The 461,373-nt window shown below is 45.3% G+C and carries 412 protein-coding genes, 4 tRNA genes, 2 other RNA genes, 7 pseudogenes and 1 riboswitch (2 of these 426 only partly in view); of the genes and pseudogenes, 217 read left to right on the plus strand and 208 right to left on the minus strand.

The features are described from left to right. Positions 1–366, minus strand: the 5' end (the start) of a protein-coding gene (locus MKS89_RS03730; protein ID WP_072962127.1) for a PTS ascorbate-specific subunit IIBC. 1,392 nt of this gene lie to the left of the window's left edge; the window shows 366 of its 1,758 coding nt (coding positions 1–366); its start codon is at positions 364–366; its stop codon lies beyond the left edge, outside the window. Positions 367–733: 367 nt separating this feature from the next. On the opposite strand from MKS89_RS03730, the gene ulaR reads away from it, so the two are divergent. From ulaR to MKS89_RS03755, 5 genes are all read left to right on the plus strand, one after another. Next, the gene (gene ulaR, locus MKS89_RS03735) at positions 734–1,489 is read left to right on the plus strand and encodes an HTH-type transcriptional regulator UlaR (RefSeq protein WP_072962130.1); all 756 of its coding nucleotides are present in this window, start codon (positions 734–736) and stop codon (positions 1,487–1,489) included. Between the two features lie 125 nt (positions 1,490–1,614). Beyond that, positions 1,615–2,682, plus strand: coding sequence for an L-ascorbate 6-phosphate lactonase (gene ulaG, locus MKS89_RS03740; RefSeq protein ID WP_072962133.1), 1,068 nt, complete (start codon positions 1,615–1,617; stop codon positions 2,680–2,682). 574 nt (positions 2,683–3,256) lie between these two features. Beyond that, positions 3,257–3,730 carry a 2TM domain-containing protein gene (locus MKS89_RS03745; protein ID WP_072962139.1) on the plus strand — a complete coding sequence of 158 codons (474 nt, stop codon included), beginning with the start codon at positions 3,257–3,259 and terminating at the stop codon, positions 3,728–3,730. Positions 3,731–3,756: 26 nt separating this feature from the next. Then, positions 3,757–4,062, plus strand: a complete 306-nt coding sequence (locus tag MKS89_RS03750) for a PTS fructose transporter subunit IIB (RefSeq protein WP_072962142.1) — start codon at positions 3,757–3,759, stop codon at positions 4,060–4,062. Further along, entirely contained in the window at positions 4,059–4,844 is a 786-nt protein-coding gene (locus MKS89_RS03755; protein ID WP_072962145.1) for a PTS sugar transporter subunit IIA, read from the plus strand. The genes MKS89_RS03750 and MKS89_RS03755 overlap by 4 nt, the downstream gene beginning before the upstream one ends. Positions 4,845–4,850: 6 nt before the next feature. Here MKS89_RS03755 and MKS89_RS03760 read toward each other — a convergent pair whose 3' ends face one another. Continuing rightward, entirely contained in the window at positions 4,851–5,699 is an 849-nt protein-coding gene (locus MKS89_RS03760) for an AraC family transcriptional regulator (RefSeq protein WP_072962148.1), read from the minus strand. Between the two features lie 423 nt (positions 5,700–6,122). Between MKS89_RS03760 and MKS89_RS03765 the strand changes: the two genes are divergently transcribed. After that, complete coding sequence (locus MKS89_RS03765; protein ID WP_072962151.1) at positions 6,123–7,463, plus strand: DUF4398 domain-containing protein; 1,341 nt, start codon at positions 6,123–6,125, stop codon at positions 7,461–7,463. A 513-nt stretch (positions 7,464–7,976) separates the two neighbouring features. Continuing rightward, positions 7,977–9,869, plus strand: coding sequence for a PTS fructose transporter subunit IIABC (locus MKS89_RS03770; protein ID WP_072962153.1), 1,893 nt, complete (start codon positions 7,977–7,979; stop codon positions 9,867–9,869). 56 nt (positions 9,870–9,925) lie between these two features. Here MKS89_RS03770 and MKS89_RS03775 read toward each other — a convergent pair whose 3' ends face one another. The 4 genes from MKS89_RS03775 to MKS89_RS03790 form a co-directional block, all read right to left on the minus strand. Further along, on the minus strand, positions 9,926–10,213 hold the full coding sequence (locus MKS89_RS03775) for a putative quinol monooxygenase (protein WP_072962156.1): 288 nt from the start codon (positions 10,211–10,213) through the stop codon (positions 9,926–9,928). 325 nt (positions 10,214–10,538) lie between these two features. Beyond that, positions 10,539–10,814: a helix-turn-helix domain-containing protein gene (locus MKS89_RS03780; RefSeq protein WP_072962159.1), complete on the minus strand. Its 276-nt coding sequence runs from the start codon at positions 10,812–10,814 to the stop codon at positions 10,539–10,541. Positions 10,815–10,933: 119 nt separating this feature from the next. Then, positions 10,934–11,173, minus strand: a complete 240-nt coding sequence (locus MKS89_RS03785; protein WP_072962162.1) for a type II toxin-antitoxin system ParD family antitoxin — start codon at positions 11,171–11,173, stop codon at positions 10,934–10,936. Between the two features lie 100 nt (positions 11,174–11,273). Then, complete coding sequence (locus MKS89_RS03790; RefSeq protein ID WP_072962165.1) at positions 11,274–11,474, minus strand: hypothetical protein; 201 nt, start codon at positions 11,472–11,474, stop codon at positions 11,274–11,276. A gap of 235 nt (positions 11,475–11,709) precedes the next feature. Between MKS89_RS03790 and MKS89_RS03795 the strand changes: the two genes are divergently transcribed. Both MKS89_RS03795 and MKS89_RS03800 read left to right on the plus strand, forming a co-directional pair. Then, positions 11,710–12,096, plus strand: a complete 387-nt coding sequence (locus tag MKS89_RS03795; RefSeq protein ID WP_072962169.1) for a toxin-antitoxin system TumE family protein — start codon at positions 11,710–11,712, stop codon at positions 12,094–12,096. Continuing rightward, the gene (locus MKS89_RS03800) at positions 12,068–12,469 is read left to right on the plus strand and encodes an HVO_A0114 family putative DNA-binding protein (RefSeq protein ID WP_072962172.1); all 402 of its coding nucleotides are present in this window, start codon (positions 12,068–12,070) and stop codon (positions 12,467–12,469) included. The genes MKS89_RS03795 and MKS89_RS03800 overlap by 29 nt, the downstream gene beginning before the upstream one ends. A gap of 93 nt (positions 12,470–12,562) precedes the next feature. Here the strand turns inward: MKS89_RS03800 and MKS89_RS03805 are convergent, their stop codons facing one another. After that, the gene (locus tag MKS89_RS03805; protein WP_159439552.1) at positions 12,563–13,585 is read right to left on the minus strand and encodes a HEPN domain-containing protein; all 1,023 of its coding nucleotides are present in this window, start codon (positions 13,583–13,585) and stop codon (positions 12,563–12,565) included. A 186-nt stretch (positions 13,586–13,771) separates the two neighbouring features. On the opposite strand from MKS89_RS03805, the gene MKS89_RS03810 reads away from it, so the two are divergent. From MKS89_RS03810 to MKS89_RS03820, 3 genes are read left to right on the plus strand one after another with little or no spacing between them, the layout of a single operon-like run. After that, positions 13,772–14,284, plus strand: a complete 513-nt coding sequence (locus MKS89_RS03810) for a hypothetical protein (RefSeq protein WP_072962175.1) — start codon at positions 13,772–13,774, stop codon at positions 14,282–14,284. Between the two features lies 1 nt (position 14,285). Further along, positions 14,286–14,873, plus strand: a complete 588-nt coding sequence (locus MKS89_RS03815) for a hypothetical protein (protein WP_072962177.1) — start codon at positions 14,286–14,288, stop codon at positions 14,871–14,873. 14 nt (positions 14,874–14,887) lie between these two features. Then, a complete protein-coding gene (locus MKS89_RS03820) occupies positions 14,888–16,165 on the plus strand; it encodes a DNA sulfur modification protein DndB (protein ID WP_072962179.1) in 1,278 nt (425 codons plus the stop codon). Positions 16,166–16,175: 10 nt separating this feature from the next. Here MKS89_RS03820 and dndE read toward each other — a convergent pair whose 3' ends face one another. The 4 genes from dndE to dndB are packed head-to-tail and all read right to left on the minus strand — an operon-like array spanning position 16,176 to position 21,589. Continuing rightward, on the minus strand, positions 16,176–16,547 hold the full coding sequence (dndE, locus tag MKS89_RS03825) for a DNA sulfur modification protein DndE (RefSeq protein ID WP_072962181.1): 372 nt from the start codon (positions 16,545–16,547) through the stop codon (positions 16,176–16,178). Further along, positions 16,544–18,517, minus strand: coding sequence for a DNA sulfur modification protein DndD (gene dndD, locus MKS89_RS03830; RefSeq protein WP_072962184.1), 1,974 nt, complete (start codon positions 18,515–18,517; stop codon positions 16,544–16,546). The genes dndE and dndD overlap by 4 nt, the downstream gene beginning before the upstream one ends. Next, on the minus strand, positions 18,514–20,472 hold the full coding sequence (gene dndC, locus MKS89_RS03835) for a DNA phosphorothioation system sulfurtransferase DndC (protein WP_072962186.1): 1,959 nt from the start codon (positions 20,470–20,472) through the stop codon (positions 18,514–18,516). Before dndC ends, dndD begins: the two co-directional genes overlap by 4 nt. 37 nt (positions 20,473–20,509) lie before the next feature. Next, positions 20,510–21,589: a DNA sulfur modification protein DndB gene (dndB, locus tag MKS89_RS03840; RefSeq protein ID WP_072962189.1), complete on the minus strand. Its 1,080-nt coding sequence runs from the start codon at positions 21,587–21,589 to the stop codon at positions 20,510–20,512. 124 nt (positions 21,590–21,713) lie between these two features. Between dndB and dndA the strand changes: the two genes are divergently transcribed. Together dndA and MKS89_RS03850 are read left to right on the plus strand one after the other, a co-directional pair. Next, positions 21,714–22,838: a cysteine desulfurase DndA gene (gene dndA, locus MKS89_RS03845; protein WP_072962192.1), complete on the plus strand. Its 1,125-nt coding sequence runs from the start codon at positions 21,714–21,716 to the stop codon at positions 22,836–22,838. A gap of 5 nt (positions 22,839–22,843) precedes the next feature. Beyond that, positions 22,844–23,650: a restriction endonuclease gene (locus MKS89_RS03850; RefSeq protein ID WP_072962195.1), complete on the plus strand. Its 807-nt coding sequence runs from the start codon at positions 22,844–22,846 to the stop codon at positions 23,648–23,650. Between the two features lie 33 nt (positions 23,651–23,683). Here the strand turns inward: MKS89_RS03850 and MKS89_RS03855 are convergent, their stop codons facing one another. From MKS89_RS03855 to MKS89_RS03870, 4 genes are all read right to left on the minus strand, one after another. After that, positions 23,684–25,666: a DNA phosphorothioation-associated putative methyltransferase gene (locus MKS89_RS03855; protein WP_072962199.1), complete on the minus strand. Its 1,983-nt coding sequence runs from the start codon at positions 25,664–25,666 to the stop codon at positions 23,684–23,686. Positions 25,667–25,932: 266 nt separating this feature from the next. Beyond that, positions 25,933–27,366: a cell envelope integrity TolA family protein gene (locus MKS89_RS03860; protein ID WP_252518338.1), complete on the minus strand. Its 1,434-nt coding sequence runs from the start codon at positions 27,364–27,366 to the stop codon at positions 25,933–25,935. A 447-nt stretch (positions 27,367–27,813) separates the two neighbouring features. Beyond that, a complete protein-coding gene (locus MKS89_RS03865; RefSeq protein WP_072962204.1) occupies positions 27,814–28,491 on the minus strand; it encodes a type 1 glutamine amidotransferase domain-containing protein in 678 nt (225 codons plus the stop codon). A 159-nt stretch (positions 28,492–28,650) separates the two neighbouring features. Next, positions 28,651–30,117 carry a coniferyl aldehyde dehydrogenase gene (locus tag MKS89_RS03870; protein ID WP_077316416.1) on the minus strand — a complete coding sequence of 489 codons (1,467 nt, stop codon included), beginning with the start codon at positions 30,115–30,117 and terminating at the stop codon, positions 28,651–28,653. A 232-nt stretch (positions 30,118–30,349) separates the two neighbouring features. Here MKS89_RS03870 and MKS89_RS03875 point away from each other — a divergent pair, with 232 nt between their 5' ends. The 7 genes from MKS89_RS03875 to MKS89_RS03900 all read left to right on the plus strand — a co-directional run bounded on the left by MKS89_RS03875 (position 30,350) and on the right by MKS89_RS03900 (position 37,341). After that, entirely contained in the window at positions 30,350–31,243 is an 894-nt protein-coding gene (locus MKS89_RS03875) for a LysR family transcriptional regulator (protein ID WP_021020848.1), read from the plus strand. A 256-nt stretch (positions 31,244–31,499) separates the two neighbouring features. Continuing rightward, entirely contained in the window at positions 31,500–31,655 is a 156-nt protein-coding gene (locus MKS89_RS20925) for a DUF5989 family protein (RefSeq protein WP_353844451.1), read from the plus strand. A 152-nt stretch (positions 31,656–31,807) separates the two neighbouring features. Next, positions 31,808–32,755 (plus strand): SGNH/GDSL hydrolase family protein, encoded by a 948-nt coding sequence (locus MKS89_RS03880; RefSeq protein WP_072962207.1) that lies wholly within the window; start codon positions 31,808–31,810, stop codon positions 32,753–32,755. A gap of 1 nt (position 32,756) precedes the next feature. Then, a complete protein-coding gene (locus tag MKS89_RS03885; protein ID WP_072962209.1) occupies positions 32,757–33,149 on the plus strand; it encodes a hypothetical protein in 393 nt (130 codons plus the stop codon). A 12-nt stretch (positions 33,150–33,161) separates the two neighbouring features. Then, positions 33,162–34,922, plus strand: coding sequence for a carbamoyltransferase family protein (locus tag MKS89_RS03890; protein WP_072962212.1), 1,761 nt, complete (start codon positions 33,162–33,164; stop codon positions 34,920–34,922). Between the two features lie 33 nt (positions 34,923–34,955). Then, entirely contained in the window at positions 34,956–36,299 is a 1,344-nt protein-coding gene (locus MKS89_RS03895) for an MBOAT family O-acyltransferase (RefSeq protein ID WP_072962214.1), read from the plus strand. A 1-nt stretch (position 36,300) separates the two neighbouring features. After that, positions 36,301–37,341 (plus strand): SGNH/GDSL hydrolase family protein, encoded by a 1,041-nt coding sequence (locus tag MKS89_RS03900; RefSeq protein WP_072962217.1) that lies wholly within the window; start codon positions 36,301–36,303, stop codon positions 37,339–37,341. Between the two features lie 35 nt (positions 37,342–37,376). Here MKS89_RS03900 and MKS89_RS03905 read toward each other — a convergent pair whose 3' ends face one another. Then, entirely contained in the window at positions 37,377–37,631 is a 255-nt protein-coding gene (locus MKS89_RS03905) for an acyl carrier protein (RefSeq protein WP_072962219.1), read from the minus strand. A gap of 597 nt (positions 37,632–38,228) precedes the next feature. Here MKS89_RS03905 and MKS89_RS03910 point away from each other — a divergent pair. Further along, positions 38,229–38,657: a YbaN family protein gene (locus MKS89_RS03910; protein ID WP_165614829.1), complete on the plus strand. Its 429-nt coding sequence runs from the start codon at positions 38,229–38,231 to the stop codon at positions 38,655–38,657. A gap of 88 nt (positions 38,658–38,745) precedes the next feature. Here the strand turns inward: MKS89_RS03910 and MKS89_RS03915 are convergent, their stop codons facing one another. Both MKS89_RS03915 and MKS89_RS03920 read right to left on the minus strand, forming a co-directional pair. Next, positions 38,746–39,360 carry an RNA-binding S4 domain-containing protein gene (locus MKS89_RS03915; RefSeq protein WP_072962221.1) on the minus strand — a complete coding sequence of 205 codons (615 nt, stop codon included), beginning with the start codon at positions 39,358–39,360 and terminating at the stop codon, positions 38,746–38,748. A 316-nt stretch (positions 39,361–39,676) separates the two neighbouring features. After that, positions 39,677–41,218: a methyl-accepting chemotaxis protein gene (locus tag MKS89_RS03920; protein WP_072962224.1), complete on the minus strand. Its 1,542-nt coding sequence runs from the start codon at positions 41,216–41,218 to the stop codon at positions 39,677–39,679. A 347-nt stretch (positions 41,219–41,565) separates the two neighbouring features. Here MKS89_RS03920 and licT point away from each other — a divergent pair, with 347 nt between their 5' ends. Together licT and MKS89_RS03930 are read left to right on the plus strand one after the other, a co-directional pair. After that, positions 41,566–42,417, plus strand: coding sequence for a BglG family transcription antiterminator LicT (gene licT, locus MKS89_RS03925; protein ID WP_077316422.1), 852 nt, complete (start codon positions 41,566–41,568; stop codon positions 42,415–42,417). Positions 42,418–42,480: 63 nt separating this feature from the next. After that, positions 42,481–44,532, plus strand: a complete 2,052-nt coding sequence (locus MKS89_RS03930; RefSeq protein WP_072962227.1) for a glucose PTS transporter subunit IIA — start codon at positions 42,481–42,483, stop codon at positions 44,530–44,532. A gap of 3 nt (positions 44,533–44,535) precedes the next feature. Here the strand turns inward: MKS89_RS03930 and MKS89_RS03935 are convergent, their stop codons facing one another. Beyond that, positions 44,536–45,825, minus strand: coding sequence for an anaerobic sulfatase maturase (locus MKS89_RS03935; RefSeq protein WP_072962230.1), 1,290 nt, complete (start codon positions 45,823–45,825; stop codon positions 44,536–44,538). A 959-nt stretch (positions 45,826–46,784) separates the two neighbouring features. Here MKS89_RS03935 and MKS89_RS03940 point away from each other — a divergent pair. Then, positions 46,785–47,939, plus strand: coding sequence for a hypothetical protein (locus tag MKS89_RS03940; protein ID WP_131814935.1), 1,155 nt, complete (start codon positions 46,785–46,787; stop codon positions 47,937–47,939). Between the two features lie 30 nt (positions 47,940–47,969). Beyond that, complete coding sequence (locus tag MKS89_RS03945; protein WP_072962236.1) at positions 47,970–49,826, plus strand: arylsulfatase; 1,857 nt, start codon at positions 47,970–47,972, stop codon at positions 49,824–49,826. 136 nt (positions 49,827–49,962) lie between these two features. On the opposite strand, the gene MKS89_RS03950 is transcribed toward MKS89_RS03945, so the two are convergent. Continuing rightward, positions 49,963–50,865 (minus strand): DMT family transporter, encoded by a 903-nt coding sequence (locus MKS89_RS03950; protein ID WP_205409160.1) that lies wholly within the window; start codon positions 50,863–50,865, stop codon positions 49,963–49,965. Between the two features lie 218 nt (positions 50,866–51,083). On the opposite strand from MKS89_RS03950, the gene MKS89_RS03955 reads away from it, so the two are divergent. Then, a complete protein-coding gene (locus MKS89_RS03955; protein ID WP_072962237.1) occupies positions 51,084–51,965 on the plus strand; it encodes an AraC family transcriptional regulator in 882 nt (293 codons plus the stop codon). 80 nt (positions 51,966–52,045) lie between these two features. Here MKS89_RS03955 and MKS89_RS03960 read toward each other — a convergent pair whose 3' ends face one another. From MKS89_RS03960 to MKS89_RS04020, 13 genes are all read right to left on the minus strand, one after another. After that, positions 52,046–52,624, minus strand: a complete 579-nt coding sequence (locus MKS89_RS03960) for a P-loop nucleotide/nucleoside kinase family protein (protein ID WP_072962240.1) — start codon at positions 52,622–52,624, stop codon at positions 52,046–52,048. Beyond that, complete coding sequence (locus tag MKS89_RS03965) at positions 52,621–53,058, minus strand: PTS sugar transporter subunit IIA (protein WP_077316439.1); 438 nt, start codon at positions 53,056–53,058, stop codon at positions 52,621–52,623. Before MKS89_RS03965 ends, MKS89_RS03960 begins: the two co-directional genes overlap by 4 nt. A 12-nt stretch (positions 53,059–53,070) precedes the next feature. Next, a complete protein-coding gene (locus MKS89_RS03970) occupies positions 53,071–53,334 on the minus strand; it encodes a hypothetical protein (protein WP_072962244.1) in 264 nt (87 codons plus the stop codon). A gap of 74 nt (positions 53,335–53,408) precedes the next feature. Further along, positions 53,409–54,251, minus strand: coding sequence for a class II fructose-bisphosphate aldolase (locus MKS89_RS03975; protein ID WP_072962246.1), 843 nt, complete (start codon positions 54,249–54,251; stop codon positions 53,409–53,411). Then, the gene (locus tag MKS89_RS03980; protein WP_072962248.1) at positions 54,238–55,611 is read right to left on the minus strand and encodes a PTS sugar transporter subunit IIC; all 1,374 of its coding nucleotides are present in this window, start codon (positions 55,609–55,611) and stop codon (positions 54,238–54,240) included. The genes MKS89_RS03975 and MKS89_RS03980 overlap by 14 nt, the downstream gene beginning before the upstream one ends. 98 nt (positions 55,612–55,709) lie before the next feature. Continuing rightward, positions 55,710–56,000: a PTS sugar transporter subunit IIB gene (locus MKS89_RS03985; protein WP_072962251.1), complete on the minus strand. Its 291-nt coding sequence runs from the start codon at positions 55,998–56,000 to the stop codon at positions 55,710–55,712. A 49-nt stretch (positions 56,001–56,049) separates the two neighbouring features. After that, on the minus strand, positions 56,050–57,030 hold the full coding sequence (locus MKS89_RS03990) for a 6-phosphofructokinase (RefSeq protein ID WP_072962253.1): 981 nt from the start codon (positions 57,028–57,030) through the stop codon (positions 56,050–56,052). A gap of 429 nt (positions 57,031–57,459) precedes the next feature. Then, positions 57,460–58,338 (minus strand): HEPN domain-containing protein, encoded by an 879-nt coding sequence (locus MKS89_RS03995; protein ID WP_072962256.1) that lies wholly within the window; start codon positions 58,336–58,338, stop codon positions 57,460–57,462. Between the two features lie 362 nt (positions 58,339–58,700). Continuing rightward, positions 58,701–59,024 (minus strand): hypothetical protein, encoded by a 324-nt coding sequence (locus tag MKS89_RS04000; RefSeq protein ID WP_072963796.1) that lies wholly within the window; start codon positions 59,022–59,024, stop codon positions 58,701–58,703. After that, positions 59,024–59,428 carry a hypothetical protein gene (locus MKS89_RS04005; protein WP_131814980.1) on the minus strand — a complete coding sequence of 135 codons (405 nt, stop codon included), beginning with the start codon at positions 59,426–59,428 and terminating at the stop codon, positions 59,024–59,026. Before MKS89_RS04005 ends, MKS89_RS04000 begins: the two co-directional genes overlap by 1 nt. Positions 59,429–59,534: 106 nt before the next feature. Beyond that, on the minus strand, positions 59,535–60,419 hold the full coding sequence (locus tag MKS89_RS04010; RefSeq protein WP_077316441.1) for a HEPN domain-containing protein: 885 nt from the start codon (positions 60,417–60,419) through the stop codon (positions 59,535–59,537). Positions 60,420–60,679: 260 nt separating this feature from the next. Next, positions 60,680–63,100, minus strand: a complete 2,421-nt coding sequence (locus MKS89_RS04015) for a flavocytochrome c (protein ID WP_072963625.1) — start codon at positions 63,098–63,100, stop codon at positions 60,680–60,682. 5 nt (positions 63,101–63,105) lie between these two features. Then, the gene (locus MKS89_RS04020) at positions 63,106–63,714 is read right to left on the minus strand and encodes an NADPH-dependent FMN reductase (protein WP_021020879.1); all 609 of its coding nucleotides are present in this window, start codon (positions 63,712–63,714) and stop codon (positions 63,106–63,108) included. Positions 63,715–63,864: 150 nt separating this feature from the next. Between MKS89_RS04020 and MKS89_RS04025 the strand changes: the two genes are divergently transcribed. From MKS89_RS04025 to MKS89_RS04040, 4 genes are all read left to right on the plus strand, one after another. After that, a complete protein-coding gene (locus MKS89_RS04025) occupies positions 63,865–64,797 on the plus strand; it encodes a LysR family transcriptional regulator (RefSeq protein ID WP_072963628.1) in 933 nt (310 codons plus the stop codon). Positions 64,798–64,830: 33 nt separating this feature from the next. Continuing rightward, a complete protein-coding gene (locus tag MKS89_RS04030; protein ID WP_072963630.1) occupies positions 64,831–65,763 on the plus strand; it encodes an FAD:protein FMN transferase in 933 nt (310 codons plus the stop codon). A 136-nt stretch (positions 65,764–65,899) separates the two neighbouring features. Next, a complete protein-coding gene (locus MKS89_RS04035) occupies positions 65,900–66,643 on the plus strand; it encodes a metallophosphoesterase (RefSeq protein ID WP_072963632.1) in 744 nt (247 codons plus the stop codon). Positions 66,644–66,850: 207 nt separating this feature from the next. Next, the gene (locus tag MKS89_RS04040; RefSeq protein ID WP_072963635.1) at positions 66,851–68,221 is read left to right on the plus strand and encodes a Fic family protein; all 1,371 of its coding nucleotides are present in this window, start codon (positions 66,851–66,853) and stop codon (positions 68,219–68,221) included. A 249-nt stretch (positions 68,222–68,470) separates the two neighbouring features. Here MKS89_RS04040 and MKS89_RS04045 read toward each other — a convergent pair whose 3' ends face one another. Genes MKS89_RS04045 through MKS89_RS04055 form a run of 3 tightly spaced genes read right to left on the minus strand, consistent with a single transcriptional unit; the run spans position 68,471 to position 70,795 of the window. After that, a complete protein-coding gene (locus MKS89_RS04045; RefSeq protein ID WP_072963638.1) occupies positions 68,471–69,679 on the minus strand; it encodes an MFS transporter in 1,209 nt (402 codons plus the stop codon). 1 nt (position 69,680) lies between these two features. Further along, the gene (locus tag MKS89_RS04050) at positions 69,681–70,082 is read right to left on the minus strand and encodes a VOC family protein (RefSeq protein ID WP_072963640.1); all 402 of its coding nucleotides are present in this window, start codon (positions 70,080–70,082) and stop codon (positions 69,681–69,683) included. Continuing rightward, the gene (locus MKS89_RS04055) at positions 70,052–70,795 is read right to left on the minus strand and encodes a helix-turn-helix domain-containing protein (RefSeq protein ID WP_131814967.1); all 744 of its coding nucleotides are present in this window, start codon (positions 70,793–70,795) and stop codon (positions 70,052–70,054) included. Before MKS89_RS04055 ends, MKS89_RS04050 begins: the two co-directional genes overlap by 31 nt. Positions 70,796–70,962: 167 nt before the next feature. Between MKS89_RS04055 and MKS89_RS04060 the strand changes: the two genes are divergently transcribed. The 4 genes from MKS89_RS04060 to MKS89_RS04080 all read left to right on the plus strand — a co-directional run bounded on the left by MKS89_RS04060 (position 70,963) and on the right by MKS89_RS04080 (position 73,764). Further along, complete coding sequence (locus MKS89_RS04060; protein WP_131814969.1) at positions 70,963–71,184, plus strand: hypothetical protein; 222 nt, start codon at positions 70,963–70,965, stop codon at positions 71,182–71,184. A 540-nt stretch (positions 71,185–71,724) separates the two neighbouring features. Next, on the plus strand, positions 71,725–72,663 hold the full coding sequence (locus tag MKS89_RS04070) for a lipase family protein (protein ID WP_235862507.1): 939 nt from the start codon (positions 71,725–71,727) through the stop codon (positions 72,661–72,663). A 170-nt stretch (positions 72,664–72,833) separates the two neighbouring features. Next, a complete protein-coding gene (locus MKS89_RS04075; protein ID WP_072963649.1) occupies positions 72,834–73,487 on the plus strand; it encodes a hypothetical protein in 654 nt (217 codons plus the stop codon). A 1-nt stretch (position 73,488) separates the two neighbouring features. Further along, positions 73,489–73,764, plus strand: coding sequence for a hypothetical protein (locus tag MKS89_RS04080; protein WP_072963652.1), 276 nt, complete (start codon positions 73,489–73,491; stop codon positions 73,762–73,764). Between the two features lie 621 nt (positions 73,765–74,385). Here the strand turns inward: MKS89_RS04080 and MKS89_RS04085 are convergent. From MKS89_RS04085 to smpB, 10 genes and pseudogenes are all read right to left on the minus strand, one after another. Beyond that, positions 74,386–74,895 carry an AbiH family protein gene (locus MKS89_RS04085; RefSeq protein WP_077316442.1) on the minus strand — a complete coding sequence of 170 codons (510 nt, stop codon included), beginning with the start codon at positions 74,893–74,895 and terminating at the stop codon, positions 74,386–74,388. Positions 74,896–74,912: 17 nt separating this feature from the next. Further along, a complete protein-coding gene (locus tag MKS89_RS04090; protein ID WP_235862508.1) occupies positions 74,913–75,092 on the minus strand; it encodes a hypothetical protein in 180 nt (59 codons plus the stop codon). 49 nt (positions 75,093–75,141) lie between these two features. Then, a pseudogene (locus MKS89_RS20930) lies at positions 75,142–75,315 on the minus strand (AbiH family protein); the annotation flags it as partial. Positions 75,316–75,444: 129 nt separating this feature from the next. After that, on the minus strand, positions 75,445–75,996 hold the full coding sequence (locus MKS89_RS04095; protein ID WP_072963654.1) for a histidine phosphatase family protein: 552 nt from the start codon (positions 75,994–75,996) through the stop codon (positions 75,445–75,447). Between the two features lie 3 nt (positions 75,997–75,999). Then, positions 76,000–78,849, minus strand: coding sequence for a phosphoribosyltransferase-like protein (locus tag MKS89_RS04100; protein WP_072963657.1), 2,850 nt, complete (start codon positions 78,847–78,849; stop codon positions 76,000–76,002). A gap of 6 nt (positions 78,850–78,855) precedes the next feature. After that, a complete protein-coding gene (locus MKS89_RS04105) occupies positions 78,856–79,641 on the minus strand; it encodes an endonuclease/exonuclease/phosphatase family protein (protein WP_072963659.1) in 786 nt (261 codons plus the stop codon). A 921-nt stretch (positions 79,642–80,562) separates the two neighbouring features. Continuing rightward, positions 80,563–81,722: pseudogene (locus MKS89_RS04110) on the minus strand (IS3 family transposase). Beyond that, positions 81,610–82,161 carry a DUF6538 domain-containing protein gene (locus MKS89_RS20935; RefSeq protein ID WP_083734885.1) on the minus strand — a complete coding sequence of 184 codons (552 nt, stop codon included), beginning with the start codon at positions 82,159–82,161 and terminating at the stop codon, positions 81,610–81,612. The pseudogene MKS89_RS04110 and the gene MKS89_RS20935 overlap by 113 nt, the downstream one beginning before the upstream one ends. Positions 82,162–82,281: 120 nt before the next feature. Beyond that, positions 82,282–82,647: a transfer-messenger RNA gene (ssrA, locus tag MKS89_RS04115) on the minus strand. Between the two features lie 68 nt (positions 82,648–82,715). Then, positions 82,716–83,195 (minus strand): SsrA-binding protein SmpB, encoded by a 480-nt coding sequence (gene smpB, locus MKS89_RS04120; RefSeq protein WP_072960608.1) that lies wholly within the window; start codon positions 83,193–83,195, stop codon positions 82,716–82,718. A gap of 220 nt (positions 83,196–83,415) precedes the next feature. Here smpB and MKS89_RS04125 point away from each other — a divergent pair, with 220 nt between their 5' ends. Next, on the plus strand, positions 83,416–83,847 hold the full coding sequence (locus MKS89_RS04125; protein ID WP_021020893.1) for an SRPBCC family protein: 432 nt from the start codon (positions 83,416–83,418) through the stop codon (positions 83,845–83,847). Further along, positions 83,844–84,197 (plus strand): RnfH family protein, encoded by a 354-nt coding sequence (locus tag MKS89_RS04130; RefSeq protein ID WP_072960610.1) that lies wholly within the window; start codon positions 83,844–83,846, stop codon positions 84,195–84,197. Before MKS89_RS04125 ends, MKS89_RS04130 begins: the two co-directional genes overlap by 4 nt. 59 nt (positions 84,198–84,256) lie before the next feature. Here MKS89_RS04130 and bamE read toward each other — a convergent pair whose 3' ends face one another. From bamE to nadK, 4 genes are all read right to left on the minus strand, one after another. Then, complete coding sequence (gene bamE, locus MKS89_RS04135) at positions 84,257–84,619, minus strand: outer membrane protein assembly factor BamE (RefSeq protein ID WP_021020895.1); 363 nt, start codon at positions 84,617–84,619, stop codon at positions 84,257–84,259. 523 nt (positions 84,620–85,142) lie between these two features. After that, complete coding sequence (locus MKS89_RS04140) at positions 85,143–85,928, minus strand: BUD32 family EKC/KEOPS complex subunit (RefSeq protein ID WP_072960613.1); 786 nt, start codon at positions 85,926–85,928, stop codon at positions 85,143–85,145. A gap of 205 nt (positions 85,929–86,133) precedes the next feature. Beyond that, positions 86,134–87,801, minus strand: coding sequence for a DNA repair protein RecN (gene recN, locus MKS89_RS04145; RefSeq protein WP_072960616.1), 1,668 nt, complete (start codon positions 87,799–87,801; stop codon positions 86,134–86,136). A gap of 173 nt (positions 87,802–87,974) precedes the next feature. Further along, positions 87,975–88,859, minus strand: coding sequence for an NAD(+) kinase (nadK, locus tag MKS89_RS04150; RefSeq protein ID WP_072960619.1), 885 nt, complete (start codon positions 88,857–88,859; stop codon positions 87,975–87,977). Between the two features lie 135 nt (positions 88,860–88,994). Here nadK and grpE point away from each other — a divergent pair, with 135 nt between their 5' ends. Beyond that, positions 88,995–89,606, plus strand: coding sequence for a nucleotide exchange factor GrpE (gene grpE, locus MKS89_RS04155; RefSeq protein ID WP_072960621.1), 612 nt, complete (start codon positions 88,995–88,997; stop codon positions 89,604–89,606). Positions 89,607–89,716: 110 nt separating this feature from the next. On the opposite strand, the gene MKS89_RS04160 is transcribed toward grpE, so the two are convergent. Next, the gene (locus tag MKS89_RS04160; RefSeq protein WP_072960624.1) at positions 89,717–91,621 is read right to left on the minus strand and encodes a TRAP transporter permease; all 1,905 of its coding nucleotides are present in this window, start codon (positions 91,619–91,621) and stop codon (positions 89,717–89,719) included. 98 nt (positions 91,622–91,719) lie between these two features. Beyond that, on the minus strand, positions 91,720–92,649 hold the full coding sequence (locus MKS89_RS04165; protein ID WP_072960626.1) for a TAXI family TRAP transporter solute-binding subunit: 930 nt from the start codon (positions 92,647–92,649) through the stop codon (positions 91,720–91,722). A 473-nt stretch (positions 92,650–93,122) separates the two neighbouring features. On the opposite strand from MKS89_RS04165, the gene dnaK reads away from it, so the two are divergent. From dnaK to MKS89_RS04195, 6 genes are all read left to right on the plus strand, one after another. Beyond that, positions 93,123–95,036, plus strand: coding sequence for a molecular chaperone DnaK (gene dnaK, locus MKS89_RS04170; RefSeq protein WP_072960628.1), 1,914 nt, complete (start codon positions 93,123–93,125; stop codon positions 95,034–95,036). Positions 95,037–95,235: 199 nt separating this feature from the next. Beyond that, on the plus strand, positions 95,236–96,381 hold the full coding sequence (gene dnaJ / locus MKS89_RS04175; RefSeq protein ID WP_072960631.1) for a molecular chaperone DnaJ: 1,146 nt from the start codon (positions 95,236–95,238) through the stop codon (positions 96,379–96,381). 227 nt (positions 96,382–96,608) lie between these two features. Next, the gene (locus tag MKS89_RS04180; protein ID WP_072960634.1) at positions 96,609–97,127 is read left to right on the plus strand and encodes a pilus assembly FimT family protein; all 519 of its coding nucleotides are present in this window, start codon (positions 96,609–96,611) and stop codon (positions 97,125–97,127) included. Next, the gene (locus tag MKS89_RS04185; RefSeq protein ID WP_072960637.1) at positions 97,121–97,777 is read left to right on the plus strand and encodes a PulJ/GspJ family protein; all 657 of its coding nucleotides are present in this window, start codon (positions 97,121–97,123) and stop codon (positions 97,775–97,777) included. The genes MKS89_RS04180 and MKS89_RS04185 overlap by 7 nt, the downstream gene beginning before the upstream one ends. Next, on the plus strand, positions 97,774–99,081 hold the full coding sequence (locus tag MKS89_RS04190; RefSeq protein ID WP_072960640.1) for a hypothetical protein: 1,308 nt from the start codon (positions 97,774–97,776) through the stop codon (positions 99,079–99,081). The genes MKS89_RS04185 and MKS89_RS04190 overlap by 4 nt, the downstream gene beginning before the upstream one ends. Beyond that, positions 99,071–99,652, plus strand: coding sequence for a type IV pilus modification PilV family protein (locus MKS89_RS04195; protein ID WP_072960643.1), 582 nt, complete (start codon positions 99,071–99,073; stop codon positions 99,650–99,652). Before MKS89_RS04190 ends, MKS89_RS04195 begins: the two co-directional genes overlap by 11 nt. Here the strand turns inward: MKS89_RS04195 and fghA are convergent. Both fghA and MKS89_RS04205 read right to left on the minus strand, forming a co-directional pair. Next, positions 99,597–100,448, minus strand: coding sequence for an S-formylglutathione hydrolase (gene fghA / locus MKS89_RS04200; RefSeq protein WP_072960646.1), 852 nt, complete (start codon positions 100,446–100,448; stop codon positions 99,597–99,599). The two genes, MKS89_RS04195 and fghA, sit on opposite strands and share 56 nt — an antisense overlap. A gap of 58 nt (positions 100,449–100,506) precedes the next feature. After that, positions 100,507–101,640 (minus strand): S-(hydroxymethyl)glutathione dehydrogenase/class III alcohol dehydrogenase, encoded by a 1,134-nt coding sequence (locus MKS89_RS04205; RefSeq protein WP_072960648.1) that lies wholly within the window; start codon positions 101,638–101,640, stop codon positions 100,507–100,509. Positions 101,641–101,773: 133 nt separating this feature from the next. On the opposite strand from MKS89_RS04205, the gene MKS89_RS04210 reads away from it, so the two are divergent. After that, the gene (locus MKS89_RS04210; RefSeq protein ID WP_072960651.1) at positions 101,774–102,661 is read left to right on the plus strand and encodes a LysR family transcriptional regulator; all 888 of its coding nucleotides are present in this window, start codon (positions 101,774–101,776) and stop codon (positions 102,659–102,661) included. Between the two features lie 75 nt (positions 102,662–102,736). Then, on the plus strand, positions 102,737–103,264 hold the full coding sequence (gene tadA, locus MKS89_RS04215; RefSeq protein WP_072960653.1) for a tRNA adenosine(34) deaminase TadA: 528 nt from the start codon (positions 102,737–102,739) through the stop codon (positions 103,262–103,264). Positions 103,265–103,489: 225 nt separating this feature from the next. Here the strand turns inward: tadA and MKS89_RS20890 are convergent, their stop codons facing one another. Beyond that, on the minus strand, positions 103,490–103,624 hold the full coding sequence (locus MKS89_RS20890) for a hypothetical protein (protein ID WP_261859396.1): 135 nt from the start codon (positions 103,622–103,624) through the stop codon (positions 103,490–103,492). Between the two features lie 189 nt (positions 103,625–103,813). After that, positions 103,814–105,382, minus strand: a complete 1,569-nt coding sequence (gene mltF, locus MKS89_RS04220) for a membrane-bound lytic murein transglycosylase MltF (RefSeq protein WP_072960655.1) — start codon at positions 105,380–105,382, stop codon at positions 103,814–103,816. 296 nt (positions 105,383–105,678) lie between these two features. Between mltF and purL the strand changes: the two genes are divergently transcribed. From purL to MKS89_RS04250, 6 genes are all read left to right on the plus strand, one after another. After that, positions 105,679–109,575: a phosphoribosylformylglycinamidine synthase gene (gene purL, locus MKS89_RS04225; RefSeq protein WP_072960658.1), complete on the plus strand. Its 3,897-nt coding sequence runs from the start codon at positions 105,679–105,681 to the stop codon at positions 109,573–109,575. A 313-nt stretch (positions 109,576–109,888) separates the two neighbouring features. Then, positions 109,889–111,007: an alanine dehydrogenase gene (gene ald / locus MKS89_RS04230; protein ID WP_072960661.1), complete on the plus strand. Its 1,119-nt coding sequence runs from the start codon at positions 109,889–109,891 to the stop codon at positions 111,005–111,007. Between the two features lie 310 nt (positions 111,008–111,317). Then, a complete protein-coding gene (locus tag MKS89_RS04235) occupies positions 111,318–111,497 on the plus strand; it encodes a hypothetical protein (protein WP_072960664.1) in 180 nt (59 codons plus the stop codon). Between the two features lie 165 nt (positions 111,498–111,662). Continuing rightward, entirely contained in the window at positions 111,663–113,870 is a 2,208-nt protein-coding gene (gene katG / locus MKS89_RS04240) for a catalase/peroxidase HPI (protein WP_072960667.1), read from the plus strand. Positions 113,871–114,386: 516 nt separating this feature from the next. Continuing rightward, the gene (locus MKS89_RS04245; protein ID WP_072960669.1) at positions 114,387–116,294 is read left to right on the plus strand and encodes a methyl-accepting chemotaxis protein; all 1,908 of its coding nucleotides are present in this window, start codon (positions 114,387–114,389) and stop codon (positions 116,292–116,294) included. Between the two features lie 152 nt (positions 116,295–116,446). After that, the gene (locus MKS89_RS04250) at positions 116,447–116,800 is read left to right on the plus strand and encodes a hypothetical protein (RefSeq protein WP_072960672.1); all 354 of its coding nucleotides are present in this window, start codon (positions 116,447–116,449) and stop codon (positions 116,798–116,800) included. An 84-nt stretch (positions 116,801–116,884) separates the two neighbouring features. Here MKS89_RS04250 and MKS89_RS04255 read toward each other — a convergent pair whose 3' ends face one another. The 6 genes from MKS89_RS04255 to MKS89_RS04280 form a co-directional block, all read right to left on the minus strand. Next, positions 116,885–117,076: a DUF4250 domain-containing protein gene (locus MKS89_RS04255; RefSeq protein WP_027694276.1), complete on the minus strand. Its 192-nt coding sequence runs from the start codon at positions 117,074–117,076 to the stop codon at positions 116,885–116,887. Continuing rightward, positions 117,076–117,282, minus strand: a complete 207-nt coding sequence (locus tag MKS89_RS04260) for a YaeP family protein (RefSeq protein ID WP_072960675.1) — start codon at positions 117,280–117,282, stop codon at positions 117,076–117,078. The genes MKS89_RS04255 and MKS89_RS04260 overlap by 1 nt, the downstream gene beginning before the upstream one ends. A gap of 80 nt (positions 117,283–117,362) precedes the next feature. Then, positions 117,363–119,081: a proline--tRNA ligase gene (locus MKS89_RS04265; protein WP_072960678.1), complete on the minus strand. Its 1,719-nt coding sequence runs from the start codon at positions 119,079–119,081 to the stop codon at positions 117,363–117,365. Positions 119,082–119,173: 92 nt separating this feature from the next. Next, positions 119,174–119,881, minus strand: a complete 708-nt coding sequence (gene tsaA / locus MKS89_RS04270) for a tRNA (N6-threonylcarbamoyladenosine(37)-N6)-methyltransferase TrmO (RefSeq protein WP_072960680.1) — start codon at positions 119,879–119,881, stop codon at positions 119,174–119,176. Then, positions 119,878–120,348 (minus strand): YaiI/YqxD family protein, encoded by a 471-nt coding sequence (locus MKS89_RS04275; RefSeq protein WP_072960683.1) that lies wholly within the window; start codon positions 120,346–120,348, stop codon positions 119,878–119,880. Before MKS89_RS04275 ends, tsaA begins: the two co-directional genes overlap by 4 nt. Further along, entirely contained in the window at positions 120,345–120,644 is a 300-nt protein-coding gene (locus tag MKS89_RS04280) for a hypothetical protein (protein ID WP_072960686.1), read from the minus strand. The genes MKS89_RS04275 and MKS89_RS04280 overlap by 4 nt, the downstream gene beginning before the upstream one ends. A gap of 816 nt (positions 120,645–121,460) precedes the next feature. Between MKS89_RS04280 and MKS89_RS04285 the strand changes: the two genes are divergently transcribed. Beyond that, positions 121,461–121,970 (plus strand): GNAT family N-acetyltransferase, encoded by a 510-nt coding sequence (locus tag MKS89_RS04285; RefSeq protein WP_072960688.1) that lies wholly within the window; start codon positions 121,461–121,463, stop codon positions 121,968–121,970. On the opposite strand, the gene MKS89_RS04290 is transcribed toward MKS89_RS04285, so the two are convergent. Further along, positions 121,930–122,211 carry a DUF3301 domain-containing protein gene (locus tag MKS89_RS04290; RefSeq protein WP_235862484.1) on the minus strand — a complete coding sequence of 94 codons (282 nt, stop codon included), beginning with the start codon at positions 122,209–122,211 and terminating at the stop codon, positions 121,930–121,932. The genes MKS89_RS04285 and MKS89_RS04290 overlap by 41 nt on opposite strands. Positions 122,212–122,227: 16 nt before the next feature. Continuing rightward, on the minus strand, positions 122,228–123,268 hold the full coding sequence (locus tag MKS89_RS04295; RefSeq protein ID WP_072960873.1) for a DUF3549 family protein: 1,041 nt from the start codon (positions 123,266–123,268) through the stop codon (positions 122,228–122,230). Positions 123,269–123,405: 137 nt separating this feature from the next. Between MKS89_RS04295 and MKS89_RS04300 the strand changes: the two genes are divergently transcribed. Then, on the plus strand, positions 123,406–123,726 hold the full coding sequence (locus MKS89_RS04300) for a YqcC family protein (RefSeq protein WP_072960694.1): 321 nt from the start codon (positions 123,406–123,408) through the stop codon (positions 123,724–123,726). Then, positions 123,719–124,447 (plus strand): tRNA pseudouridine(65) synthase TruC, encoded by a 729-nt coding sequence (truC, locus tag MKS89_RS04305; RefSeq protein WP_072960876.1) that lies wholly within the window; start codon positions 123,719–123,721, stop codon positions 124,445–124,447. Before MKS89_RS04300 ends, truC begins: the two co-directional genes overlap by 8 nt. 88 nt (positions 124,448–124,535) lie before the next feature. Here truC and dxs read toward each other — a convergent pair whose 3' ends face one another. The 3 genes from dxs to xseB are packed head-to-tail and all read right to left on the minus strand — an operon-like array spanning position 124,536 to position 127,565. Further along, on the minus strand, positions 124,536–126,398 hold the full coding sequence (dxs, locus tag MKS89_RS04310) for a 1-deoxy-D-xylulose-5-phosphate synthase (protein ID WP_072960697.1): 1,863 nt from the start codon (positions 126,396–126,398) through the stop codon (positions 124,536–124,538). Between the two features lie 21 nt (positions 126,399–126,419). Continuing rightward, entirely contained in the window at positions 126,420–127,304 is an 885-nt protein-coding gene (gene ispA / locus MKS89_RS04315) for a (2E,6E)-farnesyl diphosphate synthase (protein WP_072960700.1), read from the minus strand. A gap of 6 nt (positions 127,305–127,310) precedes the next feature. Continuing rightward, on the minus strand, positions 127,311–127,565 hold the full coding sequence (gene xseB / locus MKS89_RS04320; RefSeq protein WP_072960703.1) for an exodeoxyribonuclease VII small subunit: 255 nt from the start codon (positions 127,563–127,565) through the stop codon (positions 127,311–127,313). A gap of 599 nt (positions 127,566–128,164) precedes the next feature. Between xseB and pomA the strand changes: the two genes are divergently transcribed. The 8 genes from pomA (at position 128,165) to rlmM (ending at position 136,248) form a co-directional block, all read left to right on the plus strand. Further along, positions 128,165–128,929, plus strand: coding sequence for a flagellar motor protein PomA (pomA, locus tag MKS89_RS04325; RefSeq protein WP_072960706.1), 765 nt, complete (start codon positions 128,165–128,167; stop codon positions 128,927–128,929). Between the two features lie 17 nt (positions 128,930–128,946). After that, positions 128,947–129,924, plus strand: a complete 978-nt coding sequence (locus MKS89_RS04330; RefSeq protein WP_072960708.1) for a flagellar motor protein MotB — start codon at positions 128,947–128,949, stop codon at positions 129,922–129,924. Positions 129,925–130,077: 153 nt separating this feature from the next. Then, positions 130,078–130,986, plus strand: a complete 909-nt coding sequence (locus MKS89_RS04335) for an aldo/keto reductase (protein ID WP_072960710.1) — start codon at positions 130,078–130,080, stop codon at positions 130,984–130,986. Between the two features lie 227 nt (positions 130,987–131,213). Further along, positions 131,214–132,662 carry a tRNA uracil 4-sulfurtransferase ThiI gene (gene thiI / locus MKS89_RS04340; RefSeq protein ID WP_072960713.1) on the plus strand — a complete coding sequence of 483 codons (1,449 nt, stop codon included), beginning with the start codon at positions 131,214–131,216 and terminating at the stop codon, positions 132,660–132,662. 513 nt (positions 132,663–133,175) lie between these two features. Further along, positions 133,176–134,105, plus strand: a complete 930-nt coding sequence (locus tag MKS89_RS04345; protein WP_072960715.1) for a transcriptional regulator GcvA — start codon at positions 133,176–133,178, stop codon at positions 134,103–134,105. A gap of 16 nt (positions 134,106–134,121) precedes the next feature. After that, a complete protein-coding gene (locus tag MKS89_RS04350; RefSeq protein ID WP_072960878.1) occupies positions 134,122–134,772 on the plus strand; it encodes an alpha/beta family hydrolase in 651 nt (216 codons plus the stop codon). Beyond that, positions 134,762–135,160: a DUF423 domain-containing protein gene (locus MKS89_RS04355; RefSeq protein WP_072960717.1), complete on the plus strand. Its 399-nt coding sequence runs from the start codon at positions 134,762–134,764 to the stop codon at positions 135,158–135,160. The genes MKS89_RS04350 and MKS89_RS04355 overlap by 11 nt, the downstream gene beginning before the upstream one ends. Then, positions 135,157–136,248 carry a 23S rRNA (cytidine(2498)-2'-O)-methyltransferase RlmM gene (rlmM, locus tag MKS89_RS04360; protein WP_072960720.1) on the plus strand — a complete coding sequence of 364 codons (1,092 nt, stop codon included), beginning with the start codon at positions 135,157–135,159 and terminating at the stop codon, positions 136,246–136,248. Before MKS89_RS04355 ends, rlmM begins: the two co-directional genes overlap by 4 nt. A gap of 42 nt (positions 136,249–136,290) precedes the next feature. Here the strand turns inward: rlmM and xni are convergent, their stop codons facing one another. The 5 genes and pseudogenes from xni to queF form a co-directional block, all read right to left on the minus strand. Next, positions 136,291–137,073, minus strand: a complete 783-nt coding sequence (gene xni / locus MKS89_RS04365) for a flap endonuclease Xni (protein ID WP_072960722.1) — start codon at positions 137,071–137,073, stop codon at positions 136,291–136,293. 83 nt (positions 137,074–137,156) lie between these two features. Then, positions 137,157–138,521, minus strand: coding sequence for a nucleotide 5'-monophosphate nucleosidase PpnN (ppnN, locus tag MKS89_RS04370; protein ID WP_072960724.1), 1,365 nt, complete (start codon positions 138,519–138,521; stop codon positions 137,157–137,159). A 217-nt stretch (positions 138,522–138,738) separates the two neighbouring features. Then, positions 138,739–140,290: pseudogene (locus MKS89_RS04375) on the minus strand (GGDEF domain-containing protein). A 71-nt stretch (positions 140,291–140,361) separates the two neighbouring features. Next, positions 140,362–142,644, minus strand: coding sequence for a tetratricopeptide repeat protein (locus tag MKS89_RS04380; RefSeq protein ID WP_072960727.1), 2,283 nt, complete (start codon positions 142,642–142,644; stop codon positions 140,362–140,364). 23 nt (positions 142,645–142,667) lie between these two features. After that, the gene (gene queF / locus MKS89_RS04385) at positions 142,668–143,513 is read right to left on the minus strand and encodes an NADPH-dependent 7-cyano-7-deazaguanine reductase QueF (RefSeq protein WP_072960730.1); all 846 of its coding nucleotides are present in this window, start codon (positions 143,511–143,513) and stop codon (positions 142,668–142,670) included. 193 nt (positions 143,514–143,706) lie between these two features. Between queF and syd the strand changes: the two genes are divergently transcribed. Together syd and MKS89_RS04395 are read left to right on the plus strand one after the other, a co-directional pair. Further along, positions 143,707–144,255 carry a SecY-interacting protein gene (gene syd / locus MKS89_RS04390; protein ID WP_072960733.1) on the plus strand — a complete coding sequence of 183 codons (549 nt, stop codon included), beginning with the start codon at positions 143,707–143,709 and terminating at the stop codon, positions 144,253–144,255. 3 nt (positions 144,256–144,258) lie between these two features. After that, positions 144,259–145,035 (plus strand): Zn-ribbon-containing protein, encoded by a 777-nt coding sequence (locus tag MKS89_RS04395; RefSeq protein WP_072960735.1) that lies wholly within the window; start codon positions 144,259–144,261, stop codon positions 145,033–145,035. Between the two features lie 91 nt (positions 145,036–145,126). Here MKS89_RS04395 and MKS89_RS04400 read toward each other — a convergent pair whose 3' ends face one another. The 3 genes from MKS89_RS04400 to metN all read right to left on the minus strand — a co-directional run bounded on the left by MKS89_RS04400 (position 145,127) and on the right by metN (position 147,710). Continuing rightward, positions 145,127–145,936: a MetQ/NlpA family lipoprotein gene (locus MKS89_RS04400; protein WP_072960738.1), complete on the minus strand. Its 810-nt coding sequence runs from the start codon at positions 145,934–145,936 to the stop codon at positions 145,127–145,129. Between the two features lie 72 nt (positions 145,937–146,008). Then, on the minus strand, positions 146,009–146,686 hold the full coding sequence (locus MKS89_RS04405; protein WP_021020951.1) for a methionine ABC transporter permease: 678 nt from the start codon (positions 146,684–146,686) through the stop codon (positions 146,009–146,011). Next, positions 146,676–147,710 (minus strand): methionine ABC transporter ATP-binding protein MetN, encoded by a 1,035-nt coding sequence (gene metN / locus MKS89_RS04410; RefSeq protein ID WP_072960741.1) that lies wholly within the window; start codon positions 147,708–147,710, stop codon positions 146,676–146,678. The genes MKS89_RS04405 and metN overlap by 11 nt, the downstream gene beginning before the upstream one ends. Before the next feature lie 322 nt (positions 147,711–148,032). Here metN and gmhB point away from each other — a divergent pair, with 322 nt between their 5' ends. The 4 genes from gmhB (at position 148,033) to treC (ending at position 152,953) form a co-directional block, all read left to right on the plus strand. Then, a complete protein-coding gene (gene gmhB / locus MKS89_RS04415) occupies positions 148,033–148,587 on the plus strand; it encodes a D-glycero-beta-D-manno-heptose 1,7-bisphosphate 7-phosphatase (protein ID WP_072960742.1) in 555 nt (184 codons plus the stop codon). 47 nt (positions 148,588–148,634) lie between these two features. Continuing rightward, positions 148,635–149,588 (plus strand): trehalose operon repressor TreR, encoded by a 954-nt coding sequence (gene treR, locus MKS89_RS04420; protein ID WP_072960745.1) that lies wholly within the window; start codon positions 148,635–148,637, stop codon positions 149,586–149,588. Between the two features lie 188 nt (positions 149,589–149,776). Continuing rightward, entirely contained in the window at positions 149,777–151,204 is a 1,428-nt protein-coding gene (treB, locus tag MKS89_RS04425) for a PTS trehalose transporter subunit IIBC (protein WP_072960748.1), read from the plus strand. 66 nt (positions 151,205–151,270) lie between these two features. Beyond that, on the plus strand, positions 151,271–152,953 hold the full coding sequence (treC, locus tag MKS89_RS04430) for an alpha,alpha-phosphotrehalase (RefSeq protein ID WP_072960881.1): 1,683 nt from the start codon (positions 151,271–151,273) through the stop codon (positions 152,951–152,953). An 87-nt stretch (positions 152,954–153,040) separates the two neighbouring features. Here treC and MKS89_RS04435 read toward each other — a convergent pair. The 3 genes from MKS89_RS04435 to MKS89_RS04445 form a co-directional block, all read right to left on the minus strand. Beyond that, a tRNA-Tyr gene (locus MKS89_RS04435) sits at positions 153,041–153,125 on the minus strand. Between the two features lie 53 nt (positions 153,126–153,178). After that, positions 153,179–153,263: transfer RNA gene (locus tag MKS89_RS04440), tRNA-Tyr, on the minus strand. A gap of 210 nt (positions 153,264–153,473) precedes the next feature. Next, positions 153,474–154,079: a YitT family protein gene (locus MKS89_RS04445; RefSeq protein WP_072960749.1), complete on the minus strand. Its 606-nt coding sequence runs from the start codon at positions 154,077–154,079 to the stop codon at positions 153,474–153,476. Between the two features lie 321 nt (positions 154,080–154,400). On the opposite strand from MKS89_RS04445, the gene glyA reads away from it, so the two are divergent. Next, complete coding sequence (gene glyA, locus MKS89_RS04450) at positions 154,401–155,651, plus strand: serine hydroxymethyltransferase (RefSeq protein ID WP_072960752.1); 1,251 nt, start codon at positions 154,401–154,403, stop codon at positions 155,649–155,651. Between the two features lie 145 nt (positions 155,652–155,796). On the opposite strand, the gene MKS89_RS04455 is transcribed toward glyA, so the two are convergent. The 4 genes from MKS89_RS04455 to ybeD all read right to left on the minus strand — a co-directional run bounded on the left by MKS89_RS04455 (position 155,797) and on the right by ybeD (position 158,454). Further along, positions 155,797–156,129: a hypothetical protein gene (locus MKS89_RS04455; RefSeq protein ID WP_072960754.1), complete on the minus strand. Its 333-nt coding sequence runs from the start codon at positions 156,127–156,129 to the stop codon at positions 155,797–155,799. A gap of 221 nt (positions 156,130–156,350) precedes the next feature. Beyond that, a complete protein-coding gene (lipA, locus tag MKS89_RS04460; protein ID WP_341350716.1) occupies positions 156,351–157,316 on the minus strand; it encodes a lipoyl synthase in 966 nt (321 codons plus the stop codon). After that, the gene (lipB, locus tag MKS89_RS04465) at positions 157,313–157,960 is read right to left on the minus strand and encodes a lipoyl(octanoyl) transferase LipB (RefSeq protein ID WP_072960759.1); all 648 of its coding nucleotides are present in this window, start codon (positions 157,958–157,960) and stop codon (positions 157,313–157,315) included. The genes lipA and lipB overlap by 4 nt, the downstream gene beginning before the upstream one ends. 215 nt (positions 157,961–158,175) lie before the next feature. Continuing rightward, positions 158,176–158,454: a DUF493 family protein YbeD gene (gene ybeD / locus MKS89_RS04470; RefSeq protein WP_072960762.1), complete on the minus strand. Its 279-nt coding sequence runs from the start codon at positions 158,452–158,454 to the stop codon at positions 158,176–158,178. A 405-nt stretch (positions 158,455–158,859) separates the two neighbouring features. On the opposite strand from ybeD, the gene MKS89_RS04475 reads away from it, so the two are divergent. Continuing rightward, positions 158,860–160,749, plus strand: a complete 1,890-nt coding sequence (locus tag MKS89_RS04475) for an ATP-binding protein (protein ID WP_072960765.1) — start codon at positions 158,860–158,862, stop codon at positions 160,747–160,749. 125 nt (positions 160,750–160,874) lie between these two features. Here the strand turns inward: MKS89_RS04475 and MKS89_RS04480 are convergent, their stop codons facing one another. From MKS89_RS04480 to leuS, 9 genes are all read right to left on the minus strand, one after another. Beyond that, positions 160,875–162,053, minus strand: a complete 1,179-nt coding sequence (locus MKS89_RS04480; RefSeq protein ID WP_072960768.1) for a serine hydrolase — start codon at positions 162,051–162,053, stop codon at positions 160,875–160,877. Positions 162,054–162,151: 98 nt separating this feature from the next. Then, the gene (locus MKS89_RS04485; protein WP_072960771.1) at positions 162,152–162,946 is read right to left on the minus strand and encodes a septal ring lytic transglycosylase RlpA family protein; all 795 of its coding nucleotides are present in this window, start codon (positions 162,944–162,946) and stop codon (positions 162,152–162,154) included. Continuing rightward, on the minus strand, positions 162,946–164,067 hold the full coding sequence (rodA, locus tag MKS89_RS04490; protein ID WP_072960773.1) for a rod shape-determining protein RodA: 1,122 nt from the start codon (positions 164,065–164,067) through the stop codon (positions 162,946–162,948). Before rodA ends, MKS89_RS04485 begins: the two co-directional genes overlap by 1 nt. Next, positions 164,067–165,956 carry a penicillin-binding protein 2 gene (mrdA, locus tag MKS89_RS04495; RefSeq protein ID WP_072960776.1) on the minus strand — a complete coding sequence of 630 codons (1,890 nt, stop codon included), beginning with the start codon at positions 165,954–165,956 and terminating at the stop codon, positions 164,067–164,069. Before mrdA ends, rodA begins: the two co-directional genes overlap by 1 nt. A 6-nt stretch (positions 165,957–165,962) precedes the next feature. Beyond that, positions 165,963–166,433, minus strand: coding sequence for a 23S rRNA (pseudouridine(1915)-N(3))-methyltransferase RlmH (rlmH, locus tag MKS89_RS04500; RefSeq protein ID WP_072960779.1), 471 nt, complete (start codon positions 166,431–166,433; stop codon positions 165,963–165,965). Positions 166,434–166,436: 3 nt separating this feature from the next. Then, a complete protein-coding gene (rsfS, locus tag MKS89_RS04505; protein WP_072960782.1) occupies positions 166,437–166,754 on the minus strand; it encodes a ribosome silencing factor in 318 nt (105 codons plus the stop codon). A gap of 102 nt (positions 166,755–166,856) precedes the next feature. Then, complete coding sequence (holA, locus tag MKS89_RS04510; protein ID WP_072960785.1) at positions 166,857–167,882, minus strand: DNA polymerase III subunit delta; 1,026 nt, start codon at positions 167,880–167,882, stop codon at positions 166,857–166,859. A gap of 18 nt (positions 167,883–167,900) precedes the next feature. After that, a complete protein-coding gene (locus MKS89_RS04515) occupies positions 167,901–168,521 on the minus strand; it encodes an LPS-assembly lipoprotein LptE (protein ID WP_072960787.1) in 621 nt (206 codons plus the stop codon). Positions 168,522–169,116: 595 nt separating this feature from the next. Beyond that, positions 169,117–171,690 carry a leucine--tRNA ligase gene (leuS, locus tag MKS89_RS04520; protein ID WP_072960790.1) on the minus strand — a complete coding sequence of 858 codons (2,574 nt, stop codon included), beginning with the start codon at positions 171,688–171,690 and terminating at the stop codon, positions 169,117–169,119. A 122-nt stretch (positions 171,691–171,812) separates the two neighbouring features. Between leuS and MKS89_RS04525 the strand changes: the two genes are divergently transcribed. After that, entirely contained in the window at positions 171,813–172,289 is a 477-nt protein-coding gene (locus MKS89_RS04525; RefSeq protein WP_072960792.1) for a zinc ribbon-containing protein, read from the plus strand. 39 nt (positions 172,290–172,328) lie between these two features. Here MKS89_RS04525 and lnt read toward each other — a convergent pair whose 3' ends face one another. The 5 genes from lnt to miaB form a co-directional block, all read right to left on the minus strand. Next, positions 172,329–173,846 (minus strand): apolipoprotein N-acyltransferase, encoded by a 1,518-nt coding sequence (gene lnt, locus MKS89_RS04530; RefSeq protein WP_072960795.1) that lies wholly within the window; start codon positions 173,844–173,846, stop codon positions 172,329–172,331. 47 nt (positions 173,847–173,893) lie between these two features. Continuing rightward, the gene (gene corC / locus MKS89_RS04535) at positions 173,894–174,769 is read right to left on the minus strand and encodes a CNNM family magnesium/cobalt transport protein CorC (RefSeq protein ID WP_072960799.1); all 876 of its coding nucleotides are present in this window, start codon (positions 174,767–174,769) and stop codon (positions 173,894–173,896) included. Positions 174,770–174,847: 78 nt separating this feature from the next. Then, the gene (gene ybeY, locus MKS89_RS04540) at positions 174,848–175,309 is read right to left on the minus strand and encodes an rRNA maturation RNase YbeY (protein WP_072960802.1); all 462 of its coding nucleotides are present in this window, start codon (positions 175,307–175,309) and stop codon (positions 174,848–174,850) included. Further along, positions 175,306–176,403 carry a PhoH family protein gene (locus MKS89_RS04545; protein ID WP_072960805.1) on the minus strand — a complete coding sequence of 366 codons (1,098 nt, stop codon included), beginning with the start codon at positions 176,401–176,403 and terminating at the stop codon, positions 175,306–175,308. Before MKS89_RS04545 ends, ybeY begins: the two co-directional genes overlap by 4 nt. A gap of 70 nt (positions 176,404–176,473) precedes the next feature. Continuing rightward, complete coding sequence (miaB, locus tag MKS89_RS04550; protein WP_072960808.1) at positions 176,474–177,898, minus strand: tRNA (N6-isopentenyl adenosine(37)-C2)-methylthiotransferase MiaB; 1,425 nt, start codon at positions 177,896–177,898, stop codon at positions 176,474–176,476. Between the two features lie 296 nt (positions 177,899–178,194). Here miaB and MKS89_RS04555 point away from each other — a divergent pair, with 296 nt between their 5' ends. Continuing rightward, entirely contained in the window at positions 178,195–179,352 is a 1,158-nt protein-coding gene (locus MKS89_RS04555) for a 2-octaprenyl-3-methyl-6-methoxy-1,4-benzoquinol hydroxylase (protein WP_072960811.1), read from the plus strand. Between the two features lie 72 nt (positions 179,353–179,424). On the opposite strand, the gene crr is transcribed toward MKS89_RS04555, so the two are convergent. From crr to cysZ, 5 genes are all read right to left on the minus strand, one after another. Then, positions 179,425–179,934: a PTS glucose transporter subunit IIA gene (crr, locus tag MKS89_RS04560; protein WP_021019441.1), complete on the minus strand. Its 510-nt coding sequence runs from the start codon at positions 179,932–179,934 to the stop codon at positions 179,425–179,427. A gap of 103 nt (positions 179,935–180,037) precedes the next feature. Then, positions 180,038–181,762, minus strand: a complete 1,725-nt coding sequence (gene ptsI / locus MKS89_RS04565) for a phosphoenolpyruvate-protein phosphotransferase PtsI (protein WP_072960814.1) — start codon at positions 181,760–181,762, stop codon at positions 180,038–180,040. 139 nt (positions 181,763–181,901) lie between these two features. Then, entirely contained in the window at positions 181,902–182,159 is a 258-nt protein-coding gene (locus MKS89_RS04570; RefSeq protein ID WP_021019443.1) for an HPr family phosphocarrier protein, read from the minus strand. A gap of 232 nt (positions 182,160–182,391) precedes the next feature. Then, complete coding sequence (cysK, locus tag MKS89_RS04575) at positions 182,392–183,360, minus strand: cysteine synthase A (protein WP_072960816.1); 969 nt, start codon at positions 183,358–183,360, stop codon at positions 182,392–182,394. A 243-nt stretch (positions 183,361–183,603) separates the two neighbouring features. Beyond that, positions 183,604–184,356 carry a sulfate transporter CysZ gene (gene cysZ, locus MKS89_RS04580; protein ID WP_072960819.1) on the minus strand — a complete coding sequence of 251 codons (753 nt, stop codon included), beginning with the start codon at positions 184,354–184,356 and terminating at the stop codon, positions 183,604–183,606. Positions 184,357–184,588: 232 nt separating this feature from the next. Here cysZ and zipA point away from each other — a divergent pair, with 232 nt between their 5' ends. The 3 genes from zipA to cueR all read left to right on the plus strand — a co-directional run bounded on the left by zipA (position 184,589) and on the right by cueR (position 188,061). Next, complete coding sequence (gene zipA / locus MKS89_RS04585; RefSeq protein WP_072960822.1) at positions 184,589–185,482, plus strand: cell division protein ZipA; 894 nt, start codon at positions 184,589–184,591, stop codon at positions 185,480–185,482. Between the two features lie 101 nt (positions 185,483–185,583). Further along, entirely contained in the window at positions 185,584–187,602 is a 2,019-nt protein-coding gene (gene ligA / locus MKS89_RS04590; RefSeq protein ID WP_072960825.1) for an NAD-dependent DNA ligase LigA, read from the plus strand. 51 nt (positions 187,603–187,653) lie between these two features. Next, entirely contained in the window at positions 187,654–188,061 is a 408-nt protein-coding gene (gene cueR, locus MKS89_RS04595) for a Cu(I)-responsive transcriptional regulator (protein WP_072960827.1), read from the plus strand. Positions 188,062–188,105: 44 nt separating this feature from the next. On the opposite strand, the gene MKS89_RS04600 is transcribed toward cueR, so the two are convergent. The 3 genes from MKS89_RS04600 to MKS89_RS04610 all read right to left on the minus strand — a co-directional run bounded on the left by MKS89_RS04600 (position 188,106) and on the right by MKS89_RS04610 (position 191,082). Further along, complete coding sequence (locus MKS89_RS04600) at positions 188,106–188,960, minus strand: co-chaperone YbbN (protein WP_072960830.1); 855 nt, start codon at positions 188,958–188,960, stop codon at positions 188,106–188,108. Between the two features lie 328 nt (positions 188,961–189,288). Continuing rightward, positions 189,289–190,116: an SDR family oxidoreductase gene (locus tag MKS89_RS04605; RefSeq protein WP_072960832.1), complete on the minus strand. Its 828-nt coding sequence runs from the start codon at positions 190,114–190,116 to the stop codon at positions 189,289–189,291. Positions 190,117–190,161: 45 nt separating this feature from the next. Continuing rightward, positions 190,162–191,082, minus strand: coding sequence for a TIGR01777 family oxidoreductase (locus MKS89_RS04610; RefSeq protein WP_072960835.1), 921 nt, complete (start codon positions 191,080–191,082; stop codon positions 190,162–190,164). 321 nt (positions 191,083–191,403) lie between these two features. On the opposite strand from MKS89_RS04610, the gene MKS89_RS04615 reads away from it, so the two are divergent. The 4 genes from MKS89_RS04615 to MKS89_RS04630 are packed head-to-tail and all read left to right on the plus strand — an operon-like array spanning position 191,404 to position 193,682. Further along, positions 191,404–192,138 carry a DUF1538 domain-containing protein gene (locus tag MKS89_RS04615; RefSeq protein ID WP_072960838.1) on the plus strand — a complete coding sequence of 245 codons (735 nt, stop codon included), beginning with the start codon at positions 191,404–191,406 and terminating at the stop codon, positions 192,136–192,138. Further along, positions 192,135–192,932 carry a DUF1538 domain-containing protein gene (locus MKS89_RS04620; protein ID WP_072960840.1) on the plus strand — a complete coding sequence of 266 codons (798 nt, stop codon included), beginning with the start codon at positions 192,135–192,137 and terminating at the stop codon, positions 192,930–192,932. The genes MKS89_RS04615 and MKS89_RS04620 overlap by 4 nt, the downstream gene beginning before the upstream one ends. Then, the gene (locus tag MKS89_RS04625) at positions 192,922–193,272 is read left to right on the plus strand and encodes a P-II family nitrogen regulator (protein ID WP_072960843.1); all 351 of its coding nucleotides are present in this window, start codon (positions 192,922–192,924) and stop codon (positions 193,270–193,272) included. The genes MKS89_RS04620 and MKS89_RS04625 overlap by 11 nt, the downstream gene beginning before the upstream one ends. Next, positions 193,269–193,682 carry a CBS domain-containing protein gene (locus tag MKS89_RS04630; protein WP_072960845.1) on the plus strand — a complete coding sequence of 138 codons (414 nt, stop codon included), beginning with the start codon at positions 193,269–193,271 and terminating at the stop codon, positions 193,680–193,682. The genes MKS89_RS04625 and MKS89_RS04630 overlap by 4 nt, the downstream gene beginning before the upstream one ends. Before the next feature lie 305 nt (positions 193,683–193,987). Here MKS89_RS04630 and MKS89_RS04635 read toward each other — a convergent pair whose 3' ends face one another. The 3 genes from MKS89_RS04635 to MKS89_RS04645 all read right to left on the minus strand — a co-directional run bounded on the left by MKS89_RS04635 (position 193,988) and on the right by MKS89_RS04645 (position 195,889). Next, entirely contained in the window at positions 193,988–194,263 is a 276-nt protein-coding gene (locus MKS89_RS04635; RefSeq protein ID WP_072960848.1) for an Rdx family protein, read from the minus strand. A 220-nt stretch (positions 194,264–194,483) separates the two neighbouring features. Then, on the minus strand, positions 194,484–194,999 hold the full coding sequence (locus tag MKS89_RS04640) for a regulatory protein ToxS (RefSeq protein ID WP_072960884.1): 516 nt from the start codon (positions 194,997–194,999) through the stop codon (positions 194,484–194,486). A gap of 5 nt (positions 195,000–195,004) precedes the next feature. After that, positions 195,005–195,889 carry a transcriptional regulator gene (locus MKS89_RS04645; protein ID WP_072960849.1) on the minus strand — a complete coding sequence of 295 codons (885 nt, stop codon included), beginning with the start codon at positions 195,887–195,889 and terminating at the stop codon, positions 195,005–195,007. Between the two features lie 264 nt (positions 195,890–196,153). Between MKS89_RS04645 and htpG the strand changes: the two genes are divergently transcribed. The 4 genes from htpG to rfaH all read left to right on the plus strand — a co-directional run bounded on the left by htpG (position 196,154) and on the right by rfaH (position 200,738). Continuing rightward, the gene (gene htpG / locus MKS89_RS04650; RefSeq protein ID WP_072960852.1) at positions 196,154–198,058 is read left to right on the plus strand and encodes a molecular chaperone HtpG; all 1,905 of its coding nucleotides are present in this window, start codon (positions 196,154–196,156) and stop codon (positions 198,056–198,058) included. Between the two features lie 315 nt (positions 198,059–198,373). After that, positions 198,374–199,018, plus strand: a complete 645-nt coding sequence (gene adk, locus MKS89_RS04655; RefSeq protein WP_072960854.1) for an adenylate kinase — start codon at positions 198,374–198,376, stop codon at positions 199,016–199,018. 174 nt (positions 199,019–199,192) lie between these two features. Then, positions 199,193–200,170 (plus strand): ferrochelatase, encoded by a 978-nt coding sequence (gene hemH / locus MKS89_RS04660; RefSeq protein WP_072960857.1) that lies wholly within the window; start codon positions 199,193–199,195, stop codon positions 200,168–200,170. Between the two features lie 73 nt (positions 200,171–200,243). Then, positions 200,244–200,738, plus strand: coding sequence for a transcription/translation regulatory transformer protein RfaH (rfaH, locus tag MKS89_RS04665; RefSeq protein WP_072960859.1), 495 nt, complete (start codon positions 200,244–200,246; stop codon positions 200,736–200,738). Positions 200,739–200,843: 105 nt separating this feature from the next. Here rfaH and asnB read toward each other — a convergent pair whose 3' ends face one another. Further along, the gene (gene asnB / locus MKS89_RS04670) at positions 200,844–202,508 is read right to left on the minus strand and encodes an asparagine synthase B (RefSeq protein ID WP_072960861.1); all 1,665 of its coding nucleotides are present in this window, start codon (positions 202,506–202,508) and stop codon (positions 200,844–200,846) included. Positions 202,509–202,782: 274 nt separating this feature from the next. Next, positions 202,783–203,997: a DNA-binding transcriptional regulator NagC gene (gene nagC / locus MKS89_RS04675; RefSeq protein ID WP_072960887.1), complete on the minus strand. Its 1,215-nt coding sequence runs from the start codon at positions 203,995–203,997 to the stop codon at positions 202,783–202,785. Between the two features lie 610 nt (positions 203,998–204,607). On the opposite strand from nagC, the gene glnS reads away from it, so the two are divergent. The 8 genes from glnS to purF all read left to right on the plus strand — a co-directional run bounded on the left by glnS (position 204,608) and on the right by purF (position 218,447). Beyond that, positions 204,608–206,278, plus strand: a complete 1,671-nt coding sequence (gene glnS, locus MKS89_RS04680) for a glutamine--tRNA ligase (protein ID WP_072960864.1) — start codon at positions 204,608–204,610, stop codon at positions 206,276–206,278. A gap of 276 nt (positions 206,279–206,554) precedes the next feature. Beyond that, positions 206,555–212,485, plus strand: coding sequence for a FimV/HubP family polar landmark protein (locus tag MKS89_RS04685; protein ID WP_252518339.1), 5,931 nt, complete (start codon positions 206,555–206,557; stop codon positions 212,483–212,485). A 133-nt stretch (positions 212,486–212,618) separates the two neighbouring features. After that, positions 212,619–213,422 (plus strand): tRNA pseudouridine(38-40) synthase TruA, encoded by an 804-nt coding sequence (gene truA, locus MKS89_RS04690; protein WP_072962893.1) that lies wholly within the window; start codon positions 212,619–212,621, stop codon positions 213,420–213,422. 162 nt (positions 213,423–213,584) lie between these two features. Next, positions 213,585–214,499, plus strand: a complete 915-nt coding sequence (gene accD / locus MKS89_RS04695) for an acetyl-CoA carboxylase, carboxyltransferase subunit beta (protein ID WP_072962883.1) — start codon at positions 213,585–213,587, stop codon at positions 214,497–214,499. 36 nt (positions 214,500–214,535) lie between these two features. Continuing rightward, entirely contained in the window at positions 214,536–215,798 is a 1,263-nt protein-coding gene (gene folC / locus MKS89_RS04700; RefSeq protein ID WP_072962880.1) for a bifunctional tetrahydrofolate synthase/dihydrofolate synthase, read from the plus strand. A 6-nt stretch (positions 215,799–215,804) separates the two neighbouring features. Next, positions 215,805–216,341, plus strand: a complete 537-nt coding sequence (locus tag MKS89_RS04705; protein ID WP_072962879.1) for an SPOR domain-containing protein — start codon at positions 215,805–215,807, stop codon at positions 216,339–216,341. A gap of 62 nt (positions 216,342–216,403) precedes the next feature. Then, complete coding sequence (locus tag MKS89_RS04710) at positions 216,404–216,895, plus strand: CvpA family protein (protein WP_072962876.1); 492 nt, start codon at positions 216,404–216,406, stop codon at positions 216,893–216,895. Positions 216,896–216,932: 37 nt separating this feature from the next. Continuing rightward, on the plus strand, positions 216,933–218,447 hold the full coding sequence (purF, locus tag MKS89_RS04715) for an amidophosphoribosyltransferase (RefSeq protein ID WP_072962873.1): 1,515 nt from the start codon (positions 216,933–216,935) through the stop codon (positions 218,445–218,447). Positions 218,448–218,623: 176 nt separating this feature from the next. Here purF and MKS89_RS04720 read toward each other — a convergent pair whose 3' ends face one another. Then, on the minus strand, positions 218,624–219,952 hold the full coding sequence (locus tag MKS89_RS04720) for a Na+/H+ antiporter family protein (protein WP_072962870.1): 1,329 nt from the start codon (positions 219,950–219,952) through the stop codon (positions 218,624–218,626). Between the two features lie 33 nt (positions 219,953–219,985). Next, on the minus strand, positions 219,986–220,642 hold the full coding sequence (gene rnt / locus MKS89_RS04725) for a ribonuclease T (protein WP_072962890.1): 657 nt from the start codon (positions 220,640–220,642) through the stop codon (positions 219,986–219,988). A gap of 206 nt (positions 220,643–220,848) precedes the next feature. Between rnt and motY the strand changes: the two genes are divergently transcribed. Next, positions 220,849–221,736, plus strand: a complete 888-nt coding sequence (gene motY, locus MKS89_RS04730; RefSeq protein WP_072962868.1) for a flagellar protein MotY — start codon at positions 220,849–220,851, stop codon at positions 221,734–221,736. Between the two features lie 102 nt (positions 221,737–221,838). On the opposite strand, the gene gloA is transcribed toward motY, so the two are convergent. The 12 genes from gloA to budA all read right to left on the minus strand — a co-directional run bounded on the left by gloA (position 221,839) and on the right by budA (position 233,508). Beyond that, the gene (gene gloA, locus MKS89_RS04735; RefSeq protein WP_072962865.1) at positions 221,839–222,255 is read right to left on the minus strand and encodes a lactoylglutathione lyase; all 417 of its coding nucleotides are present in this window, start codon (positions 222,253–222,255) and stop codon (positions 221,839–221,841) included. A gap of 160 nt (positions 222,256–222,415) precedes the next feature. Continuing rightward, positions 222,416–223,165 (minus strand): FCD domain-containing protein, encoded by a 750-nt coding sequence (locus MKS89_RS04740; RefSeq protein ID WP_072962862.1) that lies wholly within the window; start codon positions 223,163–223,165, stop codon positions 222,416–222,418. Positions 223,166–223,181: 16 nt separating this feature from the next. Beyond that, the gene (gene nth, locus MKS89_RS04745; protein ID WP_072962888.1) at positions 223,182–223,814 is read right to left on the minus strand and encodes an endonuclease III; all 633 of its coding nucleotides are present in this window, start codon (positions 223,812–223,814) and stop codon (positions 223,182–223,184) included. A 66-nt stretch (positions 223,815–223,880) separates the two neighbouring features. Beyond that, entirely contained in the window at positions 223,881–224,579 is a 699-nt protein-coding gene (locus tag MKS89_RS04750) for an electron transport complex subunit E (protein WP_072962859.1), read from the minus strand. After that, the gene (rsxG, locus tag MKS89_RS04755; protein ID WP_072962856.1) at positions 224,576–225,211 is read right to left on the minus strand and encodes an electron transport complex subunit RsxG; all 636 of its coding nucleotides are present in this window, start codon (positions 225,209–225,211) and stop codon (positions 224,576–224,578) included. Before rsxG ends, MKS89_RS04750 begins: the two co-directional genes overlap by 4 nt. An 8-nt stretch (positions 225,212–225,219) precedes the next feature. Next, positions 225,220–226,266: an electron transport complex subunit RsxD gene (rsxD, locus tag MKS89_RS04760; protein ID WP_072962854.1), complete on the minus strand. Its 1,047-nt coding sequence runs from the start codon at positions 226,264–226,266 to the stop codon at positions 225,220–225,222. After that, complete coding sequence (gene rsxC, locus MKS89_RS04765) at positions 226,266–228,683, minus strand: electron transport complex subunit RsxC (RefSeq protein ID WP_072962851.1); 2,418 nt, start codon at positions 228,681–228,683, stop codon at positions 226,266–226,268. Before rsxC ends, rsxD begins: the two co-directional genes overlap by 1 nt. 8 nt (positions 228,684–228,691) lie before the next feature. Beyond that, positions 228,692–229,294 carry an electron transport complex subunit RsxB gene (rsxB, locus tag MKS89_RS04770; RefSeq protein WP_072962848.1) on the minus strand — a complete coding sequence of 201 codons (603 nt, stop codon included), beginning with the start codon at positions 229,292–229,294 and terminating at the stop codon, positions 228,692–228,694. Next, entirely contained in the window at positions 229,294–229,875 is a 582-nt protein-coding gene (gene rsxA, locus MKS89_RS04775; RefSeq protein WP_038181867.1) for an electron transport complex subunit RsxA, read from the minus strand. Before rsxA ends, rsxB begins: the two co-directional genes overlap by 1 nt. Before the next feature lie 350 nt (positions 229,876–230,225). Next, on the minus strand, positions 230,226–230,984 hold the full coding sequence (budC, locus tag MKS89_RS04780; protein ID WP_072962846.1) for a meso-2,3-butanediol dehydrogenase: 759 nt from the start codon (positions 230,982–230,984) through the stop codon (positions 230,226–230,228). Beyond that, entirely contained in the window at positions 230,981–232,690 is a 1,710-nt protein-coding gene (gene alsS, locus MKS89_RS04785) for an acetolactate synthase AlsS (RefSeq protein WP_072962844.1), read from the minus strand. The genes budC and alsS overlap by 4 nt, the downstream gene beginning before the upstream one ends. 32 nt (positions 232,691–232,722) lie before the next feature. Continuing rightward, complete coding sequence (budA, locus tag MKS89_RS04790; protein WP_072962842.1) at positions 232,723–233,508, minus strand: acetolactate decarboxylase; 786 nt, start codon at positions 233,506–233,508, stop codon at positions 232,723–232,725. Between the two features lie 97 nt (positions 233,509–233,605). Here budA and MKS89_RS04795 point away from each other — a divergent pair, with 97 nt between their 5' ends. Further along, entirely contained in the window at positions 233,606–234,487 is an 882-nt protein-coding gene (locus MKS89_RS04795) for a LysR family transcriptional regulator (RefSeq protein WP_072962840.1), read from the plus strand. A gap of 301 nt (positions 234,488–234,788) precedes the next feature. Here MKS89_RS04795 and MKS89_RS04800 read toward each other — a convergent pair whose 3' ends face one another. Continuing rightward, positions 234,789–235,388, minus strand: coding sequence for an isochorismatase family protein (locus MKS89_RS04800; RefSeq protein ID WP_072962837.1), 600 nt, complete (start codon positions 235,386–235,388; stop codon positions 234,789–234,791). A 209-nt stretch (positions 235,389–235,597) separates the two neighbouring features. Between MKS89_RS04800 and MKS89_RS04805 the strand changes: the two genes are divergently transcribed. Beyond that, positions 235,598–236,995, plus strand: a complete 1,398-nt coding sequence (locus MKS89_RS04805) for an aminotransferase class I/II-fold pyridoxal phosphate-dependent enzyme (RefSeq protein ID WP_072962835.1) — start codon at positions 235,598–235,600, stop codon at positions 236,993–236,995. Positions 236,996–236,998: 3 nt separating this feature from the next. Continuing rightward, positions 236,999–239,506, plus strand: coding sequence for an AMP-binding protein (locus tag MKS89_RS04810; RefSeq protein WP_072962833.1), 2,508 nt, complete (start codon positions 236,999–237,001; stop codon positions 239,504–239,506). A gap of 52 nt (positions 239,507–239,558) precedes the next feature. Here the strand turns inward: MKS89_RS04810 and MKS89_RS04815 are convergent, their stop codons facing one another. The 3 genes and pseudogenes from MKS89_RS04815 to MKS89_RS04825 form a co-directional block, all read right to left on the minus strand. Continuing rightward, complete coding sequence (locus MKS89_RS04815) at positions 239,559–240,413, minus strand: LysR family transcriptional regulator (protein ID WP_072962831.1); 855 nt, start codon at positions 240,411–240,413, stop codon at positions 239,559–239,561. A gap of 389 nt (positions 240,414–240,802) precedes the next feature. Further along, a pseudogene (locus MKS89_RS04820) lies at positions 240,803–240,979 on the minus strand (integrase arm-type DNA-binding domain-containing protein); the annotation flags it as partial. 165 nt (positions 240,980–241,144) lie between these two features. Next, positions 241,145–241,220: transfer RNA gene (locus MKS89_RS04825), tRNA-Asn, on the minus strand. A gap of 576 nt (positions 241,221–241,796) precedes the next feature. On the opposite strand from MKS89_RS04825, the gene uvrB reads away from it, so the two are divergent. The 3 genes from uvrB (at position 241,797) to luxU (ending at position 245,854) form a co-directional block, all read left to right on the plus strand. Then, positions 241,797–243,827, plus strand: coding sequence for an excinuclease ABC subunit UvrB (gene uvrB, locus MKS89_RS04830; RefSeq protein WP_072962827.1), 2,031 nt, complete (start codon positions 241,797–241,799; stop codon positions 243,825–243,827). Between the two features lie 273 nt (positions 243,828–244,100). Continuing rightward, on the plus strand, positions 244,101–245,501 hold the full coding sequence (gene luxO, locus MKS89_RS04835) for a quorum-sensing sigma-54 dependent transcriptional regulator LuxO (RefSeq protein WP_072962825.1): 1,401 nt from the start codon (positions 244,101–244,103) through the stop codon (positions 245,499–245,501). A gap of 2 nt (positions 245,502–245,503) precedes the next feature. Further along, positions 245,504–245,854 carry a quorum-sensing phosphorelay protein LuxU gene (luxU, locus tag MKS89_RS04840; RefSeq protein WP_072962822.1) on the plus strand — a complete coding sequence of 117 codons (351 nt, stop codon included), beginning with the start codon at positions 245,504–245,506 and terminating at the stop codon, positions 245,852–245,854. A gap of 54 nt (positions 245,855–245,908) precedes the next feature. Here luxU and yvcK read toward each other — a convergent pair whose 3' ends face one another. Then, a complete protein-coding gene (gene yvcK, locus MKS89_RS04845; protein ID WP_072962820.1) occupies positions 245,909–246,829 on the minus strand; it encodes a uridine diphosphate-N-acetylglucosamine-binding protein YvcK in 921 nt (306 codons plus the stop codon). 174 nt (positions 246,830–247,003) lie between these two features. Continuing rightward, positions 247,004–247,146: riboswitch (molybdenum cofactor riboswitch) on the plus strand. Between yvcK and moaA the strand changes: the two genes are divergently transcribed. The 7 genes from moaA to udp all read left to right on the plus strand — a co-directional run bounded on the left by moaA (position 247,135) and on the right by udp (position 251,586). Next, complete coding sequence (gene moaA / locus MKS89_RS04850; RefSeq protein ID WP_072962817.1) at positions 247,135–248,118, plus strand: GTP 3',8-cyclase MoaA; 984 nt, start codon at positions 247,135–247,137, stop codon at positions 248,116–248,118. It overlaps the preceding riboswitch by 12 nt. A 171-nt stretch (positions 248,119–248,289) precedes the next feature. Next, the gene (gene moaB / locus MKS89_RS04855; RefSeq protein ID WP_072962812.1) at positions 248,290–248,796 is read left to right on the plus strand and encodes a molybdenum cofactor biosynthesis protein B; all 507 of its coding nucleotides are present in this window, start codon (positions 248,290–248,292) and stop codon (positions 248,794–248,796) included. An 18-nt stretch (positions 248,797–248,814) separates the two neighbouring features. Continuing rightward, the gene (gene moaC / locus MKS89_RS04860) at positions 248,815–249,294 is read left to right on the plus strand and encodes a cyclic pyranopterin monophosphate synthase MoaC (protein ID WP_072962811.1); all 480 of its coding nucleotides are present in this window, start codon (positions 248,815–248,817) and stop codon (positions 249,292–249,294) included. Beyond that, positions 249,291–249,536 (plus strand): molybdopterin synthase sulfur carrier subunit, encoded by a 246-nt coding sequence (moaD, locus tag MKS89_RS04865; RefSeq protein ID WP_072962808.1) that lies wholly within the window; start codon positions 249,291–249,293, stop codon positions 249,534–249,536. The genes moaC and moaD overlap by 4 nt, the downstream gene beginning before the upstream one ends. A 1-nt stretch (position 249,537) precedes the next feature. Continuing rightward, complete coding sequence (gene moaE, locus MKS89_RS04870; protein ID WP_072962805.1) at positions 249,538–249,990, plus strand: molybdopterin synthase catalytic subunit MoaE; 453 nt, start codon at positions 249,538–249,540, stop codon at positions 249,988–249,990. Positions 249,991–250,167: 177 nt separating this feature from the next. Next, entirely contained in the window at positions 250,168–250,584 is a 417-nt protein-coding gene (locus MKS89_RS04875; RefSeq protein ID WP_072962802.1) for a CBS domain-containing protein, read from the plus strand. 240 nt (positions 250,585–250,824) lie between these two features. After that, a complete protein-coding gene (gene udp / locus MKS89_RS04880) occupies positions 250,825–251,586 on the plus strand; it encodes a uridine phosphorylase (protein ID WP_072962800.1) in 762 nt (253 codons plus the stop codon). Between the two features lie 58 nt (positions 251,587–251,644). Here the strand turns inward: udp and MKS89_RS04885 are convergent, their stop codons facing one another. Then, positions 251,645–252,451: a hypothetical protein gene (locus MKS89_RS04885; RefSeq protein ID WP_072962797.1), complete on the minus strand. Its 807-nt coding sequence runs from the start codon at positions 252,449–252,451 to the stop codon at positions 251,645–251,647. Between the two features lie 356 nt (positions 252,452–252,807). Continuing rightward, entirely contained in the window at positions 252,808–254,853 is a 2,046-nt protein-coding gene (gene metG / locus MKS89_RS04890) for a methionine--tRNA ligase (protein ID WP_072962795.1), read from the minus strand. A 281-nt stretch (positions 254,854–255,134) separates the two neighbouring features. Here metG and apbC point away from each other — a divergent pair, with 281 nt between their 5' ends. The 3 genes from apbC to MKS89_RS04905 all read left to right on the plus strand — a co-directional run bounded on the left by apbC (position 255,135) and on the right by MKS89_RS04905 (position 259,475). Next, positions 255,135–256,205 carry an iron-sulfur cluster carrier protein ApbC gene (gene apbC / locus MKS89_RS04895; RefSeq protein WP_072962793.1) on the plus strand — a complete coding sequence of 357 codons (1,071 nt, stop codon included), beginning with the start codon at positions 255,135–255,137 and terminating at the stop codon, positions 256,203–256,205. A 166-nt stretch (positions 256,206–256,371) separates the two neighbouring features. After that, positions 256,372–257,013 carry a uridine kinase gene (gene udk / locus MKS89_RS04900; RefSeq protein WP_072962791.1) on the plus strand — a complete coding sequence of 214 codons (642 nt, stop codon included), beginning with the start codon at positions 256,372–256,374 and terminating at the stop codon, positions 257,011–257,013. Positions 257,014–257,336: 323 nt separating this feature from the next. Continuing rightward, on the plus strand, positions 257,337–259,475 hold the full coding sequence (locus MKS89_RS04905; protein WP_072962788.1) for an AsmA family protein: 2,139 nt from the start codon (positions 257,337–257,339) through the stop codon (positions 259,473–259,475). A 123-nt stretch (positions 259,476–259,598) separates the two neighbouring features. Here MKS89_RS04905 and cobO read toward each other — a convergent pair whose 3' ends face one another. Beyond that, positions 259,599–260,204: a cob(I)yrinic acid a,c-diamide adenosyltransferase gene (gene cobO, locus MKS89_RS04910; protein ID WP_021019507.1), complete on the minus strand. Its 606-nt coding sequence runs from the start codon at positions 260,202–260,204 to the stop codon at positions 259,599–259,601. 220 nt (positions 260,205–260,424) lie between these two features. Between cobO and MKS89_RS04915 the strand changes: the two genes are divergently transcribed. Further along, on the plus strand, positions 260,425–260,886 hold the full coding sequence (locus MKS89_RS04915) for a low molecular weight protein-tyrosine-phosphatase (protein ID WP_072962786.1): 462 nt from the start codon (positions 260,425–260,427) through the stop codon (positions 260,884–260,886). Between the two features lie 69 nt (positions 260,887–260,955). Here the strand turns inward: MKS89_RS04915 and MKS89_RS04920 are convergent, their stop codons facing one another. Next, entirely contained in the window at positions 260,956–262,215 is a 1,260-nt protein-coding gene (locus MKS89_RS04920; RefSeq protein ID WP_072962784.1) for an outer membrane protein transport protein, read from the minus strand. 838 nt (positions 262,216–263,053) lie between these two features. Between MKS89_RS04920 and fadI the strand changes: the two genes are divergently transcribed. The 3 genes from fadI to MKS89_RS04935 all read left to right on the plus strand — a co-directional run bounded on the left by fadI (position 263,054) and on the right by MKS89_RS04935 (position 267,191). Continuing rightward, complete coding sequence (fadI, locus tag MKS89_RS04925) at positions 263,054–264,364, plus strand: acetyl-CoA C-acyltransferase FadI (protein ID WP_072962780.1); 1,311 nt, start codon at positions 263,054–263,056, stop codon at positions 264,362–264,364. Then, positions 264,357–266,504, plus strand: coding sequence for a fatty acid oxidation complex subunit alpha FadJ (gene fadJ, locus MKS89_RS04930; RefSeq protein WP_072962777.1), 2,148 nt, complete (start codon positions 264,357–264,359; stop codon positions 266,502–266,504). The genes fadI and fadJ overlap by 8 nt, the downstream gene beginning before the upstream one ends. A gap of 138 nt (positions 266,505–266,642) precedes the next feature. Further along, entirely contained in the window at positions 266,643–267,191 is a 549-nt protein-coding gene (locus tag MKS89_RS04935; protein ID WP_072962774.1) for an NAD(P)H nitroreductase, read from the plus strand. Between the two features lie 127 nt (positions 267,192–267,318). Here the strand turns inward: MKS89_RS04935 and MKS89_RS04940 are convergent, their stop codons facing one another. After that, positions 267,319–268,197 carry a LysR family transcriptional regulator gene (locus MKS89_RS04940; RefSeq protein ID WP_072962772.1) on the minus strand — a complete coding sequence of 293 codons (879 nt, stop codon included), beginning with the start codon at positions 268,195–268,197 and terminating at the stop codon, positions 267,319–267,321. A 387-nt stretch (positions 268,198–268,584) separates the two neighbouring features. Here MKS89_RS04940 and MKS89_RS04945 point away from each other — a divergent pair, with 387 nt between their 5' ends. The 5 genes from MKS89_RS04945 to recR all read left to right on the plus strand — a co-directional run bounded on the left by MKS89_RS04945 (position 268,585) and on the right by recR (position 273,782). After that, positions 268,585–269,691: a response regulator gene (locus MKS89_RS04945; RefSeq protein ID WP_072962769.1), complete on the plus strand. Its 1,107-nt coding sequence runs from the start codon at positions 268,585–268,587 to the stop codon at positions 269,689–269,691. Between the two features lie 245 nt (positions 269,692–269,936). Next, positions 269,937–270,482, plus strand: coding sequence for an adenine phosphoribosyltransferase (gene apt, locus MKS89_RS04950; RefSeq protein WP_072962885.1), 546 nt, complete (start codon positions 269,937–269,939; stop codon positions 270,480–270,482). 65 nt (positions 270,483–270,547) lie between these two features. Continuing rightward, positions 270,548–272,695, plus strand: a complete 2,148-nt coding sequence (gene dnaX, locus MKS89_RS04955; RefSeq protein WP_072962766.1) for a DNA polymerase III subunit gamma/tau — start codon at positions 270,548–270,550, stop codon at positions 272,693–272,695. A 139-nt stretch (positions 272,696–272,834) separates the two neighbouring features. Then, positions 272,835–273,164, plus strand: a complete 330-nt coding sequence (locus MKS89_RS04960) for a YbaB/EbfC family nucleoid-associated protein (protein WP_021019517.1) — start codon at positions 272,835–272,837, stop codon at positions 273,162–273,164. A 15-nt stretch (positions 273,165–273,179) separates the two neighbouring features. Continuing rightward, positions 273,180–273,782 carry a recombination mediator RecR gene (recR, locus tag MKS89_RS04965; RefSeq protein WP_072962763.1) on the plus strand — a complete coding sequence of 201 codons (603 nt, stop codon included), beginning with the start codon at positions 273,180–273,182 and terminating at the stop codon, positions 273,780–273,782. 129 nt (positions 273,783–273,911) lie between these two features. On the opposite strand, the gene MKS89_RS04970 is transcribed toward recR, so the two are convergent. Beyond that, positions 273,912–274,184 carry a YkgJ family cysteine cluster protein gene (locus MKS89_RS04970; protein WP_072962760.1) on the minus strand — a complete coding sequence of 91 codons (273 nt, stop codon included), beginning with the start codon at positions 274,182–274,184 and terminating at the stop codon, positions 273,912–273,914. Between the two features lie 138 nt (positions 274,185–274,322). On the opposite strand from MKS89_RS04970, the gene MKS89_RS04975 reads away from it, so the two are divergent. Then, entirely contained in the window at positions 274,323–274,772 is a 450-nt protein-coding gene (locus MKS89_RS04975) for a YcgN family cysteine cluster protein (protein ID WP_072962759.1), read from the plus strand. Here MKS89_RS04975 and rrtA read toward each other — a convergent pair. Next, positions 274,745–275,338, minus strand: a complete 594-nt coding sequence (gene rrtA, locus MKS89_RS04980; RefSeq protein WP_072962756.1) for a rhombosortase — start codon at positions 275,336–275,338, stop codon at positions 274,745–274,747. The genes MKS89_RS04975 and rrtA overlap by 28 nt on opposite strands. Between rrtA and MKS89_RS04985 the strand changes: the two genes are divergently transcribed. Beyond that, the gene (locus MKS89_RS04985; RefSeq protein WP_072962754.1) at positions 275,300–275,914 is read left to right on the plus strand and encodes a tRNA-uridine aminocarboxypropyltransferase; all 615 of its coding nucleotides are present in this window, start codon (positions 275,300–275,302) and stop codon (positions 275,912–275,914) included. The genes rrtA and MKS89_RS04985 overlap by 39 nt on opposite strands. Positions 275,915–276,134: 220 nt before the next feature. Here MKS89_RS04985 and MKS89_RS04990 read toward each other — a convergent pair whose 3' ends face one another. Continuing rightward, a complete protein-coding gene (locus MKS89_RS04990) occupies positions 276,135–277,097 on the minus strand; it encodes a transposase (RefSeq protein WP_077316260.1) in 963 nt (320 codons plus the stop codon). Positions 277,098–277,503: 406 nt separating this feature from the next. On the opposite strand from MKS89_RS04990, the gene MKS89_RS04995 reads away from it, so the two are divergent. Genes MKS89_RS04995 through MKS89_RS05030 form a run of 8 tightly spaced genes read left to right on the plus strand, consistent with a single transcriptional unit; the run spans position 277,504 to position 283,556 of the window. After that, complete coding sequence (locus tag MKS89_RS04995; RefSeq protein WP_072963739.1) at positions 277,504–277,923, plus strand: nuclear transport factor 2 family protein; 420 nt, start codon at positions 277,504–277,506, stop codon at positions 277,921–277,923. Further along, entirely contained in the window at positions 277,920–278,660 is a 741-nt protein-coding gene (locus tag MKS89_RS05000) for an SDR family oxidoreductase (protein ID WP_072963742.1), read from the plus strand. The genes MKS89_RS04995 and MKS89_RS05000 overlap by 4 nt, the downstream gene beginning before the upstream one ends. Next, positions 278,657–279,934, plus strand: a complete 1,278-nt coding sequence (locus tag MKS89_RS05005) for an NAD(P)/FAD-dependent oxidoreductase (protein WP_072963744.1) — start codon at positions 278,657–278,659, stop codon at positions 279,932–279,934. The genes MKS89_RS05000 and MKS89_RS05005 overlap by 4 nt, the downstream gene beginning before the upstream one ends. After that, complete coding sequence (locus tag MKS89_RS05010; protein WP_072963747.1) at positions 279,934–280,707, plus strand: DUF1365 domain-containing protein; 774 nt, start codon at positions 279,934–279,936, stop codon at positions 280,705–280,707. The genes MKS89_RS05005 and MKS89_RS05010 overlap by 1 nt, the downstream gene beginning before the upstream one ends. A 15-nt stretch (positions 280,708–280,722) precedes the next feature. Further along, positions 280,723–281,997 carry an SAM-dependent methyltransferase gene (locus MKS89_RS05015; protein WP_072963749.1) on the plus strand — a complete coding sequence of 425 codons (1,275 nt, stop codon included), beginning with the start codon at positions 280,723–280,725 and terminating at the stop codon, positions 281,995–281,997. Further along, complete coding sequence (locus tag MKS89_RS05020; RefSeq protein WP_072963751.1) at positions 281,997–282,536, plus strand: DUF2878 domain-containing protein; 540 nt, start codon at positions 281,997–281,999, stop codon at positions 282,534–282,536. The genes MKS89_RS05015 and MKS89_RS05020 overlap by 1 nt, the downstream gene beginning before the upstream one ends. Then, positions 282,472–283,035, plus strand: coding sequence for a chalcone isomerase family protein (locus MKS89_RS05025; RefSeq protein WP_072963754.1), 564 nt, complete (start codon positions 282,472–282,474; stop codon positions 283,033–283,035). Before MKS89_RS05020 ends, MKS89_RS05025 begins: the two co-directional genes overlap by 65 nt. Continuing rightward, positions 283,032–283,556: a DUF3833 domain-containing protein gene (locus MKS89_RS05030; protein WP_072963757.1), complete on the plus strand. Its 525-nt coding sequence runs from the start codon at positions 283,032–283,034 to the stop codon at positions 283,554–283,556. Before MKS89_RS05025 ends, MKS89_RS05030 begins: the two co-directional genes overlap by 4 nt. Positions 283,557–283,762: 206 nt before the next feature. Here MKS89_RS05030 and MKS89_RS05035 read toward each other — a convergent pair whose 3' ends face one another. Further along, positions 283,763–285,220 carry a formimidoylglutamate deiminase gene (locus tag MKS89_RS05035; RefSeq protein WP_072963760.1) on the minus strand — a complete coding sequence of 486 codons (1,458 nt, stop codon included), beginning with the start codon at positions 285,218–285,220 and terminating at the stop codon, positions 283,763–283,765. Between the two features lie 150 nt (positions 285,221–285,370). Here MKS89_RS05035 and hutC point away from each other — a divergent pair, with 150 nt between their 5' ends. The 6 genes from hutC to hutU all read left to right on the plus strand — a co-directional run bounded on the left by hutC (position 285,371) and on the right by hutU (position 292,785). Beyond that, positions 285,371–286,132, plus strand: coding sequence for a histidine utilization transcriptional repressor HutC (gene hutC, locus MKS89_RS05040; protein WP_072963763.1), 762 nt, complete (start codon positions 285,371–285,373; stop codon positions 286,130–286,132). Between the two features lie 258 nt (positions 286,133–286,390). Next, positions 286,391–286,852: an IS200/IS605 family transposase gene (gene tnpA, locus MKS89_RS05045; RefSeq protein WP_252518336.1), complete on the plus strand. Its 462-nt coding sequence runs from the start codon at positions 286,391–286,393 to the stop codon at positions 286,850–286,852. Between the two features lie 259 nt (positions 286,853–287,111). Next, positions 287,112–288,662, plus strand: coding sequence for a histidine ammonia-lyase (hutH, locus tag MKS89_RS05050; RefSeq protein WP_072962448.1), 1,551 nt, complete (start codon positions 287,112–287,114; stop codon positions 288,660–288,662). After that, positions 288,655–289,887: an imidazolonepropionase gene (hutI, locus tag MKS89_RS05055; RefSeq protein WP_072962450.1), complete on the plus strand. Its 1,233-nt coding sequence runs from the start codon at positions 288,655–288,657 to the stop codon at positions 289,885–289,887. The genes hutH and hutI overlap by 8 nt, the downstream gene beginning before the upstream one ends. After that, positions 289,871–290,734 (plus strand): N-formylglutamate deformylase, encoded by an 864-nt coding sequence (gene hutG / locus MKS89_RS05060; protein WP_205409074.1) that lies wholly within the window; start codon positions 289,871–289,873, stop codon positions 290,732–290,734. Before hutI ends, hutG begins: the two co-directional genes overlap by 17 nt. A 53-nt stretch (positions 290,735–290,787) precedes the next feature. Further along, positions 290,788–292,785, plus strand: a complete 1,998-nt coding sequence (hutU, locus tag MKS89_RS05065) for a urocanate hydratase (protein WP_072962593.1) — start codon at positions 290,788–290,790, stop codon at positions 292,783–292,785. A gap of 90 nt (positions 292,786–292,875) precedes the next feature. Here the strand turns inward: hutU and yfbR are convergent, their stop codons facing one another. Continuing rightward, the gene (gene yfbR, locus MKS89_RS05070; RefSeq protein WP_072962451.1) at positions 292,876–293,475 is read right to left on the minus strand and encodes a 5'-deoxynucleotidase; all 600 of its coding nucleotides are present in this window, start codon (positions 293,473–293,475) and stop codon (positions 292,876–292,878) included. 35 nt (positions 293,476–293,510) lie between these two features. On the opposite strand from yfbR, the gene MKS89_RS05075 reads away from it, so the two are divergent. Next, positions 293,511–293,702, plus strand: coding sequence for a hypothetical protein (locus MKS89_RS05075; protein WP_072962454.1), 192 nt, complete (start codon positions 293,511–293,513; stop codon positions 293,700–293,702). On the opposite strand, the gene MKS89_RS05080 is transcribed toward MKS89_RS05075, so the two are convergent. Both MKS89_RS05080 and MKS89_RS05085 read right to left on the minus strand, forming a co-directional pair. Further along, positions 293,699–295,330, minus strand: a complete 1,632-nt coding sequence (locus MKS89_RS05080; protein WP_072962457.1) for a methyl-accepting chemotaxis protein — start codon at positions 295,328–295,330, stop codon at positions 293,699–293,701. The two genes, MKS89_RS05075 and MKS89_RS05080, sit on opposite strands and share 4 nt — an antisense overlap. 160 nt (positions 295,331–295,490) lie before the next feature. Further along, positions 295,491–295,748 (minus strand): hypothetical protein, encoded by a 258-nt coding sequence (locus MKS89_RS05085; RefSeq protein ID WP_072962459.1) that lies wholly within the window; start codon positions 295,746–295,748, stop codon positions 295,491–295,493. Positions 295,749–296,276: 528 nt separating this feature from the next. Between MKS89_RS05085 and MKS89_RS05090 the strand changes: the two genes are divergently transcribed. Further along, entirely contained in the window at positions 296,277–296,513 is a 237-nt protein-coding gene (locus MKS89_RS05090) for a hypothetical protein (RefSeq protein WP_131814945.1), read from the plus strand. A gap of 108 nt (positions 296,514–296,621) precedes the next feature. Here the strand turns inward: MKS89_RS05090 and MKS89_RS05095 are convergent, their stop codons facing one another. Continuing rightward, positions 296,622–297,935 (minus strand): right-handed parallel beta-helix repeat-containing protein, encoded by a 1,314-nt coding sequence (locus tag MKS89_RS05095; RefSeq protein ID WP_072962464.1) that lies wholly within the window; start codon positions 297,933–297,935, stop codon positions 296,622–296,624. 436 nt (positions 297,936–298,371) lie between these two features. Between MKS89_RS05095 and MKS89_RS05100 the strand changes: the two genes are divergently transcribed. The 4 genes from MKS89_RS05100 to MKS89_RS05115 are packed head-to-tail and all read left to right on the plus strand — an operon-like array spanning position 298,372 to position 303,089. Continuing rightward, positions 298,372–299,910 (plus strand): ABC transporter substrate-binding protein, encoded by a 1,539-nt coding sequence (locus tag MKS89_RS05100; protein ID WP_072962467.1) that lies wholly within the window; start codon positions 298,372–298,374, stop codon positions 299,908–299,910. After that, entirely contained in the window at positions 299,903–300,856 is a 954-nt protein-coding gene (locus tag MKS89_RS05105) for an ABC transporter permease (RefSeq protein WP_072962469.1), read from the plus strand. Before MKS89_RS05100 ends, MKS89_RS05105 begins: the two co-directional genes overlap by 8 nt. After that, on the plus strand, positions 300,853–301,641 hold the full coding sequence (locus tag MKS89_RS05110) for an ABC transporter permease (RefSeq protein ID WP_072962471.1): 789 nt from the start codon (positions 300,853–300,855) through the stop codon (positions 301,639–301,641). The genes MKS89_RS05105 and MKS89_RS05110 overlap by 4 nt, the downstream gene beginning before the upstream one ends. Continuing rightward, complete coding sequence (locus MKS89_RS05115; RefSeq protein ID WP_072962473.1) at positions 301,638–303,089, plus strand: ABC transporter ATP-binding protein; 1,452 nt, start codon at positions 301,638–301,640, stop codon at positions 303,087–303,089. Before MKS89_RS05110 ends, MKS89_RS05115 begins: the two co-directional genes overlap by 4 nt. Positions 303,090–303,282: 193 nt before the next feature. Here MKS89_RS05115 and MKS89_RS05120 read toward each other — a convergent pair whose 3' ends face one another. After that, the gene (locus MKS89_RS05120) at positions 303,283–304,497 is read right to left on the minus strand and encodes a pyridoxal phosphate-dependent aminotransferase (RefSeq protein WP_072962476.1); all 1,215 of its coding nucleotides are present in this window, start codon (positions 304,495–304,497) and stop codon (positions 303,283–303,285) included. 195 nt (positions 304,498–304,692) lie between these two features. On the opposite strand from MKS89_RS05120, the gene MKS89_RS05125 reads away from it, so the two are divergent. The 7 genes from MKS89_RS05125 to MKS89_RS05155 all read left to right on the plus strand — a co-directional run bounded on the left by MKS89_RS05125 (position 304,693) and on the right by MKS89_RS05155 (position 312,177). Further along, the gene (locus MKS89_RS05125; protein ID WP_072962598.1) at positions 304,693–306,000 is read left to right on the plus strand and encodes an isochorismate synthase; all 1,308 of its coding nucleotides are present in this window, start codon (positions 304,693–304,695) and stop codon (positions 305,998–306,000) included. Next, positions 305,997–307,721, plus strand: a complete 1,725-nt coding sequence (gene menD, locus MKS89_RS05130; protein WP_106406993.1) for a 2-succinyl-5-enolpyruvyl-6-hydroxy-3-cyclohexene-1-carboxylic-acid synthase — start codon at positions 305,997–305,999, stop codon at positions 307,719–307,721. Before MKS89_RS05125 ends, menD begins: the two co-directional genes overlap by 4 nt. Then, a complete protein-coding gene (menH, locus tag MKS89_RS05135) occupies positions 307,705–308,499 on the plus strand; it encodes a 2-succinyl-6-hydroxy-2,4-cyclohexadiene-1-carboxylate synthase (protein WP_072962478.1) in 795 nt (264 codons plus the stop codon). Before menD ends, menH begins: the two co-directional genes overlap by 17 nt. A 24-nt stretch (positions 308,500–308,523) precedes the next feature. Next, a complete protein-coding gene (gene menB / locus MKS89_RS05140; RefSeq protein WP_021018876.1) occupies positions 308,524–309,390 on the plus strand; it encodes a 1,4-dihydroxy-2-naphthoyl-CoA synthase in 867 nt (288 codons plus the stop codon). Between the two features lie 110 nt (positions 309,391–309,500). Further along, positions 309,501–310,484 carry an o-succinylbenzoate synthase gene (gene menC / locus MKS89_RS05145; protein ID WP_072962494.1) on the plus strand — a complete coding sequence of 328 codons (984 nt, stop codon included), beginning with the start codon at positions 309,501–309,503 and terminating at the stop codon, positions 310,482–310,484. Then, positions 310,484–311,929 carry an o-succinylbenzoate--CoA ligase gene (menE, locus tag MKS89_RS05150; RefSeq protein ID WP_077316164.1) on the plus strand — a complete coding sequence of 482 codons (1,446 nt, stop codon included), beginning with the start codon at positions 310,484–310,486 and terminating at the stop codon, positions 311,927–311,929. Before menC ends, menE begins: the two co-directional genes overlap by 1 nt. An 80-nt stretch (positions 311,930–312,009) precedes the next feature. Beyond that, positions 312,010–312,177, plus strand: coding sequence for a hypothetical protein (locus tag MKS89_RS05155; protein WP_162841349.1), 168 nt, complete (start codon positions 312,010–312,012; stop codon positions 312,175–312,177). A 42-nt stretch (positions 312,178–312,219) separates the two neighbouring features. Here the strand turns inward: MKS89_RS05155 and MKS89_RS05160 are convergent, their stop codons facing one another. The 3 genes from MKS89_RS05160 to MKS89_RS05170 form a co-directional block, all read right to left on the minus strand. Further along, positions 312,220–313,155, minus strand: a complete 936-nt coding sequence (locus MKS89_RS05160; protein ID WP_072962603.1) for a YeiH family protein — start codon at positions 313,153–313,155, stop codon at positions 312,220–312,222. Between the two features lie 154 nt (positions 313,156–313,309). Continuing rightward, on the minus strand, positions 313,310–315,181 hold the full coding sequence (locus MKS89_RS05165; protein ID WP_072962497.1) for an MFS transporter: 1,872 nt from the start codon (positions 315,179–315,181) through the stop codon (positions 313,310–313,312). Between the two features lie 55 nt (positions 315,182–315,236). Further along, entirely contained in the window at positions 315,237–315,827 is a 591-nt protein-coding gene (locus tag MKS89_RS05170) for a TetR/AcrR family transcriptional regulator (protein WP_072962499.1), read from the minus strand. A 158-nt stretch (positions 315,828–315,985) separates the two neighbouring features. On the opposite strand from MKS89_RS05170, the gene MKS89_RS05175 reads away from it, so the two are divergent. Then, complete coding sequence (locus tag MKS89_RS05175) at positions 315,986–316,849, plus strand: Tim44 domain-containing protein (protein WP_072962502.1); 864 nt, start codon at positions 315,986–315,988, stop codon at positions 316,847–316,849. A gap of 131 nt (positions 316,850–316,980) precedes the next feature. Here MKS89_RS05175 and MKS89_RS05180 read toward each other — a convergent pair whose 3' ends face one another. Continuing rightward, positions 316,981–317,547 carry a hydrolase gene (locus MKS89_RS05180; RefSeq protein ID WP_205409072.1) on the minus strand — a complete coding sequence of 189 codons (567 nt, stop codon included), beginning with the start codon at positions 317,545–317,547 and terminating at the stop codon, positions 316,981–316,983. A gap of 29 nt (positions 317,548–317,576) precedes the next feature. Then, complete coding sequence (locus MKS89_RS05185; protein WP_072962507.1) at positions 317,577–318,695, minus strand: PLP-dependent cysteine synthase family protein; 1,119 nt, start codon at positions 318,693–318,695, stop codon at positions 317,577–317,579. A 140-nt stretch (positions 318,696–318,835) separates the two neighbouring features. Between MKS89_RS05185 and MKS89_RS05190 the strand changes: the two genes are divergently transcribed. Beyond that, the gene (locus MKS89_RS05190) at positions 318,836–319,297 is read left to right on the plus strand and encodes an Lrp/AsnC family transcriptional regulator (RefSeq protein WP_072962510.1); all 462 of its coding nucleotides are present in this window, start codon (positions 318,836–318,838) and stop codon (positions 319,295–319,297) included. A gap of 348 nt (positions 319,298–319,645) precedes the next feature. Here the strand turns inward: MKS89_RS05190 and tesB are convergent, their stop codons facing one another. Continuing rightward, positions 319,646–320,554: an acyl-CoA thioesterase II gene (gene tesB, locus MKS89_RS05195; protein WP_072962513.1), complete on the minus strand. Its 909-nt coding sequence runs from the start codon at positions 320,552–320,554 to the stop codon at positions 319,646–319,648. A 238-nt stretch (positions 320,555–320,792) separates the two neighbouring features. Here tesB and MKS89_RS05200 point away from each other — a divergent pair, with 238 nt between their 5' ends. Further along, positions 320,793–321,116, plus strand: a complete 324-nt coding sequence (locus tag MKS89_RS05200; RefSeq protein ID WP_072962522.1) for a YbaY family lipoprotein — start codon at positions 320,793–320,795, stop codon at positions 321,114–321,116. On the opposite strand, the gene MKS89_RS05205 is transcribed toward MKS89_RS05200, so the two are convergent. Next, positions 321,108–321,437: an MGMT family protein gene (locus MKS89_RS05205; protein WP_106406994.1), complete on the minus strand. Its 330-nt coding sequence runs from the start codon at positions 321,435–321,437 to the stop codon at positions 321,108–321,110. The genes MKS89_RS05200 and MKS89_RS05205 overlap by 9 nt on opposite strands. Positions 321,438–321,712: 275 nt before the next feature. On the opposite strand from MKS89_RS05205, the gene ffs reads away from it, so the two are divergent. Further along, positions 321,713–321,809, plus strand: an RNA gene (gene ffs / locus MKS89_RS05210) — signal recognition particle sRNA small type. Between the two features lie 277 nt (positions 321,810–322,086). On the opposite strand, the gene MKS89_RS20940 is transcribed toward ffs, so the two are convergent. Both MKS89_RS20940 and MKS89_RS05215 read right to left on the minus strand, forming a co-directional pair. Then, positions 322,087–322,620, minus strand: coding sequence for an RNA 2'-phosphotransferase (locus tag MKS89_RS20940; RefSeq protein ID WP_205409075.1), 534 nt, complete (start codon positions 322,618–322,620; stop codon positions 322,087–322,089). A 65-nt stretch (positions 322,621–322,685) separates the two neighbouring features. Continuing rightward, positions 322,686–323,564 carry a HEPN domain-containing protein gene (locus MKS89_RS05215; protein ID WP_072962526.1) on the minus strand — a complete coding sequence of 293 codons (879 nt, stop codon included), beginning with the start codon at positions 323,562–323,564 and terminating at the stop codon, positions 322,686–322,688. A 194-nt stretch (positions 323,565–323,758) separates the two neighbouring features. Between MKS89_RS05215 and MKS89_RS05220 the strand changes: the two are divergent. Together MKS89_RS05220 and MKS89_RS05225 are read left to right on the plus strand one after the other, a co-directional pair. Further along, a pseudogene (locus MKS89_RS05220) lies at positions 323,759–324,063 on the plus strand (IS3 family transposase); the annotation flags it as partial. Between the two features lie 56 nt (positions 324,064–324,119). Beyond that, positions 324,120–326,438 (plus strand): YecA family protein, encoded by a 2,319-nt coding sequence (locus MKS89_RS05225; protein WP_072962529.1) that lies wholly within the window; start codon positions 324,120–324,122, stop codon positions 326,436–326,438. Positions 326,439–326,781: 343 nt separating this feature from the next. Here the strand turns inward: MKS89_RS05225 and MKS89_RS05230 are convergent, their stop codons facing one another. Next, entirely contained in the window at positions 326,782–327,936 is a 1,155-nt protein-coding gene (locus MKS89_RS05230) for a hypothetical protein (protein ID WP_072962530.1), read from the minus strand. 74 nt (positions 327,937–328,010) lie between these two features. On the opposite strand from MKS89_RS05230, the gene MKS89_RS05235 reads away from it, so the two are divergent. The 3 genes from MKS89_RS05235 (at position 328,011) to MKS89_RS20945 (ending at position 330,540) form a co-directional block, all read left to right on the plus strand. After that, positions 328,011–328,397: an FRG domain-containing protein gene (locus tag MKS89_RS05235; protein WP_072962532.1), complete on the plus strand. Its 387-nt coding sequence runs from the start codon at positions 328,011–328,013 to the stop codon at positions 328,395–328,397. Positions 328,398–328,655: 258 nt separating this feature from the next. Further along, positions 328,656–329,858: a hypothetical protein gene (locus MKS89_RS05240; RefSeq protein WP_072962534.1), complete on the plus strand. Its 1,203-nt coding sequence runs from the start codon at positions 328,656–328,658 to the stop codon at positions 329,856–329,858. 601 nt (positions 329,859–330,459) lie between these two features. Then, positions 330,460–330,540: a hypothetical protein gene (locus MKS89_RS20945; protein ID WP_072962606.1), complete on the plus strand. Its 81-nt coding sequence runs from the start codon at positions 330,460–330,462 to the stop codon at positions 330,538–330,540. A gap of 417 nt (positions 330,541–330,957) precedes the next feature. Here MKS89_RS20945 and MKS89_RS05245 read toward each other — a convergent pair whose 3' ends face one another. From MKS89_RS05245 to MKS89_RS05255, 3 genes are read right to left on the minus strand one after another with little or no spacing between them, the layout of a single operon-like run. After that, positions 330,958–331,719 carry an inositol monophosphatase family protein gene (locus tag MKS89_RS05245; protein ID WP_072962537.1) on the minus strand — a complete coding sequence of 254 codons (762 nt, stop codon included), beginning with the start codon at positions 331,717–331,719 and terminating at the stop codon, positions 330,958–330,960. 11 nt (positions 331,720–331,730) lie between these two features. Then, the gene (locus MKS89_RS05250; protein ID WP_072962540.1) at positions 331,731–332,747 is read right to left on the minus strand and encodes a LacI family DNA-binding transcriptional regulator; all 1,017 of its coding nucleotides are present in this window, start codon (positions 332,745–332,747) and stop codon (positions 331,731–331,733) included. A gap of 43 nt (positions 332,748–332,790) precedes the next feature. Next, positions 332,791–333,522: an MBL fold metallo-hydrolase gene (locus MKS89_RS05255; protein WP_072962542.1), complete on the minus strand. Its 732-nt coding sequence runs from the start codon at positions 333,520–333,522 to the stop codon at positions 332,791–332,793. Between the two features lie 173 nt (positions 333,523–333,695). On the opposite strand from MKS89_RS05255, the gene MKS89_RS05260 reads away from it, so the two are divergent. From MKS89_RS05260 to MKS89_RS05295, 8 genes are all read left to right on the plus strand, one after another. Further along, positions 333,696–334,700 carry an ABC transporter ATP-binding protein gene (locus MKS89_RS05260; RefSeq protein WP_072962545.1) on the plus strand — a complete coding sequence of 335 codons (1,005 nt, stop codon included), beginning with the start codon at positions 333,696–333,698 and terminating at the stop codon, positions 334,698–334,700. Positions 334,701–334,746: 46 nt separating this feature from the next. Then, positions 334,747–335,895: an ABC transporter substrate-binding protein gene (locus tag MKS89_RS05265; RefSeq protein WP_207522021.1), complete on the plus strand. Its 1,149-nt coding sequence runs from the start codon at positions 334,747–334,749 to the stop codon at positions 335,893–335,895. 67 nt (positions 335,896–335,962) lie between these two features. Further along, positions 335,963–336,796, plus strand: a complete 834-nt coding sequence (locus MKS89_RS05270) for an ABC transporter permease (protein ID WP_072962547.1) — start codon at positions 335,963–335,965, stop codon at positions 336,794–336,796. Then, complete coding sequence (locus tag MKS89_RS05275) at positions 336,796–337,659, plus strand: ABC transporter permease (protein WP_072962550.1); 864 nt, start codon at positions 336,796–336,798, stop codon at positions 337,657–337,659. The genes MKS89_RS05270 and MKS89_RS05275 overlap by 1 nt, the downstream gene beginning before the upstream one ends. 588 nt (positions 337,660–338,247) lie before the next feature. Further along, positions 338,248–338,445, plus strand: a complete 198-nt coding sequence (locus MKS89_RS05280) for a hypothetical protein (RefSeq protein WP_072962552.1) — start codon at positions 338,248–338,250, stop codon at positions 338,443–338,445. A gap of 500 nt (positions 338,446–338,945) precedes the next feature. Further along, positions 338,946–339,989, plus strand: a complete 1,044-nt coding sequence (locus MKS89_RS05285; RefSeq protein WP_072962554.1) for a hypothetical protein — start codon at positions 338,946–338,948, stop codon at positions 339,987–339,989. Positions 339,990–340,476: 487 nt separating this feature from the next. Next, on the plus strand, positions 340,477–342,366 hold the full coding sequence (locus MKS89_RS05290; protein ID WP_072962558.1) for an ATP-dependent nuclease: 1,890 nt from the start codon (positions 340,477–340,479) through the stop codon (positions 342,364–342,366). Next, positions 342,363–344,207: a UvrD-helicase domain-containing protein gene (locus MKS89_RS05295; protein ID WP_072962561.1), complete on the plus strand. Its 1,845-nt coding sequence runs from the start codon at positions 342,363–342,365 to the stop codon at positions 344,205–344,207. The genes MKS89_RS05290 and MKS89_RS05295 overlap by 4 nt, the downstream gene beginning before the upstream one ends. A 511-nt stretch (positions 344,208–344,718) precedes the next feature. Here MKS89_RS05295 and MKS89_RS05300 read toward each other — a convergent pair. The 8 genes from MKS89_RS05300 to MKS89_RS05335 form a co-directional block, all read right to left on the minus strand. Then, on the minus strand, positions 344,719–345,846 hold the full coding sequence (locus MKS89_RS05300) for an ABC transporter ATP-binding protein (protein WP_072962563.1): 1,128 nt from the start codon (positions 345,844–345,846) through the stop codon (positions 344,719–344,721). Between the two features lie 9 nt (positions 345,847–345,855). Continuing rightward, a complete protein-coding gene (locus tag MKS89_RS05305) occupies positions 345,856–346,593 on the minus strand; it encodes an HAD family hydrolase (protein WP_072962565.1) in 738 nt (245 codons plus the stop codon). Continuing rightward, the gene (locus MKS89_RS05310) at positions 346,580–348,001 is read right to left on the minus strand and encodes a CehA/McbA family metallohydrolase (protein WP_072962567.1); all 1,422 of its coding nucleotides are present in this window, start codon (positions 347,999–348,001) and stop codon (positions 346,580–346,582) included. Before MKS89_RS05310 ends, MKS89_RS05305 begins: the two co-directional genes overlap by 14 nt. A 63-nt stretch (positions 348,002–348,064) precedes the next feature. Further along, on the minus strand, positions 348,065–349,345 hold the full coding sequence (locus MKS89_RS05315) for an extracellular solute-binding protein (RefSeq protein ID WP_072962570.1): 1,281 nt from the start codon (positions 349,343–349,345) through the stop codon (positions 348,065–348,067). Between the two features lie 7 nt (positions 349,346–349,352). Next, a complete protein-coding gene (locus MKS89_RS05320; RefSeq protein WP_072962573.1) occupies positions 349,353–350,261 on the minus strand; it encodes a carbohydrate ABC transporter permease in 909 nt (302 codons plus the stop codon). A 10-nt stretch (positions 350,262–350,271) separates the two neighbouring features. After that, a complete protein-coding gene (locus MKS89_RS05325; protein ID WP_072962576.1) occupies positions 350,272–351,156 on the minus strand; it encodes a carbohydrate ABC transporter permease in 885 nt (294 codons plus the stop codon). Positions 351,157–351,258: 102 nt separating this feature from the next. Then, complete coding sequence (locus MKS89_RS05330) at positions 351,259–352,143, minus strand: LysR substrate-binding domain-containing protein (RefSeq protein WP_072962579.1); 885 nt, start codon at positions 352,141–352,143, stop codon at positions 351,259–351,261. A gap of 74 nt (positions 352,144–352,217) precedes the next feature. Continuing rightward, positions 352,218–352,553, minus strand: coding sequence for a DMT family transporter (locus tag MKS89_RS05335; protein WP_072962582.1), 336 nt, complete (start codon positions 352,551–352,553; stop codon positions 352,218–352,220). 573 nt (positions 352,554–353,126) lie between these two features. Between MKS89_RS05335 and MKS89_RS05340 the strand changes: the two genes are divergently transcribed. Continuing rightward, complete coding sequence (locus MKS89_RS05340; protein WP_072962584.1) at positions 353,127–354,386, plus strand: DEAD/DEAH box helicase; 1,260 nt, start codon at positions 353,127–353,129, stop codon at positions 354,384–354,386. A 110-nt stretch (positions 354,387–354,496) separates the two neighbouring features. Here MKS89_RS05340 and MKS89_RS05345 read toward each other — a convergent pair whose 3' ends face one another. The 13 genes from MKS89_RS05345 to MKS89_RS05405 all read right to left on the minus strand — a co-directional run bounded on the left by MKS89_RS05345 (position 354,497) and on the right by MKS89_RS05405 (position 369,785). Further along, positions 354,497–354,910, minus strand: coding sequence for a VF530 family protein (locus MKS89_RS05345; RefSeq protein WP_072962586.1), 414 nt, complete (start codon positions 354,908–354,910; stop codon positions 354,497–354,499). Positions 354,911–355,164: 254 nt separating this feature from the next. Then, entirely contained in the window at positions 355,165–356,127 is a 963-nt protein-coding gene (locus MKS89_RS05350) for a transposase (RefSeq protein ID WP_072962589.1), read from the minus strand. A 314-nt stretch (positions 356,128–356,441) separates the two neighbouring features. After that, entirely contained in the window at positions 356,442–357,335 is an 894-nt protein-coding gene (locus tag MKS89_RS05355) for an alpha/beta hydrolase family protein (RefSeq protein ID WP_077316261.1), read from the minus strand. A gap of 483 nt (positions 357,336–357,818) precedes the next feature. Continuing rightward, positions 357,819–358,775: a LysR substrate-binding domain-containing protein gene (locus MKS89_RS05360; RefSeq protein WP_072961807.1), complete on the minus strand. Its 957-nt coding sequence runs from the start codon at positions 358,773–358,775 to the stop codon at positions 357,819–357,821. A gap of 27 nt (positions 358,776–358,802) precedes the next feature. Continuing rightward, positions 358,803–359,726, minus strand: a complete 924-nt coding sequence (locus MKS89_RS05365; protein WP_072961805.1) for an ACP S-malonyltransferase — start codon at positions 359,724–359,726, stop codon at positions 358,803–358,805. An 11-nt stretch (positions 359,727–359,737) separates the two neighbouring features. Then, positions 359,738–360,370, minus strand: coding sequence for a malonate decarboxylase holo-ACP synthase (locus tag MKS89_RS05370; protein ID WP_077316263.1), 633 nt, complete (start codon positions 360,368–360,370; stop codon positions 359,738–359,740). Positions 360,371–360,376: 6 nt separating this feature from the next. Further along, positions 360,377–361,330 (minus strand): AEC family transporter, encoded by a 954-nt coding sequence (locus tag MKS89_RS05375; protein WP_072961827.1) that lies wholly within the window; start codon positions 361,328–361,330, stop codon positions 360,377–360,379. Between the two features lie 76 nt (positions 361,331–361,406). Continuing rightward, entirely contained in the window at positions 361,407–362,204 is a 798-nt protein-coding gene (gene mdcE, locus MKS89_RS05380; protein WP_072961799.1) for a biotin-independent malonate decarboxylase subunit gamma, read from the minus strand. Continuing rightward, on the minus strand, positions 362,197–363,351 hold the full coding sequence (locus tag MKS89_RS05385) for a biotin-independent malonate decarboxylase subunit beta (RefSeq protein WP_072961796.1): 1,155 nt from the start codon (positions 363,349–363,351) through the stop codon (positions 362,197–362,199). Before MKS89_RS05385 ends, mdcE begins: the two co-directional genes overlap by 8 nt. Before the next feature lie 16 nt (positions 363,352–363,367). Then, positions 363,368–364,237 (minus strand): triphosphoribosyl-dephospho-CoA synthase, encoded by an 870-nt coding sequence (locus tag MKS89_RS05390; RefSeq protein WP_205409120.1) that lies wholly within the window; start codon positions 364,235–364,237, stop codon positions 363,368–363,370. After that, positions 364,237–365,892 (minus strand): malonate decarboxylase subunit alpha, encoded by a 1,656-nt coding sequence (gene mdcA / locus MKS89_RS05395; protein WP_021018904.1) that lies wholly within the window; start codon positions 365,890–365,892, stop codon positions 364,237–364,239. The genes MKS89_RS05390 and mdcA overlap by 1 nt, the downstream gene beginning before the upstream one ends. Positions 365,893–366,240: 348 nt before the next feature. Beyond that, positions 366,241–368,202 (minus strand): glycoside hydrolase family 3 protein, encoded by a 1,962-nt coding sequence (locus tag MKS89_RS05400; RefSeq protein ID WP_235862475.1) that lies wholly within the window; start codon positions 368,200–368,202, stop codon positions 366,241–366,243. A 695-nt stretch (positions 368,203–368,897) separates the two neighbouring features. Next, entirely contained in the window at positions 368,898–369,785 is an 888-nt protein-coding gene (locus tag MKS89_RS05405) for an AEC family transporter (protein ID WP_072961789.1), read from the minus strand. Positions 369,786–369,949: 164 nt separating this feature from the next. Between MKS89_RS05405 and MKS89_RS05410 the strand changes: the two genes are divergently transcribed. The 3 genes from MKS89_RS05410 (at position 369,950) to MKS89_RS05420 (ending at position 372,128) form a co-directional block, all read left to right on the plus strand. Then, positions 369,950–370,306 carry an AraC-like ligand-binding domain-containing protein gene (locus tag MKS89_RS05410; RefSeq protein ID WP_072961786.1) on the plus strand — a complete coding sequence of 119 codons (357 nt, stop codon included), beginning with the start codon at positions 369,950–369,952 and terminating at the stop codon, positions 370,304–370,306. A 14-nt stretch (positions 370,307–370,320) separates the two neighbouring features. Further along, entirely contained in the window at positions 370,321–370,908 is a 588-nt protein-coding gene (locus tag MKS89_RS05415; RefSeq protein ID WP_072961783.1) for a helix-turn-helix transcriptional regulator, read from the plus strand. Positions 370,909–371,114: 206 nt separating this feature from the next. Then, complete coding sequence (locus tag MKS89_RS05420; RefSeq protein ID WP_072961781.1) at positions 371,115–372,128, plus strand: carbon-nitrogen hydrolase family protein; 1,014 nt, start codon at positions 371,115–371,117, stop codon at positions 372,126–372,128. Positions 372,129–372,238: 110 nt separating this feature from the next. Here the strand turns inward: MKS89_RS05420 and MKS89_RS05425 are convergent, their stop codons facing one another. Genes MKS89_RS05425 through MKS89_RS05435 form a run of 3 tightly spaced genes read right to left on the minus strand, consistent with a single transcriptional unit; the run spans position 372,239 to position 374,803 of the window. Then, the gene (locus MKS89_RS05425; RefSeq protein WP_072961778.1) at positions 372,239–372,367 is read right to left on the minus strand and encodes a DUF2474 domain-containing protein; all 129 of its coding nucleotides are present in this window, start codon (positions 372,365–372,367) and stop codon (positions 372,239–372,241) included. A gap of 33 nt (positions 372,368–372,400) precedes the next feature. Further along, positions 372,401–373,408 carry a cytochrome d ubiquinol oxidase subunit II gene (gene cydB / locus MKS89_RS05430; RefSeq protein ID WP_072961777.1) on the minus strand — a complete coding sequence of 336 codons (1,008 nt, stop codon included), beginning with the start codon at positions 373,406–373,408 and terminating at the stop codon, positions 372,401–372,403. A 30-nt stretch (positions 373,409–373,438) separates the two neighbouring features. Beyond that, entirely contained in the window at positions 373,439–374,803 is a 1,365-nt protein-coding gene (locus tag MKS89_RS05435) for a cytochrome ubiquinol oxidase subunit I (protein ID WP_072961774.1), read from the minus strand. Between the two features lie 166 nt (positions 374,804–374,969). On the opposite strand from MKS89_RS05435, the gene MKS89_RS05440 reads away from it, so the two are divergent. Both MKS89_RS05440 and cysI read left to right on the plus strand, forming a co-directional pair. Beyond that, positions 374,970–376,397 carry an aminotransferase-like domain-containing protein gene (locus MKS89_RS05440; protein ID WP_072961822.1) on the plus strand — a complete coding sequence of 476 codons (1,428 nt, stop codon included), beginning with the start codon at positions 374,970–374,972 and terminating at the stop codon, positions 376,395–376,397. Between the two features lie 209 nt (positions 376,398–376,606). Then, positions 376,607–378,304 carry an assimilatory sulfite reductase (NADPH) hemoprotein subunit gene (cysI, locus tag MKS89_RS05445; RefSeq protein ID WP_072961772.1) on the plus strand — a complete coding sequence of 566 codons (1,698 nt, stop codon included), beginning with the start codon at positions 376,607–376,609 and terminating at the stop codon, positions 378,302–378,304. A 144-nt stretch (positions 378,305–378,448) separates the two neighbouring features. Here the strand turns inward: cysI and MKS89_RS05450 are convergent, their stop codons facing one another. Then, complete coding sequence (locus MKS89_RS05450; protein WP_072961769.1) at positions 378,449–380,662, minus strand: glycoside hydrolase family 6 protein; 2,214 nt, start codon at positions 380,660–380,662, stop codon at positions 378,449–378,451. A gap of 874 nt (positions 380,663–381,536) precedes the next feature. Between MKS89_RS05450 and MKS89_RS05455 the strand changes: the two genes are divergently transcribed. Further along, complete coding sequence (locus MKS89_RS05455) at positions 381,537–382,013, plus strand: LabA-like NYN domain-containing protein (RefSeq protein WP_072961820.1); 477 nt, start codon at positions 381,537–381,539, stop codon at positions 382,011–382,013. A 239-nt stretch (positions 382,014–382,252) separates the two neighbouring features. Here MKS89_RS05455 and MKS89_RS05460 read toward each other — a convergent pair whose 3' ends face one another. Next, positions 382,253–383,407: an aminotransferase-like domain-containing protein gene (locus MKS89_RS05460; RefSeq protein WP_072961768.1), complete on the minus strand. Its 1,155-nt coding sequence runs from the start codon at positions 383,405–383,407 to the stop codon at positions 382,253–382,255. Between the two features lie 141 nt (positions 383,408–383,548). Here MKS89_RS05460 and MKS89_RS05465 point away from each other — a divergent pair, with 141 nt between their 5' ends. Further along, positions 383,549–384,418, plus strand: coding sequence for an AraC family transcriptional regulator (locus MKS89_RS05465; protein WP_072961817.1), 870 nt, complete (start codon positions 383,549–383,551; stop codon positions 384,416–384,418). An 18-nt stretch (positions 384,419–384,436) separates the two neighbouring features. On the opposite strand, the gene MKS89_RS05470 is transcribed toward MKS89_RS05465, so the two are convergent. Continuing rightward, the gene (locus tag MKS89_RS05470) at positions 384,437–384,658 is read right to left on the minus strand and encodes a hypothetical protein (protein WP_072961765.1); all 222 of its coding nucleotides are present in this window, start codon (positions 384,656–384,658) and stop codon (positions 384,437–384,439) included. On the opposite strand from MKS89_RS05470, the gene MKS89_RS05475 reads away from it, so the two are divergent. The 7 genes from MKS89_RS05475 (at position 384,658) to MKS89_RS05505 (ending at position 392,470) form a co-directional block, all read left to right on the plus strand. Next, positions 384,658–385,410, plus strand: coding sequence for an SAM-dependent methyltransferase (locus MKS89_RS05475; protein ID WP_072961762.1), 753 nt, complete (start codon positions 384,658–384,660; stop codon positions 385,408–385,410). The genes MKS89_RS05470 and MKS89_RS05475 overlap by 1 nt on opposite strands. 72 nt (positions 385,411–385,482) lie before the next feature. Continuing rightward, on the plus strand, positions 385,483–386,244 hold the full coding sequence (locus MKS89_RS05480) for an alpha/beta fold hydrolase (RefSeq protein WP_072961759.1): 762 nt from the start codon (positions 385,483–385,485) through the stop codon (positions 386,242–386,244). 70 nt (positions 386,245–386,314) lie between these two features. Beyond that, positions 386,315–386,854, plus strand: a complete 540-nt coding sequence (locus MKS89_RS05485; protein WP_205409121.1) for an MOSC domain-containing protein — start codon at positions 386,315–386,317, stop codon at positions 386,852–386,854. 195 nt (positions 386,855–387,049) lie between these two features. Further along, positions 387,050–387,778 carry an SDR family oxidoreductase gene (locus tag MKS89_RS05490; protein ID WP_072961753.1) on the plus strand — a complete coding sequence of 243 codons (729 nt, stop codon included), beginning with the start codon at positions 387,050–387,052 and terminating at the stop codon, positions 387,776–387,778. A gap of 202 nt (positions 387,779–387,980) precedes the next feature. Continuing rightward, entirely contained in the window at positions 387,981–388,781 is an 801-nt protein-coding gene (locus tag MKS89_RS05495; RefSeq protein WP_072961751.1) for a helix-turn-helix domain-containing protein, read from the plus strand. A gap of 90 nt (positions 388,782–388,871) precedes the next feature. Next, the gene (gene tyrS / locus MKS89_RS05500) at positions 388,872–390,122 is read left to right on the plus strand and encodes a tyrosine--tRNA ligase (protein WP_072961748.1); all 1,251 of its coding nucleotides are present in this window, start codon (positions 388,872–388,874) and stop codon (positions 390,120–390,122) included. Between the two features lie 656 nt (positions 390,123–390,778). After that, positions 390,779–392,470, plus strand: a complete 1,692-nt coding sequence (locus tag MKS89_RS05505) for a PAS domain-containing sensor histidine kinase (protein WP_072961745.1) — start codon at positions 390,779–390,781, stop codon at positions 392,468–392,470. Between the two features lie 753 nt (positions 392,471–393,223). On the opposite strand, the gene MKS89_RS05510 is transcribed toward MKS89_RS05505, so the two are convergent. Together MKS89_RS05510 and MKS89_RS05515 are read right to left on the minus strand one after the other, a co-directional pair. Next, positions 393,224–393,496, minus strand: a complete 273-nt coding sequence (locus MKS89_RS05510) for a hypothetical protein (protein ID WP_072961742.1) — start codon at positions 393,494–393,496, stop codon at positions 393,224–393,226. A gap of 26 nt (positions 393,497–393,522) precedes the next feature. Continuing rightward, a complete protein-coding gene (locus MKS89_RS05515) occupies positions 393,523–393,798 on the minus strand; it encodes a hypothetical protein (RefSeq protein WP_072961739.1) in 276 nt (91 codons plus the stop codon). Between the two features lie 245 nt (positions 393,799–394,043). Here MKS89_RS05515 and MKS89_RS05520 point away from each other — a divergent pair, with 245 nt between their 5' ends. Both MKS89_RS05520 and MKS89_RS05525 read left to right on the plus strand, forming a co-directional pair. Next, positions 394,044–394,202, plus strand: a complete 159-nt coding sequence (locus MKS89_RS05520; RefSeq protein ID WP_205409123.1) for a hypothetical protein — start codon at positions 394,044–394,046, stop codon at positions 394,200–394,202. 399 nt (positions 394,203–394,601) lie between these two features. Further along, positions 394,602–395,477, plus strand: coding sequence for a HEPN domain-containing protein (locus MKS89_RS05525; RefSeq protein WP_159439573.1), 876 nt, complete (start codon positions 394,602–394,604; stop codon positions 395,475–395,477). Positions 395,478–396,591: 1,114 nt separating this feature from the next. Here MKS89_RS05525 and MKS89_RS05530 read toward each other — a convergent pair. The 5 genes and pseudogenes from MKS89_RS05530 to fsa all read right to left on the minus strand — a co-directional run bounded on the left by MKS89_RS05530 (position 396,592) and on the right by fsa (position 401,053). Beyond that, complete coding sequence (locus tag MKS89_RS05530) at positions 396,592–397,083, minus strand: hypothetical protein (RefSeq protein ID WP_072961736.1); 492 nt, start codon at positions 397,081–397,083, stop codon at positions 396,592–396,594. A 100-nt stretch (positions 397,084–397,183) separates the two neighbouring features. Then, on the minus strand, positions 397,184–398,641 hold the full coding sequence (gene panF, locus MKS89_RS05535; protein ID WP_072961728.1) for a sodium/pantothenate symporter: 1,458 nt from the start codon (positions 398,639–398,641) through the stop codon (positions 397,184–397,186). A gap of 67 nt (positions 398,642–398,708) precedes the next feature. Continuing rightward, positions 398,709–398,975 (minus strand): annotated as a pseudogene (locus MKS89_RS05540) (YhdT family protein); the annotation flags it as partial. Positions 398,976–399,239: 264 nt separating this feature from the next. Beyond that, positions 399,240–399,980, minus strand: a complete 741-nt coding sequence (locus MKS89_RS05545; protein WP_072961724.1) for a DeoR/GlpR family DNA-binding transcription regulator — start codon at positions 399,978–399,980, stop codon at positions 399,240–399,242. A 410-nt stretch (positions 399,981–400,390) separates the two neighbouring features. Further along, complete coding sequence (gene fsa, locus MKS89_RS05550) at positions 400,391–401,053, minus strand: fructose-6-phosphate aldolase (protein ID WP_072961721.1); 663 nt, start codon at positions 401,051–401,053, stop codon at positions 400,391–400,393. 133 nt (positions 401,054–401,186) lie between these two features. On the opposite strand from fsa, the gene MKS89_RS05555 reads away from it, so the two are divergent. The 6 genes from MKS89_RS05555 (at position 401,187) to MKS89_RS05580 (ending at position 413,711) form a co-directional block, all read left to right on the plus strand. Continuing rightward, the gene (locus MKS89_RS05555) at positions 401,187–402,086 is read left to right on the plus strand and encodes a glycyl-radical enzyme activating protein (protein ID WP_072961718.1); all 900 of its coding nucleotides are present in this window, start codon (positions 401,187–401,189) and stop codon (positions 402,084–402,086) included. A 13-nt stretch (positions 402,087–402,099) separates the two neighbouring features. Continuing rightward, entirely contained in the window at positions 402,100–404,523 is a 2,424-nt protein-coding gene (locus MKS89_RS05560) for a formate C-acetyltransferase/glycerol dehydratase family glycyl radical enzyme (RefSeq protein ID WP_205409125.1), read from the plus strand. A 373-nt stretch (positions 404,524–404,896) separates the two neighbouring features. Beyond that, positions 404,897–405,973, plus strand: coding sequence for an ABC transporter substrate-binding protein (locus MKS89_RS05565; protein ID WP_072961713.1), 1,077 nt, complete (start codon positions 404,897–404,899; stop codon positions 405,971–405,973). Positions 405,974–405,991: 18 nt separating this feature from the next. Continuing rightward, entirely contained in the window at positions 405,992–409,081 is a 3,090-nt protein-coding gene (locus MKS89_RS05570) for an ATP-binding protein (RefSeq protein ID WP_072961710.1), read from the plus strand. Next, a complete protein-coding gene (locus MKS89_RS05575; RefSeq protein WP_072961708.1) occupies positions 409,078–411,750 on the plus strand; it encodes an EAL domain-containing protein in 2,673 nt (890 codons plus the stop codon). Before MKS89_RS05570 ends, MKS89_RS05575 begins: the two co-directional genes overlap by 4 nt. Before the next feature lie 368 nt (positions 411,751–412,118). Continuing rightward, on the plus strand, positions 412,119–413,711 hold the full coding sequence (locus tag MKS89_RS05580; protein ID WP_072961706.1) for a bacteriohemerythrin: 1,593 nt from the start codon (positions 412,119–412,121) through the stop codon (positions 413,709–413,711). 132 nt (positions 413,712–413,843) lie between these two features. On the opposite strand, the gene MKS89_RS05585 is transcribed toward MKS89_RS05580, so the two are convergent. The 4 genes from MKS89_RS05585 to gap form a co-directional block, all read right to left on the minus strand. Further along, a complete protein-coding gene (locus MKS89_RS05585) occupies positions 413,844–414,209 on the minus strand; it encodes a hypothetical protein (RefSeq protein WP_072961704.1) in 366 nt (121 codons plus the stop codon). A 122-nt stretch (positions 414,210–414,331) separates the two neighbouring features. Next, entirely contained in the window at positions 414,332–415,150 is an 819-nt protein-coding gene (gene rlmA, locus MKS89_RS05590; RefSeq protein WP_072961702.1) for a 23S rRNA (guanine(745)-N(1))-methyltransferase, read from the minus strand. Positions 415,151–415,268: 118 nt separating this feature from the next. After that, positions 415,269–416,156 carry a D-hexose-6-phosphate mutarotase gene (locus MKS89_RS05595; RefSeq protein WP_072961699.1) on the minus strand — a complete coding sequence of 296 codons (888 nt, stop codon included), beginning with the start codon at positions 416,154–416,156 and terminating at the stop codon, positions 415,269–415,271. Between the two features lie 91 nt (positions 416,157–416,247). Then, entirely contained in the window at positions 416,248–417,243 is a 996-nt protein-coding gene (gap, locus tag MKS89_RS05600; protein ID WP_038178468.1) for a type I glyceraldehyde-3-phosphate dehydrogenase, read from the minus strand. Between the two features lie 339 nt (positions 417,244–417,582). Between gap and msrB the strand changes: the two genes are divergently transcribed. Continuing rightward, positions 417,583–417,984 (plus strand): peptide-methionine (R)-S-oxide reductase MsrB, encoded by a 402-nt coding sequence (gene msrB, locus MKS89_RS05605; protein ID WP_235862476.1) that lies wholly within the window; start codon positions 417,583–417,585, stop codon positions 417,982–417,984. A 38-nt stretch (positions 417,985–418,022) separates the two neighbouring features. Here the strand turns inward: msrB and MKS89_RS05610 are convergent, their stop codons facing one another. After that, the gene (locus tag MKS89_RS05610; protein WP_106406982.1) at positions 418,023–418,835 is read right to left on the minus strand and encodes a DUF2989 domain-containing protein; all 813 of its coding nucleotides are present in this window, start codon (positions 418,833–418,835) and stop codon (positions 418,023–418,025) included. A 123-nt stretch (positions 418,836–418,958) separates the two neighbouring features. On the opposite strand from MKS89_RS05610, the gene MKS89_RS05615 reads away from it, so the two are divergent. Continuing rightward, on the plus strand, positions 418,959–419,252 hold the full coding sequence (locus MKS89_RS05615) for a YeaC family protein (RefSeq protein ID WP_072961694.1): 294 nt from the start codon (positions 418,959–418,961) through the stop codon (positions 419,250–419,252). 138 nt (positions 419,253–419,390) lie between these two features. Here MKS89_RS05615 and ansA read toward each other — a convergent pair whose 3' ends face one another. From ansA to purU, 3 genes are all read right to left on the minus strand, one after another. Continuing rightward, positions 419,391–420,404 carry an asparaginase gene (gene ansA, locus MKS89_RS05620; RefSeq protein WP_072961692.1) on the minus strand — a complete coding sequence of 338 codons (1,014 nt, stop codon included), beginning with the start codon at positions 420,402–420,404 and terminating at the stop codon, positions 419,391–419,393. A 101-nt stretch (positions 420,405–420,505) separates the two neighbouring features. Continuing rightward, positions 420,506–422,374: a signal peptide peptidase SppA gene (gene sppA / locus MKS89_RS05625; protein ID WP_072961689.1), complete on the minus strand. Its 1,869-nt coding sequence runs from the start codon at positions 422,372–422,374 to the stop codon at positions 420,506–420,508. Between the two features lie 255 nt (positions 422,375–422,629). Then, on the minus strand, positions 422,630–423,463 hold the full coding sequence (gene purU / locus MKS89_RS05630) for a formyltetrahydrofolate deformylase (protein WP_072961687.1): 834 nt from the start codon (positions 423,461–423,463) through the stop codon (positions 422,630–422,632). Between the two features lie 207 nt (positions 423,464–423,670). On the opposite strand from purU, the gene MKS89_RS05635 reads away from it, so the two are divergent. From MKS89_RS05635 to rnd, 8 genes are all read left to right on the plus strand, one after another. Then, positions 423,671–423,874, plus strand: coding sequence for a hypothetical protein (locus tag MKS89_RS05635; protein WP_021020027.1), 204 nt, complete (start codon positions 423,671–423,673; stop codon positions 423,872–423,874). Positions 423,875–423,977: 103 nt separating this feature from the next. Continuing rightward, entirely contained in the window at positions 423,978–425,933 is a 1,956-nt protein-coding gene (gene yoaA, locus MKS89_RS05640; RefSeq protein WP_072961685.1) for a DNA repair helicase YoaA, read from the plus strand. Further along, positions 425,934–426,635, plus strand: a complete 702-nt coding sequence (gene tsaB / locus MKS89_RS05645; protein WP_072961682.1) for a tRNA (adenosine(37)-N6)-threonylcarbamoyltransferase complex dimerization subunit type 1 TsaB — start codon at positions 425,934–425,936, stop codon at positions 426,633–426,635. Positions 426,636–426,721: 86 nt separating this feature from the next. Beyond that, on the plus strand, positions 426,722–427,030 hold the full coding sequence (locus tag MKS89_RS05650) for a chromosome partitioning protein ParA (protein ID WP_072961680.1): 309 nt from the start codon (positions 426,722–426,724) through the stop codon (positions 427,028–427,030). Positions 427,031–427,046: 16 nt separating this feature from the next. Further along, complete coding sequence (locus MKS89_RS05655) at positions 427,047–427,616, plus strand: Slp family lipoprotein (RefSeq protein WP_072961678.1); 570 nt, start codon at positions 427,047–427,049, stop codon at positions 427,614–427,616. Between the two features lie 6 nt (positions 427,617–427,622). Next, on the plus strand, positions 427,623–428,501 hold the full coding sequence (locus tag MKS89_RS05660; protein ID WP_072961676.1) for an alpha/beta fold hydrolase: 879 nt from the start codon (positions 427,623–427,625) through the stop codon (positions 428,499–428,501). An 89-nt stretch (positions 428,502–428,590) separates the two neighbouring features. Then, positions 428,591–430,282, plus strand: coding sequence for a long-chain-fatty-acid--CoA ligase FadD (gene fadD / locus MKS89_RS05665; protein ID WP_072961673.1), 1,692 nt, complete (start codon positions 428,591–428,593; stop codon positions 430,280–430,282). Between the two features lie 123 nt (positions 430,283–430,405). Further along, the gene (gene rnd, locus MKS89_RS05670; RefSeq protein ID WP_072961671.1) at positions 430,406–431,530 is read left to right on the plus strand and encodes a ribonuclease D; all 1,125 of its coding nucleotides are present in this window, start codon (positions 430,406–430,408) and stop codon (positions 431,528–431,530) included. A gap of 139 nt (positions 431,531–431,669) precedes the next feature. Here the strand turns inward: rnd and minE are convergent, their stop codons facing one another. Genes minE through minC form a run of 3 tightly spaced genes read right to left on the minus strand, consistent with a single transcriptional unit; the run spans position 431,670 to position 433,457 of the window. After that, complete coding sequence (minE, locus tag MKS89_RS05675; protein WP_072961668.1) at positions 431,670–431,933, minus strand: cell division topological specificity factor MinE; 264 nt, start codon at positions 431,931–431,933, stop codon at positions 431,670–431,672. 6 nt (positions 431,934–431,939) lie between these two features. Then, entirely contained in the window at positions 431,940–432,752 is an 813-nt protein-coding gene (gene minD / locus MKS89_RS05680) for a septum site-determining protein MinD (protein WP_072961665.1), read from the minus strand. A 42-nt stretch (positions 432,753–432,794) separates the two neighbouring features. After that, positions 432,795–433,457 (minus strand): septum site-determining protein MinC, encoded by a 663-nt coding sequence (minC, locus tag MKS89_RS05685; protein WP_072961663.1) that lies wholly within the window; start codon positions 433,455–433,457, stop codon positions 432,795–432,797. Positions 433,458–433,658: 201 nt separating this feature from the next. Here minC and MKS89_RS05690 point away from each other — a divergent pair, with 201 nt between their 5' ends. Continuing rightward, positions 433,659–433,943 carry a YcgL domain-containing protein gene (locus MKS89_RS05690; protein WP_072961810.1) on the plus strand — a complete coding sequence of 95 codons (285 nt, stop codon included), beginning with the start codon at positions 433,659–433,661 and terminating at the stop codon, positions 433,941–433,943. 30 nt (positions 433,944–433,973) lie between these two features. Continuing rightward, positions 433,974–434,966 (plus strand): lytic murein transglycosylase, encoded by a 993-nt coding sequence (locus MKS89_RS05695; RefSeq protein ID WP_072961660.1) that lies wholly within the window; start codon positions 433,974–433,976, stop codon positions 434,964–434,966. 121 nt (positions 434,967–435,087) lie between these two features. Here MKS89_RS05695 and folD read toward each other — a convergent pair whose 3' ends face one another. Continuing rightward, entirely contained in the window at positions 435,088–435,948 is an 861-nt protein-coding gene (folD, locus tag MKS89_RS05700; RefSeq protein WP_072961657.1) for a bifunctional methylenetetrahydrofolate dehydrogenase/methenyltetrahydrofolate cyclohydrolase FolD, read from the minus strand. Positions 435,949–436,161: 213 nt separating this feature from the next. On the opposite strand from folD, the gene MKS89_RS05705 reads away from it, so the two are divergent. The 4 genes from MKS89_RS05705 (at position 436,162) to MKS89_RS05720 (ending at position 437,634) form a co-directional block, all read left to right on the plus strand. After that, positions 436,162–436,238 (plus strand) — tRNA-Arg (locus MKS89_RS05705). A 189-nt stretch (positions 436,239–436,427) separates the two neighbouring features. Beyond that, positions 436,428–436,898 (plus strand): GNAT family N-acetyltransferase, encoded by a 471-nt coding sequence (locus MKS89_RS05710; RefSeq protein ID WP_072961655.1) that lies wholly within the window; start codon positions 436,428–436,430, stop codon positions 436,896–436,898. Positions 436,899–436,978: 80 nt separating this feature from the next. Further along, a complete protein-coding gene (locus MKS89_RS05715; RefSeq protein WP_072961652.1) occupies positions 436,979–437,347 on the plus strand; it encodes a VOC family protein in 369 nt (122 codons plus the stop codon). A gap of 11 nt (positions 437,348–437,358) precedes the next feature. Continuing rightward, the gene (locus MKS89_RS05720) at positions 437,359–437,634 is read left to right on the plus strand and encodes a putative quinol monooxygenase (protein WP_072961649.1); all 276 of its coding nucleotides are present in this window, start codon (positions 437,359–437,361) and stop codon (positions 437,632–437,634) included. Positions 437,635–437,897: 263 nt separating this feature from the next. On the opposite strand, the gene MKS89_RS05725 is transcribed toward MKS89_RS05720, so the two are convergent. Both MKS89_RS05725 and MKS89_RS05730 read right to left on the minus strand, forming a co-directional pair. Then, positions 437,898–438,236: a carboxymuconolactone decarboxylase family protein gene (locus MKS89_RS05725; RefSeq protein ID WP_072961647.1), complete on the minus strand. Its 339-nt coding sequence runs from the start codon at positions 438,234–438,236 to the stop codon at positions 437,898–437,900. Positions 438,237–438,268: 32 nt separating this feature from the next. Further along, positions 438,269–439,249, minus strand: a complete 981-nt coding sequence (locus MKS89_RS05730; protein ID WP_072961644.1) for an SLAC1 anion channel family protein — start codon at positions 439,247–439,249, stop codon at positions 438,269–438,271. Positions 439,250–439,831: 582 nt separating this feature from the next. Between MKS89_RS05730 and MKS89_RS05735 the strand changes: the two genes are divergently transcribed. The 11 genes from MKS89_RS05735 to MKS89_RS05785 all read left to right on the plus strand — a co-directional run bounded on the left by MKS89_RS05735 (position 439,832) and on the right by MKS89_RS05785 (position 453,041). Beyond that, positions 439,832–440,629: an AraC family transcriptional regulator gene (locus tag MKS89_RS05735; protein ID WP_072961642.1), complete on the plus strand. Its 798-nt coding sequence runs from the start codon at positions 439,832–439,834 to the stop codon at positions 440,627–440,629. A 176-nt stretch (positions 440,630–440,805) separates the two neighbouring features. Continuing rightward, positions 440,806–441,507, plus strand: coding sequence for a peroxiredoxin (locus tag MKS89_RS05740; protein WP_072961640.1), 702 nt, complete (start codon positions 440,806–440,808; stop codon positions 441,505–441,507). Positions 441,508–441,774: 267 nt separating this feature from the next. Beyond that, positions 441,775–446,667 (plus strand): alpha-2-macroglobulin family protein, encoded by a 4,893-nt coding sequence (locus MKS89_RS05745; protein WP_072961634.1) that lies wholly within the window; start codon positions 441,775–441,777, stop codon positions 446,665–446,667. A gap of 8 nt (positions 446,668–446,675) precedes the next feature. After that, positions 446,676–448,964 carry a penicillin-binding protein 1C gene (gene pbpC / locus MKS89_RS05750; protein WP_159439574.1) on the plus strand — a complete coding sequence of 763 codons (2,289 nt, stop codon included), beginning with the start codon at positions 446,676–446,678 and terminating at the stop codon, positions 448,962–448,964. Positions 448,965–449,185: 221 nt separating this feature from the next. Further along, on the plus strand, positions 449,186–449,407 hold the full coding sequence (locus MKS89_RS05755; protein ID WP_021020049.1) for a VF530 family protein: 222 nt from the start codon (positions 449,186–449,188) through the stop codon (positions 449,405–449,407). Between the two features lie 117 nt (positions 449,408–449,524). Then, positions 449,525–450,151, plus strand: a complete 627-nt coding sequence (locus MKS89_RS05760) for a LysE family translocator (RefSeq protein WP_021020050.1) — start codon at positions 449,525–449,527, stop codon at positions 450,149–450,151. Positions 450,152–450,189: 38 nt separating this feature from the next. Then, positions 450,190–450,555, plus strand: a complete 366-nt coding sequence (locus MKS89_RS05765; protein WP_072961628.1) for a cupin domain-containing protein — start codon at positions 450,190–450,192, stop codon at positions 450,553–450,555. Between the two features lie 67 nt (positions 450,556–450,622). Continuing rightward, positions 450,623–451,039, plus strand: coding sequence for an ABZJ_00895 family protein (locus MKS89_RS05770; RefSeq protein WP_072961625.1), 417 nt, complete (start codon positions 450,623–450,625; stop codon positions 451,037–451,039). 46 nt (positions 451,040–451,085) lie between these two features. Further along, on the plus strand, positions 451,086–451,562 hold the full coding sequence (locus tag MKS89_RS05775) for a GNAT family N-acetyltransferase (RefSeq protein WP_072961622.1): 477 nt from the start codon (positions 451,086–451,088) through the stop codon (positions 451,560–451,562). A 75-nt stretch (positions 451,563–451,637) separates the two neighbouring features. Next, positions 451,638–452,402 (plus strand): metallophosphoesterase family protein, encoded by a 765-nt coding sequence (locus MKS89_RS05780; RefSeq protein ID WP_072961620.1) that lies wholly within the window; start codon positions 451,638–451,640, stop codon positions 452,400–452,402. 24 nt (positions 452,403–452,426) lie between these two features. Next, the gene (locus tag MKS89_RS05785; protein ID WP_072961617.1) at positions 452,427–453,041 is read left to right on the plus strand and encodes a glutathione S-transferase family protein; all 615 of its coding nucleotides are present in this window, start codon (positions 452,427–452,429) and stop codon (positions 453,039–453,041) included. 151 nt (positions 453,042–453,192) lie between these two features. On the opposite strand, the gene MKS89_RS05790 is transcribed toward MKS89_RS05785, so the two are convergent. Beyond that, on the minus strand, positions 453,193–455,139 hold the full coding sequence (locus tag MKS89_RS05790; protein ID WP_072961614.1) for a HAMP domain-containing methyl-accepting chemotaxis protein: 1,947 nt from the start codon (positions 455,137–455,139) through the stop codon (positions 453,193–453,195). A gap of 373 nt (positions 455,140–455,512) precedes the next feature. Between MKS89_RS05790 and MKS89_RS21025 the strand changes: the two genes are divergently transcribed. Then, on the plus strand, positions 455,513–456,076 hold the full coding sequence (locus MKS89_RS21025; RefSeq protein WP_370737044.1) for a transporter substrate-binding domain-containing protein: 564 nt from the start codon (positions 455,513–455,515) through the stop codon (positions 456,074–456,076). Positions 456,077–456,127: 51 nt separating this feature from the next. Beyond that, a complete protein-coding gene (locus tag MKS89_RS21030) occupies positions 456,128–456,334 on the plus strand; it encodes a transporter substrate-binding domain-containing protein (RefSeq protein ID WP_370737045.1) in 207 nt (68 codons plus the stop codon). A gap of 105 nt (positions 456,335–456,439) precedes the next feature. Here the strand turns inward: MKS89_RS21030 and MKS89_RS20950 are convergent, their stop codons facing one another. From MKS89_RS20950 to MKS89_RS05810, 4 genes and pseudogenes are all read right to left on the minus strand, one after another. Next, a complete protein-coding gene (locus MKS89_RS20950) occupies positions 456,440–456,979 on the minus strand; it encodes a methylated-DNA--[protein]-cysteine S-methyltransferase (protein ID WP_370737046.1) in 540 nt (179 codons plus the stop codon). 39 nt (positions 456,980–457,018) lie between these two features. Then, a pseudogene (locus MKS89_RS20955) lies at positions 457,019–457,549 on the minus strand (bifunctional transcriptional activator/DNA repair enzyme AdaA); the annotation flags it as partial. Positions 457,550–457,644: 95 nt separating this feature from the next. Further along, on the minus strand, positions 457,645–458,229 hold the full coding sequence (locus tag MKS89_RS05805; protein ID WP_159439576.1) for an alpha-ketoglutarate-dependent dioxygenase AlkB family protein: 585 nt from the start codon (positions 458,227–458,229) through the stop codon (positions 457,645–457,647). Further along, positions 458,204–458,824, minus strand: a complete 621-nt coding sequence (locus tag MKS89_RS05810) for a PGAP1-like alpha/beta domain-containing protein (RefSeq protein WP_072961607.1) — start codon at positions 458,822–458,824, stop codon at positions 458,204–458,206. Before MKS89_RS05810 ends, MKS89_RS05805 begins: the two co-directional genes overlap by 26 nt. 263 nt (positions 458,825–459,087) lie before the next feature. Between MKS89_RS05810 and MKS89_RS05815 the strand changes: the two genes are divergently transcribed. Beyond that, positions 459,088–461,373 carry the 5' portion of a glycoside hydrolase family 30 protein gene (locus MKS89_RS05815; RefSeq protein ID WP_072961600.1) on the plus strand. 354 nt of this gene lie beyond the right edge of the window, so 2,286 of the gene's 2,640 nt are visible here — the first part of the coding sequence; it begins with the start codon at positions 459,088–459,090; its stop codon lies off the right edge, out of view.

The raw sequence follows: 461,373 nt of genomic DNA on the forward strand, positions 1-461,373 counted from the left end.
GCGAAATAGCACCAACACAATATTAATTGCCAGTGCCAGCAATACCGCATAGCCGACCCATGAATACCGATCGCCCATGGTCTCCATTGTGGCCATCATCGCTGTATATGGATCAATCACCGAACCTGTCAGTCCGTGGTATTCCGAGAGTTTCGCGATCACGGGCTTAAAGCCTGCGACCAGTGTACCTGCACCGACCTGAACCAGCATAAAACCAACGATGGTTTTAATTGATCCTTTCAAAATGGTCGTTGCATCTCTTTTTAGCAGCCAGTAACCGATGAGAGTGACCAAACCGAGGAGTAACGGGGCTTTGGTCATCACTTGGCTGTAAAATATATAGAAGATGTTATACAAGAACTCCATATCTTTACCCCTAGATATATTTGTATTTGTTGTTGGATGTAGGTCAGAGTGATTCCGTCATGTGATATGCAGGAATCGATTTGTTTTGCTCACGGAATAGACTTTAAAAAATCATTTATAATCATTCAATGATTGTTTTTGATTGAATTGATTTATATCAATTTAATGTGGGATCAAGTGTCACAAATGCTACGCTGATCACTTGATATGATTAATATTCATTTAAAAACAATATCTTAAGTTTTATAGTCGTTTGGCATTTAATTTTTCATCCGAATTATTTGACATCAAAGGGGATGATTAATAGAATCAAAACAAATCAAATGTAATCACAAGTAATCACATCGTGATGAATAGGATGATGCTTATGAATGAAGTCCAGAGACATCATGGCATTTTGTCTTTGTTAGAAGAGAAACAATCGATCAATGTGTCTCATATTATCGATGCCTTTCACGTTTCTCCGGCAACTGCCCGACGCGATATCTCAAAACTTGATGAACTCGGAAAACTGAAGAAAGTTCGCAACGGGGCAGAACGAATTGTTGGCAAAAAGAGAAGATGGACACCGCTGAATATCGATAGTACCGAGCACTATCGGGAGAAGTCTCTCATTGCAATGCGCGCGGCTGAACTCTGCCAACCGGGAGATAGTGTCGTGATTAACTGTGGTTCGACGGCATTTATGCTGGGGCAACAGTTATGCGGGCAGGATGTTCAAATCGTAACCAATTATTTTCCGCTGGCGAGCTATCTAATCAACGAGGATCACGAAGATGTCATCATTATCGGTGGTCAATACAATAAAGCGCAGAATATTTTTCTCAATCCGGCACCGGATGCATTGGGCGGTTATGCCGGGCATTGGATGTTTACCAGTGGTAAAGGTCTGACGGAAAGCGGATTGTATAAAGCGGATATGTTAACCGCCGTTGCAGAGCAGCAGATGTTGGAACAGATCGACAAGCTGGTTGTAGTGGTTGACAGCTCCAAAGTCGGTCAGCGAACGGGCATGCTATTTTGTCCGACCAGCAAAATCGATATGGTGATTACCGGTAAAGATGCACCGTCAAAGGTTGTGAGTGCATTAGAGGCGCAGGGGATACAGGTCATGCTGGTCTAGTCGCTAACGCGCTGAATCGATCACCGCTCTGAACGAATCATATTTGCAGGTGCTTGGACTTCGGTCCAAGCGCACGGCTCCCTACATGCAAAATTTACAATAAATCAGAAATAAAAGGTGTTGTTATGAGCAAGGTAAACGAAATTACACGCGAATCGTGGATCCTCAATACGTTCCCTGAATGGGGAACCTGGCTCAATGAAGAAATTGAGCAAACCGTGGTTGAACCGAATACGTTTTCAATGTGGTGGTTGGGATGTACCGGCATCTGGCTGAAAACTGAAGGGAATACCAATCTGTCGATTGATTTCTGGTGTGGCACCGGGAAACGCACCCAAAAAAATGCGCTGATGAAAAACCAACATCAGATGATGCGGATGGGTGGGGTTCGTGAACTTCAGCCAAATCTGAGAACTTCACCGTTTGTGATGGATCCCTTTGCCATCAAAGAGATTGATGCCGTGCTGGCTTCTCATGATCATGCCGATCATATTGATGTGAACGTTGCCGCTGCCGTGCTGAAAAACTGTGGTGAACATGTGAAATTCATTGGCCCACAAGCTTGTGTCAATTTATGGACCAGTTGGGGCGTCCCGCAGGAGCGCTGCATTGTTGCCAAAGTCGGGGATTGTATTGAGATTGGTGATGTGAGCATCAAAGTGCTGGATTCTTTTGACCGGACGGCGCTGGTGACTTTGCCGGAAGGTGTCTCATCTTATGATAAAGCCATTCTCGATGGCATGGATGAGCGTGCGGTGAATTACTTGATCGAAACAACCGGTGGTACGGTCTATCACTCCGGCGATTCGCACTACTCAAACTATTACGCCAAACATGGTAATCAATACCAGATCGACGTTGCTTTGCTCTCGTATGGTGAAAACCCACGCGGTGTCACCGATAAAATGACCGCTTCCGATATTTTGCGGGCTGGTGAAGCGCTGGATTGTCAGGTCGTGGTGCCATTTCATCATGATATCTGGGCCAACTTCCAAAATGATCCCCGCGAAATCGAAGTTTTATGGCAGATGAAAAAAGAGCGTCTGCAATACGGTTTTGCACCATTCTTCTGGCAGGTCGGCGGAAAATATACTTACCCGACGGATAAAGGCCGAATGCATTACCAGCACTTCCGGGGCTTCCGCGATATTTTCACCGATGAACCGGAGCTGCCTTATAAGGCATTTTTGTAAGTCATCCGATTCAATCTTGCCGCCCTGTGATGGGCGGTTTTTACAATGCGATAAAAAATATTATTACAGGGGGAGTTGAGGGGGGCTTCATGATACTAAGTTCCCCATGCTACTTGGTTTTATTACTGTTTGGCCGATAGGTGCACCACAAAAAACACCTCCTTTATTTATTATTTTATTCCATGGTCATAGCCTGATCTTTCATCCTATCTCATTGGATTCGCTCATCCTCTTCGGACGTTCAGAGGCAGTCAGTGAGTATCTACTTGTGCCATTTTTATCTGTCGACATTCTCCGTAGATGTGAACATCTTAGACACAATAAAGCTATCGAATTAGTCGGTGTTATCCATATTCAGTCGCTGAAAAAAGTAACCGAAAAAATGACGATAGCGACAGCATCGGATATGTCGCTATGCTAGGCTAATATGATTGATAAGATTGATGATAAAACTTAGTGCTACACTTAACTGACTGATTTTTAATGATTGTCGTATTTTTGTCAGGTTGGTGACGTACTTGCTTTCGCGATGATATGCCAGTATTACGGTGATGATTTACACAGAGAGAACAAAATGAATATTCGAAAACGACGTTTGCAGAAAGGGTGGTCGCAGGAGCAGTTGGCACAGTTGAGCGGGCTCAATATCCGGACTGTTCAGCGGATTGAGCGCGGTCAGAAACCGAGTCTCGAATCCCTTAATGCACTGGCGGCTGTTTTTGAAATCGACCTCTCTGAACTACAAGGAGAGCAAGAGATGAATAAAAACAACCAAACCAATCAAATCAGTGAAGAAGAACGTGCCATTAATTATGTCCGCGATATCAAGGGGTTCTATTCCCATGTCATCACATACACTCTGGTGATATCGCTGCTGTTTATCATCAACTTTGTGACCGACAGCAGCTATATCTGGGCTTGGTGGCCGATGCTGGGATGGGGAATCGGTTTGATTTCTCACGGGTTGAATGTGTTTGAAGTGTTCAATTTTTTTGGCCCGAAGTGGGAACGGAAACAGATTGAAAAACGTCTCGGACGGAAGCTGTAGTCAACGATAATCAGAAAGGACTTTTCATGAAGGTTGTAGCTGTCACCGCATGTCCGACCGGAATTGCCCATACCTATATGGCGGCCGAGCAGCTGCTTAAAGCTGCCGGTCACCGTGGTGTGTCAATCAAAGTTGAAACGCAAGGAGCAATGGGAATTGAAAATGAGCTGACTGTTGCGGATATTGTCTCAGCGGATATTCGCATCATTGTGTCTGATATCGAAATTGAAGAGAGATCCCGTTTTAAAGGATGTCAGGTCTTTCATTTCTCGATTGAAGAAGTTTTGATCAATGCTGAACAAGTTTTAGAAACTTGTCTGAGAAAAGTATGATCACCACCCGGATTACTTTTCTGCTCAAAGAAGAAGGGCTGCCGGGCTGGCAGGTCTGCGCTTTGAAGCAGCTTTGTGGCTATTTCCGTTCCATTTTTGTCTTTTACAATCTGAGCCGGGGAGCCCACACCCGGCTCAATCAGCCTCTCAATGTTTTGAGCCTGAGAAATCGTGCCGGACATCTGTGCCAGATTGCGATAGAAGGACTCGATGCCGAACTGGCTTGTATGGTGTTCACGGAATATTTCAATGAACAGGCCATTCTGCTCTCTACTTCACATCGTAAAAATGATGCCGCAGAGCAACTGTTTGCGACTCATCCGGCGTTTTCTCTGCCGTTTGTGTGTCGTTGGGACTATGAAGACCACTCCGGATTCACCGATAAGCATTCGGCATTGCATTATCTTGCCGAACGGATTGCTCCCGGAAAGCCTGAACAATTACTGGCACAACTCAATCAGCGGGAGAATATCTCAACCACGGCACTCCCGAATCGAGTCGCTTTGCCTCATGTGATGAGTGATGTGGTGGACACGCCGGTGCTGATGGTGATGCCATTGGCACAGCCACTGGACTGGCAGTCCGCGAGTTCACCCGTTTCATTCGTGCTTGCTCTGGTTCTGCCGCAGCCGTTGAACCGGGATATTGTGATCGCGATGACGCGATTGACCCGCTGGTTGATCGACGATCTCAATGCACAGCTTCTGCTGGATGCCAAACGAGAAGAAACACTCAAAGGGATTCTGCTCCATGTCATGGCTCACGATCATACAGAATACTGAAATTTTTTAATCAAAGCGTGTCCGGTACTCGGAAGGGGTCATACCGGTTTTCGTTTTAAACACTCGGCAAAAGTAATTCACATCCTGAAACCCGCACCGTTCGGCAACTTCGCTGAGGCGGAACTGATATTTTTTCAACATGAACTTCGCCCGATCAATTCTGACCCAGGCAATGTAGTCAGCCAGCGTCATGTGTCCCTGCTGATGAAACAAGCGGGAGAGGTGATTGGCAGACAGGCTGAACCGTGACGCGATGGAATCTCTGGTGATGGCCCGGTGAAAGTTTTCCTGAATATAGATACAAATCCCCTGATAGAGATCTTCACTACGGCTTCTGGCTGAAAGTTGTGGCTGACGGAGAATGCTTTGCGTGTAGGTCAGCAGTGCACAAAGCAGATGCTCATCCATCGGCGATTTTTGCGGCTCTCTGGCCAGAGCATTGAGGCTTTCCAGAATATTATCAATCGCATAGCCGGTTCGCATTTGCACGCTGTGTTTCTGGACATCATAAAAACCATCGGTCCCTTTGCGTTTAGCAACAAAGCTGAACCCAATCTGACGGCGGCCATACAGCAGGCTGATGACTGAACACTCATCTTCCCAGTCCGGTTTATTCCAGCAGTTGGGGGGGATATAAAGCGCATTCCCTGCCTGAATATGAACGACACTGATCCCGTGCAGTTCATCTTCAATCTGATTGCAGTAATTGCCTTTGAGGGCGATCTCCAGACGAGGAAAGTTCACCTGATAGCTGAATGGCGGTGGGGTGTGCTGATCGCCGGCAAACCAGATACGCTGACAGTTGTCCCGCTCATCAATAATGGCTTCAATCAGATGATGAAATACTTGGCTCATGATTTCCTACCGTTATTCATTGATGCAAAGTCGATGACAAGTCGTGCAGTGATCACCATCCATTATTCTGTTCCTGGGCCGTTGTGTGCTTTATTAATATAAATATTATTAATACACGGAATTTAAATGTCTCATACCGATACAGATCACATTTGAATCATGATGGGCTGCTTTACTTCTCTTTAATATTCAGACGGACATAACTTTCTCATTATAATCTTGCTGGTGATAGAAAATATAGTATTGACATTCTTAGTTTCATTACAGTGGAACCACATTTTTTGTCTGAAAGATTAAGAGATAAGTGTTGTTACTTATTGATTTTAGTGTTTTTTATTGTAGTTATTATTGGTTTTATTTATAATGATTTTTCTGTTTCAGAAGCCTCTTCCACGTAAGTGAAATTATATAATAGGATTAGAAATGAAAATACCTGTGACCATATTATGCTTTCTCTCTATGTTTAGTTTTTCAGTTGGTGCAGAAGAGCTTGGGAAAAATGACTTATCTTTAATGAGTCGGATTATTTGGGATTGTTCAACTCTTCCTACCCTGAAATTCCCTCGCCCTTATACGTCAAATGATAGAGAGATCAAATTATTTAAGGATAAGGAAAAAACGCTCTCGGATACGTTGAAAGAGTTAGAATCCAGCAACCCTGAAGCGTTGAAATCGACAAAAGTTTGGCAGAAGAAGCCATTTGTTGAGGAGCTATCCGAGTGTCAAAATCGAATTTTTTCAATAGAGAATGAAATATCAAAAGTACCACCCAAAGATGCATTTAAACTAATGGACAGTATTGCCAGACGTTGTACTAGTATGCCTAAGTTGGATTTTCCACGCCCTGACCCTTATGCTGATACAGCACTTGATTTATATAAACAGCGTAAACGTTGGTTTATGAAAGACTTGAAAGAGCTGAAAGAAATGAATCCTGATATGCTGAATTCTGAATATATTATCGGAGGTCAGCCATTCAATGAAACTTTGTCCCATTGTCAGAGTCTGATTGATGTCACAGAAAGTGAATTAGCAAAAATACCGAGTAGAGATGTTCAGCAAGCTGTAGATAAGGTTCTCTCAAATTGTGAGCTAGGAAAAAAATGGATTGATAATCCGACAAGATACAATACCAACTATAGCTATATATCCGATTTATTCTATTCGTATAAAGAGCAACTGGAAAAAATCAGGCAACAAAAAGTAGACATTCTATGGAAAACGGATGAACTGAATCAATGTGATGAAGTATTCTCATCAAAGTATGCCGATTTAAAAGCCGCAGAAGAGAAAAAACAGCATGATAGAATGGTTGCGGAACGTGCTGTACAAGCTGAAAGAGATGCAAAACAAGCTAAAATAGACGCAAAACGGGCAGAAGCTCAGGCAGAAGCTAACCGAAAAGAGCAGGCTATTCATGATGAAAAAGTAAGGAAAGCAAGAGCTCTAGGTTACAAAGATGTGTTGAAAGGTATGACTCCTTTGATGATCCGACTACGTAACGGCAATTTGTCAATTGACGATGCAGAATCATATCTTGTTGACTTGAAATATGATGATGTTTTCTATCTTGACAACATTGTTGATGATTATGTCATTTATTCGAATAACCGCACTACGGTGGCCTTGCCGAAATACGATGGACGCTTTTACGATATGGGTTCCCCACTACCTAGACGTGTTTATTCGATTGAGGGTATGGAAGAATTTGTTACTGTATTAGGTGATACTAGGCAGGTTCTGGTTTTAGAAGAATCTTTCTAACGAAATGTTTCTAATCAACGGAATTGGAACAAAATTCAATATCTGTTTTGCATTAGAATCGGACACTTTCTAACTTCTGCATCTTTCAATGACGTGGGGATTCCCCACTCACTTGAAGATGCAGATTTTAGTTATTCAAATCAAAAATTCAATGTGCTACACCATATAAAGGTTGATTAAGCCATTGCTTGTATATAAATGTGATTTTATATAAATGGAACGGTCTATTTCATGTCATCGTTGGGCTTAGATCACATTTAAATCATCATGATACAATCCTCCAGTAAATGCATTTTTGTTTCACTATCAACTGACAGAGACAGTCACCACAATATTCTGGTCACCACAATCTTCCTTATTTACGGGAACAAGCGTTACGGGGACACACCATATCTCGTTAACGCGACAGGAACCGTTACAGGGACAGACACCGTAAATGCCGCGTTTCTTATGGGGACAGACACCTTCTCTCCACAAATGAAGCGATGCAGACAGAATGAACGGGGAACGAAAATGATTACTCAACTTATCTCATCACGATTGATTCGGCTGAATCTTTCGTCAACGACCAAAGATGAAGTGCTTACCGAGCTGGCTGGTATGCTGGTCGCAGAAGGACGTATCACCGATCAACAACAATTTTTAACGGATATTTATGCCCGAGAGGCACTCGGCAATACTGGCTTTGATGAGGGCGTTGCCATTCCTCATGCCAAAAGCGTTGCTGTGAGTAAACCTGCCGTTGTGGTGGGAATCAGTCGTCAGGGCATTGATTACGGCGCCGAAGACGGCCAACCATCGAAACTCTTTTTTATGATTGCTTCTCCCGATGGCAATGCCAATCATCATGTCGAAGTTTTGGCCGAGCTTTCTGCCAAACTGATTGAAGACGGATTTACCGAGCAGCTTTTGGCCGCACAGACCGAGCAGCAAGCACTGGAACTACTGTTGTCCAAGTCAGAACCGACGCCGCAGTCATCGGGAGAAAACGGTTTTCTGATCGGGGTGACCGGCTGTCCGACCGGCATTGCACATACTTATCTGGCGGCAGAATCGCTGGAAAAAGGTGCCGCAGCACTGGGCTATCAGATCAAAGTCGAGACCAACGGATCAATCGGGGTGAAAAACAGCCCGACGGCAGCAGAGATTGAAGCGGCTGACGCGATTATTGTTTCGAGTGACAAACAGGTGGAAATCACCCGCTTTGCCGGTAAAAAACTCATTGAAACCGGCGTGAAAGAACCGATCCGTGATGCGCAAGGGCTGATTCAGAAAGCATTGCAGGCACCCGTGTATCGACCTGATTCTCCGGCTGAATCCCGTGATACGGAACCATCCCGGAACCGTCCGGAGTTGTATCGTTATCTGATGAACGGTGTTTCGCATATGATCCCGTTTGTGGTTGCCGGTGGTCTGTTGATTGCGCTGGCACTGGCGATTGGCGGAGAGCCGACGGAAGCCGGGATGGCGATTCCGCAAGGCAGTTTGTGGAATAAAGTGCTGGATGTCGGTGTCGTTTCCTTCCAACTGATGATTCCGATTCTGGCCGGTTATATTGCTTATGCGATTGCCGATCGCCCGGCACTGGCCCCGGGGATGATTGGTGGCTGGATTGCCAATAACGGCTCATTTTACGATGCCGATGCCGGAACCGGATTTATCGGCGCAATTATTGCCGGTTTATTGGTGGGGTACTTCATTCGCTGGCTGACCAGTTTCAATTATCACAAGATGATTCAGCCGCTGGTGCCGATCATGATCGCACCGATCACCGGCGCGCTGTTTATCTCCGGTCTGTTTATTTTTGTGATCGGTGCTCCGATTGCCAGCCTGATGCATGGGATGACAGAACTGCTGACAACCATGAGCACCGGGAATATGGTGTTGCTGGGCATTGTGCTGGGCGGACTGGCCGGGTTTGATATGGGGGGCCCGTTCAACAAAGTTGCCTTCTTGTTCTCTGTCGGCATGATTGCCAGTGGTCAGACACAGTTTATGGGCGCGATGGCGTGCGCCATTCCGGTTGCACCGCTCGGCATGGGACTCGCCACAGTGCTTGGTCGTAAACTGAGCCTGTTTGAAGCATCAGAACTTGAAGCCGGTAAAGCGGCCGGCGCGATGGGGCTGGTCGGGATTTCTGAAGGGGCGATTCCGTTTGCAGCGCAGGATCCGGTGTCGGTGATTCCGGCCAACATGCTGGGGTCGATGGTTGCTGCGGTAATGGCTTTCTCTTTTGGGATCACCGATAGTGTCGCGCATGGCGGACCGGTTGTTGCCTTACTGGGCGCGATGAACAAACCGTTGTTAGCGCTGTTTTGTATGGCGCTTGGTGCTGTCGTCACTGCGCTCACTTGTATCGCATTGAAGAAAATGCGTCAGGCGAGATTACAGTCAGCCAATGTCTGAGGTTATAAAAATGATCCGTACCTGCCTTTGGGAAGGTGCGGATCGTGAATTGATGGTTATGCCATATGGATTCGGGAAAAGGTTTTGGATATTTTTTCTTCAATCATCGGTTCGGTTTTCTGATCAAAGATCAGTGAATGTTCGGTTTGTAAACATTCATTGAATTCGTCTTCCGAACCATACAGTTCATAGAAAAAAACCTGTTTATCTTTATCATTCCAGCAGATATCAAACTGGAGACATCCCGGATCATCTTTTGCGATGTCTGCATTCTCTTGGGCGAGTTTAATAAATGATTCAAATGACTCGGGATCGATGGTGAAAGTCACCGTCACAACGTACATACATTGCCTCCTGAAACATACGAAAAGGACAAAATCACAGACCGGCTGCACGGTATGATTTCAGCTGTTTTCTCTGTGGACAGAGCCACGCGGTCAAGCGATGATTCTGTGTGCATCATTACATCATATTGGCATATATCGGTGCTATCAATCACCAGTCGCGGATAAGCATCAATTATTTTGCTCAACCATCATGATGGCTTAATTTTGCGAATGCGTCTGAAAGTCTTGGTGGTATTTCACCTCACTGGAGTTGCTTCCAGCGAGTGTGCCGACGGTGAGTTTTCGTCCGTCGGATAAGGTTCTTTTGACGGTCAGCGGCGAATTAAGCATCTTTCAGGACCTCATCAATACTTTTGGGTTCCGACGGATGAGCCTGAATTAGTGATCTGATTTGGCCGATATCACCAACCGCTTCAAATAGCATCAGAAACTGCCGGAGAGAGATATTACCGCTGTTTTCAAATTTTCTGATCGTGCTGTAAGGCACACCAGAACGATTTGCCAACGCTTCAACCGTGAGTTTTTGCTGCTTGCGGGATTGTTTGATGAATTCTTTTAACTCAAGCTGAATATCATAAGCGGTATATAGAGACAGCATGATGAGACCTTTTGCTACAATAATGGCAAAATTATACGTTTATATCTTAATTTTGTCACTATAGTATCAATTATTGTTTCTTGAACGACGGTATTTGAATGCACTTAACTTGCCGGATCTCAACCCAAAGTGTACGCCTCTAGCTCTCCGGCATCTTTTTCAGTTTTGGCGGCCAGTGATTGTTGAACGAATACATAAGATAAATCTGGGTTGTCTGCCATTATGTGGCCCATTTGCTTGGCTTCAGGAGTATCAAACTCACCGATAAGTTTATCTAAATCGTAGTCGGTATTGCCACTTTGCTCACCTTCGGTCAGCAACTGCTGCAAGGTTTTCAATTCAGTATTGTCTGGCTGCATTTTTCTTTCTTTTTGATTGAATATTCTCTACAAATAATCATCGTACTCACTACTCTGTCAATAAAATCAAAGTATTAACTTGGGGGCTGGGAAGTTAGAACTATTCAATATTCTCTCCAATCCTTCCCCGGCAAACTTCCTCGGTCAGCACTTTCAACTTTTCCACCTCTTCGGCCAGATAATCCAACTCTTCAACGGTGATTTCGTAATGCTCCGAGTAGCGGGCATCGCGCAAAATAGTCGCAATGGTGTCAATATCTTGTTGTTTCCGCTCGGGAAGGTGGTCAAGTGTCTTTTTCATGTCGGTCATCGTACTACGCAGTGGAATTCGGGTAAATGGCAGCATCGGGGTTTAGGTGCTTTTTGCGTGTGAGTGCGGTTTTTGGTGTAAATGGGGTGTTGGTTGAGGATGAGAGATTAAAGAATGCGTTGGATATCGGGGAATTCAGAAGTGCAGAACAGAGCGATTTGATGATGAATGACTTCCTGATAGGATTAATTTTGTTATACTCTGGGTATAACATCAGGATAAGCTGATGGAAGAGTTAGATGTTTTGTTGAGTATGCATGGCACAGAAGTGTACCGGGATGACGGTTATTGGTGGAAAATTGAAGCATGGACGGTTCCGCCAACCAGAGAACGCCCTCACGGGATCCGTTACAACATGACGCTACATAACAGATTTAACAAAAGAGTTTTTGGTTATGACAATGCCCATGCAGTGAAGCCACGGAAAAATAAACGATTTAGTGGCAAACGGTATGACTACGATCATTTGCATCGGGCAGCGATTGATCAGGGAACACCCTATGAATTTCAGGATGTTTATACGTTACTGCAAGACTTCTTCTCCGGCATTGATACAACCATAGAAGCAATTGAGGGGAAACCACATGAAAGCAAGAATCGGCATTATGTCTGAAGATCTGATTCGTTTTCGCCTGCTGGCGATTGCGCAAGGGAAATATATGCCGCAAGCGGATGAGCCGAAGGTTTGGTACACATCGGTCAATGCGGTGGCACAGATTTTAAGGCCGGAGAATATTGCCTTATTACGTCTGATTGATACGGAAAAGCCAGCAAGCCTGACAGAATTAGCCAGAATATCCGGCCGGGCCAAATCTAATTTATCCAACACGTTAAAAACGCTCAGTGAAAAAGGTTTCGTCCGCATGGAGCCGACTACCGGTAAGGCTCTGAAACCGGTGGCGATTTATACCGATTTTGAGATTATCTCGGATTTCGCACTTGAGCAGAAATTATTGAAATTAATGGCGGAGCAATCTGCGCCCTGAGGTGAGGTATTCGGAATCTGTGTACCAAGATTAAGATTATCTACGCACTGCGTAGATAATTGAGCTCTGAAGTTGATGTGTGATTGCGATGACTTACTCAATCCTTCCCCGACAAACTTCCTCCGTCAGCACTTTGAGTTTTTCAACCTCTTCGGCCAGGTAATCCAGCTCTTCAACGGTGATTTCGTAGTGCTCCGAATAGCGGGCATCGACGTAGGCGCGTTTGAGGCGGTGGAAGCTGCGACGGTGAAACTGGTTGTCGGCAGGGAACAGGCGGGCGAAGCGTTCGTCTTGCCCGGCACAGAAGGCGCGTAGTTTCTCTAAGTCGTGAGTTTTGGGCAGATAGTTGGTACACACTAACAGGGTACAGGCAAACAGGCGTTCGGTGGCTTGATGAAGTTCAAAGGCTGCTTTATTTACCCATCCTCGATTCATATGATCCCGAAAAGTAATAAAGAACTGCTCACCACTTTCGAACCATTGAGTAAAATGCTTCTCGGCAACCTGCCGACTTTCTTCGGCGCTCAGATCTCCCGGCAGTGCCAGCTCGCGACCATCGGCACTGTACAGTTCTATACCTTGCTCACGGATATCCCGAAAGAAATAGTGCCCGTCATGCAGCCACTGATTGACTTCACCAAGGGTGTGAACAATCAGCCCCAGCGGGGTTTTGGGAATGCGGCGGCTGATACGGTCTTCCGCCAGACTCCACAGGGTGAACTCTTCTACCAGTTCAAAGCGGTTGACGATCACCAGTATGTCATAGTCGCTGATATAGCCGTTGGCTGGGTCGTTGACCCAGTTGCCTTTGGCATAACTGCCGAACAGGATAATTTTGTGGATCTTAAAACCGGCTTTTTTGCCGCTTCTGCCTGCTACGTATTCATCCACCACATCACGCAAAATAGTCGCAATGGTGTCAATATCTTGTTGTTTCCGCTCGGGAAGGTGGTCAAGTGTCTTTTTCATGTCGGTCATCGTACTACGCAGTGGAATTCGGGTAAATGGCGGCATCGGGGTTGAGGTGAGTTTTGCGTGTGAGTGCGGTTTTTGGTGTAAGTGGGGTGTTGGGGAAGGGTGAGGGTGGGTGATGAGGAAAACAGTTTTATTTAACAATTTGCGCTCGTTTGTATTGCACTCAGTGGGTATGAAATCTAACATCAGGAAAATGATTATAAAACGACATAGATAAATATTTGTGGAAAAAATATTATTGTATTGGTTTAAAATGTCATTGTGATCGCAAGATATGTGATCATGTGTCAGTTTTAGTTTCACACAACGCATCATTGGGGTAATTAGGTGAATTATACAGAAACTATTTTGCTTGGAGTGTCTAGTGGTATTGTTTCTGCGTTTCTTGTGTGGGTATGTGTCAAAAGCTGGAACGCTACATTTACACCTTGGTTAAGAAAACAGATTTATAGAGGAGTTGAAGTTCAGGGAGAATGGACTGCTGTCATTATGCATGATAACGATGGTAGGGATGTATCAGAGATAGGAGATGCTGTAGAAACGATCAATTATGTCTTAAACATTGAAAGTCAATATGGACATGTTGTGAAAGGATGGTTCTCTCAGAGCTATAAAAATAGTGAAAGAGAGTCTCAGGGACGATATAAAGTTACAGGACAAATTATGGATGGAGTGCTGATGCTAAGTTTGTCTCCATCGATGAGAAGTAAGTCAAGTTTTGGTACTCTGTTGATGTATGTTGCTGCATCCGGAGGGATGCTAGATGGAATATTTACATATAAAGGTGTTAAAACGAATACAATTAAGTCTACAGATATCACTCTAGAGAAAAGGGTGTAATATGGAAAAAGCATTGGCACGTTACAAAACAAATGATAGCTATCCTCTGGAATTGTATTTTCCGATGGAATTCTTACAAGATCTTCAATTTTGTAATACTCTTAGTGATGATATAAAAGCTTATGGAAATTGGGGTGTTATAAAGAATGTTTCTTCTGTATCCAGTAATAATATACCCTCTGATAGAGGTATATATATGTTTGTTTGGACTCCTAAGTTTTTTCTTTACAATGATGATGATAAGATCTCATTTAAATATGTAGTATATGTAGGTGATGCTAGCAATGAAAATAATCTATTAGATAAGTTTAATAAAAATTATAAGAATGTAATAAACTCAGAACCTGATATACATTGGACAAAAGATGTAGCTTCTAGTCGAATAGACAGATTAAAGAAAGTAATGAATCTAGGTTGTCTTGAATATTGGTATTTAACAATGGATAGAGCATCTGTAGGACAAATTATGGATGTAAAAAATCGACTTGTTAGAATATTCAATCCTCCCGGTAATGAAGGTTTTAGAAAACCGATTCGTGCTATTGTCGAACATGATAAAGCAGTTCCTGCATTTGAACCTGCTTTTTGAAAAGGGAAAATCATATGTCAAATAAAACTCTAATACCTGCTCTAAAAGCAAAAGTTGGTGATTGGGTATACTATATCTGTGTTATGAAATATGCTCAAGTAGCGAAGGAAGTTAACTTTGCCTATGAATTAGGAGGGAATGATGATTTAAATTCATTAATACAGAGAGGTATATCTGAAAGAACCAAAGAGATTACAGAATATTTACTTCGTTCAGAACATCGTTTTCTTGGTTCTCTTATTGTTGCTGCATATGGTGGTGATCCGCATTATATGCCTGTTAGAATGGAAGATAGTGAAGAATATTTGAGAGGCTTGGATAAGAGCTTTGGTGTTTTAACTTTTGATGGAGGGCAGCAATATTTTGCTTTAGATGGCCAACATCGATTGAAAGCTATTAAAGATGCAATTAAAAAGGATCCTGAACTTGGCTCTGAAGAGATAAGTGTAATATTAGTTAGCCATTATGATACTGAAGAAGGTAAAGAGAAAACGAGAAGGTTATTTACAAATATTAACAAAAATGCCAAAAGTACAACTAAAAGTGAAAACTTAGCTTTAGATGAAGATGATGGATTTGCAATTATTACCCGAAGATTAATAAATGAAGACCGATTTTTTAGTGAAGAAGGAAGAGTTTCCGTATTTACCAAAGTTGGTGAACATGGGGAACTCTCACTTGCTTCTAGTGTGAGAGATAGTGATAAAAAAGGCGTTACATCAATAAAACAACTATATGAAATTATAAAAGAGCTTTCTTTTTCTACTCCCCTAGATGGTGTGTCCTTATCTAGACGTCCAACAGATGATGAACTAGAAGAATCTTATATTATTATTTCAGAGAGGGTTTCTCAATTATTTGAGGCTTGTGGAAGTATTATTTCTAAAGTCCAAAAAATGGATGATGTTAGAAATATCAGAAAAAACAAGGTAAATCCGGGTAAAGAAGATGCATTTATGAGAGGAATTGTCCAACGTTGTGTTTCTGAGGTAGTTAGGCAACTTATTGACCAAAGCAGCTTAACCTGGGATGAAATTCTTACAAAATTAAAAAGTTTCAATTGGGAGTTAGGAGAAGTTCCATGGTCTAGTGTTTGTATAATAAATGAAGGTAAACTAAAAATGCAGACAAGTCGTGAGTTTACTAATTTATTGAATGAACTACTAATTATACATTTAGCTCCTAGTAGTAAACAGCAAATTAAAAGAGCACGGAAATTGTATCTAGAGGTTAAAAATCAACAATATCCTATTTCTCAGGAAGAGTTAGAGAATGCTCTTATTAATTCATGAGCTTAGGCCCTCATTGTAGGGCCAAATTTATTAGTAAATTAATATTTTTTGATTTATTCGACAAATAAGAAATCCCACGATGAAGATGTAATTTGAAGTAATAAGCAAGTTTATCTTCATCGGTGATACCATAATCCTGATACACACGCTGTTTCAGCATAGCAAGATAAATATCTGCGAACTCCCCACCAAATACCTTCCAAGTCATTTCCACGTTACTGTCTGTGACAATCTCTTCATGTGGGGGAATGCTTTCTTCCTGAAGGGATAGCATCAGCGCCCAACGACACAACACATTCCAGGTTTCTATTTTGGTGTCTTTTTTTATTTTGATCAGATGCCCTTTGGCTTTTTCTGATAAGCGGATTGTCTCAATACTCATACTTCCTCCGCAAAGTATCCGGGGCGAATGGTGGATGTTTTCTGGGACTCGTCATAAGCAATATGATATTCGTTGGCAATATAAGGTTTCAGTTTCTTATAGTATTCACCGGAAATCTCTTCATCGGTCGAGAGCAGGATGACTTGCCCTGCCGCCTGAGGAAAGTAATTCTCGACTAGTTTGGTTCGGTGTTTTCCATCAAGCCGTCCCATTGGTGTATCAATGATGGTTGGGATCTCTTTGCCGGATTCATCGGCCAGTGCCCACAGTGTCGCCACCGATAAAAGTTGCCGTTCACCAGCCGAAAGGCGAGCTGAATCAATGGTCTGATTGTTGTTACCCAATATTTGCAGCTTAAAGTTTTGTGTGTTGATGTGAACTTTTGAGATCAGCTCTGATTTACGTCCCAGAGAGTCAAACTTTCTTTTGATCTTGTCTTCAAGCTTAGAAATGTTTTCACGAATGAGCATTTCTTTAAAGTCATCAATGATCGATTTCATTTCAACCAGATGATCGGCAACCTGTTGATTGCGCTGATGCTCGAAGGTCTCTGCATTCTGTTGAACTAACGTTGCATCAAGCCGGGCTTCATTTTCATGTAGCTGATTCCGACATTGATTAGATTCTTCAAGAGTCGCTTCGAGATGCAGTCTACTTCGTTCGATCTGCGCTTCTACATTCTCTTTGGCAGCAATGAGGTCTTTGACCGATTCATAATCCGGTACTGCTTCGAGTTTTTTATCAATGAGAGCCAGTTTTTCAACCAGTTCATTTTTCTGCTTGAGCAGGGTCTGGCTTTCTTCAGCCTCATTGGAGAGTAATGACAGAGCAAACTCAAAGATGGTTGGATTGGCATTCAGATAGGTTTCAGCACCTGAGACGTTATTGTCTGTTTCTTGGTGAATTTGTTCTAATAACTGCTGGACGAGGTTTACCGTCTCGGCATTTGCTGATTGAGTTAAACGTGCCATTAAAGCGGTATTTTGTGCCGTAATATGTTTTTGGGCATTGCTTATTTCAGAGGCTTGCTGTTCTTTCTGGGCTTGTTGATGAGCAGCCTTGAACAATTTACTCCCAAGACGTAAGGGTAAAGCACTGGAAGCTAATTTACCTAAATGAGAGTCGATGGCGTCCAGTTGTAAGGTCGCTTCTCTTCTTTCTGCTTGGATCTCTGCTAAAGACTCCAATAGGTGAGCGCCTGTACTGTGCATTTGAACCTCTGCGGACTTAAGCTCCTCTTCCAGTGTTTCTCGTCGAGCAATGGTCGCTTTAATTTCTTGTTCGAGCTCTTGCAGATTGTTTTCCAGTGATTGTTTTCTGTCTAAAAGCTCTTGTACGCGCTCACTGGCTTTTTTATCCAGATTTTTTTCCTGACGGCGTTGTCTTTGTGAATTTAAGTCTTTCGATAACTGACTCAGGAGTTCCAGCCCCAATAGTGCTTCAATGCCTGTTTTAATTAACTGCGCGGATCGGGACTCATCTGCCAGATCTTCGATCTTCTCGCCATCGAAGAAGAACAGCTCTGACATGTTTTGCGGAATAAACTCAGAAACAAAGTCGTTCCAGTTGTCGGTTAATAAACGGTCTTGCTCACCGTTGATAAAAACCTGAACTGTATCACTGATCTCTGTATTGCCGTTATCTGTCCAAGAACGAACGACCTGATATTGGTTGTCCTTGGTTCCTTGACTGTGTCTGAATGTGAGTGATACCGATGCTGATTTTTCATCACTGTAACGATTAATGCTGCGCTTCAGATATTCACTATATGAGAGCCGTCCTCGGTTAGAACACTTGGCGTGTTTTCCATACAGCGCTAATTGCATTGAGTCGAGAAAGGTGGTTTTACCGCCACCATTTAACCCGCCAAACAGGATAATGGGCTTACGATGGTCGCTGCTATTCAGATCAATGGTGTGCTCACCCTGATAAATACCAAAGTTGTTGAGTTTTACTTGTTCAAAAATCATAACGGTTTCTCCTGAACAATCAGTTGCTCTGGAGCCAGAAGCTTACTATTTCTCTCGTTGTTATCTTTTTCTTCTTGTGCTTTTTTATCTAACAGACCGAACGAGAGATCGATTTGTCTGATGTAGTAGGAATAAAGTTTTTTCAGACCTTGGACGAGCTCTTTTGCCAATGTTTGGGCTTCTCGGTTGAGATGTTCTGAAGTCAATTCCACGTAGAGTGCCTTATATTTCTTCACTTTGAAAAGATCTTTTCTGGCATCGAGGATCTGGATATTTTTGCTAATATTCTTGAGGAACTCTTCGGTTTCTCCTGCATCTTCAAGACGTTTCAGTTTGATCGCATACTCATTTTTTACCCGGCCAAGCGCAAAACGGCGGGCATTATCAATACTATCGAAAGCGCCTTTATCGATTTCAGACTCAAGCTCATCGGCAATTTTTGCTCTGCGTAGCTGATGCTTATATCGATCTTCAATTGAAAGCAGGCCACGTAACTGCTGATATTTGAGTTCGTCTTTATCCTGATATGTCGCACAATGTGCTTTCAGTTTGTCGAGAATACTGTGGTTGAGGATCGGACTATAAGCTCGTTTGGGTCCCAGATAATATTTACCAGTGACTTCTCGGTAAATGAGAGGAACGGAATCTTCAGCTTCTTTTTTTTCCTCAACCCAGATGCGGCGAATTTCTTCCAGATCTTCTAAAGGGAGTAGTTCTAGTCTCTTTACTTCCGCAGGGCCGGTTTCCTGAACATACATCTGTGCTTCAAGAACTTTGCGCAGCATTTTTTCGCGGAAACTCTGTTTGTATGGACCGCGAACCACATCTGCCGGTAGGTTTTCGTATTTATGTTCAGTCGTATCTTCATATTGAGCTAACAGTTCGAATGGATCTTCGCTCTCTTCCAGATCTTTAGCGTCACTGAAATCTTTCATACTGATATGGACTGTCAGCGAGCCATTCATCCGTCTGAAATCACGATTGCTTTTATCTCGTGCAACTTTATTTGCTTTTACCTGCGAATTGGCATCGTTGATATCAATCTCGTTACGTAGTGCAAGCAGCGGAAGCATCCATTCTTTTTCGTCATCATTCGCAATCATGGCCGCCATCGATTTATCTTCACCGACCATCGTACAAACGTAACAACCGAACCGGCTGTCACCACAGCTAGGGGTCGATTTGTCAACCACTAATGGGCATTCTCCGCCTTCTGTAGCACCCTGATACATGCCCAGTAGATCGGTGTTTTTATATCCCCAAGGGTTTTTCTCTTGGGTGAGGTATGCCCAGACATCATCGTTGGTCCAATCTTCAATTGGTGTATACACCCAGACCCGATCCAGTTGAGTATTAACGTTTAAGCCATCTTCTTTACGCGTATTGTCGAGCTGTTCGATATTTTCCATGCTGGCAGCACGCACCGTACTTTCGTGTTTGCGGGTGCCTAACACGAGAATGGCTTCGCCATTATTTTTGACCACATCCTGGATGAATGTGTTGGATGGACTGATTTTTAAGCGATCAGTACACCAGCGGAATTTATAGCGAGGCGCAGGATAGCCTCGTCCGATCAGGTTGACCCAAAAGCGATCTTTGACTTCTGGTGTTAAACGGTGTGGCACAATCGGCAGATCTTGTTCAGCGACTGCTTTTTTCATTTGGTTGAGAGAGCGTTCTACCCACAGAGCAACAATAGGATTTTCGACCAGAGTATCGGTGCTGATAACGTGTACGGTTTTATGCGCTTTCCCTTCTTTTTTGAGTTCTGTTACGGCAGCCCAGACTAGCTGGACTATCGCCGTTGAATCTTTGCCACCACTATAACCAATGACCCAAGGAATCTGATCTTTGAGATAGATCGCCTTGGTTTTGTCTATCAGGTTACGGATAGTAGGCTTGAACCCAGCAGGTTCAAATGCAGAGTATTTTGCTTCTGCGATATTTACTGTCATTATTGCCTCTGGTTAAGTGGTATCACTTAATCTGGTATTAATTGTTTAATTTATCTTCTTCAGCCAGTTCCTTGTTATTTAAAGGAATGTTCAAATGTTTCTTGATTCTGTTGGCTGTTAATTTGACGGCTATCGATGAATTTCTCATTGCGCCATTGACGACACAGCGACCTTCCCAGTCTATTTTATTGGTTCTGGACCAATCGATGTCTTTCAATTTTTTAAGTCTGATTTTCCACTCTCTGTCATTGGCTAGTAACCATTTCCCAACAGCTCCTAATGCCTGAAAAGTAACTGAGTATGCCAGCACATTTTCTTCTCTCACTTCACCACCTGAAACTTGTTCTGTATAAACCAGCTTCAGGGAAGGAATAGCCATGACGACGGACTCCCAATACTCTTTAGCAATTGGAATTTGATTTTTGTAGGTGTTTTGATCGATCTTATCAAATAGCTCGCAAGTTGCTTTGTTGAGTGCGCTATGACTGACCAGCTTTTTTGATCTCTGTCCTAAATTGGTTTTCTCCATATGGATCAGTTTTGACAATACTTTACTTTCATAAATAACTGTTTTTGAAAGTAAAGCTGTGGGTTTGTCATCATAGGTAATACTTAACGAACTATCAGTTTTGACTGGGTATAAATTCAAGTCTTTAAAGATTTTTTGTCTTTCCGCCAAAGATTTATCAGCGAAGAATACAACGGTGATTGTCTCGTTACTTAAGGTTGGATCTTGTTTGAGTGCTTCAAGAATTGCGGCATTCCGATGCTGACCGTCAGTAATGAAGACCTCGGCGTCTTCATCAATGGTTAAAGTACCGATCTTTTGTTGATGCCCCATATCACCAATAGGGGTGAATTCACTATCACCTTCGATACAGGCTGTGAGTGCGGAGAATACATAAGCATCACGTTCATTCAGAATGTAGTTTGTGATCTCAGGAATACGTTCCGGGTTCAGGATCCTCTGCGCCCGCTCAGATACGGGGAGTTCCCCTTCATCAAAAGTAAAAATTTTTCTTAATCTTTTGAGTGGGCACATCACGGTGTAGAATTCTGCGCCAGCCTGAACTCCCCGAATTGCAGGGAATGAGTTACCTGAAATTATTTTTGTCATTTCTATCAATACCAACGTGTTGTTTGTACGAACAATCCGTTATTGTTCTTACGAACATGAGGCGTTAATATACTTGAATTCTTGTAGTGTGTCTTGCCATTTTTCCCGTCCGAAGGATCATCAAATGACCGTTTATCTTGATACCAATGCAACAACACCTGTCGCAAATTCTGTGGCCGATTTAGTACAAAAGTATTTAGTTGAGGAGTTTGGTAACTCTGGTAGCCGGACCCATGAATTTGGTGCTCGGGCAAAGCAAGCTGTTGAACTAGCAAGAAAACAGGTTGCGGCGGTTGTCGATTTGGATAGCTCAGCGGTCACTTTTACCAGCGGTGCCACTGAGAGTAATAATATCGCGATTTTAGGGTTACAAAGTTACGCCGAAGAGCAGCATAAGAAACATATCATTACCACATCTATCGAACATAAAGCAGTCCTTGAACCTTGTCAGGAACTTGAGACGAGAGGATTCGATGTCACCTATTTGCCATGTGATGAAAGTGGCGTGGTGAGTGTTGACTCATTAAGGAATGCCTTGCGTGAAGATACGGTGCTTGTCTCCATAATGCACATCAACAATGAAACTGGTTCTGTACAGGATATTCAAGGTTACTGTGATGTTTTGCAGAATCATGATGCTTTCTTTCATGTCGATGCCGCGCAAAGTTTTGGCAAGTATAGTGATGCTCTGAAAAACGAAAGGATCGATATGATGAGTGTCAGTGGTCATAAAGTGTATGGGCCAAAAGGCGTCGGAGCATTACTGTGTCAGCGGCGTGGTTTTAAGAAAATTCCGTTAAAACCATTGGTGTTTGGTGGTGGTCAGGAAAAAGGATTAAGACCGGGCACATTACCTGTTGCGCTGATTGCTGGATTAGGTGAAGCGTGCCGTTTAGCTGTTGAAAACTGCGATCAATGGGCGCAACACTGTTTGGGGATAAAGCAGGATTTAGTCGCAAGTTTAGAAGACATTGGAGCTCAAATGAATGGTACTCATTCTGCACCACATGTCTTAAATTTCTCTATTCCCGGTCTGAATTCTGAAGCGGCAATGGTTGCTTTGAAAGGGATTGTGGCGGTGTCAAATGGTTCTGCCTGTACTTCTTCCAGCTATACACCCAGCCATGTATTGAAAGGGATGGGATTATCAGATGAGCGAATAGAAGGAGCAATTAGAATGTCTTGGTCTCATATGACAAAAGAGATACCATTAGCGGAAGTCATCGGAAGGATTAAGCAATATCTGTGAGACATATGAAGATTTTTGAAGCTGCGATTCAGGCAATACATGTTCTGGGTAAACCCTCAAAACTTGATGAGATTTACAATACAATTGTTGAACATAATTTTTATAGTTTTGGTTCGAAGACACCTTTAGCAGCTTTGAGAGTAACTTTGGACCGACATTGTCAGAATAAAAATATCTCACAGATGCACAAAGAACGTTATTTTTACAAACATTCAGATGGTGAATACGAGTTATTAGACCAATATCGAACAGCATTTTCCTCATCTCATGTTGTTCGTGAACCAATGAACAGTGAGCTACAAGCTGAACAGTATATTCAACAAATTTCTATTTTGGCTGATAAGCAAAAAGAAAAGGCTAAAGTTGAAATTTTGGAATATTTGAGAAACATTTCACCTCAACAATTCGAAGAGTTCAGTTGTCACTTTTTGTCTAGATACGGATTTAAAAATATGTTGGTTACTTCTATCAGTAGAGATGGTGGAATTGATGTGAAAGGTGCCCTTAAGATTGGTATTGCGGAGATGAGAGTTGCAGCTCAATGTAAAAGATACGCTGAACACAATAAAGTTGGGCGACCCGATATATCTCAGTTCAGAGGGGATATATCCGGAGAGTTTGAGCAGGGGATTTTTATTACGACAAGCCGCTTTACGAAAGAAGCGATGGATATTTCGTATAAAACAGGGTGTGTTCCTATTGTTCTCATTGATGGTGAACAGCTGGCTGAGATTATGATTGATAAAGAAATTGGTATTCAAAAGCAAACGATAGCCGTTTATGATTTTGATGCGGATCTGATATTTGAATAACGGTCTGAATATTAATGATTTTATTGTAAGAGTTTATTTCTGGCTGAGAACATCATATTCTGTTCGATTCATGATGTTCTCGCAGTCAGAATCACATTCCATCCTTTTCGCCAACCGCCGATCAAAACTCAACTGCTTCTTATAATCCGGGTGTTCAACAGGGATGTATAAATGCCGGTTGAGTAGCGGTGGTCGTTTGTTTTCGTCTACGTAATCAAAGAAATCAATGTCCTGATCGGCCATTTTGATTTTGATGCGTTCGACTAAGAACGGGACTGATTTTTCAAAATCATCATAGGCTGTCAGGGTGAGTTTACCGGAGGTGATGTGCACTTTGATTAGATCGATGGATTCATCCAGTTCCCCATACATTTGCAAGCCTGCACCGACATATACGCGCAAAAGCAGCGGTAAGTCATCAATATAGTCTTTATGAAAAACCAGTGAGTGACCTTCATTGAGTAAACTGGCTGGCAGACGTTGATATGCCTTCTGACATTGTTCATGGATCAAGTCGGTATCCGCGATGGCAAACAGTAACTCTGTAGCTAAATTGAGCGCAGTTTTGTAATCGCCGAACAGGGCTTTGATATCTCGTTTTAAAGACTCCGGCTGCTGGGTATAGGGCTTGCGTTTCTCAAATAGTCCTATCGAGAAATAGAGCAACAGGTCTTCTTTACGGTTCTGCTCTGCTTGTTCAAAAGCCGTGCTATCAAATAACTCCCGCAGTAAAGTAAATATCTTCTTATGTGAGCCGATGAGTTGTCGGATGTCACCTGACTGTTCAAATTCATCGTGAGCAGGAATGCGTCCTAGTTCGAGACAGGTATTCCAGAATTGCTCAAACAGTTCCTGATGTTGTGTAATGATCAGTTTAGCTTTATCTCTGGCTTCAATGGGTGATGGAGACGTGAGTTGTTTCCAGACATGATGACGGGTGTATTTTTTCTGCAAGTATTGTTGTTCTTCGAGCTTATCTTTGAAGATATAAAAAATGCCCGGTGCAACTGCAATCACATCCTCTTGCAGGCTTCTTTCGAGATAGGCTTTGATCTCTGATTGGGCGTAATACTTCTGAAAGGTATTGCGTGAGGTGATCACGCCGTCTTTGTATGGTGTGAATTGTGCGATATAGCTTTCATTGGCCAACATGACAGAGACAACCAGAAATTTTTCGGTTAGTTCCCAGGCGCTGAGCAGGGCGTCGAGCCGTTCGTCTTTATCTTCAATTACGTTCAACACAAAGCCTAAATTGACGATGTCAGAGGTAATTTTGTCGGTGTCTGGGCAGTAAATCGGATCCCAACCTAATGCATCGATTCCGTGTGCTTCCAGTTCGCGTAGATCATCACCTTTGCCACAGCCATAATCAAAAACTGAGTAGTTGCCTTCTAAAAAACTGTGTTTGGCTAATGATTTCATCGGTGCGGAGAGTTCATGGCGGACCAATGCCGTTTTATAGCGATCGATATTATCTTCGCTTACTTCGTCGGTAAGCGCCGAACGACGAAACAAGCGACCATCGACCAGTTCATAGCCATGCTTGCGGATCAGATTTTCCCAGGTTCTTTTAAAACCGATGATACGAGTGTTTTCATACAGTCCGGCATTTTCTCCTTCTTGAGTGATTATCGTGAATTGTTCATAGTAGGGATTATTCTCAAGCACCATCGTTTCTTTACGGTGCAAAATTGGTGGATTTTCCGAGTGATGATAAGTAATGATTTTATGTGTCAATTTGGACAGATCAACGTTTAGACTTTGTTTCAAAGCGGGATAGGAATCGGTGTAAAAATCAGGGTAGCTTAAGAGTGAGAGACGAAATTCTTTCTTGAATAGTTTGACTAAGTCCCATTGCTCTTCCGGTAAATTGACGGCCTGACCGACGGCTGGAATAAACTTTTGCAACACTTCAGGGAGTGCTGTAAACGCATCTTTATGTAAGTAGATTGCTTCCGGAAGGTGTTTACCAGCAGTGATTTGAGCGACCAAACGAGAAAACAGTTCCTTGTCCATTGCAAAACTCCACCGTTATTTATGATGTTGTATTGTATCGGCTTTGGTGTACGTTTTCTTCCTCTTCTCTCCAATCCCCCGTAACCCTCGGAATCCACGAAGAAATGCACTGTACCCTACATCGGGAGCACCGGAAATATCTCGACTATCATCGGGTTGAGTTGTTTAAAGGATTCTGAACCGACTCGTTTTCAATGATATATACAGAGAATGAAAACCTGCCCATCGATGGGCAGGTTCGGTTACGTTTGTTGGTCAACAATATATTAGTTGAGTTTCTCTACATGAATAAATTTAAATAGGTAGTTAGGTTCCGTCATACTGCCTTTCATTGTGTCACTGAACTCTCGGATACAGTCGTTTTTATTTGAAAATAAATAGCCATCAAACCGAATTATGTCACCACGGCTTAGCTTGAAGGCAGACTGGAATATGTCACTGCTCGGGTCGAGCAAGCTATTTGCACCAATATCACTAAAGGTATTATTAGAGGTGGTTAGGTGCATATTTTCACCGAACTTCACGGCGAGTACCCCTTTCCCTTCACTGTTGGTTGTCAGATTTGTTACTTTACCAATCCAACCGTAATGTTTGCCTTGGAGATCACATAGTTTATTTTTCCGTTGTTCACGGGAGGCTCCTTTTGACTGTTCACTTGTTGCTTCTTGATATGCCATTTGGCCGTTGTAAGATGCAATGGTTAATTTGAGTTGAGATAATGGATAGTCGTCGGCATATTTAGATAGTTCGCTATCGAATAAGCGTTTTTTTTGTAATTCAGTTACAAGATTCTGTCTTTCCTTCTCATCTTGTTCCGCTACAGCTGGTTTTCCGGTTGTTGTTTGTTCAACTGCTACTTGTTCGGCTGCTACTTTTTTAGGGGTTGCTTGTTCGGCTGCTACTTTTTCAGCGGCTGCTTGTTCGACTGCTACTTTTTCAGCGGCTGCTTGTTCGACTGCTACTTTTTCAGCGGCTGCTTGTTCGACTGCTGCTTTTTCAGCGACTGCTTGTTCGACTGCTGCTTTTTCAGCGGCTGCTTGTTCGACTGCTGCTTTTTCAGCGGCTGCTTGTTCGGCTGCTGTTTTTTCAGCGGCTGCTTGTTCGGCTGCTGTTTTTTCAGCGGCTGCTTGTTCGGCTGCTGCTTTTTCAGCGGCTGCTTTTTTTCTCATTTCTTCCTGACGTTTTTTCTCAGCAGCGATCCGTTGTTGTCTTGCTTTTTCTTTTTGTGCTTTTTTCTGTTGTTCAAGTTTATTAATTTTTGATTGGTAGATGTTTAGATCATCATCTAGTTTTTTCGCAGTTTGGCGTATTTTTTCAGCATTATCACCACTGTAAATATATTTCAGATCGCTATACAGTGTTTGGGTATCGTGAGAGACTTTGAGGCCATGATAGCTGGAAATATGTTTATATCGTTTCATGATTGGGTCGGCATACCCTCGAGCATCTTGTAATAATTTTCTTTTTTGTTCTTGCTCTTGTTTTTCTTTTTTGTCTTGTTTTTCCATCGCTGAGTCAACTAAATCGCCACCGATTTTGACGACATCACCAAGGCCGAAAGCATGAGCGTTATTTTCAATTGATGAATAAGAGAAGCCAATCAAAAATAAGAAGCATGATTTGGCAAACAAGTGCTGCCAACTTTTTATCAATGTTTTATCATTTAAACGAAAATTGTTTTTTCTTCGATTCATATCCATACAGCATTTCCAACGTGTTGTTAAGGCATATTGATTTATGTCAATGTTTATATTGAACTTTAGCCCGTCAAAAGAAGCTACCATCATAAATATAACTTTCTATATATCAATAGAAACATTTCTATTATTTGATGATTTTTAAAGAAATTATATTGTCGACGCTGTTAATGACAGGGCGGATGTAATCCGATCTAATATCGTAGTGACTTGCCTTTAAAGAAGGGCTCGCAAATTGGAAAAATTGTTGGATTAGCATCCGCGAGGGGATGCAGTGTTCCCTGCACCGGGAGCATCAGCAATATCTTGGTTATCATCAGGGGGAATTGTTTAAGGGGGACTGAGAATGAGCAAGTGCTATAAAAAACCTGCTCAAATCAGAGCAGGCCGAAAAAGTATCGTTTGGATATAGACAGTAGATTGTTTGAGCTTTATCTGCTCAGGTAATGATTATGCCAGTTTTTTCAACAGCGCCTGAGCGACTGCTTCAGAGCTGGCTGGGTTTTGCCCGGTGATCAACAGGCCATCTTCAACCACATAAGGTGCCCAGTCTGCGCCTTTTTCATACAGACCGCCGAGTGCCTGAAACTCATCTTCGATCAGAAACGGAACCACATCCGTCAGTTGCACGGCTGATTCTTCGTTGTTGGTAAAACCAGTCACTTTGCGTCCTTGAATCAGCGGGGCTCCGTCGGCTGCTTTGACATGACGTAGTACGCCCGGTGCGTGACAGACAAAGCTGATCGGTTTATTCGCACGTTCAAAGCTTTCGATGAGCTGAATCGAATCTTGTGAGTTGGTCAGATCCCAAAGTGGTCCGTGCCCGCCTGGGTAGAAGACTGCATCAAAATCTTCGTGTTTGATACCTGCCAGCTTGACCGTATTCGCAAGGGCTTGCTGTGCGGCAGGGTCGGCTTTAAAGCGGTGTGTCTGCTCGGTTTGAAAATCAGCCAGATCACTTTTTGGATCGAGTGGTGGCTGTCCACCGTTTGGTGAGGCGAGTACGACTTCAGCGCCTGCATCGATAAAGCTGTAGTAGGGGGCTGCGAATTCTTCGAGCCAGAAGCCTGTTTTTTCACCGGTGTTGCCGAGTTCACTATGTGAGGTCAGAACCATTAAAATCTTCATTATTCTCTTCCTTTTCAAGTCATTGTTGTTTGTGTTTGTGGATTGCATCTAGGGGCTATTGACCTTTCGTGATGGTTTTTGCAGCAATTTGTCGTGCATTTAGTCAAGGCAGGTCATGTGAAGTGTAGCGATCGACATGAACCCAGCCCCTAAAAGCGTTTACTGCGCTAAAAACGCTTCCAGTTGTGTCAATTTATCGGCATAAGGTGCTCTCAGTCTCAGGTTGGATGGACCTTCTGGACTGTGGATGACAATCGGTTTGGCATGGCTGAAACGGCGGAAACCGTGAATACCATGATACGCGCCAATCCCGGAAGCACCAACCCCGCCAAAAGGCAGATCTTCAATGGTCACGTGCGTCATGACATCATTGATGACCAGTCCACCCGAAGTGGTTTGACTGGCGAATTGTGCCTGTTGCGTCTGGCTTTCGCCGAAATAGTAAGCGGCCAACGGGCGAGGATGCTGATTAATGTAATCAATGGCATCTTCTAGTTCGTGATAGGTTTTCACCGGGAGCAGTGGGCCGAAAATTTCTTCTTGCATAATTGCCATATCATCCGTGATATCAAGAACCAGATGCGGGGCAATTTTGCGACTGGATGCAGCGAAATCAACTTCATCACCCGGGGCGAGGCTGATCACGCGGGCACCTTTTTGTTGCGCATCTTCAAGTAACTCGACCAAACGCTGATAGTGTCGCTCGCTGATGATTGCTGTGTAGTCCGTATTCGCTTGAAGTGTCGGGAAACTCTGGCGCATGAATTGTTGCGCGGCGTCAATCAGTTGTTGCTCTGCACCTTGAGGGAGCAGGATGTAATCCGGGGACAGACAGATTTGACCTGCGTTAAACGTTTTAATGGTCAGGGTTCTTGCCACCGCGGTAGACACATCTGCATCCGGTGCGATGACGACCGGAGATTTACCGCCGAGTTCGAGGGTGACGGGCACCAGATTTTCTGACGCTGCACGCATGACGAGTTTGCCGACCGCGGTACTGCCGGTAAACAGCAGGTGATCGAATGGCAGGGAACTGAATTGTTGGGCGATTTTGCTATCGCCTAGCACCACGACAAATTCCATCGGGTCAAAGTAACGTCCAACCAGCTCGGCAACCAGTTCAGATGTTTTCGGTGTCAGCTCTGACGGTTTGAGCATCACGGTATTACCCGCAGAGAAAATACCCGCCAGTGGGCCAAATGAAAGATTCAGCGGAAAGTTCCATGGGCTGATAACACCGACGACGCCCAGTGGCTGAGGCTGAATTCGGGCTTGTAGGCCTGCTTGTTCAGTGTCGACCGTTTCGGCTGTCATCCATTGTGCAACATGTTCTGCTGCGTGCTGGAGCGCTCGTATTGACGTCGTAATATCGGCGACCATTGACTGATAAGTGCTGCGGTGTCCGAAGTCTTCACTCATGGCTTGTGACAGCGCGACGCGATTTTCTTTCAGTAAGCGAATCGCACGCAACAGACGGTCTTGACGTAATTCAGCATCTGCGGGGCCAGATTTGAGGTGAGCCCGTTTCATGCTGCTAAGAATTGACTTCATCTCATTGAACGATGATGCATCGGAAGAATCGAGGTTCGCTGCGATGACCTGAGCGGATGATGTTTGAACGGACATATAGACTCCTTAATCAAGCTGACAATGTATGTCGAAGACAGTGATTGATCACTTTGCTTTCAAAACTCAGCGTTTTTGACAATGTAACTGTTTCATTCAACGCAAATGAGTGATTCGACTGCTGTGCTTCAAGATGGGGAAATCATATATGAGAGTAGCGTAATCATGCTAACAAGGTTATTTTAGATGGGGTATAAATATATTTATGATCCCTTTAGGGAGAGGTGTTGCTATGTCACTTGCTCGTTTAAGAACCTTTGTGGAAGTTTATCGTCAGCGCTCGATCAGTGCTGCGGCAAGAAATCTCAACTTGACGCAACCGGCGGTGTCACAACATATTGCCGGGCTGGAAGTAGCAGTCGGGAGAAAACTATTTACTCGCGAAGCCTCTGGTGTGGAGCCGACGACAGCGGCTGATGAACTGGCGATGGATATCGGAGATAAGTTGGATGCCGTTGAATCGGCGCTGGCACAGGCGAGGTCGCGTTCAATCAATATGGAAGGCGTACTACAAATGATTGGTCATGCCGATTTTATGGCTGAAGTCATTGCACCGCGGCTCTTACCGTTGTTGCAGTCAGGCATTCGCATCCGGATGCATGCCGGTGATGGGGATTTAGTTCACCATATGTTGGTCGAAGGGCACTGTGATTTGGGATTTACCGCCCATCCGGTGACGGATAAACGTCTGCGTAGCGAAACGGTAATGGAAGCGCCGGTGATGGCGGTTGCCGCACCGGAAGTTGCGGCCAGAATTGCTCAGGCAGAGGATTTAACGCAGGCTTTGCTGAATGAGTCGATGTTGACTTACAACCTTGAATTGTCGGTTATTGATCGTTGGTTGAAGAAAAACAACCTGCATTTGGGGAGTCATCCCCCGGCATTGGTCAGTCAGGATTTACGGTCTTTACGCCGTTTACTGATTGAAGGGTTCGGTTGGACAGTGATGCCGGACTATTTGTGTCGTGAGCAAATACAGCGTGGTGAGCTGCAACAGATCAAAGCCCCGATAGCGGATACGCGATTGGAATATTATATGGCATGGACTCCCAGTGCGCTGCGTCAGCCACGGATCGCTCATGCACGGCAAACGCTTTTATGGGCGTTGAATCCACAGCACAGATAGGGAATCTCATAATTGACACTTGTTCCAATTTATGATCATGTTAAATAATTGTTATATTTAATGGTCATATTGATTTTTTTGTTATTTAAAAGGTATATAAAATGTCTGGGTAATTCTGTTTCCGAATATTTGTTTTCTCTAAGGTTTAATGTTCAATTATACTCATAATGAGATTTTAAACAGCCTTATGTGTACAACAGGTTTATAGTCGATATGTAGTCATACTTATGTTTTTAACGTCAAGAATAGGTCAAGTATGAAAGAAGTTTTTGTTGAGTTATTGGGTTTTTTGCTTTCTAAAAAAAGTCGGATAATTTTGCTGCCTTTTTTGTTGGTTTTGTTTCTTTTATCCGGCTTGTTTGTGTTCTCTAGTGGCTCAAGTTGGGCGCCATTCATCTATGCTATTTTCTAAAAATTTTTTGTAAAAGAGAATGTTTCCGTTTGTTCAGTGATTATCGATGTTACCTGTTTTGGTATTGTTTGTGAGTAACTGCAGCTAGCCACTTGTGTTTCTGGTGTATCGATAATCGCTTTCTTATTTGGTGACGAAAGGGATTTATTAATATGAGTTCATGGGGGCGTAATAGCCTTTTGATGCTATTCGGTGTGGTTTTAGCGTTGATTCTTGGTGAAGGTCTTGTACGTTTGGCGACGATGAGCCAAGAGAATTATGTCATTGAAATGTGGCGTTATGCCAATTTGCTGAAAGAGAAAAGCCCAGATCCGAATATCGGACATCAGCACATACCGAATCGTTCTGCGACGTTGCAGAATGTTACGATTCAGATTAATAGTCTAGGGATGCGTGGGCCTGAACCAGATAAAACATCAACTCATCGTGTTGCAATTGTCGGAGATTCTATCGCGCTGGGATGGGGAGTCGAGGATGCCGATAGTCTCAGAGGACAACTTGAACATGAGTTGCCAGCTGATGTGGATGTGGTCAATGCCGGCATCGGAAACATGAATTTGAATCAGTCGGTGACATTATGGAAATCGATTGGGCAAAGCTTATCGGCAGATACTCTTGTTGTACTCGTTACCCCTCGATCGACAGCCCAAGTTACAACTCAATCCCCCGGATGGCTGGTAGAACATAGTGAATTGGCTGCTTTGGCCTCTACATTTATTCAGCAAATTATCAGTGGTAAATTTGGTAAAGAAGCTTTACTTGATGGATACCGCCAACAATGGCAAAGCTCTACTGGTCAGATGGTGTTGTCTCAGGCATTCAACCAGTTGAAACAAATTCAAAATAAAACCAAAAGCCGCATTATTATCGTCTCTATTCCGGAGATGCATGATTTTAATCATTATCAATTCTCATTTATGGAAAAAATTACCCAAAAATTTGCTCAACAGTATCAGTTTGACTTTATTAATCCCTTACCGATGTTTCAGGGGGCGCCAACGTCGTCATTCTGGGTCTCTCAAAATGATATTCATTTGAATAAAAAGGCATTAGGAATCATATCAGGATTGATCGCTGAAAAAATGAAGAAGGAGCTTTAGAATGGTGAATAATGTATCTGCGGGGAGGCAACAGATCCGTATCCGTCTGTTGGCTCTCAGTTGTGGATTATTGATGTTTTCCGGAGTGATGAGTTTTGTCAAAGAAGTCATGTGGATATGGGCAGTTCCATTTGCTGTCATCATATTACTGTATGCTTTAATTGCGCCAATGAAGTTACAATTTGTAATTAAAGCTTTTGATAAAATCCATGCCTTGATTGGCAAGGGACTATTCTGGGTTTTGTTTTTTGTTTTTATTACACCGCTGAGTTGGTTATTACGTTTGTTCCGTCCTAAATTGCTCCCTTTAAAAATAGATAAGCATCTATCTAGTTATTGGGGAGAGCCAGAAAAAGATCTGATTACTTCAGATGATTTTAAAAAGCAATTCTAAAGGAATGCATGGATGACTTATATTCTCGGTATATCTGCATTCTATCATGATAGTGCTGTCGCATTGCTTCGTGATGGAGAGATTCTTTCGGCTGTTCAAGAAGAACGCTTTAGTCGCGTGAAGAATGATGATGTGTTCCCGAAAAATGCGATGGAATGGATTTTACAGCAGCATAATGTCACGATGGAGCATATTGATTATGTGATTTTTTATGAAAAACCATTTAATAAATTTGAAAGAATTCTAGAAACTTGTATACGTTTTGCTCCGAGAGGATATCAGCTATTTAGTCATGCAATTCCTATCTGGTTGAAGGAAAAACTATTTCAGAAAGTTAATTTAAAAAAACAGTTGATTGAATTCAAAGGTGGAGAGCTTTGGAATCAAAAGTTACTCTTTTCTGACCACCACTTATCTCATAGCGCTGCTGCTTTTTATCCGTCTCCTTTTGAGTCGGCTGCTATATTGACGATTGATGGGGTCGGTGAATGGGCGACAACGACAGTTGCGATAGGATCGGGACAGGATATTCGAAGAATCAAAGAGATGTCTTTTCCCCATTCTTTAGGCATGCTCTATTCTGCAATTACAGCTTTTCTGGGATTTAAAGTTAATTCTGGTGAATATAAGATCATGGGACTTGCACCCTATGGCCAGCCAGTTTATAGCACTTTGATCAAAGAAAATCTGGTGAATATTAAATCGGATGGCAGTTTTCGCCTGAATATGAAGTATTTTCGTTTTGCGACTGAGCTTCGTATGTATAGTCCGGAACTTGAACGGTTGTTTGGGATATCGGCTAGGCAACCGGAAAGTTGTTTAGAGCAGGTTCATATGGATATTGCTGCGTCTATTCAGGAAGTCACTGATGAGATATTTTTGGCCTTAGCCCGATATGTGAGAGAACTTACCGGAGAAGTGAACTTGTGTTTAGCCGGAGGTGTCGCATTGAACTGTGCGGCGGCTGGGAAAGTGCTGAAAAGTGGGGTGTTTGAGCGAATCTGGATACAACCTGCCGCGGGAGATGCAGGAAGTGCATTAGGCGCTGCACAAGTATGTCATCATATGTACCTTCAATCTCCAAGAACTCCTGCATCTGATTATATGCCCTATCTTGGACCGGCATTTGAACAAGACACAGCTTTGGCTCAATTAGATAATATGGATGCCGAGTATCGTCTTGTGCCGGACGAGCAGTTATTTCAATTAACGGCTGATGCTTTAGCTGATGGTAAAATTATTGCTTGGTTCCAAGGGAAAGCTGAATTCAGTCCCAGAGCATTAGGAAATCGCTCTATTCTGGCGGATCCCCGAGTGCCAGACTTGAAGCGAGAACTCAATCTAAAAATTAAGTACCGAGAATCATTCCGGCCGTTTGCTCCCGTGATATTAGAAGAATATGCAAGTGAATGGTTTGATATTGAGGGCGCTTCGCCACATATGAATTTCATTTATACGGCTAAAGATGGCGTGAATCATAAACTTCCATCTGTTATTCATGTTGATGGCACAGCAAGACTTCAGACCGTCTCTGAGCGTACGAATCAGCGGTTTTATCAGTTAATGAAGCAGTTTTATGAAATAACGGGATGTCCTGTATTGGTTAATACGAGTCTGAATGTCAGGGGAGAGCCGATGGTTCTTTCTCCTGAAGATGCATTTAACTGTTTTATGAATACAGAAATTGATATGTTGGTGATTGGTAATATTGTGCTTGATAAACACAAACAAAGAAGCCAAAAGTATCAGAAATATAATTACGAATTAGACTGAACGGATCCGATTTGGTGGAGTTTATATAGATCTATGCTTTTTCAATTACCTGTTTTTTTGCTATTTTTTTCATCCATATTATTGACGATTCGTCTGGTTCGTGACAATCGATGGCAAAAATTTATTCTATTGGTGAGTAGTATATTTTTCTACGCGTATTGGAATGTTCATTATATTTATATATTAGTTTTTTACATTATTTTGGGCGTTCTGTCATGTCAGTTATTGATTCAAAGAAAAAAATCACTTGCTCTTTTAGTCATAATTAGCTTAATTCCATTAATATTTTTTAAATATACTGATTTTGTGCTAGAAAGTATTGGATTAGATATGAGGCTTGGACTCGGTCTTCCATTAGGTCTTTCATTTATTACTTTTACATTAATCAGTATGATGGTTGATTTTTCCCGTTCTTCCAAGAAAAAATTTACGGTTTTGGACATTAGTCTCTATATCAGTTTTTTCCCACATTTAATCGCTGGACCAATTTTAAGAAGTCGAGAGTTAATCCCACAGCTTTCCAAAATTAAAGTGTCTTGGCAGAATATTGTTTATAATCTGCCTCTGTTTTCAGTTGGGATGATAAAAAAAGTTTTGATCGCAGATCAGATCGGGGCTTATGTTCACCCTATATTCTTGAATCCGGAATCAAATGATAGTGTTAGTTTATTGCTTGCTGCGATTGGGTTCAGTATCCAGATTTATTGTGATTTCAGTGCCTACTCGGATATGGCGATTGCAACAGCTGGTGCTTTGGGGGTTCGCTTTCCTGAAAATTTTCATTCTCCTTATTTGTCCCACTCGCTTACGGAAACATGGAAACGTTGGCATATGACCTTGAGCTTTTGGCTACGAGATTATATTTTCATCCCTCTGGTACGTCATTTCCGTAATACTTTGCCCTATATGCCGATTTTTATCACAATGTTGGTTTCGGGATTGTGGCATGGTGCTAACTGGAATTTTGTTTTGTGGGGCGGGATTCAGGGCGTTATCATGATTTTGGAAAAATACAGTGGATATGAACGGTTTGTAGAAGCGAATAAATATGTGAAGCCGTTGGGGATCATATTGAACTTTACTGTTTGGACACTGTTACTGATATTGTTTCGTAATCCATCTCTTGATATGGCGATGTCTTATTATCAATCATTATTTTCTTTTCATATTGATCCCATAACATCGAAAGAGATCGGTATCTTGATTTTGATTGTATTAACGCTAGCTCTACATGCATTTGATAGTGCTGACTATGTACGAAATAAATTGATTAAAATCCCATTTTATATATCAGTTCCAATTATGATTACGATTGTTCTGGGCTGCTCAATGGTTGCAGCACAGAGACCAGAAAGTTTTTATTATTTTGACTTTTAATATGATGAAGAAATTTAAATATTCTATTGCGCTATTATTTTTTATTGTATTACTTGGCTTGCTTGTTGATGCAGGGAGTGATTTTCTGTTGTATGCTAGAGACTATTATCGGTCGGTAAGTGACAAGAATAATTTTATCCAAAGTTTACCTAAAAATCTAGATCGTCAGAAATATGCTAAGTATTATGATGATACCCGTGCTCTCGAAACTTATTATCTTCCATATATAGGGGGTGTCATTCCACCGGGAGAGTATGGGATATATAAAATTGATAAATTTGGTAGAAGGGAGTACAGTCATCATGCTTCTAAAAAACAAACCAAGAGTATATTAGTCTTAGGAGCCTCTCAAAGTTTTGGTTTCTATAATTCTTCCGATACAACATTAGTTCGTTATCTTGCAGAGTTATTGCCTGAATATAGGATTGACAATTATTCATCTCCAGGACAGAAGGTCTCTCAGAATCTTGCTAATTGGCAAAGAATTCATAATACTAAAAGCCATCATTATGATCTGGCTATTATTGTTAATGGACCGGTTGACTATATAATTGAACATGCAAAGTTTAAAAATGTAAAAGTTAAGGGAAGAGATAATGAGATAGCACTGGTTTATTTTCTACGTTTAGTTAAAAATAAAATTAAAAATGTAGTTTTAACATCTGATTATGATATTTCATCCCGTGATATGAAATATTATGAAACTGCGATTCCGAAGAAAATAATGAATGGCTTTGAAGACATCATAGGTTATGGTTCTGACTTGAATATAAAAACTTTAATCTTTATTCCTCCGGCTATTTGGGGGAATAAAGCTAGTGTGGATAATATTAATAAGAATATAACAGAAAATGAATTTATGAATTCTATAGCAAGGAATTTATCCGACCTATCTAGAAAAAATAGTCATGTTATTGATATGTCTAATATATTTAACGATAAAAATGAGCTGTTTTTCTTGGATGCTGGTAGTCATTTGACCCCGAATGGGAATAAATTGTTAGCTCAAAAAATAGCACATTACATAAAAGCCAATGATTAAGCTTTCGACAAATAATTTCACAAAAACAAGGTGTATTATTTTTGTGAAATTATGTACTGCTCAATGAGATTAATGGTATCTATTTGTTTGAATACTTCATTATCTGAAGACGAAGTGTAAATATCGTATTCATCTTCAAGGAATAATGTTAACTCTGCGATGTCAAGTGAGTCGAAGAGATTTGATTCGATAAGCGAGTCATCATCACTGATATTAACATCAGTTTCTTGTCCATTTTTTTTCAGTAAGTACTGGACAAATTCTCTTATTTTTTCTTTATTACTTTCCATGGTTCCCTCTACTGATAGTATATCTTTCAATTATATAATCTATAACTACATTATAACATTTACACTATAGTATATTTTTAGATATCTATCATGGAAATAGATTTTTCACAATTGTTTATTTCAAATGATTTATCTCTTCATATATACCCAAGTAACCTCAAGATGCAGGATTCAGAGTGTCTTCAATCGGCGTCATTCAAGGAGAATGTCGGCAGGAATGGCCTTCCCATTTCAATGGCATTTGACTCAGAAAGGCGCCGATTGAAGTACTCCCGAAGGGCGAGTTCACTGAACTCAGAGACTGCGTTAGAGATTCTCGCCATAGAATGGCTATGACTCAAATCTCTGCCTTGCCTCTGAGCCCAGTGATTCTCGCTGAAACTGCATCTTGAGGTCATTTGGGTATATGCGGTTCTTTAGGCGCGTGTCAATAATGTCAAAGCACATACGTCATGTACTTTCTGAGTGAGACATGGGAGACTGAACGCAGCTTAACGCTGAGGTAAAATAGCGATGATAAACTGCTCATCTCAACACAGAATGAATGTGGTTGTGATGATCATTGAGCCCGGATCTCGGAGAACGTCGGTAAGAGTGATGACAGAACAGCAGCAAACGAAAAAAGCGTCAGGGATGCATTTATGGGTTTATAAACTCATTGCGATCGTCAGTCTGATTTTGGCGATTATCGGTGTTGTCTTACCGGGCCTGCCTACAACCGAATTTGTCATTTTATGTGCATGGGCATCAGCGAAAGGTTCTCCTACGATTCACCGTTTTTTAATGTCGAAACCCTTTTTCCGTAACATGATAGAAAACTGGCAAAACGGTAAAGTCATCTCCAGAAAGAATAAGATTTTGTCGGCGGTATCGATGTCGGTTTGTTTACTGATTTTATTGTTGCACAAGGTTGCCTGGATCTGGGTGGCGGTATCGACTATCGGTATGTTGATCGGCAGTTACTACATCTGGAGGCGTCCGGAAAAGCTGCCGGACTCTCAGGCCCTCAGCAAAGACGAGCTCTGATCCCTTTGTGCTTTATCATCGGATATCCATCCGGACAGTTGGATGCTGTGCGGATGGTATCAAATATCACCTAACCAATGCTATCGCATCAGAAAAATTTAATCGCACCGCGTCCGCCAACCACATCATGTTCTGTAGGTTCAGATTTGTCCGAGGGCGTATTCTTTTCCGGTTTTTTGTCGGTAAGACGATTATTTTTGGCGGGATTTTTCCCTTGTTCAGGCTGATAATGTTTGCCAATGATCAGCTCATTGTTATTGGTTTTTCCCTGTTTCGATTGATGTGAATTTTTGCTCGCCGGTGTCTTTTTCACGGGGCTATTTTTGCCTTTACGCTGTGAAGTATTCTCTGAAGCGGTTGTTTGAGATGTTTTTTGATGAGACTGATTGGGCTGCTCTTGACCGGGGTCTGCCTGAGATGATTCAGCGACAGGGACATCACAAATGACGAGATAGTATTCACCGTTGAATTCGACCAGATCACCATCGTACATTTTACGGCGTTTACGCAGTTCGAGTTCACCATTAACCACGACATATCCCTCAGCAATGGCATATTTGGCTTCCCCTCCGCCACTGACGACATCCGCTATCTTAAGGACTTTATACAGTTCGATGGGCTGACTGTTGACTTCAATGCCAATCGCTTCGATTTCAATTTCTGTTTCTGCCGCTTCATCAGCGTGGTCTTCATTATTTTGCATCGGTAAATTCTGAGTGATGATTGAAGGGCAGAGTGTATCGGTTTGTCATAGAAAGTGACAATGCTATTTCTCGAAAAGGAGCTTTCGGGGCAGGGATGGTTTAGGAGACAGAGGGTTACGGGGACAGACACTTTTGCACGTTTACTTTGCGTATGCTGCTGCCGATGCAAAGGAGCGGTTGATTTTGGCTAGCAGCGGTTTTGGGATAGCCATGATCCTGAAGATGAGAGCCTCAACATACAAGCGTTGCAAAAATCTGGCAGCGCTTGTATGTTGAGGCTCTCATCCTGTTTGTGTGTGGCGCAGAATACATCTGTTACCGACTGAATTGCTGTACCAGTCGCTGTAAACTTTCCAGTCGTGTTACAAGAATATTGGTTCGATCAACCGATGATGACGAGAGGGATTTTGTTGACTGAATGGCATCATTCATCCGAATCACATGTTCGTTGATCCCTTGAGTCACTTGTACTTGTTCGGTAATGGCTTGTGCTGTGTATGCACTTTGCTCACCGATAGAAACCAAGTCATTCACAATCGCCTCGAATGATTCCTTGCTTTGTTGTGATTTGGCGACGCTTTGCTCAGAAGCTTGCACACCTTCTTCCATTAATTCCCCCGTTTTATTGACGGTGGTTTGCAGTTCTTCAATTTTCGAGCGAATGTCTCCGACAGATGTGCTTGTCTTGGCAGAGAGAGCACGGACTTCATCTGCGACCACGGCAAAGCCGCGTCCGTGCTCACCGGCTCTTGCGGCTTCTATTGCGGCATTGAGAGCCAATAAGTTAGTTTGTTCGGCGATACCTTGAATCATTTCCAGAATCGTTTCGATGCCATGAACGTCATGGTAAAGTTGTTCCAGTGCGGTTTTTGAATGGGTGAGATGCTGACTCAGGAGATGTACGGTGCGGACGGCTTCGTCAATGGTCTGGGTGCCTTCCCGCGCTTGCGCTTGTGCGTCGCTAGCAAATTCAGCACTGTGCTTTGCCTGTTTAGAGACTTCATCAATGGAGGCCAACATTTCTTCGGCAGACACGGCCATCGCACTGGTTGCTGCTTCTTGTCCGTTCAGTTCTCGATCAATCAACTGGCGGTTGTGAACTTCTTCATTGGCTGCCTGGAGCAGCGTGGCGGACGTTTCTTTGGCTCTTGCCGTCGCGGCTCTTAACTCTGCACGCTTCATCATTAGTGCTAACTCGATGCGAGAGAGATCATCACAATACCCTGTATACGGCTGTTCCATGAGAGGGTTGTTGTAATGCTCTTGTGCCAATTCATTCAAGGTTGTCATACGCTGTTTCAGTCGCAATGAACATGCAGCCTGAAGCAGAATCGATGGGATCATCACGCCGAGCATCAGTGGGGCTGATAAAGTCGTAAAAGCAAAAGCGATTAGGGTGAGCAACTGTATCAGCATGAGCCCGAATGAGAGATTCATCCATTGGGTGCGTCTGATGGTGACAGCACCTTTTTTCAAACGACGATAAAGTGATGCCGCCCGTGAAATTTGTGCATCTGTCGGTTGTGTTCTAACGGATTGATACTCGTAGATTTTGCCATCTTTGCCCATGATGGGGGTGACAAAAGCCGAGACCCAATAATGACCGGAATTTTTACATTGATTCTTGACCAGTCCCATCCAGCTTTTGCCGGATTGTATATAGTCCCACAACTGGGCAAAAGCCGCCTTTGGCATGTCATCATGGCGAATGACATTATGGGGTTTACCGAGGAGCTCCGTTTGTTGGTAACCGGCAACCCGGCAAAAAACTTCATTGCAGCAGGTGATATGACTGTCGGGGGAAGTGGTTGAGATGAGACTGTCATTCTCTGAAAACCTGACTCTTTTGTCTGTCATCGTAATCTCTTTATTATCTCTCTATCCGTGATGATGAATGCGGCTTTTCTGAATGAAATAAGCACAGTGATGGGGATGCATCTTAGATTATAATTCTATCAAATAAATGTGACGGAACGTTGATATGGGTCATTAAGTGATCGCTATTGATGCTGTGTCGTTTATGCTGTGCTGGACTGCACAGTTATATGATCTTGCATTGATAGCGTTTCAAATTACATGCTATGTTGACAGAGAACATGGATTGCGAATGCACAAGCATGCAAAACCTGAAGTTTTCGAAACATTTACTACGACTAGTATTGTTTTGAAGTCTTCAGGTTTTTTTATATGAAGAATGGGTTTAGATGAACATGCAGGTTGAAAAAGTACTGAATAATAATGTCATTATCTCTATTGATGAGCATGGACATGAAGTTGTGGTTATGGGCAAAGGCATCGGCTTTCAAATGAAGCAAGGGATGTCGATTGATCAGCAGTTGATTGAAAAGGTGTTTACGCTAGCCAAAACTGACGATAAATCGTTTGACGTACGTTACCACGAACTGCTGGAGAAAATCCCTTTGGAACTGCTTTCTGTGACGGAATCGATTGTAAGCTTAGCGAAGCAAGAGTTGCCGGGACAGTTACATCCGAGTGTCCATATCTCTTTAGCGGATCACCTATTTTTTGCCATCGAGCGAATGGTCAATAATCAGTCGGTCAAAAATCCGATGCAATGGGAAATCCGCCAGCTCTATCCACAGGAATATCGTGTCAGCCTGAAAGCACTAGATTTGTTGAAGGCATCTTCGGGGATTCAGTTTGATGAAGATGAGGCTGGCTTTATCACGTTGCATTTAGTCAATGCGCAGCTCAATGAGGATATGAATAATACGGTCAATGTGACGAATCTGATTCGTGATATTGTGCAGATGATCCAGTACCAGTTGGAAATCAGTCTGGATGAAAAAAGTACCGATTTTCAACGATTAGTGACCCATTTGAAATTTTTTGCGCATCGCTTGATTCATCAGAAGGTTATCGAGTCTGATGATGATTCAATGTTTATCTCCGTCAAAGAGAAGTATCCACAATCGTTTGATTGTACAGAGCGAATTGGTCAGTACGTAGAGAAAAAATATCAACATGTGATGACTTCAGAAGAGATGATGTTTCTGACTGTCCATATAGAGCGGGTCAGACGGGCCGCACTATGATGATGTAGAAAGCATTGGTTAGACAATATGATTGAGAACACATGATGACTGAGAACATATGAAATGAATCATTATCAGGCACTGGCGAGCCAGATTCTTATCTTTGTCGGTGGGGCGAACAATATTAAAAGTGTCACCCATTGTACGACACGTCTGCGTTTTGTATTGAAAAATGAAGCGAAAGTTGCAGATGAAAGGCTGCTTGAACTGCCGGATATTGTCGCGGTGATGAAGTGTTTGGGCCAGTATCATATTGTGGTCGGTGGGTATGTTGTCCAAATCTATGATGAGCTTCAGGTATTGTTAGGCGAACACGTAGAAGATCCGCCTGTTCACGGATTTTTGAACCAATTTATTGATATTATTACCAGCATTTTCACCCCGTTACTTGGACTATTAGCGGGTGCCGGTATCCTCACTGGTATGTTGGCGTTATTTTCATCCATAGGGTGGCTGACCGTTGGGAGTGGTAGTTATCATTTACTGAATCTGGCATCGTCATCAACCTTCATCTTTCTGCCGATTTTTCTGGGCTATACCGCAGCCAAAAAGTTTAAGGGGCGCCCGTTTGTGGGGATGGCCATCGGTGCTGCCATGGTTCATCCTGATATTATCAATACCGCAGGTTTATTTTTTTCACAAAATGGCCCACAAAGTGTTGCCAGCAGTCAGACGCTCGATACGTTTTTCGGTCTGCCCATTTATTATATTGATTATTCATCGAGTGTTATTCCGGTGATACTCGCCACATGGATGAATGCGAAACTAGAGCATTTTCTCGCGAGGTACATGAAATTTTCTTTTGCAGATTTACTGATCCCTGCGCTGTGTCTTGCTGTGACTGTCCCGATGACGTTTATTTTTATCGGCCCGCTCTCATCTTGGGTTGCCTTCGAAATTTCATGGCTGATCATTTCGCTGTATCAGGTTGGCCCGGGAATCGCAGGGTTACTGATGGGGGGACTCTGGCAAGTCCTTGTGGCGTTTGGGATTCACTGGGGAGTTGTTCCCGTCATTATGAATAACCTGTCTGTCTATGGTTATGATGTGTTGGTGCCTTTGTTGATGCCTGCTGTCTTCGGGCAGGCCGGTGCTTGTCTCGGGCTGTTTTTGCGTGAAAAAGACCGTAAGCGAAAAGGACTCCTGGGGGCTGCCACCGTCACCGCGTTTTTTGGGATTACGGAGCCGGCGGTGTACGGGTTTACATTACCCAATAGGCGGCCTTTTCTGTTTGGCTGTTTGGGAGGCGCTTTCGGCGGATTTTTGGTCGGTCTTTATCAAACCAAAGTCTATTCCATGGGCTTCATGAGCCTGTTCACTTTGACACAAATTATTCCTGAACACGGCATTGATGCTACCGTTTATGCCGCCTTAGTCGCCAATCTTATTGCCGCATTATTGGCTGGATACCTGAGTTATTATTTTTCGGGTCAGTTGGTTCAGAAAACATCTGATGTTCAGCACCATGGTGGTATTGAGCAAGCGTTTATGCCAGAAAAAAAGCCAGAAAAAAAGCCAGAAAAAAAGCCAGAAAAAAAGCCAGAAACAAAACGGCCATCCGTGCAGGTCTCCAGTTCGGTCGCTATGACGCTGGCATCACATACGCAGCAACAGCAAATCGCCACCGATGAGTCACCCCAAAGTGTATTGCGTGACACGATCTATTCACCTTTATCCGGGGCGATTCTGCCGCTTGAAGAGTCGGCGGATTCGATTTTTTCAATGGGGATTTTAGGCGCAGGCGTTGTGATTATTCCTGATAGTGGCACTGTGTATTCACCGGTTGATGGGGAGGTCGTCTCCGATTTTAATCACAGCCATGCGATTGGCCTCAAAACGCAGCAGGGCGTGGAAGTTTTTATTCATATTGGTATTGATATGGCCAAACTGGAAGGGATACATTTTTCCGTTGCTTTGCAAAAAGGAACGCAAGTAAAACGCGGACAACCGATTATCTTTTTTGATCATGTGGCGATTTCCGGGATGGGATATGACCTGGAAACAGTGGTGATTATCAAAAACTCAGCAGCGTTTGATGACGTAATATGCCATGTTCAAAAGGGCGATCCGATTGAACATGGCGCGATATTGCTGACCGTTCGGGCCGAAAGTTGACGACTACAGTTGTAGTCGTTTTTTCAACGAGGAATAGGCATTGGTTGCTTTGGCATAAAACAGTTTGAGCCCTGAGCAAAGATAACTGAGCCCGGCTTCACCGTCCGGTGTGCGGATGAAGCGACTTTTCGGGCACTCTCCCCAACATAAATTGAGGAAGAAACATTGATTACAATGTTTTGGCAGAGACTCAAATTTAGCAAAGCCAAACTTTTTCTGCGCTGCAGAAAACACCAAATCCCCTTGATGAGTTTGTTGAATATTACCCAGCTTATATTCGGGATAGACGAAGTGGTCACACGAATAAATATCACCATTGTGTTCAATCGCAACAGCCTTACCGCAGACTTGAGCATTTACACACTTCTGCGGTCCGTGGTTGAACATGATTGAGATGACATTTTCAAATTGATCGACAAAGGTTCGGCCAAAATCACGCTGAAACCATTCATCCCAAATCGTACACAGAAAGTTACCCCAATCGATCGGATCGACACTCCAGTCTGTCACGACGGAGTTTTCATTGCCGGGTCTTGCTGCCGGAGAAGAAATTAAAGGGAGTTTATCCGGATCCCACTGTCCCGGTGCGACTGATTCAAAGTCTTTGGTTTCGATACCGGGGATGAATTGAATGATGTTCGGTTTTACCTGATCCCGGAGGAAGCGATAAACGGCTAACGGTTGTTGTGCATTGTCCCGGTTCACCACACACAGTGCATTAAACGAAATGCCGTATTGGTGAAGCAGCGCCACTTTTTCCATGACTTTTGCATGTGTCGGCATTTTGGTTTTGGTGTAACGATAACGATCATGAAATTCTGCCGGACCGTCGATCGACAGACCGACAAGGAAATCATGTTCCTTTAAAAACTGGCACCATTCATCATTCAGAAGCAGGCCATTGGTCTGTAAATCGTTATACACGATTTGATCCGGGCGCTTATATTTTTGTTGTATGCTGACCACCCGTTTGTAGAAGTCGAGCCCCGCTAGTGTCGGCTCTCCCCCTTGCCAGGTGAAATCGACACTGGGACCGGTATTGGCTTCCATGTATTGCCGGATATGAAGTTCCAGTAAGTCCGGGGCCATTCTGGGACGTTTGGACTGATTCAAGAGCTGCTCTTTATGTAGATAAAAGCAATACGTACAATCCAGATTACATAACGATCCTGTTGGTTTAACCATGTTGTGATAGCTGTAGTAATCATCATCACCGAGCTTTGGTAAGTGCAGGGAAGGCCCCGCTTGCGGTGACGGATCAACAATATTGATGGGGATGGTGTGGTCATTCATGACATGGCTCTCTGAATTATCGTTATTAAAAATGTGGATAAAAAAAACCTAAACAACTCAACACCCGCAATGGATGCTGACTTATTTAGGTTTTGCCTGATATGAACAGTAACAATCCTAGCTTTGCTCTCATCTTTATCGGCCGTGTCTTTCAATCATTTCATGCTAGCCAAGACGATGTTGACAGACATGATGATTGGAGGACTGCGCCTGACTAAGAGCATAAACATACCCACCCGTAGATAGCAACATCTGTGACGAGGTAAACGCTGTATTTGATCACAGATATCATATTGCAGTCGTGTTTTTTGGGTTGTTTATCACATAAAGGTGGCTGTGCTATTGGTGTATTACATAGTATTGAGCATGTTTGGATATCAATCGTGACCGGTCCGTATTTTGGCCTTAACCACCGATAGTTACGAGTATCATCCTCAATTTGCCGAAGTGCCGGTTCTGAGCATGCAAGAGCGAACCTTTCACGGCTATGAGCGAGCCAATGGCGATCTTCCAATCGTGCGAATTACATATTGTTTTTTTGGCCGTGTAGGAACAATACTGTTCGATACTGACTATTGTTCAGATTGATTTCTATACTAAATGATCGGATTCACAACTCTCATTTGATCGTATTGACCAATAGAATAAGCAGAATTATGGTGTGGCTGTTAATCAATGCATTATTAAATCCAAGGCAATTGATCACCTTGGTAAGCCTATGAGGCTAAAAGAATTGTTATCGCGAAAGCGAGCAAAACCTGATTTCACTCATTCCGAAATAGTATTTGGTGAGTGGTCAGGTTTTTTTTATACATAAAATTCAGTTTTTCGTTATTTCTCGGGATTGTTACCACTGACAGGGCAAAACCTAGAGAGACCCAACCGTATGGCATTTGGGGCTCTCTGGTTTTTTTTATCAACATAAAAAATAATAAAATTCAACACGTGAAGGACTTACGATGAAAAAGAGAACGCTTACCATGCTTATCCCACTGCTGCTTTCCTCGGCCGCATATGCAAAAAGTGACACCAATCCATGGGATTCAGACGTGGTCGAAAACTATCTGAATCCGAATAAAGGGGCTGAGATTAGCAAAATCAGTGATCCTGAAAATAATTCGCGCTGGTATGCAACTGTACGTCTTAAAGGTAATGCTGAAATAGCTCGCGGTGATTCCGCTAAGAATCGCGAGAGTGCTTATTTACAGGGTAATCTACGTTTGCGTGGTAAAACCATGCTGACAAATGACGTGGGTTTTATTGGTGATTTCTGGCTCAAAGTGCAGGAAAACCACCGTAGAGTTGACGGTGTGACCGTCAGTAACTTTGAAGGTGATTTGGAAGATCGCGTTCTTTGGGAACAGTTTCGTTTTGGCTTTGAGTCGGACGAATACGGTGCACTGATGCTCGCTAAACATACGGCAACTTGGTCAGTGTTTGCTACCGATATCGGTGTTCAGGGATTGTACGATACCCAGGGGGATGCAGGTGTTAAAAACTCGGACAAAATCATTTATAAAAACCAATTTGATAATAACCTCTTTTTAAATGCGAGTTACGACACTCAATCCTACATTATGGGGGTAGACCTTGGTTATCAGACGGCTGATTTCTATTCGTATGCCCCTGACTCATATGGTGTTTATGTTTCTGCACACAATGGTCAGCCGACGCTGGAAAATGGTGCCGGTAACTTTATTATGGGTAACGCAAACCCTAACGGAAAGGTGAACTCAGATTCCGGACGGCCTCGTAACAGTAAATCTGAATATACCTATAGTCTGGTGGGTTATAAACAATTTGGGTTTAAGCATAAAGTGGCGGCCAACATTTCATATTCTAAGATGGCCAGCAATGAGAGTGCGAGCCTGATTGAAAGCCGTGGTTATGCGACGAAAGGGCTTGGACTTTCAGGGACGGTCAGCTACCAGATGTTCCCGGACGGATTAACTGGTTTTTCTCCGGTCGTGACTGTTTCCCAGGATGAATTTGGGACCACGGCTGCGCCTGAGCTCCAATACTTTATTAAACCTTACATGCGTGTTTGGGCTGCACACGTATTTAACTCAAGTGGTCAGGACGTCAGTAAAGTCGAGTTCCAATTTGATTTTTAAAGGTATGTAATTCGTTTAAAAGGACAGAATATGAAAACCAATCAACTCAGAGAAATGATCTCGCATCATTTTGGTAAAACCAAAAATTCATCAGCGGATAAGCATCCATTGTGTGCGGGAATAAATGCGGTTGCCAAGAAACAGCTTTTTAATGTTTTTTCCGTGGTAGCACTGGCTTCGACGATGACGATACCAAACATGGTTGAAGCAGCGCAGGCACAAGCAAAAGAACAACATCAGCCGAATGTGATCGTTATCCTGCTCGATGACGTCGGTTTCTCCGATATCGGCGCTTATGGTTCCGAGATAAAAACGCCAAATATTGATGCTTTGGCTGAAGCGGGGATTCGTTATAATCGTTTTGATACCAATGCCATGAGTGGGCCGACTCGTGCTTCATTACTGACGGGGCGAAACGCGCAAACGGTTCATATGGAAGATCTACCGCCTAAACACATCCCTGGTCTTATGCCTGCTCCTGGTCCGGCTAAAGATGTGCCATTGGGGAGCGGCCCGGCCAACAGTGGTGAATTGCCTCTGAATGCCCAGACAGTCGCAGATGCTTTCCGTTCTGATGGTTATGCGACTTACGCCTTGGGAAAATGGCATCTGGCTCCGGAGTATGCAGAGGGGAACAAGTGGCGTGATCGTGAATTCTGGCCCTTGAAAAAAGGCTTCGACTATTACTATGGCTTTATCAGTGGTCACGCAGATCAATGGCATCCTAAGTTGATGGAAAATAACGATAAGATCCCAACACCCCAAATGCCGGGTTACCACTTGTCTGTGGATCTGACTGATCATGCTATCCATCTGATGGATGAGCACAATCCCAAACCGAAGTTTCTGTACTTCGCCCTAGGGGCAGCACACGCACCTTTGCATGTACCCAAATCATATATTAACGCGTACAAAGGTCAGTATGATCTGGGCTGGGATAAACTGCGTGAGCAACGGTTTAAACGTCAGAAAGAGCTTGGCATTATCCCGGCAAATACAGTACTGCCGAAACGGGAGAAAGGTGATCTGGCCTGGGCTTCTCTGACTGCTCAGCAAAAACGAGTCTATGCTCGGTTTATGGAAACGTATGCTGGCTTTCTCACCCATACGGATGAACAGATTGGTCGTCTGATTCAGCATCTGAAAGATACCGGTCAATACGACAATACGATGATCGTATTTGCGTCAGATAATGGTGCCGCTTCGGAAGGTACTCAGAAAGGGGGCTTCTATCAACCATATATGGATAAAACGACGGTTGAACAAATGGATGCCGATCTGGATAAAGCGGGTGGTCCGGAAACTTATATGTTGTATCAGCGTCCTTGGGCATGGGCTGGTGCTACGCCATTTCGTCGTTACAAATTGTGGCCATTTGCCGGTGGTGTGAGAACACCGCTTATCATCTCATGGCCTGGGCATGTGACTGATCCGGGGTCGATTCGCCATCAGTATGTCAATCTGATTGATTTGGGACCCACAATGCTCGAGGCTGCGGGGACTCAATTTGCTGATAAAGTCGATGGTGTTAAACAAATTCCGGTGGCAGGTAAATCAATGTTATCGACTTTGACCGACAAAAGTGCGAAAACCCGCAATGTTCAGTTTTTCGAAATGCGTGGTCAGCGTGCCATTACGCAGGGGAAATGGAAGGCAATTGCGATGCACAAACTCGGTACCGAATTTGCTGATGATCAATGGGCTCTGTTTGACACTGAAGCTGATTTTTCAGAGTCGAACAACCTAGCGAGTAAGTATCCGAAAAAAGTGGCAGAGCTGAAAAAACTGTGGTGGTCAGAAGCCAACAAGTACAGTGATCCTGCGGTTATCAGGCCGTTTAAGTTGTTGTACCAGTTCAACCATATGGATGACGCATTCGGTGATTAATCCTCCAGCATAAAATATATGTCAAGCGAGTTTACCGGGGGAGCACCTCGGTAAACTCAGTATTTCAAGGGATATTATCCTGATATTGATGCAATCAATACGAGTAGATTCATTGCCCAACAGTTTTCACGATGTATCAAGCTATATTGGTTTTAGAACGAGGATTGGTTTTAGAACGAGGCTTCAGCCGTGTCTTCAATCTAACAAACATCACCAGATTACCGGACAGAATCAGTACTAACCCAACGATGGCGGTTTCCGTCCAAACATAACCTTCAAATAGCGTCGATATCGATAAAGCAACTAACGGGAATAAGATGGTCGCATAAGCCGCAGCCCCGGTCCCGATACGCCCCACAAGAGCAAAGTAAGTACCAAAACCAATCACGCTACCAAAGATGGCCAAATAGAATAAAGCACCGATATAGCTCACCGTTGTTTCAAGGGTGAAATGCGTGCGGGTGACAACAATGATCAGTAACATGGTCAGCGCGCCATAGAGCATCGCATACGCATTGGTTGACAACACATCGAGCCCTCTTTTTTGATGGCGGGCACTGATAATATTACTGATCGAGAAGCCGTAGGTGCCCAGTAAGCACAAAGCGATACCGATCAGTGTTGCTGTATCAAAATCATTGGCTAATAACGTCTCCCAGAAGAGACAAATGATGCCGACAATACCGATAAAACTGGCAAAGGCGAGCCGATAGGTAATCCGCTGACCGAGAAAGAGCACGCCATTGATTGCGTTAAACACAATCGCCATTGAGAATAAAACCGATTCTAACCCACTGTTGATATAGTGATTGGCGGAATAAAAACATAAGAAGTTAAAACAGAAGACGCATAATCCTTGCAGCAGACAGAAGAGATGATCGCGTCGCCTGATGGATTGCAGTTTCCCTGAAAATTTCAAGATGCCAATCAACAAACAGGCAGCAATTGCAAAGCGATAAAAAACCGAAACCATCGCTGGTACTTCGCCTGTTTGTAGCGCAATCGCAAACCAAGTTGTCCCCCAGATGAGGACTGTCATGATATATAGTGAACCGTTGATCATATAATTGTATTCATCTTAACTGTGGTGAGACCATTTTAATGGCGTTGTCATCATGGGGATTACAGCGGCTTGCTGATGATTTACATATTCTTGCGGATTTCTGAGGATGGTCTCGCCGGGATGGGTTTACTTGCCCTCATGATCCCCCATACACTAGTTAAGGTTTAACGATGATATACCGGAGAAGATGAGCCATGTCTAAGCCGTACCGGATGATTGAATGTTTGCAGCAGTATCAGGCGGAGCAGTTAGATACCACGATTCTGGAGAACGGGATCGGGATGTCATCTTGGTATAATCAACATGCGCTCGTTGATGTCGATTCCCCGGATCACCATACATTGAGTTTATATACCAAGGATGGTTACCAGTCTTTCCTGAAAACCCCGCATGGCTGGCGTAACGGTGGGCGGCCTGATCGGCTGTGTTTAATGCCTAAAGATTACTCGTCTGTGTGGGATATTCGTGGGGCAATATCGTTTGTTCATTTCTATTTTACAGACCAGCATTTAAGCGATGTGGCGGAATCGGTTTGGGACAAGAGCCCATACGGGTTAAGTATTGATGAACGCATCTTTGCCGATGATCCGCAAATCACCACGCTATATCGACAATTCCTATTGAATCTGAGTTGGCATGATTCGGCTGACCGCTTAGCGCTGAGTTCAGCGACAACCTTGTTATTAACCCACTTAGTGCGCCACTACACCAATTTTAAATGGCATCCGCTCCCCGTCACTGGTGGGCTTGCGCCTTTCCAGCTTGCCAGAGTCAAAGGCTATATTGACGCGAATCTGAGTGCCAATATACAACTCTCGGATTTGGCGGCAGTCGCAAATTTAAGTGAATATCATTTTGCCCGGATGTTTAAACAGTCTGCCGGACTGACACCCCATCAATATGTGATGCAACAGCGCTTACTGTTGGCGAAAACACTGCTGAAGAAAACCGATCTATCTTTAGTCACCATCGCTTTACAGTGTGGTTTCAGTTCATCGGGGCACTTTTCCAATCGGTTTAAACTTGCCAGCGGGTGTACCCCAAGCCAATATCGACAAAATTATATAACCCGGTAATCAAGACTGAAGCGTGGATTGCTCTGCCACCGGTTTGGTGTCGATGCCCCACGGAGGCAGGGCGTTTGATCAGGGTTAATTTAATAGTTGATGGTTTTCTTAACCGGTGACTTCTTGACCTGTGACAAGGTTGCCATCAGGGCGGTGATCTCAGGCAACAGCTTGGCGTGACTCGGCGTATCATCCTGATCCAGCCAAATCAGCTTACCAATGTTCATCGGTTGCGCTTTCCGAGCTAACGTTTCAAGTTCGGGCAAATATTCCGCACCGGGGTGGCCTTTGCGTCGGTAGGGCAAACGCTGCTTATAACGTTCAACGACGGTCTCCGGCGACACTTGGTTCCACACTTCGATTACATGGTGAACATCGGATTGTTCGACATACTGGAGCAGTTCTTCTCTAGGGCGGAAACCAAACCAGGCATCGACCACATAAACACATTCGTCCGGGGCCTGAGCTATCGTGTTCCAAATCACTTGATAAGCGGCCTGACCGAGTTTGCGGTTGAGTTTGCGGTCCACATCGTGGTACAGCCCCATAAACGGCTCTTTAATGGTATCGATCGACAGATAGGGACAGGTGAAATAGTCGGCAATTTGAGTTGCCGTCGTGCTTTTGCCTGAAGCTGGGATTCCATTAACAAGAATGACAGTTTTCATAGTAAATTCAGCACCTCTTCTTTCGTGGTCGCGTGTTTTAATTGCTCTCGTGTCTTTTCATCACTGAGCCGCTCAAAAATCGGTCGTAGTCCCTGTTCAATATGACTATGACTATCTAAAGCACATAACATGATAATGAGATCAACTTCAGGGCTTGATTGAATGGTAATCGGGTGTTTGAGTGTCACTAAACTAAAGCCGAGTCGATTCACGCCGTCCTCGGGTCGTGCATGGGGCAGTGCAAAACGTTCGTCTTCGAATACGTAATAAGGGCCGGTTTCTTCAGTCGTTGTTTTAATCGCATTTAAATAAGAGAGATTAATAAATTGATGCTCCAACAGTGGACGAGCGGCGATATCGAGTGCATCTCGCCAGTCTTTCGCCTCCACTTGTAATTGGATCGCATCGGCTTCAACTAAAAGCTCTTTCAGCATAATGTTTCCTTCTCAGAAATTTTTTCGCGCCGTATTTCTCAGCTCATTCATTTTGTTAAACACATCGTTGACGTTATTTTTGTATGACGGAACTTGCGCATAAACCGAGGCCGCTTGGGTGTATTTCACCAACAGGGTTTGTTGGAGCGCGATATTATCCGGTTCTGCGGCGTAGCGCTCTTCCAGTTGCAGGATGTCTTGATGAATCGCGTCGGCCTGATTTTCGTTGACCTGACTGGCTGCATGATTGGCGAATAATTTTTTCAGGAATTGCATATGTGCCCCCTTAATTGCCCCACCGAAGCGGGGCTGAGTATGATGATTTAAGCGACATAATTCATTTAAGAGATTTATTGAAATAAGCGCATTTTTTCAGCAATCACTTCTCTGACTGCTTTACGTGCCGGAATAAAGAACTTACGCACCGAGTCATCGACTTTGCCGCTCGAGAACGTATCCTGGCAGTGTTTGACCCACTGAACATTCATCTCGGTGCCGACATTGACTTTATCCATACCGTGACGGATGACATAACGCATATCTTCATCACTGACCCCGGTGCCGCCATGGAGAACCAGTGGTTTGTCTACGGCTTGATGGATCTCTGCCAACAGTGCGTGCTGAATATTGGTTTTGGCCGTGTAGGAACCATGTACCGTCCCGATACTGACCGCCAGCATATCGACGTTAGCCTGACTGACAAATTCCGTTGCTTCTGACACCGAGGTAAAGGCGATATCACTGTCTGCGATGGCTTTACCATCTTCCGCACCACCAATAGCGCCTAATTCTGCCTCGACAGTGATATTGAACTGATGGGCGTAATCAATGACGATATTGGTATTGGCAATATTCTCGCTGAGCGGCAAATGAGAGCCATCGTACATCACACTGCTGAAACCACTGTCGATGGACTTTTTGATGTCATCGATATTGGAGCAGTGATCCAGATGTAAACAGGTTGGCACATCGTGCGTTTTCGCCAAAGATTTGATGGAAGCCACCAGTAACTCACGACCTAAATACTCCGCAGTCCCGGTTGAAATTTGGAGCATCAGTGGTGAGTTGGTATCGAGCGCTGCTTCGAAATATGCGGGAAGCATTTCAAGACAGTGGACGTTAAATGACCCCACCGCATGAAAACCACGCTGTTGTGCAATGGGCAAGAGTTGTTTGAAATTAAGCAGTTTCATTGGTGATATCCTTGTTATCTTCAGAGCGAGAAAGTGACCTGTTCACGAAATAGGTAATCGCGATGACGAATGCGATGAACGTCACGACAAATCCCCAGTTGCCGTTGAAGGCGTTGCCGAGTAGCAGACCGGATGAAATGACATCGGAGTCACTGAAGGTCACACCGACAAATCCATAGGTTTCAAGTAGTGGGATGAGGATTGCGGGCAAGAAAGTGATAAACAAACCGTGGACCACGCCACCGATGATTGCGCCACGTCTGCCGCCCATCGCGTTACCGAAAATGCCAGCCGTACCACCGGCGAAGAAGTTGGTTAATAATCCCGGCAGGATCATGGCGAGTCCGAATACCGGGAACAGTAGCATCCCAATCACAGTGCCCACCGTGGTGGATAAGAAACCTAAGATGACGGCATTGGGTGCATAAGGAAACAGCACCGGACAATCTAACGCAGGTTTCGCATTCGGCACCAAACGCATCGCGATACCTTGGAACGCAGGGACTAATTCTTGCAGTAATAAGCGGACCCCGGAGTACAGGACAAATACGCCGGCGACAAAAACCATCGCCTGCATGAACGCGTACATCAGGTAATTCATCCCATTCGAGTATTTCGCAATGTATTCCGGACCGGCGGCTAATGCCGGGATGAGGTACATCGGGATCATCACGACAGCCATCGACAGATAGGTGTCATTCAAGAAAGAGAATGCTTTCGGCAGTTGGATGTCTTCGGTTGATTTGGAGTTTTTGCCGACTACTTTCGCGACTGCGGCTTGCACCATATAACCAATGGTACAGAAATGCCCCAGTGCGATACTGTCGTTGCCTGTGATGCGCCGGACCACGGGTTGTGCAATAGCAGGCATCGCGACAGCCATAATGCCACCAAAGATCCCACCGGTCAGAATCAGGGGGAGTCCGGTTAGTCCGGCTTTATAGCCAATGACTGCGCCAATGGTACTCATCCATAGCAGCGCCTGACCGGTGAGGAATATATATTTCCATGGCGTGAATCGGGCAATCAGTATATTGGTGGCGAATATGACGATGAGCGTTAAAGCCACTTCACTGCCTAACTGTTTGTTAGCAACACCGGCAATGGCGGCAACATCAGTAATATAGCCCTTCATCCCGAAGCCCGTGGTAAATATTTGGTTTAAAAAGGTGAGGGTTTCGACAATAATATTAATACCAGCCATCATGACTAAAAAGCCAAGCATGGTTTTAAATGTACCTTCAAAAATTTTACCGTAGGTTTTTTTCTGTAATATCAAACCGATCATTGCAATAAATGCAATCAGTATTGATGCCTGACCTAATAAGTCTTTTACAATAAATTCGAAAAAGGCGCTCATAAGATGTGCTCCATTTTTAATCAGTAGGGTGCCATAGCTTAATTTTTAATTAAGCTATGTTTGGGGGTTATATAAATAAAATGAATAGAGAAATATTATTAATGATTAAAAAATTTATTTAATTTCTCTTCCATTTCATTACTGTCTGTAAATTTTTGGATAGTAATTATCTTTTCTGCATCCTCAGGAGAGGCGCTTGCTTTTATTGCGTCGGAGAATGAACTTGAGGTAATAATCGCATCAGGTTTTAATGCTAAAACTTCTGACACAGTTGTATGGTTTAAACTAAAATCAATACCGAGTTTTTCCAGTATCGGTTTGGCTGTCATTTCTAACGCAAAACTAGAGCCCAAACCACAACCGCATACACACCATATATTATAAGTCATGAGTCAATCCTTCTTCATGTTCTACCTTTCATCACGTTATATTATGTTTTCATATAATTTCTAATTGTTTTGCTAGTTTAAAATAGTGGCCTTCCTTATCAATTGTCCGGTTTTGCATTGTGTTGAGATCCACCGGTATTGGTTTATTGCTGGCGTTGATGACAATGACTTTGTTCGCCATGCCACTTTTTATACAACGTACGACTTCGCTGGCAGCAATCGTACCTTGATAAATCTCTTCCGTTGTCGGGTTGCCATTTCTTAAGCCAAAACCTAATGTTGTTTTTCTGATTCGGATACCAATTAAAGGTTCTAGTTGTTCGGCAACCGTATCAATCGAACCCTGAAATCCCGGCGTATATTCATGGGTATAACTTTCGGCACATAAAATAATCACGCTGTTTTGAATGGCTAATTTATCTTTGACCCGACTGGCTAATTCCTCAGTCGGAATCATATGTTCCGGAATCAGTGCGAAATCAGCATTCGATTTTATTGCCGACTGGAGCGTTAATTCCCCGCAATATGCACCAAGCACTTCAACCATAAATACCCGATTCGGTAATGCCCGACCTGTGTTCCTTAATTTTGTGACTTCATGTAATACTTCTTCACAGGCGGTTGAAAATCCAATCGTATATTCCGATCCTTCTAGATCATTATCCACCGTCATGCCGACGCCAAAACAGTTCACCCCATATTGACTAAGTTTATGGAGAAACTTCATCGATCCGTCACCGCCAGCTAAAATAAGCACAGATATTTTTTCTTTTTTTAAACGACTTGCAATGAGGTCATACTCTCTGGGATTTAAATGCCGTTCTGAACGACCCGATGAAATAATCGGCATTGAAGAAATCGAGTAATCAATCAAATCACGATAGCTGATATCGATCTTGCTACCGTTCAGCAACCCGTAGATACCGCCATTAAAAATAGTAATATCCGCACCGGACAGTCTAGCCACCTGAAATATAAAGTTATTGATACCGGCGCCATCTCCGCCACTAATCACGATACCAATTTTCATAGATTTCTCCTTATTTTGTTATGGTTTGATTATTAATTACTCAATAAGGGTTTGTTGTGATCTAGATCGATAAAAAACAGATCAAAAAACAATCTATGGATAAAAGAGATCTCAATCACAGGAGTTTATTGTGACTTGAGTCACACAAATATTTTAATTGTAAATATTTTGTTAATTTTAGTATGGGAAGAAGTATGGATTGATGGTTCTGAGAGTCTTCAAACAAGAGCAAGATATATGAAGAATCGATCACTCTTTGGACTAAAAGGTGTCTATCAAGTCGGTGGCTATTCAGAATAAAAATTAAGCAGTTGAAGATTGCTTTTGAGAGTTGCCGCAGATTTTCAAGAAGAGTCGTTTGGCTTGCCCCACATTGCCCCAAATAGCTAGACCCAATTATCCAGACCCAATCACCCTAAGTTCAAGCAACTAGGGTGTGATCCGCCCCCGACAAACCCGTTCGGTTATCTCCCGTAATTTATCCACTTCACTTTGTAAATACGTCAGCTCTTCGGCGGTGATCTCGTAATGCTCGGAATAACGGGCATCAATGTAGGCGCGTTTGAGGCGCTGGAAGCTGCGGCGGTGGAATTTGTTGTCCATCGGGAATAGCTCGGCAAAGGCCGGATCTTGTTGGGCGCACATCGAGCGCAGGCTTTCAATATTGTGGGTTTTGGGAAGATAGTTGGTACACACTAACAGGGTGCAGGCGAAAAAACGTTCGGTGGCTTGGTGAAGCATGAATGCAGCGAGATTCAAGTCTTTGTTCTCGAACATGATTCTGAAATATTTTTCATGTTGCTCAGCACTTTCAAACCAGTGGCTAAAGTGTTTACTGGCTATCGCAACGCGCTCTGCTTCACTTAAATTCCCCGGCATGGGCAGCTCTCGCTTATCGGCGCTGAACAGTTCAATGCCTTGTTCACGAATATCAGCAAAGAAGTAATGACCTTGCTGGAGCTGCTGGTGGACTTCATTGAGTGTGTGGACGATCAAACCGAGTGGGGCAGAGGTGACGCGACGCGCGATCTGCTCTTCGGCGCTGTGCCACACTGCGTACTCTTCGACCAATGATGAGCGGTTGACGATCACCAGAATATCGTAGTCGCTGATATAACCGTTGGGTCGGTCGCTCACCCATGTGCCTTTGGCATGGCTGCCGAACAGGATAATTTTAAGGATCCGGAACTCAGCCTTGCTGCCATTTTTGTTGCGCAGAAAATCATCCAGCGTATCGCGTAATACGGTGGTGATGGTGTGAAGTTCTTGTTGCTTCCGCTCCGGGAGGTGATCGAGTGCTGTTTTCATCGCGGTTATCCTACTATGAGCCGGGGGTAAAACAAACCGTTACCGCGTCGAGTGGGGTTGTTTTTGCTGAACATTGCCAGTTTTATCATGATGATACCTTGCTGTGATTCAATGCTGGTATCGTGAGCGATTTTGTTGGCAGTGGCGAGGCAGGCGGGGTCACTTTGCGACACAATTCGTGAATTCCCATACTTTTTTGATACTTTTAGAGACCAAAAGGCCACCGGATGGTGGCACTTTTGTGGTTTGAATAAGCGTGTTTAGTTCATTTCTGCAATCGCGGTTTGCCCTGCAATTCGGCCAAACGTAAATTAGTATATAAAAATCCCACATCATCTGTGGGCTGTTGTGTTACTTGTTGATTAGTGCCAATATCCCGGTGAAATTCTTCTGGGGTCATGTGGTAATTGTTTTAGAGTATATTCATCGACAAGATATCTTCTCTCAAAGCTTCTTTTTCTTGCTCCGGGGGCAGGAAGCTCACGTAGTAACGCAACAACGGCTTGAACTTCTTTTGATTCGAATCTGTATCCTTTAGCCCAAAGCCCATCTAAAACAAGCATCAGTTCTTTATATGTTTCGTTAGCATCTTGTTTGGCTTCATACTGTTGATATAGTTTATATATCATCGAGCCGACAACACCATACTTTCTTAGCTCGGCTAATTGGCCTGTAAGTGATGACATTATGCTTTCCTTTTTTTACTAATAAAGATACTGAGAACATAAAGCGAAAATAAAAGCTCTAATAAATGAGAACCCCACCAATATTCAGGAAATCTTTGTTCTGAATATTCAATGACAGGATATATCGTCTCACATATGATTAATACAGGATATGATAAGCCAATAAGCTTAAACTCTTTCTCTTTGAATATTTTTATGTCTCGCCAGACACCAAAGAGGCCAATTAATACTAAGACTGTAATGATTCCGCCAAGGAATTCTAAACTTTGTTCAATTATATCACCCACATATGCTGATGCATTTGCTAATGATATGGCGATAATAATTAATATAAAAAATAAGCCAGCAACATGTCTAGATGCCATAAAATAACCTATACCTAACCAATGAACATGTGTAGGCATCGTATCACGCTATAAGTAAAATGTTCTATTTGAAGCAAGAGCATTTGTTCTACTTAAGAAAAGATAATGAGATCCTTATTCAAAAATACCCCACAGAGACTGTTTATTATTCTGTGCCTTTAATCCGCCCCCGACAAACCCGCTCGGTTATCTCCCGCAATTTATCCACTTCACTTTGTAAATACCTCAGTTCTTCGGCGGTGATTTCGTAATGCTCGGAATAACGGGCATCGATGTAGGCGCGTTTGAGGCGCTGGAAGCTGCGGCGGTGGAATTTGTTGTCCATCGGGAATCGCTCGGCAAAGGCCGGATCTTGTTGGGCGCACATCGAGCGCAGGCTTTCAATATTATGGGTTTTGGGCAGATAGTTGGTACACACTAACAGGGTGCAGGCGAACAGGCGTTCAGCGGATTGATGAAGCTCAAAAGCAGCGATCGGATAATCTTCACGTTCAATACAGTGGCCGTAGTTAAGATAAAATGATTCAGCGTTAGCAAACCAACGTTTAAAGTGTTTTGCTGCAATCGAACGTGATTCTTCCTCACTTAAATTCCCCGGCATGGGCAGCTCTCGCTTATCGGCACTGAACAGTTCAATGCCCTGTTCACGAATATCAGCAAAGAAGTAATGACCTTGCTGAAGCTGCTGATGGACTTCATTGAGCGTGTGGACGATCAAGCCGAGTGGGGCAGAAGTGACCCGACGCGCGATCTGCTCTTCGGCGCTGTGCCACACCGCGTACTCTTCGACCAATGATGAGCGGTTGACGATCACCAGAATATCGTAATCGCTGATATAACCGTTGGGACGGTCGCTCACCCATGTGCCTTTGGCATAGCTGCCGAACAGGATAATTTTAAGGATCCGGAACTCAGCCTTGCTGCCATTTTTGTTGCGCAGAAAATCATCCAGCGTATCGCGTAATACGGTGGTGATGGTGTGAAGTTCTTGTTGCTTCCGCTCCGGGAGGTGGTCGAGTGCTGTTTTCATCGCGGTTATCCTACTATGAGCCGGGGGTAAAACAAACCGTTACCGCGTCGAGTGGGGTTGTTTTTGCTGAACATTGCCAGTTTTATCATGATGATACCTTGCTGTGATTTTATGTTGGTATCGTGAGCGATTTTGTTGGCAGTGGCGAGGCAGGCGGGGTCACTTTGCGACACAATTCGTGAATTCCCATACTTTTTTGATACTTTTAGAGACCAAAAGGCCACCGGATGGTGGCACTTTTGTGGTTTGAATAAGCGTGTTTAGTTCATTTCTGCAATCGCGGTTTGCCCTGCAATTCGGCCAAACGTAAAGATATCAGCCAGTGCATTACCACCAAGACGGTTCCCCGCATGGATACCACCGGCCACTTCACCGGCTGCGTAGAGGTTCTTGATTGGCTGGTTATTTTCATCAAGCACACGCGTTGCCGTATCAATCTTCAGGCCGCCCATTGTATGGTGCACGGCGGGTTGGCGTGGCGTTGCATAGAAAGGTGCTTTTTCCACTTTCAAGCTAAATGTATCTTTATGGAATTCAGGGTCGTGTTCAGCTTCAACATAGCTGTTGTACTTGTTCACGGTCTCCACCAGTACGGCCGGATCCATCCCCACTTGGCGGGCTAAATCTTCCAGTGTATCGGCTCTGAACAGGGTGCCGGCTTCAACTTGACGGTCAATTTTCTCCTGACTGGTGTTGGCTGCGGTCTTCTTGATCTCATCATCCGCAATCAGATAGAACAACCCCCCCTCAGCCAATGCCGCTTTGGTCAGAACGTCACGCCCTGCGAATTCATTGATAAACCGTTTGCCTTGTTTGTTCACAATGACGAAGTTTTCCGGTGGCACCTGAAGACCGCTGAACAGTTCGCCGGTGTTCGGGTCTGCGACCGGCATCATCTGAGTAAAGCCCATTCCCGTTAATCCGGCACCTACGGACTGACCCAGCAGGATGCCGTCACCTGTCATCGCGTAGGAATTGGTTGTCTTGATATCGTCAGCAATGTTGCTCCAGTAGGTGTTGTACTGTTTGAGCATCTTGGTGTTCGCACCAAAGCCGCCGCTCGCCAGAACAACCGCTTTCGCACGAATCGTGATTTTCTGACCGTTGACGCCCGTTGCGATAACGCCTTTGATCTCGCCATCTTCGATGATGAATTCTTTCGCCGGGCTATCGGTGATAATGGTGCCGGACATGTCTTCAATATATTTGCTTAACGCAAGAATGAAGGCTGTTCCGTATTTTTTCACGGGCTTATGACCACGACGCCAGAGCGCACCGACCGGCGCAAAGACGATATCTTTGTCATATTCCACACCGATATCTTCAAGCCATTGAACGCTCTCTAACGCGCGATCGGTTAAGATTTTAACCAGATCATATTGGCCATAGATATGATTGCCTTGAAGGTCAGTCCGTTTACCACCGAAATAAGTCTGCATTCTGTGCAGCAGCGGTGAATCAAACAGGTAACCTTTATTTTTACCAAACTGTGCTTGGTAAGCGGCGAATTCTTGTTTTAAAGCGCGGAAGTCATCCCGGTACTCTTCGTGAATATCACTTTCATCGATGCTGAGAAGCGCTTCAATGGTGTGTCTTTCACCGGGGTTTTCTTCAAACGTGCGTTGCCATTCGGGATCTGCTGCGTTAATTGGACCACCGGTACGGATCGTATTCCCTCCGACGGCTGGGTATTTTTCCAGCACAATAGCTTGTTTCCCTTGTTGTAAGACCGTTGCCGCAGCACTTAAACCGGCACCGCCGCCGCCAATCACCACAACATCACAACTGTATTCTTCATCCCCCTTGTTTAAGCTACTGGCCGGTTTCGGACGACGTCTTAAAATATCAGGGTTCACGCCCGCCAGTTTCACGGCCTTCGCGACACCATCGAGAACCGCATGACTGGTTTCAGACGCGCCGGACAGAGCGTCGACATTCAGTGTCTGACCTTCGATGATTTTATCTGGGATACGAACGAATACCACGTCTGCCAGACCTTCTGTCTCACCGGCTGTGTCGATATCAATCCGTTCTATTTTCTTCTCGCTGAACGCCACTTTCATTGGCAGCGCACCACCGTGACCCAGCGCGTGAACGTCATAAGTGCCCGGCGTGAACGAGAATGCTTCTTCCTCATTTAATTGGTTGGAAATCTTGGCAAAACGCATGAAGCGTAAGAAGCAAATTTCTAAGAAGTCGATAGTGCTATCGCTGTTCAGCTGGCCATTGTCATCAAAAGCTTGATGTGCATTGCCTAGTAGGAATTCGTATCCGGGCATCACGTTCGCATTGACGCCGGGGGCATCCAGTATTTGACGCAAGTGCAACTGAGCCCGTGAAGAGCCTTGAGCATCAATGGATGCGCCGATGATCATCACCGGCTTGCCATCAAGCGGATGGAGCTCGTAGCTCAACCATTCCAGAACACTCTTCAGGCTTGACGGAATCGAGTGGTTATACTCGGGGGTCGCAATAATGACGCCGTCACTTGCGATAATTTTCTCGTTGATTGCTAGCAGTTGCGGATTGTTGGATGGGTTGTCCTGATTAAACATCGGAACTTCGTTGATTTCCAACAACTCGATGTCTGCTTTGTCTTTGAAATACGCTTGCATGAACTGAAGCAGTGTCCGGTTGTGGGACTTTGGCGAAGTGGTTCCGACGATTGCTGTAAATTTCATTGATCTTATGCCTCTTGAGTTTGCCAAACGTATTTTTTGTCTTTTTTGATGACGGTTTTTTCTGATAAGAGTTTTGTTATGAGTTGCGTAAACAGCACAAATTCTCTAAAAATCTCATCGAGTTCAGCGCGCTTCTCTTCATTGATTAAAGTGCCGCTGGTGTTAAAGGCAGATTGCGATTTTCCTAACAGGAATTCGCTGCTTGGCATGAGACGTGCGGCCAGTTCTGGTGAGTCAAGAATCTGGCGAAGATGCGCTTGAGCGCGTGAGGAGCCCAGCGCTCCGTGGGATGCGCCGACAATCAGTACCGGCTTGTCGGTCAGTGCCTGACTGGTATAACTGATCCATTCCAATGCGCTTTTCAGTACCGCGGGGATCGCGTGGTCGTACTCTGGCGTTGCAATGATGACACCATCCGCCTGAAGAATTTTAGCCGATAGCGCTGCGACTTCTTCAGGGACTTGGTCGTCTTTCACTTCGTAAAATACAGGCAAGTCTCTGACTTCATAGAGTTCAATTCGGGCTTCTTCTTTGAAGTGCCGTTGCATAAATTGCAACAGCATACGGTTGGTTGACACATTAGAATTGGTGCCAACAATTGCTAAGTAGTTCATATGAGAAATCTTCCTGTATGTTTAATAACCATAATTAAATTCTGGTTACTGTTTTAACATAGTCTGAAGTGGCTATCTAATAGTAATATGTTAGTTATTAATAAGTAATTTGTTATAGTGGTAAGGCTGGCAGTTTAGAAGGGAAATGAGATGTTAAAGTACCACAATCAAAACACTTTATATTACATTGATGCTTTGTTGCGGTTTAGCAATTACAGTAAGGCTGCTGATTCGCTCTATATTTCCCAACCTTATTTAACGCAGGTCATCAAACGTATTGAAAATGAACTGAACTGTCAGATCATCAACCGCAGTGAACTGCCTTACCGTTTAACCGAGCAGGGGAAAGTTTACTATGACTATCTCAGCTCTCTTGAAACGCTTTACGCCAACATGCGCAGGCAAGTCACCGCTTTAACCGATGTGGATAAAACGACAATCAAGATCGGGATTTTAGCCAGTATTGGTAGCTACCTTATCCCATTGTTTTTGCCTGATTTTTTGGCTCAGTTCCCCCATTGTCAAATCGAGCTGGTGGAAGATATTCCGGAAAATAATGAGAAGCGGTTATTAAAGGGTGAAGTGGATTTTTTCATCGGGCAGAACTCAAGTCATATCGCCCCGAATTTACTGGCTGTGACATGGGGAAGACATAGCTATTTTGCCATCATTCCGAAGTCTTGCGCGCTTTATCAAAAGGATACCGCCAATATTGCTCCGGGCAGCATTGCGATAGAAGATTTATTGCGGCAGAAGCTTGTATTAACCGCCAGAGGTTCGGCAATCAGAGCGCAGGTAGACCAGCTATTCAGTGTTTATAAAGTAAAGCCCGACATCATGCTGGAAAGTACCGAAATAAGAACCGTGAGGCGTCTTGCGATGGCCGATTTAGGCGTCACTTTTATCCCTGAGAGTCTGGCAATTACTCCCAACCCTTCACAGTACAATATCTATGAGCTGCCTGTAGACCAATTAAATTTAGATTACTTCATTGCCTATCATAGTGAGCGGAAACTGTCAGACTTGGATCAAGGTCTGCTGGATTCGTTTTTGCACATTAAAGAGACCACCGCGCACGAATGAGACAGAACACCGATGGGACGGAAAGGAGAACATATGACTGACGCCAATCAAATGATCGAACTGATGGGGACGAAGATTCGCCTTTATTTCAAGGGGGAGCAGGCTGATCAATGGGTCGCAGAAGCGTGTGCACTGTTAAGACACTACGAGCAGGTTTTTAGTGCCAACGATAAGAACTCTCAACTATTTGCGTTGAAAACGACGGCGGTGAAAGCGCCGGTCGTCGTTGACCGAGACTTGTATGAACTGATCAAGATCGGCAAAGCGCACAGCCTTGAACCCGACAGTTTTTTGAACATTGCCATTGGCCCGTTGATTAAGCTTTGGCGCATCGGCTTTAAAGAAGCGCGGGTTCCGAGCCAAGAGGAGATCAACAACGTCTTGGGTTGTTTAGATCCTGCCAATATTGTCCTCGACGATGCGCGTCATTCGGTATTCTTTGCTCAAGAAGGTTTAGAAATCGATTTGGGGGCGATTGCGAAAGGGTATTTCAGCGATAAGGTCATGGACTTCTTTAAAGAAAAACAGCCGGTTGCTGCCATGGTTGATATCGGGGGGAATTTGCTGGTTTACGGTGAGTCACCCAAAAACAACCTTGATTGGGATGTCGGGATTCAAAATCCTTTTCTACCGAGGGGCAATTGTGTTGCCAAAGTCGCGATAAGAAATCAGTCGGTTGTCACCTCTGGCATTTATGAACGAACCTTTAAACACGATGGCAATCAGTATCACCACATTTTTGATAGCCACACGGGTTACCCTGTCGACAACAATGTGGCTTCGTTAAGTATTATTGCCGATCAATCATTGGATTGTGACATCTATACCACCAAGCTGTTTGGATTAGCTCCCCAAAGTATTTTAGAAACGGTGAATCAAATCGATGGTCTGGAAGCCGTAGTGATAACTGTTGACGGACAGTTCGCCGTGACAGCTAATCTCAGGAACAAGGTAACCATGGCTTAGGCTGCGATTGTTCTTCTGGACCATGATGAGCGTACCGGTTAACAAAATAGATATATTTGGTTATAACATCTCTTCTCATCCATTTATTTTTGATAATGTGTACGACATTAAAACATGATGGGAGAGCGAAATTAAAATGGATAAAATTGTTCAAATATCAGATATACACTTTTGTATTAAAGATAAAAATCATTCTTCAAGGAAGCATTTATCTTTAGTGTTAAACAAAATTAATAATTTATATGATGAATATATTTTAGTCCTTTCAGGCGATCTGGTCATGAACGCTGATCGAGCACATTATTTGGCGCTTTATCAATATATAAGAGATTTTACTAAAAGTGATATCTATGCGATTCCCGGTAATCATGACAATATCGCGCTCATGAAAGCATTGGCTATGCAAGAGGAATGCTTTAAAATTCAAGATGTTTTAGAAATAGGGAACAATGATATCGTTTTCTTGGACTCCAGTGAAAAAGGAGAGCATCTCGGTGGAGGAAAGATCGACCTTGCTTATTTTGAAGTCATAAAGTCTCAGCTTAGAGCGCGCGCCAATAAAATCGTTTTCATTCATCATCCGCCTTTTAAAATTGGCGCAGATTGGTTTAAAAAGATATGTCTTGATAATGGTGATTTATTGATGCAATCACTATCGGAAATAGATAATTTAAAATATCTTTCTTATGGGCATTGTCATAATTACTTTAGCGAAGAAAGAGCAAATACGGTATTTCTATCATGTCCGTCTTCATGGATTCAGTTTGATCATTCTTGTCATCATGAAACAAAATATGATCAAGAAAAAGAGATTGGATTTAACGTCTTCCACCTATCCGATGATATCTCCCATGAGACGGTAACAATCTCTGTTTGTTGAGTTATCACTGTTGGCTTCGTCGTTATGGTCAGAGAGGCGCTCTAGTTATGTGAATGCGAGTCAACTTGAGCCATGCTTTCTTCAGGAAGATAGGTATCGGCGTGAAAGTGCCGATGAACATCACAGGAGTAGGTGATAAAAAACTAGCCAAATTACACAATCTTAATTAATCTGATCTCATAATTGCTAGATTTTGAGATGAAATTCATGTCAGGTAAGTATTTATCACCACCAGAGTGTCCATTTGATACAGTCGGTGACATTTTGTTTGAGATTGGTAAGCAGGGGCTTAATCCTAACGACTATAAGGATTACATCACGCCATTTTCTGATGATTACTATTCATTTAATGAATTTAGGCGTAGGGTCAAGCTTGGTTTAGAAGTCAAATATTGTTGGTGGTTAACTCGTCTGTCCAGAAATAGCACCTTAATTGATCTAACACCCTTAGAAGATAAACCATTGCCTCCGGACTTGCCTGAGCAAGTGATTCAAGCGCTATTAAACTCCCAAGACTATACACAATATTGCCGATTCAACAATTTGCATGAGTTTGGTCGCGTGTTATCGCAAATTGATCGGTATACCACGCATAGCGCCATGCTGGGTATCCTGGAACAAATTGGTGAGCGAGCGCATTTTGAGCATTTAGCGAATAATTTAGTGGATGATGAGGCGATATCGAGCAGTCAATTAGAAGGCGCTGCCACAACGACAATCCTTGCGAAAGAAATGATTAGAAAAAAAAGGAAGCCTCGTACTGACGATGAACGGATGATTTTTGGAAACTTTGACCTAATGCAAAATGTCTGGGAGCTTAAGGATGAGCCGTTTAGCATTGCGTTGATCAGAAATTTACACAGCGCAGGAACGAGGACGTTAGATCAAGAAAAATATACATCAGGCTTATTTAGAACGACGGATGATGTTGCGGTTGTTGATGCTGAAGGGGAGGTTGTTCATCAACCACCCAAACACGATGCCATTGAGAGATTACTCACTCGGGTCGTGAATTGGTTAAACGCCAATGGCAGTGGCGTTCATCCTGTTATTCAAGCTATCACACTTCACTTCGTCATCGGTTATGTCCACCCATTTCGAGATGGTAACGGGAGAGTTGCTAGGGCTTTGTTCTACTGGTATATGTTTAAATCTGGTTATACAGGTTTTCGTTATATTGCGATATCAGCGTTACTTAAAAAAGCCCCAATTCAATATGGTGTGAGCTACCTAGATACGGAGCATGATAACTTAGATCTAACGTACTTTATTCAATACCAGTTAAAAGTGATCGGTCGTGCTATTGATGAGTTTATTTCCGTTTATGAACGAGCGGCGCAACGAATGCAGGAATTAGAAGAGCAATATTCTGGCTTGGAAGATATCGAGAGAAAGATCATTGGATTTGTCTCTGGTGAGCCTCGTTACCGTAAAAAGCCAACGGTAACAGCGAGGGAAGTTGAGCGTTTGTTAGGTATTAGCTATAACAGCGCGAAGCAAAAACTCGATGATATGGTCACAGCAGCAATACTAAAATCTGAGAAAATTGGTAAATCCACAGAATATTTCTTAGCGTGAGAATTGAAATTAGAATAAGGTATAGCGTTCGTTAGCATAAGCCTTCTCGCTTCATTAAGCTCTTGAATTTTTTGCTGCTCAGGCGTTAGCGCTTTATTGGCAGCATCTTCCTGCCTTGGAATGAAAACACCCAATGAAGTACATGAAAAAAGCCAGCAGCTAGAGCTTCTGGCTTCGTAAAAACTGTCAACGTATTTTAGGACGGGACAGGACTTTCAGTTGTGAGCGATCCAGTTTGGTTCAATCTGGTTATGCATTGGCATCTAACGGGATATCTAACGACGGTGCAGAAAACGCATAGATACCGATAAGTGCCGGTATGGTTGTTAATGCGGCATATGCACCAACATAACTGGCATCATAATCAGACAGGAAGCTCACAATGAGCGGACTCATCCCACCAAAAATTGAAAGAGCCACGTTATAGCCAAGCCCTAGAGAAGTCGTGTTATTTTGGGCGATGGAAAATAGCACGGTAGCCAGATTGGCTAAAATAAGCGCTGAAATCAGGCTGATCGTAATAAATGCGATCCATTGTTGCCATCCATATTGACTATGAATCAAAAGGTAATAGGCCGGGTAAGAGACCACTAAACCAGCCAGTAATCCCCTCGAAAAACTTTTCTTTGGTGACGATATGTATTTGTCGGTGATCCACCCAACTAACAGTATCATCACGAGTAGGGTCACTGAATTGACCAGAGCAAATGGTTGAATGGGGAAGTCTTTTGCCAGAATGCTGCTGGAAATATTCTGCACATAGAAAACCACGGCTCCGGTAGCCGATACCAACCCGATTCTCACGGTGGCTCTGACATTATGGGTTAAACGAGTGGATTGTTGTGTCGCAAGTACAGTCGGCAACCGAAGACGGAACCAAAAACTCATCGCAATATTGATTGCCCCGATGACTAAAGGAATTCGCCATCCATAAGATTGCATCTGGCTCTCCGATAAGGTGTCTTTCAGCCCCATTACGATCAAGATGGAAGCAATTACACCGACAATCGAACTGGCAACAATCAGGCTACTGAGGCGAGCGTGTTGTTTTCGGTCACTGCCTTGATGCAGGTATTGAATGATGGTCGGATATTCGCCGCCAAAACTGAAAGCCTGAACCATTTGCAGGCATAGGAGGAGTACGACAAGGCTCTCTCCCAATATATTCACAGGTAAAGCTGCCATCAGTAGTGTGGCACCACCTGTCAGACTACTGGTGATGATCAGCGCTTTTTTTCTTCCCTGAGTGTCAGCAATTTTGCCAATCACCAGTCCTCCTAATGGACGGATCAGAAATCTCAGCGCGAAAATACCCCAGACCATCCATTCAGAATGAGCGATTCCATGACTGGATAGCAAATGAGATAAGTAAGGAGAAATAGCAGCGTAGACTGCAATATCATAAAACTCGAATGCATTGCCCGAGACAATCCCTAATCGTTGTGGCCAACTTAACATGTTAATGCTCCATAATAATTTCTACTTGGTTCCCGTCCGGGTCATGTGTGAAAAAATAAACAAACCCTCCCAGCCGGGCTGTTTTGATCTCTGTACAAGGAGATGACTTGGCGAGTTGCTGGCGTGTTGCCGTAATGTCGTCAACCTGAATTGCTATATGTGTGATTCCAATACTTTGAATATTGGGCATCGTGTCGATGTGTGAAGCGGATGGATGGTCATATTTTAGGAGAGTAAAACAGAAAAGCTCTATTGCTGGGCCAGACTCTGAAGTCATGATAACAATAGAGACTTGTTCATCAGTGTAGCTTTTGAGTGTGGTGTAGCCGAACTGCCCGTAGAATCTCTGGCTTTTGCCGAGATCACGACATGTTAAAGAGACGTGGTGTAAACATCCAGACATGCATCAAGAATCCCATGTTTGTGTAACAATTGAAAAAAGGTAGAGCGATTGCCCGTACAGTGAATTTTTCTCTTAATCGTATCAATACGTTTTCGCTCTGCGGATTCACTACAATGATGTTTCCAGGCGATTTCTTTGGGGGAATTGAAAGATAACAGAAGGCGGATGGTACTCATTTCTTTCGCTGTCAGGACAATATCACCAAACCGGAAATGGTTTTGATCATACATATGAGCATCAGGCGTATCGGATGAAACCACCACTGACTGATAGGGGAGTGTGGCAACCTGATGTTTCAGCCATAATTTGTGAGCATGATAAGCCAGACTGGGGCGGAGAACGGCCAACTGATGACTTTCTTGGCTGGTTAATTGATGACGACAGGCCAGAGAAACGATCTCAGCCCGTTGTGGGCAGAGCCAAGTATAATCCACTTTATCCGGTATGCGATACTTGTCTAATAATTGATGATATTCTGCGTCTTTGTCCCGCCACGATGCGAGTCCTGGCGACATTCGTTGCCCTACTGTTCCGTTTAATCCCTGTTCCCAGTAGCTCAGATGCCAATCATAGTCTGTCGATAGGGTATAGATTTCCCGAGTGTCTAGTGAAATCACTGAATAACTGATGTGTATTGCATCATCATATATCCTCGAAATGAGTCGGCTGAATTGCGTGCAAGCCTTTGCCATTTCTATTGAACTAACATCCATTTTGGGGGGATTCCTGCTTTATTTCTTATTTGAACAAGCGCACTGACGTGAATATGTTACTAGTTGCTACGCAATTTGCAACCTGTCAAAAAATGCCACCTGATTTTTATATTTTTTTTCGGCATGATCGAGAGATAAGAATCAAAAATTGGCAAGAGATATGGCTTATGAATAGTGCACAACATCAACTCGTGAATAGTACGCAACATAAACTCGATGAAATTGTTTTTTGGTGCAGTGTCGTCACAGAGTGTAGTAAACATCAAGAGGAATACCCGATACAAAAGCGGGATAGAGCAGCACTGCTTCGCTCGATTGAAGCATTGCAGACAACGATCAGTTTGAATATGGAATCACTTATTGCTGGTGATGCGAATGGTCTGGTTTAAGGAAATTGTCATTGTTCTACTAATATTCGGTTATCATTATGGAGAAATATCTTACCGGTATGCATAATTGAGTTGCCATTGTTTAGAGCCACTTGGCAAAATCCTCAATCTCAGACCTTGGCCGCCAATCAGGTTGTACTCTTTTTCCTTTAGCTCTTTCGTCGCGGCATCTTTAGGAACCATAAATTAGGGACACGATATCAAGGTTGGGTTCTACCCGTGTTTTTATCGAGTAGGTTGATTTTGTTCCTTTGTCATTTTACCTTTCTAGAGCTCTAGACCGCTTGCGGGGTTAACCACATCGTCTGGCTCCGCAGTCTTGCCTTAGACATCATATAGTTGGCACTATCTAGTGCGTATTTACTATTTCAAAATGCACCCATTTCGTTGGTAAAGGTATTAATTTGACTCATATCTTGAGTGATCAAACTCAGCCTTTTGATCGTTATTGAGCCTAAACTACAATTTTGAGGGAGTGAGCAAGGAAACAGACATATATCTGAACTACGTTAAGATAAGGCATATTCAAGGAATGGAATAATGGCTGATATCTATCAAGACGGAACTGAAGAGTTACTTAAACGAAAAACACCGACATATCGTCAAGCATATAGTGATCGTACTGCTTGGTTTATGTCATGTATATCGGAACTTGCTTATAAACGTTTTAATGAGTTTATACCTGGTATCAATCTCCAACGATTTGTGGAAGAGGAGTTATCGAAACTTGTTTCCGATAAATCTCCGAGCAAAACCGCTAAGTTTATCTCTATGGTACAAGGTCTAGCTTATGACCATCAAGAGGAACTTAAAGAACTTATTCGAGATTTAACCTACCTTAATACAACGTTAGTCAAAACATTTGATAAGAATGGCACGCAGGCTATTTTGGTGGAAACGGAACAATTTTATGTATTGTCATTTCGAGGAACCGAAGCGACAAGTATACGAGACATCAAATCGGACACCAATGCCGTTTTAACTAAATGTACAACAAAAGGTTTTGTGCATTCTGGCTTCAAACAGGCGTATGAACAAGTCGAGAGCGAAATCGTACTTGAGTTGAAAAAGCTTGAAGATGGAGGCAAACCGATATTTATCACGGGACACAGCTTAGGCGGTGCAATTGCTACAATCGCAACCAAAAAATTGAGATTCAAAAGTGGGATTGCAGCATGTTACACATTTGGCTCTCCACGAGTCGGAGACCATGAATGGATATCAGAAATCAAAACACCCTTACATCGAGTCGTTAATGCAGCTGATTGTGTCACAATGCTGCCGCCAAATGGTGTAGCAATCGGGGTGCTTGCCATGTCAGTTGCTTGGTTACCCAATATAGGCGCTAGAGTGAGTGGTTGTCATCTAAATTTGGGCGATACATACATGCAGGCAATATGCGTTTTCTGTCAAATTGCAAGGGTGAGCCGTATGACGATGTTCAACTGCTTTATCATGTTTCACTTCTTTATCGTTTGAAAGCCCTGTGGATCAAAGGCAGAGCCCCAAATAGTCTACTTAAAGATCACTCAATTAGTGTCTATCGAAAAAAATTGAAGGTAGTCGCAGAGAAGCGCCAATCTATTGATTAGTCATGACGGTGGCGTTTAGAGCAGTTCTATATTGTTGATAGAAAAGGGGGTCGTTCCATGAAAAAACTATTAACCATATTATTTGTTCTCATGTCATTTACAGGTTGCACCACAAAGTTACCAGCAGAGATCGTGACTCTATCCAGTAGTATGGAACAGCAGTTATTGAGTTCTCAAAGGTCTCATATCGCCTTGGTTCAATCATACTTCCAAATGGTTAGACAGCAACGGGAGGATTGGATTCAAACCGTCTGGCTTCAAAAGTACCTGAAAACCTTTATTAAAACTGGAAAGCTTGAAGAGACAGTTAAAGGAGAAGTGGTATGGGATCAGTTCAATAAAAAATTTGTTACGCCAAAAGCACCTTACCAAGAAGTTCAGAAGTTTGACACGTTGATGGTCTGGACAGGACAAGTTCAAAAGCAGTTAGCAAAAAAAAGGCAGGAGTTGATTACACCTCTTGATCGACAAGAGCAAGAGTTAATTATGAAAGTCAACGCAGCATATGCACAGTTACTAGCCAATAATGCAACGATAACGGCGCATCTGGCGAGCATTAAAGATGTAGAAGATGTGCAAACACGGTTATTGAATCAGGCTGGATTAGACGGATTAAATGCCGATATCACTGAAACCTTTAGTCAGATGTCTGAGGAATCAAATAGGCTTAATCAGAAACTGAGTGAAGCAAACAGCAAACTAGGAGATTGACATGGATGAGTTGGGCAACCAAGCTGCAGAACAAGCAAATTTGTCACTATCGCAAGAGGAAGAAGCGTTGATGGTTAAAACAAGCGTTGACTTAGATGCACTTATTCCCTTGGTTTTAGATGAAGAAGAGCAAGTGGCACTTAGACACGTTATTCAGGAGTCGACAGCACGTAATGAAAATTGCGCGCAGTTAGTTGAAAGGCTGCAGAATACTGCACAAATTAGTCAGGAAGTGATTGGTAAAGTCGTCAATGTAATTAGGGGCACACTTGCGTAGTTTAAGTCCGTGATGAGTTCTACTTAACCCGCCATTTGGTAAGAAAAGCTTACGTACGAGCGGACAGACTTCTGGGCTGATATATCAAATAAACAGTTTATCTTTTGGTTTTGCTTCTTTGACCTGAGTCGCAGTTAATGGTGTGGTCTGTCTTGCTATAGGAATACTCTTTTAGGAACACTGAAAACGGGAATTTTGATTGGTGTTCCTACCAGTGTTCCTAAAAATACTGGATTTTGCAAATCTAATCTGGACTGTACAAGACTATGCTGCATCGTAACTTGTTGATTTTACTTTGTTGAAGACAAGAAAAAAGACGCCCGAGGACGTCTTTAAACTATGATTTGGTGGAAGTTACGGAAATAGAAGAACACCAATTATTCCAAATTCTAGCGCATTGGGAAGAAATGTTAAAGGACACTTCTTTGAGTAATGATGCCCATAAAGTTAAGGCTAAAAATAAGCGGAAAATGGAGTGGTAAATTAGGCTGGAATGAACTGCTCAGGGTGGCGCTTGTGCCATCTTGAGCAGCTCAACGTGTCGTCTTTCGGCCAAAAGCGGACGTTTGATCTGTTATTTATCTTAATTAAATGCTTCCCGTTATATTACTTCCATTTTACTCATGCGGATTCGGCTTTTTTGAATGCCGAGACTACACAGGGTTTCAGTATGAGATAAACGCTCTTCATCTCAAAGGTATGATACAGTGAATTTGGGGGGCGCTTTATTGATGCGATTACCTTTTCAAAATAGAGCAGATCTACATCGGATAGGGAATGCCCGAGAATGAAAACCTGCTCGATATTTTCTATGCTTTCGAAAAACTCCATGTGGTCACAAATGACCGTTTGAGTATCTTTGTAGCTGGAAGAAAAATAATCTTGCAGGGCAGTTTTCCCTAGTTCGAAGGAGTAGTCATACTGATCATTCATTTCTTCTTCCCATCGCTCAAGCTCTTCGTCGCTCAATCCTGCGGGCGGCTTAGGAGGGGCTGCTCGAAAATTATTGGGATCAACACCATGCCCCAGAATGATTTCGTCGCTATTAACCGCCTTACCATGAATATATGTAATATGGCTTTCCGATATACCGTAATAGCTTTCCAGTGTGTCGGTATAGTTGAAACTCAGAAATAGTGCTTGAGAATCTAAAGAAGGCGTTTGTCTCTGGGGATTACGGAATAGTCAACTTTCGAGATAAATTCATGGAAAATGAGTTTCTTAGTCAGGCTATCAACATCCATTTCCATGTCGATAGCAAACGTATTCCAGTCGCGATCGCGAAAATCCGGCGCGCCAGGATTGGCAAGTGAGCCGGTAAGCGTCATAGACTATTTCCACATCTAGTAATGAGAGGCTATGCTCGAAGTCTTTCCATAAAGGATCGACAGCTCTATCATTTCTATCAATATGCGGCAATCCGAAACACTCTAAAAGCTGATCGTAAATGCTGCCATAGTGCTCTTGTAGGTACAAACCGAATGACTTGTAATGTGTATCAAGCTTGTGGTGCAGATCGAAACCGTTTCCGATAATATACAGGTCATTCATTTTATTTTTCTTCTCGGCCAAAAGCGGACATTAATTAACAACCAACTTGCAAGCATAAAACCACTAACTAATAGTGTTTTTGAGTTACTAGAATTTTTTTGCAAATACGTAAATTTCTGTCAATTCACATCATATTTCACGTATAGTATGGAAACAGTTATGAACAAAAGGTGCATCCCACATTGTACTTAAGCAGCGATTCTCAATTTTAATTAATATGGTCTTTATTACTATTGCATGAGTAACAATTAATAACGTTTTAGTGCCATGCTCCTTTTTCAACACATCCAGAAACTTTTTTATTCGATAACCAGCCTCTTGAAAACTCTCTCCGGATTTCGGTTTATAGCAATGTGGGAAGTTCCAGAACATTTCATAATCGACTGGGTAGAGAGACTCTACATCTCGCTTCTTCACCCCTTCCCAAGAGCCGAAATCTAGTTCAATCAAGTCGTCATTAACAATTATAGGTTGACGTTCATTTGTTACTATTCGTGCTGTATCCTTAGCTCGCTTTAGCGGGCTGCTCATACATAGATCAAATTTATATTGTGACAAATTCTTTTCAAGCTCTCTGGCTTGAGAAATACCAAGATCTGTGAGAGGAGTATCAGTAACTCCCTGCATTCTCTTTTCTTTGTTTGCCACGGTTTCTCCATGACGCACTAAATGAATTTCCATACCTCACCCTATAACCACAAGGTTTTTATGGCTGTTTCTTATCAATAGAGGAATCCAAGGCTCCTCTCTACCTTGTCGAATAACTGTTCCTGGACACCACAATGCTGTATAACAAGCTGTAGGAACATTAAACATGGTAACGTAAATAGCTTCCATATTATCAAACCCAAGCCTTCGGTTAGCCGCTTTTTCTTTTGCGTCAGGCATTCCGTCTTTCTGATACTTTTTAGTTAAAACTTGCTCCCCGATCAATGCTAATTCATCCCTAAGAGCATCGTTAATCACATGGCTTCCCCGCATTTCTTCAAGCTTACATGTAGATACAAACTTCACTTTTCTCATGTCAAACCCTGCGCTCACCAAGCAGGACTCTATTTTTTTAAATCCAATATCAGTGGCAACGTGAAAAGCAAAAATTAGATTTGCAGATCTCAATTTTATAATTTGGCTCTCATTAAGCTTGATATAAGAAATGTTTTTCTCAGTTTTTTCACTGGATTCTCCGAGCCAAAATTTAATTGAACTTGCAGCTTGTGTGCCTGAGACTATATTGTCATCATATATAACTACAGAATCTCTATCGGACTCTATTCTATCCGATGCCTCTCTAATTCCATGAAGACTCTCTCCCGAAAGGCTCTTAAAGTTAACAATCCCTTTTATGCTCTTCCCACTACTTTCAGAAAGAGGAATATAAAAGACATTTTCGCTATTTATTCCTTCTTCAATAACTTTGAAATGGTTAGTAAATGCTCTTTGCAAAGTTGCCCTGTCCAATACTTTTATACTTTCTATTAGACTTATGGCGTTCTGCCTGAGTGTTGGAGGGATTTGAACTAAAAATTGTTGTAGTGATTTTGTGGTCACGGAATAACCTTCATCACCATTGTAGCTACTTAGTTTTTTCGCGAGAGATGATAGCTTCTTGTGCTTTGCCTCTAGGTCAAATTTGTATAACCTAGGATGGGTGTCGTAATACCCTATTTTCGAAAGGATTTTCATAACTCCTTGTACATCTTCGTTAGACAAACCGCAAATTTTTGCGGACAGAGCATGATCAATCACCGGCCTCAACAGCAAATCCGGAGACTCTCCTAATTGCTTTCCGTAGAGCTTATTTCCGCTAGAAAAATTATGCACTAATGAACACGCTTCGAAATCCTCATAGAAAACAATTTGAGCTGCAATAGCTACTATACAAGTCCATTCCTTTGGAGAATAAATAAAAATTGTATTTTCACTTCGATCTTCGCTCTCCCAAGAAAACCCGCCAGATACAGTTTTTAGATTGCTTCTTCCTTTCCCTCTATGGGTAATTAGCTGAATTTTAATTTTGTCTGAGTCTAAAGATTTATCTGGAACAGCGAATACTCCATCTAGTATTCCTTCCTGCGAATATTTAGTGCCAAAAAGAAAGCAATCATTTAGCTCAATAGATTTCTCTACAATTCGTACGCATATTTTGTGTTTTTCTTCTGGGCTAGAAAGTTTCTCGTTAATACTTTTGAATAAAAAGCCCTTAACATCTTTCCAAAACTCATCTATCTCTGCGTCTAGACTACTTTCTTTAAGAGCATCAGGAAATTCATTAGATAGGGTGCTTGAAGATATTGCCAGCGATCTTCTGTAATGCTGGCGCGACAATAGGTTATCTTTTTCATCCTGATTAGTCTGAGCAACGGACTGCAAAGAATCCAAAAGATGCATATCTGACCCATGCCAATCATAAATTAAATCAGTGACTTGAGAGTATTCTGGATGAGACTTTTCTAAAATGGCCCTATCCAGCATGGTTGATATTCTCTCATAGAACAAAAGAAGCCAAGGATGGGTTTGTATCCTCCAATTTGTGAGTTGCTTGCTGATCGCGAATTCTCGTATATTAAATGGGTCGAAATCATCAACTAGAAAAAAATATGGCTCCCTATCAAACTCTTCCAGCACATCAAAATTGTACACACCCTCAGCGCCTTCAATATCTCTTTTTTCAAAAGTGATCGCTGACTGTACTCTCTGATAATCAAGCGGTATGTGTATCCCACAAGAGTCACTATCTCTATATATTCTATCTATCGATTTACAACCAAAATCTCCATGCAGAAGGTCATATATCATTAGAGAACTTTTGGAAAATGGAATGCCAAGCATTGCGCTGCACAGCTTTATTGATGGAGATATCTCATCCTCGTAATCCTCAAACAGATCAAGATTATCGTAGTAAACTTGAAAAGGCTCTGAGAGAATAAGAAAACAAGATAAAAGTCTTGGAAGTATTGTGCGCTCTGAAAATCTTTTATCTAAGTATAAATGGCAATCAGCGTTTCTAAATTTAGATTCAATTTCAATGATTGGGAAACCGGCAATAGTAAGAGAGCGCAAACTTTTCTCTGAAATATATCCTTCTTTTATAAGAGTATAAATTAATCCGGCTGAGATTTCTGACAACAAAGCCGCGTGACATGTCAGCACATACTCTTCCTTACTAAACACCCCATACTGGGATGATCTATTGCTACAAGATTTGATGAGATCAGTAACAACATGATACGCTCCAAGAGAATGCTCAAAATATGTCGATCTTGAAAAAGGATATATATGTGAAGATTGTGGAATAAGCTGAACATTCCTCAGCCGCTGGAAAGCAGGCATATTAATCAGCTGAACTGTAATTTCATCGACTTGAACGTTACCCCATATTCTATCCTTTATAAACTTGGCTCTAGAGCCAAGACTTTCTTTAGGGTATTTTCCAAAAGAAAAAAAGTTAGACAAAAACATTTTAACATCGTCAGTGTATAAATGACTGTTTTCAAATCCCTTTTTCCATTCACTAATTTGATATAATTGTTCCATTTATTTTTAACACTCTATTACCGACGCATGAGGAAGATGATCCGAAGCTTGCTCAAAGGGAAGTTTTTTATTAATTCGTCCTATTTTGAGATCACATCTACTTTTTACAAATATCCAGTCTATTTTTCTACCAGTTCCATGCTCAGTAGGTGATAGGTCGCCGTCATAGACATACCCTCTATCAATTAATAGCTGTTGCCGGGATAACGGGCAGATCATTTCGGATGAGTGTTCATTAAAGTCACCCGCAATCACGTATACATCAGCCGAAACAGATTCGAGCTGATCTACATACTCGACTAATTCGTTATATCCGCGCAGCTTTATTTCCAACTTTTTTTCTGGATCTGTCTCATCTCCATCATAACCTTTTAAATGCACAGACAATACGGCGATTAGCCGACTTTTCTTGTCCTTAAATAGCGCACATGGAGCCGCTCTGTATTTCAGGTCTTTAGTTCTTACAGTATGACTTTCGATCGGTTGTAGTTTTCTTGGATTGTAAACAATGCTATTCCCATGTATACGTTCAAGGACTTTGTTTTTATGCTCATCATATACTGCAGTTTTATAACCCCCATTAAAAAAATCTTTTGTCTCACTATTAAGCTCTTGAATACATGCAATATCAAAGTCATAAACTTGCATATTTCTAATCAACTTTGGACAACGTTCAATCCAGTTATCTTTTTCGTTACCATCCTTATCAACAGTAAAACCCTGTGGAGTTTTAAATTCGACTGCATGGAATGGATTTAAAATATTGTAGGTAAGAACAATCAATTTGGTCACCTTTATTTTTCTCCAAGCTATAGAATATGAATTTAAATTAAAAGTCTATATTAAACACCTATTTTAAGACCATTATGCCATAGCGTACTGTACTTTGGACGGCCAATAGCAGACATTTCAAACGTAGCTATACTGCCTGTTTCACCCACATACACCGGCTTACATTTTTCAAAAAGCATATAAATCCCGCTTCCGATGGTTGAGAGCTCACCCCAATGTCATTAACTTAAGCCAACATAGTGTATAAAACTCTTAAATATCATATAATTATGACTTGTTTCGATACCTTAAAAGGCCGGATTCATAACTTCCCGGTGTTATCTTCCGATGAAAGGCTTCAAAACCTTGGTTGATTGTCCTTGTTGGCATAAGTCTTCCTCAATAGGCTTTGTTTCTGGTCTCTTATCCTCATATTGCAATGTCCACTATGGGTCGTAAGCTGTTGTTTCAGCATAGTATATTTACGAATCTTCCACACAACTTATTGCATAGTTTTTTTGCTCTTACAACTCTAGGGTTAGATATAGGTCACGAATCTCATCAGGAAGTATGCAAAGGTAGTCTAGGGTTTGGGCTTCGGTGGCGTGTCCGAAGGCTCGCATGAGGATCGCGACGTAAGCTTTGTTTTGTATGCGTTGGTGGTAGCCCCATGTTTTGTGTAAGGTGTGGGAGCCGTAATTTTCGGGCAGTCTTACTTCGTTACACCACAGTTTCACCAGCCTATTTACGGCGGCAACGGTTAAGGCTTTTCTGCTTCGCTGCGATAGGAAGAGTGGGGCTTTGGGGTCGTGCTTTCTTGGATGGTAGGCTAACCAGTTTTGCAAGGTGGCCTTTGTTACATGGTTGATTACCGTTAGGCGGTATTCGCTGTTTTTGGACTGTCTGAGGTCAAGTGTATCACCAGCTCGCAAATGCAGGGTTCTACCCCGTTTTCACGGACGGTTTAGTAAAGACGTAAACTTGCTGTCTTGATTCGCCAGTCTACGTCTCATTCTTGGATTATGGAACCGTTCGATATAATCAAAAATATCTGCTCTGGCTTCATTTCTTGTCCGGTATTGTCGATAGTTGATTCGTTCCCGTTTCATCACACCGAAGAACCCTTCACAAGCCGCGTTATCTGCACAATGGCCTACAGCACTCATGCTGCTGGTTAGGTTCTTTTGCTTGAGAAAGCGCTGATAATCTCCACTGGTAAATTGTGTGCCTCGATCAGAATGTAAGATAACATGATGTCTTTCCTGTCGCTGCCAAACCGCCATTTCGACGGCTCGAATCACCATATGACGGTCTTGTCGATGATGCATCGACCAGCCAACGATGAGCTTGCTAAACAGGTCAAGCACTACACACAGATAAAGTTTCCCTTCAAGTGTCCCAATTTCTGTAATGTCTGTGACCCATTTGGTTTCCGGCTCCAAAGCATTAAAGTCCCGCTCAAGATGATCCTTTAAACCGTCAGGACGTGCGGACTTTCGCTTTGCCCCTCACCCCTCAACCTTTTTTACGCGGCCAGCCATAAAGTCCATTCGCTGACATCAGCCTGGCCACACGATTTAAGCTCGCCTTCAACCCTTCTGCTTGCAGATCTTCGTGCATACGTGGTGCGCCGATAATGCCGCCGCTATCATCATGGAGCTCGCGCATTCGTTTTAATAACGTTGCGTTAGCAAGAGTACGCGCACTTGGCTGACGTTCCACCCAAGCATAATAACCACTAGGGGAGACGCGCAAACAACGGCACATGAGGCGAACAGAAAACACATCGCGGCAGCGCAATATCGCAAGATACCTTACGGTAACTCTTTGGCGAAGAACGTTGCCGCTTCTCGCAAAAAATCACGTTCCTTTTTCACTTTAGCTAATTCGCGTTTTAGCCTCGCCATTTCTTCATCACGAGGAGAGCCAGTGCCTTGAAATGCTTTATCTTGAGACTGCTCCGCCTCTCGTTTCCAACGGTTTAATAAGTTAGGATTGATGCCGATATCTAATGCTATCTGACGACAACTGACACCCGGTTGCTGAGTCAGCGCAACGGCTTCGCGTTTGAATTCTGCAGAATATTTTCTTCGCTTGGTCATAGACACTCCTTTTAGGCATAGTATGCCTCTTTATAGATGTGTCCGTAAAATATGGGTAGAACCCGTCAAACGCATATTTGATGCGGTTTTTTCGCTCCAACAAGAAAAACAATTGCTGAGTAAACTGTTGATCGTTAATCGCTTCGGTGGCTCGTTGTTTGAGCATTAGTTGTCGTTGTGTGGCTCCATCCAACTCTTGAAAGCTGGCTCTCATACTTTCCATCCTAGCGACACTCTCCCTTATTTCAGTAAACAGACAATCAAACATCACCTTATGCTCACGAGCGGCGATCATTGCACTGGCTCGGCATTTGGTTTTTAAGCTGATTTTGAGTTCTTTTTTGGCACTGGGTATGACGCTTAGAATATCTAACGGGGTGCGCTGGCGAAAGTAAAAGGTATGAAATCTGTTGAGATAGAGGAAATTATTTGTGGTCATTGTGTGGCTCACCTATGTGGCTCACCTGATAAATTGACCTTGAATAGTGGAAAATGAATGGAAAGTAGATACAAAAATGGCTTGTAAATCATTGATTCACAAGCCATTTTTATTTCCAATTGGTGGAGCTGGCGGGAGTTGAACCCGCGTCCGAAAATCATTCATCTTTGGTACTACATGCTTAGTCGATCTTTAATTTCACTACCACCTGCGAACCGACACGCGAATGAATAGCTAACCTGAATTATGTCTTACGCTTCATCCCTCAGGTGGGGGAATCCACGCCAGCTTGTTTTGGTTTGACCATCTGAACTCCCCGTCCTACAAGCAGAGGCTAGGGCAGATGGGCTCTCAGCAGGTTATTAAGCTGCTAGTGCGTAGTTTTCGTCGTTTGCGACTATTTTTTTGCGGTTTGTTAACGAGGCCTACCGCACCTCGGCATGCACCTCAGACTGCAAAATTCCCGTCGAATCCTGAATCAGCCCCAGAGGTAGAGTGTGCATACTACCAGAATTGTTCCTACTGTCTAGTGCTGCACAATCATATGGTTAAGTTTAACGCAGTGAGCTCTTCATCACGCGATCTTTTTGGCGTTGCCAGTCACGGTCTTTGGCCGTATCACGCTTATCGTGCAACTTCTTACCCTTGGCAACCCCGATTTTTATTTTGACCCATGAGCGAGACCAGTACAGCGATAGCGCGATTAAGGTCATCCCTTCACGATTGATTCGGCCGAATAAATTATCGAGTTCACGACGAGAGAGAAGGAGTTTGCGTACCCGAGTCGGGTTGGCAATCACATGTGTCGAGGCTTGTTGCAGTGGGATAACGCTCATGCCGGAGATAAAAGCTTCTCCGTTACGCAAGAAGACATAACTTTCTGCGATATTTGCTTTGCCCTGGCGAAGTGATTTCACTTCCCAGCCCTGAAGCTCCAGACCAGCTTCTATCTCATCTTCAATGAAATATTCGTGGCGAGCTTTTTTGTTCAGAGCAATCGTGTTGCTCCCTGCTTTTGATTTTTTCTTTGCCATAGTGGAGCGTATTATACGGATTGCGTGTAGCTTGGGAAATCCTTTTATTGGCATTGGTGCAAAATATACACAATTGTCTGATAAATCTGCGATTATTGTCATTGCGAGGCGATGGATTGACAGGTTGAAGTCAGTCGGGAGTGAGATGCTGACCTTGAGCTCACTTGTGTATCACAGTAAAATTACGGCGCTTAGGTGTAAAGAGGAAGAAGGAGCATCAATGAAGCAGGTGAGTCGTTCTGCACTGGTATCGTTTAGCGCTGAACAGATGTTTAATTTAGTCAATGACGTGATGCGTTATCCTGAGTTTTTGCCGGGTTGTTCCGGTGCGAGAGTGATTGAGTCAAATGCTGACAAGATGGTCGCTTCTGTTGATGTCTCCAAAGCGGGGATCAGCAAAACATTTACTACATTGAATCAGTTAAAAACGGGTGAAGCTATTTTGATGAATTTGGTGGACGGCCCTTTTAAAATGCTGCGTGGTGGATGGTATTTTACACCGCTCGATGAATGGGCTTGTAAAGTTGAACTGAAGCTTGAATTTGAGTTTTCCAGCAAGATGATTGAGCTGGCATTCGGCAAAGTATTCAATGATCTGACCAATAATATGGTGAATGCTTTCACCAAACGGGCAAAGCAGGTGTATGTATGACGGATGAAGAGAATACGATTCATGTGGAGGTTGTGTATGCGCTGCCACATGAGCAGCGCGTGCTGTCGTTGGTTGTGTCGCCATCGATGACGGTGGAAGAGATTATCCGCCAATCGGGTGTGTTGAATATGTATCCGGAAATTGATCTGGCCAAGAATAAAGTGGGGATTTTCAGTCGTCCGGTGAAATTGGATGCGACAGTCCGGGATCGAGACCGGATCGAAATTTACCGGCCATTGCTGGCCGATCCGAAAGAAATTCGCAGGAAGCGGGCAGAGAAGGCAAAAGCTGCGGGAACCGCTGACCCGGTAACCGGCGGTAAACTAAATCCACTTAAGAAATCGTTGTGATTCTGATAGTAAAAAAGCTCGCACCGCGAGCTTTTTTTATAACTGATGGTTTGACTCGTTTACTGGACGCTTTCAAAGAATTGGTCACTGTTATGAAAGTCACCAGCCAGATGAATCAGTGACCCCCTCTTGTCAAATTTGACAATCAGATTCTTCTGAACCGGATCTTCATGACCGGAGACATGATGATAAATGTAGTACCAAGTATCGGGATAACCATTCTCAACGAGCATCGGAGAACCAAGAACATAGCGGACCTGTTGTTTGGTCATGCCGAATTTCAATTGATCAACTTCTTGTTGATCAACGTAGTTGCCTTGGTTGATATCAATCCGGTAAACCAACATATCGGTAACCGATGAACATCCACTAAGGACAAGTATTGCTAATGACGCGGTGATGAGAGACTTCTTCAATTGCATAGTTTGTTTACTGCATTGTCATTTAGAGTGAAAGCTTGGCTGATAATAAACAAGCTTGGTGAAGAAGTAAAAGGGTTCCCCACCATCTTATCTCACTCTCAGACTACAAATTTTAGATTTTGTTGCATCTGATCGGTTTTTTTTCAAAATTCGTCACTAATTATAGAGCCTGATGGTCATATGAGCTGCTTTTCGAACGGTTTAATTGGATTGGACAGCCTTATTTGGTTAGACAGATAGAGTTGGTTAGACAGATAGAGTTGACGGTATACCTCAGTTCATGAGAAGCACCCAACAACCATAGCGGGATGACTGAGAGGGTGATATCGCTTCTCATGACCTGAAGTCTGTCTGATTAAGTTAAGTGATGAATCATACCGCTTTATATTCAAAGCTATTCATCTGATATAAAAATAGCCAATGATTGACTTTAGATATTCATAAATAAAATATAATTGGTCTGATGTTTAATATTCTGATTTATACTGAATTGATTGATAATAAATTGATGAATCTGAATTATTTATATTGGTGAATCCTTGTGAATGAATTCATATGATAAAAAACTATCGAGTAGGTGGCATGTTTCTATCAATTGCCGACTTAATTTATTGTTCTTTTTAAAGAATAGAACGGCATAGGCAAGTGGTTTAAATTTACGCAAAAGCTGATGGATTTCTATTAAGCTTTGCCAATATTCATCGGAAACCTGTTGCTTCCAATAACATAATGCTCTTCTTTTTTGTTCGATAGTGACTTGTTTGATACGGCATAAGTCCATAAGTAATAGATAAATGTCTCTTGCTTTGAGCTTCGGACTTGCGTGCATAATTGATTCTTCAAAATCAATCAGGCTGAGCTGATTATGCTGGTCGATTAATATATCACGCAGTGCCGGGCGTCCATGAGCAATATCCGCATTATGTAATTTGATGAATAGATTGAACAGTTGCATCAATGTATCATCAGTAATACGGTCTGCCTCAACCTGAGAGAGTGGTTGGCCTTTGTCGGGCGTAACAAAGAAACGTTTCCCTGCTAGTGTGATTTTAGGAACTTGAAATCCAATCGAATTTAAATAAAGCAATACCGATTTTTCATGTTCAAAACGTGACCATGAATTCATCGTTGCCTTTGACTGGAAGCATGAAAATAAATTGAACTTACTCGCAAGTGACGAGAGCTTTCGGATTAAGTTAGATTTATCCTCTCCGCCAATCTTTAACCAATAAGTTTTCTTTTGATTCGTGATTTTAATAACACCATTGATGTTTCTATCAATGTATTTTATGCATTGTTCTTTTAACATAACATGAATATATTATTTGTATGATATTTTGAATGGGCAATGACGAATTGCGGCACATTCTATCCGTTTTTTGTTAAGTTAAGATCAAATGCAGAAAAAATCAAAATAAATATCGGGCTGGATGTGATTTAATCAAAATGCCCGATATTTATTATGAAGAGGATATTCAGAATATTGATGATAAAATAAATTAGTGTAAAAATAGTTATGCAGCTACGAGCAATAACTCTTTTGCATTCGCTAAAGTTGTTTCAGTAATTTGACTACCGCCAAGTAATCTTGCTAATTCTTTAATCCGTTGCTGATTGTCCAGCTTGAGCATTTGTGTTTGGGTTTTTCCGCCTTTCGTTTGTTTAGCAACAAAAAGTTGTTGATGTCCACAACCGGCAACCTGTGGTAAGTGGGTGACACACAAGACTTGGGTCGACTCGCCCAACTGACGTAGCATTTTCCCGACGACAGCGGCTGTCGGGCCACTGATGCCGACATCGACTTCATCGAAGATCAAACTTGGGGTTTCGACTTTTTGTGCAGTAATCACCTGAATCGCGAGTGATATTCGCGATAGTTCTCCGCCTGAGGCGACTTTCGTCATCGGTTGCAATGGTTGACCCGGATTGGTTGAAACCATAAAGCTCACCGAATCGAATCCGAGTGGAGACGGGTGATTGTCATCATAATGAATATCCATCTGAAACTTGGCTTTTTCCATGCTCAGTTCATGCATACTCTGACTGATTAATTTATTGAGTTCTTTGGCATAACGCATTCTGGACTGATGCAGTTTTTCAGCGCGGTGAACAAATGACTGATACGCTTCTGCCACAATATTCTCAAGCTGCTCAAGTTTTTCATCGGAATAGTCAAGCTCGGAAATCTGTTGGCGTAGGTTTTGGTGGTGCTGGTAGAGATCTTCCGGCAGCACATTGTGTTTACGAGCCAGCGACATGACTTTGGAATAACGGTCTTCAATATGTGCCATTTGTGCCGGATCTACTTCTATCCGATCCAGATAGTCGCGCAGTTCACTGTTTGCTTCTTCCAACTGAATCAACGCTTCTGCAAGCATGGCAGGCAACATTGCCATTTTTTCATCCAGCTCGGCTAACTGAACCAGAACCTGATTGGTTGACTGAAGTAAACCGATAGCATTGACTTCATCGCCTTCGTTTAATAGTTGGATTGCATTTTGGCTGAGGGTGAGTAAGTCACCACTATTGGTCAGGCGTTTGTATTCCTGTTCCAGTTCGGGGAACTCATCTTCACTGATCGATAATTCGTTCAGTTCTTTAATTTGATATTCGAGTAATTGGAGCTGTGCCTGATTCTGTTGGCTGTTTTCACGGATTTGTTTCAATTCATGACTGGCCTGACGCCAATTTTGGTAAGCCACCCGTGTCTTTTTCAACAAATCGGCATGACCGGCATATTGGTCTAACATGGTAAGTTGGTGCTCACTTTTCATCAGTTGCTGATGGGCGTGCTGACCATGAATATTGATCAGTAATTGGCCGAGTGATTTTAGCTGTGAGATCGGTACCGGATTCCCATTGATAAATGCGCGTGAACGGCCTTCTTTGGTAATCACCCGGCGAAGAATACAGTCGCTGCCGTCGAGCAGCTCATTATCTTCGAGCCAACGGGTGGCGTGCAGATTGTGATCGAGAACAAATGCAGCACAGACTTCGGTTTTTTCTTCACCTTGACGTACCATACTGGCTTCCGCCCTGCCACCGAGACACAAACTGAGCGCATCAATCGCAATGGATTTACCTGCACCGGTCTCGCCGGTAATGGTGGTCATTCCTTGAGAAAGTTCTAACTGTAATGATTTTACGATTGCAAAATTATTGACACTTAAATGAGCCAGCATGTTCACACCTGTACGTTTTACCAATGCTGTATAAAGAAACAGTATATACTGTTTCTTTATACAGTAAAGATGTTTGGTGATTTTATTTTCACCAATATATCAGGCAGGACGAAACGGCTGAATTGATGCATCTTCAGCCTTGCAAATGACAATTAATGTGAGCTTTCAGAGCTCTAGAACAACTTACTTGACCAACCCAGTTTGTTTCTCAGGACATGGTAGTAGCTGTAATCTTTCGGGTGAATCAAATGTAATTTATTCGGGCTGCGGTAGATCAGCACTTCATCTCCGGGAGAGACCGGGAGCGAAATTTGTCCGTCACAACTGATTTCCTGTGTGCCTCGGTTATTCGGTGAGACAGACAGTTTGATCCGACAATCACCATCAACGACCAAAGGGCGGGATGACAGAGTGTGTGGAAACATCGGTACAAGTGAGATGGCGTTTAAACTCGGTGACAGAATTGGGCCGCCCCCCGACAGTGAATAAGCGGTTGAACCGGTTGGTGTTGAAACAATCAGGCCATCCGAGCGCTGGGAAAAAGCGAAAATGTCATTAATGTACACCTCGAACTCAATCATATGGGCGATTTTTCCCGGATGGAGAACGGCTTCGTTTAAGGCCGCATTATGACTTTTAATCTGCCCGTTGCGGTGAATTTCGGTTTCCAGCAGAAAGCGTTCTTCTTCAATGTATTCGCCTGCGAGCACTTTTTGTAAAGCCGCTTGAAAATCTTCGGGATTTAAGTCGGTGAGAAATCCTAGACTCCCGCGGTTGACCCCAATCACCCGAATTTCAAAACGGGATAATACTCTGGCTGCGCCGAGCATGTTACCGTCACCACCGACAGCAATAGCCAGATCGGCTTTTTTACCGAGTTCAAGTAAAGGAGAAAAACATTCGGGCGGAAGATCCGTAAGAATACTGCTCAGTCGATCATCGATAAACACAGAATATCCTTGCTCTGACAACCACTGGTATAACTCACGATGGGTTTGTATCGCAGACTGGTCCCGTGGTTTACCAATGATGGCAATCACGGCAAAAGATTTTTTCATAATGTTTCCAATCGAATTAGGCTTGAATCAGGAATCTTCATCCCCATAATAAAGGCAAGTTATGCTTTTATGCGAATGTTTAGTGTGTTGAATGTTGATCATCAATACAAAAGATCATGGAACTCTGGAGATATCATGAGCAACGAAGAGAATAAAGTCAAAGAAGAAGAGCTGCAGCAAGAATCGGTAGCACAAGAAGAGACTGAGGCTGAAGTCGTCGGTAGTGAGGCTGATATCGACTGGAATGAAAGCGATGCACCAGAGGATGAGCAAGACGCAAAAATTGCCCAATTGGAAGCAGCGCTGTTGACGAGTGAACGTAAGGTGAAAGAGCAGCAAGATGCCGTCTTGCGTGCACAGGCAGAAGTTGAGAATATCCGTCGCCGGAGTGAGCAGGAAGTTGATAAAGCGCGTAAATATGCGCTGAGTCGTTTTGCGGAAGAACTACTACCGGTCATTGATAATCTTGAGCGCGCGATTCAGGCGGCAGATGCTGAGAATGAAGTGATTAAGCCTTTGGTGGAAGGGATAGAGCTGACGCATAAAACCTTTATCGGTACCATTGAAAAATTTGGTCTCAGAGAGATTAATCCTGAAGGTGAAACATTTAATCCTGAGTTGCATCAGGCGATGTCCATTCAGGAAAGTCCTGACCATGAGTCAAATACCGTGATGTTTGTGATGCAAAAAGGTTATGAACTGAATGGTCGTGTGGTTCGTCCTGCGATGGTGATGGTTGCGAAATAACCGCATCTCAGTCATGAGGTGATTGCCTCGCATCAATAAAATAACAAGGTTGGCTTTTGCCAACCTTTTTTATCGCCCATCACTGCGGTGTGAGATTATTTCTCGTATGGCTAGACTGGGTGCGGATCATGCCCGTCACGGCTTTTCTTCCATTCCCACATCATCAGAACAGCAATGCATACCATACCGATTAGACGATAATTATCGGTAATAAACAGGGTTGCTGCCGCCAGTAACAGGAAAATCAACCGCAGGATGCCTGACATTGGGCGGAATAGGTAACCTTCGATACTGCCCGCAAATGCAATAATCAGTGCAATACACCCAAGGACGGATTCAATAAATGCCAGTGACGTTTCGGTTTGAGTCCAGATGAGGCCGGAAAATGCCATCATCGCTGGGATTAGGAAAAATCCCTGTGCCAGCTTAAAAGCCTGAACCGCAGAACGCATGGGGGAGGCGCTGGCAATACCGGCACCGGCAAAAGCGGCAAGAGCGATAGGTGGCGTTACATTGGACGTTTGCGATAGCCAAAAAACAATCATGTGTGCGGTGAGCAGCGGTACACCGAGATCCATCAAGGCTGGTACTGCCATGACGGACAGCACGATATAGGCAGCGGTCACCGGGAGGCCCATCCCCAGAATTACGGCCGCAATTGCAATAAACAATAATGCAGACCAGAGATGCCCCCCGGATAGTGAGGTTAGGAATTGGGTAAATTGCAGGCCGATCCCGGTTTGTCCGACCACACCGACCACAATGCCGGCGGTTGCACAGGCAATCGATATAGGCAGCGCGAGAATGGCCCCTTCTTTCATACCTTCAAGTACGAGTCTGATGCTGATTTGGGTATGTTTGCGCGTGATCGCAGCGATGAGTATCGCGGCACATCCGGCAATACCGACCAAAATCGGGGAATAACTCATAATCAACAGCGCGGTGATCATGATCAATGGCAGAAGGAAATGCCATCCCTGTTTCAAAATCCGGCTAATTTTCTCCGTTTCACTCATGCCTTGTAGATTGAGCTTACATGCCATCAGATGAACATAAAGTAACGTACAGGCAAAATAGAGGATTGCCGGTGCAATCGAAACCAGAATGATTTCACTGTAAGGAATACCGGTAAATTGTGCCATAACAAATGCACCGGCTCCCATAACCGGAGGCATGATTTGTCCTCCGGTTGACGCGGCGGCTTCAATGCCGGCTGCTTGCTCTGCTTTATAACCGAGCTTTTTCATCATCGGTATGGTCAGAGAACCGGTTGTCACCGTATTGGCAATGGCTGAACCGGAAATCGATCCCAAAGCGGCAGAGGCCAGCACACTGGCTTTGGCCGGGCCACCTTTTGATTTTCCGGCAATCGAAAATGCGGCATCGATAAAAAATTGCCCGGCCCCGCTGACTTGTAAAAATGCCCCGAACAGGACGAAAACGAAAACGACACCCGCCGCGATTGCCAGCGGTGCACCGAAGACACCGTTGGTGGAATAGATATGAAAGCGGATCATTTCTTCTAAGGAAAAACCTTTACTGGCAATGGCATCCGGCAGGACATTGCCAAATAGCGCATAACTCAGAAAAATGACCGCCACAAACACCATGACCATTCCGACAGTCCGACGGGTGGCTTCCAAGAGGAGCAGCAAGAGCAACAGCCCTGCGTATTGATCATTCGGCTGCAATCCGTCCAACAGGAAACTGATATCATCATAGTCAAATGGAATGATTCGGCTGGCAGCCCAACAAGTGATGATGATCAACACCATGTCGAGACAACGTAGCACCACATATTTAGCCGGTGAGGCGGTGTCGATCCGCGCTGCGGGGTACGCTAAAAAGACAAGGATCAAAACCCAACTGAGGTGGGTGGGTCTGAATACGGTTGCTGACAGATCGGCCGTGATGCCTTGCCATATCTGGAACACCGTCAGCAAAACTGCGATCAGGCCGGTCACGAGCGTGAGACTGTTGGCGAATTTCGTGTACCGGGATAAAACCTGAGTCATAGCTAACTCCAAATGTCATGTCATTACATAAAGCAAAATCAGATGACATATTCGGCTGAACGCTGTCATCTGATTGGTGGAATCATCAGGGTATGATTTTATTGGTGATGCTCTTGGTAGTATTTCAGTGCACCGGGATGGAGTGGTACACCTTTCAGCTTAGGCATGTTATCGATAGTCATAAACTTCGTGACGCCAACCGCCTGACGAATTTTGTCGATATTTTCAAAGGCGACTTTGGTCATTTCGTAAGCCAGCTTGTCATCCATCTTTTGATTGGTGACCAGGACGTTCCAAACCGCGGGTACCTCGAATTCCGGGACATTCTTATAGCTGTTAGCCGGCGCCGTGAATGCCTGATAGGATGAGTTGGCGGCTGAAATTTTCTTTAGTTCCTGAGGGGTAAAAGAGAGAATTCGGATTTTGCGGGTGAGTGACAGCTCTGTGATTGCGCCAACACCGAGACTGCCGACAATGACACCTGCGTCAATTTGTCCATTCGCCAGCGCGCTTGTGGTTGCGGTGTAGTTCAGTGACTGTGCTTTTACATCGTTTTCCGTGATACCGAGGATGTTCAGAATATTTACCGCACTTACCCGTGTACCTGAACCGGGAGCCCCGAGCGAAATTTTCTTGCCTTTCAAATCACTGATGGTATGGATATCCGAATCAGCAGGGACAATGAACTGGACGACGTTTGGATACAGGGCGAAGAGCACCTGCGTCGGCATTTTTCGCGGAAATGGCTTTTCTCCCGTATAGGCTTTCAGCGCGACATTCCCCATTGCGATACCGACCAACTGTTTTTGCGTAGCAACTTTGATGATGTTTTCTACGGATGCAGCGGTGACTTCGGCGCGCATATTGAAATCAGGGATATTTTCGCTCCAGATTTTAGCCAGTGTGCCGCCAAGTGGGTAGTAAGTCCCGCTCTGACTGCCTGTTCCTATGGTGTAGTTATTCGCAAAGGCTGGTAGTGCAATCGTCAGCCCGAGGATCATCAAACCTTTCTTGACGATGTTGTACATAAAAAACTCCCTGTTTTTCTGGTGGTATAAAAGAAGTATTTACATTGGGTACGTCCATTGCCATGCCGGGCATAAGCAATGTGAATCTCGTGTAAATGTGAAGGTCATGTATTGGTTTTGATATCACGATGTTGATATCTCTGGGTATAGCGGGATTGATAAAATACTGGGTAGGTCACCAAACTGAGAGTAACTTTGTGAGATGAGAGTGAATCACATGGTGAATATCGTGATTGATTTTAACGATTCGTCGATGTCTGAGCGCTGCTGAACCCTGATCTCCGGTCAGAAAATAAGGAAATTTGTATTTTTTTCATTTTTTCCCTTGAAAAGGTATTTTCTGCCCTTATCTAAGGGGCATAGAGAAGCAAACTTCGTTTGTTGAGCGGTGAGTTAGGGGTTGAAACCCGATTCTCCAACCCCATATATGGGGTACTGGCAAAACGACAATAGAATTATTCGGAGATGTCCTGATGGGTAAGATCATTGGTATTGACTTAGGTACTACAAACTCTTGTGTTGCTGTACTGGATGGTGGAAAACCTCGCGTAATTGAAAATGCTGAGGGTGAACGTACAACCCCATCTGTAATTGCTTACACTACAGACGGTGAAACACTTGTTGGTCAGCCAGCAAAACGTCAAGCGGTTACCAACCCTGAGAACACATTATTTGCAATCAAGCGTTTGATCGGTCGTCGCTTTGAAGACGAAGAAGTTCAACGTGATATCGAGATCATGCCTTATAAAATTGCCAAGGCAGATAACGGTGATGCATGGGTTCAGGTTCGCGATGAAAAACTGGCAGCGCCACAGGTTTCTGCTGAAGTTTTGAAAAAAATGAAAAAAACCGCAGAAGATTTTCTGGGTGAAGCCGTAACCGGTGCCGTGATTACTGTCCCTGCGTATTTTAATGATGCTCAGCGTCAGGCAACAAAAGATGCGGGCCGTATCGCTGGTCTGGAAGTAAAACGGATCATTAACGAACCAACGGCCGCAGCGCTGGCCTATGGTTTGGATAAAGAAGGCGGTGACCGTGTTATCGCTGTATACGACTTAGGTGGTGGTACATTCGATATCTCTATCATCGAAATCGATGATGTCGAAGGTGAGAAAACATTTGAAGTATTGGCGACCAACGGTGATACACACCTAGGTGGTGAAGACTTCGATACTCGCATGATCAATTACTTGGTTGATGAATTCAATAAAGAGCAAGGCATCAACCTGAAAAATGATCCGTTAGCAATGCAGCGTCTGAAAGAAGCGGCTGAGAAAGCGAAGATTGAGCTTTCTTCTGCACAACAGACTGACGTGAACCTGCCTTATATTACGGCAGATGCAACGGGTCCTAAACACATGAATATCAAAGTGTCTCGTGCAAAACTTGAGTCTTTGGTTGAAGATCTGGTTCAACGTTCTCTTGAGCCGATGAAAGTTGCTCTGGCGGATGCAGACCTGTCTGTTGGTGGTATTACTGACGTCATTCTTGTCGGTGGTCAGACTCGTATGCCAATGGTTCAGAAGAAAGTAGCTGAGTTCTTTGGTAAAGAAGCACGTAAAGATGTGAACCCGGATGAAGCTGTTGCTGTCGGTGCTGCGGTTCAAGGCGGTGTCCTTGCTGGTGATGTGAAAGACGTTCTGCTGCTTGACGTAACACCACTGTCGCTGGGTATCGAAACCATGGGCGGTGTAATGACCAAGCTGATTGAGAAAAACACCACGATTCCTACCAAAGCGAATCAAGTGTTCTCAACTGCCGAAGATAATCAGAGCGCTGTAACCATCCATGTACTGCAAGGTGAGCGTAAACAGGCGACATATAACAAGTCTCTGGGTCAATTTAATCTGGAAGGCATTCAGCCTGCACCGCGTGGTATGCCACAAATCGAAGTAACCTTCGACTTGGATGCGGATGGTATTCTGCACGTATCTGCAAAAGATAAGCAGACCAATAAAGAGCAGAAGATTACAATTCAGGCATCTGGTGGCTTGAATGATGATGAAATCGAAAAAATGGTTCAAGAAGCGGAAGCCAATAAAGAAGCGGACAAAAAGTTCGAAGAATTGGCAACTGCACGTAACCAAGCTGACCAAATCATCCATGCAACTCGTAAACAAGTAGAAGAAGCCGGTGATGCGCTTCCTGCGGATGACAAAGAAAGCATCGAAGCAGCAATCAATGACCTTGAAACAGCGCGTAAGAGCGGTGACAAAGAAGAAATTGATGCCAAGACTCAGGCTCTGATGACAGCGTCTCAGAAACTGATGGAAATTGCACAGCAGCAAGCGCAAGCACAGCAAGCTGGTGGTGCAGAGCAAGCGTCTGGTCAGGAAGATGATGTTGTTGATGCTGAATTCGAAGAAGTCAAAGACGAGAAAAAGTAATCAGTGAATGACTATTCATTGATATGACTTCAGACCTTTTCAGGTATGATACGGGCGTTTGGGGTGACTCTAACGCCCGTCTGTTTGTAATTTTGGTGTCGATTTAGGTCATGTTTCATTCTGTGTGAAATATCATCTATATCGATACATCTACCGGGCGACAAGCGTCGCTTGCAGTAATTAATTGGTGACGAAGAACATGTCAAAACGTGATTTTTACGAAATCTTAGGCGTAAGCCGTGATGCCTCTGAGCGTGATATCAAAAAGGCCTATAAACGCTTGGCGATGAAATTCCATCCTGACCGTAATCCGGGCGATGACACCGCAGCTGATAAGTTTAAAGAAGTAAAAGAAGCGTATGAGGTGTTAACCGATCCTCAGAAAAAATCAGCTTATGATCAGTATGGTCATGCCGCATTCGAACAAGGCGGTGGTGGTTTTGGCGGTGGCTTCGGTGGCGGAAACGCTGACTTCGGGGATATCTTTGGTGATGTATTTGGGGATATCTTTGGTGGTGGCCGCCGTGGTGGTGGTCAGGCTCGGGCGCAGCGCGGTTCGGATCTTCGCTACAATATGGAACTCACTTTAGAAGAAGCTGTCCGCGGTTGTTCGAAAGAAATTGAAGTCCCCACGATGGTTCATTGTGATACATGTAACGGCAGTGGTGCGAAGAAAGGGACCACGCCTGAAACATGTGGTACTTGTCACGGCCATGGCCAGGTCCAGATGAGACAAGGGTTTTTCGCGGTGCAACAGACTTGTCCGACTTGTCATGGTAAGGGAAAAATTATCAAAGAGCCTTGCCGTGATTGTCATGGTCAGGGTCGTAAGCAACAACGTAAGACGCTCAATGTGAAGATTCCTGCCGGTGTTGATACGGGTGACCGGATTCGTCTTACCGGAGAAGGTGAAGCGGGTGAAATGGGCGCGCCAGCCGGTGATTTATACGTTCAAGTTCATGTAAAAGAACACCATATCTTTGAACGTGAAGGCAATAATCTATTCTGTGAAGTACCGGTTAGTTTCTCCATGGCAGCACTCGGTGGGGAAGTTGAAGTGCCAACACTGGATGGCCGGGTGAATTTGAAAGTGCCGGAAGAAACGCAGACCGGTAGAATGTTCCGGATGCGCGGAAAAGGTGTGAAGAATGTTCGTGGTGGTGCTGCCGGTGATTTGATTGTACGTTTGGCTGTTGAGACACCAGTGAACCTGAGCTCGCGTCAGAAAGAGTTGCTCCGTGAGTTTGAGGAATCCTGTGGTGGTGAAGCGGCAAGTAAGCACAAGCCTAAATCGGAAGGTTTCTTCAGTGGTGTGAAAAAGTTTTTTGATGACCTCACGAGCTGATCAAAACCAAATAATGAATGTAAAAAACCTGCTTCGGCAGGTTTTTTTATGTCTGTCATGTGTCTGGATGATCAACTTTGGCGGATGGTTCAAACTGTGGGTGTAATTGTGATGTTTATCATGTGGTTATTTAGTTGATGTCACAGCGAGATGTTTGCTTGAGGAGCAGATGAACCGTTTTATTTTCTTATCATAGGGGGAAATGACATTAATCGATTGGAAAAAATATGCGCACAGGATTTTCCCTGCTTGAATTAGTTGTGGTGATCGCACTACTGGGCCTTTCCCTATTGCTGGTTGTCCCTCAATTCTCTCAACAAATGGAAAAGGAACAGTTAAAAACAGCGGTCAGTGATGTTCAGGCATTCATATTACAAGCAAGGTCACTGGCAATCACTCACCATCAAAATTTGTGGTTACATCTGATCTTTCCATCATCATCTGCCACTAATAACGGCGTCTCTCCGGGTTGGCAGTTGTGGGTGAGTACCGCTGAAGATCGCTCGAAAGGTCAGCGTTTACTTACGCTATCCGGACAACGCTACCGGAAGATTCTGGTTCGTTCCGGATTCCCGCAAAACCGGTTATTTATCGATGGTCACTCCGGCAAATTAGGTAATGGCAGCATCACGTTCTCGGCCCGCAATACACCGGAACGACAAATCAAAGTGATAACATCTTACGGCGCGGGACGAGTGCGTCACTGTAGCGTTGGTACTGCAATATATGGTTATCCGGCATGTTAGTGAAAACAGTGCGTTTCTATCATGCGCAGCGAGGAATGACGTTGTTAGAAGTCCTACTGGCCAGTGTCATCAGCAGTGTGTTAATCCTCATGGTGAGTCGGCTGATTGTGACTGAACTTCGGGTGACGGAACATTTGAGTCGCAAAATTCAGTTACATCAACAGTTGCGGTCATCGTTGGCATTAATCAAGCGAAACCTGTTGATGGCCGGGTTTGATGCTTCAGCACATATACCTGAGTTTTTGCAAGGGAGTCAGACGCTTACCGATGTCCGAAATGACACACAAGTCGGATATGTGTATCAGGGAAGTTCAACCGCTCAGAATGATTTCCACCATGTCGTCTATCAACTTGCAGCAAATCAATCCGGAGGCGTTGCCTTACGGCTGTGTGAGAAACAGCATGACCGTCGACTCACATTTGAACAAGCGGCATCTTCCGGTGAATCTGGACCATGCTTCTCGCTGTTCGATACGGATTGGATTCGTGTCGATGCTTTTCAGGTTCGTTACCAACCCCTCCAATCAAACGCTGGGACGTTGATCAATACCGGGTGGATCGCGATCCATCTGAAACTATCTTTGGTGCAAGATCCGTCGATTCATGAATCTGCTGATTTGGCATTTTTACAGCGGCATTGGTCGTTATGAAGTGGTGCTGTTTTCGTCGTACATCGATTCGGCAACAGGGGGCTGCAACATTGTTGCTGACGACACTGATGATTAGTCTGATGCTGTTCGTGGTGGGACGTTCTGCATTGCTCAGTCGTTATCAATTGGCTGAAGTTCAGCATGAAATCGAACGTCGTCAGTCTTTCTGGCTGGCTGAAGGCGAGCTTGAATGCCTGTGGACACAGGCACGTTCACGCCATGCCGGAGAGACCTTACCTTCTGCGTGTCAGCAGATTGAACATCAAGTCAAGTTGGTCTCTCCGCAGGATCAACAACTGACCGCGACCGTCGGGACGACGACCCTACAAAAGCGCTATCGTCTGCCCTTACCGGACTCTGCCGGTGCCGTGAAAACGAGCAGTCGTTTGATATTGATGAAGCAAGCCTCGTTTGCGCCGGCGCTCGCTCGTTTAAATACTGGGGGGCGTTGGCAATGTATCGCTTTACGCTATAAGTATGATTTTTATGCACCGTCGGTCAGCACTTATCATCCGGAGCAGTTATCTTATCCGCTATATTCGGGGTTACCGGGGGATTCAGGACGATGTGCCGGGTCGTATCACTCAGTTGATTTGCCGGCCAAAGATGCGAAATCTGACTACCAGCACACGCCCAGTTTATCGCCTTTTCGGGACCTGTTTGGTGTTGCGGTGCAAGATTGGTTTCAAGTAATGTCAAATCCTCAGGTTGGGCGAATCCCTCAATCTCTGAATGAAACCGTTAACGGCCAAATGCGTTACCAGCGTGCAGTTGAATTACCACACAGTCAGTTTAATCCTGAATGTGGCGCTCAAATCGAAGACCTGATTTGGCATGGGAAAATGATCATCTGGGTCTATGGCGGCTGTGTATTGTCTGATCCGGATGTTCAACGGATCAATATTGCGATTCAGGCAAAATTTCCTCAGCAAGGGATTATTGTGCTGATTCAGGATGGATTAGTCGGAATTGAAAGTCATCACGCGCTACAGGGTATGCTCTATCAGTTTATTTCACCACAACATGCGAGTATGGAATTTCAGCGGTGGGGTGACACGACATTACAGGCAGCACTCACCGAGTCTTTGACGCAAGCCCCGCAACCGAATATCTCGCCTGAGCAAGTGAGTTATTTCCAACTCGGCTCTTTCTATCCGGCGGGTGGTCTCGTGCTGGATGCTGATAGACGTTTTGCGGTGGTTCAAGGACGCATTGATTTTCATTATCGACGCGATCTGTTGATTCAACCACTCAGCCTGATTCGTCCGGCTCAGTGGCGTGGGGAAAGCTGGTATGAGCCGTAGTGATATCAACCGACATGTGCAACATGGCTGTCGTGGGAAGTGCTGCGGGAATTCTTTACTCGAAGTGATGATCGCTCTGGTGATATTGAGCATCGGTATACTGAGTGTGGGGCAGTTACAACGGCTGACGATGTTTCAGACCCGGGAGATTTTTCAGCGGACACAAGCGTTGGATCTTGCAAGCTCAACCCTGGAACGTTTACGCACGCATGGTTCGGCAAAGACAAGTCGTTCAAATATAAATCGTTCAAAGACAGATAGAGCAAAGACAAACGGCGTTGTGATGAACCATTTGATGGGGGTCGGTTCCGTTGATTTCGAGCAGCTCAAAACCCATCAGGATTGTGATTCTCAGGATGATTTTTGTATCAAGATACAGGTTAGCACCTCCCTATATCACGGTGATCTGAAGCCGGTTCGTGTGGTTGTGAGTTGGTTGGGGCAACAGGGGAAAACGCATCAAGTTGCGCTTTCCACCATGATTTCACGATTCAATGAATTTGAATCGCGTTTGCCTAAGAGCGTAGCCCCTGCAAGTGTTGCGCATGAAATTGTAAATGTGACTCAATGAAGCTTTGAATAAAATAATAGCTGTGATCATAACCGGGGTGAGACTGATAGGTCAGTTCGCACTGTTGGTGATCGGCCACTTCGAGTAAATCCCAAGGTTTCAGTTGCTCTTCCAAAAATGGGTCCATTTCACCTTGATCAATCAGTATCGGTATCGGACACGCTTTTTGTCTTAGCAGTTCAGTTGCATCATAGGCCTGCCACTGTGTCTGATCGTCGCCCAAGTAAGCTTTCAGTGCTTTTTGTCCCCAAGGGCAGGCGACAGGATGACAAATCGGGCTGAAGGCTGAAATCGAACGATAGCGCTCAGGATTTTTGATGCCGATTGTCAGAGCACCATGGCCACCCATACTGTGACCTGAAATCGAACGCTCAGCGGTCACCGGAAAGTTTTTTTCGATGAGTGAGGGCAGCTCATTCACAACATAATCATACATTTGGTAATGTTGATTCCAAGGCGCTTGGGTCGCGTTGAGGTAGAATCCGGCGCCAAGCCCCAGATCATACTCGCCTTGCGGATCATCCGGCACGCCTTCTCCTCTCGGGCTGGTGTCCGGTGCCACAATCGCAATACCGAGAGCGGCTGCTTTCTGGAATGCGGCGGCTTTCTGCATGAAATTCTCATCTGAGCAGGTCAGACCGGATAACCAGTAGAGTACGGGAACCGGGTGGCTGTCACTGGCGTCTGGTGGCAGATAAATGGCGAAACGCATCGTACAATTGAGACTATCTGAAGGGTGGGTGTACTGCTTATGCCATCCACCAAATACTTTTGCCTGGCTGATTTGTTCTAACATGTGTCAGACTCCTTTTCCCGTCTCCGGTTCGTGCAAGACCAGAGACGGGTGCATAAAATTATGGTTTGAAGTGAACCACAGAACGAATACTTTCACCTGAATGCATCAAATCAAACGCATCGTTAATGGCTTCCAACGACATGGTATGCGTGATGAATTCTTGCAGACCAAATTCACCGGCAAGATATTGTTCAACAATACCGGGCAATTGCGAGCGACCTTTGACACCGCCAAATGCACTACCGCGCCATACTCGGCCGGTCACCAGTTGGAACGGACGTGTTGAGATTTCTTGTCCTGCACCCGCGACACCGATGATCACGGATTCGCCCCATCCTTTATGACAACATTCCAGCGCCTGACGCATAACATTGACATTACCGATACATTCGAACGAGAAGTCCACACCACCATCAGTCATTTCAACAATCACTTCCTGAATGGGTTTGTCGAATTTCTGGGGGTTGATACATTCAGTTGCGCCCAGTTGCTGAGCCAAATCAAATTTACTTTCGTTAATATCGACACCGATAATTCGGCTGGCACCGACCATCTTTGCCCCGATAACCGCAGATAAACCAATCCCGCCTAAGCCGAAAATAGCGACAGTGTCACCTTTTTGAACTTTGGCTGTATTCATCACTGCACCCATACCGGTGGTTACGCCACATCCCAGCAGACAAACTTCTTCCAGTGGGGCTGCTTTGTTGACTTTAGCCAACGAGATTTCCGGTAAGACGGTATATTCAGAGAATGTCGAGCATCCCATGTAGTGATAGATTGGCTGACCGTCTTTATAAAAACGGGTCGTTCCATCGGGCATGAGCCCTTTACCCTGAGTTTCGCGAACGGCCTGACACAGGTTCGTTTTGCCTGAAGTACAGAACTTACATTCGCCACATTCTGCGGTATAGAGTGGGATGACGTGGTCACCGACTTCAACGCTGGTCACGCCTTCGCCAACCATTTCAACAATACCCCCGCCTTCATGACCAAGAATCGATGGGAATATCCCTTCTGGATCTTCACCGGACAGTGTGAATGCATCTGTATGACAGACACCGGTTGCCACGATACGTACCAAAACCTCACCGGCTTTCGGATACATGACATCGACTTCTTCAATGCTGAGTGGCTGATTTGGTCCCCAAGCAACGGCAGCTTTGGATTTAATAAATTTCTGCTCTGACATCTTCTTCCTTTCCTGTCTGTAAGGTGATCGGGATCGTGTGATAAACCACGGTGAAACTGAGTATAGTTCTTTTCTTATATTTTATAATCGGGTAAAAAAGAGAATAACTTTTACATAATGGTAATAATTAATCATGGCCATATGGGATGGTGTCAGCGAATTTGTCGCCGTTGCTGAGACGGAAAGCTTTACCCGCGCGGCACAGAAATTAACCACGTCGGTGGCGAATGTTAGTCGTCGAGTCGCTGCATTAGAGGAACGGCTGGCGATTAAGTTGTTGCTGCGCACCACACGGAAAGTGTCACTGACGGAAGTCGGACAGGTCTACTATCAACAATGTAAACAGTTGGTGGAAGGTCTGGAACATGCTGAGCGTACTGTGACCCAGATGCAGCAGATGCCGATTGGACGGCTGAAAGTGACGGCACCAGTGACTTACGGAGAGCAGAAAATTGCGCCGTTGTTGCATGATTTTTTACAACTGTATCCGAAACTGGAGTTGGAACTGGTACTGACCAACCGACAATTGGATTTAATTGAAAACGGCGTTGATTTGGCGATCCGACTCGGGCAACTGCATGATTCCAGTTTTGTCGTCAGGAAGTTAAGTCCCCGACGGTTGCATGTTTGTGCGGCTCCGGCATATCTGGCGCAGTATGGTGAACCGTATACGTTATCCGAATTAGCGAAACATCAGTGTCTGGTCGGTACCAATGATCACTGGCGTTTCAAGGATCATCATCATGCACGCTCTCTGGGAATTCGTGGACGAATCCGCTGTAACAGTGGCGTGGTATTGCTTGATGCGGCCTTAAAAGGGATGGGGCTTGCTCAGTTACCGGATTACTATGTCGAACCTTATCTCGCAAGCGGCCAACTGCTGGAAGTATTGACGCGTTATCGGGATGATCGGGAAGGTGTCTGGGCACTGTATCCTCAAAATCGGCATATTTCACCGAAAGTCCGTTTGTTATCTGACTATCTCTATGAAGCGCTTTCAGAAAAGGCGGGGCTCAGATGATATCAACGTGAAACATCGTGAAACGATTCAGGGTATAATGTGGTGAAAGATAAAATGCAAAGAGATAGAGGACTCATGCAGGCGCAACATTTTTCTGCTGATGATGAACGGTTTATGCGTCGGGCGATACAACTGGCACATCAAGCAGAGTTGGAAGGGGAAGTTCCGGTCGGGGCCGTATTGGTCAAAGATGATCAGATTATCGCGGAGGGCTGGAATCGGTCTATCACCGCCCATGATGCGACAGCCCATGCGGAAATTCAGGTTTTGCGCAAAGCCGGACAAGTGTTGGAAAATTATCGGCTGGTGGATTCGACGCTGTATGTCACGCTGGAGCCTTGTCCAATGTGTGCCGGTGCGTTATTACACAGTCGAGTCAAACGTATTGTTTTTGGTGCATCAGACTTGAAAGCCGGCGCAGCAGGCACCGTGATAAACTTGTTTGAGAGTGATGCCGCCTACCATTATGCGCAGATTGAACAAGGGTTACTCGAAGCAGAGTGTCGTGAACAACTGCAAGGCTTTTTCCGGCGTCGGCGTCAGGAGATTAAAGACCTCAAGCGTCAGCTACGGGAGAGTGGCCAATCCGATCCGTCTGATTAGCCAATGGTGTAGACACTCATTGCTCATCGGTGCACAAAGCGAAATGACAAAAGTACAGTAACAAAAGCAAAATGGAAAAGTCACCGGTGCTGGTCGCGGATGTGCTTTAAATCATGGTCAAGCGTTTGGGGGAGTGCTGTCTCCTTCTTTTGGTTTGGAGAAGGAGACGTCTGTGGTTACTGGATATTCCCACCGTGGGATAGTGATTCAGACTGGTGAGTGGATTCACTCACCAGTCTGATGCGTAAAAGCCCGATGGCGGGCAAAAATTTTCTTTTTATTGTTGGCTAGTTTACGTTTGCGGTGAATCGCTGCTGTTGTCCGCCATAGATGCTTAGACTGTGTTCGTTTTTTCAGCATGGATTAACCTCCTTTCAAAAATACCAATAGATAGTCAGTACAATCTCTTCTTAATCGCCTTCAATCAGCTTTAAGAATCAGACAATTGTCTTTTACAGATGTATTATGACCGGAAGATGAACCCGACGAAATGTCGGGCATTTCTAATATGTAAGGGCTTCCATAACAAAAATCAAGCGTTGAATTGCGTTATTGTGCTCCCGTCTCACGGGTATCCGCGTTTGTGGTAGTGTCTTCATCGGCATCCATATTTTCAGCCGAACCATCTTGCTCGATGGCTTCATTCGCATCAGGGATCATTGCCTGAATCACAGTTAGATCATCGATGTTGGTACTGTCGTCACTCTCTGGTGCCTTGGCGTTGATATGACCAATCATACTTTGATAATAGCGGCGGATATTTTCGACATAGACCAGCGCTTCATCGCCCCGGGCATAACCATAACGCGTCTGGTTGAAATAACGACGCTTTCTCAACAGAGGAAGGCGATCTTTGACGTCTCCCCAGGCATTTGGGTCTCCGCCTTGTTGTTTGGTCAGGTGACGTGCATCCATCATATGTCCGTAGCCCATATTATAAGAGGCCAAAGCGAACCAGATTTTCTCATGTTCCGGTATTGAATCAGGAACTCGACTCACCATACGACGAAGATATCTAACGCCACCACGGATCGACTGTTCCGGATTAAGCCGGTTCGTGATCCCAACGGATTTGGCTGTCGTCAAGGTGAGCATCATCATGCCCCGAACACCGGTTGGCGATTTGGCTCTGGGGTTCCAGTGAGATTCCTGATAAGACAATGCAGCGATGAGACGCCAGTCGAACTCATCGGCATATTTTTGGAATAGCGGAGCCCACTTAGGCAGTCTGCTGTCCAGTGCTCGGATAAACGCTCTGGTATCGACGTAATCAAACGTCCCGATATGGCCGATATATTTTTCTTCCAGTGAAGCAATGGTACCGGCTTGTTTCTGATTACCGAAAAATTCAATCATCAGAGCATAAAGGCTTTCGTCATCCGAACGACGGATAAACCAAGAGATAGGCTGATCATCGGTAACTTCAAATGCGGTGGCTAAGTCGGGATAGATCCGTTGAGCCAGCGATATTTCAACCGAGTCAGCGATCGTGAACATCAAGTCTCCCTGAGAGACTTCTTTCAACAGATCATGAACATCTGAATCCGTTTCTATCTGAAACTGAAACTGAGGATATTTCTTTTTGAGTCGCACCAGTGTTTGCTCAAAGTGAGAATCATCGACAACATTTAGTACCTTGTCTTGTTCTGGTGTATTTAAGAGTTCTTGTTGTTTCTGAATCAGTTGATTCATGTTGCGGGGATGCCATTGACCCTGACGGTAGACAATTTGCTGACTGACATAATAATAAGCAGGGCCGGGACGGAATTTTTGGATGCGTTGCGTATTTTGGATCTGACCGGCTGCAATGATATCGACTTCGCCTCTTTCCAGAGCCGGAAAAAGCGCAGCAACACGATAAACCGGTTTCATTTCCAGTTTGACCCCGAGGGATTTGGCAAATTCGCGTGCCAGTTCATAATCCATACCCGATGGTCCTTCCGGCCCGATAAAATACGAGAGCTGATTGTTCAGGGTACCGACGCGTAACACCCCGCGCTCACGGATCTGGTCGAGTTCGCTTTTCGGTTTAGAGTCGATCTGACAGCCGCTGAGTAAGGTTACCATGAATATAAAAGCGAGGAGGCTATGGGTCTGACATCGGAATTTTCGGATCATGTACAACGTATCTCTTTTCATCATGATGCTTTTATATCAAAGCCCCACCGAATCGCAACTTTTAGATGTGTAAAATGGTAAATTATGTCGCTGAGAATGGCATGAAAGCGAGAGATTTCAAAATTCATAAAAAAAATGACGCAAACGGTTGCGTTTGGTGTTACATCACAAAAATAATTCCTTTATAATGCGCCGCACAATGTAGGTGAAATTGGTATGAATTCAAGTTTTTTCAATTTAATTGTTTGAATTTATTCCAATACTACCTTAACCAACAGCAACAGAGACCTAAGCACATGAGAATTTTCCGTGGCTCCCCAGCGCTTTCTGAATTCCGAGTAAACAAACTTCTTGAACGGTGTCGTGAGCTGCGCTTACCCGTGACCGGTATTTACGCAGAATTCATGCACTTTGCTGATTTGACAGCCGATTTGGATCGTCAAGAAACAGAGAAATTAGAAAAATTGCTGACTTATGGCCCGACCATTGAAGAGCATCAGCCAGAAGGGTTGTTGCTGCTGGTTACACCGCGTCCGGGCACCATTTCTCCATGGTCATCGAAGTCGAGTGATATTGCACATAACTGCGGCTTGGATAAAGTCAAACGTTTGGAACGGGGAACGGCTTACTATATTGAGTCCTCAACACCATTGACTGAAGCGGAACAAACAGCGCTACAAGCTCTACTCCATGATCGCATGATGGAAGTGATCTTTACGGATCTGGCATCGGCTGCCAGCCTATTCCACAGTGCCACACCGGCAGAAGTCACGGCGGTTGATGTGATTGGCGGTGGACGCAAAGCATTGGAACAAGCCAATCTGACGCTTGGTCTGGCGCTGGCTGAAGATGAAATCGACTATCTGGTTGAGAACTTTACCAAACTGGGCCGGAATCCGAATGACATTGAGCTGATGATGTTTGCACAAGCAAACTCAGAACATTGTCGTCACAAGATTTTTAATGCGGACTGGACAATAGACGGGGTTCAACAGGAAAAATCCCTGTTCAAGATGATTAAGAATACCTATGAAACGACCCCGGATCATGTGTTATCCGCATACAAAGATAATGCCGCAGTGATGACCGGTTCGAAGGTGGGACGTTTCTTCCCGGATCCTCAGACGCGTCAGTACAACTACCACACCGAAGATACCCATATCCTGATGAAGGTGGAAACGCATAACCACCCGACAGCGATTTCGCCATGGCCCGGCGCTTCAACAGGCAGTGGCGGTGAAATTCGTGATGAGGGTGCAACCGGTATTGGTGGCAAACCGAAAGCGGGTCTGGTTGGCTTTTCGGTTTCTAACCTGCGTATTCCTCATTTCGTACAACCGTGGGAGACCGATTTCGGTAAACCGGGTCGTATCGTCAATGCGCTGGATATCATGATTGAAGGGCCTTTGGGCGGTGCGGCATTTAACAATGAATTCGGTCGTCCGAACCTGTTGGGATATTTCCGTACCTACGAAGAGAAAGTAACCTCTCACGCCGGAGAAGAAATCCGCGGTTATCATAAGCCGATCATGATTGCCGGTGGGATGGGGAACATTCGCGACGCACATATTCAGAAAAAAGAGATTCCGGTCGGCGCGAGTCTGATTGTGTTGGGTGGCCCCGCGATGAACATTGGTTTGGGCGGTGGTGCTGCATCTTCCATGGCTTCCGGTCAGTCGGCTGAAGATCTGGATTTTGCTTCTGTTCAACGTGAAAACCCTGAAATGGAACGACGTTGTCAGGAAGTAATTGACCGTTGCTGGCAGTTGGGAGAAAACAACCCGATTGCATTTATTCATGATGTCGGTGCCGGTGGTATTTCGAATGCGTTGCCGGAGTTGGTCAATGACGGAGAGCGCGGTGGTAAATTCCAGTTGCGTGATGTGCCGAATGACGAGCCGGGGATGAGCCCGCTGGAAATCTGGTGTAATGAATCACAGGAGCGTTATGTTTTAGCGGTTGCGCCTGAACATATGGCAACCTTTGATGCAATCTGTCGTCGTGAGCGTGCCCCTTATGCGGTTGTCGGGACCGCGATGGAAGAACGCCATTTGACACTGGAAGACTCACACTTTAACAACACGCCGATTGATATGCCGATGGATATTCTGTTGGGTAAACCACCGAAAATGCATCGTGAAGCCACAACACAGAAAGTTCAGGGTTCAGCTTTGGATCGCAGTGGTATTGAGTTAAATGAAGCGGTTGAGCGTGTCCTGCGCTTACCCGCAGTGGCTGAAAAAACGTTCCTGATTACCATTGGTGACCGTTCTGTTACCGGGATGGTGGCACGCGATCAGATGGTCGGCCCGTGGCAAATTCCGGTTGCCAACTGTGCCGTCACCACGGCAAGTTTTGATACCTATTGTGGTGAAGCGATGTCGATGGGTGAGCGTACGCCTGTCGCATTGCTCGATTTTGCTGCGTCAGCCCGTCTGGCGGTTGCTGAGTCGTTGACCAATATTGCGGCAACCGCGATTGGCGATCTGAAACACATTAAATTATCGGCCAACTGGATGTCTCCGGCTGGTCACCCGGGCGAAGATGCCGGATTGTATGAAGCGGTTAAAGCGGTCGGTGAAGAATTATGTCCGGCTCTTGGTCTGACGATTCCGGTCGGTAAAGACTCGATGTCAATGAAGACCAAATGGCATGAAGCCGACGGTGAACAAAAAGAAGTGACGTCGCCATTGTCTCTGGTGATTACTGCTTTTGCCCGAGTTGAAGATGTCCGTAAGACGGTCACCCCCCAACTTCGTACGGATTTAGGGGAGACCCGACTGATTGCGATAGATTTGGGGAATGGTAAAAATCGCCTTGGCGCAACCGCATTAGCGCAGGTATACAAGCAGCTCGGTGATCAACCGGCTGACGTTGATGATGCCATGCAACTAAAAGGCTTCTTTGAAGCCATGCAGGTATGTGTCCGCACCAACAAACTGCTGGCATACCATGATAAAGGCGATGGTGGTTTGTTGGTCACGTTGGCTGAGATGGCGTTTGCCGGTCACTGTGGTGTGAATGTTGACATTGCTACATTGGGAGATGACGTTCTCTCTGTGCTGTTTAACGAAGAGTTGGGCGCGGTGGTTCAAGTACATGAGCATGATGTCGATGCAGTGCTGGACATACTGGCACAACAAGGTTTGCAAGATTGTACTCATGTGATCGGGACTGTTGAAGCTTCTGATCGGTTTGTTGTGACACATCAAGATCAAGTTGTTTATGAGCGTTCCAGAACTGAGCTCAGAACGATTTGGGCTGAGACCACTTATCAGATGCAGGCACTCCGTGATAATCCGGATTGTGCTCAGCAAGAATTTGCTGCGAAGAAAGATAATGCCGATCCGGGGCTGAATGTTCATCTGAGCTACGATATTCATGAAGATGTGGCTGCACCATTTGTGAATACCGGTGCCAGACCGAAAATGGCCGTGCTGCGTGAGCAGGGAGTCAATTCTCATGTTGAGATGGCCGCCGCTTTTGAACGGGCAGGGTTTGATGCGATTGATGTTCACATGAGTGATGTGTTGTCTGGTCGTATCACATTAGCGGAGTATCAGGGATTGGTTGCTTGTGGTGGCTTCTCTTATGGGGATGTCTTAGGTGCTGGTGAAGGCTGGGCAAAATCGATTCTGTTCAATACGCAAGCCAGAGACATGTTTGAGGGGTTCTTTAACCGTCAAGATACCTTTGCACTTGGGGTGTGTAACGGATGTCAGATGTTGTCCAACCTCAGAGATTTGATCCCGGGCGCTGATTTATGGCCGCGATTTGTCCGTAACGAGTCTGAGCGTTTTGAAGCCCGTTTCAGCTTGGTTGAGGTTCAGCCATCCGATTCGGTTTTCTTCAGTGATATGGCCGGTTCTCGGATGCCAATTGCGGTTTCTCATGGGGAAGGTCGGGTTGAAGTCCGTGATAACGCACATTTGGCTGCGCTTGAGCAATCCGGAACGGTTGCCATTCGTTATGTCGATAATTATGGGCAAGCGACTCAGCAATATCCGAATAACCCGAATGGTTCTCCGAATGCCATTACCGGCCTGACAACCACTGATGGCCGTGTCACCATCATGATGCCTCACCCAGAGCGGGTTTTCCGCACGGTGGTGAACTCATGGCATCCTGATTCATGGGGTGAAAATGGCGCCTGGATGCGAATGTTCCAGAATGCACGGAAAAATCTGGGCTAATTTCTGAGTTTATTCTGATAGAAATATGAGAGAAATCCCTTGTCAGTCGGCAAGGGATTTTTTGTTTATGTTATAGAATTGTTTCGTGAGCAGGTGGTTTGCTCACTTTTTTTTACATATTTTCTGGCGGCATCTGCTAAAAAAATAATTCAAATTAGTTTTATTGTTTGTTTTAAGTTTATTTGTATTTATTTTATTCTAAAATTGAGTTGAATCTATAGTTTTTGATGCTTATTTTTGTTGATTTATTGGTTTAAATAACTGTATTGTCTCTTTATTCTAACAACATTAATTTTTTGCAGAGGATAAGGATATGTTGATTGGTGTACCAAAAGAAATTAAGAACCATGAATACCGCGTTGGGATGACGCCTGCGAGTGTTAAGGAATTAACCAAAAGAGGTCATCACATCTTAGTTGAAACATTAGCCGGAGCCGGGATTGGGTTCTCCGATCAGGACTATATTGACGCCGGGGCGACAATTTGTCTCGATGCTGCGAAGATTTTCGCGGAAAGTGACATGATTGTGAAAGTGAAGGAGCCTCAAGCAAGCGAGCGAGCCATGTTGCGGGAAGATCAAATCCTGTTTACTTATCTTCACCTCGCTCCTGATGCGGCTCAGACGCATGATTTAATTCAAAGTAAAGCGGTGTGCATTGCTTATGAAACCGTCACAAGCGCAAACCGGACATTACCTCTGTTGGCACCGATGTCGGAAGTGGCCGGGCGGATGTCAATACAGGCTGCGATGACCTCATTAGAAAAATCACACGCTGGCCGTGGTTTATTGCTGGGCGGTGTTCCGGGGGTTGAGCCGGCTAAAGTGACAGTCATCGGTGCGGGCGTCGTGGGACGCAATGCCGCACAAATGGCGGCGGGTCTTGGGGCCGAAGTGGTGATTATCGATAAAAATATCGATGCTTTACGCGATATTGATGCGATTCATCAAGGGAAAATTACAACGGTTTATTCCACGGCTGATGCGATTGAAAAACATGTTTTATCTGCTGATGTCGTGATTGGTTCGGTGCTACTGCCCGGTGCCGAAGCGCCGAAATTGATTACCGCAGAGATGGTCAAACGGATGAAGTCTGGCGCTGTCCTTGTGGATGTCGCGATTGATCAGGGGGGATGTGCTGAAACGTCGAAGGCCACAACCCATCAGGAGCCAACGTATATTGTCGATGATGTGGTGCATTACTGTGTCGCGAACATGCCCGGTGGTGTTGCCCGAACATCAACCGTTGCGTTAAATAATGCGACGTTGCCTTATATTATTGCACTTGCTGAAAAAGGTTACCGCGCAGCATTGCTTGCTGATGAGCACTTCCTGAACGGGCTGAATGTCTATCATGGGCAACTGACCAACCGCTTTGTTGCAGAGAGTCACGCTCTGGAGTATGTCGATGCCAAGGTTGCTTTAGCCGATTAATGGTTGATTCGCGATTGAAGTCATATTGTTGATTGTTGCCAGTGAGCGGTTGAATTTCAATCGCTCACTTTGCTTTACTCCCGTTACTGTGGACCCGTTATCGAATTGAGTTTTTAAAAGGGGATGATTGCCCCTCACCTCTCTTTCATCTCTTCAACTGTGCTGTGTTTTTCAGACATGCTCAGCATTTGGTTGTCAATGAAAAGATAGATTTCTTCTATAGTATGGATAGGTTGAAACCATTATCACTTCATGTGGTCTATTCCTATACTGGAACCTGATTGAGCAGATTGCAAAAGAAGGATTCCTTATGTCTGAGTCGTTACCTGAAAAAATAGCCGGTGCTGAAAGTCAGGTTGCAATGGAAACATTGTCTAACTACGAAAGTGAAGCATGTCATTCCTTTGCATGTCATCAGTACTTATTGGTTGAAGCTCTCGCCAGTGAAACACCTCAATCTTACTCATTCTGGGATATGTTCTTTTTTTAATTTTTCGGTTGAAACATGTTGGATGGAACGTTTCAGATAATAGAGTAACGGATTGATGAGTCTTTTTATTCATCACCCTGACGTCCTATCTTTCATGGGTGCAGGAGTCACTCATTAGAGTATTGAGTTCAATAAATCAAAACGCTGCGAAGCAGGAGACAGACAATGGAACAGAATAAAATGTCAGGAAAATGCCCCGTCATGCATGGTAGTCAGACTCGTGTCGGTGGCAAAGGCACTAAGAATGTTGATTGGTGGCCAAATCAGCTTAACCTCAAAATCCTTCATCAGAATGATGAAAAATCAAACCCACTCGGTGAAGATTTTGATTATGCCGCTGCCTTTAGTACGCTTGATTTGAATGCTGTGAAGCAAGATATTGAGGCCGTTCAGAAAGACTCAAAATCATGGTGGCCGGCTGACTACGGACATTATGGTCCTTTTATGATTCGGATGGCATGGCATGCTGCCGGGACTTACCGGACGGGCGATGGTCGTGGTGGCGCATCCACAGGAAATCAGCGTTTTGCACCATTAAACAGTTGGCCGGATAACGCGAACTTAGATAAAGCGCGTCGTCTGCTGTGGCCGGTGAAACAAAAATATGGCAACAGCTTGTCTTGGGCGGATTTGTTCATTCTGGCCGGGAATGTGGCTTTGGAATCGATGGGGTTAAAAACCTTTGGTTTCGGTGGCGGACGAAAAGATATCTGGGAACCAGAAGAAGATATTTACTGGGGTGCAGAAGATGAATGGCTTGGTAATGACAATCGTTATACCGGAGATCGGGATTTAGAAAATCCGTTGGCTGCGGTCCAGATGGGATTGATTTATGTTAACCCTGAAGGCCCGGGTGGCAAATCGGATCCACTGGCTTCAGGCCGTGATGTTCGTGAAACGTTCGCTCGGATGGCGATGGATGATTATGAAACGGTCGCTTTGACTGCCGGTGGGCATACGTTTGGTAAAACCCACGGTGCAGGTGACGCGGCGCTTGTCGGGCCAGAACCGGAAGCGGCCTCACTTGAGGAGATGGGGCTAGGCTGGATAAGTACCTATGGTAGCGGTAAAGGACGCGATACGATTACCAGTGGTCTGGAAGGTGCGTGGACACCAACGCCGACTCAATGGGACAACAGCTATTTTGATGTTTTGTTCGGCTATGACTGGAAATTAGTGAAAAGCCCTGCGGGAGCAACACAATGGGTGCCCGTTGATTTGGCTGAAAAAGATAAAGCACCGGATGCCGAAGATGACGCCGTGAAAGTCGGTATTATGATGACCGATGCAGATATGGCGATGCGGGAAGACCCGATATACCGGAAGATTTCAGAACATTTCCATAAAAATCCGGACGAATTTGCCGATGCATTTGCTCGGGCTTGGTTTAAGCTGACTCACCGGGATATGGGGCCGAAAGTCCGCTATCTTGGTCCTGAAGTCCCTCAGGAAGATTTGATTTGGCAAGACCCGTTACCTGCGGTTGATCATGGTTTAGTCGATGCGCATGATGTTGCGGCATTGAAAGCAGAGATTCTTGCGACTGATTTGACGGTATCGGAATTGGTATATACGGCGTGGTCTTCAGCGGCAACATTCCGTGGTTCGGATAGTCGCGGTGGGGCCAACGGGGCGCGGATTCGTCTTGCACCGCAGAAAGACTGGGAGGTCAATCAGCCAGAGCAACTCCAGAAAGTATTGCATGTTCTGGAGGCGATTCAGCAAAAATTCAATGCGGCACAGAGCGGTAATAAGAAAATTTCGCTGGCAGATTTAATTGTGCTGGGTGGCTCGGCAGCGATTGAACAGGCGGCGCGTCAGGCTGGTCATTCGATTACTGTGCCATTTGCTGCGGGACGAACCGATGCGACCGATGAGCAAACGGATGTTGAATCATTTGCGGTACTTGAACCGATTGCCGATGGTTTCCGCAATTATCAGAAACGGACTTATACCGTTTCAGCTGAAGAGTTACTTCTTGACCGTGCTCAGTTGCTGACTTTAACGGCACCTGAGATGACGGTTCTGATTGGTGGCATGCGGACACTGAATGCGAATTTTGGTCAGTCACAACACGGTGTGCTGACAAAAAATCCGGGTGTTCTGAGTAACGACTTCTTTATTCACTTGTTGGATATGGAGACTGAATGGAAACCGACTTCTGATGCGGCTGATATTTTTGAAGGTCGTGATCGTCAGAGCGGCGATGTGAAGTGGACTGCTTCTCGTGTCGATTTGGTCTTCGGTTCTAACTCGCAGTTACGTGCATTGTCTGAGGTTTATGCAGGTCATGACGCTGGAGAGAAATTCATCCGTGATTTCGTTAAGGCATGGGTGAAAGTGATGGAAGCTGATCGGTTTGATTTAAAATAATCCCACGTGATATGTGCAATGTGAAATCCCCTGTCTGTCGGCAGGGGATTTTTTATTGCGGCAACATTGGGTCATTCTCTTTGCTTATTCAAATCAGTGAAACATGACCTGAACGGCGTGACTCTATTCATTTTCTTACCTTGGACTTGAAAGCGTGGGAGGTTCATATTTTGTTACAGGTTGATTTATTACAGATTGATTTGTTATAGATTGATTTAATGTCGTAATAGAATATTTCTACGTATTTTGCTCATCAATGTCCTACATTTCGCTGCTTATCTTGTCTTTTTACTAACTCATCGTACCTGAATCTTATTTTTCATATCTAACAGCCTTGCCAAAGTTGATAAGTAAGTTGTTGTATGTGCAACAGAATGTGTTATTATTTCTCACATATGAGACATTTTTACTATTGACTTGTTGTTTTTTATCTGATCTTCATTTTTTTGGTGGTCGGTTTTTGGGTCAGTAACTTTTACTTTTGTATTTGAATCGGCGTTAGTGTAGTGGGGGTTTATGAAACAACTTGGATTAAAAAAATTGCTAATTTTGTCCGTCATGTTGCTGGTCGGCATATCGGTTTCAATTACCAGTTATGTACTTTATTCTCAGGAAGAAAAAATCCTGACAGAGAATGTTTTTCAGTCGAGTGAAAACTATGTCGCATCGAAAGCGGTGGTTATTGAAACCATTCTGCAAGAGAAAATTAATGGGATTCATCGACTGGCGCAGCAGTATCAGCATCAGGAAATCACTAGATCTGAAGATGAGTTGATTCCATTGACACAGTCGCTGGCGGCGGCCATGAATCTGGATAGTTTTGTGATTGGTCTGGATGATGGCAGAGCATATTGGAGTATGGAAAATCAATCTTGGCCGAATCATCGACTGAAAGGTGATGCTCGGGATACTGATTGGTATAAGCAAGGACAGGCATCTGGTTCGGTGAGTATTACACCGCCATATCTTGGATCATCTAAGCAAAAATACTGGGTCAGTATTCTGGAAAAGATCAAAGATGGTGTGATCACGACCGATATGGAGCTCGATTTCTTAAGTCAAATCGTCAAGGAATCGAACAAAATTCCGGGTGCTGTTGCACTGATTCTCGACGAGGATAGCCGGATTTTGGCAACAACATCTCCTGCTTTGAAATTGGGCGATGATCTTCGTGATACTCAGTGGGGACGTCCTTTGGCTCAACATATGGTAGAGCATGAATTTAGCCATCTTGGCTATGCTCTGAATGGAACAGATAAGCTGATGTTCTCTCACCGGATTCATTTAGGGCAGAAGAATTGGTATTACATGATCGGTTTGGATAAGTCAGTTGTTTTTAAGCAATTAACCGAAGCCAGAAACAGTGCAATTCTTTTCTCATTCCTTGCTTGTTTGGTCAGTGTGATTCTCACTTATTTCCTGATTCAGGTACTTTACCGTCCTATTTTATCATTGAAAGAAACCATTCAGGGGCTGGCCAGCGGAGAAGGTGATTTGACCCAGCGGCTAAAAGTCGAAACGAATGATGATTTAGGCCAGATTTCTCAGGGCGTGAATCAGTTTATTGAAAACCTGCAACATATGATGCTGGAAATTCAAAAGTATTGTCACTCGCTACAAGCGAATGTTGAACATATGCTGGGTCAGTCAGAGAAGAATAGTTCAATTTTGCAAAAGCATGTTTCGGAGACAGAACAGGTTGTCACGGCAATTGAAGAAATGAGCTCGACGGCTGACTCGATGGCGACGGATGCGGCAAATACAGCCAGCCTCGTGGCGCGTACCAATGAAACCAGTATGGAATCTCGTGAGATCATTGATCGTTCAAAAGAGACTGTTTCAGCTCTGATTGATGATGTGGAACACTCTGTTAGCGATGTACATAATATGACGCTCGAAACACAGAAAATTAATGAAATACTCAGTGTGATTGGGGAAATTGCAGAGCAAACCAATCTGCTGGCTTTGAATGCTGCAATTGAAGCGGCCCGGGCAGGAGAACAAGGGCGAGGATTTGCGGTCGTTGCTGATGAGGTGCGTAGCCTTGCCAGTCGGACCAAAGATAGTACCACTGAAGTTGAGCAAGCACTGAAGAGTCTTGCGAATGGTAACCATGCGGTGGTGAATTCGATGGAACATACACGGACGCGCTGTCAGGAGACGGCTGACGGTGCCGGTCAAGCTGCAGATAGTTTGGAAGTGATCTCCCAACATGTTATGGATATTAATGATCTGAGCTCCCAAATTGCGACAGCAGCCGAAGAGCAAAGTTGTGTGACTCAAGAGCTGAGCCGTAATATGTCGGCAATCAATGATATGGTTGTTGAGCTGGAGTCGATTGGCGTGCAGTCGATGTCAGATATGGGTGATATTGCGGATATTAATAACAGTCTGACGGCAATTGTTTCACGTTTTAAACTGTAAGATAGTGATTGTCGGATACTGAATCGAGATGAATAAAAACCGAAGCAAATGCTTCGGTTTTTTGATCCGGATAAAAGACTTTCAAGTGCATATTTTTGCACCTGCTGATATGATGCTTAAAAAATTCAACCTCATGTCAGACAAGGCTCTCAATGGATAAAGTGCAATTTTCCGTCGGTCATATCACCTTCTTTTATCAGCTGACGCCTGAGCAGCAAAAATTGGCTTCATTAACTGAAACGACGACGCTTGACCTCAGTGAGTGGCCCCAGTTTTCTGAACAATTTACCAGTGCCATTCAATCCGCTATTCCTGATGAATTGAAGTTACCGACGGAGAAGCAATTAGGTTATGCACGGCGTATTGCCTCGGACCTAAAGGTTGAACTTCCTGACGGTTATCAAGACAGTGCTCTGATTTGTCTGGCATTTTTTGCTGAACATAAACCGGCACATGATCGGATGCTGGCAATCTATAAAGGCATTAAAGGTAATTTATTGGGATAAACGGATGACGGGAAGGGGATGATGTATTTGCTTCCCGTCAATTGTAACGGAATCAGAATTGATCGCAGCAGCGAACTGACTCTGTTAACGGAATTGGCCGACTTCAGGAAGGAATTCAAATCCAGCGCTCGCAAGACGATCGATCAACGCTTGTTTATCGAGTTCGTAATAAGATGCAAGCTGATCCAGATCTCCGGCAAAATCATCCCGTAACTTCGTATTGACCAAACTGAACAGCAGAATCGGATCCATCGTGGCAAAGTTGGCAAGATTCATCATTTATCCTCAAAGTCTGAAATCAATAAATTGGCAGCAGCAAAGGCGGCTTGCTCACGAGTCTCCTGTGGGAGAGATACATCGGCAGCGATACTGTTGAGTGCGCGCAGAGCACAACTGATCGCTTGAGGGATGTAAGCCTGATCGCCACTGCCAATCTGGGCGTATCGCTCACGGATTAAATCACAGCAATCGTATACTTTCATAATGGGTATCCTTGCAATTGTTTTTGGGTCATGCCAATGAAAAAGGGTTGCCAGAGCAACCCTTTCGCACAAGCCAATCGTTATCGAGTAAGCTGCGTCTGAAGATGTGCGACAACGTCACCCATCGGTACGGAAGTTTTTTCGCCGGACCGACGGTTTTTGTATTCGAAATTGCCTTCATCCATACTGCGGTCACCGATAATGATCATGTGTGGAATCCCGATCAGTTCCATATCGGAAAACATCACGCCGGGGCGCTCTTTGCGATCATCGAACAGGACATCAATACCTTGCGCTTGTAAGTCAGCGTATAATTTTTCTGCTGCTTCTTGAACACGCTCGGATTTATGCATATTCATCGGTACGATCACGACTTCAAACGGTGCAATAGCATCCGGCCAGATAATACCATTCTGGTCATTATTCTGCTCGATTGAGGCAGCAACAACCCGTGTACATCCGATTCCGTAGCACCCCATTTCCATGGTGACGCTTTTACCATCCGGGCCCAACACATTGGCTTTCATTGATTCTGAATAGTTGGTGCCCAACTGGAAGATGTGGCCGACTTCAATGCCTCGTTTTAGGAGGAGCGTACCTTGTCCGCATGGACTTGGATCGCCTTCAACGACATTACGCAGATCGGCAACTTGCCCGAGTTCAACGTCACGGCCCCAGTTAATCCCGAAGTAATGTTTATCATCGATGTTCGCACCTGCCGCGAAGTCGCTCATCACCGCGACGGAACGGTCAACCACACATGGTAATTTCAGACCGACAGGCCCCAGCGAGCCCGGCCCTGCGCCGACGAGTGCACGAATCTCTTCTTCGGTGGCAAACGTCAGTGGCGCTGCAACTTCAGGTAAGTTTTCTGCTTTCACTTCATTCAGCTCATGATCACCGCGAACCAACAAAGCAATAATAGGTGCTTCAACATGATCCGATGCTTTGACGTAAAGTGTTTTGATCGTCTTTTCAATCGGCAAATCAAACTGTTCAACCAACTGGGCGATGGTTTTGGCATTCGGCGTATCGACCAGAGTCATTGTCTGTGTCGGTTCCGCTCGTGTTGTTGCCGGAGCCAACGCTTCTGCTTTTTCAAGGTTGGCTGCGTAATCTGACTCAGTTGAGAAGGCAATTAAATCTTCACCACTTTCAGCCAGGACGTGGAATTCTTGTGAACCACTGCCACCGATAGCGCCTGAATCAGCCAGCACAGGACGGTAATCGAGACCCATACGATTGAAAATACGGCAGTAAGCGGTATGCATATCCTGATAGGTTGCTTCCAGACTTTCCCGATCGATGTGGAAAGAGTATGCATCTTTCATGATGAATTCTCGTGAACGCATCACACCGAAACGGGGACGAACTTCATCACGGAACTTCGTTTGAATCTGATACAAACTCAAAGGCAACTGTTTATAGGATTTGACTTCGTTACGAATCATGTCGGTGATGACTTCTTCATGAGTCGGTCCCAGTACAAACGGTCGGTCGTGGCGGTCTGCAATCCGCAGTAATTCGGGGCCGAACTTATCCCAGCGGCCAGTTTCCTGCCATAGCTCCGAAGGTTGGACAACCGGCATCAGTGTTTCTACGGCACCGGCTTTGTTCATTTCTTCCCGAATAATATTCTCGACTTTACGCAGCACACGCAGCCCGGTCGGTAACCAAGTATAAAGGCCGGAAGCGAGTTTCCGAATCATACCAGCCCGTAGCATGAGCTGATGGCTGACGATTTCTGCGTCGTTTGGTGTCTCCTTCAATGTTGAAAGAAGATATTTACTGGTACGCATGATGGTATCCATTCATTAAGTTATACAACAACCCTCGGTTGATTTGAGGGCGCATTAAATTAGCCGTCAATAATATCAGTCATTTTCGTTTGTCAAAAGCGTTCTATTGCGGTAACCGTGATGATCGACTGACTGACACAGAATTTGACGTTCAGATCGAACAAATTCACCGCATATTCTTTCTCGTCGGGTTTGTCTTTTTTATAAGCCGGACGAGGATCCTGCGCTAAAACCTGAGTAATGACGGCTTCAATTTCATTCGCTCGGGGATGGGTGGTGAGTGATTGGCGCGCGACATCACTGAAGCGGACATCCGTCGATGTCGGTTCGCGGTCGGCATACCCGCCGTGGGCATGTTCAATTCGGTCAGCATAAGGGAGGTAAGGTTTAATATCGATAATCGGTGTGCCATCCACCAAATCAACGCTGCCGATGTCGAGCCATGTTTGGTTGCCTTCCTGACGGATACCGTGTAATTCGACCGCTGACATACCAATGCCGTTGGGACGAAAGGTTGAGCGGGATGCAAAGACGCCGATACGTTCGTTACCGCCAAGCCGGGGCGGGCGGACGGTTGGTTTCCAGCCGGCACTGAGATTCTGATCGAATAAGAACAGGAGCCACAGATGGCTGAATTGCTCGATACCACGGACTGACTCCGGACAGTTCGCTTCACCCATCAGTTGAATTTGAGCGGTTGCCGCCGGGACTAGCCGGGGTTGTCGTGGTACCGCAAATTTCTCTTTGTAAGGACTATGAATGATGCCAATCGGAGCGAGCGTATGGCCGTTTGGTGTCATGATTTCGGCCCTGACGCTGCCCGGGTTGATTTGGCTAAAATCCGGTCAAGATGGTTGGCAAAGTCACGGCGTTCGGCTTGGCTCATGACAGGAGGCCCGCCGGTTTGAACCCCGCTGGCGCGCATGGTTTCCATAAAATCGCGCATGGTGAGCCGGGCTTTAATTGTATCAAGGGTAAACCAGTCGCCACGCGGACTTAATGCCATGGCTTGGTGTTCCAAAATTTCACTGGCAAGCGGAATGTCGGATGTGATCACCAGATCATCGGCGGCAACCCGGCGGACGATTTCGTTGTCGGCAACATCAAAACCGCTTTCTACTTGTAAGAAGCGGATATTGTCGCGGCGGGGTAGCGGAATCACGTGATTCGCAACAAAAGTACATTTGACTCCGGTACGCTCGACAGCCCGCAGAATGACCTCTCGGATGACTTTCGGACAGGCGTCGGCATCGACCCATATATTCATAATTTCTGACCTGACTGTTGTTCTAGTTGTGCGACTCGGGAGACAAGATCAGCAATTTGCTGTTCAAGCCGGGCAATTCTTTGTTCGGTTTCAGATGACGCCGAAGACTCAACCGCAACCTCGACCTTGGGAATTTGCTGAGATGATTTCCAGCGTTTGATGGTGGTGACAATGGCGGGAATGGGTATTTTGGTACTCAGACGCGCTTTGATCAGTGCGACTGTCGGTTCCTTGCCTTCATTGACTAATTGTAAAATCACAGATTCAAGCTCTTGTGATATGTCTTTTGTCAGCATAAGTATCCTTTTTTGAGACCTTCAACGTAAGTGCTGTTATGGCACGATTTTACGCTGGATAGCGCTGCAACAAAAGTGCTAATTGGTTTGTAAGAGATCGCTTACAAGTGCTGTGAGATATAGCGGTATTTGTAATAGAGTAAATACTCCAGTGTTAGTTAAGTTGTTGATTATTATTTATTTTAATGGAGTTTAACGCGGCTGTCTATAAAGTGAGCGGACCAGTGTATTGTCGGAAAAATGCAAACGTCGTACAGTGAACAGGTCGGCAGGGAACGACATGGATAAAGCATTAAGGATGATGTCTTCGGGAATGAAGACGGATGTTAGGGATGCATTCAGGCTGGAGTGCTGAGGACAGCGTAGGGAAGCGACAACAGGCGTGATGTCTGTTGCAGGAAGCGTAAAAGATCACGTTGAACAATCATCACTTTACTTTGAACCATTTGAATAAAATGATGCCAGCGTGATTGGAAATCATCAGGATGATGAAGGAAACCGCTTAAGGACGAGTGATGTGTACTGAATACGGGAAATTCAGTGTTATGGATAACAGAGGACACCGCTTGGATGCGATGCAGCAAGGATAGGTTGAAGGATTAGCCTTTGTTATGGATGATGCAGGAAGCTCTTATTGGTGGCCGGAGCGCTACTGTTAAGACTGAGCCCCGATGCCGTTATGGTGTCGGGGCTTTCCGCCATTTCTATTCCGAGACTGGCATCCACCATACCTGTAAATTTAATCAATTTTCATTGGTTTAACATTGACGTTCGCAGAGAATCATCGGGTTCGGGCGAATGGAACAAGGATGAATTGTGACAATAGCAACGCAAAGAATGCTTTTGCTGCCTTATACGGATGAATATGAGTTCGATTTTCTATCGCTACTATGTTCATCGGGGAATCGGTTGTTTCATCAGCAGCCGTTTAGTGTGTCCAGCGCCCGGGCAAAGTTTCATCAGGTTTTAGTGGATTCAAATGTCTACGCGATGGCAATTGTTGATAATGAACATCGTGAATATATGGGACACCTTGCTTTAGATTTACACGAGAAAGACGTCGGGGAGCTTCAGTTTATCCTCAGTCGTCTTTATTGGGGTAAGGGTTATGGTACCGAGGCATTGAGTGCTTTTTTACAAAATGTATCTTTACGACTCTCATTGACAAAAATTAGGATTTTTGTCAATGAACAGAATCAGCCTGCAGTCGCCTTAATGCGGAAACTTGGGTTTATCTCCCGGCCCTCATTATCAGAAACCCCAGAGACGCTCTATGAGTATCCACTCACAGTCGATGGACCGGCACAAAAAATTTGGCAGGGCTGAATCGGATCATATCCAAATACCCTTCATAGCAATCATCTCCCAAAGATGAAAACTCGAATGTGTATCTGGTATGCCAGTGCCAGTGCCGTTGTTCATCAACAAGATGGTGTCTGAATGTAATGCTGACGACTTGCAGTTCCAGTTGACGACACTTTCTTTCTATCGTCTGTCTGGCAATTTCGGCCTGACGCCGTTGTTGCCAGAACAAGAAGCAGCCAAAGCAAACCAAGAAAATTATCATCAATTCCTGCATGGCTTTACCGGCTTCTGGTTTGTTGCTGGAGTGTTGACAGCGCAGTTGCCAGTTCTTCAGATGCTGTTGTATGGAGTAATGGTAATAAAATGACCCTCAATTCAGGAAGCATCACTAAGTCGGCAAAGAGCTGATTAAACAGCGCCTGCTGACCGGTTTGAGCCAGTCGGGTCAAGAATAATTCAGCCTGCTGTGGTTGAGTGAGTGCTGACCAACTGCGACCGGCAATCCCGATCAATATTTCTGCATGGCACAGTTGTGGTTGTGCCAACAGGCTGGCAACGGTTTCCTTCAATTGTTTACCCGGAGCGCCGGATAAGGCTCGGAGTAAGGCTGAAAGAAAGAACAAATCGGGGGAAGATCGCTGTATTTGTTCATGCACCATCGCTTGCAATTTATCGGCAATTTTTTCGGTCAGAGGCGTATGTTCCAAAGCGCCTAACAGTGCATAGCAAGGCTCTGACGGGAGATGATTTAAGGCTTTCAGCAGACTGGGTGCATTTTGTTCCTGTCCCAGTCGAGCACAAATATCTGTGATGCCCTGTAACCCGATTGTTTGCCAGTTGTTCCAGCCGAGATTTCCCTGAAAATAGCATTGTGCATGTTCATAGTATTGACTGGCTGGTAATTTGAGCATCGCTCTTACCTGACTATGAAACACTGCCATTTTTTCTTCCGGTGGGGTGAAGGTATAGGGGTTGTTCGCCAGTTTCTGTTGTTGCGCTTCAGTCAGGTTTTGATGAATCCGAGTGCCCATCGCTTCCAACATAAAACGGATGAACTCACTGATATCCGTCGGTTGTAGTCGGCCTCTTTCATCCAGTTCAAACTGCAAAAACCAAATCCAGGGCTGTTTGGTTTCATTCCAGTAAACAATTGCCAGCCGAGCCATTCGCTGGAGTGGATAAGGGTAAGCTTGCTGTGCCTGCTCTATTCTGGCAAAACTCTCTGAAGCAATGGGTTGAATGCGACGTCCGAGATCAACAACCTGATATTGGCAGCCACTTTGCTTCAGGAGTTCGGTCAGCGTATATATTGTTTTCATAAGTTCCATTCTTGTCAGGCTCATGTTGTCGAAGAGGATTCCTATCGGAATCACTGGATCTTAGCCTCTGGGATAAGTTTAGTTTTGTCTCCAATACATGGTACCCTATCTGCCGATTTCAAGTCGTTTTTTTCTTTATGTCAAAATATTATCAGTTAAATCAATCACTCCATGAACTCGAAGCATGTCTCAAAATGCGACAGCTATGGCAGGATAGACCGCCATCAGCGCAGGCTTTGTCGAGCCGGCAGCCATTTGCTGTGGATACGTTATTACCGGAACAGTGGCTACAGTGGATTTTTATTCCGCAGATGCGACAACGAATAGCTGAAGCGGCGCCCGTTCCGAGTGGTTTTGAAATGACACCATACTTTAGTGAAGTTTGGCGAGACAATCCGAGTTATCAGCCTGTGATTGCCACATTAATTAAGATAGAGGAGCACTGTCGTGGTGCTTGAAATTATTTATCAGGATGAGTTCCTCATCGCGGTCAATAAGCCTGCCGGTATGTTGGTGCATCGCTCTTGGCTGGATAAACATGAAACCCGATTTGTAATGCAGACGTTACGTGATCAGATTGGTCAGCATGTGTTTCCTTTACATCGGCTTGATCGTCCGACATCTGGCGTGTTGGTGTTTGCGTTATCCAGTGAAGTCGCTGCACAGGCGATGCCGTTATTTGCCAGTCATCAGATGGAAAAAACCTATCATGCGCTAGTCCGGGGATGGATTGAAGAAGCCGCGGTACTTGATTATCCGCTGGTTGAGGAACTGGATAAGATTGCAGATAAGCACGCCCAAACGGATAAACCGGCTCAACCGGCAGTCACGGCTTATCGGCCATTGGCTAAAGTTGAAGTGCCTTATTCCACCGGACGTTTTCCGACCAGTCGTTTTGCGTTGATTGAAATGAAGCCTCAGACAGGGCGTAAACATCAGTTACGTCGGCATATGCATCACTTAAGTCATCCGATTATCGGTGATACGACTCACGGAGATGGCAAACAGAATCGTTTATTCAGAACGCATTACGATTGTCACCGTCTGTTACTGCATGCATCGCGTCTTCGCTTTGTTCATCCGGTAACCGGGGAGACGGTCACGATTCAGGCTTCATTCGATCAATCATGGCAACTATTGTTTGACCAGTTCGGCTGGCGTGGTTTAACCGATCAATAGGCATAAAAAAACTCCCTGAGGGAGTTTTTTTATGGGTTATGCATTCAAATTAACCGATGATTCAGTCAATTGAGATTCAATGACCGCTTTATTGCATGTAATCACGAATGGCTTGTTCAATGCCGGCTGCATCTAATCCGAGTTCGGCATGCAATTCACTTTGCGTGCCCTGATGAATAAATTGGTCCGGTAATCCCAGATTTAACGTGGGCTTCAGCAGCTTTTCTTTCATCAGAAATTCAATCACACCAGCACCGGCACCACCAGCAATCGCATTTTCTTCCAGTGTGACGAGCACATCATGCTGTTGTGCCAAATCGCGAATCAAGTCTTCATCCAGTGGTTTCACAAAGCGCATATCGGCGACGGTCGCATCCAGCGTATCAGCGGCTGTCTGCGCATGTGGCAGCAAAGCACCAAAATTGAGAATAGCCACTTTTTTACCTTGCCTGACGATGCGACCTTTACCCATTTCCAGTGCGGTAAACTGATGCTGGATCTCAGCACCGGTGCCAGCCCCTCTCGGGTAGCGCACGGCACTTGGCCCTGAGTGTTGATGGCCGGTGTAGAGCATTTGCCGACACTCGTTTTCATCACTCGGTGTCATAATCACCATATTGGGAATACAGCGCAGAAAACTGAGATCAAATGCGCCCTGATGAGTCTGCCCATCAGCGCCAACCAGACCAGCCCGGTCAATCGCAAACATGACGGGTAAATCCATAATCGCTACATCATGAATTAACTGATCGTAGCCCCGTTGCAGGAAGGTTGAATAGATGGCGACAATCGGGTGATAGTCGCTAATCGCCATACCGGTTGCTAATGTGACGGCATGTTGTTCAGCAATCGCGACGTCAAAGTATTGTTCAGGATATGCTTTGGAAAACGCCACCATGCCGGAGCCTTCCCGCATCGCCGGCGTGATAGCCAGCAGTTTGGGATCGAGTGCGGCCATATCACAAAGAAAGTCACCGAAGACTTTTGAATAAGTCGGGTGCGTCCCGCTATTTTTAGGCAGAGAGGTATCATTGGGATCAAACTTCGGTACCGCATGATAACCGATTGGATCTTTTTCGGCTTGCTCGTAACCTTTGCCTTTTTTGGTCATGATATGAAGGAATTGCGGGCCTTTGAGTTCACGCATATTTTTCAGCGTTTTTGCCAGCTCGATGACATCGTGTCCGTCAACCGGGCCGATATAGTTAAACCCGAGCTCTTCAAACAACGTGCCCGGAACGACCATTCCTTTCAGGTGTTCTTCGGTTTTCTTGGCAAACTCTTTAATCGGTGGCAGGCCGGAAAGGACTCTTTTACCGCCTTCGCGGATCGATGTATAGAAATGACCAGAGAGTAGTTGTGCCAAATGATTATTCAAGGCTCCGACATTTTCTGAAATGGACATTTCATTATCGTTGAGAATCACCAGCATATCAGGATGCAGATCGCCTGCATGGTTCATCGCTTCAAAAGCCATCCCCGCGGTAATCGCACCATCACCGATCACACTAACAACTTTTCTTGATTTCCCTTCTTTACCGGCACAAATCGCCATCCCTAATGCGGCACTGATCGAAGTCGACGAATGACCAACGGACAACGTGTCATATTCACTTTCTCCACGCCATGGGAATGGGTGAAGGCCATCTTTTTGGCGGATTGTCGGCATGGCTTCGCGTCGGCCGGTCAGGATCTTATGGGGGTAAGCCTGATGACCAACGTCCCAGATCAACCGATCAAACGGTGTTTCATACACATAGTGAAGCGCAACAGTCAGTTCGACTGTTCCTAAGCCAGAGGCAAGATGTCCGCTCGACTGACTGACCGAGTTGAGCAAGTAAGTTCTCAGCTCTTCACACAATTTCGGTAGCACGTCTTTCGGCAGCGTTCTCAGCTCCTGAGGCGTATTTGCCAATGCCAGTGTCGGATATTTTGAAATATCAAGGGTCATTATTTTATGCTTTTGATCTTATTAACTTTTCCGCTCAATCACATATTGAGCGAACTGTTTAAGTAAATCAGTGTTATAAGGAATAGATGCCAGAGCCTGAATGGCTTCATCCAGTAAAGACTGTGTTTTTTGCTCTGCTCCGTCGAGTCCCAGTAGTGAGGGATAAGTACTTTTGTGGTGCTTGGAGTCCGAACCTTGGGGTTTCCCCAGTGTCTGGGTATCACCGATAATGTCCAGAATGTCATCCTGAACCTGAAATGCAAGGCCGACGGCATCAGCATAGCGCTCCAAGTAGGGCAGGATCGACTGTCCTTTTTCACCAGCTGATAACGCACCGAGACGTACGGCACATCGAATTAACGCACCGGTTTTATGGCGATGAATGGTTTCTAATTCGCTCAACGTTACTTGACGACGTTCGGCTTCGAGATCTAATGCTTGCCCCATACACATCCCCATCGCACCGGACGCGTTCGTCAAAGCCTGAATCATTTTGATACGGTAAGGTTCGGCATGCTCTGCCAGAGACCCTTCGGCAAGAATCGTGAACGCCAGCGTTTGTAACGCATCTCCGGTCAGAATTGCGGTTGCTTCGTTAAAGCGGATGTGACAGGTCGGTTGTCCCCGACGTAATGCATCATCGTCCATGGCCGGTAAATCGTCATGGATCAGTGAATAGGCATGAATACACTCAATCGCCGATGCGGGCGTATCGAGTTCTTCCGGTTGACATCCCAGCATCAGTCCAGTGATGTAAACCAGATAGGGGCGAATGCGTTTGCCGCCCAACAATAATCCGTAGCGCATCGCTTCAATCAGAGATTGATTCTGATGTGGAAATTGCTCAAGCCAACGGTTTAACTGCTGGTTATTCCGAGCCTGATAAGTGCTTAGAGTGGTTATCATATGAACTTATACTTCTGATTGTTCATCAGATTCGACGAAATTACTCAGAGCTGCTTCATCACTGTCACTGAGCAGGATTTTGACTCGCTGTTCAGCGTCGTTGAGTTTCGTTTGACCGGCTCGGGCCAGTGCAATACCCCGTTCAAAGGTTTTCAATGCGTCATCCAAAGGCAAATCGCCATTTTCAAGTTGGTTGACTAACGTATCCAACTCTTCAATTGTGGCCTCATATGACATATTTTCAGGTTTTTTGCTCGCCATAGAACTTCCAATCGGTGAGGAATGGGGGAAAGTTACCGCAGGGCGTGGAGATGGTCAAATAGAACCGGAATAATTTACTCCTACAGCACAATTTTGCGCTCGAATTAGAAAAAATCAATCGCTAAAAAGGCCAGTTGCTAAGTTTTTATTGATGGCGTGTGTGTTGCTGCTAACTTTCGGGACTGACATGATATCGACAGATAAAGTATTTAAATTAAACTGCCCTTATTCCTTTTTGTCGCAGTCATGTGTTTCAGCGTTATAAGTTTTGCCAGAGATCATAAATATCGGGCTTTGGTGAGGATTCAGTCGTGCATCTATGATTTTCTATTGGTTTTCGGTATAAACTTATACACAGTTCCCCCTGAGGCTCCGAATCCAGAGAATATCAGGTGTTGATACGACGTGATGGTTTGCTGTTGTTACTGCAGTGATCATTGAATCGTGAGACGATAGTGGAAATACATTTGGTAATATAAAAACTTTACTGCATTTTTTTTGTAGAGAAAGTCCATAATATTAGTTAAAGATTTGATGCCGTTGCCGATACCCTGAGTCAGAGAACTCTCAAAATTGAATGGTTGCATGAGGAGTGTTTCGTGGATTTAGCTACACTGATTGGTTTGATAGGCGGTTTATCCTTTATCATCATGGCCATGGTTTTGGGTGGTGGTCTGATGATGTTTTTGGACATCACCTCGGTGTTAATTGTTGTGGGTGGTTCAACATGCGTTGTCATGATGAAGTTTACTTTCGGACAATTTTTTGGCGCAGGAAAAATTGCAGCTAAAGCGTTTATGTTTAAGTCTGATGAACCGGAAGATTTGATTGCCCGAATCGTTGAAATGGCAGATGCGGCCCGGAAAGGCGGATTTCTGGCCTTGGAAGAGATGGAAATCAGTAACAGCTTTATGCAGAAAGGGATTGACCTGTTGGTTGATGGTCATGACGCTGACGTTGTGCGTTCGGCACTCCAAAAAGATATTTCCCTCACAGAAGAGCGTCATGAAGCCGGAACGGCGGTATTTAGAGCCTATGGTGATGTTGCACCTGCAATGGGGATGATCGGGACGCTGGTCGGTTTGGTCGCGATGCTGTCAAATATGGATGACCCGAAGTCGATTGGTCCGGCGATGGCGGTGGCATTGTTGACGACGCTTTACGGTGCAGTTATGGCAAACATGATCTTTTTCCCGATTGCAGATAAGTTGTCGTTACGTCGCGAGCAGGAGATGCTGAATCGACGCCTGATCATGGATGGTGTACTGGCGATTCAGGATGGACAAAACCCTCGTGTAATCGATGGCTATTTGAAAAACTACCTCAATGAAGGCAAGCGAGCGTTGGATGTCGACAACGAGTAAGCGCGGGGAAGTCAACGATGGATGATGAAGAGAATAAATGTAAATGTCCGCCTCCCGGTGCTCCTGCATGGCTGGCGACATTTTCGGACCTGATGTCTCTGCTCATGTGCTTTTTCGTGTTGCTCCTTTCTTTCTCCGAAATGGATGTTCTGAAGTTTAAGCAGATTGCAGGTTCAATGAAATTCGCCTTCGGGGTTCAGAACCGACTGGAAGTGAAAGATATTCCCAAAGGTACCAGTGTGATCGCTCAGGAATTCAGACCGGGGCGGCCGGAACCAACGCCAATTGATGTCATCATGCAACAAACCATTGATATCACGCAGCAAACGCTTGAATTTCAGGAAGGCGATGCGGATCGTGCGGGCGGGACGCAGCGTGAAGAAGGAAATCTGACCGGTGGACAGTCTCCGGAAACATCGACGCAGGATAATCAAAATGATGAGTCGGTTGACCAGCAACAGCAAGCTCAATCTCCGAGTACGGAAGAGATGGAAATTGTCTCGGAAAATCTGAAAAAAGCATTAGCAACAGAGATTGAACAGGGCGCGGTCGAGGTTGAAAACCTCGGTCAGGAAATTGTGATTCGTATTCGAGAGAAAGGCGCATTCCCCAAAGACTCTGCGTTTCTGCAACCGAAGTTCCGGCCATTGGTGCGGCAAATCGCGGAATTGGTTAAAGACATTCCCGGTATTGTCAGGATTTCCGGTCATACGGATAATCAGCCGCTTGACTCTGAGTTGTATCGTTCAAACTGGGATTTATCCGCACAGCGGGCTGTTTCGGTCGCGCAGGAAATGGAAAAAGTTCCCGGATTTGATCATGAAAGAATGGAAGTTCGCGGTATGGCTGACACCCAACCGGTAGCTTCGAATGATACCGCGAGAGGACGAGCCCAGAACAGACGTGTGGATATCAGTATTCTTCAAGGTAAACCGACTTATAGCGATGAAGTGCCGGCGGTGCCGCAACCGACCACTGGTAGCACCAAACCTTAAAGCAGGATCATCCGGAGAATAAGTACCGAGATCAAGTGAATACTGTACCCTGCGTGTTAGAATCGTGATAGAAATGAAAAGTAAGCCATATGGCTTACTTTTTTTATCGCGCTTTTTTATCGAGATGAACTATTAATTGGACGGAGGATAACTATGGTGAATCAAGTAACCATTGCAGAGCAGGGACCGGTGTTTTCAGAAATTGTTCAGGGATACTGGCGACTGGCCGATTGGCAGATGACCCCTCAGGAGCGGTTATCTTTCTTAAAGCAGCATGTTGAGCTCGGGATTACCACGGTTGATCATGCTGACATTTATGGTCAGTACACGTGTGAGAGTCTGTTTGGTGAAGCCTTGGCATTAGACCCGTCAGTACGACAGCAACTGCAGATTGTGACCAAGTGTGATATTCAATTGTGCAGCGATGCCTTTCCGGAGCGACAAATTAATCATTACAATACTGGCCGCGCCCATATTCTCCAATCCGTCGATAATTCCCTGAAGCGTCTCGGGATTGATGAAATTGATGTGCTGTTGATTCATCGTCCTGATGTGTTAATGAATGCCGATGAAGTGGCGGACGTGTTTGCCGTATTACATCAGGCCGGAAAAGTAAAACACTTCGGCGTGTCTAATTTCTCGCCCTCGCAGTTTGCTTTGTTACAGTCTCGTCTTGATAAACCACTGGTCACCAATCAGGTTGAAATCAATCCGCTTCATTTCGACGTCGCTCATGATGGCACTTTAGATCAAATGCAAATGCTCAGGACTCGGCCAATGGCTTGGTCATGCTTGGGGGGCGGTGCCATTTTTAGTGGGGACAGTGAACAGGCACGGCGTGTCCGTCAGGTTCTTGCCGATATTGGTCAAGAAGTAGGCGCTCAAAGTATCGACCAGGTGATCTATGCTTGGGTCAGACGTTTGCCCGCGTTGCCCATTCCAATCCTTGGTTCCGGAAAAATTGAGCGGGTCAAAGCCGCTGTCGCTGCGCTGGAGATCGAGTTGAGCCGTGAACAGTGGTATCGCGTTTGGGTTGCATCCAAAGGCCATTCTGTTCCTTAAATCCAACGACTGTTACTACACAATGCCAAGAAGTCAATCAACGGCATTCAGGTGACTTCCTCTTATGAACATCCACCGAGAACCGATTTCAGGAAGAATAGATGTTTTCCCTGTTATCGCTTCTCGTGTATAATTCTGCGCCTTTCATTGCTGTTTGTTTATGCCGTTGACAGCTAGACCGTATGAATCAAGACAGTGACGTTTTAATCTGAGTTGCGAATAATCCTATGAAATTTATTGTTAAGCCCCATCCGGAAATTTTTGTTAAAAGTGAATCGGTGCGGAAACGTTTTACCAAAATTCTCGAATGTAATATTCGCAATATTATTCAACGCCGAACAGAATCGGTCGCGGTATTTAACCGTCGTGATCATATTGAAGTCACCTCAGAGAGCGATCAATATTATGCAGAAACACTCGAAGTTTTGACGCATACACCGGGCATTCATCATGTGCTTGAAGTGAAGCAGTCTGATTTCAGTGATCTCCATGATATTTATGAGCAAGTATTGGCGCACAGTCGGCATCTGATTGAAAACAAAACCTTTGTGGTTCGCGCCAAAAGACGCGGTCAGCATGACTTTACCTCGATTGAATTGGAGCGTTACGTCGGCGGCGGGCTGAATCAAGCGGTTGAAAGTGCCCGGGTGAAACTTAACAATCCTGATGTGGTCGTCCGGGTTGAAGTTTCCGGTGAGAAACTGAACCAAATTATTGCACGTCATCGTGGTTTGGGGGGCTTCCCGCTCGGAACACAAGAAGATGTCTTGAGCCTGATTTCCGGTGGATTTGATTCTGGCGTTTCCAGTTATCTGCATATCAAACGCGGTTCAAAAGTCCATTATTGCTTTTTTAATTTAGGTGGTCCTGCACATGAAATAGGCGTGAAGCAGGTTGCTTATTATTTGTGGAATAAGTTTGGGTCGTCGGCTAAGGTCCGTTTTATTGCCGTTGATTTTGAGCCGGTTGTGGCGGAAATACTGGAAAAAGTCGATGACGGGCAGATGGGCGTGGTTCTCAAACGCATGTTCATGCGGGCAGCAGGTATGATTGCTGAGCGATTTGATATTCAGGCACTGGTGACCGGTGAAGCGTTAGGGCAGGTTTCGAGTCAGACGCTGACCAATTTACGTCATATTGATGGTGTGACTGAGCGTTTGATTTTACGTCCGCTGATTAACTGGGATAAAGAAGATATTATCAACCTTGCCAGAGATATCGGGACTGAAGACTTCGCCAAAACGATGCCGGAATACTGCGGGGTGATTTCTCGACGTCCGACGGTCAAGGCGGTTCAGGCAAAACTGGAAGCAGAAGAAGCGAAGTTTGATTTTTCAATTTTAGATCAAGTGATCTACAACGCGCGTCAGATGGATATCCGGAATATCGCTCAGGAAACGGAGCAGCAGGCACCGGAAGTTGAACTGGTTGATGCCATTCAGGAAAATGCCGTCGTGTTGGATATTCGTAGTCCGGATGAAGAAGATGAGCATCCACTGATTCTGGAAGGGGTCGAGGTCAAACACCTGCCTTTCTATAAGCTGGCAACTCAGTTCGGTGATTTAGATCCGTCAAAAATCTATTTGCTGTACTGCGCGCGCGGCGTCATGAGCCGTTTGCAAGCGTTATACCTCAAAGAACAGGGGTTTGAGAATGTGAAGGTTTATCGCCCTTAAAACCGCTTTGCCTGATAAGACCAGCCGCAGTGACATGCCGGCTGGTTTTTTTATTGGTGGGGGGATGGAGAATCACAGGTGACGGCACCGAGCAACGTCGAGCACGTTGAAGGCTTGTTGTTGGCGTGTATCGCAGAAAGTCGTGTAATTGATTTGTGAGTGAGTTTTGACATCGTTCGATTCAATACACTGACTCGCAAAAAAGGATTGAGCAGATAAAAATACACCGCCCATCGGAAGGCGGTGTGAAATATTTGACAGACAGGTCAAAATAAATACAGGAAGTATGCTTTGTGGCTGGGAGCCACAGAACAAGTGGTGAATCACCACATACTCGAAATACGAGTTTGCAAACACAACATCGCAACACAAAGTCTATTGATCCTAAGGAGAATCAAGTCATTCAGACTTGTCTGCGGCAGAAAATATAGAGTTTTTCTGGTAGGTAAACAATGGACAAATTATAATGCTTCGCATAAAAAAAACTAATCCAATTTAATAAAGGATCATTGTGTGAACAAAAGGTTGCCACCGTTAAATGCTCTGCGGGTTTTTGAGTCCGCAGCACGTCATTTAAGCTTCACTCAAGCGGCGGAAGAGTTATATGTCACTCAGGCCGCAGTCAGCCATCAAATCAAGTCGTTAGAAGAATTTCTCGGGTTGAAGCTATTTATCCGAAGAAATCGCTCCCTTTTGTTAACAGAAGAGGGACAAAGTTATTTTTTTGAAATTAAAGATATTTTTACAGCGATTCAAGAATCGACGAATAAACTCCTGTCCCGGAGTGAAAAGGGGACATTAACCATCAGTTTGCCACCGAGTTTTGCCATTCAATGGCTGGTGCCTCGTTTAGCCGACTTTAATCAACAGCAACCGGATATCGATGTTCGGATAAAAGCAGTTGATAGAGAAGAAGGCTCTTTAGTGGATGATGTCGATGTCGCTATTTATTACGGCAAAGGGCTGTGGCCGGGCTTAAGAACAGATAAACTTTATCAGGAGTTTTTGATCCCGCTTTGTTCGCCATTATTGCTGGCGCAGGGGAAGCCTCTCCATTCACCGGAAGATTTATCTCATCATACGTTGTTACATGATACTTCCCGGCAGGATTGGAATACTTTTGCTCGGGAAAATCATTTATCAGGCATTGCGGTTGATCATGGCCCGATTTTTAGTCACTCAACTATGGTGTTACAGGCCGCGGCTCATGGTCAGGGTATTGCGCTGGGTAACAATGTGCTGGCACAGCCTGAAATTGAGGCCGGGAGACTGGTCCCATTATTTGATAAAGTGCTGATGACAGATAACGCTTTTTATCTGGTTTGTCATGAAAAACAGGCCAATACCGGACGTATTGCCACATTTCGCAACTGGATGTTGAATCGAGCCCGGCGGGAGCAAGAAGTGATTTTGGATGACAGCTATGACAGTGAGTCAAAATAGAGCAGCGAGTAAGGGCATGATAGACAACGAATACCAACCCAATAGTGAATATGTACAGTTTAATGGGCCGAGCGATGGGCCTGTGTTTATCTTTGCCCATGGTGCCGGTGCTGATATGACGCATGAGTTTATGGATAATATTGCGTGTGGATTGGCAGCAACAGGGATTCGCGTGATTCGCTTTAATTTTCCTTACATGATTCGCAGAGCGCTGGAGGCGAAGAAGTTTCCGCCGGATCGCGCACCGAAACTGATGGCTGCTTTTGAGTCGGTCATCCGACACTATGCGGCTCAGCCGGTGGTGATTGGGGGAAAATCCATGGGCGGGCGTATTGCGAGTCTGCTCAATCAGCATCATCAGGTCAAAGGCATTGCCTGCTTAGGTTTCCCGTTTCATCCTCCGGGAAAGCCAGAGAAGCAGAAGGGAGAGCATTTGGCTATATGTGAAAGGCCGTGTCTGATTTTACAAGGGGAGCGGGACACGTTTGGTTGTCGCGAGGAAGTCACAGCAATGGCGTTGAGTCCGCAAGTTCAGGTTGTTTATGTGCCTGATGGTGACCATAGCTTTAAGCCTCGCAAACGTTCAGGTCATACCGAGCAAGACAATCTTGCCTTCGTAGTGGAAAAATTAAGTGAGTTTATTTGGAGCACTCATCATGAAAAGTAAATTGCTATTTCTTTTTGCTGCCTGTTTTGGGGCGTTTGGGGTAGGGCTGGGGGCTTTTGCTTCCCATGGTTTAAAAACCGTTTTATCGCCGAATCTACTCGGGGTGTTTGAAGTCGGCGTTCGTTATCAGTTTATTCACACTCTGGCATTACTGGGATGTGGTGTGATGATGCTACTCTCATCACAGCAAGCGGTGCAGAAATATTTTTATCGGGCAGGAATCTGTTTTATTATCGGCATCTTTTGTTTTAGCGGCAGCCTGTACGCACTAGCGCTGACCGGTGTGAAATGGTTCGGTCCAATCACACCTTTCGGCGGCGTCTGTTTTATTCTGGGATGGGTGCTGATGTTTGTCGCTGCGTGGAATATGAAAGAGGTGAATCAGTGAAGCAGGTCATGCTCTATTGCCGTGCCGGTTTTGAGAAAGAATGTGCCGGAGAAATTCAGGACAAAGCAAGCCGAATCGAAGTATTCGGCTTTCCGCGTTTGAAGTATCAGACCGGATATGTGCTGTTTGAATGTTATCAGGATGGCGATGCCGATAAGCTGATTCGAGAGATCGACTTTCAAAGTCTGATTTTTGCGCGTCAGATGTTTGCCGTTTGTGCGGCGTGTGAATCTTTACCGAAAGACGATCGAATCTCGCCCATTCTTCAGTCGCTGGGCGACATGGAAGGGTTACCTCGCTGTGGTGATCTGCGGGTCGAAACCCCCGATACCAATGAAGCGAAAGAGTTGCTGAAATTTTGCCGTAAATTCACGGTACCGCTGCGCCAAGCATTGCGGGGGAAAGGCATTCTGTTTGGCAAAGATGAGCCGAAGAAACCAGTGCTACATGTCTGTTTTGTCGCGCCCGGTCATTGCTACATCGGTTATTCTTATACCAATAATAACTCATCGTTTTTTATGGGAATCCCACGTCTGAAATTTCCAGCGGATGCGCCGAGTCGTTCAACGCTGAAACTGGAAGAAGCATTTCATGTGTTTATTCCCCGCTCGGAATGGGATGAACGTTTAGCTTCAGGCATGTGGGCGGTTGATCTGGGGGCATGTCCCGGCGGCTGGACCTATCAGTTGGTGCAGCGTTCGATGTTTGTTCATGCGGTCGATAACGGCATGATGGCGGACAGTCTGATGGATACCGGTCAGGTCAAACATCATATGGAAGATGGCTTCAAATTTGAGCCACCGCGTAAGAATGTCACTTGGTTAGTGTGTGATATGGTCGAGAAGCCGGCTCGCGTCGCACAACTCATGGGAGAATGGTTGATCCGCGGCTGGACGAAAGAGGCACTGTTTAATCTGAAATTGCCGATGAAGGGACGTTATGACGAAGTGTTGCAGGATATTGATAATCTGAAGCATTTTCTGAAGGATAACCACGTCAATTTCCGGTTACAGGCCAAACATCTTTATCATGATCGGGAAGAAATTACCGTGCATGTTCGGAGCTTGTCCAATATCTCTCCTCATTAAGTGAGTTGTAGTCGGCTTTTTAGGTGCTTGGGAGCGTGTCTGTTATGACACGCTCTCCGATGGCTGAAAGCGGATATCCTGCAGATTGAATCCCAACTGGATATCGGTTTTGAGGGTTGCGACTGCTTTGCACTGACGTGCCAATTCAATATGTTCGGTGAGTTTTTTCTGGTATTTCTTCGGTAACTCCGTACTTTGATAAGCCTGTTCAATATCGCTAAACTGATTGAGAATTTCCTTCGCTGCCTTCGGGCCAATCCCCGGTACCCCACTGACTTGACTGGAATGAATGCCGGTGAGTGCCCAGTAATCACAAAGCTGTTCAGGGCGGACACCGAATTCTTGGGTGATAAATTCTTGATCCAACCACCGGTGCTGGAAATAATCCCGAATTCTCAGCGTCGGAGAGAGCAACTGACAGTAGCCCTTATCGGTTGAAATAATCGTCACTTGTTGCTGATGACTGGCGACTTTGGTGGCCAGCGTGGCAACCAAATCATCGGCTTCGTCACCACTGGAGAGAAGAGAGTCGATGCCGATTTCCCACCATGCTTGTTGAATGGTATCCATATTTTGTCTCAGCGCATCGGGCATCGGTTGCCGTTTTTCTTTATAGTGAGGCAGCAGCTCTGCACGCCAACCCCGATCTTCAGAATCATGATCAAACACGGCAATGATATGCGAGGGAGAGGTTTCTTGAATAATTTTGGCTAAAGTCCGGCTGGTTGTTTGGCACGTTCTTTCAATATCTTCAGCATTGGGTTGTGCTGAATGAACGCGGCGAATCAGATTCAGTGCGTCGATAATGACAAGGTGTAGAGACATTCGCGTTCTTCGCTTAGGAGCATGTTAAAATAAGGGCCGAAGCCCTTATTCTAGTGGATAATGACATACTCGGGCAACCCATACTACTTGTTGGCAATTTTATAGCAGGGCTCATAAGCATGTCCGCCGGGCAGTTTCATACGGTTTTGTTTGACGAAGTCTTTCAAGAGCTTGTCCATTTTCTGCATGATTGCCGACTCCCCATCAATGATGAAAGGGCCATGTTGTTCGATTTCACGAATACCTTCCGCTTTGACATTCCCTGCCACAATGCCTGAAAACGCCTTGCGTAGGTTCGCTGCAAGCACTTCCGGTTTTTGGTTCATGTGCAGATCAAGGTTCGCCATTGCGTGGTGAGTCGGCACAAACGGTAACTGAAACTCCGGATCGATTTTGAGTGACCAGTTGAAACTGTAAGCATCACCATGCGCTTTTCTGAATTGGCGGACAACAGGCATTGCCTCATTCATCTTGCGCGCGACTCTTGCGGGATCATCAATAATAATCTGATAGTGTTTGCGAGCCGCTTCTCCCAATGTTTCACTAATAAATTGATCGATCGAGTTAAAATAGTCTTCACTACCTTCCGGGCCGGTCAGAATAATTGGGAGTGGTTGTTCGGCATTATCCGGATGCATCATGATGCCGAGAATATATAACAGCTCTTCAGCCGTACCGGGACCGCCGGGGAAAATCACAATACCGTGCGCCATACGAACAAATGCTTCCAGACGTTTCTCGATATCTGGCATGATGATCAGCTCGTTAACGATCGGGTTTGGCGGTTCGGCGGCGATGATTGAGGGTTCGGTCAGACCGATATAGCGTGCATTTTTATAACGCTGTTTCGCATGGCCGATGGCCGCGCCTTTCATCGGGCCTTCCATCGCTCCCGGACCACAGCCAGTACAGATATTGAGCTCGCGTAATCCGAGTTCATTGCCGACTTCGCGGGTATATTGGTATTCAACCGGATTGATTGAATGTCCACCCCAGCAGACCACTAGGTTTGGTGTCAGTCCGGGTATGAGTGTCCGAGCGTTACGTAAGATATCGAACACCAAATTGGTGTTATAGACAGAATCGACCTGATCATATCGTTTGCTATCTGCGACATGCATGTTGACATAAACAATGTCCCGTAACACGGAACAAAGGTGTTCTTGAATCCCTTTGATGATTTCGCCATCAACAAAAGCATGTTCAGGAGGGTCGATCAGCTCTAGTTTAATGCCTCGTTCCCGTCTGAGGACGTTGACATCAAAGTTCTGATATTTATCCAGCAGCTCTTTGGAGCTGTCGGTGTGGCTGCCAGAATTCAAGACTGCCAGCGTACAATTTCTGTAAAGTTGGTATAGATCCCCGCTGGATGCGGTTTTTTTCAGGCGTTCAACTTCAATCTGCGAGAGCAGATCCATACTTCCGGTCGGGCTGATATGAGTAATCATGAATGCCTCCTTGATAGTCAGTACGGAATAATATGTTTTTCTAATATGTTGAGGCTAATGATAAATAAATATAATAACTGTATGATTTTACAGTAACAATTTAGTCCGTAGATAATCAACTAGGGAACTGAAACCGTTCAATGATGTGATGTCCGTCACTCTATTGAACCGGGTTGATTAAAAAATACTCATTCTTAAGCGGCTGTGCTCAAACGCTTCATTGCCAACTGACTTGGCTTGCTCCTGCTTTTTTGGCTGTTTGAAAAGCATGATACACCCGTTCAAGAATCTCTTCCGGTGTATCACCTTCTTGAAATGCAACACTGGCGGCACTCAGAGTAATGGTGAGGTGTTTATCTTTGAATTTGAAAGGAAGCCGTTCGACTTGGCGCAAAATAGTTTGCATGAGTAAGTAACTTTCCTGTTCGGCACGATCCGGCATGATGATCATGAATTCTTCACCGCAAAAGCGAGCGACTGTATCGGTTTCAGACAGTTCTTTCTGAATCGTTTTGGCAATAATTTTCAGGGCCTTATCACCTGCTGAGTAACCAAAGTTTTTGTTCAGTGACTTAAAGTTATCGATATCGAGTAACACAATACGAAGGGGATGTTGGTTTTTGATCCAACGATGATATTCTAATTCCAAACGATTATGAAAAGCCGCTCGGTTATACACTTTGGTTAATGGATCTTGTAGTACTCTTTGCGCTTGATCTTCAAGCCGACAGCGATAGTCGTGGGTTGATTCGTACAGTGACTCGGCCTGATTACGCGTGTATTCCATCCGTTCAATTAATATTTTTTCACGCTGTTCCGCGTGAGTCAGTCGTTCTGACAAAGCCGTCAACTGAGACAGTAATGGGGTTAAAGTGGATTTGAGTGAAGCATAATCCTGTTCTTTTTCCAGAATCTTATGACTTCGAGTCATCAGCATGTTGAACTCGAGATTCATTTCTTGACGATGTGACAGGTAACTCTGGCTCTGTTGAATGCTCTGTTTGGTACTTTTAAGATGTGTCGCCAAAGAACTATTGAGCTGCTCAAAGAATTGTTCTGATTGCTTACGCTCATGGGTGGTTCCCTCAACAACCAGACGCAGCACTTCCAGCGTCAGCTCCAGCAATGTATCGGGCGTAACGCCGACCAATAATTTGGCGCGGATATCCATCAGCACCTCTCCGGATTCGCCTTCGAAATCCAGCTCGGTGATCAGTGTTTGCAATTCATCGGACAGCTTTTTGTGTAGGGCTTGTTCTGCCGTATGACTCATCTTATTTGTACGATGAGGATTCGTTGCAATAATTTTGACTGAACGCTCATAAAGGCCCAGTAATTTTACCGCCTGCTCTGATTTTGGCGATGGATGAACGGAAGATACGTTCAGTAGATCGCGAAGATCCCGTTTTACTTTTGAAGGCAAACCGGGAATTCTTAACAAAGTCTCTCCACCATGACGAATGTGGCGTTCAAGATTGGTCATTGGTTTTTCCATAGTCAACGTTTGTTGTTTCAGCATGTGTCAATCACAGCAAGTTCAGGGGAAATTCGTATATTAACGTTTTATTATTTTGTTCGTTGTTGCCAACATACCCGTGGTCATTTGGCGTGTCATTGTCACGTTAACAGATGACAGAAAAATGATACATCGTTTCAATACACTATATTCCTTCTCGGATTTGACCTGAAGTCGCTTTGCGTGTCAAACGAACTTTATTGAGTTGGGATCTGAACGGTATTAGACCGGAGGATGCAAGTGGGCTTGCCATGAATGAACGAATTGTATAAGCCCTTATTCTATCAGTGAAAATCATCCGTGAAAGCATGGTTGAGAGCGTGTTCATGTATCTTTGAGCAGATTCTTGATGCTTTCTTCGTTTTTATGTGAAGAATGCACTTTGATCAGTCCTTGGCTAATTGCTTGACGACAGGCTTGACGAATATTGTCGGTTGCAAAGCTGGCCGCAGGCGCATTATCGATGGCTTTCAAGTAGACCCAATGGCTACTTTGCTCCGTGACGCTGAGTTCTCTTGAAGCACTGGTCGCCATCAGCAGGATATCCAGTAATTCTTTCTCATTAATTGCTGTGTACGCTTTCGGTAAAAACGGATAATCGGTAATGCCGATTCGAATCAGCCGATTCAAGTGACTGGATGGCTGGAATTCATTTATCCAAGTTTGAATTTTCTCAAACAATGCTTGTGGAGACGCTTCATCGCTTTCATCGGTTTGCATGTAGTTATGCTCTACATAGACAAGGTTCGCATCCGTAAAATGAAACAGACGGGTGTGCTCATCCAGTTTGTCTTTCAGGTATTCACCAAACGCTAATTCAAGCTTGAGACCTTCTGTGTAACCATGCTCAAGATACATATTCCGCAAGAAAGGAATATCGATCATTGCAAACCGTAAACGATCACTGAGCGGTTCGTGGATTAATTCACCGATATGCCATTGCTCATAAGTATGGCTGCTCTTTTGTAGAGAAGAAGATAGGTCTTCATTCAGCATTCGCAAGTTATTCAAATGAGAGCGAGAATGCATGAACAAGTGATTGTTGAGATATTCGATCTCTTCGCTCTGCTGTCGAATGATGTAGCCACGTCGTAAAATGAGTAGAAAGAAGATAAACCCGGCCGTAAAAAGGCCGTAAGCAATATTTTGTAAATACCGATAATGTTTTTCTTGCTGCTTCAGTGCCCGATCTTGACCGGCCAAATGTAATGTTTGTTCGACAAACATTTTTTGCTGTTTGAAAGCTTCTTCACTGATGTGATTCAACTGATTTTGCTGTCTTTGACTCAATTGGTTGTACTGACGTGAATAGTTGAGTGCCTCTAAATAGTGCCCTTGTTTCTCAGATGCCTCGGAAAGTAGCTTAAATGCCTGCATTAATGTTTGCTCATCCTGAGTCTTGCCTGCCAGCTCTGTGGACTGACGTGCCAATGTAATCGCCCGGGATGTATCTTTTTGATAAAAAGCGATCCCGGCTTTCAGGAGGAGGGTCTGTCCTTGGAGCCGGGGAAAGTTAAACTGCGCCAGTAATGGCTCGATTGCTGACAGATAATCCTCGGCCAGCGGGTAGTTGTAGAGCTGCATGTAGGTCGATGCCAGACGAATCCGTACTGCGATGAAAAGCTGCATATTGTACTGTGTGACCGAGTGATCAAGCACATTCAGATAATAGACGAGTGCCAGATTGAACTTACTTTGCCGATAGTAGATATCGCCCATCCGTTTGAGGATATCTACCAGCACGGGGGATTCCTCATACGCATCATAAAAGTCAGCGGCTTGGGACAGATAAAGCAGTGCTCTATCAAGAACCTTGCGTTCATAAAACAGTTGAGCCAAGAGCGAATTCGTCATCGCCAGTAATGCACTATCATTGGATTCTAATGCACTCCAATAAGCGGTCAGTAACTCAGACAGTGCTTTATTGTAACGCTTGTGATTCAGATAGTGCTTACCGACCTGAATATGATACTCGATCTGTCTTTTGACGGATTGCGTTTTGCTGATGTAGGCTTTGGCTGCTTCATAATGGCGTTCTGCCAGTTCATTCTCATTGGATTTGGAGGCAATTTCAGCCAGAAGCATCAAAATATTATAATGAATTCTTTTACCAAGCTGTTCAGCGTTTTTAAGCTGAGCCAATTCGGCTGAGAGTTTTTTGAGCTGAGTCCGTGCCTGTTGTGCATCATGGTTGAGGAGCCAGTTGAGACGGATCTCTAACTGACAAACTTCGATTTCCAGGTAAGGTAATTGGTATTTTTGGGTTAATGCGATAGCACTTTTCAGATAGCGCAGTGCTTCATCATAATACCCTTGACGAAAGAGCGCCTGAGCCAGTATTTCCATGGCCTCAACACTCGAATTCGGTGTGCGGATGAGATTGTCTGGGCTTTCACTGGTGATCTTCGACGGTGATTTCTCGTTGGTATCCGATAAGGTTCTTTTGGTCAGGTAAGCGGATGTGAGCGATTGTGCTTCCTTCGGCGAAATATCCAGAAGTAGATTGGCTTCTTCCAGTGTGGGAGAGGTATAAACACTCGCAAATACCACATGACAGCTACTGAGAAGCAACCATAAAGATAGCGTATTCCGGATGGTTCTGATCATCGACGCGGTAACTCCCAGCCGGTTTACTGACGAGCCATACGTAAAACGCTGGCTGGCTGGTGATCTTCCGTTGAACGATAAGGATTGATATCCAGTCCGCCCCGGCGGGTATACCGAGCATAAACGGTTAATGATTGTGGCGCGCAATATTTCATCAGATCAGTGAAAATTCGTTCCACACACTGTTCATGAAACTCATTGTGTTCACGGAAAGAGATCAGGTAACGGAGTAGTGCTTCGCGATTGATCTGTCTGCCACGATAATGTATTTCAACGCTGCCCCAGTCCGGCTGATTGGTAATCAGACAATTGGATTTCAAAAGATGGCTGTGCAGGGTCTCTTCAACAAAGGTTTCCGCGGTTGCTTGCTCCAGATAGGCTGCGTTGAATGCATACTGGTCGATTTCAATATCCTGCTCGTCAATACATTCGCCTTCCATGGTGATGATGTGTTGGTGAGTAAAATCATTGACATGTCTGAGGTTCACGGTGACCTCTTCACCGGCACAGTGAGATAAATCAGCACTGAGTCTGGTTTGAACTGTTCGCCAATCGTCAAATTTTGTCTGATTCAAACTGTTTAGATAGAGTTTAAATGATTTAGATTCGATCAGATTCGGGCTGGTGGCCGGGATTGAAACGTATCCAATCGCGACCTGTGGTAATCCTTTGGTATTGAGCCATGAAAGCTCGTAAAGCGTCCAGAGATCACACCCCTGAAACGGCAGCGGTTCCGACAAGTGCAGGTCATTCCGGTTCAAGCTTCGGGGCACTGCTTGTAGTAGTGAAGGATCATAATGACTTGCATAGACAGTATCTTGACCTAATTTAAGGTCAGCCAAGGCTTTAGTATCGGAATATTTGCTCATGCTCAGGACTAAATTCGTTTAGAATACCGAGAATTTTACGCAATCCCCCCGCCAATGTCATTAGGCGTGGGCTGTCTTCGTGAAATGATTGGGAAATTACCGGAGAAAATCGAATCATGAGCGGAGCGCGATTGCTTTCTTTAGCTCGAACTGAAGAAAATGGCGGTATCACAGTGATAACTCGGAGAATAACATGAGTGAAATGGTTCTATCATCATCCCTGACGCGGTTTTGTCAGCGTTATTTAGTGGCATATCAACAGGAACATGGTTCTTTGCCAATGAATACCGAATTAGCGGATTGGCCGTCGCCTTGTATTGATGATAAACAAGGTGACATTGTGTACTGGCAGCCCGTTAGTCGAAGTGAACCCGCGGACTTTTCAAATGTAGAGCAGGCGATTGATCTGAATTTTCATGAGGCGATCAAAGCGTTTTATGGCACGCAGTTTTGTGCTGATATGGAAGCGCGTTGGCAAGGCGAGTCATTAACGTTACTGCAAGTCTGGAGTGATGCTGATTTTGCTCGGTTGCAGGAGAATATTCTAGGGCATTTGGTCACCCAGCGCCGTTTGAAGATCAAACCCACTGTATTTATCGCTTCTACTGATGCAGAACTCGATGTGATTTCGATTTGTAATTTGAGCGGTGAGGTCATTCTGGAGCGTCTCGGTACATCAAAACGGGACATACTGGCACCGACACTCGATGCTTTTTTAGAACAATTAGAACCAATGGTGTAAGTGATGTACGTTGTTGAACTCCAGTTTGAATGTTTTGATAACACCACGGTTGCGGCCGTTGAAGGGGTGATTTCCGGTTTACTGGAAGCTCTGCGGTTTAACGGTCAGATTTTGGGGCGGGAATTCCCCGTGGTGATGGGGGACGGTGAGTTCTTTGTCCGAGCGGTATGTGCTGAAAAACAGAGTTTGCATCCGAATCATCACTCCGATTTTGTCCGCAGATGTATCGCAAGGCTGGCTGGGGCGAGTTTGCTCGCCCCGAAAGTTCGTGTTCTGGGGCGAGATATTCACTCCGAGCAAACGGACCCCGATGAGCCACGTGAGTGGCAGGTACTATATACCACCTATGTTCATACTTGCTCCCCCTTACGGAATGGTGACACGCTCTTGCCGATACCTTTATACCGCATTCCTGCGACATTCAATGGTGATCATAAAGCGGTGATTAAATGGCAGACGGAGTGGCAAGCCTGTGATGAGATCCAGATGGCCGGTGGCTGTCAGGCTGAACATGCCGCTTTAAAAGAGATGATGCTGCCGGACAGTGATTTGTTCCGGCGTGGCTGGGATTTGCGTGGACGTATTGAGTATTTGACGAAAATCCCCACTTACTTCTATCAGTACCGTGTCGGTGGGACCAGTTTGGAAAGTGAACAGCATCGTCGTTGTCCAAAATGTGGTGGTGAATGGCGGTTAGCCGAACCCCTGCACGATATTTTCCATTTCAAATGCGATTCATGCCGGATTGTTTCGAATCTGTCGTGGGATTACCTGAAGTAAGTCATTATAAAAATGAAGCAATAAAAAAGGGCAGATGCCCTTTTTTGTCTTGGTACGAATGTTGTTATCGCGTTGACGGCAACACTTGGTTTTACCAGCCTTTTACAACACCGTCATTGAAGATTTTCATCGCAGCATTATAGACTTCATCGGTCTGATAAGCTTTAACGAAGTTTTGTACATTTTCGTCGTTGACGTTGTTTTCACGCGCGACGATCAGATTCACGTATGGTGACTCTTTGTCTTCGACAAACAGACCATCTTTTTCCGGAGAAAGGTGTAATTGGCTGGCAAACGTTGTATTGATAACCGCAATGGCTACATCATCGAGTGAACGTGGCAGTTGTGCTGCATCTAATTCCAGGATTTCTAACTGCTTCGGATTTTTCACAATATCTTGTACGGTTGCTTTCAGACCAACACCATCGCGTAAGGTAATCAGACCTTGCTGCTGAAGGAGGATCAGAGAGCGGCCAAGGTTGGTTGGATCATTTGGTACGGCAATCCGATCACCTTCTTTTAGTGCATCAACTGATTTGATTTTTTTGGAGTATCCGGCAATCGGATAAACGAATGTATTGCCGGCAATCTTTAATTTGTAACCCCGATCGGCAATTTGTTGGTCCAGATATGGTTTATGCTGGAATGCGTTTACATCCACAGAACCATCGTCCAGTGCTGCATTAGGCGTGACGTAATCGGTGAATGTAACCAGCTCAACATCAAGATTGTATTTATCTTTTGCCACTTTCTTCGCAACTTCGGCAACTTGTGCTTCCGCACCGGCAATCACACCCACTTTGATTTTATTATTGTCGGCAGTTTTATCACCACAGCCGGCGAGCACAAGTGCTGAAGCTGCCGTAGCAATCGTGAGTAACCCCTTTAGACTTAATTTCATAAACTTCTCCTTGGCTTAATCCTGAGTGATGATCATCGATCATCGATGTTTTTATTGTTGATTTATGGTTGCTTATCTATGGTCAACCCGGCGTACGATGGCATCGCCAATCGACTGAATTATCTGAACGAGAACAATGAGCATCACGACAGTCACAGCCATGACGGTAATGTCATAACGGTAGAAACCATAACGAATCGCCACATCACCGAGGCCGCCCCCGCCAACGGTGCCTGCCATTGCCGAGTAACTCACCAGTGTCACTAGCGTGATGGTGACGGCGTTAAGAATCGTTGGCATCGCTTCCGGTAACAGCACTTTGGTGATAATTTGCAGCGGTTTCGCGCCCATGGCTTGGGCTGCTTCAACGAGACCGGCAGGGACTTCCAACAGGGCTCCTTCAATCAGTCGGGCAACAAATGGAATCGCGCCGATGGTCAATGGCACGATTGCCGCTGTTGTGCCGATAAATGTGCCGATCAATAGTTTGGTTAACGGGATAATTGCGACCATCAAGACCAAAAACGGTACTGAGCGACCGATGTTGACCACTGCGCCTAACACACGGTTAAAGCGTCGGTTTTCCATGAGTCCCCTCGGTTTTGTGATATGCAAAATAACACCGAGTGGAATGCCGACGAGAAAGCCGACCAAGCCTGAGATGGCAACCATATAGACCGTTTGCCAAGTGGCATTCAAAATCAGGTGACTGTTTTGGCTGACCCAGTCAACGATGAGGTTAATTGACATACCCAAGGACCTCTACTTTTACATGCTGTGAACGGAGATATTCGATTGCGGATTGAGTGTTTGCATCTTCGCCAAAGAGTTCTGCGACCAACATGCCAAATTTAACCCCACCGGCATAATCGAGATCAGAACTGAGAATGTTCACATCCACATTAAAATCCCGTGAGATATGTGAAACCAACGGGGCATCAACCGTGGCACCGGTGAACTCCATTCGAACGAGCGGATAGCTACTCGGAATACGTTCCGGATGAAGACGACTTTCATAATCTTCCGGAATCGATAAATCCAGTGTCGAACGGATAAACTGGTGAGCGAGTTCTGTTTTCGGATGGGCAAAAATATCGCTGATACTGCCTTTCTCAACCAACTCACCGTCGCCGATGATTGCGACTTCGTGACAGATACTTTTAACCACATCCATTTCATGCGTAATCAGCAAAATCGTGATATCTAACTGACGATTAATCTGTCTGAGCAGTTGTAAAATCGATTGGGTCGTAGCCGGATCCAGTGCACTGGTGGCTTCATCACAGAGCAGCACTTTGGGGTCACTCGCTAATGCGCGTGCAATCGCGACGCGCTGTTTTTGCCCGCCACTGAGGTTGGATGGATATGCCTGTTTCTTGTCGTCAAGGCCGACAAGTGTCAGCAATTTATTCACTTTATTATGGATATATTGCTGATTATGGCCAGCAAGTTCTAGCGGTAGGGCAATATTGTCAAATACAGTTCGGGATGATAACAGATTAAAATGCTGGAAGATCATACCGATATTGCGTCTGGCCTGACAGAGCTGAGCTGCGCTCAATTTGGTCAGGTCAACACCGTCAACAATGACTTCACCACTGGTGGGGGATTCCAGCATATTGACACAGCGTATCAGCGTACTTTTCCCTGCACCGGAAGAGCCGATCACACCGAAAATGGTCCCTTGCCGGATATGGAGATTAATGTCTTTTAGGGCGAGTATTTGATTGTCGCCTTGACCGAACATTTTATTGACGTGATTTATTTCAATCATTAGAAACCCTGACTAGGACGTACTTAGCTTATTCATTGAATTGCGTCTCAGATGACAAACTGTACGCTGAGACATGGTGTGTTGAGATATGAAATCGTGTTCAACCAGAACAACACCTGCGATTTGGTAGTGGATGCTATGGCTTCATGATAATGAAGTCAATCATTTTCGACGTCTAGACGTCTAAAAGTACTATTGTCGTCATTTGTTCGGAAAAAAGCAATCAAAAAACTGAAACGTGATACAAAGGGGATTTGGGTGTATCTCCGCCAGTGAGTTTGAGTATAATAGCCCACATTAATCAGTCCGATGGGGTAAAGCCTTGGCTAAACCAGCAGTGTTTTTGGATCGCGATGGTGTGATCAATATTGATAGTGGTTATGTTCATGATGAGCATGATTTCCATTTCATTGATGGGGTTTTTGAGGCAACAAAACGCTTGAAGGAGATGGGATATCTTTTAGTGGTGGTCACCAATCAAGCGGGTATCGCGCGAGGTTTGTTTAGCGAAGATCGCTTTTTGAGCCTGACTCAGTGGATGGACTGGAATTTTATTGATCACGGGGTTGAGTTGGATGGGATTTATTATTGTCCTCACCATCCTGAGCATGGTCTCGATAAATATAAGCAGGCGTGCGACTGTCGCAAACCCCAACCCGGTATGTTTATCTCTGCGCGTGATTTTCTCAATATCGATATGGCAAATTCGGTGATGGTTGGTGATAAACCATCAGACTTGATTGCAGCCCAGGCCGCAGGGGTTAGCACTTCAATTCTGGTCCGCACCGGAAAACCGATCACTGAAGACGGCGAATCACTTGCTGATGTTGTGCTTGCGAGTATCAAAGACGTTCCGGCTTATCTGGCGGCTCGTTGATATGATCACTGTATTACCGCTTCCGGCCGGAGTGAATTGAATTATTCATGAATCATAAGAAGTTAACTATTCTTGATGTTGCCAGACTAGCCGGGGTCGGAAAATCGACCGTGTCCCGGGTGTTGACTCAGGATGAAAGAGTGAGTCCTGAAACTCGGGCTAAAGTTCTGGAAGTGATTGAAAATTCTGGTTATTCGCCTTCAAAGTCTGCTCAGTCAATGCGAGGGGGCAGCCAGAAAGTCGTTGGTATTATTATTTCGAGACTGGAGTCTTCCTCTGAAAGCCGGGTTGTGAGTCAGATTCTGTCTGTTTTATATCAGCGTGGTTTTGATGTGGTGATCATGGAAAGCCAGTTCAGTCATGAGAAAACCGCAGAACATCTCTCGGTCTTGGCTAAGCGCCATGTAGATGGCGTGATTGTTTTTGGTTTCTCAGGTCTGGATTTATCGGTTTTGCAGGCATGGCAATATAAGTCTGTTGTGTTTGCCATGGAATCGGAACAGATCTCGACCATCAATTATGATAACAGCCAGATGATTTGGTCCTGTCTGGATTATTTGAGTCAACAGTCGTTATCGGATATCGCCTTCATCGGGGTCGATCCGGCAGATAAAACCACAGGTCAGCAACGTTTGGATGCATACTGTCAGTGGTGTAAACAATCCGGTATGGCACCGAATTATCAGACTGGGCAACTGAGCTTTGACAGTGCCTATACGCTGGTCGACCGGGTGATGCATGAATCATTACAGGCGATTGTCTGTGCCAGTGATTCTATTGCCATGGGGGTGATGAAGCGCCTTCAGGAACTGTCCCGGGAAGATATCGTCGTGACCAGTGTTGGCCGGAGCGAGTTGCTTTCTTTTTTGTTTCCAGATATTTACAGTGTTGATCCGGGATATGAAGCCGCAGGCCAGCAGGCTGCCGAGCTCTTAATCGAACATATCGAAGGTCAGAAAACCATCCGGCATCTAGTGCTGTCACCACACCCTACCAAGTGAGATCTACTTCTCATCATCCCGACTGATATTTTTCTCTGGTGTGATCTTTTTCATGCTATGGGACTGTTCCCATTTATTTTGGTTTCAGTTATGTCATGATTGTTCTGTGTTGTGGGAATGTTCCCATGACTGTGACGAATGACGATAACAATCGGACATACGCTGTATGCAAAGTATGAGAGGTCAATATGGCTCGCGACATACCAACAGATGACATCAGGAAACTTATCGCTCACATCGGTGGAGCAGACAATATTGCCAGTGTGACGCACTGTCTGACCCGTCTCCGTTTTGTCCTGAAAGACACAGATAGAGCCGACGGTAAGGCGCTGGAAGCACTGTCGATAGTGAAGGGATGTTTTACCAATGCCGGCCAGTTTCAGGTCGTTATTGGTACGGAAGTCGATCAGGTTTATCACCTGCTTGTTGACATGGCAGGTTTAAAAGAGGATTCCAAAGAAGAGACGAAAATTGCTGCACGGCAGAATATGAATGTGCTGGAACGGGGAATTTCCCATTTAGCTGAAATCTTTGTTCCTCTGTTGCCAGCCATTATTACCGGTGGTCTGATTCTTGGTTTCAGGAATGTGATTGGCGATATCAAAATGTTTGATGGTCAGACCCTGACTCAAATGAGTCAGTTCTGGGCAACGGTTCACTCATTTTTGTGGTTGATTGGCGAAGCCATCTTCTTCTTCCTGCCGGTTGGTGTGTGTTGGTCAACCGTGAAAAAACTCGGGGGAACGCCGATTCTCGGCATTACACTCGGGATCACTTTGGTTTCTCCACAACTGATGAATGCTTATCTGATCGGAAAACAGTTACCTGAGGTTTGGGATTTCGGTCTATTTACGATTGAGAAGGTTGGTTATCAGGCTCAGGTGATTCCTGCGATGTTGGCCGGGGTGGTTCTGGCACTGATTGAAACACGTCTGAAGCGCATTGTGCCGGACTATCTGTATCTGGTTGTGGTGCCGTTTGTATCGATTATTCTCGCCGTGATTCTGGCGCATGCAGTGATTGGTCCCTTCGGGCGGGAACTGGGGAATGGCGTTGCTTATATTGCTAAATCAGCGATGACCGGTTCATTTGCGGTTCTCGGGTCGATGGTGTTTGGCTTCTTATATGCCCCGTTGGTGATTACAGGTATCCATCATACAACCAATGCTGTGGATCTACAGTTGATGCAGCAAATGGGCGGAACACCTATCTGGCCACTCATTGCTTTATCGAATATCGCTCAAGCTTCAGCCGTTGTCGGGATCATTCTGGTTAGTAAAAAACAGGGCGAACGGGATATTTCAATTCCGGCAGCAATCTCTGCTTATCTTGGCGTGACGGAGCCGGCAATGTATGGGATTAACCTGAAATATAAGTTCCCGATGCTGTGCGCCATGATTGGCAGTTCGCTGGCGGCTGGTATTTGTGGTGTGTCCGGTGTGATGGCCAATGGTATTGGTGTTGGCGGCTTACCGGGCATTCTTTCAATTCAACCGCAGTTCTGGGGCACTTTTTTACTGGCGATGGTGGTTGCGATTGCTGTTCCCACACTATTGACCTTATTTTTGTACAAACGTGCTCAGGCGAAAAATGCCGTTGAGGTGGTGGGTGCATAGTCGGTTTTAGTGGTGAAGTTTATGACGATTTTGTTTTCTTTATTTTTAGGTAAGTGAGTATTGATGATGATTCAACCGACATCAACCGATCAATGGTGGAAGACCGCGACGGTATATCAGATTTATCCCAAAAGTTTTTGTGATACGAGTGGTACCGGGACTGGTGATCTACAAGGCGTGATCTCAAAGCTGGATTATCTGGCAGGATTGGGGATTGAGGTCATCTGGCTGACTCCGGTTTATCCCTCTCCAATGGTCGATAATGGTTATGACATTTGTGATTATTATGATATCCATCCTGAATTTGGCACATTAAGTGATTTTGAGCGCTTACTGGCAGAAGCCCATCGGCGTGATATCAGAGTGATGATGGATATTGTTGTGAACCATACCTCGACAGCACATCCCTGGTTTCAGGATGCGTTGGGTAATTTATCCAGTCCTTATCGGGACTACTATATCTGGCGTCCCGCCAAAGAGGGGGGAGTCCCCAATAACTGGCAGTCAAAATTTGGTGGGAGTGCCTGGGAGCCGGACTTCAATACTGGTGAATATTATCTGCACTTGTTTGCGAAAGAGCAGGCTGACTTAAACTGGGAAAATCCACACGTTCGTGAAGAAGTGAAGAAGATTATCTCATTCTGGGCTGAAAAAGGTGTCGATGGTTTTCGGCTGGATGTCATTAACCTGATCTCGAAACACCAGAATTTTCCGGATGATGATGCGGGGGATGGGAAACGTTATTACACGGACGGTCCGAGAGTTCATGCGTTTCTTCAGGAGATCAGTACGGCTGTGTTTCAGAAATATGGCTGTGTTACGGTCGGAGAAATGTCTTCGACGACCGTTGAACACTGTCGCCGGTACTCGGCTCTGGATGGCAAAGAACTCTCAATGGTTTTCAATTTTCATCATTTGAAAGTGGATTATCCCAATCATGAAAAGTGGGTCAATGCGCCGTATGACTTTATTGAACTGAAGAAAATTTTCAATCATTGGCAAACAGGCTTACACGATTCGGGATGGGGGGCTTTGTTCTGGTGTAATCACGACCAGCCACGGGTTGTCAGCCGTTTCGGTCATGAGTCTCAATATCGGGTCGAGTCAGCAAAAATGCTGGCAGCAACATTACATATGATGCAGGGAACGCCTTATATCTATCAGGGTGAAGAAATAGGGATGACGAACGCGGGGTATGTTTCGATTGAACAATACCGGGATATCGAAAGTCTGAATATGTATGACATTCTGGTGCATCAGCAGGGAATGGCAGAAGGAGAGATGCTGGATATTCTGGCTCAGAAATCCAGAGATAACGCTCGTACCCCGATGCAATGGAATCGTGAATTGTATGCTGGATTCAGTCGGGTAAAACCGTGGGTTGATGTGGCAGAAAATTATACTGAAATTAATGTCGCTGCTGCACTTCGGGATCCTGAATCAATTTTTTATTTCTATCAACAACTGATTCGGTTGAGAAAAGAACTGGACGTGATTACCTTCGGAGATTACCGGGATCTGTATCCGGATGATAAGGCGATTTGGGGTTATATCAGACAATCAGAACGGCAATCACTGATTTGTCTGAGTAACTTTTCTGAGCGGTTGCAATACTGTGAGTTACCTCCCGATATGATCAGTCGTCCGGCTCGCTATCTGTTGGGGAATTATACCGGACTCAATATGCAGCATGTAGAGACATACCAACGGTTAAGACCTTATGAAACCCGGATTATTTTATTGGATTGATAACAATGGTATAGAACAGGATTGTGATGGTCTGTATTGATGAGACACAGATAAGAAAAAAGCCAGCAAGATGCTGGCTTTTCTATATGGTGGAGGGGGACGGATTCGAACCATCGAAGGCGGAGCCGGCAGATTTACAGTCTGCTCCCTTTGGCCACTCGGGAACCCCTCCAGAGTTTTGTTCATGCCTGAATCAAATAAAGAATGATTCAAACATGTTGAATATGGTGGAGGGGGACGGATTCGAACCATCGAAGGCGGAGCCGGCAGATTTACAGTCTGCTCCCTTTGGCCACTCGGGAACCCCTCCAGGGTATGCACTTTATATTGAAGAAATATTCCCGACACATCTCTTCGGTGCGGGGCGCATCATAGCAAACCTATGCAGCCTGTAAAGACTTTTCTAAAAATTTATGACTGAGTGATGTCTTTTTGGACAAATGAGTTATTTCTTATTCAACATCAGGATATGTAAGACAAAATCCTGTGCACTTTCTTGTTTATGGTGAACTGTACTTGTCTATGGTGAACTGTAAGTGACAGAATATCGAGATGGTTTATGATTCATCGCAAGTACGATATTGAGTACCGCTGCGCTGAGTATTGAAACTGCAATTGTCGCTGGGGGAAGATAAAATAAGGATGCGCCGACAATTGACGCATCAATGCATAATTGTGTCTTACCCACAGAAATCCCGAACTTATCTTGAATCAATAAGCAGAAGACATTGAATCCGCCTAAGCTTGAACGGTGGCGGAAAAGGATCAGCATCCCCAGTCCCATGAAAAGCCCTCCGGTAATTGCACAGTAAATGACATTGACATGTGTCAACAGAATGAAGTGTGCAAATAGCTCGGTAAACAGGGAGACCAGTAGACCGGAAATCAAACTGTTCAGCGTGAACCGGCGACCAAACCGTTTCCAGGCGAGCAAATAGAAAGGGGCATTACATAGCAGATATAGCACACCAAAAGAGTAGGGGACTAATTGGTTGAATAATAATGCTAATCCGGCAGTCCCACCTGTAATTTCATTTGCCGCTTGCAGAAACATGATTCCCTGAGCAACCAAAAAGCTCCCGGTTATCATGGCAATAATATCTTCCTGAAATGTGTGTTTTTCCATCGATAATTAAAAGTATTGGGATAATTTGCGGAGAATACTAAAGAAAAGGTGATACTTTCGGTAGCTAGCGGTGGTAAATTCAGGTAAACCTATGTCTTTGGTTTTTTACATCATGTAAACCCAAAAGTTGACACTTGTGATGCTATCGTGGTGTGACTTTTCGGTATCATGAAAAAACTGCATGATAATTTGTCTATTTGGGCTTTATGACATAAACCAATTTAGGTAGAATACGCGCCAAGTTAAGTGACGAAAACGTTTGCGTTAAGTCAAAATGCAGTTTTATTAAACTTTCCAGTCAATCTGAGTCAGGAGATACAGATGCTTAAGCGTGATATGAATATCGCTGATTATGATGCGGATCTTTTCGCAGCCATTCAAGAAGAAACTCTTCGTCAGGAAGAGCACATTGAACTTATTGCTTCAGAGAATTATACCAGTCCACGCGTCATGGAAGCTCAGGGTTCTCAACTGACCAATAAGTATGCAGAAGGCTATCCGAGTAAGCGCTATTATGGTGGTTGCGAGTATGTCGATAAAGTTGAAACATTAGCGATTGAGCGCGCATGTCAACTGTTTAACTGTGAATATGCAAACGTCCAGCCTCACTCCGGTTCTCAGGCGAACAGTGCCGTATACATGGCATTATTGAATCCCGGTGATACGGTTTTAGGGATGAGTCTGGCTCACGGTGGTCACTTAACGCATGGTTCTCCAGTTAACTTCTCCGGTAAACATTATCATGTGATTCCTTATGGTATTGATGAAAGTGGTCAGATTAACTACGAAGAAATGGAATCACTGGCCGTTGAACATAAGCCGAAAATGATTATCGGTGGTTTTTCTGCTTATTCACAGATTGTTGATTGGGCTCGGATGCGTGAAATTGCTGATAAAGTCGATGCTTACCTGTTTGTTGATATGGCTCATGTGGCAGGTCTGGTTGCTGCTGGTGCTTATCCGACGCCGATTCCTCATGCGCATGTTGTCACAACCACAACACATAAAACACTGGCAGGCCCTCGTGGTGGTTTGATTCTGTCAAACGCTGGTGAAGAGATGTACAAAAAACTGAACTCTGCTGTATTCCCCGGTGGTCAGGGTGGCCCGCTGATGCATGTGATTGCGGCAAAAGCGGTTGCGTTCAAAGAAGCAATGGAACCCGAATTTAAAGCGTATCAGGAACGTGTGGTGCAAAATGCAAAAGCGATGGTTGCACAGTTCCAAGCTCGCGGCTATAAAATTGTCTCGAATAGTACCGAAAACCACCTCTTCTTAGTTGATTTGATCGACAAAGATATTACGGGCAAAGACGCAGATGCAGCGCTCGGTGCAGCAAATATTACGGTGAATAAGAACTCTGTGCCAAATGATCCGCGTAGCCCATTTGTGACGTCTGGTATTCGTGTCGGTACACCAGCGATTACCCGACGTGGCTTTACTGTCGATGATGCGAAAGAGTTGGCAAACTGGATGTGTGATGTGCTGGATAACATCAATGATTCAAGTGTGATTAATGCGACCAAAGCAAAAGTGCTTGAAATTTGTAAGCGTCTCCCTGTTTACGCCTAAGTCGTCTTCACATTCCGGTGATAAAAATAAACCCGCTTTAAGCGGGTTTATTGTTGTCAAATCAAGTCGATTCACAGCCAAACAAGATATTCAAAAGTGTCAGTGAAAGGGCAATCGCTTGAGAACATCGCCTTCAGTAATCGGGTTAATCTTTAGAGATGCTCAGTGTTGTACCTGACTTACATTTGAATAAGTAGTATTTTTCACTTTCAGTAAATTTGCCTAACCCTTCGCCATCACAGTAATCAATATTGATCCCACGCATGACTTCGAGTGTATCTTCTGATTTGAGCGCAAATTTAGAGCCGTCGGCACAGACGATGCGAACGCGCCCTGCATTATCCAGCGAGTAGACTTTCACGTCGGTATTACAAAGTTCAAAAGACGCTTCGCGGTAGTTATCTTCTTTGGTATTTGAAGCACAACCTGCGAGTGTGAGCGCGAGTCCGACAATGCCCCAGATAGTGGCAGTTTTCATCATATATATCCTTACATCGACAGTGAATTCAAGTTGCCCTCTAGACTATAGAACAACGATCATAGATTCAATATCATGACACAAATTATGGTAATCGTTTCACATTTGCTATGCGGTGTTGTTTCTGAGCAAATCGAAAGCATGGATGTGAGTGTGACTTGTGAGAATTCGTGCTGTTGAGAGAGCACTCAGGCCGATGCAATGCACCGACCTGAGTGGGGTTATTTTACTTCAATGCCTTTGGCTTGCAGATCGGCATGATAGGATGAACGAACAAATGGACCACACGCAGCATGAGTAAAGCCCAGCTCAAGCGCAATCTCTTTCAGTTCATCAAACTCTTCCGGCGGCACATACCGTTCAACAGGCAGGTGATGGCGGCTCGGTGCCAGATATTGGCCCAAAGTCAGCATGGTCACACCATGCGCACGTAGATCTTTCAGCACTTCGACGATCTCTTCTTTGGTTTCACCCAGCCCCATCATTAGCCCAGATTTGGTTGGGATGTCCGGGTGTTGCTGTTTGAATTTTTGTAATAACTCAAGCGACCATTTGTAATTTGCACCGGGTCTGACTTTGCGGTACAAGCGGGGCGCTGTTTCCAGATTGTGATTGAATACATCTGGCGGATTATCTTGCAGGATGGTCAGTGCTGCATCCATCCGACCTCTAAAATCGGGTACCAGCGTTTCGATACGAATATCGGGGCTGAGTGCTCGAATTTCTCGGTTACAGTCGACAAAATGCTGAGCGCCACCATCACGTAGGTCATCCCGGTCAACCGAGGTGATCACAACATATCTGAGTTTCATATCGCGAATTGTCTGCGCAAGTTTGTTCGGCTCTTGTGCATCCGGTGTTAAAGGACGTCCGTGTGCGACATCGCAAAAAGGACAGCGACGCGTACAAATTGCGCCCAGAATCATAAAGGTCGCGGTGCCGTGATTAAAGCATTCTGCCAGATTGGGACAGGACGCTTCTTCACAGACTGAATGCAGATTATTTTTGCGCATGGCGGATTTAATATCCTGAATGCGCTGACTATCTGATGGCAGCTTAATCTTCATCCATTCGGGCTTACGCAGTTGTTCTTTCTGTTCGGTCGGCATGTTTTTGACCGGAATCAGTGCCATTTTGTCAGCGTCGCGGTATTTGACGCCTTTTTCCATTTGAATTGGTTTGCTCATGATATTGCTTCTGTTTTGAATTCTACATGCTCGTAACCCAGTGTTGTTACAAGCGTTGTGATGAGTTGTTCTTCGACGGTGTGCATGTCGGATGGGCCTCCGAGCTCACTGACCTGAACCATTTCCATGCCTTGATAACCACAAGGATTGATTCTTAAAAACGGTGATAAGTCCATATTGACATTCAGAGCCAGTCCATGGAAAGAGCAGCCTCTGCGAATCCGCAGCCCCAGCGAGCAGATTTTTTTATTGCCGACATACACACCGGGCGCATCGGCTCTGGCCTGTGACTGAATATCAAATGCATTCAGGGTCTCGATGACAATGTTTTCAATGTGTGTGACGAGTTCTCTGACGCCAAGCTTCTTACGTTTTAGATCGAGAAGAAAATAAACGACCAGTTGCCCGGGACCATGATAAGTGACTTGCCCACCGCGATCACTCTGGATGACGGGGATGTCTCCCGGGTTGAGAATGTGTTCTGCTTTTCCGGCTTGACCCTGCGTAAAAACAGGATGATGTTCAACCAGCCAGACTTCATCACAGGTTGTCTCTGTTCGCTGGTTGGTAAAATCGTGCATCGCTTGCCAGATAGGCTGATAGTCCTGTTGACCGAGTCGTTTGATAACGAGTTGGTTCTCCATAATATGACTCATCCGCGATAAATAAAGTGTTTGGATTATAAACTGCTTCGAGCAATGGAACTACTCAATGATGATAAAAAATGGCCGCATCTTTGGATGAGCCATTCTAACGATTTGATTAATAAGGAAAGACTGCTACCGTTATCTTTCAAAAAAAATTGAATTTTTCAAAAAATAATAGAATTTTCGGTTGTGTCTATAGCTTTCAGTCCTGTTTACAAAACCATACGTACAATATCAATCGCGCCTAACTCTTTGTAGAGTGTCTCAACCTGTTCGATCGATGTCGCAGTGATATTGATGGAAACTGAATGATAGTTTCCTTTTGCACTTGGCTTGACGGTTGGGCTGTAATCACCGGGAGCATGACGCTGGATGACCTCAAGAACCAGTTCTGGTAACTCCGGTTTTGCGTGGCCCATAACCTTGTAGGTAAATGAACAAGGAAATTCAAGCAAGTCTTTCAGTTTTGCATCTGAGTTTATTGTTAACATAAGTGCAACTCCGGCTGAGGTCGATAGATAAGGAGGGGGATCATACTGATTAATGACATGGATCTCAAGATGCACTTTTATACTCAAATTGTGTGTGTTTGTGTGGTTTCACGCAAACTTTATCAGTTTATTGAATGATTTTAGTTATATAAAGTTAGTTTATATTCTGAATGTGAATTTACTCGAATGCTACTTTAGCGAAGGGTGTGGTACTCAAGAAAAAATAAATGTATAAAGATTAATATGTTAGTGAAGTGCTATGCAGATGAGTGTGTTCGGCTGCGGTACGTCTTATATTGGGCGTATCGTTTATGCAACTGATTAGTGTGTGCTGAAACTGAATCTTGGGTTTATTCTGATAGAGATGGCATTGATTTTGTCGTGAGTTTAGTAGGTTAAGAAATAATGCAGCAGATTGCTAAAAATGCTCATCGTAAAAGGTTTCGTATTCAAGAAACGTGGAAGTTTGTCCTGTTTTGTTGTGTGTATGTCATTTCCTGTGTTTCTTTTGTGGCATATCTGTATGTCCAAGCGAAACAGTCGATTGAAGATGATCTGAATAATCGGCTCTATCATGGTGCTTTAGTGGCCGCTGCGGTTTTGGGAGAGCATTACCATGACGGATTAGTTGATAAAAATTCTAAAACTGAAGCGGAAGATTGGCATGCGATCGAGCGATTGACCGAATATAGCAGAAAGATGGATCTGACTTATATTTATACGGTGATTGAGCGGGGCGGACAGGCGGTTCTCGTATCATCCAGCGCATCTGAAGATGAGTTGAAAAATAATACTTATGTCCGCTTTTTCGATCCCTATCCTGATGCCAGTCACCAATTACTCACCGCATTACATGAAGATCGTATTATCTGGGCGGATTATGATGACCATTGGGGCGACTTTCGTGCTGTTTTCGTCCCGATGCGATCCGCAGATGGCTCGCGCTACATCGCTGCGGCCGAGATGTCGATGAGAGAGTATTACGCACACCAAAAGGCAGAGGAAGGTGAGACCCGCCTTCGATTGGCTGGGTTTTCTATTTTTCTCTTCATTAATTTCAGTATCTTAGTCGGGGGGTATTTAACGTATATCCGACATAACTTGATGCAGTTGCGCCGCAGTACCGCTGCGCTACAAGCGGCCAGGAAAGCTGCTGAGTCTGCCAATCGGGCCAAAAGTAAGTTTGTCGCGGTGATGAGTCATGAAATCCGAACACCGTTGAATGGTATTCTTGGTGCCACCGAACTTCTGAGCCATTCTCGTCTGGATACCAAACAGCAGGAGTTTCTCAATATTATTGAGTCTGGCGGGAGTTCATTACTGGCGATTGTGAATGATATCCTTGATCTGTCGAAAATTGAGGCAGATAAAATTACCTTCGAGCCTGACAACTTCGAGCTGCGCCCACTCATATCGACCGTGATTGATTTAATTCGTCCACAACTGAAATCGTCAGAGATTCGACTGAGTTACGAGATCAGCGACGCTGTGACTCAATACATCCGAAGCGACTCTAAAAAACTGCAACAGATTTTGATTAATTTGTTAGGGAATGCAGCTAAGTTTACTTACCACGGTGAGATTCGCCTCAGCGTGAATTTAACCCGTGATGATCGTGAGCCTCGTCTTGTCTTTAAGATTAAGGATTCAGGCATAGGCATTGAACAAGAACATCTGAAACGTCTGTTCCAGCCTTTCATGCAAGTCGGCTCTCATATGGGCGGCACGGGGTTAGGCCTCTCGATTTGTAAAAGTTTTGTTGAAATGATGGGGGGAGATATTCAGGTCGAAAGTATGCCCGGACTCGGTGCGACATTTTGGTTTGATATTCCCTATCAGGTGGTAGAGCAGGGCGGTGACCCATCCGTTAAAAACAGACAATCGATCCAGCAGTGTACGCCGCTGAATATTTTGGTGGTCGATGATAGTTCACTGAATCAGTCACTAGCACGATTTATGTTGGAGAAATTAGGTCACCGGGTTTATACCATCGAAGATGGTACTCAAGTGCTGAAGACAGTACGAAACAGTAGTTATGATGTGATTTTAATGGATATCTACATGAGCAAGATGAACGGGATGGAAGCCACACGTGAAATTCGCTGTCAGGTTGATATGAAGCAGCCTTATATTGTCGCTTACACGGCTAACACCAGTGAAGAAGATATTGAGCAGTATAAAACCTGTGGAATGGATGATGTGCTGCCGAAACCCGCACAGCTTAAAGATATCGAAAGAGTTTTGCGTCGTGAGTCGCTCCACTGGCCAAAACGGACAGCAGAACAAGAGACATAATCGGCAAGCCGTGTATAAGATTGGATGGATTGTTTGATAACACGAAGAGCTTAGTGACAAAAAAGCCTGACATTGTGTCAGGCTTTTTTCTTGAGCGTGATTTTTACATCACGCGATAGTCAGGGTTAGAATAATCCTTTAAATAACAAGACGATGTAATCCCATAGACGACTGAAAATGCCACCTTTGTTGACATCTTCCAGTGCGATTAATGGATATTGGGCAACATCTTTACCTTCCAGCTGATAGTACAGTTTACCGACGACATCACCTTTTTTAATCGGTGCTTCCAGTGCTTTCTCCAAGACAAAACTGGCTTTCAGGTTTTTCGCTTGTCCTCTTGGTAACGTGACATAGGTATCTTTATCAACACCCAGTGCAACGGTGTCTTTGTTACCCATCCAGATACGCTCATTGATAAACGTTTCTCCGGCTTTATGTGGTGCGACAGTTTCAAAGAAGCGGAAGCCATAGCTGAGCAGCTTTTTACTTTCTGACTTCCGAGCATTCGCACTTTTCGTACCCATGACTACAGCGATTAAACGCATGTTGCCTTCTGTCGCTGAGCTGACAAGGCTGTAACCTGCATGGCTAGTGTGACCCGTCTTAATACCATCAACGTTCATGCTCTTATCCCAGAGCAGGCCGTTACGGTTATATTGGGTAATGCCGTTATAAGTGAATTTCTTTTCAGAATAGAGTTTATATTCGTTCGGCACGTCACGAATCAGTGCTTGCGCCAAAATTGCCATATCATAAGGCGTTGAATAGTGATTGCTGTGGTCCAGTCCGTGTACGTTCTCAAAATGAGTATTCTTCATACCGATGGTGTTGGCCCAAGCATTCATCAAATCGACAAACGCATCTTCGGAACCCGCGACATGCTCAGCCATCGCCACACAAGCATCATTACCGGATTGGATGATGATACCGCGGTTTAAGTCTTTCACTTTCACGGTCGTTCCAACTTCGATGAACATTTTGGAAGAGTCCGGAAAGTTTTTCGCCCATGCGTTTTTACTGATAACTACATCGTCATCTGGAGAGATGTTGCCACGGGCCAGTTCTTGACCGATGACATAACTGGTCATCATTTTGGTCAAACTGGCTGGGGGGAGTTTGGTGTTCATCTCTTTTTCTGCGAGGATTTTACCTGAATGATAATCCATCAGAACATAGCCTCGGGCTGCAATTTGAGGTGCATCCGGAACCACTATCGGAGAGGCTGAAGCAGTGAATGTAAATATTGCCGCTAAGGCAATAAAAGGGGTAGAAATCGACTTTAAAAATATTTTTTTATTCATGATAAATGCAGAATTTTACGATTAGTTATACGTATCTTAACAGAAACTCATTTTCTCAAGCCAGACCCAAAGGGCGATTCGGCCAGATTTTCCGGTATTTATTGTATCTGCCGGTGCTTCCTGATAAAGGCGGTGCTGTAGCCCAGCTGTTTCACCTGTTCCAGCGTTTGTTGCGTCTGGGAATAGTCATGAAACGGTCCGAGAAAAACCCGATGACTACCGTTCAGGCTGTCGATATAGCTGGTCACAGATAACTTCTGACTCAAATCTTGCGATAAAGTTCGGGTTCTTTCCAAATGTGTTGAAGAAGAAACTTGAATGACATAGTCAGATTGGTGTTTTTTAGGGGGAGCCGCCGCTGTCACAGTTGGGCGGTCATAAGTGAGTACCTCTATTTTGACTGGGGCTGTGCCTGTTCGGATGACGTCAAGCTTGTATGCCGCGGCATAGCTTAAATCGATGATTCTTCCGGTGTGGAAAGGTCCGCGGTCATTGACGCGAACAATCGCCGTTTTCCCATTATTCATGTTTGTGATCCTGACATAGCTGGGAATCGGCAACGTTTTATGGGCTGCGGTCATGGAGTACATGTCATAAATCTCACCATTGGAGGTTTGATGACCATGGAACTTTTTACCGTACCAAGAGGCAAGCCCTTGTTCCTTAAAGCCCTTTGGATTTTTGATGATATGGTACTTTTTCCCTCGAACAGTATAGTCTTTGTTTCCGCCAAGACTATAAGATTCGTATTTGGGGTGGGCATCCTCGATATTATCAACGGAAATGGGTTGTCTGGGAGCCACATCATCACGGATATCATAACGGCTGGAAGAGCTACAGCCAGCCATAAACAGAAGGATTGCGCTATAATATAGAAGCAGTCGAATGCTCATCAGATTGCCTTTGAAAATGCTTTTCGGTGAGTATGAATTGACATCAGGATGCCAAAGCCTGCCATGAGCGTTACCATGGATGTCCCACCATAACTGATTAATGGTAGCGGAACGCCAACAACAGGTAAAATTCCACTCACCATACCAATATTGACAAACACATAGACAAAAAAGCTGAGCACAATACTCCCCGCCATCATTTTACCGAAAGCGGTCTGGGCATTACTGGCCAGATAAAGACCTCGCCCGATAATAAACAGGTAAACTGAGAGCAAAGCAACAATGCCAACCAGCCCCCATTCTTCGGCAATCACGGCGAAAATAAAATCAGTATGGCGTTCTGGCAGAAATTCAAGTTGTGACTGAGTCCCATGTAGCCAGCCTTTGCCCAGAATACCACCGGAGCCAATAGCAATCTTGCTCTGGATAATATGATAGCCGGCGCCTAATGGGTCAGATTCGGGATTGAATAATGTTCGCACACGCACTTTTTGGTATTCACGCATTAAAAAGAACCACAGAATCGGCACAAAAGCTCCTGCGGCAAATAGTGCAGCAAAGATGAAACGCCAACTGATGCCCGCGAGGAAAATGACAAAGATACCGGAAGCTGCAATCAGAATCGATGTCCCTAAGTCGGGTTGTTTTGCGATGAGAATCGTCGGGACTAAGACCATAACCAGAGATACACAGAGGGTCTTAAATGACGGCGGGAGCGGATGTTTACCGATATATCGGGCGACCATCAGCGGGACGGCTAATTTAAGTAATTCTGAAGGCTGAAAACGGATCACACCGATATCGAGCCAGCGTTGCGCACCTTTTGATACTTCTCCTGCAATCAGAACACCGACAAGGAGTAGCACCCCACAGAAAAACAGAAATGGTGCCAAAGATTCATAACTTCGGGGCGATAACTGAGCAAGGCCAACCATGATGGTGAGCGCCAAGACCATCCGCATCGCTTGGCGCTCCATCATTGCCATATTTTGGCCACTGGCACTATACATCACTACCAATCCAAACCCCATAACCAGCAGTAGACCGAGTAACAGAGGAAGATCAATGTGCAAACGTTCAAAGAATGCCCGACTTTGGCCTGTAGATGGATCGAATTCCATTAGTTTTTCTTCTCTTGTTGGTCTTCATCTAGAATAATGTGATCGAATATTTTTCGCACGACGGGAGCACCATGACTGGAGCCGCCTCCCGCATTTTCCAATACGATAGTGACAATGGCTTTCGGATTATCGACGGGGGCAAATCCAGTGAATAGTGCATGGTCGCGCAAGTGTTCTGCAAGATCGTCTGCATTATATTCTTCTCCTTCCGCGAGGCCGAAAACCTGAGCTGTCCCTGACTTACCGGCACTTTTATACTTGAGATGCTTGAATGCATGACGTGCCGTTCCGCGAGGACCATGATTGACCAGATACATGCCATTGATTGCGATGTCCCAGTATTTCTCCGGTACGCCGGTAATCGGCGGATAGGTTTCAACTTCTGCCATTTGTCGCTTGCTAAAAGGTTCTCCATTTTCAATGGTAGCCCGGAGGAAATGTGGTGCCAGTACCTTACCATGGTGGACTAAGACCGATATCGCTTTCGTGATTTGCATCGGCGTTGCTGTCCAATAGCCCTGACCGATCCCAACGGGAATCGTGTCTCCCTGATACCAAGGGGTTCGGTGGCGAGCCATTTTCCACTCTCTGGTCGGCATATTGGCTTTACTTTCTTCGAAGATATCAATGCCGGTATATTCGCCGTAACCGAACATTTTCATCCAGCGAGACAGGCGATCGATACCCATATCGTAAGCGACTTGATAGAAAAATGTATCAACGGATTCTTCCAATGCTTTGGTGATGTTGACTTTACCATGTCCCCATCGGAGCCAATCCCGGAAAGGTTTGGTTTTTGAATTGGGAATTCGCCAGTATCCCGGATCATTGCGAGTGGTGTGTGGGGTGATGACCCCTTCTTGCAATGCAGAGACGGCAATTAATGGTTTGACAGTCGATGCCGGTGGGTAGATACCTAATGTGGCACGATTGACCAGAGGATGGTCTTTATCACTCAACAGGGCCCGATAAGCTTTGCTGGTGATACCGTGGACAAAGGCATTTGGGTCATAGCTTGGGCTGGAAACCATTGCCAGTACGCCATTGTCTTTCGGATCAAGGACGACCGCTGAGCCTCTTTTGCCATCAAGCAAATGATAAACGTAACGCTGTAAGTTGATATCTATATTCAGGACCAGATCTTTGCCCGGCACTGGCGGTACATATTTGAGGGTACGGATGACACGTCCACGGCTGTTGACTTCAACTTCCTGATATCCCGGCATGCCATGTAGAATATCTTCGTAATAGCGTTCGATACCCAACTTACCGATGTCACGGGTTGCCTGATAGTTCGCCTCTTTTGCTTCTCGTTTCAGGCGTTCGATATCGTGGTCATTGATTCGGGAAACATAGCCGATCACATGGGTCAGCATTTTACCGAAAGGGTAATAACGTTTCAGACGTGCTGTGACAGCAACTCCCGGGTATTTGTATTGATTCACTGAAAACTTAGCAACTTCTTCCGGTGTCAATTGCGTCAGAATCGGCACCGAATTGAAGCGTCGGGTTTGACGTAATTCTTTGTGGAAAGCCGCGACTTGTTCCGGCGTAATATCAATGAGTTGTCTTAACCGCTGAATCGTCGCATCCATGTTATCGACTTGTTCCGGTGTAATTTCCAAATCAAAGATAGGGCGATTCTCTGCCAGTAAGACCCCATTGCGATCATAAATCAACCCGCGGTTTGGGGCGATCGGGACAATTTTAATCCGATTATCGTTAGAGCGGGTTCTGTAATCCTGAAATTGCACGACCTGAAGGGTATACAAGTTTGCAATTAACACCCCAACCAGAACGATAATCGCTAAAAACGAAATGATAGCCCTGTTGCGAAACAGATTGTCTTCTGACTTGTAGTCTCGGATCTGACTGCGTTTGCGAAGCATCTCGTATTATTCTCGATGATAAGGATGGTTGGTGGTGACACTCCAGGCACGGTATAAGCTTTCAGCCATCACAATACGGACTAAAGGGTGAGGGAGCGTGAGTGGTGATAAAGACCAGCTTTGTTCCGCGGCTTGTTTGCAGGCCGGTGATAACCCTTCGGGTCCACCAATTAAGATGGAGACATTACGGGCATCTAATTTCCAGCTTTCCATCTGTTGTGCCAGTTGATGGGTGTCCCAGCGTTTTCCCGGAATATCGAGTGTGACAATACGATGTCCTTTCGGTATTGCCGCGAGCATCGCTTCCCCTTCTTTATCGAGTATTCTAGGGATATCTGCATTTTTACCCCGTTTTCCGGCGGGGATCTCAACAAGCTCTAAAGGCATATCATGCGGGAAGCGACGTTGATATTCATTGAACCCCTGTTCAACCCATTGGGGCATTTTGGTACCCACGGCAACTAGCTGAATCTTCACGCTTTAGCTCCAGAGTTTTTCAAGCTGATAGAGTGATCGCTGTTCTTCTTGCATGACGTGCAACATCGATGTTCCCATATCCAGAACGACCCATTCTCCTTCTGAGTCACCTTCCATTCCCAAAGGAGACATGCCTAATTTTTTGGCTTCGCTGGCGACATGATTGGCAATCGATGACACGTGACGTTTTGATGTTCCGGTGCAGATCACCATGTAGTCGGTGACACTGGACTTTCCGGTGACATGAAGAGCTGTGATATTTTCAGCTTTCATATCATCTGCTTTATCCACTAAAAAATTTTTCAGTTCTTCGTATTGCAATGAAATTTCCTCTAACTTTATCTCTACTTTCTAACGACTTATTTTTATCAGCAGATTTGAATCACAGATGTTTTTCAAACCTGTTTAAAGTATATCATGCTTTTAATCAGGCAAAGCGGGCGTCAAACCGGCTTGGGTAAATTGTAAGCTAAACGCTTGAAGTAATGGCCATGGATTGATGTCGTAGCGTGTTTTGACCGAGAGTTCAATATGACTCAAGGTGTGGATCAGCATGTATAGTTTGTTCGCACTGAGTCGGTTGAGTGCATTCACATAAAGTGAGCGCTTATTTTTCCAAATGCGATGTTTATCCATCAGTGCATGTAGCGATGCGTCTTGCTGCTCGGCATGAAGGATGGTTAGCAAGCGTAATTCTTTCTGGACTGAACGTAACAGTAATACGGGTTCAGTGCCTTCGGCCTCGAGCTGACGCAAAATGCGCTGGCAACGGTTGGATTTTCCGTCCAGTAAAGCATCCGTCCAGTTATAGACAGTAAAATGATTATGTCGGGACAGCGAAGCTTCGACTCGGATCAGTGTCAGTTGGCCATCAGGGTAGAGTAGCGCCAGTTTCTCCAGACTCTGAGCAAGAGCCAGCAGGTTTCCTTCGTGCCATTGTGCCAACATCTGTAACGCTTCCGGGTCGGGAACGAGTTTCAGTTTCCGACAACGCTGCATAACAAATTGTGGCAGGCGGTTGAGATCCGGTGTCAGGCAGTTTACTAAACAGCCTTGTGTGGCTAAGGCTTTAAACCATTTAGTGTTTTCCTGCGCTTTGGTGAGTTTATTGCCAATCACCACCAAAATCGTATCCGGATGCAACATCTCTCCCAGCGCAAGTAACTGTCCCGTTAACTGAGCATTCATATTACCGTCAGGAAGGGTTAACTCGACCAATTGTTGGTTTGAAAACAGACTAAATGCCTGAAAATGGTCAAAGACCTGGTGCCAGTCCAGTGTATTGTCCGCCTGATAACGGTAGATTTCAGTAAAACCTTGCGCTTTGGCTTTTTGGGCAATCGAAAGCCGGGACTCTTGCAATAATAACGGTTCATTTCCGAAGAGGAGATAAACTGGCATCAACTGATGTTGAAGATGTTCCGGCAATTTTTCCGCAAATATACGCATCAAAATCTCAGTCCAACTCTATTGGCTTATTGTGTGTTGATCCGTTGAAACCTCAGTGGTTGACACATGACTATGGCTATCACTCTGCTCAGACATGTTGTGTTGCCGCGAACGCTCTGAACGTTTAGATAAAGTCAGGTCTGGTTTTAAACGCGCCATGAGACGGATAATCTGAGATGAAGCCAGTTGACGCATCTCATCAATAAGCATGGCACTTTCCATTGACTTTGCCAAAGCCGTGAGCGGGTTGTCCAGATAACTACGGGTAACCGTCGTTGTGAACGTTTTGGTACCCACATCGGGAACTGTAACTCGGAACGTCGCATTGAGTGTCAGCTCTTTTTCCGCTGCGATCGTATTCTGATAAATAGACAGTGTTCTTGATGAAATCGCTTCGCTGACGAGATGTAAGTTAGGAATGTCTTCAGCCGGTTCAACGATCTCAATTTCATTCAGTCTCAGTCGGTTTTTGACGATTCGGGTAAACTGACTGTATTGATCGTAACTGGTTACCGATAGTTTATCTAACGCTTCCGGCACATCATAATCTCCCCGTAAATGAAAACCGCAGGCCGTCAACGAGATTGTCAACAGTGTCAGGAAAATATGTCGTAGTAATGAGGGATGAAGTGAACGCATTCGAATCCTATTTTAATCTATTGAACAGAGATAGTTCCAGATCATCACACCGTGTGACAAACCATCGATGATGGGAAATATCCTGTCCTTAAATCACTAGGGGCTGTTGACCTTTCGTGATGGTTTTTGCAGCAATTTGTCGCTCATTTAGTCAAGGCAGGTCATGTGAAGTGTAGCGATCTACATGAACCATGACCTAACGCTGGATAAATGAGCGACAAATGCTGCCCAGAGGGTTCATCTGAACGTGTCTTGCTCTTTGTTACGGGTCATTTGCTTAGGATAGCTAAGCGGCATGCCCCGCGCCGCGATCAATACCTGTTCAGATTGAACAAAATTCAACCATGAAAGGTCAACAGCCCCTAGAGTCAGTAAACATTATCAACATCTGTCTACTGACTCCTATTTAGTGATTGAGTTCATCACAATTCAAGATGTAACGTTATTTTTTGAGTAACGCACCATCTTTTTAGTACGATCTTGTCACTCACGCACTATTCGCATTTGCAAACATGTCGGTGTTGTTAACAGACACATTCATTTATAACATGCAATCTGTCGTTAACGTACAGTCTGTCGTTAACATACAATCCAATTAGTTTGCCACAATGCTCAGTAACTTACCCGGAACATAGATCACTTTCCGGATCGTCAGACCATCGGTAAATTTCTGAACATTTTCGTCTTGCAGTCCCAAGCTTTCCACTTGCTCTTGGGGAGCATCTGCTGCAACGGTCAGTTTACCACGCACCTTACCATTGACTTGCAAAACAATCAGTTTTTCATCTTCGACCAGCGCTTTTTCATCGTAGGTTGGCCAAGGGGCATGATCGAGATCCGAGTTCCCTAAGGCTTGCCACAGTTCGAAGCAGATATGCGGTGTAATTGGCGACAGCATCACCACAATCGCTTTGAGAGCTTCATCCAGTATGGCGCGATCCTGAGGATTTTCCTGAGGCGCTTTGCCCAATTTGTTCATTAATTCCATAATCGCGGCTATCGCGGTATTGAACGTTTGACGGCGTTCAATATCGTCGGTGACTTTCGCGATGGTCTTATGAACTTCTCGACGGAGTGCTTTTTGTTCGTTATTCAGTGATTGCGGTTCAACGACAGGTGCTTCACCTTGAGTGGTGTGCTCAAGTACCAGTTTCCAGACACGTTTCAAAAAGCGGTTTGCGCCTTCAACGCCTGATTCCTGCCATTCCAACGTCATATCCGCAGGGGAGGCAAACATCATAAACAGTCGGACCGTATCCGCACCGTATTTATCAACCATTTCCTGAGGGTCGATACCGTTATTTTTCGATTTCGACATTTTGACCATGCCGGAATGCGCGACCTGACGCCCTTTTGCATCGATGGCAGAGGTGATACGTCCTTTGCCGTCCCGCTCAATTTTTACTTCAGTTGGTGAAACCCATTCTTTGCCACCTTTTTCATTCTGGTAGCTGAATGCGTCGGCCAAAACCATACCTTGGCACAACAACTTCTTGAATGGCTCATCTGAAGAGATGTAACCGGCATCACGAAGGAGTTTATGGAAGAAACGTGAATAAAGCAGGTGCATACATGCGTGTTCAATGCCGCCCACATACTGATCGACAGGGAGCCAATAGTTGGCTTGCTCGGGATCTACGATTTGATCGGCTTGCGGTGAACAGTAGCGAGCGTAATACCATGATGATTCCATAAAGGTATCGAAAGTATCGGTTTCACGCAGAGCCGGTTGACCGTTATAAGTCGTTTCAGCCCATGTTTTGTCTGCTTTAATCGGGCTGGTGACCCCATCCATTACGACATCTTCCGGGAGCCGTACGGGTAATTGGTCGGCCGGTACTGAGTGAACTTCACCGTCTTGCGTGGTGACCATCGGGATTGGTGCACCCCAGTAGCGTTGGCGGGAAACCCCCCAATCGCGCAAACGGAAATTAACGGTCTTGTGTCCTTTGCCTTCTGATTCGAGTTTGGCGGCAATGGCATCCAGTGCTTGGTCGAAGTTCAGACCATCAAACTCACCGGAATTGCACAAGATACCTTTTTCTGTATAGGCTGCTTCAGCAATATCAAAGGAACTTCCGTCTGCTGGTTGAATGACTGGTTGAATCTCTAGCCCATATTTGGTTGCAAATTCAAAGTCTCGCTGGTCATGTGCAGGAACAGCCATGACAGCACCTGTGCCGTAATCCATCAGAACAAAATTGGCAATGTAGACCGGCACTTCACGTCCATTGAGTGGGTGAATGGCTTTCAGGCCCGTATCGATGCCTTTCTTCTCCATTGTTGCCAATTCGGCTTCGGCGACTTTGTTATTTTTACACGCTTCAATAAATTGTTCGATTTCCGGACTATTTTGCGCAGCAATGGCCGCCAGCGGATGGCCTGCTGCGATACCGACATAAGTCACTCCCATCAATGTATCCGGACGAGTGGTGTAGACTTCCAGTGCGCCGTAGTTCGGAACGTCAAACTGTAATTCAACCCCTTCGGAACGACCAATCCAGTTACGCTGCATGGTTTTAACCATTTCCGGCCAGCCGTCCAGTGTATCCAAGTCGTCCAGAAGTTCTTGAGCGTAAGCGGTGATTTTAATAAACCATTGCGGGATTTCTTTCTGTTCGACGGGGGTATCACAACGCCAACAACAGCCGTTTTCGACCTGTTCGTTGGCCAGAACCGTTTGGTCGGTCGGACACCAGTTCACGGAAGAGGTTTTTTTGTAGACTAAGCCTTTTTCATACAACTTGGTAAAGAACTCTTGTTCCCAGCGATAGTATTCGGGGCGGCAAGTTGCAAACTCCCGGTTCCAGTCATAACCGAATCCCAGCAGTTTCAACTGGTTTTTCATGTATTCGATATTTTCATAGGTCCATGGTGCCGGCGCAGTTTTATTTTTGACTGCTGCATTTTCAGCCGGAAGACCGAATGCATCCCACCCAATGGGCTGCATGACATTTTTACCTTGCAGGCGTTGAAAGCGGGAAATCACATCACCGATCGTATAATTACGTACGTGTCCCATGTGCAGTCGGCCACTTGGGTACGGAAACATAGATAAACAGTAAAATTTTTCTCTGCTAGGATCTTCTGTAACAGTAAAGGTTTTGCTACTTTCCCAATACGCTTGAACTTTGGGCTCAATTTCTTGTGGATTATATTGTTCTTGCATCGATGATGTCCGATTATCTTGGAATTTGTGAGTTCAGTTAGAACAGGTACGAATAGATCGCCATAGAATACCTAAAGCGAGAGTACACAACAATAGTCAATCTAGTTTGGAAGAGGTTTGTCATGTCAAAACATAAATCGGGATATGAAACTCTGTTACAAGAGGTGGTTGAAACCGTACAACAGAGTCCGGAAGGGCTACAGCATGCAATCGAAACATCGGAAAAAGTGGTTCAGGCTGCGTCTGATATGACTAAAGATGAATTGGCACTGATCTCTGCTTATATGAAAGCCGATTTGCATGAGTTTGCTGAACATTATGAGGAAAGCAAAAGTGGCCCTTTTTCAGTGATGATTTCTAACTCGATCTGGGAGGCTTTGGCATCGATTACGGATCGAACGGCTTTAGAATGGGCGGAACTGCATCACGAACTGGATCATCAAGGGACGTATAAAGCGGGTGATGTGATTGGCCTTGGTGTACTGGTTTGTGAACGGTGTGGTCATAAAATGGAATATAACCACCCGACAGAAATTATCCCTTGTATGAACTGCGGCCATGATCAGTTCAGCCGGGTTTCTTTTCACTCAAAGTCGTGACAGAAAGGCTGAACTTTGTCACCCGCTCACGTTATATCGTTACTGATCACGAGAGCGGGTGAGGATAAATCCTAAGCATAAACTGAACGCTATCCAGCCATAAAGTGGCCACGAGCCTAACATGCGATAAGGCGTCTTCCCCTGGGTTGGTGTCAGCGTTGCTTTGAGAACACCGGCTTCAAATTGCGGCAACCGATGGGTGATTTTCCCCCGATAGTCAGTGATGGCTGTCACGCCATTATTGGTTGAACGAATGAGGGGGATTCCCAGTTCAAGTGCCCGCATCCTCGCTATTTCCATATGTTGAAGTGGGCCGATCGAGCGTCCAAACCAAGCATCGTTTGACAAGGTCAGCAGAAAGTCAGTCTGATCGGTGACATTTTCTCGGATCTGTTCGTTAAATACGATTTCATAGCAAAGTGCTGCCACGAAGAAGCGGTCATTGGCTTGAATATTCGGCTGAATATAGGGTCCCGGAGAAAATGAAGACATCGGAAGATTGAACAGTGGAGCCAGTGGTCGTAGCCACTGTTCAAAAGGAACAAATTCGCCAAATGGCAGCAGATGATGTTTCTTATATTTGGGTCTGTTGACACTTTGGTATACGGGCGTTCCCTGACCGAGCGCAAGAATACTGTTATAGAATGTGTGATTATCGGGTCTGGTTAATATCCCCGTGAGTAGTGCTGAGTGATTTTTTCGGGCGAGTTCATCCAGAGAGCTCAGATACGTCGGTAATTCATGTTCAAAGGCTGGAATCGCGGCTTCCGGCCAGATGATAATATCTGCATCCCAATTCTCTTGCGTGTAATCTGCATATTTCATCAGCGTTGGCCATCGTTCACTGGGACGCCATTTGAGTGCTTGATCAATATTGCCTTGAACAAGCGCAACGGTAGTTTGACGCTCAGGTTGTGGTGAGACCCAGTGAACCCAATTGAGGCTAGCTGCAATTCCGTAAATACCGAATGGAACAAGCAGGGCGAGCCATTGCCGCTGCAAGGTGAGGTATGCCATTGCGGCAGAGATCAAAGCTATCGCGAGTGTGATCAGTTCGACGCCTCCGATAGGTGCATAATTTGCTAAAGGCGTATCGATTTGGCTATATCCGAGCCAGAGCCACGGAAACCCGGTAAAGACCCATCCCCGTAACCATTCGTTCACCAGCCAAAGTGCAGGGACTACTAATAGATAGCGGATTGCAGACTCTCGAGGAAAATAGCGGTTCAGGGTGTAACCGAACAAGGCCGGATAAAGAGCCAGATAAGCAGAGAGTAACCCCATCAGTAGGATACTGACCACTTTAGGCACACCGCCAAACGTATCAATGCTGACGTGAATCCAATAGACCCCGTGACCGAAGAACCCGAGTCCCCAAAGTAGCCCTAGCAGGAAAGCTTGTTTCGCTGAGCGCCGATATAAGAGAAGAAATAAAAAATACAGAGAGAGGAATGCTAACGGCCACCATGCGTAGGGCGCAAAAGCAAATGACCCGATGGCGCCAGAAAAAACGGCCATGAATGGCCGCATAAAACGAGAATAGTTTGGATTAGACATTAGTTATTATTATTGAACTCGGTAGAGAATGGTTACCGGTTATATTACTATTCTTGAAACTCTTCTGAAATGGTTTCAACGTCAGGAATTGTCACTTGTAGTTGAACAACACGTCGGTTATCTGCACTGGTCACTTTAAATTGATAGTCAGACAATTGCACCACTTCGCCCCGTTCAGGGAGATGACCGAATGCTGTCATCACCAGCCCACCAACGGTATCCACTTCTTCATCACTGAATTTGGTACCGAATGTCTGATTAAAGTCTTCAATCGTCGTCAGTGCATTGATGGAGAAAGTGTGTTTGCTTAGTTTACGGATATCCTGTTGTTCTTCATCATCGGTTTCATCTTCGATATCTCCAACGATTTCTTCCAGTATATCCTCGATGGTAACAAGCCCGGACACACCACCAAATTCATCGACAACAATCGCCATGTGGTAGCGTTCTTCTCGGAACTCTTTCAATAACCGATCGACTCGTTTACTTTCGGGAACGACAACAGCAGGACGGATAACTTCATCAATATGAAATGGTGTACATGTTGAACCGAGATATTTGAGCAGATCTTTTGCCAGCAAGATACCATCAACATGGTCTTTATCTTCACTGATGATAGGATACCGTGAGTGTTGGGCATCGGTGATGAGAGTGATGAGTTTGTCGAGAGATGCGTCTCTGTCAATCGTCACCATCTGAGATCGGGGTATCATAATATCCCGAACTCGCATTTCAGAAATTTGAATGACCCCTTCCAACATATCTTTCGTATCGTGATCGATCAGGTCATTGATTTCCGAATCCCGGATAACTTCTACCAATTCCTGTCGATCTTTGGGGTCGCCCTGAAAAAGCTGACCTAAACGTCCGAAAAAGGACTTCTTACTCGGACCTTCAGAATTCTGCGAATTGTCTTCGTTCATTGTTACTCTATTCAGTCACGCTATCAGACGTGTGATAGCACACATCGTAGAACAGGGGCGTGTTGATTATCTGTTCTACTATTTCTCTGTTAAATATGGGTCTTGATAGCCCAATTTCAACATGATTTCTGTTTCGAGTGACTCCATTTCTACAGCTTCGTCATCGTCGATATGATCATAACCTAACAGATGAAGGCTACCATGTACAACCATATGCGCCCAATGAGCGAGCAACGGTTTATGCTGTTCATCGGCTTCTTGTTCGACAACTTCGAGGCAAATCACCAGATCGCCTAACAGATCCAATGTGACACCCGGTGGTGCTTCAAACGGAAATGACAATACATTGGTCGGTTTGTCTTTTCCACGATATTGAGAGTTTAGTTGCTGACTTTCCACATGGTCAACAATTCGAATGGTGACTTCTGCTTGTGTCTGAAAAGGGGAGACAGCCGCTGTGAGCCAGCGAGAAAAATTCTCTTCAGAGGGAATATTTTCCGGATGTTCTACGGCAACTTGTAAATCGAGCACAATACTCATGATTGATCAGACTCCGGTACGGTTGGAGAAGTGTTTTGTTGCTCTTCGGCTGCGCGGTTTTGTTGCGTTTCCCGGCGTCTTTTTTCGTACTCTTTGCGCTCTCTTTGATCTTGTGTTTCCCATTTTTCATAAGCATTGATAATCCGGGCAACAACCGGATGACGAACGACATCATCTGCTTGGAAGAAATTGAAGCTGATTTCATTGACTTCATTCAGAACTTCTACTGCGTGACGGAGTCCTGATTTGGCACCACGAGGCAAGTCAATCTGAGTCACATCACCAGTGATGACCGCTCTTGAATTGAAACCGATACGGGTCAAAAACATTTTCATCTGCTCGACCGTAGTATTCTGACTTTCATCCAAGATAATAAATGCATCATTGAGTGTCCGGCCTCGCATATAGGCGAGAGGAGCGACTTCAATCACGTTTCTCTCAATCAGTTTTTCAACTCGTTCAAAACCCAGCATTTCAAACAGCGCATCGTACAGTGGACGAAGGTAAGGATCGACTTTTTGACTGAGATCGCCCGGGAGGAATCCGAGTTTCTCACCCGCTTCAACGGCTGGACGTGTCAACAGAATACGACGAATTTCTTGGCGTTCGAGTGCATCAACGGCAGCGGCTACGGCAAGATATGTTTTTCCTGTTCCGGCAGGTCCGACCCCGAAAGTAATATCATGTGTCACCATGTTCATCAGATATTGCGCCTGATTCGGTGTTCTGGGTTTAATCATCCCTTTCTTCGTTTTGACGAAGACTTCTTTCCCGTGCTCAAAGGAAGGTTCAGCATGCTGTTCCAGAATACCGGACTCTTTGATGGCAAGGTGAATTTGTTCCGGTTCAATATCCGGAATTTGTCCTCTGACCGGCGCCGTATTCACATAAAGCGTTTTGAGAATATCGATAGCTGCCGTTGTGGTATGCGGTTTACCGACGACGGTGAACTGGTGGTTGCGGTAATTAATTTCAACGCCCAGACGACGTTCAAGCTGCTTGATATTATCGTCAAACGGGCCACACAGACTTGCAAGGCGACGGTTATCGGATGGTTCCAGACTGATTTCCAGTGTGATAATTTTATTACTCAATGTGACCTCTCATGATGCCATCCTCGGGTTTCCGATTTTGACCGGAAACCGGATGGAGAATAGTTCGAGACTAAGGGGTAAATGTAGCAACTCCCAGTTCATTTTCTCGACGTGTCTTCTGGATTATTTCCAGCGGGGAAGTAACCACGCGTAGATCCATTTCCTGCTCGGTACGAATCAGTTCACCGCGCAGAGAGTTCGGGAAAACATCCACAATCTTGACATCTACAAACTGACCGATCAGGTCTGCTGATCCTTCAAAATTCACAACACGATTGTTTTCTGTTCTACCCCGTAATTCCATCAAATTCTTTTTCGATGGCCCTTCAACCAGAATACGTTGCTCGGTATCTAACATCAGACGTGAGTAGCGCATTGCCTGACTATTAATGGTTTGCTGTAATTCATACAGACGCTCTTTCTTCACGGCCTCGCTCAAATCGCAAGGATAATCTGCTGCCGGTGTACCCGGGCGAGGAGAGAAGATAAAGCTGAAACTCATATCAAAGTCTACATCTCGAATCAGTTTCATCGTGTCTTGGAAATCTTTATCCGATTCACCGGGGAAGCCGACAATAAAATCAGAACTGATTTGAATATTCGGACGTGCTTTACGTAGTTTACGAATGATCGATTTATATTCAATGGCCGTATGTGGGCGTTTCATCATTGTCAAAATACGATCAGACCCGCTTTGTACCGGGAGATGCAGGAAGCTGACCAATTCCGGAGTATCTTCGTAAACCGCAATAATATCGTCGGTGAATTCCAACGGGTGGCTGGTCGTGAAACGGATTCGGTCAATACCATCAATCGATGCAACCAACCGTAATAGATCTGCAAATGAGCATATCTCACCATCATACGTGGCGCCACGGTACGCATTGACGTTCTGGCCGAGCAAATTGACTTCGCGAACGCCTTGTTCGGCAAGTTGCGCAATTTCATACAGCACATCATCCATTGGACGGCTGACTTCTTCACCACGCGTATATGGCACCACACAGTAAGTGCAGTATTTTGAACAACCTTCCATGATGGAAACATAGGCAGTTGCGCCATCAGCCCGAGGTTCCGGCAGACTGTCGAATTTTTCAATTTCTGGGAAGGAAATGTCCATGACGGGCATTTCATCAGATTGAGACTGCTTAATCATTTCCGGCAGGCGATGTAGCGTTTGTGGTCCAAAGATCACATCAACGAATGGTGCCCGTTCACGGATATGGTCACCTTCTTGAGTGGCGACGCAACCACCGACGCCAATGACAACACCCGGTTTATTATCCTTTAAATTTTTCCAGCGACCTAATTGATGGAATACCTTTTCTTGCGCTTTTTCTCGGATTGAACAGGTATTCAATAGTAGGACATCTGCTTCCTCTGGTTCTTCTGTTAACTCATAGCCACTTGCTGCGTTGAGTAGGTCGGCCATTTTGGATGAATCATATTCATTCATTTGGCAACCCCAGGTTTTAATTAGCAGTTTCTTACTCATCTCACTTTCGCTCGTTTTGTCTGTCTGAATGCTTTGGGGCTCATGCCCCTAGTATATACTGAAAATTACCGTACTGACGGTAAGCGGCGTATTGTACTGTTTTCAAAACCTGCTGACCAGTGTTTAACACTGATCACAATATACAATGAAACGGCAATCAGAGGTTTGATGTTATTTATTGTTAAATCATTGGCAATATCTTTGTCTGACTAAGTGAATGAGACAAAATTAGTTCTCAAGATGACAGTGAGCCCGTACAATCACGGGGTCAAAATTAGTCATAAGTAGTCAGCATTATGGAAATATATCAAGTTGCTGTTGTCGGTGGTGGCATGGTCGGTGCCGCTTTAGCCTTGGGGTTGGCACAGCAGGGTAAAAAAGTTGTTTTACTGGAAAGCCATCAGCCACAGCCTTTTGATGCGATTCAACCCATGGATGTTCGGGTCTCTGCTATCTCGATGGCTTCGGTCAAACTGCTTGAATCATTGGGTGTGTGGCAACATATTGAGTTGATGCGAGTGTGTCCCTACCGTCGCCTTGAAACATGGGAATCTGTTGAATGCAGAACCAGTTTTGATGCACATGATATCGGGTTGGAGCAGTTAGGTTATATGGTTGAAAATCGTATTATCCAGCTTGGTATATGGCAGGCATTTCAGCAACATCCTAATTTAACGGTGAAGTGTCCGAGCCGCTTACAAAAGATTGAGTTCGGTGAGCAGGAGAATTGTTTACACCTAGATGAAGAGCCGATGATTTGTGCTCAGTGGGTTGTTGGTGCCGATGGTGCTCATTCTCAGGTGCGTGATTTCGCTCGTATCGGGGTCACCGCATGGGATTATCGTCAACACTGTATGTTGATTCATGTAAAGACCGAACAGCCACAACAGGACGTGACTTGGCAACGCTTTTATCCATCAGGTCCGCGTTCATTTTTACCATTAAGTGGGCATCAGGCTTCGCTCGTCTGGTACGATTCACCCCAGAAAATTCGCCAATTGAGTCAGTTATCTTCAACACAACTGGCGCAACAAATTCAAGCACATTTCCCCCCAGAGCTTGGAGAGGTCGATGTGGTTCAGCATGGGTCATTTGCTTTGACTCGGCGCCATGCACATCAATATGTTGCCAAACGTTGTGTTTTGATTGGTGATGCGGCTCATACGATTCATCCGCTTGCCGGACAAGGTGTGAATCTCGGTTTTAAAGATGTGAAGTGTTTGCTCAAGCAGCTTTCAGAATCAAGTAAGCTCGACGAAAGTGCTTTTGTCCGTTACGAACAGCGTAGAAGACCGGATAATTTACTGATGCAAACAGGAATGGATGTATTTTATAAAACTTTCAGTAACGACCATACACCAGTAAAAGTCGTCAGGAATGTTGCCTTAAAATTGGCAAATCATTCCGGGATGCTTAAAAAACAAGTGTTACGTTATGCGATTGGTCTGTCATAAAAGGTAGAATATAAAAAACGCTGCTTTTGGGGCAGCGTTTAATGAATAAACATTCTCACGATGTGATTGTGTTTATTTGGTCACTCGTAGTACAGGCGTTTCACCAACAACAACTGAACCAGAGAGTTTGTTCAGTTCTTTGATTTCATCCATGTTGGAGATCACAACCGGTGTTAGCGTTGATTTTGCTTTTTCTTCTAGAAGTGCAAGATCAAATTCAATCACAGTGTCACCTGCTTTAACAGGTTGACCTTCTTCTGCGATACGCTTGAAACCTTCGCCTTTCAGCTCAACCGTGTCGATACCGAAGTGAACGAATAACTCGACACCATCTTCTGATTCAATAGAAAATGCATGATTTGTTTCGAAGATTTTACCAATTGTGCCGTTTACAGGAGCAACCATCTTGTCTCCAGATGGTTTGATAGCAATGCCATCTCCAACGATCTTTTCAGCAAAAACGACATCAGGCACATCTTCAATATTGACGATTTCACCAGATAACGGTGCAATAATATCAATTGCGCCTGTGTCAGCACTGTCGTCAGATACTAACTTTTTAAGTTTGTCAAACAGCCCCATTGTGTCAGCTCCTAAAGTTTGAATTTATTCTTTCGGGTTATAGTATACTAATGATATGCAGTAGGCGACCACTTTTGTGCACCCACTGCAAATGCTTATATCATTATTGTGACTTTTCTGAGATAAACTTCGCTACACAAGCATCAATTTCTTCTGCTGTAGGGAAAGATAGTGCTTCCTCCGCCATCGCTTTGACTGCTTGAAAGTCTACTTCTCGAATCACTTTTTTCACTTTCGGGATAGAGATTCCGCTCATTGAGAATTCATCAAGTCCCATACCCAAAAGAAGTAATGTTGCCCGTTCATCCCCGGCAAGTTCACCACACATCCCGGTCCATTTACCTTCTGCGTGAGAAGCATCAATGACTTGCTTAATCACATTCAGCACTGCTGGAGAGAGTGGATTATATAAGTGAGAAATCATTTCATTACCACGGTCAACCGCCAGCGTATATTGGGTCAGGTCGTTTGTACCGATAGAGAAAAATGACACTTCTTTTGCCAGATGGTGAGCAATTGCTGCTGCTGCCGGTGTTTCTACCATGACACCAACTTCAATCGATTCATCGAAATCATGACCATCTTCACGCAGTTCAGCTTTGTAGGTTTCAATCGCGTCTTTTAATTCACGAATTTCTTCGACAGAAATAATCATCGGGAACATGATGCGCAGCTTACCATGAGCTGATGCACGCAAGATCGCACGAAGCTGGTCACGCAAGATTTCGCGACGGTCCAGACTGATTCGAATTGCACGCCAGCCGAGAAATGGGTTCATTTCTTTTGGCAAATCCATATATGGCAAATCTTTATCGCCACCGATATCCATGGTACGAATAATGACGGGCTCGCCCTGCATTTCTTCGGCCACTTCTTTATAAGCTTCGTACTGTTCTTGCTCGGTCGGCAGAGAGGTACGATCCATAAACAGGAATTCAGTACGATACAGACCGACACCTTCACCACCGTTACGCATCACACCGTCACAATCTTTCACGGTACCGATGTTACCGCAGACTTCAACACGGTGTCCGTCAATGGTTTCCGCAGGTAAATCTTTCAGTTTAGCCAGCTCTTCTTTTTCAGCAAAGAACGTTTCACGAACGCTTTTTGCTTCAGCGAGTTCATCTTCTGAAGGATTAATGATGATTTTATTGTTGATCGCATCTAAAACGAGGGTGTCACCATTTTTTACATGGTTGGTAATATCATTGGTACCAACAATAGCAGGCAGCTCAAGAGAGCGGGCCATAATCGATGTATGGGATGTCCGGCCACCGATGTCTGTTACAAAACCTAATACATACTCAAGGTTAATTTGTGCTGTTTCTGAAGGTGTCAGATCGTAGGCAACAAGAATGACTTGTTCATTGATTGCACTCAGGTTGACGATATGGATACCTAATGCATTTTTTACAAAGCGGCTACCGATATCACGAATGTCTGTCGCACGCTCTTTCAGGTATTCGTCATCTAATGATTCCAGAGCCGCAGCCTGTTCTTCAATGACGGTATGAATTGCGTTGTCAGCATGGAGCTTATCTTTTTTGATGAGGGCTAAAATTTCTTCTTCCAGCTCTTCATCTTCAAGCAGCATGATGTGGCCTTCGAAAATAGCTTCTTTTTCTTCGCCAAATGTCTCAAGCGCTTTCTGTTTAATGACTTCTAACTGCGTTTTTGATTTATCGCGTGCGTCGTAGAATCGTTGTACCTCAGTGTCTACTTGCGCGTCTGAGATAGTGTTGGTGTTAAGGACGATTTCGTCTTCTTGAAGTAGTAATGCTTTACCGATAGCAATACCAGGAGATGCTAGGATGCCTGAAATCATAGCCATACCTTAAACTGGTCAAATTTATTGAGAGATTACAAAACTAAATGCTAACGATATTGTTAGCATTTGTCATATATCATGAACAAAAGCCATTCTACAATGATAGTAGAATGGCTTCAAAATTCAGTGCTTCGAATTATTCAAGGTGATCCATCAAAGCAACTAAGTGATCAACCGCTTGTTTCGCTTGAGCACCTTCGGCAGAGATGGTAACAACAGTACCTTTGACAAGGCCGAGTGTTTGTAGTTTGAATAGGCTTTTCGCACTGGCACTTTTTCCGTTTGAAGTGACGGTGATTTCAGCATCAAATTCTTTTGCTTCTTTCACGAACTGTGCAGCAGGACGAGTGTGAAGGCCGTTTTCAGCAGTGATTTCTACTTGCTTCTCGTACATTGTATATACCCCAATTTAATTTATTTTTTTCTTAGTTTAGAACCAAATGAAGCTTAGCTGTTGTCACCTCATTACGCTAGTTTGCGATACGGGGGATGACACAGGGCTTCTTGTGTTCTTTATTTCGAACCTAAAAATAAAGCAGGTCTGATATTACCAAAGGTTGGGCAAGGATCAACAAAAAAGCCCCAATTAGGGGCTTTTTTCATAAAAAATTTGATTTCACCACATATTATTGTTGGTTCTCTTTCTCGGTAAATATACCGGCAAACAGTGCGGTACTGAGGTAGCGCTCACCGGAGCTCGGCAGAATAACGACGATTGTTTTACCTTTAAATTCAGGGAGTTCAGCCAGACGATTTGCGGCTACAACTGCTGCACCAGATGAGATTCCAGCGAGAATTCCTTCCTCTTCCATCAGGCGACGCGCCATATCAATTGCATCTTCTGAAGTTACGCGTTCAACACGGTCAATGAGAGACAGATCGAGGTTACCCGGGATAAATCCTGCACCGATGCCTTGAATTTTATGCGGAGCCGGTTTGATTTCTTCGCCCGCCAGAGCCTGAGTAATGACTGGGGATTCATCAGGTTCAACTGCAACAGAGATAATCGCTTTACCTTTTTCGCCTTTGAGGTAGCGGCTGGTTCCTGTTAGTGTGCCACCGGTTCCGACACCTGAGACGAATACGTCAACTTCACCGTCAGTTGCGTCCCAGATTTCAGGTCCTGTCGTTTTTTCATGAATTTCCGGGTTCGCCGGGTTATCAAATTGTTGCAGTAGCAAATATTTGTCCGGGTTACTGGCGACAATCTCTTCTGCTTTGTTGATTGCACCTTTCATCCCTTTTGCTGCTTCTGTCAACTCGAGATTAGCCCCCAGCGCTTTGAGCAGTTTACGGCGTTCTAAACTCATTGACTCCGGCATCGTCAGGGTCAGTTTGTAGCCACGGGCAGCAGCAACAAACGCGAGTGCAATACCGGTATTACCGCTGGTTGGTTCAACAAGTTCAACACCTGGTTTGAGTTTGCCGGATTTTTCAGCTTCCCAGATCATGTTGGCACCGATACGACACTTCACGCTGAAACTTGGATTACGGGATTCTATCTTAGCAAGTACGTTACCCTGGCTCACTTTGTTCAGACGGACGAGTGGGGTGTTACCGATGGTCAGAGAGTTGTCTTCAAAAATCTTACTCATTGTTATATTCCTTTATTGCACATTTTCGTGTTGTTTTATTGAGCGAAAACACGTTTTTTGTGGGGACCCGTAGAGGATAGGATGTCCACTAATATGATGAAAGGATTAAAAAGTTATATCTTATAGGGGTTATTGAGCTTTACGATTCAAGCCATACTGATTCGTTTGATAGTATGGCTGAAAGTTCAATGTACCGATCAGTTTCTTCTTACATTCATCAACGTTTGCAAACTTCCATTGATCTTAATTCTGCGATTTGAGTGTCTCGGCTTTAAACTCATTGACCCACATGGCCGTCGCGCCACAGACGGCGGCGGGCATCACAATCAAGTTGATGATTGGGATGGTTGTAAATAGCGTGACCAGCATACCGAAGCCGTAAGCGCGTCCCTGTTTGCCTTTTAGCTGCATACGCATGGTATGAAAGCTGACTTTGTGATTATCAAAAGGGTAATCACAATATTGGATTGCGAGCATCCATGCTGTAAAAATGAACCAGACCAACGGGCCAATGGTTTGTCCGATTCCGGGAATCAGCAGCAGAATAAATAAGCCGATCATCTTTGGAATGGTGTAGCGTAGCTTGCGCCATTCTCGGGCAAAGATGCGGGGGATATCTTTGAAAAAACTCCAGAGGCCTTCATCGTTTATCGTATGACCATCGAGCAGCTTTTCAACTTTTTCTGCCAATAAGCCATTGAAGGGAGAAGCGATAATGTTGGCAATTGCACTGAAGAAATACATCGTTACAAAAAGTATTGACAGGACAGCCAGTGGCCAAATGATGTAGTTCAGCCATGACAGAAAGTCAGGTACATAAGACATCAGATGATCGAGCCAGTTTCCCATTTGCGTAAACACATAATAGAGTGCGCCTCCGAGCAGTAGCACATTGGCTAGCAGAGGAAGTATCACAAATCTTCTGATCCCGGGGGTGACCGCCAGTTTCATACCGAAGAAGAAATAGCCGAATCCTGAACGTTTTTTTAACGTCATTCTGTTTCCCTATGTTGTTATTGAAAAGAAAGTGAGGCGTTTGCATGTATTCTAACTGACCCAACATAGAATGAAAGTCAGAAAAATCCCGCAGTTCTAACATTAATTTGTTCAAATGTAGGGGTGACTTTTGCTAAAGTGTGTGGATCAGTGGAGAGAATCTCTGAGCATGACATGCTTACTTAAGCGATTCTGTTCAGAAGCAAGTTATCGGGAAGACTGAGAGTTAAAGATGCAAGAATTGCGATTCGTACTCATCATCGTTGGCGCACTCGCCATCGCCGCATTACTTTTTCATGGGCTGTGGACCAGCCGGAAAGAGAGTAAATCGAAATTTGGAGATAAGCCATTAGGCAGAATAGAGGAAAAAGAAGCATCATCTATAAAAAATACCCGAGCTTTTCCGCAGGAGCGTGAGCATAAAAAATCCCGTAAGGAGCCGGACTTTTCACTGGACGATAACACGACTGACCCATTCATGGATGACGACACGCATCATGATAGAGTCGATCCACTATTTGCTGGGTATGTGCCTGAAGAAGATGATCGGTCATATGATTTGGAACATCTGACCATCGCTGATATTGAGGCTGAAAATGAGGCGGGTATTCATGTCGATTCGAATATGGATCAACCCGTTGCACAAGATGACGATATTCAACAAGCCGAACCAGTACAACAAACCGATAGTGGTAGTGATGAGCCGGATTATCAGGTCATTGTACTCAATGTACACTGCGCTGGCAGCGAGTCTTTTGTTGGCACCAAGCTATTTGACAGCTTGCAACAAAACGGTTTGCTCTACGGTGAAATGGATATTTACCATCGACATGCTGATTTATCAGGAACGGGCAAAGTGTTGTTCAGTGTTGCCAATATTATGCAACCCGGCACTTTGAAGCATGATGACCCGAACGCATTTACCACCAAAGGCATTTCATTTTTTATGACGCTCCCTTGTTACGGTGATCCAGAACAGAATTTTAAGTTAATGCTGAAAACAGCGCAGCAAATTGCGGATGATTTAGGGGGGAATGTTCTTGATGATCAACGCTTGTTGATGACACCGGACAAACTTGCCGATTATCGACGCCAGATTCAGGCTTTTAAAGCCCAAGCTGTTTAATTGTATAGAGATACCCAAACAACAGCTTGGTTCAGTTGTTTAGGTATCTGGTGAGGAGGCTCCGGCATGGAGCCTTTTTTCATGAATCCGAGAAGTAAAACATGCAGACCATAGAACAAAAAATTCAAGAATTGCGGGACACGCTCCACCATCACTCTATCTTATATTACGTTGAAGATAATCCATCGATTCCGGATGCAGAATATGATCGTCTGATGAGAGAGCTGATCGCGTTGGAAGCAGCAAATCCCGAGTTCATTGCTCCGGATTCTCCGTCACAGCGTGTCGGTGGGATGCCGCTCGATGGTTTTGAAACGGTCCAACATGAGATCCCGATGCTGTCGTTAGATAATGCTTTTGACGATCAAGAGCTGGACAGTTTTTCGCGGCGCATCAATGAGCGTTTAGCCGGACAACGTGTTGCTTTGTTCTGTTGTGAACCCAAATTGGACGGTCTGGCCGTCAGCTTGCTTTATGAGAATGGCGTCTTAGTCCGAGCGGCAACGCGTGGTGATGGCACCACCGGAGAAAATATTACCGAAAATGTGAAAACGATTCGCGCCATTCCATTAAAACTCAGAGGGGACGACTGGCCGGTTCGCATTGAAGTTCGGGGGGAGGTCTTTATGCCCAAAGCCGGATTTGAAGCACTTAATGATGCTGCTATCAAGAAAGGTGAAAAAACGTTTGTTAACCCGAGGAATGCGGCAGCGGGTAGCTTGAGGCAGCTTGACTCACGGATTACAGCAAAACGTCCGCTCAGTTTCTATGCTTATGGTATTGGTGTGATTGAAGGGGCAACACTGGCATCTTCACATTATGAACGTCTGGTACAGTTAAAGCAGTGGGGACTGCCGATGTGTCCTGAAACCAGTCAAGTTGCGAATCTGGATATGGTGAAGATGTATTATCAGGACATATTACAACGTCGAGAGAATCTGGCTTATGAGATTGATGGCGTGGTCATTAAGGTTGATGATCTGGCGCTTCAGGAACAGCTCGGATTTATCTCAAAAGCACCACGTTGGGCCATCGCCTACAAGTTTCCTGCTCAAGAAGAAATGACCCGTTTGAAAGATGTTGAATTTCAAGTTGGTAGAACGGGGGCGATTACACCTGTTGCAAAACTGGAGCCGGTATTTGTCGGTGGTGTGACGGTGAGTAATGCCACATTACATAATGCAGATGAAATCGCCCGGTTAGGTGTTCGTATCGGGGATACGGTGGTGATTCGTCGTGCCGGTGACGTCATTCCGCAAATTGTTTCTGTTGTGATAGAACAACGACCTGAGGATTCTAAGGAGATTGTTTTTCCGTCACAGTGTCCGATTTGCCATTCTGATGTTGAGCGGATTGAAGGGGAAGCGGTTACACGCTGTACCGGTGGTTTGGTGTGTCAGGCACAGCGAAAAGAAGCGCTGAAGCATTTCGTCTCTCGTAAAGCGATGGATGTCGATGGCTTGGGAGATAAAGTTATTGAGCAGCTGGTGGATAAAGAAATGATCAAAACACCGGCTGATTTATACCGTCTCTCTGCGGGACAATTAACCGTGCTTGACCGGATGGGGCCTAAATCGGCACAAAATGTGGTACAAGCGTTACAACAATCGAAGTCAACCACCTTGCCTCGCTTTTTGTATTCACTTGGTATTCGGGAAGTCGGGGAAGCGACAGCCAATAATTTAGCGCGATATTTCCTCACTTTGGAAAATGTCCGCCATGCGACGCATGAAGCGTTGATTGAAGTGAACGATATTGGTTCGATTGTCGCGAGTCATATCATTGCTTTCTTCTCAGAAGAGAAGAATTTGCATGTTGTGGATGATTTGTTGTCGATGGGAATTACGTGGCCAGACATGGTTGCCGCTGAAACGCCGGAAGCTTTACCGTTGGCCGGGAAAACGGTGGTCTTGACCGGTACGCTGACCGAGTTATCACGTCAGGATGCCAAAGCCGCTCTTGAAGCGATGGGCGCAAAGGTCACGGGGAGTGTGTCTAAAAATACGGATGTGCTATTTGCCGGTGACAACGCAGGCTCTAAACTGACCAAAGCTCAGGAGCTCGGCATCGAGGTGCAATCGGAACAAGATCTGATGGCTTTGATCGCATCACTTTCTTGAGCTCGCCAATACAGATATTGTTGATTGATGCTACGGCATCGGGAGGTCTCGGTGAATATCAGTGAAGTGTCAAAGCTGACTGGCTTGACTGCCAAATCAATCCGACTTTATGAAGAAAAAGGCATATTGTCGCCGCCGCTGCGTGGAGAGAATGGCTATCGGGTTTATCAGCAATCACATATTGATGATTTACTATTGATCGCCCGGGCAAAACGGGTTGGTTTTAATCTTGAAGAATGTAAATTACTGGTTCATTTGGCAAATGATCCGAGTCGTAAAAGTTGTGCGGTGAAAGCTGAAGCGCGAAAGAAACTGACACAAGTCACGCGTAAGCTGAATGAGTTACAGCTCATTCAGTCTCAGTTAGAACAATGGATTGCTGAATGTCCCGGTGATGATAACAGCGACTGCCCCATTATTGATGATTTAAAGGGGCAGTCCTCTCATCGGGAGCCATGAGTATGATGACTGATGGTTCACTCACTGATTCCAGTTGCGCCAGATCAGTAGAGTAGAGAATAGAGCTTACGACGATACTGACTTGCTAATGGATTCCCTTGTCCCAACGCACTTAGAATATCCATAAATATTTTTTTCATCTCCCCGTCATGGGCATTGAGATCGGTGCTCAAAAATGACCAGAGCAGCGTCAGTGCTTCCTCGTCTCGCTGAACCTGATGGTATTGTGCGGCTAATTCACAGGCGAGTTTCGTGTCTTGTGGCGAACGTTGCAATGCGTCTTCTAGTGCAACAATTTCCGGACTATTAGCGGCTTGATGATGTAATTCCAATTTAGCGAGCAGGCTCTTGAACTCGTTATCCTGAAATTCTAAAGGAATATGTTGTAAGAGCGCTTCAGCCGCTTCAAACTGCTGGGTTTCCAATAGGCAATTGGCTAAGGCAAGTTTTACGTCACCTTTATTTTGCAGCGTTTCAGGGAGTGCTTGTAATAAAGTCAGCGCCTGAACATATTCTTGCTGTTCTATCATCGTCAGCGCTTGTTGCAAATTCATTTCGTCTTGGCTGGGAAGATGTTTCTCAAGCATTGCGGTCACTGACTCAATGCTTTGTGGGCCACCTAATCCATCCACAGGACGTCCTTGAGAGAAAAGCGCCAGTGTCGGAATTGACTGAATGCCAAACTGTGCTGCAATGGCCTGTTCTTCCTGACAATTCAGTAAAGCAAGTGTAAAAGCCCCCTGATATTTTTGCGCTAATCCTTGCAAGGGTTGGATCAGCGCCGCACTGGATTCGTCCATCGGTGCCCAAAAATAAAATAGGATTGGCGCAGAAAAAGAGCTCTCTAATAGGTCTCGGATATTTTCTTGGGTGACATCAACGTGAAGTGGTGTATGCATACGGTGAACTTCCTGAATTCAATGGGCGATAGCATATAAATGTGGGCAGGTTGTTAAAAATCAAGTGAAACCGACTATATCCATTAATAAGTATTGTCAGTCAGCGCTGATCCCGATGTGTTTGGACGGTTTTCTACCGACAAAAAGCGCGATTAAAACATGATGAAAAATATCACAACAATACAAATACTTAGCCAGTTTAGCTGATTGAGACTCATTTTTACCTATTCCAGAAAATGTGACATTCTCGGTCGAGAACAATGAGCATATTAGAAGGTGATTATGAAACAATCATGACAGCCAGCCGCGATGCTCTCTTCCCCGTGTTCTAAGCGGCTTTGTTGAGAATGCCATCAAGCCAGCGGGTTGGTAGCAGGCGTTTAAGTACGGCAAAAACTTGTGTGGGTTTGGTAATTCGATATCGGATTCTGGGGGTCGGGCTTTCTAAGGCATGAAAAATCGCAGGCAGACAGTCTTCCGGTGGTAATGAGAACCGATTGTTAGACTTTTTTTGACTCAGGCGCTCAATCTGTTGTTGATATGCTTGGGCATGAATACTGTTTTGCGGTGTCACCCAACGTAAGAATGCCGCCAGTGCATTTTCGCGAAATTGTGTCTCGATTGGCCCGGGCTCGAGAATACTGATATGAATGTCAGTTTGTTTGAGTTCGAGACGCAGCGTATCACTCCAGCCTTCGATCGCAAATTTTGAAGCATTATAGGCACCGCGATATTTCATCGCGGCAAATCCCAGAACCGAACTATTCTGAATGATTCTGCCATGACCTTGGCGGCGAAACTGTGGTAGCAGTTTGGTGGTTAGATCGTGCCAACCAAAAAAATTGGTTTCGAACTGCTCTCGCATTGCCTGAGTGGGGAGATCTTCAAGCGCACCGGGTTGACCATAAGCACCGTTATTGAACAGCGCATCGAGACGGTGATTGGTTAGTGTCATCACTTCTTTGATCGCAGCGTCAACGGTTGTTGGGTTAGTCACATCGAGATGAATCGCTGTCAGACCTTCATTTTGAAGTCGCTGTACATCTGCAATGTCTCTGCATGAGGCAATGACTTGATAGCCTTTTTTATGTAAAGCATGAGCAGTGACGTAGCCGATACCCGATGAGCATCCGGTAATGAGTATTGTTTTAGACATAGTTTCCCCGTGGGTATGTTGTCATTACCACACCATTGGTTGATGTTATGGCAATGTCTGCAAAATCTGTTTGAGTGCAGGTTCCAGATGAGAGTACTTAAATTTAAATCCGAGTTCTGTTAATTTTTTCGGCTTGGCGCGAGTGCTATCAAGAAGCAGTGCTGCTGATTCGCCCATGATTAGCCGAATTGCCCACTCTGGTACGAACATCACGTGTGGTCTGTGCAGTGTTTTTGCCAGTGTTTTACTAAAGATTTTGTTCGGAACCGGATGAGGGGCACAAAGGTTGAATGGCCCGTGAGCATAGTCGGTCACTAATAAAAAGAGGATTCCTTGAACCATATCCTGAATATGAATCCAAGGCAGATACTGATTGCCCGAGCCTATCGGACCTCCGCAACCAAACCGATAGGGCAGCAGCATTTTTGGTAATGCGCCACCGTCTGCTGATAGAACGACTCCTGTTCTGAGTAGGCAAACTCGGGTGCTTTCAGATTCGGCTTTTCTGGCGATATTTTCCCAGGTGACACACACTAAGTGAGAGAATTCATTACTTTGAACTTGCAGGCTTTCATCAATCGGATGATCCTGTTGATCACCGTAAAAGCCGACAGCAGAACCACTGATAAATACGGATGGTGGGGATGAACTGGCATGAATGAGCTCAACAAGTTTTTCGGTGATTTGCCAGCGACTCTGACTAATGACTTGTTTCTGCGTGTCCGTCCATCGTCGATCAGCAATGGGTTCTCCCGCTAGGTTAATCACAGCATCGAAATGGTTGAGATCATGGAGGTTGTCTAAGCTGGAGATCAATTCAAGTGGATAATGGTTGAGATGATTGAGCTTTTCCCGAGTCCGTTTCTCTGAGCGAGTCAATACAACAATTTCATGTTCATGGGTGATTAGCTGCTTGATTAATTCGCTGCCGATGAGTCCTGAACCGCCGGTAATCAGTATTTTCATATCCTATCCATTTCATGTTGTTTGAATGTATCTGTAATGGTTTGAAGCGATTCTATCCGTTGGTTTTATTCATTATATACAGAATAATCATAAATGATTTCATAAAGTAGAGACACGGAGCCGGAGAGGTGTTCGTGTTATATTTTTGTGATTGATTCTTGGTTTTAGCCGATGAATTTAGCGAAGTCACACGCAATATTAGATAGATCTGTCATCATATAATCAAGTTGTTCCACACCAGGCAGGTCGTCGAAGATACTTGCCACAAAGACCTTTTCCTCTCTCGGATCGGGTTTGTCAGTTTGGCTCAAGTGAGGAGACATGAAAGCATTCATCGCGTTACTCAGAGTAATGCTGGAAAGTTTTAAAGATCTACTCCCGATTATTTTGGTTATTGCATTTTTCCAATTAATCATTTTGCAACAACCTCTCCCGGACTTGATTTCAATTCTGGGTGGATTGTTATTCGTTGTTCTCGGCTTGACGTTTTTTATTTTCGGTCTGGAAATGGGGTTGTTTCCGATCGGTGAAAGTATGGCTCAGGCATTAGCCAAGAAAGGGAGTTTGTTGGGACTATTGGGGTTCGCTTTTTGTTTGGGGTTTGGAACTACGATTGCAGAGCCTGCATTGACAGCGGTTGCCGCTGAAGCTGCAAAGGTCGCAGCATCGGGTGGTGTGATTGAGATGACTGCGCAATCGATGAACGACTACACCATGGGATTGCGATTAACAGTGGCCTTGTCGGTTGGTCTTGCCATCGTTTTAGGGGTTTTGAGAATCCTGAGGGGGTGGTCGATTCATTTGATGATTATCTGTGGTTACTCGTGTGTCATGATCCTGACTGTTTTCGCACCTGAAACCATTATCGGGATTGCTTATGATTCAGGTGGTGTGACAACGTCGACGATTACGGTTCCTTTAGTCACAGCGTTAGGGGTTGGACTGGCTTCTTCGATTAAAGGGCGTAATCCGATGGTGGATGGGTTTGGATTGATCGCATTTGCATCGTTGCTCCCGATGATTTTTGTGATGATTTACGGGATGGCGATAGCATGATAACCATTGCTCATTTTCTTCAGGTTTTATGGACCACGATTTTGGATGTATTGCCGATTGTGATCATTTTGTTTGTATTCCAGTTGGTCATATTGCGTAAGCCTGTTGCCCGTTTATCCCATGTGATTCTTGGGTTCGGATACGTCATTCTGGGATTGTCTCTTTTCTTGGTGGGGTTAGATGCTGCATTGTTTCCGTTGGGGGAAATGATGGCACAGCAGTTGACCGCGCCCTCATTTCTTGCGCAAGTCCGTTTGAATGATGCAGAACTGTACCATTGGATCAATTATTATTGGGTTTATCTGTTTGCATTTTGTATCGGGTTTAGTACGACGATCGCTGAACCGTCTTTGATTGCCGTTGCGATTAAAGCCAATAAAGTGTCTGGTGGTTCGATAGGTGTGAATGGTTTGAGGGTTGCAGTTGCTTTAGGTGTGGCATTTGGTATTACGTTGGGGAGTTACCGCATTGTCGTGGGTGATCCGTTGCACTATTACATCATTGTTGGTTATTTGTTGGTGGTGGTTCAGACATTTTATGCTCCCAAAATGATCGTGCCTTTAGCTTATGATTCCGGAGGCGTCACTACATCAACGGTTACTGTACCCGTTGTGACGGCGCTGGGGTTAGGACTTGCATCAACGGTTCCGGGGCGGAGCCCGTTGATCGATGGATTTGGTTTAATCGCATTCGCTAGCCTTTTCCCCATGATATCTGTGATGGGATATGCGCAAGTGACACAGTGGTTGAACCGTAAACGCTCTCTGATGGAGAAAAAAGACAATGCGCTTTAAATTAATCGTTGCCTTTGTTGAAGATAGCAAAACAGACAAAGTATTAGATGCCGCCAGACAAGCAGGAGCGACAGGCGCGACTGTGATCAATAATGCCAGAGGAGAAGGGCTCAATCAGAAAACCACCTTTTTGGGTCTGACGTTGGAGGTACAAAAGGATATGGTGCTCTTTGTCGTTGAAGAACATTTGTCTCGTCAGATTCTGGAAACAATTAATGAAGTCGGGGAGTTTGAAACGGAGCCGGGGCAGGGAATCGCCTTTCAAATTGATATTGAGGATGTTGTTGGCATCTCTCATCAGGTTGAAAAGTTAACCAGATACGTTGAGGACGAATTATGAATAGACATGATAGCGTGAGAGTCCGTGATGTGATGACCGAGAACTATGCCCTTGTTGATGGTCTGATGACCGTTTATGAAGCGATTCGAATAACGAAACAGCAGCAGATCAAAGCGTTGATTGTCGATAAACGCCAAGATGATGATGAATTCGGTATTGTGCTGATGAATGATATTGCTAAAAAAGTGCTTGCCAGTAACCGTTCATCAAAGCGAACGAATATTTATGAAATCATGACCAAACCTGCATTGTCAGTGAATCCTGACATGAAGGTTAAATATTGTGCTCGTTTATTTGAGCGGTTTGGTATCAGCCGAGCGCCTGTGATTGAACATGGCAAAGTGATTGGTATGGTTAGCTACAATAATATTGTCGTCAATGGGATGCTTGAAGAAGACGATCTCGAGTAAAACGAACCTCACTAGGGGCTGTTGACCTTTCGTGATGGTTTTTGCAGCAATTTGTCGTGCATTTAGTCAAGGCAGGTCATGTGAAGTGTAGCGCTCTACATGAACCATGACCTAACGCTGGATAAATGAGCGACAAATGCTGCCCAGAGGGTTCATCTGAACGTGTCTTGCTCTTTGTTACGGGTCATTTGCTTAGGATAGCTAAGCGGCATACCCCGCGCCGCGATCAATACCCGTTCAGATTGAACAAAATTCAACCACGAAAGATCAACAGCCCCTAGACATGAGTTTGCTCGAAGAGTGGTCTATCGATCAATATGACCTAAATTTCGTTCGGGATCGAACACATCCCGAACGCGTTGCTTCAGCGTTTTGGCGTCGGGAAACCCTTGGTCTTTCTGACGTTCCCAAATCTGAATATCATTACAAAAAATTTCGAAACGGCCACCGGTATCAGGGCAGAGCGCAACTTGCTCGATCTCTTCACTGAATGTATGGAGTAACTCTTGTGCTAACCAAGAGGCACGCAACATCCAATTACATTGACGGCAGTAGAAAATACGAATATTAATTTTTTGCATGAATACTGTCTCTCAAGTGGGGATCGCTGGGGTGAATATGAGCATGTAAAAATACATCTAAAAAAAGCAAAAAAATACACACAATCTTTTTTACTGAGCTAAATCGTAGCTAACGAGTACGCGCGAATGCCTATTTTATGATACGTATTGCGTATTTTAGGGGGCTAGTTTCATCAACCCCCATGCTTATTTTTTCAATAAACCTATTTTTTCAATAAAATTAGTTTTTAAAGAGGATGGTTGAGTCGTGATTGAGACTGGTCAGTAGCAGCGTTTTACTGTCAATGATATCAACTCGTCTGCTTTGTTGGGCATCCATTTTAAAAAATTGCTTGATCAGATTTAATTGCTTCGGCGTAAAATCTTTACTCTCGCTGGAAGAAACATCTTTAAACTCGGTCGGAGAGATCAGTAAATAGTTTTCACTGAGTTCCCAAGTACCGGTTTCTGAGATATCTATTTTACTTTCTGGTTCTTTCCCATTGGCATATAACTGAATCACGGAGACACGGATATATGTTTTGTTGGGGAGATATTTGACATTCGAGAGTACATCAACCCGACGGAGTGGACCAACTGAAGCAACTTCATTTTTACTTTCGATCAGGGTGACGACTTTGGACTGCCATTCACTTGATGTCAGCACTTGCTTGAGTTTCAGCCCACTCCCCCAGTATAGCCAAGCACTTAAAGCAATGGATGCTAGTAGCGTGAGCGTCGCAATGCGTTGGTTTATCTTTTTCACTGGCATACCTTCGTGAGATCCTCTTGATTGACAACAATATTCAAGGTGGCATTTTTGTCACTATGTTCTATTGGGTAGATATAGTTCAGTATCATTTTGTTGTCTTGGCCATTGGTTGCAATGACCTGACTCGGTGGTATGTCCATCGAATGTGCTGCCCGGTATTTTTTCACACAGAGTTCAATGGACGGCAGCCATGAAGTTAACTCAGGATGGCTTTTTAGCGTTCTAATCGGAATACCATCAATGACTGTTAAATTACGAAACTGAGAGTGAGTCGGTCCGTTATACGTGATTGCGATGATCGGTAAAATGAATGCGATTAGGAAACTCAGTTTGGTTTTCCAACTTGTTTTTTGAGAAGCTGATTGCGTCATCGCAATCGTCTCTTGATCTGAAATGACATCGAGTGAACTGTTTTTAGATTCCGTGGCCGTGTTATGTGCCGATTCGACCTGTGCATCTTCCTGAAGTGGCAGTAATGCCTCCGATTGATCTTGAGATTCATCTTTGTCTGATGTGTTCGGATTAATGGCAGGAAGTGGTTCTACGCTCGCGATCAACTGATAGCCACGTTTGGGAACCGTTTTGATGTAGCGCGGTGATTTGGTGGAGTCATTGAGCATTTTTCTCAGCGTTGAAATCGCTTGGGTGAGACTTGAGTCATCGACTTCAAAACCTTGCTTACGCCACACAAAATCATGAAGCTCATTACGACGAATGACCTCATTGGGATGCTGGGCAAGCATCAATAGGATTCTACTTTCGTTACTACCTAGCCGGATCGTCTCATTATCATTTTCTTTGTCGACCAACGAGTTATTGTTGGGAACGAAGGTAAAACGTTCAGCCAGAATGAACTTTGAGCTTATGGTATTCATTAATGTCTTCTTTTTATGTATTGAATACTGACGATTGGTGTTGTGATTATCTCAATATCTGAGTTAAGGGCGAGTTAATTTTTCTTGATGCCATTTAGATATATTGAGATTTCTTGAGCACAGGATAATAAAAATTTTAGAAAAAAACACTGTTTTTAGATTGTCTAACCTTGAATTCACTTTCATGACCCATATTTTACTAGCAAGCAAGAATATTTGTATACCTTATGAAACGGTATGAGTGCATTAAGTGATGGAGCTAGTATGAGCGAAACGATTACGAACAACAAAGAAACTCGTGGTTTTCAGTCAGAAGTGAAGCAGTTGCTGAATCTGATGATTCATTCTCTCTATTCAAATAAAGAGATATTTTTACGGGAATTGATCTCCAATGCATCTGATGCGGCTGATAAATTACGCTTTCAGGCGCTGTCAGATTCAGAATTATATCAAGGAGACGCTGACCTTGCCGTTCGTCTGTCTTTCGATAAAGAAGCGAAGACGCTGACGATTTCAGACAATGGTGTTGGTATGAGTCGGGACAGTGTAATCGATAACCTCGGGACGATTGCTAAATCTGGTACAAAAGAGTTTTTTGCCAAGCTATCTGATGATCAGGTTAAAGATTCACAGTTGATCGGTCAATTTGGTGTCGGCTTTTATTCTGCTTTTATTGTTGCCGATGCTGTGACTGTCCGGACTCGTGATGCCAGCCTTTCCGCTGATGAAGGGGTTTTATGGCACTCTCAAGGCGAGGGAGAATATTCGCTGGAAACGATTCGTAAAGAGAGTCGTGGTACCGATATCATCCTGCACCTGCGTGAAGAGGGTGAAGAGTTCTTGTCTGAATGGCGCTTGAAAGAGCTGGTTTCCAAGTATTCTGATCATATTGGCATCCCTGTTTATATCCAAACGGTTAAAACCGACGAAGAAGGCAAGGAAACCGGGGAGACTGAGTGGGAGAAAATCAATAAAGCAGAAGCGTTGTGGACACAACCCAAATCCGAAATCAGTGAAGAAGAGTACAAAGCGTTTTATAAACATGTTTCTCATGACTTTACTGATCCGTTAGTTTGGAGCCACAACAAAGTTGAAGGGAAAAATGATTATACAAGTTTATTGTATATCCCTTCTAAAGCACCGTGGGACATGATGAACCGTGATCATAAAAGTGGTCTGAAACTTTATGTGCAGCGTGTTTTCATTATGGATGATGCTGCCCAGTTTATGCCTTCTTATTTGCGGTTTGTTCGTGGCTTGATTGATTCAAATGACTTGCCGTTGAACGTATCTCGTGAAATTTTGCAAGATAATAAAGTCACTCAGTCACTCCGTAATGCATGTACTAAGCGTGTGCTATCGATGCTGGATCGGATGTCTAGCGATGAAGAAAAATATCAGACATTCTGGAAAGAATTTGGTCTGGTTATGAAAGAAGGCCCTGCTGAAGATTTCTCAAATCGTGAAAAAATCGCTGGACTGCTACGATTTGCCTCAACACACACCGATAGTTCTGAGCAGAACGTTGGGCTGAAAGCGTATGTTGAACGCATGAAAGAAGGTCAGGATAAAATTTACTATCTGACTGCGGATAGCTATGCGGCAGCGAAGAATAGTCCTCACTTAGAACAATTTAAGTCTAAAGGCATTGAAGTTGTTCTGATGTATGACCGCATTGATGAGTGGCTAATGAACTATCTCACCGAGTTTGATGGCAAGCAGTTCCAATCTATCACTAAAGCCGGACTTGATTTGAGCCAGTTCGAGGACGAAGCTGAGAAAGAAAAACATAAAGAGACTGAAGAAGCGTTTAAAACAGTCGTCGAAAGAACGCAATCTTATCTTGGTGAGCGCGTTAAGGAAGTTCGTACCACATTTAAACTTGCTTCGACACCAGCCGTCGTTGTGACCGATGATTATGAGATCGGTACACAAATGGCGAAATTATTAGAAGCTGCGGGTCAGGCTGCACCGGAAGTGAAATATATTCTGGAGTTAAATCCGGAACATGATCTGGTTAAGAAAATGGCGGATGAACCGGATGAAGAGCAGTTTGGTCGTTGGGTTGAAATTCTGTTAGGTCAGGCGATGCTGGCAGAAAGAGGTTCAATGGAAGATCCTGCTCAATTCCTGAGCGCGGTTAACCGCCTCTTGACGAAGGTCCAATAAGTTCTTTTGGTATTCAATAAGCCCGCAGTGCGGGCTTATTTTTTTGATTTATGTAACCTTATGAAAATAATTGATATTTTGTATCATATTCGTCACAGAACGTCAGATATCTATTCATCTTTAGTCGTACCTGACGTTAAAAAACGAATCCTTATGGTAGAATTTCAGACTTGAATGTCTTAGGGAAGGCGTGTATTTTGCTCGCCTATTGAATGGTCTGATGACTTGAATAACACGCTTATACCGAAACTTTCCGTGACAACGTGAATGCAGTGAGTTTCGGTATAATTCATCATTTTCTAAAGAGGATTAAACATGCGCATCATTCTTCTGGGTGCTCCAGGTGCAGGTAAAGGAACACAAGCTCAGTTCATTATGGAGAAATATGGTATTCCACAGATTTCTACCGGTGACATGCTTCGTGCTGCAATTAAAGCCGGCACTGAATTGGGTAAGCAAGCCAAAGCAGTTATCGATGCTGGTCAGTTAGTTTCTGATGATATTATTCTGGGATTGATTCAAGAACGAATTGCTCAGCCTGATTGTGAGAAAGGCTTCTTGCTTGATGGTTTCCCTCGGACAATTCCTCAAGCGGATGGTCTGAAAGCAATGGGGATTGAGATCGACTATGTGATTGAGTTCGATGTGGCGGATAAAGTAATTGTTGAACGTATGGCTGGTCGTCGTGCTCATTTACCATCCGGGCGGACTTATCATGTGGTATATAACCCACCGAAAGTTGAAGGCAAAGATGATATCACAGGTGAAGCGCTTGTCATTCGTGATGACGATAAAGAAGAAACTGTTCGTTCACGTCTGGCTGTGTATCATGAACAGACAGCACCTCTGATTGAGTACTACAGTAAAGAAGCGGCAGCAGGAAAGACCCAATATCTGCAATTGGATGGGACGAAACAGGTTGCTGAAGTAAGTGCGGATATTGAAAAAGCACTAGGATAATCCCTTCATTGATCGATGACTATCAGCCATCGATATCTTGACGGATTAAAATCCAGAGTCTTTCGAGGCTCTGGATTTTTTTCATTCGGCCGAGGCTCTCATTCAAAATCGTGATAGAGTGTAACGCATAGCATTTTTGAAGATTATTTTACTGAATAGGTGAGATCTGGCGTGATGTTGTATCAAGCAAAAAAACAAGGTGTACTGTTAGTAAATTTGGGAACACCGGCAGCAGCAACGCCTGCTGCAGTGAAAGCGTTTTTAGCTGAATTTCTTTCTGACCCACGTGTTATTGATCTTTCTCCTTGGGTTTGGCGTCCGTTATTACATGGCGTGATTTTACCCATTCGTTCACCTAAAGTTGCCCGTTTATATCAGCAGATCTGGATGGATGGTGGTTCACCATTGATGGTGTACTCAATGCGTCAGCGTGACAAGTTAGCGAAATTGCTTGATATGCCGGTTGAGATTGGGATGACTTATGGCCAGCCAAGTGTTCGGGATGGATTGCAACGTTTAATGGCACAGCAGGTTGAGTCTGTCACTATATTACCGCTTTATCCTCAATATTCAGGCACAACCACCGCCGCGGTTTATGATGCTGTAACCCATGCATTGAAGTCATTTACGGTTGTTCCTGAACTCCATATCATTCGCGATCATTATCAGCATCCCCTCTATATTCAAGCATTGGCGGAGCAAGTTCGGCATTCTTGGGAAAATCATGGTCGGGGAGATTATTTGCTCTGTTCCTATCATGGTATCCCGCAGCGATATGCAGATAACGGTGATGTATATCCACAGCATTGCATTGAGACGACTCGACTACTTGCCGCTGAGCTGGGGTTAGAGGCTCACCAAATCGGTACGACTTATCAGTCCCGCTTCGGCAAAGAAGTGTGGTTGCAACCTTATACCGATAAGACTTTAGAAAATCTCCCTCAGAACGGTATCAAGAATCTGGATATTATTTCTCCGGCATTCTCTGTGGATTGTCTGGAAACGTTGGAAGAAATTGCGCAAGAGGGCAAAGAGACTTTTCTGCGAGCTGGTGGTGAGGTTTATAACTTCATTGGCTGTCTGAATGATTCAGATACTTATGTGTCTTTATTTGCCGAATTGGTGAAACATTCGACAAACGAACATGAATAACTTTTTATTCATGTACCTTCGGTAAAACTGTTGCTAGGGTTTATGTATGGGGGATCACAAAGGTTGTTAGGATATGAAACAATGGTATTTACTGTATTGTAAGCGCGGAGAGCAACAACGGGCCAAATGCCATTTGGAAAATCAGGGGGTTGAATGCTATTACCCAGAGATTAAAGTCGAGAAGATTTTGCGGGGGAAAAAGCAAACCTTACTTGAGCCACTGTTTCCTTCTTATATGTTTGTCTGTTTTGACTATGAGAACGGCCCTAGTTTTGTTTCAGTCCGTTCGACGCGAGGGGTGGCTGATTTTATCCGTTTCGGGCAGCACCCTAAAGAGGTAAGTGCGGCGCTGATCGATCACTTGAAAATATTAGAATCTAACACTCAGTCACTTCAGCAGAGTATGCCACAGTGTGGGCAAGTCATTCGGGTGAAAGGGGGACAATTTGCCGGAATTGATGCGATTTATCAGGAAGCGGACGGAGAAACGCGCTCGATCATGTTGGTAAAAATGATTAGTCAGACTGTTGCAATGAGCTTTGATAATCGAGATCTGGAGCTGTCTTAGACCGATTTTATTGTTTAGGTTGGCAAAGCATCATTACGATGATCATAAAAAAACAGCAGGACTTTCTCCTGCTGTTTTTTGTGGCTACTGACTGAGCGTTGAAACTTAATAAGCTTCTTGGTGAACGTTTTTGACAGCACGTCCGGATGGGTCAATACAGTTTTTAAACGATTCGTCCCATTCAATGGCTTTTGCCGATGAACAGGCAACGGATGGGCCGCCCGGAACACATTTTGCTGCAGATTCGAGTGGGAAGAGCTCTTCAAAAATTTCCCGGTATACATAACCTTCTTTGGTCGTCGGTGTATTGTAAGGGAAGCGGAACTGTGCTGTTTCCATCTGTTGGTCGGTAACTTTTTCTTCTGCGACCGATTTGAGGGTATCAATCCAGCCGTAGCCGACACCATCTGAAAACTGTTCTTTCTGCCGCCAAGCAATTGAATCTGGCAGATAGTGCTCAAAGCATTCACGCAAGACGTGTTTTTCCATTTTTCCGTTACCGCACATCTTATCTTTCGGGTTTAAACGCATGGCGACATCAATAAACTCTTTATCCAAGAACGGGACGCGTCCTTCGACACCCCACGCTGCCAGAGACTTGTTGGCTCGTGCGCAGTCGAACATGTTCAGCGCCAGTAGTTTGCGGACGGTTTCTTCATGGAATTCACGCGCGTTCGGTGCTTTGTGGAAGTAAAGGTATCCCCCGAAAATTTCATCAGCACCTTCACCGGAAAGTACCATTTTAATGCCCATCGCTTTGATTTTTCGTCCCATCAAAAACATTGGTGTTGATGCCCGGATAGTTGTGACATCGTATGTTTCAATGTGGTAAATCACATCGCGGATAGCATCCAGACCTTCTTGAATGGTATAGGTCATTTCATGGTGAACCGTACCGATTTGGTCAGCAACTTCGCGGGCGGCTTTGAGATCCGGTGCGCCTTCCAAACCAATTGCAAATGAGTGCAACTGAGGCCACCAGGCTGCTGACTGCTCATCGTCTTCAATCCGCATTGCTGCGAAGCGTTTCGCGATTGCGGAAGTAATCGATGAATCCAGTCCGCCAGACAGCAGGACGCCGTAAGGAACGTCGGTCATGAGCTGGCGTTTGACCGCTGCTTCCAAAGCTTGAGCCAGTTGCTCTTTATCTGTCACATTCCCTTCAACGGCACTGTAGTCGTTCCAGTCTCGCGTGTAGTAGCGGACCGGTTCTTGATCGGATGAACCGTAATAACAACCCGGAGGGAATTCGCTGATGGTTTTACAAACCGGAACTAATGCTTTCATTTCTGAGGCAATATAGTAGTTCCCATGCTCATCAAAGCCTTGATAGAGCGGAATAATACCGATGTGATCTCGACCAACTAAATACTGGTCTTTTTCCTCATCGTACAGGATGAAAGCGAAGATGCCGTTGAGCTCTTCGAGTAAATCTGCACCCATATCCTGATAAAGTGCCAGAATAACTTCACAATCTGAATCGGTCTGGAAATCATATTTATCTTCGTAACGGGCTCTGATTTCTTTGTGGTTATAGATTTCACCGTTGACGGCGAGTATATGTTTTTTATTCGGGCTGTAGATTGGTTGAGCACCACTGTTCAGGCCTACGATAGCCAGTCTTTCATGCGCCAAGATTGCATGATCTGATGTATAAATTCCAGACCAGTCCGGACCACGGTGACGAAGTTTTTTGGACATTTCCAATGCCAACGGACGTAGCTTCGATGCATCGCTTTTTATATCTAAGATGCCAAATATAGAACACATACTCATTCCCTTATGATTTTTTGCTTTGAATGTTAATGTGCCACTTTTTCTAGAAAAGACAACCCTTGGCTGTATGAATTTTTATTAAAAATGCATTTGATGTGAATATTATTTAATTTAAATACACATTTATTGGATAGTATTTAATTTTAAATCGAATTTGATTGTTATTTGTTCAATGATGGGTGATTGATTTAGGTGGTAATTTATTGGGATGGGGGATAGAACAAGGTAACCATACCAGATTGGTTACCTTGATCGACGAAGGTTGTGATTACTCTTCGAGAAGTTTTTGGAGTAAAACCCCATTCAGCATTGCCCGTTTAATCATGGCAAAGGCAGCAATCGGCGGCTGCTTATAAACCTGTGAGGCCACAATGGGAAGGTTTTTATGGAATGCTTTCAGAGATTGATTCTGTACATTGCGTTCAATAGCCGGAAAAATCAAATCTTGTGCTGTTGTGATATCCCCTGCAATGATAATTTTTTGCGGGTTAAACAAATTGACTGTAATCGCGACAGCTTTACCTAAATGGTCACCCACTTTTATCAAAGTTTGACGTGCCAGTTCATCCCCTTGATTGGCGTGATCACAGATATCGCTAATTGTAATCTGCTCTAATTCAGCAAGTGTTGACTGATAGCCTTGGTCAAGAAACTGTCTGACCCGCTTTACGATTGCAGGGTTGGATGCCACGGTTTCCAGACATCCGAAATTACCGCACTGACACTGTGCTCCCAATGGATCGATCTGAATATGCCCAATTTCACCGACATTTCGGTTGAACCCGAGAAAAATTCGACCATTGACGATCATCCCAGCCCCTGTTCCCCGGCCGACACTGATCAAAATCGAATCTTGACAGTCTTGACTTGAGCCGAAATAGTGTTCTGCAAGGGCAAGACCGCGGATATCGTTGCCGATAAAACACTCGACGCCAAAGTGATTTCTGATGATATCTCCCATCGCGAGTTCATCGACATCGACATTGTGCATATATTCCACCACGCCGGTTTCTGGGTTAACCAGACCGGGGAGAACAACACCAATCGCAATTAATTGTTGAATATAAGCTTGTTTCTCTCGGATGAAGTGACGGATATAGTGAAGTAGCCCTTCAATGAGCTCTTTTTGATGCAGATATTGAAACTCATGATAATCGGAAACAATTTCATTTCCGCCCAGATCATAAAGACTGATCTGAATGTAGTCGCGGCCTAACCTGACAGCAACAGAATGAAAAGGAAGCACTTCAGTCTCAAGGGAGATAGCCCGGCGTCCCCCGGTCGATGCCTGTTGTGCGACTTCTTTAATCAGGCCTTTTTCCAACAGTTGACGGGTGATTTTAGTGACACTGGCAGGTGCTAACTGGCTGATATCTGCAACCTGAATGCGAGAAATCGGGCCCTGTTGATCGATGAGCCGATACACAGCGGCACTATTAAGTTGTTTGACTAAATCTACATTACCTTTTTGCGTATCATTCATTTGCTTATGCTGCTCGTATTGCCCGTTTTTTAATCTTGTCATCGGATTGTAAAAATTTTCATCGATGATAGCCTAACCACAAACTCACGATGTTTATTGTGTCGATTTGGTTGCGTGATGTCTATGGTACTTTTCTCTATACCGGCAGACGACGGTATATTCATGAGTTTACTCGTACGATGATGGCTGGTGTCTAAGGCAGTTCATTGTCTGAGACCTGAATATCCTGCCCAAACGGTAATATACTGCCTTATCGCTAAAAATAAAGTCCTCTCCAGTCGAAGCTGCGGGAGCTGTGGCATTGGTCACTAATCTTTCGCCATCTAAGTTTACTTTTCGCACTATTGGCCGTATGCGAATGGTCATTGGACTTCTTACTCTGTATCCAGAGTCAAAAACCAAAAATGCCGCTTTATCGATGTAAAATGATCGATCTCAGGAAATAATCTTAAGAATATCCCGGAATCATATTGTGTAATCACAAAGAATTGTGGATCATTAGGGGTGTTAACTTTTATATCCTAACAGCAAAATTATTCGCGGTGTACTTCTCTGCATTCAAGCAGATGAGTCACGGTCCTGAGAATACAAAATTATTGAGGTGTTATAGATGAGTGAAGCTGAGGCTCGTCCATCGAACTTTATCCGTCAGATTGTTGATAAAGACTTGGCGGAAGGCAAACATACCAGTGTGCATACCCGATTTCCACCAGAGCCGAATGGCTATATCCATATCGGACATGCTAAGTCAATTTGTTTGAATTTCGGTATTGCTCAGGATTATCAGGGCCAGTGTAACTTACGTTTTGATGATACAAACCCAGAAAAAGAAAACATCGAGTATGTTGAGTCAATTAAGAAAGACGTCAACTGGTTAGGTTTTCAATGGGCGGGCGAGGTGTGCTATTCATCTGATTATTTTGATCAGTTGTATCGTTATGCCATTGAATTAATCGAGAAAGGACTCGCTTATGTTGAAGAGCTGGCGCCAGAACAAATCCGTGAGTATCGGGGAACGTTGAATCATCCGGGAAAAGAAAGTCCTTATCGTGATCGCAGTGTTGAAGAAAACCTCGCGTTGTTTGAAAAAATGCGCACCGGTGGATTTCAGGAAGGTGAAGCCTGTTTGCGTGCCAAAATCGATATGGCTTCTTCTTTTATGGTTTTACGTGATCCGGTTTTATACCGAGTTCGTTTTGCTGAGCATCATCAGACCGGTGATCAATGGTGTATCTATCCGATGTACGACTTTACTCACTGTATTTCGGATGCATTGGAAGGCATTACTCACTCTTTGTGTACCTTGGAGTTTCAAGACAACCGACGTTTGTATGATTGGGTATTGGATAACATCACCATCCCCTGCCATCCGAGACAGTATGAATTTAGTCGCTTAAACCTTGAATATACGGTGATGTCGAAACGGAAGCTGAATCAATTGGTGTCTGAGAAATTCGTTTCAGGATGGGATGATCCACGAATGCCAACCATTTCTGGTTTGCGTCGTCGCGGATTTACACCAGCATCGATTCGTGAATTCTGTAAACGCATCGGTGTGACGAAACAAGACAATATGATTGAATTTAGTTCGTTGGAATCTTGTATTCGTGACGACCTGAATGAACATGCGCCCAGAGCCATGGCTGTGTTGGATCCTGTGAAAGTTGTGATTGAGAATTATGACGCTGACACCGTGGAGATGCTGGACGTTGCTAACCATCCTAACAAGCCTGAGATGGGGAGTCGCCAAGTTGCCTTTAGTCGGGAAATCTGGATTGAACGTGAAGATTTTCGTGAAGAAGCAAATAAGAAATATAAACGTCTTGTTCTTGGCAAAGAAGTCCGTTTACGCGGCGCCTATGTGATTAAAGCTGAGCGGATTGAGAAAGATAGTGCGGGTGAGATTACCACGATTTACTGTACTTACGATGCCGATACGTTGGGGAAAAACCCAGCGGATGGGCGAAAAGTTAAAGGTGTTATTCACTGGGTTTCTGTTAGCCAAGGTATTCCCGCTGAATTCCGGTTGTATGATCGGCTCTTCTCGGTTGCTAACCCAGCGGCAGAAGATGATTTTACGCAAGTTCTGAATCCTGAATCTCTGATTCGTCAGCAAGGTTTTGTGGAAGCAAGTTTAGCTTCAGCTCAACCAGAATTTGGTTATCAGTTTGAACGTATCGGTTATTTTTGTGCAGATAACCGCGATTCTTCAGCCGAATCATTGGTTTTTAACCGTACTGTCGGTTTAAGAGATACTTGGGCGAAGATTGAAGCGGTCTGATGTGCTTTGATGAATAAGGAAAAGCCAGCAATATGCTGGCTTTTTTACTGTTCAAATTATACCGTTGTGACAACTTCAATTGCTTCTGTTTCATGCCATTTGAGCACGGATGGGGAACCAGTGGTGAATCAGAAAAGTGGAAAATGTGTGAGATGCGCGCAATTATTGTAGGGAAAACAGTTTTTTTCCGGATAACCTATAGTTTTGCTGGTGTAATCCGATATATTTAACAGATTATTGAATTTACTATTACCTAAGCACATAGCTGAGCTTTATATGCGTCAATTTTTAAAACGTCTGTTGTTACCATTTGCAATAGCAGCCGTGGGTCAGTTTTCTCTTGTTCATGCAGAAGGTATTCGTCTGCTTGGACCAACAGGTCAGGTGCAGTCATCACCCCAATATAGTGAAGCGGTGAGGTCTTCTGCTGCGCAATCAAATAATGAACCTTCCAAATTTTATGGTCCCACTTCCGAAACAGAAACATTATGGTCGATTGCCTCAAAACTCAGACCATCAAATCAAGTTACCGTTCAGCAAACGCTACTTGCTCTCTATCAGTTAAATCCCGAATCATTTGAACAGCAGAATATTCACAGCTTAATTCCGGGAAGTCGGTTACGTATTCCATCTCTCGCCCAGATTCGGAGTGTGACAACTGAAGAAGCGACACGGGTCATGCAGGCTCATCAGCAACGGTTAGATCAGGCGAGTCGTCTCGCAGCAACTGGTTCATCGTCAGCGGTAAAAGCTCGCACCGTAAAACCGACGAAGCCTACATCTGTTAAAACAGATACACCTCCAGCAGCACAACCTGATACGAAGCCTGCACAACAACAGACTAATACTCAGCAAGTGAGTCCGGCGAAAGACAAAATAATTCCGTCAGAGCAGCCGCCTCAGACAGAAGCACCTCAGAGCGTGTTGTCATTTTCTTCATCAGATGCGACAGGAACAGACTCAGAAATTCTGGCTCTTGAAGAGAAAAATCACCGTTTAACACTCATGCTGTCAAAAGTGCAGTCAGAAGTAAGTGATCTGAAGAATGAACTGGGCGATGAAAATAAAGTTCGTACTGAAGTCGAAAAACTGCTGGCTGAAGAGCGCAGAAAACGTGCGGAAGCTGAGCGGATGTCGCCCACATCCCTCGACAAACTATTGTCAAATAGCTGGACGGTCGGTGCGCTCGCGCTTATTCCCGGATTATTGATCGCTTTACTGATCATGTGGTTGGTTGGTCGGAGAAAAACATCGGATACATCATCTGATGCGCCAACGGAAACGAAGGATGTGAGTGATAAACCGATTAATATTGGGGATGCTGCAGAAGTCGGTGATCACGATGATGAACTTGATGACCTGTCACTTGACGATGATCTCTTTAGCACAACCAGCCCTGAAGCAGAAGAGAGTGAGGTTCAGGATGAAGCCGATGTTGATGATGTCTTTGCTGAGCTCGACGATGTCGATCTTGATTTGGACCTGGGGGATGAAAGTGAGGAAGATCTGTTTGCCAGCATCGATGATGATGGTGACTTAGTTGATACGGATCTCGATAGTGATTTCTCTGCGAGTGCAAATGGCATTAGCGTCAACAGCGAAGATAAAGCGGTCGGTCTGGAAGAAATGGAGCGAGCGCTTGAGGATGCGTCTCTTGGGGCGGGCGATGAAGAACAGGCCGAGGATGAGGATTTCGATCTTTCCAGTGATGATCAAGTTGGGATGTCTCAGGACGAAATTGAGATGTTGCTGGATGGTGACGGGCTTGACGATGACTTAGATACGACAGAGCTTGATCAATCCATGCTCGATGATTTATTGGCAGAAGAGCAAGGTGATGAGTTCGATCTAGGCGATGTCGGTGTTGCTTCTGATAGCGAGCTGGAAGCTTTATTTGACAGTATTGAGCAACAAGCCGATCTGGAGCAATTAGAAGCAAATAGTCAGGATGATTCATTCTTAGATGAAGCATTTGATACTGGCGCATTTGACTCACTCGATACATCCGAAGATGAATCAGAAAGTGTTACAGATGAAACGACCGCACTGCTGGATGAGTTACTGGATGAATCGGATGACACCGACGACGAACTTAATTGGGATAAAGAGTTAGAAGATCTCGGTGGCTTTGACTTAGCAGATGAAAGTGATGATGACCTGTTTGATTTTGAAACGCTCGATCTTGATGAAGATTTGGAAGCCGATACTGAACTCGATGAAGACGATACGACTCCGATTGATGATGGGACTGAGTTATTTGATGAATTACTAGAAATTGAACAGCACACTATCGAGGAAGATGATGACTTTAACCGTGAAGGGTTTATTGATGATCTGATTAGTTCCGCACCGGATAAAGACCCGTTATTAGATGAAGTCGATTTTGACGCATCTGTCTCAGCAGAAGCACCGGGAGAGGACTCGAACGACTTTGATTTCAATCCTGAAATTGAAGGCAGTGAACAGGTTGATGAAGATGATTCAGTTGCAGCGAATGAGTTTGGGGTTCCGCAAGATATTGATTGGGATATTGAGGAAGAACTAGAGCCATCTTCTGCATTGACATCGGGCGATGAGGAAGTCTCTGAGTCTGAATTACCTGGTTTCGACGAGACGACCGTACTGAGTGAATTCGACACACCACCTGCCGACACTGAAGTCGCGGAGCCACCGGAGAGCGATGATCTATCCGATTTTATCGATGACGAAGCGTTACCAGAATTCGATGAAACGGTCGCACTGGATGAATTCGATGCACCGGCAGTCGATACCGATGCTCCTAAACTGAGTGACTCAGAGATGACCTCTGAGAGTGATTCAGCCATCGACCAGCCAAGTGAAGTGCCAGAATCACCTGCAGAAGCGCCTGTTATCGAAGAAGATCATGCTCCTGAAGCTGACATCGAAACAGAGCAAGTGATTGAGCCGGAAGCGACGCAAGCTGAAGCAGTCGCGGAGCCACCGGAGAGCGATGATCTATCCGACTTTATCGATGACGAAGCGTTACCAGAATTCGATGAAACGGTCGCACTGGATGAATTCGATGCACCGGCAGTCGATACCGGTGCTCCTGAACTGAGTGACTCAGAGATGACCTCTGAGAGTGATTCAGCCATCGACCAGCCAAGTGAAGAGCCAGAATTACCCGCAGAAGCGCCTGTCATTGAAGCAGAGCATGCTCCTGAAGCTGACATCGAAACCGAGCAAGTGATTGAGCCGGAAGCGATGCAAGCTGAAGCAGTCGCGGAGCCACCGGAGAGCGATGATCTATCCGACTTTATCGATGACGAAGCGTTACCAGAATTCGATGAAACGGTCGCACTGGATGAATTCGATGCACCGGCAGTCGATACCGATGCTCCTCAACTGAGTGACTCAGAGATGACCTCTGAGAGTGATTCAGCCATCGACCAGCCAAGTGAAGTGCCAGAATCACCTGCAGAAGCGCCTGTTATCGAAGAAGATCATGCTCCTGAAGCTGACATCGAAACAGAGCAAGTGATTGAGCCGGAAGCGACGCAAGCTGAAGCAGTCGCGGAGCCACCGGAGAGCGATGATCTATCCGACTTTATCGATGACGAAGCGTTACCAGAATTCGATGAAATGGCCGCACTGGATGAATTTGATGCACCGCCAGTCGATACCGATGCTCCTGAACTGAGTGACTCAGAGATAACCTCTGAGAGTGATTCAGCCATCGACCAGCCAAGTGAAGAGCCAGAATCATCCGCAGAGGTGCCTGTCATTGAAGAGGATGATGTCCCTGAAGCGGATATTGAAACAGAAACAGAGCAAGTGATTGAGCCGGAAGCGACGCAAGCTGAAGCAGTCGCGGAGCCATCGGAGAGCGATGATCTATCCGACTTTATCGATGACGAAGCGTTACCAGAATTCGATGAAATGGCCGCACTGGATGAATTCGATGCACCGGCAGTCGATACCGATGCTCCTAAACTGAGTGACTCAGAGATGACCTCTGAGAGTGATTCCGTCATCGACCAGCCAAGTGAAGAGCCAGAATCACCCGCAGAAGCGCCTGTCATTGAAAAGGATGATGTCCCTGAAGCGGATATTGAAACAGAAACAGAGCAAGTGATTGAGCCGGAAGCGACGCAAGCTGAAGCAGTCGCGGAGCCATCGGAGAGCGATGATCTATCCGATTTTATCGATGACGAAGCGTTACCAGAATTCGATGAAACGGTCGCACTGGATGAATTCGATGCACCGGCAGTCGATACCGATGCTCCTGAACTGAGTGACTCAGAGATAACCTCTGAGAGTGATTCAGCCATCGACCAGCCAAGTGAAGAGCCAGAATTACCCGCAGAAGCGCCTGTCATTGAAGCAGAGCATGTTCCTGAAGCAGACATCGAAACCGAGCAAGTGATTGAGCCGGAAGCGACGCAAGCTGAAGCAGTCGCGGAGCCATCGGAGAGCGATGATCTATCCGATTTTATCGATGACGAAGCGTTACCAGAATTCGATGAAACGGTCGCACTGGATAAATTCGATGCACCGGCAGTCGATACCGATGCTCCTGAACTGAGTGACTCAGAGACAACCTCTGAGAGTGATTCAGCCATCGACCAGCCAAGTGAAGAGCCAGAATCATCCGCAGAGGCGCCTGTCATTGAAGAGGATGATGTCCCTGAAGCGGATATTGAAACAGAAACAGAGCAAGTGATTGAGCCGGAAGCGACGCAAGCTGAAGCAGTCGCGGAGCCATCGGAGAGCGATGATCTATCCGATTTTATCGATGACGAAGCGTTACCAGAATTCGATGAAATGGCCGCACTGGATGAATTTGATGCACCGCCAGTCGATACCGATGCTCCTGAACTGAGTGACTCAGAGATGACCTCTGAGAGTGATTCAGCCATCGACCAGCCAAGTGAAGAGCCAGAATTACCCGCAGAAGCGCCTGTCATTGAAGAAGAGCATGTTCCTGAAGCAGACATCGAAACCGAGCAAGTGATTGAGCCGGAAGCGACGCAAGCTGAAGCAGTCGCGGAGCCGTCGGAGAGCGATGATCTATCCGATTTTATCGATGACGAAGCGTTACCAGAATTCGATGAAACGGCGGCACTGAGTGAATCCGATACATTGTCAGCAGATGCGGATGAGTTAGCATCCGAGCTACAGGAAAGCGATGATTTATCTGACTTTATCGATGATGATGCGTTACCAGAATTCGATGAAACGGCGGCACTGAGTGAATCCGATGCATTGTCAGCGGATGCGGATGAGTTAGCATCCGAGCTACAGGAGAGCGATGATTTATCTGACTTTATCGATGATGATGCGTTACCAGAGTTTGACGAAACGGCGGCACTGAGTGAATCCGATGCATTGCCAGCAGATGTGGATGAGTCAGCATCCGAGCCACCGGAGAGTGATGATTTATCAGATGTTATCGATGATGATGCATTCCCAGAATTCGATGAAATGGCCGCATTAGATGAATTCGATACGTCGCCAGTAGACGCGGGTGTCTCCGAGATAGCATCAGACGTGGCTCCAGAAACTGACTTAGCCACTGAGTCTTCTGATTTTGTGGATGAGGGGGCTGGTCTTGAGCCTCTCCCAAGACATTCTTTTGATGAAGATGCATTGGGTGCGTTGTTGGATGAAAATGCTGAGCCTGCGCAGTATGTTTTTGAGCCAAATCTAGATGAAGAGCGGATTGCCAGCGCAGGAATGGATTTAGAGTCGATGCTGAGTATGGGTGGTGAAGATTGGAATGGCTTCAAACTTTCTCCGGAACAACAGGCGTCGATTCCTGATGAAGTGCCGAAAGATGAGCAGGATGTTTGGCGAAGTGAAAATCAAACATATGAACCTCAGGCCGATTCGGAAGATTGGGAAGTTCAGGATGACTTATTCTATAACGAGTCTGAACAGCAGCGTCATTTAACAATTGATGAACTGATGTCTCAAGTTGAAGGACATCACCATCCTTTTGAAGACGTCGATCTTAAACTGGATGTCGGGTTGAATGAATTCCCGGATGTCATCGGAGATATTACGAATGTTGATGTTGACAGCAATGCGGAAGCCGCAGGGAAACTGGATCTTGCGAAGATTTACATCGAAATGAATGATGAAGCAGGTGCGGTGAAGTTATTGGAAGAAGCCATTGTTGACGGGAACGATGATATTCGTCAGGCTGCAAAACGCTTGATTGACGAGCTGAGCCGAAGAAATTAATGGGTGGGGTAGCGAATAGCGCCCCCATAGCGCTGTTCTCTACGGATATCCAAGAGATATCGTCTGTTGTTGATTAGAATTTTTTCCTATTTGCGATTATACTGCCGACCCTGTTTGACAAGAGAAGTAGATGATGAGAATCGCTTTAGGTGTTGAGTATCATGGCGCTCATTATTATGGCTGGCAGCGGCAGCGAGATGTTCCTAGTGTTCAGGAAGCTTTGGAAAAAGCACTGAGCCAAGTTGCGAATCATCCGATCGAAGTCCAGTGTGCTGGGCGAACTGATGCTGGTGTTCACGGTACGGGACAAGTTGTCCATTTTGATACTGAGGTTCAGCGAAAAACGGCAGCATGGACGATGGGGGCGAATGCGAATTTACCCCAAGATATTGCTGTGCGATGGGCACAGGAAGTTCCTGATTCGTTTCATGCTCGTTTTTCAGCGACCGCACGGCGTTATCGGTATGTGATATACAATGATAATTTGCGACCGGCCATTTTGTCGGCTGGTGTCAGTCATTATCATGGTGATTTATGTGTTGAAAGAATGCACCGAGCCGGACAATTGTTACTGGGAGAAAATGATTTTACCTCCTTCAGAGCCGTACATTGTCAGTCTCGCAGCCCGTGGCGGAATGTCATGCATCTGCAAGTCACTCGTCACAATCGTTATGTTGTGATTGATATTAAAGCCAATGCGTTTGTACACCATATGGTCAGAAATATCGCGGGGAGCTTAATTGCTGTCGGCAGAGGGGAGCAAAAGCCTGAATGGATTCAATGGCTATTAGAAGCTAAAGATCGGAAACTTGCGGCTGCAACAGCGAAAGCAGAAGGGCTTTATTTGGTTGAAGTCGAATATCCGCAAGTATTCAATCTACCGGAGCAACCTGTTGGTCCGTTATTTTTACCTGATACATTGAACGAATCGCGTTAGTCAGATTCAAATCATGAGATCAGATTGTTGTAACGTCGTTTCACGAAGGTACAACCAGTTTTTTATCAACATGCAGAGATTTATATGATTTAATCCTCTGGGTGTTTATTGTCGAATAATTTTCTCTTGCCGTTGCAAGGGAGAGGAGTAAGGGTCTTCCACATGAGTTGGCTTGAAAAGATTTTAGAGAAAAGCAATATTGTCAGTTCGCGAAAAGCATCGATTCCTGAAGGTGTTTGGACAAAATGTACGTCTTGTGAACAAGTCCTTTATTATGCTGAGTTAGAACGTAATTTAGAAGTTTGTCCAAAGTGTAATCACCATATGCGGATGAGCGCTCGTCGTCGTCTGGAAAAATTTCTTGATGAAGATAACCGCCAAGAAATCGGTGAGACGCTGGAGCCGCAGGACAAATTAAAATTCAAAGATTCAAAACGTTATAAAGAGAGACTTGCAGCGGCGCAGAAAGCAAGTGGTGAAAAAGATGCCTTGGTCGTTATGAAAGGAGAGCTTTGCGGCTATCCTCTTGTTGCTTGTGCATTTGAGTTTTCCTTTATGGCAGGTTCGATGGGATCAGTCGTTGGAGCACGTTTTGTGAAAGCTGTAGAAGCAGCGATTGAAGCCAAGTGTGGTTTGATCTGTTTTTCTGCCAGTGGTGGTGCCCGAATGCAAGAGGCGTTAATGTCTCTGATGCAAATGGCGAAAACCAGCGCAGCGCTGGAACGTCTATCCCAAAATGGCTTACCATTTATCTCTGTAATGACTGACCCGACTATGGGTGGTGTATCTGCAAGCTTGGCGATGCTCGGTGATATTAATATTGGTGAGCCGAAAGCGGTCATTGGTTTTGCCGGTCGTCGCGTTATTGAACAGACAGTACGTGAAGATCTTCCAGAAGGTTTCCAGCGCAGTGAGTTTCTGTTGGAGCACGGCGCGATTGATATGATTGTTGATCGTCGTGAAATGCGGTCTCAAATTGCGAGCCTGTTGGGTAAGATGATGAATTACCCAGCACAGACAACAGAATCCGGAAATGATAGTACTTATGCGGTACCAGAAGCCGAGAAAAAAGAGTAAAGTAGTTTTCCCATATCTCAATACTATGCTTGTTTAATGAGTCAGAACGCTATGCCACAAGCCACATCTTCGTTATCGATGTGGCTTGATTATTTATCCAGTATCCATCATTCATCCATAGATTTAGGCCTTGATCGCGTTCAGGTCGTGGCTCAGAGAGCCAACCTGTTAAAACCTGCACCAACCATTATTACGGTTGCCGGCACGAATGGGAAAGGTTCTACCTGTGCGATTCTCGAAGCCATCCTGCTTGCTGCAGGGTATTCGGTGGGCGTCTATAGTTCTCCACATCTTATCTGTTATAACGAACGTATTCGGATCAACGGCAAAGTCTTAGCCGATGAAAACCATACGCACGCGTTTGATTTTATTGAAAAACAGCGGGGTACAACGAGTCTGAGCTTTTTTGAGTTCGGAACGCTGGCTGCATTGCGATTACTGCAAGAAGAACAAGTCGATGTTGCGATTTTAGAAGTCGGCTTAGGTGGTCGGTTAGATGCGACCAATGTTGTTGAACATGATGTTTCGGTCATCACGAGTCTGGCCATCGACCATATTGATTGGCTGGGGGATGATCTGGGACAGATCGGGTACGAGAAAGCGGGTATTTTTCGTGCCGGTCAGCCAGCGGTATGCGGTGAGCCTCATCCACCAGCGACTGTTGCCGCCTATGCTGATGAAATCGATGCGGAATTTTTTCAGATCGGTATTCAATTTAATTATCAGGTTGCAGAAGATGTATGGCATTGGCAGCATGGTGCTTTTGATCTCCGTGACTTACCGAAGCCACAGTTACCGTTACCCAATGCTGCAACTGCTTTGATGGCACTTGGATGTGCTGGGCTCGATATCAGTGATATGGATATTGTTGAGGGATTAAAGAGTGCCTCTCTGCCTGGCAGAATGCAGCTAATTAGCCAGCAGCCGGTAATTATGCTGGATGTTGCGCATAACCCACATTCTGCCCAATATCTGGCATCATATATAAAGCAGCGTTTCTCGGACAAGAAAATTCATCTGGTCATTGGTATGTTACATGACAAAGATATTCAGGCAACGATCACCGCTTTATCATCGGTTGTTGATCATTGGTATCCGGCTTCTTTGACCGGGCCTCGGGCTGCTTTTGCCAGCGAGTTGAATCGCTATATTCCTGTTCCGAGTCAAACCTATGAATCACCCGTTCAGGCTTTTAAAGCTGCGATGACACGAGCCCATGAAAATGATGCCATTATCGTCGCGGGTTCGTTCCACACGGTTGGAGAAGTTTTAGATTTTTGGCATAAACGAGGGGTGTAAACAGAGATGGCAAGCCGATTCCAAAGTCGTTTAGTTGGAACCGTTGTATTGGTTGCACTTGGTGTCATTATTCTTCCGGATATTCTGGATGGACAAAAATCACACTACAAAGAAGATGTTGCCAGTATTCCACTGAAACCCGATGTCGATCAAGACACGGAACAATATCAAATTCTAGAGCCGGAGACCGATCAGCTTTCCTTACCTGATTCACCCGTTACGGTGAATGAAAACGAGAATACGACAGCATCGAATGATACCGTTCCGGTTCAAGTTGAAGCATCGTCTGAGTCAGATGATTTTCAGAGCAGTGGTTGGATTATTCAACTGATGGCGCTCAAGAATAGCGACAATGCGAAAAAACTCGTAGCAGATTTGCAAAAACGGGGTTATCAGGCTCATACCAAACAGGAGAATGGTTACACACGCGTGATTATTGGACCTGATGTGTCAAAAAGCAAAATGGAAAGACAACTGGCTGAATTGGAAAAAATTACCGGAGCAAAAGGCCAACTGCTCAAATTTAAACCGTTAAATCCGTAAGAAAACGTTTGCGTCGTCATTTTTTCTGTTAAAATGCGCGCCATCTTAGAATGAGTGAATGTATGAACTGGTTAGATATTGTCATTTTAAGTGTGATTGGCCTGTCAGCATTGATCAGCCTGATTCGTGGTTTTGCGAAAGAGGCATTGTCACTGGCGACTTGGCTGCTTGCATTTTTTATTGCAGGCCACTATTACCCAAAGTTGGCTGTTTATTATTCGAATATTCAGGATGACATGTTCCGCAATGGTGCCGCGATTGCGACGTTGTTTATTGCAACATTAATCGTTGGCGCGTTGGTGAATTATGTGATTTCCCAGCTTGTACAAAAAACGGGGCTTTCAGGAACGGATCGGGTTCTTGGTGTGGTGTTTGGCGGACTCCGAGGTGTTCTGATCATTGCTGCGGTTCTGTTTTTTATGGATGCGTTTACTGCGTTTCCAAGTTCAAAATGGTGGGAAAACTCACAATTGGTGCCTCAGTTTCGGTGGATTATTGTGCAGTTTTTCGAACATTTGAAAACATCATCTAGTTTTCTTACCGGTACGGTCTAAATCGGCCGGTATAATGTCGCAAATCGAGGATTAAGACATGTGTGGTATTGTTGGAATTGTTGGTTCAACGCTTGTCAACCAGTCCATCTATGATGCTTTGACCGTGTTGCAGCATCGCGGCCAAGATGCCGCGGGCATTTGTACCATAGATAGCAATCGTTTTCGTCTGCGTAAGGCAAATGGATTGGTTACCGATGTATTTGCTGCAAAGCATATGCAGCGCCTTCAAGGAACGGTTGGCATCGGACATGTCCGTTATCCGACAGCAGGGAGCTCAAGTGCATCCGAGGCGCAGCCTTTTTATGTCAACTCACCGTTTGGTATCACACTGGCTCATAATGGTAATCTAACCAATGCCCATCATGTTCGAGAGAAGCTGTTTGAGAAAGATCGCCGTCATGTCAATACGACGTCTGACTCTGAGGTGCTGTTGAATGTTCTGGCACATGAAATTGATACGATTAAAGGGAATGTCGGCGCAGAAGATGTCTTTAGAGCGGTTACCAGTGTACATCGTTCGATTAAAGGCGCTTATGCTGTCGTTGCGATGATTATCGGTCATGGCATGATTGCGTTTCGGGATCCAAACGGTATTCGTCCACTGTGTTTGGGTAAACGCAATGTCGGCGGACAAACTGAGTATATGGTTGCATCTGAGTCTGTTGCATTGGATGCAGTTGGATTTGAGTTTATGCGGGATGTTGCCCCAGGTGAGGCAATTTATATTACTTTTGAGGGGGAGCTTTACACACATCAGTGTGCTGATAATCCTCAGTTGAACCCATGCATTTTTGAATTCGTTTATTTTGCTCGTCCGGATTCTTTCATCGACCAAATTTCTGTCTATAGTGCACGGGTCGAAATGGGCAAAAAATTGGGTGAGCGCATTCAACAGGATTATGCTGATCTCGATATTGATGTTGTGATTCCGATTCCTGAAACCTCTTGTGATATTGCCCTGCAAATCGCACAGGCATTAGATAAGCCGTATCGTCAGGGGTTTGTCAAAAACCGTTATGTCGGCCGGACATTTATTATGCCGGGTCAACAACAACGTCGGAAGTCAGTACGTAGAAAGCTCAATGCGATTCGTTCTGAATTTAAAGACAAGAATGTGCTACTGGTCGATGATTCAATTGTCCGAGGCACAACATCAGAACAGATTATCGAAATGGCCCGCGATTCTGGCGCCAAAAAAGTCTATATGGTTTCTGCTGCCCCGGAAATTCGTTTCCCGAATGTTTACGGTATTGATATGCCAAGTGCCAATGAACTCATTGCTCATGGCCGCGATAATGAATCCATCTGTCGTCAAATCGGTGCGGACGCATTGATTTTCCAGACGATTGAAGATCTTGTCAGTGCTGTTGGTATCGGGAATCCGAATATCAGTTGCTTTGAAACCTCGGTCTTTAATGGTGAATATGTGACTGGTGATATTGATCAGGCTTATCTGGACTATCTGGAAGCGATGAGAAACGACGACGCCAAAGAACAGAAAGAGATTCAACAAGAGTTGGCAAGTCTTGAGCTCTATAATGAAGAAAACTGAGGGTCTCACTCTCTGTCAATCGTAACTCTGTCAAGAGTAACAACATCTGGTTCAGAATAAGAATCGAGCAATAAAAGTGGTCTGTCCATCATATGATTTAAAAAGGCTTCCGTGAGGAAGCCTTTTTTTATGGGGTTCGTTCTGAATTATTCAGTGCGATAAAGGTAATGATGTCACTACAGAATCATCGCAGCAATCCAGCCGAAGATAATCAGAGGGATATTATAGTGAATAAACGTGGGAACAACGGTTTCCCAGACGTGTTCGTGCTGTCCGTCTGCATTGAGGCCGGATGTCGGACCGAGTGTAGAGTCAGATGCCGGAGAGCCGGCATCGCCTAATGCAGCGGCTGTACCCACTAAGGCGATTGTTGCCATCGGTGAGAAACCGAAAGCTGCCGCCAGCGGGACATAAATCGTTGCAATAATCGGAATGGTCGAAAATGAAGAGCCTATCCCCATAGTGACTAATAGCCCGACAACCAGCATTAATAGGGCTGCCAACGGCTTATTGTCCCCAATACTATGAGAGAGTGATGAAACAAGCGATTCGACCCCGCCTGTTTGTTTCATCACTGCGGCAAAGCCAGCGGCTGCAATCATGATGAAACCGATCATCGCCATCATATGCACCCCTTTGGTAAAGACATCATGGGTCTCTTTCCAAGCGATAACGCCACCAAAGGTAAATACCATAAAGCCAGTGAGTGCGCCAATAATCATCGAGTCGGTGAACAACTGCACGCTGAGCGCTGCAATAATACCGATAGCTGCCGTCAGAATATATCGACCATTAATCGTATGTTCTGGATTGTGATGAACTACGGTCAATTCAGTTTTACGGTATTCTCTGGGTTTGCGATAACTAAAGAACACCGCAATTAAAAGTCCGAAGACCATGCCGGTTCCGGGGAGTAACATCGCGGTAGGGATCTGGCTTGCTGTGATATTGACCAAACCATTCTCTTGGAGATTTCTCAGCAGAATATCTTTTAAGAAAATCCCCCCGAAACCAATAGGAAGGACCATGTAAGGGGTAATGAGGCCGAATGTGAGAATACAGGCAATCAGACGGCGATCTAATTTGAGTTTGGCAAAAACGCCCAATAGTGGCGGAATCAGAATGGGAATAAACGCGATATGGACCGGGATAATATTCTGGGAAGACATCGTCACCAGAATGAGTGCGATCAAAATAGCATATTTCAAGCCGGTCTGTGTTTCCTGTTGCTCTTTGCCATGAATTTTGCGAATGACCGTATGAGCGACTAAATCGGTGAGACCGGATTTAGAGATAGCGACAGCAAATGCACCGAGCATGGCATAACTGAGTGCGATAGTCGCACCGCCACCAAGACCACTTTCAAACGCAGTGACTGACTCATTCAGACTCATGCCTGAAACGAGCCCACCTATGATCGCACTAAATGTCAGTGCGACAACAACGTTCACACGAAGCAGTGCAAGTATCAACATGATACAGACTGAAATAACGACAGGGTTCATACAATTCTCGTGTTGTAGTATTTTGAGTTAAGGTTAGTTTTCTTCTGATTCGGTATCGGGTAACGGCCAGCCGCCTAATGCCTGCCATTTATTGACAATCCCACAGAAAAGATCCGCCGTTTTTTGGGTGTCATAAAGTGCTGAGTGGGCTTCTTTATTATCAAATGGAATCCCGGCAGTTCGGCAGGCTTTTGCGAGCACTGTTTGTCCATAGGCCAGACCGCTTAAAGTAGCAGTATCAAATGTAGCAAAAGGATGAAAAGGAACGCGTTTGAGGTGACTGCGTTCACTGGCTGCCATGACGAAGCGATGATCGAATGTTGCATTATGAGCAACAATGATTGCCCGGCTGCACTCAGCTTCCTTTTGTTCTTTACGCACCTGTTTATAGATTTCTTTCAGAGCTTCCATTTCACTGACAGCCCCGCGAAGTGGGCTGAACGGGTCATAAATGCCATTGAATTCCAGCGCTTCTTTTTCCAGATTGGCACCTTCAAATGGTTCGATGTGAAAATGGAGTGTGGTTGCCGGCTGAAGCTGGCCTTCATCATCCATCTTGAGTGTGATTGCACAAATCTCAAGAAGCGCATCAGTTTGTGCATTAAAACCTGCTGTCTCGACATCGATGACTACAGGCAGATATCCCCGAAAGCGATCTTTTAAACGCTGTTTATTGTTTACTTCCGTCATTTTGACCATAACCTATGTATCAGGGCTCGCATTATTGCAGATTATACGCCTGATAAAAACCGCAGATATTGATTAAAATGTTGAGAGTCATGGATTGCCACGCAGATTGGCGAGGTTTTTGCATTTCCTTTCCTGTTCCAACATGATGTGGCAAGAGGTTGCCACTTCGGTTGTCTGTTTGGGAACCAGATGTTTGAGAGAATAGCATGTCTATAAAGTATGGGTTGATTGCCGGTTTGGGGACGATTTTGAGTCTCTGGGGGAGTGTCGGATATGCGATGCAAAAGCATTATGTGGCAACGCCCCAACAGTCAAAATGGGAGATGGTGTCTGATACGCCGCTTGAGTGTCGGCTTGTGCATCCGATCCCGTCTTACGGTAATGCTGAGTTTTCTTCTCGGGCAAGTAAAAAGTTGAATCTCGATTTCGAGTTGAAGATGCTGCGTCCGATGGGAGAAACGCGGAATGTTTCTCTGGTGTCGATGCCACCGGCGTGGCGTCCGGGAGACCGGGCGGAATCTCTCTCTCATTTGAAATTTTTTAAACAATTTGACGGTTATATCGGCGGTCAGTTAGCCTGGAACTTACTCAGTGAACTGGAGAAAGGCCGGAACCCGACATTCAGTTATCAGGCGTGGCAAGATCGGGATCGTTTGATTGAAGTTTCATTGTCTTCGGTGTTATTCCACAGTAAGTACAATGACTTTAGTAACTGTATTAGTCGTTTACTGCCGTACAGTTTCGAAGATATTTCATTCACGATTTTGCATTATAACCGAGATAGTGTTCAGGTGAATAAAGCGTCACAAAAGCGTTTGGCGCAGATTGCTGAATATATTCGCTATAATCAGGACATCGATCTGATTTTGGTTTCCACCTATACCGATGGTTCCCGCTCAAAGAATGAAAGTCAGAGTCTGTCGGAGAAACGCGCAGAAGTGCTGCGTGACTATTTCAAATCGCTGGGATTACCAGAGAAGCGGATTCAGGTCGAAGGGTATGGTAAACGTCGGGCGATAGCGAATGACATGACACCGATTGGTAAAGAAAAGAATCGCCGCGTGGTGATTTCGTTAGGCCGGACACAAGTGTGATTGTGCGATAAAAGAACAGGCAGCTTCGTGAGCTGCCTGTTGTATCATTGCTTCGTTCGTCTTCTTGGCGACGAGAACAATCATTTTACTGCTGCGTGTTGATTAACCCTGAAGACCGGCGCCTGCCTGTTTATTCTGAATTAATTCCACCATGTAACCATCCGGGTCTTTGATAAAAGCGATATGGGTGGTCCCACCTTTTACCGGCCCCGGTTCGCGAGTGACGTCACCGCCAGCATCTTTGATGACCTGACAGGTCTGATAGATATCATCGACACCGATAGCAATATGTCCGTAGGCATTACCTAAATCATACGTTTCAACGCCCCAGTTGTAAGTCAGTTCAATGACTGCGCCTTCTGACTCATCGCTATAGCCGACAAACGCGAGTGTATATTTGTATTCCGCATTTTCATTTTTACGCAGCAATTTCATTCCCATGATGTCGGTATAAAATTTGATTGAGCGTTCTAAATCTCCGACACGTAACATGGTATGTAAAATTCGATTGTTGGACATTGCTTACTCCTGAAATGACTGGATATTATTTTTGAGTCGCTCATCTGATGACGAGCGGTTGTATCAGTTTAAAGAACATGGCAAATAAGCGCAAATGACACCGATGTTCCGCTAGCGATGTTCATTGCTTATTGAGCGCTGAGTGGACGAATGCACTGACTTACTGGAAAAGAAACCCATCAAATTGTGGATCGTCGGCGTCAGATAAATGAAATAGAGTCTGTTTGACATGCTCGAGGTGTTGCCACATCGCTTCTTTTGCAGCTTCCGGAGAACGCCTTTGCAGGGCAAACAGGATTTTCTCATGGTCTTCCAGCCAGGCACCCCGATAGTTTTTATTGGTGATACGGGCGTGAAGCTGACGCCACATCGGACTTTCATCTCGCCGTTGCCAAAGATCCCGGACAATATCGCATAGCACACTATTTTGTGAGGCATACGCGATGGCTAAATGAAATTGTTCATCGCCATCATAATCACCATGACCTGTTTCCAACTGTTTTCGTTCAATATCCAAGGCTTCGCGAAGTTTGGAAAAATCATTCTTAGTCAGATTGGTTGCTGCAAAACTGGCAATCTGGCTTTCGATGATCTGGCGGGCTTGTAACAGCTCAAATGGTCCGATATCCGAACGCGTTTTGGGCATCGATGGCTGAGAGGGTTGGGGATCCTGATGAGATAGAGCAATGACATAAACTCCAGAACCTTTGCGAACTTCCACCAGTCCTTGCAGTTCCAGCATGATAATCGCTTCTCTGACGACTGAACGGCTGACCTGCATTGCTTCGGCAATATCTCTTTCCGGAGGCAAGCGTTCACCGATGCTGAATTCTCCGGAAAAGATGCGCTGCTGAAGAGTCAGACCGATTTCCTGATAAAGTCGTTTCGGGGGCGTAGCTGAAATATTCATAGCGCCATCTCTTTGATTATTCTGTTTTTTGCTTATATTCACACAGGTCTTCAATAATACAACTGCCACAGCGCGGTTTGCGGGCGATACAGGTGTAACGGCCGTGCAGAATCAGCCAATGATGAACATCGATTTTGAATTCTTTAGGCACCACTTTCAGGAGTTTCTGTTCGACTTCGTCAACATTCTTTCCTGAAGCAAACTTGGTTCGGTTGGAAACGCGAAAGATATGAGTATCGACGGCAATGGTTGGCCAGCCGAAAGCCGTGTTGAGGACGACATTGGCTGTTTTACGTCCGACACCGGGGAGTGATTCCAAAGCTTCTCGGTTTTCCGGGACTTCCCCTTGATATTTTTCAAGTAAAATCCGGCAGGTTTTAATTACGTTTTCAGCTTTAGAATTAAATAAGCCGATGGTTTTGATATAGTCCTTCAACCCATCGACACCCAGCGCCAGAATCGCCTGCGGTGTATTGGCGACCGGGTATAACTTATCGGTGGCTTTATTGACGCTGACATCTGTTGCCTGAGCGGAGAGCAGCACCGCAATCAGAAGTTCGAAGGGCGTATTCCAGTTGAGCTCAGTTTGTGGCTTGGGATTATTTTCCCGTAATCGTTCGAGAATCTCGATCCGCTTTTGCTTATTCATGACGCTGTTGCTTCCCATTGAAATAAGTATGACTGAGGTGTCATGGTGATCATTCTGTTGTTGTCATTATTGAGTCACTTTCGTGACCCGGGCTCTCTCAATTTGTGGTTTGGTCTGTTTTGGTTGACGAGAAGCCAGATATTTATCAATACAGCTTTTGAGGGCAATCAAAAAACCGACGCAGATAAATGCGCCCGGGGGGAGGAGTGCAAGTAAAAAGCTATTGTCCAGATGTAATACATCGACCCGGAGAGCTTTGGCCCATTCCCCCAGTAAAAGGTCTGCACCGTCAAACAGTGTTCCGTTGCCGAGTAGTTCTCGGATTGCCCCTAACACGACCAGTACGCAGGTCATGCCCGCGCCCATCCAGAATCCATCCAATGCAGAGGGCAGCACATCATTTTTAGATGCGAACGCTTCAGCGCGACCGATAATAATGCAGTTGGTGACGATGAGCGGAATAAAGATTCCTAATGACAAATATAAGCCAAACGCAAATGCATTCATCAGCAGTTGGACGCAGGTCACCAGTGCCGCAATGATCATCACAAAGACCGGGATTCTGACTTCTTTCGGCACATGGTTTCTGACCAGAGAAACGGTGACATTTGAACTAACGAGTACTGCGAGAGTGGCAATTCCCAGCCCCAGCGCGTTGGTGATGGTGGAAGAGACCGCGAGAAGCGGGCATAACCCGAGCAATTGGACTAAGGCTGGGTTATTGTTCCACAAACCATTTTTCATCAATACCTGTGATTGACTCATGACTGGCCTCCGTGACAATTGTAAGGTTGACGATAAAGCTGCTCGCGGTTTTGATCAACAAATTGTGTAATTTTCTTGACGGCTTTGACCACCGCTCTTGGTGTAATGGTTGCGCCAGTGAACTGGTCGAACTGGCCGCCGTCTTTACGCACTTTCCACTGCGATTCGTTTTCAGCGGTTACTTGTTGGCCGGTAAATGACAGAATCCAGTCACTGATGCGTCGATCAATTTTATCTCCGAGCCCCGGGGTTTCATGGTGAATAAGAACGCGTGTCCCGGTAATGACACCTTGATTATTGACTCCGACAATCAGTTTAATCGCACCGTTGTAACCATCGGGAGCAATAGTTTCAATTGCTATTCCCGTCGGCACATCATGTTGCTTGGCGATATAGGCATGCAGTGTCGGTTGCCCGGTTAAATAGGGAATATCCACGACAGTACACGATCCGGAAAGGACATTATCATGAGTTTGGGGGGGAATGACCTGAGCCAAAATTGTGAGCAGCTGTTTTTGCTCCTGTTGTTCAATTTTGTTTTGGGTCAAGTAATGGGTGATCGCAACCACACCTGTTGATACACAGGCAAAAACTGCGAGGATCACTCCGTTTTTTCGTATTGCATTTAGCATTTTGCGCCTCAGTGTCCGTAGGTTCTTGGTTGTGTGTAATAGTCGATCAACGGTACACACATATTGGCGAGAATGACCGCGAAGGCAATCCCGTCAGGGTAGCCCCCCCAACTGCGAATAATGAAGATCATCACACCGATAAATGCGCCATAGCACAGACGGCCTTTCACGGTGGTTGAAGCCGTTACAGGGTCGGTTGCGATAAAAAATGCACCGAGCATGGTGGCTCCGGAAAAGAGGTGAATCAATGGTGATGTGGTTGTTTCGACACCAAACAGCTGGCACAGACTACTGATGACAACCAATCCGGTGAGATAAGCCACTGGGATATGCCATTGGATCACACGAACCCGAATCAGTAACAGGCCGCCGAGCAGATAAGCAACGTTGACCCATTCCCAGCCAATCCCGGCAATGCTACCGAACTGCCTATGCGTTAAAACTTCAGCGATTGAATGACCGGTCCGAAAGCCATTTTTGATAGCATCGAGCGGCGTGGCCATGGTGACACCATCGACGCTGACCCGCAGTTGTTGCAGGGAAAGACCGTGATCATTAAATCCGCTGAAAATAACCGAAAGAGCATCAGATAATGAAGTACTTTCCGCAGACAGTGAGTGTGGCGGGAGCCAACTGGTCATCTGGACGGGAAACGAGATCAATAACACCACATAGCCAATCATTGCCGGATTAAACGGATTCTGTCCCAGACCGCCATAGAGCTGTTTGGCAATCACAATGGCAAAAATTAAGCCGATGACCATAATCCACCACGGCGCTAAAGGCGGAATTGCAACCGCGAGCAACCAAGCGGTGACTAATGCACTGTAATCCCTGAGAGCGCTGACGGGAGAGCGCTGACGTATTTTCATGATCAGACTTTCCAGTCCGACAGCGACCATGATACCGAAAATAAGCTGAATGAAAGTGCCCCAACCAAAAAAATAGGTTTGTGCGATGAGTCCGGGACAAGCCGCAATCGCAACCCACTTCATTAAGTCTGAAGTGCTGCGTTTTTGATGCGTGTGCGGAGAACTTGCGATAAAAAATGCCACTACTCTTTTTCCTCCGTATCAGACGCGGATGATGATTGTGCTTGTTGCTGCGCTTTTCTGGCTTTGGCTCGGGCGACGGCTGCAGCAACGGCAGCTTTTTTCGGATCCTGCGCCGTTTCGATAGCTTCAGGTGCCGAGTCGGTTGCATCGGACGGTGTTTCGTCCGGCGTTGGTTGTGCCTGTTGCTGCGCTTTTCTGGCTTTGGCTCGTGCGACGGCTGCTGCAACGGCGGCTTTTTTCGGATTCTGCGCCGTTTCGACAGCTTCCGGTTTCGAGTCGGCTGCATCGGACGGTGTTTCGTCCGGCGTGGATTGCGCCTGTTGCCGCGCTTTTCTGGCTTTGGCTCGGGCGACGGCTGCGGCAACGGCAGCTTTTTTCGCATTCTGCGCCGTTTCGACAGCTTCCGGTTTCGAGTCGGCTGCATCGGACGGTGTTTCGTCCGGCGTGGATTGTGCCTGTTGCTGCGCTTTTCTGGCTTTGGCTCGCGCGACGGCTGCGGCAACGGCAGCTTTTTTCGGATCCTGTGCCGTTTCGACAGCTTCCGGTTTCGAGTCAGTTACAGTGGATGATGTTTCGTCCGGCGTGGATTGCGCCTGTTGCTGCGCTTTTCTGGCTTTCGCTCGTGCGATGGCCGCGGCAACGGCAGCTTTTTGAGCACCACCACTGTCTTTGTCTTGCGCCGCCGTTACCGAAGTCTCAGGGGTTAGTTCGGCATCTTTTTCCGCTTTACGCGCTCTGGCTTGGCGTTTACGCTCCTCGCGGAGCTTCATCATTTCACGATTATCCGGTTCATCGGCCCCGGATTGAAGGGCGGCTTCTTGTTTTGCTTTGGCTCGGGCGATTGCTGCTGCAACCGCTGGTTTCGCCTCGGATTTTGCTTGGGTATTTTTAGATTTCACCCGTTCAATCGCAGCTGCGACAGCATCCTGTCCGCCATTTTCTTTCACCATTGCCTGACGACGGTTATCCGCTGCTTTTTTGAAGCGATTCTCTCTTTCTTGCTTCTCCCGTTCCATCCGGGCCTTTTTCTCTTCGAAACGAATTCTGGCTCGTTCAGCAGCTTCGGCTTCTTGTTTCCGTGTTCTGATTTCAGCTTTGGCCTGACGATAATATTGGACGAGTGGTATCTCACTCGGGCAGACATAAGCACATGCGCCACATTCGATACAGTCTTTTAGATTGAGTGTCTCGCATTTATCATATTCTTCAGCTTTTGCATGCCACTGCAATTGCTGCGGAAGCAAAGACGCCGGACAAACATCAGCACACTGACCGCAGCGAATACAGGCTATTTCTTGCTGGGTCGGTGAAATTTCCCGTCGCGTCGGTGCGAGAAGACAGTTGGTGGTCTTGGTGAGCGGTACATCGGCATGCGGGAGCGTAAAGCCCATCATTGGCCCGCCCATAATCAGGCGAGGTAAGTGTTTATCGGGGTGATAATGATGTGTCTCCAGCAGGTGGCGAATCGGGGTACCTATCAATGCCCAAACGTTACGGGGTTGTTCAAATGTCGCCCCCGTCAGCGTCACAACGCGCTGAATCAGTGGTTCTCCGTGAATTATCGCGCGTTGAATTGCATACACAGTGCCAATATTTTGCACCATCAAACCGATATCGGCCGGCAGCTTGTCAGCCGGGACTTCAAGATTGGTTAGGATCTTGATGAGCTGTTTTTCGCCTCCGGACGGGTATTTGGTCGGGATGACTCGGATAACGAGGTCTTTGCCGGTTGCCGCAGTCTCCAGAGCACGAATTGCTTCTGGTTTATTGTCTTCGATACCGATGATAATGAGTTTAGGTGACAAAATATGGGCGAGGATCGCTATCCCCTGAACAATTTCTTGTGCATAGTGCTGCATCAGCACGTCATCGGCGGTGATATAAGGTTCACATTCCGCAGCATTGATGATTAATATTTCGGTGCGGGCCAGTCCGGAAAGGATTTTTTTTGCGGTAGGAAAACCTGCGCCGCCCATCCCCGAGATGCCGGCTTGACGAATCATATCGATCAAGACTTCCGGTGCGTGTAAATGATAATCAGGGTAGGCGCTATGTTGATACCATGTTTCCTGACCGTCCGGTTGAATGACGACGGCAAGCTCCGGTAAGCCGGAAGGATGAGCGGTTGTCCGTGGCTCGATGGCCGTGACGGTGCCGGATGTCGGTGCGTGCACGGGGAGGTGAAACACGGACATCGATTGCGTCAGTGGTTGCCCTTTTGAAACAGTATCACCGACGGATACCAGTAGGTCTCCGGGTTTACCGATATGCTGCTTCAGGGGAAGCACCAACTCTTCCGGGAGCGTTGCTGCCGCTGGTGGCGTTTGATTGGATTGATGTTTATTTTCCGGTGGATGGACACCTCCCGGGAAATCCCATAACCGGCCTGATTTAATTTGTTCGATTAATGACAGCATATCAGTCTCTAGTTGTGATTATGGTTAGATAAGGAAGCGTCTTCGGTCGTCTTGGTGTCAGTCACATTGACGACAGGAATTGCGTTCATTTGCCATTTCCATGTTTCAGGTGTGGTCTGAACCGGGATCATTTCAATACAATCTGTCGGGCAGGGCGCCACGCAAAGATCGCAGCCAGTACATTCGTCTTTAATGACGGTATGGAGTGCTTTGGTTCCTCCAACAATCGCATCCACCGGACAGGCTTGAATACATTTGGTACAGCCGATACACATGTCTTCATGAATAAAAGCGACCCGTTTGACCGCATCGCTCAAATCGTGGGCAGATTCAGGCACATCTACACCCATCAAGTCAGCAAGCTTTTCAATCGTCGCCTGACCTCCGGGAGGACATTTATTAATGTCATCACCGTTGGCAATTGCTTGAGCGTAAGGACGGCAGCCCGGATAACCGCATTGACCGCACTGGGTTTGCGGCAGAATCGAATCGATTTGATCAACGATCGGATCGCTTTCAACTTTAAAGCGGATCGATGCATAACCGAGAATTGCACCAAAAATCGCAGCGAGCAAAGCTAGTGCAATTATGGCAATAAGAATGACATTCATTACAGTTTAACCAGTCCAGTAAAGCCCATGAAAGCAAGCGACATCAATCCTGCGGTAATCATTGCGATGGATGCCCCTTTGAATGGCGTTGGGACATCAGAGACATTGATTCGCTCACGCATTGATGCAAACAGGATCAAGACTAGAGAAAAGCCGACCGCAGCACCGAATCCATAAATAACCGACTCGATAAAGTTGTGATTTTCGTTGATGTTGAGCAAGGCAACGCCCAATACAGCGCAGTTGGTTGTAATTAAAGGTAAAAAGATACCTAACAGACGATAAAGTGTCGGGCTGGTTTTATGCACGACCAACTCTGTAAACTGAACGACCACTGCAATCACCAGAATGAAACTCATTGTGCGTAGGTAGTCGATCCCCAATGGTGTGAGAATGTAACTCTCGACTAAGTAGGAACAAACCGACGCCAGAGTCAACACAAAGGTCGTTGCCAAACCCATGCCGATTGCCGTTTCCAGTTTTTTGGACACACCCATAAACGGGCATAAGCCCAAAAATTTAACCAGTACGAAGTTATTTACCAGTACCGTGCCGATGAGCAACAAAAGGTATTCGGTCATAATTTGCCGCTTGTGATTTTAATGATCCTCTTATTATCCAGTTTTATATGCGGAATAACAACCAAGGAAGTCTATGGTTTTTTAGGATGTTCAGTCTTTTTGTCACTGAGTCATACGTTCAATCGCGGGTTTTGTTTCCGGATCCGGTGTTCACGAGGGGCTGCATTACAGGGATAGATCCGGGCGAAGTATCGGGCTGGGCGTAGGGATATCGTGGCAATATTCGGTTTCACCGAACCACAATATCGGGGACGCAGCACAGAGTGATGCAGTGCTGCCCCCCGCCTTTGAAGAGATTGGTATACGACAGTTCAGGGAGACGTACTCTCTCTGAACTGTCGGTTTTATCGTTATACGATTTTAGGCTGACCGTCAGATGCAGTCGCACCACCGTCTACCGGTAGGTTCACGCCGTTAATGAAAGAGGCGTCATCGCTTGCAAGGAAAGCGACCACCGATGCGATTTCTTCCGGCTCGGCAGCTCGGCCCAACGCAATCCGTTCATTGAACTTATCGCGAATATCCTGTTCCCAGTCGTTGGTCATGTTGGTTTTCACCAGACTCGGGCAGACGGCGTTGATACGAACCCCATCGGCACCGTGATCCAGTGCCATCGCACGAGTCAGGTTCACGACTGCCCCTTTACTGGCACAATAGAATGCTGCCCCCCAGTCACCACCTAAGCCGGAAACAGAGGCGGTATTAATCATGCAGCCTTTGGTTTTCAGCAATTCAGGCAAGGCAAATTTAGCGCAATAGACGACACCGTCAATATTGACTGAAGATATTTTCTTCCAGTCATCGACACTGCCTTCAATGACCGATCCCGGAACATGCACACCGGCATTGTTCACCAGAATATCGAGTTTGCCGAAATGGGCGACGACATTGGCAATCAGCGCTTCCACTTTGTCTGGGTTAGAGACATCGATGGTGTGAGCGGAAACGCGTTGTTTATCAAAATCTTCAATTGCTTTAGCAAGCTGCTCTTCATTCCAGTCCGCCAGAGCAATGTTAACCCCTTCTGCGTAGAGGCGTTTTGCGATAGCCAGACCAATACCATTGGCGGCGCCAGTGACTAGGGCAACTTTATTGTTTAGGCCTCTCATGCGATTTCTCCTTCCAAATGATGAGTCGTAAAAACGGGATCTTGGTTCTTCTCTGTGCGCGGCATCATCAGTTTGTAGTTATCGCTGTAATCGACAGGGATGGCTAAGACCGATGGGCCTTCAACGTCCATCGCTTGTTTCAGCGTGGTCACCAGTTCATGTGGATTGGTCACCGCGAATCCTTTGGCACCGAATGATTCGGCATACGCTTTGAAATCGATCGGGCCGAATTTCACGCCGGAGAAGCGTTGGTATTTTTTCAGTTCCTGCATCTCCACCATATTGTAGGCGTTATCGACCCACACAATATGAAGGATGTTACATTTCATCCTGACAGCGGTTTCCAGTTCCATACTTGATTGCATAAAACCGCCGTCTCCTGAAACGGAAACCACTTTACTGCCGGGGTTGAGCAAACTGGCGCCAATCGCCCATGGCAGTGCGACGCCCATGGTTTGTTGTCCGTTGGAGATCAGCATCTGACGCGCACGGAAACAACTCAAGTATCGGGCAATCCAGATGTGGAAACTGCCCATGTCGAGACAGAGTGTCGTGTCGGGGGCAATGATTGATTGCATCGCTTTGATCAGTGTCAGTGGGTGAAACCCTTGTTGGTTATATACATTTGGGTAAGCTTTGATGATCTGGCGTTGCTGAGCGACATCTTCCAATACTGATAGCGCCATCGGAGAGAGGCGGGCATAGTCAGAGATACGATCCGCCATCTGATCCAATGACTGGGCGATGTTGCCGACGATTTCCACGCATGGTTGGTAGTTGAGCTGATACTCGGCTGGTTCAATATCAAGATGAATCACCGGGCAGCGTTTACTGTTCCATAACTCGGGGTCATATTCTATCGGGCTAAAACCAATGGTCAGGATCAGATCCGCATCGCGTAGCAAAACGTCACCGGGCTGATTGTTGAACAAACCGACGCGACCGGCAAAGTGATGATAGTAATTGATATCAACGGTGCCCGCTGCCTGATAGGTTCCGACAACCGGTAAATACGTTTTTTGCAGAAAACGTGTAATCGAGGCCGCATTGTCTTTGCGGCTGGCGTGCAGGCCGAGCAAAACGACGCAACGTTTTGCTTTACCGATTCGGTGAACGGCTTCTTCAATCGCAGTCATATCAGCACAACCGGGTTGAACGTATGCAGAAGGAATAATGGTGTCGGTCTGCGTCTGTTCGGATAAAACATCCTGAGGCAGACTGAGGAAACAAGCCCCGGGGCGGCCTGATTCAGCAATGCGGAATGCGTTGGCCATGATTTCACTGGCAGCGTCTACATGTTGTACTTCTGCACTGAACTTTGTGATCGACCGAAAGATACTGACCGTATCCATGCTTTGGTGGGTCTGTTTCTGTTGGTCAGCGCGCTTGACTGCGCCACCAATGGCAATCAGCGGATCGCCTTCTGAATTTGCGGTGGCAACACCGGAGACTAAGTTACCGCAGCCGGGACCGGAGGTCACCATCGTCACACCGGCTTTGCCTGTGAGTCGGCCGATGACACCTGCCATAAAGGCACCGTTGGCTTCGTGACGGACCGGAACCATCTGAATACTGGTGTCCTCAATTGCATCAAACAAGCGGTCGATTTTGGCTCCGGGAATCCCGAAAATATATTTGATACCGAGAGACTCCAGTTGTTGAGCGATCAACTGAGCCCCATTTCTGGTTGAAGGTTTGGTTTGCATTTTTTTAATCCTTATTATTTTGCCTGACGTTGTTATTTTTCCGCCTTGTCGATGGCGGTATGAATATCTTCCGGAGTCAGATTCGCTTTGAGGAACTCTGTAGAAACCGGCGTGTCGATCACCAATCGCGACACTTTGCCGATCTGGAGAAACCCGGATGAAATACTGTAATCCTGAATGTGGCCACCTCCTTGATAATCATCGGTTATGAAATGTTCGTGATAGCCGGGAACATTAATACCTGTGGTGTATTTGGGGCTGCGAAATCCGGCGATGACGCCTTTTCTGTGTGTGAAACGGAATGTGGGTTGTTCTTTGACAACCTCAAGCATTGGCCGGTAGGGGCGGTTTTGTTTTGGTACGGTGCGGGTGCGGACAAAGTCGAAGACGCCATCAATGCGTATTGCACAGAATACATTGTCACTTGGGATCATGTCATCGATCAGTTGATGAACGGTTTCGCGGGACATCCGTGAGGTCAGTGGTAGCTCGATACTCGCTTTGAAAAAGGTCATCACGGCAAAAGGCGTTCTTTGCGTCATGTCCGCCGGATTGGCTGAGCCATCAGATTTGAGCTGAAAAACGTTCTTATCAAAAGCAATGAGCTCGCCATCCAGTTGGTTGAATGTTCCCAAACCGAAATCGCCGTGTTCCAGTAACTGTTCTACGGTAGTCGAGCCTTCGTAAACGCCGGCAATCAGGGCGCTCATCAACGAAGTCTGAAAAATTTCACCATCATTGGTCACGTGATGATATTCAGCAAATTCTTTCGCTATATCGAGCGAACAGTCACACTGAGGGTTATAGAATCCGCGCATGATTTTATCCAGTTGTGCAATTGGGTGTATATTTAGATTGACTTCTTTACCGTACTAAATCCAATATAAAAAAGATTTATTTTGATATGGAAAAAATATGGAATTCCGTTACCTGAAGTATTTCGTTGCTGTTGCTCAGACGCGCCATTTTACAAGAGCCGCCGAACAACTAGGGATTGCACAGCCGCCATTAAGTCAGCAGATTAAAAAGCTGGAACATGAGCTAGGTGTCGACTTGTTTAAACGTCTATCCAGAGGGGTAGAGCTGACCAAGGCAGGGGAAGTGTTTTATACCGATGCGGTGAATATTCTCACTGATGCGGAGCGGGCAATGGCGAAAGTCAGGCAGATTGCTCGTGGTGAAAATACAGAAGTGAAAATTGGTTTTGCAACGTCCACTTCAACCAGCATTCAGGTGCTGGGAAAAATGGGTTATCTGCAAAATGAGGGACTCAACCTGAAGACGGCTGAGTTGCCGATGTCGGAGCTGGCTGTGCAATTGAAGAACAAACAGTTAGATATTGCGATTATGCGACTGCCCTGTTACGCCAGTGAGTCTTTTGAGCGCCAGACATTGTTTGAGGATCCGTTTGTCGCAGTGATTCCTACGAGTCATCCCTTAGCGCAATTTAAGTGTATCCAGATGAAGCAGCTCCGAGGGCAGAGAATCTTACTGTTTCCGCGTGAAACCGGACCAGCTTTGTTTGATGGGATGAATACACTTTTCACAGATGCAGGCATACGGCTTGAACCACAATTCTCCGCGCCGCAGTTGCGTACGACGATTGCGATGGCGCAGGCCGGACTGGGCATTGCGATTGTGCCGTATTCACTGGCTGAGCACTTGGATGATTCCGCTGTCGTCGCAAGTATTGAGGATATACAGTTGACCAGCCGGATTGTGGTCGCCTGGGAAGCATCCAATCTGAATAAGCAGGTGCTAAAAGTGGTGGCAAAGCTCAGTAAAACAGACGGGTGATTGCCGGCGGCGATAGAGGTTTGGCGTGCAGGCAGAAAGTGAAATTCATATCGTCGGTAGTAGCGATGATATGAAGCAGATTACCGAAACACCGAGCCATTTTCATAAGCGAAACAGCCCCTAAATAAATCTAATCCAAATTTTGAGGTGGTTATTCGGACCACCCTATAAAATAGACCCAACGCTGAGTTAAAGCTCAGCGTTGGGTGTTGACACTGTACTTCTCCGAACTTCAGTTTGTACTAAAACAATGTCTAAAGCCTTGTTGATCCTTCACAGGACTTTATAGCTACCTATTTATTTATGCAAAATTATTCAAAGGTTGAATTGAAGCGTATCGGTCGCTTAGTGCTGCCATAGACACCAAGTGAATGAGTTTTTCATCAATCGGATTACCGCTTAGGTCGGGTAATGGCCGTGTTGCACAGGCGTCTTCACAAACAATAACGTCGTAACCCAACTCTACAGCTTTGATAGTTGTCGCAGTAACACACATATGGCTCATGAAGCCGAGGATAATGAGTTGTTTGCGTCCAGTTAACTGCAGCATCTCTTCTAGGTCGGTATTGAAAAATGAGTTAGGTAGCGTCTTATGAACTACTGTTTCGTTGTCATTAGGTTTTACAACATCTATAGCATCTGACAAAGGTGAATCGCAGTTAAATACCGGTGATGCCGAACTCGCTTTATGAAGTATATGGAAAACTGGGGCATTCTTACTTCGAGCGGTTTCTAGTAGCTTTTCTGCGTTCTCCAGTGCTGTTTTTCCTGCTTTGCCCAGCGACAAAACACCATCCACATATTCATTTTGGTAATCAACAAAAAGGACAGATGCATTATTCCAATCAACCTTATGCTCTTGTAGACCAGCAATATTTCGAAGTGTATTTAATTGAGTCATGTTTTTTCTCCTATGAAATTGAAGGAAACTATACCTACATATAAATTCTTAGTTAATTTCTATTTGTGCAAATGACATGTGCACAAATTTAGTGGAGGCAGATTTATAAGGAAAATAACACCAATATTAATCGCACATACTATATGCAAAATTTTTTATATAAATATTAAAAATATTAATTTACTTTTTACATAAACGTCGGAGGGATTATGAACAACACATCATTACCAATATATAACTCTTTAAATAATGCTAATAAAAAGCTTAAAGGAAGTTTTCATGCATTACCCATACAAAACCTTGGAAAAACAAAAGATGTCGTATTGAGTGAGGATTTTAACGCTAGGTTATCTAAGATAAAAGAACTAGAACTATCACTTACCTCACCGTTTTTCGATAGTTTAACTGATCCAAATAAAGCTATAGATGAATCAACGAATATATTGAAAGATATGTATGGTTCTGACTTGTCATTATTCGTTACGTGCGGTAGCACAATATCAAACAAAATCATAATAGAAGCTATTTGTAAATCGTCTGATAAGGTCTTATGTCAAAAAGGTGTTCATCAATCTATATACTTTTCATTGAAGTCTCAGAATAGTGATGTGAACTATGTACAGGATCTGATTTGTAATGATGATGCTTATATCTACTCTGCTGATCCCCAAGGCATCATTGATGCGTTAGTCAGAGCTGAAGAGGCCGGAACACCTTATACAACCCTCATAATCAACAGTCAGACCTATGATGGCGTGTGTTTTGATTTACAAGAGTTTCTTCCTGTTGTCTGTGAAAGAGCTAAAGACATAAAGAACATCGTGATAGATGAAGCATGGGGGGCTTGGTCTACTTTTGATCCTAAGATGAAAGAAAAAAGTGCAATACAAAACGCCTTAACTCTCTCAAAGAAATATGATGTTAACTTTATAGTGACGCATTCTGTTCACAAGTCCTTATTTGCATTGCGACAAGCAAGCATCATCAATGTTTTTGGTTCGGAGGATTGTCAAGCTAAGGTTGTTGGTAGTCACTTTCGAAATCATTCCACCTCTCCTAGTTATCCTATTCTGGCAAGTACGGAACTTGCTTTGAGTCATGCCAATCAATACGCAGTACAGTACTCGAATAGAATAAATGAACAGTGTGAATATCTTAAATCCTTCATTAATGATTTGAACCTGTTTAGATGTCCGAGTTTGACTCTTGAAGAAGAATATCTAATTCAAGATCCGACAAAGCTATGGATAACATGCACCACTAAACTATTAAGCGGTGCTAAAATTCGAGAAATCCTATTTAATAAGTATGGGATATATATTAGTAGATATTCACATAATTCAATTCTTCTAAATCTCCATCATGGAATTTCAAATGAATTAATTGGCTTGCTGACTAATGCTCTATGTGAAATAGACAAGAAGTATAAAACCAAAAACAACCTACTAAATATCAATGTCGGTGATATAGCGAATTCATTCTATATTTTATATCCACCTGGGATTCCGATTTTGACACCAGGGCAAACCATTTGTAACAACGTAATAACTAAGATTAACCAATCAATTTTTGACGATACATCTCTATTAATTGTTGAAGGGAATTAAATAATGCTTCCAATAGATAAAATAAAGGAAATATCCTCTGCTCGAGGAAATAAAAACGCCGTCATTTTCGGTGACAAAAAAGTTACATGGTCTGAGTTTTATAAAGAAGCATACAAAATCACGGTGAACCTGTCTTCGAAGATAGACAACAATCGTGCCGACCTATGTATGTGTTACATCTCACCGAATTGCTTAGAACTGGTTTACTTAATGTCAGCGGCATCTTCATTAAAGATACCATGCACGGGTATAGACTATACGCAGAATTCTGAGAAAATCGAGTCGATGTTGACTTCAACCAATTGCAATATTTTAGTCGTATCATCGTCATACTGTATTGAAAACAATATTAATTTACAGGAATTTGCTAAGCGTGTGACTATCGTTGATTTGGATAGTCAGTTAAAGAATAGCATCAACTTCTGTGAGCTGTTAGAAGATACAGAGGAGCAGTCGGGAGCAATCAAAGTACAGCATCGTCCTTTCAGAAGTATATCATTCACTTCAGGTACCTCTGGTGTACCAAAAACAGTCGTGCGTAGTAAGTCTTTTGATGCTCGAAGATTTTCATTCTTCACTGCGCGTTACGGCTTCTCTTCCGAAGATGTCCATTTGCTTGCAATGCCTTTGTATCATGCTGCCGGTAGTGGTTGGTCACGATTATTCATGCAGTTAGGCGCTACTATCGTTATCGCTAAGCCACATGACACGCTTAATATGGCCAATTTAATTAAAAGTGAATGGATTACTACAAGTGCCATGACTCCCCCACTTTTGAATGATGTGGTCGCTCGTTATTCTCTGGGTGGTTATGCACCTAATGATAACAATTTAAAATTCATCATTGTTGGTGGTAAACATTTTCACCCACAAGCGAAACTTCAAGCTATCAACGCTCTTGGGCCAGTAATCCATGAGTACTATGGAACAACTGAGACTGGTGTTAATGCACTAGCTGAACCATGTGATTTGATCACTAACCCTACAAGTGTTGGTCGAGCTTATGATGGCAACAAAATCAAAGTGGTCGATCAAAACGGTAACCTGCTTCCAAATCATCAAGTTGGACGCATTGCTATTTCAAGCTACATGAACATGGATGGTTATGGGAACCAAGATTCTGAATATGTCGTGATCGATGATGATAAATACCTTATCACCGCAGAGACAGGCGAAATGGATGCTGATGGAAATATTTATCTGAGAAACCGCGCACAAGGTGAAAGTGCACTAAATGTCTATGAACTTGAAAACGATGTAAGACACCTCCCGGGAATCAAAGATGTAGCGATGATACCGGTCTCAAAGAACTCTGTACTTTGTGGGTATGCGATTAACGAGGAGTTTATTGTTGATGACGCCGAATTGGTCAGAAACATTAAGTACATCTGCAAAAAGCTCAAGGTGAAACTTGAAGGTGTTTGCCAAGTTGATTCAATTCCATATTCACCATCAGGCAAAGTTCGTAATGATGATCTCAAGCAGATGATATTGAATAAAGAGACTGTTCGGCCATCAAAGAACTCGGAATCAAAACCAACCAAAGCGTCGAGCATTTCATTCGCACAATTTGTAATAGCAATCTTATGTTTGTTAGGTACTGCTATTTCTTGGGGGGCGATGTTCCCAATAGCGAAGAACGCTTTAACGACAATGGATGCAGTACATATCAGTTTAATTCGATATGGAACCGCGTCTCTCATATTTATAGCAATGTTAGCAGCTAAAGAGGGACTATCATCTTTATTGCCAGGCCGAGACTTCTTCAAACTATGGTTGTTTGGCTCATTTGGGTTCGCAGGTTTCAGTATCTTAGCTTTTGCTGGTCTGGCTTACACTAAACCACAACATGGCGCGATAATTATGGCGCTGATGCCTTTAATCTCAGCTGTCATGATGTGGACACTGAAAAAAGTAAGACCTTCAAATTTCACTATTGTATCGATCGTTCTTGCTTTGCTTGGTGTTCTACTAGTGATTACCAAAGGTGATCTTTCAGCTCTATCAGGTGGCAGCTTATTACCAAGCTTAGTTATTCTTGCGGGTGCGTTTTGTTGGGTAACGTATACATTGGGTGCGAGCTACGTAAGTGGATATTCAGTACTACGCTATACCGCACTGTCCTGTTTCTTTGGTGCATTTACCATCGTATTAGTTGCGTGTTTTACCAACTTCGCTGGAATCACTCAAGCACCGTCACTTAACCAAGTTCTAGCAGTTAAATGGGAGTTAATCTACTTGATCACATTTGCTGGTGTGATTGCTGTTTTCTCTTGGAACCACGGAATAAGCACTTTAGGCCCAATCAACGGTGTGTTGTTTATTAACATGGTACCAATTACTGCTTTCACTATTGGCATGTTCCGCGGTGAAACGATCACGAATACTGAGGTTTACGGCGCTGGTATTACAATCCTCGTTCTGGTGCTAAACAACATTTACAGTCGCTTAGCATCAAAGCCTAAAACTGTAAGTACAAATCGCTTCCAGGTACAAACAGCTCAAAGCTAAAAGAACCTCTTTTTTAAAGAAATGGCAGGATACCCTGCCATTTTTACTAGTTTTACAGCTCATTCTTAAACATTTTCACCAACTCTTCCATGACAAGTTTCTTTGGTGTGGACATTGAAGTCTTCTTCGAAGTGAGCATCCATATCTCGCGAGTAATAGGACTTTCTGGTTCAATCGTACTCAATGCGCTTAAACCTAGTGTTAGTCGTGGTAGAAGTGCAATGCCGTAGCCATGCTCGGCCGCTTTCTTCTGAGCGGATATTGTGTCTGTTTGGAGTTTTATAGCCTTAGTCCCGAACTTTTCAATCAGGAATTTACACTCTGTCAGATGACTGAACTCTGCTGTGTAAGTGATGACATCGACTGGCTCATCGTTTACCAATCGTTCTATCCAGTAATCTGTACCGCACAATACAAACTCTACTTCACCTAGTTTCTTACAAATCGATTCACCCTTTTCAGGAAGATCTAAACGCAATGCGATGTCAGCTTCTTGTTTGGCTATATTCACGTTTCGATTTGATGTATCAATTTCAAATCTCAGTTCGGGAAATCGTGAGTGCAACTTCTTCAGGTTTTCGATGACAAAGTGTTCTGCCAAAAATGGAACCATAGAAATTTTGGCATTCTGATTAAACTTCGAATCAGGCGAAAGAGACTCGGAGAGACTGTTGATTTTATCTCTTAGGTCAACCGAACGTTCGTATAAAAGCTTACCTTCAATCGTTGAATTAAACCCATCGCCTGTACGGTTAAATAATTTAAGTTTTAAAGAATCTTCCAATCGATCTATACGCCTTGAAACTGTCGCGTAATTTACATTCAATCTATTAGCTGCTGTACTTACCTTGCCCGACTCATAAAGCACTAAGAAAAACTTCAAATCATCCCAGTTACTATTGTTCATTCATTGTCTCTTTGTTTAATTTTTATCGAATCCGTTTTTAGAGTATACAATCCACCAATAAGTCGCAAAACAATCAGTAATAGAGGTAAAGCAATAAAAATGTCTTTCAGGACACGATGAGAGAAGCGAGGATTTTTAAAGTATGCTTGCAGGAAGTTTATAGAGGTAATCCACTCTACAAATAGGTAACTGATGTGAGTTTTTCGGTATTCCTTCTCTATTCACACAACACGCCGCATGCGGGACCTCACAGGGCGTTTCAATTAGACTCTGGTCGTTAGACTATTCAGTACAGCCACTGGCTGCAATTTGCCTGAATGTAACTTATCTAAAGACAATTGTTTAGTGCATGAGCACTAAACGATTTCTGTCCAGAAACGTGTCATAAGCGATATGTTAGCGCGTTTACCGTTGTGTGGGCGTGTATAGTTGAATAACCACGTCTTTGTACCGTTTGGTTTTACACGTAAACGAAGGCCGTTACCATCAAAGAGCGTGTGCTCTTTATCTTGTGGTTTAGTGTTAGAGATTTGTTTATCTGTTAAAGATTCAGTTGTTCTTGCCATGATTGGTACATCGTAAATTGGAACATACGGACAATGTACCTATTTGTGTACCTAAACTTCTAAGCTAGTACGAGTCAGGAAAAGACGTTAAGAGAATACAATCCCTTGAAATAGCTAGATTCAGATACAAAAAAAGACGTCCTAGGACGTCTTTTCTCTTGAATTTGGCTCCCCCTGCGGGACTCGAACCTGCGACATACGGATTAACAGTCCGCCGTTCTACCAACTGAACTAAGGGGGAATCATGAAACGGGGTGGATGGTACTTATCCTGACTGAATGTGTCAATGTCTGTGCGCCAAAAAAAGTTCAGAAAACAGCAGAAAAAATACTTTACTTTCTTGTACCCCTTGCGGCTCTAAGGCTTTATTTACTTATCCACTAATTTTGTGGATAAGTGTGTTGATGAAAGTTGATTAAATCTGAAGACGTATTTTTATCGAGCAAATTTTGATTTTTATTTTGATTGTTTTTGCTTGTAACTCATTGTTATGAAATGATTTTTAAATTTATTCACAGCATTTATGAATATAATGAGAATAATAGCTAAATGCGTAAAATGTTAATATATGTGCCGATATTGGGGAAAAGTGGTGGATTATTTTTTGGGGTAAAAACGTAGGTTTTCGCGCGAGGGTAGGCAATATATCAAAACATTTTTCGGATAGCCAGATTATTTTAGAACAGTGTGATTTGTTTTGTGAAATAACTTCTTGCTACTTCGTTGGGAAGGCAGCGACAATAAGAGATATTTTTTCCACATATCCTGTTGTGGAAGGAGCAGATCATGACTTCATTGAGATAATGCAGAGGGAAAGATGAGTAAAGCATTTGAACTGGTTTCTGCGTATCAGCCCTCCGGAGATCAGCCGGCAGCGATTCAGCAATTGTTAGAGGGGTTGGATGCCGGTCTGGCACATCAAACGTTACTTGGCGTGACGGGTTCAGGAAAGACATTTACCTTAGCGAATGTGATTGCTCAGGCGCAGCGCCCGACCATTGTCTTGGCGCCAAACAAAACGCTGGCAGCCCAGCTGTTTGGTGAGATGAAGGCGTTTTTTCCTAACAATGCGGTTGAGTATTTCGTCTCTTACTATGATTATTATCAGCCGGAAGCTTATGTGCCAACCACGGATACATTCATTGAAAAAGATGCTTCCGTAAATGCTCATATTGAGCAAATGCGCTTATCTGCCACTAAAGCTTTACTGGAAAGGAAAGATGCCATTATTGTTGCCTCTGTCTCGGCTATTTATGGTCTGGGCGATCCCGATTCCTATTTGAAAATGATGCTCCACTTACGCCGGGGAGATGTGATTGATCAGCGAGCAATGCTCAGGCGCTTAGCTGAGTTACAGTATTCTCGCAATGACGTGGGGTTTGAACGGGGTCAATTTCGGGTACGTGGTGAAGTGATCGACATTTTTCCGGCTGAATCCGAAAATGAAGCGGTGCGGGTGGAGATGTTTGATGATGAAATTGAACACATCAGTTTGTTTGATCCACTGACCGGTGCTGTGATTCAGAAAGATTTGCCCCGTTATACGGTCTATCCGAAAACCCATTATGTCACGCCAAGAGAGCGGATTCTTGATGCTATCGAACAGATCAAAGCCGAGCTGAAAACCCGACAAGCCTACTTTATTGAGCATAATAAATTGCTGGAAGAACAACGGATTTCTCAACGTACGCAATTTGATGTTGAAATGATGAATGAGTTGGGATTTTGCTCCGGGATTGAAAACTACTCCCGTTATCTGAGTGGTCGAAATGAGGGCGAGCCGCCACCCACATTATTCGATTATTTACCTCACGATGGGATTCTCATTATTGATGAATCGCATGTGACAGTGCCTCAAATCGGCGCGATGTATAAAGGAGACCGCTCTAGAAAAGAGACCTTGGTTGAATTTGGATTTCGCTTGCCTTCAGCTTTAGATAACCGGCCCTTAAAATTTGAAGAGTTTGAAGCATTAGCCCCTCAGACGATATTTGTATCGGCCACGCCCAGTGCTTATGAAGTGGATAAATCTGGCGGAGACATTGCGGAACAGGTGGTTCGACCCACTGGATTGTTGGATCCGGAGCTGGAAATTCGTCCGGTTACCACTCAGGTTGATGATTTATTATCTGAAATACGGCTTCGTAGTGCTCAAGATGAGCGGGTGTTGGTGACAACGTTAACCAAACGGATGGCGGAAGATTTAACCGAATATCTGCAAGAACATCATGTCAGAGTGCGTTATTTGCATTCTGATATTGATACTGTTGAGCGGGTTGAGATTATTCGCGATCTCCGTTTGGGTGAATTCGATGTGCTGGTGGGTATTAACTTGTTGCGAGAAGGGTTGGATATGCCGGAAGTTTCTTTGGTTGCGATTCTTGATGCAGACAAAGAAGGATTCTTACGGTCTGAACGTTCTTTGATCCAAACCATCGGACGTGCAGCCCGAAATCTTCGCGGTAAAGCGATTCTGTATGCCGATCGGGTCACTGGTTCTATGGAGCGGGCGATAGATGAGACCAACCGCCGTCGTGAAAAACAACAGCGCTATAATGAAGAGATGGGGCTTGAGCCTCAAGCATTGCGCAAAGATGTTAAAGATATTCTGGAAATTGGTGATATCGCCAAATCAAGACAGAAGCGTAAAGCACCGCAGCGGCCGTTGTCTCAAGTTGCAGAGCCAGATTCCGAATATGGTTCTCTCACCCCACAACAGCTTGAAAAAGAGATCAGTAAGCTGGAAGCACAAATGTACCAGTATGCGCAGAATCTTGAATTTGAACAGGCAGCGCAAAAACGGGATGAAATCGAGAAACTTCGCGAACAATTTATCATCAACAGCTAAACTAGATGTATAGATAAAAAATAGCAGATAAAAAAATAGCCAATAGAAAGATATCTATTGGCCGTCAGAATGTGAATAACTTTATTCACTAACAACGTCAGTTGGCTAGGTGACCCGTGAGGGTCAATATTACTGTAAGCATATACTATGCCAACTATAGGCTACTAAAATGCTTGTTTTGAGAGGTTCTTTCAAAGTTTTTTGAAAAAATATTTGCAATATGCAATTCTCAATGCGATCATTGTGCAAAATGCAATTTAAGTTGGCTAAGTTATGCAATCTGAACAGTTACCACAAAAAAGTAGATATCTACTGATGGTTGAAGATACAGCGTCTGTTGCTGTGCTGTATCGAACCTATCTTGAACCTCTGGATATTGACATCAATATTGTCGGTACGGGGAAAGAGGCGTTAGAGAGTCTTGAAAAAAGAGAACCCGATCTGATTCTGCTTGATTTACGACTTCCGGATATGACAGGGATGGATGTTTTACATGAGGTGAAACGGAAATACCCGGATGTTCCCGTCATTTTCATGACCGCTCATGGCTCAATTGATACGGCTGTCGAAGCCATGCGTTATGGTGCTCAAGATTTTCTAATTAAGCCATGCGAAGCAGACCGATTACGCGTTACGGTGAATAATGCAATTCGTAAAGCTTCAAAAATTAAGAGTGATTCCGATGATCCGCGCAGCCAAAACTATCAGGGATTCATCGGCAGTAGTCAAACCATGCAGGCCGTTTATCGAACCATTGACTCTGCGGCAGCGAGTAAAGCCAGTATTTTTATTACCGGAGAAAGTGGCACAGGGAAAGAAGTATGTGCAGAAGCCATTCATGCTGCAAGTCGGCGAGGTGACAAACCTTTCATTGCGATTAACTGTGCAGCAATTCCGAAAGATTTAATTGAAAGTGAACTGTTCGGTCACGTGAAAGGGGCTTTTACGGGAGCTGCAACTGATCGGCAGGGTGCAGCGGAGCTCGCTGATGGCGGGACTCTATTTCTGGATGAACTCTGTGAGATGGATTTGGACTTACAGACTAAGCTGTTGCGGTTTATCCAAACCGGTACATTCCAGAAAGTCGGTTCATCAAAAATGAAAAGTGTTGATGTTCGCTTTGTGTGTGCGACAAACCGTGACCCGTGGAAAGAGGTTCAGGAAGGTCGTTTCCGGGAAGATTTGTACTATCGTCTATATGTGATCCCACTCCATCTACCGCCACTTCGGGAGCGATGTGATGATGTTATTGAAATCGCTTATTCTTTGCTCGGTTATATGTCCAAAGAAGAAGAGAAAGACTTTGTTCGTCTTGCCGCTGAAGTCGTGGAACGTTTCAGACAGTACGAATGGCCGGGCAATGTCCGCCAATTGCAGAATGTTTTACGTAATGTGGTCGTGCTGAATCAGGGAAAAGAAATCACGCTGAGTATGTTACCACCGCCATTGAATCAACCGAAAGAAAGTTATCTCCGCTTGGTTCAACCGATGATGGAAGAGAGAAAACCTTCAGTCCATGAAATATTTCCGCTCTGGATGACTGAAAAAATGGCCATCGAAAATGCCATTGATGCCTGTGAAGGAAATATTCCGAAAGCTGCAGGTTATCTGGAAGTGAGTCCCTCAACCATTTACCGTAAGTTACAATCTTGGAATGCAGAAGAGAACGCATAGATATGAGTGAAATCATGAATCAAGAAACGATTTCGTCATTGTCACGGGAAATAGGAGAGGAAAATATTCCTGTCCTACTGGATATTTTCCTCGGTGAATTAGAAAACTATCAGGCGACGTTATCGGAAAGTGAAGGCACAGAACAGCTTGAGCTGTTGAAAGAGATTAGTCATGCACTCAAAAGTAGTGCCGCGAGTTTTGGTGCAGATCGTTTATGTGAGATGGCGATTGACATTGATACCCGAGGGAAACAAGGATTACTGCTTAATACCAAACAGGAAAAACAGAACCTGATCAAACAACTCCGTGAGACATATACCTCTTATATGACTTTAGTTCAGCACGAATCTTAGCTAACCCCAATGAGCAATGATGAGCGTGTGTCTCATCATTGCACGCTACTGATATTATTTGTTATACAGCTCGTGGATGAGCTGCTCTTCAATGACCTGCTTTAGTTTTTCCCGTTCGTGACGCCATCCTTTATCCGGGGAGGCAAGATTACGGGTGATAATTCGACAATCTGCGGGGTATTGGTCCGGTGGAGCCTCACACAAAATCAGATCCGCCAGTCGTCCGCCACAAGCCCGTTGACACCAAATGAGTTTTCGGTTGAGGTCCATCTTCTGAGCAGGGCCGTATTCCGGGGCGAGGTTGTCAATATAAATCAGAACGGCCCGATGGTTTTTCGCAATGGCTTTGCCCAATTCAGGCAGTAGTAACGGTGGCATGATGCTGGTCAAAAAACTACCGGGGCCAAGCAGAATCGCATCTGCGTGATGAATCGCTTCGATTGCTTCATGTGTTGCCGGTACTTGTGGAGAAAGTTCTAGCCGTATGAGTTCTTCGGTCATTTCATCCACATTGGTTTCTCCAGTGACGATGTTGCCATCAATGGCATGCGCGGTCAGATCGGCAGGATGTTCAGACATTGGCAGAATATTGATCGATACATTCAACAGGGTGCGAATCAAATTAATCGCTTCAAGTGGCCGGACGGATAAGTTACCCAACGCAGTTAACATCAGATTACCTAAATTATGACCATCAAGTTCACCTTGCCCTCGGAACCGATATTCAAACATCATCGAAGCGGTCGAGGGTTCGGTAATCAGTTGGTTGATACAATTTCGAGTATCTCCCCAAGCAATACCACCCTGGCAGTGACGAATTCGACCTGTTGATCCCCCGTTGTCCGTCGTCGCAACAATGCCTGTTGCATTAGGACCAAAATCACGAATGGCAGCTAATACACGCCCGAGTCCATGTCCTCCGCCAATCGCAACAATTTTTTTCTCTTGGTAGAGTCTTGTTTGATAAGAATTCATTGTTGCCATCATCTATAAGTGAATCGCGATTAAGAGTAGTCGAATTTTTTGATTCAGAATACTTCTTCTGTGAAAATTTGGCTGGAACACTCAAATTTTTTGATATGGAAGTAGGATCTGTTCAAAAAAATTTGTAAACTGAAAAACATGTTAATTGTGATGACACATGTCTCATAGTTGCCATAGCTCCGAGTTTGACGGGCTAAGTTCCGGATGGAATAGGCTTGTTAAACCTGTGGTCGATGTTGATGACCCGAGGGTGGGATTGGAAATGATCTTGCCTCCCGTGTTTGGAAAGGTGTTCCATGGCTCAATTTGAAGATAGCTTTCAGCGTAAATTTTACTATTTACGTCTGTCGTTGACGGACGTATGCAATTTTAAATGTACCTACTGTTTACCGGACGGATATCAGGCAGAGGCTCAGCGGCCTCAGTTTTTATCGTTGCCGGAAATTCAGCGGGTTGTCACCGCATTCGCAAGTTGCGGAACCTCTAAAGTGCGCTTAACCGGTGGTGAACCGACACTGCGTCGGGATTTTACCGATATCATCCATCTCGTCTCCTCTACTCCCGGCATTGAACAAGTGGCGATGACCACTAACGGATTCCGTTTGGCAAAATCAGCAGCGGAATGGCGTCAGGCCGGGCTGACCAATATTAATGTCAGTGTTGATAGCCTCGATCCGAGGATGTTCCATCAGATTACCGGTGAAAATAAATATCGGCAGGTCATGGACGGTATTGAACAAGCGTTGGCGGTCGGTTTCTCTCAAGTCAAAGTGAACGTCGTTTTACTGAAGGGGCTGAATGACCGTCAGTTGCCCGCATTTCTAGGCTGGATCCGTGACTTGCCCATCCAGCTCCGTTTTATTGAATTGATGCAGACCGGAACGATGGATAATTTTTTCCAGCGACATCATGTTTCGGGGCAGACCGTTTATCAGCAACTACTTGATGAAGGGTGGATTCCGAAGGTGCGCGCTTGTCATGATGGACCCGCTAAAGTTTTAGCACATCCCGACTACCAGGGAGAACTTGGTTTCATTATGCCTTATGAAAAAAATTTCTGTGCGAGCTGTAATCGTCTGCGTGTTTCAGCGAAAGGCAAACTGCATCTGTGTCTGTTTGGTGAATCGGGGATTGAATTGCGTGATTTACTTCAGCAAGATGAGCAGCAATCAGCTCTGATTGAGCGAATTCAACAGGCTTTGGGTGAAAAAGCCGTGAGCCATTTCTTACATGATGGTTACGCGGGTATGACGCCTCACTTAGCATCGATTGGCGGTTAGTCCGCTTTTACCGTTACCAGCCAATAACGCTGACCGGATTGGTCAGAGAGTTATCCGTTGGTAATGAATGTCAATTCCAACGATGCGACATCCGTATGGCGCAAACCGTTCATATGGCGCATCAAGGCGAACCATGTCGCTATCATCAATGATCAAAATAGGTAACTCTCTATGGGACATGCACAAACTGAATTCAGACCGGCAAAAATTGCGGTCTTAACCGTTTCTGATACGAGAACGGAGGAAAATGACACATCCGGCGGTTATTTGGCTGAACAGCTTCAGCAAGCCGGACATCAGCTCGCGGATAAACAGATCGTGGTTGATGATCGCTATAAAATTCGTGCAATTGTTTCCCAGTGGATTGCGGATGAAGATGTTCAGGTGGTTTTGATTACCGGTGGAACAGGCTTTACTTCACGAGACAGTACACCGGAAGCATTAACACCGCTGTTTGATAAACAAGTGGAAGGATTCGGTGAGTTATTTCGACTGGTTTCTTATGAAGAGATTGGTACTTCGACCATTCAATCACGGGCGGTTGCCGGTTTTGCCAACCATACGGTCATTTTTGCTATGCCGGGTTCAACCGGTGCCTGCAAAACTGCGTGGACAAAAATTATTTGCCAGCAGTTGGATGCATCACATCGGCCATGCAATTTTATGCCCCATTTATAAGCTGCGCGGGAGTCAAACATGAGCCAACTCACCCATATTAATGCCGCTGGTGAAGCCAATATGGTGGACGTTTCCGACAAAGCTGATTCTGTTCGTGAAGCAAGGGCCGAAGCATTGGTTTACATGGCGGAAGACACATTGCAATTGATCCTTTCCGGTCAGCATCATAAAGGGGATGTTTTTGCGACCGCCCGTATTGCTGGGATTCAAGCCGCGAAACGAACCTGGGAACTGATCCCGCTTTGTCATCCCTTGCTGCTATCGAAAGTGGAAGTTCGTTTGACAGCAATCGAGACGCAGTCATGTGTCAGAATCGAATCTTTGTGTCGGCTGACGGGAAAAACGGGCGTTGAAATGGAGGCGCTGACAGCCGCATCTGTTGCCGCGCTGACGGTTTACGATATGTGTAAAGCTGTTCAGAAGGACATGGTCATCGGCCCGGTTCGACTACTGGAAAAGTCCGGAGGAAAGTCCGGCCATTTTAAGGTGGAATCATGATTAAAGTCCTATTTTTTGCTCAGACCCGAGAGCTGGTCGGGCAGGCAGAACTTGAGTTGCCATGCACATTTGCAACCCTTGATGCGCTGAGATGCGATTTGGCCAAGCGCTCGGAGAAGTGGGCGTTGGCAATGAACTCTGATCGTTTGTTGGCTGCAGTTAATCAAACCATCGTTTCACTGGATACTGCGATTGATGATTGTGATGAAATTGCATTTTTTCCGCCAGTGACAGGAGGCTGATATGGAATACTCAGTTGCTGTCCAATACGATGATTTTTGTGTCGAAGATGAATATCAGGCGCTGTCTCAAGGAGATGATGCCGGTGCGGTTGTAACGTTTGTCGGCAAGGTTCGGGATATGAATCTGGGCAATCAGGTGACAGGATTACATCTTGAACACTATCCCGGCATGACAGAAAAAGCGTTAAATACCATTTGTGAGCAAGCGTTACAACGCTGGCCTTTACTGGCAATTCGCGTGATCCATCGTATCGGTGATTTGGCGATTGGTGCGCAAATTGTTTTTGTCGGTGTCAGTAGTCACCATCGCGATGCAGCCTTTGCGGCCAGTGCCTTCATTATGGATACGCTGAAGACTCAGGCCCCTTTCTGGAAGAAAGAAACAACCAGTAGCGGAGAACGCTGGTTAGATAGTCGAGATTCGGATCGATTAGCTGCTGAGAAATGGCAGTAATTTCCAATAATTATTGGAATTTAACCCCAAGTTCAATTGATTTTATTTTTTTCTGTCTGTTTTTTTGTTCCCTTGTTAACAATGATGAATGAAATTGAGTGATTCTATTTAGCAATTGGCTGAAATTAGTCAACACTTACCTTAAAGGCTCAGATGAAAGGCTTGAAGGAGAGAACGATGGAATCACTCAAAGTTAGACATTATATGACACAGCATTCGATTACCTTTAAAGCTGATATGTCATTATCTGCCGCATTGGAAAGAATCATTGAGTTTGATGATTTTTTTAGTGGTCCAGTGATTGATGATAATGGCAGAGTGATTGGCTTTTTATCGGAGCATGATCTACTCGATAAGTTGGTGAAAGTCAGTTATTTCTGTCAGGACTCCCATATGGTGGGTGATTGCATGACACAAGAGGTTGATACCGTCAGTCCGGATTTACCGATTATTGAGTTAGCCGATCGTATGCGTGATGGCCACTCAACTTACCCTGTAGTTGAAGACGGGCGATTAGTCGGTGTGATTAATCGGCGGGCTGTACTGAAAGCGATTAATAAAAATCTTCATAGTTGTTTTCAACGTCAGGTATAGATTCGGCGGTCGGATATGCGTATTCATTGTGTTCAATAAGCCTCGAAATGTTATTTCGCAGGCTTATTTTGTCTCCATTCAGGATGTGCGTCACATATTGATGAAATATGATGTCATGTATATTCATTATGTGTGATCTAAGTTGGCACTTGAGGGCTAAATCTTGGTTAAAGTGCTTTGAGCATTCCATGATACTGAAGTTTGAGTATTTCAACCAAGATTACAATGAAGGAGACAATAATGTCAGATAAAGTTTTTCATCTCGGAGTCACGCAAGAAGATCTGAATGGTGCAACACTGGCGATATTGCCCGGTGACCCTGAACGCGTTAAGAAAATTGCTGACCAAATGGATTCTCCAGAATTTCTGGCGAGTCATCGTGAATTTACCCTGTATCGCGCAAAAGTTGAGGGTAAACCCGTCATTGTTTGTTCAACAGGCATCGGTGGACCATCGACTTCAATTGCAGTAGAAGAGCTGGCACAGTTAGGCGTTCGCAGCTTCTTACGTGTCGGTACAACGGGGGCTATTCAGCCTAATATTCAGATCGGGGATATGATCGTGACAACCGGTGCTGTTCGCTTAGATGGTGCAAGTCTGCACTTTGCTCCGATGGAATTCCCGGCTGTCTCAGATTTTGCCGCGATGAGTGCACTCAAGCAGGCTGCTGATGATGAAGGTATTCCGGTTCATACGGGAATTACGGCTTCGAGTGACACATTCTATCCGGGGCAGGAGCGTTACGACACGTATTCCGGTCGGGTAACGCGTCGTTTTCAGGGCTCTGTTGATGAGTGGCAAGCGATGGGTGTGATGAACTTTGAGATGGAATCCGCAACACTGTTTACCATGTGCGCTAGTTCTGGTTTGCAAGCGGGATGTATCGGTGGTGTGATTATCAACCGAACACTCAAAGAAATCCCGGATCATGCAATTATTAAAGAAGTGGAAGCAAAATCGATACGCGTTGTCGTGAAAGCCGCAGCGCTTTTGCTCGCTTGATCTTCACCTAAACTTTTCGGGGCGTCATGTGCGATGACACATGACGCCTTTTATTGGTCTAGGCGGTGAGTAACTTTGGGAGTGGTAAATACAGTGTCTCAATGAGTTCTCCCAGCATATGGTCGTAAACATGAGCAATACTCAACGAGATATCTTCACTCATCTGATACATCGCTTCAGCACTGATATGAGAGTCAAGGGATTTACCCACATCTGATAAAATTACCAGAGCTTTGGTACACGTCGGGGAGGAGATCGATAAGGGACTCACCATCGTTAACTGGTTCACTTTTCTTGCGAGTATGTCTGCACAGTGTTGTAAACGTGTTTGTCCTTCGGGTGTATTCATCTCTTCGATACAGATCCTGAATTGTGTCAAAGCGTCCATTGCATCAATGACTTGCTGCCAGTTCATATGATATTCATCACTCAAATCTTCCCGGTTGACTTCAATTAACCAAGCCAGCATGACTTCATCCATAAGAAACATACAGTGGCGGATTGCTTTACCGTGAATCATTTGATTGCGTGAAATCGTCCGTTCCGACCAATCCCGAATGAGGGCTTTCAGTTTGAGTTGAAGCACTCGATACATTGGCTTGTTATCAAAATGAGCAATGGAAATGAGGTGAGTGGTTTTCTCATTCAGCAGTCCGGCGAGATGCTCGATTTCAACATCTCTGTGCTCACCAAACATGAGAACATGGTGTGTGGCACTTCGATGTTGGCGACACAGATACAGCACCTGACGTAAATCAACAAGCAGTTCATACTTCCGTTGCAAGGTCGATTCACGTTGTTTGGCAAGATAAAACATGAATCCGAGTATACTGACGGAAATCAGCATCGAAATAATGACAAACATAACCAACTCCTTGTTTTTAGAGAGACGGCTTGATTTTGTGGTTGTTGCCCCTTGTGCAATATAGCGTTGTGTGCGCTAAAAACATCAGCCAATTGCATTGAAAGTAAACACGTCTCCCCCACAAAGGTCAAGACACCTTTGTATCCTTGTCGTTAAACAGAAGCAGAATTAGTGCCAGATTATTTTATTTTTAAAATCATTATCTTAACCTTTGATTCATGATTGCATTGCACCGTCGTTGTGCACAAATGATGATCTTGGGGAGATGTTGTATCTGTGTGTGTGGATGCGTATTGATAAAAAAGGCCTTATCGGTATCCGATAAGGCCTCTAATAGGTTGATAATACTATCAATCTTACATGACGCGCATACCCGGACGGGCACCTTCATGCGGTTCGAGTATCCAGAGCTCTTTTCCGCCCGGACCCGCAGCGAGAATCATGCCTTCAGATAAGCCAAACTTCATTTTCCGAGGCTTCAGGTTGGCAACCATCACAGTATATTTACCTACGAGTTCTTCAGGCTGATAAGCGGCTTTGATACCGGAAAAGACCTGACGAACCTCACCACCGATATCCAGTTGGAACTTGAGTAACTTATCCGCTTTGGGGACCGCTTCACAAGATAAGATCTTCGCAATACGGAGATCAACTTTGGCGAAATCATCAAATTCAATCTCTGGGGCGATTGGATCTTTACTGAGTTCCGTCTCTTCCTGAGCGGATGCCTGAATGATGGCTCTTTCGGCCTCAACCGCTTCTTTGGAAGCATCGACCATCGCTTCAATTTGTTTTGGATCAATGCGGCTGAAGAGGGCTTTAAACGCTGCAATCTCATGATCAACTAAAGGTTGTTGGATGGCATCCCAGCTCAGCTCTTGATTGAGGAATGCTTCACTACGGCTTGCCAGCGCTGGCATCACGGGTTTGAGGTAAGTCATCAGGACGCGGAACAGGTTCAGACCCATTGAACAGATCTCTTGCAGCTCCTGTTCTTTTCCTTCCTGCTTGGCAATCACCCACGGAGCTTTTTCATCAACATATTGGTTGGCTTTATCCGCCAAGGCGGTGATCTCGCGGATCGCCCGGCCAAACTCTCGGTTTTCATACAGTTCACCGATATGCTCAGCGGCATCAATAAATGTCTGATACAGCTCTGGTTCGACACAAGTCGCTGCCAGTTGTCCTGCAAAACGTTTGTTGATAAAACCTGCATTGCGTGATGCAAGATTAACGATTTTATTGACGACATCCGAGTTCACCCGTTGGGTGAAATCTTCCAGATTCAAATCGAGGTCATCAATGCGGTTATTGAGTTTAGCTGCGTAATAGTAACGCAAGCACTCTGGATCAAGATGGTCTAAATAGGTACTCGCTTTGATGAATGTCCCTTTGGACTTCGACATCTTCGCGCCATTCACGGTGACATAGCCGTGAACGTATACGTTATTCGGCTTACGGAAACCCGATCCTTCCAGCATAGCTGGCCAGAACAGGCTGTGGAAGTAGACAATATCTTTACCGATGAAGTGGTAAAGTTCGGCCTGACTGTTTTTGTGCCAGTATTCGTCGAAATCCAGATCATCGCGTCGATCACATAAATTTTTAAACGACCCCATGTAACCGATCGGTGCATCGAGCCAGACATAAAAATATTTACCGCTTTCGCCCGGGATCTCAAAACCGAAATAAGGCGCATCGCGTGATATGTCCCACTGTTGCAGACCGGATTCAAACCACTCCTGCATTTTATTGGCCATTTCTGTTTGTAAAGAACCAGACCGTGTCCACGCTTTCAGCATGTCTGCAAATTGGGGTAAATCAAAGAAGAAATGCTCAGAATCTTTCATCACCGGTGTCGCACCGGATACGGCAGACTTCGGATTGATCAAGTCTGTCGGGCTGTAGGTTTCGCCACAGGCATCACAGTTATCACCATATTGATCTTCTGAGTGACATTTAGGGCAGGTGCCTTTGACAAAACGATCAGGCAAAAACATTTCTTTTTCAGGATCGTACAGTTGGGAAATCGTCCGGCTGGAAATAAATCCGTTAGCCTTGAGTTGTTGATAAATCAGCGAAGAAAGCTCACGGTTTTCTTCACTGTGAGTGCTGTGATAGTTATCAAAGCTAATATCAAAACCGGCAAAATCTTTCTGGTGTTCTTGACTGACCGAAGCAATCATTTCTTCTGGCGTGATCCCCATCTGCTGTGCTTTCAGCATAATCGGGGTACCGTGTGCATCATCTGCACAGATAAAGTGAATGACATTGCCGCGTAGGCGTTGGTAGCGTACCCAGATATCCGCTTGAATATGCTCCAGCATATGGCCCAAGTGGATAGAACCGTTGGCATACGGTAGGGCACAAGTTACCAGAATTTTTCTTGGTTCAGTTGCCATAACTTATCTTTCGCTCTGTCTGTTATACTCGGATGGCCTCAAAATATAGTCGTATGAAAGTTTGATATGTGATTCTGAGGTTGCCGGAGTGATGTATCAAAAATTTGTGACTGCTAATACTACCCGATGACAAGAATAACGCCAAGGCGTTATTCCTTTCTCTTGCAGGGGTTCTGTCTGGTTTACTGTGGTGTTAGCATAGGCTTTTGGCGCTACCTGATGAACGTGTCGTCACAGGTGAGCGTGTCGATTGAAATCGTATCCGGTCAAGAAGGTAATCTATGCGGCAGCTTACACCTCCCCAACAACTCTGTATCTGGTTGAATCAATTTTCTCACCCTTGTTTGCGTTCCGATTGGGCATCCCAACCGGGGCTGGTTTACACCCATGAAGATGACCGCTATCACATTGAACTCCCTTTTGCTGCGAATACGCTGGCGGACGAGCTACGCCAATGGATTGCAGCGCAAGCTGATCGACCTGTTGCCGGTGACATTTGTGTCCACATCGTGCCGAAAACTTTGCAGACTCAGGTCGCTTCTCCCGTCAAAGGGGTCAAAAATATTATTGCAGTCACTTCAGGAAAAGGCGGTGTCGGTAAATCCACAACCGCGGTCAATCTGGCCTTGGGACTGGCTGCCTCTCATGCTCGTGTCGGCATCTTGGATGCAGATATTTACGGACCATCGGTTCCGATGATGTTAGGGACTGTCCATGCGGAACTGGCGGTTCGTGATGAACGTTGGATGCAACCGGTGCTGTCACACGGACTGTATTCACATTCGATCGGTTATCTGATGAGTCAGGATGATGCCGCCGTATGGCGAGGTCCGATGGCCTCCAAAGCGTTTCAGCAACTGCTCAATGAGACCGAATGGCCGTCGTTAGACTATTTGGTGGTGGATATGCCACCGGGCACCGGAGATATCCAACTCACCTTATCACAGCAGATGCCCCTGACCGGCGCGGTGGTGGTCACCACACCGCAAGATTTGGCACTCGCGGATGCTCGCAAAGGTGTGGCGATGTTTGAAAAGGTCAATGTCCCTGTCGTCGGGTTGGTGGAGAATATGAGTTACCACATCTGTAGTCAGTGTGGTCACCGTGAAGACCTCTTTGGGACTGGTGGAGCGGAGAAAATGGCGCAGGAGTACGGCTTGAGTCTATTGGCGCAAATTCCATTACACCGGCAGGTTCGTGAAGATATTGATACAGGTTGCCCGACCGTTGTTGCACGACCTGAAAGCGAGCATGCTCAGCTTTATCTGGCGATGGCTGAGCGGATTGCCAGCCATTTGTATTGGCATGGTCAGGTGATTCCGGATGCGATCCCCTTCACTCATCTGAAATGAGTTTTGTATTGATTGGACAGGGATTGTCCGTGTTAAGTGCTACTTTGATGAAAGAAAAGATAAATTATGTTTTTTTAACCGTGTGAATCTGGTATCCGACGGAGCTTGTCTCTATAATCACGCCCGCTTATCTGGTTTCTTAGTCAAATGTATCGAGTGAACAATCATGTCTGATCACAATCAATGCGTCATTATAGGGATTGCTGGCGCTTCTGCCTCAGGGAAAAGTCTTATCGCGAGTACCATCTACCGTGAATTGCGAGCCAAAGTCGGTGACCACCAAATCGGTGTGATTACCGAAGATCGCTACTATAAGGATCAAAATCATCTGAGTATGGAGCAACGGGTCAAAACCAATTATGACCATCCGAGTGCGTTGGACCATGATTTATTATGTGAACATTTACAGCAATTGGTTCGTGGAGAGTCGGTTGATGTCCCCGAATATAGTTATACCGAACATACCCGCACAGACAATACGCAGCGTATGAATCCGAAAAAGGTCATCATCCTGGAAGGGATTCTGTTGTTAACTGAGCCGCGTCTGAGAGAATTAATGCATGCGACTATTTTTATGGATACACCTTTAGATATTTGTCTGCTGCGTCGCGTGAAACGTGATGTTGAAGAGCGGGGACGAACGCTGGATTCGGTGTTGAAACAGTATCAGGAAACGGTCAGACCGATGTTTTTACAGTTTATCGAGCCGTCTAAACAGTATGCAGACATCATTGTTCCGCGTGGTGGGAAAAACCGGATTGCTATCGATGTGTTGAAAGCTCATATCGCCAAGTTGCTCAAGTCCTGAACCGGGTATTGCACTGACTTTCTGTTGATTACGGAAATGGCACCTGACAGCGTGCCATTTTTTATTCTCCCCGCCAGATAAACACTTCCATCATATGATGATGCCCTCAATGGTGCATGACGATGAAACAATTATTTCTCTATTGAGCCGCATTTTTTGACATGAGTCTGACGTTGAGCAGAGCGAGACAAAGTGCATATGGTTGTCATTTGATTATAAAATACCTATCTTAAGAAACATTCTTATCGATCAACGGTCTTAGTTCTCTCTAAGAGAGCAGGAAAATGAGTGATCCGAAAAATAAGTGATCAGGAAAATTGCCAATGAAAAAATTACTCCTCACGGTTGTGATAATTTGCGCTGTGATTGCCGCTGGCATCATCACATTAGTCACCGTCGTTGACCCGAATCAGTTCAAGCCGCTGATTGTTGAACAAACGAAAAAAGCAACGGGAATGGATGTTGTGATTGGCGGTGATATCCGCTGGCAGTTTTTCCCTGCGATTGGTTTTCAGGTTGATGATGTATCGCTGAAAAATCCAACAGGCTTTCAGCGACAAAACTTACTGCATGTGTCACACCTGTCTATTGATGTGGCGGTGATGCCACTTCTGGATAAAGAGTTAGACATCGGCAGTATCAATCTGGACGGTGCTGATATTCAGATCGAAACCTTGCGGGACGGTACCACCAATTTAGATCGTCTGCTCCATCAACAGCAAGCACAGCAAACGGACACGGCGAAGCCGACCGATGCTGCCACGCCTGAGCAGCAGACATCAACGGATTCAACTCAGTCGACTGAAAAGGCGCAGCCATGGCAGGTTAGCGTGGCTGGCGTCGATATCCGCGAAGCTCGTATCGCGGTACTCAATGAGGCTCAGCCAGAAAATCAACTCTCGCTTGATGATGTGAATCTGACGGTGAGTGCTTTTGCCCCAAACCAGTGGACGACATTTTCTTGGTCTGTCCAGGGGAAACGGGCCGTGCAACAATTCTCGGTCGCGGGAGAGGGCGACTTTCGTTTATCCGCTGATTATCGCCACTATGCGCTACGCCAGATATCGGTGAAGGGCAGTTATCAGGATGAAACGAACGATATACGTACTCTGACGTTGTCTTTACCGATGTTCGAAGTCGGTCAGGATGCACCGTTTGAGGTGGCTGTTGCAGGTAAACTTGCCGACAATGACATCGATTTTAGCGGGAAAGGCACATTGAATCTGGATGCACAGTATCAGTATGTTCGGGTCAATGGGTTGGATACGCAATTAAAGCTGACTGGCGCGCAACTGCCCGTGAGTCCGTTATCGGTTGCGGTGCAGGGAAATCTTCGGATGAATCTGCCTGAAAGCCAGTTGGATATGAGCGATTTAAAACTACAAGTGGCGGATGTGAAATTACAAGGGAACACGTCGCTTCATTTGGGGAATAAGCCTGCGATTCATTTCCGGCTTCAGGGTGATCAGATTGATCTCAGTCCATTTTTACCACCAGCAACGGACACTGCTGCTGCCACACAAGAGGAGACATCGGCTCAAGCTGCGGTGGCTGCTGCGAATTCGTCGACACAAGCCGCATCGACTCAAGAACCGGATCTGACTGCGCTCAAAGCATTTGATCTCGACGGGACGTTAAATATTGCCGGGCTCAAAGCGCAGAAACTGGCGTTAAACAACTTAGGGATCAAAGTGAATCTGCGACATGGCGTGCTGACACTTGCTGAGTTACAGGCCGATTTATATCAAGGCCATTTACAAGGGAGTGGTGTCCTCAATGCTAGCGTGGCACCTGCGACTTATCAGATGCAGCAGTCTTTGCAAGGGATTCAGATCCAACCGGTGTTAAAAGCGGTGGCTGATAATGATCGTCTTGAAGGTCAAGGTTCAGTCGAACTTGATCTGCACGGCCGGGGTTTAAGTGAAAAACGCCTTAAAGAGAACATTGCCGGGACAGTGAAAGTTCAATTGCAAGATGGTGCGGTCAACGGTATCAATGTTGCTCAAGTCATTCGTCAGGGCTACGCCAAACTGAAAGGCAAACTGTTGGATGACACTGAAAGTGTACAGAAAACAGACTTTAGTGCCGCCAGTGCGACACTCCACTTAAGCCAAGGTGTGGCCACCATCAAAGAGAGCGCGTTACAGTCTCCGCTATTGCGTGTGCATACCCAAGGTGACGTGAATTACGTGGCGCAAACCGTAGATGTGGTTGTTCGTGCATCGATTGTCGGGACGTTGAAAGGCCAAGGCGGAAAAGACATCAATGAGCTGAAAGATGTCACTATTCCGATTCAGGTCAAGGGAAGCTGGACACAACCTCAATATAAGCTGGTGTTCGATGATGTTGCGAAACAAAAAGTGCAGAAAGAACTCGACAGAGGTTTGGAAAAACTGGATGGCAAAATCAAAGATGAGCGTACCAAGAAAGCGCTGAACAAGCTGCTTAAGGGACTTTTTTAGCATGTTCTCGCCCAAGCGCAAATCCGTGATTCCAATATGATGGCTAAGTGACGATCAAGTTGCGCTAAAAAACAAGGACAGGCTAAAACCTGTCCTTGTTGCGTTGTTTGCATCGGGTCACTGTTACCAGTCGATCCCTTGCTGCGCTTTTACACCCGCTTGAAAAGCGTGTTTGACGTTTTTAACTTCTGAAACAGTATCTGCCAGATCAAGCAGTTCTCGATGTGCACCACGTCCGGTAATGATGACCGTTTGCATCGGAGGCCGTTGTTGCAGTGCGGTGAGAACCTCTTCCAGTGCCACGTAGCCATAACTGACCATATATGTCAGCTCATCTAACAAGACCACGTTGAGCGTTTCATCTTGCAACATCTGTTGGCATTGTTCCCACACGGCCTGTGCGGCAGCGGTATCCGTATCTTTATTCTGGGTTTCCCAAGTGAACCCGGTTGCCATGACATGAAATGTGACGCCCAATTTTTCCAGTAGGTTGCGTTCTCCGTTATCCCATGTGCCTTTTATAAACTGTGCCACGCCGCAATTCAGACCATGTCCGACGGCTCTGGCAACCGTACCGAAACCGGATGTTGACTTGCCTTTTCCATTGCCGGTAATCACGATCACGATCCCGCGTTCTTCGGTTGCTGATGCAATTTTTGCATCAACTTTTTCTTTGATTCGTTGCTGGCGTGCCTGATAACGATCAGATTGGTTATCTTCATTTGACATGGTGTCAGATTCCTATTTCATGGGCGCAATAGCGGTATCATAGCGTAATGATGCGATTGCAAAAACCATAGCTTCAGTATGGTCAGTCCTAACAGGATGAGCCACCGGCAAACTTGGTCATTGGCTTGAAACTTGTTCGCTTAAAAACTGCGAATTTGATACCAGCATGTAACTCAAGTACGATTCAATCAATCACAAGCAATCATCACAAGGGTCATCCATGCGTCAACATAAACAATCAATTCTGGTGGTCTGTATGGGCAACATTTGTCGTTCTCCGACAGGAGAAGCCGTGCTCAAAGCGAAAGCTGCGCAAATGGGCATCGCGGTTGACGTCGATTCTGCCGGAACCATTGCTTACCATCAGGGGAACCCACCGGACCGCCGGGCGCGAATGGCCGGAGAACAACGCGGCTATAGTTTTGCCGGGATGAGCGCCAGACAAGTGACAAGCGATGACTTCGCACGGTTTGATATGATTCTTGCCGCCGATCGGGATAACCTCGCTGATTTACAGGCCAGATGTCCCGCAGAGCACCAACATAAGTTATCGCTGTTTCTCAGTCACGGTCAGTCAACAGAAGATGAAATACCGGACCCTTATTATGGCGGCGATGCCGGATTTGAACGGGTGTTAGATTTGTTGGAAGAGTCAGCAGAAGCAGTGTTAAGAAAGTTATAATCCGCACCGGATAAAAAAATCCGCCAGAGCGGCGGATTTTTGTGTTTATACGGCGGACAATATCAGGTCTTAGAAGCTGCGGCTGTATTGTAGTCCCAGTAGGACTGCGTCAGCATGTGTAGTGCCGGTGATCTTGCCGAAACTCGATTCTTCAGTGACGGAGATATCTTCACCGATTAAGTAAGTGAAGCCGAAATCGATATTCGATTTTTCATCCAAGTGATAGGTGAAACCGGCCGAAAGCCACTGGCGATCCGAATCAGGTACAGAGATCGAGCGGACATCGTCTTGTGCACTGGTGTCGTACATATAGCCGGCACGGAGTGTCCAGGTCTGGTTCAGGAAGTAGGTGCCACCCAGCGAATAATGCCAGCCATCTTTCCACTGATAACTATTAATCGTGCCACTGGTCTCGGCTGCGAGGACATCGAATTCAGACCACTTGATCCACTGAATACTATAGTGAACAGCGTAATCGTCATTCAAACGGTGATAACCGGAGAATTCGGCAAAATCAGGCAGCGGCATCACGACTGTATCAGAGATACTGCCACTGGCTTGGGTGTACTTTGCCGATTCAACATCGCCATCCGCTTTGAGATCCGGGCTGTAGTGATAGTCGACACCAAAACGGTTGCTCTCATTATATTCGTATACGGCACCCAAGTTATAGCCGACAGCCCAGCCGTCGGCATCAAGGTCAGTACCGACACCTGAGCTTACGTTTGCTGTTTTTACTGCTACTTGTGCCTGCGGACTGAGTGGGCGTTTGAACTTACCTTGTCCGTAGATCAGATCCAAACCGGCACCAAGACTCCATTGTTCATTGATTCGATAAGAACCGACCACACCGAAGTTGAAACTTTTCACATCGGTTTTTCCACCGAATTCGTATCCGGCATAGCCATCGTCAAATTCAGTTTTAGTCCCGAAATTTGAATAGGCGTTGAGCCCCCAGGCAAATTTTTCATTGACTGGGACGACGAGATAGATGTTCGGTGCAAACGATGTGTCACCCGCACCAGAGTAGTTGGCATTACTTTGGGTTTTGGCGATCTTATTGGTGTAGGTTGCATCGTCCACATCAATCAGTGTGGTGATGCTTTCAACACCAAGTGACAGGGAAACATCATCAAACAGAGCCATGGCTGCTGGGTTTTTCGCAATAACAGAGGCATTGTCTGCGATGACGGCATCACCAGCGAAAGCACGGCCAAGTCCGGTCGCTGATTGTGCATTGAGTTGAAAACCTGCGGCAAAGGACTGCTGGGCGGTCACTGATACTGCTACTGCGATCAGGGTTTTCTGAAACAAGCGCGTCTTGTTCATAGATAAATTTCCTTTTTTAACGGTCTCTAAATGGACCTTGTCCAGTAAATATCCCTAGTATTATTAGAGTATTTACTTAGTTGGCGGCTGATACTAGTGACTAGTGTAGGGCATAGAAATCCGACCAGTTTAAATTTATGGTGTAAAATTACTGATCTGGTAGCTATATGGCATGAATTGGGGTGAAAAAGTTACTTTTTAGAGTATGTGCTCTATCAGAATGAAGTGGTTAAATCATCAAATTGTCATATTTTTAGTGTGGAATTATAGGGTTATATTGATGGATGTATCACGTAGAGCCGTTGACCAATTCTTATATGTGGTAAACTTTCATACATTTTTTGGGGCTTTTGCCGTGCTTCTGAAAGAATTTAGGCTTTTTTCTGTAAATCAAAACAAAATTGATCTATTTCAAAAATTATTCACAGAAAGTCATTATAGTAGCTCATGTCATCTGGTTAGCCGTCAGGTTAACATGTTGAGCAAGATGACACTTCCTTTTGAAGGCTGACTTTACTTTCTCCTAATCAGGAAACTGATTTTTCAATTGGCGTAAGTTAATTGCTTTATACATTCCAACCACACAGTTTTGTGTGGTTTTTTTTTGCTTCAATTTTCATATGAGGATTCACTGCCTGTGTGATAGAAGCATGACTTTCACCCTATTCCCTTTTCACCCGATCACCTTTCGTCAGAGAGCGCTGATATTCAAAATGTGCTTAGTCGCTCTTTTTACAAAAGAAAATTTTGCAAAAGAAAATGAAGTGGTTGTTTGGCATCTGTTAACAATTTAGCTACAATTGCAACAGGTCAGACCTCTACTCTATAAGGACATCATATGGCGACAAAACTATGCCGGACACACGCAGGAGAGCGGGTCGCGATTGTGAGCGGTATTCGCACCCCCTTTGCCCGTCAGTGGACAGCGTTCCGCCAGGCTACCGCGATTGAGTTGGGCACGATGGTGGTGAATGAATTACTACAACGCACCGGTATCGATAAACAATTGATTGATCAAGTGGTCTTTGGTCAGGTGATTCAAATGCCGGAAGCCCCCAATATTGCTCGGGAAATTGTGCTGAATGCCGGGTTAGATGTTCATACCGATGCCTACAGTGTGACACGAGCCTGCGCGACAAGCTTGCAGGCATTGACCGCAGCATCAGAAAGTATTCTCAGTGGTCACACGGACATTGCAATTGTCGGTGGTGCTGATTCTTCGTCTGTCCTACCCATCGGCGTATCGAAAACATTGGCGTCGGCATTGTTAGCCAGCTCGAAAGCGAAAACGCTGACAAAAAAGATTCAGGCCTTTAAACGTATAACATTTCGCGATCTATTACCGGTTCCTCCCGCAATCGCCGAGTATTCTACCGGTTTGTCGATGGGCGATACGGCTGAACAAATGGCGAAGACTTATCAAATCAGCCGCGAGGATCAGGATGAATTGGCCTTTCAGTCTCATCAGAAAGCGGCCGCAGCTTGGGCGTCGGGTAAATTGAGCGCTGAAGTGATGACAGCCTATCCGAAGCCTTATCAGGCCGTGCTGGAGCAGGATAATAACTTGCGGGCAGATACCGACCGGGATGCATATCGCAAATTGCGGCCTGCGTTCGATCGTCGTTTCGGGACGGTCACTGCCGCTAACAGCACGCCCTTAACCGATGGTGCCGCAGCAATGCTGATCATGCGCGAGCAGCGCGCGAAAGAATTAGGACTGCCAATCTTAGGCTATCTACGATCCTATGCTTATCAAGCCATCTCGGTCAAACGGGATATGTTGATGGGGCCGGCACATGCGACACCGCTTGCTTTAGAAAGAGCAGGGCTGACATTAGCGGATATCTCGTTGATCGAAATGCACGAAGCGTTTGCATCTCAAGTGCTGGCGAATCTGAAAATGTTTGCCAGCCCGAATTTTGCCAAGCAAATAGGACGCAGTCACCCTATCGGAGAAGTCGATATGACACGACTCAATGTTTCCGGAGGATCGATTGCGTATGGTCATCCGTTCGCAGCAACCGGTGCCAGACTGGTCACACAATTACTTCACGAGCTGAATCGCAGAAACGGCGGTTTTGGTTTGGTGACGGCGTGTGCTGCCGGTGGTTTGGGCTCTGCATTGGTACTGGAGGTTGATCATGACTGAATTGCATGATTCTGAGCAGAAAAGTTTTCATCTGACGATTGAAGATGATCTCGCTTGGCTGGCGTTGGATGTGCCAGAGGAAAGCATGAATACACTGAAAGCATCATTTAGCGATGAGATTGATGCCATTCTGACGGATTTGTCGCAAGCGGAGCAGCGCGTTAAAGGTTTAGTGATTTATTCCCGTAAACCGGATAATTTTATTGTCGGTGCAGACATCACCATGTTCGAGCAGTGCCAATCGGCCGAAGATGCTGCGAGTCTGGCAAAGATGGGGCAGGATATTTTTCACAAAATTGAAGCGCTGCCGTTTCCGGTTGTCGCTGCGATTCATGGCGTATGTCTGGGGGGCGGGCTTGAGCTGGCATTAGCGTGTGATTATCGTGTCTGTAGTGATGACCCAGCCACGGCTTTGGGTTTGCCTGAAGTTCAGTTGGGTTTGCTACCCGGCTCAGGCGGTACACAACGACTCCCGCGTCTGATCGGATTACTGCCCGCACTCGATCTGATTCTGACGGGTAAAAAAGTCCGCAGTAAAAAAGCATTGAAACTTGGTCTGGTCAACGCTTGTGTTGCGCAAGATGGGTTATTGAATGCTGCGCGGATGATCATCGAAAAACCGACGGACTTCAAGATCCGCTCCGGCTGGAAAAAGCGCTTGACGAAAGGGGTGCTGGCGTTGAAAACCGTCCGCCATTGGGTCATCGAACAGGCTCGCAAGAAAGCACAGGTGAAAGCGAAGCATCATTATCCTGCGATTGATGCCATTTTGGATGTTATCCGACAAGGTTTAGATGACGGTATGAGTGTCGGACTGAGCAAAGAGTCTCAAACATTTGGCCGTTTGGCGATGACCCGCGAATCTCAGGCATTGCGGTCTATTTTTCTCGCCACATCTGCACTCAAACGGGAAATGAAAGCGGATGATCGGGTGAAAGAGGTTCAACATGTCTCGATTTTAGGTGGTGGACTGATGGGTGCCGGTATCGGCTATGTGACGGTCGATAAGGCGAAAAAAAGACTCAGAGTCAAGGATGTCAGTCATCAGGGGGTGCTTCACGCATTTCAGTATATCTATCAACGTTTGAATAAAAAATGTCAGCGCAAGTATCTCTCTGAAGCTGATGTACGGGCATCAATGGCGCAGGTCTCTGGCGGGGTCGATTTTTCCGGCTTCGGCGAAACCGATGTTGTGATTGAAGCCGTATTTGAAGATTTGAAACTGAAACAAGAGATGGTGTCGTCGGTTGAATCACATACCCGAGAGGACACGATCTTTGCGTCAAATACCTCTTCTTTGCCGATTCATGACATTGCGGCTCATGCTGCCCGGCCAGAAAATATCGTCGGTTTACACTATTTTAGTCCGGTAGAGAAAATGCCGTTGGTTGAAGTGATCCCTCACCAAGGGACAGCCCCTGAAACGATTGCAACGGTTGTCCGGTTAGCTTATCAACAAGGGAAAACACCGATCATTGTTCAGGACCAAGCCGGATTTTATGTCAATCGTATTCTCGCCCTCTATATTAATGGGGCGGTACAGTGTTTGATTGATGGTGAGCCGATCGAAAAAATTGATCAGGCGTTGGTCGATTTCGGCTTTCCGGTTGGTCCGATGACGTTACTTGATGAAGTCGGGTTTGATGTGGCTTTTAAGATCTCACCGATTCTCGTTCAAGAGTTGGGTGAGCGCTTCCTTACACCGCCAGCATTGGCGCAGCTAATCAGTGATGGAAGAAAAGGACGGAAATCCGGATTGGGATTTTATCGGTATAAAGGCAAGAAGAAACAGCCGGATCGTTCGATTTACCGTCAGCTAAAAATTCGCGAGCAAGTTTCACTCAGTCATCACGATATTGCATTGCGCTGTGTACTACCACTCTTGAATGAAGCGGTTATGTGTCTTGACCAATCCGTGATTCGCAATGCTCGTGACGGAGATATCGGTGCCATTTTCGGGATTGGTTTCCCGCCATTTTTAGGGGGACCTTTCCGTTATATGGATCAGGTTGGGTTGTCGCAGATTGTCGAGCAAATGCAGACGCTGTCTGGTGATCTTTGTCAGCCATGTCCTGCGTTAATGGCGCGTCTGGAGCATCAGCAACTGTTTTATTCAGAGGAGAGTCCGGAGACAAAATAACAGGGCGGTTGATAGCCCATGCTTGAGTCGGACAAATATGTGTGTGTTGCTGCGACTCTTCCGGAGAACAATTGGAGTGGTAATAAAGCTAGTGTATGCTAACTTGGATTGTCAAACTGTTGGCTAAAAGGACGAAAAATGGATGCATTAGAATTACTGCTAAATCGCCGTTCCGTTGCGAAATTAGGCGCACCGGCGCCAGAAGGGAATGTCTTGGAAAATATTATCCGTGCGGGGCTTCGAGCTCCTGATCATGGTGGGTTGACGCCTTGGCGTTTTGTGATTGCCCAAGAGCACGGATTAAAGAAATTGTCGGATATTTTAGTGCAAGCTGTGATTGCTGATCAGGGTGATGAAGCGCAGCTTGAAAAAGTCAAAAATGCACCTTTTCGAGCGCCGATGGTGATTACCGTGATCGCCAAAGTCACACCGCATGAAAAAGTTCCGGCGTTAGAGCAACATTTATCGGCCGGATGTGCCGTGCAGGCCATGCAAATGGCAGCGCAGGCGCAGGGATTCCAAGGTGTGTGGCGTTCCGGTAAATGGATGTTCCATCCGTTAGTCCATCAGGCTTTTGGTCTGGCAGGTGATGATGAGATTGTCGGTTTTCTCTATTTAGGCACACCGCTGCTTGAACCAATGAAAGTGCCTGACCGAAATTTATCCCGTTTTGTAGAATACTTATAAGATAAGTACCGTTACCGATGTTGTAACACCAAGTATTAACTTTTAACAAAATGTATTGACGAGCGTGAATCATCCTGATGATTTTGGGTCGGGGTGATTCACTGATTTCTGAACCGACCAGATGGTGTTATGAATCCATATGGTATGACATGACGAAATCAATAAAGAGTCTGACTTTCTCAGGCAGATGATCTTTGTGATTGTAGAGCATATAGATATCTCGAGAGTTAGCGCTCCAGTCTTCCAGAACCTGAACCAATTCACCGAGTTCCAGATATTCTTTGATCATGACGTCTGGCATGAGTGTAATGCCTAATCCTTCAGAACAGGCCATACGGATGACATCCAGTGTATTGGCCTGAAACCGTCCCCGCTCATTATTTGTTACGTGCTCTCCCTTGGTGTTTGTGAGTTGCCATTTGAGCAGCGGATTCCCCTTCAGCAGTGAATGGTGGACGAGCTCTTCTGCGTGATGTGGTGCCGGGTGTTTCGCCAGATAAATCGGACTGGCGACAAGAATATCTTTGACTTCATTAATTTTGCGGGCGATGAGTGAAGAATCACGTTGAGGTCCGACCCGAAAAATGACATCCCACTCGGTGGGGTCGAGCTGGTCGGCATGATTGCTGGTGGTGAGCTCAAGGTTGATCTCTGGAAAGTTTCGCATGAAAGCCGTAAACATCGGCATCATCATCCGTTTCGTTAGGTTGGAGGGGGCCGATATTTTTATTTTGCCTGACGCGCCCCGACATTCGTCACTGATTTCTTCGGCGGCGATTGATAAACGCTGTAAAAGAGGAGAACACTCCTCGAAGAAACGCTCACCAGCTTCAGTCAGCGATAATTTGCGAGCATGGCGGTTGAGTAGCCTTAAGTTCAGCGAGTCTTCAAGCGCCTGAATACGCCGGGTGATGGTTGCTACCGGTATCAGGGTTCTCCGTGATGTTGCTGTGTAACTTCCATTCTCGACTACCAAGCGGAATAGATTTAAATCGTCTAATTTCATGGTTTCCTGACATAACGGTTAATTAACGGGTTTCACCTATATACACGGAACTGAATTGTCAAAGTTTGAGGCATATCAACATGTTTATCGAAAACTCATTTTCCAAACATAGTGTATATCCGTAAGAATGGCAGTGGAACATCGAATTTGAAGCTTATTTTTGCGTTCAAAAATAATATTTGTTGTGGTGCATGCCTATTTGAACCGGTGTTTTAATGTATAGTATAGGATGCAAAACGGAAGTGAAATGTTTGTACTAACAGCCCGGAGCGGCTACTTTTAGTAAAAGCTATTATAATTCTCAATAATAAATTCGTGATGAGGTGTTTACCTAGCGAAGCTTTTGAACTCACTTTCTCCACATTTTGCGTTTGTGAGGCAGTTAGTATGTTTAAACCCGAATTTCCTGACTCAGAGAAATTTTCTGGGCAAACACCGTTAAGTAATAAAACGATCCTTGTTGTTGATGACGATCCGGTTTTTCGTCGGATTACCTGTGGTTACCTCTTGTCGCAAGGATGTACCGTTCATGAAGCTGAAGACGGTTTGGAAGGGCTGAAACAGTTGAGAGTTCAACGCCCTGACTTAGTGATCTGTGACATTTCAATGCCAGTTTTGAACGGGTTGGAATTTGTTGAAGAAGTGAGTCTGGCCTATCCTTGTTTACCGATGATTGTTATTTCAGCGACTGATGATATGTCCGATGTTGCCCGTGCCTTGAAACATGGGATTAAAGATTTTCTCTCCAAGCCTATCAGTGACTATTCTCATTTAGGACAAGCGATTACCAATACCTTGAGTGATACACATAGCCATGTCTCGGATCAACGTGATTTTTCCAGCCAGTGGTTTCAAGTCGAAGATGGTGGTGATATTCCGGAAGAACAGGAATTATATTGGCATCTGGAATATTTACAGCAGAATTTAAGTGCTGCCAGAGAACTGCTCAATGCGTTATTGCCGGAAAATGATACCAGTCAAGGCGTCTGGCGATGTAGTTATCGTTTACTTCAGTCTGCCGATACCATGCCCCTTGTGTTTGACTATGCTTGGCTCATGAACGGTCAATATGCTTTCTATATTGTCGATTCAGAGTCTCAGTCGAGTGATGGTATTGCAACGACTTTATTGATTCGGGCTCTGTTCCATGACTATTTACGCGGCCTGCAATCAATGGGCGCCGATTTGAAGGATCTGGCTGATATCTTAGAAAAAGGGATTAGTTGTACCGAATGCGCCTATTCAATTTCAGCCATGATTGGTATTGCGAATCTGAGTGATGGGACATTATCGATTTTGCCAGCGGGTATGGATTGCTTCTGGAGTAACGGTCAAAATAGTCAGCATATCGCTGGTGGTGTTTCGCTTGGTGACAACTGCCGGAAAAATTTCATCACCCAGGATTTACCATTGCGAGAAAGTTCCGAGATCTCTGTCAGTCGTCTCGGTGTCAGTTCATTCTCACTGAATATCAGTCAAAAAACTGAATCATAAAACGACATTACTTTTGTTTCTCATCATCGCATGATGCACTTTTCGCATGATTCCGGTTGAGAGCCTGTTGCTAAGTCCGAAGAAAATCACTAGCATGAGCGGGAAGTGTGCCCACCCTTCGAGTGGGCGTTTGTTTTTTAGGCACCACCAATTTTGCAGTGGTATGCTTGTTTTTTACTGAGACCGCGCGAACGTCAATCAACAAACCAGTTTGAGGCGGGTATCCAGACAAATAGACATAGATGATGACTACAGACACAATTTCACTGATTAAATCCAGCATTAAAAGTATCCCTGATTATCCGAAGCCAGGCATTCTGTTTCGAGATGTCACCAGCCTGATGGAAGATGCGCAAGCATATCGGGCCACGATCCAACTGCTGGTCGAACGATATAAAGAGATGGGATTTACCAAAGTGGTCGGAACGGAAGCACGAGGATTTCTCTTTGGTGCACCGTTAGCGATTGAGTTGGGAGTCGGCTTTGTGCCCGTTCGTAAACCGGGGAAACTTCCGAGAAAGACAATTTCTGAGTCTTATGAGCTGGAATACGGTATGGATACGCTAGAAATTCATGTCGATGCAATTCAAGAAAATGATCAGGTTTTGATCATTGATGACTTACTGGCTACCGGTGGCACGATTGAAGCGACGACTAAACTAATTCGACGGCTCGGTGGTAAAGCTGAACATGCCGGTTTCGTGATTAATTTGCCGGAATTAGGTGGCGACAAGCGTTTGGAAGCTTTGGACTTAGAGGTTTTCAGTATTTGTGATTTCGAAGGTCACTGAGTTGACGATCATTCATGATCAGCAAAGATTTGAATGATGAACAGAAAGTGTAAACGGAATAACTTATGAGTTATCTAGCATTAGCAAGAAAGTGGCGACCCACGCAGTTTTCTGAAGTTGTCGGACAGGCACATGTACTGACCGCTTTAGAAAATGCATTGGCACAGAATCGACTGCACCATGCCTACCTTTTCAGCGGTACAAGAGGGGTAGGTAAAACCACCATCGGCCGGTTATTTGCTAAGGGACTCAACTGCGAAACCGGCATTACCGCCCATCCTTGCGGGCAGTGTGCTGCTTGTCAGGAAATCGAACAGGGTCGGTTTGTTGATTTACTTGAAATCGATGCCGCGTCACGCACGAAAGTCGAAGATACCCGCGAATTGCTGGATAACGTGCAGTATAAGCCTGCACGGGGGCGGTTTAAGGTTTATCTGATCGATGAAGTCCATATGTTGTCCCGTCACAGTTTCAATGCACTGCTCAAAACGCTGGAAGAACCACCAGAATATGTCAAGTTCTTATTGGCAACGACGGATCCTCAGAAATTGCCGGTGACCATTCTGTCCCGCTGTTTGCAGTTTCACTTAAAACCGATTGGGATCGATCACATTGAGCAGCAGCTTGCATTCATTCTCAATGAGGAACAAGTCACTGCTGAGGCGCGTGCTTTGGGAATGATTGCCCATGCAGCCGATGGCAGTATGCGAGATGCGCTGAGTCTGACGGATCAGGCGATCGCACTCGGAGATGGGGAGATTCAGGCAAGTCTTGTGTCTCACATGTTGGGAACCATTGATACAGATCAGGCGCTCCATCTTTTGCAGGCATTAAGCCACAAGCAACCTCAAACCGTAATGGCCTACGTCGAACAAATTGCAGCAAATGGCATTGCATGGGATGCATTGTTGCAATCGCTTGCCACTCAAATTCATCGCATTGCGATGTATCAAATGCTGCCTTCGACGTTAGATAAATTGCAGCCCGATGCAGAAAAAATCAAGCAACTGGCGCAAGACCTCAGTGCTGAAGATGTACAACTGTTTTATCAGATTGCACTGAAAGGACGGGACGATTTACCGCTCTCGCCGACACCGCGCATTGGTCTGGAGATGGTATTACTGCGAATGATGGCCTTTCGTCCCGTCGCGGTTTCTCCTCTCCAGGGGATCAGCACCGACGTCAGTTCTAATGCTACAGCGCAAAAACCGGCACCGGTGGTGGGTGATCATGGTCTGACCGCGTCAACGGCAGAACCTGTTGCATCAACACCTTCTCATCCTCATCAGCCTGAATATCAACGTGAGACGCATGAGAATGCTCACTCTGCACCAGATTCGGCTGCAAATATTCAACCTATGTCTCAGCCTCAGCCAGCCACTGAAGCCGAGTCACCGGCTCCGGTTGATCGTGACGCGTCAGTCGCACCAGCAGTGCATGACAACCATCCATCCACGTCACGCGTTGGCCTGAGACATCAGTTACGTTCTCAACGTCAGTCTGTCCAGTCGTCAGGGGCATCGACAAAAGGCTCATCCGTAAAAGGTTCATCGATAAAAGGGACTGCGCCAAAAAAGTCTGAGACGGCATCAACAAAACCAGATTCGGTTTTTGATCGGTTGATGCAAAAGCGGAATAATGATCTTTTGATGCCGTCGGCTGTTGATTCCGTGTTGGATGCCGAGGCCGCAGTTGATGCAAATGAGCCATATCAATGGCGTCCCACAATCGAAGTTCCGAAACAATCAGTCGATAAGTCAGTCACTCCGGCAGCATTGAAGCAGGCGCTGGCACATGAAAAAACGCCGGAAATGGCGGCCAGATTGACCGATGAGGTTATTCAAGAAGATGAGTGGGCTGCGCTGATACCGCAGTTGAATTTACCGAAACTTATCGAGCAGTTAGCCTTGAATTCATCCTATCAACTGGAAGGTAATACGGTTCATTTATCATTACGTGAACATCAGGCGCATTTGAATACTGATAAAGCTCAAGCTATTTTGAAAGAAGCGTTAGAACACGCGCTGAAAATGACTTGTACATTAGAGATTCGAGTGGCAGATAGTGGTGTAACACCATTGGAACGCCGGGAACTGCGTTATCAAGCAAAACTGGAACAGGCGTTTGTCAGTTTGCATGATGATCCCAATGTTCAATTTATCCAGCAACGTTTTCAGGCACAGTTAGATCAAGAGAGTGTCCGTCCGGTTTAATGCGCTTAATTTTTCTCCTATGTTGACGTAGAAATGAGCGTCAGCATCAGGTGTAAAACGTAGGCCTAAGAAGGGGGGTTGAATTCCCGGCAGGGAACCCCCACAGTATGTGTAATATATCAATGACAGAGAGATAAACATGTTTGGTAAAGGCGGAATGGGCAACCTGATGAAGCAAGCCCAGCAAATGCAAGATCGTATGCAGAAGCTTCAAGAAGAAATTGCAAATATGGAAGTCACTGGTGAAGCTGGTGCAGGTCTGGTCAAAGTGACTATGACCGGCGGTCATAGCGTTCGTCGGGTCGAAATTGATGAAAGTCTGATGGAAGACGATAAAGAAATGGTTGAAGATTTGGTTGCTGCTGCCTTTAATGATGCTGCCCGTCGTATTGAAGAAACCCAAAAAGAGAAAATGTCATCCGTGACGGGTGGAATGCAACTTCCTCCTGGTATGAAGATGCCATTTTAATGGTTCAATAAATTTATGCGTACCAGTCAAATGCTGGAACATCTGATGGAAGCCTTGCGTTGTCTACCCGGGGTCGGCCCCAAATCAGCACAACGCATGGCTTTTCATTTGTTACAGCGTGATCGTCAAGGGGGGCTTCGCTTAGCGGATGCGCTGAGTCAGGCAATGACTGAAATTGGTCATTGTCAGACGTGCCGAACATTTACCGAAGAAGATGTTTGCCATATTTGCAAAAATCCCAAACGACAGGAGAACGGCCAACTCTGTGTGGTTGAAAGCCCTGCGGACATTGCAGCTGTTGAAGCAACAGGACAGTTTTCGGGCCGTTACTTTGTTCTCATGGGACACCTATCCCCCTTAGATGGAATTGGCCCGGCAGATATCGGTTTGGATCTACTCGATTTTCGCTTGCAACAAGGCGGTATTACCGAAGTGATTCTGGCGACGAATCCGACCGTCGAAGGAGAAGCAACGGCACACTATATTGCCGATTTGTGCCAAGTACATCATGTTTCAGCGAGCCGTATCGCGCATGGTGTGCCTGTTGGCGGTGAGCTGGAATTGGTTGATGGGACGACACTGTCTCACTCGCTCATGGGGCGCCAGCGACTTTCCTGATTTTATCTCGTGGGTTTCAGCTATCCATTATGCGAGACATTCGTCATATCGAATTTCTCGCATGTTGCATTGGTTAGGCTGCAGAGATTAAGCCGCCATATTCAATTCAAACATGATCCTGCCGCGTAATCAGTGGGACTGCTTCAATGGGGAAAATGTTGTGTTTTCCAGATCACTGATAATGGTCAGCGCCTCTTGATCGCTGGCACCACAGATTGCCACATCACTTTTGAAATCACTGCATACCTGAGGACGAGCATCGGAGCCGAACAGTTTACAGAGATTATTTTCATCTAATTGGACACAGCGAACCCCGGCTGGTTTGCCGTCAGGCATTCCCGGAATCGGGGAAGAAATACTTGGTGCGATACAGCAGGCGCCACAGCCTAAACGACATTCCATAAATCCTCTGAGAGCCATCATTGTTCAAACTAACCGATCATAACAGACTGGATCCCGATTGGTATACGTTTGTGCTTGAACTCTTTGTCTCAGGCAGGTATAAACCGTATCCGAATCCATAACCACAGAAGTACCAACATGACTATTCCATTCTGGCAAACCAAATCATTAGATGAGATGAGCGAAAGCGAGTGGGAATCGCTGTGTGACGGCTGTGGTAAATGTTGCTTACATAAGCTAATGGACGAAGATACCGAAGAAGTTTACTACACCAATGTGGCCTGTAGCTGGTTGAACAGTAAAACCTGTGCCTGCAAGGATTACCCCAACCGTTTTCAATCCGGTGAGGAGTGTCTGAAACTGACTCGGGAAAATATCGATGAATTTCACTGGTTACCGGAAACTTGCGCTTATCGTTTGTTAGCTCAACATCAACCATTGCCCGAATGGCATCCGTTAATCACCGGCTCTAAATCAGCCATGCACGCAGCCGGAGAGAGCGTTCGCAACAAAGTCGTTTATGAAATTGATGTGGTAAATTGGGAGGATCATATCTTGAATCATCCCGGATCGGCTGAACCCAAATAAACCTTGATGTGGGTACTAAACCCGAGGAGTAATCCTCCCACCAGACCGAGTAGATGCGCTTGAATGGCAACCGGTGCTTCAATCAGCGCTCGGGTTGTCTCGGAAGCGCCGAAATACTGCTCCCAGAAAACCTTGCTACATACACCCACAACGAGTAACCAACTGCTTTTTCTGCCTTGCAAAGCTTCGCTCAGCGCAAAGCTGGCAAATAAACCATGTAATATACCGGACAGTCCGACATAGAAATAAAGCTCAGTCCAGAAAAGTCCAATACCAATGAATACTCCCAATAGCAGGATTTGTTGCCAGAGTATGCGTGCGGAAGGCCGAAAAATGAAAGTAATCAACCAGAGTGCGATCAGATTCATCGCCAGATGGGCAGTATTGGTATGGGTGAAGTTTCCTGTTACGATCCGCCACCATTGACCTTGCGTGATGGCCTGTCTGTCCCAGACCAGTGCATCCGCGATCGGAGAGAACTGAGCGAGGATACAAATGAAACTGATCAGGATAAGTGTGAGATAGAGATGGGATCGCGTTATTGTATTCAATGTCAAAAAGCGCATAAGGCCTGTCTTTGCTCCACGATTGTCCCGTTGTCATCAGCGATTGAGCTTATCATCCTTCAGCATCCGACAGAAGTCCGGAAGCCGGCCGGAACGGCAAGTATTCTGACTTTATCTCTGGAGAATGCTGTGTGTCTGGTTGGCGAAAACTTTACTCAAGATGAAACATTGAACGCTTTATTGAATGAAACGGATGTTGCACATTTTGTCCTGTTTCCCGGAGAAGGCTCTGCCTGTGTCAGTGACATTCCGGCGCCTTCACCCTCGCAGCGCTATAGAGTCATTTTGCTTGATGGTACTTGGAAGAAAGCTTATAAAATGTGGCAATTATCGACCATCTTGCATGAACTTCCCAGACTGCACTTACCGGAATCCCTCCAGAGCTGCTACCTGATTCGCAAAGCCCCTCGAGACAACTGCCTCTCAACTGTTGAAGCCGGATATCATGTATTGTCGAACTGGCAACCGGATCAGGACTTCAGCCCGCTATTGCATAGCTTCGAACAAATGATTCAGTTTCAGCTTGCACAGATGCCACCCGAAGTCAGACAAAGATATGAAGGGGACACTCGCTAGAAGATTTTAGAAGATTAAAGGATTAAAGAGGACACACACCTATAATCAATTAATAAATGCGTTTGGTTCTTCAGTATCATTTAAGGGCTTTAAATGGATTTTTAATCGGCTTATCAAGCAGATAATCAGAGAAAGGGGAGGGGAATAATCTGTGAGTCACAGGTTTTATGGTATGACAAAACCTCAAGGACAGCGACGAAGGCTGAAAGTTTTGTATCGATTAAGAAATATGAAGGCCTATCATACGTTTGCGTTTGAGATGATGTTTAGCGAAGTTCAGACGTTCTGATGAACCAATCCAAAGTCGTGGCTCCTTTTCCAAAGCAGTGCAAAGGGCGAGACATTCCTGCTGAGGCAGAGATAGCCGTGTTAAAATATTTGGCAATTGAGGTGAAATATAGCCTTGTTTATCTGCTTTGATTTGTCGTCCGACCCAATCGACTAATTCAATATAATCTGTTAGCCGGAAAGGAATTACGTGCCTTTTCTCTTGATGTCCATATCCCATAAAATCAGCCAATTCAGGGACTTTCATTTTTCCTTGTTCAAGTGCAGTCAGCCGTTTTTTTAGTGCTGTATGCTCCGACTGTTCCGGTGTTTCAGCGACACCGGCCCGAACAGGGTTGAGGTCAACATAAGCCATCGCTGCCAGTAACGCTTTGTCATCAAGTAAAGCCTGAGATTTGAATCGACCTTCCCAGAATCGCCCGGTGCATTGGTCTTCTTGGTTAGCGAGCAGGGCAATGTCGTAGTTGATTTCTTTCATGAACCAGCTGAGCGAATAGAGTCGCTGGCGCCAAGTCTCAATGATTTGATCACACGCTTTGTACTCTGCTTTAGAGACCAAGTGACCGGACACAAAACGTTGAATTAGCGATGGCATCTGATGAGCGGTACACCATCGTTCAATGACTTCGTGTGGCGAAAGAGACTGGGCTGTTTGTTTATCAATAAAGGCGACCAGATGATAGTGATTACTCATCACCGCATAGGCACAGATCCGGATGCAATAAATAGAAGACAGTGACAGAATCCTAGATTCAACCCATTCACGGCGATGTTCATACGATTGACCGTTATAGTTGTCGTATCCACATAGAAATGAGCGACGGACACAACGAGAAACGCAGTGATAATACGGTGTCACTTCAGGACAGATGAGTTGTGAACGGGCAGTTGTCATGGGTTGATTTTAGGTGATGAGAGATGAGGCAATCGTGAAGGAAGGTGTGAACAAAAAGAAGCTCTGAACCGAACTATTTCGAGTGAATGCAAATTTATATTTGATCGGTTATGCAAAATTTCACTGAAATGGAGAGGGTGATTTGGGTGTGTGTCCCCATGACCCCCACCATCCCCAACAAGTTTAAAGCGTGTGTCCTCGTAAGCTCCCAAACTTTCACCTGAGCCTCTATAGGTGTGTGTCCCCCATAGACCAGACCTCCCCCATAGACCATTCAACCTCATATGTGTAAACCTTTCTTACAAAAGTTGTACAAGAAAAAATTTGTACAACTTTTTGAATTGCACTATCTTAGATTAAGAAGTTATACGGAAATTTCTCTTGTACAACAAATAGAGGTCAGTTCATGGATGTCCAAACCGTTGCGCTGTTCTATGCTCAGCTCAACAAACATAACTTAGATACACTGAACGATATTTATCACGATGAGATTGTATTTGAAGATGCGGCTCATCGTATTGAAGGGGTGACCTCCCTCTCCGACTATTTCATTAACCTCTATCAAAATGTTGAACGCTGCAACTTTACGATTCATGAACAGCACCCGACTGACAATGGTGGGTTCTTGATTTGGACCATGCATTTGCAGCATCCGAAGCTCCGTCAAGGTCAACTGGTGAATGTCCGGGGCGTGACGCATCTACGCTTTCAAGATGGCAAAGTCATTTATCACCGTGATTACTTTGACTTGGGGGAAATGCTGTATGAACAGCTGCCAATCCTTGGTCGTGTGGTTCGCTGGATTAAGCGGAGGTTGGGGCAATGAGTGGCGTACTAATCACTGGTGCGACGTCCGGTATCGGTAAGCAGTTAGCACAAGATTATGCACGGCAGGGGTTGCAAGTGCTTGCTTGCGGCAGAAATGAGGCAGTGTTGAACGAGCTCTGCGAGGTGAGTACTTCGATTATCCCACTGCGGTTTGATTTGACTGATTTTGAGCAGACTCTTGCGGTGCTAAGTGAACTGCCATTTATACCCACTCTGTGGATCTTAAATGCCGGAGGTTGTGAATATATCGATGATGGTGTGATGGATGCACAACTCATGGCGCGAGTGATGCAGATTAATGTACTCGGGGTGGCCAATACCATTGAGGCGATTCAGCCGTATTTAAAATCGGGACATCGTGTAGCCATTGTCGGTTCGATAGCCAGTGAGCTGGCGCTCCCCCGAGCAGAGGCTTACGGGTCATCCAAAGCTGCAGTTGGATATCTGGTGAGAGCGTTACGGCTGTCCTGGGCCAGCAAAGGCATTGATGTAACTTGCGTGTTTCCCGGGTTTGTTGCCACACCACTGACTGAGAAGAATACCTTTGAGATGCCGATGATGATTTCGGTAGAAAGTGCATCTCAGGCGATTCGGTGCGGGCTAGCGAAAGGCGTAGCAAATCTCTATTTTCCGGCTCGTTTTACTTGGATGATCCGTTTGTTGGGGATGTTGCCCTATCGTTGGCAATATCAGCTCGTCAGTCGGTTTTTTGCACCGAAAAGGACCAGACAATGAAGATCGCGATTATAGGTACGGGAATTTCAGGACTCACGTGTGGTTATTACTTGCATCAGCAGCATGACATCACGCTGTTTGAGGCGAACGATTATATTGGCGGTCATACTGCGACGGTAGACGTCAATATGAACGGTCAGCCCTACGCAGTCGATACCGGATTTATTGTTTATAATGACCGTACATATCCTCATTTCATACGCATGATGAACGAAATCGGTGTCAAAGGGCTTCCGACTCAGATGAGTTTCAGTGTGCGTAATGACGCCAATGGACTTGAATATAACGGTCACACGTTAACGACATTATTTGCGCAAAAGCGGAATTTACTTAAGCCGAATTTTTATCGGTTTATCAGCGAAATTCTGCGTTTCAACAAGCTTGCAAAAGCAGCGGCAGACACTCCCCACCAGCACTTACAAACCCTTGGGCAGTTCCTGGTCCATCATCGTTTCTCCGATTATTTCTGTCAGAATTACATCTTGCCGATGGGGGCTGCAATTTGGTCATCTTCTTTAGCGGACATGCGCGCATTTCCGCTGATGTTTTTTCTGCGGTTTTTCATTAATCACGGTCTGTTGGATGTTACGGACAGACCCCAATGGTATGTGATTGAAGGGGGATCTCGTGCCTATATTGAGCCACTGACCAAAGGCTATGCCGAACGGATTCGTCTCAGAACACCGGTCAAACAGGTAAGACGCAGTCCATTTGGCGTCGATATTGCAACCGAAAGTGGTATCGAGAGATTTGATGAGGTTATTTTTGCCTGTCACAGCGATCAGACACTTGGCATGCTTGAAGATGTCAGTCAGTGTGAAATATCAGTGTTATCCTCCATGGCATATCAGGCGAACGAAGTCGTCCTGCATACCGATACAAGTCTACTGCCCAAACGACCGGCGGCTTGGGCGGCCTGGAATTACTGGTTGCATGGTCATGATGGTGAGGAGATAAAACTCCCGTCACTGACCTACAATATGAATATCTTGCAACACATCGATAGTGAAACAACGTTTTGTGTCACGCTCAACAGCACTGAACATATCGACCCGGACAAAATTCTGCGTCGCTTCGTATATCACCATCCGGTATTTACGGAATCATCAATTCGGGCGCAGCAACGTAAATCAGAGATCAGTGGCGTCAATCATACTTGGTTTTGTGGCGCATACTGGCACAACGGATTCCATGAAGATGGGGTAAGAAGTGCTCTCGATGTGATCACTCAATTGCAATCGCAGGCGGTCAACAGAGACAAGGGTGTCGCATAATGACCAAAACAACGAGTGTTACACGCAGTGCATTGATGGTCGGCCATGTTCGTCACCGTCGCTTCACACCGGTTGCGCATTCGATTCATTCACCACTCTTTATGCCGTGTATCGATTTGGATGAATGGCCCGAGCTCCGACAACAGGTTTGGGGACTGGGTGAACGCTGGTGGCACTGGGCGCGTTTTCGTCGTGCCGATTATCTGGGGGACGGCGATTTGAAAACAGCCGTTCAGGATAAAGTGTTGAAGCTTACGGGGGAGCAAGTATGCGGCAAAGTGCTAGCTGTGGTGCACCTGCGTTATCTGGGGCTCTATTTCAGTCCGGTTAATTTCTACTATCTTTATGATCAGCAAGGCCGCTGGCGTTATCTGCTCGCGGAGGTGAGCAATACACCTTGGAACGAACGACATTATTATGCGGTTCCGGCTGAATCTGGTGAACAGGGTGAAAACTGGACACACGCCAAAGCATTTCACGTGTCACCATTTAATCCTGTGGAACAGCAGTATCGATGGAAACTGAAACCGCTATCTGATGCCCTGATGGTGCACTTGGCGTGTCATCGGGATAGCAAAGAATTTGATGCCACACTGGCGTTAAAAGCACAACCTTTTACCTCAAGAAGTTTGCTTAAATTGTTGATTCGGACACCGATCATGACGGTTAAGGTCGTCACAGGGATTTATTGGCATGCACTGAAACTATGGCTCAAAGGTACACCATTTTATTCACACCCCAAATCCCGCCGACATGAGACAGATAAAAAATAATTAGGAGAACGCGCAATGTTCAATTCGCCTTCATTAGAGATGCCTCAATCACTGACGTCGTGGCAGCAAGGTGCCCGAACCATGGTGCTGAAATCCCTCCGCCTGATAAAAATTGGCAGCCTGATATTGGAAGAAAATTTTGCAGGACAGTCGGGTATTTTTAACCAGAATGTTTCGAACCAAGGCACGATGGAACAATTTGGGTTTGCACATGACGATCAGCCACAGGCCCATATTCGGGTCAATCATCCTGATTTTTATGCCAGCGTGCTGAAAGGCGGTAGCATTGCAGCAGCAGAAGCATATATGGATGGTTGGTGGGACTCTCCCAATCTGACGGCTGTGACTGAACTGATGGCGCGTAACTTAAATGCACTGGATCAGTTGGAAGCACAAAGCAGCGTGCTTGTCCGAGCGATGAATAAAGTGAGTCATTGGTTGAAGCGCAACTCGATTGGACGTGCCAAGCAAAACATCGAAGCCCACTACGATTTGGGTAATGACTTGTATCAGACATTTCTTGACCAACGGATGCTCTACTCTAGTGCGCTCTACCTCAACACTAACGATTCACTGGAACAGGCACAAATGCAGAAAATGGATCGTTTGTGCCAGCAATTGCAACTGACAGCCAATGATCACGTGATTGAAATTGGTACTGGGTGGGGGGCGATGGCGATTTATATGGCGCAACATTACGGATGCCGAGTCACGACCACCACGATATCGGAACAGCAGTATGCGTATGCGCAGGCCGAGATTCAGCGTTTGGGGCTTGGTGAGCTGATTACCTTACTTAAACAAGATTACCGCTTGCTTGACGGGCAGTTTGATAAACTGGTGTCGATCGAAATGATTGAAGCGGTCGGGAAATCCTATCTGCCATCTTATATTGCAAAATGTCAGTCGCTGCTCAAACCCGGCGGACGGATGGCGATTCAGGCGATAACCATTGCCGATCAGCGTTTTGACGACTACAGCAACAACGTGGATTTCATTCAGAAATATATCTTCCCCGGTGGATTTTTGCCCTCGATTACCGTCCTGACCCAAATGGCGACGCAGCATACGGATTTCATCGTCCGTGATATGTTTGACCTAGGGCTCGACTACGCCCAGACACTGGCTGACTGGCGTCATCGTTTTGAAGCGTCCTTGAACAAAGTGAAGTCACTGGGTTACGACGAACGCTTTGTCCGCATGTGGCGTTATTATCTGTGTTACTGCGAAGGCGGCTTTAAAGCGCGCACCATCAGCACCATTCATATGACGCTACAGCGGGCACTGTGATGCATCGCTTCCTGCTGATTTCATTGTGGTTTGAAGCACTCTGGCTACTCGCCGTATTAGGACAGGCGCGTTTGCAGTGGCTTACCATTGGCTTGGTAACGGTCACCATGGCGTACACCGCGTTACGATTCCCCTTGGTGCTCGGACGCATCATGACGGTGGCAGCCATCGGCATTACGCTCGATTATGTCAACCTCCATGTCGGGCTGTTTTCTTTTACCACATCCTCTCTGCCGATCTGGCTGATCGGGTTATGGTTTGCCTTTGCTTGGTTTGCCAGCTTCGCTATTCCGGTTTTCAGCCATCTACCGTCTTTACTCGTTTTTAGCGCAACAGCTTTGGGCGGCGCATTGAGTTATTGGGCGGGGTATCGTTTTGGCGCCGTGCAATTTGCATGGTCTGTAGAAGGGGCGGTGTTCGCTTTGTTCTTGGAATGGTTCGGACTATCTTTGCTATTGATGAAGGTGTTTAGAAATGCTAACCCCACGTTTAACCGCAACACTGCATCTGACCGTGATCCTCTGGACCGCCACCGTTAACGGTGCTGAAGAGAAGGAGAAGTCATCAGCATCATGGGCCGACTGGCCGGTTATCGGTCAGGCAACTTTATCTTGGTTGTGGTTCGATATTTATTCATCACAGCTTCGTACACCGGACGGCCACTACGCGCAAGTCCCGAATGATGTAACACCGCATCCCGTGGCGTTAGAGATTCGCTACTTGCGTGATATCAGCAGCAAAGATTTGCTTGAGGAGACACAAGCCCAGTGGGAGAGATTGGGCTATGACACGGTGCAAACCAACGCATGGTTAACGTTGCTGGCCGAAATAATGCCCAGCGTTAACACGGGTGAGCGTTTGGTCTATGTCTCTGATGGTCGTACCGGGCAGCTGTATTACCTCAATCAGCAGGGGCAACAACGTTTACTTGGCAAAGTGGAAAATCAACAGATGAATGACGCATTTTTGTCAATTTGGCTGTCACCGAAAGCCGAATATCCGAAACTTCGTAATCAACTCATAGGAATAAAACAATGAGACATATATTGAACGTGTTATCGCTGGTCATGTTGATGCTCATTGCCGGTTGTTCAGCCGATTTAAAAGCGTACCAAGCCAGCCAACCTGCTTTTGATCTGTTTGGTTATTTTCAGGGAGAAACGCATGCATGGGGCATGGTACAGGATTATAGCGGCAAGCAGACCCGCCGCTTTGAGGTCAAAATTAAAGGGACAGTCACCGGTGACACACTGACTTTGGTCGAAGATTTTGTGTTTGATGATGGTGAAAAGAATCAGCGTATCTGGACGATTACCCGCAGCGTTGACGGACATTATCAAGGGCGAGCCGACGATATTATCGGCGTTGCGACAGGGCAGGAGATGGGGAATGCATTACAGTGGCAATATGATTTTCTGCTCAAAACGGACGATAGTGAAATCACGGTTTCCTTCGATGATTGGCTGTTCCGCCAGGACGAAAAACATCTGTTTAATGTCACCAGCATTCGCAAGTTTGGTTTGGAAGTCGGGCGCATCACGCTATTCTTTGTCAAATAACATATTCTTTGTTAAATAACAGTGTCGCGAAGTAATCGCTTCGAAAAGTCATATCTCTGACAAGTCATCTCAGCCGTTCATTCAATCTTACACCAAGATAATGCGTTGTTGCCGCGGGTTATCTTGGTGTGTGTCCTCGTCACTTGCTCATGATTTTTCGTGATTGAAAAGGCGTGTGTCCCCGTAATTTTTCTTCCCTGTAATTTTTAATCAATCACCTGTTTGATGACATCGGCAAACTGACCGCGGCTGCTGTCTTCTAACTCGTGGTGGCCGTCTTGAATACACGGTTTCCCCGCGACAAAAACATCTTTAATCAGATTGTCATGGCAGGCAAATAACCAACGATTGATGAGGTCGGTTGTCTGACTTGCCATCAACAGTGGATGGGTCGCGTCCAGCACCATAAAGTCGGCACGACATCCAACCGCAAGCCCCAATTGGATACCGCAAGCTTGATTGCCACCGTGTAATGCCTGCGTATAGAGGTGATCACCGACGGAGGTTTGTGACTGGTTGTAGAGACGGTTACGTTGTTGGTCACGGAGTCGCTGACTATATTCCAGCAGGCGTAACTCTTCGGTCGCGGACAGACAGACATGACTGTCGGAGCCAATACTCCATCGTCCGCCGGCTTGGGTAAACGCTACCCCGGGAAAGATACCGTCACCTAGATTGGCTTCCGTGCTTGGACACAAGCCGGCCACGGCACCGCTGGCAGCGATCATCTGAATTTCGTTATGATTGAGGTGAGTGGCATGAATCAGACACCAGCGTTCGTTCAGGCCGACATGATTGTGCAGCCACTCAACCGGCCGCTGTTGGCTCCAGTTGAGGCAATCATTGACCTCTTTCTGCTGTTCAGCAATGTGGATGTGGATTGGCTGTCCGTGATCCAATTCCGTTAATACCTCTTGGATCTGTTGCTGGCTGACCGCCCGTAGTGAATGAAAACAGATCCCAAGTCGGTGGCGGTTATTGGCGTGTGTCCTCGTAAGCTCGGCGTGTGTCCTTGTAAAATTAGCGGTGTGTGTCCCCGTAAGCGCTTTCGCAAGTTGGTGGTGTAGTTGCAGATAACTGTCTGATGAATGAATGAAACGCGCCTGTCCTTGATGTGGCGGTTGAGCGCCAAAACCCGCATAGCTGTATAGTGCCGGAAGCAGGGTCATACCGATCCCCGTGCGATCAGCAGCATTCAGGAGTTGGTGAGCCATTTCGGCCGGATCGCTGTAAGGCTGACCGGCTGCATCATGGTGGAGGTAGTGAAACTCACCGACCTGTGTATATCCGGCTTTGAGCATATCAATGTATAACTGCGTGGCGATGACGTGAACCTGTTGTGGGGAGAGTCGGCCGACAATCTTGTACATTAAATCGCGCCAACTCCAGAAGCTGTCATTTGGATTGAGGCTGATTTCCGCCATGCCCGCCATGACACGCTGAAAAGCATGTGAATGAACATTCGCCAGTGTCGGCAGAACCGGGCCTTGCAGGCGTTGCACATCATCCGGTGGTATCGCCTCTGTCGTAATCTGTGCAAAGTTGCCATTGACGATTTCAAACAGCACATTGTGTTGCCAGCCAGTCGGCAGCCATGCCTGTTCGGCAAAAATAAAAGAGCGGTCTTGTCGGGTTTCTGAGTGGGTTCCTGAGTGGATAGTCATCGCGTCTGTCCTCGTCACTGATGCTCATGAGTCTAGCAGAATTCATCTTGTCTATACAAGTGGCATCCTTGTCTATGCCTGTCCTATTAAGCGGTTCATTTTTCCGCTATAATCCGGTCTTTATGATGTCAGTGGATAGCTGTAAATAAGATGGAAAATTCAACCACCCAGATGATGTGCCACCTGTCTCAATTGATCGATGATGCACCCGGTCCGATTTATGCCAAAGTCAAACAAGCGATTTGTCGTCAGATAGACACGGGAGAATGGCAACCGGATCAAAGAGTCCCGTCTGAGTCAGAGATGGTGAAAGCTTTAAGTGTCAGTCGCATGACCATCAATCGTGCGCTGCGGGAACTGACAGATGAAGGGGTTTTGATTCGTCAACAGGGGGTCGGTACTTTTGTCGCGAGAAAGAAATCTCATTCGGCATTGTTTGAAGTGCACAATATTGCCGATGAGATAGCCAGTCGTGGTCATCACCACCACGCAGAGCTGGTTGACATCACATTGGCAAAAGCGACGATGGAAGAAGCGATGAACCTTGGGGTCCGTACCAATCACCGTATCTTCCGTGCCACGATTCTCCATTTCGAGAATGATCTGCCGATTCAAATCGAGTATCGCGTGGTCAATGCGGCACTGGCGCCTGATTATGATCAGCAGGATTTTCAGCACAATGGTGCCTACCATTATCTGATGAAGGTGGCCCCGATGACGGAAGGCGAGCATCTGGTTGAAGCGGTGCTTGCCTCCCCGGCAGAATGTGCATTACTCAACATTGACGCCTCGGAGCCGTGTTTACAAATCAAACGTCGCACATGGTGTCGGGAGCAACTCGTCACCAATGCTCGCCTGATTTCTCCGGGGTCGAGATTCCAATTATTCGGTCACTTCGAGCAATCATATTGAGCCAGTTTTGCCAGACGGGAAGGCGTTTGTTGATGATTGGCTGATTCAATGAGCGGTTGATTCATCCAAATCAGATCCGGTAAGCGAAGCAAGGGGGAAAGCCGCCTTGCTTTTTTGTATAGAGAAAACCCCCAGCTAGGCTGGGGGTTCCGTAAAGCTTACAGCTATAAGTCAGTTATATAACCCCTTTCAATTTGATAAAAACGTCTTGTGGTCTGGCAACTACAAGAGTTAATTAAGAATTGAAAGGGGGTCCCAATGGGGGACGAAAAGAGCTTAGCGCACACGCGCTGGAACTGTAAATACCACATAGTCTTTGCACCGAAATATAGAAGGCAAGTGTTCTACGGAGAAAAACGTAGAGCAATAGGTGAAATATTGAGGAAACTATGTGAATGGAAAAATGTGAACATTCTTGAAGCGGAATGTTGCGCGGATCATATCCACATGCTTTTAGAAATACCGCCCAAAATGAGTGTTTCAGGGTTTATGGGGTATTTGAAAGGTAAAAGTAGCCTAATGCTTTATGAACGATTCGGGGATTTGAAGTTTAAATATAGAAATCGAGAATTTTGGTGCCGAGGTTATTATGTAGATACGGTAGGTAAGAATACGAGCAAGATACAAAATTACATCAAGCACCAACTAGAGCAGGATAAAATGGGAGAGCAATTGTCGATTCCGTATTCAGGTAGCCCGTTTACGGGCCGCAGGGACTAGTCATATGCAAATGTCAGATCACTACGCGCCTGCTAGGGCGCTGCCAGTAGGAGAGCCTTATAGGCGCATATGAAAAACCACCGGCTATGCCGGTGGATACTTTTTTTTATGTGTTTTTTTGTGATGACGTTTGTGAAGAAAAACTTGCGCTGATTACGGTTTACTTTTATTGTTTTGTTAACTTGTATAGACATGTAATGTCATGATAAGCCGATATAGGCATCAGACTTGAAGCGTACGTGACGGAGAACATAAGCTCATGCCCGAATTAACATTACACCCCGGACAACTCACGCTCAGTGAGTTACGTCAAATCAGCCGAGAGCCGATCAAAATCTCACTCGACAGACAGGCCATTGCCGCCATTCATGCCAGTACCGAGGTGGTCAATCGAGTGATTGTCGAAGACCAAGCGGTTTACGGGATTAATACTGGGTTTGGTTTATTAGCCAATACCCGGATTGCTGCGGAAGATTTAGATGAATTGCAGCGTAGTATTGTGCTGTCTCATGCTGCCGGGATTGGTGAATTCATGAATGATGCCACTGTCCGATTGATGATGGTGCTCAAAGTGAATAGCCTTGCCCGCGGCTATTCCGGTATTCGTCTTGCAGTGATTGAAGCGATGATCGCCTTGATTAACAAAGAAATATATCCCTGCGTACCACAAAAAGGCTCGGTCGGTGCATCGGGTGATTTGGCCCCCCTTGCGCATATGAGTGCGGTGCTGCTCGGTGAAGGACAGGCGCGTTATAAAGGAGAAGTTATTTCTGGTCAGGCAGCACTGGCGATTGCTGGGATGGAACCGATCCAATTAGCACCGAAAGAAGGGCTCGCCTTACTGAATGGTACTCAGGCATCAACTGCTTTTGCGCTCGAAGGGCTGTTTGCCGCCGAAGATCTCTATGCCTCCGCGATTGTCTGTGGTGCGCTTTCTGTTGAAGCCGCACTGGGCAGTCGTCGTCCGTTTGATGAGCGAATTCATGCCGTCCGCGGCCATCAGGGTCAGATGGATGCCGCTGCGGCTTATCGTCATCTGCTGACGGAACAGAGTGAACTGGGAGAATCCCATTCCAATTGTGAAAAAGTGCAAGACCCGTATTCACTGCGCTGCCAGCCTCAGGTGATGGGCGCATGTTTGACCCAGATCCGCCATGCCGCAAGCACACTGATTGTTGAGGCCAATGCGGTCTCGGATAACCCGTTGGTATTTGCTGAGCAAGGCGATATCGTTTCCGGGGGGAACTTCCATGCCGAACCGGTGGCTTTTGCGGCAGATAATCTGGCACTTGCCATCGCTGAAATCGGCAGTCTGTCAGAGCGACGGATGGCACTGTTGATCGATAGCCATCTGAGTAAGTTACCGCCATTTTTGGTCGAAAACGGTGGCGTCAACTCAGGGTTCATGATTGCGCAAGTGACTTCGGCAGCGCTCGCCAGTGAGAATAAAACGTTTGCTCACCCGGCATCGGTCGATAGTCTGCCGACGTCTGCGAATCAGGAAGATCATGTGTCCATGGCGACATTTGCCGCCCGACGACTCAAAGATATGGCGGAGAATACGCGCGGGATTCTGGCGGTTGAAATTCTGGCCGCTGTACAAGGTTTAGACTTCCGGTCGCCGTTGAAATCAACCGAGCGGCTGGAGCAAGCCCGTGCCGACCTGCGTGCGCGAGTCCCTTTCTACGATAAAGACCGCTATTTCGCTGCGGATATCGAGAAAGCCAACGGACTGCTGACGGAAGCCGTTCATAATGAATTGATGCCGACTGGTTTACTGCCAAGTGTGACAAGGGAGTATCATGAATAAACGGCTGAATTTTGATTCACTGTGGTATGGCTGTGATGCAGCAACCATGGTGAATGGTCAATACAGTGTGATTGAAGATGCTGCAATTGGCGTACACGACGGGCGAATCGCGTGGATAGGTCCCCAAGCGGAACTCCCTGCCTGTGATGCGCAGCAACAACATGATTTTCATGGTGGTTGGGTCACGCCCGGTTTAGTCGATTGTCACACGCATTTGGTGTTCGGTGGCAATCGGGCCCATGAGTTTGAGCAACGGCTCAACGGCATGAGTTATCAAGCGATTGCCCAGCGTGGCGGCGGGATTGCAGCCTCGGTTCAGGCGACGCGCCAAGAGACCCCCGATCAATTGCTGGCTTCTGCGGCTCGGCGGCTGAAATCTCTGATGTGTGATGGGGTGACGACGCTGGAAATTAAATCCGGTTATGGCCTTTCAACAGAACATGAAGCGAAGATGCTGGAAGTGGCGCATCGGCTGGCTGAACAGTATCCGGTTGATATTCGGACCACATGTCTGGCTGCTCACGCGGTGCCGCCGGAATATCAAGGTCATACCGATGCCTATATAGATTATCTCTGTGATGAACTGTTGCCGGAAATCGCCCAACGTGAGTTGGCCGATGCCGTGGATGCCTTTTGTGAAACCATTGCATTTAGCCCGGCACAGGTGGAACGTTATTTTCGTACGGCTCAGTCTTTCGGGATGCCGGTGAAACTCCATGCGGAGCAATTATCCTCGCTGGGTGGCGCCACTCTGGCAGCCCGTTTTCAGGCGCTTTCAGCGGATCATCTGGAGTTTATGACTGAAACGGATGTTGCAGCAATGCGTGAGTCCGGCACGGTTGCCGTGTTGTTACCGGGCGCCTATTTCACCCTCAAAGAAACCCAACGTCCGCCCGTCGATCTGTTACGTCGCTATCAGGTGCCAATGGCGGTTGCAACGGACATCAATCCGGGTACGTCTCCGGTACTTTCACTACGTCTGATGATGAATATGGCTTGTACGCTCTTTGGTCTGACGCCCGAAGAAACGTTAGCTGCCACAACTATTCATGCCGCTCAAGCATTGGGTTTAGCCGAGAGCCACGGGCAACTGAGTGTCGGGAAAGTCGCTGATTTTGTTTGTTGGGATGTGGCAAGCCCGGGTGAGCTTAGTTACTGGCTGGGCGGTGATTTACTGAAAACACGAGTCAAAAGGGGAGTGATCAGTCATGTGGATGCCAATTGATCAGCCATTTCATTTTCGACCAGGGCAGAGTCCGCTCTTGGTCAGTATGCCTCATTGCGGAACGGCACTCCTGCCGGGGATGGATGCCCGACTGACCGATGCGGCCAAAGCACTGCCGGATACCGACTGGCATTTACCGGCGCTGTATGATTTCTTGGCCGAGATGGATGTCAGTGTCATTCAAGCCCACTATTCTCGGTACGTCGTCGATCTCAATCGTCCGGGCGATGATAAACCCTTGTATACCAGTAAAACCACCGGATTATTCCCCGACATCTTATTCTCGGGTGCGCCCGTATTTATCGATGGTGGGTTTGATGAGGCGACGAAAGCGCGTATCAAAGCCGAAATCTGGCAGCCTTATCATCAAAAAATCAGCGAGACGTTAGCGCAGATTCGTGACCGACACGGCTACGCAATCCTGTTCGATGCACACAGTATTGCCGCGCAGGTGCCGATGCTGTTTGACGGGACGTTGCCTGACTTTAATTTCGGAAATAACAATGGCCCTGCCTGTGACGCAACCATGCTGGAAAACCTAGCTGAGTTGGTACAACACAGCCCGTATACCCATGTGTGTAATGGTCGTTTCAAAGGGGGATACATCACCCGTCATTACGGGCAGCCTTCAGCGCAGATTCACGCAGTTCAACTGGAGCTCTCTCAAGCGACTTACCTTGTTGACGCCTCTCAGACGCATCATTCTCAAAGCGATGCATCAGACGCTCAACCGGAGCAGACAATATACCGACTGGATCCGGCCAAACAGCAGCGTGTCGGGCCTCTGTTACAGCAGTTGATTCAATCACTGTTAGCGCATGGTCACCCCACGGATGAAGTCAGATAAGGATTGAGGCAGGGTAAACATATTGAGGCAGGGTAAACATGAAGGTAAATGATATGACATTTAAAGCGATGATTTTAGAAGGGATTCCTGCAACTTTACCACCCAAGCGCGAGCGCAATGAAAACCTCAGCCATGCACCGAAAAGGAAAGCGATCCTGAGCCGTGAAGAAAAAATCCTCGCGGTCAGGAACGCACTTCGTTATTTCGACAAGCAACATCACGCCGAACTGGCTGCGGAGTTTTATGCAGAGCTGGAGACCTATGGCCGAATTTATATGTATCGGCTGATGCCGGATTACCCGATTACTGCACGTTCGATTGATGCATTTCCACATCAGTCGAAGCAGGCTGCGGCGATTATGCTGATGTTGAGTAACAACCTTGATGAAGCCGTCGCCCAGCATCCGCAGGAACTGATTACCTATGGCGGTAATGGTGCGGTGTTCTCCAACTGGGCTCAGTATCGTTTGACGATGAAATATCTGGCAGAAATGACCGATGAACAGACACTGGTGCTCTATTCCGGTCATCCGATGGGGTTGTATCCGTCCCATCCCAATGCACCGAGGGTCGTCGTGAGCAACGGCATGATGATCCCCAATTATTCAAAGCCGGATGATTGGGAGAAGTTCAATGCCTTAGGTGTGACTCAATACGGACAAATGACGGCGGGCTCGTTTATGTATATCGGTCCGCAAGGGATTGTGCATGGCACCACCATCACGGTGATGAATGCGGTCAGAATGAAACGCGATCGGGATTCGAGCACGCTACCGCTGTTCGTGACTTCCGGCTTGGGAGGCATGAGTGGGGCTCAACCCAAGGCTGCTGTGATTGCGCACACCATTGGGGTCGTTGCTGAAATCAATCCGAAAGCGGCCTATAAGCGTCATGAACAAGGGTGGGTGGATGAAGTTTATCCGGATTTAGACAAACTGATTGAACGGATCAAGCAGGCCCAAGTCGATAATCAGCCCGTTTCATTGGCCTATCTGGGGAATATTGTTGATTTGTGGGAGCGACTGGCTACAGAGGATATCCACATCGACTTAGGGTCGGATCAAACGTCACTGCACAATCCATGGGCGGGCGGTTATTATCCGGTCGGTTACACCTTTGAAGCATCCAATGCGATGATGGCCAGTGACCCTGAGCAGTTCAGAGCGGCGGTGCAGGCAACATTGAAGCGCCATGTGGCGGCGATCAATCAATTAACCGCGAAAGGTATGTATTTCTTCGATTACGGCAATGCATTTCTGTTGGAAGCGAGTCGGGCAGGCGCTGATATTCTTAAAGCAGACGGCTCGTTTAAGTATCCTTCCTATGTTGAAGATATTATGGGGCCGATGTGTTTTGATTATGGATTCGGTCCTTTCCGCTGGGTCTGTGCTTCATCGGATCCCCGTGATCTGGCGGTAACAGACCGGATTGCCGCAGAGATTCTGGAAGAGATGCACCAGCAGGCACCGGCAGACATTCGTCAGCAGATAGCCGATAACCTGTCATGGATTCGGCAGGCGGAACAGAACAACCTTGTGGTCGGTTCGCAAGCCCGGATTTTATATGCGGATGCCGAAGGGCGAATGCGTATTGCCGCAGCCTTTAATCAGGCTGTAAAACGTGGGGACATCTCTGCACCTGTCATTCTTGGCCGCGATCATCATGATGTATCCGGTACGGATTCGCCGTATCGGGAAACGTCCAACATTTACGATGGGTCTCGTTTCACTGCGGATATGGCGATTCACAATGTCATCGGTGATGCTTTCCGGGGAGCGACTTGGGTCAGTATTCATAACGGTGGTGGTGTCGGTTGGGGTGAAGTGATCAATGGTGGATTCGGGATGGTACTGGATGGCTCTGACGAGTGCGATACCCGGCTGAAATCAATGCTGCACTGGGATGTTAACAATGGTATTTCTCGCAGAAGCTGGGCAAGAAATGAAGGTGCGCGTTTTGCCATTCAACGGGCGATGGCACTTGAACCGCGGCTGAGAGTGACGATACCGGAAATCGCAGATGATGCATTATTGAATACGGTGGTGAAGTAACACCACCTTCACATCCGGACCGAACAGAAAGCGCCGCAGTTGCAGCGCTTTCTGATCACAATGACGATCCCCTGAGCAAAATGAGAGGATTCAGCCTGAAATTTTATCGAAAGTGGTGGTACAGCTATCGCAGAAAACATCCATAAATACTGCCACTTCGGGCATGGTTGCGGTGAGTTTTTCAATCGTTCCGTCGAGCCCTTCTTTCACATGTACGAACTCATCGTTGTTAAAGCGTAACTCATTCAAAGTTTTGATATAAGCCGCGAGAATATCCGCAGCTTTGACGATGGCTTTATACTCAGCATCGACATATTTTTGTACCAGTAAACCGGTGAACTCATCACGCAGGTCTTCCGGCAGGGTATCCAAACACTCTTGCTCAGCTATATCCTCAAGTTTTTTAAAGGCTGCGGTAAATTCCGGGCTATGGTACTTGGTCTTGGAATTGATATCCTGCAGCTTGGTTTCAGAGATCTCATGATAAATTGCAATCACTGCCGCTCTTTCCGGATTCAGTTTGCCGCCGAAGCGTTTATTTTTAATCACCGTCAGCAAATGCGCGATGACAGCGACCTGATGTGAATGCTCGGAGACATTCTCTTCCTGAAAACAGTGCATCAGTGCCCAACGTTTGATCAGCGGCATCCGCGTGACCCATGCCATGAACGTACTTGGTTTTTTCTTCACTGGATTATCCTTTACAACTGAGGAGATACGGGGCGATGAACAAATATCATCACATATCGGCTATGGTACATGATTTGGGGGTGGTGCGTCTCACTGTTTGGGGGACGGTCAGAGATGTGATTAAATTGATTGAGTTTGAGTGCACCAAACCACCGCATTGTAGCGGTGGTTATTCAAAGTCTGACGATCAGTTTTTAACTTTAACCAGTGTCGAGCAATGGCTTTAGTTAAGCTGAAAGCGTGAAGAAACCTCACTTAAGCTCTGACTGGTGGATTTTAGATCCTCACTGAGTTTTTCAGTGTCGTGGACACTCCGGTAAATATCCTGAGACATTTGGTGAATCTCATTGATGCTGTGAGCCAGTTCTCTCGCCACATCCACTTGTTGCTCGGTTGCCGCGGCAATCATGTGACTCATACCATCGATGGTTGTTGCAGAGGTCATGACATGGCCAATACTTTCTTGGCTGCTGCGGGCTTTTTCGAGCCCTGATTGCATCTGAGTTTGGCTAATTTCCATGGTGTTCACGGCTTGATCGGCATGGTTTTGAATGACATTAATAGTTTTATTGATCTCATCGATAGAGTCTTGTGTTTTTTGCGCTAAGGAACGAATCTCGTTGGCAACCACAGCGAAACCCCGTCCGGCTTCACCTGCCCGGGCAGCTTCGATAGCGGCATTGAGTGCTAATAAATTGGTTTGCTCTGTAATATTGCGAATAACTTGAGAAATCATCTCAATGCCTGCACTGTCATTTTTCAGCGCTTGAGTCACGACAGATGCTTCAGAAATGGCGCCGGAAAGCGATTCTGTTTGGTTGAGCGATGTTTGGATCACCTCTTTGCTGTTGATCGCATGGTCTTTGACGTCTGCTGCACTTTGCGCGGCTGTCACCGTATGCTGAGCCACTTCGGCAAAGCTCGTTTGTAATTGCGACATCGCTGATGCAACCGTGCTGATCTCGCTTTTCTGTTGATCGAGACGCATTGTGGTATTCGCCATTCTTTCCAACATGATTTGGCTGGCATTCTCAACTGTCTGAGTATTTTGCTGCACACCCTCAGCCAATCGATAGATACCTTGTTGCATTTGGTCAAATGAATGAGCTGCGCGTCCTAATTCATCGTCAGCGAATTGTGTTAATGTTAAGCGAGTGCGCAAGTCCCCTTTTTCTACCGTATTCATTTGCTCAATCAGCACTTTCAATGGCTTATTGACCTTGCGCGTCAGTAAGACGCCGAAAACGACCAAAAACAGGAGCAAGATTGTTCCAACGATGGCCTCAACCACAATCGCACGTTCCATTGCTCTGGATTCTTCTTCTTTCATCTTTATGCCTTGCGCTAATAACTGCTGTTGTAAGTCACTCAGTGAATCGACAATGGTGTTAAAAGGCGCGAGCATCGGGCCTAGCATTTCTGCACGTGCTTTATCTATCTCTCCTTGGTCGATCAACGAAAGGTAGTGGTTTTGCATGTCACGATAAGCATTAATGCGGTTTTGTGCCGTTTTCATAAAGGATTTCATTTCTGCTGTATCTGCCACGGCACTAAAACGTTGCAACGATGCCGCGACTTTACGGTTGTTTTCATTGATGGTTTTTTGAATGTCCGCGTGAGCTCTTGCGCTGGTGGTTAGCCCGTAATCCAAGGCGAAACGACGGTAGGTGACCGTGTAGAAGCGCAAATCCGAAAGTACGGATTGCACCTGTAAGTTATGAGTGACCAGTGTATTGAAGTGATCGCGAACATTACTGATGACGACAATCAGGTAGATACCTACGGCAAATACCATGGTGATGGCGATGCCAAAGCCCCATTGCATGGCTCTGGCAATTGATATTCTTGATAACATGCCTATTTCTCCTCATAGACGGATAATGGAGGCGATTATCAAGAATTTGCTTTAATAAGTAAAACGGATTGTATAAATAATATTAATAGTTTCTGTCTATTGATGGTAGGGTGTGTGTCCTTGTAAGGTAGTTTTTGATCAAGCTGGAGCGTCCCAAACCTCAATTCAACATTTTACCTTTCCAGCCTCCGGCGCCGAAATATGACGCACAATGATGTTTTTTGATTTCAGCGGCAGCGGTGCTCTGTGCGCCAGTCACTCTTGCCAAGATGCAAGAGTGACCAGAAAATCTTGTTTGTTTGGCTTGGATGCATGTTGTCCAGAACCGGCTTTTACAGGCGTCCTGCCCGGAAAAGCCTAACCATTCTCCCGGAATGGTTTTCTTGGTTGGGTGGTTGATTTGAATGGGGTGAAACACTGAATCAATGAAGCCAAATTGATCGATGATCTCAGGGGGGAAAATTCAGGACGAATTTTCAGGATTGCTTGAGCAGGATGCGAATCAATCCGACCCTGATTACGTGCGCTGAACTCAAACCCTAGGCATTTTTGGGTACTTTTTCGGCCGTGAAAAAGTATCTGGGGCGCAGACGACCATATTGAGGGCATTGATCAAGCCGGAGCGTCCCAAACCTCAATTCAACATTTTACCTTTCCAGCCTCCGGCGCCGAAATATGACGCACAATGATGTTTCTTGATTTCAGCGGCAGTGGTGCTCTGTGCGCCAGTCACTCTTGCCAAGATGCAAGAGTGACCAGAAAATCTTGTTTGTTTGGCTTAGGGGCATGTTGTCCAGAACCGGCTTTTACAGGCGTCCTGCCCGTAAAAGCCTAACCATTCACCCGGAATGGTTTTCTTGGTTGGGTGGTTGATTTGAATGGGGTGAAACATTGAAACACTGAATCAATGAAGCCAAATTGATCGATGATCTCAGGGGGAAAAATCATGGACGATTTTTCAGGATTGCCTGAGCAGGATGCGAATCAATTCGACCCTGATTACGTGTGCCGAACTCAAACCCTAGGCATTTTGGGGTACTTTTTCGGCCGTGAAAAAGTACCTGGGGCGCAGACGAGCATATTGAGGGCATTGATCAAGCCGGAGCGTCCCAAACTTCAATTCAACATTTTACCTTTCCAGTCTTCGGCGCCGAAAGGGATGACAAGGTGTGTGTCCTTGTAAGGATATCCGGCGCCGAAAGGGATGACAGGGTGTGTGTCCTTGTAAGAATATGCTGACAGGAACCACAAAATGCAGCACTCAGGCTGCATTTTGTGGTTAGTCGAAAATTCAGTAATCAGACTCAAACGCTCCTAAATCAGGTGCGACGCCTTTATAACCATCACCGGCATAGATACCGGCATCAATTAAATCACTGCCTTGTTTCAGCAGGGCGTATTTGATTCTCGGGAGGGAACCATCCGCTTGACGCGGGTACATCAATTCACGTTCATCGAGACGACGAAAATCTTTTGATGTGATCGTAACGGGTAAGTTGAAATAGTTGTAGATCATATCGTTTTGGTTGCTGTTACCCAGATTGATGACTTCGTTGTGACCATCAAATCCTAAGTTATTCCGCATGTAATGTCCGTAGCCTTTCACATCGGTTCTGTTGTCATCAAGCGTCGATAACATATTGTAGTTTGCGCTTTGGTTACGAATCGCAGTGTTGTTGATCCAGTTCTGACCACCGATATGGTGATTGGCGTAAAAACCGGCAGAGCGGTTACGTACCGCTAAGTTGTAGCGAATGGTGTGGCGTGGAATGACACTGGGTGTTGCACTGCCGTTGCGGCCATAACCGCCTGCTTTGAAACCATTCCCATCACCCAATCTGGTGAAGTCTTGGCCATAACCATTGTAAAAAGCCCAACTATATTCAATGGTGACTGCCGCATCAGCATTGATGAGATCAAAACCGTCGTCACTATTAAACCAAGCACGTGAATGACTGATGACATTCCCGGTATAGGATGATGAAGTTGGGTGTACCCCAAAACCATCGACGTTACCATCCGAGTAATGGTTTAACCCACGGTTGTTGTATGCATCGACATTGAGGACGTAGTTGTTACTGCCGGCAACCAAGTACCAGCCAATGGCCATACCATCATGAATCGCTAAGTTCTCAAAGCGATTACCATTGCCTTTGTTGATCATAAATGCTTCGGATTGAGTGTGATGATCATCAATCGTGACCTGTACACCAACCACATCAAAGCCTTTAAATACGCAGTTATCCGCCCGGACCATAAAGGCCGTATTGCGATAATTAGCCGGTTTGACATTCGAGAAGTCGAAGACGGGTCGCTCGGAACCATAGTTAATATAGCGAATATTGTCTTTGGTGATATTGTTGACGATTGCGCGAACACTTTGGTGTTGGGTGATATTCGAATTGTTTAAATAATAAGTACCGCCTCGGATATAGACAGTATCACCGGCTGAAGCCGCCGCTTGTGCTGCCATAATGGTTTTTAATGGGGAAGAGAGTGTGCCGGCATGACTGTCGGAACCGTAAGGGGCAATATATAGGTTTTTAGCAAAACCCAGATGGCTTACGAGCATAAGCATCGATAGCGAGATGATTTTGAATTTCATAATTGATCCATGTGTTATTTGTTTCATATATAAAATATACGTATTAATCAATAAGATCGATCAATTAAGAAACGATGTTTCACTTTTCTGAATCATGGTCACTGTTGTGTCAAAATTAACGAACAACAGTGATATGAAGATAAAAATAGCGGTCTTAATCTGTTTCTGAAAACCCAGATCGTGCAGAAATTAGAATCGTCGCCCTGATTCACTGTTATTGAGCGCTCTACTATCTACTATACGATAATCGGTATGTAAGGTTTGATATCGACTTATTGCAACAAATGAAAATAGTTCTCACTACGATTGAACTAAGTTCACATCACGGCAAAAAAGGTATGACCCGTTATCAATAGTTAAATGAGAAATCATTGCAATAACATATATGTATTGATATGTTATAACATACCATTTAATGATAACTTACTCATTTTGTATGAAAAAAATATTGCTCGTCGTCGTGATTTGCATCATCGCTATCGCGGTATATCAACATCGTCAGTCTCAGGATCATACCCAACTCACCATTTCCGGGCCGTTTGAGTTTAACGGTACCGACCTTTCCAGAGATGGATTTCTTTACAGTCGTCTCGGCGTTACCGAATCTTTAACCCGCATTCTTCCTGATGGAACGGTGCAGCCATTATTGGCCGCCGACTGGACTCCTTCAGATGATGGCCTGACATGGCGTTTTCGCATTCGTTCTGATGTTCATTTTCATGATGGTGTAACGCTTGATGCTGAAGCAGTGCGGCAGAATTTGGCTTATGCACGCACGCAACCGGGTGTGATTCGGCAAATACCGGTTCAGTCGATTGCGGTTAACAATCATGAGTTAGTCATTCAGTTATCGCGTCCTTACAGCCCGTTATTGAGTGTGCTTGCACATTATAGTTTGGGAATGGTTTCTCCGGCGACGCTGGGTCAGGAAACGGATAAAGGACAGGCACCGTCAGCCGTGATTGGCACGGGTGCGTATGTGGTCTCTCTGGCTCAACCGCCGCATAAAATTGAAATCACGCAAAACCCGAATTACTGGGGGGAGCCTGCAAATATCCATTCAGTTAGTTATCTGGCAGGGCACCGTAGTGAAAGTCGGGCATTGTTAGTGCGCAGTGGCCAGGCGGATATCGCTTATTCGATTGATCCGATTAGCGAAGAGGGATTCAGTGAATCGAAAAAGGTTACCGTGCATTCATTCGCGTTACCCCGAACGGTATTACTGAAACTGAATCTTGCTCATCCGCAATTACGTCATCGGGCCGTTCGACAGGCGATTAGTCTGGCACTGGACCGTGAAGGGATGGCATCCACGGTGCTGCGTTTACCGGGGTCAGCGGCTTATCAGCTGTTTTCGCCTTCACAGTCAAACTGGCACGTCGATCATCTCAAACGTGAGCGTAATCTTCAGCAAGCTAAAACGCTGATGATACAACAAGGCTGGTCTTATGATGATGAGGGTTGGCTGGTGCGTGATGGTCAGCCGTTCGAGTTGACGTTAATTACTTATGCCAATCGTCCTGAACTACCTGTTTTGGCAACCAGTATCCAGAGCCAGTTGGCACTGCTAGGTATTCGGGTTGAAGTCAGTATTGATAACGCCAGTGCGATTCCGGCGAAGCATCATGATAATACGCTCGATATCGCGCTTGTGGCGCGTAACTTCGGGACGATGGGGAGCCCGCTGCCGATTCTTTATGATGACTTCTCTTCTCCGCGTGGCAGTGATTGGGGCCACATGAACTGGGACTCACCAGAAATCCGTGCCATCCTGACCCAACTTTTGAGTGAATCCGACCCGGAGGTCGCCCATCAGTTGTCTCAGCAGGTTGCACAAATAATGGCTGATGAGCTGCCAGTGATTCCGATTGCCTACAGTCATCAATTGATCGCGGTTAGTCAACGTGTATCCGGATTCTCCTTTGACCCGTATGAGATTGATTATCGGCTCAAGGAGATGAAAATTAATGATTAACCTATTACTGAGACGTTTCTGTCAGTTGATATTTGTCGGCTGGTCAGTCGGTACAGTGACGTTTGTGATGATGAAATTTTTGCCCGGAGATATGGCGTTTCGTATTGCTGCTGCCCGTTATGGCCATGACTATGTGAATTTAGAGTCAGCCCAGCGTGTAGCGGTAGATCTGGGGCTGAATCGTCCGGTGTGGGAGCAGTATGTGAGCTGGATGTGGGATTTAGCTCATTTCAATCTGGGTCAATCGATGGTCAGCGGTGAACAGGTAACCGAGAAAATCATGCACCATTTGGGCTATTCATTGTGGCTGGCCGTGGTTGCACTGGGGTTGTCACTGTTGATTGCTTTTCCTATCGGTGTTTACTGCGCACGCCATGCCGGGCAATGGCATGATAGGGTCACGTTGCTGATTTCAAGTTTCATCCGGGCACAGCCGGTCTTCTTGATCGGGCTGGTGCTGATCTTATGTTTTGCGTTGAAACTTGATTTATTACCTGTGGCAGGGTTCGGACGTTTTGAACATGTGTTGCTTCCGGCTTTGGCATTGGCTTTGTCTCTGGCAGCCATGTCGAACCGAATGATCCGTAATACGGCAAAGCGAATTTTTGATGCACCATTTTACCATTTTGCGCGGTTGAAAGGTCTGAATGAATCGCAGACTTATGTGCATCATGGTCAGCGTAATATTACGTTACCACTGTTGGCATTTATCGGTGTACAGGCTGTCGGGCTGGTGGAAGGGATTGTGATGATTGAATCTCTGTTCTCTTGGCCGGGCATTGGTCATGCGCTGTCTCATGCCATATTCGGCCGGGATATACCGGTGATTCAGGGGGCGGCATTGATGATGGGATTATTTTTTGTCGTAATTAATACCGGGGTTGATTTAGTTCAGTATCACTTTGATCCGCGCTATCGTCGCTCAGTTGCCGGAGGGATGGCATGAAACTCTATCGGACACAATGGTTCGGTCTGTCGATCCTGACTATCTTGTTGGTGTTTGTTTTGATCGAAAAGCTCTGGTTTAAAGGGGATATTGCCCGTCAGCAGCTTGAACTGACGTTTGCTGAACCCAACTGGCACGATATTCTTGGCACCGATCATTATGGTCGCAGTAATGCCGCCCGCCTTGCCGATGCGATTATGAACTCGTTGCTGATGGCCGGGTTATGTGTGACAACTGCGTCATTGCTCGGGACGATTTCCGGCGTCTGGGCCGGATGGCAAAAAGGTTGGGTCGATCGTATTTTTTCGCTGTTGGTCAATATCGTCATGGCACTGCCGGGATTGGTTCTGGTGTTGCTGTTCGGTGCGATTTTTCCGGGGTCGTTTTTCTTACTGTTTATTGCCATCTCAATCACCATGTGGGCGGATTATTTCCGGGTGATTCGTAGCGAGACACAGGCGGCGGTATTGTCGGATGCATTTGAGTCGTCGCGTCTGTTCGGATTCAGTCGCTGGTATTTGTTCCGTCGTCACATCTGGCCTGAAATCCGCAATGATGTCTATACCTTGTCCTGTTTTGGGGCCGGCCATGCCATTTTATCGTTGGCTGCGCTTGGTTTTTTGTATGTTGGGTTACGTCCGCCACACGCAGAATTAGGCATGATGATGGTGGAACTGTTTCGTTACTATGATCAAGGATTTTGGGTGCTGCTTCAGCCGATTGTGGTCGTTTCACTGCTCATTTTCTCTTTCCACCTACTTGCACAGCGAGGTTCCCGGACATGACACCATTACTTGAAGTTCGGCAATTGTCTGTCTGGCTGGGAGAGCACTGTGTCGTCGGGCCGGTCTCGCTGGCATTGGCGCATGGTGAATCGTTGACCATTCTTGGCGAAACCGGAGCCGGCAAGAGTTTGCTGCTGAAAGCGATTATCGGGGCATTACCGGCGTCATTTACCAGCCGCGGGGAAATCTGGTGGTCAGGACAGGCACTGCATACCATGTCGGCTCATGAACGGGAAAATTTATGGGGGCGGGTCTTCTCCATTCTGCCTCAGGAGCCTTCATTAGCGCTTGATCCATTGATGCCGTTGTCCCGTCAGGCGGAGGAAGTGCCGGCATTGTTACGCAACCATGATGCGCAAGCAAGCCGAGCACAGACATCGCGATTGTTTGATTCTGTCGGACTGCGCGGTCATGAGCCGAAATATCCGGTTCAGTTGTCCGGCGGGATGGCGCAGCGTGGGGCTTATGTGTGTGCCGTCAGCGGTGGTGGTGAAATCTTGATTGCTGATGAGCCGACCAAAGGGCTTGATGATCATAACCGTGAACGTCTGGTTACAATGCTAGAACAGTATCGTCAGCAGGGGGCGTTGTTGACCGTCACCCATGATATCGAAGTTGCAGAACAACTCGGTGGCACCATCATTGTGATTCAACAGGGGGATGTGGTCGAGCAGGGAAAAGCCAATGCCGTTCTTGCGGAGCCACAACATGCGTATACGCGCCAGCTGATCAACGCGCACCCTCGTCACTGGGCCATGCTCAATGACCATCAGCCTGGTGAGGTGTTATTGCGAGTCCATCAATTAACCATGGCGGTTGAGAATCGGGTTCTGTTTGAAAATTTGTCTTTTGAACTCCGGGCCGGAGAAGTGTTGGGGATCCGCGGACCAAGCGGATGCGGTAAATCGACCTTGTGTCAGGCGATTCTTGGTTTACGGGCTCCACTTGCGGGGGAGATTGAATATCTGCAACCGTTGGGCGTCGGGCAAAAGCTCAAACTCTATCAGGATCCACCGAGTGCATTTGCTTCACATGTCAGTTTAGGCACTTTGGTTGATGATATTTGCCGTCGCTATCAGATTGCTGATGATGTGCCGCAAGCGTTGATGAAGCGGCTCCATTTAGATCCGAAACTATTGCGACAATCAGCCAGTCAGGTCTCCGGTGGGGAATTACAACGGTTTGCCATCTTGCGGGTATTACTGTTGAAACCCAAGTTACTGATCGCTGATGAACCGACTACTCGGTTAGATCCATCCACGGCTCAGGAAACTCTGGCGCTGATCTTAGAAGCTGCCCGGGAAATTGATTGTGCGTTGCTACTGGTCAGCCATGAACATAATGTGTTGAATAAAGTGTGTCACCGGGTTATCGAGTTGTCGTCGGATGTACCCGTCAGCGGTCAAGAGCCTGCGGTGGCAGACCAACCTCTCACCGCTGCTGATTAAACTCGGTAGATAGCAACACGGTAGATCGCAATATAGTCGATGACACCACGCTAATACTGACTGATTTATCCTGGTTGGTTGTTGGCATATCCGTTGGTATGTAAATAGGCCCGAATCATATTCGGGCCTATCTGTTTTTCAGGGAGGTGGTGTTTCAGGTCAGTGATCACACCATGAACTGATGGTCTGTCGCTTACTGGCGGTAAGTCGAGAGGAATTGCTCGAAACGACTGATGGCAATTTCCAGATCTTCAACGTGCGGCAGTGTAACAATGCGGAAATGGTCGGGTTTCGGCCAATTGAAGCCGCTGCCCTGAACCAGTAAAACTTTTTCCTGAATCAGAAAATCGAGCACCATTTTCTGGTCGTCGTGAATGTTATACATTTTGGTATCAATTTTCGGGAACAAATACATCGCCCCTTTGGGTTTGACACAGGACACGCCCGGAATCTGATTGATCATTTCCCACGCGCGATCGCGCTGTTCTAATAATCTGCCACCGGGCAGAATCAGTTCATTGATACTCTGATAGCCGCCCAGTGCGGTTTGAATCGCATGTTGCATCGGTACATTGGCACACAAGCGCATCGACGCCAGTATATCCAGACCGGAGACGTAACCCGCAGCAAGATGTTTCGGACCGGTGAGGAACATCCAGCCCCCTCTGAATCCACAAACACGATAAGCTTTTGACAGCCCGTTGAATGTCACCATGAGGACATCATCAGCGAGCGTTGAGATCGGTGTATGGGTTGCGCCGTCGTATAAAATTTTGTCGTAGATTTCATCGGCAAAGATAATCAAATTATGCTGCCGGGCAATTTCGATAAATTCCAACAGAAAATCACGGCTGTAAACGGCGCCTGTCGGATTGTTCGGGTTGATCAGCACAATACCACGGGTGTTCGGGGTGATTTTCTTTTTAATGTCTTCCAGATCGGGATACCAGTCTGATTCTTCATCACACAGATAGTGCACCGCGTTCCCGCCGGAGAGCGAGATCGAGGCCGTCCACAGTGGGTAATCCGGCGCCGGTACTAGCATTTCATCGCCATTGTTCAACAGCGCTTGCATTGACATGACGATCAGCTCAGAAGCACCGTTACCGATATACACATCTTCGACATCGAGGGTGCGTAATCCTCTTTTCTGATAGTGCTGCACCACCGCTTTTCGGGCAGAATAGATCCCTTTGGAGTCACAATAACCTTGCGATGTTGGCAGATTACGGATCACATCGACGAGGATTTCATCAGGGGCATCAAAGCCAAAAGGTGCCGGATTGCCGATATTGAGTTTTAGGATTTTATGTCCCTCTTCCTCCATTCGTTTAGCATGTTTGAGTACAGGACCCCGAATGTCGTAGCAGACATTATCAAGTTTTAATGACATCCCAATATTTTGCATGGCAGCTCCCCCGAAAATAATTGAATTTTTTTATTAAGTTACACTAAATCATGTTTTAAAAGAATAAAAATCTAAAATTATCTTATTTCTGGGCTAGAGCTTCGGGAGCATCTGACATAAAATGCTTACATCCTTTGACAGGAACAGATAAATCAATCAATAGAGTCGTTATTGATTCTCTCAGTTGAGGTCGCTTTGTCTTATTTTCATCAAGCAGTAAACCAACTCATTCACCAGATTCATCAGGCTTCTCCACAGGTGAGCCGATGCCGACAGACGCTTGATTTCCCTCCTCATTTTGCTCTGCCTGACTGGCTTGCCGCCCAAACTTTATTCCCTAAATTCTATTGGCAAGATCGGGACGGCCGGGAAGAAGTGGTTGCTTTGGGGGCGTGTGTTACATTTTCAGATCCCGCACCTGCCTATCAAGTGATCACCGACTCTCAGCGTATTTGGGGCGGGCGTTCCTTTGATGGGGGGACAACTAAAAATCCGCACTGTAAAGAAGCGTTTTTCTTTTTGCCGCAAATCGAGCTGATTCGCGAAGGGCATTCATGGTTTTTATGTGCCAATTTGACTCAAGCGCGTAACACGACAGTTCAGGCGTTACGGCAACTTCAGTATGAGATTCCGACCTTACCGCCGATTGCAACTGAAGTGCTTTCCGTTGATCATGCGCCTCAGCATTCTCAATGGTGCCAGTTAGTTGAGCAGGCGTTGTCTGCGATGACACAACAGCAGTTTGATAAAGTCGTCTTAGCGCGTCAGTCTACGTTTCAATTGACGCAGTCGATTCAGGCGGCACAGTTACTAAAAGAGAGCCGACGTCACAATGATCAAAGCTTCCATTTCTTGCTGGCGATTGACCAGCGGCATAGCTTTGTCGGTTCGACACCGGAACGTCTGTATCAACGCCACGGGGAAGCGCTATTTACCGAAGCGCTCGCCGGTACTATCGGCAGAAGCGATAATATCCAACAGGATCAGGCGTTATCCGATTGGCTGATCCATGATGAGAAGAACATGACGGAGAACCAGTATGTTGTCGATGACATTGTGGATCGTTTAACGCCTTTGGCGCGTTCTGTTGAAGTCGGTGCCGAAACCGCGTTGGTGAAACTGCGTCGCGTACAACATTTGAAACGTCACATTACGGCGGAACTGAATCCGTCCATCAATGGCGTCCAGTTACTGGGCGCATTACAGCCGACCGCAGCCGTCGCGGGCCTGCCAAGACAAGCCGCTAAAACGTTTATTGAACGTTATGAGCCGTTCTGCCGAGGATGGTATGCCGGTTCGATCGGGTATATCAGCCATCAACGTGCTGAATTCTGTGTTGCCATCCGCAGTGCGCTGGTCATGGATAAACAGGTCAAACTCTTTGCCGGGGCGGGGATTGTGAGTGGTTCGGTTGCCGAACATGAATGGTTAGAGTTGGATCGCAAGATGTCAACTTTACTCAGCCTGATTACAGAGATCTCTCCGGAGGAAGTGGTATCGTGAAATCTCAACAAGCGGTGATGAATCGCGTCTGGAGTCGGTTGATTCTGGAAGAATTGTCGCGTCTGGGTGTACGTGATGTGTGTGTTGCACCGGGATCCCGTTCGACACCGCTGACACTCGAAGCCGATGCGCATTCGGCCCTGCGGCTCCATCGTCATTTTGACGAAAGAGGGCTGGGCTATCTGGCGTTAGGGCTGGCGAAAGCCAGTCATCAACCGGTCGCCGTGATTGTCACATCGGGCACCGCGGTGGCGAATTTGCTCCCGTGTGTGGTTGAAGCCAATTTGACGGGTGAAAAATTGGTGTTGTTAACCGCAGACCGTCCGGTGGAACTGGTTGACTGTGGTGCGAATCAGGCGATTGAACAACCGGGAATTTTTGCCGCACACGTGGCTCAGGCGGTTAACTTACCCAGTCCGACCACGGCCATCGCGCCCAACTGGCTGCTCACCACGCTTGATCAGGCCCTCTTTGTGCAGGCACGCCGTGGTGGTGCGGTGCACATCAATTGTCCGTTTCCCGAACCCTTGTATATACCGGAGCAAGATGAAGTTATCGACGATGCGGTTTATCTGGCTGGGGTTCTGCCGTGGTTGGCGAAGCGAGAGCCTTATATTATCAAGCAAAGCGAACCGCAGTTACCGCAGCCGTCTGACCCGACACTATTCTGTCAGCGCGGTGTGGTGATTATCGGCTCTCTGACGTTGGCTGAGGCAGAGCAAGCAAAAGCGTTCGCACAGCGGTTGGGTTGGCCGGTATTCTGTGATCCTCAGTCCGGTGTCTCAAGCGACTGGGCATATTTCGATATCTGGCTTCACCATCGCACCGCCCAACAAGTCTTGTCCGAATGTGACGTTATCGTTCAGTTCGGAGGACAACTGGTTTCCAAACGGCTCAATCAATGGTTGCAACAGCATGTGATGCAACACGGAAGTCATTATCTGTTGATTTCTCCGGATGAGAAACGCAACAACCCGTCACACCTGCCACAACAGCAGATTGTCGCGCCGATTGAAACTTGGGTTGATGCTCAAATCGAGCGGAATCAGGCACAAACCGTCGGGTCATCAGCCGGTTGGGCGGATACGTTACTGCCGTTGATTGGCCGAATCCCGGCTGTGGTACAGCAAGTTGCACAGAGCACTGCATCCATTTCGGAATTAGATGTCGGCCGGTCAGTGGCAACGCTTGCCCCCGCAGCGGATTTATTTTTCGGGAACAGTTTGATGGTGCGCTTGGTGGATATGTTCGGCAAGGTGGCGCATCAGAACGTCTATTCTAACCGGGGAGCGTCGGGTATTGATGGGCTGGTGGCAACGGCAGCCGGTGTTCAGCAGGCGCGACAGCAACCGATGTTGTTAATGCTTGGCGATACATCACTTTTGTATGACCTCAATTCGCTCGCTTTGTTGACCAATACGCCTCAGCCTTTTGTGATTGTGGTGACCAATAATGACGGTGGGGCGATTTTTGACCTACTGCCAGTACCACAACAACAGAAAACCGACTTGTATCAGATGCCACATGGTTATGATTTTCAACATGCCGCCGCCCAGTTTGGGTTGCGCTATGCCAAGCCCGAGAGTGTGAGCGCATTGACGGATTGTGTTGCGCAGCATTTCGAGCACGGCAAGCATGGCTTGATTGTCGAAGTCCGTGTCCCTGCCGGTCAGGCAGCACAACACATTCAGCAGGTCATCCAGCATGTCTGTACTTTATAGCGTTTACACGCCAGCGGAGACGGATCTTAATCAGGATCGACCCGTGCTGGTTTTTTTACATGGTTTACTGGGTAGTTGTGACGACTGGTCAAAAACCCTGACTCATTTACGCGACTTCCCTTGTTTGACCATCGATTTGTGTGGACACGGACATAGCAGTGAGCAACGTTGTACCGATTTTGACGACGGTTGTGCGCAGATTGCCCGGACGATTGCGAGCCGTTTAGCACCAGCTCAGCCGCTGGTGCTGATTGGTTATTCGCTGGGAGGGCGGTTAGCCATGTACGGTGCCGTTCACGGGGCTTGGTCGGCCTTGAATGTGACCACGTTGGTGATTGAAGGGGGCAACTTCGGATTGCATGATGAGTCCGCCCGTCAGGCGCGTTGGCAACAGGATCAGGCTTGGGCGAATCGCTTTGCATCAGAGCCGATTGCTGATGTTTTAATCAGTTGGTATCAGCAGCCGGTATTTTCTTCTCTCAATGATGAGCAAAGACAAGATTTGATCACCCGACGGAGTGATAATCTTGGCGCCGACATCGCGGCGATGATGCGTGCGACATCGTTAGCTTTGCAGCCGGATTTGCTACCGGCATTGAAAACACAGCCGATTCCCATTCAGTACATCTGCGGGGAGCGTGATCAAAAATTTCGTCAACTCGCTGAATCCAGCGGGTTGCCAACACAGATTGTTTTGCAGGCAGGACATAATGTCCATCAGGAGCGACCCGAGGCGTTTGCCCAGTGTCTTCGGACACCACTCGCTCAACAGAGATGACAGCTTAAACAAGATAGGTAGATTATGACAATTACTGTAGGTATCAGTGAAGAAGAACTTTATGCACCGGTCAACTGGAACGATTGTAGCGGTGAGTATCAAGATATCCACTATCATAAATCGGATGATGGCATTGCGAGAATTACCATTGCCCGTCCACAGGTTCGCAATGCGTTTCGCCCCCAGACGGTGAAAGAGATGATTCAGGCGCTGGCCGATGCCCGTTATGATTCTGGCGTGGGTGTCATCGTGCTGACCGGACTGGGAGAAGATGCGTTCTGTTCGGGTGGCGATCAGAAAATTCGCGGTGATTATGGCGGCTATCGCGATGACGAAGGCACACACCATCTCAATGTACTAGACTTTCAGCGTCAAATCCGGACTTGTCCGAAGCCGGTCATTGCTGCCGTGGCAGGTTGGGCTGTTGGCGGAGGCCATGTTCTGCATATGATGTGTGATTTAACCATTGCGGCTGACAATGCCAAGTTCGGTCAGACCGGCCCGAAAGTCGGATCGTTTGACGGCGGTTGGGGTGCCTCTTACATGTCACGGATTGTCGGCCAGAAAAAAGCCCGCGAAATCTGGTTCTTGTGCCGCTTTTATGATGCGCAGGAAGCTGTGGATATGGGGCTGGTGAATACCGTTGTGCCATTGGCGGATCTGGAAAAAGAAACCGTACGCTGGTGTCGGGAAGTTTTACAACACAGCCCGATGGCGCTGCGTTGTTTGAAAGCAGCCTTGAATGCTGACTGTGATGGTCAGGCCGGGTTACAAGAGCTGGCAGGCAATGCAACGATGATGTTTTACATGACAGAAGAAGGTCAGGAAGGTCGGAATGCATTTAACGAAAAACGTCGCCCTGATTTTCACAAGTTTCCTCGTAATCCGTAAGCTAAAAAGCTCGGCAACGATTGAAATACAATGATTGAAATAAAATGATTGAAATAAGATGTCTGGTGGTGATTTAACCCTCGGACATTAGTTCAAAAGGAACAGTGACAATGCGTAGTGCAAAACTGTATCGCTATCGATTACCGATGGATAGCGGCGTGATTCTTCGCAACGAGAAGCTTCTGGAACGAGAAGGCTTCATCGTAGAAATGCATGAGCAGAATCAGGTAGGCCGGGGTGAAATCGCGCCATTAGTCGGATTCAGCCGGGAATCTTCAACGGAAGCTGGTGTTCAGCTTCAAGAACAACTGGCACGCTGGTGTCGCGGTGAAGTGATTGACTATTCGTCATTATATCCATCCGTAGCGTTTGGTTTGTCTGTCGCAGAGGCCGAGTTATCCGGTGAACTGCCACAAGCAGGGCATTATTTTGCAGCGCCCTTATGTATCGGTGACCCGGATGAATTGATCGAGCGTCTTCAGGAATTGCCGAAAAAAGTCGCCAAAGTCAAAGTGGGTTGGTATGAGCCGATCCGTGACGGACTGGTGGTGAATTTGTTGCTGGAAAGCATTCCTGAGTTATCACTGCGGTTGGATGTCAATCGCGGCTGGACGCCAGAGCAGGCGGCTAAATTCGCCAGTAAAATTTCACATTCTTATCGGCAGCGCATCGCCTATGTCGAAGAACCGTGTGCTGCGCCGAGCGATAGCATTGCGTTTGCGATTAATACCGGGATTGCGATTGCGTGGGATGAAACCTTACAGGAATCATTGCATGATCCCGATTTCAGTCTGGAAGAGCTGACCGGTGTTAAAGCACTGATCATCAAACCGACACTGATTGGTTCGATTGAACGCTGTCGTTACTTGTTCGAAAAAGCCAGAACACTGGGAATGCAACCGGTAATCAGTTCCAGCATTGAGTCGAGCTTCGGCTTGTGTCAATTGGCACGTCTGTCACGCTGGTTGCTACCGGATGAGGTGCCGGGGCTTGATACCGTCGGTCTGTTTCAGCAACAGTTGGCCGTCGCGTGGCCGGGATGTGACTTACCCGTTGTTGCGTTGGAAAGTCAGGAACTGATCTGGACGTCTTGATGATCAATGATGCCCCTGACCCGAACGCCCCGTGGCTGCGCTGGGCAATTGAACGGCCGACAGCCATTGCGCTGAAAGTCGCGCAGCAAACTTATACGTGGCAAGCGGTGGCTGAGAAAGTTGCCGCCATTGCAGCAGCATTACAACAACAAGGCGTCGCTGCCGACGATATCGTCACATTGGTCGGCAAGAACCATCCCGATGCCGTCTGGGTGTTTCTGGCGAGGTTACATGCCGGGGCGTTGAGCGCCTTGTTGCCGCCACAGCCGATTGCCATGTTGCAGCGTAAACTGGAGACGATCTATCGTCCGAATCAAACTATGTGGCTGTTCTGTGCCGATCCGAGTGAGGCCGCGGCATTGCAGACGCAGTTGCCGGACTGTCGCATGGTTGACTGCCAGCTCGCTACCAGTGCCGTTACGCCCGCCAACTACCATCCTGAGCAATTGAGCTCATTAATCTTTACTTCCGGTTCGACCGGCGAACCAAAGGCGGTTGCCCATACGTCTCGCCAGCATTTCGCCTCTGCGCAGGGATTGTTATCTCAGTTTCATTTCACCGCCAGTGACACTTGGTTACTGAGCTTGCCTGTTTATCATGTGTCCGGGTTATCGATTATTTATCGCTGGTTACAAGCAGGGGCTTGTTTGCGGATTGGTCGTATTGACGATTGTGATATGACCGATGTGACCCATGCTTCGCTGGTGCCGACCCAGTTACAGCGGCTGCTGGATCAACCGATTCCTCACGCGCTGACACATGTGTTGCTCGGGGGGAGTCATATTCCGCCGGAACTTGCCCGGCGAGCAGCTGCGCTCGGCATTGAAACATGGCTGGGGTATGGTATGACGGAAGCGGCATCAACGGTTACTGCCAAACGTGTCGATGGTCGCGAGAGTTGTGGCAGCGTGCTGCCTTTGCGTCAGGTGAAAATTGACCACGAACGGATTTATATCAGCGGTGATACGCTGGCTTGCGGTTATTATCGCCAGGGGACGCTGACACCGCTGTGTGACGATTCCGGCTGGTTCGACAGCAAGGACATGGGGTATTGGCACGGGCAGGAACTTCATGTCACCGGTCGGGTTGATAACCTGTTTATCTCCGGCGGAGAGAACATCCATTGTGAAGAAATCGAAGCGGTTTTGGTCCGACATCCGCAGATTGATATTGCAGTGGTGGTGCCCGTTACTGATGCAACCTATGGTGCGCGTCCGGTCGCGGTGATTGGGTGTGAACCGGGTTGGCAATCGATGAGCGCAGACATCCGTGCGTGGCTTGAGGGGCGATTGGAGAAATTTAAATGGCCGGATGGTTATTACCGATTGCCCGAACATTTCTATACGGAAGGCCGTACACAAGGGATTAAAATCTCTCGTGCTGCGGTCAAAACGTGGCTGAATGCCGAAATCAAGATGTGCCGCGATCCAGACAAGCAGTTATGAGTTAGTCCAAAACAGAATTTTGGTTTGATATGTCTTTTCGTCATAATTAACCCAGTTTAATTAACTAAAAGGCATACCCAATGAAAAAAGGGCTTATGATTGCGACCATTATCATTCAGCTTTTCGTGGCAGTGCTGACCAGCGGTGCGACTCGGTCACTGGCTGAGTTAACTGCATTTTTGTTGATTGTTGTGCTGTTTCTGGAACGAGCTCCCCGGCCGTCATCCCGTCAAACCTCTTCGCTGTGAATCTGGCACCGTGTGCGTGTCTCACGATGCCAGTCAGTTGACTCACTGAGCGAGCATGATCCAACTCAGTGATGACACTGAGATAAGCACCCATAAACCGACGCCGAAAAGTAACGGTCTCGGACCTGCCTGACGTAACTTACTCAATGACAGACTACAACCAATCAAAAACAGGCAAATGACCAAGGTTTGTTTCGCCAATGCGAAGATACCATGATAGATAGCCGAGAATTGCGGTAACTGATCATGAAAAACAATCGCAGCACAATAGAACAAAATGAAGTAAGGAATGGTGATTTTTCTTGATTCGCTACGAAATAAAAAGGTACTGATGAATGTCACCGGAATAATCCAGAGAGCACGAGCCAGTTTTAACGTTGTTGCGGTTTTGAGTGCCGTTTCTCCATAAGCAGATGCCGCACCGACGACGGAAGACGTATCATGAATGGCAATGGCAGCCCAAGTGCCGAATGTTTCCTGACTCATATTGAGCAGATGACCAATGGCCGGGAAAATAAATAAAGCCAGTGAATTGAGGACAAAAATCGTCCCCAGTGCGAGACCAATCTGGTCATCATCTGCATCGATGGCGGGTGCAACAGCGGCAATGGCACTCCCACCGCAAATCGCGGTCCCTGAGGCAATCAGATAACCTGTTTTACGCATGAGCCCAACCCGGACACTGACAAACCAGCCGATCAGCAAGGTCGTGAATAAGCTGGCAACGATTAACCCCAAACCATGTGTTGTGACGGTCAGTGCCGTTTGCAGCGGAATACCGAATCCGAGGCCGATAATCGAATAAGCGAGGAGCTTTTTGGTGATTTTGGCTAAAGGAATTCCTTGCGGAACCATGCCCAACGTGGTCAGAAAAAAACCGATGACCAGTGCTGTGGGGGAGGTGATATAAGCGGTTGTACAAACCAGTAAGCCAAGTACGAACGGAATGTTTTTGAGCTGACAAGCATTTTTGAGCATGTCAGAGGTTTTGCATGAAAAAGTACTACTGAACAAACGACGGAACAAAGGGGCCATGTCGATACCACGGTCAGAAAATAGGACGCCATTCTAACGGAAATAAATGATCAGTCAGTTTGAATGTCTTTAACTTTCATTCAATAAAACTGAACAACTACCGCCATGCCCCTCTTAATTGCGCAACGTGTTGCCGTAACTGCTCACTGCTGGTGTCGGTCGCAACGATTGGCGGCGCCGCTTCTACTTCAATCTTGGCTCTGAAACGTTGGGGGAACCCACGACAAGCCCGGCCGCGGTGACGACTGAAATAACTGCCCCACATCCCTTTCAGTGCCATCGGAATGATTGGAGCGCTGGTGTGTTGAATAATGTGGTCCAGACCGCGTAGAAATGGCCCGATTTCACCGTCTGATGAGAGACATCCTTCAGGGAAAATACAGACCAGCTCTCCTTGTTGAAGAGCCTGTTCAATTTGGATAAACGCTTTACGAATGGTTTTGCCGTGTGAAGCACAGATCGGGATAACGCCTGCACGATTCAAGACTGGCCGAATCAGCGGCACAGTGGTGTAATCGGCTTCCATCACAAAGCGGATCAAGCGCGGTGAAGCGGCACTGAGAATCAGCGCGTCCAAATACGTAACGTGGTTACAGATAATCAGAGCACCTCCTTGCGGCGGGAGATGATGCAGATTGCGGTAACGAACGCGGTAGCATAGCTTTGCCAGACATGCCAGCACGAAACGTAGTGTCTCAATCGGTCGCTTGTACAGTAAATAAACCGCGACGCCCAGGTTGATCAGCGAGAGTAACAAAAACAGCTCGGGGATCGACCATTGCAGCAACGACAGGACGATAATGGCTAAAATCGCGCTGATGACCATAAACAGCGCATTATAAATATTGAGGGCTGCAATCACTTGAGCACGTTGGTCCGGATGGGCGCGTTGTTGCAATAACGTGTACAAGGGGACGATAAACATCCCACCGGAGACGCCCAGTAATAATAGACTCACAAAGAGCGGCCACAGCCCGGTGTTGGTGATGAAGGTTGTAAAGTCCATCGTTTGGGGAAGAGCGTCCGGCACTCCGGCGACCAAACCGCAACCAAAGAGCGAGATACCCAAGCAGGCCAGTGGCACAAGTCCGAGTTCAATACGATGGCGTGAAAGACGGTCACATAGGAGTGAGCCGAGTGCAATGCCTACGGAAAACAGCGTCAATAGCCAAGAGACTGCGCCTTCGTTTCCGTGGAGGAAATAACGTGTGAAGTTGGGAAATTGGGTCAGATACGTCGCTCCCATAAACCAAAACCAACTGATGATCAGAATGGTCCGGTGGATCACGGGATCCTGTTTGGCAATCCGCAGTGTGTTACGTGTCTGTGAGATAGGACGCCACTGAAACCGTTGACTCGGCGCGGTTGCCGGGGCATTGGGAATGTAGCAACTTGCCAGATAGCCGCACAGAGCGACGACCACGACGGCTCCCGCCGCAATGTATTCTGCGCTCGGGGTTGAAGCAATCACACCGGCCAGTAAGGTGCCCAGCAAGATGGCCAAAAACGTTCCGGTTTCAACCAGTGCATTGCCGCTCATCAGTTCATCTGGTTTGAGTTGTTGTGGCAGTAAAGCATATTTGACCGGGCCGAATAAGGCCGATTGCGTCCCCATCAGAAAAAGCAGCAAGAGCAGAATAAGATAACTATGGGTGATGAATCCGATAGCGGCCAGACTCATGATGACCACTTCTAACATCTTAATTTTTCGGATCAGTTGGCTTTTTTCCAGTTGATCCGCAAGCACACCGGAAGATGCAGAAAATAAAAAGAAAGGCAGAATAAATAAACCGGCCGCGAGATTAATAAACAGCGTGCTTGAAATCGCCAGTTGTCCGGCACTGCTGAATGCAACAAATAACAACAGGGTATTTTTAAACACATTGTCGTTAAACGCCCCGAAAAACTGGGTGATAAAATAAGGCAAAAAACGCCGAGAAGAGAGCAGTGATGAAGTCGTATGAGACATGGGAGCATCCTTTTTACCCAGTGCGATTGAGTTAACGCTATTCTGGCGGGTTTGGTTACCAAGCCTTGAGATAATGAGTCAGTAGATTATGAATCAGTTCATTGCCATCAATTGGTGAGGAAGCAAAGAATTTATCATCGACACTCAGCAATGTGATGCCGTGGACGCCGGCCCACAACACACGACTGGTGGTGGTAATTTCTTCTGCTGAACGTTGTGGCGCCAACTGTTGTAAGAGGGTTTCCAGAATGTCCGTCATGTGATCGATTCTTTGGGTCTGCCATTCGGGCAGATCTTCACCATTCATGTTGTGTTCAAAAATCAGTTGCCAGCGGAAGGTATGGTGTTGGGCAAAATCGTGATAACAGTAGGCGAGCTGAAACAAGGCATCGCGGTGATCGGTACTCTGACCGACGGCTTGTCGGGCGTCTTCAATCAGCTCATCGAGTGTTTGAGCGACGGCGTGTAATAACAGAAGATTATAGTTACCGAATACATTAACTAATGTACTGGGGACATATCCAATCATAGCGGCGACTTTGCGTAAGCTCAGCTCATGATAGGAGTGATTGGTAAGAAATGTTTTGACATGTTCCAATGTCAGTTGAATGAGCTCTTCTCGCGTGTGGTCGTTTCTTCTAGCCATGATCTGTAATCGTTAATGAACAACGTTCAATATATTATTGTTCCCTTGTCTGAGCGTCAATCAAAGCCTGCAATATTCTGATACATGTACAATGTTTCTTTGGTGAGAGGGAGTGTCTATGATACTTGTGATCCCTTTTGACAAAATACAGGATAGACATGAAACGTTTTTTATCGTTGATGACTCTAATCATTGTTTCAGTGGCGGTCATGCCGGTTGCTGATGCAAAAAAATTCGGTGGTGGTCGCTCTTTAGGCAATAGCTTCAAAACAGCGCCGGCATCAAAGCAACAGTACAGTAACACCAACACACAGAACAATAAGGCAGGTCAGACTCAAAATGCCGGACGCAAAGGACTGATGGGTGGACTCATGGGTGGTTTGTTGGCTGGTGGTCTGTTGGCAGCCTTCTTTGGTGGTGCTTTCGAAGGTATCCAGTTCATGGATATTCTGATTATCGGGTTAGTGGCGTATTTTATCTTCAAACTATTGCGCGGGGTGCTGGCAGCCAAGCAGGGCAGTATGAATCAGCAGCAACCGGCATTTGGCGGGAACGCTCATCGACAGTCTCATGTGCATAACTTCGAACAACCTGGCGATGTTGCGGGTGGTCGTGGGTTTGGTACCAATGCTGCCAGCGATGTACCGCACCGTTATCCGCCAGAGTTTGACCGAGCGGCCTTTCTCAATGGCGCCCGAGAGCACTATCGCATTTTGCAGGGGGCATGGAATCACAATGAGTTAGACACCATTCGTGAGTATGTTTCTGTCAGCCTGTTTGAAGACTTGAAAGCGGAACGGGAGAAGCTTATCGGTGAGCAACATACCGATGTGATGTATGTCGATGCTGAATTTGTCCGGGCTGACTACGATGCAAACCGTGCCCAGTTGAGTTTACAATTCTCAGGGCGTTACCGTGATGCGGTAGAAGATACTGAAGAAGAGATTCAGGATATCTGGCATCTTGAACGGGACTTAACCGTGCCGAATGCACCTTGGCTGATTGTCGGTATTCAAGGTTAATTATCGACCAGATAGCTTGTTGATTGATAGAAACCAGTTGTTTGATAGAAAATGCCTCCGTTTGCGGAGGCATTTTTCTGTTCGTCAGTTGCTCTTTTCGAGCTGAATCAATCTGTACGATTCGCGATGTATTAAGCAAAGTGCAGGACATCGCCGTTTGGCAGAACCCGGGACAGTCGCGGGAAAATGGTTTCAAAAGCCATGTGGTGAAATTCTGCTGAGAATGAGCTACAAGCATTTTCGATGGTGAGCATGTCATATCCGAGCTCCCAGCCGTGACGCAGGGTTGATTCCACGCCCATATTGGTGGCGATGCCAACGACAACAAGATGACGAATCCCACGTCTGCGAAGCTGCATATCCAGTTCTGTCCCGGTAAATGCGCCCCATTGCCGTTTGGTGATCCGTAAATCACCGTCTTGAACCACGCCATCAGCCAGTGTCATCCATTGTTCCATCGCGTCCGGTGCCGGTGACGGTTCATCAACCACGCCGGGTGGGTAATCCTGTTGGTCGGCAGACCAACCGACATTGACGCCGACAACCGTTGCACCGTGCTGGCGAAAACGCGCTGCCAGAGATTGACACCGGGTCAGTATTTCATCTGAGGGATGCGGATAGCGTTGCGGTGCGAGTATGCCATGTTGTAAATCGATCAGAATCAATGCGGTTTCATGAGGATTCAATGTCAGCATCATAATTTCCTTGAATGAATGAGAATCAGAGATTACGCCCCAGCCTGTAATTCAGGTTGAGGTGTGATCTTGGATTGCTGATCCGCAGAAAAATTCCCATTTCGTTCAAGTGAATCCAGTTGTGTCAGATAAGGTGTGATATCACCGAAGTGTTGATGCACCCAATCCGGATTGTAATAGCAGTCCAGATAGCGTTCGCCATCATCACACCACAGCGTGACGAGAGAGCCGCTTTCACCGTCACGTTGCATTTGCTGGGCGAGTTTGAGGGTCGCATAGAGGTTAGTCCCTGTTGACGGGCCTGCTTTACGGCCGGTTTGTTTTTCCAGCCAATAAATGGTTGCGATACTGGCAGCATCAGGGATCGCCATCATGGTGTCGATCACACCGGGAATAAAGCTGGGTTCAACTCTGGGGCGGCCAATCCCTTCAATCCGGCTACTGTGTTGGCAAGTCAGTTGGGCATTATTGTGGACAAATGCATCGTAAAAGACGGAATTTTCACAATCCGCTACACACAGTTGGGTTGGATACTGGCGGTAATGAATATGGCGTCCCAGCGTAGCTGAAGTGCCGCCGGTACCGGCTGACATCACCAGCCAACTTGGTAGCGGGAAACGTTCTTGGGCCATTTGGTCAAAAATCGCATGCGCGACATTATCGCTGCCACGCCAGTCAGATGCCCGCTCTGCATAGGTGAATTGGTCGATATAGTATCCATTGAGTGTTTCAGCCAGTTGTCGGGCTGCCGGATAAATATCACTGGCACGATCGATAAAATGAGCCTGGCCTCCATATTGTTCGATCAGCTCAATTTTCTTACGTGCAGTGGTTCGTGGCATGACGGCATAGAACGGCAGGCCCAGCATCCGGGCAAAATAGGCTTCAGAGACGGCAGTGCTACCGGAAGAGGATTCAATAATTGGCGTGTCCGGCCCGATCAAACCATTGGTTAAAGCATACAAAAATAGTGAGCGAGCCAGACGGTGTTTCAGTGAACCGGTCGGGTGGCGGCTTTCATCTTTGAGGTAAATATCGATGTTCTGCAAACCGGGGACGGGCAGTTTGATAAGCGGCGTCTCCGGATGATGGGCTTCTTCAGCCATGATTTGATGAATTGCCTGCTTAATCCAACCATGATTACTAGACATATGAACACTTCCTATAAGCGGATAAGATAAATGAGCGACTAGAATAAAAATAACTGTATTCTGAGAGAAAAAGGTTTCATTTTTTACTGTTTATTGGCTAAATGGTAGAAAAATTTTCTCTCATATTGAGGTTGTGGAGCATGTTGTTGGATAAAACCGATAAACACTTACTGCGACTGTTACAGCAGAATGCGGATTGGTCTTTGAATGAACTTGCCGAGGCGGTTCATCTGACAACGACACCATGCTGGAAGCGGTTAAAGAAGCTTGAAGAAATGGGTGTGATTCACAAACGAGTCGCATTACTGGATCCGGAAAAGCTGGGATTGAACTTCACAGCCTATGTGATGCTCAAAACCAGTAATCACTCGCATGAGTGGTATGTCCGTTTTGTTGAAATTGCCTCAGAGTTTCCTGAAGTAATGGAATTTTACCGGATGGCGGGGGAGTACGACTATATGATGAAAGTTGTGGTGAAAGATATGCGTTGCTTTGATGAATTTTACAAGCAATTGGTCAATCGTGTCGAAGGGTTGAGTGATGTGACCTCGACCTTTGCGATGGAGTCACTGAAATATACCACGGAGCTGCCCTTATCATGAATGGTGATAAATGATCATGACGATGCTGAAGATTCGGTAAGTAAACACGATCAATTATCATGGCCTGTCAGCATTGGAAAATTTGCGGGCAGGCCATTTCAGTGTGAGGGCGGTCAGTTAACCAAATAACAATGTAATCAAGACAATAGCGGCAAACAAGACCCCAATATATTTCAAGAAGAGACTCACATTTTTACTCCCTCCCGGTGGAGGGTTATTACAACATCCCATGCTGACCTCCGGCGCTCATGGTGAAGACATCCGTATCATAAAGCTTCCCCTTGGGGGAAAGTAAAGTCTGTCGTCATAAAATCTTTTATCTGGATGACCGACGGTGATGGGGTTCAATTAAGAGTCATTGGATTGATCACTGTCATCGGATTGCTTTGGATTGGCGTGATCAAGAAAGCGCATCACACCTTCTTGCACCGCACTGGCAACTAAATCACCTTGCTGATTGTAGATTTCGCCCCGCACCAACCCGCGGCCATAGGTAGCACTCGGACTCTCAATCACAAACAACAGCCACTCATCCATACTGAACGGGCGGTGATACCACATCGAGTGGTCAATGGTTGCGACTTGAAATCCCGGTGTCATCATCGTGACAGCATGTGGCTGCAATGCTGTGATCAAAAAACCCCAGTCAGAGGCGTAGGCGAGTAGGTATTGATGGAGCAATTGATCACTCGGTAACTTGCTATTAGCCCGGATCCACAGATACTGCTTGGGTTCGATTTTTTCCGGTTTGAACGGGTTCACCACATGCACCGGACGAATTTCAATCGGCTTCTCTCGACAAAACATCTTCTTGGCAGGTTCGGAGATGCGATGGGCAATTTGATTCATCAACTCAGTTTCAGAAGCATAATTTTCCGGACCGGGAATGTCTGGCATCGTGTTTTGGTGTTCGAAGCCGGTTCCTTCACCGTGGTATGACGCGGTCAGATAAAAAATCGGTCGGCCATTTTGAATCGCTTTAACGCGCCGGGTACTGAAATTACGCCCGTCTCTGAGCTTTTCTACATCATAAACAATCGGTTTTTCCGGATCACCCGGATGAAGAAAGTAGCTATGAAAAGAATGGACTGTCCGCTCAGGATCGACGGTATAGCGGGCAGCAGAGAGCGCCTGACCGATCACTTGTCCGCCATAAACCTGAGGTAACCCGAGATGTTCACTGTCGCCCCGGTAGAGTCCTTCCTCTAGTTTTTCTAATTGTAAAAGTTCGAGTAAATTATTGAGAGCTTCGCTCATACTACCTCACTATGTTATCTACACACCGACATCAGACGCTGTTACAAATCAAAAATCAAGTTTTGTTCCATTGATATTTATCTCTATAATTATGAGTTCAAAATGGAAGATATATAAAATTTATAATGATGAAACCTAACAATCAACGGCGCCTTTTGTTGTCCCTTCTCTGTGTTTTTCTCAGCAGTGCGGGACAGGCACACTCACAAGCTCAACCCATGCACCACGCATTGAGCACATGACGGGCACATTACTTGGTGATAATCCATTACCGAAAAATGTGTTCGTGGTGGTGACACTCAATGATCAAACGCAACACGATCAAGTGGTTGCGAGATACCAGTTTCATGGTAATGGTTTAACGTTGCCACTTGACTTTCAACTCGCTTATTCCGATTCGAACATCCGACAAAATCATCGCTACCGCATTCAGGCGGAGATTTTTGAACGAGGACATGTCCGCTATGTAGGCGCGGGGATGGCAGCAGAACTTGCGCTTGAATCGTCAGTCTATGATGGTCAGATCCAAATGACAGCGGTGAAAAGCGCATCATCACATTGAGCCGGGCTGCCAGCGGTAGTTGCGCAGTGAAATCTTGCCGCTGCTGCTGATTGGTATCCCTTCTGCGACTAATTCGGCGCGTTGTCGTTCGAAATCCGGACCGGACAGTGAGATTTCGCCCTTACTGTTAATCACCCGAAACCAAGGGAGTGTCGAGCCTTTGGGTAGCTGCCCCAGCGCTTTACCGACATGGCGCGCGTAGCCCGGATAACCTGCCATTTTAGCCACATCGCCATAGGTGCTGACTTTACCGGGCGGGATTTGGTGAATCACGGTAAATACCTGAGCGAGAAACTGCTGTTTATCATCGGAGTGAGCCATCATTGAATCCGTCAGAAAAGTCTATGTCATACGTTGATAATTTGAATTGATGCGTATCAGTGTATGATCAAAACGCCTGTCTGTCAGGTATTTGATGAGCATCATGCATTGAGCAGGAGCGGCTTCCATGGTGCAAAATGGGCAAAGCTGATTAATCCCTGCGCACTCAGTCGGTCTCCGTCTACTTTTATCAGAAAGAGGCTTGCAATGCGGATCCCAATCCTTGATAATCACCCCGCTTTCGATGTTCACCATCAAAGCCTTATCTATGGAGGCCCTGGTCCTCCCGCAACACTAATTCGTGAACTTGGTCAGGACCGGAAGGTAGCAGCCACAGCGAATGACGTGTGTGCCGGGATGTGGCTGGGGCTTCCACCCAATTGTCTCTTTCCTGAGAAAAATCAATCCCTCACGTTTCATTTATTTATGTTTGCTCAGGTACTGAAATACGCTATTGATCCCAATTAAAAAATGGCTCTTGGCAGTTTAGATTTCAGGTTCCGGCGCAGTTTCGCGAACTAGGAATCATAAATGCGAATACAAACGAAATTTCGGGTTTATTGACAAAAGCTCTGCTAGATTGCTTGCGTTAGAACATGAAATAGAGATTCACAAACGCATGGGTGCTGTCGTCTACAACAGACAAATTTCAAACTTCGATCAGACATTTGTCGATTATAAACTTCGAAGGTACATAACTCGTTAACCAAACACCATTCTCAGAAATATAGAATTCAAATCCTTGCTCATACATGAGTTGGGATTTTATTTTTAAAATAACAGGTTTACCGTATCGCTGGCCAACAGTGACAGCTGTTTCCTTATCTGCAGATAAATGGACATGCTGGCGTTGCTGTGGTTTTAATCCTTCTTCGAGAATACTATCTAAAAATCGGGTCGCAGTACCATGATATAAAAATTCTGGTGGAACAGAAGGTTGTAGTTGTAAATCAACATGAATCGAATGTCCTTGGTTAGCTCGAATATGCTGACCATCTTCAGAGATAATGAAACGCTTTTTATCATTGGTATCTACAACGTCTTGAATTAAATTTCTGTCAATATCTTCGATTTCATTTGAAGTAGAGGCTTTATCAATCAGCTCATCAATATTAGCCCATCCATGTGGGTCAAGTGTTAGGTCATCGCTTCTGGTTTGTGGCGTAGCACAAAGCTTAAAAATTTACTGATCTGCTTGAGTTGATTTTGGGAAGTCATATATTTTATTTTCTCTATTACATATTCAAGTTAGTTAATTATTCTTTTCAAACAAACCCGTTCCACCAATCCTTTCAACCGCTGCACTTCTGTTTCCAGATATGCCAATTCTTCTTCGGTGATCTCATAATGCTCCGAGTAGCGGGCTTCGATATAGGCGCGTTGCAGGCGGCGGAAGCTACGGCGGTGGAATTTGTTGTCGAGCGGGAAAATCGTTGCAAATTCAGCATCGATTTGGGCGCATAGTTTCCCCAGTTTTTCGATGTTGTGGGATTTGGGTAAATAATTGGTGCAGGTGAGCAGGGTACAGGCAAACAATTTTTCCGTGACTTGGTGAAGCTGAAATGCCGCAGTCTTCAGATGATGATTCGCAGTCATGAGTTCAAAACACATAAAGAATTCGTTGGCACTCGTAAACCACTGTTCATAATGCTTACGAGCGATCTCCCGTTGCTCTGCTTCGGTTAAATCCCCCGGCTCTGCCAGCGGTTTTGGCGTGGCGGCAAACAGTTCAATCCCTTCTTCGCGGATATCTTTGAAGAAATAATGCCCTTGCTGTAGCCGTTCGTTCACTTCCTGCAAATCATGGACAATCAATCCCAGCGGTGCCGAAGTAACTTTACGGTCGATCTGCTCTTTGGCGCGTTGCCAGACCACATCTTCTTCAACCAGTGCGGCTTTATTCACAATCACCAGAATATCGTAGTCACTGATATAGCCATTGACCGGATCGTTGACCCAACTGCCTTTGGCATGGCTGCCGAACAGAATGATTTTCACAATACGAAACTCGCTTTTACTCGCTGTTTTGCCCTGAAGATAGTCTTCCAGCGTATCGTGCAGGATGGTCGATATGGTGGCAAGCTCTTGCTGTTTGGATTCGGGCAGATGGTCGAGAGATGTTTTCATAAAGCAATGTTTGGTCTGTGTGAATTGAATGGTTCATAGGATAAAAGAAGCGAGCGGCAAAAAACACTGTTTGTCATGGTTGTAGTGGTGTTGCCTAGGGAAATGCGACGGGGTTCGGTTTTATTGATTTGTCTTGTTGTAGCCTCCGGCTCTGCAATATGACGCACTTTAAGGTGTGTGTCCTGATAAGCGCGATCTTACATTCTGATCGTGGCACACAATTTACCAGTGGAGACTATCAGCGCTTTCTCAAGCAAAAGAACCTAACCAGCAGCATGAGTGCTGTAGGCCATTGTGCAGATAACGCGGCTTGTGAAGGGTTCTTCGGTGTGATGAAACGGGAACGAATCAACTATCGACAATACCGGACAAGAAATGAAGCCAGAGCAGATATTTTTGATTATATCGAACGGTTCCATAATCCAAGAATGCGACGTAGACTGGCGAATCAAGACAGCAAGTTTACGTCTTTACTAAACCGTCCGTGAAAACGGGGTAGAACCCTAGCAATTCAGTAAAGAGCTAAATTTCCACTTTATCTATAAGGGGCTTCAATTGATTGAACAAGCACAAGTTTCGGCTGACATTCTGAAAGAAATGAAAGAACTTGCGGCCAAAATACGTCTTTTAGTAAATGGAATGCCACCAGAAGAACTCCTAGGGTACATCTATGCCCAACTGTTGATGATGAGTAACAACACAACTTCTCCTGAACTCGATACAGAGGTTTCTAGTGAAGAAAGAAACGAAGTTCAGTTTTTATTGGAATACGTTCATGCGGTTCTAGCATCAGATGTTGCTCCTGATGATGTAGAGTTCGATGAAACTCAATGTGGCGAACTGTTTGCACTTAGTAGGAGTTTACGAGAAAAAGCAATGTTATTTGCTATGGTGCCCTCTGCAAACACTGATAATAAAGACTTCGGTTCTGATACTGCGGATATCGAATTTCACGCAAAATCATCTTGGGTGATGCTCAGAGGTAATCGATATCAGGTTTTAGAAGGCGAGTTTTATCAATACGTGCTCGCTCAACATGATGATATTTTGAACGATATTTATGGTGTTGGAGCTGTTGATATTGCAGAGGGATTTCAGCAGTTATCTGATGCAACTCGTATAGGGCAAGCTAACGCAATTGAAGAAATGCTTAAGCAATTTGAAGCAGCTCAAAGGTTTGCGACAGAGAAAGGAAAACCGCTCGAAGAGGTTATGGAAGAGTGGGTTGAAGCAAATGCGCAACAAACAAAGCGTGCAGGCTTAGCCGTAGATGATATGTTGAGAGGTGGCATTACAAATGTTAGCAGGCATACAAAATTACCATCAGAATTTTTAGCTGATCTGGCGTATCAACGTGGTGAAGAGGTCGATTTTTTCAGTGATGGTGACTACTCAGGCACACCTTACAGGACATTACCAGCCAGAAAAAAACCTCTAATCAAACTTGATGAAGACTATTATGCGGTAGACCCCTGTTTTATTCGTGATGCTGGCTACCGTTCACTTCTTTTCAATTTGTTGCAAAAGAAACCTGAATATAAAGAACAGTTTAAAGAGCGGCAGAAGGCCATGAGCGAAGCTGCCTTTCCTGAAATACTTGCTGAACAGCTCGCTAGTGCTACCGTTTATCAAGAAGTCTATTATAAGGATCCCAAGACTAAACAATGGGCTGAAAATGACACACTAGTTTTAATTGATGATGTACTTTACCTTGTTGAAGCTAAAGCGGGAGCTGCTGCAACAATAGCGTCACCCGAACTCGATTTTAAACGTCATTCACAGTCTATAAAAGACTTGATATTAAAAGCTTACAAACAATGTGAGCGTTTTTTTGAATATTTAAAATCTGCGGATGAAGTCTCAATATTCAACCTAGTCAACGGAAAGTATGAGGAGATAGGAAAACTTCGTCATTCAGATTACCGTGTAATGATCCCTATTGGATTAACAGTTGAATCATTCTCTCCCTTTTCAGCATTTTCTAAAAACTTACCACAAGTAAAACCACTCTTAGGACAACATAGCTTTGTATCAATTTCAATCGATGATCTTTTTGTTCTAAGACGGATGTTGCCTACACCAGGGATATTTGCGCATTACATGGAAGTGCGTCAGGCAATTGCAGGTGTAAAACAAGGACTTCTTTTTGATGAGTTTGATCATTTAGGAGCATACCTAACTAACAATCGGTTTGATCAGGAAATTATTGAAAAATCTAGGAGCGAAAATTCTGGTTTAGTCATATGTAACGGATTAAGTCTTGTTGTCGACAAATTTTTCGAAAGTGGGCAATGGGACACAAGCCCTATACCTGCTCAGGAGTTCCCTGATGCGGTTTCGAAGGCACTTACGGCACTAGATGTTTCTCGCAAACCTGGATGGCTTTCTGTGGACAGTCTTATTCGAGATTTTGGCGAGGAAGCTCGTATTAGCTTTGGAAAATACCTTTCTGATTTAGATAACTCTATAGAAAAGCACCCTGCACGTTACTTCGCATTTGGCGGAGAAGGAAAGCCAATTTTTGTTTGGATACAAAACTCCAAGTATGACGTTGAGTGGAAGAAGGTCAACGATACGGCAAGTGCCGTTGCCATTTCTATTGATACGAAAGAACTAATGGGAATGCTTATTAAAGTTGGGAAAGGCAGAGTTTATGAAGCTGCCCAATATTTCAGAGTTGATGTGCCGACTGAACAAACTGAATCTAATGAGCACATTTATAAAGAAGCCCAAAGTATGAGAGAGCGTACCAAAAGCCCGACTTCTGTTAGTAAACAACATTATTTAGAACCTAAAAAAAAGCGGAAAATAGGCAGAAATGAACCATGCCCTTGTGGAAGCGGAAAAAAGTATAAAAAATGCCACGGTCGTTAGCAAATATGAAGTTATCTTTCTCTTGAAGAGAGATTTGTAGTGGTATGCTGAGTTTAGTCACTGAGTTAGGTGTGAGCGATGATGACATCTAGTCATTTGCATTACTTGACATTATCCAAAGACAAATAGAAGAACTGGGCTTCTAAGTAGCTTTTGCCCTACTAAAAGTTATCTGAAGCTAGCAGCTGTCAAAGTTATGCGATACAGAGCGATCCAATTCAGCCTGCTTGTAACTAAGATATTGATTTATTAAATTATAGAAATAAAGAAGGCGTTGTTTGATCATAAAACACGGCCAGTCGTCGTATCCATACTTCATCCCATCCTATATTAGATAAATATTTTAGCCAATGCACTGAATACAATATTCATAATAAGGACTGAGATGAGGGTCTCTAGGTGTAATTTTTATAGACTCATTTCGACCGTAGGTTCTTTTGTCTTTTGATGTAAATGTTTTACCTTCTTCAAGACTGTATCTAACCGTGATAGTGATTGAGCGATCTTTGTTATCATATTGTTTTTTCAGCCCTAATAGTTGTTTGTAGCATTTGCAGCAGGTGCCTTGTGGGCCGACAACATCTAGTGCGATACTTTCGTTGTTTTCTTTTGATTGTTCTATGCGTTCTGCAAGGTCGAATAGCCCACGAATTTCCCCGTCTTCGTTTTCAACGGTTTCTCTGGTTAGTCGTTCAACTCGCTGCTTAATTTCCGGAATAGTTATTACGGATTCCTTTTTTATTAAGGAGTCCAACACTCTTTGGCAAATCCGATAATTTTTTATTGCTCGAAAGACTTCCGGGCTTTTGTCACCACTTTGGCCAATATATTCTTGGAGTAACATATTCATTCCAGCCAAAGCTTCATCTATAGTTCCATAAAAGTTATCGTATCGAGAGTTTCTTTTATATTTAAAATCTTCAATTTCCTCTTTAATTATTTTTTCTTGTTCTTCTATTTTTATCACCAGATCATAAATGTCACGATTTTCGTCATCCCAACAGATTTTTTCAACTTCATTCATATAACGTTTTAATAAAGTTTGAAGCTCCCACGCTTCACTTACTCCAAATGTTATTTCGGTTACTCCGCCGGTTAACCTAGCATCTATTGTGCCTAAGCTGAGAAATCCAGTAGGATATGAGCCCTGCAAAAACTTACCTTCAGCACTAGATAGCAACATAACTACGTTGTTTGCATTATAACTATCAGTACTAAACGTCATACCGCTATCGTTCTGTATAACCATCGGATTCTGAGAACGCGTCTTTTGAATCGTTTTGTAATGAGCAGCAGCACCAATAATTTGATTTGTGATATTTTCTAATTTGTCATCTCGCAAATTCGTATCTATAGGTCTTGTTGCCCTAGATGCCAAAATCTTCTTGTGTTGTATTTCGGCAAGATCCAAGCCTCTTAATACGTCTGACAGATTTCTTTCTTCCCTTAAGCGTATATCGGATAGTCCTTCAACATTTAATGCATCAAGATTAGTCATGATTATTCTCTCTATTTGGGTTAAGCCTAATCTTTAATCTAAGCAATTTTCTATATAACTACTCGTTAAAACCCATGAATTACCCGGAAAAAACTCTGAGTTACAAAAGTGGTAAGTTGGGTTTGGTAAGCAGACTACTCGATTTCACATTCTCTCCATATATAGCACTATATTTTGCTTTGGAATCTGGTGATGGTGATGCAGTAGTATATTGTATTAACCAAGATGCTTTGTCTGAATCTGATGATGAGTATTTCGGCAAAAAGAAGTTGGATGTCAACTCTAGAGTTATGGATGGAGAAGAAAGTAGAGATGATCCCTGTTTATATGCTTTTGAAGCTAAGTTTTCTAATCAACGCCTGCTTTCACAGCAAGACCTTTTCGTTGCCACAAATCATTCAACTTATACTCACGAAGATACTTTGTCAGAATATAATTTCTCTAAAGGTGATTCGAGCTAGCTCATTCTGTCCCATTTCGTTTCACAATTATGCCATAAATCATGGAATTTACTCTTTTCAAATACATGCATACTATATGTTTAGTTGATTATTTTTCTTCAGATGTCATGATGAATCTTATCAAAACGACATTTTCCACATGTGTATTCAACATCTGAAATTTTGGACAATTACAGTCATTATATTCATATGTTATCTGTGCGAAACGTGGACATTGTTCGTTGGAAAAAGACTATTATGTTTTTGTGGAGTATAGTAATGATATCTACAAATATCCCTTTCGATGTGCTTACAAGAAATAAAATCCCAAAACCTTGGGATGATTATGTCATCAGAGAGTTGGAAAAAACAAAAAATTTTTCCGATATCATATCCGGACATGAAATTTTATCACGCATGGCGACACCCTCAGCAAGAAAAGAAGTTGCAAAGACGATTTACTCTATAGGTGAACAGCCTGACTTAACGAAGCAAAAATTTGAGATTAAAGAAGTAATGGGGAGTGTTGGGGAGGAATTGACAGAATTACTATTACCTGACAAAGACGTCGGAGTAAACAATTCAGGGTATGATGTGGATTTTTGTGGTAATTATATTGAGGTTAAAAGCACTGTTAAAGAAAAAGCTCTTATGAGCAGTATTCAATATTTGAATGCTAATTATCTTTTAGTTCACAAGTTTGATAAAGATACAGGTCAATATTGCTCATCTCTGCTTGCTCCTCTATCTGTGGTTCATTTTTTTAAACTGGATAGGAAAAAGAGTGTATCTGTTAGTACAAAGACAGATAAGTGGGCAAGAAATCTCAAAATCACTTTACATAGAGTCATTTTATTTTTTTATAACACAAGAAGCACCAGTACAAACCGTGATAGTGAGGTTTGCAAAAAATGTCATTCTTCTATTCTTGTGAATGGGGAAGTGCAACTTGGTGAGCTGACAAATCCATGTAAAGATTGCTTTTGGAAAAATTGGGAAAGTCGATATCAATACTATTATTATCGTTACATACAGCAGCCGCGATTATCGACAGATGTTCCGAGAGTTAATTCAACAGCTTCTTCTATCGAAAATCTAATGGTGATTGAAGGAAAAAATGGAAGATTTTTAAACGGAGGGATAACGATTGATGCTAACGACGATGGAAGTTCTTTAAGTGTTTATTATTGTCCTTCTGTGTTAGTCAAAAGTAAAGCCAGATTGAATCAGAGTACTGTTGTCTATGATTTTACTGAATTGCTTGATTATCTTTCAGAGGCACTTGATGACCAAAAGATAATTAAAGAGTTTTCGATAACGATAGACTCAAAAGCTATTGAATGTATGATTAGAAGTAATATGGCTCCAATTAAGCCTGGTTTTTACAATAGAAAGTTCAAGCTTGCTCAAGAACCTGATTTTTTAAAAAAGTCCATAAAACTAATAAAATTAGCTCATAATTTCTTGGCCAACGAAACATAGCAACATGAATCAATTGACAAAATATATGTTACGAATTTTTGTTCCCAAAATGTCGTATCAGCACTCGGTAATTGTGATTAGAGTTCAGTCATTCCTAAAACATTTATGTCCAAAAGTTAGTTACGAGATGCGATCATCAAATGTGATCACCAAGCGATTACTGAGAATCGCTTGTAAGTAGTTTTCTTTCACAGTAAATGTCAGGGTAAATCGTAAGGAAGAAATAAGACACCTTATGCTTTCATATTAGGACACTATATGGTTTTGCACTGTTCTTAACTGATTGATTCGTAGTAGGGCGTTAGGACACTTTATGGTTTCAGCGACACAATTAATATGTGCAAAATAAGTCAGCAAAAATTGCAAAATGACTCAGCAAATTTGCACACATAAGTCAGCATAGACTACATTTTGTTGTAGGTTTACAACAAAGTTATATAGCTATGTACGACCAAACCAAAAAGTCTTCCCATGTTCACAACATCTGTAAGTTCATGAGCTAAAAAATGATGCTGTCGTTCGAGCCCTTTCCATTTTAGAACTCGACTTTTGTTTTCACCTTGAATATAACCCCGATGTTCAGAGCTTTTCATCTCAGCCAATTAATTTAGCTTATTGTTTTAATGGAAGAAGTTGCCGTTATACGCCAGATTTTTTGGTGACCAGTACTTCAAAACAGTAATTGTTAGTCGAAGTAAAACATTCTAGTCAGATTTCGAAGCCAGATTTTGAAAAGAAAAGAGTTGCTAAGGCTGATTACGGATACGAGTTAAGGTTAATTACTGAGAAGCGAATCCGGATAAATCCAATACTCAACAATTTAAAGTTGTTACATCGTTACTCTGGTCTACATACAGTGACTGGAGCTGAGAGGTATGTTCTTAAATATATTCAGCGGAAACAAAAAGTACAGCTTTACGATATTTCGAAATCTTTAGGTTTGACTGAACATGAAACTCTGATAAGTGCGCGGTGTTGGTCTAGGGATTAAAAGCGTACACACTACTATCATATATGTACGCTCTAAAAGCCTGTGAATAAAGCCTTGTCACTCATATGCGAATAGACATGTATTTTACTCTATACTCATTTGAGCCCATTAAAACGTTGAATCAGCCAAAACCGGCCATAAGTGTTGAGTACTTGCCCAGGCAGTATTTCCCTTCGTTAATCCATCATTAGCAAGAAAATTACACACAGCGCCTCCCGCTTCTTCAATTAAAAGTAATCCGGCCAAAGCATCCCAACTGTTCAGGTGAGACTCATAGTATCCATGGACTAATCCTGAAGATACATGAGCTAGCATCAGGGCGCCGGCACCGAACCTTCTGTGGTCAATACCTTTTTCGTCTAACAGAGTCAAAAGGTTTAAGTAGCTTTGCAACGGTTTGCGATTTGAGTGACCAACACCAATAATGGACTGTCCTTCCGGCTCATTTTGTATTTGGAGAAGTTTTCCGTTTAACCAGCTACCTTGCCCTTTTCTAGCCATAAAAAATTCATTTCTGTCCGGTGCATAGATGTAACCAAGTTCAATGGTGTTTTCAACCACATACGCTACCGAGATACACCAATAGTCCATACCTTGCTTGTAGTTGGTCGTTCCATCAATAGGATCGATGACCCAAATACCACTGACACCTTCAGTCATTCCTCCTTCTTCACCCAAAAAGCCATCTTCAGGAAATAGTTGGCTTAAAAGATGTTTGAGATCGGTTTCCACAGCGAGGTCAGACTGAGTAACAAAGTCGCTTTTTCCTTTCACGTCAACAGACAAACCCTGTTGACGTAATTGTTGGGCTTTAGCGCCGGCAAGACGAATGGCTTCCTCAAGTTGCTGTAGTTTTTGTGCTGCTTTCATGTGACTTCCTGTTATGAGAGTTGTGAGGTCTTTCTTGAAATCAGAGTGACGGAGATAAGCTCCACTCTTTGTTCTAATTCATCATTACGCGCACGGGTTTCAAGACACCAGAGAGCCCGCTTTGCTGTTTCATAAACATTTTGCTCAATCGTTGTTAGCTGGTAGCTGTACTGAGCAGTCATCGGTGTATTATCAAAACCTATAATCAAAAAATCTTCAGGAGCGTCTAATCCTTTCTCTCGCATACCGTCAAGGAATCCACATGCCATTAGGGCGGTCGCACAAAAAATGCCATCTAGTTGTTGACCCGATTCGATGAATTGATGTGCTGCGATACGGCCACCTTCATAACCGTTACTGTCGGTTTCAATGCTGATCAGAGCGTGTTGTGGTTGTTGTTGCCATTTTTTCAGTGCAAGTTTGAAATTATCTTCACGGTTGATGCCAGACCATGTTGAGTGTTTGTAATTGAGCCATCCAATGGTTGCACAGTTTGATTGTATGAGTTGTTCTGCCGCTAAATTCGCACCCATAGTATTATCGGAACAGACAATATCGACTTTGGGTAAATCAATGGCTCGGTTAATTCCTACTACAGGAATACCAAATTCAAGGCATTCTCTGACTAATTGAACCGGGGGCTGACCGGAGGTAACAATAACGCCGGATACCCGATACTGAGTAAAGCGACGCATAGTTTCATCTAGTTCATCTCCCTGACGAACTTCGGTAACCAACGCCTGATATCCTTTCGATTTTATTTCCGACAACAGTGCTTCCAGTAAACTGCTCCTGAATGGGTCGCTTAAGTGGGCTACCACTACGCCAATTAGCTGACTTCTGCGACGGTTCAAACCCTGAGCAAGAAAGTTCACCTGATACCCAAGCTGTTGTGCGGCCTGAAGTACTTTTTGTCTAGTGCTTTCCGAAATACTGCCATTTTCCGTAAATGTACGGGATACCGCAGAACGAGAGACGCCTGCAAGGTTGGCGACGTCCTGCGCGGTAACAGCACTGTTTTTTTTCATGTTATTCAAGAGATCTCCTGCCAATACAAGAATTGGTTTTAAATTATCTTTGAGGCAAATCTATGACTAAGTCGTCTTGAGAGACAAAGAGTTTATCTATCTTGCCTGCCTGCTGCTTAATGTCTGACAGATCTTCTTCCCAACAGTGATACAGACCAAGCTGTTTTACCTGAGTGATTGCGAGCAGTTCGATACATCCAAAGAAATCACCATGAGAGGAATCATCTGATAGTGACTGAAACGAGGCACATTCCTGAAAAGCAAGGTCAGCATTACGCATTAGCTGAATACTCTGTTTGGTTGGTCGTCCGTCTCCGCTGTAAAACAACTTGTAGCCGTCAGTGGTTATCGCAAGGGCTTTATTAGGCATTTCATGCTGAGTGTCGGCGGTTTCTATTGTCCAGTTATTCCATTGAAAGCTATCAATAATTTCCTGCCAGTGAATCTCAAAACCGAGTTCACTGGATGGCCAGTTAGCGAATGAAACTAAAAATTCCAGAGCGCTTTGTTGCTCTTTCTGGCAGAAAATAGTGAGTGGCTCACGGCGACCAAAACTTTTCCAGTTGTTGATTAAAGCTGACACACCTGCGCAGTGGTCAGGATGTATATGAGTAAAGTAAATCGCCTGTATCTGATCCGCTCCAACATTTCTTCTGAACAAGGCTCTTGGCACGGTCGGGCCACAGTCAATAAGCCAATGATCGTCGAGCAATAGTGAGGATGTGTTACTGTTTTTTGCGAATGCACTACCACATCCGATAACGTCAATTCTCATGCTGAAAACCAATCTTCTTTGTTTGTTAATTAAATTGTCACATAGGAAGCTCAATGTGTTCCCTAAAGGATGTCGGTTTTTTTTTACAGTTGAATGAACACGTGTTCATTAGTAAAGAAAATTATAACCTACACTGAATTATTTTCCATTATGTGATTGATTATGAGGGGAAAATGGCAAGTCTAGATATTCAGAATCTCAGTGCCGGATATGGAGATAAACAGGTTTTATCTGACATTAATTTGTCGGTAAAACAAGGTGAAATGATTGCTTTGTTAGGCCCATCCGGATGCGGGAAAACAACGCTTCTCAATGCACTTTGTGGCTTCCACGCTGTTTCTGATGGCGAGATTCGATTCGGTGATAAGGACATTACTCAACTGGCGGCTGAAAAACGCAATATCACCATGGTATTTCAAAGTTACGCGCTTTGGCCACATATGACTGTCTCACAAAATGTGGGATACGGACTCAAAGTTAGGGGTATTTCTGCCGCAGAAATCTCGCAGAGAGTGGATGAGATTCTGAAAGTCGTCAATCTGGAAGGGTTACAAAATCAGAAAGTAACCGATTTATCAGGTGGACAACGTCAGCGCGTGGCTCTGGCGAGGGCCCTGGTTATTCAACCGGACATTCTGGTGCTTGATGAACCGCTTTCAAACTTAGATGCGAAAGTTCGCTTACAGGTTCGCCATGAAATTAAGTCGCTGCAAAAGCGATTTGGGTTCACCTCTCTTATCGTTACTCACGATCAGGAAGAAGCTTTAGTCATGGCTGACAGAATCGCTGTTTTGAATCAGGGGAAAATAGAACAGGTAGGCACTTCAGAAGAAGTGTATCACCAGCCTAAAACACCATTTATCGCGGATTTTATGGGGGCGGATAACCACATTCTCTGGTCACAGAAGGATACAGAACAACAGATATACTTCCGGAGTGAAAAGACAGAAGTACTCCCGGACAGTTCACAACAACATTCTCTACCAGCGTTTTCCGATAAAGGGTTACAGCTATCAGGCAAAGTTATTCAGAGTGCCTTTTTCGGGCATAGCTATCGTGTCAGCGTTGATTGTGAAGGGCAGATTATTTATGCCGTTCATGACGATTATCTGGAACCTGAAGTGAATGTTCATTTACGTGTTGCAAAGCGTGCGCTGCATGTTTATCAGCGAGAGTGATTTTAAATTAACCAACCACTAGTAACTACATAATTAAGGATTAGCTATGTTTGTCAGAAAAAATGTAACTTTGCTGACTGCGACCGGGGCCATACTGATGTCGGGAATGAGTCAGGCTGAGACCACACTCAATGTTGTATCAGCTGGTAGTCAGAATATGGTCGACTACGTGAAAACCTATCTTGCACCGAAGTTCGAAGCTGATCATCCAGGCGTTAAAATTAAAGTTATTGGCACCGGCCCTGGTGATGCGGGTTCACACAAAATATACGAAAAACTGTCTGCGCAGAAAGAGAGTGGCCTTTCTTCGTGGGATATCGATGTGGCAGTCGTTCACCAGAAAGTGGGTGGTGAAATGGTTCAAAAAGGCTTATTGAGCCAGTACCGTAACGATTTGAAAACCGGTTCTATGGTGACCCGTGACAGCGCAAAAAATGCATTAGGAACTGATGTCGATGGTTATGTCATGCCTATGTTCCACAGTCAGACGGCTATAGCGTACAACAGCGATCTGATTTCAAACCCACCAAAATCTTATGATGAGTTGGTGAAATGGACCGAGGAAAATCCGAAAGCGTTTGGTTACAACGGGATTAAAAACGGTATGTCCGGGGTAAGCTTTGTGACAGGCTGGATTTACGCATATGGATCCGATGCTAAAACATTAAGCAGTACACCTTACGACAAATCCATTGAATCGAACTGGAGCCAAGCGTTTGCAAAACTAAAAGCGTTCAATAAAAACGTGACCTTTACTCCGGGTAATGCAGGGACACTGGACATGCTTAACCGTGGAGAAATCTTCATGGGGCCAGTGTGGGTTGATATGTTCTATAGCTGGAAAGAGCAGGGCAAGATTCCACCATCAATGAAGCTATCACTGATCGCACCGGGGATGCCTGGTCAGCCTATGTATTATGTTGTGCCTGCTAAAGCAGCAAATGCTGAGTTGGCTAAAGAGTTTATTGAGCTGGCAACCAGCCCTAAAGTTCAGGCTGAAGGTATTGTGAAGCAATTTAACTGGTATCCGGGCATCGATGCGAATTACGTTAAAGAGCAGTTGGATACTCAGACCTGGCAGAAACTGTTTGCGGAAATCACGCCAGAAGATTTGTCTAATTACGGTAAGAGTTTCCCTATCGCTCCCTACTTTGATGATATTAAAGAAGGTTATGAGCGTCAGGTTACAAACTAATCGAGTTTAAGGGCAGGGAGGGAACTTCCTGCTCTTTGTATTGAGTTTTATATTACTGGAAATGCTTATGCGTTATTCATCATTAAAAAGTCTCTGGTTAGTGATGCCTGCAGCCATAATGGTTGCGCTGTTCTTTCTCTATCCGTTATGTTTTTCTCTGTTTTCTGCGTTAATGAATGATGATGGAAGTTTTACTACAGCGCATTTGCAAAAAGCGCTGGAGTTGTATTCAAACGATATGATCTTCACCATCGTTATTGTCTTGAGCTCTATGGTTGTATTGTGTCTGTTGTCTATTACAATTGCGGCGATATTACGTCTGTCACCATTTAAACCTGTCGTCAGAGTTTTGGATGTTTTGTATAAGTTCCCCTTGTTTATTCCACTGATTGTTACTGCACAAATAATGAGAACCTTTCTGGCCAAAAATGGTTTGATGAATAACACGCTGATTGAATTGGGTATGTTTAGCCCGCTAGAGTCTGTCTCTTTTTTAGGTTGGAAAGGGATCATTATTACTTTTGTCTGGAAGCAACTGGCGTTTTCCACTTTACTCATCTCGGGCGCGATGGCTGCAATAGATGAATCTCAAGTGCGAGCCAGCAGAAACCTAGGCGGCTCAAGAATCAGGACTCTGTTTGAAATTATTCTACCTCAGGTATTACCAACCATAGGTGTTGCTATGGTGTTGTCGGTTGTCACTATGATGTCTGCGCTCTCTGTACCATTAATGATAGGAACGGGCACGCCAACGATGATCACGGCAGATATGGCGTTCAGAATAAACTCCTATGGAGACTATCATGTTGCTAACATGCTGGGCCTTATTTCTTACTGTATTTGTGCTGCTTTTGCCTGGTTCTATCTGAGACAAAGTATCAAAGATAAAGGAGCAGCGTGATGAAAGCGGAACAAGCTTTGTTATATTCCAAACAAACCAGCGTTAAACGGTTGGCTGAACGGTTTCCTGTTGATCGGGTTATTCAGTACATTTTTGTGATTGCTATGGCCTTGATGATGTTTGGTCCTCTGGTCAATTTACTGATCTGGACAGTGGCAGAGGTTTGGTACTTTCCTCATTCACTACCATCTCAGTGGGGATTTAAGTACTGGAATCAGGTGTTTAGTCCGTACAGTGATGTCTCCGGTTCACTGACAACAAGTATTTTTGTTGCATTAACAACAGTTGTTGCCTGTCTGTGTGTCTCTATTCCCGCAGGCTATGCACTGTCAAAACGATCCATGCCAATGCGTGTTTTCTGGATGCTGTTATTTTTGATTCCTCAGGCGTTTCCAAATCTCGCTGTTTACATGAATGTCGCCCGCATATTTTATGATTTTAGCTTAAACGGCACGTTTCTCGGAGTGGTACTTGTTCATAGCGTACATGGTTTAATGTTCTCGGTATGGATAAGTGTTGCGGCATTTTCCGGTATCGACCCTCTGATGGCCAGAGCATCGAGGAATTTAGGCGCAGGTCCTGTTTATACTTTCTTCCATATTATTCTTCCTCAGGCCATGCCGGGAATTATAGCGAGTGGTATTTTTGTCTTTCTTGAATCTTTGGATGAGTTTACTGGAACGTTCTTTGTCGGTGCTCCGGATATCAGTACGCTCCCTCTATTGTTATATACCGCGAGTATGGAAGGTAATTATCAAATTGCTTCTATTACCGCACTAATCCTGCTTGTGCCGTCAATCGCATTTATGTTTGTCATTAATAAGTTCATGAGTGCAGACATGCTTTCCCGAGTAGGTAAATAATCTCTGATACAAAGTTTGTTTTGAATGATTGAAGGCGCAATTATTTTGCGCCTTCAATGTTATTGTCCATCAATGCCGGGCTATACCGTACAAGAATCGTTAGAACTAGATTTTGAGCTGTTCCAGTGATACTGAACACTCACGTAAGCGACTTTTCCCATACATTTAGTCGTTCATGCTTTGTTAAATTAGCAAGGTTACTAAAACGGAAATGTCCAATTCTTTTTTAAAACTGACTGCCCCAAATTCGCTGAAACGCTCATCGGCTGATTATTTTGAGACCCCACACCCAAAATCTCATACTTTTTTAATACTTTTTATTTCCCACAATCAGATAACCTGACTCCTGCACTGGCAAAATCCGGTGCCGGGCGTAGGAACCCCGATATATAGGAGCATATAATCCAGTCTTGTGCTGGACTTACTTTATGTGTAGCCTGAGCTCTCTCAGATTATGGTGAGCAGGGCAAGGCTGACTTCTGTCAGACCGTTTCCTATGTAGCGGTAGTTCCTACCCTTGTTCCAGCTCACCACCCAAAGCGTAGGAACTTTGTGTGGTGATTTATCAACTACATAGGAGTGTCTACAATGTACGAAACCATCCCTTACGATCATCAATTTGCCCAAAAAGCCCGCGAATACCTGCGCCAGTTAGAAGAAATGTTTGAAGCCGAACAGCGGCACAACAGTCAAGAGCTGCGCAACGTGCTGCTGTATCTGAATAACCTGATTACCACCCATTACGTGCGCTATCATGAGGAGCCGGATGAATCAGATTTGGTATGATGATTGATTGGTTTATTTAATTTTCGAGCCGCAATTGCGGCTCGTTTTGATCAAGTTCTAAGAACCAGCCCTGCTCGCGGGACGGAATCACATGCTGAGCATCGTAGGTGTATTGTTTGCGAGAAAATTTTGATGATTAAAACGGTTAAAAACGGTTAGGTAGTAACTCATTTATGCCCCATTCTGAGCTGGAGAAGTGCTAGCTCTCAATTCTCATTACTGTAGTTTGACCTACTTTTTCTCATGCTACGAAGTGTCTATAAATTTGGTGGCTAATCAGTCAATGCTCGCAAATCGGGTTTATGTAATTTGGCCTGCGCTTTCATCTAGTCAAAGACAAGTTGCCATAAGTTATGGTCATGCTTCGCCTAAGTTTTAGTTCGGTGTATCTATATGTTTTGTTTAGTTATATGATCAGGTTCGAAATTATTGTTTCTTGATATCATGGACTTAAGGTTAAGAACCAACGTCAAAATTAGATAGGACTTAAGGATTAAAGCATGAATAAGATTTCACTTACCAAAAAGGTTGTCTTACTTGGTGTAGCACTTGCCTCTGCAACTCTCTCAGGCTGTACCGTAACACGAATGAGTGCAATGCAACGACACTTCCATGAAACAAATTCGTTAAAAGACGACTACCCTTCCCGCTCTTTTAGCGATGCGCAGCAATTCATTTATAGTGTTGAGCGTGTTCAGCCAACCGGTGTTAATGATTTAGACAGTTTTAACGCATTCGAATTCGTTGATTCCGATCATTTGGTTGCAAATGCGGTAGGTGCTTCATTAGCTATTCCCGTTAGTCCTTGGCTTGCGTTGAACAATCTGATTGTTTCTCAAAACAGAAAGGGGACACCACTGTTAAGAGAAAGCGTTCTTATTCTGATGGAACCTATTAAAAGTAACTCAAACAGTCCTAAAGAGCAGTTGGACGCTGATATTGAGCAGACTGTCGACAAGCTAACCCTTCGTGCAGAAAAAATTGTGAAGGATGCTTACAGCAGAGCTGGCACACCAGTGGCGCTTGAAGAAATTGACACCAATGGAAGGTCTGGTTACGCATCTTGGTACAGCCCGAAGTTTTTAGTACCAAACGGTGTCGAGTACTGCCCTCAAAACATAAATTCTGTAAGTGAACTTAGCGATAGTCAAATCAAGTACTGCACCACAATTCTTACTAACAGAGGTTTTGTTAACTTCGTGAACCCTGAAAATCAATACTCTGTTCCTATCGCCATTAACGACAATTACGCATACACACTGATGCGACTTCCTGATGGTTTTCCTGTTGAGTCACTTAAAACTGAGTCTGAATATTCATTTTTATTCATGCCATCATTTGTTTACCACAAGAGCAATATTGCTGATGGTCTAAATAGTGAAATGGTTATTAAACTAGCCGATGAAGGCCGTCTATCAATGAACCCTCTTGTAAAAAACATTAACACGGGGGAGTACATGTACTTTAACTCTGATGTTTCTAAGTATCAGAAAAATAAATACGAACGAATTGATGATGAAGCTGTATATATGCAGACACATTGATAAAAAAATTGACCGCCGCGGCGGTCAATTTTTTAACTTAATCAGCAAATATACCGGTTTGACATCCTTGTAAGTTGGATGATGATACAGTTGAGTAATCTACTATGTTTAGAGTATCAGCAGCATCTATTGCCTCTCTATATGTTGTTTGTGCCCCAAAGTGTGTTTCAAAAGGTTTAAATAACCGAATTTCACCTTATAAAAACTAATCTTTAATGTGTCTTTTACCTGAGGGGTATAAACCTCACCTACTGCATAATCATCAATCACTTGCTCTCGAATGAGATAGAGGTCAAGCCTTCCTTTATGCACTTCGTGATACATTGTGGGTACATAAACTAGATATTAGTGGCGTTTTGTATGTCGAGAAGTGAAAGGCTGTAGCTTTGACTAGTTTACCCCAAAGCTAGTAATCCATATTCTCTACTCGGGTTAGAGATGACTCCATTTATTACTGAATTAACATATCAATTTATCAGGATAGCGTATGTACTTATCGAGTATTAAGGCCGAAAACTTTAGAGGCTTTGAGTCAACTCATGTCACTTTAAACAAAGGATTAAATCTTTTAGTCGGTGAAAACGATGCTGGTAAAACGAGTCTAATCGATGCTGTTAGATTAGTTTTAGATACTAACTCAGCTGAGTGGGTGAGGATTAAGTATTCCGATTTCAGAACGGGATCGACAAAGCTAAAAATAAGTTTGAAGTTTTGTGGACTGAGTGCTCTCGATGGTGGTGCATTTGCCGAATATCTAACGTTTGAACAAGACGAAAGTGGTGACGTTCAAACTGTATTGCATATAACATTAACTGCTTCCATAAATGAAATCCTAACGAATAATTCTCAAGGTATACGCACTGAAATTCGTGCAGGATCTGATGATGAGGGGCCACTTTTAGATCGTGATACGCGGTTATATCTTTCTACTACTTATCTTAAACCATTAAGGGATGCTCAGAATGAGCTTTCTGCTGGAAGAATGTCTCGGCTATCACAACTACTAGGTAGTAAGAGCAGTATTGGCGGTAATGAGCAGGATATAGAGCGCCTGATTACGCTGATTATACAGGCCAACCAATCAATCAAAGCTGATACTTCGATTTCCACTGCGCAAGGCAGTATCGAAAGACTCTTAAAGCAAATTACGTTCAAAGACTCACCTTTTGCCCCAGTGATTGATATGCTTGGTAGCAAGAATGTTGCAGACATGAGTACAGCGGAAAAGAATTCAGCTTTCAAAGCAATTGTTGAGCGGCTTACTCTTGGATTGAATGATACAGGTTTGTCCCATGGACTTGGGTATAGCAACTTATTATTCATGGCTGCTGAGCTGATGTTGTTAGCCCAAGCAGGTGAAGGCTTTCCTCTTTTGTTAATTGAAGAGCCTGAAGCACACCTTCATCCTCAGTTACAAATGAAGTTCATCCAGTATCTTGTTGAGGAGCAAGCGGGTTTGCAATGCATACTGTCAACTCATAGTCCGAACCTGGCTTCTAAAGTTTCACTCGAAAATATCATCCTGATGAATAAAGGGCAGTCTTTTCCATTAAGACGTGGAGCCACATTATTGGATGGTGATGATTACCCATTTCTAGAAAAGTTCCTTGATGTTAGTAAAGCAAATATGTTTTTCGCTAAAAGCGTTCTATTAGTTGAAGGCGATGGTGAAAACATTCTATTGCCAACTATAGCTAAATTATTAGGTCGCCCTCTTGAAGATTATGGCGTGTCGATAGTGAATGTTGGCAACCTAGCTTATAAACGGTATGCCAAGATCTATCGCAAAAAGGAGGTTGATGATCAGCCATTCCCTATGAAAGTAGCTTGTGTAACAGATCTTGACATTTGGCCAGACAAAGCAGAAAAGAAGCCTGGTAGTGACATAGGATTTAAAGTGAGGATACTTCCTGACCCAGAAGCTAAGAAGAAGGGGAATTTGAGTCGATGGGTTAGCTACTACGATGATAAACAGGATGAACTGGCAGCACGAAAAGCTAACAAGTGTGAGCAGGATGGAGAAAATGTAAAAACATTTGTCTCAGAAGAGTGGACTTTCGAATATTGCTTAGCGAAATCAGGTTTAGCCAAAGAACTATATCACTCAGTAAAGGGGAGTGAAGTCGGTTTTGAAGACCTTAGTGATGATCCTGAAGAAAAAGCTATTCAAATATATGGAATGATTGAAAAAATGTCGTCTGGAAAAACTACGGCTACATACAAGCTCACTGAGATATTGAACGATGCCTATCAAAGAGATTCAATTGGCCTTAAAAATAAACTACCTCTGTATATCGTTAGCGCCATTGAATATGTAACAGAGCCGATTATAGAGGAGCAAGCTGCTCAGGAGCCAAAAGTAGAGGGGGCAGAATGATACCTTCTATAACAGATATACATATCGATGAGCTTCAAGCTAAGACGGGACTGACTTTTGATCAAGAACGTCGAAAAGCCATAAAAGAGTTTAACGATATTCAAGCTTGTCCCGGTAGCGGTAAAACAACTCTTATTGCTGCGAAATTAATACTGCTTGCAAAGAGTTGGAAACAAAATACTAGTGGTATATGTGTGCTTAGCCATACAAATGTAGCTAAAAATGAAATTGTTAGTCGATTGGAGAGTGATGAGTATGGTCGTAAACTTCTATCTTACCCTCACTTCATAGGTACGATTCAAGAGTTTGTTAATCGATTCCTAGCCTTACCTTTCTGTAGATCAAAGAGTATAGAAATTAAACGTATTGATGACGAAGTTTGCTTCAATTATATAGATAGTAAACTTTCTTGGAAGGCAAGAAGGTACTTGGATGGGAAGCCAAAGGCTAGTATATCTAACTTGCAAATTAGATATGTTAACGGTGGGTTTAAAATAGTCGTTCCAGGCTTCAAAAAGACTTCTACGTCGGATAGCTATAAAAATTTGTATTCAATAAAAAAAGCAATGATGAAAGATGGTGTATTCTTTTATCGAGAGATGTTTGAGTATGCAAAGGCATATTTGGATATTAACCCAAATGTAATAAGATCTATTCGGTCAAGGTTTCCGTTGGCACTTGTCGATGAGATGCAAGATACATCCTTCGTACAAGATGAAATAATTAACAAGATATTTTCTTATGAAGGTGGCGCATTTCAACGATTAGGTGATTCTGATCAGGCAATATTTTCAGGTGGCGAGGAAGATAGTAGCAATAGCTATAATGATTTACAGTTGCAGATTATAAATACGAGCCATAGATTTAACCCAAGTGTTGCCAATCTCGCTAGTAGACTGAGCACCAATAAGGTGAAACTTATTTCTAGTCAGTTAGTTAACAACGCTCAGCCACATACTATCTACATTGTTGATGAACAGAACAGGCCGAGAGTGCTTTCAGCCTTTGCACAATTGTGTGGGAATAACCTTCCGTTAGATGAGAAACATCCTATTAAGGCCGTCGGTGGAATAGGTAAGACGAAGCCAGAAGGTCTTACGATTAAACACTACTTTTCAAACTTTGATAAAAGCAACTCTAGTAAAAATTTCAAACCAGACAAAATGATAGAATACTTCAGGAAGACTCAGAAGATCACTACATGTAATTCAGATGGTTACAAAATAGTGTTGGATGGTATTCGTAGATTATTCTCTATTGCAGGTTTTGAATATATACCTTTATCTCAGTTGAAGGGCATGATCAAGGACAGCCCTAAGTGTAATGAAATTAATCAAAAAATAATTGGCATTCAAAGTTCTGACCTTAACGATAGTCAAGGTTGGGGGCATAATATTAAGGAATTATTGACAGTTCTTGGCTTGTTGGATAAATATGCTTTGCTTACCGAGTTCATTTCATATGTGGCACCAATTGCTATAGCGGATAATGAATTTGTTCCAGTAAATATGTTTGTTGAAAGAGTAAATGGTCGTAACATCAGTATCGTGGTTGATACGATCCACGCTGTTAAAGGAGAAACGCATTCAGCGACTTTATTGCTAGAAACAAAATTCCATGAGTATGATGTACATCAGATGTTGGATTATATTATTGGTGTTAAGAGTAAAAAGCCTACAGGTGTTCGAAAGCCTAAATTCATGAAGCAACTGTATGTCGCAATGACTAGACCAAAGCATCTAATTGGTATTGCAATTGATAAATCTAGAATTCCAGAAGCTAAGCGAAAAGTAGCTATTGAGAATGGGTGGAATATTGTAGATTTAACAGTTGGCAATTGATATTCACCCAATCATACTGGTTGAAAAATTGACACGCATAGCGAGAAACATCGCTTTGTCTATTACACATCTCAAATTTAACTTATCCGAAATAGGCGCTTCTGGTGGCGGCCACTAACTCGAAAATGTCCAAAACCTTGTTACGATGGTGTGATTAGTTGTGTGATGTTGAAAGCTAACAGCGTCAGAGTAAGGTGCCGAGGGATCATGATTTTTCGGTCTTAACATGTAGGAGATTTTCTTTCGCTGCATTTAGGTTAAAGTAATAATTTGCTAACTTATGCTACACGTATCACCAATTAAACTTCTGTCACTGAAAGCATAAATCGTCCTCAACTCATTTTGGTTGTTTTTTTACAGCGAAAAAGGGACAGGTTGTGTACGTTCGCAATCCCCGTAAACCATCCGCAAATAAATACGTTTTATACTTGCAGTCCGAATACTGATTTTCCGTAAGATTAAATCGCCCGATGGCTTTTGGCTATCAGGCGATGTTTTTGTTTTTGATGAGCTACTTCAAGACTTCTTCCGTCTCCAAATCAAATAAATGGCAATGCTTTGTCTTGAAATGAAGGTGAATGGTATCGCCGCTTTCTACCACTATCTCTGCGTCGAAGGGCAAGCGAGCGATCATCTTGTTGTCTTCAATGTTAAAGTAGAGATAAAGCTCGTTGCCCATGGATTCAACGACATTGATTTTGTGCTGCTGAGTATTGGTGGCGCTTTGGGACTCATCTTGCAGAGCGATTTTGATGTGCTCAGGGCGAAAACCAAACCATACCCATTCGCCGTTGTGTCGACGTGCCAATTCTTGTTTGTCTTGTGGCAGCGCCCAGCAAGTGCCGCCTTCGCTTGTTACGCGCATCGTGCCATCACGTTCTGTGATTTTAGCTTTGATGATGTTCATTGCTGGTGAGCCGATAAAACCTGCTACAAACTTATTGGCTGGGTAACGATAGAGGTTCATTGGTGTATCGACCTGCATTATCTCACCTTTATTCAATACACAAATGCGATCGCCCAGGGTCATGGCTTCCACCTGATCATGGGTAACGTAGATCATGGTCGCGTTCTGGCCTTCGGCTTTCAGATCGTTATGGAGTTGGGCGATGCTGACGCGAGTCGAGACGCGAAGTTTAGCGTCTAGGTTAGATAGTGGCTCGTCAAACAAGAATACATCTGGCTTTCTCACCATCGCTCGGCCTAACGCCACGCGCTGACGTTGACCGCCAGACATCTCACCGGGTTTGTTTTGCAGTAGGTGTTCAATTTCTAGTGTTTTTGCCGCTTCAGCGATGCGCTTTTCTATTTCTGCCTTTGGTAGTTTTTGCTGCTTGAGACCAAATGCCATGTTCTCGTACACCGACATATGCGGGTAGAGCGCGTAGTTCTGGAATACCATTGAAATACCACGATCTTTTGGGGGCAGATCGTTTACTCGCTTGTCACCAATAAACACATCGCCAGAGCTGATCTCCTCAAGGCCGGCAATCATGCGTAGCGTGGTGGATTTTGCACAGCCTGATGGCCCAACGAATACCATAAACTCTCCTTCACGAATATTAAGGTCGATACCATGTACTGCCTTAAAGCCGTTCGGGTAGGTCTTCTCTACCTTTTGCAAGGTTACTTCTGCCATGATTGTTCCTTAATCTAACTCATTGAATGCGCGAAGGTCGAAATGTGCAACAGAGGGGATCACTAAGTCCGCAACAGGTTCTAGCTCACTGCGTAATGCGGTGCCAGTGAGGACTCCCACTTTCTTTGCACCTGCATTGTGACCAAACTCCATGTCAGAAACCGTATCGCCAAACATGATCACCTCGTGAGGCTTAATACCGCATTGCTGACAGAAGGCATCAAGCAGAGCTGGTGCAGGCTTGGGCTCAATGTCGCCATCCGAGTAGCCGATGTAATCGAACAGCTCCGTCAGTCCAGACTGAGACAGTGAATAAAGCGTTGAGTCTTTGGTATCTGCGGTTGCAATACCAAGGTGCATGCCTTGCTGTTTTAAAGAGCTGAGCTTTTCCGTGACGCCGGGAAGTGCTTCAACCCAATCTGGGTTCTCTTTTACTTGGTTGTTGAACGCTGCTTTCGTTACTTTAGTGAACTCTTCAATCGAGACTTCTGGTTTCAGTAATTCAAACCAAGCTTGCGCGGTATCTTCTACAGGGTTGGATGCCAGCAAGCCGTGATTCAACACAACGTCGCCTTCTACGCCGATGGCGAAGAGTAACTCGGTAATCGTGATGTTTTGATTACCTTGGTGCAGGTCACTGTAGCCTTTTATCATCTCGCTTGCACCGCGAGAGACGTTTAGCCAAAGATTGTGAAACTCTAGTAGGGTTCCGTCTTTATCAAACAATAGTGCTTTAAACTTCGTCACTATTCAGTCGCTCCATAAGCTCACCCCAAGTATCCACTAAAGGTGTTTTAAAAATAGATTGGCTAGCATCGAACACAGGGTTGATACAGCCTTCGAATTCGTTGTTGTGTTGGCGACGAATGTCGATTCGACACCATTTATAACCCTCTGGAATTTCGAGAGTTTGAAACTGTTGAGATAGGACTATGCGAGATTGAACCTCACCATTCATGACGACTTCAGCGATGTAGTCCAATGAGTCATCTAAGACGGAAAGCTCATAAGTCAGCGCACTTCCTTGAGTGTCTTGACCCGGCATGATGCTGCCTTGATTAATCTGAAAAGAGAGACCGCATTGACGCTCAAGATAGACATGACTATTACGCAGACCTGAGATGATGCCTTCACCACTTAAGCCGTGACTGAATACAAAAGTTGATGGGTCACCATAGATGGAGGGCTCAGTGGCTTTTGGATTACGCTCATGTGGTTCAAGGTGAGAATCGCTACCGCCAATAGCGGTAATGCGATGACCGCAGTTCCACATCTCGTTGAGCACTTTTATCGCTTCATCCGCCGCCTTTGCGGAGGTTGACCATGTTGGGTCACAACACACCTCAAAAGTAGATATTTGGCTTAACTGGATGGCGTCGTAGTGCCAATGCCATGGCTTCATCATCGGGTGATTGATAGCAATGGCGCTTTGACCTGAGTCCGCTAGTGCCAAACCGGCTTCAATAACCGCTGCACTGGTGTGTGTTACCTGTCGTAAATCGAGAGAACGTGCTGCACCGTGAACGTTGAAGTGCCCTAAGTCGGTCGTTACCTCAATACCTGGAAGGAAAAGACATTTCTCAGATTGAGGAAGTTTTGGCTGACAGATGTTGTGCTCAGTGAAAAAGAAGAAATCGAGCCCTTGAGATTCGACGATGTTTTTCGCCGCTTCCAAGGAATTGTGTCCATCTGAAAGTTGAGTATGCGCATGAAGATCACCACGATACCAACGCGATTCTGAGTTTAAAATCTTGTTGTAATCGAATGTCAGTTGATGATTGGTATTAGCGACTTGAGTCAATGGTAATTGGCTGACTTTTGTCTCTGCATCAAAGGAGAAATCAACGTGATACTGCATCGGGCGTTCGCTGCGAAACTCCCCCTCAAGGTTGTAGAGTTCAATCGTCCACCTCCCGTGTGGCAGGTTGCCATCAAGCGCGCCAAAGCCTGAATTTTGTTTTTGGATGTGAAGTGACTTATGCGTCTTTTCAAACAGAACCTTGCCGCGAAAACCTTGGTTTGCATCATATACCGCCGCATAGAGAAAACCTTTGGTGACTGTGGTCCCGGTGACACTAACAGAATGGATACCCGCAGGAACATCAAAGCTAAGTTGAGTTCTGCCAAAGGTGAGCTCGCCATGAAATTGAGTCATGAGATTTACCGAGTATTAGGTATGAATAAGAGATAGCCCACCACTCAGGTGGGCTATGACTTGTTATGAGCGGTTTGCTCTATCCAGTGCGCGCTGAGCTTTCTTAGCCGCTTGCTTAAGCGCTTTTTCTGCTGGCACGTTTTGGATTTCAATCTGGTCGGCTGCAACCTTTAGGGCGTCTATAATCTTGCCGTTTGTTGGATCAAGGAAGTCAGGTGTTGCCGTGGTTGCTTGTTTTAATGGTATCAGCGCTTGTGGATTATTCGCTGTGTAAGCTTGGTACTCAGGCACGTTTTTAACGCTCATACGCACGGGGATGTAACCTGTAAACATTGACCACGCCGCCGTGTTTTTCGCATTGGTGTAGAACTTAACAAACTCAAACGCACCTTTTGCCGCTGTATCATCGGTGCCTTTTGGCATTACGTAAACCAATGCACCTGCTTGTGGTGATGCAGGATGATTACCCCAGCCAGGCTGTGTGGTTGCTGCAAGTTTGGTGAAGTCTAAATCGCCCTGATCACCTGATGAACCCGTGTAACCAAGCGCGTTGCCTTTCATTACGTCATCAATCGTTTTGTACCAATATTCCCAGCCTTGACCGCCATGGTGAACACGCATGATTTGGTCGTCGTGAATCCACTTACGAAAGCTATCCCAAACCTCAACCCATTCTTTGGAGTCGATAAGGACTTTTTTGCCATCATCACTGATCACTTTTGCACCGTTAGAGAACGCTGCATCCATCATGTTGTTGTAACCCCACATTGGCTCCCAACCATAAAAGGTGGTGTTGCCGTGGTCGTCGCGCTGAGTCACTTTCTCTGCCACTTTTGCAACACCTTGCCATGTGCTTAGGTCTTGTTCGTTGAAGCCGTTTTCTGCCAGAACTTGTTTGTTGTAGTAGAAAACCTGTGTTGTACCGTATGCCGGTAGACCGATGATGGTGCCATTTTCCGCTGTTACCTGATTTTTAAATGCACCGACAAAATCTGAGAAGTTAAATTCTTCGTCCATATATGGCGTGATGTCTCGGCTTAGACCGCGAAGGTACATTGCTTCTGCGCGGCTTGAATTGAGCAGCACCAGCTCTGGTGCTGTGTGAGACGCAAGGCCAGCTTGCAGTTTTTGGTAGGTCTCCGTGTAGTTCCCTTGCAGAGCAGGTTTAATCACGTATTCGTCTTGGCTTGCGTTAAATTCCTCAATCATTTTGGTCATCATTTGCTGGGGTTTAGTACCGCCGGAGTACCAGAAGTTAACCTCTGTTTTAGCCAATACATTGTGAGAGAACATCGAAGCGCCCGCTGCGCCAGCACATACTAATGCGAGAGTGTGTAGTTTCATTTTCTGTTTACTCTTTTACGCCATTATCGGCGATACCTGAAAGAATCGTCTTTTGGCAGATGATGAATAGAATCGATAAAGGCAGTACTGCGATGGTGCTCGCCGCCATAATTTGCGACCAGTTCAAGCCGTAGTTACCTTCTGCGATAAAGTAGTGGCGAATACCCGTAGCGATCAGGTTCAACTCTGGCGTTGTGATCACAAGGCTCGGCCACATGTAACTGTTGTAGTTAGTGATAAAGGTGATTAAAAACAGGGTAGCTACCGCTGCTTTGCATTGCGGTAGCAGGATTGCCCATAGAATTTTTAGCTCGCCAGCACCGTCGATACGCGCTGCTTCTATCAATGATGGATGAATCTTGATAAACACTTGGCGCAGATAGAACACACCAAAAATTGATGCTGCATTCGACACAATCAATCCCATGTGAGAATCAAGCAGATCAAGCTTTGCTAGCGTGATGTACGAAGGAATGTAGGTCACCGCACCCGGCAGCATGTAACATCCCATAACCACAAAGTAGATCACTGTTTTTGAGCGAAATTTCAGTTGAGTCAGCGCGTATGCAAACATCGCTGAGTTGATGATCACCAATAGCGTTGTGAACAGCGCTACGGTAAAGCTATTGAAAATGTATAAGCCAAATGGTGCGCTTTGGAATGTTTCGATAAACGTCTGCCAGTGGAATTTTTCTGGGATCAGGTTGAGTGGGCTAGCAAATATCTCATCATTGCTTTTTAGTGAGCCTGACAGCATCCATAAAAATGGGAAGACCATGATGGTGCCACAAGTGATTAAAAACAGATGTTTTAGCCATGCCAGCAGTGATGAGCGAGCAATGCGAGTGGTTTCAGATTGAGCATGCGTTGCTGCTGTCTTCGAACGTGGGTTCGCGTCCATAACTTGAGTTGTCATCGGTGAATCCTTAGTAATAAACCCAGCGTTTGCCGATGTAGGTGTTAGCCAATGCCAACAAACCTGTGATGATAAAAATAACCAGTGATGTTGCAGCGGCCGGTCCCATTTCGTAGCGCTCGAAGGCTTGTTGATAGAACAAGTAGAGTAGTGTTCGAGTCTCACCACCAGGACCGCCCTGAGTCAGTATCTGGAACTGATCGAACGCCTGAACCGCAGTAATGATGTTGACTACCACAAGGAAAAACGTGGTGGGTGAAACCAGTGGCAATGTAATTTTGATAAAGCGAGTCAGGCTGCTGCAGCCATCAATCAGTGATGCTTCATAAAGGGATGATGGGATTTTGTTAAGCGCGCTGATGTAAAACAGCATTGTCCAGCCAATGGCTTGCCAAATGGTTACAATGATCACGGCGATCATGGCGGTATCTCCATTCTCCAACCATGCAATACGATTAAATCCCGCCGACATTAATAGTTGGTTTGCCAAGCCTGCCTTTGACTCAAATACCCAAGACCAAACAATTGAAACTGCAACCGTCGGTGTGATCCAAGGTGAGAAGATCACCGCACGATAAAACTGGCTTCCGGTAAAGTTTTTGTGCAACAACAGCGCGAAGATTAAGCCAAGAATGACGGTTGGAATCACCACGCCAAGCGAGAACCAAAAGGTGTTCAATAAGGCTTGGGTAAACTCGAAATCTTCAATCATGTATTGGTAGTTTTCGAATCCGATAAAGTTATAATCGGGGGAGATGTAATCCCAATCGGTAAAACTGATGTAGATGGAATAACCAAAAGGCAGTAGCCAAAACATGACTAGCGGTACCAGCAAAGGCGCAGTAAAAAGAAGCACCTTAAATCGGTTGGTCATCTGTTGTGAAAGGTCTGACATAACGTTCTCTTTGTTCTGTGCATTGGTTCAATTTAAGCGGGTAATGTGACAAATCTGTGCGGCTGTTCTTTATATTTTTTATGGTGAGTCATAAGAAAATCTTTACTCAGACTCACCATGCTCAATTTGGTGATGAAGCCAGTCACAGAAGAAGTTCACTTTGGCGTTTCGGCTGTGTTTGGTAATCAGATAGTGGCCAGATTCTGATGGCATCGAAGCCTCGACAGCCAAAACAAGGTCTTGGTTTTTAAGCTGTTCAGCGACGGCGAGTGAGCGAACAAGTAATACGCCAATGCCTTGCTTTGCTGCTTCGAGAGCATGTAGAGAGCTGCTGATTTCTAACTGGATTTGGGGAAGGTGAGCATCGAACTGGTTGTGGCTAAGCCACTGCATCAGACTCTCTTGATAACCTTTCACTTGAACAGCCGGCAGTTCGGAGAACTCACATTGTGCTAACTGTTCGCGGTATTGTTGTTTAAACGCTGGGCTACACACCAATTGCCAATGTTCTTGGAATAATCGTTCGCAGTTTGTGTCTTCACTTTCGACCTTGCCGTTGGTTATCTCTATATCGACGTTTTCACAAGGGTTGGTAGATGGCCAGTCAACAAGCTGAATGTCTAAACGAATAAATGGGTAATTCTGATAAAAGCTAGACAGGCGAGGTAGCAACCAGTTATGACAAAAAGTGTGATTGACTATAAGACTTAAAACTTCGCTCTCTTTCTCACCAAATAAGATTTGAGTTTGCAGTTTCAGATGAGCTAATGAGCCTGACACGATGGGCTGATAACGCTGCGCAGCGGATGTGAGCTTCACCCCACGCTGTCCGCGATCAAACAAGGTGGTGCCGAGGAAGGTTTCTAAACTTTTGAGTTGCTGACTGACGGCAGCTTGAGTCACACATAGCTCGCGAGCGGCAGCGCCAATCGAGCCCAAACGTGCCACTGCCTCAAAAGCCACTAGTGCACGTAATGGAGGAAGCATGGGGTTTACCTAGTTGCAATAAAAGAAGAAATTACTTCAACTAGGTTTCAGTTTTTAGAAGGGGATGTTGCAGATTAATGATTAACGGAAGAGGAGAACAAATTTATGATCACAGTCCCAATTAGAATCAAGCTGATGCCAGCAATCGCGTAGATATCCAATTTCTGTCCGTAAACAAGCCATGAAATAGATGCCACCAACACCACGCCTACACCACACCAAATCGCATACGCCACGCCGAGTGACATGCTTTGTACTGCAATCGAAAGTAAATAAAACGCCAAGCCATAGCCAACCAAAATTATTAAGGTCGGGATAGGCGCTGTAAATTGATTGGTCTTTGGCAGATAGGAAGTCGCAAACACTTCAAACACAATCGCCAGTGATAGAGTGATAAAAGGGGAAAGCATGATTGCCTCGCACGTAATAAAACCGTCATTTTACCTGAATTGAATGACATCAATATTATGGCATCGGGAAGAATTGCTATGGAGAGCAATAAGTTATTCTGATGGTCAGTGTTGATGTGGGATAGTGCTGGATATCCACTTAGAGGCATATTTAAACTAGGCTGTATTGGTATGAAATTAGTTAGCCCATCTCTTGATTACACGAGCAGTTTGTCGCGTTTTATGAAGATGTTCGGCTCCACACAAATTGGATAGTATATTAAGACCGTTTGCCATATCTGAGTTAATTCGTGAATTGCTAAATTAGTAAAGCCACTGGTAAACTTCTGTCCACTTTCGAGTCAGCGAGATCTGCGCTGGCTCAGTTATGCCCTAAAATGAGTTGCGATTGACATCATAGTGAATAGGAGTGTTGTGGTTTTAGAATACATTAACTAATGTCAGGCAAAAGGAAGGACTGGCCCCTACCGTCGTCTTCCCACTAACATTCTGTTGAGTTCATTATAGCTAACGTCTTCGCGGCAAATAGCATAAGATACACGGCCTTTACCCAGCACTGAGCTACTCATCGTAATGACAGATAACACACAGCAAGTGACATTTGCCGATCTTGGTTTGATTCCAACCTTAGTCGAGCGACTAGAGTTCTTGGAATATAGTCAGCCGACTCCAATTCAATCTCATACCATTCCTCACGTACTTGAAGGACGAGATATTGTTGGTGGTGCCAATACCGGTTCTGGTAAAACCGCCGCTTTTGCGTTGCCAATTCTGCAAAAGATCTACCAGCAAGATACATCACCTAATCGTCGTGGTAACTTCGTGTCTCATCTGATTTTGGTTCCAACTCGTGAGTTGGCATCACAGGTTGCTTACAACATTAAATCCTACTCGTACCACCTTAGAGATAAAATCAAAACGGTTGTGGTATTTGGTGGCGTATCGGTGAACTCTCAAATGCAGGCTCTTCGTGGTGGTAGTGACGTTATTGTTGCAACTCCGGGCCGCCTACTGGACTTAGTATCTAGTAACGCCATCAAGTTGGACCAAGTAAAAACACTCGTCCTCGATGAAGCCGACCGTATGTTAAGTCTCGGATTTAGCGAAGAACTCAATAAAATTCTTGCACTGCTACCCGAGAGGAAGCAGACACTGCTGTTTTCTGCCACCTTCCCTGAAAAAGTCACGAGCTTGGCTAAGGACTTGCTGCACGATCCCGTTGAAGTCCAATTACAGAGTGCGGAAGCCAGTACATTGGTACAGCGTGTGTTTAGTGTCAATAAAGGTCAGAAGACCGCAGTACTTGCGCACCTAATCAAACAGCACCAGTGGCGACAGACTTTGATTTTTGTTAATGCTAAGAATGCCTGTAACCACCTAGCTCAAAAACTGTCAAAACGCGGCATTATTGCGGAGGTTTTCCATGGTGATAAGGGGCAAGGCGCGCGTACTCGCGTGCTTGAAGGGTTTAAGTCTGGTGAGATTCAAGTACTTATTGCTACCGATATCGCGGCTCGTGGTCTTGATATAGAAAAACTACCAGTGGTTATTAACTTTGACCTTCCACGTAGCCCTGCTGACTATATGCATCGAATCGGGCGTAGTGGTCGTGCGGGCGAAGTCGGCCTTGGGTTATCGCTTATTGATTACGATGATTATCACCACTTTAAAGTGATAGAGAAGAAAAATAAGTTCAAGCTTGAGCGTGAGCAGGTTGAGGGCTTTGAAGTGGAAGACGATCAAAGCGAAGCCTACTTTTTACCGATGACAGCACGAGCAAAACCTGCTGGTACAGGTAAAAAGAAGAAAAAACGCAATCAGGAGAATTCGTAAACCAGCCATTGGTCTGCTGGAGCGTATAGCTAGTAGGGAGAGCACTAACCCAGCAATAGAGTTTCACTTGATACGTCAAGCTGAGTTCTATTGCATGTCAAGGTGTCGGTTTATCGGCGCGTCTGGCGCCCACGAGATGAGCGTTTCTTAAATGATGATGCTGCTTTAGCCTGTGAATTCAGAATTGACTCAACAGTGAGCGGCATCGGCTCTTTCGGTTCAAGACCATGAGGGAAAGTACGAGCTCTCGGTGACAAATCATATTCTTCTGCACTCGCTCGTGGCATGCGCTTAAAGCGATATAGGTAAAAGTTCTCCAGCTTTTCTCTCGCCCAGTCGGTTTTCTTTAAATACTTAACGCTACTCGAAATTGAGGGCTTGGTGTTAAAGCAATTAAAGCGCATTGCGGTATCTAGAATGTCCCAGCCATAAAAATCCACCAACTCTTGCAACATAGTTTCTAGCTTTAGCCCGTGCAGTGGGTTATTGCGTTGCAGTTCGATTCTTTCTTCGTCAGTCATCATTTTAGGATCCTCACTCATTAAAGGGCGGAGTTTAGCAAAGTATGCAGTGGGGATACAGGACACACACCTAAATCAATTAATAAGTGTGTTGGGTTCTTCAGTATCATTTAAGGGCTTTAAATGGATTTTTAATCGGTTTATCAAACAGATAATCAGAGAAAGGGCAGGGGAATAATCTGTGGGGCACAGGTTTTGGAGTATAGTAAAAAACCCAAGGACAAGGGCAGAGACGAAGGCTGAACGTTTTGTGTCGATTAAGAAATATGAAGGCCTATCATACGTTTGCGTTTGAGATGATGTTTAGCGAAGTTCAGGCGTTCTGATGAACCAATCCAGAGTCGCGGCTTCTTTTCCAACGCAGTGCAAAGGGCCAGACATTCCTGCTGAGGTAGAGATAGCCGTGTTAAAATGTTTGGCAATTGAGGTGAAATATAGCCTTGTTTATCTGCTCTGATTTGTCGTCCGATCCAGTCGACTAATTCAATATAATCTGTTAGTCGGAAAGGAATTACGTGCCTTTTCTCCTGATGTCCATATCCCATAAAATCAGCCAATTCAGGGACTTTTATTTTTCCTTGTTCGAGTGCAGTCAGCCGTTTTTTTAGTGCTGTATGCTCCGACTGTTCCGGTGTTTCAGCGACACCGGCCCGAACAGGGTTGAGGTCAACATAAGCCATCGCTGCCAGTAACGCTTTGTCATCAAGTAAAGCCTGAGATTTGAATCGACCTTCCCAGAATCGCCCGGTGCATTGGTCTTCTTGGTTAGCGAGCAGGGCAATGTCGTAGTTGATTTCTTTCATGAACCAGCTGAGCGAATAGAGTCGCTGGCGCCAAGTCTCAATGATTTGATCACACGCTTTGTACTCTGCTTTAGAGACCAAGTGACCGGACACAAAACGTTGAATTAGCGATGGCATCTGATGAGCGGTACACCATCGTTCAATGACTTCGTGTGGCGAAAGAGACTGGGCTGTTTGTTTATCAATAAAGGCGACCAGATGATAGTGATTACTCATCACCGCATAGGCACAGATCCGGATGCAATAAATAGAAGACAGTGACAGAATCCTAGATTCAACCCATTCACGGCGATGTTCATACGATTGACCGTTATAGTTGTCGTATCCACATAGAAATGAGCGACGGACACAACGAGAAACGCAGTGATAATACGGTGTCACTTCAGGACAGATGAGTTGTGAACGGGCAGTTGTCATGGGTTGATTTTAGGTGATGAGAGATGAGGCAATCGTGAAGGAAGGTGTGAACAAAAAGAAGCTCTGAACCGAACTATTTCGAGTGAATGCAAATTTATATTTGATCGGTTATGCAAAATTTCACTGAAATGGAGAGGGTGATTTGGGTGTGTGTCCCCATGACCCCCACCATCCCCAACAAGTTTAAAGCGTGTGTCCTCGTAAGCAAAAAACAGCAGGCACTAGAATCCGGTTCATTCAGCACATAAAAAAGTCAGAACATACCTGTTCTGACTTTACAAGAATTGCTGATTTACTATGAATTATATGTATCACTAATAGTAACTACAGTTGTCTCGGTATTCACTGACGCGAAGACTGCTATCAAAATTTTGTCCACATAAAAATTGAGTATAGCGTTCATCTTTATCAATAAAGCGCTTCATCCATGCAACACCATTCCGCCCCAAAATATCTTCGCTAGGGTACCCTGTATTGGCACAAAAATGACTGCCTAACGCAATTTCAAAATATGCTTTTGGGGTGGTTCTCGGGATTTGATTATAAAAGCGAGAAGCGTGTACGCTCACTGGTGCCACAGCATCGGCTTGGCATGCAATGATCATCGTTGGTGACGTAATAGTAGAAAAACGATTTAATCCAAGATACCAAGGCGCTTGAGGGATCACCGCATCAATCTTTCTGTCTGTTGCCAGTTTGAGGGAGCCGCCACCGCCCATAGACCAGCCAATGACGCCGACTCGATTTGGGTCCACTAATCCATAAATCGGAGAGGTTCGATCCTTACTTTTATCAATGACATAATCGATTGCGGCACTGAGCTGACCTGCTCGATTATCAGGTTGATCATAAATCGTATTCGTATTGATCGTAATCACAGTAAAGCCCCAAGATGCCAAACGCGGCCCCCACCATTGAATACTACTTTCGTAAGAAACATAACCCGGAACGACCGCAATGATGCCTTGTTGCCCTCCCGATTCCGTCGAGTAATGGATCGTGCCCCCACCAAATCCTCTGGCGAGTCTAGAAACATTGATGGTTTTTACCGAATAAGGTCCTCTACTGGATTCTAACTGATCAACTCGAGGAACTTGGCCTCGTTCAAACCCATTTGAACAGTCCGAACACGGCACCGCAAAACTTGGCAAGGAAAAAAATGCCACGATGATTCCCAATGCTAGCTTACATTTTGTTAAAACATTCATAATCACTCCATTGTGTTTTGAGCCTTAACATCACATTGACACCATCGATAATGCGCTTTGGTGCATATGTGCCCATTATGAACACTAGCGGGGTTGTTCATTTTTTCAACAGTTGAATGCTGAAATGTTCAGTCTATCCGTGTTTTCGGGGTGTCGATTAAGAAATACAAAGAAATTATTTATGTCATTATAAATAAAGCGGGTTAAAGAACTTACTTAATCTATTGATTGGATACCGTTCTTTAAGACAAATTATCGATTGATATTATTGGCTTCTTTTTTTTTGTATATTCAGTTGTTGAATTTTTAAATTCAAAGGGTTTGATGTCGAGATCAGTTCAGTATCAAACCAGTATCATTTGGTTATTTTCCCCGACTTATCGCGTGGAGTGGTCACCTCATCACTATCCTCTCTCAAGTCAAATATCGGCAGCGCCGCATACCCACTGATCGAGCCAACTCCCCCTGCGTTTGAACGCGACTTTATTGCACACCGTCTGCCGGATGCGCTGACTTCTGCCAGCGTAGGCTGTACATCCGACATTCGGCAATTAAGGCCCGAATTGCCGGGTTATGTTCGCTGGCGCGGTTCATTAATAGATAGATACCGTGTGATTCGGCGAGTTCTGGGGCCAGCGGGTAAAACTTTAAGCCAATTTGAGCAGATACTTCGCTCATGCGGGTCGGTAATAGCGCGGCATAAGCCCCGGATTTTAAAGCGAAGCTCAAGCCGAAGATGCTGGAAAACTCGGAGTGAATTTCGACTTTACCATCCAGTTTGGCGAGCACTCTATCGAAAGCTTCCCGTAGGCCAAAACCTTTGGTGAGGGTCATGTAAGACTGACGGCGGAGGTAGTCTGCCTGAATCGGCACCTGCGATGGTTTGGGTTGTTCACTGGTTATGGCGACAGAAAAGCTGATTTGGTCATCGAACAGTTTCATCGCGGTGTAGCTGGTGTTGTGTTCCAGCAGTTGGTCGCCATAAATCATCAGTACATCGAGATCTGAGCGTTTGAGTTTATCAAGCAGCTCGCAGTTCGAGCCGGAATGAAACTCCAGTTGGACATCAGGGCGGCGCTCGCGATAAGCGGTCAACAGATGGGGCACTAAGTCGATGGTGAGTGAATTGACGGAGCCGACGCGTATTTTCTTCGGCGTGATCCCTGCGGCGATCTGGGTGTTTTCGATAGCACGGGAAAGGTCGCTGAGCGTCGTGACACACTGTTGATAGAGGATTTGTGCTGCCTGCAATGGCACAAGGCTGCGGCCACGTTTTTCAAACAGCACACAGCCTAAATCTTCTTCTAATGCATGAATGGCGCGATATACCGAGAGGGTATTGATATCCATCGTTTCCGCTACTTGGTTCATGTTGGTCTGTTCCATGTAGCTGATGAAAATCTCTAACCGTTTAATCGTAGTCGGTACACGTCTATTCATAATGTCTCATTGATGTCGTTGGATTTTCTAACCGTATTGACGCATCAGGGCCACGAGATTATTCAAGTTTTCTGATGCCATCGCTACCGCGATAGTATCCGGCATACTGGCTTTGCACAAGTTGGTCAGTACACTGCCCGGTTTCATCTCAATCGCTAAGGTCACACCGCGCTCTTTGAGCATTGCGACCGTTTCCCACCAGTGCACCTGTCTGGCCATATTATGGGCTAAGTCGTCGCGGATACGGTCGGTCGGGTAGAGCACGCGAGCCGCATTGGCACTCACGTAGGTAATTTTCGGGCGCGCAAGGTCAATACCATCAAAGGCTTGGTTAAATATTTCAGCCTGAGGCGCAAGCAGCTCACAGTGTGACGGCACATTCACTTTGAGCAGTTTTGCGCTGGTGGCCTGTTTGGCTAACGCCAGTTCGCACACAGTGTTGAGCGCCGCGACACTGCCGGAGATGACCACTTGCGATTCGGTGTTGATGTTGGCGATAAACACCGGGTGACCTTGCGCCTGTGCCTGACTCAACAGTGTTTGTAATACCGGTAAACTTAACCCAATCACTGCGGCCATACCGTAACCTTGCGGATAGGCACTTGCCATCAATTCACCGCGGCGTGCCACTAAGTCCAGCCCTTGTTCGAAGGTGAGAATACCGGCGGAGATGGCCGCAGGAAATGCACCAATAGACAGGCCTAAAACATAATCGGGTTCAATCTCAAGGTCGCGCAGAATCTGTGAGTAGGCGTAACTGCACACCGTTAATGCGACTTGCGTATTGCGGTTATTCAGCAGTGCCGTTTCGTTATCCAAACTGAGGATATCCTGAGCCAAATGGTCACTGGCTTGTTGCAAGATTTGCTGACCGAGAGGAAATGCATTGAGCTCGGTAAGCATACCTGCTTTTTGAGTTCCCTGACCGGGATAAGTGAAGAGAGTTGCCATAAAACGTGCCTTCATTCAGAGTCCGTTTGCCAAGGGTTCGCGCTTAAAAACGGCCCTTGGTTACTTTTGATCATTACGCTGCCAGAGGTTTGCAGCCACTCGGATAGTGCAAACGCCCCCAGTGCTGTTTCGATTTGTACATCCGGCCTTTGGGCGAGTGTTGTCAGTTGTTGCGCCAGTTCGCTGGCTCGTTGTTTATCCAATGGCGTTGGCGCCAAAATCCGCAGGTCAATATCGCTTTGCTGATTGGCGGTACGCATACCGGTTGCCAATTCAAAGGCGAGGCTGCCGGTGATGCCCCATGCGAGTGAATAAGAACGGAAGATATCGTCGATGTCTGCGAGTGTTTGCCAATGAGGCAGGGGATGGTTTTGATACTGCGTGTACCAGCCCTGTTGTTCGACTAATTGCTCCGGTGTGAGATGGCGAACAATTGCTTGCGGAGTAACCAAGCTGGCGTGACGTTGTGAACGGCTGAAACCGCGGATACCGACCGCAATGCGGTCGGCTTGGTATGGGGCTCGTCTCACCACGACTGGCCGTGAAATCAGGTCTGTCAGGTGAAACCACGCGGGTGGTTGTTCATCATCAGATAAGTGGTTCACCCAAAGTAGGTCGTGGGGTTGATAGACGAGTTTCATCATCACCTCTTACAGTAAGCAGTACATAAACAGCGGCATCGTGATCGCAAAGAGAATCGTTGACAGCAGTAATGTACCTTCTGAATCTTCGTCCTGAACACCAAAGCCGTTTCCGAACATCACCCCGAAGAAACCTGTTGCCAATGCAATGAGGAACACCGACGCCGCAAGTAAAGCCGCTGGCAGGCCAAAGGCGATGGCAATCCCGTATGCAATGACCGGTTGAATCAAGTTCTTGAGGATGAAGCCAAAGATAACCGCACCATTGATTTTGAGCTGACGTGCTGAAACGATAAGACCGGTGAGGAACAGGGCACCACCGCCTGCGGCAGCGGCCAAAGGTTTTAAAGCGTGGGTCAGCAAGTCGGGCATTGTTGTCCCAAAGCAAGAGAAAATCGTCCCCAAAATCGGCCATAACACAATCGGGTTTTTCAGCGCTTTAATCAGCAAAGGCACAATCAATGCGCTCATCGGTGCATCTTTAAATTCTGCTTTGGTTTCTTTTTCCAAGACCATTAAAGTCAGTGGCGAAAGGAAGATTGAACCGCACGCAATTGCAATCGCAACGTTGAGTGCAATATCACTCCCGGTGGCACCGCTGATGGTTTCACTTAAGATTGGCACACCGAGTGCCGCGTAGTTGGGGAGTGAAATAGTTAGCGCGTAAACCGCTGCCTGAGCCGGTTCTTTATGGAAGACGTTACGGGCAATGTAGTAGGTGAATGCCCACAGGACCCACATCGCCAGCACTAAGATAACAATCAAAGGCAATTTAGCGATAAAGCCGGCGACAGGAGTATGCCAGGTCGCAGTAAAGAGAGCGGTTGGCAGCGCAAAGCGCATGACAAACACGTTCAGGACAGACACATTCTTATTATCCGCGATTTTGCGGTAGCCACAAAAATAACCCAAACCTAACACAACAAAAATGGGGGCAATGGCATTCAAAACAGCATGAAACATAATCATTTACCTATAAGGGCAGCATAACCCTGTTATCCACTCCGGGATGCTTCGGGTTATGCTACGAGGGGGAATATTACCAAGCTTTCGCCATCTGCTGACGAACATCGAGTGAAGCACGACGGTTACCGTCATTCAGGCGTCCGGACAGATCGCGTTTGCTGTCTTGAGCGATATCTGCCAGTGCTTCAGTCAGAACCGTATTGATAGTGTCGATATCTTGAGCCGTCGGTGCTTGTGCGTCCGTTACGGCTACTTTTTTCCAGAGCAGACCCAGTGTGCTGTAGTTCTGGATATCGTAGGCCATGGGTGGAATGGTCGCGGCCAGTTTTTCCAGTTCAGCGATAGAGCGTAGCGTGATACGTGCGGCTGACGCTTTCCCCATGGCGTGTACCATACAGCCTTCGTCATCGAGTGCGATAAGGCGGTTGGCCTGATAGCCGTGTGCAAGGAAGCCACCGGACATCGCTTTACCGACGATAAGACCAATCACCGGGTGCCCGGCGTTACGCGCCGTGGCATAAGCATTGGCTGCCGCTGCGAGCGCTTGGTGGATGCCATATGCTTCTTCACGACGCCCATACGCTTGTGAAGGTACATCAATCACAGCCACGATAGCGGTTTTGTTGTTGCTCTCTTTTTCTTGAGCCACCACTTCGCTGATGGCTTTCGCGAGGTTCCAGCCTTCAAGCAAACCGACTTCGCCTTGACGAGCGCGAGGAAAGGCGTTGTTTTCATCGGTCACAACCGCGATAAAACGGGCTTTTTGGTCACCGAGCGTGCTATCAACCACTTTGACTGATGGGGTAAAACCGTCGGCTGCTGTGCCGTGAGCGGTTAAGGCTTGAAGCCAAGTCAGGCCACGATTACGCATTGGATTCTCCTTTGGCAAAATAGTGACGAACAAGTTCCGGAGTGGCTTGTTCTTGTTTATCCATCGCAGCGAATACAGACAGGAAGTGTTCCACTTGCTCACAACGCGCCGTTTCCGGCAGCGGTTGATTGATGATCTGGGCGACCTCGCGACGAATTTGCTCCGCGTTGTCTGCAACGAAGACATCGGCAAAACCGGTGGCAACCCGTGGTGCTCCCCCGGTAAACGACCAGATGAATGGACGGTTACGAGAGTCGTACTCTTCAATCCCCGCTTCTTGTTCGATAACTTGCGGGCCGTTAAGTCCCAAACGTGCTTCCTGCGTCAAAATCAGTTTGCTACACAAACCGGCTGCGATAGACATGCCGCCGAAACAGCCGACAGTACCTGCAACCACACAGGTGACCGGCACGTATTGACGTAGCGCGATGATGCCAGCGTGAATATCGGCGATCGCTGCCAAGCCAAGGTTGGCTTCTTGCAGACGTACACCACCGGTTTCGAGCAGTAGCACCACCTGCGTTGGGTGACCGGCTTTGGCATCTTCAAGGGCCAGCTCAAGTGCGGCGGCCATTTTCGCACCGGAAATTTCACCGATAGCGCCGCCTTGGAAGGTGCCGTCAATACCAATCACCACACTTGGTTTTCCGTCAATGGTGCCTTTGGCAACCACTGCACCATCATCGGTTTGTGGCACCACACCTTGCGGAACAAGCCAAGGAGAGAATGAGTGGTATTCGTTGCCCAGCACTTCACGGAAGCTGCCATTATCGAGGATGAATTTGGCACGGTCACGTGCGCCCATTTCGATAAAGGAAATATTCCCGAGCGGTGTTGCTGTCGTCGGGGTCGGTTCGCTGTTGAGTTGTTCCAGCGCTTGAATCAGCCGTAGACCAATCACACCCGGCGTGGCACCAAAATCGTTGATGGTTACTGTCATGCCTGCGCTCTGCGCGTCGAATTGACGGTCAAAGACAGCCTGCCAAAGTGGCTGACGGTTATCGACTGAAGTCATTAAATCGATAGTAATTTCGTTGTGCTCATTCGGTTCAAGCAAAATCTCTAAATCGCCAGAACCGACGTTACCTACACGGACCATCTTGTTGATAGATTGTTGTCCCTGATAGGAAAAATGTAGTTGTTCCATAAGTGGAACCTCCCGATTATTTGGATAGTTCTGAGTGTTCAACCCAGTCGACAAACAGCGTGGCAGCCAGTAGGTCAGCGGCGCCGCCGGGTGAAGCATTGAGGGCGATCATGTCGGCATCCAGTTGTTCCAGCAGGGCGTAGCCTTGCGGGTGACTGACGCCGCCAAGCGCCAAAATATCGCGGCTGCGGGTTTGTAAGTGTGTCTGTCCGGCTAAGCCTGCCCGGCTTAACACACAGGTGTCAGTCAGGTGAGCTGTCAGTGCCAGTAAGGCATTCAGGCGCGCTTCTGTTTCTGAATGGCCACGTAGACGACTAAGACGCAAAGTTGGCAGTGCATGGTCAGTTACGGCAGGAAAACCGAGCTGAGCCTGTTGTTTCGCGCCATTCACCTGAAAGTGATTGCTCGCTAACTTTCCTTTGCTAAAGGTGTTCGGCGCATGGCGATCTGCTAGGCTAGCGAGCTGTCCGGCGAGAGCGCATAGTCGCTCCGCCGTTTTGTTTTCTGAGTCCGTGACCATGGCCGCGGTACTCAGTAACCCTAATGCCCAGATAGCGCCGCGATGAGTATTGACCCCTTGGGTTGTCGCCATCATCGCCACTTCAGCGTTACGCCCAATGGCACCAATTTGCTCTCGCAGCCAGACGGATACCGGCTGACCCAGCGCCACTTGTGCCATCTCGGCAAAAAAGGGCGCTAAACAGCTTGCGGAACGCAGCATTAAGTTGACGGTCAGATCGGTGTGTGAGCCCGTATTGCGGTTATCGACCAGCCCCGGTTTTGGCGTCAGAGTGACCTCTGCAATCAAGGCTTGTTTGGCAAGCTCGCCAATGCCGACACACTCGGTTGGGGCGAAACATGCGTTCTGACAACTTTGCATCATCATCACCAGCTACGATATTTGGCAGGTGGCTGATATAAGCCGTCTGACCAAGTCACCAGATCAGCAACGCTTTTCGCTGCCAAGAGTGAACGATTTGCATCGCTGCGTTTGATGCCGAGATCTTCCGGTGTGGCGACTTTACCGGCAGCGCGCAGTGCTTGAACACGCGCTTTGGTCACGCGTTGACCAAATTCAGACACGCCCGCAACGGCGGCAATCATCTCTTTACGCTCTTCAAGATCTTTTGCCATGTAGAGGTAAGCGATGCCTTCTTCCGTCAGCAGGTGAGTGACGTCGTCACCGTAGATCATGATCGGTGCGATCGGCATCCCGGCTTTTTGTGCGACGTCCACGGCATCTAAGCGATCAACGAAGGTCGACTTCGAACCGTCTTGATAAGTTTCAACCGATTGAACCACCAGTTTTTTACCTTTGACGACGTCGCGTTGTTTCTCTTCGTCGGTGATCATGTTGAGCCATGCGTCGGTTGCGTGGCGACGACCACGTGGGTCATGCCCCATGTTTGGTGCACCACCGAAACCGGCCAGACGACCGTGAGTGACGGTTGAGGAGTTACCTTCCGGATCCATTTGCAGGGTCGAGCCGATGAACATATCAGCGGCGTATTGACCCGCCAGTTGACACATCGTCCGGTTGGAACGCATTGACCCATCAGGGCCGGTGAAGAATACGTCAGAACGTGCACGTGCATACTCTTCCATCCCCAGTTCGCCCCCGAAGGAGTGCACGGTTTCTACCCAGCCCGATTCGATGGCCGGGATTAAGGTTGGGTGCGGGTTCAGGGTCCAGTGTTTACAGATTTTACCTTTCAGGCCAAGCTGTTCACCGTAGGTTGGCAGCAGCAGTTCAATCGCTGCGGTGTTAAAACCGATCCCGTGGTTCAGGGTTTGCACCCCGTGTTTGGCGTAGATGCCTTTAATCGCCATCATCGCCATGAGAATGTGCGTGTCTTTAATCAGGCGAGGGTCACGGGTAAACAGCGGTTCAATGTAGAAAGGTTGGTCCGCTTGCACAATGAAATCGACCCAGTCACCCGGAATATCAACACGTTCCAGATCTTCGGTGTTGTCCACGATTTCGTTCACTTGCGCGATCACCAAGCCGTCTTTGAAGGCCGGTGCTTCAACCAATCCGGGGGTATCTTCAGTCGAAGCACCGGTGTAGAGGTTACCTTTGCGGTCGGCTTTATAGCCGGCAACCAATGCCACGTTAGGAATCAGGTCAGCGTAGAGGCGTGCATACAGTTCGATGTAAGTGTGAATGGCACCGATTTCTAAAATGCCGTCTTCGAGCATTTGTGCCACGCGCACACTTTGTGAGCCGGCGAAGGCGAAGTCCAGCTTGCTGGCAATGCCTTTTTCGAAAATATTCATATGTGATGGCAAGCTCACACTTGGCATGATCATATGAAGATGATGAATTTTGTCCGGATTGACCTGCTCAAGAACGCGAGCAAGGAAGTCTGCTTGTTTTTGGTTATTCCCTTCAAGAACGACACGGTCATTCGGCTTAATCAATTGTTCCAGTGCGTCAACCATTTGATCGGTTGGTAGCACTTTCCCATCAGCCAAAGACGCTACCGCAGCGATGCGCGCTAGCTTTTCTGTTCTCTTGGTTGTCCATTGTTTGGTCGACATGAGACACCTTCTCTGTGAGATATGAATACACATTACTGATTGTGCGGTCATTGATGGCCGGTCTCAGTAACTCTGTATATCCATCATACGAGTCAGGTGATGATGAAAAATCAGCACGAGTGAATGCTTTATATACAAAAAGTGATAATGTTGCGCGATGGGGGGGGGGGATTCTTGGCGCGGTGTCTGCTTAGCAGCGAGCGTTTATGGACAATGAGCGTGCCAGCGTTCATCTCCGCAGACTCCTGATGCGTCAAGTGCTGATCAACTTAACGCATCAAATTTTTAGCAGAGCAGAACCTGTGGATTTGCAAGGTGGTCGGTTTTTGATTTATCCGGCATATAAAATCATTGGCTCATGCCATAATGAATGGGAAAGAGTGGGTGATCGGAATCATGCGGTTTGGCCGAATCTTGTGATAAGACCGCTTGCATCGTTCTTGGTAACTCGAATGGTAGCTTCGCGGTATAGTTCTTATCAGATATTAATCGTTGCAATAGAACCTCATCACTGACACCAAAGTTGGCGATTAAGGCATTCGCGTCGTCTAAAACATCGGTTAAAATTGCCGGACGATCTAAGTAAATGGTCACAATCGTTGGCACATGCTGCTTGGCTTTTTGAATCGCGAGATAATCTTCACTATCGGGTTTAAAGTCCAATGCGCCTTCATGATGTTTTTTGCCGAAATAATAATTCTTATGCGGTCTTTCAAATGGTGTTGAGGTTCTTAAAAGTGCAAGATCCGCATTTTGTAACTGATCAACAACCTGAAAGCCGTATTTCTCTGCAACGTCTTTATGAATGCCGTACAACCATACTTTGATACCGGTCTTGAGCGGCAGCACATGGTCATTTTTTAATAAAACAAGGGATTTAAACTGAGCGGTATTCGCTAAAGTTGAAAACTGTTTGTTGCCAACAATCTCATCTGCTTTTTTTGCATCCACATATGGGTTCTCAAACAAACCGATGTTGAATTTTTGGTTCAAAATACGGAGCACTGAATCATCCAGTCGTTTTTCCGATATTTTTTTATCTCGTACTGCATTGACTAATATTGCTGAATCAACGACACCACCAAATTGATCGACACCGGCATTGATAGCTTTTGCAAACCGATCTTCAACGGAGAGATTTTCAACACCCCAAGGCATCCCTCTCGGTAGGATTTTTTCTCCCGGTTTAAATCCGTTGATACAATCTTCTTTACAATCTCTGGTGATTAACCAATCGCTTAAGATCACGCCTTTAAACCCGTAAGTCTCACGTAATAGATCTTGTAATAAAAAACGGTTATATCCTGCACCGACTTGTGGTATTTCTTTTCCATTGTGGGTGACCCCTTGTAGGATCGAATAGGTTGGCATGACGCCTGCCGGATTGGCTTTAAATGCTTCGATAAAGGGGGCGATATGTGTATCTAACGACGTTGACTTAAAGTCTGCGTATTTCCCGTAAGCGTTATGACTATCCCAACCGTCTTTTGCAGCACCATAACCCACCCAATGCTTCACGATGGTCATCACACTATTTTTATTGAGGCCTTGTGAGCCAGACTGCATACCCGTGATATAGCTTCGGGTCATTTTGCCGACGATATCCGGGTCTGCACCAAACGTTCCGTTAATCCGGGGCCAACGTGGTTCGCTCGCAATATCCGCTTGGGGAGATAAAGCTTCTGTAATCCCTACCGCCCGGTATTCTTGTCGGACAATATTGGCGTATTTTTCCGTCAATGCTTCATCATTAATGGCTGCCATTCCCAGTGTTTCTGGCCATTTGCTGAATTTACCGGAAGCAACGGACGCACCTTCTAAATATTGGAATGAGTTTCTTGGATCTGAACTTATCGTGATTGGTATCCCTAAACGAGTTTTTTCAGCAATCCGTTGTAAGCGATTGTTTTGTTCTGCCAGATGGCTGGGAACCTTACCTTGTAGTCTGGTGATAAAATGAGAAACATGATTGTTTTTAATTAGTTTTGTTGCTTTCTCTTGGTCATAACTTTCACCCCGGCCTAATATGCCTGAACTGGGCGCAGAACCATGCATCATTAATCCTGCTTTCTCTTCTAGTGTCATTAAAGACAGTAGATTTTTAGATCGTTTTTCTGTGGGGAGTCGCCAGTCTTCGTATGGGTCAAGCTGTCCATTTTTATTTAAATCTTTAAAGTATTGACCATCAATATTTAATGTTTTGACGCTATTGCTACCTAAATAAATATCTGTATTCGCGAAAGAAAAGGTAGGAAATATGGAGAACACTAAAGAGGTTCTAAGTAGCCAGTTGTGCTTCGTTATCGTCATGGGATACATCTCAGAGTAGTTTCACTTTTATTATTGGTTTTAATAATATCAAATGTCTCATCGACAGAAACCATGTCGATTTTTAAAAGTGTGAACAGTGTTTATCAATCAGTGAAATTAAAAAAATCAATATACAGTTATTAATTTTTTTATATAACAAACATTAAATTTATTGATTATTCTATCCACAACAATGAGTGTCTATGATTGATCCTGTATCTATTTCATCGTACTAGTGATGTGTTGTTTGCTTTAACGGAGGGGGAGATTCACCATTTGTTTTCGTCGCGTAGCACTGATGAAACCATGGGCAACGCTAATGAAAAAGCTAGGGGCTATTGACCTTTCGTGATGGTTTTTGCAGCAATTTGTCGTGCATTTAGTCAAGGCAGGTCATGTGAAGTGTAGCGATCTACATGAACTATGACCTAACGCTGGATAAATGAGCGACAAATGCTGCCCAGAGGGTTCATCTGAACGTGTCTTGCTCTTTGTTACGGGTCATTTGCTTAGGATAGCTAAGCGGCATGCCCCGCGCCGCGATCAATACTCGTTCAGATTGAACAAAATTCAACCACGAAAGGTCAACAGCCCCTAGAGACGACGGGAAAATTGATCTCACCGTAGTCCCTTAAGATGGCCACGAAAGGATTTCAATGATGAGATCCGATGGCAGGCTGTTGTGATGGTTACAGTTATAGCAGTGCTAATATGATTGGTATTGAAATAGAAGAGAGAAGTACGCTGAGTGTTACAATCGCTGAAACTTCTTTTACATAGATATCATATATATTACTGATAATAATACAGATCGAACCAATTGGAATAGCATTAATTAAAACTAATGGGACATAATACTCGGGTCTTAATGACGTTAGTTTTAAAGAATAAAGCGTCACAATAGGTAAAGCGAAATTTTTAAAAATAACAAAGCTGATGATTTTCCTATTAATTCTTATTTTAACCTGCGACAATATAACACCTGTAGATATAAGTGCTAATCCTGTTGTGCAACGGCCAATTTGGTCGAGAGAAAGCATGAAAAATTCGGGTAGGTTTATTTTTAGAAGAATAAGTACAATTGCCAATATTGGCGTTATGATTATAGGTTCCAATATCAAGCTTTTATAAGAAAATTTCCCACCTTTATGGCGAGAGAATATTGTGAAAACAAAGGGGAGGACAATTAAGTTCTGTGCAATTCCTGTTGCCGATATTGTTATTATTGTCTTGTTATTTAATATTGGCGTTAGAATGGGTAGTCCGTAGAATAAAACACCAGGTAGAGCGATTAACATCGCAATAGTCATTGATAGGATTTTATCTTTAAATATAATTAAACTAATTATATAACTTGATAGCAGTAAAAAAGCGATGAGCAGTATAATATTAGTTGAGTTGGTAATTAATGAGTGAAATTTATTGCTATCTATGAATAACATGCCATGAAATATAGACGCTGGCAGTGTAAGTTTTATTATAAGTTTGTTGATACTTGCATTGTTCTTTGAATCTAGTATATTTGTTTTATTTGCAATGAATCCAAACAAGACTGTAATAATTATTGATAAAGTAGACTCCATTTTTCCTACATCTCAGAGATCAGCATAAAATAGTTACTGAGATTCTAATGTATATATAGTCAGTTGTCTTTAATTTACATGTCAGATTTTTTATTGACGGTGCTAAAAACGATGGACTCATTAGGAACTAGGTTTGGGGCTATAGTTGAGGTGGAGAGGATTGAATGAAAAAGCATTTAACGACATTTGGTCTTTCTGAGAAAGCTAAACTCGCGTATTGGCAAGATATCGTGAATGAGCACTTTGTTCAATTAACCTGCCGAGTGGGTGTGTCTCATACACTGATGGACTTCAATGCTGAACTGAATTGTAGTCGCTTGCATTGTATTGATCTACTAGAGGTCATTGCCTCGGGGCAATCTGTTACGCGTCCTCCCAAACGCTTTCATGAAGATGATTATCTGTTACTGACATTGCAACAAAAAGGACAGATGGAAATTACCCAAGACGGGCGACGCACAGTCTTATCCCCGGTGAGATTGGTATATACGATAGTCGGAGACCATATTTTATCAATCTGAAAGATGATTTCCATATGTGTACATTGAAAATACCTTTTGATGTTCTTGATATAAAAAATTTTAAATCCAATCAGGTTACAGCAAAAAAAATTGACAGTCATTTAGCAATTAATTATGTCTTTACTCATTTCTTATCGAGTTTATTCATGATGCCATCCCCCCAAGATTATGGCGAAGAGAAAAAGATATATGACAGTTTTAATGTAAGTCTGAATGAATTCTTATCGTATAACGCCCGTTCGGTTTTTGGTCAGGTTATCGATGACACTGAACTCAATCTACATAAAGTAAAAGATTATATAAATGCCAATCTAAGTCGTTCATCACTCTCGATTGACAATATATGCAAAGCATTGGGTATGTCTCGGAGTTCACTATATCGATTATTTAAAGATGAATCACACAATATATCTGATTATGTTTGGACACAGCGTGTGAATAAATTGAAGTCTTTATTGGAAAGCCCTATTCATCGAGGGCAGACGATTACAGAACTATCATTTTGCGTCGGTTTTTCAAGTAGTTCACATGCCAGCGTATTGTTTAAAAAGCATTTTGGTGTAGCACCGTTAAAATATAGAGCGATGGTCCAATCTAGTTAATTATTCTGGTCTATTTACTATCGGTTTAATGTCCGAGTTATTGGATAATTAACTTATTTGGTGCGGTGTGGTTTATTCTGGTTCAGAACGATGATTCTATACACGCATCTAGTACGAATAGAAATATAATTGAAACACTGAATAAATTAAAAAAACAAACCCTTGATACGATAACACTTGAATGAGTGATATAGATCGAGGGATTTATGGATTATAAGTTTACTGGTAAATTTAAAGTCTGTGCAGTACAAGCTGCACCTGCATTTCTGAATATTGAGCAAGGGATTGAAAAAGCCATTGATTTGATCAAAGAAGCCGCTGGAAATGGAGCCCAATTGATTGCCTTTCCTGAGGTATGGCTGCCGGGATACCCGTGGTACATTTGGTTAGATTCGCCAGCAGGCTGGTCTAAATATGTTCAGCCCTACTATGAAAATTCCTTAAGTGTTGAGAGCGAGTTGTTTGACAGACTATGTCAGGCAGCGAAAACATATCAGATCCATTTAGTGATGGGATTTAGTGAGCGTGCCGCCGGCACTTTATACATCTCTCAAGCCTTTATTGATAATCATGGTCAGTTATTAGGTGTTCATCGCAAGCTGAAGCCAACGCATGTCGAACGGGCAGTTTACGGAGAGGGTGATGGCAGTACACTGAAAGTCTATCACACGGATTTGGGCAATTTAGGCGGGCTCTGTTGTGCCGAGCATCTTCAACTTTTCAGCAAATATGCACTCTATGCTTGTCATGAGCAGATTCATGTTGCGTCTTGGCCTAGTTTTTCTTTATACAAAGGTCTTTCGATGCAATTGAGCGCGGAAGCGAACTGCGCTGCCACTCAGGTTTATGCTTTAGAAGGCCAAGCATTTGTGCTCTCTCCGTGTGCGATTGTTAGTCAAGAAATGCTCGACATGCTATGTGACACTGAGCAGAAAAGATCACTGTTAGATATTGGTGGCGGTTTTGCTCAAATCTATGGGCCTGATGGTGCTGAGCTATGTGAGTTTCTTGACGATAAAACTGAAGGTCTCATTTATGCCGAGATTGATTTGGCGAGCATCGGTGTGGCTAAAGCTGCTTACGATCCGGTCGGACATTATTCTCGTCCTGATATTTTTTCCTTGCATATTAATCGAAATGTCACTGAGCGAGTAAAAACGATCGGCTCGGTTACGACTACGGCAAATATTGAAGAAAATGAATCATATGTATCTGAGTGATAACCATCGGTGAGTGGTTTCAGTTTTGACAATGACTCATGGCGAATATAGATATCCCCGTCATCCAGTGAATGACGGGGATATTGAGTTTAAGCACGACACAAAAGAGTTTAAGACTTGAATCCTGCGGCAGTCATTAACAGACGAAAGCCCATCGATACGGCCCCTAATGCCACCACACTCAGCGCCCAGATGCCAATCATCCAAGCCCATTGTTCAATGCCACGTTTGATCTTCATATTCAGCCCCCATGATTGCTGAGTCGTATTCGGTTAGTGGTACGCTTCACCTTCTTTCACTTTGCCGGTGAAGACCGAGTAGCTCCAGAATGTGTAAGCGAGGATCATCGGTAAAATCGAGACAGCGCCGTACAACATGAAGCGCTGGCTACTGGCCGGTGCCGCGGCTTCCCAGATAGAAATATTCGGTGGAATGATATTTGGCCAGATACTGATGCCAAGCCCGGCAAAGCCAAGGATGATGATGATCAGCGCCATCACGAACGGACTCCGTTCTTGGTGCTTTTTAACGGCATCGGCCATTTTCAAACAGGCCAGACCGGTGATGACCGGAATCGGCAGCAAATAGAACAAATTCGGTGTTGAGAACCAACGCGTCGCAATTACCGGAAATTCAAGGGGGGTCCATAGACTAACCATCACCAGCGCTCCGACGACTGCAAGCAGAGCTTTATGGGTGAAAGCAAACATCGAGCGTTGTAACTCACCTTCAGTTTTCATGATGAGCCATGTACTGCCGAGTAGGGCATAGGTTGCGACCAGTGCGAAACCGCAGAAAATCGGGAATGGGGTGATCCAATCCAGCTGTCCGCCGACGAAAACGCGGTTTTCAACATCAAAGCCCTGAATCACCGCCCCGACCACGATCCCTTGGAAGAACGTCGTACCGATTGAACCGACCATGAATGAAAGATCCCAAAATTGCAGATGGTTTGCCACCGCTTTAAATCGAAATTCAAAGGCGACACCGCGGAAAATCAAAGCAATGAGCATCAGTGTTAATGGAATCGTTAACGCTTCAATAATCACCGAATATGCGAGTGGAAATGCACCGAACAGTGCTGCACCGCCAAGCACAATCCAAGTTTCGTTGCCGTCCCAGACCGGGGCGACTGAATTGACCATCACATCTTTGTGTTTTTTATTGTTGACAAACGGCATCAGGATACCGATTCCGAGGTCAAAGCCATCCATTACAATGTACATCAGGGTGGCGAACACGATGATCGCGAACCAAATCACAGAGAGATCAAAATGCATATTTTTACCTTAATTACTTAATTTGTGAGGCTATATCCGACCAGAAATGGTGTTGATTTCATGATGCTCGTGGTCTTCTGCATCCGGGCCTTGTTTGATTTGGTGAACCATATAGTAGTAACCAAAACCAAATACCGCGCCGTAGACCACAAAGAAGCAGAGCAGGCTGATACTCATCTGTAAATCACCATGCGCTGATACCGCATCTCGCGTTCTCTTCAGTCCATAGACGACCCATGGCTGACGACCAACCTCCGTGGTGAACCATCCGGCTAATATCGCGATCAGTCCTGTCGGCCCCATCACAATCGAAAACTTGAGAAACCAAGGTGTGGTATAGAGTGTCTTTTTGTGGCGTAACCACAAGCTATAGAAGCCTTGTAAAATCATCAGGATACCGAGGGCAACCATGACTCTGAATGACCAGAATATGATCAGGGAATTGGGACGTTCATCTTTGGGGAAATCTTTCAGGGCCGGAATTGGCTTTGTCAGACTATGGCGTAGAATTAAGCTGCCTAATACCGGGATCTCCAGTGCATAATCGGTCCGCTCTTGTTCCATATTGGGTAAACCAAAGAGAATCAGCGGTGTCGGTTCTCCGCTGGCGTTAGACCAGTGGCCTTCAATCGCTGCGATTTTAGCGGGTTGATATGCCAACGTATTTAAACCGTGCATATCGCCAATCAGTGCCTGAATCGGCGCAACAATAACGAGCATCCCCAGCGACATTGAAAACATTTTTTTCACCGCAGAACTCGATTTGCCTTTTAGAAGGTGCCATGCCGCAGACGCTCCGACGAACAAAGCGGTACTTAAAAATGCGGCCACACCCATGTGGGCTAATCGGTAGGGGAATGACGGGTTGAAGATCACGGCAAACCAGTCAACGGGCACCGCGCGACCATCAATGATTTCATGGCCTTGTGGCGTTTGCATCCAGCTATTGGATGCCAGAATCCAAAAGGTTGAAATGATTGTGCCGAGGGCAACCATTGAGGTTGCAAAGAAATGTAGCTTGTTACCGACACGGTTCCAGCCGAATAGCATCACACCGAGAAAGCCGGCTTCAAGAAAGAATGCGGTCAGCACTTCATAGGTCAGTAGCGGGCCGGTGATACTGCCGGCAAAATCAGAAAAACCGCTCCAGTTGGTGCCGAATTGGTAAGCCATCACCAAACCAGACACCACGCCCATACCGAAGTTGACGGCGAAAATTTTCGACCAGTAGTGATAAAGAGTTTTGTAATCCGGATTGCGGGTTTTGAGCCATAAACCTTCAAGCACGGCAAGATAGGTTGCTAAGCCGATGGTAATGGCGGGAAATATAATGTGGAAGGAAACAGTAAAAGCAAACTGTATCCTTGCCAGCATAAATGCATCGAGACCAAACATAGATTTCCTTTGAGCTGAATATTATTTTTCTTTGCTATGTTAATCGTTGGCCGGGGTTGAATGTAGATACAGAAAAAAACATAAAACTATAACAGTTAAAAATTTTAATTGTTATGATTAGTCGCAACGGTTTACAATAAAAATGGCTTACACCGGAGGTTGCGTTTTGGCAAAATATCAAGAGTTGGTCGATCAACTGAAACGACAGATTCAGTCCGGCATCTGGAATCCGGGTGACAAACTACCTTCATTACGTAAGCAGTCTGAATACACGGGTGTCAGCTTAATGACCGTACTTCATGCCTATCAGTTACTTGAATCTCAGGGGTGGGTGGTGTCGCAGGCGCGTTCGGGATACCGGGTTGCCCCCAGAGTCAAAACCAAGCATGTTCAGCCCCCCCACGCTGCGGTCTCTTCAATAGAAAATGTTGATATTAACGAGTTTATCTTTGAGGTGCTTCAGGCCAGCAAAAATCCGCAGTTAGTCAATTTCGGGTTTGCTTACCCCAGCCCTGATTTATACCCGCATCACCATGTGACGCGCGCATTTTCGAGTGCGGCACGCAATATGCCAATTTCCAATACATTCAATAATTTGCCACCGGGCAATGAGCAGCTCAGACAACTGATTGCGAAACGTTATGCTGCGCGAGGGGTTGAAATCTCACCGGATGAAATTGTCATTACCGCCGGAGCATTAGAAGCGCTTAATTTGAGTTTGCAGGCCTGTGCATCCGCAGGCGATTGGATCGTGGTTGAGTCGCCGACATTTTATGGCGCGCTACAGTCTTTGCAGCGTTTGGGGTTAAAGGTGCTCTCAGTCAGAACTGATCCGGTCACGGGGATTGATATTGATTCTCTGGAGAGTGCGTTACAAACACATCCGGTCAAAGCATGTTGGTTGATGTCGAATCACCAAAATCCGCTCGGGTTTACATTAACCGATGAAAAAAAGCAGCGGATTGTTGAAATCTTGAATCGATACAATGTTGCTTTGATTGAAGATGATGTATACAGCGAGCTCTATGCGGGCAGTGAACCGATGACCTCAATGAAAATGTACGATCACACCGGTAACACCATGTTATGTTCATCGTTCTCGAAATCCTTAATCGCGGGGTTGCGCATCGGCTGGGTTGTGGCGGGCAAAAGAGCGCTTGATATTCAGAAGCTGCAATTGATGAGTACCTTTGCTACCAGCGCGCCCATTCAAATGACGCTGGTTCATTATTTAACCAGTCGCAACTACGAATTACACCTTAAACAGTTACGCAAAAAACTGGCTGAGCGCAAAAACAAAGTCACAGAACGATTAAGAGAACAGCTCCCCCAAGCGGTGAATATCATCAGTCAGAAAGGGGGATATTTCATCTGGCTCGAACTGCCCAAACAGCTTGATGCAACTGATATATATCATGCGGTATTAAAAGAAAATGTCAGTATTGCACCGGGGAAAATGTTTGGTTTGAACGATCAATATAATCACTGCATCCGGCTCAATGCATCTTTCGAGCTTGATCACCAGCGAATGAGAGCGTTGGATATTCTGGCGAGCAGTATTGTCATGCAAATCAACGGTGCTCAAACTCAATAAACCGTCATTATCTTTGCGCGTAAAAACGGTACGAAATCGCACTTCATTCTTTCATATTTCATTTTGTCATAAAAATAGCCGCTGTTATGCATTTTAAACAGCGGTCTGTATCTATGCCTGTCTCATCGTGATAGTGATAATTTCTAGTCAATAGGACCGACCTGAAACTGAAAGTCCACACATTAAAATAAAGAAGTGATGGAGTGACGATGAGCAAAGAGAAACTCTCAGATAACGAACGTTTGAAGAGTCAAAGTAAGCACCTGCGTGGCACAATATCAGAAGATCTTGCCAATCCGATAACCGGTGGTTTTGAAGGCGACAACTTTCAACTGATTCGCTTTCACGGCATGTATCAGCAGGATGACCGAGACATTCGGGCGCAAAGACAAAAACAGAAACTGGAACCTTTGCATACGGTGATGCTTCGTGTTCGCCTTCCCGGTGGGATTATTACCCCGCAACAGTGGCTGGGCATTGATGCGTTTGCCAGTTCGCATACCGAGTATGGCTCGATTCGGGTGACCAACCGTCAAGCGGTGCAACTGCATGGGGTGTTGAAACATCATATTAAACCGGTTCATCAACTGTTAAATACCCTTGGGTTAGATTCTCGTGCCACGGCAGGGGATGTGAACCGTAATGTTCTGTGTACTTCTAATCCGGTCGAAAGTGCCTTACACCAACAGGCTTATGATTGGGCGAAAAAAATCTCAGAGCATCTGCTGCCAAAAACCAATGCTTATGCCGAGCTCTGGCTGGACGGTGAAAAAGTCGCCGTTGCGGAAGAGCAAGAAACGATTCTCGGCGGGAGTTACTTACCGCGTAAATTCAAAACAGCCGTAGTGATTCCGCCGCAAAATGATGTCGATGTGCATGCCAACGATCTGAGTTTTGTCGCGATAGGCGATAACGGAAAACTCATTGGCTTTAATGTGCTGGTCGGTGGCGGACTGGCAATGACTCAGGGTGATGCATCTACTTATCCACGTAAAGCCAGTGAGTTCGGTTTTATTACACTTGATGAGACGCTGGCCGTTGCTGAAGCGGTTGTTGCCACACAAAGAGACTGGGGCAACCGCTCCAACCGGAAAAATGCCAAGACCAAATATACGTTGGATCGTGTTGGGGTGGATGTGTTTAAGCAAGAGGTGGAAAAACGGGCCAGTGTGACCTTTGCGGCGGTCAAACCTTATGCGTTTACCGCCCGTGGTGACCGTATCGGTTGGGTTGAAGGTGTCGATGGCGACCATCACCTGACATTGTTTATTCCAAGCGGACGTTTGATTGATACCGAAGATAAACCGCTCAAATCAGGCATGGCAGAAATTGCCAAAGTACATCAAGGCGATTTCAGACTCTCTCCGAACCAGAATGTCATTGTGGCAGGTGTGCCGCAAGACAAAGTTGAGGTGATCGATAAAATCGCTCGTGAATACGGTTTGATTGATCAGTCGGTGACCGAGCAACGGAAAGCATCAATGGCTTGTGTGTCATTCCCGACTTGTCCGCTTGCGATGGCTGAAGCAGAACGCGTGTTACCGGATATCTCGGCATCCATTGACCAGATCATGCTGAAGCATGGTTTAGCCGATCGTGCTTTTGTATTTCGGATTACCGGCTGCCCGAATGGGTGTGGTCGTGCCATGTTAGCCGAAGTGGGGTTAGTCGGCCGGGCTGTCGGCCGATATGACTTCTATATCGGCGGTAACGTTGAAGGCACCCGAATTCCTCGGCTCCACCAAGTGAATCAACCGATTGAAGAGATATTGACTACGCTGGATCAATATATTGCTCGTTGGGCAACGGAGGGCGAGCCCGATGAGGCATTGGGTGATTTTGTAATCAGAATCGGCTTGGTCAAACCCGTCCTGAACTCGACCATTGATTTCCATCTCGTTGACTAGACAGGATTGGCGATAAAAGCTGCGCTGTAACCGTTTCAACGTGGATGAAGTAAAAAGCCGGATCCAGCGACAGGATCCGGCGGTTGGGTTTATCTGACTGACCGAAATAGCGTCGGTGTTCAGATGGGGGATATTGGATTGACCTTACTCAGCTGGGGGACCTGCTGGCTGATCAACCGGTGGATACGCATTTTCCAACAGGTATTGGAACCCTGCGGAGTACCAGCGGCCTGCGTGTGGCGCATTATCCATCGCCCCAGTAGGGAGTGGTGCAGAAGTGCTCATTTTATCTGGGTCACACATTGCATCGTATTGCTTCGCTGGGTCATCCGGATCAGGCTGGAAGTCTGGTTCAGAGATACCATCGGATTCACCCGGTGGTTTCACCCAAACAAAAGCATCAACGCCGGCATAAGGGTCAGCCCATGGTTTGTAGCCAATACCACTCGGTTGGTTACACCAGTTACCACGGTGATAACGACGATCGATCCGTGATTCATCGACATAAGTGTTCTTATCCGATGAAGTACTGACATGTGTTGGTCGTTCAGGACCACCCCAGCCGTTGCGACCCGTATCAATCAACATCCCGATGGTGGTTGGTGCTCCTTTGGTTATCATCCGTTTACGGAATTCAATCGCATAGTCTTTCTCATCAAAGTTCGGGTTCCATTCATAGAAATCGGCACTTCGAATCGGGCCTCCACCGACATTCTTGTCTGGATTTGGAAGGTAGGTTTCAACCAACGGACTGTAGTTGGCGGTATTGGTCACGAAACCAGCAACACTATTCCAGCTTGCATCAGTGCCTTTGATCACGTTGGAAATCAGTGTAATTGCCGGATCAAAGTTACTATCCCAGCCTAGCCAACCTGAGTGAGCCGCATCAATGTATGAATACACGTTTTTGATTGGTGCGAACTTATTCAGTGCGTAGGTGATCCCTTCACGATAGCCGCCAGGGCCATTTGCTTCTGCACATTTTGGAATGTCCAGATTGGTGACGAGGTTTGGCAAAGAGTCAATCTCGATAACCGCAGCAATACGGATGCTCTGATATTTCGGATCGGCAAAGATTTCTGCAATTGGGTCGATAAACTCATTTTTATAGCGAACGATGTCGCCTCTGGAAATGAGCAACTCACCATTCGATGCCAGAGCTTTACAGTCACGGTTTGGTAAGTCATATACCACCACAGTGAACAGATTCGCGCCTTGTTCGAGAGCTTTATCTAAGTGTGCCCGCAGACCCATTTTGCTGTCTGTCCCTTCAATCGCACCAATGCGATCGAGCCAGACCCCTGTGTTTTGGTCAGCTATCGCGCTACCGCCCGGTTCTGCTGCGGCTAATGCAGACCACTCAGGGTTGACATACCAAGTTGCATCACGGAATGGGTTGTCCACACGTTCAACGGTTGGCGGGACATCATCATCGGTGACATTGACGGTTTTGACGATTTTGCTGGTATCCATGCCGTCGCTGACAATGAGCGAGACCGTATATTTACCGGGATCGGCATACGTGTGTGATGTGCTGACACCGGAACCGGTTGCGCCATCACCGAAGTCCCAGATATAGGTGAGAACATCGTTATCCGCATCGGTTGACGCAGACGCATCAAAGTTAACCAGTAACGGTGCTTGTCCGGATGCCGGTGTTACGGTCATCGCTGCTACAGGTGGGGTATTGCCGGATTCGGTCGTGACATTGATCACCACATTGGCCGTATCGACGCCTGTGCCATCACTGACGGTTAGTTTCGCTGTGTACTCACCGGGTTCAGTGTAGGTATGTAGTACATTTTTGCCTGTACCGGTTTCACCGTCACCGAAATCCCAGACGTAGGTTAACGCATCCCCGTCAGCATCGCTTGAGCCACTGGCACTGAAGCTGACTTCGAGTGGTGCAATACCGGAGACCGGTGTCGCATCAGCAACTGCGTCAGGTAAGTGATTTGGTGGTGGGGTGTCGCCGCCAGTACAGGTTGACCCCATTAACTCGACATTTGCGGCACTGGTCGCGTTACGAGTTCCCATAAAGTTAACAGCCAAGCTTTGGCCTTGTTTAATGGTTCCGTTCCACTCTTTGTTCACAATGTAATAGGGGTTATTCCCTGAAAGTTCGCCACTCCAAGATTGTGTAACCGCCACACCGGCTGGATATTTCATCCCGACTTGCCAGCCATTAATATCGGCACTTTCGTCATTCGTGATGGTGACAACACCTTGAAATCCACCATCCCATTCATTGGTTAATGAATATGAACAGGATGCAGCTTGTGCACCGATTGACGACAATGCCGCCCCCAATGCAAAGACCAGCGGTAACAACCGGAGTTGTTTCTGCCTTTTTCTCATTTCTAGCCTCCTACGGTTAGTTTTATACATATTTTTTTAATCCTCCTGATTAAGGATTTCTTTTTATTGCTACTGATTAAAATGTTATTTATAAGAATGGGTGACTAATAAATATTCATACTATTTGGGTCTAGATGGCACTCGTATTAGCGTCAAGAAATCACGATAAAATAATGTGAATAAATTTATTTATTGTGAGGTTATCCACGAAATAAAGAGTGATGAATAAGTAAATAGTCAGGTTTTTAAAGGTGAGATATGGAATTGAAATAAAATTTCAATTATTGATTTTTATTTTTTAACTTACTGATTTTTAATGTTTTATTTTTTTATTATTCTCATTATGTTTTTTGGTTTTTTTTATTTAATGTGTTGTATTTTAAAATGATATTCATAGCTAAATTAATAATTTGTAAATATTATAATATGACATGCTATATAATGATGATTTGTTTAATTATCAGGAATTTTTTGGAGTTTGTTGTAAGTAAATATTCCATGTATTTGGAATGATGATCACTGAGTATTTTAATTTTTATGAACTATCATTGTGCCCTTTTTAAATAAAAGCGAAGATGGGGTAGAATATTATTTATGCAATTAGTTTGATATTGAATAACTCGGTTCATTGGATCATTTTTCAGGATGGTCACTAGGGGCAGTTGACCTTTCGTGGTTGAATTTTGTTCAATCTGAACGGGTATTGAGCGCGGCGCGGGGCATGCCGCTTAGCTATCCTAAGCAAATGACCCTAATGAAATGTTTGGGTTTGGTCGTGATACGAATGGCGTTCAATGATTTTCTCTGGGTCGGCGCTGCATTTCATATTACACTGCTGCTCCAGAAACACGACCAGCAATCAAAGGCCAGCCAGATGAAAAAAGTTCTGTTACTTGTTGATGTACAAAATGTGTATTACACCACCCGACAAGCCTATCAACGTCACCTGAATTACAACAAATTGTGGGCGAAATCGACTGAGAACAGACAAGTGGTCAAGGCGATTGCCTATGCGATTGACCGGGGAGATCCGAAGCAACAGGAATTTCAGAATATCCTGAGAGCGATCGGTTTCGAGGTCAAACTGAAACCCTTTATTCAACGGGCGGATGGCTCAGCGAAAGGGGACTGGGATGTCGGGATTACCATCGATGCGATGGAGTATGCAGCGGATGTTGATATTGTCGTGTTGGTTTCCGGAGATGGTGATTTTGATGTGTTGGTGAAAAAGTTATCCGGTGACAAAGAGAAATGGGTTGAAGTATATGGTGTCCCAGAGCTGACCTCTGTGACGTTGATGCAAGCGGCCAGTCAATATTTTCCGATTGATGCAGCATTGTTGATGGCATAAGACTTGGCGGATGACGCTCGGTTGAGAGCGGGAATATAGTCATGACCCGATTGGTCATGACTGTAAAAGGATGATTTTTTGGGATGTGCGCAGCACTTTATTGAATCACGCTGACTTCCCATCCGGTTGAGTGCTTGTTATTTATCCCACCCCAACCCGTTATTCCTCGTCACTTCAGATAACTGCGCGAAGTACAATGAATCGTGATTAGTGCAGGGGCGTTTAGTCCAGATAAGTTTTTAGTCCAAATAAGCTTTTAGCCCATCAACCAAACGTCTGACGGCCTCGGTCAGTTCTTCCGGGCTGGCATTGGTAAAATTCAAGCGTAATGCTGCCGGTGATGGTGCCGCATTGGGATAAAATACCGGACTTGGGACGACGGCGACACCTTTTCCCAGCATCGTTTTTGCCAGCGCAAATGTGTCGCAATCCGGTAACGAAAGCCAGATGAACATGCCGCCAGCGATAGGCTTGATATGACAACGTTCCGGCAGTTGTTGACGTAGCGCTGTATACAGACAGTCATAACGTGACTGATACAAGTGACGAATCCGTTGGAGATGTTGATCAAAATCGGGGTGTTGCAGCAGCCCGAGCAGCAGCGCTTGCATCGGCACACTGGAATGCAGATCCGCACCCTGTTTGACTTTAATTAATGGATCGAGATCGGTGTACTTTCCGGTGACCACGCCAATTCTCAGCCCCGGAGAGGCAATTTTGGAAAATGAACGCAACACGATTGAATGATTCGGACAGAAATCAGACACCAGCGGCAGCGCTTCACCGCTGAAACGTAGCTCTCGATAAGGCGCATCTTCAATCAAAACAACGTTGTATTGGCAGCAAAGTGCCGCAACTTGCTGGCGGACGGCCAGTGTCCAGCAGACGCCGGTCGGGTTGTGGAAATCAGGCACGGCATAAAAGGCTTTTGGCTTTTGTTGCTGAAAGCACTGTTCAAGTAACGCGACATCCGGGCCGTCTTCGGTTTGAGGCACGGTGACAATATTGGCCTGAACCAAATTGAAAACCTGCATGGCACCCAAATAACTCGGGGCTTCCATCGCAATGGTGTCTTGAGGATTAAAGTAAGCTCTGGCAATCAGATCCAAGCCTTGTTGTGACCCGGTACAGATCATGGCAGCGTGCGTATCGGGTAATTGATACAGGTTGTGTAGGTAGTCGAGCAACGGTGGATAACCAGCGGTTGCACCGTATTGAAAGACTTCTGGCATATGAGCCAGTTTTTCTAGCATCGGTTGCATCAGGTCAATCGGAAAAGTCTGCTCGTCTGGCAGGCCACCGGCCAGCGAGATCACATTTTTATCGGTGGCGGCACTGAGGATCTCTCGAATATAAGATGAACGGGTCTGTTGTAATGAATGCGCAATTTCCATGTCTGTTCCTGTTTGGTGTTTATTGTGTCGGGCTGTTTTCTACTGGAGCACCGCCTCTAAGGAGAGATAGTACAGGGGATTGCTTAAATGCAAATGTCCATTTATGCTGAACAATATGTCCATTTATGCGATTTGTCTGCCGTGAACCCCCATCATATTTCCCGTATTAATGATATTCTTTTTTATATTCATAAAGATATCAGTAGAGAGCTATCAGCCAAGACCCTGGCCGAGGTGGCCGCTTATTCTGAGCAACATTTTCACCGCGTGTTTAAGCAGACGGTGGGTGAATCAATCCATCAGTACATCCGGCGCACACGGATGGAGTATGCTGCCAATCAACTGATGTTTGATCCCACGTCATCTGTGTCCGAAATCGCCAGTAATTGCGGTTTCAGTTCGGCATCCTCGTTTAGCCGAGCGTTTAAGGCGACTTTTCATATGTATCCCGGGCAGTGGCGGCAGCATGATATGGATGTCGCTGCAAAACCTTATCTCAAAGACCCTGAAATTGCGGCCGGATACCAGCGTGTCGCGACTCGCCCGCTCCAACCCGCGAAAATTCTTGATGTGCCGGATCGTATGGCTGCTTATGTGCGGCATACGGGATACAATCGTTCGATTCGCCATGCGTGGTTAGTGCTGAAAGCATGGGCGGAGAGCGAAGGGCGGGATTTTTTCACTCAGTTTGGGTTACATCATTCGAATCCTGCTTGGGTCGCACTGGATAAATGTCGTTACGTTGCCTGCCTTGAAATCGACCGGCCGCTGTCGTTTCGGGGAGTGGTCAATCAGATGATGATCCCCGGTGGTTTACATGCTGTTTTTCATTTACAGGGCGTCTATGGCGATCTGTTGCCGTATATCAGCCTGATTATGGAACAGTGGTTACCGACTTCAGGGTTTAAGCTGCGCTCGACACCGGCTTATGTTCACTACCAGCAAAATCATTTTCTTCACCCTGATGAACAGTTTGAGTTGGATTTTTATCTGCCGGTGAAGTTTTTTTAAGCGTGCTTTGTCTGCAAGTCATGGCGTCATCAATTTTGGGTTCATTGCGCGTTGCAGGGTGTGTTCGTCACCTTTATCTGTCAATGCCACCTTATTCATACCATTCTGTGAGATGAAACGAATTAATATCAATTGAGATACGGTAGTGTCTGCCAGCATCATACAGATGATGGCGAGCGAAAAGGGGCACAGTTGGCCCTTTTGCTCAAGTGATTCGCAATCTTTAAGGAATTCAAGCATTGGACATTCCACGGATTTTCAACATTACAGAAAGCGCACACCGCATCCACAATCCATTCACGCCTGACAAGTTCGCGACTCTCGGTGCTGCGTTACGGCTCTCACCGAAGGACCGTATTCTGGATCTCGGCAGTGGTTCGGGGGAGATGCTTTGTACCTGGGCTCGTGACTACGGTATTGTCGGCACCGGCATCGACATGAGCCCGTTGTTTACGACACAAGCGAAGCAGCGAGCCGAAGCACTCGGCGTTGCTCATCAAGTTAAGTTTTTCCACAACGATGCCGCAGGTTACGTCTCTGACGAGCAAGTTGATGTGGCAGCTTGTGTCGGTGCCACATGGATTGGTGGCGGTGTCGCCGGAACCATTGAACTTCTGGCAAAAAGTTTGCGCCCTCGCGGTATCATTCTGATTGGTGAACCTTACTGGCGACAGGTGCCGCCAACGGAAGAGGTCGCCAAAAAGTGTTTTGCTAACTCAATCTCCGATTTTCTCAGTCTGCCAGAGTTTCTTGCGTCGATTGGCCACCTCGGTTATGACGTGGTGGAGATGGTTCTCGCCAATCAAGATGGTTGGGATCGCTACGAAGCGGCCAAGTGGCTCACAATGCGGCGCTGGCTTGAAGAAAACCCTAACGATGAATTGGCTGAAGAGATCCGCGCCAAATTGAGTACAGAGCCTGTACGTCACGCAACCTACACGCGGGAGTATTTGGGTTGGGGTGTGTTTGCGCTTATGCCACGGCTGACTTGAATGAAGTGAACTGTTTTTACATACAGTGTTCGTGTTAGTATTTGAAGCTGTTCATGATAATTAGGAAGCAAAATGAAAGCGTTTAAACTTGATAATCATGTCATTCTTCGCTACCACGATTTACCCGGCGATGAAATACCAATTATTTTTATTCATGGGCTTGGATGTGCCTCTTCATTTGATTATCCACAAGTCGCTTCAATGGGCGGCTTAACGAACCATAGACGCATATTGGTCGATCTGGTTGGCTCAGGATACAGTGATAAACCTGAATTTTTTGATTATACAATCGCGAATCATGCTAAATACCTTAAAGAATTATTAGATCATTTGAGTATCGATAATATTGTAATCTTTGGTCATAGCATGGGTGGTGCGATATCTATTGCATTCGCCAATTGTGTAAAAGATAAAGTTAAGGCTCTCATTCTAAGTGAGGCGAATCTGGACTCAGGTGGCGGATTTTTCAGTAAAAAGATCGCAAGTTATAGTGAAAGTGACTTTGTGAAATTTGGGTATACGGAGATACTTCAAGAGAGCGTTTCAAGTGGTAATACTGAATGGGCAGCAGGATTATCAAACAGTTCTCCCATCGCGATTCACAGAAATGCAGTCTCTTTGATAAAGGGGCAAACACCAAGTTGGCGGCAAATATTTTATTCACTGGATGCCGCTAAAACATATATTTATGGAAGCAAAAGTTTACCTGACCCAGATAGTGAAGCACTGACTCGGAACAATATTAACGTTGCAGTTGTCGCTAATGCCGGCCATTCAATGGCGTGGGAGAACCCAGAAGAATTAGCGTTAGTCATTAAGAAGTCTATCTTATAAGCTGAACAAAGTGCTTAGAAGGGACAGCTAACATTTGGCGGTTATGTTGTTAGCCTTCAAGGAGGACATTTTGGCAAAGGTTATATCAGTCAGTAAAAGGGAAGGTCACCATTTTTCTAAATCGGTGGTGCAATCAATTACCTTAATTCAAGGTGAAGGGGTTGAAGGTGATGGACACAGAGGGAAAACCGTGCAGCATCGGTCCAGAGTTAAAGCGGATCCAACTCAGCCAAATTTAAGACAAGTCCACTTGATTCATGCTGAATTATTCGATGAGTTACACGAGCAGGGATTTGATATCGAACCCGCCGCGCTGGGCGAAAATATCACGACATGCGGCATTGATTTATTATCTCTGCCCAAAGGTTCATTATTACAATTTCCGAGTGGCGCTGAAGTCTCTATCACCGGTCTTCGCAATCCGTGTCCGCAAATAGAAAATTATAAAAAAGGATTATTGTCTGCGGTACTCAGCCGAGATGAGTCAGGACAGGTTGTCCGTAAGGCAGGTGTCATGGGGATTGTAACCGTCGGAGGGCAGGTGAACGCAGGGGATGATATTGAGGTTATTTTCCCTCATGAGCCATTTGAGGCATTAGAGAGGGTCTAATTTTAGCGCCTCGTTAACCCTAGGGTATTGTGGGTTGACGCATCATTGCATTTTTCGGTTTCAGGGGCGTTGGTGTTCTGTGCGCTACCCGAAAATCTTTTTTTGTCACTGTTTTTGCTAAAAGAAAAAACTGCAAGAACATCGCCAATCTACTTGCCGTTTATTGCGGCGTTAGACATCGAGGAACATTCATACATGAACTCTAAACGAATCGCACTTATCACTGGAGCAAACAAGGGAATTGGCCTGCAAGTATCACGAGAACTTGCCCTGTTGGGTTATACTGTCTTGATTGGCGCTCGTTCTAAGACCCTTGGGACTGAAGTCGAAAAAAAATTCACCGAAGAGGGTTTAAGCGCTGTGTTTGTTCCGATTGATGTCACCGATCACAACACGATCGAGGCAGCAGCGAATCTGATTGGAAAGCGTTTTGGCAGGCTCGATGTTTTGATCAACAATGCAGGTATTGCCTTAGACGCCGGAATGCCGCCAAGTCAAGTAAGCGTGGAATCACTTCGGAAGACCTTCGAAACAAATGTATTTGGCGCTTTCGCGGTGATACAAACCATGCTTCCATTACTCCGCAAATCTGAAGCAGGACGAATCGTCAATATGTCATCCGGACTTGGCTCGTTGACACAAAACAGTGATCCAAACTACGAGTTTGCGCATGTAAAACCGCTTGCCTATAACTCATCCAAAACGGCGATCAACGCTTTGACAGTTCAGTTAGCCTATGAGTTACAAAACACACCCATTAAAATCAATTCAGCGGACCCCGGCTTTACCGCGACTGATCTCAATAATCATAGTGGCACACGTACCGTTGAACAGGCCGCACAGATTGTCGTGAAACTTGCGTCTTTGCCAGAATCCGGCCCCACCGGTGGATTTTTTGATGAAAATGGACCGGTGCCATGGTGAAAAGATCGAATCAGAGCTTGCAGGGGAGAATGGCAAAGATGGCCACGCCCTGTGAAGCTTTGCACTCTAACCAAGGTAAGAAGTGTTAAAACGATGATAAGACATAAATGAAGGCGAAAATAGCCTAGTTCATATCATCCGGTTTTGAGCATTTTGGGTAATTACGTTATGCTTTAAGCCTTTATTATTCGTCTCATACGATATGGCTGAATCTCAATTTAATCATTTACTCGCAGAATCTATTTCTGCTTTGAAATCACCGAGTTTTACACCTAAGTTAATGGCTCTTATCGCTTCGATACTGAGCTATGACTGCGCAGTGATTCTCGGCCTACGTAAAGGCAAACATCCTATTTATCTTTATGATTCCATTGAAAATAACCGAGAATTGCTTTTTGACCGTTACCTCACCTCCGCATTTCAAGATGATCCATTCTACAAAATGCTCATCATTCATGAGCAGCAAGGCATTTTCTCATTAAAAGACGTCATCAAACGAGATATGGATTACCAGACATACTGTAATCAATTTTACCTGCAAACTGGCTGGAAAGATGAGTTGAGTATTCTCATTGAAGTTGAAACAACTCGCTGGGTCGTTATCTATCTGGGGTGCACCGATGCCGACAATGCATTTTCGCCATTCAAGGTTGAAACGTTAAAATCATACTTTGCAGTCATTCAATCATTATGTCAGCAACATTGGCAACAAACGGAATTCCTTCTTGCAGAACCAGTCTTTTCTCCTGAATCCTACTCAGTAAAAAGACGTGAGTTCATCGAGGATGGTCTGCATTCTTTTGGCAACGATTTGCTTTCAACCCGAGAGAAACAAATCGCCCGCTTAGTCGTGCAAGGGCTTGATACGAAAGAAATAGCACAACAGTTGGATATTACGGAAGGCACGGTAAAAAATCACCGAAAGCGTATCTATGCTCAATTACGGGTGACATCCCTCAGTGAACTTTTCCAAGTTTTCCTCAACCATATTATTACCCGATAAATGTACCGACTGTCCCTTTAGGGATATATCGCACATCCGTTTCTATTCGTAATCTGTACACACATGATTGATACAGATAAGACGTTATAGATGACATTGATTCAGGAATTACAGACGCGTGGTTTAATTGCTCAAGCCAGTGACTTAGAGCAAATACAGCAACAATTTAGCCAGCCTCAAACGGTTTACTGTGGTTTCGATCCGACAGCAGGTAGCCTACATATTGGACATTTAGTGCCACTCATTATGCTCAAACGTTTTCAGGATGCCGGGCATCAGGCATTAGCGCTGATTGGTGGCGCGACAGGTAAGATTGGCGACCCTAGCTTCAAAGCAACAGAGCGCAGTTTGAATACGGAAGAAACGGTAAACGGCTGGGTCAAAGATCTCACCATTCAAATTGAGCAGTTATTAGCACCTCATTTAAGCAAACCGATGACAATCGTTAACAATGCTGATTGGATGAAAGACATCAACGTCATCGATTTTTTCCGAGATGTCGGTAAGCATTTTTCAATCAACACGATGATCTGTCGGGAGTCTGTGAAGCAACGATTGCAAAGACCGGATCAAGGGATTTCATTTACCGAATTTAGCTACAGTCTACTGCAGTCTTATGACTTTGCTGTGCTTAATCGTAACTATGGTTGTCGCTTACAAATTGGTGGTAATGACCAATGGGGAAATATCGTCAGCGGTATTGATTTAACCCGTCGTCAAAATGGCGAGCAAGTGTTTGGTTTAACCCTACCGTTGATCACGAAATCGGATGGCACCAAATTTGGTAAAACAGAAGGCGGGGCCGTTTGGCTTGATCCGGAAAAAACATCGCCGTACATGTTTTATCAGTTTTGGTTATCCACTGAAGATACTGATGTGTACAACCTGCTGCGTTACTACACATTCTTATCTTGCGATGAGATCGAGAAGATTGAATTGAAGGATAAAGCTAGCGACGGTAAACCCGAAGCGCAAAAAATTCTGGCTCAAAATATGACACGTTTTGTTCATGGTGAATCGGGATTACATAGTGCAGAACGCATTACGCAAGCGCTGTTCACAGGGAGTGTCGAGAATCTAAGTTTCAGCGAACTCAAACAGTTAGAGTTAGATGGAATCCCCAGCATCGAAAGCACTCAGCAAGACATTGTAGAATTGCTGGTCGAGTCACGACTCGCCAAATCAAAACGTATCGCAAGAGAGCTTATCGAGGGCAATGCGATTCGCGTCAATAGTGAAAAGATAACACCAGAGAGTTCACAGCTTGATTTTCCACTGTTTGATCAATACTGGTTAATTCAACGCGGTAAGAAGCACTTTTGTTTAGTCAAACGCAAATGAAGTAGGTAAAAGTAACAACAAAGTAATGAGTCTCTGCTTTGTCGTATACAGAGCGGGGTACATTTGTCGCACGTTTCCCCGAACCGGCTTGACGGGCGCTCTGCCCGGAAAAGCCTAACCATTCTTCCTGAATGGTTTTCTTGGTTGGTGGTTGATTTAAATTGAGTGAAACCCTTTTGAAAGCCAATGAGTCTCCGAACTCAGGAAATTCATTGCATATCACACCGCAGCAGCATTACTTTCCCTGATGATCAAAGCACTGCAATTTTGTACAAAAACCTACCGGCATCAAAAAATATCACATTAGTGCCAATTCTTTCTGGCGATTTTCTGCAAGATATCCAATGCTATATACGGTGTTTTGAGGCTCACTCGCGAACAAATGGGGCTTATCCGCGATGTGTCTAAGGGTGGGAACGTTAGTCAATCATTTGTGAGTGAGTTAGACAGCCTTGTGCTGTGGTTTCTGACGTAGTGATATTTTTTTACTGGCATTTCGTCTGTATTTTCATGCGATTAGGACAGAAATTTCATCGAGTGTCAGTCAGTTATACAGAAGTATTCCTATAGAGTGGTTCAGTATCATAAACTGTTCGCATTTCAAGAATAGGAAAATTGCTGTTTTTGATTCGCCAAAATCAAATGGAGACTTCGCAATGCATCCATTAGAACAACTTCTCAAAAAAAATGAATTGTGGTTAATGCGTCGTATCCGTGATTATGCCGTGGAAAGAGATTACAGCCGCTATACTTCAACTTTAGAAGAAGCTTGGAGGATTGCAATTGTTGGGTTGACAGACTCCATCATATCGGCACTTACTATTTCGGAAGATCCTTGGGAATTGTCCCCCGAAGATACCTACATTTCCGACCCCATTGCAGCTTTCGGAGTTCTTGAGGCTCAGAGGCATAGATCCCGCGGAGTTACGCTTGAGATGTTCCTGGGTTTGATGAAGTATTACCGACAAACATACCTTGATTTGCTCCGAAAGTCCTACCCTATAGGGCAGGCATCTAAAGAGGAGCCTCTAAACGAAGTCAATAATGATAGAGAGAAATATTCCCATTTTATTGAGCGGGTTTTTGATCGGATCGAAATAGCTTTTTGTGCCGAATGGGGCAGGAGCGATACAATGAACCGGGCTATTGAAGAACTGCAGGAAACCAATCGCCGGATCACCAATGAGAAGAACAAGTTTCTTACCATTTTCGAAAGTATGCCGACGGCAGTTTTTCTACTGGATGATAAAAGACGTATCGTGCATATGAATTTTTCTGCGGCACAAATGATCGATCCCACAGCTAAATCGGGTGGACATTATTATTCACATCCTGATGACAGAATCCCTTTTCCATGGTTGGAAGATGAGTTGTCTCGTTTTTATGAGACAGGTGATGAAAAAGAATACGAGTATTTAATTGAATTGCCGGACAAGGATGAATGCCAGGTGTTGGCGCGTTTTCATCCCATGGAGGATATTAGTCTTAAGTACACAGGCAAAGTTGTCATTCTCCAAGATATTACTGAAAGAAAAAAAGCTGAAAAAGAATTAAAACAAACACAGTCATATATAATTCATCAGGAGAAAATGGCGTCCATCGGGCAACTGGCAGCAGGTGTGGCGCACGAAATAAACAACCCGATGGGATTTATCATAAGCAATCTTTCCAGCCTCAGGGAATATATTGAGCGTCTGACTGAATTTATTACCGTGGAGGATCAGGCGATAGCCCTTGCGGACATTCCCAACGACTTCCAGTTGGCTGAAATCAGGAAAAAACTCAAGATCGATTATATATCGGAGGATGTAAAAGAGCTCATAGTTGAGAGTCTGGACGGCGCTGAACGAGTAAAGCACATTGTTCAGGAGTTAAAGACTTTTTCCAGGGTCGATCAAGCCGATTACACATTGATCGATCTGAACGAGACAATAAAGACGACAATGAATATTGCTTGGAACGAGATCAAATATGTAGCCACTCTCGAACATGAGTTCGGAAATATCCCTAAAATTAACTGTTATCCACAGCAGTTGAACCAAGTTTTTCTTAATCTTCTGGTTAATGCGGCCCAAGCAATCAAGGACCAGGGAACAATCACGGTGCGCACTTGGTGTGATGAAAAAAATATTAATGTATCTATTACCGATACCGGTAGTGGAATTTCACCAAAAGATTTGGCCCGGATATTTGAACCTTTTTATACCACAAAGGATGTTGGTAAAGGAACAGGTCTTGGACTTTCTATCAGCTATAGCATTATTCAAAATCATGGTGGTGAAATTAAAGTTGAGAGTGAAATTGGCAAAGGTAGTACTTTCACGGTAATACTTCCAATACATAAATGAACCGACTGTCCCTTTAGGGATATTATTTGCCTAGCCTCCGGCTCCCAAATTTGACGCACAATCTCGTTTTTCGGTTTCAGAGGCTTCTGAGCTCTGTGCGCCAGTTCATCTTTCAGAGATGAAAGACGAACCAGAAAATCTTTTTTTGTTTGGCTGAGTCGCACGTTGTCCAGAACCAGCTTTTACGGGCGTCCTGCCCGGAAAAGCCTAACCATTCTCCCGGAATGGTTTTCTTGGTTGAGAGGTTGATTTGAATTGGGTGAAACATTTTTTGAAGCTAAATGAATTACTGAACTCCTTGAATGTTATCGGGCATCAAACCACCGCATCACAATTTCCACTGATTGTTAAAACGCTGCAACTTTGTACAAATTTTATCCATATCAAAAAAAATATCATGTTTGTGTCAATTTTTTCTGGCGATTTTCTGTAACCTATTCAATGCTATGTAGGGTGTTTAAATGCTTATTCGAGAATAAATGGCACTTATACGAGATGTTCCGAATGGTGGTAGCTCTGGTGAATCATTCGTGCGCAGATTAGACAGCACAATGCTGTGATTTCTGATGTAATGATATTTTTTACTGGCATTTTGTCTGTATTTTCATGCGATTAGGACAGAAATTCATCGACTGTCAGTAAGTTATACAGAAGTATTCCTGTAGAGTGGTTCTGTATAATAAATTGTTATGTGCATTAAGCGAAGCATATAGGTAGCTACAGCTTCGCTCATGATTTGCTTTTTCGCTGTGATTAAGCCAAAACAGTACCATCACGATTCAGACCCGATTTGACTCTTTCGGCTAAAATTTTATCAACAGCATCCTTCAATGGAGTCGAGCCATCGTTAATATGCTGAACACCACGCACCATACCGATAGCTTGAGACAAAGCGCTCAGTCTATCGTCGCCTGGTATGTTTTGAGCCACTTCAAGAGCTAGCTCATCCTCTTTAATTTTGTAGCGCTTCATTCTATCAACTGCACGTAGCTCACACTCTGCGCGGTAATGTCTACCTAAAGCCATTTTTTCTCCTTAATTTACAAAAATGGTTAACGTTCGGAAAACTCTTTTTTAATTTGAGATATTCTGCCTTTGCTGATTCCCCCATAACGCTTGGATATCTCGTCATAAGGCACTCTGTTATTTGCTTCTGCCGCAATTGCAGCGTTCCGCATTTGCTTAACAGTTTCTTGGAGTTCTGCTATTTCTTTGGCATGTGAGTCCAAGACTTTTTCTTGTCTTTCATCATTCCGCTGCAACTGTTCAACATCTGCCTGTAAGGCTGTTAAAGCGTTGGCTACTGCCCTTCTCGACTTAATACTCATATAACAAATCACTCCGTTTAGTGGCTTAAACGCCGTTTAGTTTAACTAAACGATAGTCAAGAAAGGTAGTATAGTCAAGAGTATTTGAACACAATATTTAGAGTGTAACGGTATCATGCACATACAATCCATTGCAATTGACGCAGTCAACAGTCGCGGTTGTAGTTTAACGTAAATTGTTCGCTTTACTTCCTGCGTAGTGCGCAATTGAGTGGGGCGTTATGGACTTTGGGATAGGAAGGGGTATGGAAACAGTTAAAATGCTAGATTTGGGGTTTTCTACTGCAGATACAGAATATCCTGAAATCCATCAAGAAGATGGCGATTTACGTGCTGAGTTTAAAGATTGGCAGGAAAAAACGGTAAAGCTATATTTCGTCGATCACGTCGCATGCAAGTGGTAGATGGTATTTGATTTACTTGAGGGAGAGCGAGATGACTGCTGTTATGAAATATGTTCATCTATTTGGCTTAAGCATCACGTTCAATCAGAAATAATCAATAGTAACGAAGGTTACAAGCACTTTCGGCTTAATTTTAATGAGTTAGGGCAACTCGACGTGATTGCGCTAAACATTGTAGTACGAACCTAAACGAGTATGGCGGTAATCATTCATTTTTACCCATGTTAGCGTTTGTTTTATCTTTGTATCGTCCGCTCTCACCAGCACTGACAAAAAGATAAAGCAAGAAATCCGTCGCATTTTATTCTCCCATAATGCTAATACTATGATAAACAGTGTTTTTTGCTGAACGCTTCTTTTATGCTAGAGCCATGTTATCCACCAAAGCGAAGCGCGATTATGAAAACCTCCCTCGATCACCTGCCTGAATATAAACAGCAAGAGCTTGCGACAATCTCGACCATTCTGCGCGATACGCTGGACGACTACCTTGAAGGTAAAACGGGGAGTAAAAGCGAGTTTCGCATCCTGAAAATCATTCTGTTCGGCAGTCACGCCAAAGGCAATTGGGTCAGCGATCCGGTTAATGGTTACATCAGCGATTACGATATTCTGGTGATCGTCAACAAAGCCGCCTTGGTGGAAGATTATGTGGTCTGGCAGCGGGCGGAAGAACAAATTGATCGCAAAGTGAAATCCGCGCCGCTTGGTTTGATTGTTCATGATTTGCAGGAAGTGAATGAACGATTGCAGCAGGGGCATTATTTCTTTAAGGATATCCGTGAAGAAGGCATCGAACTGTTTGCCGCGACACCGAAACCGCTGATTGAGCCGGGGGATTTAACCGAGACCGAAAAACGGGAAATTGCGCAAAAGTATTTTATGCGATGGGTTAAAAGTGCACATGATAGTTTCGCGATGTTCGGTTACGCCATGAAAGATAAACGTATTGAGCAAGCTGCTTTTGAACTTCATCAATCCGCAGAAAAGTTTTTCGCCTGCGCGTTACTTGTCTGTACGAATTACTTACCCAAATCCCACAATATCGAAAAGTTGAGTAAACTGTGCGCGCAACTCGAGCCAGAGTTTAAGACGATTTTCCCACTCGACAATAAATTCCACCGTCGCAGCTTCCGCCGTCTGCAACGGGCCTATATCGAAGCCCGTTATTCGGAACATTATGAAATCACCGTAGAAGAGTTAGTTTATCTCGAAGGGCGAGTGTTGCAGTTAAAAGCAGTGGTTGAACGGGTTTGTTTAGCGCGGATTGATTGATTTATTCTGCCTGAGGGCTGCCATTGCTTTTATCCCAGCCTTTGGCTCTGGAATTTGACGCACAATGACGTTTTTGGGTTTCAGAGGCTTCTGAGCTCTGTGCGCCAGTTCATCTTTCAGAGATGAAAGACGAACCAGAAAATCTTTTTTGTTTGACAGCGTCGCACGTTGTCCAGAACCGACTTTTACGGGCGTCCTGCCCGGAAAAGCCTAACCATTCTTCCATGAATGGTTTTCTTTGTTGCGTGGTTCATTTGAATTCAGTGAAACATTTTAAGAGCCAACTTGAACGATGCACTCAGGGTAAAAATTCACGGATGAATTTTTAGCTTTTTGTGAGCAGGAGCGAATAAAAGCGACCCGGCCAGCGTCCACGAACCTAAACCGTTCTTTTGGGTACTTTTGGAACGCCAAAAGTACCTGGGGCGCTTTCGAAGAAGTTAATGAAATCGAGGAAAGAGATTGCGCACCAAACCGCTGCACCTCAATTTTTATATTCCCCCAGCCTCCGGCCCCAAATTTTGACGCACAGTTTAGTTTCTCGATTTCAGAGGCATTGGTGCTCTGTGCGCCAGTTCATCTTTCAGAGATGAAAGATGAACCAGAAAATCTTTTTTGTTTGACGGTGTCGCACGTTGTCCAGAACCAACTTTTACGGGCGTCCTGCCCGGAAAAGCCTCACCATTCTTCCGTGAATGGTTTTCTTTGTTGAGTGGTTGATTTGCGTGCGGTGAAACATGCTTAAAAAGTCAATTTGGTCACTGAACTCAGGGTGAAAAATCATGGACGATTTTTCAGGATTGCTTGAGCAGGATGCGAATCAATCCGACCCTGATTACGTGCGCTGAACTCAAACCCTAGGCATTTTGGGGTACTTTTTCTGCCGTGAAAAAGTACCTGGGGCGCAGTCGGAGATGCTAACGAAATCGAGGAAAGTGATTGCGTCCCAAACTCAGCATCATCCTTTTACTTTTCCAGCCATCGGCGTTGCAGTTTGACACACAATCTCGTTTTTCGGTTTCAGAGGCATCGAAAAAGCTATCTGGGTCGCTGTCTGAGATGCGATTGAAATCGGGGGGAAGTGATTACCAGACTGCTACACGCTATCACCCGTTTAATGCTGCTGAAACTCTGGATACTGTTGCAAAAACTGAACAATATCAAATGGCTTTAACCCACTGTTTTGTTGGTGCCAATTTAATAGTTTAGTAACATCGATATTTGCAAAGGTTTTTTCGAATTCAGCCCCTCGGTAAACCCGAGCAGAAGAAAACCATTCTTTGAGAGCGTTTTCATCTTTTGATTCTGCGGTGTAAGCTAACATCGCTGACTCATATTGCTTTTGCTCTTCCCCAAAACAATTCATATCTGCAAGGTAAGCAAGATAACTCGCGACAGCGTACTTCTCTTTTTTAGATAATTGAATAAACCACTGCTCATCAATCTTAGGGAGTTTTTCTTCGATGCTGTCGCAGTATTCCATTTTATTTTCCAAAACCGAATACGACGCTATCATTTGGTTTTTTAGATAGTTATCCCAGCTTTGTGCAAGTGAGTGAAAAGAGGTCGCCCCGCAGAAGATGAGTAATAAAAGTTTACAGCGCATTAGCAATACATCTCCAATTCGAGTCAAAGTCTCATCACGTTCAGTGAGACATCATACAACAGCGCAGGCCACAGGTAGCCGTAGCCACCTGTAAACAACATCACTCAGCCGCCATAACTGTCGAAGCAGTTGAGGGCTTGAGATAGCTACCGACAATAAAGGCCACCAAACCGAGGATCAACGTCGGTACTATCGGATGAATCCCACCGAGATCGGGCTTGAATGCCACCAGCGAGATATAACTTGCCAAACCGACCGCCATGCTGCTCAGAGCACCTGTTGCCGAGGCTTTCGACCAATATAACCCCAGCACTAACGGCCAGAGAAAGACGGCTTGCAAACCACCTAAAGCCATCAGATTCAGCCAGATGATCATATCCGGCGGGTGGGTGGCGGCCAAAAAGACCAGCAGCGCAAAAATCGCGGTCACCCAGACGGAAAGTCGGCTGAGTTTGCGCTCTCCCTGATCTTCATCCAGCATTCTGGGATTGATATAGTTGAGATACAGGTCTTTCAGCAGCGTTGCAGAAGCCTGAATCAGTTGTGAGTCAATCGTGGACATAATCGCAGCCATGGGGCCGGCGAGAAAAATCCCTGCAACCATCGGTGGCAGCACCGTCATCATCAGTGTCGGCATGATTTGGTCCGGGCTGGCAACTTCCGGCACAATTGCCCGGCCAAGCGCCCCGGCCAGATGCGTGCCGAACATCAGTAAAGCCATCATAATGGTACTGATGACAATCCCTTTATGTAATGAAGCGCTGTCTTTGTAAGACATACACCGCACTGCTGCGTGAGGTAAACCGATCACCCCGAAACAGACTAATACCCAGAAACTGAGGATAAACGGCTGGTTGAGAAAATGGTCCGGCCCGTACGGGGTGACTAACGCCGGGTCAATGTCATGTAGCCGGGTGATTAATTCACCGATACCGTGACCGGCATGGATCACGCCCCAAAGCAATACGAATGTCCCGATCAGCATCATAATGCCCTGAACGGTATCGGTCAGGACCACCGCCCGGAAGCCACCGATGGTGGTATATAACCCGACCGTACAGGCGAACAGCAACAGACCTTGATGATAAGACAAGCCGGTGACGGTCTGGAGTAGCCGCGCACCACCGACGAACTGAACCACCATGGTGCCGAAAAAGGCGAGCAGCAGCGTGAGTGAAGTAATGATAACCACGGTGCGACTCTGAAAACGGGCAAACAAAATGTCATTGAGCGTCACCGCATTGTGGCGTCTGGCTTCCATCGCAAATTTTTTCCCCAGTACACCTAAGGTCAGCCAAGTTGCGGGCAATTGAATCATCGCCAGTAATACCCAGCCCAGCCCCATTTTATAGGCAGCACCCGGCCCCCCGATAAAACTACTGGCACTGGCATAAGTCGCTGCCAGTGTCATGGCGAGGACAAACCCGCCGAGACTACGACTGCCGATAAAATATTCACTGAGAAACTGCCCCGGCCGATGATGTCGTCTTGTCAGCATGGCCAGCGCAAAGACCGCGGCAAGGTAGATGAGTAAAGGGATAATCAGTTGACTATTCATGATGATGATTCTGTTGTGAAGTGTTGGTCTGAGATGAATTCAGTGTGTTTGGGTCTGATTCCAAAACGTCTTCTTCTGTGGACAGAGAGAAATTACGGTAGACATATTTCACCATCAGGGCACACAAGAGTGTAAAAAGCACCGGGCCGACAACACAAGAAAGTAGAAACCATAATGGCATTCCCCAATAAAGCTCAGGTAATGCCTGAGATTCAGGCGCTGGAGAGAAGCCGTAAGCCGTGGCATACCACCAGATAAAATATCCCAGTGCCAGTGCAATTGCCCATAAAGCTTCACGATGTGCCTGACGATAAGACTCGGTCTGTTGATTCATCGGCTATGATTCTCCCTGTTCCTGTCATCTTAAAAGACTATTCGGATTGAAATCATTCAGTTGAAGATAATTTCTGTCTCTGAATTTGGTTGGCGATGATACCAGAATGCAGGCCATGAAGGTAAGTTGAGAATATTGTCTGTATAAAATCGGTGAACCAAGACAATCACTTTCATTTGGTCAGCATAAAATCGCGATTGTTGAATGGCGGACAGGGAATATTCCGACTTGAAGGTGAGCTGAAAACAATACCAAAGCAATTTTTTATACTAAAGCAATGTTGATTCGGTGTTCTGATAAGCTCGCCTGATAGTCTGGCTCTAATTGCTGGTCAGTGATGACCCGATGGATAAAATGAGCCGGTCCGATTGGATGAGGATGAATTACACCGAATTTAGTACTATCGGTTAACACAATGTTTTCAGAACATTTCTGTAAGGCCGCATTGACGATATCGGTGCGCATCATGTCTCTACCGGTAAATCCTGTTTCCGGATGATAACCGTCAACACCGATAAACAATTTACTGAAATGGACCTGTTGTAGATTCTGCCGGGTCAGCGGCCCAACCATACTTTCACTGCGTTTCTGGTATATGCCGCCAAGCAAGATGACTTCACATTCACTATCCCGTAGCAGGTGGGCAATATAATTGCTGACTGTTATCAGGGTAATATTACGTTTTTTTCCAAGTAGACGGGCCAATAGTGCATTGGTACTGCCGCTTTCAATAAAAACTGTTTCTCCGTCATGTACCAGTGATGCGGCATATTCAGCGAGTGCCTGCTTCTGCGAGTAATTCGTCATCAGTCGGGTTTCGGTGTCTTCGCTGTTGATTGCAACCGCGAACCCATGAACCCGTTTGAGGAATTTCCCCTGTTCAAGAAAATTCAGGTCATGCCTGACTGTGACAACCGACACCCTAGTAATGTCTGCGAGTTCGTTCACACTGATTTTCTTTTTCTCCGCTACAAGCTGAAGAATGCTCTGCTGTCTTTGATTCATGACTTGGTTCTATTTGGTAGGGTCTGTTTCTATATTACCTTAAGTTAGAAGGACATACACCTTTCAGAAATACACTAGGGGCTGTTGACCTTCCGTGATGGTTTTTGCAGCAAATGCTGCCCAGAGGGTTCATCTGAACGTGTCTTGCTCTTTGTTGCGGGTCATTTGCTTAGGATAGCTAAGCGGCATGCCTCGCGCCGCGATCAACACCCGTTCAGATTGAACAAAATTCAACCACGAAAGGTCAACAACCCCTAAGCTTAACGCCATGAATTCATCTTATTTGCAGATGGACAGTTGTAAGCAGTTTAAAGCCGGTGAAATTGTTTCTTTAGATGGGCATAAAATAGGAACTCACAAGCTTCACAATGAAATGAAAGACGTTGTGAGTCTATTTCCCACGAACCTGTTCAAAAATTCAATGATTGATAAGTTTTGCACCAGTCTTTCTCAAACTGATTGAGAGCACTATCCGTTGCCGGTGAGGCGATTAACTGCCCGGCAACATCAACTGGAACTGTAACGGCTTGGGCTCCGGCGATTAGGCAATCTATTACCTGACGGCAGTTTTTAAAGCTGGCTGCCAGTATTTTGGTTTGTGGAGCGTGTAATTGTAACAATCGGTTCAGGGTTATAACGGTCTCAGTACCATTACCGGACAATGCATCCAGCCGATTAACGTACGGAGCAATATATTGAGCACCGGCTGCGGCCGCAAGCAATCCCTGACTGGCGCTATATACCGCTGTACCAAGTAGCGGAACCCCTTCCTGTTTCAGTTGATTCATGGCGGCTAGTCCTTCAACCGTCACCGGGACTTTGACGACCAGATTCTCATCGATACTCCGCAGATAATGGGCTTCTTCCACCATGGTCTCTGCCTGTCTGGCAAGCACCTGAGCGAACAGCCGGGGTGATTCTCCGAGTACTTCACGTAATTGTCTGAGCAGCTCATGAATTTTCTTGCCGGAGGCAGCTACGATTGTTGGATTGGTCGTCACACCAGCGATTGGCAAGATACGCTGGAAGTGTCGGATCGCATCAATATCGGCGGTATCCAGATAAATTTCCATTGATGGCTAGCTCCTCGAAATTTTTAATACTACTTATTATAGATTGATCTTTATAGCTTGTTATGATCGATATCAAATAAATTTTCGTTAGAAAGTATTTTAATAACCGTACGAATATTTTTTGGGTTGTCATATGGTTTTTAATATTCAGCGTTATTCAACACATGATGGTCCGGGAATCCGAACGGTCGTGTTTATGAAAGGCTGCCCGTTACGATGCCGGTGGTGCCAGAATCCGGAAAGTCACCGATGTGGGCGAGAGCTTCTGTTCGACCCGAGTTTGTGTCTGGCCGGGTGTACATTGTGTTGTGATGCCGTTCCGGATGTGATCCGACAGCGCGGAGAGCAGTTGTGCATCGATCGGGCACGACTACAGGAAGAACATCTGACAGTTTTAGAACAGCTCTGCCCGACAAAGGCTTTGACTGTCTGTGGTGAAGCGCTGGACATCGACACGATCATGCAGACTATTCGCAGAGATAGACCCTTTTATGATCGGAGTGGTGGTGGTGTGACTTTGTCCGGTGGCGAGCCGTTTATGGCTCATGAACTCAGTGGAGAGTTGCTTGCACAGTGCCATCAGGAAGGGATTCATACCGCTGTGGAAACTTGCCTGCATGTTCCCTGGAAATATATCGAACCGTCATTGGATCATGTTGACCTATTTCTGGCGGATCTGAAACATGTCGAACCACAAATATTCAGACGCTGGACCCGTGGGAGCGCCAAACGGGTTATGACTCACCTGAAGACGCTTTCCCAGCGCGGGAAGACGGTAATAATTCGGGTTCCTCTGATTCCTGATTTTAATGCGGATGAGTCATCGGTTAAAGCGATTATCGACTTTGTGACGACGGAACTGTCGGGAAAAGAAATTCATTTTTTGCCTTACCACACGCTGGGAAAACAGAAATATCAGTTGCTAGGGCGACCTTATCTGGCTCGTACCACAGGATTAGATGCTCCGGAACTGTTGGATTTTGCCCGAAACTATGCTCAGGCCAATGGTCTGAGAGTAACCTTGAGAGGATAAAATAATGGTGACACTGAATCTGAAGCAGGTTAGTGAGAGAATCCGGGCACATAAAAACGCACTGATTCATATTGTCCAACCTGCGGTGTGCACAGAGCGAGCCGTTCATTACACCGAGATCTATCAACAGCATGCAGATAAGCCTGTACCGGTACGCCGGGCGTTGGCGTTGGCTCATCACCTTGAACAGAGAACGATCTGGATCAAACACGATGAAATGATTATTGGTAATCAGGCCAGTCAGGTTCGGGCTGCTCCTATTTTTCCTGAGTATACGGTCAACTGGATTCTGGCGGAAATCGATGAATTGGCTGAGCGACCCGGAGCCGGTTTTTCCGTGACTCAGGAAAATAAAGACACGATTCACCGGGTGCTTCCCTGGTGGCAGGGGCAGACAGTCCAGGATCGCTGTTATGGTATTTTTTCTCAGGAGCATAAAGATATTCTGGCAACCGGGATGATTAAAGCCGAAGGAAATATGACGTCGGGAGACGCTCATCTGGCGGTTGATTATGCCCTGTTGCTTGAGAAAGGTCTGGACTGGTTACGTGACAAGGTCACTCAGCGTCAAGCCCGAATGAATCTGACAGTGTTGGATGATCTGCATGGTAATCAGTTTCTCACAGCCGTAGAGATAACGCTTGCAGCAGTCAGTCAACATATCCATCGCTATGCAGAACTGGCTCGCCGAGAGGCTGCAAAGGCTGAGACCGTACAGAGAAGGAGTGAACTGCTGGCAATTGCTGAAAACTGTGACGTCATTGCTCATCAACCTCCGCAAACATTCTGGCAAGGAGTGCAGTTGGCTTATTTTATTCAACTGTTTCTGCAAATCGAGTCAAATGGTCATTCAGTCTCTTTCGGGCGGATGGATCAGTTCTTATATCCGTTATATCACCAAGATGTCGAACAAGAGAAAACCCTGAGCCGGGAAGACGCGATTGAACTTTTACAATGTTGTTGGTTAAAGCTGTTGGAGGTCAACAAGATTCGGTCAGGGACTCATTCAAAAGCCTCGGCGGGGAGTCCACTGTACCAGAATGTTACGATTGGCGGACAGAAGCTGATAGAAGGACAGGCAGTTGATGCGGTGAACTCGTTATCTTATGCCATCCTTGAGTCCTGCGGACGTTTACGCTCGACTCAGCCAAATCTGAGTGTTCGCTATCATGCCGGAATGAGTGATGACTTCTTAGATGCTTGTGTGCAAGTGATTCGCTGCGGTTTTGGCATGCCGGCATTTAATAATGATGAAATTGTTATTCCCGAATTTATTCGTCTGGGAGTGATGCCTGAAGATGCTTATGAATATGCCGCTATCGGCTGTATTGAAACTGCTGTTGCCGGAAAATGGGGTTATCGCTGCACCGGGATGAGTTTTATCAATTTTGCCAGGGTGATGTTAGCTGCACTGGAAGGGGGACAGGATGCGACATCGGGGCAGACATTTCTGCCACAGGAACAGGCGCTCTCTCAAGGCAACTTCTCTTCATTTGATGACGTGATGCTGGCCTGGGATCGGCAAATCCGTTACTACACCAGGAAATCAATTGAGATCGAATATGTGGTCGATACCATGCTGGAAGAAAATGCACATGATCTCCTGTGCTCTTCTCTGGTAGACGACTGTATTGAGCGGGCAAAAACGATTAAACAGGGCGGCGCAAAGTATGACTGGGTCTCCGGACTACAGGTCGGGATTGCAAATCTGGGGAATAGCCTGGCAGCGGTAAAAACATTGATTTTTGAACAGGGTCTGGTTCGTCAGCAGGAGCTGGCTCAGGCACTATCTGACGATTTTTCCGGACTGGCACATGAACAGCTTCGTCAGCGTTTGGTTCACCGGGCACCGAAGTATGGCAATGATGATGAATCTGTTGATCAGTTATTGGTTCGTGCATATCAGAGTTATATCGATGAACTCAAGCAATACCATAACCCACGCTATGGACGAGGGCCTATCGGTGGTGATTATTACGCCGGAACTTCATCCATTTCAGCGAATGTACCGTTTGGCGCAGCAACGATGGCGACACCGGACGGACGCAAAGCCGGCATGCCATTGGCCGAGGGAGCAAGTCCTGCATCCGGTACGGATCATCTGGGACCGACGGCAGTGATGAACTCCGTCAGTGCACTGCCGACAGGCGCTATTCTGGGTGGTGTGTTACTGAATCAGAAACTGAATCCATCCATGTTGGACGATGACAGTGATCGACGTAAACTGATGTCTCTGTTGCGGACATTCTTCGATATCCATCGTGGCTGGCATGTTCAGTATAATGTCGTTTCCCGCAATACCTTAATTGAAGCTAAAAAACATCCGGAGCAGTATCGGGATCTGGTCGTTCGAGTGGCCGGTTATTCTGCCTTTTTCACTGCGCTATCTCCGGAGACACAGGATGATATTATCGCCCGGACGGAACATGTGCTGTGAGTCTTTCGAGAGGTGGACTGCAAAATAGCATCAAAACTCTCGAACCCCATCGTGTCTGTTCCTGTAGGAAAAGACACGATGAAGCAACTTAGCAGTGATGCATATAATGCACTCAGGTTACATAGATAATATGGGTGCCATTTCACGTAATTCATGATTGATTTTTGTGTTTGACACAGCTTCTGACCATATTTTTCCTATGTTTGGGGAAATATTTCGGGGGGAATTTCTCGCCAAGCATTTCGTTTCAGCTTGATGATGAGTGGTTGCTCCGATGTATATTCAGTGGTTGCGCCGTTGAATACTGACCCGCGAAGTGCATGACTTTTTTCTCCCTGAAATCTGAGTTCCCTTGATCAAGGAGATAAAGTCCATGTTTTCGAATCCCTTCTCTCTGAGCCGACGTTGGTTGAGACGATCTCAAGGCTTGCTTGCAATGATTTGTCCATTGTTCTTGCTTTGCTATGTACCGGTGATTCAGGCCGATGGCATTGTGCACAGTGATACCGGTAGCAAAAGGATTATCTTGAGTAACTCTTATGCAGGCAGTGATTTTCGTAAAGTCATGGTGCAGAACTGGAAAGAAGTTGCATCTAAGGCACAGCAAAAGCGACTGATCAAAGATGCACCGGTGATCAGTGCAAATAACTCAGTCGCAGAGCAGGCGCAGCAAATCCAGAATATGATCATGGAAGGTTATGATGCCATCGTGATTCTGGCGGGTTCAGATACCGCATTAAGGGGTTTGGTTCATGATGCCTGTCAGGCCGGTGTTGTGGTCGTGATTCTTGCCAGTAAAGTCAATGACCCTTGTGTTTATGAGGTTAACTACGACTGGGATGAGATGGGGCGAGCAGAGATCGAGTATGTGGCCGAACGGCTGCAAGGAAAAGGTAATTTATTGGAAATTCGGGGTATTGCCGGAGATGCGACCGATGATGATATCAGTGCCGGGCTGCATAAAGCCGCGCAACAGTATCCGGACCTGAAAATCGTGCATACCGTTTATGGTCAATGGACCAATTCAGTGGCGAAAAAAGAAGTGGCATTAGCACTACCGACATTACCGGAAATCGACGCAGTGGTGGATCAGGGCGGAGATGGTTATGGGGCCGCGATGGCTTTTAAAGAGGCTGGCCGGCCTTTACCGATTATTGTGATGGGCAACCGCCAGGATGAATTGGCATTCTGGCAGCAAGAGCGGGATAAACATGGTTATGAGACATTCTCCATTTCAGCGAGTCCCAGTATCTCACAGGTCGGTTTTTGGGTGGCGCAGCAAATTTTAGCCGGAAAAGAAGTGCCGAAGGTCGTCAAGGTCCCTTTAGTGACGATTCATAGTGACGAGCTGGATGCATGGCTTGAGAAAATGCCAGTCGGTGGTGCGGCAAACCCGCCATATTCTCGGCAAGATGTAGTGAAAATGATTGATGCTTCATTGCATCAGTAAGCATGTGGATGTGATTTTATGCTGAAAATCAGGTCATTTGAGCACTGGTCAATTACCACCAAGATTACCGTATCGGTGATTTTGTTGGTCTTTCTCAATATCGGGGTTTCGGCGGTTCACTTCTATAGTTTGACTCAGTTGAAAAAGTCAGTGGAAATGATCAGTTACGCTTCGGCGGTGATGGTTTCCGTCAATGATGCTGCTGAACGGGTTGAACTCTTTATCTCTTCCCATGATCCCGACCGCCTGAACGAAGTTAAAACGATTATCGAAGAGAATGTTAAAACGCTCGCTCATCTGGATTTGAGTGAATTGGATAGTGTTCATGCAGAAGAAGTCTCTGCACTGAAAAGACGAATGCGCTACTTCTCCAATACGGTCGATATCTTAGGATTAGCGACTGACATGATGAATACCGAAACCAGTAATATGACGCGTCAGCAGACGCAATTGCAAAACGTCGCAACTGCGATTGAGACTCATCTGATGCAACAACGGGAGCAGCTTGAACAACGGATGAGTTTGCAGGATGCCGGGACAGATAGGATGTTTCAAGTTCATCAGATTATCCAGAGCCTTCGTGGGGGACTGCATAAAATGTCATCGGTGTTGTTGCCGAATACGGATGGGGATATTGATCAGTCGCTCAGCGACATCAGGCGGGCTTTGCAAGCGATGTTTCCGGTCGTCAATATGCTCAAAGAAAACGGTGTGCAAGCGGGGTGGTTAAGTGCGATCGAACAACTGGAACAGGCATTTATCCTCACCCGCCAAGATATTCAGGCACTGAAGGATACCCCATCAGAGCGTCAGGTTGTTTATGCACAAATGTTGGTTCATCTTCAAACCATTGAACAACTTATCAATCGGCTTGAGAGTCGCGTCTCTGCACGAGAAGGTGAGCTGAATCAGATGATGGATCACCTCAGAACTGAGCTGGGATTACTGCAAAACTCAGTCAATGTTTCCAGACGGTTCGCGGAGCGGGTGGCCTATTTGGAAGCCAAAACATTAACTTTTCTGCTGCGTTCGACAGATGACGAAGCGGCACTCGTTCATGAAACATTGGATCAATTGAGTCATTACTCGCGTATTTTACCCTCGGCGAATATTTCGGGGTCATCCTTGAACGCAGCGGTGACCGTTAATGCGTTGATTGATGGCTATCGGGATGCGTTCATGCGGTTTCGACAGGCTAGTTATGCGTTGTCCCGGGTTCACATGAAAGTTCGTGAAGAAGCAGATCGGGCATCATCACTGGTTTCTCAATTTGCCAAAGAGCAGCAAGTTGCAGCGGATAAGCATAATGCATGGAGTGAGCTATCGGGGACGATTGTTGGTGGCATCACGGCATTGACAGCGCTGTTTATTGCTTGGTCAACGTCACGTTTGATCGCCCGCCCGATTATCTCGCTGGCCGCAGTGATGCGTCAGTTAGCGGCGGGTGAGCTTGACGTCAATATTACGGGAGTGAAGCGTCAGGATGAAGTTGGCACCATGTCTCGTGCCGTGAAAGTCTTTCAGGAAAATGCGGTGAAAGTCCGGGCAATGGAAGCGGAAGCAGAATCGGAACGACAGAAAATCATGGCACAACTGGAGCAGCGGGTTGTTGAACGGACGGAAGACTTACAGCATAAAACCGAGCAGTTGGAAGCCCAAGCGCGTGAACTGGATCGCGCGCGTATTCAGGCCGAAGCTGCCACCCATTCTAAATCCGTTTTTCTGGCGAATATGAGCCATGAACTGAGAACCCCTTTAAATGCCATTCTCGGTTATGCGCAATTGATTCACCGGGCACCTGAATTAAACGAACAGCAAAAAGACGGACTGAATACCATTATCCAGAGTGGTCATCATTTACTGACCTTGATTAATGACCTGTTGGACTTGTCGAAGATTGAAGCCGGGCGGATGGACATGACACCGGAGGCCATTGATCTATCGCGGTGTTTTCAGAGTGTACTTGAAATTATTCAGATTAAAGCTGCGGAGAAAGGTTTAACGCTCAAACTTCAGGTGATGCCTCAAACGCTGCCTTGGGTTTTTCTGGATGAAAAACGTCTGCGGCAGGTATTGTTGAATTTGTTAGGTAATGCCGTGAAGTATACCGACACAGGACATATCTACCTCAACGTGATTGCTGAACCCATTGATATGGAAGCATCTGTTCGGGTGACTTTCTCGGTCGAAGATAGTGGGATTGGGATTGATCCCGAGATGCAGGACGTTATTTTTCGTCCTTTTGAACGGGTTGGTGATAAAAAATGCCGGATCATCGGGACGGGGCTTGGCCTTGCGATTAGTCAACAACTGGTCAAGCAGATGGGCGGAGAGATTCAAGTCAAAAGCCAAGCCGGGGTGGGGAGTCTGTTTTTCTTTACGCTGGATTTGCCTGTGGTGACGGAGAAGCGCGAGCAGGACGTTCATTCCGGTCAAGGACATATTATTGGTTATGAGGGCAGCCGGAAGCACATTCTGATTGTTGATGATGTGCTGGAGAATCGCATGTTACTGGTTGATTTATTGACTGACATTGGATTTGAAACCTGTGAAGCCACCGAGGGGCAGGAGGGGATTGAGCAAGCAACTGCGAAGCGCCCGGATTTGATTTTGATGGATATTGTGATGCCGGTGATGGACGGGCTGGAAGCGACGCGGCGTATTCGACTCATTCCAGAGCTGGCGGCGCTACCGATCTTGATTGTTTCTGCCAGCGCGTCACAGGCTGAGTTCACTCAGGGAAAAGAGGCCGGGGCCAGTGGTTTTGTGAGCAAACCGATTGATAGACATCGGCTACTGAGTCAGATCGGTGAGCAGTTGGACCTCACATGGGTCATTGATGAACAAACATCAGAATTGGAAGCATCGTCAAAGGTGTCCGATACTTCAGAATGGGTCGTGCCATCAAGAACACAGTTGGAGGAACTTCATCATTTGGCACTGATCGGCAATATGCGTCATATCCGCGATTGGGCTGAGAATTTGCAGGCTGAAGACACTTGCTATCATGCTTTTGCTACGCATTTGATTGATATGGCGAAGTCGCTCCAATCTCGGGCGATATTGTTATTGGTCAATGAGTTGTTGGAAAGGAAACCTGCTATATGAGTATCGGAGAGAGTTCGACATTGAAACAGCAAGACCAAGTTATCTTGATCATCGATGATACCCCTACCAACTTGGGCGTATTGGTGGATGAACTTGATGGTCGGCATTTTCAGGTTTTGATAGCGGAAGACGGAGAAGAAGGATTACAGCGGGCTGATTATGTGGTGCCGGGTTTGATCTTACTGGATGTGATGATGCCGGGGATGAATGGTTTTGAAGTCTGTACGCTGTTGAAACAGAATGACAAAACGCGGCATATCCCGGTGATTTTTATGACGGCTTCGAGTGATGTGACGGACAAAGTGGCGGGGTTTGAGGTCGGTGGCGTGGATTACATTACCAAGCCTTTTCAGATCGAAGAAGTTGTGTCTCGGGTTAAGCTTCACTTGTCTTTGTGTGATATGCAGCAGCGGTTAACTGAAAAAAACCAGCAATTGGTGGAAGAAAGCCAAGTTCGCCAACAAGCGGAAGAGGCACTGAATCAAATCTTACAAGAACAGCAACGCTTACTGGAATATTCCGGGGTAGGAATTGCATTCTTACAGCAGCGACGGATTGTCAGATGTAATCAAAAATTTGCGCTCCTGTTTGATCAGGAAATTGATGCTTTGAGTGATCTGCCACTCGAATCGCTTTATTCGGCTGAATATCATGATGATTACATTCATCAAGCCGCGCATCAGTCACTCGTTCAGCAAGGTGAGTATGTTTTGGATATCCGCTATCAGTGTCGCGATGGCCGATGTTTCTGGGGAGAAACAATCCTGACCGCGATTGATCGGGACGATCTCTCCAAGGGGGAAATTCTAGTCATTCATGATATTGATCAGCGCAAACGGACGGAGGCATTGCGCATTGGCCAAGGGCAACTGTTTGAAATGATGGTCACCGGTTCGGCACTGGATGATATTCTTAACCGTTTGATTCAGTTGATTGAAGCGCATCAGGTAGCGACGTTGGGTGCGATATTTTTGAAAAAACACGATCGATTAACGTTACGTACCGTGCCGGGACTGCCGGATATGTTTGCCGAGCAGTATGAAACATTATTTCCCGCAGGCGAACTTGTGACTGAATCATCCAGCCCGAATAGCGAATCTGTGATGCGTGAACACGCCGTTTGGTGCGAGGATACGCTGGAACCGACTCCCGGATGGGAAGCCTATGGCTCGTTACTGAATCAGTTTGGGATTCAGGCCTGTTATACCATACCGATGGTCACCTCTCAGGGAGATATTTTGGGCACGCTGACACTTTATTTTATTGAAAAATATTATATGAGTCAGATAGATATGACGTTTGTTGATATGGTGACACGGATTGCGGGTATCGCAATTGAGCGGCAATATAACGAAGAGCGGATTCAATATCTGGCGCATCACGATACATTGACGGAATTACCGAATCGAACATTATTAGGTGACCGTTTAAATCAAGGGCTGTTGTGGGCACAGCGCTATGACCGGAATGTCTCGGTTGTTTTGATCGATTTGGACCATTTCAAAATGATTAATGACAGTTTAGGTCACAGTTGCGGTGATGCGTTATTACAAATCATTGCCAAGCGTATGGTGGCCTGTATCAGGAAAACGGATACATTGGCTCGTTTGGGGGGCGATGAATTTGTTTTGATTTTGTATAACGCCAACCCGATTGAACTGATCCTCAATCGGATTAAAGAGGCGATTGCCCAACCCATAGACATTGCCGATCACGAAATCCGCATGACCGGTAGTATCGGGTTTGCTAATTATCCTGATGATGGTGAGACTGCGGAAGCCCTGTTAAGAAATGCCGATGTTGCCATGTATCATGTCAAAGAACAGGGACGGAATCATTTTCAGCATTATAGCCTTGATATGGGACATAAGCTTCAGGAACGTATGGTGCTTCAGGAAAACCTTCGCCATGCATTGGATAATCAAGAATTCATTCTGCACTATCAGCCCCAATATTGTTTTCATACGCAGCGGATCGTTGGGGTTGAAGCGCTATTGCGCTGGCAGCACCCTGAATTCGGGATGGTGCCGCCGATGCGTTTTATCGAGTTGGCTGAAACGACAGGGCTGATTGTTCCGATCGGGGATTGGGTGTTGCAGACCGCATGTAAACAGAATAAAGCTTGGCAGGATGCCGGTATTGAGGGGCTCTGCGTGGCAGTGAATGTTTCAGCGCGTCAATTCCATGAGCAAGATCTACCGGATCGCGTGGCTGCCGCGTTAGAAATGAGTGGGTTAGAAGCCCGTTATCTGGAACTGGAAATAACTGAAAGTGTGGTGATGCAAAACCCGCAAGAAGCCGTTGAAATCATGGAAAAAATCAACCGCATGGGCGTTCAGCTTTCGATTGACGATTTTGGGACGGGTTACTCCAGCCTGAGTGCCTTGAAAAATTTTCCGGTTCATCGCTTGAAGATTGATCGTGCTTTTGTCTCGGATCTGCCTGACAACCCTGAAGGATGCAGCATTGCACAAGCGGTGATTGCGTTAGGCCATAACTTAGGACTGAATGTCATCGCCGAGGGGGTTGAAGATGATCGGCAGTTGGCTTTCTTGCATCAGCATCAATGTGATGAAATTCAAGGGTATTACTTTTGTCGTCCTGAGCCGGTTGAGCGCTGTGAAGCTTTCTTACTATCTCGTCCTTGCCCTCTGAATTTGTTGGATTGATCAAACCGTGTGGTGAGCGGAACAAGCACGAGAGGTGTTAGGTGAGACTCTATTCTGTAACCCTTTAAGAATATTGATTATTTTATTATTTAAATTCAAGAATGAATGAAGTGGCTCACTGTATTTTTATGATTATCGTTACGTGATCAAATTTTCGAATGCTTTTCCTTTCTTTTTGTTACATTTTCTGGAAACTTATCAATCTTTTTCTATGGTTTTGTTAATGAATTGTACGAAGTCTGCTCAGGCGACCTTAAGGTACTGGGTTCAGAATGTCCTCAAATCGCTTTCTGAGCCGTATCGTACAGTCACTTGGGGAAATTAAAAATCAATATAATAATCAAAGTGTTAGCCCTTGAGAGTTTTTTATGAATTATAACAATATAAAGAAATTAAGTCAGTTGAGCGCGCAACAATGGAATTTCATCCTATTTATTCTGCAATTACCTTTTTTGGCCTATTTTATTTCACAGCAACTTTGGTGGTGGACCGGAGGACAAATCCTGTTCAGTGTCGTTGTGTTTCTGACGTTACGATCATTTCATCGTTTACTGACGATAACCCAGAGTGCTGCGATTGAACTGTCTGAAGGTGATTTGCGGGTCAGAATCAAAACTGAGCGCGAAGGTGCCCATCCGTTGTATCGTTCTTTCAATCGAATTGGTGAAGATGTGTCGAGAACGGTTGGGGCATTGGGGGCGACATCTGCAGCATTGCTTCATGTGTCTGAATCGGTAAAAAAAGATTCACAAGTGTCGAAAACCGGTGCTTTACAGCAAAGGAATGATATTGAACAGGCGGCAAAAATTGTCGGGCATCTGGTTGAGACGACCCGACAAGTTGCTCACTTTACCGAAATTTCGTCTGGTTATGCCAATGAAGCGAAAATGCAGGCTGATGAAGGCTGTCGCGGGATGGCACAACTGGAACATGCGTTACATACAGCGAGTGAGCAGATTGAAACATCGCATCAGCACATTAGTACGCTGGAATCGGAGAGTGTCAGTATTGGGCAGGTGATCAGCACCATTAGTGAGATTGCGGAGCAGACCAATTTACTGGCATTGAATGCTGCGATAGAAGCCGCCCGAGCCGGGGAGCAAGGACGTGGCTTTGCCGTTGTTGCTGATGAAGTTCGAACCCTCGCGACACGAACGCAAACAGCAACCAATGATATTCATGTGCGGATTGAGGCATTACGTACAAGTATTAATACCGTGGTTGAAGGGATGCAGAAAAACAGTGAATGTATGCATGAGTCCATGGGGGTTGTCGAGCAGACCAGCCAGTCTTTCTCGCAGTTGTTAGAGAAGATCGCAGATATTAAAGGGCAAAGTAGTCAAATCACGACGTCTCTGGATGAGCAGGTCAATGCAACGGTTGACTTAGAACACTGTTTGTCGGAAATTTCTGTCGTGGCAAAAGAGAATGTCAGAGCGACACAAGCAACATTAATGGCGAGTGTCACGGTGCAAAATATATCCGGTGAAATCAACTCGCTCTTACATCGCTTTGCTATTGACAGTCGCCAGTTGGAAACTGAAGACAAACAAAGGAATAAGTTAATCGAGTGGGGGCCATCGCTTGATTTAAATATTAAGGAAATTAATCGTCAGCATCAGACTTTAGTCCACCTGATTAATGAGTTGAATCATTTATTGAATAACGGTTATGGACTGCCTTCGGTTAAACGGGTTGTACAAGGCTTGATTGACTATACAGCAAACCACTTTCAGTATGAGGAAACGCTGTTTGAACAATTCGGCTATGTGAATGAGCATAAGCACGTCGGGGCTCATCACCGATTAGTCGAGCAGGTGCTTGATTTCCAGAAACGTGTCGAAAATGGCGAGAACATTGGCAAGGAGCTGATGGCATTCCTTGAAGATTGGTTAACGTTACATATTCAGAAAGAAGATAAACAATACGTTGAATGTTTTCGTGAACATGGCGTGAATTGAAGACGAAGGGGTGCTCGATGCCCCTGAGAAAATGGCAGATGTGATAAAAATATCCCTTCAGAGACGGATCATCTGAAGGGACGGAAGAAAAGAAAAAGAAAGAAGTTTTAGCGGATCAGACGTGATGGTTGATTAAACGATTGCTAACAGAATACTGCCAACTGTTGCCGCTGCGGAAAGATATTGCCCCGCAGAGTATGAACCGTCGTCTTCCTCTTCTAATTTTTTAGGATGTTCCATTCCCAGAGCACCATAAGTAAATGATTCGACTTTATCACCTACACTTTTGTCTTCATTCGCTTTGTTTTCTTTATCGATTTCTTTCAGAGCAGCAAGTAAAGCTTTCCCTTCGTCGGATAAAATGACTTTGTTCTGCTCAACTTTTGTCGATTCATTGGTTTTATTTGGCGTACTCTGAGCTGCCGGTGCAATTTGTTTTGCTTTAACCGACTGAGGTGAATACAAAGTTGTAGATCCTGTTGCTTTTACTGGGTCCATAACATTCTCCTGCCCATCTCCTTATATGTTAACGGAGGTTGAAGGAAAAACTTGAGTCATTTTTTCTCAAAGTTTTTCCTGCAAATAAGACAGCAAAAAATATGCCCGAATTGGTGTGGTATTTATATTTTTCGATAAACCCGTAGCGTAAAGTCTGCCTCACAGTGAAAGGTCTCTTGCTGTTGTAATGTGGTTTTGACCATGTCACTGGCACGCCAGGCAAGAGGTGTCATTTGGAGTAAGTTGAATGCATCTGTGCCACTCATTTGCATCGGGTAATGTAACTGTTCTTCATGTACCGGGACAAATCCTTCAATCGATTCTGCCTGTGGATCATGCAATCGGACCTCTTGATAAATCAGGGCCTTTAACTGATATAGGTGACGTGCTGCTGGCGTGACGGTCACCACAATGCCGTCGGCTTTCAGGCAACGTTGTAGCTCTTCTGATTTGCATGGTGCGTAGATGCGTAAAATTGCATCGATACTTTGTGCGGCAAAAGGGAGCCGATGACTTGATGCAATGCAAAACTGGCAATTGGGGTAGCGTTTAGCCGCATAGCGAATCGCGGGTTTGGAGATATCCAGACCGTAGACTGTCAAATCGGGGTTGTCCGTGTGTAGGGTTTCGGCGACATGCGTGGTGTAATAGCCTTCGCCACAGCCAATATCCAACAGTAATGCCGCGGGCTGTGATATGAATTGTGCGCAAAGCTGGGCGGCTCTGTCACGCATGGCAGTATAGTAACCTTGTTCCAGAAAATGACGTCTGGCTTGCATCATCGCTTTGTTGTCACCGGGATCTTTGGAACGTTTATGCTGAACGGGCATCAGATTGACATATCCTTCTTTGGCAATATCAAACTGATGGCGGTTCATACAACGGAATGTACCTGACTCTTGCTGAAGTGGGGCGTCACACAATGGACATTGATAAGACATAATCAGCCTTGTATTTCGTATCGATTGGAGGCGGGCAGTGTATCGGGTTCTTCTGCAAATAAAAAGCGCTTGTCAGGCTGATCGTCATGTCAAGAGACAAGCGCTCATGACCGGTGGGTTAATCCGTTGCTGAAAGGTGTGTTTTCAACTGATACTGTTCGCCCGGTTGTAACGTAATCCCGGTAGAAATGCAGGGGGCATGAACGGTGGATTCAATACACAGCATGGTTTGATAGCCTTCGTCGTTCATATCTGCCATTGACTGAGCGCCCTGTGACCAGGGGTTCCATAGAACGGCACAATTGTGGCCTGTATTTTCAACTTGAATCGTCCGTTTCAGTACCGGGTCATGCAAGTGAATCTGTGGTTCCGGCTTGGTGTAAATACGGTCAATGGTGTCAGTCAGCTGTAATTCGTCATCGCCCTGACACAGCTGATTATTTTGCAGGCTATCAATATATTCGTTGCCCATTCCCGTTGTTGTGGTCTGCCGGATATCTCCGACATTCAAATATGTATGTAATGCGCCGGAGAAGTGCCAAGCTCTGTCGTCTTCGTTGGTTATTTCCAGCGTAACTTCGAGCGTATCGCTAATGGCTACGTGTAACTTGAGGCTAAATTGATATGGCCAGATTGACAGTGTTTCAGGATTGGCCGTCAGGCCGAGAGTCACGATGACACCTGCTTCACTCTCCCGGTGTTCAACCAGTGTCCACTGTTGGGTACGGGCAAAACCATGAGACGGTGAGCCGATTCGGGCAAACCAAGGCCAGCAAACGGGGATACCACCACGCAAAGGGGTTGTGCCATCAAATTTAGCACTGTTACTCATCCAGATTAAATCGGCTTTGCCACTTGGTTGAAAGGAAATTACATGTCCACCGTATAAAGCAATGCCAGCAGTTGCTTTCTCGTGTATGACACGCACGATTTTCGTGTTCTCTTGTTCTACGATCGAGACACAGTCGGAAAGATTGGTTAGGGTGGGTAAAGCATGTAAGTCCATTTTTTCATCCTCGTATTTTGGTGTCATTCGGAGTGAAAATATAAAAGGCGGCTGAAAGCCGCCTTTTGAACAAGTTCAAATTGAATCTGAATTACTTAGAGATGTGAGCAATCAGATCAAGAACTTTGTTTGAGTAACCGATTTCGTTGTCGTACCAAGATACAACTTTAACGAATTTGTCAGTCAGTGCGATACCAGCTTTTGCATCGAATACTGAAGTACAAGTTTCACCGATGAAGTCTTGAGATACAACGGCATCTTCAGTGTAGCCTAGTACGCCTTTCAGTTCGCCTTCAGACGCTTCTTTCATTGCTTTACAGATATCTGCGTAAGAAGCACCGTTCACAAGGTTAACTGTCAGGTCAACAACAGAAACGTTTGCTGTTGGTACGCGGAAAGCCATACCAGTCAGTTTGCCGTTGACTTCAGGAAGTACAACGCCAACTGCTTTTGCTGCACCAGTTGATGATGGGATGATGTTTTGAGAAGCACCACGGCCACCACGCCAGTCTTTTGCAGAAGGGCCGTCAACAGTTTTTTGAGTTGCAGTTGTTGCGTGAACTGTTGTCATCAGACCTGATTCGATACCGAATTTGTCGTTCAGTACTTTAGCGATAGGTGCCAGGCAGTTTGTTGTACAAGATGCGTTAGAAACGATATCTTGACCAGCGTAAGTGTCGAAGTTAACACCATTAACGAACATTGGTGTCGCGTCTTTAGAAGGACCAGTCAAAACAACTTTTTTCGCACCAGCAGTGATGTGCTTACGTGCTGTTTCGTCAGTCAGGAAGATGCCGGTTGCTTCAGCAACAACGTCAACACCGATTGCATCCCATTTCAGATCTTCTGGGTTACGCTCTGCTGTAACACGTACAGTCTTACCGTTAACGATCAGGTTACCGCCTTCAACTTCTACTGTTCCGTTGAAACGACCGTGAGTTGAATCGTATTTTAACATGTATGCCATGTAATCTACGTCGATCAGGTCGTTAATACCAACAACTTCGATGTCGTTACGCTCTTGTGCTGCACGGAAAACAAAACGGCCGATACGGCCAAAACCGTTAATACCTACTTTGATAGTCATTGTAGTTGCTCCACAACTTAATTTTGTGATGAAAGATACTGGTAGTAAAATTACAGAAACCGACTCGTCTGTGCAACCGATAATCCTACTTTAGTTGTTTAAAATCAAAAAAGTGAACCTTTCTTTCTCACGGTTACATTTATTCTACAATCTGATCTCTGTCAGTCACCAGTTGACCTAGAATACCGAAGCATCCATGGTACTCTAAAAAATCTCAACGAATGATGTTAAGGTGTTGAAGTATGTGCTACAACACCGCGAATGTGCAAGTTTTTCATGAAAAAAACATGATAAAATCGGGTGCGTAAAAGTAAAGTCCCTAAGATGAGTTGTGAGGATATGAAGCAGGTTAAAAAATCAGAATTTGAATGGCGTCAAGCACTTACAGATGAGCAATTTCGTGTTTGTCGCCAGCAGGGCACCGAGATGCCATTCTCTGGGAAGCTACTGCATAATAAAGAGACCGGCATTTATGCCTGTACTTGTTGTCAGACCCCGTTGTTTTCTTCTGCGAGTAAGTATGATTCCGGATGTGGTTGGCCAAGTTTTGATGCTCCGATCAGTACCAATGCCGTTCGATATTTACAAGATGAGAGTCATGGGATGAGTCGGATTGAAATCCGCTGTGCTGCTTGTAATAGCCATCTCGGCCATGTTTTCGATGATGGCCCGCAAACGACGGGTGAACGTTATTGTGTCAATTCGGTGTCGTTAATTTTCAACAAAAACGATCAGGAGTGAGAATTTTTGATCATTTTCGTATGATTTGTACAGAATGGCTATTTTTTAAACTCAGGCATCATAGATGGGTGATACTCTTGATTTTTTACAGCATCAATAATCATGTCTGCGACATGATCTAATGCGCTGAATTTTTCCTCACTGAAGCCGTACAGCAGCTGTATATTTTGGGGGGATGTGATAGGTACGCCAAAGTGTTTACCGACCATTGCCCAAATGTAAGAGGCTTCTTGATGGTGGAGTAGTTGATTCAAACTGGCTAAGGATTCAAAAATGCTGATATTGAGTGAATTTGGATCAGAGAGTTCCAGTGCATGATTGAGGAGTTTGATGGTTTTTTCTCTGTCTCTGTCGATGTAGAACGTCGCCAGTGCGTATTGAAGGGCTGCTGTCTCCATTTCTGGTTTGCCTTCCAACTGTAAAAATTGCCGGCGAGCTTGTGTATTACCCATCTGACTCCATAAAAAATAAAGTGAAGAGGGCGTATTGAATTGCATCAGCTCTTTTTCTAGGCGTTCCATATTCTTCCCGGAATTGAGTAATGCATTGAAGCGTCTTTCCTTGAGTTTGGCTTGATCAATCGGTTGAATCTGAGCGGCAACGCTCAGACATTTTCGATATTTCTGTGTGAGCTGGTACTCAGTGATTTTATTGAGGTCAGTCGGGTTTCTGTTAACTTCGAGACGATGCCAGATGAGGTTGGTTCTGGTGATACGGCATTGCCCGTCATTCGTGTTCAGTTCTTCACAGCGGAGCTCAGGGTGATCCTGACAGAGTTTGTCCGTGTTTCGCGTATTTTCAAAACAACCGTTCAACAGGAGGACAGTGATAGCAAGACTAATGTACTTCATAGGTTGTTGCATATAATGATAGCCTGTGATCATATACAATTATTTATACGACATACCTTGACGTTAGCGGTTGAAACTTCATTATGTTGAATTGTTTGTACAACCAACCATCCGGGATATGCAATGGATACTCAACAACTCATTGATGCGATTACACCTGAGGCCTACCAGCGTTTACTTTATGCTGTTGAAACAGGTAAGTGGCCTGAAGGTACGACACTTTCTGCACAACAGCGAGACTCATGTATTCAAGCTGTGATGTTGTACCAATCTAAGCATAATGCACAGCCGGAACATATGACAGTCGCCGCAGGCGGAGAAATCTGTTTCAAGTCTAAATCTGAGTTGAAAAAACAGTTTCAAGCGGAGCAGGCTGAAGCAGATATTTTGCGGGTCAATCCCAATCAAGCCGAGTGATAGATGTGCTCATGAATTGAAGTGAGTGCTGAAATAGCACTCCCAGTGTCGGCCGGGAGTGCGTTATTGATGATTGAGGATACTGCCTTGATTTGATATTACCCGTAAAATTGGTTTGTTGTGACAAAGCACGCTATTTTACAGGCTCATTTCTCCCCGCAGGACTTTTTGCATCTCTGATTTGACGGTTTCATAGTCAAGCCCTTTACTCAAAAGATAATGCAGCTTTGCCAGCGCCGCCTCCGGTGTCATGTCGAACCCGCTGATGACTCCCGCTTCTGCCAGTGCACTTCCGGTTGCGTATCCGCCCATATTGACTTTCCCGGCAAGGCATTGAGTCAGGTTAACCACAATAACCCCTCGTTCTGAAGCCGATTTGAGTTGTGCGAGCAACTTTGGATTCTGTGGTGCATTGCCGACACCGAAAGTCAGAAGAATCATGGCGTTGACGGGTTGCAGTAATGTATTGCGGATCACTTCATGGGAGATGCCCGGATACATGGTAATCACCCCAATGGGTTGTGGCGTAATATCACTGACTTGAAAGGGGCCATTTGGCTGCTTGCCGACGGTCACATGGCTACTCACCGAGATATTGATACCTGCTTCCAGAAGTGCCGGTAGGTTCGGTGACGTAAATGCGTTGAAGCCGTCTGCGTGTGATTTCGTGCTGCGGTTTCCTCTCATCAGCTGGTTGTTGAAAAACAGCGTGACTTCATTGATGGGATAGTTTGCAGCAATGTGCAGCGCGTTGAGCAAGTTGGCTTGTCCATCAGAACGTAGTTCGGCCAGTGGAATCTGTGAGCCAGTGACAATGACCGGTTTACCCAGATTTTCTAGCATGAATGACAGCGCTGAAGCGGTATAAGCCATCGTGTCCGTACCATGGAGAATGACGAAGCCGTCATATTGCTCGTAGTTGTTGCGGATATCATCAGCGATGAGTTGCCAGTCTTCCGGTGTCATATCTGATGAATCGATCAGCGGATCGTATTCGTGAATGGTGTATTCAGGCATTTCCGGACGATGAAACTCGGGCATACTCGCGAGTTGCTTTTCCATAAAACCAGCCACCGGAACATAACCGTGTGATGATTTTTGCATACCAATCGTGCCGCCCGTGTAGGCAATATAGATATGTTTTCTTGCCATGACTGAAATTTACTCTTCTATCAAGTTCAGGGAGTGCGATTATAGCGAAATCATACGTAATAAAAAGGGCGACGGTGTCGCCCTTGATCACGTTTAATATTTTATTCGACCTCGCAATTGAGACAGAATGCATACTGTCCTTTGGGGTCATTCAACTGGTTGAGTAGTGTTGCATCACTGAGCATTTTCTCGGTTGTGGAACGCAGACTCTCAGGGAGGAGTGTTGTGACATCCAACCCCAGCGATACCCGGGCTTCCGAAAAGAGTCCAATCAGTAATTTCTGCATGGTTGAAATTGGTTCTTCCAGCCAATCGAGTTGATAATCATCCACTTTGGCAAGCTTGGCAGCCAGAGCAACAGCATCATCAAAATCACCCATTTTATCAACTAAACCGAACTTGAGCGCATCCTGGCCTGTCCAGACATGGCCTTGTGCGACTTTATCGACGTCTTGCAACGACAGATGACGATGTTCTGCAACCAACGAAATGAAGCGCTGGTATCCGTGCTCGATGGTTAACTGCAATGCCTGTTTGGTGCCGTCAGACAGCCCGGTGGTGATACCCTGACCGGAAAATGGTGTTGTTCCCACACCGTCGGTAGACACACCGATACGATCCAGACTGTGCTCAAAGGTAGTCAGCACACTGAATATGCCAATCGAACCGGTAAGCGTCGTGGGTTGTGCCACAATTTGGTCAGCGCTGGTTGATAGCCAGTATCCCCCTGAGGCCGCGAGGCTGGACATCGAGACGACAACCGGTTTGCCTGAGGCTTTCAGCGCATCAATTTCGCTACGGATGACTTCAGAAGCGGAGGCGCTACCTCCCGGGCTGTCAACCCGTAACACAACCGCTTTAATATGTGGATCATTGCGTGCTTCTCTCAGCAGGACGCTCATATTCTCTGAGCCAATGGCTTCACCGCGAGGTTGATTGCCATCCATGATGGTGCCTGAAGCAACAATCACAGCGATTTCGTTTTTCGCAGTCAGGGTTGGTTTCAACTGCGAGTCGATAGCGTTGAGGTAGTCGTAGTAACCAATCGAACGATAACCATCTTGACCATCGCTACCAAACGTATCGGTCAGCTCCGCACGCATTTGTGGCCGGGATATCAGTTCATCAACCAGCCCGAGATCGAGGGACAGTTTGGCAATATCACCGTGAACACGCTTCAGTTGCGTCAGAAAATCATCCATCGATAAGCGTAACTTTTCTGGCGTGATATTTCTGTTGGCTGCAACGTCGGTCAGATAGGCATCCCAAAGCTGCTGGAGCCAGCGCTTATTCGATGCTTTTGCCGCATCCGACATATCATTACGCATAAACGGTTCCACCGCGGACTTGTAAGTACCGACGCGGAAGATATGGGTGGTGACATCAAGCTTGTCCAGTAGTTTTTTGTAATATAAACCGTAAGCACTATAGCCTTTGAGCATCACCAGTCCGTCGGGAGACATTAAAATCTTGTCAGCATAACTGGCTAGGTAATACTGGCTTTGAGTGTACATATTACCGACCGCAAACACCGGTTTGCCACTGGCTTTAAACTCATTAATTGCTTTTGCGATATAACGTAACTTCGTCAGATTGGTTTCAGACATCTCGCCGAGTGAGAGCACCAGTCCTGAAATCTGTTCATCATCTTTGGCATGACGAATCGTATCGACGATATCAAACAGAATGTTTTCTTTCGGCAGCGAGTCACCGAGTAGTGAGGTGGCAATTGAATCAACGGATTGAACATAAGTGGCTTGTTCACGAATCGGGCCGGATAAATTCAGAACCAGTGCCGAAGGTTGATGAATCTGAATATTTGTATCCTCTGGTGTTGATTGGGTATACAGGATATAAATAATGGCAATCGTGAACAGAAACAACAAGTTCGTGACGAGAAGGCGGAACAGGGTGATCGTTTTCCAGATGAACCGAAAGATCATACCGATAGCTTTTAGTATTGTTTTCATAATCGCTTTAACATCGTGGCTGATTAGGCACCATGGGTTGATAAACCTGATGGTACACGGTGTATGGTGATATGATCCTACGTGATAACCTAGGGAGGAACAACTATTCAGTGATGGGATCGTTTGATTGCAGTGTTCGGTCAATCAATCCGATTGATTTGGTGGTGTTCAGCGGCAGTGCTTTCAGATCAGACATGTTGATATCAATCCCCCCAACAAACGAAAGCCCGTTAGGGAGAATGATGGGCTTGGTATTTACAGGATGACGGTTTTATTGCCGTAGACAAACACCTTGTCATTCAACACATTTGCCAGTGCTTTGCTCAAGACATTCTTTTCGACATCACGTCCTGCTTGCGCCATATCCTGAGCGCTGAACGTATGATCGACAGGAATGACATCCTGTTTGATGATCGGTCCTTCATCGAGATCATCCGTGACGAGGTGAGCCGTCGCACCGATGATTTTGACGCCCCGTTCATAGGCTTGCTGATAAGGCTTGGCCCCAATGAATGCCGGCAAGAAACTGTGGTGAATATTGATAATACGGTGATGGTATTTTTCAACAAAGGTCGGCGTCAGAACACGCATATATTTTGCCAACACAATATAATCCGGTTGATACTGCTCGACCACTTCCAGCATTTTCTGTTCGTGTTCCTGACGATTGAGATTTTCATGAGAAACACAGTGATAAGGGATATCAAATCGTTCTGTCAGCGTTTGTAATTTATCGTAGTTGCCGATGACCGCTGCAATATCGACATCGAGACTGCCGTCGTAGCTTTTGATCAGAATATCACCCAAGCAGTGCGCTTCTTTGGTGACCAGAATGACAATTTTCTTGCGTGAAGAACCGATCAATTGATATTTGGCCCCTTCGGGGAGCGCCTGATCTAAATCAGCTTTCAGCGTTGCGTCGTTAAAATAGCCTTCCAGCTCGGTGCGCATAAAGAAATGGCCGCTGGTATTATCGACATATTCATTATTATGAATAATATTCAACTGATGCTTGTAACAGATATTGGTAATTTTGGCGATCAGACCTGGTTTATCAGTGCAATGTGTAAGGAGCGTTTTCTTTTCCATCAATGATGACTTCCGATGATTTTTTTTGAATGAAAAACTATTTCAGAGTACCCAAAACGGTGATGAGTCCCACAATACTGCGGCTATAATTAATCTATTCTCAGGAGAGTTTCAACCCAATAACAAAAGTAATTTTCCTCGGCTTATCTAGTTGGTCTTTATTTCGGACAATCGTTGTTTATCACATTTTTCATGAAGGTGGTGGTTATGGATAAGGAATTGCTAGCTCGTAAATTGTATGTTGAGCGTGTCCACGAGTTGATTGGAACACATGAAATCGATGAGATCGTCCTGAATGCGATGTGGGAAAGTAAAGCTTCTCCTGCTGATGCTGCCAGAGTGATGCTGGAGCAGCCGACCAACGTACTGGAAGCTGCGTCTTGGTTACAACGATATCTGAACCGCAAGTAACCCCTTTAACGCGCGTTTTGCAGCGTGAATCGTAAGAGAAAGGTTCGCGCTGCTTCATCAAACCTGACATAATCGCACATTATATTTTTAAATCCTCTATGCGATGATCGAACAAACTTTTTCAGCTCATGGTGCTTTGGGGAAAGCCATCCCCGGATTTCAGCCACGTCAGGCCCAACTCGATATGGCCAACGCGATTGAATCTGCTATCCGTCATCAGTCACAACTGGTGGTTGAAGCCGGAACGGGAACCGGGAAAACTTTTGCCTATTTAGTGCCGGCGTTGATGAGCGGTAAGAAAGTGGTCATCAGCACTGGCTCGAAAAACCTGCAAGAGCAGTTATTCCATCGTGATTTACCCTTGATTGTCAAAGCGCTCGAATTTTTCGGCCAGATTGCCTTACTCAAAGGGCGTGCGAATTATTTATGTCTGGAACGCCTCAACCGACAGATGATTGAGAGTCACGGCAATGAAACGGATTCGCAGCATTTTGCACAGTTGTTCCAGATCCGTCGCTGGGCGTCGGAGACGAAAACCGGTGACCTCGGTGAATGCGAAACGTTACCGGAAGATAGCCTGATTATTCCAACCATTACTTCGACCAATGATAATTGTCTGGGCAAAGACTGCCCGGACTTTCAGGACTGTTTTGTCTCGAAAGCGCGTCGAAAAGCAATGGATGCGGATATTGTGGTGGTGAATCATCATTTGTTTCTGGCTGATCTTGCGATTAAAGAAACTGGGTTTGGCGAGCTTATCCCGGAAGCTGAGGTATTTATTTTTGATGAAGCCCATCAGTTACCGGATATCGCGAGTCAGTATTTCGGACAGTCGCTGACCAGCCGCCAGATTCAGGAATTGGCGAAAGATATCGAAATTGGATATCGCACCGAAGCGAAAGATATGCGTCAGTTGCAAAAAATCAGCGATAAGCTGGTTCAAACCGCGATGGATGTCAGAATAGCTCTGGGCGAGCCCGGTTACCGGGGCAACTGGCGCGAAGCCGTTCGCCAGCCCAAAATGAATCAGGCGCTTGAACGTCTGACTGACAGTCTTGAATTTGCATTAGATGTCCTGAAACTCGTTTTGGGAAGAAGCCAACTGCTTGATACGGCTTTTGAGCGGGCCAATACCATTTTGGCGCGTCTGAAGCGTGTCTGTGATGTTTCAATTACCGGATATTCTTATTGGTTCGATACTACCCCCCGTCATTTCGGTTTGCACATTACACCGCTCTCTGTTGCGGATAAGTTCCAAGAACAGATCAAACTGAAACCGGGGACGTGGATTTTTACTTCGGCAACATTAGCGGTGAATCATGATTTTAGCCATTTCAGCCATCGTTTGGGGCTGATGCCTGAACAACAGTTTTCTCTGCCGAGCCCGTTTGATTATGAAAAACAGGCGCGGCTGTGTGTCCCGCGTTATCTGCCCGAACCGAATTCACCGGGCATGGCCGATAAGTTGGTCACCATGCTGACGCCGGTTATCGAGCAAAATCAAGGGCGCTGTTTTTTCCTGTGTACCTCACATCAAATGATGCGGGATTTAGGCGAACGATTTCGCCAACGTCTCGAACTACCGGTACTATTACAGGGTGAAACCAGCAAACAGAAAACTCTGTCTGAGTTTATGGCGCTCGGGAATGCCTTGCTGGTTGCAACCGGTGCTTTCTGGGAAGGGATTGATGTTAGAGGCGATGCCCTGAGCTGTGTTATTATTGATAAATTGCCGTTTACTGCACCGGATGACCCATTACTGAAAGCTAGAATTGAAGACTGTCGTCTGCAAGGCGGAGAACCATTCCAACAGGTTCAATTGCCGGAAGCAGTGATAACCCTAAAGCAAGGGGTGGGGCGATTGATTCGCGACGCAAGCGATAAAGGTGCGCTGATCATTTGTGACAATCGGTTGGTCACCCGAGATTATGGCGGCGTGTTTCTTGCAAGTTTACCCCCGATCCCGCGCACCCGTGATTTAGAACAGATACAAGTATTTCTCCGTGATATATCGGAGCCGTCGCACTCGGAAAGTGATGAAGTGAGTACAGAGAGTTAAATGAGTCCAAGAATTCTTGCAATTGATACCTCAACAGAAAACTGTTCTGTTGCCTTGATGGTTGATAACCAATGTTTTGTCCGGCGTGATATTGCACCGCGGGACCATGCGAAAAAAATTCTGCCGATGGTCGATGAAGTGTTACATGAAGCGAACGTTCAACTGGCTGATTTAGATGCGTTGGCATTTGGCCGAGGCCCCGGCAGTTTTACCGGTGTCCGTATTTGTATCGGGATTGCTCAGGGGTTGGCGTTTGGCGCCGGATTGCCGACGGTTCCGGTTTCAACGTTGGAAGCAATGGCGCAAGGAAGTTACCGTTTACACGGTGCAGCGCATGTGGCAAGCGCCATTGATGCGCGGATGAGTGAAGTGTACTGGGGGCGTTTTGCCCGTCAGGATAATGGCGCTTGGCAGGTCGTGGATGATGAATGTGTGATTCCGCCTCAGACACTGACACAACAGCTTGAGTCAGACTCACATACATGGTGCTGTGCCGGAACGGGCTGGGCGGCTTATCACGAAGCTCTCTCCCAATTACCAATTCAGGTCGCTTCGGGGGATGTGCTTTATCCCGATGCCGAAGATATTGTCTTTTTAGCTAAAATTGCGTTTGAGGACGGTAAAACGGTGCCGGCAGAAGAAGCCAGCCCGATTTACTTACGTGATCAGGTCGCCTGGAAAAAAATGCCGGGTCGTGGATAGCAGCATTTCGCGAGCCAGATAAGTCAGTATGAGCCAGCGGGCGGTGATGCGTCACCACCGATACACGAAGAGAGATGAGGAACATTATGGTTTCGATTCAGGGATTACCACCTTCGCGAATACCGGGAACGGGGAAGTCATCGAAGTCGGCAAAAGCAAAGCGGCAGGGTGATTCTTCAGGTGCAGCCTCTGGCACTTATGAACCGACCCCCGTTGCCAATGCTGTCACGCATTCGATGCGCGCGATGAAAGAGACTGAGCGTTTTCAGGAAAATCTGCAATATGACTTACCGGAGGGGCGGGCACGGAAAGCTCTGGAAGAGTATTTTGGTGTGATGAATCAAGCCCGGCGAGAGGAACTTGCTCAGCTGCTGGGTGTCGATATTTATATTTAAGATGAGGAAAAACATAATGGCTCGGTATCATTTCAGTCGTCGTATCAAAGGCACGGTGATAACCTTTGCCTGTCTGGTGCTTAGCGCCTGTGCTTCACTGCCGAATGAGTTATCTGTACCTGACGGAGCGGCAGTAATTCAAGATTATCAAACATTTGCAGCACTTCAAGGCACTCAAGCACCCTACGTGCGGTTGGGTGGCGTGATTGCTGATATTAAGAACTTGCCGCAACGGACTCGGCTGGAAATGGTTAACCTGCCGATCGGCTCTGATGGTAAACCCGATATTCGACAGGAACCGCATGGACGATTTATTGTTTATGTCAATCGATTCCTTGATCCGGTGACTTATGCCAAAGGGCGTTTACTGACGGTGCTCGGTAGCGCAACCGCGCCAGAAAAAAGTCAGGTCGGTGAATACCGAGCAGAGTTTCCTGTCTTGTCCGCATCCGCATACCATCTATGGCGGGTGACGGAGCGTATCGTTATTCATGAACCGGACTCATTTCTACGTGATTGCGATCACTGGCGCTGCCGGGAGAGTTTCGGCTCGAAGACCGGTAAGGTGATCCCTGAGGTCAAATAATTTTCTATGCTCGTACAACACGCTTATTCTATTTTCGAACAGAACATTGCTGCGATTGAAACTGACAATCGTCAAACAGCAACATGTTCCGTCGTTTTCCTGCATGGCTGGCTGGATAATGCTGGCAGCTTTATGTCCGTGATGGACGTTCTCATGCATCAGATTTCTCCCCAGATTCATCTCTGTGCGATTGATTTACCGGGACACGGCCTGTCAAGCCATAAGTCGGCTGACAACTTTTATGCATTTCATGACTATATCGATGACATTCATCAATTTTTAATGAAATTACCAGCGAAAAAAAAGGTTTTAGTTGGCCATTCGCTTGGTGGATTGATTGCGAGTTGTTATAGTGCCGCCTTTCCTGAATATGTCGATGGGCTTTTTTTGATTGAGAGTCTCGGACCTTTGGCCGAACGAGCAGAACTGAGTGTGCAGCGGTTACGTAATGGTGTAAAAAGCCGCACCCGTATTCGACACAAATTTCGCAGAGCCTATGACCATTATGATGTGGCTCTACAAGTGCGGGCAGCACATTCGGAATTACCGAAAGCGCTCATTGAACCCATTGTGGCGCGAGGTCTCGAAGTACAAGACGGGCAGTGGGTATGGCGTGCGGATCCGAAATTATCTGCTCAGTCGTTATACCGAATGTCGGATGCTCATGCTGAAGCTGTGCTGGCTGCGATTCAATCGCCTTGCCAAGTTGTTTTAGCGAACCAAGGTTACCCATCTTTAAAATCATATTCCCCAGATTCGCTACCAGAGCAAATTGAGATTCAGCACGTAAAGGGCGGTCATCATTGTCACTTAGAGCATCCTGAGCACATTGGTCAGCTGATATCACAGTTTGTAATGAAAATTGATGAAACACCATTTTCTTAAATTAGAGTCTATACTTTAACAAAATTAACAAACAATTAACAAAATATAATAAGGCAGGGCACGGACCTGCCAGTACGAGGAGTATCCCTGTGGAGCATCCATGGCTTGCACGTTACCCAAATGATGTGCCTGAAACTATTAATCCAGATGTTTATTCATCTCTGGTTGAGATGTTTGAACGGTCGGTCACGAAATACGCTGACCAGCCTGCTTTTGTCAATATGGGAACGGTCATGACCTTCCGCAAGCTGGAAGAGCGTAGTCGCGCTTTTGCCGCTTATTTACAAAACGAGCTACAACTTAAAAAAGGTGATCGCGTCGCTCTGATGATGCCGAATCTGCTGCAATATCCGGTGGCACTATTTGGTGTGTTGCGGGCTGGTTTGGTGGCAGTCAATGTTAACCCGTTGTATACACCCCGGGAGCTGGAACACCAGCTCAATGATGCGGGCGTCACCACGATTGTGATCGTCTCGAACTTTGCCGGAACCTTGCAGAAAATCGTGAAACGGACGGCGGTGAAACATGTCATTTTGACCAGCCTGGGGCAGATGTTACCGCGGGCTAAAGGCACCGTGGTTGATTTTGTCGTCAAATATATCAAGAAAATGGTGCCGCATTACCATTTGCCCGATGCGGTTTCGATGCGTACCGCATTGAAATGTGGTCGTCATATGCAGTACGTCAAGCCTCTGATTGAAGGTGATGATACGGCTTTTTTACAGTACACCGGTGGGACAACAGGGATAGCCAAAGGCGCGATCCTTTCTCACCGGAACATGGTTGCCAACGTCTTACAGGCGAAAGCGGCTTATGGGCCGGTGCTGACAGAAGGGCGCGAGTTGGTAGTGACTGCCTTGCCTTTGTATCATGTGTTTGCGTTGAGTGTGAACTGTTTACTATTTGTTGAATTGGGCGGACAGAACCTGCTGATTACCAACCCGAGAGATATTCCAGGGTTCGTGAAAGAGTTACGACGCTACCCTGTCACGGCAATTACCGGGGTGAATACGCTGTTCAATGCCTTGGTTCACAATGACTCATTCCGTCAGATGGATTTTTCACAGTTACATTTGTCTGTCGGTGGCGGAACGGCTGTTCAGCGGGCGGTTGCCAATGAGTGGAAAAAAGTGACGGGTTTACATCTGCTTGAAGGGTATGGTTTAACCGAATGTTCGCCTTTGGTGGCCGGTAACCCTTATGATTTGAGTGATTACAGTGGCGCAATTGGCCTGCCGGTACCATCGACGGATGTGCGAATTGTTGATGAACATGGTCAAGTCGTTGCGTTTGATCAGACCGGTGAATTGCAGGTTCGCGGACCGCAGGTGATGTGTGGGTACTGGCGACGGGAAGATGCAACCAGAGAAGTGCTGACCGACGATGGTTGGTTATCGACCGGTGATATTGTTCGGATGGATGATCAAGGTATGTTATATATTGTTGATCGGAAAAAAGATATGATTCTGGTCTCCGGTTTTAATGTCTATCCGAATGAAATTGAAGATGTGGTTTCCATGCATGATAAAGTGCTGGAAGCCGCAGCCGTCGGGCAGCCACATGATGTCAGTGGTGAAGTGGTGAAATTATTTGTCGTGAAGAAAGATACATCGCTGACAAAAGAAGAAATCATTGCTCACTGTCGCCAATATCTAACCGGATATAAGATCCCCAAACTGATAGAATTCCGGGAAGAGCTGCCGAAAACCAATGTCGGTAAAATATTGCGCCGTGCATTGAAAGATGAAAATCAGGTGATGTTGAATATGGAACAAGCCTAGTCAGCTATGATTGATACGTACGGGGAAATGCCGACATTGATGTCGGCATTTTTGCTTGTTTCCGGTCACTGGCTGTCAAAGGATGGTCGGATGCCTGACAATGAATGATAAAAGTGAGTAATTTTGGACTATCAAATGATTACCAGCTCAGATGAGCTTGAAGCGGTGTGCCGTAAAGCATTGCAGTGTCCCGTTGTGATGCTGGATACGGAATTTGTCCGGACCCGGACATTTCATGCCCACTTGGGGTTAATCCAGCTTTATGACGGAGAATCCGTCGCATTGATTGACCCGACAACCATTGAAGATATGACTCCTTTCGTCAATCTGTTGAAAGCACCGCAGGTGCTCAAAGTGCTTCACGCCGCCGGTGAAGATTTAGAAGTGTTCTACCATCAATTTGAGTGTGCACCGGCACCGTTTGTGGATACACAGATTCTGGCGGCATTTATGGGGTATGGTCTGTCTACAGGCTTTGCCGCGCTGGTCGCTGATTTCACAGCGATTGAGCTCGATAAAAGTGAATCCCGGACCGATTGGATGGCAAGGCCGTTGAGTCAGAAACAACTGGACTATGCTGCTGCGGATGTTTTTTATCTGATGCCGGTTTATCAGCAATTATTGGAAAAAGTTCAACAGAAAGGCTGGTGGGATGCTGCGTTGGAAGAGTCTCGGCTACAGGTTGAAAAGCGGACCCGAAGCTATCAGCCGGCAGACGCTTATCTCGATATCAAAGGGGCATGGCAACTGGCACCGAAGCAACTGGCGATCTTAAAATGTCTCGCGACCTGGCGTTACGAAGAAGCCTTAAAACGTAATCTGGCGCTGAACTTTGTCATCAAAGAGCAAGACTTATTGACCATTGCCCGGTTGGAATTAGTCAATTTCAAGCGGATGGAAGCCGAAGGTGTTGATCCTCGCTCGGTGAAACGCCACGGTGCAAAAATCAGCCAACTGGTGAAAGAAGGGCAGGCGGTCAGCGAAGCTGATTACCCAGCGCGTATTGTTCCTGTTTCAGATTACCCTGGATACAAACAGCTGTTTAAACGACTCAAGGATCAAGTCAACGTGCAGTCTGAAAAGCTGGGTTTATCGCCGGAATTTCTTGCTTCCCGGAAGCAGTTGAATCAATTATTGGGTTGGGTATGGAAGGCACAGACCGATCCACAATTTGTCCCGGATCTGATGCAAGGATGGCGTAAAGAAGCTTTGGGCGAGCTTTTGTATGAGATGGTGTCGGCTGCGTGATCCGATGGCATCGGGTGAGATAGTCACGAGTTCAGGCAAATGGAAAACAGCGGCGCCTATCCTCTACGTGACATCCCACGTGAAGTTGCTATATAACCGGAACTGACGCCGGTTATATAGCAGGCGGAGAGCACCGCGATTACTTCTCTTCATCCGGCAATTTGACATTCAATTCCAGTACGGACAGATCATCGCCTTTATGTTCGAAAGTGAGCTCGACCATGTCGGGATCAATGGCAACATATTTGGCGATCACTTTCAGAATATCGTCTTTTAATTGCGGCAGATAGTTCGGAGCCGGATCGTTCTGGCTGCGGCGTTCAGCAACGATAATTTGCAAACGTTCTTTCGCAAGACTTGCGGAGGTTTGCTTCTTCGGGCGGAAAAACTCCAGTAATGACATACGTTCTTAACCTCCAAATAACCGTTGAAAAATGCCTTTCTTCTGCTCGGACAGAAAACGGAATTCCAGCTCACTGCCTGTCAGGCGCTCGACCGCATCATGATAAGCCTGTCCGGCATCTGACTGTTCATCAAATATCACCGGCACCCCTTTATTAGACGCATTGAGTACTGCCTGACTTTCAGGAATCACACCTAGCAATTTAATGTGCAGAATTTCTTCAACATCTTCCACACTCAGCATTTCTCCCTGAGTCACGCGAGTGGGGTTGTAGCGGGTGAGTAAGAGGTGCTGTTTAATCGGTTCAAGACCTTGTTCGGCACGAAGTGATTTCGAATCGAGAATACCCAGAATGCGGTCAGAGTCGCGCACGGACGAGACTTCCGGGTTGGTAGTGATAATCGCTTCATCGGCGAAGTAAAGTGCCATAAGTGCGCCTTGTTCTATCCCTGCCGGAGAGTCACAGATAATGAAATCAAAGCCCATGCTGTCTAATTCATCAAACACACGTTTGACACCATCACGGGTCAGGGCATCTTTATCCCGAGTTTGAGAGGCCGGTAAAATAAAGAGATTGTCGGAGCGTTTATCTTTGATCAGCGCCTGATTGAGCGTTGCTTCGCCCTGAATGACATTCACGAAGTCATATACCACCCGGCGCTCGCACCCCATAATGAGGTCTAGGTTGCGTAAGCCGATGTCGAAATCGATGACTGCGGTTTTCATACCTTTGATTGCCAAACCTGAGGCAATTGCTGCACTCGATGTCGTTTTCCCAACACCGCCTTTACCTGATGTAACAACAATAATGCGTGCCATTTGTTTCCCTTAAATTTAACTTAAGTTTCCTTTGAGTAGGATTTAAATAGTGATTGGCTCAATGTGAAGCGTGCCGTCATGATAACTGAGCATCGCTTTTTTCTGCCAGTGCTCACTTGAAATTTGATCACTGAGCCAATAATTACCCGCGATAGAAATTAATTCAGCCTGTAAATCGTGACAGAATATTTTTGCTTGCTGTTGTCCGCTGGCACCAGCAATCGCTCTGCCGCGTAAGCTACCGTAAATATGAATTGAACCATCGGCAATCACTTCAGCACCGGCACTCACGTGATTGAGAATGACTAAGTCAGAATTTTTCGCATAGACCTGCTGGCCTGAACGAATCGGTGTGGTGATGGTCTTTGTCGGTGTGATTGCCGCGGGTGCCTGACTTGGGGACTTACTGGCAGTGAGCACAGCCAAACCCGCTTCGGATGCAAGATTTTGCGTGCGTTTATCCCGGGCACCGGTGACACCGACAGGTACCATGCCCGTCTCATGAATCCCGAGTTTCAACTGGTGAAAATCAAGTTCATCTTCAACTTGGGCAATGTTGAGCACAATGGGGGCAGCGGTGAAAAATGCCGGCGCCTGAGTGACTTTTTGTTTCAAGAACTCGACGGACTTTGAAATTTCACTGTCTGCAATATGTAACACGGAGAGTGTAAAACTACTACCTTTAAGATCAGGTGTGATTGACATAGGTAATTTGGGCCTCAACTCATAAAACACTGTAGAAAGGGCATTGCCTGAAAGTAGGGCTGTCATGTTATAGTCACAGCTCAAACTCAGCAAGATATCTTACTTTTAATTGACGCTTTTAACCTCAAAATCAGGTTAACTTTATGTGTTGGGATCGTAAGTCTTGACATGCTGGTCGGGAAATATACAAAAGGCACGCTAATGCTTTGTTCTATTTATAAAAGTCCTAAAAAAGAAGGCACCTATTTATATGTTGAGAAAAAAGACGACTTCTCACAAGTTCCGGAAGCATTGCTAAAGATGTTCGGACGACCGGTCTTAGTGATGACGATGAGTCTGGCAGGCAAGACGCTGGCAAACGTTGATATTGAAAAAGTACAAGCCGCGCTTAAAGATAACGGGTTTTTCTTACAATTACCGCCACCACCGGAAAATTTATTAGAAAGCTATAAAGCAAGGAAAGCCGCTCGACAGGAACAGCAGTAGCGAATACTTATCAGGATGAGAGGAGATAAAATGAAAAAATTATGGTCAGTTGGATTGGGATTGATTCTGAGTTGTCCCCTCTATGCCAATGCAGAGCGCGTCGATAATACCAAGCGTTTCGAACAGTATGTCGATGGCCTCAAACAACAAGCGCAGCAGGAAGGGATTAGCCAAGCAACGATTCAAGCGGCTTTTGCAAACGTCACCTATCGTCCCCGAGCGATTGTTGCAGATAAGAATCAACCGGAGAAAAAGCTCACCTTAGACGAATATATTCCTCGCGCGGTGCCGGATTGGAAAGTCGCGAAGGCGAAAAAACTCTATCAGGAACACTATGATGAGCTGGTAAAAATCGGCAAACAGTATGGTGTGCAACCTCGTTATATCGTTGCGTTGTGGGGTGTAGAGAGTAACTTTGGTTCACTCACCGGTGGATACAACGTTGTCGATGCCTTGGCAACATTGGCCTATGATGGGCGTCGTGAACAATTTTTCCGGAATGAAATGATGGCCGCGCTGAACATCCTGGAACAGCACCATATCACCCCGCAAGCGATGAAAGGCTCATGGGCCGGTGCGATGGGGCAGTGTCAGTTTATGCCGAGCTCCTTCCTTGCCTTTGCTGCCGATGGTAACGGTGATGGGAAAAAAGATATCTGGGGGACGAAAGCGGATGTATTTGCATCAACTGCGAATTATCTGAGTCAGTCCGGCTGGAATGAACACATGATTTGGGGCCGTCAGGTTCATTTACCGCGTGGATTCGATATGAATCTGAGTGGTCGGGGGAAAGGTCAGGGTAAAATGCTTCATCAGTGGAGTGAGCTGGGTGTGACTCGTTATGATGGCAGCCCGTTGCCGAAGCTGAAACAGGATATTGAAGCCTGGCTGATTGCGCCTGATGATGAACAGGGCCGTGTCTATCTGGTGTATAACAATTATAACGTGTTGATGAAGTGGAACCGCTCGTATTATTTTGCGCTTGCGGTCAGCCACCTTGCAGATCGCATTATTATGAACTAACCGGATGATGAGTAACGCAACGGTTACCAGTAAAAAGGCTCCTTTACGGAGCCTTTTACATCTGTAATACGCGCTGTAAATCATCAATCACCTTCATGGTGATAGCGGCGCGTTTCATGCCTTAAGCATCAGTATGGAACTGTTCACAAGCGAGCATGGTATTTTCAATCAGAGTCGCGACGGTCATCGGCCCGACACCACCGGGAACTGGCGTGATATAGCTGGCTCTTTCTTTGGCAACTTGATATTCGACATCCCCCACCAGCTTGCCGTCATCCATGCGGTTGATACCCACATCAATCACCACTGCGCCTTTTTTGATCCACTCACCGGGAATAAAATGCGGTTTACCGACAGCGACAACCAGAATCTCTGCCTGACGCACGAATTGTTCCAGATCTTTGGTAAAGCGGTGACATGTCGTGGTTGTACACCCAGCCAAGAGTAATTCGAGGGTCATCGGGCGACCGACAATATTGGATGCACCGACGACAACTGCATGTTTGCCGCGTGGGTCAATGTTGTAGCGTTCAAGCAGGGTCATGATCCCTTTGGGCGTACATGAACGGAGTGTCGGAATCCGTTGTGCCAGACGGCCGACATTATAAGGGTGGAAACCATCAACATCTTTATCCGGCAGAATTCTTTCCAGAACCTGCGTTGCATCAAGACCGGCAGGAAGGGGAAGCTGCACCAAAATGCCATCAATACTTGGATCGTCATTGAGCTGGTCAACTAACTCAAGTAGTGTTTGTTGGGTGGTATTGGCTGGTAAATCGAACGATTTTGAAATAAAGCCGACTTCTTCACAAGCCCGACGTTTACTCCCGACATAGACATGGGAAGCAGGATCTTCCCCGACAAGAACCACGGCAAGCCCCGGTGCCCGAAGTCCGGCATCGGTTCTCGCTTTCACCCGTGCAGAAACTTCAGCACGAACGGTTTTGGAAATTAGGGTTCCATCAATATTTTGAGCAGTCATGGCTTACCTTCATGAGTCGCGAAACAAAAGAATAGCAAAAATTTTTGCGCGCATTGTCGCAGATATTTCGCAGAACATCTATAAGCAAACGTTTGCTTCCGGTATGTTTTCTGCGCCTTTTTACAAGCTGGTAATTTTTTAGGCATTTAAAACATTCAATTAGAGAAACTCATTGATTTACGCCGATGAACTCGTATAATTCCCCTCCGTAACGCGCCCTTAGCTCAGTAGGATAGAGCACGTGCCTTCTAAGCATGTGGTCGCAGGTTCGAATCCTGCAGGGCGCGCCAGTTATTTGAGAAGGCCCCGATGATACTTGTATCGTCGGGGCCTTTTTCTTTGGTTGATTTTCTTTGGTCGAATAGTTGAAAACAAGTTTGTACACAGGGTAATGTAGTTCGAAGTGCATTCAGTGTTCAAAACCCAGTGATGCAGATATTGTCAGCAAGTATTTACTGAACACAATGAGATCAAAGGAAATGATGACAATTCGAACCGCAGAAATAACAGATTTAGATGCGTTGTTGGTTTTAAGTGAGCAAATTGGGAAGCTACACTTTGAAAATGCGCCGTTTACATTTAAACAACCTTCAGCCGCGGATAAACCATTTTGGCTGAGTCTGTTAAATGATGAATCAACGCTTTTTTTGCTGGCGGAGTCAGGCAGCCTGGTTGTCGGCTTTCTGACCGCAACCATCATGGTCAATGATACCGTGCCATTTATCGTGAGTTGCCCAATCTGTCGGATTGGAACCCTCGTCGTTGATGAGGCACATCGTGCTTGCGGGATCGGCACACAATTGATGGACGCTTGTGCACAGTGGGCAAAATCACAAGGTGCCGCGCAAATCAGGCTGGAGGTCATGGCTTTTAATCAATCTGCGCAAAAGTTTTATCAGCAACTCGGCTTTCAAGATCAATCGCATACCATGTGTCGTCATCTCGACTGACCAACGCGAGAGATCCCTCGGCTGCCGAATGTTACTCCCTAAGCGTGTTCGATGAACACAAGGAAGACAGGAGATATATTGTGATTAGTCATATTGATCATATCGTTTTGACGGTTTCGGATATTGAACGGTCGGTTGCGTTCTATAAACGTGTGTTACACATGGAAGAAGTCACTTTTGCCAATGGGCGTAAGGCCGTTAAATTTGGCTGTCAAAAGATCAACTTTCAAATCTTAGGCCAAGAAACGAGAAATGCGGCGCAGGTCGGTTCCGGTGATTTGTGTTTAATCTCTGACTGGCCTCTGGGTGATGTTGTTAACCATCTGGCTGGTGAAGGCATTGACATTATCGAAGGGCCGGTAGAAAAGTCAGGGGCGAGTGGGTCGATTCAATCTGTTTATTTCTTGGATCCGGACTCAAACTTGATTGAAGTGAGTGTGTATGCGTAATCAGGAAACTCATGTCTAAAATTATATTAAAAGGTTTCATCTTAGTACCTGAGTCGGCGCTTGAAATGGTAAAAAATGAGTTGGGAAATCATCAACGTCTGACTCTCGAAGAACCGGGATGTATGACATTCAGCGTCACCGAAAATTTAGAAAATCCGCTTCGTTTCGATGTTTATGAGGAATTTACGGATAAAGCCGCTTTTGAGCATCACCAAAAAAGAGTCAAAGCGTCTCATTGGGGGCAAGTAACCGTCAATGTTGAACGTCACTATGAAATCTTTGACTAGACGGATAAAGCCTTTCCAATTCTGCATATGACATTCTAATACTCGGTTTATCATTACTACATTTGCCAGAAGAAACGCCCAAGGTAAATCACTTTGGGCGTTTCCGTATGATGTTTTCCTAAAGAAAATTGATGCTATAAAAAATCAGGGTTCACTCCGTTTAAAAAAGAATGACATCTTTTGAAAATATCCTTTGAGGGTTTTATCAAAGGATACTCATATTAAAATCTATTCAGGTTTATTTCATATAGCTGGAACAATTTTTATTGGCAAAACTCGTCCACAGCAGCGAGGGCTTGTGTTCCATAAATAATGGCAGGGCCACCTCCCATCAAAATAGCGACATTAATGGTCTCAATAAGCTCTTCTCTGTTGGCGCCGGCTTTCACCGCTGATTCGACGTGGGAACCAATACAGCCATCACAGCGAACATTGATAGCAATCGCAACAGCAATCAGTTCTTTATATTTGGTTTCCATTGCACCGGGCGCAAAAGCAGCTTTGTGAAGGCTTAAGAAAGCGTTAAGCGTATCAGGGCTCTCTTTTCTAAAAGCGGAACCCAATTTGCGCTGTTGCTGATTAATATCTGTATAATTTTTCATAATTTTACCTCACTGATATATTTGAATTTGATTCACTCTGGCTTGCATATCTTGCCGGCCTTTATTGCTTTGAGTGTATTAAACGAGAGCCACAAAATTAGCAGTGTCAAACATCCTATTAGTGCAATACCAATGTAGAAGCATGTTGATGACTGAGTTAGTTCTGCGTATCTAAATAGGGCGACGTTGAAGGCAGCTACCGGGAATGAAAACGCCCATGAAGAAAGATAAAACCCGCCTTTTCGAAATTGATTGATATTGATCACGAGCAAAATAGCGGTGAATAGTGCAACAGAGATCAGTATTCTGGAAAAAGCAGTCAATTCTGGTACTAGCGCACTATAGGAGATAAACCCAAGAGATGGTGGCGCCAGCAATATAAACAGCATAGGTTTAAAACGTGCTGGTAACGTTTCATGGAAAATTAAGCGGTTGGTAATGATGGTTAATAGCACCATCCAGAAAACAATACCAACGCCGAAAAAGAACCAACTTATCTCAATAAAGCCTAGGTTAGCGCCTGTAATTGGAGCAATGATGTTACCGACGACCGGGATAAACCAACTCGGGTTAGCGTGCTCTAGTCGGTAGTGATCGTGGTGTATCCAGCTATGCATGACCAATAAAGTTAACAATAACTGAACGATGGCTCCAATACTCCATAAAACACAGGAAAGTGATTCAAATCGGTGCCAGACGATGGAGAGAAGTAATAGGCTGATCGAAAAAGCGGCAAAGAAATTAATCTTGACCGGGTGTTTCGTTTCGGCAATGACCGCATTTGGAAAATAAATGAGTTTCATCAAATAAAAGCTACTTACGAGTATCATTACAATACTTGCTAAAGCACTACTCAATGTTGTCACCACAGGAAAGGACATCCCCAGAGCCTTTTGCCATGCGATTGAAAACCCGCTTAGTCCCATCACGATAGAGAACATTGAAATAGGGAAATGTATTAACCGGCTTTCTTTCTTCGCAGAGGATGGTTGGTTTATGGATAAGTCTTTCATATCAAGCCTTTTCATTTATCAGGTTGTCGTAACATCGCACCAACCTCAAATTGTCATGAAGGTCTATCCATTACACGAGTTACACGCTTTATCGTGAGTCATCTATTATGTGTTAGGTATGACCATTAGTTAAAGCTAATATACTCTCATCTAAATGACGTTTTAAGTGGTCAATATGCCAAAATGTGTTCCTAATACGACAAGTGGTTTTTAAACAAAGCAAACTGTTACTGGTATATAGTCACAGTATATAGCATATGCCACATAAGTGAGTCCCCCAAATCAATTCTAGATAGAATTTTTTATACTTATATCCTGAATAATTTTTAATCAGTCAGAGAATGACTATAGACACTATCACTATAGGAACGAGTGAAGCTGACCGTATTGCTATTGCAGAAGGTTTGAAACACTTGTTGGCAGACTTTTACTCACTTTAGCTGCAACGAGTTCTACCCATATGACTTTTCTCCTGAATTTTTGTAATGACTAGGGGCTGTTGACCTAAAAGAGCAATCGGTTCTAGATATATTGTTGAGTTATTTCTAAAATACCTTTTTTGATGAGTTTTAACGAAACAGGATGTCAAAACATATTCCTAAGACGACCATGTTATCACCCAGCGACGTTGCTTTTATCTTAGACTCAACGCAACCCGTGCTTACACACAGTCGTAGCATGGTTGCCGAGTCAGCTATCGAGCCGCACGCTCATCCAAGAGGGCAACTTCTTTGGGGCGCTAAAGGGATATTACGAGTAACCAGTGAAAAGGCTGTTTGGGTCGTCCCGTCGACTCACGCGGTATGGATTCCGGGAGGCCATTACCATCAGGTAAGTAATGAAACCGCTACTCAAACCCGGAATTTATACGTTGATCCCTCGTTTTGTGTTCGTCAGAACTCCGATAAAGTCGTCATGTTAAAGATGAGCCCGTTAATGCGAGAAGTAATACTCAGGCTTACGGAAAGCTCAGGTTCTCTCACAAAAGAAAGAGCGCATAACTTAGGCTTGGTTGCCCTTGATGAACTGGAATCTTTGGAAGCATTGGAACTCTATATTCCATCAGGCCATGATCCTCGCCTGCAACGTCTGATCGGTCTTATTGTTAATCAGCCAAAGCAATCACTATTGCTTGAGCAGTTAGCAACTCAGGTAGGGGCAAGTGTCCGTACTGTCGAAAGGTTGTTTAAAACAGAGACGGGACTAACATTTCGTCAATGGCGTAGCCGTTTTCGTTTGATGAATTCTCTGGAGAAGATTACTCAGGGTTATAACACGACATTGGTTGCGCATGAATTGGGCTATAGCAGTGTGAGCAGCTTTACCTCTTCTTTTAAAAAATTGTTTGGTTGTACACCTCAGGAATATGCGCAAAGGTAATTCTTTTATTTGATTACCTTTTCTAGCAACAGACCTGTTTATCCGTTCTGGCTTTATCTCTTTATTTTAAATATGTATCAACATTTCCTTGAATGTTTGCGACTTTTGAGATAATAATTATTGGCATATGCTAATTAATTTACAAGCGAACGAGTTGAAGAAAGGAGTGAATTCTTATGGGCTGTGATACAGGGTTAACCCCTATAAAAAGTAAGAAGACTGAGCAACATGTTTCTGAAGAATTATCTAAGGAGAAATTAAGTATGAGTTCAACAATGGTACGTCGTGAAATGCCTGAATTTACAATGGATGCCTTTGATGCAAAGACTGGACATTTTACTTCGGTTTCTAATTCTGACTACAAAGGGAAATGGGTAGTAGTATGTTTCTATCCTGCTGATTTTACTTTTGTTTGCCCAACTGAAATCGCAGCGATGAATGCTAAGTATGACGAATTTCAGGCGCTGAATACGGAGATTCTGGCTGTTTCTGTCGATTCGAAATTCTCTCACAAACGTTTTGTTGAAACAGAGCCATTACTCAAAGGCTTAAAACTTACCATTGGTGCAGATTCAAACCAGGAAGTAAGCAGAATGTTTGGCGTTCTGATCGAAGAAGAAGGCGTGGCATTACGCGGACGATTCCTGTTTAACCCCGATGGCATCTGTGTTGCTCAAGAAGTACAGGCAGATTCAGTGGGACGTAATGTGAATGAATTTTTACGTCAGGTTGAAGCGTGGCAACATGCAACAAAAACGGGAGAGGTTTGCCCTGCTGGATGGCGTCCCGGTAAAAAAACATTACCGGTAAATACAGATGCAGAACAAATGACAGGTCGTGTTGGCGACTATATTACTATTGAAGAAATTATGAGCTGATGACTTCTCAATAATACGACCGAAATGAAGCCGACGAATATTAGCCGGATTGAATATGTCATCATTACCACATTTGTCAGAAGAAACGCCCAAGGTGAATCACTTTGGGCGTTTTTATATGATGTTCTCTTAAAGAAAATTGATGCTATAAAAAGTCATGGATTTTTAAACAAAAAGACACATAACAACTTCATCTTAAAAAATTGATAAATATAGATGCCTCTTATACTATCGGTAGCCTAAACCTGCGTAAAAGGAATGCTTACTGTGTGGTCTTCTCTATTAAGATTTCACCTCATCTGGATAAGCTTATTACTGCTTTCCAGCACGCTTCAGGCCGCCGATTTTTATGTCTCTGATATCAGCGAAACCACCCAAGATGACGCACCGGCCTTAGTGATTCGTTTTACCAGTCCAGTCAATCCGCAAACTGACCTGAGCAAATCAGTTGCTATAACACCAAACCCTACGACCGGTAATATCTGGATCCCGCAAAATAATGGCCGCCAATGGGTGCTTCCATTTGTTGAACCCAGCACCGAGTACACAATCAAAGTTGATCATCAGCTTCAATCGGTTGGTGGCGTCACTCTCTCTGAGAAAGACAGCGAAGGTCAGGTTCATCCGTTTGAGCGGACCATCAAAACCCGAAAAATTGTCCCCGGAGCCAATTTCTCAGACAAAGGCAGCTTCTTGGTTGGCAATATTCAAAACGGTATTCCGGTGACTGTGATTAATCAGAAATCGGTAGACTTAGATGTCTTTCGGGTTCGAGATGACGCTTTAGACCGCTTTATTCATGAAACGTCCTTCCAAGGCATGAATAATTACTACCGGCTCCAGCGATTAAAAAAATACGCCGATTTAGTCCACACAGCGCGCTATGACAATGATGCAAAACCCAATCAGCGTAAGACTTACAATTTAAATTTAGACCCGGTCTTAGACAAAGATTCTCCCGGGATTTATATCGCGGTCATCCGCAAAGCAGGTGACTATGACTATGCCTATGACACGGCAGTTTTTACGATTACTGACATCGGTCTGCATGTCAGAAAGTACCAAGATTCTTTAGTGGTTTACAGCCATTCCATTGCGACTGCAAAGCCGATGGGCAATGTTGATTTACGTTTTTTGTGGCCAAAGACCAAGAAACAAGCCGCGCACGACCAAACTGGCAAAACGGCCCTTGACGGCAGCTATCAGTTGGCGACCAATGACTTGCCCAAAGTGGTGGTTGCGCGTCATGGCGACAGTATTTCCTTTCTTAAATTAGACCAAGGTGAGTTGGATCTCTCTGCCTACCCCAATGTGCCGAGCCTGCATCGTCAATATCAGATGTTTATGTATGGGCCTCGTGATTTGTATCGCCCCGGTGAAGCCGTCTCGATCAATCTACTCCTCCGCGACTTTGACGGTCAAAAAGTCGCCGGATTGCCACTCACAGCCAAGCTCTATGATGCCCGTGGTGAACGTAAGAAACAGTTCACGTGGCAACCCGAAAGCACCAATCTATATCGAACTGGCTTCCAGTTAGATGACAATGCTCCGACAGGGAAGTGGCGTCTTGAGGTCAGCATTAACGATGACTATGTCAATACGTATTGGTTCCAAGTCGAAGATTTTTTGCCGGAAACGCTGACGCTTTCCTTTTACGATGGTGTGCCGAATCAAACGCATTATGCGCCCGTCAGCGGTAGTTTTGAGGTGCCGATACAAGCGGATTATCTCTATGGTGCGCCTGCGGCAGGCAATCATGCCGATGCTGTGATTATGGTTTCGCCTGCCACGTCACCATTTCCGGCACTCAAGGACTTTTACTTTGGGCATGCCAAAGAAAAAATCAGCCATCGAACGTTAAAAACACCGGCAATTCAGTTGGACCAGACAGGGAAAGGTGCCATCTCAGTGCCTGCGAATTGGTCTAATATTTCCGTGCCATTGCAATACCTTGTCAGTGCCAGTGTTTATGAAAGTGGCGGCCGCCCGGTGACTCGCAATCAACAGGTTATCCAGTTGCCGGACTACGACAAACTGGTTGGGGTTCAACCGTTATTTAAAGGCCGACCTGCATCCGATGCTACGGTGCAATTTAAGCTGTTAAGTGTCAATCAACAAGGAAAGCCCGTTTCCGACCAACTCAATGTTCGCATGTCTCGCAAGTATCGAGAGTACTTCTGGGAGTATAACGAGTCCCGCGGTTGGTACTGGAATTATAAAAGCCATATTTACGCCGTCGGCAGCGAAAAAGTTGACGTTAAGGGGGATTCGGTCACGGTCGATTTTCCTGTGCAATGGGGGACTTATATTTTAGAAGTCGCTTCTGCCTCGGGTGCCAAGACGACGTTTGAGTTTGAGACCGAGTGGAGTTGGGGCAACCCAAATAGCAGCAATATAAAACCTGACATGTTGCAAATGGCCTTAGATAAAGACCACTATGAGCCGGGCGACAGCGCGAAACTTCGTTTGACGAGTCCCATCACAGGCGATGGCATTATCAATGTGGAATCGACCAATGGCGTGCAATACAGCCTGCATCAACCGATCCAGAAAGGCGACAATGAAGTCAGTATTGATATTCAAAGGGATTGGAACCGACACGATTTATATGTCACGGCAATGGTGTTAACCCCTGCCGACCAAGTGACGGAAGTCGCACCGAAACGTGCATTGGGCATCACGCATTTATCGATCATCCGTCCGGATGCCATTGCAGCCGTTGAACTGACCACAAAGGATAAAACGCAACCCAACAAAGCGGTTAATGCGCATATCCATGTCACGAATTTATCCAAACTCGGTGATCAACAGCTGTATGCAACTGTCGCGCTTGTTGATAAAGGCGTGTTGAATATTACACGTTATCAACCCCCTCGACCTGAGCAGTACTTCTATGCACCGCGCCGATTCGAATCAGAATATTTCGATATATACGGCAAGATAATCAATAACTTAGGGTATGACATGATCCGCCAGAAATTTGGGGGAGATGCGTTTGATGAGTCGGATGCAGCACTCAGCCGGGGCGGCAAAAAACCGAAATCCGATGTGCAAATTGTGTCGTTCCTGAGTGAGCCTGTCACTGTGGTGAATGGTGAAGCCGATGTTAGCTTTGAATTGCCAAGTTTTAACGGCAAGTTGGAATGGATGGTTGTGGTCTATGGCGACCACAGTTACGGAAGTGCCCACAAAGAGATGATAGTTGCGGACAAGCTGGTCTCTCAAATTGCCATGCCTCGCTTCCTTGCCATGGGTGATAACAGCCAAGTGAGTATCGATCTGCATAATCTCTCCGATACCGACCAAACACTTGAGGTTCGTGTCGAAGTTGCGGGGGCTGTTACCAGCGCAGGTTTACAGCAGACGTTAGCGCTTGCCGATAAAGAAAAAACAGTCCTCACGATTCCTATTTCAGGCGCAGATATTGAAGGCCAAGGCGTCATTAAACTGAATGCCAGCAATGGTGATGACATCAATATCACACGCACATGGCGACTGGGTGTCCGGAGCCCTTATCCTTGGGCAACCCATCAATTACGGGCAACGATTGAACCCGGTGCACAGTGGCAGCCGGATGTTGATCTCAGTGAATTGCGAGACAATAGTGTTCAAGCCATGTTGACGATTTCTAATCGTCCCGCGATCAACTTCAGAAGCCAATTCAACAACCTATTGCAATACCCTTATGGTTGTTTAGAGCAAACGACCAGTTCAACCTATCCTTGGCTGTTACTCGACAAAGCGATGGTCAAAAAGTTTGATTTGAATAGCAGTATTGAACAACAGTTTAAGCAGCCGTTTAGCGAAGCGTTCCGTCAAAAACAAATCCAGAAAGGGATTGAAAAGCTCAAGGCGAAACAGCTCAGTCAGGGTGGTTTTGGTTATTGGGACGCCAGTAGCTGGGAGTCTCGCTGGGGAACGGTTTACGCGACGGAGTTGTTCATCGATGCACGGAAACAAGGGATTGCCATTGATGATGATATGTTGAAGCGCGCGATCAAACGGTTGACCTTCTTTGTTAACAATGATCCTAAAAGCGAGATGTGGAGCGAAAGCCCGGACTACTATCAATTCTCTTATCGCGCTTACGCTGCCTTTGTCTTGGCAAAAGCCGATGCCATTAGCTTAGGTTTTGTACGTCGGCTCTACAGTCAGGCGATGACCAATTACGAAGGTGAGGGGGATTCCAAACCAATCCAGCTCGATCAGTCTGGTCTTGCCTGGATGCATTTAGCGGGCGCATTGCAGCAGTTAAATGACACCGCCAGAGCCCAAAAGGCACTTGAACTGGCCCTCAAGATTGATCGTAAACCGAATGCATATTACCGGGATTATGGCTCTATTGTGCGCGATCAGGCGTTAAGCCTTGCTGTCGCCTTGGAACTCGGACTGGATGATGGCACGCTAGCGGATAAAATGATCAATAGCCTGCACAACAAGCGTTGGTTCAGTACCCAAGAGCGGATTGCCCTGTTAAAAGTCGCTCGCCAATATGCGAACAAAACCAGTCGCTGGGATGCCACTATCCAGTTACCATCGAGTGAACAGTCGCTGGTGAAAACACAGGCATTCAATGCGGTGTTTGATGCAGACAAGTTGCGTCAGCTCAAAGGTATCACTGCACACGACCAGAAGTTGTATGCCAGCCTGCAATATCAAGGGGCCCCAAGCGACATTCCGCAACCGTATAGTGAAGGGGTACGCATTCGCCGGCAGTATTACGACCTCGCAGGACAGCCAACCACACCAACGACGCTCACCAGTGGCGATTTGGTTATTGTGGAATTAAGTCTTGCGACCGTTGATGATGACATCCGTATTCCGGATGCTTTAGTGGTTGACCTTTTGCCAGCCGGTTTGGCGTTAGAAAACCAAAACCTAAGCAATGCCAGTGTCGATTTGGATAGCATTATGATTGACGAGAAACCGTTGGGTAGCTACTTCCGTGAAAATCACGTGCAGTATCAAGCGTATCGGGATGATCGTTTTGTAGCCTCTGTCAGCCTGAATCATCGTGCTGTGAAGAAGCTGTATTATCTGGCGCGAGCGGTCACACCGGGGACTTACCAAGTTGCGCCGCCGTTTGTCGAAGATATGTATCGTCCTCATTATCGTGCTGTCGGTTCGTCGATCAAGACGCTGCAAATACAGCCTCGCTAATGACTATCTTGAATAAACAACCCCGGTTATGGGCTGCTTTGCCTATAACCGGGATATTATTATTTTTATCTTTCTTATTATACGACTGGATCGTACCGGTCGATTTAGCGTCCCGCTCTTTGAGTCAAACGGTTCTCGCTGAGGATGGTTCTATTTTACGGAACTTTGCCGATGAAAACGGCGTCTGGCGCTTTCCTGTGACATTAAATGACGTCTCCCCCAACTATCTCACCGCGCTGATCACCTACGAAGACCAATATTTTTACGACCATCCGGGTATCAATGTCTTTGCGCTCATGCGTGCCGCGTGGCAATGGATAAGCACAGGACAAATTGTGTCCGGTGGTTCAACGCTAACCATGCAAGTAGCTCGCATCCGCTATCCTGAACCCAGAACGGTATGGGGAAAGTTCAAGGAAATCATCCGCGCGCTGCAATTGGAATGGCATTTTAGTAAAGCCGATATCCTCACTTATTATCTGAATCATGCCCCTTTTGGTGGCACTTATGAAGGCGTTCAAGCTGCCTCTTTAGGTTATTTTGGTCATTCGGTGAAGCAGTTGACGGACGCCCAAGCCGCCTTGTTGGCGGTTTTGCCACAAGCCCCCAGTTATTACCGGCCGGACAGACATCGCGCACGTGCCCGACAAGCGCGGGACAAATTAATGCATCGTTTGGTCACGCAACATGCATGGTCGCAAGAAAGGTTAGACGATGCGTTAATCGAAGGCATTACGAACGCGACCAAAGCGGGCTATCAATCTGCGCCTTTACTCGCCCGCAGACTCGTCACACACAGCCAAGAGCCTCAGATTCAAACCTTTATTCATGCGCAGTGGCAGACTCAGGTCAGCAACTTGCTCAGAAATTATGTTCATGGCATTGGACAGAACGTCTCCGCAGCGGCCTTGGTGGTCGAGAATAAGACGGGTCAGGTCAAAGTCTATGCCGGATCAGCCGACTTCAATGACAGCCGCCGTTTTGCTTATGTGGATATGGTGCAAGCCACTCGCTCACCGGGCTCAACCCTCAAGCCTTTTGTTTACGGCATGGCGTTGGATGAAGGCTTGATACACAGTGAAAGCTTATTAATGGATGTGCCCCTTAAATTTGGAGACTATCAACCCGACAATTTCAACGGTGGGTTTAGCGGCCCCGTATCGGTATCACATGCCTTGCAGCAGAGTTTGAATGTCCCAGCGGTTCAGGTGTTGGAGCAGTTAAAGCCGATTTATTTTTTCTTAAAGATGAAAAAAGCAGGCATAGCATTAGAACTACCGACGGGGGCAAAGCCTAACCTAGCCATTGCGCTCGGTGGTGTGGGGGCCGATTTAGAAGACTTAGTCTCCGCATACACCAGTCTGGGGAATCAAGGACAAGCGCAGCATCTTCGCTTTAGCACGACAGACAAACCAACACAGCAACCCCTTTTAAGTGACGGCGCTGCTTGGGTGATCCGAAAGATACTGTTAGATAAGCCGAACGCAGTGGCAGGCTTGGCGGTAAAGACCGGCACCAGTTATGGCTTCCGGGATGCTTGGGCCATCGGGGTTAGCCAGCATTACACTATCGGGGTATGGATTGGCAGACCCGATGGCGTGCCGATGCCCGGCCATTACGGGCAAGTCACCGCTGTACCGTTAATCAATACGATTTATCAACGTCTCAATGACCAACGTCCGGTTCCTTTGATGCCTGACAGCGTCTCTCAAGTCGACATCTGTTGGCCTCAGGGGGACATGGTTAAATCAGGCTGTGAGGAGCGCCATCACGCTTATATTGTTGACGGCACGATCCCGAAGACTTGGTACAATATCGCTGAGCGGCAACAGCCATTCGATCAATCCGAATTTAATTTCTGGCAAGCGAATGACTCCAAGTTACGCGTCAATATTCGCTGTCAGATCAAGGCACAGCGTCATAAGGTGACGGTTTGGCCGGCACCGTTAGACCATTGGCTGAAGCCCGAACAACGCAGAGCTGCCCGCATTCCAAGCTGGGATCCGAGATGCCAGTTGACAGGCAATATTATTCGTCAATCTGCCGTGCATATCCATGGGCTCGCGAATCAGGATGCGTTCCAGTTACCACAACGACAAAGCCAAGAGATCACAATCTCAGCCGAGGGTGGTGAAGCCCCTTATTACTGGCTTTTAAACGGTGTTTTATTATCGAATCAGCAAAGCAAGATCACATTGAAAGACTTAAATACCGGCAATTATCAACTCACGTTAATCGACCAGGCTGGCTCAAAAGACCAAGTTGAGTTTTCGGTGCTGCGCTACTCATCTGAGTGAAAGCATGCTTTACTCGATGCAGTTTCACGATAACCAACCGACAAAGCTTGATGATGACAGACATTTCAGTCATACATATTTGACGGTAATGGTGTGGGAGATGACTCGATATTTTTTAATCAAGTATGAAAAAAATCATACTTTTGGAACGAAAAACAGTAAATTAATGGCATATAAATCAATTCATGCCTCAATGCGTGAGCCTCAGGAATACATCCGATATGAATCAAGAGCAACCCAATAATCCGTTGCACGGTCTGACTTTAGAAAAGATCCTCGTACGTTTACAAGCGCACTATGGTTGGGAAGGATTAGATGCAAAAATTCAAATTAACTGTTTCTACAATAACCCATCAATCAAGTCGTCATTGAAATTTTTGCGTAGAACGCAGTGGGCAAGAGAAAAGGTTGAAGCTTTGTATGTCGAGACCTTTTGCCAATAAGAAAACGTCCTGAGCGATAAATGCTGCCCAGAGGGTTCATCTGAACAAAATTCAACCATGAAAGATCAACAACCCCTAAACATGAAATGAGTTTTTAACAAACGGAGGCGTCAGTTAATGGAATTACATACAATCTTACTATTCGTAGTTGCATGTTTATCAATCAATTTAATACCGGGACCGGATGTCATTTATATCGTGTCCAACACCATGAAAGGTAAAATGGTTGGGGGAATGAAAGCGGCACTGGGTTTAGGTGTTGGCTATTTTGTGCATACGTTCGCTGCGGTTTTCGGTTTGTCAGCCATTATCATGAGTTCGGCACTGGCATTCAGCATCATTAAGTGGCTGGGGGCTATCTATCTGCTGTATTTGGGATTTTGCTCTCTCAGAGCGATGTGGCGGGGCGGTTCGGTATTCACTGCAGCATCACATGTTCAGGCTCACGGGAACGTCTTTAAGCAAGGTATCATTGTCAGTGTACTCAATCCGAAAGTGGCGTTGTTTTTCTTGTCTTTTCTGCCGCAGTTTATTGATACCTCTGCAAACTCAGCCAATATGCAATTATTCATCTTGGGATTGTGTTTTAGTGGATTGGCGACATTGTGCAATATGATTTATGCGTTTGTCGGTAGTTGGTTACTGAAAAGTGCCAAAGCCAACCGTTATTCACGGATCATTGAGGGATTTTCCGGCGCTTTGCTGATTGGTTTGGCAGGAAAAATCGTATTCAGTAAACAGTAAAGTTGGGCGGATAAGCAGAACGAAACAATGGAGTCAAAATGAATTTTAGTGCGATCAATTTTAAAGATAAATTCTCGAAATTTTCTGAACACTGGTCTCCGCGTGTTGTGGCGGAAATGAACGATTATCAATTTAAGTTAGTCAAGGTTGAAGGTGAGTTTGTTTGGCATGATCACCCGGATACCGATGAAGTCTTTATCGTATTGGACGGTATCCTGAATATCGAATTCCGGGAGGGTGTCGTGACCTTAAATCCAGGAGAAATGTTTGTTATTCCGAAAGGTGTCGAGCATCGGCCTGTTGCAGAAAGCGAATGCAAGATCATGATTGTTGAGCCTAAAGGCGTAGTGAATACCGGTGATTCAGAGAGTGAGTTGACAGCTGAAAATGATGTTTGGGTGTAATTGCATACGAACGAGTCAATGATGTTGAGTGTTACCTGTTTATTGGGTTTATATTTAAGGAAAAATGATGACAAAAGTAGGATTTTTTATCCGTTTCACGGTCACCTATATCGTGATCATAGCTATTGCGGGTGTATCAGCGAGTCTTCTGGGGATGGAGAATGCGAGCAATTTGAATACACCGATATTGTTCGGTATCTCGTATTGGGTTTTCTACAGCTATACCAATAAGAACCAACGTATCATTGAGAAACAAGAGAAGTGGCATTTGATTTTACTGGCACTACTTGGCGATGTGATTACGACGATCTTATTAGGTACGCCAACGATGTTGGCCAATCATATTCCCCTTCACTTTTTATTGGTTGGTTTATTAATCTCCATACCATTGCATTTTTTGCTTTTTCTCGCAGTCAATTTTGGTGTCAAAAAAATGATGCTTAAACAGAATCCTAAATTGTCAAACCATGAACAAGCGTCATGATTGTTCATTGTGCTGATGAACTGCATTGACGTTATTTGAGGACATGATGAGTATCAAGATCAGAAAAGCAGCCATCAGTGATGCGAAGGCCATTAGTGAGTTGATTGTACCGTTAACAGAAAAGTATGTTTGCCCAACTTTTGACGCATCTGTCCGGCATATTTTGTTGGATTCGATGTCGGAGGCGAACATGGAGACCTATTTGTCTGCTAATTATTTCTATGTTGTTGCGGTTAATCGGAATGACGATGTGGTTGGTGTGGCCGGCATCCGGGATCATTCACACCTGTATCATCTCTTTGTCGATGATAACCATCAAGGTCAGGGGCTTTCGCGTCAGTTATGGCATGTGGTCAAACAAGCATCGCTCGACAACGGTAATCGGGGATCTTTTACGGTGAATTCTGCGGTGAACGCAGAAAGTGTCTATTTACGTTTTGGTTTTAAACGGATTGATGGGATCAGGAATAGAAACGGGATGGTGGATATTCCAATGGCATTGGACATGGTTGATGAATCATGATGATGTATCGGATCGGTTTCGAGCGCCTTATCTGACCATCAACTGAATCGGTCGCAATAAACACAAGGAAATCTAGTGACAAAATTTGCAGTGTTATCTGATATTCATAGCAATGTTTTTGCCCTTGACGCGGTGGTTAATCATGCCAAATCACAGGGCGTGACCCAGTTTATCAATCTTGGGGATATTTTGTATGGACCGATTGCGCCCAAAGAGACTTATCAATATTTGTTAACGTTGGATGCGATAACCATATCGGGGAATCAGGATCGACAGATCTATCAGGCCACTCCAGAAGACATTGAATCAAATCCCACCATGGCATTCATACTCGATGAGTTGGGTCAAGCACCGCTGGAATGGATGAAACAGTTACCATTTGATTTACAGGTGACCGATGACATTTATGCGTGTCATGGGACGCCAACGGACGATCTGGTTTATTTATTAGACAATGTTGAGTCAGGGAAACCTGAAGTCCGGGCGGATCAGGAAATTATAGCATTATTGGGGGACATCTCATTCCCAATGATTCTTTGTGGTCATACCCATATGCCAAGATGTGTTGAACTATCGACCGGTCAAACTGTGATTAATCCCGGTAGCGTCGGATTGCAAGCGTATCGCGATGAAGAACCTGTGGTGCATGCCATGCAAAACTATTCGTCTCAAGCATCCTATGTCATCTTGTCCAAACATGTTGGCGGTGAGACAAAATGTGGTGATGAGTGGGATATTGCGTTTCATCGGGTCAGTTATGATGTGTCGCAAGCCATCGATGCGGCTCAGCAACGGGGCCGCACAGACTGGGTTCAATATTTACGCACCGGACGATGCTGATAATTGGTGTTTTCAGGAGAGAATATGGATGTTTTACTGTATAGCGCTAAGGGTTCCAATTGTTCGGAAAGAGTGCAGTGGGTACTTAACTTTAAGCGGATTCCTTATCAAAGGATTGAAGTGAGTTCACAAGAGTTGGGGTCGACTTATCTCACAGTGAATCCGTTTGGTTATGTGCCGTCACTATCGGTCGATGGCTTGGTGTTTTCTGAATCAATGGCGATTGCCGAGTATCTTGAAGAGCGGTTTACCGATATTCCTTTACTCGGTAACAATCTTAATGAAAAGACGCATATCCGTCGGGTTTGTGAATATGTAAATGGCAGTATTCATTCACCTCAAAACAAAACGGTACTTAGATTTTTTCGCCCTGAGCTTGATGAAAGTTCGAAACGGCAATTGCGGGGTGAGTGGATTATGCATTGTCTCGGTAAGTTGAGTTCGTCGATTTGTCACGACTCGGGGTATGTTATTGGTCACAATTTCAGTCTTGCGGATATCTTTGTCGCGTCAATTTATAAAAAAGCACGACAACATGGTGCTGCTGAAGACGCATTTTATCATCAGCATCTCATGTTTATTCGCAGTAATGCTCGGGTAGCGGGGGCTGAGCCACCAAAAGATAAGTCTCATGAATGACGTCATCGGGTTGTGAATTATGCGTATAACAAATTATGTATATAAAAAATCGTGCAGATAGTCGTTGTTCCGGGCGGAATAGATTGTGAGCGGAATCAATAAAGGGAGACTCGGTGAGCCCCCTTTATTGATATGGGGTATGTGTTCTCAATTAAATCTTGAAACGGGCAACCAATTGATTCAGTTGTTCCGCCAGCCGTGCAATTTCCCCACTGGATTGACGGGTTTCATCTGAGGCAACCGCATTTTCTTCAGCGATTTGACGCACATTGACGATGTTTTCGTTGATACTTTCAGCAACGGTGCTCTGTTGCTCCGAAGCACTGGCAATTTGCATATTCATGTCATTGATCACACTGATGGCGTGAATAATTGCCTGTAACGTTTCATTGGTTTCATCAGCCTGTTCAACACAAGCTGCCGCTTGTTTTTTCCCTTGGTTCATGGCACTAACGGTACTCTGCGTACCATGTTGGAGCTGTTCAATAATATTCTGGATCTCTTGGGTGGAATCCTGTGTTCTGGATGCCAGCGAGCGAACTTCGTCGGCAACGACCGCAAACCCCCGACCTTGCTCTCCGGCTCGGGCTGCTTCTATTGCTGCGTTTAGGGCGAGAAGGTTGGTTTGTTCGGCAATCCCTCTGATGACGTCCAGAATGGTACTGATATTGTGGACTTCCTGTTCTACTTCGCTGAGTTTTTCCGAAGATTGGGTGACACTTTCCGAGAGTAAATGGATAGCGGTGATAGTTCGTTTCACAACACCTGCACCTGATTCGGCTTCCTGATTGGCTTGATCTGCTGCTCCGGCTGCCTGAGATGCACTGTTGGCAACATCATGAACAGTCACGGTCATTTCATTCATGGCAGTCGCAACCATCTCCGTTTCTGATTCTTGCCTGATGATACTCTGACTGCTTTGTTCGGTGACGGTTGCCAGTTCAGTAGATGCTGAGGCAAGTTCGGTACTGGCTCCGGAAATAGTGGTGATCATCTGTTTCAGATTGACCGCCGTATTCTGAATTGCAGCAAGTAGTAACCCGGTTTCGTCTTTACTGGTTTTTCCGACATCAACGGTTAGATCACCTTCTGCCAGTTGGTTGGCCGCCTTCACGGCTTTATGAACCGGTTTGGTTATGACAATGGTCAGTAAGTAGGACGCTGCAATCCCTAACAAAATTGCCACTACGGATAGAAATATAGTGATTTCGATACTTCTATTGGTACTGTCTTTTAACTGAGGACCAAGCGTATCCTGCTCTTGCATCACGGACAGTGTGACTTTCTCAACATCAGTCGCAATCTTAGGACCTAATTCATCCAGTGTATTGCTAATCATCTGATTGGCTTGTGAAATCAGACTGTTGATATCACGCATATCTTTCAGATAATCTTGATGTGCTTTCAGGAAAGTGTTGAATGGTTCTTGCTGCGGTGTGCCTTGCAGATTCTGTTTCAGAGCCGAGATTTCATCCTGCAGCCCTTGATCCATATTGGTAATCGCGGTGGTGAAATCTTTCTCTTGACTACTCTGAAGATATTTCACCACGAACAGACGTCCAACCAGCATTGCTCGCTGTGCCTGACTCGCATTATAGGTGAGTGTAGAATCGCCTTTCTGATAGGCTGTGTTGATGATTTGGGCAATAGACTCACGCATTGCTTGGCCATAGGTATCGAGTTGTTTTTCAAGCATATTGCGTTGTCTGACTAATGCGACAACTTGATTAAAGGTATTATTGTAGGTATGAATGGACTGACCCACTTGCTCAATCAGGGCTCTTCTTTCCGGTGAGAGAACAGACTGTCTTGCCTGTTCCAAGAAATCTTGCATCTTGGCAAGATATTGTTGATAGCTTGTGATGTCTTCAGTGTTTCTGGTGATCAGAAAATCTTTGACATTCATACGGACCATCAGCATGTTCGTTTGTAATCGACCAGAAAGATTTGTCTCTCGGGCTAAATCTCTATACTTGTTGATCCCGTCACTGACTGACTGTAATGAGTAGATGCTCGCACCCAAAACAATTGATAATAAAATCAATACAGCAGCGAACCCCGTGCCAATTTTTAAACCCAGCCTTAAATCCCTAAACATATTTTCACCTATTCATCTGTTTTGATAGCTATTTTTGACGTTGTTTTTGGCAATAAAATACGTGCCAGAGAAGCGACAAAATACACAAAATATGATATCAGAGTCATGTGCAAATTATAGACTATATATAACATGTCAGAGTAGTGAAGCGCATTGGACTGGGAACCTCTGGGAGAGCGTTCATGGATGTCGAGGAGGCGATGTTTGGGTATAAGATATAATGATAATGGATTGAAATTGTGACGTTTTTCGCTGATGATGCAGGGCTCATCATATCTATGACATGACGCTAAGAATAACCTGATGGTATGATGTTTACTATTGATTTTAAAAATAATATTAGTTCAAGAACAACAAGTTACGGAATGATATCATGACAATTCATCGAGTGAAAAAAAGAATGCGTCGATTGTTGACCGGTTTGGTCATTGGTACAGCGGCTTTTTCTACTACGACAGCATTCGCAACCACATCCACCATTGAGGGTATTTTAAAATCAGGTGAGTTGAAATTTTGTTTTGAAGCTGGGTATGTACCATTTGAGATGACTAGTAAAGATGGGCGATTCATCGGGTTTGATATTGATCTTGCGAAGCATATGGCTCATTCGATCGATGTTAAATTTGTGCCGGTTAATACCGCATGGGATGGCATTATTCCGGCATTACAGACTGGCAAGTGTGATTTTATCGGGGGAATGACAGTGACGCCAAAACGCAATCTGAAAGTGTCCTTTGCCGATGCTTATATGCAGATTGGTCAGACGGTTCTACTGTCACCGAAGCTGGCAGGGAAAATTCATAGTTATCGTGATTTGAATGATGCCAAATATACCGTCACAACCCAAATGGGAACGACGGGCGCACAGGCTGCGAAAAAATATTTGTCAAAAGCAAAAGTCGATCTCTACGATACTTCTGCCGATGCAGTGTTGTAGGTTGCCAATGGCCGAGCGGATGCTTTTGTTTACGATTTACCTTACAACGCAATGTATGCTGCACAGCATCCCAAGCAGGTGGTCCATCTTGATGACGCATTCACTTTCGAACCTCTGGGCTGGGCAGTGCGTCAGGGTGACGCTGAATTTGTTAACTTCCTGAATAATTATTTAAAACAGATCCGTGGTGATGGAACTTATGAGCGGATTTACGCCAAATGGTTTCAATCAGACAGATGGATGAAAAGTGTCCAGTAATCCAATGCTGTCAGCGGATGCTTCTGAAAAAACACCGATTGTTTCGGTGTTTTTTTATGGATAAATTCTGATACCGGCCACAGTGACGGGAATGAGTCTATTGAATCAACAGTTGGTTTTTTCATGTTCAAGTAGCCAGCGTTTGCGTTCCAGCCCCCCGGCGTAACCGACCAGTTTGCCATTCTTGCCGATGACACGATGGCATGGGATGATAATGGCAATGCGGTTATGCCCGTTAGCTGAAGCAACTGCCCGGACGGCAGTGGGTTTATGAATGGCTTCTGCCTGTTGCTGATAAGACGCTGTCGAGCCGTATTCTATTTGTTGTAAAGCTTGCCATACCTCTTTTTGGAATGGTGTTCCCGGTGAGTGAATGCTCACATTAAATTGTTTGCGTGTCCCGGCGAAATACTCGGTAATCTCTTGTTTGGTCTGGCGGATATGGTCATTTTCGCCATTGATGATGGTGGCTTTCAGCAAGCGTTGTAAATCCCGAAATTCGGTTTCCAGCATTCGCCGTTCGACAAATTCCAGTAAACAGACGCCTTCATCGGTTGCACAGACGAACATCGGGCCTAATGGCGTGGTGAAGCGGTTGATCAAGATGACCTGACTATCGGTACTTTGGTTTGGTGATTTTCCCATAACTTTCTTAAACGTATATCCGAATCCACTCAAAGATTCATATCCCACGTCGTAGGCTGTGTCCATGAGTTTTTTCCCTTCTTTGAGTTCGACCAGCGCATTGTTGATGCGATACATTCGCTGGAAGGTGTGAAAAGTGATGCCATAGTATTTTTTAAACCAGCGCCGCACCATCTCAGGTTGTATCTGGTGTTGTCTCAGGCGACTGTCAGAGATTTTTTCTTTCGGGTGTTGGCGAACCAATGCTATAGCCTGAGCAACAGGTGAGGGTGCTTCACTGGCATTTTCTGTCGGTTTACAAATTTTGCAGGGACGAAAACCCGCATCCAGTGCTGCTTTTAATGTGGGATAAAAATCAACGTTTTCTTTTTTCGGTTTTCGGGCCCTGCATGTGGCAATGCAGAAGATGGATGTGGTTTTGACACCCGCATAAAAAGTCCCGACATAACTCGGATCTTTTTCCACCAGCGCTTGATAATAACGATTGATCTGTTGCGGATTGGTAATTGGCTGTCCATGTCTCTGCATCGGAAACGTTCTTCTGTCGTATTGAATAGCAATACGATACATGCAGAAAAACTTGGGTGACAACCAATAAATTGACAACTATTTTTTCGATGACTCCTAATTTTCCGACCATCACTGGCCTGGGTTGGCATGATTGACTATAAGATCTGACGAAACGTCAGACTGATTCGCTGCCCGGTAACCTTTTTGCTTTTGTTGATTCCGTGTCGCCAGTAATGCTGAGTCGGCCCTTCCATAATCAGCAATGAACCATCTGTGGGCGTGATGGTGAATCTGTCTTCACCGTTTCGGTGTCTGAATTGTAAGGGTCTGGCTGTACCGAAGGTGAGCATTGCGACGACCGGGTTTTCTCCTAATTCGGGTTCATTATCAGCATGCATCCCCATATTGTGTTGTCCGTGTTGATACCAGTTCCCCAACATGGAGTTAAATGAATGTCCTGAAGCGTCTTCAATAAGGGCTTTGAGTTGGTTGAGTAACGGTGGCCATGGGGTTGGCGGCAAGCGGACCTGAGAATACGTATAGGCTTTATCACCGTACCAGCATTGAAGTCTAGGCGTTTGATAACGGCGACCAAACAAGTGGACATTACCCTGATACCAGTCCAGGGAATTTTTCAAGGTGTGTGACAGTGTATCGGTCTCTGTGAGGAACTGGTCAATATAGCGCAGCCTGCCATCCGGTAGTGCAATGATTTCAGGATTCCGGTTGGAAACGATCATGGCGGATAAATCCATCGATTTGTGAGGCAAGTGTTTGTGAGTACAGCATCGTCGTATGCGCATAACGAATCTCAAGATGATCGGTCATGCCGGGGATTTTGGTCTCTTCAACGGTGACCGTGCCGTCTGATGCCGAGTCATTGCCGAATAACATCGGCCGAATCCCAAAAGCCACGGTGCCGGCGATGCTGCCGAGTTTCTGGGGAAAGCGCCATTCATCTTGGTGTTGCTGTAATCCATAATTGGGTGCATTACCGAGAATCATACCAAATCCCATTGCCTGAATTTTGCTGATAATCGAGGCGCCCTGAAGGGGAGAACCAATCGTCACCACATGGGAAATTTGAGTCGTGGGTGGTTGACGGGAGGCAAGATAGTTTTTGATCATCAATCCACCGAGGCTATGACCGACCAGAATATTGGTCTGGGTCTCATCGAGTGCTGCATCAATGTTACTAAATAGCTTTTCATCGTCAATAGCAACGGTATTGTAGCTGAGAACCTCCGTGGTATAACCGAGCTGGTTTAATCGCTGCCGCAGCGGTTGCAGCGCGATGCCATGCATGTATAAGCCATGGAGGAGGATGATTTTCATAGACTCTTTCATGTCAGGTTTCCTAAAGACTGAACTGCATCGTATAAAGTCATGTGTAAGATTGCTGATAGTTTGGTTGAATATTATATTCGATCATTCTAAATTATATACATTATATACCCGTATCACCGTAGGCGGGCAGAATTCAGAATGTTTCCAATTGGCTCCATTCAAGGAAATGTTGGCAGGGTGGGCACTTTCTTTCAACAGTATTGGATATCAGTTTCATTTTAACAAAGAGTAAGGATAACTAGTAATTACCTATGAGTAAAAAGCAACAGAAAAATCATGAGGAATTCCGTACTGAGGAAATGAAATTCATCAGAGAACATTTCTTTTCTTCTTTGTCAGATGGTAAATTGCTGATCCTACAAGGGCCGAGCGGCACAGGGAAAACTCATCTGGTCGATGGTTGTTTTTCCGGAAGGAAACAGGGAATGTTTATCCGACATGATATCCCCTGCACAACGCTTTACGCTGATTTTTGTGTCTCATTGTTAAAAAGTATCCTGAATCAATATATTCCCCTGATTGAGCGTGGACGTCTTACGACGGAACAACTCAATGTTGATCATATGCTGGCTGAGGCTACATATAAGTACATAGAAAAAATAATCGATAAGTTAACGATGTATGTGAGAAGCTGGGGAAAAGATATCCGTGATGCGCTAAAGCACCGGAAGACAATCGATGTCAACAAGATATTTTTCTCTGAATCTAATAATATCAGGTTTGCTGAAGGTGTTATTAAGGAGCTCTCAACGGCTCTTCCTTTCAATATTGCAATATCGAATGCACAGAATTTAAATGAAAAAGATCTAGAATATATTTTTGATTTTGCTAGAAATAACACAACCCACCAGTGTTTGTTCATTCTGGAATTCACAACCAATAATTTTAAAGATGGTATTGTTAATCGAGAGTTTATCGCTCATTTATCTGAAGATTACCAGATATCGGTTCGTGCGATTACATTGGCACCGTTAAAATGGAAATATGCTTATCAGATTCCTCAACATATCTCAGTTGATGATTTGTGGGCAAAAAATTATTATGAGAGAAATGGTTTCAATTTATTTGATCTGACCAATTTATCTCATACTGATTACCAGTATCTGGATTCAGTATTTTTTGAAGATATTACCTTTGGCCCTAGCCGAATACCGGGGATTGATACTCAATATTCAGCCACAAAAAACAAAATATTATCTTTGAATGATCATGAGAAATGTATGCTGGTCATGTTAGGCGTACATGGTGGATTCATCAGAAAATATCTACTGGAATATATCTTCGTTAATAAAATATTTCATCTTAAATCAGAGCACATTGAGCGTATCCTTTGCTCACTTCAAGAAAAAAAACTTGTTGTTTCAACGGTAGAAAACGATACAGTGATGCTCTCTTTAATCCATGATTCACTTTATCCAATATTAGATAACTGTGTTGAACTGTTGAGATTTCAGAAAATTTCATGTAGTTGCTGGCTCAATTTATATTATCAGAGAAGTGAAAATGGTTCACAACACCGAGTGGTCGATGAAAGTATCATCGATGCCAGCCCGCTGGAAATTTATTTAAGAGTTGCATATTTCAGCTCATTGCTTGGTTCAACAGTGAGCCTGAATACCGCATGTCGGGAGTTATACCAAATTTCCAGAGTCACAGAACTACAGTCGGATATTATCAGTTTCTATCGGCGTATATCGAAGCGAGTTATTTCCAGTAACTTAGTTGTATCAGGAATAAAACCGAGAATCTTATATTTTTTAGGTGCCGGAGCATTAAATTTTCAGGCGTATGATGTCGTGTCGATGATCATTGAAAATATGCGTCAGGGTACTTTTGGCAGAATCATCCTACAGATATTTGTTGATCAGAGGCATGAACATTTTCAAGCATCTAACCATAACTTATATAAACTATTGAATTTAAAAGACAATACTATTATTGAGGATGATATTATCTTTCTGAAACTGATAAAAGTGATCAATGATAATGGGTTGGCAAAAAATGCAGAACTGATTAGTAAAAATCGACGTGATTATATCCGTTTAATTGAAGAAGCAAGAGTTCAAGAGAGGAAGCAGGCTAAAATTCTCAAGAAAGAAGGGGGCAGGAAGAAAAATCACTCAGTTTTGCCAACTGTATTGAAACATGCATCGATTGGTTATGGATATCAGGAAAGTTTGACTTATATAGATGAATCTATTGCTGCCTTGACTGAGAATGATTTCTCATCTATTGAGATCCTGCAAGCAAAGCTGATCAAAGCAATGCAACTAACACGAGTTGGTCAATTAAATGATGCTCTGACAATCATTCGTGAAATTAAAAGTAATTACCCTAATAACTATATAGAAGTAACAAATATATGGAATTTAGAAGCCGTTATACTGTGTTATCAATATTACCAGCGTGGTAGTTCCGACCAAGATTCCCTTCTGACTGCCCGAGAACTATTCAGTGATGCTTTACGCCACAGTCATGATGAGTTTAGAAAGATTGTTCTGGCCTCTAATATTTTCATTGTTGACCATTTCTTTGGC

The organism is Vibrio gazogenes, from assembly GCF_023920225.1.
Lineage (GTDB): Bacteria > Pseudomonadota > Gammaproteobacteria > Enterobacterales > Vibrionaceae > Vibrio > Vibrio gazogenes.

Bases quoted from the DNA above. Each gene is read 5' to 3' on its own strand.
- ulaR (WP_072962130.1), top strand. From the start codon at position 734: ATGAATGAAGTCCAGAGACATCATGGCATTTTGTCTTTGTTAGAAGAG.
- ulaG (WP_072962133.1), top strand. From the start codon at position 1,615: ATGAGCAAGGTAAACGAAATTACACGCGAATCGTGGATCCTCAATACG.
- MKS89_RS03745 (WP_072962139.1), top strand. From the start codon at position 3,257: ATGAATATTCGAAAACGACGTTTGCAGAAAGGGTGGTCGCAGGAGCAG.
- MKS89_RS03750 (WP_072962142.1), top strand. From the start codon at position 3,757: ATGAAGGTTGTAGCTGTCACCGCATGTCCGACCGGAATTGCCCATACC.
- MKS89_RS03755 (WP_072962145.1), top strand. From the start codon at position 4,059: ATGATCACCACCCGGATTACTTTTCTGCTCAAAGAAGAAGGGCTGCCG.
- MKS89_RS03760 (WP_072962148.1), bottom strand. From the start codon at position 5,699: ATGAGCCAAGTATTTCATCATCTGATTGAAGCCATTATTGATGAGCGG.
- MKS89_RS03765 (WP_072962151.1), top strand. From the start codon at position 6,123: ATGAAAATACCTGTGACCATATTATGCTTTCTCTCTATGTTTAGTTTT.
- MKS89_RS03770 (WP_072962153.1), top strand. From the start codon at position 7,977: ATGATTACTCAACTTATCTCATCACGATTGATTCGGCTGAATCTTTCG.
- MKS89_RS03775 (WP_072962156.1), bottom strand. From the start codon at position 10,213: ATGTACGTTGTGACGGTGACTTTCACCATCGATCCCGAGTCATTTGAA.
- MKS89_RS03780 (WP_072962159.1), bottom strand. From the start codon at position 10,814: ATGCTGTCTCTATATACCGCTTATGATATTCAGCTTGAGTTAAAAGAA.
- MKS89_RS03785 (WP_072962162.1), bottom strand. From the start codon at position 11,173: ATGCAGCCAGACAATACTGAATTGAAAACCTTGCAGCAGTTGCTGACC.
- MKS89_RS03790 (WP_072962165.1), bottom strand. From the start codon at position 11,474: ATGAAAAAGACACTTGACCACCTTCCCGAGCGGAAACAACAAGATATT.
- MKS89_RS03795 (WP_072962169.1), top strand. From the start codon at position 11,710: ATGGAAGAGTTAGATGTTTTGTTGAGTATGCATGGCACAGAAGTGTAC.
- MKS89_RS03800 (WP_072962172.1), top strand. From the start codon at position 12,068: ATGAAAGCAAGAATCGGCATTATGTCTGAAGATCTGATTCGTTTTCGC.
- MKS89_RS03815 (WP_072962177.1), top strand. From the start codon at position 14,286: ATGGAAAAAGCATTGGCACGTTACAAAACAAATGATAGCTATCCTCTG.
- MKS89_RS03820 (WP_072962179.1), top strand. From the start codon at position 14,888: ATGTCAAATAAAACTCTAATACCTGCTCTAAAAGCAAAAGTTGGTGAT.
- dndE (WP_072962181.1), bottom strand. From the start codon at position 16,547: ATGAGTATTGAGACAATCCGCTTATCAGAAAAAGCCAAAGGGCATCTG.
- dndD (WP_072962184.1), bottom strand. From the start codon at position 18,517: ATGATTTTTGAACAAGTAAAACTCAACAACTTTGGTATTTATCAGGGT.
- dndC (WP_072962186.1), bottom strand. From the start codon at position 20,472: ATGACAGTAAATATCGCAGAAGCAAAATACTCTGCATTTGAACCTGCT.
- dndB (WP_072962189.1), bottom strand. From the start codon at position 21,589: ATGACAAAAATAATTTCAGGTAACTCATTCCCTGCAATTCGGGGAGTT.
- dndA (WP_072962192.1), top strand. From the start codon at position 21,714: ATGACCGTTTATCTTGATACCAATGCAACAACACCTGTCGCAAATTCT.
- MKS89_RS03850 (WP_072962195.1), top strand. From the start codon at position 22,844: ATGAAGATTTTTGAAGCTGCGATTCAGGCAATACATGTTCTGGGTAAA.
- MKS89_RS03855 (WP_072962199.1), bottom strand. From the start codon at position 25,666: ATGGACAAGGAACTGTTTTCTCGTTTGGTCGCTCAAATCACTGCTGGT.
- MKS89_RS03860 (WP_252518338.1), bottom strand. From the start codon at position 27,366: ATGGATATGAATCGAAGAAAAAACAATTTTCGTTTAAATGATAAAACA.
- MKS89_RS03865 (WP_072962204.1), bottom strand. From the start codon at position 28,491: ATGAAGATTTTAATGGTTCTGACCTCACATAGTGAACTCGGCAACACC.
- MKS89_RS03870 (WP_077316416.1), bottom strand. From the start codon at position 30,117: ATGTCCGTTCAAACATCATCCGCTCAGGTCATCGCAGCGAACCTCGAT.
- MKS89_RS03875 (WP_021020848.1), top strand. From the start codon at position 30,350: ATGTCACTTGCTCGTTTAAGAACCTTTGTGGAAGTTTATCGTCAGCGC.
- MKS89_RS20925 (WP_353844451.1), top strand. From the start codon at position 31,500: ATGAAAGAAGTTTTTGTTGAGTTATTGGGTTTTTTGCTTTCTAAAAAA.
- MKS89_RS03880 (WP_072962207.1), top strand. From the start codon at position 31,808: ATGAGTTCATGGGGGCGTAATAGCCTTTTGATGCTATTCGGTGTGGTT.
- MKS89_RS03885 (WP_072962209.1), top strand. From the start codon at position 32,757: ATGGTGAATAATGTATCTGCGGGGAGGCAACAGATCCGTATCCGTCTG.
- MKS89_RS03890 (WP_072962212.1), top strand. From the start codon at position 33,162: ATGACTTATATTCTCGGTATATCTGCATTCTATCATGATAGTGCTGTC.
- MKS89_RS03895 (WP_072962214.1), top strand. From the start codon at position 34,956: ATGCTTTTTCAATTACCTGTTTTTTTGCTATTTTTTTCATCCATATTA.
- MKS89_RS03900 (WP_072962217.1), top strand. From the start codon at position 36,301: ATGATGAAGAAATTTAAATATTCTATTGCGCTATTATTTTTTATTGTA.
- MKS89_RS03905 (WP_072962219.1), bottom strand. From the start codon at position 37,631: ATGGAAAGTAATAAAGAAAAAATAAGAGAATTTGTCCAGTACTTACTG.
- MKS89_RS03910 (WP_165614829.1), top strand. From the start codon at position 38,229: ATGACAGAACAGCAGCAAACGAAAAAAGCGTCAGGGATGCATTTATGG.
- MKS89_RS03915 (WP_072962221.1), bottom strand. From the start codon at position 39,360: ATGCAAAATAATGAAGACCACGCTGATGAAGCGGCAGAAACAGAAATT.
- MKS89_RS03920 (WP_072962224.1), bottom strand. From the start codon at position 41,218: ATGACAGACAAAAGAGTCAGGTTTTCAGAGAATGACAGTCTCATCTCA.
- licT (WP_077316422.1), top strand. From the start codon at position 41,566: ATGAACATGCAGGTTGAAAAAGTACTGAATAATAATGTCATTATCTCT.
- MKS89_RS03930 (WP_072962227.1), top strand. From the start codon at position 42,481: ATGAATCATTATCAGGCACTGGCGAGCCAGATTCTTATCTTTGTCGGT.
- MKS89_RS03935 (WP_072962230.1), bottom strand. From the start codon at position 45,825: ATGAATGACCACACCATCCCCATCAATATTGTTGATCCGTCACCGCAA.
- MKS89_RS03940 (WP_131814935.1), top strand. From the start codon at position 46,785: ATGAAAAAGAGAACGCTTACCATGCTTATCCCACTGCTGCTTTCCTCG.
- MKS89_RS03945 (WP_072962236.1), top strand. From the start codon at position 47,970: ATGAAAACCAATCAACTCAGAGAAATGATCTCGCATCATTTTGGTAAA.
- MKS89_RS03950 (WP_205409160.1), bottom strand. From the start codon at position 50,865: ATGACAGTCCTCATCTGGGGGACAACTTGGTTTGCGATTGCGCTACAA.
- MKS89_RS03955 (WP_072962237.1), top strand. From the start codon at position 51,084: ATGTCTAAGCCGTACCGGATGATTGAATGTTTGCAGCAGTATCAGGCG.
- MKS89_RS03960 (WP_072962240.1), bottom strand. From the start codon at position 52,624: ATGAAAACTGTCATTCTTGTTAATGGAATCCCAGCTTCAGGCAAAAGC.
- MKS89_RS03965 (WP_077316439.1), bottom strand. From the start codon at position 53,058: ATGCTGAAAGAGCTTTTAGTTGAAGCCGATGCGATCCAATTACAAGTG.
- MKS89_RS03970 (WP_072962244.1), bottom strand. From the start codon at position 53,334: ATGCAATTCCTGAAAAAATTATTCGCCAATCATGCAGCCAGTCAGGTC.
- MKS89_RS03975 (WP_072962246.1), bottom strand. From the start codon at position 54,251: ATGAAACTGCTTAATTTCAAACAACTCTTGCCCATTGCACAACAGCGT.
- MKS89_RS03980 (WP_072962248.1), bottom strand. From the start codon at position 55,611: ATGAGCGCCTTTTTCGAATTTATTGTAAAAGACTTATTAGGTCAGGCA.
- MKS89_RS03985 (WP_072962251.1), bottom strand. From the start codon at position 56,000: ATGACTTATAATATATGGTGTGTATGCGGTTGTGGTTTGGGCTCTAGT.
- MKS89_RS03990 (WP_072962253.1), bottom strand. From the start codon at position 57,030: ATGAAAATTGGTATCGTGATTAGTGGCGGAGATGGCGCCGGTATCAAT.
- MKS89_RS03995 (WP_072962256.1), bottom strand. From the start codon at position 58,338: ATGAAAACAGCACTCGATCACCTCCCGGAGCGGAAGCAACAAGAACTT.
- MKS89_RS04000 (WP_072963796.1), bottom strand. From the start codon at position 59,024: ATGTCATCACTTACAGGCCAATTAGCCGAGCTAAGAAAGTATGGTGTT.
- MKS89_RS04005 (WP_131814980.1), bottom strand. From the start codon at position 59,428: ATGCCTACACATGTTCATTGGTTAGGTATAGGTTATTTTATGGCATCT.
- MKS89_RS04010 (WP_077316441.1), bottom strand. From the start codon at position 60,419: ATGAAAACAGCACTCGACCACCTCCCGGAGCGGAAGCAACAAGAACTT.
- MKS89_RS04015 (WP_072963625.1), bottom strand. From the start codon at position 63,100: ATGAAATTTACAGCAATCGTCGGAACCACTTCGCCAAAGTCCCACAAC.
- MKS89_RS04020 (WP_021020879.1), bottom strand. From the start codon at position 63,714: ATGAACTACTTAGCAATTGTTGGCACCAATTCTAATGTGTCAACCAAC.
- MKS89_RS04025 (WP_072963628.1), top strand. From the start codon at position 63,865: ATGTTAAAGTACCACAATCAAAACACTTTATATTACATTGATGCTTTG.
- MKS89_RS04030 (WP_072963630.1), top strand. From the start codon at position 64,831: ATGACTGACGCCAATCAAATGATCGAACTGATGGGGACGAAGATTCGC.
- MKS89_RS04035 (WP_072963632.1), top strand. From the start codon at position 65,900: ATGGATAAAATTGTTCAAATATCAGATATACACTTTTGTATTAAAGAT.
- MKS89_RS04040 (WP_072963635.1), top strand. From the start codon at position 66,851: ATGTCAGGTAAGTATTTATCACCACCAGAGTGTCCATTTGATACAGTC.
- MKS89_RS04045 (WP_072963638.1), bottom strand. From the start codon at position 69,679: ATGTTAAGTTGGCCACAACGATTAGGGATTGTCTCGGGCAATGCATTC.
- MKS89_RS04050 (WP_072963640.1), bottom strand. From the start codon at position 70,082: ATGTCTGGATGTTTACACCACGTCTCTTTAACATGTCGTGATCTCGGC.
- MKS89_RS04055 (WP_131814967.1), bottom strand. From the start codon at position 70,795: ATGGATGTTAGTTCAATAGAAATGGCAAAGGCTTGCACGCAATTCAGC.
- MKS89_RS04060 (WP_131814969.1), top strand. From the start codon at position 70,963: ATGAATAGTGCACAACATCAACTCGTGAATAGTACGCAACATAAACTC.
- MKS89_RS04070 (WP_235862507.1), top strand. From the start codon at position 71,725: ATGGCTGATATCTATCAAGACGGAACTGAAGAGTTACTTAAACGAAAA.
- MKS89_RS04075 (WP_072963649.1), top strand. From the start codon at position 72,834: ATGAAAAAACTATTAACCATATTATTTGTTCTCATGTCATTTACAGGT.
- MKS89_RS04080 (WP_072963652.1), top strand. From the start codon at position 73,489: ATGGATGAGTTGGGCAACCAAGCTGCAGAACAAGCAAATTTGTCACTA.
- MKS89_RS04090 (WP_235862508.1), bottom strand. From the start codon at position 75,092: ATGACGCTTACCGGCTCACTTGCCAATCCTGGCGCGCCGGATTTTCGC.
- MKS89_RS04095 (WP_072963654.1), bottom strand. From the start codon at position 75,996: ATGGAAATTCATTTAGTGCGTCATGGAGAAACCGTGGCAAACAAAGAA.
- MKS89_RS04100 (WP_072963657.1), bottom strand. From the start codon at position 78,849: ATGGAACAATTATATCAAATTAGTGAATGGAAAAAGGGATTTGAAAAC.
- MKS89_RS20935 (WP_083734885.1), bottom strand. From the start codon at position 82,161: ATGACCACAAATAATTTCCTCTATCTCAACAGATTTCATACCTTTTAC.
- smpB (WP_072960608.1), bottom strand. From the start codon at position 83,195: ATGGCAAAGAAAAAATCAAAAGCAGGGAGCAACACGATTGCTCTGAAC.
- MKS89_RS04125 (WP_021020893.1), top strand. From the start codon at position 83,416: ATGAAGCAGGTGAGTCGTTCTGCACTGGTATCGTTTAGCGCTGAACAG.
- MKS89_RS04130 (WP_072960610.1), top strand. From the start codon at position 83,844: ATGACGGATGAAGAGAATACGATTCATGTGGAGGTTGTGTATGCGCTG.
- bamE (WP_021020895.1), bottom strand. From the start codon at position 84,619: ATGCAATTGAAGAAGTCTCTCATCACCGCGTCATTAGCAATACTTGTC.
- MKS89_RS04140 (WP_072960613.1), bottom strand. From the start codon at position 85,928: ATGTTAAAAGAACAATGCATAAAATACATTGATAGAAACATCAATGGT.
- recN (WP_072960616.1), bottom strand. From the start codon at position 87,801: ATGCTGGCTCATTTAAGTGTCAATAATTTTGCAATCGTAAAATCATTA.
- nadK (WP_072960619.1), bottom strand. From the start codon at position 88,859: ATGAAAAAATCTTTTGCCGTGATTGCCATCATTGGTAAACCACGGGAC.
- grpE (WP_072960621.1), top strand. From the start codon at position 88,995: ATGAGCAACGAAGAGAATAAAGTCAAAGAAGAAGAGCTGCAGCAAGAA.
- MKS89_RS04160 (WP_072960624.1), bottom strand. From the start codon at position 91,621: ATGACTCAGGTTTTATCCCGGTACACGAAATTCGCCAACAGTCTCACG.
- MKS89_RS04165 (WP_072960626.1), bottom strand. From the start codon at position 92,649: ATGTACAACATCGTCAAGAAAGGTTTGATGATCCTCGGGCTGACGATT.
- dnaK (WP_072960628.1), top strand. From the start codon at position 93,123: ATGGGTAAGATCATTGGTATTGACTTAGGTACTACAAACTCTTGTGTT.
- dnaJ (WP_072960631.1), top strand. From the start codon at position 95,236: ATGTCAAAACGTGATTTTTACGAAATCTTAGGCGTAAGCCGTGATGCC.
- MKS89_RS04180 (WP_072960634.1), top strand. From the start codon at position 96,609: ATGCGCACAGGATTTTCCCTGCTTGAATTAGTTGTGGTGATCGCACTA.
- MKS89_RS04185 (WP_072960637.1), top strand. From the start codon at position 97,121: ATGTTAGTGAAAACAGTGCGTTTCTATCATGCGCAGCGAGGAATGACG.
- MKS89_RS04190 (WP_072960640.1), top strand. From the start codon at position 97,774: ATGAAGTGGTGCTGTTTTCGTCGTACATCGATTCGGCAACAGGGGGCT.
- MKS89_RS04195 (WP_072960643.1), top strand. From the start codon at position 99,071: ATGAGCCGTAGTGATATCAACCGACATGTGCAACATGGCTGTCGTGGG.
- fghA (WP_072960646.1), bottom strand. From the start codon at position 100,448: ATGTTAGAACAAATCAGCCAGGCAAAAGTATTTGGTGGATGGCATAAG.
- MKS89_RS04205 (WP_072960648.1), bottom strand. From the start codon at position 101,640: ATGTCAGAGCAGAAATTTATTAAATCCAAAGCTGCCGTTGCTTGGGGA.
- MKS89_RS04210 (WP_072960651.1), top strand. From the start codon at position 101,774: ATGGCCATATGGGATGGTGTCAGCGAATTTGTCGCCGTTGCTGAGACG.
- tadA (WP_072960653.1), top strand. From the start codon at position 102,737: ATGCAGGCGCAACATTTTTCTGCTGATGATGAACGGTTTATGCGTCGG.
- MKS89_RS20890 (WP_261859396.1), bottom strand. From the start codon at position 103,624: ATGCTGAAAAAACGAACACAGTCTAAGCATCTATGGCGGACAACAGCA.
- mltF (WP_072960655.1), bottom strand. From the start codon at position 105,382: ATGATCCGAAAATTCCGATGTCAGACCCATAGCCTCCTCGCTTTTATA.
- purL (WP_072960658.1), top strand. From the start codon at position 105,679: ATGAGAATTTTCCGTGGCTCCCCAGCGCTTTCTGAATTCCGAGTAAAC.
- ald (WP_072960661.1), top strand. From the start codon at position 109,889: ATGTTGATTGGTGTACCAAAAGAAATTAAGAACCATGAATACCGCGTT.
- MKS89_RS04235 (WP_072960664.1), top strand. From the start codon at position 111,318: ATGTCTGAGTCGTTACCTGAAAAAATAGCCGGTGCTGAAAGTCAGGTT.
- katG (WP_072960667.1), top strand. From the start codon at position 111,663: ATGGAACAGAATAAAATGTCAGGAAAATGCCCCGTCATGCATGGTAGT.
- MKS89_RS04245 (WP_072960669.1), top strand. From the start codon at position 114,387: ATGAAACAACTTGGATTAAAAAAATTGCTAATTTTGTCCGTCATGTTG.
- MKS89_RS04250 (WP_072960672.1), top strand. From the start codon at position 116,447: ATGGATAAAGTGCAATTTTCCGTCGGTCATATCACCTTCTTTTATCAG.
- MKS89_RS04255 (WP_027694276.1), bottom strand. From the start codon at position 117,076: ATGAATCTTGCCAACTTTGCCACGATGGATCCGATTCTGCTGTTCAGT.
- MKS89_RS04260 (WP_072960675.1), bottom strand. From the start codon at position 117,282: ATGAAAGTATACGATTGCTGTGATTTAATCCGTGAGCGATACGCCCAG.
- MKS89_RS04265 (WP_072960678.1), bottom strand. From the start codon at position 119,081: ATGCGTACCAGTAAATATCTTCTTTCAACATTGAAGGAGACACCAAAC.
- tsaA (WP_072960680.1), bottom strand. From the start codon at position 119,881: ATGACACCAAACGGCCATACGCTCGCTCCGATTGGCATCATTCATAGT.
- MKS89_RS04275 (WP_072960683.1), bottom strand. From the start codon at position 120,348: ATGAATATATGGGTCGATGCCGACGCCTGTCCGAAAGTCATCCGAGAG.
- MKS89_RS04280 (WP_072960686.1), bottom strand. From the start codon at position 120,644: ATGCTGACAAAAGACATATCACAAGAGCTTGAATCTGTGATTTTACAA.
- MKS89_RS04290 (WP_235862484.1), bottom strand. From the start codon at position 122,211: ATGATAATTTTCTTGGTTTGCTTTGGCTGCTTCTTGTTCTGGCAACAA.
- MKS89_RS04295 (WP_072960873.1), bottom strand. From the start codon at position 123,268: ATGAAAACAATATATACGCTGACCGAACTCCTGAAGCAAAGTGGCTGC.
- MKS89_RS04300 (WP_072960694.1), top strand. From the start codon at position 123,406: ATGTCAAAATATTATCAGTTAAATCAATCACTCCATGAACTCGAAGCA.
- dxs (WP_072960697.1), bottom strand. From the start codon at position 126,398: ATGACCCTTGATATTTCAAAATATCCGACACTGGCATTGGCAAATACG.
- ispA (WP_072960700.1), bottom strand. From the start codon at position 127,304: ATGATAACCACTCTAAGCACTTATCAGGCTCGGAATAACCAGCAGTTA.
- xseB (WP_072960703.1), bottom strand. From the start codon at position 127,565: ATGGCGAGCAAAAAACCTGAAAATATGTCATATGAGGCCACAATTGAA.
- MKS89_RS04330 (WP_072960708.1), top strand. From the start codon at position 128,947: ATGGATGATGAAGAGAATAAATGTAAATGTCCGCCTCCCGGTGCTCCT.
- MKS89_RS04335 (WP_072960710.1), top strand. From the start codon at position 130,078: ATGGTGAATCAAGTAACCATTGCAGAGCAGGGACCGGTGTTTTCAGAA.
- thiI (WP_072960713.1), top strand. From the start codon at position 131,214: ATGAAATTTATTGTTAAGCCCCATCCGGAAATTTTTGTTAAAAGTGAA.
- MKS89_RS04350 (WP_072960878.1), top strand. From the start codon at position 134,122: ATGATAGACAACGAATACCAACCCAATAGTGAATATGTACAGTTTAAT.
- MKS89_RS04355 (WP_072960717.1), top strand. From the start codon at position 134,762: ATGAAAAGTAAATTGCTATTTCTTTTTGCTGCCTGTTTTGGGGCGTTT.
- xni (WP_072960722.1), bottom strand. From the start codon at position 137,073: ATGTCTCTACACCTTGTCATTATCGACGCACTGAATCTGATTCGCCGC.
- ppnN (WP_072960724.1), bottom strand. From the start codon at position 138,521: ATGATTACTCATATCAGCCCGACCGGAAGTATGGATCTGCTCTCGCAG.
- MKS89_RS04380 (WP_072960727.1), bottom strand. From the start codon at position 142,644: ATGATCAGAACCATCCGGAATACGCTATCTTTATGGTTGCTTCTCAGT.
- queF (WP_072960730.1), bottom strand. From the start codon at position 143,513: ATGAGCAAATATTCCGATACTAAAGCCTTGGCTGACCTTAAATTAGGT.
- syd (WP_072960733.1), top strand. From the start codon at position 143,707: ATGAGTGAAATGGTTCTATCATCATCCCTGACGCGGTTTTGTCAGCGT.
- MKS89_RS04395 (WP_072960735.1), top strand. From the start codon at position 144,259: ATGTACGTTGTTGAACTCCAGTTTGAATGTTTTGATAACACCACGGTT.
- MKS89_RS04400 (WP_072960738.1), bottom strand. From the start codon at position 145,936: ATGAAATTAAGTCTAAAGGGGTTACTCACGATTGCTACGGCAGCTTCA.
- MKS89_RS04405 (WP_021020951.1), bottom strand. From the start codon at position 146,686: ATGTCAATTAACCTCATCGTTGACTGGGTCAGCCAAAACAGTCACCTG.
- metN (WP_072960741.1), bottom strand. From the start codon at position 147,710: ATGATTGAAATAAATCACGTCAATAAAATGTTCGGTCAAGGCGACAAT.
- treR (WP_072960745.1), top strand. From the start codon at position 148,635: ATGAATCATAAGAAGTTAACTATTCTTGATGTTGCCAGACTAGCCGGG.
- treB (WP_072960748.1), top strand. From the start codon at position 149,777: ATGGCTCGCGACATACCAACAGATGACATCAGGAAACTTATCGCTCAC.
- treC (WP_072960881.1), top strand. From the start codon at position 151,271: ATGATTCAACCGACATCAACCGATCAATGGTGGAAGACCGCGACGGTA.
- MKS89_RS04445 (WP_072960749.1), bottom strand. From the start codon at position 154,079: ATGGAAAAACACACATTTCAGGAAGATATTATTGCCATGATAACCGGG.
- glyA (WP_072960752.1), top strand. From the start codon at position 154,401: ATGCTTAAGCGTGATATGAATATCGCTGATTATGATGCGGATCTTTTC.
- MKS89_RS04455 (WP_072960754.1), bottom strand. From the start codon at position 156,129: ATGAAAACTGCCACTATCTGGGGCATTGTCGGACTCGCGCTCACACTC.
- lipA (WP_341350716.1), bottom strand. From the start codon at position 157,316: ATGAGCAAACCAATTCAAATGGAAAAAGGCGTCAAATACCGCGACGCT.
- lipB (WP_072960759.1), bottom strand. From the start codon at position 157,960: ATGGAGAACCAACTCGTTATCAAACGACTCGGTCAACAGGACTATCAG.
- ybeD (WP_072960762.1), bottom strand. From the start codon at position 158,454: ATGTTAACAATAAACTCAGATGCAAAACTGAAAGACTTGCTTGAATTT.
- MKS89_RS04475 (WP_072960765.1), top strand. From the start codon at position 158,860: ATGCAGCAGATTGCTAAAAATGCTCATCGTAAAAGGTTTCGTATTCAA.
- MKS89_RS04480 (WP_072960768.1), bottom strand. From the start codon at position 162,053: ATGAATAAAAAAATATTTTTAAAGTCGATTTCTACCCCTTTTATTGCC.
- MKS89_RS04485 (WP_072960771.1), bottom strand. From the start codon at position 162,946: ATGAGCATTCGACTGCTTCTATATTATAGCGCAATCCTTCTGTTTATG.
- rodA (WP_072960773.1), bottom strand. From the start codon at position 164,067: ATGGAATTCGATCCATCTACAGGCCAAAGTCGGGCATTCTTTGAACGT.
- mrdA (WP_072960776.1), bottom strand. From the start codon at position 165,956: ATGCTTCGCAAACGCAGTCAGATCCGAGACTACAAGTCAGAAGACAAT.
- holA (WP_072960785.1), bottom strand. From the start codon at position 167,882: ATGCGTATATTTGCGGAAAAATTGCCGGAACATCTTCAACATCAGTTG.
- MKS89_RS04515 (WP_072960787.1), bottom strand. From the start codon at position 168,521: ATGCGTTCACTTCATCCCTCATTACTACGACATATTTTCCTGACACTG.
- leuS (WP_072960790.1), bottom strand. From the start codon at position 171,690: ATGCAAGAACAATATAATCCACAAGAAATTGAGCCCAAAGTTCAAGCG.
- MKS89_RS04525 (WP_072960792.1), top strand. From the start codon at position 171,813: ATGTCAAAACATAAATCGGGATATGAAACTCTGTTACAAGAGGTGGTT.
- lnt (WP_072960795.1), bottom strand. From the start codon at position 173,846: ATGTCTAATCCAAACTATTCTCGTTTTATGCGGCCATTCATGGCCGTT.
- corC (WP_072960799.1), bottom strand. From the start codon at position 174,769: ATGAACGAAGACAATTCGCAGAATTCTGAAGGTCCGAGTAAGAAGTCC.
- ybeY (WP_072960802.1), bottom strand. From the start codon at position 175,309: ATGAGTATTGTGCTCGATTTACAAGTTGCCGTAGAACATCCGGAAAAT.
- miaB (WP_072960808.1), bottom strand. From the start codon at position 177,898: ATGAGTAAGAAACTGCTAATTAAAACCTGGGGTTGCCAAATGAATGAA.
- MKS89_RS04555 (WP_072960811.1), top strand. From the start codon at position 178,195: ATGGAAATATATCAAGTTGCTGTTGTCGGTGGTGGCATGGTCGGTGCC.
- crr (WP_021019441.1), bottom strand. From the start codon at position 179,934: ATGGGGCTGTTTGACAAACTTAAAAAGTTAGTATCTGACGACAGTGCT.
- ptsI (WP_072960814.1), bottom strand. From the start codon at position 181,762: ATGATTTCAGGCATCCTAGCATCTCCTGGTATTGCTATCGGTAAAGCA.
- MKS89_RS04570 (WP_021019443.1), bottom strand. From the start codon at position 182,159: ATGTACGAGAAGCAAGTAGAAATCACTGCTGAAAACGGCCTTCACACT.
- cysK (WP_072960816.1), bottom strand. From the start codon at position 183,360: ATGAGTAAGATTTTTGAAGACAACTCTCTGACCATCGGTAACACCCCA.
- cysZ (WP_072960819.1), bottom strand. From the start codon at position 184,356: ATGACGTTAAAAAAACGTTCAGGATTCGGCTATTTCTTCTTCGGTATG.
- zipA (WP_072960822.1), top strand. From the start codon at position 184,589: ATGCAAGAATTGCGATTCGTACTCATCATCGTTGGCGCACTCGCCATC.
- ligA (WP_072960825.1), top strand. From the start codon at position 185,584: ATGCAGACCATAGAACAAAAAATTCAAGAATTGCGGGACACGCTCCAC.
- MKS89_RS04600 (WP_072960830.1), bottom strand. From the start codon at position 188,960: ATGCATACACCACTTCACGTTGATGTCACCCAAGAAAATATCCGAGAC.
- MKS89_RS04605 (WP_072960832.1), bottom strand. From the start codon at position 190,116: ATGTCTAAAACAATACTCATTACCGGATGCTCATCGGGTATCGGCTAC.
- MKS89_RS04610 (WP_072960835.1), bottom strand. From the start codon at position 191,082: ATGAAAATACTGATTACCGGCGGTTCAGGACTCATCGGCAGCGAATTA.
- MKS89_RS04615 (WP_072960838.1), top strand. From the start codon at position 191,404: ATGAAAGCATTCATCGCGTTACTCAGAGTAATGCTGGAAAGTTTTAAA.
- MKS89_RS04620 (WP_072960840.1), top strand. From the start codon at position 192,135: ATGATAACCATTGCTCATTTTCTTCAGGTTTTATGGACCACGATTTTG.
- MKS89_RS04625 (WP_072960843.1), top strand. From the start codon at position 192,922: ATGCGCTTTAAATTAATCGTTGCCTTTGTTGAAGATAGCAAAACAGAC.
- MKS89_RS04630 (WP_072960845.1), top strand. From the start codon at position 193,269: ATGAATAGACATGATAGCGTGAGAGTCCGTGATGTGATGACCGAGAAC.
- MKS89_RS04635 (WP_072960848.1), bottom strand. From the start codon at position 194,263: ATGCAAAAAATTAATATTCGTATTTTCTACTGCCGTCAATGTAATTGG.
- MKS89_RS04645 (WP_072960849.1), bottom strand. From the start codon at position 195,889: ATGAATACCATAAGCTCAAAGTTCATTCTGGCTGAACGTTTTACCTTC.
- htpG (WP_072960852.1), top strand. From the start codon at position 196,154: ATGAGCGAAACGATTACGAACAACAAAGAAACTCGTGGTTTTCAGTCA.
- adk (WP_072960854.1), top strand. From the start codon at position 198,374: ATGCGCATCATTCTTCTGGGTGCTCCAGGTGCAGGTAAAGGAACACAA.
- hemH (WP_072960857.1), top strand. From the start codon at position 199,193: ATGTTGTATCAAGCAAAAAAACAAGGTGTACTGTTAGTAAATTTGGGA.
- rfaH (WP_072960859.1), top strand. From the start codon at position 200,244: ATGAAACAATGGTATTTACTGTATTGTAAGCGCGGAGAGCAACAACGG.
- asnB (WP_072960861.1), bottom strand. From the start codon at position 202,508: ATGTGTTCTATATTTGGCATCTTAGATATAAAAAGCGATGCATCGAAG.
- nagC (WP_072960887.1), bottom strand. From the start codon at position 203,997: ATGAATGATACGCAAAAAGGTAATGTAGATTTAGTCAAACAACTTAAT.
- glnS (WP_072960864.1), top strand. From the start codon at position 204,608: ATGAGTGAAGCTGAGGCTCGTCCATCGAACTTTATCCGTCAGATTGTT.
- MKS89_RS04685 (WP_252518339.1), top strand. From the start codon at position 206,555: ATGCGTCAATTTTTAAAACGTCTGTTGTTACCATTTGCAATAGCAGCC.
- truA (WP_072962893.1), top strand. From the start codon at position 212,619: ATGAGAATCGCTTTAGGTGTTGAGTATCATGGCGCTCATTATTATGGC.
- accD (WP_072962883.1), top strand. From the start codon at position 213,585: ATGAGTTGGCTTGAAAAGATTTTAGAGAAAAGCAATATTGTCAGTTCG.
- folC (WP_072962880.1), top strand. From the start codon at position 214,536: ATGAGTCAGAACGCTATGCCACAAGCCACATCTTCGTTATCGATGTGG.
- MKS89_RS04705 (WP_072962879.1), top strand. From the start codon at position 215,805: ATGGCAAGCCGATTCCAAAGTCGTTTAGTTGGAACCGTTGTATTGGTT.
- MKS89_RS04710 (WP_072962876.1), top strand. From the start codon at position 216,404: ATGAACTGGTTAGATATTGTCATTTTAAGTGTGATTGGCCTGTCAGCA.
- purF (WP_072962873.1), top strand. From the start codon at position 216,933: ATGTGTGGTATTGTTGGAATTGTTGGTTCAACGCTTGTCAACCAGTCC.
- MKS89_RS04720 (WP_072962870.1), bottom strand. From the start codon at position 219,952: ATGAACCCTGTCGTTATTTCAGTCTGTATCATGTTGATACTTGCACTG.
- rnt (WP_072962890.1), bottom strand. From the start codon at position 220,642: ATGACGGAAGTAAACAATAAACAGCGTTTAAAAGATCGCTTTCGGGGA.
- motY (WP_072962868.1), top strand. From the start codon at position 220,849: ATGTCTATAAAGTATGGGTTGATTGCCGGTTTGGGGACGATTTTGAGT.
- gloA (WP_072962865.1), bottom strand. From the start codon at position 222,255: ATGTCCAACAATCGAATTTTACATACCATGTTACGTGTCGGAGATTTA.
- MKS89_RS04740 (WP_072962862.1), bottom strand. From the start codon at position 223,165: ATGAATATTTCAGCTACGCCCCCGAAACGACTTTATCAGGAAATCGGT.
- nth (WP_072962888.1), bottom strand. From the start codon at position 223,814: ATGAATAAGCAAAAGCGGATCGAGATTCTCGAACGATTACGGGAAAAT.
- MKS89_RS04750 (WP_072962859.1), bottom strand. From the start codon at position 224,579: ATGAGTCAATCACAGGTATTGATGAAAAATGGTTTGTGGAACAATAAC.
- rsxG (WP_072962856.1), bottom strand. From the start codon at position 225,211: ATGCTAAATGCAATACGAAAAAACGGAGTGATCCTCGCAGTTTTTGCC.
- rsxC (WP_072962851.1), bottom strand. From the start codon at position 228,683: ATGCTGTCATTAATCGAACAAATTAAATCAGGCCGGTTATGGGATTTC.
- rsxB (WP_072962848.1), bottom strand. From the start codon at position 229,294: ATGAATGTCATTCTTATTGCCATAATTGCACTAGCTTTGCTCGCTGCG.
- rsxA (WP_038181867.1), bottom strand. From the start codon at position 229,875: ATGACCGAATACCTTTTGTTGCTCATCGGCACGGTACTGGTAAATAAC.
- budC (WP_072962846.1), bottom strand. From the start codon at position 230,984: ATGAGAGGCCTAAACAATAAAGTTGCCCTAGTCACTGGCGCCGCCAAT.
- alsS (WP_072962844.1), bottom strand. From the start codon at position 232,690: ATGCAAACCAAACCTTCAACCAGAAATGGGGCTCAGTTGATCGCTCAA.
- budA (WP_072962842.1), bottom strand. From the start codon at position 233,508: ATGCGCGGATTCTATAACCCTCAGTGTGACTGTTCGCTCGATATAGCG.
- MKS89_RS04795 (WP_072962840.1), top strand. From the start codon at position 233,606: ATGGAATTCCGTTACCTGAAGTATTTCGTTGCTGTTGCTCAGACGCGC.
- MKS89_RS04800 (WP_072962837.1), bottom strand. From the start codon at position 235,388: ATGACTCAATTAAATACACTTCGAAATATTGCTGGTCTACAAGAGCAT.
- MKS89_RS04805 (WP_072962835.1), top strand. From the start codon at position 235,598: ATGAACAACACATCATTACCAATATATAACTCTTTAAATAATGCTAAT.
- MKS89_RS04810 (WP_072962833.1), top strand. From the start codon at position 236,999: ATGCTTCCAATAGATAAAATAAAGGAAATATCCTCTGCTCGAGGAAAT.
- MKS89_RS04815 (WP_072962831.1), bottom strand. From the start codon at position 240,413: ATGAACAATAGTAACTGGGATGATTTGAAGTTTTTCTTAGTGCTTTAT.
- uvrB (WP_072962827.1), top strand. From the start codon at position 241,797: ATGAGTAAAGCATTTGAACTGGTTTCTGCGTATCAGCCCTCCGGAGAT.
- luxO (WP_072962825.1), top strand. From the start codon at position 244,101: ATGCAATCTGAACAGTTACCACAAAAAAGTAGATATCTACTGATGGTT.
- luxU (WP_072962822.1), top strand. From the start codon at position 245,504: ATGAGTGAAATCATGAATCAAGAAACGATTTCGTCATTGTCACGGGAA.
- yvcK (WP_072962820.1), bottom strand. From the start codon at position 246,829: ATGAATTCTTATCAAACAAGACTCTACCAAGAGAAAAAAATTGTTGCG.
- moaA (WP_072962817.1), top strand. From the start codon at position 247,135: ATGGCTCAATTTGAAGATAGCTTTCAGCGTAAATTTTACTATTTACGT.
- moaB (WP_072962812.1), top strand. From the start codon at position 248,290: ATGGGACATGCACAAACTGAATTCAGACCGGCAAAAATTGCGGTCTTA.
- moaC (WP_072962811.1), top strand. From the start codon at position 248,815: ATGAGCCAACTCACCCATATTAATGCCGCTGGTGAAGCCAATATGGTG.
- moaD (WP_072962808.1), top strand. From the start codon at position 249,291: ATGATTAAAGTCCTATTTTTTGCTCAGACCCGAGAGCTGGTCGGGCAG.
- moaE (WP_072962805.1), top strand. From the start codon at position 249,538: ATGGAATACTCAGTTGCTGTCCAATACGATGATTTTTGTGTCGAAGAT.
- MKS89_RS04875 (WP_072962802.1), top strand. From the start codon at position 250,168: ATGGAATCACTCAAAGTTAGACATTATATGACACAGCATTCGATTACC.
- udp (WP_072962800.1), top strand. From the start codon at position 250,825: ATGTCAGATAAAGTTTTTCATCTCGGAGTCACGCAAGAAGATCTGAAT.
- MKS89_RS04885 (WP_072962797.1), bottom strand. From the start codon at position 252,451: ATGTTTGTCATTATTTCGATGCTGATTTCCGTCAGTATACTCGGATTC.
- metG (WP_072962795.1), bottom strand. From the start codon at position 254,853: ATGGCAACTGAACCAAGAAAAATTCTGGTAACTTGTGCCCTACCGTAT.
- apbC (WP_072962793.1), top strand. From the start codon at position 255,135: ATGCGGCAGCTTACACCTCCCCAACAACTCTGTATCTGGTTGAATCAA.
- udk (WP_072962791.1), top strand. From the start codon at position 256,372: ATGTCTGATCACAATCAATGCGTCATTATAGGGATTGCTGGCGCTTCT.
- MKS89_RS04905 (WP_072962788.1), top strand. From the start codon at position 257,337: ATGAAAAAATTACTCCTCACGGTTGTGATAATTTGCGCTGTGATTGCC.
- cobO (WP_021019507.1), bottom strand. From the start codon at position 260,204: ATGTCAAATGAAGATAACCAATCTGATCGTTATCAGGCACGCCAGCAA.
- MKS89_RS04915 (WP_072962786.1), top strand. From the start codon at position 260,425: ATGCGTCAACATAAACAATCAATTCTGGTGGTCTGTATGGGCAACATT.
- MKS89_RS04920 (WP_072962784.1), bottom strand. From the start codon at position 262,215: ATGAACAAGACGCGCTTGTTTCAGAAAACCCTGATCGCAGTAGCAGTA.
- fadI (WP_072962780.1), top strand. From the start codon at position 263,054: ATGGCGACAAAACTATGCCGGACACACGCAGGAGAGCGGGTCGCGATT.
- fadJ (WP_072962777.1), top strand. From the start codon at position 264,357: ATGACTGAATTGCATGATTCTGAGCAGAAAAGTTTTCATCTGACGATT.
- MKS89_RS04935 (WP_072962774.1), top strand. From the start codon at position 266,643: ATGGATGCATTAGAATTACTGCTAAATCGCCGTTCCGTTGCGAAATTA.
- MKS89_RS04940 (WP_072962772.1), bottom strand. From the start codon at position 268,197: ATGAAATTAGACGATTTAAATCTATTCCGCTTGGTAGTCGAGAATGGA.
- MKS89_RS04945 (WP_072962769.1), top strand. From the start codon at position 268,585: ATGTTTAAACCCGAATTTCCTGACTCAGAGAAATTTTCTGGGCAAACA.
- apt (WP_072962885.1), top strand. From the start codon at position 269,937: ATGACTACAGACACAATTTCACTGATTAAATCCAGCATTAAAAGTATC.
- dnaX (WP_072962766.1), top strand. From the start codon at position 270,548: ATGAGTTATCTAGCATTAGCAAGAAAGTGGCGACCCACGCAGTTTTCT.
- MKS89_RS04960 (WP_021019517.1), top strand. From the start codon at position 272,835: ATGTTTGGTAAAGGCGGAATGGGCAACCTGATGAAGCAAGCCCAGCAA.
- recR (WP_072962763.1), top strand. From the start codon at position 273,180: ATGCGTACCAGTCAAATGCTGGAACATCTGATGGAAGCCTTGCGTTGT.
- MKS89_RS04970 (WP_072962760.1), bottom strand. From the start codon at position 274,184: ATGGAATGTCGTTTAGGCTGTGGCGCCTGCTGTATCGCACCAAGTATT.
- MKS89_RS04975 (WP_072962759.1), top strand. From the start codon at position 274,323: ATGACTATTCCATTCTGGCAAACCAAATCATTAGATGAGATGAGCGAA.
- MKS89_RS04985 (WP_072962754.1), top strand. From the start codon at position 275,300: ATGGGATCGCGTTATTGTATTCAATGTCAAAAAGCGCATAAGGCCTGT.
- rrtA (WP_072962756.1), bottom strand. From the start codon at position 275,338: ATGCGCTTTTTGACATTGAATACAATAACGCGATCCCATCTCTATCTC.
- MKS89_RS04990 (WP_077316260.1), bottom strand. From the start codon at position 277,097: ATGACAACTGCCCGTTCACAACTCATCTGTCCTGAAGTGACACCGTAT.
- MKS89_RS04995 (WP_072963739.1), top strand. From the start codon at position 277,504: ATGGATGTCCAAACCGTTGCGCTGTTCTATGCTCAGCTCAACAAACAT.
- MKS89_RS05000 (WP_072963742.1), top strand. From the start codon at position 277,920: ATGAGTGGCGTACTAATCACTGGTGCGACGTCCGGTATCGGTAAGCAG.
- MKS89_RS05005 (WP_072963744.1), top strand. From the start codon at position 278,657: ATGAAGATCGCGATTATAGGTACGGGAATTTCAGGACTCACGTGTGGT.
- MKS89_RS05010 (WP_072963747.1), top strand. From the start codon at position 279,934: ATGACCAAAACAACGAGTGTTACACGCAGTGCATTGATGGTCGGCCAT.
- MKS89_RS05015 (WP_072963749.1), top strand. From the start codon at position 280,723: ATGTTCAATTCGCCTTCATTAGAGATGCCTCAATCACTGACGTCGTGG.
- MKS89_RS05020 (WP_072963751.1), top strand. From the start codon at position 281,997: ATGCATCGCTTCCTGCTGATTTCATTGTGGTTTGAAGCACTCTGGCTA.
- MKS89_RS05025 (WP_072963754.1), top strand. From the start codon at position 282,472: ATGCTAACCCCACGTTTAACCGCAACACTGCATCTGACCGTGATCCTC.
- MKS89_RS05030 (WP_072963757.1), top strand. From the start codon at position 283,032: ATGAGACATATATTGAACGTGTTATCGCTGGTCATGTTGATGCTCATT.
- MKS89_RS05035 (WP_072963760.1), bottom strand. From the start codon at position 285,220: ATGACTATCCACTCAGGAACCCACTCAGAAACCCGACAAGACCGCTCT.
- hutC (WP_072963763.1), top strand. From the start codon at position 285,371: ATGGAAAATTCAACCACCCAGATGATGTGCCACCTGTCTCAATTGATC.
- tnpA (WP_252518336.1), top strand. From the start codon at position 286,391: ATGGGGGACGAAAAGAGCTTAGCGCACACGCGCTGGAACTGTAAATAC.
- hutH (WP_072962448.1), top strand. From the start codon at position 287,112: ATGCCCGAATTAACATTACACCCCGGACAACTCACGCTCAGTGAGTTA.
- hutI (WP_072962450.1), top strand. From the start codon at position 288,655: ATGAATAAACGGCTGAATTTTGATTCACTGTGGTATGGCTGTGATGCA.
- hutG (WP_205409074.1), top strand. From the start codon at position 289,871: ATGTGGATGCCAATTGATCAGCCATTTCATTTTCGACCAGGGCAGAGT.
- hutU (WP_072962593.1), top strand. From the start codon at position 290,788: ATGACATTTAAAGCGATGATTTTAGAAGGGATTCCTGCAACTTTACCA.
- MKS89_RS05075 (WP_072962454.1), top strand. From the start codon at position 293,511: ATGAACAAATATCATCACATATCGGCTATGGTACATGATTTGGGGGTG.
- MKS89_RS05080 (WP_072962457.1), bottom strand. From the start codon at position 295,330: ATGTTATCAAGAATATCAATTGCCAGAGCCATGCAATGGGGCTTTGGC.
- MKS89_RS05090 (WP_131814945.1), top strand. From the start codon at position 296,277: ATGGACGATTTTTCAGGATTGCCTGAGCAGGATGCGAATCAATTCGAC.
- MKS89_RS05095 (WP_072962464.1), bottom strand. From the start codon at position 297,935: ATGAAATTCAAAATCATCTCGCTATCGATGCTTATGCTCGTAAGCCAT.
- MKS89_RS05100 (WP_072962467.1), top strand. From the start codon at position 298,372: ATGAAAAAAATATTGCTCGTCGTCGTGATTTGCATCATCGCTATCGCG.
- MKS89_RS05105 (WP_072962469.1), top strand. From the start codon at position 299,903: ATGATTAACCTATTACTGAGACGTTTCTGTCAGTTGATATTTGTCGGC.
- MKS89_RS05110 (WP_072962471.1), top strand. From the start codon at position 300,853: ATGAAACTCTATCGGACACAATGGTTCGGTCTGTCGATCCTGACTATC.
- MKS89_RS05115 (WP_072962473.1), top strand. From the start codon at position 301,638: ATGACACCATTACTTGAAGTTCGGCAATTGTCTGTCTGGCTGGGAGAG.
- MKS89_RS05120 (WP_072962476.1), bottom strand. From the start codon at position 304,497: ATGCAAAATATTGGGATGTCATTAAAACTTGATAATGTCTGCTACGAC.
- menH (WP_072962478.1), top strand. From the start codon at position 307,705: ATGTCTGTACTTTATAGCGTTTACACGCCAGCGGAGACGGATCTTAAT.
- menB (WP_021018876.1), top strand. From the start codon at position 308,524: ATGACAATTACTGTAGGTATCAGTGAAGAAGAACTTTATGCACCGGTC.
- menC (WP_072962494.1), top strand. From the start codon at position 309,501: ATGCGTAGTGCAAAACTGTATCGCTATCGATTACCGATGGATAGCGGC.
- menE (WP_077316164.1), top strand. From the start codon at position 310,484: ATGATCAATGATGCCCCTGACCCGAACGCCCCGTGGCTGCGCTGGGCA.
- MKS89_RS05155 (WP_162841349.1), top strand. From the start codon at position 312,010: ATGAAAAAAGGGCTTATGATTGCGACCATTATCATTCAGCTTTTCGTG.
- MKS89_RS05160 (WP_072962603.1), bottom strand. From the start codon at position 313,155: ATGCTCAAAAATGCTTGTCAGCTCAAAAACATTCCGTTCGTACTTGGC.
- MKS89_RS05165 (WP_072962497.1), bottom strand. From the start codon at position 315,181: ATGTCTCATACGACTTCATCACTGCTCTCTTCTCGGCGTTTTTTGCCT.
- MKS89_RS05170 (WP_072962499.1), bottom strand. From the start codon at position 315,827: ATGGCTAGAAGAAACGACCACACGCGAGAAGAGCTCATTCAACTGACA.
- MKS89_RS05175 (WP_072962502.1), top strand. From the start codon at position 315,986: ATGAAACGTTTTTTATCGTTGATGACTCTAATCATTGTTTCAGTGGCG.
- MKS89_RS05180 (WP_205409072.1), bottom strand. From the start codon at position 317,547: ATGATGCTGACATTGAATCCTCATGAAACCGCATTGATTCTGATCGAT.
- MKS89_RS05185 (WP_072962507.1), bottom strand. From the start codon at position 318,695: ATGTCTAGTAATCATGGTTGGATTAAGCAGGCAATTCATCAAATCATG.
- MKS89_RS05190 (WP_072962510.1), top strand. From the start codon at position 318,836: ATGTTGTTGGATAAAACCGATAAACACTTACTGCGACTGTTACAGCAG.
- tesB (WP_072962513.1), bottom strand. From the start codon at position 320,554: ATGAGCGAAGCTCTCAATAATTTACTCGAACTTTTACAATTAGAAAAA.
- MKS89_RS05200 (WP_072962522.1), top strand. From the start codon at position 320,793: ATGACGGGCACATTACTTGGTGATAATCCATTACCGAAAAATGTGTTC.
- MKS89_RS05205 (WP_106406994.1), bottom strand. From the start codon at position 321,437: ATGGCTCACTCCGATGATAAACAGCAGTTTCTCGCTCAGGTATTTACC.
- MKS89_RS05215 (WP_072962526.1), bottom strand. From the start codon at position 323,564: ATGAAAACATCTCTCGACCATCTGCCCGAATCCAAACAGCAAGAGCTT.
- MKS89_RS05230 (WP_072962530.1), bottom strand. From the start codon at position 327,936: ATGACTAATCTTGATGCATTAAATGTTGAAGGACTATCCGATATACGC.
- MKS89_RS05235 (WP_072962532.1), top strand. From the start codon at position 328,011: ATGAATTACCCGGAAAAAACTCTGAGTTACAAAAGTGGTAAGTTGGGT.
- MKS89_RS05240 (WP_072962534.1), top strand. From the start codon at position 328,656: ATGATATCTACAAATATCCCTTTCGATGTGCTTACAAGAAATAAAATC.
- MKS89_RS05245 (WP_072962537.1), bottom strand. From the start codon at position 331,719: ATGAAAGCAGCACAAAAACTACAGCAACTTGAGGAAGCCATTCGTCTT.
- MKS89_RS05250 (WP_072962540.1), bottom strand. From the start codon at position 332,747: ATGAAAAAAAACAGTGCTGTTACCGCGCAGGACGTCGCCAACCTTGCA.
- MKS89_RS05255 (WP_072962542.1), bottom strand. From the start codon at position 333,522: ATGAGAATTGACGTTATCGGATGTGGTAGTGCATTCGCAAAAAACAGT.
- MKS89_RS05260 (WP_072962545.1), top strand. From the start codon at position 333,696: ATGGCAAGTCTAGATATTCAGAATCTCAGTGCCGGATATGGAGATAAA.
- MKS89_RS05265 (WP_207522021.1), top strand. From the start codon at position 334,747: ATGTTTGTCAGAAAAAATGTAACTTTGCTGACTGCGACCGGGGCCATA.
- MKS89_RS05270 (WP_072962547.1), top strand. From the start codon at position 335,963: ATGCGTTATTCATCATTAAAAAGTCTCTGGTTAGTGATGCCTGCAGCC.
- MKS89_RS05275 (WP_072962550.1), top strand. From the start codon at position 336,796: ATGAAAGCGGAACAAGCTTTGTTATATTCCAAACAAACCAGCGTTAAA.
- MKS89_RS05280 (WP_072962552.1), top strand. From the start codon at position 338,248: ATGTACGAAACCATCCCTTACGATCATCAATTTGCCCAAAAAGCCCGC.
- MKS89_RS05285 (WP_072962554.1), top strand. From the start codon at position 338,946: ATGAATAAGATTTCACTTACCAAAAAGGTTGTCTTACTTGGTGTAGCA.
- MKS89_RS05290 (WP_072962558.1), top strand. From the start codon at position 340,477: ATGTACTTATCGAGTATTAAGGCCGAAAACTTTAGAGGCTTTGAGTCA.
- MKS89_RS05295 (WP_072962561.1), top strand. From the start codon at position 342,363: ATGATACCTTCTATAACAGATATACATATCGATGAGCTTCAAGCTAAG.
- MKS89_RS05300 (WP_072962563.1), bottom strand. From the start codon at position 345,846: ATGGCAGAAGTAACCTTGCAAAAGGTAGAGAAGACCTACCCGAACGGC.
- MKS89_RS05310 (WP_072962567.1), bottom strand. From the start codon at position 348,001: ATGACTCAATTTCATGGCGAGCTCACCTTTGGCAGAACTCAACTTAGC.
- MKS89_RS05315 (WP_072962570.1), bottom strand. From the start codon at position 349,345: ATGAAACTACACACTCTCGCATTAGTATGTGCTGGCGCAGCGGGCGCT.
- MKS89_RS05320 (WP_072962573.1), bottom strand. From the start codon at position 350,261: ATGACAACTCAAGTTATGGACGCGAACCCACGTTCGAAGACAGCAGCA.
- MKS89_RS05325 (WP_072962576.1), bottom strand. From the start codon at position 351,156: ATGTCAGACCTTTCACAACAGATGACCAACCGATTTAAGGTGCTTCTT.
- MKS89_RS05330 (WP_072962579.1), bottom strand. From the start codon at position 352,143: ATGCTTCCTCCATTACGTGCACTAGTGGCTTTTGAGGCAGTGGCACGT.
- MKS89_RS05335 (WP_072962582.1), bottom strand. From the start codon at position 352,553: ATGCTTTCCCCTTTTATCACTCTATCACTGGCGATTGTGTTTGAAGTG.
- MKS89_RS05340 (WP_072962584.1), top strand. From the start codon at position 353,127: ATGACAGATAACACACAGCAAGTGACATTTGCCGATCTTGGTTTGATT.
- MKS89_RS05345 (WP_072962586.1), bottom strand. From the start codon at position 354,910: ATGATGACTGACGAAGAAAGAATCGAACTGCAACGCAATAACCCACTG.
- MKS89_RS05350 (WP_072962589.1), bottom strand. From the start codon at position 356,127: ATGACAACTGCCCGTTCACAACTCATCTGTCCTGAAGTGACACCGTAT.
- MKS89_RS05355 (WP_077316261.1), bottom strand. From the start codon at position 357,335: ATGAATGTTTTAACAAAATGTAAGCTAGCATTGGGAATCATCGTGGCA.
- MKS89_RS05360 (WP_072961807.1), bottom strand. From the start codon at position 358,775: ATGAATAGACGTGTACCGACTACGATTAAACGGTTAGAGATTTTCATC.
- MKS89_RS05365 (WP_072961805.1), bottom strand. From the start codon at position 359,726: ATGGCAACTCTCTTCACTTATCCCGGTCAGGGAACTCAAAAAGCAGGT.
- MKS89_RS05370 (WP_077316263.1), bottom strand. From the start codon at position 360,370: ATGATGAAACTCGTCTATCAACCCCACGACCTACTTTGGGTGAACCAC.
- MKS89_RS05375 (WP_072961827.1), bottom strand. From the start codon at position 361,330: ATGTTTCATGCTGTTTTGAATGCCATTGCCCCCATTTTTGTTGTGTTA.
- mdcE (WP_072961799.1), bottom strand. From the start codon at position 362,204: ATGCGTAATCGTGGCCTGACTTGGCTTCAAGCCTTAACCGCTCACGGC.
- MKS89_RS05385 (WP_072961796.1), bottom strand. From the start codon at position 363,351: ATGGAACAACTACATTTTTCCTATCAGGGACAACAATCTATCAACAAG.
- MKS89_RS05390 (WP_205409120.1), bottom strand. From the start codon at position 364,237: ATGATGATGCAAAGTTGTCAGAACGCATGTTTCGCCCCAACCGAGTGT.
- mdcA (WP_021018904.1), bottom strand. From the start codon at position 365,892: ATGTCGACCAAACAATGGACAACCAAGAGAACAGAAAAGCTAGCGCGC.
- MKS89_RS05400 (WP_235862475.1), bottom strand. From the start codon at position 368,202: ATGACGATAACGAAGCACAACTGGCTACTTAGAACCTCTTTAGTGTTC.
- MKS89_RS05405 (WP_072961789.1), bottom strand. From the start codon at position 369,785: ATGGAGTCTACTTTATCAATAATTATTACAGTCTTGTTTGGATTCATT.
- MKS89_RS05410 (WP_072961786.1), top strand. From the start codon at position 369,950: ATGAAAAAGCATTTAACGACATTTGGTCTTTCTGAGAAAGCTAAACTC.
- MKS89_RS05415 (WP_072961783.1), top strand. From the start codon at position 370,321: ATGTGTACATTGAAAATACCTTTTGATGTTCTTGATATAAAAAATTTT.
- MKS89_RS05420 (WP_072961781.1), top strand. From the start codon at position 371,115: ATGGATTATAAGTTTACTGGTAAATTTAAAGTCTGTGCAGTACAAGCT.
- MKS89_RS05425 (WP_072961778.1), bottom strand. From the start codon at position 372,367: ATGAAGATCAAACGTGGCATTGAACAATGGGCTTGGATGATTGGCATC.
- cydB (WP_072961777.1), bottom strand. From the start codon at position 373,408: ATGCATTTTGATCTCTCTGTGATTTGGTTCGCGATCATCGTGTTCGCC.
- MKS89_RS05435 (WP_072961774.1), bottom strand. From the start codon at position 374,803: ATGTTTGGTCTCGATGCATTTATGCTGGCAAGGATACAGTTTGCTTTT.
- cysI (WP_072961772.1), top strand. From the start codon at position 376,607: ATGAGCAAAGAGAAACTCTCAGATAACGAACGTTTGAAGAGTCAAAGT.
- MKS89_RS05450 (WP_072961769.1), bottom strand. From the start codon at position 380,662: ATGAGAAAAAGGCAGAAACAACTCCGGTTGTTACCGCTGGTCTTTGCA.
- MKS89_RS05455 (WP_072961820.1), top strand. From the start codon at position 381,537: ATGAAAAAAGTTCTGTTACTTGTTGATGTACAAAATGTGTATTACACC.
- MKS89_RS05460 (WP_072961768.1), bottom strand. From the start codon at position 383,407: ATGGAAATTGCGCATTCATTACAACAGACCCGTTCATCTTATATTCGA.
- MKS89_RS05470 (WP_072961765.1), bottom strand. From the start codon at position 384,658: ATGCTTGAATTCCTTAAAGATTGCGAATCACTTGAGCAAAAGGGCCAA.
- MKS89_RS05480 (WP_072961759.1), top strand. From the start codon at position 385,483: ATGAAAGCGTTTAAACTTGATAATCATGTCATTCTTCGCTACCACGAT.
- MKS89_RS05490 (WP_072961753.1), top strand. From the start codon at position 387,050: ATGAACTCTAAACGAATCGCACTTATCACTGGAGCAAACAAGGGAATT.
- MKS89_RS05495 (WP_072961751.1), top strand. From the start codon at position 387,981: ATGGCTGAATCTCAATTTAATCATTTACTCGCAGAATCTATTTCTGCT.
- tyrS (WP_072961748.1), top strand. From the start codon at position 388,872: ATGACATTGATTCAGGAATTACAGACGCGTGGTTTAATTGCTCAAGCC.
- MKS89_RS05505 (WP_072961745.1), top strand. From the start codon at position 390,779: ATGCATCCATTAGAACAACTTCTCAAAAAAAATGAATTGTGGTTAATG.
- MKS89_RS05510 (WP_072961742.1), bottom strand. From the start codon at position 393,496: ATGGCTTTAGGTAGACATTACCGCGCAGAGTGTGAGCTACGTGCAGTT.
- MKS89_RS05515 (WP_072961739.1), bottom strand. From the start codon at position 393,798: ATGAGTATTAAGTCGAGAAGGGCAGTAGCCAACGCTTTAACAGCCTTA.
- MKS89_RS05520 (WP_205409123.1), top strand. From the start codon at position 394,044: ATGGAAACAGTTAAAATGCTAGATTTGGGGTTTTCTACTGCAGATACA.
- MKS89_RS05525 (WP_159439573.1), top strand. From the start codon at position 394,602: ATGAAAACCTCCCTCGATCACCTGCCTGAATATAAACAGCAAGAGCTT.
- MKS89_RS05530 (WP_072961736.1), bottom strand. From the start codon at position 397,083: ATGCGCTGTAAACTTTTATTACTCATCTTCTGCGGGGCGACCTCTTTT.
- panF (WP_072961728.1), bottom strand. From the start codon at position 398,641: ATGAATAGTCAACTGATTATCCCTTTACTCATCTACCTTGCCGCGGTC.
- MKS89_RS05545 (WP_072961724.1), bottom strand. From the start codon at position 399,980: ATGAATCAAAGACAGCAGAGCATTCTTCAGCTTGTAGCGGAGAAAAAG.
- fsa (WP_072961721.1), bottom strand. From the start codon at position 401,053: ATGGAAATTTATCTGGATACCGCCGATATTGATGCGATCCGACACTTC.
- MKS89_RS05555 (WP_072961718.1), top strand. From the start codon at position 401,187: ATGGTTTTTAATATTCAGCGTTATTCAACACATGATGGTCCGGGAATC.
- MKS89_RS05565 (WP_072961713.1), top strand. From the start codon at position 404,897: ATGTTTTCGAATCCCTTCTCTCTGAGCCGACGTTGGTTGAGACGATCT.
- MKS89_RS05570 (WP_072961710.1), top strand. From the start codon at position 405,992: ATGCTGAAAATCAGGTCATTTGAGCACTGGTCAATTACCACCAAGATT.
- MKS89_RS05575 (WP_072961708.1), top strand. From the start codon at position 409,078: ATGAGTATCGGAGAGAGTTCGACATTGAAACAGCAAGACCAAGTTATC.
- MKS89_RS05580 (WP_072961706.1), top strand. From the start codon at position 412,119: ATGAATTATAACAATATAAAGAAATTAAGTCAGTTGAGCGCGCAACAA.
- MKS89_RS05585 (WP_072961704.1), bottom strand. From the start codon at position 414,209: ATGGACCCAGTAAAAGCAACAGGATCTACAACTTTGTATTCACCTCAG.
- rlmA (WP_072961702.1), bottom strand. From the start codon at position 415,150: ATGTCTTATCAATGTCCATTGTGTGACGCCCCACTTCAGCAAGAGTCA.
- MKS89_RS05595 (WP_072961699.1), bottom strand. From the start codon at position 416,156: ATGGACTTACATGCTTTACCCACCCTAACCAATCTTTCCGACTGTGTC.
- gap (WP_038178468.1), bottom strand. From the start codon at position 417,243: ATGACTATCAAAGTAGGTATTAACGGTTTTGGCCGTATCGGCCGTTTT.
- msrB (WP_235862476.1), top strand. From the start codon at position 417,583: ATGAAGCAGGTTAAAAAATCAGAATTTGAATGGCGTCAAGCACTTACA.
- MKS89_RS05610 (WP_106406982.1), bottom strand. From the start codon at position 418,835: ATGAAGTACATTAGTCTTGCTATCACTGTCCTCCTGTTGAACGGTTGT.
- MKS89_RS05615 (WP_072961694.1), top strand. From the start codon at position 418,959: ATGGATACTCAACAACTCATTGATGCGATTACACCTGAGGCCTACCAG.
- ansA (WP_072961692.1), bottom strand. From the start codon at position 420,404: ATGGCAAGAAAACATATCTATATTGCCTACACGGGCGGCACGATTGGT.
- sppA (WP_072961689.1), bottom strand. From the start codon at position 422,374: ATGAAAACAATACTAAAAGCTATCGGTATGATCTTTCGGTTCATCTGG.
- purU (WP_072961687.1), bottom strand. From the start codon at position 423,463: ATGGAAAAGAAAACGCTCCTTACACATTGCACTGATAAACCAGGTCTG.
- MKS89_RS05635 (WP_021020027.1), top strand. From the start codon at position 423,671: ATGGATAAGGAATTGCTAGCTCGTAAATTGTATGTTGAGCGTGTCCAC.
- yoaA (WP_072961685.1), top strand. From the start codon at position 423,978: ATGATCGAACAAACTTTTTCAGCTCATGGTGCTTTGGGGAAAGCCATC.
- tsaB (WP_072961682.1), top strand. From the start codon at position 425,934: ATGAGTCCAAGAATTCTTGCAATTGATACCTCAACAGAAAACTGTTCT.
- MKS89_RS05650 (WP_072961680.1), top strand. From the start codon at position 426,722: ATGGTTTCGATTCAGGGATTACCACCTTCGCGAATACCGGGAACGGGG.
- MKS89_RS05655 (WP_072961678.1), top strand. From the start codon at position 427,047: ATGGCTCGGTATCATTTCAGTCGTCGTATCAAAGGCACGGTGATAACC.
- MKS89_RS05660 (WP_072961676.1), top strand. From the start codon at position 427,623: ATGCTCGTACAACACGCTTATTCTATTTTCGAACAGAACATTGCTGCG.
- minE (WP_072961668.1), bottom strand. From the start codon at position 431,933: ATGTCATTACTGGAGTTTTTCCGCCCGAAGAAGCAAACCTCCGCAAGT.
- minD (WP_072961665.1), bottom strand. From the start codon at position 432,752: ATGGCACGCATTATTGTTGTTACATCAGGTAAAGGCGGTGTTGGGAAA.
- minC (WP_072961663.1), bottom strand. From the start codon at position 433,457: ATGTCAATCACACCTGATCTTAAAGGTAGTAGTTTTACACTCTCCGTG.
- MKS89_RS05690 (WP_072961810.1), top strand. From the start codon at position 433,659: ATGCTTTGTTCTATTTATAAAAGTCCTAAAAAAGAAGGCACCTATTTA.
- MKS89_RS05695 (WP_072961660.1), top strand. From the start codon at position 433,974: ATGAAAAAATTATGGTCAGTTGGATTGGGATTGATTCTGAGTTGTCCC.
- folD (WP_072961657.1), bottom strand. From the start codon at position 435,948: ATGACTGCTCAAAATATTGATGGAACCCTAATTTCCAAAACCGTTCGT.
- MKS89_RS05710 (WP_072961655.1), top strand. From the start codon at position 436,428: ATGATGACAATTCGAACCGCAGAAATAACAGATTTAGATGCGTTGTTG.
- MKS89_RS05720 (WP_072961649.1), top strand. From the start codon at position 437,359: ATGTCTAAAATTATATTAAAAGGTTTCATCTTAGTACCTGAGTCGGCG.
- MKS89_RS05725 (WP_072961647.1), bottom strand. From the start codon at position 438,236: ATGAAAAATTATACAGATATTAATCAGCAACAGCGCAAATTGGGTTCC.
- MKS89_RS05730 (WP_072961644.1), bottom strand. From the start codon at position 439,249: ATGAAAGACTTATCCATAAACCAACCATCCTCTGCGAAGAAAGAAAGC.
- MKS89_RS05735 (WP_072961642.1), top strand. From the start codon at position 439,832: ATGTCAAAACATATTCCTAAGACGACCATGTTATCACCCAGCGACGTT.
- MKS89_RS05740 (WP_072961640.1), top strand. From the start codon at position 440,806: ATGGGCTGTGATACAGGGTTAACCCCTATAAAAAGTAAGAAGACTGAG.
- MKS89_RS05755 (WP_021020049.1), top strand. From the start codon at position 449,186: ATGAATCAAGAGCAACCCAATAATCCGTTGCACGGTCTGACTTTAGAA.
- MKS89_RS05760 (WP_021020050.1), top strand. From the start codon at position 449,525: ATGGAATTACATACAATCTTACTATTCGTAGTTGCATGTTTATCAATC.
- MKS89_RS05765 (WP_072961628.1), top strand. From the start codon at position 450,190: ATGAATTTTAGTGCGATCAATTTTAAAGATAAATTCTCGAAATTTTCT.
- MKS89_RS05770 (WP_072961625.1), top strand. From the start codon at position 450,623: ATGACAAAAGTAGGATTTTTTATCCGTTTCACGGTCACCTATATCGTG.
- MKS89_RS05775 (WP_072961622.1), top strand. From the start codon at position 451,086: ATGAGTATCAAGATCAGAAAAGCAGCCATCAGTGATGCGAAGGCCATT.
- MKS89_RS05785 (WP_072961617.1), top strand. From the start codon at position 452,427: ATGGATGTTTTACTGTATAGCGCTAAGGGTTCCAATTGTTCGGAAAGA.
- MKS89_RS05790 (WP_072961614.1), bottom strand. From the start codon at position 455,139: ATGTTTAGGGATTTAAGGCTGGGTTTAAAAATTGGCACGGGGTTCGCT.
- MKS89_RS21025 (WP_370737044.1), top strand. From the start codon at position 455,513: ATGACAATTCATCGAGTGAAAAAAAGAATGCGTCGATTGTTGACCGGT.
- MKS89_RS21030 (WP_370737045.1), top strand. From the start codon at position 456,128: ATGTATGCTGCACAGCATCCCAAGCAGGTGGTCCATCTTGATGACGCA.
- MKS89_RS20950 (WP_370737046.1), bottom strand. From the start codon at position 456,979: ATGGGAAAATCACCAAACCAAAGTACCGATAGTCAGGTCATCTTGATC.
- MKS89_RS05805 (WP_159439576.1), bottom strand. From the start codon at position 458,229: ATGATCGTTTCCAACCGGAATCCTGAAATCATTGCACTACCGGATGGC.
- MKS89_RS05810 (WP_072961607.1), bottom strand. From the start codon at position 458,824: ATGAAAATCATCCTCCTCCATGGCTTATACATGCATGGCATCGCGCTG.